Annotated in this window: 432 protein-coding genes, 6 tRNA genes, 1 other RNA gene and 10 pseudogenes (2 of these 449 only partly in view); 221 read left to right on the top strand and 228 right to left on the bottom strand. The window is 38.8% G+C overall.

Annotated elements, in window-relative coordinates; genetic code table 11:
* Both NG743_RS21555 and NG743_RS21550 read left to right on the top strand, forming a co-directional pair.
* Positions 1–486: the 3' portion of a D-alanyl-D-alanine carboxypeptidase family protein gene (locus tag NG743_RS21555; protein ID WP_257120864.1), read on the top strand. 351 nt of this gene lie to the left of the window's left edge; only the last 486 of its 837 coding nucleotides appear in the window; its start codon lies off the left edge, out of view; it ends in the stop codon at positions 484–486.
* A 359-nt stretch (positions 487–845) separates the two neighbouring features.
* Positions 846–1,424, top strand: a complete 579-nt coding sequence (locus NG743_RS21550) for a TIGR04376 family protein (RefSeq protein ID WP_027401887.1) — start codon at positions 846–848, stop codon at positions 1,422–1,424.
* Between the two features lie 53 nt (positions 1,425–1,477).
* On the opposite strand, the gene NG743_RS21545 is transcribed toward NG743_RS21550, so the two are convergent.
* Together NG743_RS21545 and acsF are read right to left on the bottom strand one after the other, a co-directional pair.
* Positions 1,478–2,896 (bottom strand): collagen-like protein, encoded by a 1,419-nt coding sequence (locus NG743_RS21545; protein WP_257120863.1) that lies wholly within the window; start codon positions 2,894–2,896, stop codon positions 1,478–1,480.
* A gap of 392 nt (positions 2,897–3,288) precedes the next feature.
* Complete coding sequence (gene acsF, locus NG743_RS21540; RefSeq protein WP_027401889.1) at positions 3,289–4,365, bottom strand: magnesium-protoporphyrin IX monomethyl ester (oxidative) cyclase; 1,077 nt, start codon at positions 4,363–4,365, stop codon at positions 3,289–3,291.
* Between the two features lie 503 nt (positions 4,366–4,868).
* Between acsF and NG743_RS21535 the strand changes: the two genes are divergently transcribed.
* The 10 genes from NG743_RS21535 to NG743_RS21490 all read left to right on the top strand — a co-directional run bounded on the left by NG743_RS21535 (position 4,869) and on the right by NG743_RS21490 (position 16,961).
* The gene (locus NG743_RS21535) at positions 4,869–6,311 is read left to right on the top strand and encodes a TM0106 family RecB-like putative nuclease (RefSeq protein ID WP_257120862.1); all 1,443 of its coding nucleotides are present in this window, start codon (positions 4,869–4,871) and stop codon (positions 6,309–6,311) included.
* A gap of 61 nt (positions 6,312–6,372) precedes the next feature.
* Positions 6,373–7,554, top strand: a complete 1,182-nt coding sequence (locus NG743_RS21530; protein WP_257120861.1) for an esterase-like activity of phytase family protein — start codon at positions 6,373–6,375, stop codon at positions 7,552–7,554.
* Between the two features lie 242 nt (positions 7,555–7,796).
* Positions 7,797–9,269, top strand: a complete 1,473-nt coding sequence (locus NG743_RS21525) for a serine/threonine protein kinase (protein WP_027401892.1) — start codon at positions 7,797–7,799, stop codon at positions 9,267–9,269.
* Positions 9,270–9,926: 657 nt separating this feature from the next.
* Positions 9,927–10,000, top strand: a tRNA-Asp gene (locus tag NG743_RS21520).
* 99 nt (positions 10,001–10,099) lie between these two features.
* Positions 10,100–11,542 carry a glutamate--tRNA ligase gene (gene gltX / locus NG743_RS21515; RefSeq protein ID WP_257120860.1) on the top strand — a complete coding sequence of 481 codons (1,443 nt, stop codon included), beginning with the start codon at positions 10,100–10,102 and terminating at the stop codon, positions 11,540–11,542.
* A gap of 130 nt (positions 11,543–11,672) precedes the next feature.
* Complete coding sequence (locus tag NG743_RS21510) at positions 11,673–12,155, top strand: hypothetical protein (RefSeq protein WP_193962072.1); 483 nt, start codon at positions 11,673–11,675, stop codon at positions 12,153–12,155.
* A 541-nt stretch (positions 12,156–12,696) separates the two neighbouring features.
* Positions 12,697–13,008 (top strand): CU044_2847 family protein, encoded by a 312-nt coding sequence (locus NG743_RS21505; protein ID WP_257120859.1) that lies wholly within the window; start codon positions 12,697–12,699, stop codon positions 13,006–13,008.
* Between the two features lie 77 nt (positions 13,009–13,085).
* Positions 13,086–14,057: a S1 family peptidase gene (locus NG743_RS21500; protein ID WP_257120858.1), complete on the top strand. Its 972-nt coding sequence runs from the start codon at positions 13,086–13,088 to the stop codon at positions 14,055–14,057.
* 154 nt (positions 14,058–14,211) lie between these two features.
* Entirely contained in the window at positions 14,212–16,404 is a 2,193-nt protein-coding gene (locus NG743_RS21495; RefSeq protein WP_257120857.1) for an NACHT domain-containing protein, read from the top strand.
* Positions 16,405–16,448: 44 nt separating this feature from the next.
* Complete coding sequence (locus tag NG743_RS21490) at positions 16,449–16,961, top strand: hypothetical protein (protein ID WP_257120856.1); 513 nt, start codon at positions 16,449–16,451, stop codon at positions 16,959–16,961.
* Positions 16,962–17,148: 187 nt separating this feature from the next.
* On the opposite strand, the gene NG743_RS21485 is transcribed toward NG743_RS21490, so the two are convergent.
* Positions 17,149–17,328 (bottom strand): type II toxin-antitoxin system HicA family toxin, encoded by a 180-nt coding sequence (locus tag NG743_RS21485; protein WP_039204393.1) that lies wholly within the window; start codon positions 17,326–17,328, stop codon positions 17,149–17,151.
* Positions 17,325–17,543, bottom strand: a complete 219-nt coding sequence (locus NG743_RS21480) for a type II toxin-antitoxin system HicB family antitoxin (RefSeq protein ID WP_027401897.1) — start codon at positions 17,541–17,543, stop codon at positions 17,325–17,327. The genes NG743_RS21485 and NG743_RS21480 overlap by 4 nt, the downstream gene beginning before the upstream one ends.
* A gap of 748 nt (positions 17,544–18,291) precedes the next feature.
* Here NG743_RS21480 and ftsH2 point away from each other — a divergent pair.
* Positions 18,292–20,178, top strand: a complete 1,887-nt coding sequence (gene ftsH2 / locus NG743_RS21475; RefSeq protein ID WP_027401898.1) for an ATP-dependent zinc metalloprotease FtsH2 — start codon at positions 18,292–18,294, stop codon at positions 20,176–20,178.
* A gap of 544 nt (positions 20,179–20,722) precedes the next feature.
* Here ftsH2 and cobQ read toward each other — a convergent pair.
* A complete protein-coding gene (cobQ, locus tag NG743_RS21470) occupies positions 20,723–22,195 on the bottom strand; it encodes a cobyric acid synthase CobQ (protein ID WP_027401899.1) in 1,473 nt (490 codons plus the stop codon).
* A 94-nt stretch (positions 22,196–22,289) separates the two neighbouring features.
* The gene (locus NG743_RS21465; protein WP_027401900.1) at positions 22,290–22,694 is read right to left on the bottom strand and encodes an Npun_F0494 family protein; all 405 of its coding nucleotides are present in this window, start codon (positions 22,692–22,694) and stop codon (positions 22,290–22,292) included.
* Between the two features lie 585 nt (positions 22,695–23,279).
* Here NG743_RS21465 and NG743_RS21460 point away from each other — a divergent pair.
* Positions 23,280–23,717 (top strand): peroxiredoxin, encoded by a 438-nt coding sequence (locus tag NG743_RS21460; protein ID WP_027401901.1) that lies wholly within the window; start codon positions 23,280–23,282, stop codon positions 23,715–23,717.
* 42 nt (positions 23,718–23,759) lie between these two features.
* On the opposite strand, the gene NG743_RS21455 is transcribed toward NG743_RS21460, so the two are convergent.
* The 4 genes from NG743_RS21455 to NG743_RS21440 form a co-directional block, all read right to left on the bottom strand.
* The gene (locus tag NG743_RS21455; protein ID WP_257120855.1) at positions 23,760–24,155 is read right to left on the bottom strand and encodes a hypothetical protein; all 396 of its coding nucleotides are present in this window, start codon (positions 24,153–24,155) and stop codon (positions 23,760–23,762) included.
* 21 nt (positions 24,156–24,176) lie between these two features.
* Positions 24,177–25,061, bottom strand: a complete 885-nt coding sequence (locus NG743_RS21450) for an ABC transporter permease (RefSeq protein WP_027401903.1) — start codon at positions 25,059–25,061, stop codon at positions 24,177–24,179.
* A 241-nt stretch (positions 25,062–25,302) separates the two neighbouring features.
* Positions 25,303–26,646, bottom strand: coding sequence for a hemolysin family protein (locus NG743_RS21445; RefSeq protein ID WP_027401904.1), 1,344 nt, complete (start codon positions 26,644–26,646; stop codon positions 25,303–25,305).
* Positions 26,647–26,700: 54 nt separating this feature from the next.
* Positions 26,701–27,396, bottom strand: a complete 696-nt coding sequence (locus NG743_RS21440; protein WP_027401905.1) for a hypothetical protein — start codon at positions 27,394–27,396, stop codon at positions 26,701–26,703.
* Between the two features lie 240 nt (positions 27,397–27,636).
* On the opposite strand from NG743_RS21440, the gene NG743_RS21435 reads away from it, so the two are divergent.
* Both NG743_RS21435 and NG743_RS21430 read left to right on the top strand, forming a co-directional pair.
* A tRNA-Ile gene (locus NG743_RS21435) sits at positions 27,637–27,709 on the top strand.
* Positions 27,710–28,352: 643 nt separating this feature from the next.
* Positions 28,353–29,267, top strand: coding sequence for a sigma-70 family RNA polymerase sigma factor (locus tag NG743_RS21430; RefSeq protein ID WP_257120854.1), 915 nt, complete (start codon positions 28,353–28,355; stop codon positions 29,265–29,267).
* Positions 29,268–29,520: 253 nt separating this feature from the next.
* Here the strand turns inward: NG743_RS21430 and NG743_RS21425 are convergent, their stop codons facing one another.
* Positions 29,521–30,057 carry a hypothetical protein gene (locus NG743_RS21425; protein WP_257120853.1) on the bottom strand — a complete coding sequence of 179 codons (537 nt, stop codon included), beginning with the start codon at positions 30,055–30,057 and terminating at the stop codon, positions 29,521–29,523.
* A gap of 125 nt (positions 30,058–30,182) precedes the next feature.
* Positions 30,183–32,861 carry a competence protein CoiA family protein gene (locus NG743_RS21420; protein WP_257120852.1) on the bottom strand — a complete coding sequence of 893 codons (2,679 nt, stop codon included), beginning with the start codon at positions 32,859–32,861 and terminating at the stop codon, positions 30,183–30,185.
* A gap of 500 nt (positions 32,862–33,361) precedes the next feature.
* Between NG743_RS21420 and NG743_RS21415 the strand changes: the two genes are divergently transcribed.
* On the top strand, positions 33,362–33,625 hold the full coding sequence (locus tag NG743_RS21415; protein WP_257120851.1) for a hypothetical protein: 264 nt from the start codon (positions 33,362–33,364) through the stop codon (positions 33,623–33,625).
* Here the strand turns inward: NG743_RS21415 and NG743_RS21410 are convergent.
* The 7 genes from NG743_RS21410 to NG743_RS21380 all read right to left on the bottom strand — a co-directional run bounded on the left by NG743_RS21410 (position 33,591) and on the right by NG743_RS21380 (position 37,904).
* Positions 33,591–34,028, bottom strand: a complete 438-nt coding sequence (locus tag NG743_RS21410) for a P-type ATPase actuator domain-containing protein (protein ID WP_257120850.1) — start codon at positions 34,026–34,028, stop codon at positions 33,591–33,593. The genes NG743_RS21415 and NG743_RS21410 overlap by 35 nt on opposite strands.
* A 145-nt stretch (positions 34,029–34,173) precedes the next feature.
* The gene (locus tag NG743_RS21405) at positions 34,174–34,680 is read right to left on the bottom strand and encodes a cation-transporting P-type ATPase (RefSeq protein WP_027401908.1); all 507 of its coding nucleotides are present in this window, start codon (positions 34,678–34,680) and stop codon (positions 34,174–34,176) included.
* A gap of 106 nt (positions 34,681–34,786) precedes the next feature.
* On the bottom strand, positions 34,787–35,239 hold the full coding sequence (locus NG743_RS26995) for a CsbD family protein (protein ID WP_371316449.1): 453 nt from the start codon (positions 35,237–35,239) through the stop codon (positions 34,787–34,789).
* Positions 35,240–35,284: 45 nt separating this feature from the next.
* Complete coding sequence (locus tag NG743_RS21395; protein WP_257120849.1) at positions 35,285–35,755, bottom strand: BON domain-containing protein; 471 nt, start codon at positions 35,753–35,755, stop codon at positions 35,285–35,287.
* Positions 35,756–35,769: 14 nt separating this feature from the next.
* Positions 35,770–36,399, bottom strand: a complete 630-nt coding sequence (locus NG743_RS21390) for a general stress protein (RefSeq protein WP_257120848.1) — start codon at positions 36,397–36,399, stop codon at positions 35,770–35,772.
* 379 nt (positions 36,400–36,778) lie between these two features.
* Positions 36,779–36,961, bottom strand: coding sequence for a CsbD family protein (locus tag NG743_RS21385; RefSeq protein WP_257120847.1), 183 nt, complete (start codon positions 36,959–36,961; stop codon positions 36,779–36,781).
* A 43-nt stretch (positions 36,962–37,004) separates the two neighbouring features.
* Entirely contained in the window at positions 37,005–37,904 is a 900-nt protein-coding gene (locus tag NG743_RS21380) for a DUF2382 domain-containing protein (protein ID WP_257120846.1), read from the bottom strand.
* 330 nt (positions 37,905–38,234) lie between these two features.
* Between NG743_RS21380 and NG743_RS21375 the strand changes: the two genes are divergently transcribed.
* From NG743_RS21375 to NG743_RS21350, 6 genes are all read left to right on the top strand, one after another.
* Positions 38,235–38,846 carry an IS607 family transposase gene (locus NG743_RS21375; protein WP_257120845.1) on the top strand — a complete coding sequence of 204 codons (612 nt, stop codon included), beginning with the start codon at positions 38,235–38,237 and terminating at the stop codon, positions 38,844–38,846.
* On the top strand, positions 38,752–40,041 hold the full coding sequence (locus NG743_RS21370; protein WP_257120844.1) for an RNA-guided endonuclease InsQ/TnpB family protein: 1,290 nt from the start codon (positions 38,752–38,754) through the stop codon (positions 40,039–40,041). The genes NG743_RS21375 and NG743_RS21370 overlap by 95 nt, the downstream gene beginning before the upstream one ends.
* 309 nt (positions 40,042–40,350) lie before the next feature.
* Positions 40,351–41,037 carry a septal nanopore formation protein FraI gene (gene fraI, locus NG743_RS21365; RefSeq protein WP_027401914.1) on the top strand — a complete coding sequence of 229 codons (687 nt, stop codon included), beginning with the start codon at positions 40,351–40,353 and terminating at the stop codon, positions 41,035–41,037.
* A gap of 189 nt (positions 41,038–41,226) precedes the next feature.
* Positions 41,227–42,978 (top strand): ABC transporter ATP-binding protein, encoded by a 1,752-nt coding sequence (locus NG743_RS21360; protein ID WP_257120843.1) that lies wholly within the window; start codon positions 41,227–41,229, stop codon positions 42,976–42,978.
* Between the two features lie 66 nt (positions 42,979–43,044).
* Entirely contained in the window at positions 43,045–43,716 is a 672-nt protein-coding gene (locus NG743_RS21355) for a HupE/UreJ family protein (protein WP_027401916.1), read from the top strand.
* A 179-nt stretch (positions 43,717–43,895) separates the two neighbouring features.
* On the top strand, positions 43,896–44,189 hold the full coding sequence (locus NG743_RS21350; protein WP_172891230.1) for a hypothetical protein: 294 nt from the start codon (positions 43,896–43,898) through the stop codon (positions 44,187–44,189).
* Positions 44,190–44,274: 85 nt separating this feature from the next.
* Here the strand turns inward: NG743_RS21350 and surE are convergent, their stop codons facing one another.
* Positions 44,275–44,955 carry a 5'/3'-nucleotidase SurE gene (gene surE, locus NG743_RS21345; protein WP_027401918.1) on the bottom strand — a complete coding sequence of 227 codons (681 nt, stop codon included), beginning with the start codon at positions 44,953–44,955 and terminating at the stop codon, positions 44,275–44,277.
* Positions 44,956–45,107: 152 nt separating this feature from the next.
* Here surE and NG743_RS21340 point away from each other — a divergent pair.
* From NG743_RS21340 to NG743_RS21320, 5 genes and pseudogenes are all read left to right on the top strand, one after another.
* Positions 45,108–45,389 (top strand): annotated as a pseudogene (locus NG743_RS21340) (beta/alpha barrel domain-containing protein); the annotation flags it as partial.
* Between the two features lie 144 nt (positions 45,390–45,533).
* A complete protein-coding gene (locus NG743_RS21335) occupies positions 45,534–46,634 on the top strand; it encodes a PD-(D/E)XK nuclease family protein (protein ID WP_039203076.1) in 1,101 nt (366 codons plus the stop codon).
* A 109-nt stretch (positions 46,635–46,743) separates the two neighbouring features.
* Entirely contained in the window at positions 46,744–47,025 is a 282-nt protein-coding gene (locus NG743_RS21330) for a hypothetical protein (RefSeq protein WP_193964291.1), read from the top strand.
* Complete coding sequence (locus NG743_RS21325; RefSeq protein WP_039203075.1) at positions 47,022–47,408, top strand: type II toxin-antitoxin system VapC family toxin; 387 nt, start codon at positions 47,022–47,024, stop codon at positions 47,406–47,408. The genes NG743_RS21330 and NG743_RS21325 overlap by 4 nt, the downstream gene beginning before the upstream one ends.
* Positions 47,409–47,542: 134 nt before the next feature.
* On the top strand, positions 47,543–48,019 hold the full coding sequence (locus tag NG743_RS21320; protein WP_027401921.1) for a Uma2 family endonuclease: 477 nt from the start codon (positions 47,543–47,545) through the stop codon (positions 48,017–48,019).
* Between the two features lie 23 nt (positions 48,020–48,042).
* Here NG743_RS21320 and NG743_RS21315 read toward each other — a convergent pair whose 3' ends face one another.
* Positions 48,043–49,635 (bottom strand): S8 family serine peptidase, encoded by a 1,593-nt coding sequence (locus tag NG743_RS21315; RefSeq protein ID WP_257120842.1) that lies wholly within the window; start codon positions 49,633–49,635, stop codon positions 48,043–48,045.
* Positions 49,636–49,880: 245 nt separating this feature from the next.
* Between NG743_RS21315 and rpe the strand changes: the two genes are divergently transcribed.
* From rpe to NG743_RS21300, 3 genes are all read left to right on the top strand, one after another.
* Positions 49,881–50,588, top strand: a complete 708-nt coding sequence (rpe, locus tag NG743_RS21310) for a ribulose-phosphate 3-epimerase (protein ID WP_027401923.1) — start codon at positions 49,881–49,883, stop codon at positions 50,586–50,588.
* Positions 50,589–51,250: 662 nt separating this feature from the next.
* A complete protein-coding gene (locus NG743_RS21305; RefSeq protein ID WP_257120841.1) occupies positions 51,251–51,616 on the top strand; it encodes a hypothetical protein in 366 nt (121 codons plus the stop codon).
* Positions 51,617–51,696: 80 nt separating this feature from the next.
* Positions 51,697–51,975, top strand: a complete 279-nt coding sequence (locus NG743_RS21300; protein ID WP_257122169.1) for a DUF433 domain-containing protein — start codon at positions 51,697–51,699, stop codon at positions 51,973–51,975.
* Positions 51,976–52,372: 397 nt separating this feature from the next.
* Here the strand turns inward: NG743_RS21300 and NG743_RS21295 are convergent, their stop codons facing one another.
* From NG743_RS21295 to NG743_RS21285, 3 genes are all read right to left on the bottom strand, one after another.
* The gene (locus NG743_RS21295; protein WP_257120840.1) at positions 52,373–53,914 is read right to left on the bottom strand and encodes a DUF4335 domain-containing protein; all 1,542 of its coding nucleotides are present in this window, start codon (positions 53,912–53,914) and stop codon (positions 52,373–52,375) included.
* A 70-nt stretch (positions 53,915–53,984) separates the two neighbouring features.
* Entirely contained in the window at positions 53,985–54,587 is a 603-nt protein-coding gene (locus NG743_RS21290; RefSeq protein WP_027401925.1) for a DUF3038 domain-containing protein, read from the bottom strand.
* 230 nt (positions 54,588–54,817) lie between these two features.
* Positions 54,818–57,337 (bottom strand): endonuclease MutS2, encoded by a 2,520-nt coding sequence (locus NG743_RS21285; protein WP_257120839.1) that lies wholly within the window; start codon positions 57,335–57,337, stop codon positions 54,818–54,820.
* Positions 57,338–57,799: 462 nt separating this feature from the next.
* On the opposite strand from NG743_RS21285, the gene NG743_RS21280 reads away from it, so the two are divergent.
* Positions 57,800–58,018, top strand: a complete 219-nt coding sequence (locus tag NG743_RS21280) for a substrate-binding domain-containing protein (protein WP_257120838.1) — start codon at positions 57,800–57,802, stop codon at positions 58,016–58,018.
* 167 nt (positions 58,019–58,185) lie between these two features.
* Here the strand turns inward: NG743_RS21280 and NG743_RS21275 are convergent, their stop codons facing one another.
* Positions 58,186–58,824: a Uma2 family endonuclease gene (locus NG743_RS21275; protein ID WP_257120837.1), complete on the bottom strand. Its 639-nt coding sequence runs from the start codon at positions 58,822–58,824 to the stop codon at positions 58,186–58,188.
* A 124-nt stretch (positions 58,825–58,948) separates the two neighbouring features.
* Between NG743_RS21275 and NG743_RS21270 the strand changes: the two genes are divergently transcribed.
* The 4 genes from NG743_RS21270 (at position 58,949) to NG743_RS21255 (ending at position 62,257) form a co-directional block, all read left to right on the top strand.
* On the top strand, positions 58,949–59,671 hold the full coding sequence (locus tag NG743_RS21270; protein ID WP_027401929.1) for a pyridoxine 5'-phosphate synthase: 723 nt from the start codon (positions 58,949–58,951) through the stop codon (positions 59,669–59,671).
* A gap of 154 nt (positions 59,672–59,825) precedes the next feature.
* On the top strand, positions 59,826–60,545 hold the full coding sequence (locus tag NG743_RS21265) for a nuclear transport factor 2 family protein (protein ID WP_027401930.1): 720 nt from the start codon (positions 59,826–59,828) through the stop codon (positions 60,543–60,545).
* Between the two features lie 599 nt (positions 60,546–61,144).
* Positions 61,145–61,474 (top strand): MgPME-cyclase complex family protein, encoded by a 330-nt coding sequence (locus tag NG743_RS21260; protein ID WP_027401931.1) that lies wholly within the window; start codon positions 61,145–61,147, stop codon positions 61,472–61,474.
* Positions 61,475–61,603: 129 nt separating this feature from the next.
* Positions 61,604–62,257: a hypothetical protein gene (locus tag NG743_RS21255; protein ID WP_257120836.1), complete on the top strand. Its 654-nt coding sequence runs from the start codon at positions 61,604–61,606 to the stop codon at positions 62,255–62,257.
* A gap of 63 nt (positions 62,258–62,320) precedes the next feature.
* Here NG743_RS21255 and NG743_RS21250 read toward each other — a convergent pair whose 3' ends face one another.
* From NG743_RS21250 to folD, 3 genes are all read right to left on the bottom strand, one after another.
* Positions 62,321–62,776, bottom strand: a complete 456-nt coding sequence (locus NG743_RS21250; RefSeq protein WP_027401933.1) for a divergent PAP2 family protein — start codon at positions 62,774–62,776, stop codon at positions 62,321–62,323.
* Positions 62,777–62,862: 86 nt separating this feature from the next.
* Positions 62,863–63,801 (bottom strand): geranylgeranyl diphosphate synthase CrtE, encoded by a 939-nt coding sequence (gene crtE, locus NG743_RS21245; RefSeq protein WP_027401934.1) that lies wholly within the window; start codon positions 63,799–63,801, stop codon positions 62,863–62,865.
* 232 nt (positions 63,802–64,033) lie between these two features.
* A complete protein-coding gene (folD, locus tag NG743_RS21240; RefSeq protein WP_027401935.1) occupies positions 64,034–64,909 on the bottom strand; it encodes a bifunctional methylenetetrahydrofolate dehydrogenase/methenyltetrahydrofolate cyclohydrolase FolD in 876 nt (291 codons plus the stop codon).
* 259 nt (positions 64,910–65,168) lie between these two features.
* Between folD and NG743_RS21235 the strand changes: the two genes are divergently transcribed.
* From NG743_RS21235 to NG743_RS21225, 3 genes are all read left to right on the top strand, one after another.
* Complete coding sequence (locus NG743_RS21235; protein WP_027401936.1) at positions 65,169–66,200, top strand: hypothetical protein; 1,032 nt, start codon at positions 65,169–65,171, stop codon at positions 66,198–66,200.
* Positions 66,201–67,016: 816 nt separating this feature from the next.
* Positions 67,017–68,612, top strand: coding sequence for a tyrosinase family protein (locus NG743_RS21230; RefSeq protein WP_257120835.1), 1,596 nt, complete (start codon positions 67,017–67,019; stop codon positions 68,610–68,612).
* The gene (locus NG743_RS21225) at positions 68,612–69,451 is read left to right on the top strand and encodes a DUF2182 domain-containing protein (RefSeq protein WP_257120834.1); all 840 of its coding nucleotides are present in this window, start codon (positions 68,612–68,614) and stop codon (positions 69,449–69,451) included. The genes NG743_RS21230 and NG743_RS21225 overlap by 1 nt, the downstream gene beginning before the upstream one ends.
* A 186-nt stretch (positions 69,452–69,637) precedes the next feature.
* On the opposite strand, the gene NG743_RS21220 is transcribed toward NG743_RS21225, so the two are convergent.
* From NG743_RS21220 to NG743_RS21190, 7 genes are all read right to left on the bottom strand, one after another.
* Positions 69,638–69,931, bottom strand: coding sequence for a 4a-hydroxytetrahydrobiopterin dehydratase (locus tag NG743_RS21220; protein ID WP_027401938.1), 294 nt, complete (start codon positions 69,929–69,931; stop codon positions 69,638–69,640).
* Positions 69,932–70,261: 330 nt separating this feature from the next.
* On the bottom strand, positions 70,262–71,023 hold the full coding sequence (locus tag NG743_RS21215; protein WP_257120833.1) for a Uma2 family endonuclease: 762 nt from the start codon (positions 71,021–71,023) through the stop codon (positions 70,262–70,264).
* 800 nt (positions 71,024–71,823) lie between these two features.
* The gene (locus NG743_RS21210) at positions 71,824–73,530 is read right to left on the bottom strand and encodes a diflavin flavoprotein (RefSeq protein WP_257120832.1); all 1,707 of its coding nucleotides are present in this window, start codon (positions 73,528–73,530) and stop codon (positions 71,824–71,826) included.
* 68 nt (positions 73,531–73,598) lie between these two features.
* A complete protein-coding gene (locus NG743_RS21205; RefSeq protein ID WP_257120831.1) occupies positions 73,599–73,970 on the bottom strand; it encodes a DUF5615 family PIN-like protein in 372 nt (123 codons plus the stop codon).
* Positions 73,971–73,973: 3 nt separating this feature from the next.
* Positions 73,974–74,201, bottom strand: coding sequence for a DUF433 domain-containing protein (locus NG743_RS21200; RefSeq protein ID WP_257120830.1), 228 nt, complete (start codon positions 74,199–74,201; stop codon positions 73,974–73,976).
* A gap of 17 nt (positions 74,202–74,218) precedes the next feature.
* Positions 74,219–74,464, bottom strand: a complete 246-nt coding sequence (locus NG743_RS21195; RefSeq protein WP_257120829.1) for a hypothetical protein — start codon at positions 74,462–74,464, stop codon at positions 74,219–74,221.
* Positions 74,457–74,891, bottom strand: a complete 435-nt coding sequence (locus tag NG743_RS21190) for an endonuclease domain-containing protein (protein WP_257120828.1) — start codon at positions 74,889–74,891, stop codon at positions 74,457–74,459. Before NG743_RS21190 ends, NG743_RS21195 begins: the two co-directional genes overlap by 8 nt.
* Before the next feature lie 122 nt (positions 74,892–75,013).
* Here NG743_RS21190 and NG743_RS21185 point away from each other — a divergent pair, with 122 nt between their 5' ends.
* A complete protein-coding gene (locus NG743_RS21185; protein WP_257120827.1) occupies positions 75,014–75,628 on the top strand; it encodes a hypothetical protein in 615 nt (204 codons plus the stop codon).
* Between the two features lie 64 nt (positions 75,629–75,692).
* Here NG743_RS21185 and NG743_RS21180 read toward each other — a convergent pair whose 3' ends face one another.
* A complete protein-coding gene (locus NG743_RS21180) occupies positions 75,693–76,004 on the bottom strand; it encodes an endonuclease domain-containing protein (protein WP_236630506.1) in 312 nt (103 codons plus the stop codon).
* A gap of 404 nt (positions 76,005–76,408) precedes the next feature.
* Here NG743_RS21180 and NG743_RS21175 point away from each other — a divergent pair, with 404 nt between their 5' ends.
* Complete coding sequence (locus tag NG743_RS21175; protein ID WP_257120826.1) at positions 76,409–76,981, top strand: choice-of-anchor R domain-containing protein; 573 nt, start codon at positions 76,409–76,411, stop codon at positions 76,979–76,981.
* Between the two features lie 131 nt (positions 76,982–77,112).
* Here NG743_RS21175 and NG743_RS21170 read toward each other — a convergent pair whose 3' ends face one another.
* The gene (locus NG743_RS21170; RefSeq protein WP_193964316.1) at positions 77,113–78,837 is read right to left on the bottom strand and encodes a diflavin flavoprotein; all 1,725 of its coding nucleotides are present in this window, start codon (positions 78,835–78,837) and stop codon (positions 77,113–77,115) included.
* A gap of 160 nt (positions 78,838–78,997) precedes the next feature.
* Between NG743_RS21170 and NG743_RS21165 the strand changes: the two genes are divergently transcribed.
* The 3 genes from NG743_RS21165 to NG743_RS21155 all read left to right on the top strand — a co-directional run bounded on the left by NG743_RS21165 (position 78,998) and on the right by NG743_RS21155 (position 81,431).
* On the top strand, positions 78,998–79,762 hold the full coding sequence (locus tag NG743_RS21165) for a pantothenate kinase (RefSeq protein ID WP_027401943.1): 765 nt from the start codon (positions 78,998–79,000) through the stop codon (positions 79,760–79,762).
* A 156-nt stretch (positions 79,763–79,918) separates the two neighbouring features.
* Positions 79,919–80,968 (top strand): cobalamin biosynthesis protein CobW, encoded by a 1,050-nt coding sequence (gene cobW, locus NG743_RS21160; RefSeq protein ID WP_027401944.1) that lies wholly within the window; start codon positions 79,919–79,921, stop codon positions 80,966–80,968.
* Between the two features lies 1 nt (position 80,969).
* On the top strand, positions 80,970–81,431 hold the full coding sequence (locus NG743_RS21155) for an ABA4-like family protein (RefSeq protein WP_027401945.1): 462 nt from the start codon (positions 80,970–80,972) through the stop codon (positions 81,429–81,431).
* A gap of 212 nt (positions 81,432–81,643) precedes the next feature.
* Here NG743_RS21155 and NG743_RS21150 read toward each other — a convergent pair whose 3' ends face one another.
* The 4 genes from NG743_RS21150 to NG743_RS21135 all read right to left on the bottom strand — a co-directional run bounded on the left by NG743_RS21150 (position 81,644) and on the right by NG743_RS21135 (position 83,014).
* Positions 81,644–81,868: a hypothetical protein gene (locus tag NG743_RS21150; RefSeq protein WP_027401946.1), complete on the bottom strand. Its 225-nt coding sequence runs from the start codon at positions 81,866–81,868 to the stop codon at positions 81,644–81,646.
* 57 nt (positions 81,869–81,925) lie between these two features.
* Positions 81,926–82,234 (bottom strand): DUF3181 family protein, encoded by a 309-nt coding sequence (locus NG743_RS21145; protein ID WP_027401947.1) that lies wholly within the window; start codon positions 82,232–82,234, stop codon positions 81,926–81,928.
* Between the two features lie 118 nt (positions 82,235–82,352).
* A complete protein-coding gene (locus NG743_RS21140) occupies positions 82,353–82,610 on the bottom strand; it encodes a hypothetical protein (protein ID WP_193962842.1) in 258 nt (85 codons plus the stop codon).
* A gap of 140 nt (positions 82,611–82,750) precedes the next feature.
* A complete protein-coding gene (locus NG743_RS21135) occupies positions 82,751–83,014 on the bottom strand; it encodes a hypothetical protein (RefSeq protein ID WP_027401949.1) in 264 nt (87 codons plus the stop codon).
* A 668-nt stretch (positions 83,015–83,682) separates the two neighbouring features.
* On the opposite strand from NG743_RS21135, the gene NG743_RS21130 reads away from it, so the two are divergent.
* Positions 83,683–84,099, top strand: a complete 417-nt coding sequence (locus NG743_RS21130; protein WP_257120825.1) for a hypothetical protein — start codon at positions 83,683–83,685, stop codon at positions 84,097–84,099.
* A 32-nt stretch (positions 84,100–84,131) separates the two neighbouring features.
* A complete protein-coding gene (locus NG743_RS21125; RefSeq protein ID WP_027401951.1) occupies positions 84,132–85,532 on the top strand; it encodes a TldD/PmbA family protein in 1,401 nt (466 codons plus the stop codon).
* A gap of 148 nt (positions 85,533–85,680) precedes the next feature.
* Here the strand turns inward: NG743_RS21125 and NG743_RS21120 are convergent, their stop codons facing one another.
* From NG743_RS21120 to purS, 4 genes are all read right to left on the bottom strand, one after another.
* Positions 85,681–89,292, bottom strand: coding sequence for a helicase-related protein (locus NG743_RS21120; RefSeq protein WP_257120824.1), 3,612 nt, complete (start codon positions 89,290–89,292; stop codon positions 85,681–85,683).
* 36 nt (positions 89,293–89,328) lie between these two features.
* On the bottom strand, positions 89,329–92,325 hold the full coding sequence (locus NG743_RS21115; protein WP_257120823.1) for a hypothetical protein: 2,997 nt from the start codon (positions 92,323–92,325) through the stop codon (positions 89,329–89,331).
* 452 nt (positions 92,326–92,777) lie between these two features.
* Positions 92,778–93,449: a phosphoribosylformylglycinamidine synthase subunit PurQ gene (purQ, locus tag NG743_RS21110; RefSeq protein WP_027401954.1), complete on the bottom strand. Its 672-nt coding sequence runs from the start codon at positions 93,447–93,449 to the stop codon at positions 92,778–92,780.
* A 105-nt stretch (positions 93,450–93,554) separates the two neighbouring features.
* A complete protein-coding gene (gene purS, locus NG743_RS21105) occupies positions 93,555–93,833 on the bottom strand; it encodes a phosphoribosylformylglycinamidine synthase subunit PurS (RefSeq protein ID WP_027401955.1) in 279 nt (92 codons plus the stop codon).
* Positions 93,834–93,959: 126 nt separating this feature from the next.
* Between purS and NG743_RS21100 the strand changes: the two genes are divergently transcribed.
* A complete protein-coding gene (locus tag NG743_RS21100; protein ID WP_027401956.1) occupies positions 93,960–94,361 on the top strand; it encodes a Fur family transcriptional regulator in 402 nt (133 codons plus the stop codon).
* Between the two features lie 173 nt (positions 94,362–94,534).
* Here NG743_RS21100 and NG743_RS21095 read toward each other — a convergent pair.
* A pseudogene (locus NG743_RS21095) lies at positions 94,535–95,209 on the bottom strand (SPFH domain-containing protein); the annotation flags it as partial.
* An 87-nt stretch (positions 95,210–95,296) separates the two neighbouring features.
* A complete protein-coding gene (tnpA, locus tag NG743_RS21090; RefSeq protein WP_257120822.1) occupies positions 95,297–95,701 on the bottom strand; it encodes an IS200/IS605 family transposase in 405 nt (134 codons plus the stop codon).
* A gap of 130 nt (positions 95,702–95,831) precedes the next feature.
* Here tnpA and NG743_RS21085 point away from each other — a divergent pair, with 130 nt between their 5' ends.
* A complete protein-coding gene (locus tag NG743_RS21085) occupies positions 95,832–97,268 on the top strand; it encodes an RNA-guided endonuclease InsQ/TnpB family protein (protein WP_257120821.1) in 1,437 nt (478 codons plus the stop codon).
* 53 nt (positions 97,269–97,321) lie between these two features.
* On the opposite strand, the pseudogene NG743_RS21080 reads toward NG743_RS21085, so the two are convergent.
* Positions 97,322–97,462: pseudogene (locus tag NG743_RS21080) on the bottom strand (NfeD family protein); the annotation flags it as partial.
* Positions 97,463–97,667: 205 nt separating this feature from the next.
* Between NG743_RS21080 and NG743_RS21075 the strand changes: the two are divergent.
* Positions 97,668–99,587, top strand: a complete 1,920-nt coding sequence (locus tag NG743_RS21075) for a protein phosphatase 2C domain-containing protein (RefSeq protein ID WP_193964758.1) — start codon at positions 97,668–97,670, stop codon at positions 99,585–99,587.
* A gap of 297 nt (positions 99,588–99,884) precedes the next feature.
* The gene (locus NG743_RS21070; protein ID WP_027401960.1) at positions 99,885–100,106 is read left to right on the top strand and encodes a ferredoxin-thioredoxin reductase variable chain; all 222 of its coding nucleotides are present in this window, start codon (positions 99,885–99,887) and stop codon (positions 100,104–100,106) included.
* Positions 100,107–100,677: 571 nt separating this feature from the next.
* Here the strand turns inward: NG743_RS21070 and hetI are convergent.
* Both hetI and NG743_RS21060 read right to left on the bottom strand, forming a co-directional pair.
* Positions 100,678–101,400 carry a 4'-phosphopantetheinyl transferase HetI gene (gene hetI / locus NG743_RS21065; protein WP_193963596.1) on the bottom strand — a complete coding sequence of 241 codons (723 nt, stop codon included), beginning with the start codon at positions 101,398–101,400 and terminating at the stop codon, positions 100,678–100,680.
* 83 nt (positions 101,401–101,483) lie between these two features.
* Positions 101,484–102,518 carry a YheT family hydrolase gene (locus tag NG743_RS21060; RefSeq protein ID WP_027401962.1) on the bottom strand — a complete coding sequence of 345 codons (1,035 nt, stop codon included), beginning with the start codon at positions 102,516–102,518 and terminating at the stop codon, positions 101,484–101,486.
* Positions 102,519–102,750: 232 nt separating this feature from the next.
* Here NG743_RS21060 and rpaA point away from each other — a divergent pair, with 232 nt between their 5' ends.
* The 4 genes from rpaA to NG743_RS21040 all read left to right on the top strand — a co-directional run bounded on the left by rpaA (position 102,751) and on the right by NG743_RS21040 (position 106,292).
* Positions 102,751–103,494, top strand: a complete 744-nt coding sequence (gene rpaA / locus NG743_RS21055) for a two component system response regulator RpaA (protein WP_027401963.1) — start codon at positions 102,751–102,753, stop codon at positions 103,492–103,494.
* Positions 103,487–103,699 carry a hypothetical protein gene (locus NG743_RS21050; RefSeq protein WP_257120820.1) on the top strand — a complete coding sequence of 71 codons (213 nt, stop codon included), beginning with the start codon at positions 103,487–103,489 and terminating at the stop codon, positions 103,697–103,699. The genes rpaA and NG743_RS21050 overlap by 8 nt, the downstream gene beginning before the upstream one ends.
* Positions 103,700–103,840: 141 nt before the next feature.
* Positions 103,841–105,205: a ribosome biogenesis GTPase Der gene (gene der, locus NG743_RS21045; RefSeq protein WP_027401964.1), complete on the top strand. Its 1,365-nt coding sequence runs from the start codon at positions 103,841–103,843 to the stop codon at positions 105,203–105,205.
* Positions 105,206–105,365: 160 nt separating this feature from the next.
* Positions 105,366–106,292, top strand: a complete 927-nt coding sequence (locus NG743_RS21040) for an energy-coupling factor transporter transmembrane component T family protein (protein WP_257120819.1) — start codon at positions 105,366–105,368, stop codon at positions 106,290–106,292.
* Positions 106,293–106,464: 172 nt separating this feature from the next.
* On the opposite strand, the gene NG743_RS21035 is transcribed toward NG743_RS21040, so the two are convergent.
* The gene (locus NG743_RS21035) at positions 106,465–106,983 is read right to left on the bottom strand and encodes a DUF29 family protein (protein WP_257120818.1); all 519 of its coding nucleotides are present in this window, start codon (positions 106,981–106,983) and stop codon (positions 106,465–106,467) included.
* A 449-nt stretch (positions 106,984–107,432) separates the two neighbouring features.
* Here NG743_RS21035 and NG743_RS21030 point away from each other — a divergent pair, with 449 nt between their 5' ends.
* The 10 genes and pseudogenes from NG743_RS21030 (at position 107,433) to NG743_RS20985 (ending at position 115,400) form a co-directional block, all read left to right on the top strand.
* Complete coding sequence (locus NG743_RS21030; RefSeq protein WP_257120817.1) at positions 107,433–108,029, top strand: hypothetical protein; 597 nt, start codon at positions 107,433–107,435, stop codon at positions 108,027–108,029.
* Positions 108,013–108,900 carry a methionyl-tRNA formyltransferase gene (locus NG743_RS21025; RefSeq protein ID WP_257120816.1) on the top strand — a complete coding sequence of 296 codons (888 nt, stop codon included), beginning with the start codon at positions 108,013–108,015 and terminating at the stop codon, positions 108,898–108,900. The genes NG743_RS21030 and NG743_RS21025 overlap by 17 nt, the downstream gene beginning before the upstream one ends.
* A gap of 417 nt (positions 108,901–109,317) precedes the next feature.
* On the top strand, positions 109,318–109,452 hold the full coding sequence (locus NG743_RS21020; RefSeq protein ID WP_255539976.1) for a hypothetical protein: 135 nt from the start codon (positions 109,318–109,320) through the stop codon (positions 109,450–109,452).
* A 158-nt stretch (positions 109,453–109,610) separates the two neighbouring features.
* Positions 109,611–110,081 carry a DUF29 domain-containing protein gene (locus NG743_RS21015; RefSeq protein ID WP_174763480.1) on the top strand — a complete coding sequence of 157 codons (471 nt, stop codon included), beginning with the start codon at positions 109,611–109,613 and terminating at the stop codon, positions 110,079–110,081.
* Positions 110,082–110,410: 329 nt separating this feature from the next.
* On the top strand, positions 110,411–110,935 hold the full coding sequence (locus NG743_RS21010) for a class I SAM-dependent methyltransferase (protein WP_257120815.1): 525 nt from the start codon (positions 110,411–110,413) through the stop codon (positions 110,933–110,935).
* A gap of 86 nt (positions 110,936–111,021) precedes the next feature.
* On the top strand, positions 111,022–111,279 hold the full coding sequence (locus NG743_RS21005; RefSeq protein ID WP_257120814.1) for a hypothetical protein: 258 nt from the start codon (positions 111,022–111,024) through the stop codon (positions 111,277–111,279).
* A gap of 24 nt (positions 111,280–111,303) precedes the next feature.
* Entirely contained in the window at positions 111,304–112,236 is a 933-nt protein-coding gene (locus NG743_RS21000; protein ID WP_257120813.1) for a DUF4351 domain-containing protein, read from the top strand.
* A gap of 42 nt (positions 112,237–112,278) precedes the next feature.
* On the top strand, positions 112,279–113,235 hold the full coding sequence (locus tag NG743_RS20995; protein ID WP_257120812.1) for a DUF4351 domain-containing protein: 957 nt from the start codon (positions 112,279–112,281) through the stop codon (positions 113,233–113,235).
* A gap of 211 nt (positions 113,236–113,446) precedes the next feature.
* The gene (locus NG743_RS20990; protein WP_257120811.1) at positions 113,447–114,391 is read left to right on the top strand and encodes a DUF4351 domain-containing protein; all 945 of its coding nucleotides are present in this window, start codon (positions 113,447–113,449) and stop codon (positions 114,389–114,391) included.
* 42 nt (positions 114,392–114,433) lie between these two features.
* Positions 114,434–115,400, top strand: a pseudogene (locus tag NG743_RS20985) (Rpn family recombination-promoting nuclease/putative transposase).
* 21 nt (positions 115,401–115,421) lie between these two features.
* On the opposite strand, the gene NG743_RS20980 reads toward NG743_RS20985, so the two are convergent.
* Both NG743_RS20980 and NG743_RS20975 read right to left on the bottom strand, forming a co-directional pair.
* A complete protein-coding gene (locus NG743_RS20980) occupies positions 115,422–116,213 on the bottom strand; it encodes an IS5 family transposase (protein WP_027403373.1) in 792 nt (263 codons plus the stop codon).
* 75 nt (positions 116,214–116,288) lie between these two features.
* Positions 116,289–116,687: a glycosyltransferase family 2 protein gene (locus NG743_RS20975; protein ID WP_257120810.1), complete on the bottom strand. Its 399-nt coding sequence runs from the start codon at positions 116,685–116,687 to the stop codon at positions 116,289–116,291.
* Positions 116,688–117,601: 914 nt separating this feature from the next.
* On the opposite strand from NG743_RS20975, the gene NG743_RS20970 reads away from it, so the two are divergent.
* From NG743_RS20970 to NG743_RS20950, 5 genes are all read left to right on the top strand, one after another.
* Positions 117,602–118,147, top strand: coding sequence for a nucleotidyltransferase family protein (locus tag NG743_RS20970; RefSeq protein ID WP_027401973.1), 546 nt, complete (start codon positions 117,602–117,604; stop codon positions 118,145–118,147).
* Positions 118,148–118,153: 6 nt separating this feature from the next.
* Entirely contained in the window at positions 118,154–118,486 is a 333-nt protein-coding gene (locus NG743_RS20965) for a hypothetical protein (RefSeq protein WP_027401974.1), read from the top strand.
* Positions 118,487–118,546: 60 nt separating this feature from the next.
* Positions 118,547–120,643 carry a pentapeptide repeat-containing protein gene (locus NG743_RS20960; RefSeq protein WP_027401975.1) on the top strand — a complete coding sequence of 699 codons (2,097 nt, stop codon included), beginning with the start codon at positions 118,547–118,549 and terminating at the stop codon, positions 120,641–120,643.
* Between the two features lie 312 nt (positions 120,644–120,955).
* Complete coding sequence (locus NG743_RS20955) at positions 120,956–121,450, top strand: hypothetical protein (protein ID WP_027401976.1); 495 nt, start codon at positions 120,956–120,958, stop codon at positions 121,448–121,450.
* A gap of 58 nt (positions 121,451–121,508) precedes the next feature.
* A complete protein-coding gene (locus tag NG743_RS20950; protein WP_257120809.1) occupies positions 121,509–122,282 on the top strand; it encodes an ion transporter in 774 nt (257 codons plus the stop codon).
* 212 nt (positions 122,283–122,494) lie between these two features.
* Here the strand turns inward: NG743_RS20950 and NG743_RS20945 are convergent, their stop codons facing one another.
* The 3 genes from NG743_RS20945 to crtD form a co-directional block, all read right to left on the bottom strand.
* Positions 122,495–123,091 (bottom strand): Uma2 family endonuclease, encoded by a 597-nt coding sequence (locus tag NG743_RS20945; RefSeq protein ID WP_027401978.1) that lies wholly within the window; start codon positions 123,089–123,091, stop codon positions 122,495–122,497.
* Between the two features lie 134 nt (positions 123,092–123,225).
* Positions 123,226–125,415: a transglycosylase SLT domain-containing protein gene (locus tag NG743_RS20940; protein ID WP_257120808.1), complete on the bottom strand. Its 2,190-nt coding sequence runs from the start codon at positions 125,413–125,415 to the stop codon at positions 123,226–123,228.
* Between the two features lie 683 nt (positions 125,416–126,098).
* A complete protein-coding gene (gene crtD, locus NG743_RS20935) occupies positions 126,099–127,613 on the bottom strand; it encodes a C-3',4' desaturase CrtD (RefSeq protein ID WP_257120807.1) in 1,515 nt (504 codons plus the stop codon).
* Between the two features lie 201 nt (positions 127,614–127,814).
* Between crtD and NG743_RS20930 the strand changes: the two genes are divergently transcribed.
* Both NG743_RS20930 and NG743_RS20925 read left to right on the top strand, forming a co-directional pair.
* Positions 127,815–128,966 (top strand): AAA family ATPase, encoded by a 1,152-nt coding sequence (locus NG743_RS20930; RefSeq protein WP_257120806.1) that lies wholly within the window; start codon positions 127,815–127,817, stop codon positions 128,964–128,966.
* On the top strand, positions 128,963–129,742 hold the full coding sequence (locus NG743_RS20925) for a DUF3226 domain-containing protein (RefSeq protein ID WP_257120805.1): 780 nt from the start codon (positions 128,963–128,965) through the stop codon (positions 129,740–129,742). The genes NG743_RS20930 and NG743_RS20925 overlap by 4 nt, the downstream gene beginning before the upstream one ends.
* Before the next feature lie 15 nt (positions 129,743–129,757).
* Here NG743_RS20925 and NG743_RS20920 read toward each other — a convergent pair whose 3' ends face one another.
* The 8 genes and pseudogenes from NG743_RS20920 to NG743_RS20885 form a co-directional block, all read right to left on the bottom strand.
* The gene (locus NG743_RS20920; RefSeq protein ID WP_257120804.1) at positions 129,758–130,963 is read right to left on the bottom strand and encodes a DUF4336 domain-containing protein; all 1,206 of its coding nucleotides are present in this window, start codon (positions 130,961–130,963) and stop codon (positions 129,758–129,760) included.
* Positions 130,964–131,236: 273 nt separating this feature from the next.
* Entirely contained in the window at positions 131,237–131,467 is a 231-nt protein-coding gene (locus NG743_RS20915; protein ID WP_371316444.1) for a hypothetical protein, read from the bottom strand.
* A 207-nt stretch (positions 131,468–131,674) separates the two neighbouring features.
* Positions 131,675–135,913: a non-ribosomal peptide synthetase gene (locus tag NG743_RS20910; RefSeq protein ID WP_257120803.1), complete on the bottom strand. Its 4,239-nt coding sequence runs from the start codon at positions 135,911–135,913 to the stop codon at positions 131,675–131,677.
* Positions 135,914–135,921: 8 nt separating this feature from the next.
* Positions 135,922–137,829, bottom strand: coding sequence for a non-ribosomal peptide synthetase (locus NG743_RS20905; RefSeq protein ID WP_257120802.1), 1,908 nt, complete (start codon positions 137,827–137,829; stop codon positions 135,922–135,924).
* Between the two features lie 7 nt (positions 137,830–137,836).
* A complete protein-coding gene (locus NG743_RS20900) occupies positions 137,837–139,510 on the bottom strand; it encodes a thiamine pyrophosphate-binding protein (protein ID WP_257120801.1) in 1,674 nt (557 codons plus the stop codon).
* Positions 139,511–139,517: 7 nt separating this feature from the next.
* Complete coding sequence (locus NG743_RS20895) at positions 139,518–140,288, bottom strand: SDR family NAD(P)-dependent oxidoreductase (RefSeq protein WP_257120800.1); 771 nt, start codon at positions 140,286–140,288, stop codon at positions 139,518–139,520.
* Between the two features lie 306 nt (positions 140,289–140,594).
* A pseudogene (locus NG743_RS20890) lies at positions 140,595–140,825 on the bottom strand (aldo/keto reductase); the annotation flags it as partial.
* Between the two features lie 604 nt (positions 140,826–141,429).
* Entirely contained in the window at positions 141,430–142,305 is an 876-nt protein-coding gene (locus tag NG743_RS20885; RefSeq protein ID WP_257120799.1) for a hypothetical protein, read from the bottom strand.
* 134 nt (positions 142,306–142,439) lie between these two features.
* On the opposite strand from NG743_RS20885, the gene NG743_RS20880 reads away from it, so the two are divergent.
* Positions 142,440–143,120, top strand: coding sequence for a DNA methyltransferase (locus NG743_RS20880; RefSeq protein WP_236630508.1), 681 nt, complete (start codon positions 142,440–142,442; stop codon positions 143,118–143,120).
* A 629-nt stretch (positions 143,121–143,749) separates the two neighbouring features.
* Here NG743_RS20880 and NG743_RS20875 read toward each other — a convergent pair.
* Positions 143,750–144,730 carry an aldo/keto reductase gene (locus tag NG743_RS20875; protein WP_257120798.1) on the bottom strand — a complete coding sequence of 327 codons (981 nt, stop codon included), beginning with the start codon at positions 144,728–144,730 and terminating at the stop codon, positions 143,750–143,752.
* Between the two features lie 168 nt (positions 144,731–144,898).
* Here NG743_RS20875 and NG743_RS20870 point away from each other — a divergent pair, with 168 nt between their 5' ends.
* The 5 genes from NG743_RS20870 to NG743_RS20850 all read left to right on the top strand — a co-directional run bounded on the left by NG743_RS20870 (position 144,899) and on the right by NG743_RS20850 (position 149,746).
* Positions 144,899–145,477, top strand: coding sequence for a hypothetical protein (locus tag NG743_RS20870; RefSeq protein WP_193962968.1), 579 nt, complete (start codon positions 144,899–144,901; stop codon positions 145,475–145,477).
* 31 nt (positions 145,478–145,508) lie between these two features.
* On the top strand, positions 145,509–146,765 hold the full coding sequence (locus tag NG743_RS20865) for an MFS transporter (protein WP_027401987.1): 1,257 nt from the start codon (positions 145,509–145,511) through the stop codon (positions 146,763–146,765).
* 135 nt (positions 146,766–146,900) lie between these two features.
* Positions 146,901–148,793: a biosynthetic-type acetolactate synthase large subunit gene (gene ilvB / locus NG743_RS20860; protein ID WP_257120797.1), complete on the top strand. Its 1,893-nt coding sequence runs from the start codon at positions 146,901–146,903 to the stop codon at positions 148,791–148,793.
* 210 nt (positions 148,794–149,003) lie between these two features.
* Positions 149,004–149,261, top strand: a complete 258-nt coding sequence (locus NG743_RS20855) for a UPF0175 family protein (protein ID WP_027401989.1) — start codon at positions 149,004–149,006, stop codon at positions 149,259–149,261.
* Between the two features lie 2 nt (positions 149,262–149,263).
* Entirely contained in the window at positions 149,264–149,746 is a 483-nt protein-coding gene (locus NG743_RS20850) for a PIN domain-containing protein (RefSeq protein ID WP_035081613.1), read from the top strand.
* A 77-nt stretch (positions 149,747–149,823) separates the two neighbouring features.
* On the opposite strand, the gene NG743_RS20845 is transcribed toward NG743_RS20850, so the two are convergent.
* The 7 genes and pseudogenes from NG743_RS20845 to NG743_RS20815 form a co-directional block, all read right to left on the bottom strand.
* Positions 149,824–150,030 carry a hypothetical protein gene (locus NG743_RS20845; RefSeq protein ID WP_027401991.1) on the bottom strand — a complete coding sequence of 69 codons (207 nt, stop codon included), beginning with the start codon at positions 150,028–150,030 and terminating at the stop codon, positions 149,824–149,826.
* Positions 150,011–150,202, bottom strand: coding sequence for a hypothetical protein (locus tag NG743_RS20840; RefSeq protein ID WP_027401992.1), 192 nt, complete (start codon positions 150,200–150,202; stop codon positions 150,011–150,013). Before NG743_RS20840 ends, NG743_RS20845 begins: the two co-directional genes overlap by 20 nt.
* A 310-nt stretch (positions 150,203–150,512) precedes the next feature.
* A complete protein-coding gene (locus NG743_RS20835) occupies positions 150,513–150,983 on the bottom strand; it encodes a tetratricopeptide repeat protein (protein ID WP_257120796.1) in 471 nt (156 codons plus the stop codon).
* Entirely contained in the window at positions 150,980–151,480 is a 501-nt protein-coding gene (locus NG743_RS20830; protein ID WP_257120795.1) for a trypsin-like peptidase domain-containing protein, read from the bottom strand. Before NG743_RS20830 ends, NG743_RS20835 begins: the two co-directional genes overlap by 4 nt.
* 168 nt (positions 151,481–151,648) lie before the next feature.
* On the bottom strand, positions 151,649–151,849 hold the full coding sequence (locus tag NG743_RS20825) for a hypothetical protein (RefSeq protein ID WP_027401995.1): 201 nt from the start codon (positions 151,847–151,849) through the stop codon (positions 151,649–151,651).
* Positions 151,794–152,000, bottom strand: a pseudogene (locus tag NG743_RS20820) (COP23 domain-containing protein); the annotation flags it as partial. The pseudogene NG743_RS20820 and the gene NG743_RS20825, both read right to left, overlap by 56 nt.
* 81 nt (positions 152,001–152,081) lie before the next feature.
* Positions 152,082–152,549, bottom strand: coding sequence for a hypothetical protein (locus NG743_RS20815; RefSeq protein ID WP_257120794.1), 468 nt, complete (start codon positions 152,547–152,549; stop codon positions 152,082–152,084).
* Between the two features lie 182 nt (positions 152,550–152,731).
* Between NG743_RS20815 and NG743_RS20810 the strand changes: the two genes are divergently transcribed.
* From NG743_RS20810 to NG743_RS20800, 3 genes are all read left to right on the top strand, one after another.
* The gene (locus NG743_RS20810) at positions 152,732–152,902 is read left to right on the top strand and encodes a hypothetical protein (RefSeq protein WP_173401689.1); all 171 of its coding nucleotides are present in this window, start codon (positions 152,732–152,734) and stop codon (positions 152,900–152,902) included.
* 10 nt (positions 152,903–152,912) lie between these two features.
* On the top strand, positions 152,913–154,100 hold the full coding sequence (locus tag NG743_RS20805) for a M20 family metallopeptidase (protein WP_027401997.1): 1,188 nt from the start codon (positions 152,913–152,915) through the stop codon (positions 154,098–154,100).
* A gap of 154 nt (positions 154,101–154,254) precedes the next feature.
* A complete protein-coding gene (locus tag NG743_RS20800; protein ID WP_051424275.1) occupies positions 154,255–154,569 on the top strand; it encodes a hypothetical protein in 315 nt (104 codons plus the stop codon).
* A 458-nt stretch (positions 154,570–155,027) separates the two neighbouring features.
* Here NG743_RS20800 and NG743_RS20795 read toward each other — a convergent pair whose 3' ends face one another.
* On the bottom strand, positions 155,028–155,327 hold the full coding sequence (locus NG743_RS20795) for a DUF3349 domain-containing protein (RefSeq protein WP_027401999.1): 300 nt from the start codon (positions 155,325–155,327) through the stop codon (positions 155,028–155,030).
* Between the two features lie 2 nt (positions 155,328–155,329).
* The gene (locus NG743_RS20790; RefSeq protein WP_201769132.1) at positions 155,330–155,785 is read right to left on the bottom strand and encodes a DUF1308 domain-containing protein; all 456 of its coding nucleotides are present in this window, start codon (positions 155,783–155,785) and stop codon (positions 155,330–155,332) included.
* Between the two features lie 114 nt (positions 155,786–155,899).
* On the opposite strand from NG743_RS20790, the gene leuB reads away from it, so the two are divergent.
* From leuB to accD, 4 genes are all read left to right on the top strand, one after another.
* Positions 155,900–156,994 (top strand): 3-isopropylmalate dehydrogenase, encoded by a 1,095-nt coding sequence (gene leuB / locus NG743_RS20785; RefSeq protein WP_027402001.1) that lies wholly within the window; start codon positions 155,900–155,902, stop codon positions 156,992–156,994.
* Between the two features lie 85 nt (positions 156,995–157,079).
* Entirely contained in the window at positions 157,080–157,340 is a 261-nt protein-coding gene (locus tag NG743_RS20780; protein WP_027402002.1) for a hypothetical protein, read from the top strand.
* 26 nt (positions 157,341–157,366) lie between these two features.
* Positions 157,367–158,188, top strand: coding sequence for a prepilin peptidase (locus tag NG743_RS20775; RefSeq protein ID WP_027402003.1), 822 nt, complete (start codon positions 157,367–157,369; stop codon positions 158,186–158,188).
* Between the two features lie 258 nt (positions 158,189–158,446).
* A complete protein-coding gene (accD, locus tag NG743_RS20770) occupies positions 158,447–159,400 on the top strand; it encodes an acetyl-CoA carboxylase, carboxyltransferase subunit beta (protein WP_027402004.1) in 954 nt (317 codons plus the stop codon).
* Between the two features lie 181 nt (positions 159,401–159,581).
* Here the strand turns inward: accD and NG743_RS20765 are convergent, their stop codons facing one another.
* Complete coding sequence (locus NG743_RS20765) at positions 159,582–160,955, bottom strand: MFS transporter (RefSeq protein WP_193963846.1); 1,374 nt, start codon at positions 160,953–160,955, stop codon at positions 159,582–159,584.
* A 573-nt stretch (positions 160,956–161,528) separates the two neighbouring features.
* On the opposite strand from NG743_RS20765, the gene NG743_RS20760 reads away from it, so the two are divergent.
* Entirely contained in the window at positions 161,529–162,821 is a 1,293-nt protein-coding gene (locus NG743_RS20760; RefSeq protein ID WP_257120793.1) for a recombinase family protein, read from the top strand.
* Between the two features lie 49 nt (positions 162,822–162,870).
* Here the strand turns inward: NG743_RS20760 and NG743_RS20755 are convergent, their stop codons facing one another.
* Positions 162,871–164,397: a hypothetical protein gene (locus NG743_RS20755; RefSeq protein ID WP_027402007.1), complete on the bottom strand. Its 1,527-nt coding sequence runs from the start codon at positions 164,395–164,397 to the stop codon at positions 162,871–162,873.
* Between the two features lie 257 nt (positions 164,398–164,654).
* On the opposite strand from NG743_RS20755, the gene NG743_RS20750 reads away from it, so the two are divergent.
* Complete coding sequence (locus NG743_RS20750) at positions 164,655–166,268, top strand: ArnT family glycosyltransferase (protein ID WP_027402008.1); 1,614 nt, start codon at positions 164,655–164,657, stop codon at positions 166,266–166,268.
* Positions 166,269–166,916: 648 nt separating this feature from the next.
* Here NG743_RS20750 and NG743_RS20745 read toward each other — a convergent pair.
* Positions 166,917–167,294, bottom strand: coding sequence for a hypothetical protein (locus NG743_RS20745; RefSeq protein ID WP_027402009.1), 378 nt, complete (start codon positions 167,292–167,294; stop codon positions 166,917–166,919).
* Positions 167,295–167,662: 368 nt separating this feature from the next.
* On the opposite strand from NG743_RS20745, the gene NG743_RS20740 reads away from it, so the two are divergent.
* Together NG743_RS20740 and NG743_RS20735 are read left to right on the top strand one after the other, a co-directional pair.
* A complete protein-coding gene (locus NG743_RS20740; RefSeq protein ID WP_027402010.1) occupies positions 167,663–169,513 on the top strand; it encodes a chloride channel protein in 1,851 nt (616 codons plus the stop codon).
* An 818-nt stretch (positions 169,514–170,331) separates the two neighbouring features.
* Complete coding sequence (locus NG743_RS20735; protein WP_035081617.1) at positions 170,332–171,057, top strand: DevA family ABC transporter ATP-binding protein; 726 nt, start codon at positions 170,332–170,334, stop codon at positions 171,055–171,057.
* A 34-nt stretch (positions 171,058–171,091) separates the two neighbouring features.
* On the opposite strand, the gene NG743_RS20730 is transcribed toward NG743_RS20735, so the two are convergent.
* From NG743_RS20730 to NG743_RS20720, 3 genes and pseudogenes are all read right to left on the bottom strand, one after another.
* Positions 171,092–171,934 (bottom strand): lysophospholipid acyltransferase family protein, encoded by an 843-nt coding sequence (locus tag NG743_RS20730; RefSeq protein ID WP_027402012.1) that lies wholly within the window; start codon positions 171,932–171,934, stop codon positions 171,092–171,094.
* A 66-nt stretch (positions 171,935–172,000) separates the two neighbouring features.
* Positions 172,001–172,168, bottom strand: a pseudogene (locus tag NG743_RS26990) (zinc ribbon domain-containing protein); the annotation flags it as partial.
* Positions 172,143–172,247: a helix-turn-helix domain-containing protein gene (locus NG743_RS20720; protein WP_080683851.1), complete on the bottom strand. Its 105-nt coding sequence runs from the start codon at positions 172,245–172,247 to the stop codon at positions 172,143–172,145. The gene NG743_RS20720 and the pseudogene NG743_RS26990, both read right to left, overlap by 26 nt.
* Positions 172,248–172,980: 733 nt before the next feature.
* Here NG743_RS20720 and NG743_RS20715 point away from each other — a divergent pair.
* Entirely contained in the window at positions 172,981–173,421 is a 441-nt protein-coding gene (locus NG743_RS20715; protein ID WP_027402014.1) for a hypothetical protein, read from the top strand.
* A 177-nt stretch (positions 173,422–173,598) separates the two neighbouring features.
* Entirely contained in the window at positions 173,599–174,090 is a 492-nt protein-coding gene (gene psbV / locus NG743_RS20710; protein WP_027402015.1) for a photosystem II cytochrome c-550, read from the top strand.
* A 346-nt stretch (positions 174,091–174,436) separates the two neighbouring features.
* On the opposite strand, the gene dnaN is transcribed toward psbV, so the two are convergent.
* Positions 174,437–175,609 carry a DNA polymerase III subunit beta gene (gene dnaN, locus NG743_RS20705; protein ID WP_027402016.1) on the bottom strand — a complete coding sequence of 391 codons (1,173 nt, stop codon included), beginning with the start codon at positions 175,607–175,609 and terminating at the stop codon, positions 174,437–174,439.
* Positions 175,610–175,876: 267 nt separating this feature from the next.
* Entirely contained in the window at positions 175,877–176,611 is a 735-nt protein-coding gene (locus NG743_RS20700; RefSeq protein WP_027402017.1) for a DUF1995 family protein, read from the bottom strand.
* Positions 176,612–176,770: 159 nt separating this feature from the next.
* Between NG743_RS20700 and kdpA the strand changes: the two genes are divergently transcribed.
* Both kdpA and kdpB read left to right on the top strand, forming a co-directional pair.
* Positions 176,771–178,456, top strand: coding sequence for a potassium-transporting ATPase subunit KdpA (gene kdpA / locus NG743_RS20695; protein WP_027402018.1), 1,686 nt, complete (start codon positions 176,771–176,773; stop codon positions 178,454–178,456).
* 191 nt (positions 178,457–178,647) lie between these two features.
* Positions 178,648–180,744: a potassium-transporting ATPase subunit KdpB gene (kdpB, locus tag NG743_RS20690; protein WP_193962570.1), complete on the top strand. Its 2,097-nt coding sequence runs from the start codon at positions 178,648–178,650 to the stop codon at positions 180,742–180,744.
* A 21-nt stretch (positions 180,745–180,765) separates the two neighbouring features.
* Here the strand turns inward: kdpB and NG743_RS20685 are convergent, their stop codons facing one another.
* On the bottom strand, positions 180,766–180,933 hold the full coding sequence (locus tag NG743_RS20685) for a hypothetical protein (protein WP_257120792.1): 168 nt from the start codon (positions 180,931–180,933) through the stop codon (positions 180,766–180,768).
* A gap of 45 nt (positions 180,934–180,978) precedes the next feature.
* Here NG743_RS20685 and NG743_RS20680 point away from each other — a divergent pair, with 45 nt between their 5' ends.
* From NG743_RS20680 to NG743_RS20650, 7 genes are all read left to right on the top strand, one after another.
* A complete protein-coding gene (locus NG743_RS20680) occupies positions 180,979–181,116 on the top strand; it encodes a potassium-transporting ATPase subunit F (protein WP_160170615.1) in 138 nt (45 codons plus the stop codon).
* Positions 181,117–181,267: 151 nt separating this feature from the next.
* Complete coding sequence (gene kdpC / locus NG743_RS20675) at positions 181,268–181,867, top strand: K(+)-transporting ATPase subunit C (RefSeq protein WP_027402021.1); 600 nt, start codon at positions 181,268–181,270, stop codon at positions 181,865–181,867.
* 493 nt (positions 181,868–182,360) lie between these two features.
* On the top strand, positions 182,361–183,512 hold the full coding sequence (locus NG743_RS20670) for an anhydro-N-acetylmuramic acid kinase (protein WP_027402022.1): 1,152 nt from the start codon (positions 182,361–182,363) through the stop codon (positions 183,510–183,512).
* 84 nt (positions 183,513–183,596) lie between these two features.
* On the top strand, positions 183,597–184,064 hold the full coding sequence (locus NG743_RS20665; protein WP_027402023.1) for a hypothetical protein: 468 nt from the start codon (positions 183,597–183,599) through the stop codon (positions 184,062–184,064).
* A 281-nt stretch (positions 184,065–184,345) separates the two neighbouring features.
* On the top strand, positions 184,346–186,007 hold the full coding sequence (locus NG743_RS20660) for a serine/threonine-protein kinase (protein WP_193962573.1): 1,662 nt from the start codon (positions 184,346–184,348) through the stop codon (positions 186,005–186,007).
* 525 nt (positions 186,008–186,532) lie between these two features.
* Complete coding sequence (locus NG743_RS20655) at positions 186,533–187,330, top strand: Uma2 family endonuclease (protein WP_027402025.1); 798 nt, start codon at positions 186,533–186,535, stop codon at positions 187,328–187,330.
* Between the two features lie 43 nt (positions 187,331–187,373).
* Positions 187,374–187,901, top strand: a complete 528-nt coding sequence (locus tag NG743_RS20650; protein ID WP_257120791.1) for a DUF2085 domain-containing protein — start codon at positions 187,374–187,376, stop codon at positions 187,899–187,901.
* A 204-nt stretch (positions 187,902–188,105) separates the two neighbouring features.
* On the opposite strand, the gene NG743_RS20645 is transcribed toward NG743_RS20650, so the two are convergent.
* Together NG743_RS20645 and NG743_RS20640 are read right to left on the bottom strand one after the other, a co-directional pair.
* Positions 188,106–188,417 carry a hypothetical protein gene (locus NG743_RS20645; RefSeq protein ID WP_027402027.1) on the bottom strand — a complete coding sequence of 104 codons (312 nt, stop codon included), beginning with the start codon at positions 188,415–188,417 and terminating at the stop codon, positions 188,106–188,108.
* Positions 188,418–188,645: 228 nt separating this feature from the next.
* Positions 188,646–189,338, bottom strand: a complete 693-nt coding sequence (locus NG743_RS20640) for a response regulator transcription factor (RefSeq protein ID WP_027402028.1) — start codon at positions 189,336–189,338, stop codon at positions 188,646–188,648.
* Between the two features lie 80 nt (positions 189,339–189,418).
* Here NG743_RS20640 and NG743_RS20635 point away from each other — a divergent pair, with 80 nt between their 5' ends.
* Together NG743_RS20635 and NG743_RS20630 are read left to right on the top strand one after the other, a co-directional pair.
* The gene (locus NG743_RS20635) at positions 189,419–190,786 is read left to right on the top strand and encodes a sensor histidine kinase (protein WP_027402029.1); all 1,368 of its coding nucleotides are present in this window, start codon (positions 189,419–189,421) and stop codon (positions 190,784–190,786) included.
* A gap of 257 nt (positions 190,787–191,043) precedes the next feature.
* On the top strand, positions 191,044–191,385 hold the full coding sequence (locus tag NG743_RS20630; RefSeq protein ID WP_027402030.1) for a hypothetical protein: 342 nt from the start codon (positions 191,044–191,046) through the stop codon (positions 191,383–191,385).
* Positions 191,386–191,538: 153 nt separating this feature from the next.
* Here NG743_RS20630 and NG743_RS20625 read toward each other — a convergent pair whose 3' ends face one another.
* Positions 191,539–193,989, bottom strand: a complete 2,451-nt coding sequence (locus NG743_RS20625) for an ATP-dependent Clp protease ATP-binding subunit (RefSeq protein WP_027402031.1) — start codon at positions 193,987–193,989, stop codon at positions 191,539–191,541.
* A gap of 244 nt (positions 193,990–194,233) precedes the next feature.
* Here NG743_RS20625 and NG743_RS20620 point away from each other — a divergent pair, with 244 nt between their 5' ends.
* Positions 194,234–194,530, top strand: a complete 297-nt coding sequence (locus NG743_RS20620; protein ID WP_257122168.1) for a DUF3288 family protein — start codon at positions 194,234–194,236, stop codon at positions 194,528–194,530.
* Between the two features lie 108 nt (positions 194,531–194,638).
* Here the strand turns inward: NG743_RS20620 and NG743_RS20615 are convergent, their stop codons facing one another.
* On the bottom strand, positions 194,639–196,063 hold the full coding sequence (locus NG743_RS20615) for an MlaD family protein (RefSeq protein ID WP_027402033.1): 1,425 nt from the start codon (positions 196,061–196,063) through the stop codon (positions 194,639–194,641).
* A gap of 46 nt (positions 196,064–196,109) precedes the next feature.
* The gene (locus NG743_RS20610; protein WP_027402034.1) at positions 196,110–196,901 is read right to left on the bottom strand and encodes an ABC transporter ATP-binding protein; all 792 of its coding nucleotides are present in this window, start codon (positions 196,899–196,901) and stop codon (positions 196,110–196,112) included.
* A gap of 79 nt (positions 196,902–196,980) precedes the next feature.
* On the opposite strand from NG743_RS20610, the gene NG743_RS20605 reads away from it, so the two are divergent.
* Positions 196,981–197,370 (top strand): MAPEG family protein, encoded by a 390-nt coding sequence (locus tag NG743_RS20605; protein WP_015083489.1) that lies wholly within the window; start codon positions 196,981–196,983, stop codon positions 197,368–197,370.
* Between the two features lie 95 nt (positions 197,371–197,465).
* Here the strand turns inward: NG743_RS20605 and ald are convergent, their stop codons facing one another.
* Positions 197,466–198,557 (bottom strand): alanine dehydrogenase, encoded by a 1,092-nt coding sequence (gene ald / locus NG743_RS20600; protein WP_027402035.1) that lies wholly within the window; start codon positions 198,555–198,557, stop codon positions 197,466–197,468.
* Between the two features lie 250 nt (positions 198,558–198,807).
* On the opposite strand from ald, the gene NG743_RS20595 reads away from it, so the two are divergent.
* From NG743_RS20595 to rdgB, 3 genes are all read left to right on the top strand, one after another.
* Entirely contained in the window at positions 198,808–198,978 is a 171-nt protein-coding gene (locus NG743_RS20595; protein ID WP_027402036.1) for a CAB/ELIP/HLIP family chlorophyll-binding protein, read from the top strand.
* Positions 198,979–199,328: 350 nt separating this feature from the next.
* On the top strand, positions 199,329–199,622 hold the full coding sequence (locus tag NG743_RS20590; RefSeq protein WP_027402037.1) for a hypothetical protein: 294 nt from the start codon (positions 199,329–199,331) through the stop codon (positions 199,620–199,622).
* A 417-nt stretch (positions 199,623–200,039) separates the two neighbouring features.
* Positions 200,040–200,618: an RdgB/HAM1 family non-canonical purine NTP pyrophosphatase gene (gene rdgB, locus NG743_RS20585; RefSeq protein WP_257120790.1), complete on the top strand. Its 579-nt coding sequence runs from the start codon at positions 200,040–200,042 to the stop codon at positions 200,616–200,618.
* A 94-nt stretch (positions 200,619–200,712) separates the two neighbouring features.
* Here the strand turns inward: rdgB and NG743_RS20580 are convergent, their stop codons facing one another.
* The 5 genes from NG743_RS20580 to NG743_RS20560 all read right to left on the bottom strand — a co-directional run bounded on the left by NG743_RS20580 (position 200,713) and on the right by NG743_RS20560 (position 203,096).
* Positions 200,713–200,976, bottom strand: a complete 264-nt coding sequence (locus tag NG743_RS20580; protein WP_193964900.1) for a UPF0175 family protein — start codon at positions 200,974–200,976, stop codon at positions 200,713–200,715.
* 166 nt (positions 200,977–201,142) lie between these two features.
* Positions 201,143–201,451, bottom strand: a complete 309-nt coding sequence (locus NG743_RS20575; protein WP_228044080.1) for a type II toxin-antitoxin system HicB family antitoxin — start codon at positions 201,449–201,451, stop codon at positions 201,143–201,145.
* Between the two features lie 31 nt (positions 201,452–201,482).
* The gene (locus NG743_RS20570; protein WP_257120789.1) at positions 201,483–201,821 is read right to left on the bottom strand and encodes a XisI protein; all 339 of its coding nucleotides are present in this window, start codon (positions 201,819–201,821) and stop codon (positions 201,483–201,485) included.
* A 31-nt stretch (positions 201,822–201,852) separates the two neighbouring features.
* A complete protein-coding gene (locus tag NG743_RS20565; protein ID WP_257120788.1) occupies positions 201,853–202,641 on the bottom strand; it encodes a DUF1828 domain-containing protein in 789 nt (262 codons plus the stop codon).
* Positions 202,641–203,096: a DUF6978 family protein gene (locus NG743_RS20560; protein WP_257120787.1), complete on the bottom strand. Its 456-nt coding sequence runs from the start codon at positions 203,094–203,096 to the stop codon at positions 202,641–202,643. The genes NG743_RS20565 and NG743_RS20560 overlap by 1 nt, the downstream gene beginning before the upstream one ends.
* Before the next feature lie 149 nt (positions 203,097–203,245).
* On the opposite strand from NG743_RS20560, the gene NG743_RS20555 reads away from it, so the two are divergent.
* The 3 genes from NG743_RS20555 (at position 203,246) to NG743_RS20545 (ending at position 205,071) form a co-directional block, all read left to right on the top strand.
* Complete coding sequence (locus tag NG743_RS20555) at positions 203,246–204,211, top strand: pentapeptide repeat-containing protein (protein ID WP_257120786.1); 966 nt, start codon at positions 203,246–203,248, stop codon at positions 204,209–204,211.
* A gap of 447 nt (positions 204,212–204,658) precedes the next feature.
* Positions 204,659–204,898: a type II toxin-antitoxin system VapC family toxin gene (locus NG743_RS20550; RefSeq protein ID WP_051424278.1), complete on the top strand. Its 240-nt coding sequence runs from the start codon at positions 204,659–204,661 to the stop codon at positions 204,896–204,898.
* A gap of 38 nt (positions 204,899–204,936) precedes the next feature.
* On the top strand, positions 204,937–205,071 hold the full coding sequence (locus tag NG743_RS20545) for a hypothetical protein (RefSeq protein ID WP_257120785.1): 135 nt from the start codon (positions 204,937–204,939) through the stop codon (positions 205,069–205,071).
* A 293-nt stretch (positions 205,072–205,364) separates the two neighbouring features.
* Here the strand turns inward: NG743_RS20545 and NG743_RS20540 are convergent.
* Positions 205,365–205,436 (bottom strand) — tRNA-Thr (locus NG743_RS20540).
* Positions 205,437–205,469: 33 nt separating this feature from the next.
* Between NG743_RS20540 and NG743_RS20535 the strand changes: the two genes are divergently transcribed.
* A complete protein-coding gene (locus tag NG743_RS20535; RefSeq protein WP_027402040.1) occupies positions 205,470–205,733 on the top strand; it encodes a DUF3493 domain-containing protein in 264 nt (87 codons plus the stop codon).
* 79 nt (positions 205,734–205,812) lie between these two features.
* Here NG743_RS20535 and NG743_RS20530 read toward each other — a convergent pair whose 3' ends face one another.
* The 9 genes from NG743_RS20530 to NG743_RS20490 all read right to left on the bottom strand — a co-directional run bounded on the left by NG743_RS20530 (position 205,813) and on the right by NG743_RS20490 (position 217,316).
* Positions 205,813–207,465 carry a DUF1565 domain-containing protein gene (locus tag NG743_RS20530; protein ID WP_257120784.1) on the bottom strand — a complete coding sequence of 551 codons (1,653 nt, stop codon included), beginning with the start codon at positions 207,463–207,465 and terminating at the stop codon, positions 205,813–205,815.
* 694 nt (positions 207,466–208,159) lie between these two features.
* Complete coding sequence (locus NG743_RS20525) at positions 208,160–208,408, bottom strand: hypothetical protein (RefSeq protein WP_035081624.1); 249 nt, start codon at positions 208,406–208,408, stop codon at positions 208,160–208,162.
* A 512-nt stretch (positions 208,409–208,920) separates the two neighbouring features.
* Positions 208,921–212,010 carry a translation initiation factor IF-2 gene (gene infB, locus NG743_RS20520; protein WP_027402042.1) on the bottom strand — a complete coding sequence of 1,030 codons (3,090 nt, stop codon included), beginning with the start codon at positions 212,008–212,010 and terminating at the stop codon, positions 208,921–208,923.
* A gap of 441 nt (positions 212,011–212,451) precedes the next feature.
* Positions 212,452–212,721: a YlxR family protein gene (locus NG743_RS20515; RefSeq protein WP_071992767.1), complete on the bottom strand. Its 270-nt coding sequence runs from the start codon at positions 212,719–212,721 to the stop codon at positions 212,452–212,454.
* Positions 212,722–213,043: 322 nt separating this feature from the next.
* The gene (gene nusA / locus NG743_RS20510) at positions 213,044–214,321 is read right to left on the bottom strand and encodes a transcription termination factor NusA (protein ID WP_193963187.1); all 1,278 of its coding nucleotides are present in this window, start codon (positions 214,319–214,321) and stop codon (positions 213,044–213,046) included.
* A 268-nt stretch (positions 214,322–214,589) separates the two neighbouring features.
* Positions 214,590–215,051, bottom strand: coding sequence for a ribosome maturation factor RimP (gene rimP / locus NG743_RS20505; protein WP_193963185.1), 462 nt, complete (start codon positions 215,049–215,051; stop codon positions 214,590–214,592).
* Positions 215,052–215,452: 401 nt separating this feature from the next.
* Positions 215,453–215,637: non-coding RNA, 6S RNA (ssrS, locus tag NG743_RS20500), on the bottom strand.
* A gap of 39 nt (positions 215,638–215,676) precedes the next feature.
* Positions 215,677–216,837 (bottom strand): 5-(carboxyamino)imidazole ribonucleotide synthase, encoded by a 1,161-nt coding sequence (locus tag NG743_RS20495; RefSeq protein ID WP_257120783.1) that lies wholly within the window; start codon positions 216,835–216,837, stop codon positions 215,677–215,679.
* The gene (locus tag NG743_RS20490; RefSeq protein WP_027402047.1) at positions 216,828–217,316 is read right to left on the bottom strand and encodes a pentapeptide repeat-containing protein; all 489 of its coding nucleotides are present in this window, start codon (positions 217,314–217,316) and stop codon (positions 216,828–216,830) included. Before NG743_RS20490 ends, NG743_RS20495 begins: the two co-directional genes overlap by 10 nt.
* Positions 217,317–217,748: 432 nt before the next feature.
* Between NG743_RS20490 and NG743_RS20485 the strand changes: the two genes are divergently transcribed.
* The 3 genes from NG743_RS20485 to NG743_RS20475 all read left to right on the top strand — a co-directional run bounded on the left by NG743_RS20485 (position 217,749) and on the right by NG743_RS20475 (position 220,171).
* Entirely contained in the window at positions 217,749–218,072 is a 324-nt protein-coding gene (locus NG743_RS20485) for a slr1957 family protein (protein WP_027402048.1), read from the top strand.
* 98 nt (positions 218,073–218,170) lie between these two features.
* Positions 218,171–219,622 (top strand): ATP-binding protein, encoded by a 1,452-nt coding sequence (locus NG743_RS20480; protein ID WP_193963426.1) that lies wholly within the window; start codon positions 218,171–218,173, stop codon positions 219,620–219,622.
* A gap of 93 nt (positions 219,623–219,715) precedes the next feature.
* Entirely contained in the window at positions 219,716–220,171 is a 456-nt protein-coding gene (locus tag NG743_RS20475; protein ID WP_193963428.1) for a DUF29 domain-containing protein, read from the top strand.
* 106 nt (positions 220,172–220,277) lie between these two features.
* On the opposite strand, the gene mutS is transcribed toward NG743_RS20475, so the two are convergent.
* From mutS to NG743_RS20460, 3 genes are all read right to left on the bottom strand, one after another.
* Complete coding sequence (gene mutS, locus NG743_RS20470) at positions 220,278–222,878, bottom strand: DNA mismatch repair protein MutS (RefSeq protein ID WP_027402051.1); 2,601 nt, start codon at positions 222,876–222,878, stop codon at positions 220,278–220,280.
* A gap of 365 nt (positions 222,879–223,243) precedes the next feature.
* Entirely contained in the window at positions 223,244–223,693 is a 450-nt protein-coding gene (locus NG743_RS20465) for a helix-turn-helix domain-containing protein (RefSeq protein ID WP_027402052.1), read from the bottom strand.
* A 698-nt stretch (positions 223,694–224,391) separates the two neighbouring features.
* Positions 224,392–225,426 (bottom strand): helix-turn-helix domain-containing protein, encoded by a 1,035-nt coding sequence (locus tag NG743_RS20460; protein ID WP_027402053.1) that lies wholly within the window; start codon positions 225,424–225,426, stop codon positions 224,392–224,394.
* A 379-nt stretch (positions 225,427–225,805) separates the two neighbouring features.
* On the opposite strand from NG743_RS20460, the gene NG743_RS20455 reads away from it, so the two are divergent.
* Positions 225,806–226,369: a WD40 repeat domain-containing protein gene (locus NG743_RS20455; protein ID WP_257120782.1), complete on the top strand. Its 564-nt coding sequence runs from the start codon at positions 225,806–225,808 to the stop codon at positions 226,367–226,369.
* A 12-nt stretch (positions 226,370–226,381) separates the two neighbouring features.
* Here the strand turns inward: NG743_RS20455 and NG743_RS20450 are convergent, their stop codons facing one another.
* From NG743_RS20450 to NG743_RS20405, 10 genes are all read right to left on the bottom strand, one after another.
* On the bottom strand, positions 226,382–227,032 hold the full coding sequence (locus tag NG743_RS20450; RefSeq protein WP_027402055.1) for an LON peptidase substrate-binding domain-containing protein: 651 nt from the start codon (positions 227,030–227,032) through the stop codon (positions 226,382–226,384).
* A gap of 146 nt (positions 227,033–227,178) precedes the next feature.
* Positions 227,179–227,496 carry a 30S ribosomal protein S10 gene (gene rpsJ / locus NG743_RS20445; protein WP_015113498.1) on the bottom strand — a complete coding sequence of 106 codons (318 nt, stop codon included), beginning with the start codon at positions 227,494–227,496 and terminating at the stop codon, positions 227,179–227,181.
* 164 nt (positions 227,497–227,660) lie between these two features.
* Positions 227,661–228,890 carry an elongation factor Tu gene (gene tuf, locus NG743_RS20440; RefSeq protein ID WP_027402056.1) on the bottom strand — a complete coding sequence of 410 codons (1,230 nt, stop codon included), beginning with the start codon at positions 228,888–228,890 and terminating at the stop codon, positions 227,661–227,663.
* Positions 228,891–228,912: 22 nt separating this feature from the next.
* Complete coding sequence (fusA, locus tag NG743_RS20435) at positions 228,913–230,991, bottom strand: elongation factor G (RefSeq protein WP_027402057.1); 2,079 nt, start codon at positions 230,989–230,991, stop codon at positions 228,913–228,915.
* 178 nt (positions 230,992–231,169) lie between these two features.
* Positions 231,170–231,640, bottom strand: coding sequence for a 30S ribosomal protein S7 (gene rpsG, locus NG743_RS20430; protein ID WP_027402058.1), 471 nt, complete (start codon positions 231,638–231,640; stop codon positions 231,170–231,172).
* Positions 231,641–232,031: 391 nt separating this feature from the next.
* Entirely contained in the window at positions 232,032–232,415 is a 384-nt protein-coding gene (gene rpsL / locus NG743_RS20425) for a 30S ribosomal protein S12 (RefSeq protein ID WP_015078104.1), read from the bottom strand.
* Positions 232,416–232,722: 307 nt separating this feature from the next.
* Complete coding sequence (locus NG743_RS20420) at positions 232,723–233,049, bottom strand: HesB/IscA family protein (RefSeq protein ID WP_027402059.1); 327 nt, start codon at positions 233,047–233,049, stop codon at positions 232,723–232,725.
* 159 nt (positions 233,050–233,208) lie between these two features.
* The gene (locus NG743_RS20415; RefSeq protein ID WP_027402060.1) at positions 233,209–233,625 is read right to left on the bottom strand and encodes a phosphomannose isomerase type II C-terminal cupin domain; all 417 of its coding nucleotides are present in this window, start codon (positions 233,623–233,625) and stop codon (positions 233,209–233,211) included.
* Positions 233,626–233,984: 359 nt separating this feature from the next.
* Complete coding sequence (locus tag NG743_RS20410; RefSeq protein ID WP_257122167.1) at positions 233,985–235,838, bottom strand: phosphodiester glycosidase family protein; 1,854 nt, start codon at positions 235,836–235,838, stop codon at positions 233,985–233,987.
* Positions 235,839–237,184: 1,346 nt separating this feature from the next.
* Positions 237,185–237,358: a hypothetical protein gene (locus NG743_RS20405; protein WP_257120781.1), complete on the bottom strand. Its 174-nt coding sequence runs from the start codon at positions 237,356–237,358 to the stop codon at positions 237,185–237,187.
* Between the two features lie 252 nt (positions 237,359–237,610).
* Between NG743_RS20405 and NG743_RS20400 the strand changes: the two genes are divergently transcribed.
* Positions 237,611–242,296 carry a glutamate synthase-related protein gene (locus tag NG743_RS20400; protein ID WP_257120780.1) on the top strand — a complete coding sequence of 1,562 codons (4,686 nt, stop codon included), beginning with the start codon at positions 237,611–237,613 and terminating at the stop codon, positions 242,294–242,296.
* Positions 242,297–242,608: 312 nt separating this feature from the next.
* On the opposite strand, the gene holA is transcribed toward NG743_RS20400, so the two are convergent.
* From holA to NG743_RS20360, 8 genes are all read right to left on the bottom strand, one after another.
* Complete coding sequence (holA, locus tag NG743_RS20395) at positions 242,609–243,574, bottom strand: DNA polymerase III subunit delta (RefSeq protein WP_257120779.1); 966 nt, start codon at positions 243,572–243,574, stop codon at positions 242,609–242,611.
* Positions 243,575–243,655: 81 nt separating this feature from the next.
* Positions 243,656–244,000 (bottom strand): hypothetical protein, encoded by a 345-nt coding sequence (locus tag NG743_RS20390; RefSeq protein WP_257120778.1) that lies wholly within the window; start codon positions 243,998–244,000, stop codon positions 243,656–243,658.
* 364 nt (positions 244,001–244,364) lie between these two features.
* Positions 244,365–247,427 carry a hypothetical protein gene (locus NG743_RS20385; protein WP_257120777.1) on the bottom strand — a complete coding sequence of 1,021 codons (3,063 nt, stop codon included), beginning with the start codon at positions 247,425–247,427 and terminating at the stop codon, positions 244,365–244,367.
* Positions 247,428–247,541: 114 nt separating this feature from the next.
* A complete protein-coding gene (locus NG743_RS20380) occupies positions 247,542–247,862 on the bottom strand; it encodes a hypothetical protein (protein WP_257120776.1) in 321 nt (106 codons plus the stop codon).
* A gap of 168 nt (positions 247,863–248,030) precedes the next feature.
* Positions 248,031–248,546, bottom strand: a complete 516-nt coding sequence (locus tag NG743_RS20375) for a DNA polymerase domain-containing protein (protein WP_257120775.1) — start codon at positions 248,544–248,546, stop codon at positions 248,031–248,033.
* 296 nt (positions 248,547–248,842) lie between these two features.
* On the bottom strand, positions 248,843–249,781 hold the full coding sequence (locus tag NG743_RS20370) for a polysaccharide deacetylase family protein (RefSeq protein WP_257120774.1): 939 nt from the start codon (positions 249,779–249,781) through the stop codon (positions 248,843–248,845).
* Positions 249,782–250,105: 324 nt separating this feature from the next.
* Positions 250,106–250,480 carry an EamA family transporter gene (locus NG743_RS20365; RefSeq protein WP_027402067.1) on the bottom strand — a complete coding sequence of 125 codons (375 nt, stop codon included), beginning with the start codon at positions 250,478–250,480 and terminating at the stop codon, positions 250,106–250,108.
* 130 nt (positions 250,481–250,610) lie between these two features.
* The gene (locus tag NG743_RS20360; protein WP_027402068.1) at positions 250,611–251,555 is read right to left on the bottom strand and encodes a glycosyltransferase family 2 protein; all 945 of its coding nucleotides are present in this window, start codon (positions 251,553–251,555) and stop codon (positions 250,611–250,613) included.
* Between the two features lie 47 nt (positions 251,556–251,602).
* On the opposite strand from NG743_RS20360, the gene NG743_RS20355 reads away from it, so the two are divergent.
* The 4 genes from NG743_RS20355 to NG743_RS20340 all read left to right on the top strand — a co-directional run bounded on the left by NG743_RS20355 (position 251,603) and on the right by NG743_RS20340 (position 258,497).
* Positions 251,603–254,041, top strand: coding sequence for a hypothetical protein (locus tag NG743_RS20355; RefSeq protein WP_257120773.1), 2,439 nt, complete (start codon positions 251,603–251,605; stop codon positions 254,039–254,041).
* A gap of 3 nt (positions 254,042–254,044) precedes the next feature.
* Positions 254,045–255,568 carry an ArnT family glycosyltransferase gene (locus tag NG743_RS20350; RefSeq protein ID WP_257120772.1) on the top strand — a complete coding sequence of 508 codons (1,524 nt, stop codon included), beginning with the start codon at positions 254,045–254,047 and terminating at the stop codon, positions 255,566–255,568.
* A gap of 783 nt (positions 255,569–256,351) precedes the next feature.
* Entirely contained in the window at positions 256,352–257,647 is a 1,296-nt protein-coding gene (gene iscB / locus NG743_RS20345; RefSeq protein ID WP_257120771.1) for an RNA-guided endonuclease IscB, read from the top strand.
* A gap of 130 nt (positions 257,648–257,777) precedes the next feature.
* Positions 257,778–258,497, top strand: a complete 720-nt coding sequence (locus tag NG743_RS20340; RefSeq protein ID WP_257120770.1) for a Uma2 family endonuclease — start codon at positions 257,778–257,780, stop codon at positions 258,495–258,497.
* A 100-nt stretch (positions 258,498–258,597) separates the two neighbouring features.
* On the opposite strand, the gene NG743_RS20335 is transcribed toward NG743_RS20340, so the two are convergent.
* A complete protein-coding gene (locus NG743_RS20335; protein ID WP_257120769.1) occupies positions 258,598–259,380 on the bottom strand; it encodes an ABC transporter permease in 783 nt (260 codons plus the stop codon).
* A 94-nt stretch (positions 259,381–259,474) separates the two neighbouring features.
* On the opposite strand from NG743_RS20335, the gene NG743_RS20330 reads away from it, so the two are divergent.
* From NG743_RS20330 to NG743_RS20320, 3 genes are all read left to right on the top strand, one after another.
* Positions 259,475–259,612, top strand: a complete 138-nt coding sequence (locus NG743_RS20330; protein WP_257120768.1) for a hypothetical protein — start codon at positions 259,475–259,477, stop codon at positions 259,610–259,612.
* A 39-nt stretch (positions 259,613–259,651) separates the two neighbouring features.
* On the top strand, positions 259,652–260,275 hold the full coding sequence (locus NG743_RS20325) for an exopolysaccharide biosynthesis protein (protein ID WP_027402073.1): 624 nt from the start codon (positions 259,652–259,654) through the stop codon (positions 260,273–260,275).
* Between the two features lie 127 nt (positions 260,276–260,402).
* Positions 260,403–262,121: an ABC transporter ATP-binding protein gene (locus NG743_RS20320; RefSeq protein ID WP_257120767.1), complete on the top strand. Its 1,719-nt coding sequence runs from the start codon at positions 260,403–260,405 to the stop codon at positions 262,119–262,121.
* Between the two features lie 74 nt (positions 262,122–262,195).
* Here the strand turns inward: NG743_RS20320 and NG743_RS20315 are convergent, their stop codons facing one another.
* Entirely contained in the window at positions 262,196–262,696 is a 501-nt protein-coding gene (locus tag NG743_RS20315) for a GNAT family N-acetyltransferase (protein WP_257120766.1), read from the bottom strand.
* Positions 262,693–262,983 (bottom strand): type II toxin-antitoxin system TacA family antitoxin, encoded by a 291-nt coding sequence (locus NG743_RS20310; RefSeq protein WP_053538439.1) that lies wholly within the window; start codon positions 262,981–262,983, stop codon positions 262,693–262,695. The genes NG743_RS20315 and NG743_RS20310 overlap by 4 nt, the downstream gene beginning before the upstream one ends.
* A gap of 420 nt (positions 262,984–263,403) precedes the next feature.
* Between NG743_RS20310 and NG743_RS20305 the strand changes: the two genes are divergently transcribed.
* Both NG743_RS20305 and NG743_RS20300 read left to right on the top strand, forming a co-directional pair.
* On the top strand, positions 263,404–264,303 hold the full coding sequence (locus NG743_RS20305; protein ID WP_027402078.1) for a M48 family metallopeptidase: 900 nt from the start codon (positions 263,404–263,406) through the stop codon (positions 264,301–264,303).
* 412 nt (positions 264,304–264,715) lie between these two features.
* Positions 264,716–265,216 (top strand): 2TM domain-containing protein, encoded by a 501-nt coding sequence (locus NG743_RS20300; RefSeq protein ID WP_027402079.1) that lies wholly within the window; start codon positions 264,716–264,718, stop codon positions 265,214–265,216.
* A gap of 135 nt (positions 265,217–265,351) precedes the next feature.
* Here NG743_RS20300 and prfA read toward each other — a convergent pair whose 3' ends face one another.
* The 31 genes from prfA to rplC all read right to left on the bottom strand — a co-directional run bounded on the left by prfA (position 265,352) and on the right by rplC (position 283,735).
* Entirely contained in the window at positions 265,352–266,452 is a 1,101-nt protein-coding gene (gene prfA / locus NG743_RS20295; protein ID WP_027402080.1) for a peptide chain release factor 1, read from the bottom strand.
* Positions 266,453–266,573: 121 nt separating this feature from the next.
* Entirely contained in the window at positions 266,574–266,816 is a 243-nt protein-coding gene (gene rpmE, locus NG743_RS20290; protein ID WP_027402081.1) for a 50S ribosomal protein L31, read from the bottom strand.
* Positions 266,817–266,925: 109 nt separating this feature from the next.
* Positions 266,926–267,342, bottom strand: a complete 417-nt coding sequence (rpsI, locus tag NG743_RS20285; protein ID WP_027402082.1) for a 30S ribosomal protein S9 — start codon at positions 267,340–267,342, stop codon at positions 266,926–266,928.
* Entirely contained in the window at positions 267,342–267,797 is a 456-nt protein-coding gene (gene rplM / locus NG743_RS20280; RefSeq protein ID WP_027402083.1) for a 50S ribosomal protein L13, read from the bottom strand. Before rplM ends, rpsI begins: the two co-directional genes overlap by 1 nt.
* 55 nt (positions 267,798–267,852) lie before the next feature.
* Entirely contained in the window at positions 267,853–268,716 is an 864-nt protein-coding gene (gene truA / locus NG743_RS20275; protein WP_027402084.1) for a tRNA pseudouridine(38-40) synthase TruA, read from the bottom strand.
* Positions 268,717–268,800: 84 nt separating this feature from the next.
* Entirely contained in the window at positions 268,801–269,151 is a 351-nt protein-coding gene (gene rplQ, locus NG743_RS20270; RefSeq protein ID WP_027402085.1) for a 50S ribosomal protein L17, read from the bottom strand.
* A gap of 39 nt (positions 269,152–269,190) precedes the next feature.
* Positions 269,191–270,135: a DNA-directed RNA polymerase subunit alpha gene (locus tag NG743_RS20265; RefSeq protein WP_027402086.1), complete on the bottom strand. Its 945-nt coding sequence runs from the start codon at positions 270,133–270,135 to the stop codon at positions 269,191–269,193.
* Positions 270,136–270,232: 97 nt separating this feature from the next.
* The gene (gene rpsK, locus NG743_RS20260; protein ID WP_015079191.1) at positions 270,233–270,628 is read right to left on the bottom strand and encodes a 30S ribosomal protein S11; all 396 of its coding nucleotides are present in this window, start codon (positions 270,626–270,628) and stop codon (positions 270,233–270,235) included.
* 54 nt (positions 270,629–270,682) lie between these two features.
* On the bottom strand, positions 270,683–271,063 hold the full coding sequence (rpsM, locus tag NG743_RS20255) for a 30S ribosomal protein S13 (protein ID WP_027402087.1): 381 nt from the start codon (positions 271,061–271,063) through the stop codon (positions 270,683–270,685).
* Between the two features lie 106 nt (positions 271,064–271,169).
* Positions 271,170–271,283 carry a 50S ribosomal protein L36 gene (gene rpmJ / locus NG743_RS20250; protein WP_015079193.1) on the bottom strand — a complete coding sequence of 38 codons (114 nt, stop codon included), beginning with the start codon at positions 271,281–271,283 and terminating at the stop codon, positions 271,170–271,172.
* Positions 271,284–271,977: 694 nt separating this feature from the next.
* Entirely contained in the window at positions 271,978–272,202 is a 225-nt protein-coding gene (gene infA / locus NG743_RS20245; protein WP_006276978.1) for a translation initiation factor IF-1, read from the bottom strand.
* Between the two features lie 207 nt (positions 272,203–272,409).
* Positions 272,410–272,964, bottom strand: coding sequence for an adenylate kinase (locus tag NG743_RS20240; protein WP_027402088.1), 555 nt, complete (start codon positions 272,962–272,964; stop codon positions 272,410–272,412).
* Complete coding sequence (gene secY, locus NG743_RS20235) at positions 272,964–274,277, bottom strand: preprotein translocase subunit SecY (protein WP_027402089.1); 1,314 nt, start codon at positions 274,275–274,277, stop codon at positions 272,964–272,966. Before secY ends, NG743_RS20240 begins: the two co-directional genes overlap by 1 nt.
* Before the next feature lie 130 nt (positions 274,278–274,407).
* The gene (gene rplO, locus NG743_RS20230; RefSeq protein WP_027402090.1) at positions 274,408–274,851 is read right to left on the bottom strand and encodes a 50S ribosomal protein L15; all 444 of its coding nucleotides are present in this window, start codon (positions 274,849–274,851) and stop codon (positions 274,408–274,410) included.
* Between the two features lie 64 nt (positions 274,852–274,915).
* A complete protein-coding gene (rpsE, locus tag NG743_RS20225; protein ID WP_027402091.1) occupies positions 274,916–275,440 on the bottom strand; it encodes a 30S ribosomal protein S5 in 525 nt (174 codons plus the stop codon).
* Positions 275,441–275,509: 69 nt separating this feature from the next.
* The gene (gene rplR, locus NG743_RS20220; RefSeq protein ID WP_027402092.1) at positions 275,510–275,872 is read right to left on the bottom strand and encodes a 50S ribosomal protein L18; all 363 of its coding nucleotides are present in this window, start codon (positions 275,870–275,872) and stop codon (positions 275,510–275,512) included.
* Between the two features lie 2 nt (positions 275,873–275,874).
* Positions 275,875–276,423 carry a 50S ribosomal protein L6 gene (gene rplF / locus NG743_RS20215; RefSeq protein WP_027402093.1) on the bottom strand — a complete coding sequence of 183 codons (549 nt, stop codon included), beginning with the start codon at positions 276,421–276,423 and terminating at the stop codon, positions 275,875–275,877.
* An 87-nt stretch (positions 276,424–276,510) separates the two neighbouring features.
* A complete protein-coding gene (gene rpsH, locus NG743_RS20210) occupies positions 276,511–276,912 on the bottom strand; it encodes a 30S ribosomal protein S8 (RefSeq protein WP_027402094.1) in 402 nt (133 codons plus the stop codon).
* Positions 276,913–276,932: 20 nt separating this feature from the next.
* Positions 276,933–277,481: a 50S ribosomal protein L5 gene (gene rplE / locus NG743_RS20205; RefSeq protein ID WP_027402095.1), complete on the bottom strand. Its 549-nt coding sequence runs from the start codon at positions 277,479–277,481 to the stop codon at positions 276,933–276,935.
* 114 nt (positions 277,482–277,595) lie between these two features.
* Positions 277,596–277,946, bottom strand: a complete 351-nt coding sequence (gene rplX / locus NG743_RS20200; RefSeq protein WP_027402096.1) for a 50S ribosomal protein L24 — start codon at positions 277,944–277,946, stop codon at positions 277,596–277,598.
* Positions 277,946–278,314, bottom strand: a complete 369-nt coding sequence (rplN, locus tag NG743_RS20195) for a 50S ribosomal protein L14 (protein ID WP_027402097.1) — start codon at positions 278,312–278,314, stop codon at positions 277,946–277,948. Before rplN ends, rplX begins: the two co-directional genes overlap by 1 nt.
* Before the next feature lie 46 nt (positions 278,315–278,360).
* A complete protein-coding gene (gene rpsQ / locus NG743_RS20190) occupies positions 278,361–278,609 on the bottom strand; it encodes a 30S ribosomal protein S17 (RefSeq protein ID WP_027402098.1) in 249 nt (82 codons plus the stop codon).
* A gap of 6 nt (positions 278,610–278,615) precedes the next feature.
* Positions 278,616–278,843, bottom strand: coding sequence for a 50S ribosomal protein L29 (gene rpmC / locus NG743_RS20185; protein WP_027402099.1), 228 nt, complete (start codon positions 278,841–278,843; stop codon positions 278,616–278,618).
* 3 nt (positions 278,844–278,846) lie between these two features.
* Positions 278,847–279,272, bottom strand: coding sequence for a 50S ribosomal protein L16 (gene rplP, locus NG743_RS20180; RefSeq protein WP_027402100.1), 426 nt, complete (start codon positions 279,270–279,272; stop codon positions 278,847–278,849).
* A gap of 74 nt (positions 279,273–279,346) precedes the next feature.
* Positions 279,347–280,132 carry a 30S ribosomal protein S3 gene (gene rpsC, locus NG743_RS20175; RefSeq protein WP_027402101.1) on the bottom strand — a complete coding sequence of 262 codons (786 nt, stop codon included), beginning with the start codon at positions 280,130–280,132 and terminating at the stop codon, positions 279,347–279,349.
* Positions 280,133–280,189: 57 nt separating this feature from the next.
* The gene (gene rplV / locus NG743_RS20170; protein WP_027402102.1) at positions 280,190–280,549 is read right to left on the bottom strand and encodes a 50S ribosomal protein L22; all 360 of its coding nucleotides are present in this window, start codon (positions 280,547–280,549) and stop codon (positions 280,190–280,192) included.
* A 91-nt stretch (positions 280,550–280,640) separates the two neighbouring features.
* The gene (gene rpsS / locus NG743_RS20165; RefSeq protein ID WP_027402103.1) at positions 280,641–280,919 is read right to left on the bottom strand and encodes a 30S ribosomal protein S19; all 279 of its coding nucleotides are present in this window, start codon (positions 280,917–280,919) and stop codon (positions 280,641–280,643) included.
* Positions 280,920–281,065: 146 nt separating this feature from the next.
* The gene (gene rplB / locus NG743_RS20160) at positions 281,066–281,929 is read right to left on the bottom strand and encodes a 50S ribosomal protein L2 (protein WP_027402104.1); all 864 of its coding nucleotides are present in this window, start codon (positions 281,927–281,929) and stop codon (positions 281,066–281,068) included.
* Between the two features lie 136 nt (positions 281,930–282,065).
* A complete protein-coding gene (locus NG743_RS20155) occupies positions 282,066–282,383 on the bottom strand; it encodes a 50S ribosomal protein L23 (protein WP_027402105.1) in 318 nt (105 codons plus the stop codon).
* A complete protein-coding gene (rplD, locus tag NG743_RS20150; RefSeq protein ID WP_027402106.1) occupies positions 282,376–283,008 on the bottom strand; it encodes a 50S ribosomal protein L4 in 633 nt (210 codons plus the stop codon). Before rplD ends, NG743_RS20155 begins: the two co-directional genes overlap by 8 nt.
* 88 nt (positions 283,009–283,096) lie before the next feature.
* A complete protein-coding gene (rplC, locus tag NG743_RS20145) occupies positions 283,097–283,735 on the bottom strand; it encodes a 50S ribosomal protein L3 (RefSeq protein ID WP_027402107.1) in 639 nt (212 codons plus the stop codon).
* A gap of 871 nt (positions 283,736–284,606) precedes the next feature.
* Between rplC and NG743_RS20140 the strand changes: the two genes are divergently transcribed.
* Positions 284,607–285,083: an NAD(P)H-quinone oxidoreductase subunit N gene (locus NG743_RS20140; protein WP_027402108.1), complete on the top strand. Its 477-nt coding sequence runs from the start codon at positions 284,607–284,609 to the stop codon at positions 285,081–285,083.
* A gap of 52 nt (positions 285,084–285,135) precedes the next feature.
* Here NG743_RS20140 and NG743_RS20135 read toward each other — a convergent pair whose 3' ends face one another.
* A complete protein-coding gene (locus tag NG743_RS20135) occupies positions 285,136–285,795 on the bottom strand; it encodes a Uma2 family endonuclease (RefSeq protein ID WP_051424280.1) in 660 nt (219 codons plus the stop codon).
* A gap of 196 nt (positions 285,796–285,991) precedes the next feature.
* On the opposite strand from NG743_RS20135, the gene NG743_RS20130 reads away from it, so the two are divergent.
* Entirely contained in the window at positions 285,992–287,074 is a 1,083-nt protein-coding gene (locus tag NG743_RS20130) for an ATP-binding protein (protein WP_027402110.1), read from the top strand.
* Between the two features lie 43 nt (positions 287,075–287,117).
* Here the strand turns inward: NG743_RS20130 and NG743_RS20125 are convergent, their stop codons facing one another.
* From NG743_RS20125 to NG743_RS20110, 4 genes are all read right to left on the bottom strand, one after another.
* Complete coding sequence (locus tag NG743_RS20125) at positions 287,118–287,552, bottom strand: DUF29 domain-containing protein (protein WP_257120765.1); 435 nt, start codon at positions 287,550–287,552, stop codon at positions 287,118–287,120.
* A gap of 26 nt (positions 287,553–287,578) precedes the next feature.
* Positions 287,579–287,881, bottom strand: a complete 303-nt coding sequence (locus NG743_RS20120) for a hypothetical protein (RefSeq protein ID WP_257120764.1) — start codon at positions 287,879–287,881, stop codon at positions 287,579–287,581.
* On the bottom strand, positions 287,868–288,098 hold the full coding sequence (locus tag NG743_RS20115; protein WP_257120763.1) for a hypothetical protein: 231 nt from the start codon (positions 288,096–288,098) through the stop codon (positions 287,868–287,870). The genes NG743_RS20120 and NG743_RS20115 overlap by 14 nt, the downstream gene beginning before the upstream one ends.
* A gap of 307 nt (positions 288,099–288,405) precedes the next feature.
* The gene (locus tag NG743_RS20110) at positions 288,406–290,385 is read right to left on the bottom strand and encodes a bifunctional serine/threonine-protein kinase/formylglycine-generating enzyme family protein (RefSeq protein WP_257120762.1); all 1,980 of its coding nucleotides are present in this window, start codon (positions 290,383–290,385) and stop codon (positions 288,406–288,408) included.
* Positions 290,386–290,586: 201 nt separating this feature from the next.
* Here NG743_RS20110 and NG743_RS20105 point away from each other — a divergent pair, with 201 nt between their 5' ends.
* Positions 290,587–291,018: a DUF29 family protein gene (locus NG743_RS20105; protein WP_027402113.1), complete on the top strand. Its 432-nt coding sequence runs from the start codon at positions 290,587–290,589 to the stop codon at positions 291,016–291,018.
* A gap of 21 nt (positions 291,019–291,039) precedes the next feature.
* Here the strand turns inward: NG743_RS20105 and NG743_RS20100 are convergent, their stop codons facing one another.
* The 8 genes from NG743_RS20100 to psbZ form a co-directional block, all read right to left on the bottom strand.
* Positions 291,040–291,600: a hypothetical protein gene (locus tag NG743_RS20100; protein ID WP_257120761.1), complete on the bottom strand. Its 561-nt coding sequence runs from the start codon at positions 291,598–291,600 to the stop codon at positions 291,040–291,042.
* Positions 291,597–292,190 (bottom strand): hypothetical protein, encoded by a 594-nt coding sequence (locus NG743_RS20095; RefSeq protein ID WP_027402115.1) that lies wholly within the window; start codon positions 292,188–292,190, stop codon positions 291,597–291,599. The genes NG743_RS20100 and NG743_RS20095 overlap by 4 nt, the downstream gene beginning before the upstream one ends.
* An 11-nt stretch (positions 292,191–292,201) precedes the next feature.
* On the bottom strand, positions 292,202–293,392 hold the full coding sequence (locus NG743_RS20090) for a hypothetical protein (RefSeq protein ID WP_257120760.1): 1,191 nt from the start codon (positions 293,390–293,392) through the stop codon (positions 292,202–292,204).
* A gap of 107 nt (positions 293,393–293,499) precedes the next feature.
* Positions 293,500–294,765: a glutamate-5-semialdehyde dehydrogenase gene (locus NG743_RS20085; RefSeq protein WP_027402117.1), complete on the bottom strand. Its 1,266-nt coding sequence runs from the start codon at positions 294,763–294,765 to the stop codon at positions 293,500–293,502.
* 4 nt (positions 294,766–294,769) lie between these two features.
* On the bottom strand, positions 294,770–295,177 hold the full coding sequence (locus tag NG743_RS20080; protein ID WP_257120759.1) for a hypothetical protein: 408 nt from the start codon (positions 295,175–295,177) through the stop codon (positions 294,770–294,772).
* A gap of 202 nt (positions 295,178–295,379) precedes the next feature.
* Positions 295,380–295,451 (bottom strand) — tRNA-Gly (locus NG743_RS20075).
* A 142-nt stretch (positions 295,452–295,593) separates the two neighbouring features.
* Positions 295,594–296,085 (bottom strand): 6,7-dimethyl-8-ribityllumazine synthase, encoded by a 492-nt coding sequence (gene ribH / locus NG743_RS20070; RefSeq protein WP_027402119.1) that lies wholly within the window; start codon positions 296,083–296,085, stop codon positions 295,594–295,596.
* 527 nt (positions 296,086–296,612) lie between these two features.
* Complete coding sequence (psbZ, locus tag NG743_RS20065; RefSeq protein WP_027402120.1) at positions 296,613–296,801, bottom strand: photosystem II reaction center protein PsbZ; 189 nt, start codon at positions 296,799–296,801, stop codon at positions 296,613–296,615.
* Positions 296,802–297,051: 250 nt separating this feature from the next.
* On the opposite strand from psbZ, the gene NG743_RS20060 reads away from it, so the two are divergent.
* Positions 297,052–299,751 (top strand): CBS domain-containing protein, encoded by a 2,700-nt coding sequence (locus NG743_RS20060; protein ID WP_027402121.1) that lies wholly within the window; start codon positions 297,052–297,054, stop codon positions 299,749–299,751.
* Positions 299,752–299,776: 25 nt separating this feature from the next.
* Positions 299,777–300,352 carry a Uma2 family endonuclease gene (locus NG743_RS20055; RefSeq protein ID WP_257120758.1) on the top strand — a complete coding sequence of 192 codons (576 nt, stop codon included), beginning with the start codon at positions 299,777–299,779 and terminating at the stop codon, positions 300,350–300,352.
* An 83-nt stretch (positions 300,353–300,435) separates the two neighbouring features.
* Here NG743_RS20055 and NG743_RS20050 read toward each other — a convergent pair whose 3' ends face one another.
* From NG743_RS20050 to NG743_RS20030, 4 genes are all read right to left on the bottom strand, one after another.
* Entirely contained in the window at positions 300,436–301,038 is a 603-nt protein-coding gene (locus NG743_RS20050; RefSeq protein ID WP_027402122.1) for a hypothetical protein, read from the bottom strand.
* Between the two features lie 217 nt (positions 301,039–301,255).
* Complete coding sequence (locus NG743_RS20045) at positions 301,256–301,957, bottom strand: Uma2 family endonuclease (RefSeq protein ID WP_027402123.1); 702 nt, start codon at positions 301,955–301,957, stop codon at positions 301,256–301,258.
* A gap of 187 nt (positions 301,958–302,144) precedes the next feature.
* On the bottom strand, positions 302,145–302,804 hold the full coding sequence (locus tag NG743_RS20040; protein ID WP_257120757.1) for a Uma2 family endonuclease: 660 nt from the start codon (positions 302,802–302,804) through the stop codon (positions 302,145–302,147).
* 542 nt (positions 302,805–303,346) lie between these two features.
* Positions 303,347–303,592 carry a type II toxin-antitoxin system HicB family antitoxin gene (locus tag NG743_RS20030; RefSeq protein ID WP_027402125.1) on the bottom strand — a complete coding sequence of 82 codons (246 nt, stop codon included), beginning with the start codon at positions 303,590–303,592 and terminating at the stop codon, positions 303,347–303,349.
* Between the two features lie 355 nt (positions 303,593–303,947).
* On the opposite strand from NG743_RS20030, the gene NG743_RS20025 reads away from it, so the two are divergent.
* The 7 genes from NG743_RS20025 to NG743_RS19995 all read left to right on the top strand — a co-directional run bounded on the left by NG743_RS20025 (position 303,948) and on the right by NG743_RS19995 (position 314,684).
* The gene (locus NG743_RS20025; RefSeq protein ID WP_027402126.1) at positions 303,948–304,271 is read left to right on the top strand and encodes a DUF6825 family protein; all 324 of its coding nucleotides are present in this window, start codon (positions 303,948–303,950) and stop codon (positions 304,269–304,271) included.
* A 262-nt stretch (positions 304,272–304,533) separates the two neighbouring features.
* A complete protein-coding gene (locus tag NG743_RS20020; RefSeq protein ID WP_027402127.1) occupies positions 304,534–306,219 on the top strand; it encodes an ABC1 kinase family protein in 1,686 nt (561 codons plus the stop codon).
* A gap of 21 nt (positions 306,220–306,240) precedes the next feature.
* Entirely contained in the window at positions 306,241–306,969 is a 729-nt protein-coding gene (locus NG743_RS20015) for a Stp1/IreP family PP2C-type Ser/Thr phosphatase (protein WP_027402128.1), read from the top strand.
* Positions 306,970–308,009: 1,040 nt separating this feature from the next.
* Complete coding sequence (locus NG743_RS20010; protein ID WP_027402129.1) at positions 308,010–308,207, top strand: NblA/ycf18 family protein; 198 nt, start codon at positions 308,010–308,012, stop codon at positions 308,205–308,207.
* A gap of 925 nt (positions 308,208–309,132) precedes the next feature.
* Positions 309,133–310,728 carry an IS1634 family transposase gene (locus tag NG743_RS20005; RefSeq protein ID WP_257122116.1) on the top strand — a complete coding sequence of 532 codons (1,596 nt, stop codon included), beginning with the start codon at positions 309,133–309,135 and terminating at the stop codon, positions 310,726–310,728.
* A 546-nt stretch (positions 310,729–311,274) separates the two neighbouring features.
* The gene (locus NG743_RS20000) at positions 311,275–313,248 is read left to right on the top strand and encodes a bifunctional serine/threonine-protein kinase/formylglycine-generating enzyme family protein (protein ID WP_257120756.1); all 1,974 of its coding nucleotides are present in this window, start codon (positions 311,275–311,277) and stop codon (positions 313,246–313,248) included.
* A gap of 584 nt (positions 313,249–313,832) precedes the next feature.
* Positions 313,833–314,684 carry a DUF4351 domain-containing protein gene (locus NG743_RS19995; RefSeq protein WP_257120755.1) on the top strand — a complete coding sequence of 284 codons (852 nt, stop codon included), beginning with the start codon at positions 313,833–313,835 and terminating at the stop codon, positions 314,682–314,684.
* A gap of 42 nt (positions 314,685–314,726) precedes the next feature.
* Here the strand turns inward: NG743_RS19995 and NG743_RS19990 are convergent, their stop codons facing one another.
* The 4 genes from NG743_RS19990 to NG743_RS19975 form a co-directional block, all read right to left on the bottom strand.
* Positions 314,727–315,344 (bottom strand): hypothetical protein, encoded by a 618-nt coding sequence (locus NG743_RS19990; RefSeq protein ID WP_027402130.1) that lies wholly within the window; start codon positions 315,342–315,344, stop codon positions 314,727–314,729.
* 142 nt (positions 315,345–315,486) lie between these two features.
* A complete protein-coding gene (locus NG743_RS19985; RefSeq protein WP_257120754.1) occupies positions 315,487–315,663 on the bottom strand; it encodes a hypothetical protein in 177 nt (58 codons plus the stop codon).
* Positions 315,664–315,928: 265 nt separating this feature from the next.
* A complete protein-coding gene (gene argZ, locus NG743_RS19980) occupies positions 315,929–318,040 on the bottom strand; it encodes a bifunctional arginine dihydrolase/ornithine cyclodeaminase (RefSeq protein WP_257120753.1) in 2,112 nt (703 codons plus the stop codon).
* Between the two features lie 386 nt (positions 318,041–318,426).
* On the bottom strand, positions 318,427–319,902 hold the full coding sequence (locus tag NG743_RS19975) for an RNA-guided endonuclease InsQ/TnpB family protein (RefSeq protein ID WP_257120752.1): 1,476 nt from the start codon (positions 319,900–319,902) through the stop codon (positions 318,427–318,429).
* 131 nt (positions 319,903–320,033) lie between these two features.
* On the opposite strand from NG743_RS19975, the gene NG743_RS19970 reads away from it, so the two are divergent.
* The gene (locus NG743_RS19970) at positions 320,034–320,156 is read left to right on the top strand and encodes a histone H1 (protein ID WP_027400631.1); all 123 of its coding nucleotides are present in this window, start codon (positions 320,034–320,036) and stop codon (positions 320,154–320,156) included.
* A gap of 243 nt (positions 320,157–320,399) precedes the next feature.
* Here the strand turns inward: NG743_RS19970 and NG743_RS19965 are convergent, their stop codons facing one another.
* Together NG743_RS19965 and smc are read right to left on the bottom strand one after the other, a co-directional pair.
* Positions 320,400–320,624, bottom strand: a complete 225-nt coding sequence (locus NG743_RS19965; RefSeq protein WP_027402402.1) for a type II toxin-antitoxin system HicB family antitoxin — start codon at positions 320,622–320,624, stop codon at positions 320,400–320,402.
* Positions 320,625–321,545: 921 nt separating this feature from the next.
* Positions 321,546–325,259 (bottom strand): chromosome segregation protein SMC, encoded by a 3,714-nt coding sequence (gene smc / locus NG743_RS19960; RefSeq protein ID WP_257120751.1) that lies wholly within the window; start codon positions 325,257–325,259, stop codon positions 321,546–321,548.
* A 217-nt stretch (positions 325,260–325,476) separates the two neighbouring features.
* On the opposite strand from smc, the pseudogene NG743_RS19955 reads away from it, so the two are divergent.
* The 4 genes and pseudogenes from NG743_RS19955 to NG743_RS19940 form a co-directional block, all read left to right on the top strand.
* Positions 325,477–325,686, top strand: a pseudogene (locus tag NG743_RS19955) (alpha-amylase family glycosyl hydrolase); the annotation flags it as partial.
* A 1,683-nt stretch (positions 325,687–327,369) separates the two neighbouring features.
* The gene (locus NG743_RS19950; RefSeq protein ID WP_257120750.1) at positions 327,370–327,762 is read left to right on the top strand and encodes a tetratricopeptide repeat protein; all 393 of its coding nucleotides are present in this window, start codon (positions 327,370–327,372) and stop codon (positions 327,760–327,762) included.
* A 380-nt stretch (positions 327,763–328,142) separates the two neighbouring features.
* Entirely contained in the window at positions 328,143–328,880 is a 738-nt protein-coding gene (locus NG743_RS19945; RefSeq protein ID WP_257122165.1) for a Uma2 family endonuclease, read from the top strand.
* 428 nt (positions 328,881–329,308) lie between these two features.
* Positions 329,309–329,917 (top strand): hypothetical protein, encoded by a 609-nt coding sequence (locus NG743_RS19940; protein WP_257120749.1) that lies wholly within the window; start codon positions 329,309–329,311, stop codon positions 329,915–329,917.
* Here the strand turns inward: NG743_RS19940 and NG743_RS19935 are convergent.
* A complete protein-coding gene (locus tag NG743_RS19935) occupies positions 329,911–330,042 on the bottom strand; it encodes a hypothetical protein (RefSeq protein ID WP_257120748.1) in 132 nt (43 codons plus the stop codon). The genes NG743_RS19940 and NG743_RS19935 overlap by 7 nt on opposite strands.
* Positions 330,043–330,250: 208 nt before the next feature.
* Here NG743_RS19935 and NG743_RS19930 point away from each other — a divergent pair, with 208 nt between their 5' ends.
* The 10 genes from NG743_RS19930 to NG743_RS19885 all read left to right on the top strand — a co-directional run bounded on the left by NG743_RS19930 (position 330,251) and on the right by NG743_RS19885 (position 340,131).
* Entirely contained in the window at positions 330,251–331,270 is a 1,020-nt protein-coding gene (locus NG743_RS19930) for a ketoacyl-ACP synthase III (RefSeq protein WP_257120747.1), read from the top strand.
* Between the two features lie 17 nt (positions 331,271–331,287).
* Entirely contained in the window at positions 331,288–331,512 is a 225-nt protein-coding gene (locus NG743_RS19925) for an acyl carrier protein (protein ID WP_257120746.1), read from the top strand.
* A 7-nt stretch (positions 331,513–331,519) separates the two neighbouring features.
* Positions 331,520–332,593, top strand: coding sequence for a ketoacyl-ACP synthase III (locus NG743_RS19920; RefSeq protein ID WP_257120745.1), 1,074 nt, complete (start codon positions 331,520–331,522; stop codon positions 332,591–332,593).
* A complete protein-coding gene (locus NG743_RS19915; RefSeq protein WP_257120744.1) occupies positions 332,590–333,354 on the top strand; it encodes an SDR family NAD(P)-dependent oxidoreductase in 765 nt (254 codons plus the stop codon). Before NG743_RS19920 ends, NG743_RS19915 begins: the two co-directional genes overlap by 4 nt.
* 31 nt (positions 333,355–333,385) lie before the next feature.
* Positions 333,386–334,489, top strand: a complete 1,104-nt coding sequence (locus tag NG743_RS19910) for an aromatic ring-hydroxylating oxygenase subunit alpha (RefSeq protein WP_257120743.1) — start codon at positions 333,386–333,388, stop codon at positions 334,487–334,489.
* A 4-nt stretch (positions 334,490–334,493) separates the two neighbouring features.
* Positions 334,494–335,138, top strand: coding sequence for an acetyltransferase (locus NG743_RS19905; RefSeq protein ID WP_257120742.1), 645 nt, complete (start codon positions 334,494–334,496; stop codon positions 335,136–335,138).
* A gap of 189 nt (positions 335,139–335,327) precedes the next feature.
* Positions 335,328–335,702: a class I SAM-dependent methyltransferase gene (locus NG743_RS19900; RefSeq protein ID WP_257120741.1), complete on the top strand. Its 375-nt coding sequence runs from the start codon at positions 335,328–335,330 to the stop codon at positions 335,700–335,702.
* Positions 335,703–335,716: 14 nt separating this feature from the next.
* Positions 335,717–336,001 (top strand): hypothetical protein, encoded by a 285-nt coding sequence (locus NG743_RS19895; RefSeq protein ID WP_257120740.1) that lies wholly within the window; start codon positions 335,717–335,719, stop codon positions 335,999–336,001.
* A gap of 36 nt (positions 336,002–336,037) precedes the next feature.
* The gene (locus NG743_RS19890) at positions 336,038–337,234 is read left to right on the top strand and encodes an aminotransferase class I/II-fold pyridoxal phosphate-dependent enzyme (RefSeq protein WP_257120739.1); all 1,197 of its coding nucleotides are present in this window, start codon (positions 336,038–336,040) and stop codon (positions 337,232–337,234) included.
* A gap of 11 nt (positions 337,235–337,245) precedes the next feature.
* Positions 337,246–340,131 (top strand): O-linked N-acetylglucosamine transferase, SPINDLY family protein, encoded by a 2,886-nt coding sequence (locus NG743_RS19885; protein WP_257120738.1) that lies wholly within the window; start codon positions 337,246–337,248, stop codon positions 340,129–340,131.
* 38 nt (positions 340,132–340,169) lie between these two features.
* Here NG743_RS19885 and NG743_RS19880 read toward each other — a convergent pair whose 3' ends face one another.
* The 8 genes from NG743_RS19880 to NG743_RS19845 form a co-directional block, all read right to left on the bottom strand.
* Positions 340,170–340,433: a type II toxin-antitoxin system RelE family toxin gene (locus tag NG743_RS19880; RefSeq protein ID WP_257120737.1), complete on the bottom strand. Its 264-nt coding sequence runs from the start codon at positions 340,431–340,433 to the stop codon at positions 340,170–340,172.
* Entirely contained in the window at positions 340,430–340,645 is a 216-nt protein-coding gene (locus NG743_RS19875) for a hypothetical protein (protein ID WP_039199791.1), read from the bottom strand. The genes NG743_RS19880 and NG743_RS19875 overlap by 4 nt, the downstream gene beginning before the upstream one ends.
* A 23-nt stretch (positions 340,646–340,668) precedes the next feature.
* The gene (locus NG743_RS19870) at positions 340,669–340,827 is read right to left on the bottom strand and encodes a HEPN domain-containing protein (RefSeq protein ID WP_257120736.1); all 159 of its coding nucleotides are present in this window, start codon (positions 340,825–340,827) and stop codon (positions 340,669–340,671) included.
* A 175-nt stretch (positions 340,828–341,002) separates the two neighbouring features.
* A complete protein-coding gene (locus tag NG743_RS19865; RefSeq protein WP_257120735.1) occupies positions 341,003–341,146 on the bottom strand; it encodes a nucleotidyltransferase domain-containing protein in 144 nt (47 codons plus the stop codon).
* A gap of 107 nt (positions 341,147–341,253) precedes the next feature.
* Positions 341,254–341,715 carry a DUF29 domain-containing protein gene (locus tag NG743_RS19860; protein ID WP_257120734.1) on the bottom strand — a complete coding sequence of 154 codons (462 nt, stop codon included), beginning with the start codon at positions 341,713–341,715 and terminating at the stop codon, positions 341,254–341,256.
* Positions 341,716–341,974: 259 nt separating this feature from the next.
* Entirely contained in the window at positions 341,975–344,203 is a 2,229-nt protein-coding gene (locus NG743_RS19855) for an O-linked N-acetylglucosamine transferase, SPINDLY family protein (protein ID WP_257120733.1), read from the bottom strand.
* Between the two features lie 462 nt (positions 344,204–344,665).
* A complete protein-coding gene (locus NG743_RS19850) occupies positions 344,666–345,223 on the bottom strand; it encodes a type IV pilin-like G/H family protein (protein WP_257120732.1) in 558 nt (185 codons plus the stop codon).
* A 463-nt stretch (positions 345,224–345,686) separates the two neighbouring features.
* Entirely contained in the window at positions 345,687–346,217 is a 531-nt protein-coding gene (locus NG743_RS19845; protein ID WP_257120731.1) for a type IV pilin-like G/H family protein, read from the bottom strand.
* Positions 346,218–346,785: 568 nt separating this feature from the next.
* Here NG743_RS19845 and glyS point away from each other — a divergent pair.
* The 3 genes from glyS (at position 346,786) to NG743_RS19830 (ending at position 352,983) form a co-directional block, all read left to right on the top strand.
* On the top strand, positions 346,786–348,936 hold the full coding sequence (glyS, locus tag NG743_RS19840) for a glycine--tRNA ligase subunit beta (protein WP_257120730.1): 2,151 nt from the start codon (positions 346,786–346,788) through the stop codon (positions 348,934–348,936).
* Positions 348,937–349,016: 80 nt separating this feature from the next.
* Positions 349,017–350,399, top strand: a complete 1,383-nt coding sequence (gene murD / locus NG743_RS19835; protein WP_193963754.1) for a UDP-N-acetylmuramoyl-L-alanine--D-glutamate ligase — start codon at positions 349,017–349,019, stop codon at positions 350,397–350,399.
* A gap of 1,900 nt (positions 350,400–352,299) precedes the next feature.
* Complete coding sequence (locus tag NG743_RS19830) at positions 352,300–352,983, top strand: conjugal transfer protein TrbI (protein ID WP_257120729.1); 684 nt, start codon at positions 352,300–352,302, stop codon at positions 352,981–352,983.
* A 107-nt stretch (positions 352,984–353,090) separates the two neighbouring features.
* On the opposite strand, the gene NG743_RS19825 is transcribed toward NG743_RS19830, so the two are convergent.
* Entirely contained in the window at positions 353,091–354,446 is a 1,356-nt protein-coding gene (locus NG743_RS19825) for a sensor histidine kinase (RefSeq protein ID WP_257120728.1), read from the bottom strand.
* Between the two features lie 367 nt (positions 354,447–354,813).
* Between NG743_RS19825 and NG743_RS19820 the strand changes: the two genes are divergently transcribed.
* Positions 354,814–355,137: a DUF3155 domain-containing protein gene (locus NG743_RS19820; protein WP_193962545.1), complete on the top strand. Its 324-nt coding sequence runs from the start codon at positions 354,814–354,816 to the stop codon at positions 355,135–355,137.
* Positions 355,138–355,593: 456 nt separating this feature from the next.
* On the opposite strand, the gene NG743_RS19815 is transcribed toward NG743_RS19820, so the two are convergent.
* Positions 355,594–356,127 carry a cofactor assembly of complex C subunit B gene (locus NG743_RS19815; protein ID WP_027402384.1) on the bottom strand — a complete coding sequence of 178 codons (534 nt, stop codon included), beginning with the start codon at positions 356,125–356,127 and terminating at the stop codon, positions 355,594–355,596.
* A 121-nt stretch (positions 356,128–356,248) separates the two neighbouring features.
* On the opposite strand from NG743_RS19815, the gene NG743_RS19810 reads away from it, so the two are divergent.
* Entirely contained in the window at positions 356,249–356,821 is a 573-nt protein-coding gene (locus NG743_RS19810) for a DUF3611 family protein (RefSeq protein WP_027402383.1), read from the top strand.
* A 20-nt stretch (positions 356,822–356,841) separates the two neighbouring features.
* Here the strand turns inward: NG743_RS19810 and NG743_RS19805 are convergent, their stop codons facing one another.
* On the bottom strand, positions 356,842–357,423 hold the full coding sequence (locus tag NG743_RS19805) for a Uma2 family endonuclease (RefSeq protein ID WP_370566844.1): 582 nt from the start codon (positions 357,421–357,423) through the stop codon (positions 356,842–356,844).
* Between the two features lie 222 nt (positions 357,424–357,645).
* Between NG743_RS19805 and serS the strand changes: the two genes are divergently transcribed.
* The gene (gene serS / locus NG743_RS19800; RefSeq protein WP_257120727.1) at positions 357,646–358,926 is read left to right on the top strand and encodes a serine--tRNA ligase; all 1,281 of its coding nucleotides are present in this window, start codon (positions 357,646–357,648) and stop codon (positions 358,924–358,926) included.
* 321 nt (positions 358,927–359,247) lie between these two features.
* Positions 359,248–360,156 carry a hypothetical protein gene (locus NG743_RS19795; protein WP_257120726.1) on the top strand — a complete coding sequence of 303 codons (909 nt, stop codon included), beginning with the start codon at positions 359,248–359,250 and terminating at the stop codon, positions 360,154–360,156.
* Positions 360,157–360,450: 294 nt separating this feature from the next.
* Here the strand turns inward: NG743_RS19795 and NG743_RS19790 are convergent, their stop codons facing one another.
* Together NG743_RS19790 and NG743_RS19785 are read right to left on the bottom strand one after the other, a co-directional pair.
* The gene (locus tag NG743_RS19790) at positions 360,451–360,852 is read right to left on the bottom strand and encodes a helix-turn-helix domain-containing protein (protein WP_096668043.1); all 402 of its coding nucleotides are present in this window, start codon (positions 360,850–360,852) and stop codon (positions 360,451–360,453) included.
* A gap of 133 nt (positions 360,853–360,985) precedes the next feature.
* Positions 360,986–361,273, bottom strand: coding sequence for a type II toxin-antitoxin system HigB family toxin (locus NG743_RS19785; RefSeq protein ID WP_096668045.1), 288 nt, complete (start codon positions 361,271–361,273; stop codon positions 360,986–360,988).
* Between the two features lie 458 nt (positions 361,274–361,731).
* Here NG743_RS19785 and NG743_RS19780 point away from each other — a divergent pair, with 458 nt between their 5' ends.
* The 6 genes from NG743_RS19780 (at position 361,732) to NG743_RS19755 (ending at position 364,213) form a co-directional block, all read left to right on the top strand.
* On the top strand, positions 361,732–362,082 hold the full coding sequence (locus NG743_RS19780) for a type II toxin-antitoxin system HicB family antitoxin (RefSeq protein ID WP_201769136.1): 351 nt from the start codon (positions 361,732–361,734) through the stop codon (positions 362,080–362,082).
* 363 nt (positions 362,083–362,445) lie between these two features.
* Entirely contained in the window at positions 362,446–362,628 is a 183-nt protein-coding gene (locus NG743_RS19775; RefSeq protein ID WP_257120725.1) for a PIN domain-containing protein, read from the top strand.
* A complete protein-coding gene (locus NG743_RS19770) occupies positions 362,629–362,919 on the top strand; it encodes a type II toxin-antitoxin system VapC family toxin (RefSeq protein ID WP_257120724.1) in 291 nt (96 codons plus the stop codon). It abuts the gene before it with no gap.
* A 3-nt stretch (positions 362,920–362,922) separates the two neighbouring features.
* On the top strand, positions 362,923–363,090 hold the full coding sequence (locus tag NG743_RS19765; RefSeq protein ID WP_168204374.1) for a hypothetical protein: 168 nt from the start codon (positions 362,923–362,925) through the stop codon (positions 363,088–363,090).
* 512 nt (positions 363,091–363,602) lie between these two features.
* Positions 363,603–363,824 (top strand): hypothetical protein, encoded by a 222-nt coding sequence (locus NG743_RS19760; protein ID WP_027402375.1) that lies wholly within the window; start codon positions 363,603–363,605, stop codon positions 363,822–363,824.
* Positions 363,812–364,213: a type II toxin-antitoxin system VapC family toxin gene (locus NG743_RS19755; protein WP_027402374.1), complete on the top strand. Its 402-nt coding sequence runs from the start codon at positions 363,812–363,814 to the stop codon at positions 364,211–364,213. The genes NG743_RS19760 and NG743_RS19755 overlap by 13 nt, the downstream gene beginning before the upstream one ends.
* A gap of 601 nt (positions 364,214–364,814) precedes the next feature.
* On the opposite strand, the gene NG743_RS19750 is transcribed toward NG743_RS19755, so the two are convergent.
* A complete protein-coding gene (locus tag NG743_RS19750) occupies positions 364,815–365,351 on the bottom strand; it encodes a hypothetical protein (RefSeq protein ID WP_257120723.1) in 537 nt (178 codons plus the stop codon).
* 524 nt (positions 365,352–365,875) lie between these two features.
* On the opposite strand from NG743_RS19750, the gene NG743_RS19745 reads away from it, so the two are divergent.
* The 5 genes from NG743_RS19745 (at position 365,876) to NG743_RS19725 (ending at position 369,035) form a co-directional block, all read left to right on the top strand.
* Entirely contained in the window at positions 365,876–366,118 is a 243-nt protein-coding gene (locus NG743_RS19745) for a hypothetical protein (RefSeq protein ID WP_257120722.1), read from the top strand.
* On the top strand, positions 366,111–366,425 hold the full coding sequence (locus NG743_RS19740) for a type II toxin-antitoxin system VapC family toxin (RefSeq protein ID WP_228043747.1): 315 nt from the start codon (positions 366,111–366,113) through the stop codon (positions 366,423–366,425). Before NG743_RS19745 ends, NG743_RS19740 begins: the two co-directional genes overlap by 8 nt.
* 91 nt (positions 366,426–366,516) lie before the next feature.
* On the top strand, positions 366,517–366,744 hold the full coding sequence (locus tag NG743_RS19735; RefSeq protein WP_027402372.1) for an antitoxin: 228 nt from the start codon (positions 366,517–366,519) through the stop codon (positions 366,742–366,744).
* Positions 366,745–367,146, top strand: coding sequence for a type II toxin-antitoxin system tRNA(fMet)-specific endonuclease VapC (gene vapC / locus NG743_RS19730; RefSeq protein ID WP_027402371.1), 402 nt, complete (start codon positions 366,745–366,747; stop codon positions 367,144–367,146). It abuts the gene before it with no gap.
* 389 nt (positions 367,147–367,535) lie between these two features.
* The gene (locus NG743_RS19725; protein ID WP_027402370.1) at positions 367,536–369,035 is read left to right on the top strand and encodes a family 10 glycosylhydrolase; all 1,500 of its coding nucleotides are present in this window, start codon (positions 367,536–367,538) and stop codon (positions 369,033–369,035) included.
* An 11-nt stretch (positions 369,036–369,046) separates the two neighbouring features.
* On the opposite strand, the gene trxA is transcribed toward NG743_RS19725, so the two are convergent.
* The 3 genes from trxA to patD form a co-directional block, all read right to left on the bottom strand.
* Positions 369,047–369,376: a thioredoxin gene (gene trxA, locus NG743_RS19720; protein WP_027402369.1), complete on the bottom strand. Its 330-nt coding sequence runs from the start codon at positions 369,374–369,376 to the stop codon at positions 369,047–369,049.
* 167 nt (positions 369,377–369,543) lie between these two features.
* A complete protein-coding gene (locus NG743_RS19715; protein ID WP_027402368.1) occupies positions 369,544–370,791 on the bottom strand; it encodes a hypothetical protein in 1,248 nt (415 codons plus the stop codon).
* Between the two features lie 404 nt (positions 370,792–371,195).
* Positions 371,196–371,552 (bottom strand): heterocyst frequency control protein PatD, encoded by a 357-nt coding sequence (patD, locus tag NG743_RS19710; protein WP_257120721.1) that lies wholly within the window; start codon positions 371,550–371,552, stop codon positions 371,196–371,198.
* Between the two features lie 294 nt (positions 371,553–371,846).
* Between patD and NG743_RS19705 the strand changes: the two genes are divergently transcribed.
* On the top strand, positions 371,847–374,120 hold the full coding sequence (locus tag NG743_RS19705) for a RelA/SpoT family protein (protein WP_257120720.1): 2,274 nt from the start codon (positions 371,847–371,849) through the stop codon (positions 374,118–374,120).
* A 90-nt stretch (positions 374,121–374,210) separates the two neighbouring features.
* Here NG743_RS19705 and NG743_RS19700 read toward each other — a convergent pair whose 3' ends face one another.
* A complete protein-coding gene (locus NG743_RS19700) occupies positions 374,211–375,569 on the bottom strand; it encodes a cysteine desulfurase-like protein (protein ID WP_257120719.1) in 1,359 nt (452 codons plus the stop codon).
* 78 nt (positions 375,570–375,647) lie between these two features.
* Positions 375,648–376,538 (bottom strand): ATP adenylyltransferase family protein, encoded by an 891-nt coding sequence (locus NG743_RS19695; protein ID WP_193962382.1) that lies wholly within the window; start codon positions 376,536–376,538, stop codon positions 375,648–375,650.
* Positions 376,539–376,847: 309 nt separating this feature from the next.
* On the opposite strand from NG743_RS19695, the pseudogene NG743_RS19690 reads away from it, so the two are divergent.
* A pseudogene (locus tag NG743_RS19690) lies at positions 376,848–376,940 on the top strand (Uma2 family endonuclease); the annotation flags it as partial.
* A gap of 284 nt (positions 376,941–377,224) precedes the next feature.
* On the opposite strand, the gene NG743_RS19680 reads toward NG743_RS19690, so the two are convergent.
* Positions 377,225–377,728: a pentapeptide repeat-containing protein gene (locus NG743_RS19680; protein ID WP_027402363.1), complete on the bottom strand. Its 504-nt coding sequence runs from the start codon at positions 377,726–377,728 to the stop codon at positions 377,225–377,227.
* Between the two features lie 14 nt (positions 377,729–377,742).
* Here NG743_RS19680 and NG743_RS19675 point away from each other — a divergent pair, with 14 nt between their 5' ends.
* Positions 377,743–378,183, top strand: coding sequence for a YraN family protein (locus NG743_RS19675; RefSeq protein ID WP_027402362.1), 441 nt, complete (start codon positions 377,743–377,745; stop codon positions 378,181–378,183).
* Positions 378,184–378,235: 52 nt separating this feature from the next.
* On the opposite strand, the gene NG743_RS19670 is transcribed toward NG743_RS19675, so the two are convergent.
* A complete protein-coding gene (locus NG743_RS19670; protein ID WP_027402361.1) occupies positions 378,236–378,625 on the bottom strand; it encodes a hypothetical protein in 390 nt (129 codons plus the stop codon).
* Positions 378,626–378,931: 306 nt separating this feature from the next.
* On the opposite strand from NG743_RS19670, the gene queA reads away from it, so the two are divergent.
* Positions 378,932–380,074, top strand: a complete 1,143-nt coding sequence (gene queA / locus NG743_RS19665) for a tRNA preQ1(34) S-adenosylmethionine ribosyltransferase-isomerase QueA (RefSeq protein WP_027402360.1) — start codon at positions 378,932–378,934, stop codon at positions 380,072–380,074.
* A 396-nt stretch (positions 380,075–380,470) separates the two neighbouring features.
* Positions 380,471–381,472, top strand: a complete 1,002-nt coding sequence (locus NG743_RS19660; RefSeq protein WP_051424301.1) for a tetratricopeptide repeat protein — start codon at positions 380,471–380,473, stop codon at positions 381,470–381,472.
* 287 nt (positions 381,473–381,759) lie between these two features.
* Here the strand turns inward: NG743_RS19660 and NG743_RS19655 are convergent, their stop codons facing one another.
* Complete coding sequence (locus NG743_RS19655; protein ID WP_027402359.1) at positions 381,760–382,455, bottom strand: potassium channel family protein; 696 nt, start codon at positions 382,453–382,455, stop codon at positions 381,760–381,762.
* Positions 382,456–382,555: 100 nt separating this feature from the next.
* On the opposite strand from NG743_RS19655, the gene NG743_RS19650 reads away from it, so the two are divergent.
* The 4 genes from NG743_RS19650 (at position 382,556) to NG743_RS19635 (ending at position 384,552) form a co-directional block, all read left to right on the top strand.
* Entirely contained in the window at positions 382,556–383,005 is a 450-nt protein-coding gene (locus NG743_RS19650; RefSeq protein WP_027402358.1) for a hypothetical protein, read from the top strand.
* 70 nt (positions 383,006–383,075) lie between these two features.
* On the top strand, positions 383,076–383,771 hold the full coding sequence (locus NG743_RS19645) for a Uma2 family endonuclease (RefSeq protein WP_193962381.1): 696 nt from the start codon (positions 383,076–383,078) through the stop codon (positions 383,769–383,771).
* Positions 383,772–383,808: 37 nt separating this feature from the next.
* Positions 383,809–384,105 (top strand): hypothetical protein, encoded by a 297-nt coding sequence (locus NG743_RS19640; RefSeq protein ID WP_257120718.1) that lies wholly within the window; start codon positions 383,809–383,811, stop codon positions 384,103–384,105.
* Positions 384,106–384,552, top strand: a complete 447-nt coding sequence (locus NG743_RS19635; protein ID WP_027402355.1) for a type II toxin-antitoxin system VapC family toxin — start codon at positions 384,106–384,108, stop codon at positions 384,550–384,552.
* Between the two features lie 407 nt (positions 384,553–384,959).
* On the opposite strand, the gene NG743_RS19630 is transcribed toward NG743_RS19635, so the two are convergent.
* The 3 genes from NG743_RS19630 to NG743_RS19620 all read right to left on the bottom strand — a co-directional run bounded on the left by NG743_RS19630 (position 384,960) and on the right by NG743_RS19620 (position 387,527).
* Positions 384,960–385,316: a tetratricopeptide repeat protein gene (locus NG743_RS19630; protein ID WP_257120717.1), complete on the bottom strand. Its 357-nt coding sequence runs from the start codon at positions 385,314–385,316 to the stop codon at positions 384,960–384,962.
* A gap of 33 nt (positions 385,317–385,349) precedes the next feature.
* Complete coding sequence (locus NG743_RS19625; RefSeq protein WP_035081704.1) at positions 385,350–385,898, bottom strand: hypothetical protein; 549 nt, start codon at positions 385,896–385,898, stop codon at positions 385,350–385,352.
* 273 nt (positions 385,899–386,171) lie between these two features.
* A complete protein-coding gene (locus NG743_RS19620; RefSeq protein ID WP_257120716.1) occupies positions 386,172–387,527 on the bottom strand; it encodes a TrkH family potassium uptake protein in 1,356 nt (451 codons plus the stop codon).
* Between the two features lie 281 nt (positions 387,528–387,808).
* Between NG743_RS19620 and NG743_RS19615 the strand changes: the two genes are divergently transcribed.
* The 26 genes from NG743_RS19615 to NG743_RS19495 all read left to right on the top strand — a co-directional run bounded on the left by NG743_RS19615 (position 387,809) and on the right by NG743_RS19495 (position 423,302).
* A complete protein-coding gene (locus NG743_RS19615) occupies positions 387,809–388,651 on the top strand; it encodes a methyltransferase domain-containing protein (protein WP_027402350.1) in 843 nt (280 codons plus the stop codon).
* A gap of 165 nt (positions 388,652–388,816) precedes the next feature.
* The gene (locus NG743_RS19610) at positions 388,817–389,758 is read left to right on the top strand and encodes a homogentisate phytyltransferase (RefSeq protein ID WP_027402349.1); all 942 of its coding nucleotides are present in this window, start codon (positions 388,817–388,819) and stop codon (positions 389,756–389,758) included.
* A 4-nt stretch (positions 389,759–389,762) separates the two neighbouring features.
* Positions 389,763–390,221: a tetratricopeptide repeat protein gene (locus NG743_RS19605; protein ID WP_027402348.1), complete on the top strand. Its 459-nt coding sequence runs from the start codon at positions 389,763–389,765 to the stop codon at positions 390,219–390,221.
* A gap of 302 nt (positions 390,222–390,523) precedes the next feature.
* Positions 390,524–391,234 carry a ribose-5-phosphate isomerase RpiA gene (rpiA, locus tag NG743_RS19600; protein ID WP_027402347.1) on the top strand — a complete coding sequence of 237 codons (711 nt, stop codon included), beginning with the start codon at positions 390,524–390,526 and terminating at the stop codon, positions 391,232–391,234.
* Between the two features lie 1,031 nt (positions 391,235–392,265).
* A complete protein-coding gene (locus NG743_RS19595; protein WP_027402345.1) occupies positions 392,266–394,200 on the top strand; it encodes a hypothetical protein in 1,935 nt (644 codons plus the stop codon).
* Between the two features lie 37 nt (positions 394,201–394,237).
* Positions 394,238–394,468, top strand: a complete 231-nt coding sequence (locus NG743_RS19590) for a hypothetical protein (RefSeq protein ID WP_027402344.1) — start codon at positions 394,238–394,240, stop codon at positions 394,466–394,468.
* A gap of 45 nt (positions 394,469–394,513) precedes the next feature.
* Positions 394,514–395,086 (top strand): Pvc16 family protein, encoded by a 573-nt coding sequence (locus tag NG743_RS19585; RefSeq protein ID WP_027402343.1) that lies wholly within the window; start codon positions 394,514–394,516, stop codon positions 395,084–395,086.
* A 190-nt stretch (positions 395,087–395,276) separates the two neighbouring features.
* Positions 395,277–396,176: a peptidase associated/transthyretin-like domain-containing protein gene (locus NG743_RS19580; RefSeq protein ID WP_027402342.1), complete on the top strand. Its 900-nt coding sequence runs from the start codon at positions 395,277–395,279 to the stop codon at positions 396,174–396,176.
* Between the two features lie 80 nt (positions 396,177–396,256).
* The gene (locus NG743_RS19575; protein ID WP_027402341.1) at positions 396,257–397,558 is read left to right on the top strand and encodes a phage tail sheath family protein; all 1,302 of its coding nucleotides are present in this window, start codon (positions 396,257–396,259) and stop codon (positions 397,556–397,558) included.
* A gap of 46 nt (positions 397,559–397,604) precedes the next feature.
* Positions 397,605–398,888: a phage tail sheath family protein gene (locus NG743_RS19570; protein ID WP_027402340.1), complete on the top strand. Its 1,284-nt coding sequence runs from the start codon at positions 397,605–397,607 to the stop codon at positions 398,886–398,888.
* A 24-nt stretch (positions 398,889–398,912) separates the two neighbouring features.
* Complete coding sequence (locus tag NG743_RS19565; RefSeq protein WP_027402339.1) at positions 398,913–399,362, top strand: phage tail protein; 450 nt, start codon at positions 398,913–398,915, stop codon at positions 399,360–399,362.
* An 11-nt stretch (positions 399,363–399,373) separates the two neighbouring features.
* Positions 399,374–399,736, top strand: coding sequence for a phage tail assembly protein (locus NG743_RS19560; protein WP_257120715.1), 363 nt, complete (start codon positions 399,374–399,376; stop codon positions 399,734–399,736).
* Between the two features lie 23 nt (positions 399,737–399,759).
* The gene (locus tag NG743_RS26720) at positions 399,760–399,900 is read left to right on the top strand and encodes a DUF6760 family protein (protein ID WP_306459855.1); all 141 of its coding nucleotides are present in this window, start codon (positions 399,760–399,762) and stop codon (positions 399,898–399,900) included.
* A 38-nt stretch (positions 399,901–399,938) separates the two neighbouring features.
* Positions 399,939–400,406 (top strand): phage tail protein, encoded by a 468-nt coding sequence (locus NG743_RS19555; RefSeq protein WP_027402337.1) that lies wholly within the window; start codon positions 399,939–399,941, stop codon positions 400,404–400,406.
* A gap of 81 nt (positions 400,407–400,487) precedes the next feature.
* Positions 400,488–405,089, top strand: a complete 4,602-nt coding sequence (locus tag NG743_RS19550; protein ID WP_257120714.1) for a hypothetical protein — start codon at positions 400,488–400,490, stop codon at positions 405,087–405,089.
* Positions 405,080–405,733, top strand: coding sequence for a CIS tube protein (locus tag NG743_RS19545; protein WP_027402336.1), 654 nt, complete (start codon positions 405,080–405,082; stop codon positions 405,731–405,733). Before NG743_RS19550 ends, NG743_RS19545 begins: the two co-directional genes overlap by 10 nt.
* Positions 405,734–405,745: 12 nt before the next feature.
* On the top strand, positions 405,746–406,813 hold the full coding sequence (locus tag NG743_RS19540; protein WP_027402335.1) for a phage late control D family protein: 1,068 nt from the start codon (positions 405,746–405,748) through the stop codon (positions 406,811–406,813).
* On the top strand, positions 406,810–407,517 hold the full coding sequence (locus NG743_RS19535) for a phage baseplate assembly protein V (protein WP_027402334.1): 708 nt from the start codon (positions 406,810–406,812) through the stop codon (positions 407,515–407,517). Before NG743_RS19540 ends, NG743_RS19535 begins: the two co-directional genes overlap by 4 nt.
* Complete coding sequence (locus tag NG743_RS19530; RefSeq protein ID WP_027402333.1) at positions 407,517–407,903, top strand: GPW/gp25 family protein; 387 nt, start codon at positions 407,517–407,519, stop codon at positions 407,901–407,903. Before NG743_RS19535 ends, NG743_RS19530 begins: the two co-directional genes overlap by 1 nt.
* Positions 407,904–407,909: 6 nt before the next feature.
* Positions 407,910–411,569 carry a baseplate J/gp47 family protein gene (locus NG743_RS19525; protein ID WP_257120713.1) on the top strand — a complete coding sequence of 1,220 codons (3,660 nt, stop codon included), beginning with the start codon at positions 407,910–407,912 and terminating at the stop codon, positions 411,567–411,569.
* 3 nt (positions 411,570–411,572) lie between these two features.
* On the top strand, positions 411,573–412,562 hold the full coding sequence (locus NG743_RS19520) for a baseplate J/gp47 family protein (RefSeq protein ID WP_027402331.1): 990 nt from the start codon (positions 411,573–411,575) through the stop codon (positions 412,560–412,562).
* Positions 412,544–414,475, top strand: a complete 1,932-nt coding sequence (locus NG743_RS19515; protein WP_027402330.1) for a phage tail protein — start codon at positions 412,544–412,546, stop codon at positions 414,473–414,475. Before NG743_RS19520 ends, NG743_RS19515 begins: the two co-directional genes overlap by 19 nt.
* A 27-nt stretch (positions 414,476–414,502) precedes the next feature.
* Complete coding sequence (locus NG743_RS19510) at positions 414,503–414,931, top strand: contractile injection system spike tip protein (RefSeq protein WP_027402329.1); 429 nt, start codon at positions 414,503–414,505, stop codon at positions 414,929–414,931.
* A 133-nt stretch (positions 414,932–415,064) separates the two neighbouring features.
* Complete coding sequence (locus tag NG743_RS19505) at positions 415,065–420,356, top strand: eCIS core domain-containing protein (RefSeq protein WP_257120712.1); 5,292 nt, start codon at positions 415,065–415,067, stop codon at positions 420,354–420,356.
* A gap of 104 nt (positions 420,357–420,460) precedes the next feature.
* Positions 420,461–420,934 (top strand): type III secretion system chaperone family protein, encoded by a 474-nt coding sequence (locus NG743_RS19500; protein ID WP_051424299.1) that lies wholly within the window; start codon positions 420,461–420,463, stop codon positions 420,932–420,934.
* Positions 420,935–421,136: 202 nt separating this feature from the next.
* Positions 421,137–423,302 carry an AAA family ATPase gene (locus tag NG743_RS19495; protein WP_257120711.1) on the top strand — a complete coding sequence of 722 codons (2,166 nt, stop codon included), beginning with the start codon at positions 421,137–421,139 and terminating at the stop codon, positions 423,300–423,302.
* Positions 423,303–423,851: 549 nt separating this feature from the next.
* Here NG743_RS19495 and NG743_RS19490 read toward each other — a convergent pair.
* Positions 423,852–423,925 (bottom strand) — tRNA-Pro (locus NG743_RS19490).
* A 122-nt stretch (positions 423,926–424,047) separates the two neighbouring features.
* Positions 424,048–424,413, bottom strand: a complete 366-nt coding sequence (locus tag NG743_RS19485) for a DUF1818 family protein (protein WP_027402323.1) — start codon at positions 424,411–424,413, stop codon at positions 424,048–424,050.
* A 266-nt stretch (positions 424,414–424,679) separates the two neighbouring features.
* Here NG743_RS19485 and recA point away from each other — a divergent pair, with 266 nt between their 5' ends.
* From recA to NG743_RS19465, 4 genes are all read left to right on the top strand, one after another.
* Entirely contained in the window at positions 424,680–425,756 is a 1,077-nt protein-coding gene (gene recA / locus NG743_RS19480) for a recombinase RecA (RefSeq protein WP_027402322.1), read from the top strand.
* Between the two features lie 641 nt (positions 425,757–426,397).
* The gene (locus tag NG743_RS19475; RefSeq protein ID WP_027402321.1) at positions 426,398–428,659 is read left to right on the top strand and encodes a family 2 encapsulin nanocompartment cargo protein terpene cyclase; all 2,262 of its coding nucleotides are present in this window, start codon (positions 426,398–426,400) and stop codon (positions 428,657–428,659) included.
* A gap of 102 nt (positions 428,660–428,761) precedes the next feature.
* Complete coding sequence (locus NG743_RS19470; protein WP_027402320.1) at positions 428,762–430,159, top strand: family 2B encapsulin nanocompartment shell protein; 1,398 nt, start codon at positions 428,762–428,764, stop codon at positions 430,157–430,159.
* A 125-nt stretch (positions 430,160–430,284) separates the two neighbouring features.
* Complete coding sequence (locus NG743_RS19465) at positions 430,285–431,691, top strand: family 2B encapsulin nanocompartment shell protein (protein ID WP_257120710.1); 1,407 nt, start codon at positions 430,285–430,287, stop codon at positions 431,689–431,691.
* A gap of 342 nt (positions 431,692–432,033) precedes the next feature.
* Here NG743_RS19465 and NG743_RS19460 read toward each other — a convergent pair whose 3' ends face one another.
* From NG743_RS19460 to NG743_RS19445, 4 genes are all read right to left on the bottom strand, one after another.
* Positions 432,034–432,993: an IS110 family RNA-guided transposase gene (locus NG743_RS19460; protein WP_193965010.1), complete on the bottom strand. Its 960-nt coding sequence runs from the start codon at positions 432,991–432,993 to the stop codon at positions 432,034–432,036.
* Positions 432,994–433,374: 381 nt separating this feature from the next.
* The gene (locus NG743_RS19455) at positions 433,375–434,010 is read right to left on the bottom strand and encodes an HAD-IA family hydrolase (RefSeq protein ID WP_027402318.1); all 636 of its coding nucleotides are present in this window, start codon (positions 434,008–434,010) and stop codon (positions 433,375–433,377) included.
* Positions 433,985–434,959, bottom strand: a complete 975-nt coding sequence (gene queG / locus NG743_RS19450; RefSeq protein ID WP_027402317.1) for a tRNA epoxyqueuosine(34) reductase QueG — start codon at positions 434,957–434,959, stop codon at positions 433,985–433,987. The genes NG743_RS19455 and queG overlap by 26 nt, the downstream gene beginning before the upstream one ends.
* Before the next feature lie 256 nt (positions 434,960–435,215).
* The gene (locus tag NG743_RS19445) at positions 435,216–435,416 is read right to left on the bottom strand and encodes a hypothetical protein (protein ID WP_027402316.1); all 201 of its coding nucleotides are present in this window, start codon (positions 435,414–435,416) and stop codon (positions 435,216–435,218) included.
* Between the two features lie 268 nt (positions 435,417–435,684).
* On the opposite strand from NG743_RS19445, the gene pgsA reads away from it, so the two are divergent.
* From pgsA to NG743_RS19420, 5 genes are all read left to right on the top strand, one after another.
* Positions 435,685–436,197, top strand: a complete 513-nt coding sequence (gene pgsA / locus NG743_RS19440; RefSeq protein WP_027402315.1) for a CDP-diacylglycerol--glycerol-3-phosphate 3-phosphatidyltransferase — start codon at positions 435,685–435,687, stop codon at positions 436,195–436,197.
* A 21-nt stretch (positions 436,198–436,218) separates the two neighbouring features.
* A complete protein-coding gene (locus tag NG743_RS19435) occupies positions 436,219–436,575 on the top strand; it encodes an AAA family ATPase (protein WP_257120709.1) in 357 nt (118 codons plus the stop codon).
* Positions 436,550–437,494 (top strand): AAA family ATPase, encoded by a 945-nt coding sequence (locus NG743_RS19430; protein WP_257120708.1) that lies wholly within the window; start codon positions 436,550–436,552, stop codon positions 437,492–437,494. The genes NG743_RS19435 and NG743_RS19430 overlap by 26 nt, the downstream gene beginning before the upstream one ends.
* Positions 437,472–437,870: a hypothetical protein gene (locus tag NG743_RS19425; RefSeq protein WP_257120707.1), complete on the top strand. Its 399-nt coding sequence runs from the start codon at positions 437,472–437,474 to the stop codon at positions 437,868–437,870. The genes NG743_RS19430 and NG743_RS19425 overlap by 23 nt, the downstream gene beginning before the upstream one ends.
* Positions 437,871–438,399: 529 nt before the next feature.
* Positions 438,400–438,558 carry a hypothetical protein gene (locus tag NG743_RS19420; protein ID WP_257120706.1) on the top strand — a complete coding sequence of 53 codons (159 nt, stop codon included), beginning with the start codon at positions 438,400–438,402 and terminating at the stop codon, positions 438,556–438,558.
* A 317-nt stretch (positions 438,559–438,875) separates the two neighbouring features.
* Here NG743_RS19420 and psb34 read toward each other — a convergent pair whose 3' ends face one another.
* Both psb34 and NG743_RS19410 read right to left on the bottom strand, forming a co-directional pair.
* Positions 438,876–439,046: a photosystem II assembly protein Psb34 gene (psb34, locus tag NG743_RS19415; protein WP_035081681.1), complete on the bottom strand. Its 171-nt coding sequence runs from the start codon at positions 439,044–439,046 to the stop codon at positions 438,876–438,878.
* A 556-nt stretch (positions 439,047–439,602) separates the two neighbouring features.
* A tRNA-Val gene (locus NG743_RS19410) sits at positions 439,603–439,675 on the bottom strand.
* A gap of 156 nt (positions 439,676–439,831) precedes the next feature.
* On the opposite strand from NG743_RS19410, the gene NG743_RS19405 reads away from it, so the two are divergent.
* The 6 genes and pseudogenes from NG743_RS19405 (at position 439,832) to NG743_RS19380 (ending at position 449,272) form a co-directional block, all read left to right on the top strand.
* Entirely contained in the window at positions 439,832–440,416 is a 585-nt protein-coding gene (locus tag NG743_RS19405; protein ID WP_027402311.1) for a metal-binding protein, read from the top strand.
* Positions 440,417–440,420: 4 nt separating this feature from the next.
* Positions 440,421–441,221: a nucleoside triphosphate pyrophosphohydrolase gene (gene mazG, locus NG743_RS19400; RefSeq protein WP_257120705.1), complete on the top strand. Its 801-nt coding sequence runs from the start codon at positions 440,421–440,423 to the stop codon at positions 441,219–441,221.
* Positions 441,222–441,426: 205 nt separating this feature from the next.
* Positions 441,427–441,791, top strand: a pseudogene (locus NG743_RS19395) (ISNCY family transposase); the annotation flags it as partial.
* Positions 441,792–442,365: 574 nt separating this feature from the next.
* Positions 442,366–443,940, top strand: a complete 1,575-nt coding sequence (locus tag NG743_RS19390) for a group II intron reverse transcriptase/maturase (RefSeq protein ID WP_257120704.1) — start codon at positions 442,366–442,368, stop codon at positions 443,938–443,940.
* A 378-nt stretch (positions 443,941–444,318) separates the two neighbouring features.
* A complete protein-coding gene (locus NG743_RS19385) occupies positions 444,319–445,854 on the top strand; it encodes a phytoene desaturase family protein (RefSeq protein ID WP_257120703.1) in 1,536 nt (511 codons plus the stop codon).
* A gap of 130 nt (positions 445,855–445,984) precedes the next feature.
* Entirely contained in the window at positions 445,985–449,272 is a 3,288-nt protein-coding gene (locus NG743_RS19380) for an N-6 DNA methylase (protein WP_257120702.1), read from the top strand.
* A 93-nt stretch (positions 449,273–449,365) separates the two neighbouring features.
* On the opposite strand, the gene NG743_RS26980 is transcribed toward NG743_RS19380, so the two are convergent.
* The 3 genes from NG743_RS26980 to NG743_RS19370 form a co-directional block, all read right to left on the bottom strand.
* Positions 449,366–449,596 carry an FGGY-family carbohydrate kinase gene (locus NG743_RS26980; RefSeq protein ID WP_371316435.1) on the bottom strand — a complete coding sequence of 77 codons (231 nt, stop codon included), beginning with the start codon at positions 449,594–449,596 and terminating at the stop codon, positions 449,366–449,368.
* A 15-nt stretch (positions 449,597–449,611) separates the two neighbouring features.
* The gene (locus tag NG743_RS26975) at positions 449,612–450,028 is read right to left on the bottom strand and encodes an FGGY family carbohydrate kinase (RefSeq protein WP_371316434.1); all 417 of its coding nucleotides are present in this window, start codon (positions 450,026–450,028) and stop codon (positions 449,612–449,614) included.
* Between the two features lie 100 nt (positions 450,029–450,128).
* Positions 450,129–451,604 (bottom strand): RNA-guided endonuclease InsQ/TnpB family protein, encoded by a 1,476-nt coding sequence (locus NG743_RS19370; protein WP_052149947.1) that lies wholly within the window; start codon positions 451,602–451,604, stop codon positions 450,129–450,131.
* A 131-nt stretch (positions 451,605–451,735) separates the two neighbouring features.
* Between NG743_RS19370 and NG743_RS19365 the strand changes: the two genes are divergently transcribed.
* A complete protein-coding gene (locus tag NG743_RS19365; protein ID WP_027400631.1) occupies positions 451,736–451,858 on the top strand; it encodes a histone H1 in 123 nt (40 codons plus the stop codon).
* A 546-nt stretch (positions 451,859–452,404) separates the two neighbouring features.
* On the opposite strand, the gene NG743_RS19360 is transcribed toward NG743_RS19365, so the two are convergent.
* From NG743_RS19360 to NG743_RS19350, 3 genes are read right to left on the bottom strand one after another with little or no spacing between them, the layout of a single operon-like run.
* On the bottom strand, positions 452,405–454,237 hold the full coding sequence (locus NG743_RS19360; protein WP_027402308.1) for an AAA family ATPase: 1,833 nt from the start codon (positions 454,235–454,237) through the stop codon (positions 452,405–452,407).
* Between the two features lie 33 nt (positions 454,238–454,270).
* Positions 454,271–456,145 (bottom strand): ArsA family ATPase, encoded by a 1,875-nt coding sequence (locus NG743_RS19355; protein ID WP_173401701.1) that lies wholly within the window; start codon positions 456,143–456,145, stop codon positions 454,271–454,273.
* A gap of 38 nt (positions 456,146–456,183) precedes the next feature.
* Positions 456,184–456,864 carry a GvpL/GvpF family gas vesicle protein gene (locus NG743_RS19350; RefSeq protein ID WP_027402306.1) on the bottom strand — a complete coding sequence of 227 codons (681 nt, stop codon included), beginning with the start codon at positions 456,862–456,864 and terminating at the stop codon, positions 456,184–456,186.
* Positions 456,865–457,010: 146 nt separating this feature from the next.
* Here NG743_RS19350 and NG743_RS19345 point away from each other — a divergent pair, with 146 nt between their 5' ends.
* On the top strand, positions 457,011–457,328 hold the full coding sequence (locus NG743_RS19345; RefSeq protein WP_027402305.1) for a hypothetical protein: 318 nt from the start codon (positions 457,011–457,013) through the stop codon (positions 457,326–457,328).
* Between the two features lie 146 nt (positions 457,329–457,474).
* Here the strand turns inward: NG743_RS19345 and NG743_RS19340 are convergent, their stop codons facing one another.
* The 6 genes from NG743_RS19340 to gvpC form a co-directional block, all read right to left on the bottom strand.
* Positions 457,475–457,843 (bottom strand): gas vesicle protein GvpG, encoded by a 369-nt coding sequence (locus NG743_RS19340; RefSeq protein ID WP_027402304.1) that lies wholly within the window; start codon positions 457,841–457,843, stop codon positions 457,475–457,477.
* An 11-nt stretch (positions 457,844–457,854) separates the two neighbouring features.
* Positions 457,855–458,592, bottom strand: a complete 738-nt coding sequence (gene gvpF, locus NG743_RS19335) for a gas vesicle protein GvpF (RefSeq protein WP_027402303.1) — start codon at positions 458,590–458,592, stop codon at positions 457,855–457,857.
* Between the two features lie 46 nt (positions 458,593–458,638).
* Positions 458,639–459,148 carry a gas vesicle protein K gene (locus NG743_RS19330; RefSeq protein ID WP_080683857.1) on the bottom strand — a complete coding sequence of 170 codons (510 nt, stop codon included), beginning with the start codon at positions 459,146–459,148 and terminating at the stop codon, positions 458,639–458,641.
* Positions 459,149–459,260: 112 nt separating this feature from the next.
* On the bottom strand, positions 459,261–459,734 hold the full coding sequence (locus NG743_RS19325; protein WP_051424297.1) for a gas vesicle protein: 474 nt from the start codon (positions 459,732–459,734) through the stop codon (positions 459,261–459,263).
* A gap of 85 nt (positions 459,735–459,819) precedes the next feature.
* Positions 459,820–460,899 carry a gas vesicle protein GvpN gene (gvpN, locus tag NG743_RS19320; RefSeq protein ID WP_071992771.1) on the bottom strand — a complete coding sequence of 360 codons (1,080 nt, stop codon included), beginning with the start codon at positions 460,897–460,899 and terminating at the stop codon, positions 459,820–459,822.
* 339 nt (positions 460,900–461,238) lie between these two features.
* Positions 461,239–461,373: the 3' end of a gas vesicle protein GvpC gene (gene gvpC / locus NG743_RS19315; protein ID WP_027402301.1), read on the bottom strand. The gene runs 459 nt beyond the window's last position; 135 of the gene's 594 nt are visible here — the last part of the coding sequence; the start codon falls outside the window, past its right edge; it ends in the stop codon at positions 461,239–461,241.

The following is a 461,373-nucleotide window of genomic DNA, read 5'->3' as shown; positions in this document are numbered from 1 at the left end:
GATAACGAATCAGCAACCCAATCTTTTCAGGATGCAATTAGTATAGCTTTAGTAAATGACACACAAGAATGTTATTTACAAAAAACAGCCGCCACCGCTTTAAATCAAGCCAAAAGTTTAGCAACCATTCCTTTAAAATCAGGTTACGCTGGAGATTGTCTTCGCAATTTTGCCACCAATTTAAGATTTTGGAATAAATACGCAAATAGCGAAACATTAGCACAAGTAAAAGCCGGAAAAGAAACAAAAATTCTCGGATTAGTTGCCCCCCCTGGCACATCACAACATCTGTGGGGATTAGCAATTGATTTACAAGTATCAACATCAGCCCAAAGACAGGCTTTAAATGAAAATGGCTGGTTTCAAACTGTAGTTAGTGATCTTCCCCATTGGACTTATTTAGGCTGGAGTGAAGATGATTTACCCAAATTTGGATTACAACAAAAAATTGTCCAAGGAATCAAATATTGGGTAACACCCATTTAACAGGAGTTCAGGAGGTAGGGGCGCAGGGCCTGCGCCCATTCAGAAGTATGGCTAACGCCACGCTACGCTATCAGAAGAATGAAGAATGAAGAATGAAGAATGAAGAATGAAGAATGAAGAATGAAGAATGAAATTTCTCCCCCACTCCCCCCACTCCCCCCACTCCCCCCACTCCCCTACTTCCCCTACTTCCCCTACTTCCCCTGCCCCCTGCCCCCTGCCCCCTGCCCCCTACTTCCCCTGCCCCCTGCCCCCTGCCCCCTGCCCCCTGCCCCCTGCCCCCTGCCCCCTGCCCCCCACCCCCCACCCCCCGTTCCCTGTTATAAATAAACATATATCTAATCTTTGGAGTATTAACAGTGAGTTTATTTGATGATTTAAGTCGGTTTTTAGAAAGTCGTTTAGAAGAATTCTTGCGAAATAACCCTCATTTAGAGTTAGAAGCACTATTAGAACAACTGCGGGAACAAGAAGAAGATACATTAAAATTAATTGCCGAGTTACAATTGCAAGAGAAGCGATCGCAAGATGAAATCCTCTCCACAGCCCAAGAAATTCAAAAATGGCATATCCGTATTGAAAAAGCCCAAGCCGCAGGTAGACAAGACTTAGCCACCCCAGCCCAAGAACGAGAAGCAGCACTACTGCGAGAAGGAAATCAGATGTGGGGACAAATGCAAGGTATAAAAGAACGTATTAGTCAATCCCAAGAACTACTTCGCAAAATTCAACAACGTCGTCAAGAAGTACAAATCAAAGCAGCCGAATTACAAACAGCAAGAACCAAAGCACAAACCCAAGAAAGATTAGAAACTGAAACTCATGGCTGGAATACAGCTACTAATTATAACAGTAATTTTGATGACCTAGAAAATACATTTCGCCGTTGGGAAACCCAAGATGAATTAGAAAAACTCAAACGCAACATGGGAAAATAATTATGGATAACAAGATCCCCGACTTCTTAGAGAAGTCGGGGATCTAAATCTTATCATCGCTTACGAATTACCCCTTGCCAACTAATTTTTTGCTGTATAGAACGTCCACCTAAAGAACGAATTGCCACAACTTCAACATCAACCTTTACACCTGAATTTAAAGCTTGACTAGGAATTTTTAACTTACCTAAAGCTAGAGTAAAATTATTATAACTACGACTTACTAACTCAGCAGGAACTTCCCCTTCGTATAAAATTTGAGGATTAAAAGCATCATCAAAATTATCTTGCGCTCGATATTTCACTTTAAACCGAGTATTAATCACATCAGATTTACCAGCTAAATCAACTATTCTGAAACTGAGATTTTGTCCCGAATTAGCAAATTCAGCCACAGCTAACCTAATTACATCTTCCTGAAAAATAGCATGATTTACAGTGTAATCCGTCAAAGTTCCCGTAGTTTTAGCAGTACCATCAACCCAGAGATTTTCAGGAAAAGCAATATCTATTTCTTGATTATAATTTAAAGAGAGTTTTACAGATTGATTGGCAAAATTATTAATAGCATTTTTTTCTAGCCAAACTAATTTAAAACTTCCGTCCAAACGCCGTTCAAACTCTCGATATTCATCAGCAATTACAGAACCAATGGCAAGTAAAGACTTTGCCCCTTGACGAATTTGCCACTTATTTTTAGAAAGATTAAATTGTTGATTTGCCAATTGAGAAACCGCAATTTCCGCAGTTGGTTTATCATCTGCTAAAGCTTCTTTGCCATTAACTATACTTAAAATTCCTAACCTGCCCGGTTTACCATCACGCCCATCTCTACCATCACTGCCATCGCGTCCATCGTAACACCGATAAACCTTTTGAGTACATTGACGATTGAGAGTACCAGATCTTCCTGTACAACTTTCCCTCTCCCAACGTCGTTGACGACAGGAACAACCCACCGCACCTCTAGCACCTCTTCCACCCCGTCCACCTTCGCCACCAACAGCCCGAACGGCAATTTTCCTTAAATCTGCCAAATTCGTATAATAGACCGTCAGATCGCCACCCTGACCACCATTGCCACCATCACCACCGCTACCACCATCACCACCATTGGGGGCATTAATATTATCTCGTCCTTCTTCCTGATGATTCCGACAACTAGGACGAAAACCCGGTTCACCATCCTCGCCATCTTCACCATCTTTTCCAGATAAGTCAAGACTAACCGCCGAACCATCAGCGTTTATTATCTGGCTTGTCCCACTGCGTCCATCTCTACCGCTACGTCCGTTACTACCATCCCTATCATAATACCCAGTTACTTTTAATTCTTTAACATCCCTTGGACAGACAACTGCACCCACCGCAGGTAATAAATTAGTAAATAAACAAAATGTCAGCAGAAACGGTAATTGATATCTAAAATTTTTGTGCATGATAAGTAATTGGACAAAAATATTTACAGTCATTGCGAGGGAAGGGAAGCAATCACAACCCTGGCGATTGCTTCATTTCACTTCGTTCCCTATGGCTAACGCCACGCTACGCTAACGCAATGACATTGTGTAATTAATTCTGTCTCACTACTTATAGCAGGTGACAGAGTTGAAAAGATGTTCATGTAAGTAATTGGACAAAAATATTTACAGTCATTGCGAGGGAAGGGAAGCAATCACAACCCTTGGAATCGCTTCATTTCACTGCGTTTCATATGGCTAACGCAATGACATTGTGTAACTAATTCTGTCTCATTACTTATTGATGTAAATTTTTGCCAATTTGCTCCCCTATGACTGAAAAATAAATAAAAAAAGTGGTTTTGTCGAAGACAAAACCACCTCCTCAAAAAAATAAACTCAAATTAACGAGCTTGACCGTGAGCAGAAGCCGCATCAATAGGCTTCATCAAATACAATTGTAATAACTGCCAACCATGAGATAGATAGATTGGGAATTTTTGCAAGAATTGCAGGAATTTAGGAGTATTAGAGCTAGAAATTGCTGCCAATTTTTCGTTATTCTTGACGCAAACATCTAAACGCTGATAAAACGCTGGGTTCTCAACATCCAAAATAACTGGGAAGACTCTACCAGCGGTTTCATTGGTCTTCTTGATTACATGAATATCATAATCACGCGCATCCAAGCCCAAGGAAGCATAGAAATCTTTGCGTTGAATATCATTGAGATACATCGTTGCAAACACTGACAACAGGAAGAAGCGACTCCATAGTTTAGCTCTCCAGTCATTCAACATTTGTGGTTGCGCTCTCATAACCGCATCAAAGAAATCACCGTGACGGTTTTCATCCTGACACCAGTTCTCAAAAAAGTTGAAAATTGGATAAATTTGATCTTCAGGATGGGCTTCTAAATGACGATAAATGGTGATATAACGCCAATAACCAATCTTTTCAGAAAGATAGGTCGCGTAGAATATGAATTTGGGCTTAAAGAACGTATAACTACGGCTCTTAGTCAAAAACCCTAAATCTAAAGAAAGATTAAAGTCTGACATAGCTTTGTTCAAGAACCCAGCATGACGGGCTTCATCCCGTGACATCAGGTTAAAGCCTTCAGCTAAAAGGGGGCTTTTATCCTTTAGGCGACGGCCGAGTTCTTTGTATAGCAAGAAGCCGGAAAATTCTGCTGTACAAGAACGTTCGAGAAATTCAACGAACAATTTGCGAGTTTCTCCGTCAATAGAGTCCCAAGATTTTTCAAACTGAGCATCCCGAACAAAGTGATGGCGATTGTAGTCAATGCGGAATTCTGCAATAATAGCTTCTAATTCCTGTTCATTGACGGAAAGATCCATCTGCGCCATTTCATCGAAATCGGTTGTGTAAAACCTTGGTGTTAAAAGGGTTTCTTTCGCCGGGGACTTAACTCCAGAACGAATTTCGTCAGAGCTTGGTTTTCTGAGGGATTCTACCATGTTTTGATTTGCTCTTTTATCTTTCTTTTTTTTTTGATGACACCAGAAAGCTGATCCTTATGCTCTCACAAGGTGTAGGGGACAACAATTATGATTTTGTATGAAATTCAGTGTAGCAATATCTAGCCCAAAAATGAGCGGATAAATGATTAAGAGTTGCAAAAATCCACAAAAAACGATTTACACTTTATTTCTATGGCAATGAGGATGATGGTTTTAATGCCGCCTTTGAGGCGCGGAAGGTTAAATTAGCCAAAACTGAGGAAAATCATGTAAGCTGAGAAAACACAAGACATTATTAATTGGGCTGGTAATATGGTGTTGAAAAATATCGCCGACAGTGATGTTTTATACTAAAATGTCGAACCTTCTGTGCTGGTTACTCCGGTGGGACATAATGTGTTTGTGATAATCACTCATGAAAAACCAGAACTACAGTATTTGGCTGAACAATGCAATTCTTAACTGTCCTCTAATTTCTGAATTATTGTTAGCTTAAAAGGATGTTAATCAATGCTCAACTTTTACTACAATTTCAACGCTGTCAGCGACGACCTTTTTTAGATGTTCATGGTGATTATCTTCAGCGAGAGATTCCCAATGAGTTAATGCTGAAGGTGCAGAAGGACAAAAGCCTTCATCATCAGCGGATAGTCAGAAAGTTAAGTTATTCCGAGCCGGATTATGTTGCGAGTGATTGGCAAGCAGGAGCAGCATCAACTCTAGCACTGATGCAGCAAGGAGTGAGTTATATTCGTCGTGGTGTAATATTAACTACCTATTATGAAAAATATACTTTGCTGAGTCGCCCAGATTTGCTTGTGAAACAGCCGGGGAAATCCCGTTTTGGAAATTGGAACTATGTCCCGGTTAATATTGAATTGGGTAAGCGTCCTAAGCAAGAATATCAGGTAGTTATTGCTTTTCACGCCCAAGTTTTAGCTATGGTTCAGGATGTGGTTCTGAGTCAGGCTGGGCTGATATTGCGAGATAAAGATAAAACTTATGTGGTGGATTTGGACAAATGGACACCACAAATGCTGGATATTTTAGAGGAATATATTCAAGTTATTGAGTCGGTGGAAGCACCGGAAATTTTTATTTCTCGGCAGAAATGTAATCTTTGTCCCTGGTATAATTATTGTTATGCGAAAGCGAAATATCAAGAACATCTGTCTCTGTTGCCAGGTGTAACACCGATTCGCTACACTCAATTGCAAAATTTGGACATCACTACTTTAGAAGCACTGGCACAGACCCATCCTAACACCTTAGAAAACTTAACAGGATTTGATAGTAATGTAGCTGCTAAATTAGTTGTCCAAGCCCAATCTGTATTCACGAAACAACCCTTGATTCTGGCTGATTCCTTTTCTTTAGAATATCTGACTTTTACAGCCCCGATTGAACTTTATTTTGATATTGAAGCCCAGCCAGATTTAAATTTAAATTATCTTTTAGGTGTTTTAGTTGTGGATAGAGTTGCTAATACTGAACAGTTTTATGCTTTTTTGGCGGAACAACCAGAACAAGAACCTCTAATTTGGCAACAATTTTTAAATTTAGTGAATCAATATCCCCAAGCACCAATTTATCATTTTTGTGCTTATGAAGTGGATACAGTCAAACGCCTGGGAAAACTGTACCGCACACCTCATGCTCAAATTCATCGTCTCCTGAATCGGTTTGTTGATATTTATGAACAATTAATTCAAAGTGTGGCTTTACCAATAGATAGTTATGCGTTAAAAACTATTGCCCGTTGGCTGGGATTTGAATGGCGTGAACAAGAAGCCAATGGTGCTAAATGTATTTACTGGTATGATAAGTGGTTAGAAACAGGCGATCGCACTTTATTAACAATCATCCAAGACTACAACGAAGATGACTGTCGCGCCACCCGTACGGTCAAAGATTGGCTGGTCGCTTTTTTCACAAGTGCATAAAACTTCTTTCTTCTTCCTAATTTCTAACTGGGCGCAGACCCTACGCCCCTACTATTATTCTATGTTGCATCTTCCAAAATTTCGGAAACCATTCCTGATTCTTATCTTGGCAACTTCACTAATTCTGATTAGTTTTCTGGTTAATAATTTCGCTTCCGCTTCTTTCATCATCAACAGCATAGAATTTATTGGTCAAGCTACCTTACCCACAGGTTTAACTTTCCAAAAAACCGAAGTTGGCGGTTTATCGGGAATTACTTATGATGCCAAAAATAACTTGTACTACGCAATATCTGATGACAGAGGGCAAGAAGCACCACCTCGTTTTTATACTTTAACAATTGATCTGAGTAAAGGTAAACTAAATAATAATGGAGTTGTTCCCGTAGGTGTAACGAACTTATTAGATAATAATAATCAACCATTCCTCCCCAATACTACTGATACAGAAGGAGTTGCCCTCACTAATAAAGATACCATATTTGTTTCCTCAGAAGGTGATGTAGACAGACTCATCAATCCCTTTATTAAAGAGTTTGCACTAGCTTCTGGAAAAATAATTAATACCTTACCCATACTGGATAAATTTTTGCCAGATTCTCAAAAGCAAAAAGGCATTCGCAACAACTTAGCCTTTGAAAGTCTCACCATTACACCGAATCAAAAACTTCTATTTACAGCCACTGAAAACGCCTTAATTCAAGATGGTACAGCAGCCCAATCAGGTGTTGGTACATCTTGTCGCATTTTGCAATATAACCTCTTAACCAAACAGCCAGAACAGGAATTTCTCTACCAAACACAACCAGTGACACCCTTGTTTAATCCTACAGGTAAATTTGCCAGTGGCTTACCTGATTTAGTAGCGATCGATAACGCAGGAAACTTTCTCAGTATAGAAAGAAGTTTTACAGGTTTGGGATTTACAGTTTTTCTGTTTCAGGTTTCCCTAAATAAGGCCACAGACATCCATAGCTTAGAGAGCATTACCGAAATTGACCCTGATAAAATCCAGCCTGCAGAAAAGAAACTCCTCTTAGATTTACGAACTTTAGATGTATCATTAGATAATATTGAGGGATTAACCTTAGGTGCAAAACTCCCCGACGGGCAACCATCACTAATTTTAATCAGTGATAATAATTTTAATGGACTACAACAAACTCAAATTTTAGCCTTTAAGCTGAAAACTGAATCTCCGCTAACCAAATTATTCCGCCGCTTTAGAATACCTAACCGTTAAAAATAATCAGAATCGGACGAAACGACTACGCTAGGGGATATAGAAACCTCTGGCTCAAACGAAGTTAGCCAGAGGTAGTTCATAGTACAAATAGCAACCAATTTAAATAGAGACAGAAACAAAATTAAAGGTTATGTTACATCATGGGTACGTAAGGTATTTGATAGTTTCTTAAAAAGGGGTTTAGTTACAAGTAGTCGTCATTCAAAATCAATTTCATCTTGACTGTAGAGGTTATTAACGTGAATAATAGTCCATACCTACCTCCACAAAATCAGGAGTTGGTAGCCAACCGTTATCAAATTAAAACATTAATTGAAAGAGGTGGCATGGGTGAGGTATTTCTGGCAGAAGATATGCTGCTAGGAGGAACACCAGTAGCCATTAAGTTTTTATCTCAAACTATTATTGATACTCAAAGACAGGAAAGCTTTAACCGTGAAGCTCTTCTCAGTGCGGCTTTAAGCCAAAAAAGTGTGCATATTGTTCATGCTTATGATTATGGTGTAACTACTAATGGCAACCCATATTATGTCATGGAATATTTATCTGGACAAAGTTTGAAGGAATTAATTCCTCTGTCTATACCCATGTTTCTCAATCTAACTCGGCAAATTTGTTTAGGCTTAAAGTGCGCTCATCAAGGTGTCAATATTGATGGAAAAATTCAGCCATTAGTTCATAGAGATATTAAACCAGCTAATATTATTGTTACTCCAGATCCCATCTTAGGTAAATTAGTTAAAATATTGGATTTTGGCATCGCCAAATTTCTTAATAGTACAGAATCAATGATCACCAATGAAAAATGTTATGGAACTTTAGCATACTGTTCTCCTGAACAATTAGACGGTGGAGATATAGATAGTCGTTCTGATATTTATAGTTTAGGTGTAGTCATGTTTGAAATGTTGACAGGGCAAAAACCTTGGCAACCAGCAGCGGAAGGATTTGGGGCTTGGTATCAAGTACATTTATTTGCATCACCAAAACATATATCAGATATAAAACCCAGTCTCCAAGTTCCACAGCAACTCGATGATTTAATTATTAGTTGTTTAGCTAAAAAGCCAGGTCAACGTCCCCAAAATATGACGGAAATTCTCCAGGGTCTAGATAAAATAGAACAATCCTTGGAGCAAGCAGCTTTAAATTCAGGTTTGGGAAATTCTGAATTATCTCAAACCAAAATCATACTTGATCAACAATTTACTTGGCCTCAAAATAAGCCAACTCAAAAAATTGTTTTTCCTCAACTCATTAGTGAAAAAAAAGTATCTACAGCTTCTTTATGGATAATGTTACCAGAATTAGAAATTCAAAATTATGCCTATACTACACGCTACACTCGATTTATTTTTATTACACATCCCCATCCGATGTTGTTATGGATAACACTACTTTACGACCATGACCTTACCCCTAAGTGGCTACCATGTTACTTAGATATGCAAAATTCCCAAAATCTCAAATTGGTGTGGTCATTGGCGGAAAATGAGTCCTATTCCTTACTTTTCTTTACCTTAGAACCTTCACATTGCTGTACTAATATGTTCAGTATTAGTATTTCTCCCTTACAAACACAAAATCTGAAGAATTGGGTGCAACAAAGTCAGAGCATGAAAGCTTCTACGGAATTCGGAACCAGCAAAAGCTTGTTAAAGCAGCAATATGAATATATAAAATTAGAGATACTAAAGCAGTTAAAATCATGAACTTGTAGAATTTAGGCGCTGCATAAACCTATCCTGAGATAAATAAACGAAATTGAGTTGGTGCTTTTAGATAGAGAACTCCACAAAAAAGATGAACTGCTTGCAGCAGCGCCTCGCTATCCAATCTTGTGGTATGGGCATCTTGCCCGTTCTTGTATTATTAGCGGGCTTTTCGTCCCGCACCACAAGAAATTTTTGGGTATTTTTTTAATTGGAAGTATCTATAAGTAGTGAGACAAAATTAATTACACAATGTCATTGCGTAAGCGTTGCGGTAGCCATATGTAACGAAGTGAAATGAAGCAATTCCAATGGTTGTGATTGCTTCCCTTCCCTCGCAATGACTGTAAATATTTTTGTCCAATTACTTAAGAGTAAGCAACAAAATAAATGATCCTGTTTTGTCATGCTGAGTGTAGCGTTCGCGGAGCGTGGCGTTAGCCATAGCGAAACGAAGCATCTTTTGAGATTCTTCACTACACTTCGTTTCGTCATGCCTCTGGCACGCTGCGCGAACAGAATGACATTGGGCATTTCTTTTTGTAGAGTTCTCTTAATTTACCTTTAATTGCCTCTAAAAAAATCTTTTCTCAAACTACTTGACAAATATAAAAAGACTGGGCATAATAGTGAGAGTGCAAGTTAAGCAAAACGCAAGGGACTGTAGTTCAATTGGTTAGAGCACCGCCCTGTCACGGCGGAAGTTGCGGGTTCGAGCCCCGTCAGTCCCGTTCTAATATACTGAATATGAGACAAAAAGTTGATAAGGGAAACTCATAGGCTCTAATTTCAGTATGTGTAATCATGATTTGTAAAAGAGAGAATTAACTGTGACTGTCAGAGTTCGCATAGCTCCGAGTCCTACCGGAAATCTACATATTGGTACAGCGAGAACGGCTGTATTTAATTATTTGTTTGCTCGTCACCATGATGGCAAGTTTATTTTAAGAATCGAAGATACTGATTTAGAGCGATCGCGTCCAGAATATACAGATAATATTCTGGATGGACTACGCTGGTTAGGATTGAATTGGGATGAAGGTCCATTTTTTCAATCTCAACGCCTACATCTTTACAAGGAAGCGGTGCAAAAATTACTAGATCAAGGATTAGCTTACCGCTGCTACACTACATCGGAAGAATTAGACGCTTTGAGAGAAGGGCAAAAAGCCAGAGGAGAAGCACCCCGCTATGATAACCGTCACCGTCACCTCACCCCAGAACAAAGGGCTGAATTTGAAGCTCAAGGGCGTTCTTCTGTAATTCGTTTCCAAATCGCCGACAGCCGAGAAATTGTCTGGAATGATTTAGTCCGGGGGAAAATGAGTTGGCGGGGTAGCGATTTGGGTGGTGATATGGTGATTGCTCGCGCTGCTACTGATGGTACTGGTCAACCACTATATAATTTTGTGGTGGTTGTGGATGACATTGATATGCAGATTACTCATGTCATTCGTGGTGAAGACCATATCGCCAATACTGCTAAACAGATTTTGTTGTATGAAGCTTTAGGGGCAAAAATTCCCGAATTTGCCCATACGCCTTTAATTTTAAATCAGGAAGGGCGCAAACTATCGAAACGAGATGGAGTAACTTCCATTTGTGACTTTCAGGAAATGGGATTTACTGCGGAAGGTTTAGTCAATTATATGACTTTGCTAGGCTGGTCGCCAGCGGATTCTACTCAAGAAATTTTCAATTTAGAATCAGCAGCTAAGGATTTTGGCTTTGAGCGGGTAAATAAAGCTGGTGCTAAATTTGACTGGGATAAGTTGGATTGGTTAAATAGCCAATATCTCCATAATATGCCAGTTGATAAGCTGACAGATTTAGTTATTCCCTTCTGGTCAAAAGCTGGGTTTCAATTTAATGGTGGGAGAGAACGGACTTGGTTAGAGCAGCTAGTGGGGTTAATTGCTGCTAGTTTGACTCGGTTGGTGGATGCTGTGGACATGACCAAGGTATTTTTTACTGAGGGGGTAGAATTGACTGAGGAAGGCAGTCAACAATTACAGCAGGAGGGTGTTAAAACTGTACTGCAAGCAATTATTACAGCTTTAGAAAGTCAGCCAGAGTTATCAGCAGATATTGCCCAAAGTATAATTAAGCAAGTTGTGAAATCGGAAAATGTGAAAAAAGGCTTAGTGATGCGATCGCTCAGAGCCGCATTAACTGGGGATGTACATGGACCAGATTTAATTCAGTCTTGGTTACTACTTAATCAGATTGGTTTAGATAAATCCCGCTTAAATCAAGCAATTAGCAATAATTAATTACCGGGTATTGGGTCAGAATTTTCTGGAATTTTAAATTCTCCCAGCGGTACTCAAGTCTTTTATCTAAAGGAACTTGAGACCGTAAATTCATGTCTTCAAAGGTATTTAGCACTCTTCTATAATTGCAATGTCAAAAACAGCTTTTCCTACAGGAATCATAGTTGTACTCTGCGTTACAGCCGGGTTTAATCCAGTTGCTAATGCTCAAACAGCCGCGCCGATTTTTGGAGATGTGACTATTCAACATCCATTTTCTCCAGACCCTTTGACAGTGAGGGGAATGAGTGGTGGTTCAGTACCAGGAAGCAAAATAGCAGGAAAAGCAGAAACACCACCAACTGGCCCTTGTCAAGGATTTATGGATGAAGTACCAGACCATACCTTGAAACTTACCAGTAAATTTGACTATCTGAAATTAGTAGTCGAAAGTCCGGCGGACACCACCATGATTATTAAAGGACCTGGTGGAACTTGGTGCAATGATGACTTTAACGGTAAAAACCCCGGTATTGTTGGGGAATGGCTACCGGGTACTTATCAAATTTGGATTGGTTCTTACAAGGAAGATGAATCCCTACCTTATACATTGAAAATTACGGAAGGCAAGTAAATCATTAGACATCTTGTGAGAATTAAATGTGCGTGACTTGAAACCCTTGTAGAGATGTTACCTGGCTAGGGATTCTCGGCTCTACAATATTTTTCGGAGATGTCTAAGTAGGTTGGCGTTAAAAATTGGTAATTTCTGTACTAAGTTTTCACAAACACATTGCTAAAATTGATGTTTCCAGTCTGTATCCCAGCATTATGTTTAAATATGGGATTTGCTCCCGCAAGGATACGCAACGAGTGGGGTTACAGCAAATTGTTATCAAACCTGGAACAAGAACCCCACCCCCAACCCCCTCCCCGCAAGCGATGAGGGGGCTAGAACGAGATGAGTTACCTTTGGTTGTTGAGCCTCAAGGTGATGTGGGAAAGCATTTGAGTTTGTTTTGAGTGGGGAGTTATGCTAATTATGAGGGCGATCACTTATGGCATTTGAGGGGGCGCACAGCCATGATATCATGCGTTTATGTCTTGCGTGTTATGCTCAGTCCACCTTGTGACAAGAAAAACCGTTACACAAAAATTAACCGGAAAAATTAATTATGGCAGATAGAACCAAAATTCTTCCTCTTAAACTTTCTGATGGCAAAATAGTTAAAGTAGAGGTTACGCCTATAGGGGAACAACCTGTTTCTGCTGACACTAGAGTCCTTCAACAAGCAACAGAAATTATTAAATCCATTGCTGAAGATGTCGCGGGTACATTAAAAGATATTAAAGAAGCAGTCAAACCGGATAAATTTACCGTCAAGCTAGGGTTACAAATTGGAGTTGAGGCAGGACAACTAACTGCTTTAATTGTCAAAGGAACAGGCACAGCTAATTTGGAAATTACGATGGAATGGGGTAAATAAACGTTAATTCCCTCAAAATTGAAATTCCCTCACTGTTATGCTAATCTTCTCATAAAGAGGCTATGTGAGGGCAATCAATGGCTAACGAAGAGAATTTACGAGGCTGCACAGTGCGTTTAAATTTCGCTGACAGTCAAGGAACAGGTTTTTTTGTTGCAGCGGGTTACATTCTCACCTGCGCTCATGTAGTTGAATCTGCACGAGATAAAGATAATCCTGTGCAGGTATACTGGAAATCAGAAGACCGTGATTATACTGCTAGAGTCGAGCAATTATACGAATATCATATTGATTTAGCCCTATTGAAATTAGAGGGAGATGATTTCAATCATCCCTGTGTTGAATTGGATGGTACAAAACCTAATGTCAATGATGATTTATATATTTTTGGTTATCCCAAAGATGGGGAAACTGATTATTCTCAGGGAGATTCTGCAAGCTTTAAATATGTAGGACCAAGTTATAGTTATAAAGATAATATTCTTCTTTATAAGTTAAAGCAAGGGCAAGTTAAATCAGGTTTTAGTGGTTCACCTTTGCTAAATTTACGAACAGGAAAAGTTTGTGGTATTGTACATCTTTCTCTTGATGAAAGTACCGATTTAGGGGGGCGGGCAGTTTCGGCTGAAGTTATTTTGCAAAAGTTTCCCAAAATTGCCCAACTTAATAAACAATTTCATCAACAAAAACCGAATGTTACCAAAGAAGATAGAGACAATATGAACAAATCTCCACTTAGCAAAGAAGATAGAGACAAACTGAAAGAGTTTTTGTTCAATAGTGGACTTGCAGATAGTCCTAACCAAAGAAGAACTCTGTGTAGAAATCTTGATATTTTCGAGATAGCAAGAAGACGAAACTTAACAGAGAAAGAGGAAAATAATTTTGTCACAGAGTTAGTTGAATGGTTACATGATATATACCATCAAAAAGCCCTGAATAATCTTTGCGAAGAAATTAAGCCTTATTGTACAAATGAAACTTTATTGAATATTCTCTTGAATATTCAAACAAAAATTGCTTTACCCACAATACCCAAGGTAAATTAAACTGATAAGTAGGTTAACGTTAAAAATTTTCGTTATTGTAAGGCAAGAGGCAAAAGGAAAAAGGCAAGAGTAAAGAAGTTTTGGGCGATTTTACTTTTATTTACACATTTTGGTTTTTCTCAGCCCACCTACTTAAACCAATTAAATTTATTATATGAACAAATCTCCACTTAGCAAAGAAGATAGAGACAAACTGAAAGAGTTTTTGTTCAATAGTGGACTTGCAGATAGTCCTAACCAAAGAAGAACTCTGTGTAGAAATCTTGATATTTTCGAGATAGCAAGAAGACGAAACTTAACAGAGAAAGAGGAAAATAATTTTGTCACAGAGTTAGTTGAATGGTTACATGATATATACCATCAAAAAGCCCTGAATAATCTTTGCGAAGAAATTAAGCCTCATTGTACAAATGAAACTTCATTGAATATTCTCTTGAATATTCAAACAAAAATTGCTTTACCTACAATATCTATTGAAGAAGCAAGTTCAAACTTATTAGAACAGGTAAGATACTATTGGGAAGGACAAAATAATAAGCAAGAATTTAAAATAAAATTCAAAGAAAATAATGGCAATGAATCATCTACAAATACTATTTATGATTTTTTTAATGCTAACCAAAATAAGAAAAAGTTTCTAATTTTCGGTGCTTCTGGCTCAGGCAAAAGTACAATGTTAAGAGAATTGAACAACGAAATACTTAATAATAAGATTCCTATCCTGTTAAAACTTCAACCTTTGCATGAAAACCAGACAATAGACAACTGGATAAGTGAGTCTATTAAAAAAGTGTATGAAGTAGATGAAGAAACTATAAATACGATTTCGGGAAAATATAACGAAATAGGAATAATATTCCTCCTTGATGGTTTTGATGAAATAGAACCTTCACAACAAGATCAGCGTGCAATTGATTTGAATAGTTTTATTGAAAAACATGAATGTAAAACTGTTATTACTAGTCAAATAGAAAAGAAAGATTTACTTTTGTATAAATTACGCAATAATACTTTTGCTGAATTACAGCCTCTCGATCAAAAACAAATGAATGATTATGTAATTAAAGAGTTGCAACTTCAACACATTATAGAAACAATACGTCCACAAACCTGGGAATCTTTGACACATTATAACGGTGCTATTGAGGATTTACTAAAAAAACCTTTATTTTTAATCATAGCAACCGACAATTTTAATAAGCGTCCAGATAAAGAAAAGACAATTCAACAATTAATTAATGCTCCAACAGGAGAACCAATTAAAATAGAAAATATGGATCTTGAAGGGTTTCATGATAACTTATTTGAAGACTATTCTAAGAATAGATTTCAAGAATTAGAGAAAAGAAATACAACCTTTTCTAGAGATAAGATAGTTTGGTTAGCACAGCAATTAAATGATACAGAATCCACATTGTCTATTGAAAATATGCAACCAAAATTATTGTCTGAAAAAAATAAAGAAAAAATACTTTATTATATTTTAGTTGGATTAATTGTAGGCATATTATGTGGCTTATCAACGGGAATACTTTCTGAAATATTAAACTATAATTCTGACAATCCTCAATCTTATTTGAATACAATCAATTATATCTTTTTTGGATTAATCTCTGGATCTATATCTGGATTAATAGGTGGAATAATATCTTGGCTAAAGCTAAATACAAAATCTTGGTTAAAACTAAATACAGATACTCAATCTAAAGTAAAATCTGCTATCATTGGATTCGTATCTACAATAATACGTTGGTTAATTTCAAACTCACAAGCAGATAACATTCAGATTTTAGATATGATAGTATTTGGAATAGTTTTTGCATTAATATTTTATTTTTTAGATTTACCAAAAGACAAAACAGACTCAGTAAGTCATCAGGAATGGTCATTTGACAATCAAAAAGCTATAAAATCGGTCATGTATGGAATGGTATGTGCTGCATTTTTTGGAGTAGGGATGTGGATTTTGTGGATTGCATTATCAATAAATAGGATTTTTGGTTTTTTAGTAATAGAACAGTTAAATATCCCTTGGTTAAATAATATCCCTTGGCTAAATAATTTTACAAAAATTGTCACTGATATAGATATACAAAAAGACAATATACCTGTGAGTTTAATAGGATTGTTATTGTTTATTAGCGTAAATTATTGGTTATTCCTAGAAATAACCAAAGCAAATAATCAAAACACACAAGAAGATAAAAATCGTAAAATTCCTAGAGAATATATGTATTTTGGGCTATTTATTTTTGTGATAATAATAAGTATTTTAATTTCCTTTATTCCCTTTATTCTAAAAAATATAGAACAATTTTACAAATTTTATGGTACCATGAACGATTAAACTCTAACTAAACAATTTACGGTCATCTAAGAGGTCTTTATTTTATGGACGAACTTAATAAACAACTGAGTGCTTTTGGCATTTCTCCTGAAGAAATTTCAAAACAACTTTCCTCTATGGGAATTTCTTTCGACGAGATCGCTAAAAAGACAGCTTCTATCGGTGTTCCTAGTATCATTCTTGCTGTAGCATTCACCTCTTTTGGGGGTACGGGTCTAACCGTTACTCTCGCCACTGCTTTAGCGGGTTCAATTGGTGTTATCGGAGACAATTTGACGGGTTACGGAATCGAGATGATTCTTACTACTGTTTATGTTGAGCGTCGCAAAACGGAAGCGGAAGAAGCCCTTTACAGGGAAATTGATATTCTACCCCTTACCGATGCGTTAAAAATTAAGCTAAAAAGTCAACTTGCTCAGGTGAAAGTTACTGATAATACTACGGACAATATTTCTACTGAGAATAGTGCCAATGGTAGCACTAATCAAAATAGCGATCGCTGCCAGGTTGAAGAAACCCAGAGAGAACCCCAACAGGTTATGTCCGTTGCTAAATAATCATCCATTTACTGCATTCTCTAGGGAACACCAAAAAATAAATTACCCAATTTTGTGGGATGGGCATACTTCGACAGGCTCAGTACAAGTCCTGCCCGTCCTTGATGATTAGCGGGCAATTCGTCCCGCACTACAAGAAATTTTTGGGTATTTTTTTAATTGGAAGTCCCTTATTGTGTTCACCTACTTATTCGGCATTTAAGTTTTTAAGAATTTTCTGGGCTAAAAATTCCTTAATTTCTGTATGTCTTGGTACAGCCTCAATGACACCTGTTTGAGGATTAATCCATAAAGAATGAGAACCACCTTCTCGTTTTAGGTAACAACCTGCTTGTCTTAACTTTTTTTCTAATTCTTTACGTTTCATGGAATTAAAATAGTTTCTTCTATCGCATCTTCTGTGATTCCCCTGCGGATATCTGCCATACGATCTTCAATAATCAATTGAATAGCAAGTTTCAAGTTTTCTTTCGCTTCCTCAATGGTTTCACCTTGACCATTAGCACCAGAAATTTCTGGACAAATTGCCCAGTATCCTCCTTCCGCTGCTCTCTCAATGATGGCTGTTAACTCTGCTTTCATAGCAATTTCCACAAGAAGTCTACTATATTTTAAACGATGATTAAGTAGGTGAATGGAAAAAAACCGAAATATGTAACGAAAAGTAAAGTTGCCCAAAACCTCTTCCCTGTTCCCTTGTCATAACGAGAATTTTTAACGCCAACCTACTTAGTTACAAGATCAGCGATGACACTATCACTAGGGTGTTAATTCTGAATCCCTTATCCCATAAAACTTCATGCACAAAATGTATCGCCATATTTTTATAAGAAAGTGCCTGGAACAGATGTTTTCTGTGTAAACTACGGTAACACCAATAATTTTTCGGACAATCCCTCCAAAAATACACAGAATTAATATGCTACACTATCGCCCATCAGGAAAAATCTCTCTAAAACTCTTACCTTCGCTTCTTCGTTTCTTCGTGGTTCATTCTCCGTAACCTTTGCATTGTATTGAGCTTTAAAGCATGAATAATATAAATGAATTTGGTAGTCCTTTGCAGTCCAGCATAAAATTAGTATTAGGGATAGCAAAATATAAATTAGCCCCAAATCCTTACTGTGTCAGATTTTGGGAATATTTAACTTTTAATTTTTAATTTTTAATTGGTATTAGTATGAGAATTAGGTTAAATTTAATTAAGATTCTAGACAAACTTCATGAATCGGCCATAAGCAAACCGACGTTTTATGGCTCAAATTACAAAATGGATTTATGAACATCCGTTACAAAAGCAGTCATATTAGTATCTAGAGGCAAATTAAAGATGAAATTCTCTTGGAGAGTCGTAGCACTCTGGTCAGTGTTGGCTTTGGTAATCGGCTTTTTCTTCTGGCAAGGTGCTTTTGCAGGCGCTCCTGCGGAGACAGGTAAAAACGCTGCCAGCACCCGCATGACCTATGGGCGCTTTTTGGAATATTTGGATGCAGATCGTGTCACCAATGTAGACCTATACGATGGTGGTAGAACAGCAATTATTGAAGCTAATGACCAAGACATCGAAAACCGCACCCAACGCTGGCGGGTAGATTTGCCTGTGAATGCCCCAGAATTAATCCAAAAGCTGCGGGAGAAGCAAGTTAGTTTTGATGCTCATCCGATGCGAAACGATGGGGCAATCTGGGGACTTTTGGGTAATTTAGTTTTCCCAGTTTTATTGATTACTGGCTTGTTCTTTTTGTTCCGGCGCTCTAATAATCTTCCCGGTGGTCCTGGACAAGCGATGAATTTCGGTAAATCCCGCGCTCGTTTCCAAATGGAAGCGAAAACTGGGGTGAAGTTTGACGACGTAGCGGGAATTGAAGAAGCGAAGGAAGAATTACAAGAAGTTGTTACCTTCCTCAAGCAACCTGAGAAATTTACTGCTGTGGGCGCTCGCATTCCCAAGGGTGTACTATTGGTCGGACCTCCAGGAACTGGTAAAACTTTACTGGCAAAAGCGATCGCTGGTGAAGCTGGTGTGCCTTTCTTCTCTATCTCCGGTTCGGAATTTGTGGAAATGTTTGTGGGTGTGGGTGCTTCCCGTGTCCGTGACTTGTTTAAAAAAGCCAAAGATAATGCTCCCTGTATCATCTTTATTGATGAAATTGACGCTGTGGGTCGTCAACGGGGTGCTGGTATTGGTGGTGGGAATGATGAACGGGAACAAACCCTCAACCAATTATTAACAGAAATGGATGGGTTTGAAGGCAATACTGGCATTATTATTATTGCTGCTACTAACCGTCCTGATGTCCTAGATGCTGCTTTGTTGCGTCCTGGTCGTTTTGATAGACAAGTAACTGTAGATGCACCAGACATGAAAGGTCGTTTGGAAGTACTACAAGTTCATGCTAGAAATAAGAAGTTAGACTCTAGCGTATCTTTAGACGCGATCGCTCGGCGGACTCCTGGATTTACCGGTGCAGATTTAGCTAACCTCCTCAACGAAGCGGCGATTCTCACAGCGAGAAGACGCAAAGAAGGCATCACTCTACTAGAAATTGATGATGCTGTTGATCGGGTAGTTGCTGGTATGGAAGGTACTCCCTTGATAGACAGCAAAAGTAAGCGTCTGATTGCTTACCATGAAATCGGCCATGCTTTGGTCGGAACTTTACTCAAAGACCATGACCCCGTGCAAAAAGTGACTCTGATTCCCAGAGGACAAGCTCAGGGTTTAACTTGGTTTACACCTAATGAGGAACAAGGTCTAATTAGCCGTTCTCAGCTAAAAGCCAGAATTACCGGGGCTTTGGGTGGTCGGGCTGCTGAAGAAGTAGTTTTTGGATCAGCGGAAGTCACCACCGGTGCGGGTGGAGATCTACAGCAGTTGTCAGGAATGGCACGACAAATGGTAACTCGATTTGGAATGTCTGATTTGGGTCCTTTATCTTTGGAAAGCCAACAGGGTGAAGTGTTCCTCGGTCGTGACTGGACAACCCGTTCTGAGTATTCTGAAGCGATCGCTTGTCGTATTGATGGTCAAGTCAGAATGATTGTGGAAGAATGCTATACCAACGCCAAGAAGATCATGCGTGATCATCGTAGTCTCGCCGACCGTTTGGTTGATTTGTTGATTGAGAAAGAAACCATTAATGGCGACGAACTTCGGCAAATTGTGGCTGAGTACGCGGAAGTCCCTGATAAGTCTCAGTTTGTTCCCATGCTGTAAGGTTTAGTTTGCAATCAGATCCCCGACTTCTTGAAGAAGTCGGGGATTTTGTCTTTTTATTAGTCGAATAATTGCAAGATAGTTCTTCCTTATCGGTTCTATGATAACAGTTTAAAAATTGTTTGTCAATACCATAAATCTCTTTTTTTCGGTTGGCGTTTTTGCGTTTTTAGGCGAAACATGATGGGGTAATTATTTGACACTCCCCGGTCTAAGGATCTACGGTGTACACACAAGTTATCGAATCACGATTATTCCTCAAATAACCCCACCCTAACCCTCCCCAAGGCATCGGGGAGGGAACTAATTTTTCCGGTTTCCCCCATTTCCAAGGGGGATATTTAGCTTTTTATTGATTCAACTCAAATCCGATGAACTGAAAAAAAATCTTAATCTAAGTAGTGAGACAGAATTAATTACACAATGTCATTGCGTAAGCGTTGCGTGGCGTTAGCCATAGGGAACGAAGTGAAATGAAGCTATTCCCAGGGTTGTGATTGCTTCCCTTCCCTCGCAATGACTGTAAATATTTTTGTCCAATTACTTATATAAACGGTGTTAAGTCTAAATGCTCTTCAATTTGAGTGGCTAAAGAATCTAACATCTGCTCTCGCTGTTCTTTGTAATTCGCTACACCTGTGGGTAAAGATTTCAAACCCCGTTGTTGCCGGAGACGATTTACCCAAGCTCGTCGCCAAGGACCATTATCAAAAATTCCATGTAGATAAGTTCCCCAAACTGATTGACAACTATCTACTAACCCTAAATTAGCATCATCGAATAAAGGCTGACAGGATTTTTGATCTGCTGGGTTTTCTATGCGCGAGCGCCCTTGGTGAATTTCAAACCCAGTCACAGGTAAACCCGCTTGGGGATAATTAGAAGTAACTTGACGCTGACGGGCAGTTTTTTGACCAGTAATTACTGTTTTCATGGGTAATAAACTTAACCCTGGATATTTACCAACTTGTCCTTCCATGCCTTCTGGATCAGCTATAGATTGTCCCAACATTTGAAAACCGCCACAAATGCCTAAAACCGTTCCACCAGAAGCCGCATAGTTTTGAATTGCTTCCGCCATACCGCTTTTTTGCAAGGTAATTAAATCGGCAATGGTGGTTTTTGTTCCTGGGATAATTACTGCATCTGGATGTCCTAAACTTTGCTTAGGATGTAAATATTTGACTGTGACTGATGGTTCTGATTCCAAGGGGTCAAAATCGGTGAAATTGGCAATTCTGGGTAAACGAATCACCGCAATATTTAGTTCAGAATTAGCTTTTGCGGGTTTGCGTTCTAGTAAATCTAGGGAGTCTTCCGCTGGGAAAACCTGTTCTAAATAGGGAATCACGCCGACAACTGGTATCCCTGTGCGTTCTTCTAACCATTTAATTCCGGGTTCGAGAATTGAGCGCTGTCCCCGAAATTTGTTAATGACAACTCCTTTAATTAAGGCGCGTTCGTCTGGATCTAATAGTTCTAATGTGCCAATGACATGAGCAAATGCTCCACCTCTATCAATATCAACTACTAAAAGTGTGGGTGCATTCAAGTGTTTTGCCACCCGCATATTCGTGAGGTCTTTGTGTTTTAGATTAATTTCGGCGGGACTACCAGCACCTTCACAAACGAGGGCATCAAACTCTGTAGATAGGTATTGTAGACATTCTTTGATGGTCTGCCAACCAATCTCAAAATATTGTTCGTAATAATCTGTGGCGCTGACTTTACCTATGGCTTTACCTTTGAGGATAATTTGGGATGTCATATCCCCTTGAGGTTTTAGTAAAATTGGGTTCATTTCTACTAGGGGGGCTATTCCCGCCGCCCAAGCTTGCACTGCTTGAGCATAGCCTATTTCGCCACCACTGGCGGTAACATAGGCGTTTAAAGCCATATTTTGACCTTTAAAGGGAGATACTCGCCAGCCCCTTCGGGAAAGAATCCGACAAATAGCTGTGGTTATGAGTGATTTCCCTGCGTGGGATGTTGTTCCCACTACCATGATTGATTTCATTTTTAACTATATTTTAGTATTAACATGAGGCAGAGCCTCAGCGTTGGCATTCCTAGCCGGAGGCTAGGAACGAGGTAAGGACAATTAATTTCGGTCAAAAGGGTAAACGTAACCAACGAGTTATAAAATCATTGTAGCGATCGCTCAGGGAAGGATTAGGCAATTTCTGATCTTTTAACTTGACAATCAATTGATGACCCAAGGGAGTTAGGCGAAAACTGTCTGTAATACCTTGACCATCAACTTCTCGCCGCAATACTCCCACATCAATTAACCAGGCTAAAGCGTTTTCACAGGTCAATTCTGATAAGGGTTGCTTGGTGTAATTTTGCTGAGTTCCTTTCTCCATTGCTATAGCACCGAGTTGGATACTTTGGCTAGTCATGGCTATAAACAAATTCAAGTTAAAGGGGGAACAGGTTAGCGATCGCTCCGCTCTTTCTAGGGCTTTGCTAGTATAAACTAAAGGTTTAAGGTTTGAGGAATCCACAGTAGGCATTTTTCTTACTCTAAGTTGGGCTTTTTGTCAATGCTTTGAAAATAAATACCTCTTTGGCAGAATATTCGGTAAGCAAGTTATTTAAATATTGTAAATTATAAGGAAGAACGCCGAAAACCCTTGAAAATGTGGGTGACTCAGGAAGCCACATTTGGGCTTTAGACAAGGGATGAAGGCTAGTACCGCAAGGCGGAAGTCAAAAGTCAAAAGTCAAAAGTCAAAATGAAGACAGTATAGGCTTTTGGAGGATTTAGAATGGTTGGTTTATTTACGCCGTTTTGTACTAGAGGCAGGATAAGTCCTGCATTGATTTTAATCCATATTCGTGATACAACTAGATTGTCACTAAAGACATAAAAAGCTACCGAGGGACTCTCGGAAAGTTACGCTTGTCAGATATGATTTCGCCCGCCAGGTCCAACGAAATCAGGGCAAGAACCCAAATATTTAAGGCAATGCCTGAACCTGGGATAACTGAGGGATATAGACTGAAACTCTCTATAGAATCTCCGCGTCTTTAGACCGGAGAGTGTCAATGTAAAATTTTGATTGCATGAATATTTTTTAAACAGGATAAGGTGAATTATGCCTCTAGCAGTTGGTACAGACGCACCTGCATTTACCACTACAGACACTAACGGCAATCCAGTTTCATTGTCTGATTTTGCTGGTAAAACAGTGGTTCTCTACTTTTATCCCAAAGATGACACACCAGGTTGCACTAAACAAGCTTGCAGTTTCCGCGATGCTCAGTCAGACTATACAAGTAAAGGTATCGTCGTCTTAGGTGTGAGTGCTGATGATGAAGTAGCCCACCAAGCATTTACTTCCAAATATAATCTGAATTTCCCTTTATTAGTTGATACCAACAAAAGCATCATTACAGCTTATGATGTTGATGGTGGTGGTTACGCCAAGCGTGTTACCTACATCATTGATGGTGATGGCAAAATCATTGATGTTGATACTGCTGTTAACACTACTACCCAAGCTAGTGATGTTTTAGCAAAACTGGGACTTTAATCATTAACTCCGTAGGGGCGCAGGGTCTGCGCCCAGTATTTCCTATTTAACGGGTAATTTACCTGATGATGGTAAAATCTGTAAAGGCAAGAGGTTTTGTCCAGGGATAATGGCAGAAGTGCCTGGATTTTGTTGTAGTTGAGGTTGAAGAAGTTTCTGTTGTTCTGCCTTAAATGCGGCTATGGCTGGATCTAACTGTTGGTTTTGTTGTTCCGCATTCCACTGGGTATTGCTCATTTGCAATGTGTGCATGAGACTGAGGGGGTTGAAATCTGAGCCATTACCAGATAAGGTATTGCTATTGCGATCGCTTTCCAAAGTCCCAAAAGGTTGATTAGGATCAGCTAAGGTGGGTGATACTCCTAATAGAGAAGCGAAACTCATGCCAGCGATAGTGGCAACAATAATTTTGCGAACTGGTAAAAATGGACTTTTCATGAAATTTCCCCTTATATATTTTTAAGCAAGACTGCGGCGTAGTTGAGGTTGAATACTCAATAAAGCCACTATTGCAAAACCGAGTAATACTAACAACGCTACCCCAAAGGTAACATCACCCCAAAAGGCGTGCATAACGATATCATTTAATCCCCAATTGCTGTGTAAATACAAATAGCGAATGGGTTCGATTGCATAGCTAAGAGGGTTGACTGTGGCGATAACCTGCAACCAACCGGGCATGAAAGATAAGGGTGCTAAGGCTGTACTGGCAAATAATAATGGTAAGTTAGTTACAAAAATCACGGCGATAAGTTCAATGTGTCCGGGTAATGCAAAGGCTAAACCTAAAGAAATAGCGGTGACACCTAAAGCTAGGAGAAAGACAATGAGAGCGATCGCACATAATCCTGTAATATCAGGTAAACCAGCCCCTAAAAATGCCGCTGCTGCCACAATTACCGCTGCTTGGAGTAAACTTTGGCTAATAATAAAAATAGCAGAAGCAAAAACAATTGAAAAGCGGGAAGCTAGAGGTGCAACCAGCAAGCGATTTAAAAAGCCAAATTCTCTATCAAACATCACAGGTAAGCCGGCATTTAACGCCCCAGCAAAAGCAGTAAATACTATCACACCTGCTGCTAAAAATTGTCCGTAATTTGTCGTACTACCAAACAAACCTTTGGGAGCATTTTGGAATAAAGCCCCAAACAGAACTAACCACATAACAGGCTGAATAATCCCAGCTATCAGGCTAGAGGGACGACGTTGAAGTTGAATAAATAGACGACGAGTTAAAGCAAAAGTTTCTTGAACAATTTCTGCCAAGAAGTTGGAGTTTGTATTCACCACTACATTAGATGCGGTGAGTTCTTGCCAATTCATCACTGCTTTATCATTATTCATAGGAAGTGCTACCGTTAAAATGTATGCAAGAATTTAGGAGGTAGGGGCGCAGGGACTGCGCCCAGTCAGGAGTCTACGAGTCAAAATGAAGAATATTTTTCTCTTGTGTTTTCTGTTGGCGCAAACATTCTGAATTCTGAAAAATGTATCAATTATGAACATCTCTGTAGTTTTTAATTAGCAAAGAATATTCATAATTCTTAATACTATATTATAACCAATATCCAATAATATCTTTCGGTTAAGCTAAAATTCTAATTTGGATTTGGTGAAGACGCGGACCAGTCACAGAGATAACAGTAAATTCAAGATTGTCATAATGAAATATCTCACCTTTGTTGGGGATTTTTTGGCATTGATAGAGCAAAAACCCGCCCAAAGTTTGATATTCTCTAATTAAAGGTAAATTGAGATGTAGGATTTGATTAACTTCTTCTAAATTAATTTGCGCTTGCACCAAAAATGTCTGCTTGTCTACCATTTGAATCAGTAAATCATTGGTACTGTCAAGTCCGCCAGCATGACCAATAATTTCTGCAATAATATCTTGAATAGTTACCAGTCCCACAGTTCCCCCAAATTCATTCACCACCATCACCATAGCGGGCTTCTCTTGCTGCATCATTGGCAAAAGTTCACTTAAAAGCGTTGGTTCTGGTACAAATCGAGGTGGACGCATCCAAGGCTGGATTTGTGTTTCTGGTGTGATTTTTCCTAACGCCAAAGGTTGTGCTAAATCTTGAAAGTACACTATACCGCGAATATCGTCTAAAGATTCACCAATAATAGGATAGCGAGAGTGACCAGTGGTGGCTATTTCCTGAAGTAAGGTTTGAAAACTCGCAGTTATGGGGATACCAATAATGCTAGTGCGAGGAATCATGATATCTTCAGCGGTAATATCCCCAAATTCAAAGACATTATTTAAAAGTTCTCGTTCAGCATTTTCTAAACCCGTAGATTCTCGTTCTGTAGAGATAATTAATTGTAACTCTTCCGGGGTAACAGGCGGTCGCCAACTTTGACCCGTGTATTCAATCCCAAACAATCTTAATAGCCAATGGGTTGATTGATTAAGAACCCAGATAAAGGGACTAAAAAACCGGACTATAGATTTAACAGATGGTCCCAAAAATCTAGCTAGGTGTTCTGAGTATAACATAGCCACTGATTTTGGACACAATTCTCCTAGAACAATTTGTAAGTAAGCAATAGCAAAAAAGGCAATGGGGACTGATAAAGAATGAGCGAGTAAGTAATTAATTCTCACACTCAACGGCCAGGAATCGAGCCATTTTTCTACCAATACAGCAATTGTACTTTCGCCAATCCAACCTAGCGCCAAACTAGAAAGGGTAATACCTAGTTGGGCTGTAGATAGTAGTCTATCAATACTACGTTGTAATGTTTCCACTGCGATCGCTCGAATATCACCGGCTTGTACCAACTGTTGAATCCGAGTTCGTCGCACCGTCACCATTGAAAACTCCGCCGTCACAAAAAAGGCATTGATAGCAATTAGCACTAGCACGCTACACAATCGCAGTCCTGTATCTGTCCAACTTAAAGTAGAAAAAGCACTCACTGTCTAAGATAGTGTAGAATTTGACAACTGGAGCAGAAAATCCCAAATCGAATCTTAATTATCTTTCTCTACAGGAATATCAGACAATTGTAACTTGAGTTTTTGAGCCGGATAATCAGTTAAAGATAAAGATATCTGCTTGACATCATCAAGTAAAGCGGTAGGAATGCTGATTGTACCTTTAAATTCTGCACCTTTTGCGGGCAGTTCTGCGGGTAAACCTTCGGTAATTGCACTCAAAGTTCTGCCTTTATCATCAGTAATATCTAAAAAGCTATAGAGAAACCGCACAGACTCCCCACCTTTATTCTGCATATTCACTTTTAGTAGTAAATCACCACCGGAATAGCGGATAGATTTTACAGACATGGTAACACCTTCACTTTCAGCCGTTACAGGAAATCCTGGTTGAGAAGTCTCTTCGACGACGGGTGTTTCCTTTGGTTGCGGCTTGGTAACTTTAATCTCTTCTTCTTCTGATTTGTCTGGTTTATTACCCTTTTTTTTGTCGTTAATTCGTGATTTCACGGTTTCGAGAATATCTTCTTCTTTTAAGAAAGCTACACTTTCCTCCTGGGGGTTATTAGCCTTGTTGCTGTTAAGTTTAGTCACAGGACGACCATCTGGTGTAGTGACACCTTTAAGTGCCATACTCCCCAAGGTAAAGCCCAAAAAACCACTTGCAGAACCGGCACCCAACATCAGAGTTAACAAAATTAAAGTTAGTAGTACAGTAGTATTTATTTTCATTAGGAAATAGAAATTTAGATTTAGTTACTATATATGCTAATGGGGATTTTTGAATTTGGCATTCCCAATTCTAGCAAAACTTACCTCCCTACAGTCCTACAAGGAAGAAAAATCGGGAATTGTTCTTGATGATTGTTTATAGGTTGCCAAATTATGATACGATGGTGTAATGTGGTTGAAGTGAAGTCATAAAATAAATGACTAAGCTTGAAATTACAAGGTCAAAATCCAAGTAAATAAGCGCCTTTGGCCGATTGGGGAGGCAACGAACTCATAATTCGTCTTCAGGCTGGTTCGATTCCAGCAGGGCGCACTTTTTTAAACAACTTAATATCAAACATCCTTCAGACGAATTATGATTTCGCTGCATCCCCTGTAGTTACTCAATATTTAATCAATAACTAATGGTAAATCGAGTAAGCAACTAACAGCTTGTTAAGGTGGTGATAGAAGTTTTTGCAGTGGATAAGTAGTTACTTAACTACCTAGTTTCTCTCAGTTTTCTCTCAATACAACTATTGTATCCCCAAAACAACTACTTACGGGTAATTGGTTGATTGAGATAAAATTATTGCTTTTGGCTATTTCATAACATTAACTAATCAATTAGAGTTGAATTTATCCCTTCAGCTTATATTTATTTAGCAGATAGCCATATCAGCTAACTACTCACGCTATATTGACCTGTAATGCCTCTGTTTTGAGTTTCAGGTAGAAACTGTCATGCAAAGGTGGTATCGGCTGTTTTAGAGGTTTATACAATTAGGTGTTTTCAAAATTGCGTTAAATCAAGTTAGGTAATAGTTGTTTTGAATTGCGCTTGCATGGCAACAGTAGCAGCGTGATAGAAACAAGTATTTACTTACAATACTAGCTATATGCGATAATAGGTAAGATAGAAAACAAGTATTTCATCAGCCTTATCTTAAAATACCGGGAAGTTTGAGGTCTTACAAGTGTCATATATTCACAAAATCTTAAAAAGATACCCACTTTTAACATCTTATCAGCAATTAGAACTAAGTAAAAGAATAAACCTTTTAGTATTAATTGAAGAACATAAAACAGATTGGATATTAAAATTTGATCGTTATCCAACTGATGATGAATTAGCTGCGGCTAATGGTATCAGTCTATCAGAACTATATGACGCAATTTATGAAGGTATAGCAGCTAGAGAAAAGATGATTCTTTCTAATCTTCGTTTAGTCTCATGGATTGCCATCAAATATCACAATAAAGATGTAAAGTTTCCAGATTTATTTCAGGAAGGTGTATTTGGGTTAATAAAAGCTGTCAACAGATACGATCCATATCTAGGTTGTACATTTTTTAGCTATGCTTGTAGGTACATTCGTAATGCAATAAACAGAGCTTTCTTTAATAATTGTCGTACTATACGTCTGCCAATTGGGATTTATGAAAAAATATCAAAGTTGCAAAAAGTTATTGATGAGTTACAACAAGAACTGCATGACAAACCTACAGATAGTCAAATAGCAAGATGTATGTGCATCTCCGCTAAGGAAGTGATGAATTTGAAAATATGGAATCAGAAAGTTGTTTCATTAGAAACTTTAGATATTGAAGTTATTGAATCAGATCAAGAAGTACCAGAAGATATAGTAATTAGATATCTTCTGCGAGAAGACCTAGAAAAAGTTCTCGAAAGTATCAGTCCCCGTGAAAGAGACGTTCTCAGACTTCGCTATGGCTTAGATGATGGTTACGAGAAAAAACTCGACGAAATAAGTCCAATTTACAATGTTACTAGCAGAAGAATTGGGCAAATTGAAGCTAATGCACTCCGCAAATTACGCCACCCCAATCGTAATAGCTTCATCAAGGAATATATAAACTCGATACATTAACAATATATCGTAATGCCAATACCATACATGGCGTAACTTGCGAGAATACTAATCAAAGTAATATCTATCAACTTACCACAATAACGCAATAGGAATATATCAATTAATAGCTATAGTAAGTTAGGTATTACTAGAGGTAGTATTGCACCAACATAACTACAGTTAAGTAGTGATAATGGAAGGTAGAAAAAACAGATAGCGGCGTTCTTATTAAATGTTCCAATAAAGAAGCGGTTATGTTAGTAAGGTAAAGCTAGATAACTGTATAAGGATAGTTATCTGTAAACTCATAACTGATGTTACCTTGTTTAGACTTTGGAACTACATCTAAGTTGAGTATTTGTTTCCAGTTAACACTAATACGACTAGGACTAACAAAACGATCATCTCTTAACCCATGTAACGATAAGTATTGTTTAACTTCGGGATGATTATTAGTCTTGTTAGCATCAAATGATTTGTAGGATAGATAACCGTGTTTGTTGATGTAAAGTAAACCAACATATTCAATTAGATGTCTGTTAGTTTGTAAGGCAATACGCCCCAATACCTTATTTTGTCTTATACCATGTAACTTACAGAAATCTAATAAAGCTTTGTTAACTTCAGTTGTTACTCTATCGGTAGTATGTCTTATACCATTTTTTCTATCTTCATAACTCTCATAAGTTGTCTTTTGTAGATAAGCTATTGACGGATCACCATACTGATTTTGACCTTTACTAACTAATTCAAATAACAGACGACTACCAACTAGATCATAGTTATCGCTACAGATAGACAGAAACATATTAGATAAATAGGTTCTAGTGCTATGTTCAGTAAAGTTAGTGTCAACTTGTTTGTTATCTGACTTATAACGGTTACTAAGAATATTATTCTTAACTACTTTAGTACCCATTGATCGCGCTATTGTTACACTTTGAATATCTTTGTGTTCCCTACAATCAGCATAGTTCCAACTGGTGTTAAGTGACTCATCTCATTGAATAGATTTAAGTCAGGTATCATTATGATCCGACTTGTTTTAACATCAATAGTAGGTAAGCTGATACAAGACATTAAATCACCGTTAACGGTATCTACTCTTATTTGTTTAATAAACTGATAATAGTCAATTACCGGATCAAGACTTAACAAGATGTTAAATGCAATAATTAGAGGAGTGCGGCTTATCTTGATTAATTCACTCTTATCTAGTACCAACATATCTAAGATAGAAAAAATGGTATCATGGCTTATTGATTCATAATACTTGTTAGCTTTTTTGTACATTATATTAAGTTGCTTAAAACTTAACTTACTAACATTTAATTTTAAACTAACATCAATACTGTAGTTATCTGGATTATGTTTAACGTTCCAAATACTGCGTTCGTTGTTAGTATATTGTTCAGTTACTAGGTTAAGTAGCACCTGATCATCACAATCATAACGGATGGTAGTTTTCATTTTACCGTCGTAGTCTTGACGTATATTTTCAGGTATATCAACACTTATTTTTTCTACCTCAAAGCTTAGGAATTGGCGGATCTTATCTGCCAACTTAGTGTTATTTTCAGGTATTGTAATAACACACTTACTAACAAAATAATCTACACCTTGGAACTGATTACTTCTAACAAGTGGGTTATCCTTTAACCGTTGCAACAGTGATTTAACATAACTAGGTTTACGCCATTTATTACGATTTTCCTTAGTTAACTTTTGAGTAGTGTTATTAGTTATGTTAGTTACATTAACCGCGTCAACTGTATGTTTAAGTTTGTTCTGACTTTGTTCACTTTGTAATGAGTTCTTTAACTTAGTTAGTACCTGATTTAAGCTAGTTTTCTCACTACTATTTAACCGACTACCCATAAAGGATTTGTTAAGTAAGAAGTCAGTTATCACGATAGCGTTGTTAATGTCTGTTACTGACTTAATAGCTGCTATCCAATCTTTAATTGTTGCGTTAACTATCTCAGTTGATACAGCGTCAACCCGTCTCATGATTACAACTTGATAGACTTTAAACGCAACTACTAACCAATCTAAACCTAAGCTAGTATCTAACTTATCTGTATTTTTGCTAATGTCAGATATTAGATTAATTAAGTCAACATTAGGGTTACTATCTTTCATTAAAGGAGTCTCATAATACAATCCTAACGATAAGTCTAATCTCATATCAAGAACGTTCTTCTTATCGTTACGTAATCGGATCATGTTGCCATCTATAGAAGATAGAAAAAAGTAGATATCTGTTTTACCTGTTGATGTTTGTTTAGTAATTACAGCCATTTGTTGATTAAGTTTTGCTGCATTTTGAAATTGTAATACTGTCGGACATTCCTTAGCAGAATCTAAAAGTATCTCCCACCATTGCACTACATTAAATGTTTTTACAGTGTTTGTTTCATTAATACTAAGTTCATTGGTTATTTCATCATAGCAAGTTAATATAATTAACTTACTAACGATTAACCATACAGGTGCTATCTTGTTACTTTCTACTAAGTCAGCAGAACGACTAATCCAGTCAGGTAACGCATAATTAACAAGTAGTTCACAGTGAAAGTTGTAATCATCAAAGATTAGTTTATTAGGCAGTAAGTCTTGTTTCAAATCAATGTACAATGATCCGGGAACAGCCTTTATCTCACCCACTTCTAATTTGTTATGTACGTTATCAGTCTTACCAGTAACTTCATTTTTAACCGCTACTGTTGAATGAAAATAGATCAATAACTTACCGTTAATTGCTTCTAATGTATATACGATGGGAACATTCCCTTTCTTCCCACCCATGACTGTATAGCTAACACAAAATTGAGATGCGTTAGATAATTCATATAATTGACTTGATAATTTAGTTTGACTTTGAATTTTAATATTGTTACTTTCAACCTCATTCAGTGCTTCTGTCCAAATATTTAACACAATTATCTTAATAACAAGATGACAAATATTATCTACATTTTGTGTTTTAACTTCATCTTTAAATAAGTTACTTATTTCATGTTTGAACAATTTGTAAATACCGTAATGAAGTAAGTATTTTATTAACTTACAACTAGACTTAACACACAAATAACTTATTGCTTCTAATGCTATTTCTTGTTGAATTAAAATTGGTTTATTATCGTTGTTTGTTATTTGCTTAATATACTTAGCTGCTATTTGATGACAATTTCTTATGAAATAATCTGTACAATCATTAACAATAATATCAATTACTGTACTATGATCACGTTTAATTGAATTAATCCAGTTGTTAAAATCTAAATTAGTAGTAGGTTTATCACCTTCAAAAGAAATTAAGTTTAGAAAATGTTGTTGAAATATCTTTAATCTTTGTCCTCTATCTTTAATGAAACTATTTAGTTGTGAACTGTTACCATAAGATGACGCTCTTAATTCACATTCTTCTACCTGTTTAGGATCTGTACCTGGAAAATGAGCAAAATGAGGTTTTCTAATATCACCTTTCTTTAAATAAACAGGTTCACCACAAAAACAACATAGTAAACCTTTCTTGTCATAAGATGAATAATTACCTTCACTAGCACGAATAGTTGTACCTCCCAAGTACATCGCTCTTGCAATATCCATATCTAATTCCTGTAATGACTTATTGATTCATTTATACCATATTTAGTTACTAATGTCAGTAACTACAACAAGTTGCGGCGATCTAGAAGACAGATAGAAACAACTATCAAACAAACAGGTAGAAAAAATAGTTAAGCAACAGGACATTGTTGTTAATAACTTCATTAACCAATTAGATAACAATATTCAAAACTATCTAATTGGTAACATTGGTAAAAATAGCATTAACTTATTTCTACCTATTAAGAACTCACTTTGGTTCTTATGGAACGCTAGTTGGATGTTAGGACAAGTTAATGCTGCTGAAGAGTTACGTGATATAAAAAATGAATATAAAAGTAAATTAAAACCTGACATATTTTACAAGTTAATCGAACAAACTCGACCCGAATAATACCAACAAATAGCAACTGAAATAATTGAATTTTAACTATTGACGATGAGTTTCAATACAGGTTATAACCAGTAGATACACATCTACATTACATTAGAATCGCGCCATGTTAGACCTCATTTTTTCTACCTTCTTGATAGCACAAGCTGAACCACCTGAACCACAATGGATACAGGTTAATGAGACAGCTACAATGACCCAATTCTATGACGCTAATAGCTTCAGAGGTAGAAAAAACTATCGTACTGTTACAATGCTAGTCACATCAAAAGTAGGAGAATCACCAGTGTATCCTACTTTTTACATTGAATGTAAGTCCAAAAATAAGGCATTAATTACCAACATCTACAAGGGGGATATGAAAGTTTGACAATCACCTGTTTCTTGACCATTAACTTGGCACCGTGAGCTAAATTAATACTAATAATTGCTGGCAATAATTGGGGCGTAAGTCCTACAGCTAAGGCCAACGAAAACATAAAAGAATCCAAAACTGGTCGCTGAAGATAAATATTTGCGGCAAAAATTAGGATGACTAAAGTTAAAGTTACCTCCAAAAGAAAATAACCAAACTTGCGAATTCCATTCTCAAACTCAGTTTCTGGTGGTCTAAATTTTAATCGTTCCGATACCTTGCCAAATTCCGTTGCTTTGCCCGTATTCACCACCACAGCCTTAGCAGTGCCACTTACTATATGAGTCCCCATGAATAGGCTGTTTGTGCGTTGTCCTAGACCAGTTTCAGCAGGTAAAATCCCTGTTTCTTTAGCCACTGGATAAGTTTCCCCAGTCAAAGTAAGTAGGTAAACATAATAAAAACGATATATGTTTAGTTTTGTAAAAACCGTGAAATAACCTATTTGCAAGGCATTCATTGAATTTACATTTCGTCACATACCTTTAAATTTTTCTCTTTACCTACTTAGCTTCATCTACCGATAGGGTTTGTGACTCTAAAACCAAACAGTCTCCAGGAATACTATTACCGGCAGACAATAGGACAATATCTCCAGGCATAACCTCATCTACTGGGACATCTTGGGCTTTACCATCCCGGAGGATACTCGCTTTGATTTCCACCAGTTCTAGGAGTTTCTGGACAGCATCAGCAGCACCCCGTTCTTGCCAAAAACCCAGAAATCCACTGGCGAAAACAATTATGAGAATAATGACTGCATCAATAGCGTCTTGCAGAAAAATAGAAAGAATTGCGGCTAAAATCAAAATCAGAATAATCGGACTATTAAACTGATTTAATAACAAAGTCAGAGTATGGGATTGCTGTTTTTGCTTGAGGCTATTTGCACCGTACTTACTCAGGCGTTGTTTAGCTTCTTCACTGCTTAAACCTTGTGGGGTTGATTGTAACTGCACAAATATCTGGTCGGCAGATAAATTCCAAAAAGTGGCTAATTGTGAATTCATCAATGAATGTTAAAAGTAATTGTATTTCTGGTTAATTTCCAGCAAGTAAATCCTAAAAATGTTGGGTTTCCTTGCGTCAACCCAACCTACAAGTTTTAATTCAGGATTACTTAAAAGTGTTGCGAAGCTCTTCTTTCATTTTATTTGCTGGGTTACGAGATTCACTTTTTATATCATTAGTTTTTCCACCAGGTAGATACTTAGGGTTGACAATACTATTATCTATGGCTTTTTCAGTTTTAGCTTCAATATTTTTGGTGACTGCCCTGGATTTTGGTTGCCATTTTGCATCTTTTATATCTTCAACTGCACTACGAACTTTACTTTCAACTTGCTTGGCTTTGCCCATGAATTGATCTTTTTTGTTTCCTGTCACATTACCTAAAGTTTCTTGAACTTTACCTTCAATATTTTTAGTTGTGGCTTCGACTCGATTCATGGTGGTGGCAATTTGAGTCTGGGCGAGACTAACCTCAGCAGTAAAAGCTGTGAAAATTCCCAGACAGAAAACTAAACTAATGATGAGAAAAAACTTGCGAAATTGTGACAATATCTTCATGAAATTTTCCTGATTTATAGGTTATCAATTAATAAATGCCATCGGTTATAGTTTTGGACTGGGTGCGGCTGGAACAATTTTGACTACAACTTTGACGCTTCTGACACCTTTGATTTCTTTAGCAAGAGAATTAATTTTATTTAGTTGTTCTTGAGTCTGGACATTCCCAACCACGACAACTGCCCCATCTTTAGCAGCCACAGTTAATTGACTAGAGGGGATATTCGCCTCCAACTTAGAACGAACCTCACTGGCAAGATCACTATTAGCGCGGGTTGCACTTCCTCCAATGACGTTATTGCGTTGCTCACGGGCGCGAATATCTGCGTTGAGTTGATCTCGACGAACTTGGCTAGTTGCGTCTTTTTGATTGGCTAGAATTGTTTTGTCTGTGGGAACTTCACCAGTTTTCTCGATAGTATCTGGCGCACTGCTGCTAGTTTTGGCTTTATTGTCACAAGCAACTGTTCCCAGAAGTAAAATGCTACTGAGGACAAAAGGCATAATTGCTTTCATAGTTTGCATCCCTTTTACACACGAGAGATAACAGGATTGGCAGAACGGCTAATAGTTGGACTATTGTAAACTTCCCATTCACGCATTCCCTGGCGTTTGAAAATTGTTTCTGCTCTCAGGATTTCCGCCTCTGTGCCATCTACAATTACCAGATAATCCCCATCAACTACATAATCGTGGTAAATTTGCGCCCGATGTTCGGGGATTCCTAAACCTACTAAACTACCAATTAACCCACCAACTGCCGCTCCGATAGCTCCACCAGCTATAGTAGTAGCGATCGCTGTAGCTGCTGCTCCGGCTAACATAATTGGACCAATCCCTGGAATTGCTAGAGTTCCTAACCCAATTAGTAACCCTGCCAACCCCCCAACTGCTCCTCCTGCCTCGACTCCAGTTTTCGCGCCTTCCTCTACACGAGTGGTTTCATGAGTGGTTTCATGGCCGATTTCACGGGTTTCTGTTGGTTCTTGAACTCGTGTTTCACCAATTTGGTATCGCTGATTTAGATCTTCATCATGTTTAGCAATCACAGATACCTGATTCATGTCAAATCCATTATCTCGCAGTTCATTTAGAGCATCTTCTACTTCTTCGTGACTAGAAAATACTCCCACTGCTCGTTTATTATTAATCAAGGTCATTTTTTTATCCTTTCACAAGGGAAAAAGTGGCAGGTAACAAGGTAATTAAGAATTAGTTTGTAAGATCAAAAAAAGCCTTATTTCCCCCGCCCCTGCCTGGTAGTCTGTCAACCCGAAAATGACGGGTGAAGGCAAGCAGGGGGAGAAGAGAGGCAGGGGAGGCAGGGGAGGGAAGAACAGAAGTTTTTTCCGATCATTACCCGTCAAAATAAATTTGACGAACTACTAGTTAAGTAGTGAGACAGAATTAATTACACAATGTCATTGCGTAAGCGTTGCGTTAGCCATATGGAACGAAGTGAAATGAAGCAATCCCAAGGGTTGTGATTGCTTCCCTTCCCTCGCAATGACTGTAAATATTTTTGTCCAATTACTTAATCTACTCGATCATTTCTTTGGCTTGATCTTTCACATCTTCAACTGCGTGGCGAATTTTGGCTTCTGCTTGTTTTTCCTTGCCTTCTGCTTGAGTTTTTGGATCTCCGGTTAAATCACCTACTGCTTCTTGAACCTTACCTTCAATGTTTTTGGCAGTTGCCTTAGCTCTATTTTTTGTACTCATAATCTGCTCCTAATAGGAAATTTACTAACGCGGAATCTGGGTTTTATCTTCTTTCCACATTCGGATGTTCTTGGGTATTAACATCCAATTCTTCTCGGCGCAGAGTTTCTTCCGCTTCAATAGTTTCGTGATCTACAACTTTATCAACTCTGACTTCTTCTCGTAAGAAAGCTTCTTTATGAATATCCGCAGTTTCTTCATAAAGTTCTATTCGACTCACTTCTGTAGTACCAAAGCTGTCGCTACCTAAAGTCACCGTTTCTCCAGCATTTGTAGGAGTAACTCGCTCAATGACAATTCTTTCTTTATCTATGGGGACTGAAACCCGCGCCTTTTCTGTTTCCGTATGTTTCCCAACAATCACTTCTCCTGTTTTGGCGCGGATTTTGTTGGCAATTAATCGTTCTTGATATAGTTTGAAAGTTTGATGATCCTGATCATTCAATGCATATAAATTAGGTTCTTGTTGATAGTCATAGCCGCTACCATTACCTGACTTTCTTGGTGGGGCTATGGGAGGGGCTACCATAGTAGCTCCCGCAGGTCGAGAACTGGCTGTATCTACAGAACCGGAACTTTCTAAGAATGCTTCGGAACGATATACTCCTCTGACTTGTTCTTCATAGTTATAATCAATTTCTTTGTGTTCGTTAAATTCGGGTAAATTCTCTGCTTGTTGTTTGGTCATTCCCACTGTATAAATCCGTTCAGATGTATTATCAATGCGCGAACGACCAACCGGTAATAAAACTTTTTTCCCAAAAATCCACAAACCTAAATCAACAACGAAATAGCGAAAATGTCCTTGGTCATCTACTAAAATATCGCTGACTGTGCCAATTTTTTCATCTGCGGTTGCATAGACACCCATACCTTTGATGTCTTTGCCTTCAAAACTTTCTCGATAATTCGGATCAAATTCTTTGATTTTCAAAAGAGACATACTATTTCCCTCTCCACTTTTTATGGATATTGCAGGCAACAGGTTGATAATTTTGCTCCCGTTGCACTTTCACCATCAGTTGATGTCATCAAATATCAAATTATTCTCAACATTAGAACCTGGTACAATTGGGTTACTAGTTTTTCTGTTCTGTTAGTTCTAATATGTACACATTAGTTATTTTTATGATTAAGACCGTCCATCAAAGGGTTGATTATGCTGGTATGTCAATAGACAGAGTTAGAGATAGGACGTAATTTACCATGACATACTAGACATAGCCAGACATTCGTGGTATGATAGGACAAGCAACAAACTTAGTTCTATCAGATGACAGTAAATTATGTACCTCCAAGAGTCGCTGCTACCAGATTGGGAGTCAGCACCAAAACACTTGAAAGGTGGCTTGAAGACGGGAAAATCGAAGGCATCTTTACCCAAGGTGGACAAAGACGATATAACCTCGATTCAATTATCCCTGTTCGACATGGCAATCCGCCAGACGAGCGAACCACCCTTCTATATGCCAGAGTTTCAAGCCGCAGTCAGAAAAACGACCTTGAGCAACAAGTTCAGTTTCTTCAGTCTCGTTACCCTGGCGCAGAAATCATCACTGACATCGGCAGCGGACTCAACTTCAAGCGAAAAGGTCTTCAATCCTTACTGGACAGAGTTCTCGGCAACACTTGCAAACTTGTTGTCATTGCCCACAAAGATCGGCTTTGTCGCTTTGGATTCGATCTTATCTCATGGCTCTGTGCTAGGCAGCAAACTCAAATATTGGTTCTCAACCAAACGAACCTCAGTCCAGAGCGCGAAATGGTTGAAGATATCCTTGCCATCATCCATGTCTTCAGTTGCCGATTGTACGGACTCAGAAAGTACAAAAAACAAGTTGCTGAAGACAGTGAGTTACCGAGTGTATCCAGTAAAGGAACTTGAGTTTATTTGGAAAAAATGGGTGGCTGCCGTTCGCAAGGTTTACAACATTTCCATTGCCTACTTAAACGAAAATCAAGGCTTTAGTAAGGTTGGTAAAAAAGGTGGAAAAATGGGGTTTAGAACCATGCTTAAAGCCTCTGGTTTAATCCCTCAATGGTGTTTAGATTTGAATGTTTCTAAAATACTAGACAACGCTTCAATGGAAGCATATAAAGCATGGTCAGAAACAGCCAAAAACCCCAAAACAATTAATAAAGGTAAAGACAAAAAACCGCATCCTCAAGCAGGACTAAGGATTGCTAAGTTCCGAAGTATCCGTGACCAAAAACTAACCATTCAATTTGACCCGTCAGCATATAAAAATGGTAGATGGATGGTATCAACAACTAAACATCTACCGCGTCCTGAATTTAGAGGACAAGATTTTTGTGTTTTAACTAACGGGTCTTCAGAACTCACCTATAACAAGGGTCGCTGGTTTGCTCACTTCCCTGTGGAATTGCAGCGAACGGTAAGCATTACAAATAAAGTGATTGCGCTCGACCCCGGCATCAGAACTTTTATGACTGGTTTTGATGGCAGCGATTTCTTAGAATTTGGGAATGGAGATTTCAACAAAATAGCTAAACTTTGCTCACATCTTGACAAACTTAAATCAAAACACGATCTAAGTGTTGGACATAAATTCAAACGTCTTAGATATAAACTTAGACTTGCGATGGAAAAACTCAGAACTAGGATTAGAAACCTACGCTCTGAGTGCCATAAACAAGTCGGTTCATATCTAGCTAAAAACTATGATGTGATTGTACTTCCTACCTTTGAAACTTCCCAAATGGTTGTTAAAAAGAAACGGAAGCTAAGGAGCAAAACAGCTAGAGCAATGATGACTTGGGCATTCTATCAGTTCTCTCAAACTCTTGAGCATTTGTGTAACCGTTACGGTTCCAAATTAGTGAGAATAACTGAAGAATATACATCGAAGACTTGCACGAAATGCGGACACGTTCATAGAAAACTTGGTAGTTCTAAGAACTTTGTTTGCCCTAATTGCGGTTATGAAATATCGCGAGATTTTAATGGAGCCGTGGGGATTTTCCTCAAGGCAATGTGGGATACCACCTTTACCAACTCAGTTGGTGATGTTGTACTGGACATTCACGATATCTCAGATGTTAGGGAATGTCTCGGTTAAAAGTATCAGATTCTTAACTGAGTGAATATGTAGGAAAGTGCCAGATCCCCGACTTCTTGAAGAAGGGGATCTGTATTATCTGTGTGGGTTTAAAAGTGTATAAATTCATTTATAGCCAAATAATTTAAAAATTCCCCTTGGGGAAAATCGCAAATAATACACTCGGTGTCAAAAAATTGCACTAAAATCACTACGGCGGTAATCTTTGGTTGTGAGGTGTGAGGTATTTTTAAGTCAGCTTGACGATAAAATTAATCCACTTCCTGCGGTCTTTAGGCTTACTGCGCTAAAAAATTAGAGAGTTAATTTATGTTTCAGTTGTTAAGCCGGGTTTTGCTATGGCTCTTAATTGGTGTTGTAGCCTTTTCTTTGTTTCAAAGATTCTATCCATCAGTAACTTTTGTCGGCAGATTTATTTTAGGGTTGGTCATTGTTGTTTTAGCTTTAGCATTTCTCAATCCTAGTGAACCAGCGGTGGCTTCGTTGTGGCGATTTATCTCCTTCCCGCTCAAGCCCTTGGGTGCTTCGGTTTTAATGTTGTTTTTAGCTGCTCAAAAAATCAAAGGCGGTGGCATTGATAAACCGGGCGGTTTTTTATTAGGATGGGCGTTGACGGTTTTGCTTTTGTCCAGCACACCAGCGATCGCTTACTTCCTAGTCAGATCACCCGTTGCTACAGTTGGGGAGATGAACATCAATCAGCCAACTGCCCCATCTACCTTAGTGGCCTTTGATCTGGCAAATCCTAATTTCACAATCTCAGATATTCAGCAAAATATCATCCCACATAAGGTAGAGATAAATTCTCAAACCATAGCCTTCAATAGTCTGACTGCGAATATCCCTTCCTATTTACTCCAAAATCCTCAAGCAATCAGCACCCGTGGGTTACGGGTAGAAGACTTTGTTCCTAATGCAGAAACCCTGCAACTTACTACCCAAGTATGGGAAAGTTATCTCAATCAGATTTATGTTTTCTTGCGTGGACGTACGTAGAGGAGGTAGGGGGTAGGGGGAGTGGGGGGAGTGGGGGGAGTGGGGGAGTGGGGGGAGTGGGGGAGTAGGGGGAGTAGGGGGAGTGGGGGAGTGGGGGAGTGGGGGAGAAATTTCTTTCGTTCGTTCTTTCTTTCTTCTTTCTTTCTGTTGACTATTCTTACAATACCAAAAAGTTAGATAATTGTTGGCATGGCCAAATCTCACAGACTTGATAAAATCGCTGCTTATTTACGCCCCTATTGGCGCGAAACCGTCTTCGGTATTATTGCTTTATTAGTTGTCAATGGGCTGGGTGTATATATTCCTTTGTTAATTCGTTCAGGGGTAGATACTCTATCTCGGAGTTTTAGTTTTTCCCAAATCATCCATTATGTAATTCTCATCGCCCTACTTAGTTCCGCTATGTGGATGATGCGAATGGCTTCTCGCATTTGGATATTTGGCGTGGGAAGACAGGTGGAATTTGACCTGAAACAGCGAATTTTTCAACACTTATTGCAATTAGAACCTGCTTATTTTACGGTTAATACTCCTGGGGATTTAATTAGTCGCGCTACCAATGATGTAGATAATATTAGACGGTTGTTAGGTTTTGCTGTATTGAGTTTGGCAAATACTTTATTCGCATATACCCTAACATTGCCCGTCATGTTGTCTCTGAATGTGGAACTGACACTGGCATCATTAGCAGTGTACCCGTTCATGTTTTTGATGGTGCATTTTTTTAGCGATCGCTTGCGTAATGAACAAACCGCCGTTCAGGAAGAACTTGCAGAAATTAGTGAACTGGTGCGGGAAGATATGAGCGGTATAGCACTGATTAAAATTTACGCCCAAGAAAACAATGAGCGTCAAGCATTTAACCGGAAAAATGAGCAGCTATTAACCGCTAATCTCAAACTAGCTAAAACTCGCAACACCCTATTTCCGCTGATTGGTGGATTAGCAAGTTTAAGTTCTTTGATGATTATTTGGTTAGGTACAGCCAGAATATCCTCTGGAACTCTTGCAATTGGTGATTTTCTGGCTTTGCTAATTTATGTAGAGCGATTAATTTTCCCTACCGCTTTATTAGGATTCACTATTACTGCTTACCAACGGGGTGAAGTGAGTATTGATCGCTTGGAAACTATTCTCAGCGTGACTCCAAAAATTCAAGACACACCAGACGCTATCCATGTAGAACCCAGCCAACTCAAAGGGGAATTGACAGCAGTAAACTTTAGTTATACTTACCCCGGTGTAAATACCCCAGTTTTAGAACATCTGAATTTTCAGATCGCACCAGGGGAAGTAGTAGCTATTGTTGGTCCGGTTGGTTCAGGAAAATCAACCTTAGCGAATGCTGTCCCCAGATTATTGGATATTCAGCCAGGACAGTTGTTTTTAGATGGGTTGGATATTACAAAATTAGCTGTGAGTGATTTACGTGGTGCGATCGCCTACGTACCACAAGATAGCTTTTTATTCAGTACCACCATCAAAAATAATATCCGTTATGGTGATCCTGTCTCCGCCGCAGAAGACGTAGTTTACGCCGCCAAAATGGCGCAAATTGACGCAGAAATTCAGAATTTCCCCCAACAGTATGAAACCTTAGTGGGTGAGCGAGGAATTACCCTTTCTGGTGGACAAAGACAACGCACAGCTTTAGCAAGAGCAATGTTAATTGATGCCCCCATCTTGCTGTTAGATGATGCCCTATCCAGTGTAGACAATCAAACCGCTACACAAATCCTCACAAATCTGGCTACAGGGACAAAAAGAAAAACCGTAATTTTTATTACTCACCAGCTTTCTGCTGCTGCCACATCTGACCGAATTTTGGTCATGGAACAGGGGAAAATCGTTCAAACGGGTCGTCACTCAGAACTGGTAGAACAGCCTGGACTTTATCAAAATTTGTGGAATCAACATCAAGTAGAAGAACTATTACATTGAGCCAAAATGGATTAATTTTTGTAATAATTAGCAGTAGTATTAATCACCAACCAGCATAATCTAAAGATGTTTAAAAATTCACAGTTAGTAGCTTCTGAGTCCAGTAACTTATTAACATCTAAACAGCAGCGTCTTTTAGGAGCTATCGCTATTTTAGTCGTCATTAGTTTACTGACCTCAGCCGGTGGATCACCCATTGAACATAATGTTTCCAGCACATGGGAAGGTTTTATTTGGGGCATAGCCGATCCGGTGATTAGTTTAGACCGTTTTGCAGGGATTGTAGCATTAGGTTTATTTTCCGCTAGATTTACCCGTGGTAATTGGCTAAATATCACTTTTGTTATTGCTGCTATCTGTGGACAATTGATTAATTTATCTCCAGTGATCTTACCTGCGTCAGGAATAGCTATTGCTATTTGTACCATTGCATTAGGAGTAATGTTAGTTACACCAATTCCTATTCATTGGTTAGCAATAGCTTTATTAAGTGCTACTGCTGGGATATTTCAAGGTTACTCCGATGCTACATCCATCATCGGTGCAGAAACATTAACTATGATTATCTTTGTAATTAGTGTTGCCTTCACTCAAACAGTAATTATCATGAGTGCCAGAAAAATAGGTGTAAATTTTGGCATCAATGAAATTAATCAAATCTTACCTAAAATCATCCGTTTTGCTGGTTTAGTATTCTGTGCAATTGGTATCGTATTTTTGGGCTACTCAATAATTTAACGTAGGAATTAGGGAATAGGTATTGGGATTAGCACCGCTTGGCGGAAGTTAAGGGTCAAAACTAAGAGGAACGATGACAAGTTACTTTATTTATTAATAATGCTGATTATGAAACTATTGAATGAATATTTAGGAATATTACTGTGATGATTTTTTCTCAAGATTGGAGCAGGCCAGAAATGATTGCAACTGGAATAGAAACAAGAATCAGTCGCTTAGAATCTATTGTTGAACAAATTGGAGACGCTGTACTCTCGACAACTGAGACAATTGAACGTCTTGCTCACAGAGTTGATGCTCTGAGTCTACAAATAGAAGCCCAAGGAAAACAAGTACAGCAGCAAGGTTATCAGATTTTTGCTTTATGTGACGCTGTGCAAAGTTTGGCTGACTCGCAGAAGGATTCTATGGAACAAATCACTCAATTGTCACAAACCTTGGATGGACTTGTATCCTTATTGCAAAATGAATAATGATGGAAGGAGTTCAGGAGTCAAGCTAACGCCACGCTACGCTATCAGGAGTTCAGGAAGAAGGAAGAAGGAAGCCTTAATTACCTTAAACCCTTAACTTTGTCACTGCGATTTTTCCAGAAAAACATATATCAACATCACTATTAGGAGTCCGTTCTCGTTTACCATATTCTCCTGTATAGTAAAAATCATCACCTTCCATTCGGTAATTAACAGGTAAAGGTTTCGTACAAGGTTGACAAAATACCACTTCTGGATCTGCTTGTTGCGGTAACAGGTGCGGTAAATTGACATTCCAAAAACATCCAGGTTCTAGAGGAAGTTCCATCAAATCCTTTAATAATGCAGATGTCCATTTAACAGCCGTATCCCAATCATAATCACGTTTACCTTGACGATATTGAGAAACAGCAATTCCGGGAATCCCGTGCATAGCAGCCTCTCTGACAGCAGCCACAGTCCCAGAAATATACGCATCAACGCCTAAATTTCCACCAGCATTAATACCAGAAATCACATACTTGATATTTGGTGCAATATGTGAAATGGCAACTCGGATACAATCAGCAGGAGTGCCGGCGATCGCATATTCAAAATCAGAACGCCGTTGCAGATTAATCGGTTGATGGGTAGTAACTTGATGTCCACAGCCTGATTGATGAGATTGAGGTGCAGCAATAATTACTGATTTATCATTTACTGCTTTCAATAAAGCTGCAATACCCGGAGCATCAATACCGTCGTCATTGGTGATAATTATCGTCATACTATGTTTTTTTAATACTTATTATATCTGTTTAGTTTGGTAATTACTAGAATTCTTCTTGGTGATTTTTCTGGTATAGTCTACAAGCTAAAGCATAAAGTTGAGTAAAGTCGCTTCATTAACCTGCTTCTAAAATTGCACCCGAATTTTATGTGCTAATTATGAGCGTTAACCCCGGTTTCGGTGGTCAAAGCTTCATTCCTAGCGTAGTTCCTAAAATCCGCAAGTTACGTCAAATGTGTGATGAACGCGGTTTAGATCCTTGGATTGAAGTTGATGGGGGACTCAAAGCTAATAATACTTGGCAAGTTTTGGAAGCTGGTGCGAATGCTATTGTAGCGGGTTCGGCTGTGTTCAATGCTCCTGATTATGCTGAGGCGATTACCAATATCCGTAACAGTAAGCGTCCTAGTCCAGAATTAGCTGCTGTTTAATTTAATACTTGTGATTAAGTAAGACTCAGATCCCCGACTTCTTTGAGAAGTCGGGGATCTATTTTTAAAGAATTGCAAAAAATGAGCTATTTGAGTTAATTAATGAAATAATAAAATTGTTCAAACTTCCATAGTTTAAGATAGATGTCTCTATTTACCAAATTATTTTACCTCAGCTCCTCAGTTAATAAACCACTTGAAAATTATTTTACTGAAATAGTCGTTTGTTTTTTGCACCACAATCAAGATATTTTGATTGCTTGGTTGAAATCTTATTCAATTATCATTGAAGATAACTATTCTAACATCAAAGTTTTATCTCAAGAGAGATATAAAAACGAAAAAAGTATAATTGATATACAAATTGAGCTATCAAATGGAATAGACACAGATTTGATATTTATTGAGTCAAAAATTGGTGCTAAAGATCCAAACAATAATTTAAAAAAATATGCTGAAATTTTGAGAAGTTTACCAAATATCAGACATCGAATTTTAATTTATATCACTCGTAAAGATGATCCGAAAGACGAAATTAAGGTTCATACATCAAATTTATTACCACAAGTAAGTTTTTACTCATTGAAATGGCAAGATTTCTATGAATTTTTAAATGAGCATGAAGCTGATAGTTTAAAACCTGATACTCTAAAAATAGAGATATTAAAGTTTATGGAGAAAAAAGAAATGTCTAAGAATAAGGAATTTTCACTTATTGATTTAGTATCAATGATAACTTATCGTAATTTTGTCAAAAAAACTAGCAAGCTCATGGAGTCTACTTTTAGTGATGAAGTGAAAAATAAATTTATTGAAAATTTTGGTTATGAAAATGTCATCACGCCAAATTTAAAAACATTGGGAGATGATGCTATCACCAAAGGGTTTCCAGACTGGCACTTTAGATATTTTCTAGGATACTTTGATTTTACTCCAGAAGAAAATTCAACAGAATATCCAAATATAGAACATCTTAAGTTAGGTGTAGCTATTGGCGCATCGGCTAAATACAGAAGGCGTAGTAAATTTTGTCTTGAATCTATGGATAAAGTTGAGTATGAGCGTGATTGGAGTAAACGTATAAATGATGATGGATGGATGACTATTGATTATACAATAAATATTCAAGAATTGTTATCTGGAAAAGATCATTTATCAAACATCAGAAATTATTTTTTAGAATCCATTGACGAACTGAAAAAAATTCATGATGAATATTTTTATTGGAACAATTTAACTAAATAAAAAACAACACAAGAAGCTAAAGAAGAATATGAATCTTAATGATCAGTAATTTGAGTTAAGCGCATTTATGCTAAAATGCCATTACCACACTCTGTAAGGAGTTTTTTGTATGGCTAACGTTACTTACGATGAAATTTTTGGAGCAGTATTAACCTTACCTCCTCTATACAGAGCAATGCTTGCTGAACATCTTCTCAAAAGTCTTGATGAAAAGGAGCAAATTCAACTGGCTACACAGTTATTGCAATGGGTAGAAGTAAAGATTAATAAAGAACCTCAGTCTATGCCAAATAAAGGATTACGACAGCCAGGACTCGGTTTAGGTTCTTGTATATTCACTGATGACTTTGATGATCCACTACCTGATGAGTTTTGGCTTGGTGAAACATGAAATTACTATTCGATACCCACACTTTTATGTGGTGGCATAGCGAACCAGACCGTATACCTAGAGACACGCTAACATTACTTCAAAATCCCAATCATGAGTTACTTCTGAGCATAGTCAGCCTATGGGAAATGCAAATCAAAATTCAGTTAGGGAAATTAACTCTTAGAGATGATTTAGAACTTATGCTAAAAACTCAGCAGGAACAAAATAATATTACTTTATTATCTATAACATTTCTCCATATTCTGGAACTAAAAAACTTACCTCTACACCACAAAGATCCATTTGATAGACTTCTACTAGCTCAATCTAAAGTTGAAAATGCAACATTAATTAGTCGAGACTCAGTTTTCCAAAACTATGACTGTCCTGTAATTTGGTAATCGCTAACTCTTTTAGTATAAGTAGCGATCACTAATCGCTCTGTAGGAATAGCTAACTTATTATTTCTCTTTGTTTTATTCCTTTGAAAAATCCGTTAAAATAATATTGGTCTGATCAATCTAGGTAAATGATTATGAGATGGGAAGAAGTTTGTGAAAATAAACAATTACAAGATTTACCTTTCAAAATTGAATTAAATAAATGGGGACAAATTGTCATGAGTCCTGTAAAAATTAAACACTCTTTTTATCAAGGAAGAATCCAACGACTATTAGAATCTTTATTAAAAACTGGCGAAGTCATGCCAGAATGTGCAATCAATACATCAGACGGCGTTAAAGTTGCTGATGTCGTTTGGTGTTCAGATACAAGATTTGATCAAATTCAAGATGAAATATCAGCTTCCATAGCACCAGAAATTTGTATAGAAGTTAAATCTACGGGCAATACTATTGATGAAATGGAATTTAAGAAACAATTATATTTAGAAGCTCAAGCAATTGAAGTATGGTTATGTAATGAACAAGGTGAAATCAGGTTCTATAATCAACAAGGTGAATTAGAAAACTCTTTGTTAGTTCCTGACTTTCCTCAACAAATTAAACGCTAATCTGCTGAACTTTGTTGTATCTATCACCTTTCACCTACAGTCCACCAAGCTAAAGCATAAGGTTGAGTAGCTTCATTCACCTGCTTCTTGAATTGCACCCGAATCTTATAGTTACCATTAGTAGGAACTGGACAAAAAATATGTTCCACACTATCAACTTCACTCACAGAATCACAAACCACAACTTCATTATTTTTCCCATTTTCCTTAACTAAATAGACATCAAGATTATTTAATCCTTTATCTATAAATGTTTCCCCTATATCATATTCCTGATTATTATCTTTATCATTCAACTCCACCAAACGATCCCAACTTAAACTAATAGCCACAAAACTATTTTGTTTCAAACCCTTTTCCAAAGCATATTCCTTAAAAGAATTAGCATTAACAGTACCATAATCCCAACCAATAGGCGGAACTGGTGTATTAGGTTTCCATTCACCACCATTCAACTGTTGATAAGCTCGAAAAGCATTTAAATGACCTGCTCCCATTTGAGCATCCAGGGGAATTTTGGAATTTTTATACGCATTAGAAACTAACCAATCTTGATTTTGTTTATCAATTAAAGTCCTCGTCATTCCCAACCGTAAACCATCACCACTATCTTGAATCTTGTCCGCAGAATTAAGTAATATTGCTTTCATGACCTGATGACGACGAGCATCAATAGTCCAATTTGCTTGTTTAATTCGTAACTGTCTATCCACAAATTCCTGTAATAAAGCCACAGTAGCCGTAACTTGCGGTGCAGCAAAACTCGTACCTGTAGATTTATTTAACTTACCATCAGGATTAAGTAAAGGAATATTCGTCCCAGGAGCAACCAAACTAATTGCACTTCTCCCCCCAATATTAAATTCCTTCCCTGCTAAACGATTTTCTATACCTTGATTAATACTCGCCAAATTAGAAACGTGAACTTTATTAAAAATTCCCTCGCGTTCTGAAGAAAAAGCCACATTAATTGCGTTAAAATTATCTGTAGGAATGGGAATCCCGCCTTTGCCTTGATTACCAGCAATGGAATAGACAACATCATGAACACGGCTAGACCAGTCAATACATAATGTTAGTAAAGCATTACCATCTAACATAGCTTCTGGTCGAGGATCACGTTCCAGAGGTTCACCAAAACTAAAATTAATCGCCCGCACATCACGACCATTTTGTAAAGCAATATGTTGTGCTGACAGACACTCCTCTGGTTGACCGATTTTTTTTGTAGATCCGACAGCAGAAGAATACAGTCGCGCATTTGGTGATACACCAGGAAAAGCCTTATCTTGACTCACCATCACACCAGAAACATTATAAGCATGAGGATCAACACCAACATTCGACTTAGCCGGGACATTGCGTGAAAACACTGCAAATGGAGATACAGCCCGATTTTTAGATACGGCTTTATCCCAGCCAAACATCCCCGGACGACCAATTTCTACTTGGCCAATAGCAATTTTCCGCCCAGTCAAATTATAAGGGGCTTGATGTAGTTTCAGCGCATCAATACCGTTAGCACCTAAAAAATTAGCAAACTTGACACCAGCAAAGACGGGTACAGTCAAGCAGGAAAAACCTAAACTCCAAAAAATTAGCCAATTTTTATTCATAACCGCTTGTTACTCCCTTCCCAAATCAAGATTTATCTTCTTCCTTCCTTTCTTCGTGTCCTTCGTCCCTATATCCCTCCGGGACGCTGCGCGAACGTGGTTCATTTAATCCATATTGTTCCAGAGGGAAAGGAGAAAAGAGAGAGAAATTTTATTTAAAATTTTCATTTTTGAATTAATTTTTAATAATTTCTCCATATTTTGTTACAATGCCTACAGACGAAGACGCTTAAAACCCACTAGCCATGACCCAAAATTCATCTCAAAAGCCTATAGTTATCTCTCCATCCATCCTATCAGCAGATTTTAGCCGTCTGGGTGACGATATTCGCGCCGTAGACAAAGCAGGAGCAGATTGGATTCACGTTGATGTAATGGATGGACGTTTTGTCCCTAATATTACAATAGGTCCTCTGATTGTGGAGGCGATTCGTCCAGTTACAACCAAACCACTGGATGTCCACTTGATGATTGTGGAACCAGAAAAGTATGTAGAAGGTTTTGCTAAAGCTGGTGCTGATATTATTTCTATCCACGCAGAACACAACGCATCTCCTCACCTGCACCGCACTCTCGGACAAATCAGAGAACTCGGTAAGAAAGCTGGGGTTGTACTCAATCCGGGTACACCTTTGGAGTTAATTGAATATGTCCTAGAATTGTGCGATTTAGTGCTAATTATGAGCGTTAACCCCGGTTTCGGTGGTCAAAGCTTTATTCCTAGCGTAGTTCCTAAAATCCGCAAGTTGCGTCAAATGTGCGATGAACGCGGTTTAGATCCTTGGATTGAAGTTGACGGGGGACTAAAAGCTAATAATACTTGGCAAGTTTTGGAAGCTGGCGCTAATGCAATCGTAGCAGGTTCGGCTGTGTTCAATGCTCCTGATTATGCTGAGGCGATTACCAATATCCGTAACAGTAAGCGTCCGACTCCAGAATTAGCTGCTGTTTAATTTAATACTTGTGATTAAGTAAGACTCAGATCCCCGACTTCTTTGAGAAGTCGGGGATCTATTTTTAACGAATTGACAGAGTTTTAGATTAACTAATCAAGCAATCAGGTGTCAGATTGAAGGTTAGGCAGTGGCCGCAAATCGCACAACCAAAACAATCAACCTTGAATCTTGAACGTATACTGAGAGGGAAAATCGCGTTAAATAAGGGTTTTATCTGAAATTCTGTTCAGAAATCAAATAAGAGTCCTATCGTATGCCGAACTATTAATTAAACATCAAAACTATGTTCAAAAATAAAGGCAAAAAGCCAGACATTATGAAAAATACCTAAAATGTTAATAAATGATGCCAGTATTTATTACGGGATAAGGGTTTTAGTTGTATCTTGGGTAATCTGTTGACAATCTCTTATGATTATGTCAACATATAATAAACACAATAGTCGGTTTTTGCAAAAAATTCCGTTGACAAACACCCACGTTGAGCGCTACTCTTAGAACGTGGGTGTAATAGAGCTTTTTAGTTAACATCTATACATTCATTAAATTAAATGCCAGCCTAGCTGGTAGCCACGCTGACAGTCATTTTTAATATACTTTTTCTGATTTTGGCGAATCAGGAACTCCAATTCCTTACAATAAATAGGAGTCAAATTTATTATGGCACAAAAAGCTAATGTTCAACCACTTCATTTTGCAATTAGCAACTTTGAAGTTTTGGAACATCTAGAAATCACAGTCAAGGTAGACTTGGGACTCATTAACCAAGCACTTCCCAAGAAATCTCTCACTGTTACAGAGATAGCCTACCATCTTAGTCAAAGGACTGGAGAAAACTGGACTTCTCGCCGTGTTAATGAAATGCTGGAAGATACGAATTACCAGCAAAAGCATTATTGGCAATGGGAACCCACCATTAAAGGTAAGCAGTTTGCAGACTTCAGTAGTCGAGTTCTCAAATGGAGTCCAGAAGTCATTAACTTAATTTTGCAACAACAACCTCAGCAGTTGCGGTTAGCTGTCTAAAGCATATTTTTGAAGCTTGATTTCGCTTCATATTCTTCCTTATGAGACTTACTATTTGCGTGAGTCTCTGACGGGGATATATTGACACACGCTTAATTATCACCCCCGGAATATGTGGAGGAAAACCCACGGCTGGACATCGCATCAAAGTTCAAGATATTGTAATTTGGCATGAAAGGATGGGAATGTCGCCTGATGAAATTATTTATCAACATCCTAGTATTACTTTATCAGATGTTTATGCGGCTTTAGCCTATTATCATGATCATCGAGAAGAAATTAGACAACACATTGAAGAGGGCGAAACTTTCGGTATTATTTATCCCACCTTCCGCACCCCCTGGTGTCACAATCGGTAATTATGGCTAACGCCACGCTCCGCTATCGGATTTTTGAATACCTTGGAGGACAGTTTTTATACAAAATTTGGGAAATTTCAGATAGCGATAGCGAAGCGCTGCTGCAAGCAGTTCGCCAATCCCAAATCCCCAAACGACCAATTTTCGTTGTGTGACAGTTGAGGGTGCGGGAGGTGGGATACAAAGAATAAGTTCAAAGCCTCTCCAGTATTAAATATTATTCCTTTTCCCTCTCCTCTTAGGAGAGGGTTAGGGAGAGGTGCGGGGAGAGGTTTACCAGAGGGGTTTCATATTTGGTTAAACTATGAACCGTTTGCAGTATAAATTATTAATAATGGTGCGTTACGCTGTCGCTAACACACCCTACTGTAGAGTGGCAAAATCAAATTTTCGATGATTATGGTGTTTCTGGAAATGTTTGCACCTTGCTATCAGGACTGAGGATAACTCGGATTCTCAAGTTTTGCCCAGCTTTATTACTAGAAACAAAGGGTTTGCCAATTTCGGGAATACCACTACTATCAATGTATTCTCTGGCGACTTGATTTAATGGTAAAATTCTCTCGATTTTGCCGTCAATACTCAATGTTAAACTATATTCTAGAGTTTGAGAAAGTCCGGTTGGTGGTTGCCAACGCTTGTTGAGGTATTCTCTCGCTTCTGCTATTTGAGGTGTATCAAATAACGTTTTATTATCAGTAGATGGGGTATCTGAGGTGGGTTTGGTTGCGGTTCTTAATCTGCTTGCTAAACTATCTTGATTTTCTATTGGAGATGCCTGTTCTGGGATAGTATTTCCGGCAACACTTGGCAATAATTCCGCAGCAGCAGGGGTGGGAATTAGGTTCGGAATATTACTCAAATTGTTGTTGGGGATGGTGGCAATAGACTGGGATGGTTGGGTAATCTCAGATGGTACATTCTTGGATTTGGGGGGATTTATTCCTTTTTTATTGAGAATAGTTGAAGCATTTGGGATGGCTTTTGTTACTTTTGTGATGTTGGAATTGGGGATGATGGCTGGTAAGGGATAGGAGGAAGTATCGGATGGTATGGTTAATGGCGGTTGAGATGTTTGTGATGGTGCGGCTGGGATGGTTGCATTAGGAAAGGAAAGGGGTGGTGCGGGGGTACTCAGGTTAGGAAGTGGTGGTGTTAGTTGGGGTTGAGGGGTGATTAACGGCAGGGACGGTGTTGGTATAGGATCTTGTCGAGTAGGTTCTATAGCAACTGGTTCGGGAGACTGGAGGGCGTTTTTGGCGACTTTCTGGCGATTTTTCTGAATGTTATTGGCATATTGCCAGGTAAATGGTGTTAAACCGGCTGCTAATACTAAGACTGCGGCGATAGGGGCCCACTGAGGTAGACTCGGTTTAATAATTTGATGGCTGGTAGTTGGTAAGACGACCATATCAGATGAGTATTCGTCTAAAGCTGTTGCTAAATCAAATAGTTGTAGTAAACTCAGTTCAATTACTTGTCCAGATGTTTCGTTAGCAAGATCACCAAAAAAGAGTTGATGAGTTAAATTATGACTGGGTTCTAAATATGCTTTTGTTTGGGAAGTTTGGGTTTTAAAGGATGGGATATTTTGGGTAGGAAGGAGAGATGGGAGAATGTCTGTTAATTCTGGTTCTGATGTTGCGTGGGGATGATCACTGCCTAATAAGGTAATACTAAAATCTTCCGCAGATTGTTGCAGAATCTGTTGAACGTAGGTGGTAACGGTATCACATAAAATTTCTAGTTGCTGGCGATCGCCCTCAACGATTATTGTACTTGCTTCTGGTAGTCGCGGGTCATCAAATCGCAAGCTAAAACTGAGATCACTAATCACCGTTTTGTCTGTCCACCTTGACAAAGGGGAATTTTGCGCTGATATTTCTAATGTACAAGTCGGGGGGGTGTAGCGACGAATTACAGAATTGGATGGAGACATAACAACAATTACAAAGAAAAAAATAGTTATTTTGGATTTTAGATGGGGAATGAAAATCAAAAATCCCAAATTATTTTGTGGAAAGGTCTATGAGTGCTAACCACAACCGCCGATGTCCACCAGATGCACTATAAAAGAGTAAATTTATTAACAGTTTGAGGGCGAGGTTGGTAAGCAAATCTGTTGAAGTTGCTTCTTCCTCTTCCATCCGGTCTTGGTAGGTATTACAAAAAGCGTCTATATAGTCTCCTAATAGGGCGGCTTGGTGAGGTTTTTGCTTATTTGCTGTCAATTGTTCTAATAAACCTACAGCCCGACGAATTAATTCTTGGTGTTGTTTGGCGAGATAGCAGATAATGAGAACTAGCGATCGCGCTTCTTCCACATCTAACTTTTTCCGTCCCCCTTGACTTTTGCGGAGGGGATTGGATTGCCGCAATCGCCACAATGCCACCCGATCTGGTACTTTGGATTCTAAGTTCAGACTAACTGCGGCTGACAGCATGGCTTCTGAACCAATACCAGTTAAGGTTTCTAGGGCTAATAGCACTAAATCTAACTGAGTTTTAATATTTTCCCATTGAGTTGTGTTTGGGACTGGGATTTGGTTTAAATCCTCCCAATGTGATTTTGGTATAGTCGGATTGGCGGTTGAGTGCATAACTTTTAGCATAAATGATCAGGCTTAAAGAAGCTGTGACTGTTACCTATTTGGAAACGAGATTTGTCATTTGTCATTTGTCATTTGTCATTTGTCATTTGTCATTTGTCATTGGTCATTGGTCAGTTGTTATCTTCTCCCTGCCTCCCCTGCCTCCCCTACCTCCCCTACCTCCCCTACCTCCCCTACCTCCCCTACCTCCCCTACCTCCCCTACCTCCCCTACCTCCCCTACCTCCCCTGCTATATGATATGGGCAACGGTGACACCAGTACCACCATCGGCTTGTTCTGCTGGTTCGTAGTGAGTAACTCTGGAGTGTTGTTGTAAAAAAGCGTGAACTCCTTGCTTAAGTTTACCAGTACCGTGTCCATGAATAATCCATAGGGGTCCAGCGGCTTCAGAAATAGCTTTGTCTAAGATATATTCGGCATCAGATACTCGTTTTCCGCGCAAATCCACAGTATTTTTGGAAGTACGAATAGCTGGTGCAGGTGGTGGTGTAACTATCGTTGGGGCTGGTTTTGGTTTAACTATGGGTTCGGGTTTTTGTCCATCTAAGGATTCTATATCTTGGAGTTGGACTGTCATTTTCATGATGCCAAAACGGACATTAAAGTTGCCGTCAGCATCGGGAATTGTTAAAACTTCGGCGGTTTGCCCTAATTTGGGAATTCGCACGCGATCGCCCACTTTCGGCATAAACCCAGGTTTAGGTTTAGGTGGTAGTGCAGGTTCGTATTTTTGGGCAATTTGATTGAGGTTGGTGGTGGCTTGTTGGGCATCTTGGGCGTTAGGTGTGCCTTTTTGCAAGCGGCGGATTACTTGGGCAATTTCGCCTTTGGCTTGGGTAATTGCTTGTTGAACGGCGATTTCTTGGGAAGCCCGCAAATCTTTTTCTCTGGCTTCTAAGGACGCGGCTTTGTCAGAAACTTCTTTATATAATCTTTCGGCTTGACGTAATAATTTTTGGGCTTCGGCGGCTTTTGTTTCCTGATTGCGACGTTGGGCTTCTAAACCGGCAATGACTTGGTTTACCTCGTCTGTGGCTTCTCCCACTTGAGTTTTCGCTGCTGCTACTACCTCTGGTTTTAAGCCTAAACGCAAGGCAATACTCAGGGCGTTAGAACGTCCAGGAATCCCCCACAATAGACGGTAAGTGGGTGAAAGTGTGGTTTCGTTAAATTCTACGGAAGCATTTTCAAACCGAGGATCTTCGTATTTTAATGCCTTGAGTTCGCCAAAGTGGGTACTAGCCATTGTTAGCTGAGTATGATTGGCGAGATATTTCAGTAAAGCGATCGCTAATGCACTTCCTTCAACGGGATCTGTACCTGCACCAACTTCATCAAGTAGAACTAGGGACTGGGGATTGGGGACTGGGGACTGGGAACTGAGGATTGGTAGTTTTATTCCTTCTTCTTCCTCTTCTTTCTCCTGACTCCTGGGCGGGGTTTCCCCGCCCCTACCTCCTTCTTCTTCCTTTCTCCTGACTCCTGACTCCTGACTCCTGACTCCTTTCTCATCAATTGCTTCTAATATTCGACTAATGCGGCGAATATGCCCTGAAAATGTGGATAAACTCTGTTGTAAAGATTGTTCATCCCCAATATCAGCTAAAACTTGCGAAAACCAAGGCATTTCTACGGGTTCACGGGCGGGAACAAATAAACCTACTTTTGCCATGATAGCGGCTAATCCCAAGGTTTTTAAGGTGACAGTTTTTCCACCTGTATTGGGTCCGGTAATTGTAACTACCCGAATTTGGGGACTAATTAACAAATCTACAGGTACGACTGGATTTCCTTGTTCATGCTGCTGTTGCCAGACTAGCAAGGGGTGGCGCAGATTTCGCAAGGTGATAATTTCATTGTCTTCTCGATTCACAAAACGTGGGGGATTAGAACCTATCCACAGACTGTAACGGGATTTGGCAACTGCTAAGTCTAAGGTGGTGACAATAGCTAATAATCTTTCTAAGTCTGGGGTAACTGCGGCCACCTTCTCTGTTAAAGTCCGGCGAATTACTTCTGCTTCAGTTTGTTCTTTTCTGATGACTTGCCGCAGTTGATTACCCAATGGTACGACACTATTAGGCTCTATATACAGGGTTGCACCACTGGTAGAGGTGTCGTGAACAATGCCGGGAATTGCGTCCTTTTGGGGGGCTTTAACGGGGATAACAAAGCGATCGCTTCTTTGAGTAATTAACTGTTCTTGAATAGCACCCGATTTAGCTTGAATAATATTTTGGAGTTTTTGGGTGATTTGTCCACGAATTTTCCGCAATTCTATGCGAATTTCCCCCATTTTCTGACTAGCACGATCAGTTACTTGCCCCCGTTCGTCAATACAACGGTGGATTTCCTGTTCTAATTCGGGGTAAGTCCGCAATTGGGAAACTAAATCGGATAAAACCGGGACATTTTCTTGATTATCAATAACACGACGTAAATTTCTTGTTCCTGCCAAGGTAGTAGCGATCGCCAACAGTTCCTCACCAGGTAAAATACTTTGGAGTATTGCCCGTTCCAGGGAATCACCAATATCCTGTATTCCCTCAAAGGACAACCCTGGATGTAAACGACTTTCCAGTTCGTAAACTTCTTTGGTTTGCGCTAATAACTGTTCACTTTCTACCTGAGTTTCAGGAATCGGCAGGTTACGCGCAACTATCGCCCCTAACTTAGTTGCCGCAAAGGTGGAAAGGTGCTGGCACAGACGGGGCCACTCTAGTAATTCTAAGGTTTCAGATTGGATCAAGGTTTCAACAACAAATCTGAAATTATCGTAACAATTTTAGCCCCTAGAAGACTACATTTTCCAGGATAAAATTTTTCGGTGTCCATTCGTGGGGGAAGCAGGGGGAGAAGAGAGGTAGGGGAGGTGGGGGAGGTGGGGAGGTAGGGGGTAGGGGAGGTAGGGGAGGTAGGGGAAGTAGGGGAAGTAGGGGGGCAGGGGAGGGAAGAACAGAAGTTTTTTCCGTCAAATCCACATTCAGCATGAGTAACTTAGAGCTTTCTTAAGTAATTGGACAAAAATATTTACAGTCATTGCGAGCGAAGGGAAGCAATCACAACCCTTGGAATTGCTTCATTTCACTTCGTTCCATATGGCTAACGCCACGCTTCGCTAATCTCAGATATAGTGCCACAGTGTGGAGTTAAGACTTTACCTATTATTAATAAGGGTAAAACTTTCTATCCATACCAACAAAAAAACTTCGTGTCACCTGCTGAATGTATATCTGGCAAGCGTAATCGGGTTAACATAAAAGCTATTTATAGTGGTGAATATCCACTCTCTGTTGATTTTTATGTAGTGGTTAAGGAAAATGGTCAAAAAGAACAGCAAGCTGGTGAAGCGTATGCAAATCTACTTCAGACAGAACAAGGTAAAAACATGATAAGACAGCTTCAAGAAACCGGAGGTTTTGACAATTAAGCAATTACAATTTTTTAATTAATGATGCAACAGGAAAAATTTATTTTTTACAATCAGGCGATCGCATAAACAATAACATCTTCTTAGTCAAAGTTCAACAAAAACCTGGAATTGACAAATACGAGTTTGTGCCGATTCCTTAATTTTACAACTTTACCGAATAGCAATTACAAATTATCCTTAACCCAACTTCTAAAATTCCGCATAGCCTGACTTCTCCCAATAGTTAAACACTGCCGTACATACTCATTAACTAATTCGACAATGGGAATATTAGGAAAATTAGGACTAAATGAAGATTTTATATATTTCCCTGACTGTAACAAGAAAATCTCCAAACCTTGTTGTTGATATCGCCACAGTTCAGGAACTCCCAAAATTGCATAATTGTCAAATCGAGTCCGAGAAGTAATATCAATTTCAATAGCTAAATCTGGTGGTGGATCTATATTTAAATCAATCCGATTTTTGCCAATTACAGCAGCTTGATTTTGAATATAAAAACTAGTATCTGGTTCTACAGCTTGCTGCATTCGCTTATTTTTAAGTGTTGTCGAACCAAAAGGCTCAAAATCAATTTCCAATTTATCTAATAAAAGTTTAACTAAATCACTAATAAGTTCTTTATCTTTTTCGTGTTCAGGTAAAGGAACCATAATTTCTAACCAACCATCACTATAAGAAATACGCGCCGCACGCCTTTCTCCCATTTCCTCCAAAATCTTTTCTAACTGCTGCCAACTAATATCCTTGAGTAACATTTGTTGACCTGGATTGACAATAATTTGTTGCAGTTCTAAAAGCATATCGCCTCAAAGATTATCCAATTTTTTAAGAATTATCTTTCTTTATAATATGACCATTCACCCCTAGAATTGGTATTTCCTGTAAAATTAACATCTGAGAACCGTTAAACAGGAGAAACCAGGCGTGCCTACACTCGGTGTTAATATTGACCATATCGCTACCATTCGTCAAGCACGGCGGACAGTAGAACCAGACCCCATAGCAGCAGCAGTATTAGCAGAATTAGCAGGTGCTGATGGCATTACCGCCCATTTGCGCGAAGATAGAAGACATATTCAAGATCGAGACGTACGGCTATTGCGACAAACAGTGAGAACCCATTTAAACTTAGAAATGGCAGCAACCCCGGAAATGTTAGCGATCGCCCTAGATATCAAACCCGATTATGTTACCCTAGTACCAGAAAAACGGGAGGAAGTAACAACAGAAGGTGGTTTAAATATTGTTGGACAAATTGCTAGAATAGGGGAGATAGTTGATAAATTGCAAAACGCCGGCATTCCCGTTAGTTTGTTTATTGATGCCGAACCACCACAAATTCAGGCATCTGTCAAAGTAAAAGCCAAATTTATTGAACTACATACAGGGCAATATGCGGAAGCCAAAGACGAAACAACTCGGCAAAAAGAACTAACTTTATTAGCTCAAGGCTGTGAACAAGCCATTAAAGCTGGGTTGCGGGTGAATGCCGGTCATGGACTCACCTACTGGAATGTTTACCCCATTGCCGCCCTTCCAGGCATGGAGGAACTCAATATTGGTCATACTATCATCAGTCGGGCAGCTTTAGTAGGTATGGAAAGAGCCGTCCGGGAAATGAAAGAAGCAATGCGGGGTAATTGGTAATTGGTCAGTTGTCAGTTGTCAGTTGTCAGTTGTCAGTTGTCTAATATTTCTCTCCCCTATTACCCAGTCCCCAGTCCCCAGTCCCCAGTCCCCAGTCCTAGAGGGGTGTTAGCTGCGAAATCCTCACAAGTCAAATTAGCAACTTCGACCTACTATGACTTCTCAACAGTCTAACAACCTGCCCCTATGGGTACAAGATAGAGCTAAAGTAATTGCAGCCAGCACAGATGCTCAATGGCGTTATCAAAAAGCCCCTGACTATAGCCGTTCTCAGCAAAACCTAGCAAAAGAGAGTATCCACCATCATCTAGAAGGTACACTGGAAGCAATTGTCGAAAATCTCGTCAGAACCTTTGAAATGGAAGTGTCATGGAAAACTAACCCCACACAGTGGTTATCTATCGTCAATGACAAATTCCGGGTAACAAGTAATGGGGGTCAAGAATACACCGCCGCCGAGTTAGGTAAATCAGGTACTTATAATTTATTTATGGCTGATTCTGAACATTACAAAGCTTCAGAGGAAAGTTTTGAATCTTCCCATGATATCTTTCATAGTACCTTTCCCCAAGGATTTCCCTGGGAAGTATTGGCAGTTTATTCAGGTCCCCCAAATGTTACATTTAAATGGAGACACTGGGGACATTTTCAGGGTAAATATAAAGATTATGCACCCACAGGCAAAACAGTTGAAATTATCGGTATGAGTGTTGCTCATGTCACCGAAGATTTAAAAATTGTTTCCTTAGAACACTATTTTGATAATGCCCTATTCTTAGAAAGCCTGACAGCAGGTGGCAAACTAGAAAATAGTGAAAATAAGGGCAGTGGTTGTCCTTTTGGTTCTTGGTTTCAGGGATTGAAGAAAAGTTAATTGCTCAGGGTACAGATTCAACACTGTAAGTAATTGGACAAAAATATTTACAGTCATTGCGAGGGAAGGGAAGCAATCACAACCCTTGGAATTGCTTCATTTCACTTCGTTCCCTATGGCTAACGCCACGCTGCGCTTACGCAATAACATTGTGTAATTAATTCTGTCTCACTACTTACCCTAATTAGATCCCCAACTTCTTCTTTGATGATTTCAATAAATCAGGATTTAGGCAACTGGCACATTAGTAGGGTGCGTCAGATATCAACAATCTGTTTATTTGCATGATTTATGCAGTCTGACGCACTCTACAACAGATTTTTAGTGTATACTGCAAGCGGTTCATAGTTTAACCAAATATGAAACCCCTCTGGTAAACCTCTCCTTTGCACCTCTCCCTAGCCCTCTCCTAAGAGGAGAGGGAAAAGGAATAATATTTAATACTGGAGAGGCTTTGAACCTTGTTCTTTGTATGATAAAAAAGTCCAGCTTCTAGCTGTTTTGAGTATAACACTTACGAAAGTTCTATGAATCAATACTAGAAGTCGGGAATCTCACGCCGCACCATACAATTATAGATTAGTCAGCAAGCAAGGAAAATGAAAACATACTATTACGTTTTGGCCAGTCAACACTTTCTTATGGAAGAAGAACCGATAGAAGAAGTTCTCAAAGAACGGACTCGTAATTATCATGAACAAGAAAAAGAAATTGATTTTTGGTTAGTTAAGCAACCCGCTTTTTTGGAAGCAGCAGAAATGAAAGATATTAAAAAGAAATGTCCTCAACCTGCGGCAGCTATTATTTCCACCAATGCCCAATTTATTACCTGGCTAAAACTGCGGTTAGAGTATGTGATTACTGGCGAATTTTCCGCCCCTTCTGATAGCATACCCAATCCCTTAGCATCTCTCAGTACAGTTTCTTAATAGGGAACAGGGGGCAGGGGGCAGGGGGCAGGGGGAATATATTTCTCAATTACCAATTACCAATTACCAATTACCAATTACCAATTACCAATTACCAATTACCAATTACCAATTACCAATTACCAATTTATGCAAATATTAAAAATCTTACCAAGTGTGTTATTACTGTCGGTAGTCCCTTTAATTAGTAATATTAATCCTGGTATTGCTCAACAAAATCTTACTAATTGTCAACCACCAAATGCAGGAGAATATCTATTGTTGGTAGTCAGTCCTACAACTGAAAATCAAAAGCAGTTGCGTAGTGCATTACCGACTGAATTAAAAACAGTTATTTGTAAATATAACAATCAAAAAGTAACGCGGATTGGTGGATTTAGAAAGATTGATGATGCCAATCGCTGGGCAAGGTATATTCAGAATATAGTTGGTTTATCTGCCATTATCGCCACTCTTCCTATACAGCAAACACCTCAGCAATTACCACAAACAACTCCAAAAGTACCAAATTCAAAAATCAGCTACAACCCCAAAATATTAGGGGAAGGTTATGCAATTCTGGTTGATTATTTCAACCGTCCAGAAATGGTTAGTAGCTTACAAAAATCCGTAGGAGGTGATGTGGGTTTTGTCTCCTATGGACAACGCCCTTACTTATTAGCAGTTTATACTACCAACCAAAAAGAAGCATATAACACATTACAAAGACTCAGCGAAACTGGCTTTGTGGCTATCTTAGCAGATGGTCGGAAAGTAGTGTTACTACGCTCAACTGTCCGTTGATGGTTGTCCGTTGTTTGTTAACTAATGACCAATGACTAATGACCAATGACTAATGACCAATGACTAATATACAGCCCGCGCTAACCAAGAAATAGCTACACCTAAAACTGAACCAGCGATAACTTGAACTGGTGTATGTCCTAATAATTCCTTGAGACGGTCTTGGGAAAAGTCGGGTTTTTCATGGAATAATTCATCAATCATTTGATTGAGGATTTTTGCTTGCTTGCCGGCAGCTTGACGCACTCCAGCGGCATCGTACATAACGATGATAGCAAAAACTGTAGCTAGAGCAAATTCTGGGGATGCCCAACCTAAAGTCTGACCTACACCGTCTGCTAGGGCTGTTACTAGGGCTGAATGGGCGCTGGGCATACCTCCAGTAGTCACTAAAACACGTACATTGAATTTGCGATGTTTAATTAGCTCAACGATAAGCTTTAATCCTTGAGCTACAAAACAAGCTACAAGCGCAACCAGCAGTACGCGGTTGTTGATAATTTCGCCTATGTCCTGCATGGTATTTTGGTGAAGTTAGTAAGTGTGAGTAGTAGTAGTGAGGAGTCACCAATCCAAAATCCAAAATCTAAAATCCAAAATCAGATTTAGTGATTACGACTGGTGATAAAGTGGGCGAGCGCTTGCAAAGGAATGGCTTTTTCACCATAGGATTCTAATTCAGCACAAGCTTCAGCAACCAGTTGTTGAGCTTTGGCGCGAGATTCTTCAATTCCCCACAGACTAGGATAGGTAACTTTCTGGGCTGTGAGGTCTTTCCCAGCGGTTTTACCCAACTGCTCTTGGGTAGCAGTGATATCTAGAATATCATCAATGATTTGGAAAGCCAGACCAATATTTTGAGAATAACGAGTTAATTTTTGCACATCTTCAGCGGATGCACCAGCAATAATTCCCCCACAAACTACGCAAGCTTCTAACAGGGCTGCTGTTTTATGATTATGAATAAAATTCAGGGTTTCTAAGGAAATATCGGATTTACCTTCGGATTCTAAATCTACTACCTGACCACCGACTAAGCCAGCCGCGCCTAATGCTTTACCCAGGCGAATGATGACTTGTAATACTCTATCTCTGGGTACATTTGCAGGAGTTTGGGCGGCTACGTGTTCAAAGGCTAAAGCCAATAAACCGTCTCCTGCCAAAATAGCGACATCTTCACCATAAACTTTATGATTTGTGAGTTTACCGCGACGATAATCATCATTATCCATTGCGGGTAAATCATCATGAATCAATGACATGGTATGGATCATTTCTACGGCACAGGCTGTAGGCATGGCCATTTCTATTGTGCCACCAATCATGTCAGCCGTAGCGAGACAGAGAATAGGACGAACTCGTTTACCTCCAGCTAAGAGTGAGTAGCGCATGGCTTCATAAATCTTTTCTGGATAAACGACGGTAATGGAATTGTCCAAAGCCTGTTCGCAAAGCTGTTGTCGTTCTTTGAGATAGGTAGCGAGGTTAAAACTAGCCGATTCTGATTTTTTTGGGGTTTCCAATCTTTTATCCGTTGCTACCATGCTTTGTATTCCTCTTGACTTTTGAAAATATTGGGTTGTTTGTGATCTATGTACCAATTTTACGGGGGTTTGGGGCGGAAACACTCACCGAATTTTGGATTTTAGATTTTGGATTTTGGATTTAAAATCTTAAAGAGTTTCAAGTCCCCGAATTTATGCGGGGAATAAATCTAAAATCCGCTGTTGATTCCCGTTGTACTGAGGAATCATGAATATTCATAAAAATTATTTCTCAGTTGCCTGTTGTTTGTAAATAGCTAGAAACAGTATTTTGCAATAACATGGCTACTGTCATCGGACCAATACCACCGGGAACAGGGGTAATATATTCTGCCACATTAGCGATCGCTTCAAATTGAATATCACCAACTAACCGACTTTTACCATTACTATCTGTAACCCGGTTTATTCCCACATCTACCACAATTGCGCCCGACTTTACCATATCAGCACTAATCATGCCGGGAATACCGGTGGCAGCAATCAAGATATCAGCATCTTTGGTAATATCTTGCAAATCCTGGGTTTTAGAATGGGCAATGGTAACTGTAGCATTAGCTTCTAGTAGCATCAAAGCCATCGGTTTACCTACTAAAATACTCCGTCCTACAACCACAGCTTTTTTGCCCTGTAAAGGAATTTTATATTCTGCTAACAATCGCATCACACCGGCAGGAGTACAACTGCGTAAACCTGTTTCACCTCGCACCAGTCGTCCTAAGTTCACGGGGTGGAGTCCGTCAGCGTCTTTATCCGGTGCAATTTGATGTAATAGACTGACAGCATCTAAATGATTGGGAAGGGGTAACTGGACTAAAATCCCGTCTACTCTTTCATCTTCGTTGAGTTGGGCAATTACTTCCTCTAATTCAGTTTGGCTGGTTTGGCTAGGAAAGTGGTTACCGAAAGAGGCGATTCCGACTTTAGCACAGGATTTTTCTTTGTTACGAACATAAGCGGCTGAGGCTGGGTTATCTCCCACCATTAATACCGCTAATCCAGGCGATCGCCCAATTTTAGCTTGTAATTTGCTAATTGTCTCGCTAAGTTCTTGCTGAATTTTATCGGCTAATGCCTTACCATCGAGGATTTTCGCAGTTTGTTTCATAAGGGAAATAGGTGACAGGTTACAGGTGACAGGTGACAGGTGCTACGCCACGGTGACAGAATAAAAGGCAAAAGTGAAGATAAATATTTTCTTTAGCCCCTTTATTTGCTCTAGCTACCAGTTTCTCCATTTTCTCATTTTCCCAGTCACCTAAAATTTAATTTTTAAAGTAAAATACTTACTTGCTTTATCTCACCAATTTTCTAGACGCAAGTTGTGTGAACATAAGCTAAATCGCATACCTCAACCAGCTACCATCGTGCAAGATACCGACTCCATAAATGACATTGCTGCTGCACTCCAACAGCCAGCAGATTTAGACTTTGCATTACCCGATCCAGAAGATGAACAAATTCCTGAGTCCGATTTTTTACAACAACTTGATGTAGCATGGCAGGTATGCGATCGCTTTGATTTGCAAACGGAAATTTGGCGAGGGCGGATTTTACGTTCTATCCGTGATCGAGAGAAGAAAGGCGGAGATGGGCGCGGTACAGGCTTTCTGAAATGGCTCAAAGAACGCGAAATCAGTAAAACTCAAGCCTATAGTTGGATTCAATTAGCTAATAGTGCTGATACCTTGATATCAGATGGTAAACTGAACCCAGACACGGTTAATAACTTTAGTAAACGGGCATTTGTAGAAACCGCCAAAGCCGCACCAGAAGTGCAACAGATGGTGAGTGAAGCGGCAGAAAAAGGCGATCGCATTACCCGCAGAGAAGTCCGTCAACTCAGCGACGAATGGACAGCCATGTCCTCCGATTTATTACCAGAAGAAGTCAGGGAAAAAGCCGCAGATAACAGTCTGCCACCGCGCTACATTGCCCCTCTGGTCAAGGAAATGGAAAAACTGCCCGAATTGCACCAAAAGGCATTACAAAGGGATATAGCCGCCAATCCTGACGTTGATACAGTCAAACAAGCCACTTCAGAAGCCCGACAATTAGCCAAATACCTCAAATCTGCCGCCCAAGTGCAAGCCTTAATAGCGGAAGATGTGGATATTGAAACTGCCTTAGAAGAAGCGCAAAGAGTCGGTTGTTTAAGTATTGCTGCTGACTTGGTAAATCAAGCATCGCAAATTGAACAAACTATTGGCAAATTGTATATGACCTGGAAAAAAATCAGTAGTTTAGCAGATAGATTATATGTAGATACTGGTGCAAGTACACCCAATTTGCGATCGCTCCTCACCTGCATAGAACCACTAGGAGGGGAAATCATGGAACTGCAATTAAGCGGTACAATAGAACACACAATTAGATTACAGATTCAGGAAACGAATTAGGTGATTTGGAACCAAAGGATGATAACTGATTCCCAACTAGTACCGCAAGGCGGGAGTCAAAAGTCAAAAGTCAAAAATAATATGGCTAGGACTTACGCATTGACAGAAAATCCCAAATAGGGGGTGTGACTTTCAGGGATTTAAACCCGATTTTTCGATGATTTTTTAGCGAACTGCTTGCAGCAGCACTTCGCTATCGCTATTTATCTAGACTTCATCCGCAAAACCTGAAACGACCAAATCTCGTTCATTCACACGATGGTTAATTTATACAGTGCGTAAGTCCTATAAATTTACTAAAATTAACAATATCTAATATTGACATTACGTCAAATGTGCTTAATTATTATACTGATGACTAATGGAACTGGCACATTAGTAGGGTGCGCCAGATACTAAGAGTCTATTTATTTACATAATTTATGCACTGTCCCCCACTCTACAACAGGCTTCCTGGTGTAATGCTTGCATAAGTTCTAATGGGGAAAGACAACGTGCTTATTACATCAAGGTAAGGCTAAAATACTCCCAAAATTGGCGGATTAAAAGCTGATTACCTTCTTAACAGTACGGGATAACCTGGGCTATTTTTAGCACTATTTAACTTTTCCGTATGAGTCAATGCACGAAGTTGTCTTAATACTCACCAATCATTAATAAGAGCAATTGTTTGATCGCATCTGGCTAATGCGTGAAAATCTACTTAGGAATCGCCAATCCCATGCTCTTATTTTTCATTGAGGTAGAGGGTGAAGTCTAGTTTTGTCTAAGTTTGAGATAGCAGTTCACAATTCAACAAACACCAAAAGGATTTTTATGGTTTTTACTCGCAAAAATGTGTGGGCTAACAGTGGGGATTTCGATGATCCGGTTTTGTACTGGTACGCTAGGGGTGTTAGAGTCCTCAGAGCTAGGACAATTTCAGATCACACAAGCTGGGAATTTTTGGCTGCACTTCATGGTTTTGACCCCGTAATATGGCACGTTGAAGGCTTCCTGACCTTGGGTGAAAAGTTACCACCTTATTGGGTACAAAGCCTTTACTGGAAACAATGTCAGCATGGAAGCTGGTACTTCTTACCTTGGCATCGTGGCCATTTGCTGTCATTTGAAACAATAGTGCGTGAAGCTATTAAACAGGAAATGATAGAAGACGAAAAGAAAGGTATCAAAGTTAATTACCATTGGACAGATTGGGCTTTACCTTACTGGAACCCCGCCGATCCAAAAGATAATTATCGTGCAACACGAATACCACCAGCATTTACCAATGAGTATATGCCGGATGGGTCTGAAAATCCCCTCTATATCAAAAAACGGAACGGAGAGCTAGTCACACTGCCACAAGAAATTGCTAAAGGAACAGCAGAGGCAAAGCAACGTTACGAACTTATACAAAGAAACGTGCTAAGTCTAAAACAGGCATTGACTCAACCCAGTTTTATAGGAACATCTAACTCTTCAACTGGTTTTGGTGGGTTAAAGACCAGTTTTAGCCATGACCCTGTAGCCTTTGGTCAAATAGAAAGCAATCCACATAACAACATTCATGGTCTTGTTGGTGGACTGATGGGTGACGGAGTCACCGCTGGTCTTGACCCTATATTTTGGTTGCACCATGCCAATATTGACCGCCTGTGGGAAGTTTGGCTCAAAAGTGATCCGGAGCATAAAAACCCATATGAGCGGCAGTCACTACCAAATACACCAGAAAACAAAGCGGACAACCAAACAATAGAACTTTTCAATAGAACACAAAAAGAGTGGCTCAACGGTCCGGGTGAACGTGGCTTTATGGTACCTTTGACATCTGGACAAGTCTGGGAGTTCAAACCAAAGGATGTTGTCAATACCTTGGCACTGAAAGTAGATTACCAGTATGATCTCAGTTATCAATATGATGACATTTCAAATCCCCTCAAAGATATCCCTACCAAGCCTGCCGGAATAAAATCCGAACCGATTGGTGCTAGTACCACCAGCACAGGATTAAAAGAAGCAAATAGAACTTCGATAGAGATTCAAATAGGAGAACCTGCTACAGGAGGGGGAGTAAAATACTCTCCAGAGCATAGGTTTTTCCTGCATCTGGTGAACATCACCAGCAACAAGGATGGTAGGATCATTAACGTGTTTGTTAATCTTCCTAAAGGTGCTTCAGGTTATGATTATCCTGATCTGTATGCGGGTAGTATCTCCTTTTTTGGTGTGCGCCAAGCATCCGCAGGTGGGGGACTAGGAGTTACCGAAGTTTTTGAAATTACCGAGATCCTTGCTAGACTTCGATTTGGCGGACGGGAAGGAACTAAACACCTTAAAGTTACTTTCATCCCACTAAATGAAGATAATCCAGCCGATGATATGAACGTGGAGCAAGTACTCCTCTATCGTGAGGCGTGTACAGTCAAGTAATGAGAATCACATTAAGTAGATACATATCATTTATTAGTGAGCCTCCTCTACCGACGCTGCTGAAAGTTTCCCTGATTGCTTGGGGGGTGATGTTGCTACCAGGAGAACTTCATCAGGTCATGTCAGGACAGATGATTGCTGTCTCAGTTCATGGGCATGGACAGATGATTCACTCACTAGATGGTATGCTCTCTTTCCACTCCCTGGCAATGATGGTATTGTATTGGTTGGTTATGTTGGTTGCTATGATGTCCCCTCAACTAGCCCAACCAATCCGTCACCTTTGGTTACGTAGCTTAACCCGACGGCGTTGGATTGCCATTGTTTTGTTTCTTCTTGGCTATGTCAGTATCTGGACTCTAGCAGGTTTGATATTAATGCCTGTTGCAGCTTTGCTGAGGTTTTTTGTGGGCGAGGGATGGTTTGGAGCTTCTGGTGTTGCCTTACTATTAGTTATTTTTTGGCAGTCCAGCCCGTGGAAGCAGTCCTGCTTGAACCACTGCCATTGGACTCCTCGCCTTTCACCTTTTGGACTGGCAGCTAATTTAGACTGCTGGCGCTATGGGATGGTTAATGGCCTTTGGTGTGTAGGGAATTGTTGGGCTTTAATGCTCTTACCTCTAACTGTCTTACAAACACACCTGATTATTATGGCCGTGGTAACTTTGATACTAATGTTTGACCGATACCGTCCCGTACGCCTTGCAAAATGGCGGATTCCCTTTGAGGAGAAAATCCTAAACAAGCTGTCACAACTCAGTACCAGGTATGGTATTGGAATTGACAATTCATGCATGGATTTAGAGACGTTCTATAGAACGTCCCTAAAACGATTGTAGAATGTTAATAAGTGATTCCCAACGACAAATTAAGTAGTGAAACAGAATTAATTACACAATATCATTGCGTTAGCGTTGCGTGGCGTTAGCCATAGGGAACGAAGTGAAATGAAGCAATCGCAAGGGTTGTGATTGCTTCCCTTCGCTCGTAATCACTGTAAATATTTTTGTCCAATTACTTAAGAATTAAGAATTAAAGACTTCTTCCATTTTCTTCGCCAGTTCCACATCTAAATTGCTGATAGCATTACCGATATCGTGGGTAATAAGATTAACCTGAACAGTATTGTAAACATTAAACCATTCCGGGTGATGTCCAAGTTTTTCCGCGTGAACACCCGCACTAACCATCCAACCCAACGCCGTTGCAAAAGAGCTAAATTTATATTCTTTGTATAATTTGCCTTCTTTGATTTGCCATCCTGGTAAACTATTCAGGGCTAATGTCAGTTCGGTTTCGCTCAATTTTTGGGCTGCCATTTTTCTAACCTACACAGAGATTTATAGAGACTAATCCTCTCTAATTATCATCTTTTTCTGTGTTTATGCTTCCATCTTTTGAGTAATATTTGCTGATACTTAGGGCTTGCTGAATAAACCTACAACCCAGACGCATGAAGAGTCTCATCTGTATGAAAGATAAATGAGGTGCGAGGAAAGTGTGATCATAGCATCAAAAATCGTTCAATTTTCCAGACTTGATATTACTTCTAACTTCTTCTAAATCCTCCTGATAGCGCAGCGTGGCGTTAGCCATACTTCTAGCCCTCACAGAAATTGTTCTGGGTTAAATTTTTCAGAGTCAGCAGTTTAGTCCTCTTCATCATCACCAAAATCAGGTTCAACACCAAGAGCGCGTAATTGTGCTGCTAATCTTTCTGCACGTTTTCTTTCTCGCTCCCCTTGTTTTCTTTCCCGTTCTGCCGGTGTGAGAACCCAGTTACCTGAAGTATCATACCAGCGTAACCACTGCCGTTCAATGCCTTCATAAACACCTTGCCACAGTCCCAAACCTAATTCAATATCATTTAACCACACACGCAGTTGATTGATTTCCAGTTCAGCATAACTACTACCCTGTAATTGAAATGCTCTTAACTGGTCAGTGTAACGGTCAAAAACTAGATAATAGGGTACTCTTAAAACTCGTTCGTAAACTTCCCACTTAGTTGGAGGTTGACTAACATCTCGTAGGGTTCTCCCTAAATCTTCTTTTTCTGTTCCTGGTGAAATAAATTCTACCACTACAAAAGGATTAACACCTTCTTGCCAAACTACATAACTCAGCCGCAGTTCTTTTTGTGCATACAACCTGGGGACATCAACGACAGCAAACCAGTCAGGGCGTTTATACCATAATGGATGATGAACGTCGTAGTAAAGATTTAAGTCTGTGGCGATAAATACCTGATTTTCCGGGAACTTGGACGGACAAAAAGTTTCCCGCAATAACTGGGGTTGTAAAAGATGAAATTCGTCTGGCAAACCGGGTTCCTCTGGGTCTTCGCTAGGTAAATCATACATTGTCGGTAGGAATTCCTTAGCAGAACGCGGTGGGTCTGTTTGATACATAACGGCTGCAAAAAAGAAATGTCAACTTCACTATATGCTTGTTTTAATTCTTGATATTGCAATAAATCCAGTGCTAACTTTATTGCTTGAGAACTAGATTTACACACTTTAATAATTTTGTAGTTCTTAACAAGCTGTACTAATGGTGCTGGTATTTACTTTTTTATATTTGAGTGATAAAATTTAGCTTAATACATGAAGCACAGAACCACGCTCCGATATTTATCAGGGCGGTGGTCTAGTTTGTGCAATAATGTATATTGATTTTAATTTACACTTACAAGGAGAAAATTGTGATACTGAAGAAAATTGGTATACTGGAACTGTTGCTAGTTATACTAGCTTTACTTGTTGTTGCCTTTATTTTTCAGAAGGCGGATTCCCTAGCTACAACGATTTTGGCTATCGTTGAAAGGTTCAAATAGAAAACCAACGAACAGCACGAAATTCAAGTTATTTGCAGTAACTTCGCTATTTGCGTGCTAACTAAAAAAATGGGTGGACTGCTATGATTAGCATTCTGCCTTTTTTTATTGACATATTTAACATGATACACACTTTCTCTATCGTCGTCAAGTCTTACAGGAGTTTTTAGATTATCGTAACGAGTTTTTCTCGTTCCTAGTCTCTGACTAGGAATGCAGTTGATGAGGCTCTGCCTCAAGTACCAGGACAAAATCGGGTAAAATGGCTTTTATTCTGGGATTGGAGGCAGAGCCTCCTGGTAGGCATTCCCAGCCGGAGTCTGGGAACGAGGGAGAATTAAAAAGTATTTAGGTGAGCAATGCCCACCCTACTGTTTAATAATAATTAGCTGATTTGCGATAATGTACTGCTGTGACAGCATCTTGATTTAAGACTTTACCATCATCAACAGTGGCATAAACTAACCAATGATCACCGGCTTCCATCCGACTTTGGACAGAACATTCCAAATACGCTAAAGCACCATTGAGAATAATTCCGCCATTATTAGATTCTTGAGTGTCCAATCCGGCAAATCTATCTTGTCCGGGGGCGTAAACTTTCATAAACTGCTTACGGATTTCCCTCCCTTCTGCTAGAATGTTGACTACAAATTTGTTATTTGTGTGAGTCATGTTTTCCATAGCGCGGTCCTTGGCTACCGCAATAGTTAAACCAGGCGGATTAAAACTGGCTTGTGTCACCCAAGAGGCTAACATTCCCGTTTTTACTTCTCCTTGGGTTGCTGTAACCACACATATAGAACCAACAATCCGCCCTACTGCTTGTTCTACATTACTTGCAGGTTGTTTAGCGACAACTGATTTTTTCGTGGCGCGTTTCAATGCTTGGGCGAAATCAGTTCCCGCTTCTTCGCAGGTTTGCAGGGTGATTTCATTGGGTTTGAATTTAACGCGAATGGTGTCAAAACCAAATCTGTATCCTGCGTCTTTGAGTTTACTTTCAATTAAATCAACGGCTTCTCCACTCCAACCAAAAGAACCAAATACACCGGCTAATTGATTGTTAGTAGCAGTAGAAAGGACAATTCCTAAAGCTGTTTGCACAGGTGTGGGTGCGTGTCCACCTAATGTGGGTGAACCTATGATAAAACCGGCGGATTTTGCAATGGCGGCTTTGATTTCTTCGGGTTCGGTAAATTCGCAATTGATAGATTCGACACTGACACCGGCTTTGGTGATGCCGCGAGCGATCGCCTGTGCTAAAGTTGCAGTATTCCCATAGGCAGAAGCATAAATTAAAGCCACTGTCATATCAGCGGAAGTTTGCTGTTTAGTCCATTCCCGATAGCCTTTGGTAATATCAATTAAACCATAGCGGACTATTGGACCATGACCAGTAGCATACATTCGCACTGGCAAATCTGCTAATTTTTCTAAAGCTGTTTCGATTTGTCTGGCGTGAGGTGCCATTAAACAGTCAAAATAATAGCGTCTGTCTTCGTTAAATACTTCCCAACCTTCATCAAAAACTTGATCTGAGCAAATATGCGCTCCAAATAATTTATCAGAAAACAAGATTTCTGTTTGCGGGTCCCAGGTACAAAGTTCGTCAGCGTAACGGGGGTTAGGTGTGGGAATAAATTGTAAATGATGTCCTTTTCCTAAATCTAGGGTATCTTCTCCCCGCATGACCAAAATTTGTAAATCCTCTTTTTCCAAAGCTGCGCGGAGATTTATCGCCCCTGGGTTAGAACAAACAAAGGTAATTTGGGGGGCAATTTCCAGTAGTGCTTTTAAGGTTGCGGCGCGGTTGGGGTTAACGTGACCAAGAATTACATAATCGAGTTTTTTGACATCAAACCGCTGTTGTAAGGCTTGGAGGTATATTTCGGTAAAAGTTTCGCCAGGGGGGTCAAGCAAGGCATTTTTATCGCCTTGGATGAGATAAGAATTAGCCGTTGTTCCCTTAGCTAAAGCATATTCAATTTCAAATCTTAATCTTGCCCAACTGCGCGATCGCAATATTATGGTATCTGTAGCAATGGGCAATATTTGCACGTCACGGGGTTTATTAGTCATTGGTAATTGGTAATTGGTAACGGGGAAAAACTCCTGCCCCTCTCCTCCCCCCTGCATGATAAGTTTTTTTAAAGTCTACGACAGACAGGACGAGAGAGGGCGCGACGGGGTTCGAGAGTAGTGTAAGCGCCTAAGAGAGAGACGGGTAAGCGGTTAGTTAGAAGTTCAATAATTTTGGTATTGATGCTGGTAGCTGGAGTATCATCGGGAAGATTAATGAAAATAGCTCCAGCCGTGAAGGCTTCCGGCCAAGTTTTAGGATTGGCAAGTCCTCTATCACGGGTGATGATAATGGCATCAGCAGCAATAGCAGCTTCCATAACTTTAGTATCAGGATGTCCGCGTAACCCGATGTCCCGTACATCTTGCACCGTGAACCCCAGCACCGCAATTTGGGGTGCTAGGGAACGGGGCATATTTTCATCAACGAGGAAGTTCAAGATTTATGCTCCCAATGCAGTGACTTGGGTGTGTTTAACCAAATCAGCTGCGTAACTGAGAGCAGCTTCAACTTGATTTTTACTGAGTTCGTATTCTTGCATGACTTCTTCCTTGCTCATACCACCAGCAAGAGAGCCAATAATAATAGAAATAGGAACGCGGGTTTCAGTAATAACAGGTGTACCGTGGTGGATACCACTATCTACGCTAATATGCGGTGCAATTTCCATATATACCTTTTTCTTTGCTATTTTTTCATTGTGCCTGTAAATCTAGCTAAAGCATATTCAATTTCAAATCTTAATCTAGCCCAACTGCGCGATCGCAATACTATGGTATCTGTAGCAATAGGCAATATTTGTACATCACGGGGTTTAGTTTCTGACATAGTTTTATTTCCAAAAGAAAATTCAATAAAATCACAAATTTGTAAATAACTCTCTTGTCCCCCTCCTCGCTTGCGGGGAGGGGCTAGGGGTGGGGTTTTAACCATCGCCAATCTCCTCCAAAACCCCCTCTATCCTCAACAAAACATCCTCATTTTTAAATCTCACCACCCGCAAACCCAAAGACTCTAAAAACTCTTCTCGAATAGCATCTTCTACTTGAGTATAATTGTGAATTTCTCCATCTACTTCAATTACTAATTTGATTTCATGGCAATAAAAGTCAACTATAAATCTATCAATTACCTGCTGACGACGAAACTTAAAACCCAGCAATTGCTTATTTTTTAATCTTTGCCAAAGTTGCTTTTCTGCTAATGTGGGTTCAGTCCGCATTTGTCGGGCTAAAGGTTTGAGTTTTTGCCATATTTCTGGTGGAGTTTGCCAAGGAACAGAAACCCCACCCCCTAACCCCCTCCCCGCAAGCGAGGAGGGAGGACAAGAATTAGGATTGGGTATGTGATAATTTTTCATATTTTGCTGTTTCTATTTGAGTGATTTTCAGCTATTTTACTAGTAGGTACTGATTCGGTACATCTGAGGAAATTAAAAACATAAGAAACAAAGGACATCATGATCAGCACTAATGTTCAAAAATGGGGGGGGTAGTTGCTTCCCTGGTAAGCATTCTAGCTCTTTCTGCTCCTGCTAGGGCTATAACATTTGGTTTTACTGGTGATTACGCACCTAGCAATTGGAATCTGACAAATTTAAATGCTGATGGTTCGGTAAATACAAGTAATGCTCCAAATTCTATTACTTTGACTGGCGGTGATAATGGCTCAGACAGTTTGGGCATAACCACTTACAGTATTACTAATACTAATCCCCTCCCTGTTAATATCAGCTTCAACTGGTTATATAGTTCACTAGATGCACCTGGTTTTGATCTGTTTGCCGTAAATCAGAATGGTAGTTATACTACCATAGCAAATAGTAATGCTGGTGGCACTTATACCACCCTAATTCCCAATGAAAATACATTCGGCTTTAGCATTGCCACTGCTGAGAATGGCTTTGGTAGGGGAAGTGTAACAATTAGCGACTTCAGTGCTACTCCTGTTCCCTTTGAGTCTAATGCCGCGCCAGCAGGTATGGCGATTGTCTTTGGTGCTTTTTTCGTGCGGAGAAGATTGCAGCAGCGCTCGGCTCAGAAGATGTTAGCAGAGTCGGTTGATTCTGGATTGATTCATGAGCCAACAGTTGAATAAAATCAAAGATATGTGAATAGAAATTTGTTTCTTTCTTGTCCCCCTCCTCGCTTGCGGGGAGGGGCTAGGGGTGGGGTTTTAACCATCGCCCAATCTCCTCCAAAACCCCCTCTATTCTTAACAAAACATCCTCATTTTTAAACCTCACCACCCGCAAACCCAAAGACTCTAAAAACTCTTCTCGAATAGCATCTTCTACTTGAGTATAATTGTGAATTTCTCCATCTACTTCAATTACTAATTTGACTTCGTGACAATAAAAGTCAACTATAAATCTATCAATTACCTGCTGACGACGAAACTTAAAACCTAGTAGTTGCTTATTTTTTAATCTTTGCCAAAGTTGCTTTTCTGCTAATGTGGGTTCTGTCCGCATTTGTCTGGCTAAAGGTTTCAGTTTTGACCAGATTTCCGGTGGACTTTGCCAAGGAACCCCACCCCCTAACCCCCTCCCCGCAAGCGAGGAGGGGGGACAAGAATTAAGCGGGGAGGGGGGACAAGAATTAGGATTGGGTATGTGATAATTTTTCATATTTTGCTGTTTCTATTTGAGTGATTTTGAGATATTCTACTGCTAAGTACCGAGTCGGTACATCTGAGGAAATTAAAAACATAAGAAACAAAGGACATCATGATCAGCACTAATGTTCAAAAAATGGGGGGGTAGTTGCTTCCCTGGTAAGCATTCTAGCTCTTTCTAGCCCTGCCAAAGCCGTTACCTTATTTGGTAATTATTCATCTACAAATGATGGAAGTAGTACTACTCTTAATAATCCACAAGTGGGTAAAGCCATTGGATTTACCCTACCTGTAGCTACTAACTATACCCTAGATAGCATATTACTTCGTCTAGGCAGCTATAATACCACTGCGGGTGATGTGGTACAACTGCAAATCTATAGGGATGCTGCCAAAACTAGCAATAATCCCCTTGGCACAACTCTTGAATCGCTGACGTTTAATAATCCCAGCTCTGGTAGTGATGCAATCGGGAATTTTAGCTTTACACCAACTACAAACTTCACCTTTTTAGCAGATACACGCTATTGGCTGTTAATGACTGTTCCCTCTGGTGATGGTGTTCTTTGGAGAGCGAATAACCCAAGTCTTTCACCGACTGGAATTACTGGTATGGTTAATAACGGCTATCAGGGTACTAATGGCGGTGCTACCTATAGTACGAGCATCACTTTCAACAGTTTCCAAATTAATGCTACTGCTGCGACTCCTGTTCCCTTTGAGACTGATGCCGCACCAGCAGGTATGGCGATTGTCTTTGGTGCTTTTATCTTGCGGAGAAGGTTGCAGCAGCGCTCGGCTCGGAAGATGTTAGCAGAGTCGGTTGATTCTTGATTGATTCATGAGCCAACAGTTCAGTAAAATCAAAGATTTCTGAACATAACTCCCCTTCTCTCCTGTCCCCTTCTCTCCTGTCCCCCTCCTCGCTTGCTCCTCGCTTGCGGGGAGGGGCTAGGGGTGGGGTTCTAATAATGATTCCCGACTTTCCGGTGGTGTACTGCTGTCATGGCATCGGGATTTGATACTCTACCAGCGTAAGCTGTGCTGTATACTGCCCAATGATCGCCACAATCCATGCGGCTGACGACTTCGCACTCTACGTAAGCTAGGGCATCTGTGAGGATAGGTGCGCCATTTTCTGCTGGTTGGGTTTTCACTCCTTGAAAACGATCTGCACCGGGGGCAAATCTCTTTAAGAAGTGTTTCATTAATGGTTGATAGTTACCTTCTTCGAGTACGTTGAGAACGAAGCGATCGCCTACTTGCATGAGTGATTCTATCGCCCGATCTTTGGCAACTGCGATGGAAAAGCCCAAGGGTTTAAAGCTGGCTTGACTTACCCAGGACGCTAACATGGCGCTGGATACGTCGTCTTTTTTGGCTGTGATAATATATAAACCGCCGCTAATTCTGCCTAAAGCTTTGTCTAAGTCAGCCGCAAGGGATTTCATGGCTTTGATGCTTTTGTCTCTTGTTACCCATTGTCCTAAGTCTGTACCAGCTTCTTCACATTTTTTATAGGTGTTGGCTGTGGGTGTTTCCCGAATTTCAATGACGGGGAAAGCGATATTTAAGCCTAAAGCCCGGAATTTATTTAATATGGGATAGGTAGGTTCATCATCTCCTCCACCGGTTTCAAAAATGCCAATGGCTTGTTTTTCTTTGGCTGAACCTAAAACGGTGCTGAGTGCAGCTTGAATGTTAGAATTGCTGGATGCTGGGGGCATTCCCACGACTAAACCTGTACAACGTCCTACTAATTCCCGCAGTTCTTGTAATTCGTTAACGCTGGCTAAATCTACTATTTCGACAGCGACACCGGTTTTTGTAATCCCGTTAGCAATAGATTGGGCAATGCGATCGCCAAAACCGTACTCGGAGACGTAAAATATCCCTACAGGGGTTTCGGCTTTGGTTTGTCCTTGACTCCAACTGCGATAGCGTCCAGTTAATTCTTCGACATTATGGTATAGTAGGGGTCCGTGTCCGGTGGCAATCATGCGAATTGTTTTCAATTCTGCCATGCGCTTCATTGCGGACAGGACGGAACGGGCATTTGGACCCATTAAACAATCGTAGTAATATTGAAAATCGGCTTCTATTGCTGCTAAATCGTCATCAAAGGTACTTTCTGAGCAGTAATGTAACCCGAAAGCGTCGCAGGTGTAGAGAATTTGGGTTTTGTGGTCAAAGCTGAAAATGGTATCCGGCCAGTGTAAATTAGGAGCTATGACAAATTCAAATTCGTGTCCATTTCCTAAATCTAGGCGATCGCCATTTTTGACAATTTTCCGGTTAAATGGTTGATGTACCATATCTTCCAAAAACTGAATTGCCACTTTTGACGCAACTACGGTTATATGAGGCGCGAGTTGTAATAAGTCTTTCACTAAACCGCTGTGATCTGGTTCAGTGTGACTCACAATTAAATAATCAATGTCTTGGGGATTAATTAAACCCGTGAGAGTATCAAAATAAAGTTGGCGAAATTTTTCATGGGAGGTATCAACCAGGGCGATTTTTTCACCCCGAATCAGAAAAGAGTTGTATGTCGTGCCATTTTGTAAACCAAATTCAATATCAAAGCGATCGCGGTCCCAATCTAAAGACCTAATTGCGGTAGTATCTTCACTAATCTCTACAGTATTTATAGTCAGACGCTTTTCTAGTTTCTCGATAAGCAATACCATAACGCCCCTCTTTAATAAATTGAGTATTTATGCCTTGCTCTTATTGTGGCACGGGTTGAATATTAATTTTTCTTAAAAAACCTATGAGTAAGTTAAGAAAATTAAAACTGTGAACAATCATCCCCAGCTAAAAGATCAATATCATGTTTCTATAGTCCTTATGGTCGGCAATTCCCGCCTCCATTGGGCATTATTCATAGACAAAACTTTATACTCAACTGGGGATACATTTCATCTATCTGCATCTATTATCCAACAATTAGCTCAATGTCCAACCTTAGATAATTGGTTGACAGCGATTTCTTTACCTAACAATCTTCCCATTACCCCAGATTATCCTATACCCCTGATTCTCGCTTCTGTCGTTCCTAGTCAAACCGCATTGTGGCAAAGTTATCCTCATCTTCACATCATTACCCTAGAAGATGTCCCATTACAGAGAATGTATCCCACACTAGGAATTGATAGGGCTTTAGCGGTATGGGGTGCGGGAATAACTTGGGGATTTCCCATATTAGTAATTGATGCTGGTACAGCATTGACTTTTACAGGTGCAGACAATCATCAATGCTTTGTTGGTGGGGCAATTTTGCCGGGTTTAGGGTTACAATTTGCCAGTTTGGGACAAAAAACCGGACAATTACCATTATTAAAACCTGGTTTAATGATATCTTTACCACTACATTTTGCCATGAATACATCAGATGCAATTCAAAGTGGCGTAATTTACACCTTATTAAGTGGGATAAAGGATTTTATTGAGGCTTGGTGGCGGTTATTTCCTGGTAGTCAGGTTGTAATGACTGGTGGTGATAGTAATTTATTGAAAACCTATCTTTATCAACAAGTTCCAGATATAGCAGAACGATTAATTGTAGATAATTATTTGATATTTCAGGGAATTGGAAATATAGTGATTAAGTAATAAATCTCTAAAACTCGGCTCTACCGTATCAGGAACAGATTTTTCCGAATCAACACCTAACCCCTTAACAAGTTTAGATCCCCGACTTCTCAAAGAAGTCGGGGATCTGGGTTTGACGATATATGGTAAAATTGGATTCAAAACCACACAGAAAACATGGCTACAAAAATCCCCGTTACCGTCATCACAGGCTTCTTAGGAAGCGGTAAAACCAGCATTATCCGTCACCTCCTCCAAAACAACCAAGGACGACGGATAGCAGTATTAGTCAACGAATTTGGCGAACTGGGGATAGATGGAGAATTATTGAAATCCTGTCAAATTTGCCCTGAAGATGAAACAGAAGCAAATCCAGAAACTAACATATTTGAACTGACAAACGGCTGTTTATGCTGCACGGTTCAAGAGGAATTTTACCCGACAATGCGGGAATTAATTAAACGCCGCGATAGCATAGATTATATTATCATTGAAACCTCTGGTTTAGCATTACCAAAACCCTTAATTAAAGCCTTTCGTTGGCAAGAAATCCGCAACGCTGCTACAGTAGATGCAGTAATTACAGTAGTAGATTGTGCCGCAGTTGCAGCGGGAACATTTGCTAGTGATTTAGATGCGATCGCCGCCCAACGCCAAGAAGATGATAGTCTAGAACATGAAACGCCATTACAAGAATTGTTTGAAGATCAACTTGCTTGTGCTGATTTAGTGATTTTGAATAAAACTGATTTGGTTGATAGTGAAACACAAGCACAAGTCCTAGAATTAGTCAAGAATGAATTACCTAGAGTTGTGAAAATTGTCTCTAGTGATTATGGTAAATTAGATCCATCTATCTTATTAGGATTTGCTGCCGCAGTTGAAGATAATTTAGATGATCGTCCTAGTCATCACGACACAGAAGAAGACCATGATCATGATGATGAAATTAACTCAACTCACGTGATTTTAGACCGGACATTTGACCCCGAAAAACTACAAGCAACATTAGAAAAGCTGGCACAAGAACAAGAAATATACAGAATTAAAGGTTTTGTGGCGGTTGCTAATAAACCCATGCGGTTAGTTATGCAAGGTGTGGGAAATAGATTTGATAAATTTTATGATCGTCCTTGGAAAGTAGAAGAACCAAAACAAACCAGTTTAGTTTTTATCGGTCGTAATTTACAATCTTCAGCAATAGAATCTCAATTAGTAGCTTTGTAATATGAATATCACAGATTTATTTAACGTTGCCAATCTTTTTGTTTTGCCTTTTTGGGCTTTAATGATTTTATTGCCTAACTGGAATATCACCCGCAAGGTAATGGAATCTTATCTACCTTTTGTAGTTTTAGCTGGTGCATATTTGTACTTATTTGTCATCAGCATTACCCCAGAAAACGCCGCAGCTTTATCAAATCCTCAATTAGCAGATATAGCCAAGTTTTTTAGTAATGAAACTGCTGCTGCTACAGGCTGGATTCACTTTTTGGTTATGGATTTATTTGTTGGTAGATGGATTTATTGGCAAGGTCAAAAAACCGGAATTTGGACAATTCACTCGATAGCTTTGTGTTTATTTGCAGGTCCTTTAGGTGTCCTTTCTCATATTTTCACCTATTGGATTACCAAGGCTTTTTCTAAAGATTCTGAAGGTGTGACAGCCACACAAAAAGCAGAAGTTTAGGAATTTATATCCCCGACTTCTCCAAGAAGTCGGGGATATGCGTATCCTAGAAACCTTGTAGAGACGATCTTAGCCCCCTCATCGCTTGCGGGGAGGGGGTTGGGGGTGGGGTTCTTGTTCCGGGTTTGATGACAATTTGCTGTCAATACAATCTATGGGGGTAATACCAATTATAATTATAGGGTGATTTATCTCACCCTATGTAATTAATATTAAGCTGCTACAGATTCTCTTTCTCTAAATTTGGCATCTAACCAACAGCGTGGTAATTTTTCCCCAGAAGGAAACACTAGTTCTTCTTTTTGATAAATGTCCGTTTCTTGTTCTTCTTGTCCTTCTTGGTCTTGGGCATGGACAATTTTACTAGTGGGGTCTAATAGTTCTTGAACATCAACTATTTTCACTAAATCGCGGCTATCTTTGATTTGTAAAAACATATTGGTCAACCTCCATTATTTAAATGTGTAAATTTGCCAATGGAAAGAAAATGAAGCTTAGATTTCCCGTTGATATTTTTCGACAATATCTACTAAGGTAACTTGACATTGTAAGGGCAACAAATTAATTAAAGATATTTCATTTCTGCCACCGCCAACTTTAACAGTAATAGATTCTAAAGCAGCAATGACTTTTTCTTCATTAACAGCCTTAGCAGTAATTAAAGGATACAATTTTTCAGCAACAATATGGTGCAACTTGGCATCAGCTAAATAAAGATGCCATTTTGCAATATCTATATAAACACTTTCACCAATTTCGGCGGCTAGGGTTTCTAGTAATTCTGTGGTATTAGTTTTAGCCACAAATATAACCTCATTGTTAGTAATATAGGGATGTCTGATTTCATTTCACATTATTACGCAATTAGCTAGACTTTAGCTACTACCACAGGTAAGAATTCCCTAGCTAGATTTTCTCTCTTTAGGTAGATTTCGGTGGAGTTTGGTCGTAATTAGCGATCGCACCAATGTAAATTAGATGCAGCAGCAATACTCCTACCCAACCAATTGTTACCCCAGGAAGCCATTCCCAGGCAGTAGTTTTCAAAATGTGGAAAAACCACAACCCAGAATTGACAGTTGCACAAATACCGACATGAACAGCGAAATTCATGCGATCATCTAGTTTACGGAAATCTGGATCTTTGCGATCTGGTTTGCGAGGCCAACGGGGAGGCATAAATATAAATGTTCGTGACAGCAGTTAACGCACCTTATTTATTGTAAGGTGTTTGGGGTTGACTTGCTCAGATCCGCAAATAATTTCACCCATCTGGGGATAAGATAATATTGATGGTGTTCCCCAGATGGTAATATAGGCTATAAACTCTGCACAGTTGACTCTGCATAGCTAGTGGGGGCAAATTCGCTGCCTCTGGCACTAGGTACTAAAGTCCAACCTGCTTTCAAGAGTTTTTGATAAGTGGCCCAACCCTTAGAACCGCGAGGGATGCGATAGTCTGGAACTGAAAATTGCGGAAAAGCTGTGTAAGGTCGCCAAGGTTGTCCAGGTGCAGTTTGCAGGTGTAAGATCTTTTCATCATCGCCGCTAGACTTAGATAACCAGCACATTTGTCGAAGCATAATGAACTCCTTGATGGTTTAGCTGAAATATCACAAGGACGCTGACTGCGGATATTTAGTGGTGTGGGAAACTGTTATCAAAGTGTTTTTCATTCCCAATCTAAAATTCCGAATTAGTATGACATATTTTGATCATGTCATACTGCTACCAAATTCCGATGAAGCTACATAAAATCAGATTTCTAGAATCATTGACCGCAGATAAACGCAGATAAACGCGGATAAGGACGGATGAATTCATGGATTCGATGATTCTGTGCAGTCTCAGATAAAGTTGGTATGAATTGTGATAGAGTTGTTTTGACCTTAAATATAAGGTGATAAAGATTATTTTTGTCGGGTGAATTATTTAGGAAGGCAAACTCCTGTAGGTTGCTGTTTATTGAAGATGGCAAGAGGCAAAAGAAATGGTTTTTTGATTCTTGATGTTTCTTACTATGTGAATATTTTTATCATGTTATCCACTGTTGCCAGAATCGGATGTATCCATAGTTACGATTTTGTAAAAATTATTAAAATTTTATGAATCAGGAGAGTTAGAAGGGTTGGAATGCTTGTCAAATCAGCAATTAACGGATTTGAGTTTGTGGTAAAATGATTAACTATCACCGTTATGATTTAAGATAGCTATGTATTTATTTTTCTATTGATATAGATAAGCGCAGATCATGAATAAACCAGTTATTTGGATCAATGGAGACTGTCTGAGTCCCCACAACCCTGCACTCCAAGAATATCCCCAAGCCCCAGCCCTTTGGGTTTGGGATGATGCTTTAATTGCAGAATGGCAAATTAGCCTCAAACGCCTGACTTTCATTTATGAATGTTTGCTAGAATTACCTGTAGAAATTCGCCGGGGAAATATAGCAGAACAAGTTTTAGCTTTTGCGAAGGAACATAATACTAATTTAGTTATAACTACAGATAGTCCTAGTCCCAGGTTTGATGATATTTGTGATCAAATAGAAAAGTCTGTAAAGTTGGAAGTTTTTGCTGTAGAACCGTTTTTTGAATATGATGGATATATTGATTTAAAGCGGTTTTCCCGTTATTGGAAAGTAGCAGAAAAATATGTTTTTGAATAAGAAAATAAATGTAATTTACAGCAATTTATAAAATGACAACTAAACTTACTGATGTTCAAAATCTCCTCTCAGATTTAATTTCCCGTTATTCTTCCCGGGTGGATTATTTGATGATTCGCTTAGAAGAGGCTGAGGGAACGGATATTGTCTTGCGTGGTGATAGGGTGGAAACTCTCAGCGAGGGAATTTCTATTGGTGGTCATGTTCGCACTTGTTATAAAGGTGGTTGGGGATTAAGTAGTTTTAATAAACTAGCAACCATTGAAGAGCGCATAGAAGAGGCGATCGCCGCAGCCCGGATAGTGGGTGATGAGGAAACTATACTTGCAGCCATTGATCCCGTACAAGCCGTATGTAAATTACCTCTGTTGGGTACTGATCCCCGTCAGGTTTCGCTAAAGCAGAAAAAGCAATTATGCGATCGCTATACTGACTTACTTAAAACAGTTGATCATCGAATTACTACCACCTCAGTTCATTATAGTGACAGTACCCAAAGAGTAATTATTATCACATCCGAAGGAACTTTCATTGATCAATCTTGGGTAGATATGGAAATGCGCTTTGCAGCCACAGCCAGGAATGGGGAAACTGTCCAAACTGGCAGAGAAACCACTGGTTCTCGCAAAGCCTACGAAGATCTAACTAATTTAGACACACAAGTTAAAGGTGCAGCAGAAAGAGCGGTTACGTCTTTATCTTTACCATCTGTTAAGGGTAATACTTACACCGTAGTTATTGATCCCATTCTCAGCGGTTTATTTGTGCATGAAGCTTTTGGACATCTTTCTGAAGCAGATATGGCTTATGAAAACCCTGATATTCTGGAAGTCATGACTCTAGGACGACGTTTCGGACCCGAAGAACTGCAAATATTTGATGGTGCTGCACCCCAAGGACATCGCGGTAGTTATTTTTACGACGATGAAGGTACACCAGCGACGACTACCCAGTTAATTGAAGATGGTGTATTAGTTGGTAGACTGCATTCTCGTGAAACTGCTGGGAAATTAGCAGAAAAACCCACAGGAAATGCCCGTTGTCTGAATTATCACTATTCCCCTATTGTGAGAATGACAAATACCTGGATTGAACGGGGGAGAACCCCAGTTGCGGATTTATTTACGGGGATTAAAGAAGGTGTTTTTGCCCAAAATTGGCTAGGAGGAATGACGAACGGGGAAATGTTCACTTTCAGCGCTGGGGAAGCTTGGATGATTAGAAATGGCAAAATTGCTGAACCTGTAAAGGATGTGACTCTTTCCGGTAACGTTTTCCAAACCCTCGCAGATATTGAAGCCATTGGTGATGATTTTTACTGGGATGAATCCGGTGGTTGTGGTAAAGGTGGACAAAATGGTTTACCCGTCGGTTGCGGTGGTCCGAGTTTACGGATTCGGGATGTTGTCGTGGGAGGAGAAAGTGGAGAATAGTTCTTCCTTATCAAGATTTAGTATAACATATTTTTTGGCGCGAGTCAATAGCTTCAACCCATAAAACGCGAAAAATTATCATTCATTTTAGATACCCGACTCCTTGGAGAAGTCGAGTATTTTATTTTTGGTGACTTATGGGAGATGTTTAGGAAGAAAGAATCAAATTTAGCACATTTAATTCATGAGAATTTAATAGGTACTTTTCTGTAAATATTTTGTTTCTGATTTCTTCTAAGCTATAACTTCTAAATACCACAAAGGGAAATTCTTTGTAATTATGACCAATTGGTAAAACATTACCAACGGGATATAATAAACGAATGTAGGTAGATAAAATATCCCGAAAAAGTTGATCTTCCGGTTCTTGGGGTTCATTTTCAAAATATTCTTTCATTGCTTCCCCACTAATAAACGCAAATAATGGTAAAGCGTAATATTGATCATTGTGTTGACTACTTTGTTCGAGTTTTTGGGTTTTCTTGACATCATCTTTGAGATTTTTCACTAATTCTATAGCATCTTGAATAGCAGATCGTAAATTTTCTGGATAATAAGATTTGCGGCGGGTAATTTCGTGCATATTTTTCCACAGTTCTTCATTAGCGTAAGTTGCTATATCAGCTAGTCGCATTTGATAAGTTTCTTCTAATTTATTATTAGCAATAGGTACTACCAGCAAACCACCACTAATATAACCAGGTTCAAGTTTTCCAAAATCTAGTAACTTATCTAAAGTATGAGAAATTTCTGAAAATTTGTTGTTAAAACACTTTTGTAGTCCTAAATAATTAGACTCAGTTGTACTTTGAATGACAAAATCTGCTCGTCCGAGGAGATTTTCTAAATTTGTATAAACTTGTTTTAGCAATATATCGCTTTTATTGTGTTGATATTCTGTTTTTAATTGACGAATCAGGTTGACCATTTGAGCAGAAAATGTTTCTCCAGCAGCAAAAACAGATTTTCCACCGATAGGAATCAGCATAAAATTATCTCGACCTATACGACTATAACCAAAAATCCGGGTCATGATAGAACCTTTTAAAATCAATAATATATTTAATAGACTCAGCGCACTTTCTTGTAAAGATATTTCTGCATCATCTTGATAATACACTGCTCGTTCTGCTAAGTAAAAAATTAGTTCTTTTTCTTGACTATCTATATGCTGATTTCCCCGACCCCTGTAAATAACTTGAATTATTTCCATAAGGTTTTTTTCAATTTCAAATTTAGGAATTTCTACTAAAATGTGTTTAGCTTTAGGAAAAGATAACCCCCGACTACCGCAAGCAGTCATAAAAATGACTTTGACATTTTCCTGAAATTTATGAATTTCTTTCTTTTCGTTCTCAGAAATATTTGCGTGTATTTCTAAATAATCTGTACATTTTTCAAACTTCCCCCAGTTTCGCTTAATTTTATCAATTAATTCTGCTAATTTACGCTTGTTTTGAATATAAACAATTATTTGTTCAACATCTGACCGTTGAAGGAGAGATTCAATATCTTTTAAAATCTCAGTTTGTAACCCAGATTCTAAATTATATTGTTGCTTTAATCCCCCTTCTTCCCTAAATCTACAAGATTCAACTAATACTTGATAACTAATAGATAAACTGCTTGCTGGGTAGGAGTTAGTATTAATAACAGTTGATTCTAAACCTTTAAATATTAATGGTTGAATAGAAAGAGGTTGAGCCGTATCTACAGCGCGACGGAAATATATTTTATCTGGTTCTGGGGAGGTATCAGATAGGTGTTGAATAATCACGTTTTTATCAACAATAGAAGCATCAGCAACAATTACTTTAGTATTAAAACCATGTTGAGAATCCATTAATTGATACTTTTCTATTATTTGATGAATTCCATTTAAAAACTCCACACCTCCATCATCACCTGTAATTTCATCTATCATGATAAATAGGTGTTTAATTCTCCCAGATATTTCTTGCATTTTTTGCGGTAAAACTTTACCATCTGAGGTATTATAAGCATTTCTAAATATCTTATTAAAATGCTTTAATGTATTACCAGCATCAGTCATTTTCAAGGATTGAATAGAAGCAGTTGCGATAATATTATTTGATATTTTTTGTTCTACAATTGTGGAAATAGCTTCGCAAATGCTATTGAGAACACCCTGCTTTTTTTGTCCCACATCTTGAATTACATCTTCCTTAGTTCGCTGAAATCTGTCCGAACGTCTGGCTTTTTGTTCAATATCTCTACTATCGAGAAAGTCAACAGACTTTTCAATAAATTTACCCTGACGCTGGTTAGATGTGTATTGAACTGTGTAACGACCAAAATTATTTGTAATTAAGTTGCTGTTAGTATTTATAGCCAATAATTTGTCATGAGATAATTTTCCGGTATTTTTATCTTTGAATTTTTCGATAATATCCAAATTAACTTGTTTGCGAGGACTAACATAAAAGAAAAGAAAACCTTCATTTATATGTGCTTTCAAAAAATCAACAATTGCGGTAGTTTTACCAATTCCCGGATTTCCCGTTAAAAATATGTAAGTTGATTGAGAAACTAAGGCTTTTTTAATTAATTCAGCATGAGCATCTCTTAATGTTATACTTCCAGTTAAACCCAAATCATTCATTAATTCTGAAGGAACTGTTCCCACAGAATTGATAAATCCCGTAATTTTCTCTGTGTGACGAGGTAAAAGGGTAATTTTATCAGCAGGAATTTCTAAAAGAGAATCAACAAACTCCTTACCACGTTCAAAACTCCGGTAAGCACTGCTTTTAATTTTATTTAAAACTTGTTTACGTGCTTGGGGAATTTCTTGGGGACTGGAATCATGCTTGTAAATCTGATAACAGGTTTTTAAGATATCGACATTTTCTCGTTGAATGGATATTGTGCTAATTCCGCGATCGCTATATCCTATAGAATTGAAAACTACATTTGCTGTATCTGGGAGAATAGTGGTTTTTTGGAGAAATTCATAGAAGCTATGGAGATAACAAGCAGCTTGAATTGATTTGGTACTTTCTTTGTCTCTATATTTGAAAGCAGTAAAGTATGTCTTTAAACTTTCCGAAAATTCTAAACCTAAAGATTCAGTATCAATTCTCAGATTAGAAAAAATACTTTTTGACCGTAAATAACTAATATCTCGCAGCAATAACCGACGGATAATTTCTATATAATCAATATTTTCAACATCTTGATGAGAATTAATAGAAAATACTGATAAATCAACACAAATAACTCGATACTCTTTTCGATGACGTAATAAAATTAAAGTATCTGCATTCAGAAATTCACCTTTTCTCTGATAATTTGTAATATATTGAGGGATGTTATCTAAGTTATCAAATTGAGATAAGACTTCACCAAACCATTGAAAATTATCTTTGGTGTCATAAGTACCAATACTATTATCACCATTAAACCGACATTGATAATATAAGATTTCTACATTTTTTAACTTGTGTGGTTTATCCCAACCAGTAGACTTGATGTATTCTCGCAAGAAATTAAAGCCACTTAAAAACCCCTTTTGAATAAAGAAGACACTCCAGGTTTTAGCCATTTCTCTTTCTACAGTGCTGATAACTTTATCAATAACTCGCTGTTGAATTTTAGATAACTTTAGTGGCTGTAGTTCCTGACGATATAAATCACCAAATTTGTGCTGAATTTTCTGTTCTTCAATATAAGCAAGAACCCCAATATTAAAACCTACTTCAAACAAACGTCCCAAATCTTCAGCTATTTTTGATTTCATGTTAATTTTTAGATAATTTTTGTGTTAACCTTTGCTTTACTTTGCATTTAATACTTTTCTCACAAGAGTTAAAAATGCTAAAGAGTTAAATTCACCTTTTCCTTTAAAATGATTAAGTAAAGAAAGTTTACCAACGGATTTATCTCCAATTAAATTGTCGTAAGGATCTAATTTAATGTGGATTTGTTTTTCAGCTTTTTGGTAGCGGGAGAAGTGAAATAAAGTTAAATATTCCAAAATATCATCTTTCAACGAACCATCAAAAATAAGTCCTTTATGGATATCTTCATCGTCAAGAATTCCTTTATAACTATTTAACAGCGTCGCATAGGAAATAACACCTCTATAATATCTTTCTTCCTCTTTACCTACTTTCATTCCATTAAATAAGTTGAAAAATACAACAGATTTCTTGCTAGGATCTTCGAGTAAATTTGTTAGTTGTACTGTGTCTTGAATATATAAAGAACTGGCTGCGATATCCTCTAATCTCACCGCATAGTATTTATCAAAAAACATGGGATAGATTTTGAGATCATGATATTCAGATTTTAACCCTCTAATTACATCTTTTGACATAAAGAAAAGTCCATCATTTTCTTCTGTTTGTGTCATGTGTAATGTGCTGGTATAAGGTGCTTTAGCAATATAAACAATGTGCTTGTATCCCCATTTGTAAAGTTCAGTGACTTTGTCAATAATCACACTAGGATTTGTAAACATTTCTTGGTTATCACAGTTATCAGAAAAAGTTGTCGGTAACTGGAATTTAATTTCCCCATTTTTCATGTTTACACAGATGATTTCTCCCATTAAGTTGGAGATTTTTGCAGAACCACCCCACTGACTATCACTTTCACGACTGGAGACAATAATAATAGCTAGTTTGTCTAATTGGGGAGATTTTGAAGACCCATTAAAAGTGAATTTTTTTGGTAAAACAGAGTACAAAGAACTCATGGTATTAGGAATTTTATGCGTCAAATTTCTGATGTCAATTCCCTGTTCATTCGCACGATGAGTTTCGTTAAATAAATGAGATAAAACAGCAGATAAAGAAACTATAAATTTTTCTATTGGTGCATCATCATCTTTTGTATTTAGATGTAATCTGAGAATGGGAATAAATAATCTTTTCTGCTTCTCTAATAAAAGTTCAAGACAAATATAAGCAAGCAAACCGTAAGTAAATTTATAAACAAAAGCTTGAGGAGGTTCTAGTTTTTTATCTTCTAAACGATAGGGAAATAATAAAAGTTGTCGAGTTTTGAAGTGTTGACTATAAATACTTAAACATCTCGGATCATCTAAAGGTGCAAAAATTACTGGTAATGCACGGATAGCATTTAAATCATATTCCATGTTAAAGGTTTCTTGATCTTCTGTAGCAAAAAAGTGAATGTCGTTGATAGTAACTTTAGCTGGTAGGGTACAAAGGGAATTTGTTTCTGTATTTGGTTTTCCCAAAGATATGTATTTGAGAACTTCCTTATAATTTTTTCTGACAACAGGTTTAAACAATGTATTGTTATTAAAAATATTTTGGGTATCTTCTTCAAGAATGCCATTTTTTACAGAAATATGTACAGGGTACTCTCTTGTAGGAAAGGAAGTTTTCCGCTTGAGGAGATTTTGCAATACACCTTTGAGACGATTGATTTTAAATTGAATATTAAATTCTTGTAAGTATTTATAAATATTCCGAAGCAGTTGTTCTTTTGCTGTTTCGTCAGAACCCTGTAATTTCTGAATTACCTTTTTCTCGAAAGCTTCTAAAGGATCATATTTTAATTCATCGTTGAGAACATAATTATTACTTTTGGGATTATGAGGAGACGCAAATAAGAAGTAGTATAGAAACGCTATTTCTAAGACTTTTTTGGGAAATGATTCTCTTTTTAAAGGATCTGCAAGTGCGTCTTTATGTTCTTGACTATCTGGATTCAGGATATTAAGACGATCATCAAAAACGCTTTTACTACTATTAGTATGAACTTTACCATCAAACTTCAATTTGAGTCCAAATACAAATTGAATTTCTCCCCGATTTTCATCTTTTGTTTCTCCCAAAAAACCTTCGACTATGGGAATAATTGGTAGCTTATCAAATGCTTCACCACGAGAAAAGGCATCTTTGTAATTAACGGAAACCCCTGCATAGTTGACGAGGTAATCACCATCAGCTTTGTTGCTATCGTTGATGTATGTTTCTATAAGTCTGAGTCTTCTAATCAAATCTTCTAAATAGATAGCACCAGCGGCATTTAAATTGCTAGTCTTAGTGTTAATATTTTCTAGTAGAAACTCTAAATAATTTATCTGGGCTTGTTTTTTGAGTTTTCCTAATGTTTCCTTATTGACAACATCCCGCAATCGGAAAATATCGGAATTTTTATCTTTTTCTAAATCCTCAAGAATATATTCCAAGTCTTGTTTTTCTTCAGCATTTGCACCCGCAAATTTCACCCGAATATGATGTTCTAAACCCTTTCGCAATTCTGCCTCAAAATCATGGGTTTTCTGGACAGAAATAGTCAATTTATGAACTTTTAGCAGTTCTCTGTTTTCAGGATTCTTTTTATTAAAAGTTAACCGTTGTTTTTGTAAATTATCATAAGGAGGAAAAGTATAGGTAAAGTCTAATTTAGATGTTGTTCCTTTGAATGTCTGTAAATCTGTAATTAATTTACTCACAAACTCTTCTATTGATTCACTATTTCCTAATGATGATGTTAATAATTTCTTGACACAATCTTTAATTGCATGAATTTGAGTCCGAAAATTTTGTTCAGAACCTGGACTAATATTTACAGTAGCAGAACGGACGCTGTTTCCAGATGCCCCCAAGGGATTTTCTACCTGCAAATTAGCAACTTCAGTTGCTACCTGATCAATATTGATTCGTAACCGATTATTATCATCAGAAAGTTTAAATATTTGTTGATTTGGTTTCTGTAAAACTAATAAAATTTTCGCTAATAAATCAGTATAATCTACATTGGTTAAGTCTGAATTTATTGTTATTTTGTTCATTTGCACCCTTAATTATTGTTTTTAAATTTACACTTAATAAATAATAAGGCTTTGCGTTTTGACAAGTCAAGATAAAATCAGAATAAAAATCCCCGACTCCACTCAGAAGCCGGGTATCTAAGTAATTGGACAAAAATATTTACGTTTAGCACTGCTCATTGGTGTCAACTTAAGCTCAAATCCCTACCACATCTAGTTCCTAGTCTCTGACTAGGAATGCAGTTGATGAGGCTCTGCCTCTAATATTATTGAAGGCAGAGCCTTCTAGAATTCATTCCCAGTCAGAGCAGGGGAATGAGATGACTTGAGTTCTTTGCGGGATAGAGGTTTTACGTTAAGTTGACACCAATGAAGCTCTTGCTTTACCCCTACGTTTAGAATCAAACAATCAAGCCGTTTTGAGTATACCAGTAAGCCAATTACCAATTACCTAGATAAAGCAACTTGAGTTACTACACCAAAGCCGCTACCTTCCCCAACAAACCCTGAAACAAGCGCAGACCATCGCTATTACCTAACGCGGAATCTGCTGCTCGTTCTGGATGTGGCATCATGCCCAAAACATTGCCTTGAAGATTACAAATCCCGGCAATGTTGTTGAGTGAACCGTTGGGATTTTCTTGATAACGAAATAAAACTTGTCCGTTGGCTTCGATTTCTGCTAAAGTAGTTTCGTCACTGTAGAATCTCCCCTCTCCGTGTGCGATGGGTAAAATGATGATTTCCCCTTCAAAATAACCTTGAGTCCAATGTAAATTATTACGCTCAACTTTCAAGGGAGAGCGATCGCAGATAAAATGCAAATCCTGATTTCTCGCCAATGCCCCAGGTAATAAACCAGCCTCAGTTAATACCTGAAACCCGTTACAAATACCGATGACAAATTTACCTTGTTGTGCATGGTTGATAACTTGCTGCATCACAGGAGAAAAGCGAGCGATCGCCCCACATCGTAAATAATCCCCATAACTAAAGCCACCGGGGACAATTACCACATCTATATCACTAATATCCGTCTCTTGATGCCAAATCATCCGCGTTGGTTGTCCTAGCAAATCTCTAGTCACATAAGCAACATCACGATCGCAATTAGAACCTGGAAAAACTAAAATACCGAATTTCATAATTAGTTAGTTGTCAGTTGTCATTGGTCATTGGTCATTGGGGAATGGGTAAGAGGTAGGGGAGAAGAATTAATTTTCCTGATTACCTATTACCCATTAGCAGTTTCAAAATACGCCAGTTTGTGATTCTACCTCAATCAAGTCAAAGCGGTAATTTTCGATGACCGGATTAGATAACATTTGGTCACAGATTTGATTTAAGTCTCGACGCGCTTTCATTTCATCAGGTGCGGTAATGGTTAACTCAATGTACTTACCAATTCTCACCTGTTCCACATTGTCGTATCCCATTTGTTTGAGGCCAGATTGTACAGCCACACCAGCAGGATCTAAAACTGAAGTTCTCAGAGTCACGAAAATTTTAGCTAAATATTTTATTTGCACAGGCTTTTTGCTGAATGCTGCGATCGCTATCCTATAACTTTTCTGGTCTAACTGAGTGAAAATATAATCAGGAGTAGAAGTAATTCATGAATTACCTCTACATAAATACAAATTTAACAACGATTTATGAGAGCCATACATACCCGTAGTCAAGAACGGATTCTAAACCTGTTACAAAATCTTAAACAAGGCATTTCTGCTCAAGAAATTTACGTAGAACTACGTAATCTCAACCAAAGCATGGGTTTAGCAACAGTTTATCGTTCCTTGGATGCTCTCAAATTAGAAGGCTTAGTGCAAGTGCGAACTTTAGCAAATGGTGAAGCCCTTTATAGTTTAATACAACAGGACAAGCATCATCTAACTTGCCTACAATGTGGCATTTCCATTCCTATTGATCAATGTCCTGTCCATGAACTGGAAAACCAATTACAAACCAGTCATCAATTTAAAGTGTTTTATCACACTCTAGAATTTTTTGGACTATGTACAAAATGTCAAGCTAGTAGTTCGTCAAATTTATTTTGACGGGTAATGATCGGAAAAAACTTCTGTTCTTCCCTCCCCTACCCCCGGTGCCTCTCTTCTCCCCCTGCTTGCCTTCACCCGTCATTTTCGGGTTGACAGACTACTAGTCACCGAGTCAGGAGTCAGAAAGAAGGAGTCAGAAAGAAGGAATAAAAGAAAGAAGAAGAAATTATTTAATTAGTGGGAAAGAGAGGTTTGGGATTAGGAGCATTATCTGAAACAATAGAACGAATACCTTCCAAAGTAGCTGGAATAGTGCGAGGGTCCATAAACATCACCTTGCTGCTATCGCTTTTACCAATAGTAGTCCCCATATCCAAATAATTTAAGGCTAACAGCACATCTAGTGCTTTTTGAGCATCAGGGTTAGCCTTAATCCTCTCAGCAATAATTTCTGCCGATTCAGCGATCGCTTGCGCCTTTAAAACCTGTTGTTGGCGTTCTGCTTGCGCCCTGAGAACGATTGATTTCTGTTCAGCTTCTGCTTGCATAATTACGGATTTTTGCCTAGCTTCCGCGTCCAAAAGTTGGGCATCTGCCTTACCTCTAGCGCTATTCACAGCCGATTCCCTATCACCTTCCGAAGTTAAAATAGATGCGCGTTTGCGTCGTTCCGCTGACATTTGCAATTCCATTGCTTCCCGTACCGCTTGAGAAGGAATAATATCCCTCAACTCCACCCGCGTCACCTTTACACCCCAAGGATCAGTAGAAATATCTAAATCCTGTAATAACAATTCATTAATTTGAGTCCGAGCGGTAAAAGTTTGATCTAACTCCAATTGTCCCATTTCCGAACGAATTTGAGTCAACACCAAATTTACCATAGCCGATTGCAGATCCTCCACAAGGGGATTGCGGGAAGGCTGGGAGCCGCGTCTCTTTAGAGCGCGGGGGAAAGCCTACCCGTGCGGTTTTAACCGCTGCCAATATTCTCAACCATGATGCGGGTCATTAATATATCTTTCTATTGTGTCGGCGGCAACACTCCCCGCAGTTGAAAAGAAATAGCTACTAGTCCAAAGTGACGGTAGCTTTTTTAATTCTGGAAACTCTTTTCTTAGATAATTAGATGAGCGTCCTTTAAATGCTTTAACTACCTGAAATATTGCATCGGTTGGATGAATCTCTACAAATAAATGAATATGACCTGGCGCAACTTCTAACGCACGAATATTCCAGTCTTTTTCAATAGCTAATGCCGAAAATATCTCAAAAATCCTATCTCTGATTTTCCCAACAAGTACCTTCTTTCGGCGTTTAGGTATCCAGACTAGATGAATCACGCTCAACCCGACAGCGTGATTATAATGCCGATATTCATAAGAACTTTTTTTCATAGATTTTAGCTATTGACTTCCTTTTAATTGGAGATTAACATAGTTATATCATCAATCACATCAACAAAATAAACCTGTGCAAATACGCTGGAGATTCAAGCTACAACCGAATATTGGGCAACAAGCCTTAATGTCTGAGTGGCTTGTTACTTTGCGGAAACACAGAAATTATTGCTTGGCAGAACGTCAGCGCGGTTTTGAGACTAATAACCAGAAATCAGATGAGTCCGTGATGTACTATTATGGTGCATTCTCAGACTTAGATAGTCGAATTGAATATGGTTCTTATTGCCCTTTGACCTGCCCTATTGTTAAACATGGCATCATGTATGCTGAGTTAACAAAAAATAGCAAAAAGCATGGTTTAATCTGGGGTAACGCGACTGATATTCAAAGTAAAAGAACAACTGAATTACGTTCTGAGTCTGAATGGTATAGCCGAATTAATTCAGATGTTTTACAAGGCAATTTAGCTAAATTAGATATTGCTTATAACGGATTTTTTCAACACAAAAGGGGTTTCCCTGCGTTTCGTAAAGCAGCTAACTTTAAAACTTTTCAATTCAAGCCAGGACAAGTAAAATTAACTGTTAATCGTGAATCTAATCAGCCAAAATGCTATTCCCATGCCTACTTTCCTGGACTGGGGACTATGCGCTATTTTGATAGTCGTACTATTCCAGTAGATGCTGACATTAGAACGGTAACAGTAATTCAAGAAGCTGATGGCTGGTACATGAGTGTATTGCTCAACTTGCCTGAATCTTTACCTGAAGTTACAGGAATTGAAACCGTTAAGTCGGCAGTAGGTATTGATGTAGGAATTAATAAATTAATTTCTTTGTCTGATGGTTCGTTTATTGAAAATCCTCATCTGGCAACTAATAAGAAAATTCGCCGTCAATTAAGAATTAGACAGCGCCGAGTTAATCGTAAAGTCAAGGGTTCTAACAATCGCAAAAAAGCTGGGAAAATAGTTGCCAAGCTACATAAAAAAATTGCAGATAAGCGAAATGATCATCAATGGAAAGCAGCTAATAAAGTTGTTAACACCGCTGAGGCAATTGTCCAAGAGCATCTAAATGTTAAGGCTATGAAGTCCCGCTGCAAACCCAAAAGGCAGCAAGGACGATTTATGGCTAATGGTCAATCTGCAAAACGTGGATTAAATCGCTCTATTTCTGATGCCAGTTGGGGCGAATTATTTTCTAAGATTGCTTGGCTGGCATTGAAGTCTGGTAAGCCAGTATTATCCGTTCATCCTAAATTTACTTCTCAAGAATGTTCGGCTTGTCATCATATTAGTAAAGCTAATAGAGATGGCGAAAAGTTCATTTGTGAACATTGTGGTCATATTGACCATGCTGATACTCAGGCTTCTCGGACAATTTTACGAAGAGCTAATTTAAAATTTGTCAGCAAAGACATTAAAAACCTACCGGGGGACTCTCGGAAAGTTACGCTTGTCAGAGATGATTCTGCCAGTAATGGCAAACAGGATCAGGGCAAGAACCGTACATCTAAGGTAATACCTGAAAAGCGGATATTATTCGAGCAGTTGTCTTGACAATTATTCGATTAAGAATCCCCGCGTCTTTAGACCGGGGAGTGTCAAAAGTTTCCTATACCAGAGTAAGACAATAATCCTACAATTAAAGCACTAATGCCCATCATAAAAGCAACAAAAGCCGATGGTAAAAACAGTTCTGTCAAACACAGAACCGAACCCGCCAACAGCCAAATTAAGCTAGAACTTGGCATAACGCTTTTCCCTTACAATGAATTTACTGATACCAATATTATGTGAGGCTGAACAGAATCATGAAATCTATTAATTCATGCTTATCTGCTTTTATCTGCGGTCAAATATTCTTAAAGTCTTATTCCATGCAGTTTTATCTTAACTTGGCATTAGATACACCAATACAGTGAATCTTGACAAAAAAAACTAATCCTGATTTTAATTATGTTTTCTACCAAACGGGTGATTAATTGCCCAAATCCAGAATGTGATCAACCTTTGAACTGCGTCGGAGATACTATTTGCGATCGCTGTCACACCCCCCTAATTTACCGCTATCTCTGGGCAACTGGCAACCAAGCCGCAGAAATTTCCCCAGAAACAAAGGTAGCAAACAGATACGAAGTCATCAAACCCCAAATTTGGTTAGATACCCAACCTGCACTATTACCAGATATCCCCGCAGAACTACCAAATATCGTTATTCCCTACCTACGCTTATACTCAAAACATTTGCATATACCCCAAGCCTATGGTTTTACCTCCTTAGCCGAAATAGAAGATGATATTCTTTTACTAGAAAATGCCCCCATAGATGAAACAGGCTGCATTTACCCAACAATTACCGACTCCTGGGAACAAGCATCTCCCGTGAGACAGATTTATTGGTTATGGCAAATTCTTCAATTGTGGACACCTTTATCAGAATTGGGAGTTGCCCAAAGTTTATTATTAGCAGATAATTTATGTGTGCAAGGTTGGTGTATTCGCTTACTAGAACTGCATCAAAACATAGAAGAATTAACTTTACAAGATTTAGGTAATTCTTGGCGTAATTGGGTGACAGTTGCAAAAACCACCAGTTCCCCAAAATTAGAATACATAGTTGAGTTAATGTGTCAACCTGAAAATGATTTAGAAATTATTAATACTCAACTCAATGAACTATTATTAACAACAGCCACAGAATTACCTTTATATTTAACTATAGCCGGGGGGACAGATCCAGGTCCCGTCATTAAACATAATGAAGATGCTTGTTATCCTAGTCATCCAAGGGACTTAGATGATCAATTACAACCAAGACTAGCAATTATTTGTGATGGTATTGGTGGTCATGAAGGTGGTGAAGTTGCGAGTCAATTAGCTTTGCAGTCTCTCAAATTGCAAATGCGGGCTTTATTGGCAGAAATAGACGAACAAACAGAATTATTAACTCCTAAGCTTTTATGTCAACAAATAGAGTCCTGCTTGCGAGTTGTTAATAATGTAGTATGGTCGCGCAATGACGAGCAAAAACGTCAGGGAAAGGAACGCATGGCGACAACCTTAGTTATGTCATTGCAAATCCCTCAAAGAAGAGAACAGTTAGAAAATTCCCATGAACTTTATTTAGCCCATGTTGGTGATAGTCGTGCTTATTGGATTACTCAAAATTATTGTCAACTCCTGACTGTGGACGATGATATGGTAAAACGAGAAGTTGGTTTAGGGAAAAGTTTATATCGTCAAGCATTGCAAATCCCAGAAGCCAAAGCCCTGACCCAAGCACTAGGCACAAAAGAAGCGGAATTTCTCAACTTTTCGGTTCAAAGATTTATTATAGAAGAAGATGGGATTTTATTGCTGTGTTCCGATGGTTTAAGCGATCGCAATTTAGTCGAACAATCTTGGCAAGACTACGCAATTCCCGTACTTACAGGCGATTTAGACATAGCAGACGCTACCCAGGAATTAATTAAACTGGCTAATGAAAAGAATGGCCAAGATAATATATCTGTAGTCCTGACTCTTTGCCGTGTTGCCAAACCATCCTCAATGGCAATTATACCCGCACCGCCAGCAGAAATTATTCCGCCCCAACCCTTAGCCGTCCCTGACGCAGAAGCATTAATTATATCAGCACCCATAGAAACAGGTTTAACAGCAAGTTCCCAAGCCTTGCTTGATTTAAGTTTGACAGAAGCACCGCTAAAACCATCTAGAAGTAAAGGTTTGGTACTATTAGCAGGATTATTAGTTTTATTATTGGGAAGTACCACAATCAGTTTATTTGCTTGGTGGCAATTATCACCCCAATCATTCTCACAAGTCTGTCGGCAACTTCCGCAAAAGGTACGAGAATTATGTCCGGGAAGGGAGTAGGTGGGGGAGGTAGGGGAGGTGGGGGAGGTGGGGGAGGTAGGGGAGGTGGGGGAGGTAGGGAAAAGAGTATGACCAATTACCAATCATCTCAATAAGAAATATACAAGTTTGTTCTACAGCTTAATAGCGCAATATGTTGTAAAATTGGGTTTGCCATTAAATCATGCTGGATTTTGCGTTTCCAGGTTCCAATCAAAAATCTGGCTTCAATTTTAATATCCACAGCGGTTAAAACCGCTCGTGCCGTTTCCCTCTCAGGGCTAAAGCCGCTGAGTTTCCCACTTATCGAGTATTCTTATGAAAATAGGCGATCGCGTGCGTGTTAAAGAATCAGTAGTAGTTTATCATCATCCCGAACATCGCGGTGATGCTTTTGATATCAAGGATGCAGAAGGGGAATTAGTGGCTATTGTCACCCAATGGCATGATAGACCTGTAAGTGCCAACTTTCCTTTTTTAGTCCAGTTTAGCAAAAAGTTTAAAGCCCATTTACGCGATTTTGAAATAGAAAATATCTAGTACCACAGGGCGGAATTAAAAATTAAAAAATACCGTCCGTACCGTGTCGCCAATCCAACGCGCTACACGGATTAGTTTTATTATTGATGTGTGCGATCGCGCTGACTTGCCAGTTCGCCTTTTCGTGAAATTTCTAATACACGCTTTCACGTGATTTAAGTCACTGGAAAGAAAGACATTAAGCTAAAAGATGAATTCAACAATGTCTCCGTTTAGTTAAGTATGAGTCCTCTAATTCTTATACTCACCCAGATCATTCTCTTCCTCCTGGGACTACGAGTAATATTTTTGATACTTGATCAGGTAATAAATGCTTATAGGCGAGTTAGATTTTCACCAAAGAAAAACATTTTTCAACGGAGACTAAGGATTAAAACCTATACCAAAAATACCCACAATACATACAAAAATTCGAGGTTGTGGAAGCAACTACTTCGCAAACTCAATAATGAGAATACAACCGCCGAAAGACTAATCAACCATCTCATGATAAAATACCCCGGACAGTCTGACCGATGGTATCTTGAAAAGGCGATTTTCGATTTAGAACGGGATAAAGGAAGATATTAACTTAATTAAGAAAAGATTCCCAACAATGCAAATTAATATTACTACCTGCAACCACAACCGCAGCCGCAAAATTATCTGCCGGTGTTAATTCCCTTAAACTCCAATCTCCTGAGACAAGTAATTTACTAGGTTGATTTGGTGTTAAATCTATTTCAATTTCTTCTAACTGCACTAAACCATCTCCTGTAGCTTTTAAATAAGCTTCTTTACAAGTCCAATAACGAAAAAATATTTGTTGTTGTTGGGCGGGAGAAAGTAGTCGCAGGTATTGATATTCTCTAGCAGAAAAGAATCTTTTCGCCAGACCTTCCAAATCAGACATAGTGCGAATATATTCTAAATCTACACCAATTTGATTTTGATAACTTATCCCCAATAAAGCCAAATCTTGGGAATGAGATAAATTAAATAATAATCCCTGATCAGCAAATTTAGCCGCCAATAAAGGCTTACCACGCGGCTGATATTCAAATTCTACTTGTTTAGGGGCAATATCCAAATATTGCCCTAAAATTGCGCGGAGAGTGCCACGTCCAGCCATAAATCTTTGCCGATGTTCAGGAAAATAAAACCTTTCGGCGCGAGCAATTTCATCACTAGATAAAGTTTCCCGAAAAAATTGTAATTGTAATTCATCAGAATTTAAATTAATGCGCCAAATATGCACATCATTTAATAACAAATCTAATTTTTTAGGTGCGGTTAGCCAATTCAAATTAAACACAATCGCTAATAATTAAACTGTAAAGATCCGGGAGACAAAACGTTTGATATAGCCGGAAAGGTTAGGGATATTCTTTCTTCCTCCTAACTCCTAACTCCTTCTATCCACTCTAAAACACGATTCCACGCCCACCATTGATCAGGATCTTGGTATTGATTTTGACATTTTTTGCTACTCACATAACCAACATGACCACCGTAGCGAGTCAGTAATAAATCTATATCAGGATTTTTTCTAGCAGCAACTTCTAAATCAGGAATGATAGCCGGATCAAATAAAGGGTCATCAGCAGCATATAAAATGAAAGTTGGTTGAGATAATTTTGGTAATAATTCTAAACCACTGCTGGCTTGATAATAATCAGCAACCGTCGCAAAACCCAAACGGGCAATCACCAATTCTTCGTCAAATCCCCAAATACTGTTAGCCCTTGCAATCGCCTCTGGTTGAATAGATTCAGGATAAGCAGCATGGATTTTCCAGGCTAGTTTTTTCAATTCCTTAGCAATGCGAGATTCGACATATTTACCAAAAGGGTGTTTAACTAAATAGGTGAGCGATCGCAACGAATCCAAGCTTGGACAAATCACCGCCCCACCAGCAATATCAATGTCTTTAGGTGCTAAATCCGCAGCAGCTTTCACGCCCCACAAAGCCAACTGTCCCCCCAAAGAATAGCCCGTAAACCAAAATGGTGAAGGACAACCCATTTTTGCCGCAGTTTCGGCTATTTTAACAAAATCTTCCCCCTCATACAAACCATCCGAAGTCAATGTTGGCGATAATTCTGCGGTTTTACCATGCGCCCGCCAATCAAATAACACCACAGCATAGCCTTTGGCGTAAGCCTTGCGTCCCAAAATTCGTAAAAACCATTGCTGGTCTAGCTCTCCAGTAATACCATAGGTGCCAACAATTGTACTATGGGCATTTGGGGGAATAGCAACTTGACCAAAAATTGGCACACCTTGACCCCCAGAGAAGATAACCTCGTGATATTTTGGTTCTGGATGAGTAATTTTACTCTCCCAGTCCCGATTAGCCCACAAAGCCGTATAAGCCGTCATGGTCACGCCATTTTGCAAAAAATAGGGCGGTAAATATTCGTATTTATACATAAAATAAGAGCATTGTATCTTACAATAGTTTGAATTTAATATTTATATTAGATTTAACATATTTTTCATAATTAAGATGGTAATCTTTTTATATATCAAGGAAAACAAAGCCTTATGGCTTGCTTGATCATCTAATCATCCCTCAACTTTTTCCCAGAATCAGCGTAGCGAAATTTTGGTAGTTGGGAGAGCGTCAATTATCGTTAAATAAAGTAGTTATAATTTTTTAAGAATGCCGAGGATTCTTGTCATAGACGATGACCCAGCGATTTCAGAACTTGTTGCCGTCAACTTGGAAATGGCGGGCTACGATGTTAGTCAAGCTGAAGATGGCATTAAAGGTCAGGCTCTGGCTCTCCAGCTACAACCCGACTTAATTATGCTTGATCTGATGTTACCTAGAGTAGATGGATTTACAGTTTGTCAACGCTTACGTCGGGATGAACGGACTGCCGAAATTCCTGTCTTGATGTTAACTGCTTTAAGCCAAACCCATGACAAGGTGGAAGGGTTTAATGCTGGTGCAGACGACTATCTGACCAAACCCTTTGAGCTAGAAGAATTGTTAGCGCGAGTACGGGCTTTATTACGACGCACTGACCGGATTCCCCAAGCAGCAAAACATAGCGAAATTCTCAACTATGGACCAATTACCCTCGTTCCCGAAAGATTTGAGGCTATCTGGTTCAAAGCAACGGTGAAACTGACTCATTTAGAGTTTGAGTTACTCCACTGTTTGCTGCAACGTCATGGACAAACTGTTTCTCCTAGCGAAATCCTCAGAGAAGTCTGGGGTTATGATCCTGATGATGATATTGAAACTATTCGGGTGCATATTCGCCACTTGAGAACTAAACTCGAGCCTGATCCTCGTCATCCGCGCTACATTAAAACCGTTTACGGTGCAGGATATTGTCTGGAATTACCTAGTGTACCTCCGGGAATGGAGGAAACTATGGCTACAGTAGTTGAGTAAAAGGGAACTGGGGACTGGGGAAGTTAGGGAAGTTGGGGAAGTTGGGGAAGTTGGGGAAGTTGGGGAAGCTGGGGAAGTTGGGGAAGTTGGGGAAGTTGGGGAAGTTGGGGAAGTTGGGGAAGCTGGGGAAGCTGGGGAAGTTGGGGAAGTTGGGGAAGCTGGGGAAGCTGGGGAATATTTCTTCCCAATGACCAATGACCAATGACCAATGACCAATGACTAATGACCAATGACCAATGACCAAAAACTATGATATAATTAGTAGTTCTCTAAAATGGTGCTGGGTGAAGAACGTAGAGACAAAACTCAGCACACCTACACACTCAGCACTAAAGAACTCTAGTTTATGGCATTGCCAATTGTTGCAATTATCGGTCGCCCCAATGTGGGCAAATCTACCTTTGTAAATCGTCTTGCCGGAGATCAAACGGCGATAGTCCACGATGAACCAGGGGTAACACGCGATCGCACTTACCGTCCAGCTTTTTGGAATGATCGGGAATTTGTCGTAGTGGACACAGGTGGCTTAGTTTTTAACGATGACACCGAATTTCTGCCTTTGATTCGCCAACAGGCTTTAACGGCACTTGCAGAAGCCTGTGCTGCTATTTTCGTAGTGGATGGGCAAGCAGGTTTGATGCCCGCAGATGAAGAAATTTCCGAATGGTTACGTCAACAACCAGTTCCCGTACTACTGGCTGTGAATAAATGTGAATCTCCAGATCAAGGGGTGATTCAAGCCGCTGAATTTTGGGAATTAGGACTAGGTGAACCTTTCCCCGTTTCTGCTATTCATGGTAGTGGGACAGGGGAAATCCTGGATGAGTTAATGAATCACATTCCTCATACAGTAGAAGTAGAGGAAAATACAGAAATTAAAGTTGCCATTATTGGTAGACCAAATGTAGGCAAATCCAGCTTACTCAATGCTTTTGTCGGTGAAAATAGAGCTATTGTCAGTCCTATTTCTGGAACAACTAGAGATACAATTGATACAATAGTTGAGCGAGGTGGGCAAACTTACAGGTTAATTGATACTGCTGGTATTCGCAAAAAGAAACATATAGAATACGGGACGGAATTTTTCAGTATTAACCGTGCGTTTAAAGCTATTCGTCGTTCTGATGTGGTTTTATTAGTGATTGATGCTTTAGATGGTGTCACTGAACAAGATCAAAAATTAGCAGGGCGCGTCTTAGAAGAAGGTCGCGCTTGTGTTGTGGTTGTGAATAAGTGGGATGCTGTCGAGAAAGATTCTTACACCATATATGACCATGAAAAAGAATTAGAATCACGCTTACATTTTACGGAATGGGCAGATACTATTTTTGTGAGCGCAAATACGGGGCTACGGGTAGAAAAGATTTTAGAATTGGTCAATCAAGCGGCTGAGGCACACAAACGCCGTGTGAGTACATCAGTCATTAATGAAGTTCTGGAAGATGCTATCAGTTGGCATTCACCACCGACTTCACGGGGCGGTCGTCAGGGTAAGATATACTACGGTACTCAAGTTAGCAGTCAGCCTCCTTCTATCGCGCTGTTTGTTAATGATAATACCCGCTTTAATGACAATTATCGCCGTTACATTGAACGCCAATTCCGTAAACAGCTTGGCTTTCAAGGTACACCGATTCGGTTATTTTGGCGCAGTAAGAAAGTTCGAGAAATGGAAATTGGCGGACCAAATCGTGCTACTCGTGTAAAATAGGAAACTGAGGGAATTTTAGATTTTGGATTTTGGATTTTGGATTGAATGATTCCAAATTTGAACAGGAGAAATAGGTTTCAACTGTGAAAAAATTGAAAATCTCTTTCCCAATCTAAAATCTAAAATCTAAAATCCAAAATTGTTTGACAACTGACAAAACATGGATTTATTGCGATCGCTTCCCCTCGGACTTTACTTAGAAGAACCGCAAACTTGGTTACATAAACTCGACCCGCGAGTGAAGTTAATTTGGTTGTTGAGCTTTCTCAGTAGCTATATTATCGCTAATAACTATTGGCGGGTATTACTGGTATTACTGCTAATTACTTTTACTGTATTTGCCAAAATTCCTCTGCGAGTATGGCGACAACAAATGGGCTGGTTATTGGTACTATCATTTATGGTGTTAGTTATTGGCTCGATTGGTCCTGATGGATTAGGTGTAAGTTATCAGCCTCGCTTACCTGCAAATGAACAAATCCTTACCCAACCAATAACTGATAAGAAGACCCAAGTTACCCCAGTAATAGCAGATAGCAGTAAAAAGTATAGCTATGTGTTATTTCAGAAAGGATTTGTGAAAATAAATCGCCGTTCTTTGGATTTGGCAATTAGCTTGAGTACAATAGTTTTTACATTAATCTATAGCACTAATTTATATTTACTCACAACTGCACCAGAAGAAATTACTTCGGGTATGGAAAGTTTAATGCAGCCTTTGAGAAGGTTCAATATTCCAGTTACAGAAATTACCCTGACTCTAACTTTATCTTTGCGGTTTATCCCCCTAGTTTTAGAAGAAATCCAAAACCTAGTGCGTTCGGTGATGACTAGGGCAATTAATTGGAAAAAGCTAGGATTAAAAGGAGGAGCAAAAGTTTGGTTAATTGTCACCGAGAGATTATTAGAAAATCTGCTTTTAAGGGCGGAACAAATGGCAAATGCGATGATGGTAAGGGGTTTTACTAGTCCTAACGAACATCGGGTTAAATGGCAAGAGTTAAAATTAAAAATGGGTGATTGGTTAGCGATCGCCACTTTAATGGTATTTTGGGGAATCAGAATAGCCTTTGGTGCTGATAAGTAATTGGACAAAAATATTTACAGTCATTGCGAGCGAAGGGAAGCAATCACAACCCTTGCAATTGCTTCATTTCACTTCGTTTCATATGGCTAACGCCACGCAACCCTTACGCAATGGCATTGTGTAATTAATTTTGTCTCACTACTTAGCGCAGCGTGACTTAAAATTTGTCATCTCATCTTTTCCCTAATTTCCAATCTTCACCACCGGGTAACTGAATTAACAGTTTGACAATAGCTTTTGGTAACTCTTTGACTGAATATAGATGAGTCAATTCCAAAAATTTACCTGCGACAGAAATTACCTCGTTTCTGTTGACCATTCCCGCTAATGCAAATTCATTATGAATCCCTCCCAATACTTCCAAACTTGCATCAGCTATAGCTAATTCTATTTCCTCTTGTAACCAATTGTCCCATTCATCTTGATTGATATAATAGGATTTTTTATTTTCTTTAAGATTAATATCTTGAATTTCTAGTAATGAATTGCGAATAGAAGCAGTCCAAGAATTAGTTAATCTTTGTTCTATTTGATTTTTAATCAAATGAATTAATAACACCTTTAAAAAAGATTTAATTTGACGTAAAATAGCCTTTTTACTCATGCCCTCTAATTCATCTACAATAGCCAAAGCATCAGTGTAACGTCCTTGTAAAATACTATTTTTGAGGTCTGTTAATTCCTGTGTCATATTTTCTTACCTCAAGACAATTCACTTATACAGAGAAAAATTAAGAGTTTTGCTGTATTGCATACTGCCATATCTATATTAGATGATTATATGCGATCGCTCATAATTTAGCAAAAATTGGGAATAAAATCTCCGAATTTTTTATTTAATTCTGTGAATAAGTTCTGATTTCTTACCAGAGGGTAAGTAATTGGACAAAAATATTTACAGTCATTGCGAGCGAAGGGAAGCAATCACAACCCTTGGAATTGCTTCATTTCACTTCGTTATATATGGCTAACGCCACGCTGCGCTAACGCAATGACATTGTGTAATTAATTTTGTCTCACTACTTATCTAAATACCATACATGGATATTTATGGTTTAGCAGTACTATTTTATCGCCACTTTAATGGTATTTTGGGGAATCAGAATAGCCTTTGGTGCTGATAACGCAGCGTGACTTGGTATGGATTTAGACTTTTCAAACACCCTCTTAAAACGAGTGACATCATGGCTATTTTACCAGATTTTCAATTATTTTACTGAACTGCAATATGATGGTGAAGTTGGCAATTTTCGGATAATATCTCGACAAGTTGCCCAGAGTTTTTGTCTAATGCGTGAACGACTGAGATTTTTTGGAGGTTTAGTAGATTGGATGGGATTTTCGACTGCTAGTATTGATGTTTTCCATGAAGAACGCTTTGCTGGGAAAAGTACCTATACCTTTGCTAAATTATGGAAATTAGCTAGTGAAACAATTATAGCTTATTCTGATAAACCCTTGAGATTAGCCATTAAACTAGGTTTTATCATTTCTACTTTTGCTTTTATTTATGGACTTTATATACTTATTGAAGTTTTGGTTTATGGTGCAACTGTAACAGGTTGGAGTAGTATTATTGTTTCCCTATATTTTTTGGGAGGAATTATTATTTCTATTTTAGGAATTTTAGGCGTTTATTTGGGGAAAACTTTTGATGAAATCAAGAAAAGACCTTTATATTTAGTCAGAAATAAAACTAAAAATTTAGATTTTGATGAAAATGAAAACCGAAAATAAAATAACAATTTTTGCAATGACAGAAAAAGGTTATAGAGTTTTACAGAAACTATTAACCAAATTTAAACATAATATTGAAATAGTCATTGGTTCTCGTGACTCACAACTGCAAAAAGATTTCTACTCAGAAATAAAGTGTTTATGTGAAGATAATTATATTCATTTTGTCGACAGAAAAGACTTTGGAGAAATAACAACTCAATACGCAATAGCTGTATCTTGGCGATGGATTATTAATATGGATAATAGCAATTTGATTGTTTTTCATGACTCTTTACTTCCACGTTATCGAGGTTTTAACCCCTTAGTTTCTGCTTTAATTAATGGAGATAGCCAAGTAGGTGTTACAGCTTTATTTGCTACATCAGAATATGATAAAGGAGACATAATAGCTCAGTCTTTAAGTCAAATAGAATATCCAATTAAAATTCACGATGCAATTAAGAAAATTATTGAAAATTATGCAGAAATTTCTTTGTATGTAGTAGAAACAATTGTTAACAATAACAAGTTTTCAATTATTGTCCAAAATGAATATCAAGCTACCTATAGTTTATGGCGAGATGAAGAAGATTATAGAATTAATTGGAATCAGTCTTCTATTGAATTAAAAAGATTTATTGATGCTGTAGGTTATCCATATAAGGGCGCTTCTACAACACTAAATGGTGATTTAGTTAGAATTTTAGAAGCTGAAATAGTAAAAGATGTTGTAATTGAAAATCGTACACCCGGGAAAGTTATCTTCATAGAAAACTCACAGCCTATAGTTGTTTGTGGACAAGGATTGTTGAAAATACAAAAACTGATGGATGATAAAGAAAATAAATCTTTAATTCCTTTATCTAAGTTTAGATCAAGGTTTGGATAAATTAATTTATAAATCAATACCTTATCCAAATTAGAAAAAGCCTTGATTTGTAGGTTGGGTTGAAGCATGAAACCCAACAAATGCCTTGGGTTGCGCTGTCGCTTAACCTAACAAACCAGGAAATGGACAAGGTATTGATAAATAGAAACACTTTTACATATTCTTTCAATGAAAACTGACAAATTATTTTATGGAGATTCTCTAGAACAAAACGAGGCTGCTGACTGCTTAGAAAAATCGGCGTTGCTGAATCGAGGTATGAAATTCCCAAATTGAATCTTTAAAACTCTTACCTTTGCGCCTTTGCGTGAGACTAAAATTCATACCCTTAATCAGCAACGTCGAAAAATCCATCGCTCTTCCCTTTGATGATTAGTACCAGCGCAGACAGCACTAAAATCTACGCTATATCTAGCAATGCGTAAAGTTGAACTTGTATCTACTCTCAATATTCATGAAAAGGAAGTAAAACAGATTCTAAATCCCCACCATGCCACAAAATTATCTACAATGGAATCAACTCTAGCGGTACTTGGACAACGAGTTGAATAACAAATTAGTGCAAAGTAGAATCTGATACAAGCAAAACGAACATAATATTTTTTCCACTGTAAAAGTTTAAATCTCATCAATCATGACTTTTTAAACACCCTCTTAGTTAAAAAATCAATAAGCATTAGCTTTACTCAACTATCTGTACATTCTGAAAGATGATGAAACTCACAAAACCTCTCTATGAATCTGATTTCAATTTGTGGATAGAACAAACCGTAAACCTGCTAGAAAAAGGAGAGTTTGCTCAGTTGGATATTCAGAATCTTATCGAAGAAATTGAGGACATAGGCAATAATCGTAAAGATGCTTTAGAGAGTAATCTGATCAGAGTTTTTCAACATTTACTCAAGTGGAAATATCAACCACAAAAACGCTCTAATAGTTGGAAAGCGTCAATTACTGAACATTCTTTGCGTTTAAACAAGTCATTAAAAAAAAGTCCTAGCTTAAAGAGATACTTGGAAGAGGTATTTGATGAATGTTATCATGATGCCAGATTAATTGCTTCTCAAGAAACAGGAATAGATATTCATGTTTTCCCGGAAATTTGCCCTTTTAATAGTGCTAATGTTTTAAATCCCCAGTATTTACCAGAGGACGATATAGGAATAATATTTGATTTATGAAAAGATCCGTAGGGTGCGTCAGATATTACAAATCTGTTTATTGATAGAATTTATGCAGTCTGACGCACCGTACAATAAGTAGTGAGACAGAATTAATTACACAATGTTATTGCGTTAGCGCAGCGTGGCGTTAGCCATATGGAACTAAGTGAAATGAAGCGATCGCCAGGGTTGTGATTGCTTCCCTTCGCTCGCAATGACTGTAACTATTTTTGTCCAATTACTTACCTAATACCTAATTTTTCTCAAGAATTAAATATGAGTTCTATATTCAGTAAGTTACAGTATCCGCAAAAGTTGAATTACCACCCTTGTTCAATAAAAATACCATGAAAATCTGTCCTCAATGTCACCACCATTTTAACCAAGAAAATTGGCATTGTCCAGCTTGTGGATATACCCCCCCATCCTTAAATGGACACTTGACCTTTGCACCAGAACTGGCTGCGGAAAGTGCTGGATTTGAAGCTGAATTTTTTCCTAAATTAGCACAATTAGAAGCCAAAAACTTCTGGTTCCGTTCCCGAAATCGGCTGATAATTTACGCCATAAAACATTATTTTCCCCAAGCTCAAAACTTCCTAGAAATTGGTTGCGGAACTGGTTTTGTCCTGCAAGGAATTGAAAAAAATCTCTCTCATCTTACCTGTTCAGGTAGTGAAATATTTACCGCAGGGTTAGAATTTGCTAGAGAACGTCTATGTAAAACAACTCTATTTCAAATGGATGCTCGGAATATCCCCTTTGCTGAAGAATTTGATATTATTGGAGCTTTTGACGTTCTTGAACACATAGAACAAGATACAGACGTTTTAGAAAAGATGTATCAAGCTACACAAAATGGGGGGGTATAATACTGACCGTTCCTCAACATCCTTGGCTATGGAGTCAAGCTGATAATCATGCTCATCATGTCCGTCGCTACGTTAAAAAAGATCTAATGATCAAATTACACCAAGCGGGATTTAAAATAGTTAGGGTGACATCTTTTGTTTCTTTTCTATTACCATTAATGCTAATTTCTCGCATCAACAATCGCTCCAACTCCAAAGATTATGACCCCACCAGCGAACTGAAAATTAGCGGATTTTTAAATTACCTCTTAGAGAAAATCCTTGATATGGAACGCTGGTTTTTGACATTAGGTTTTTCCTTTCCTTGGGGTGGTTCTTTATTAGTAATTGCTTACAAAAAATAACCAGAGAATTTATGTGACAAAAATATGAGTGAAAGAATAGACCATGACCGCTTATTTAAAGAATTGATATCCACATTTTTCATAGAATTTATAGAACTCTTCTTTCCCGAAGTTCTTAAATACATAGATACCAACTCAGTCTCATTATTAGACAAAGAAATATTTACAGATGTTACCGCAGGAGACAAATATGAAACCGACTTAATAGCCAAAGTCAAATTTCTCGGTGAACCTTCTTACTTTCTCGTTCACATTGAAGCCGAATCAGGAGCAAAATCGAAATTTAATCAAAGAATGTTCCGTTATTTTTCCAGATTACACGAAAAATTTGACTTACCAATTTATCCCATAGTCATTTTTTCATATTCTTCTCCCAAAACCTTAGCCACAAATAACTATCAAATCAACTTTCCTGATTTGGAAGTGCTAAAATTTAATTATCAAGTCATCCAACTAAATCAGCTAAATTGGAGAGACTTTTTAAATAGTCAAAATCCAGTTGCATCTGCTTTAATGTCGAAAATGAATATAGCACCAGCGGATAGACCAAAGGTGAAAGCAGAGTGTTTAAGGTTGTTAGTAACTCTAAAATTAAATCCGGCAAAAATGCAATTGATATCAGGATTTATTGATACATATTTGCGACTGAATAAAATAGAAGAAGAGAAATTTGCAGCAGAAATAGGTTCATTAATACCAGCGGAAAAGGAGGAAGTTATGCAGATAGTTACTAGTTGGATGGAACAAGGGATTGAACAAGGTCGTCAAGAAGCAATTACCAAAGAAAAAGATTTAATTGTCCGTCAAATCAAGAGGAAAGTAGGAAATATTGACATAGAATTAGAAACCCGGATTAAAAGTTTAAATCTAGAGGTAATTGAAGTACTAGCAGAAGCAATATTTGATTTCGCTACTGTGGAAGATCTAAGAAATTGGTTAGACAATTTGCATGATTAAGTTAAAATATACCAATAATTAAAGAATTTATGTGACAAAAATATGAGTGAAAGAATAGACCATGACCGCTTATTTAAAGAATTGATATCCACATTTTTCATAGAATTTATAGAACTCTTCTTTCCCGAAGTTCTTAAATACATAGATATCAACTCAGTCTCATTATTAGACAAAGAAATATTTACAGATGTTACCGCAGGAGACAAATATGAAACCGACTTAATAGCCAAAGTCAAATTTCTCGGTGAACCTTCTTACTTTCTCGTTCATATTGAAGCCGAATCAGGAGCAAAATCGAAATTTAATCAAAGAATGTTCCGTTATTTTTCCAGATTACACGAAAAATTTGACTTACCAATTTATCCCATAGTCATTTTTTCATATTCTTCTCCCAAAACCTTAGCCACAAATAACTATCAAATCAACTTTCCTGATTTGGAAGTGCTAAAATTTAATTATCAAGTCATCCAACTAAATCAGCTAAATTGGAGAGACTTTTTAACTAGTCAAAATCCAGTTGCATCTGCTTTAATGTCGAAAATGAATATAGCATCAGCGGATAGACCAAAGGTGAAAGCAGAGTGTTTAAGGTTGTTAGTAACTTTAAAATTAAATCCGGCAAAAATGCAATTGATATCAGGATTTATTGATACATATTTGCGACTGAATAAAATAGAAGAAGAGAAATTTGCAGCAGAAATAGGTTCATTAATACCAGCGGAAAAGGAGGAAGTTATGCAGATAGTTACTAGTTGGATGGAACAAGGTATTGAACAAGGTATTGAACAAGGTATTCAGCAAGGTCGTCAAGAAGCAATTACCAAGGAAAAAGATTTAATTGTCCGTCAAATCAAGAGGAAAGTAGGAAATATTGATATGGAACTAGAAACCCGGATTAAAAGTTTAAATCTAGAGGTAATTGAAGTACTCGCAGAAGCAATATTTGATTTCGCTACTGTGGAAGATCTACGAAATTGGTTAGACAATTTGCATGATTAAGTTAAAATATACGGTTCTTCGGTTATTTTTATGGAAAACCTGGTTCAAAATCATTGAAAGCCCTATTGTGTAGACATTTCATTGAAAATATGGAAATAATTGTTTATAACCCTTGTCCCGCAAGGGTTTTGTTATCATCAATCCTCAATCACCATAAAAGAGACGCAAGAGCCAAATATACCAATAATTAAAGAATTTATGTGACAAAAACATGAGCGAAAGAATAGACCATGACCGCTTATTTAAAGAATTGATATCCACATTTTTCATAGAATTTATAGAACTCTTCTTTCCCGAAGTTATTAAATACATAGATATCAACTCAGTCTCATTATTAGACAAAGAAATATTTACAGATGTTACCGCAGGAGACAAATATGAAACCGACTTAATAGCCAAAGTCAAATTTCTCGGTGAACCTTCTTACTTTCTCGTTCATATTGAAGCCGAATCAGGAGCAAAATCGAAATTTAATCAAAGAATGTTCCGTTATTTTTCCAGATTACACGAAAAATTTGACTTACCAATTTATCCCATAGTCATTTTTTCATATTCTTCTCCCAAAACCTTAGCCACAAATAACTATCAAATCAACTTTCCTGATTTGGAAGTGCTAAAATTTAATTATCAAGTCATCCAACTAAATCAGCTAAATTGGAGAGACTTTTTAACTAGTCAAAATCCAGTTGCATCTGCTTTAATGTCGAAAATGAATATAGCATCAGCGGATAGACCAAAGGTGAAAGCAGAGTGTTTAAGGTTGTTAGTAACTTTAAAATTAAATCCGGCAAAAATGCAATTGATATCAGGATTTATTGATACATATTTGCGACTGAATAAAATAGAAGAAGAGAAATTTGCAGCAGAAATAGGTTCATTAATACCAGCGGAAAAGGAGGAAGTTATGCAGATAGTTACTAGTTGGATGGAACAAGGGATTGAACAAGGTATTGAACAAGGTCGTCAAGAAGCAATTACCAAGGAAAAAGATTTAATTGTCCGTCAAATCAAGAGGAAAGTAGGAAATATTGATATGGAACTAGAAACCCGGATTAAAAGTTTAAATCTAGAGGTAATTGAATTACTCGCAGAAGCAATATTTGATTTCGCTACTGTGGAAGATCTACGAAATTGGTTAGACAATTTGCATGATTAAGTTAAAATATACCAATAATTAAAGAATTTATGTGACAAAAATATGAGTGAAAGAATAGACCATGACCGCTTATTTAAAGAATTGATATCCACATTTTTCATAGAATTTATAGAACTCTTCTTTCCCGAAGTTCTTAAATACATAGATATCAACTCAGTCTCATTATTAGACAAAGAAATATTTACAGATGTTACCGCAGGAGACAAATATGAAACCGACTTAATAGCCAAAGTCAAATTTCTCGGTGAACCTTCTTACTTTCTCGTTCACATTGAAGCCGAATCAGGAGCAAAATCGAAATTTAATCAAAGAATGTTCCGTTATTTTTCCAGATTACACGAAAAATTTGACTTACCAATTTATCCCATAGTCATTTTTTCATATTCTTCTCCCAAAACCTTAGCCACAAATAACTATCAAATCAACTTTCCTGATTTGGAAGTGCTAAAATTTAATTATCAAGTCATCCAACTAAATCAGCTAAATTGGAGAGACTTTTTAAATAGTCAAAATCCAGTTGCATCTGCTTTAATGTCGAAAATGAATATAGCACCAGCGGATAGACCAAAGGTGAAAGCAGAGTGTTTAAGGTTGTTTAAAATTAAATCCGGCAAAAATGCAATTGATATCAGGATTTATTGATACATATTTGCGACTGAATAAAATAGAAGAAGAGAAATTTGCAGCAGAAATAGGTTCATTAATACCAGCGGAAAAGGAGGAAGTTATGCAGATAGTTACTAGTTGGATGGAACAAGGTATTGAACAAGGGATTGAACAAGGGATTGAACGAGGTATTCAGCAAGGTATTCAGCAAGGTCGTCAAGAAGCAATTACCAAGGAAAAAGATTTAATTGCCCGTCAAATCAAGAGGAAAGTAGGAAATATTGATATGGAACTAGAAACCCGGATTAAAAGTTTAAATTTAGAGATAATTGAAGTGTTAGCAGAAGCAATATTTGATTTCGCTACTGTGGAAGATCTACGAAATTGGTTAGAGGGTGTTTGAAAAGTTTTGAGGGGTAAAATTTTATGCTAATCGCCTCACCATGATCCGGATCATGGCAAGGTAAATAAAAGTCTCTGATGTTTCCGGTAATAACTCATAATCTCTGACCAATCGACGACACCCCATCAGCCAGCCGAAAGTGCGTTCTACAACCCATCGCTTTTTGAGTAAGACAAACCCCTTAGTTTGCTCCGGTCGCAGTACTACCTGTACAATCCAACGACAAATGTCCATGACCCACATCATGAAGGCTGGACCATCAAACCCACCATCAGTCCAAATAGTCGTCAAGCGAGAAACCTGAGATCCCATCCCTTTGACGCGCTTGATTACTTGTTTGCCACCAGATCGCTCTGGCACATTGGCGGCGGTGACTAACACCCGCAGAGTCAATCCCAATGTATCAACGGTCATAAACCGCTTCCGCCCTTTGATTTGTTTGCCCGCATCATATCCTACTTCCTGACTCACCATCGCCGCACTTTTTACACTTTGACTATCGATTATGGCGAATGATGGACTGGGATGGCGTTCCGCTTCGATTCTCGTACATTCTCGCAAACTATCATGAATTTTCACCCAAGTTCCGTCTCTGCGCCAGTTGCGAAAATAAGTATATACAGTTTGCCAAGCTGGAAAGTCCCCTGGCAACGCCCGCCATCGCACCCCTTCTAGCAAGACATAAAAAATCGCGTTCATGACTTCCCACATATCGACTTCACGTTTGCGACCACCTTTTTTGGCTTCTGGAATCATGTCACTCAACAATTCATATTGGGCGTGAGTCAAATTACTGGGGTATGCTTTACTCATGTTACTCTCTCAGTGCTGTGTTCTTTCTATTCACAGCTTACACTGGGAGAGCTTTTTTACTCACTCACCGACTTTTCAAACACCCTCTAAGGGAGAATCTTTTCGTTTTCCCCTCCTAGCTAAGACAACATCATAACCTTCTTGAGCCTTGGCATAAAGTCTGGGAATTTCTTCGGGTCTGTCTTGCAAGTCACAATCCATAACTACAACCCAGTCACCATCACAATGGTCTAAGCCTGCGGTTATACCATAATGTTGACCGAAATTCCGACTAAATTGAATTCCTTTTACCCGTGAGTCACTGTTAGCTAATTCAATAATTATATCCCAAGAGCGATCGCCCCCACAATCCTCAACTAAGATTAATTCAAAGTCTTGTGTAATCTGCTCTAATGAATCCGCAAGACGCTTGTACAAAACGTACAAACAGTCTTCTGCTTTATAGACTGGGATTACCACCGAAATGTGAGGCATAATCTAAGCTAGTAGATTTACTGGAAAGTTAATAAGCAATACAATACTATACTGCCACATTGTGCTAATATAATTTTTAACATATTGTAACATTTTTATTGGGCATAGCTAAACATCCTCTTGCTAAGGAAGAGAATTTTCCGGTTTCCCCTTTTGGTAAGGGGGATTAGGGGGGATAATGTGGGAATCAGAGTTCCAGCATTAGTTTTATAAGTAGTGGGACAGAATTGATTACACAATGTCATTGCGTAAGCGAAGCGTGGCGTTAGCCATATGGAACGAAGTGAAATCAAGCAATTCCAAGGGTTGTGATTGCTTCGCTTCGCTCGCAATGACTGTAAATATTTTTGTCCAATTACTTACCTTATTTACCTGGGAGAAAATTATTTTTTGGTGCTGAAGATGGTGGTGAACATCATCAACATTCCCCCTATCAAAATAGCGATCGCTAATCCTCCAGCCACTAAATCCAAAGTATTATTATCTATGGTCATATTATCCATGCTCATCTAAAATTAGACACTGTCAGTAACCCAGCCCTAAAGGGACTGGGCTTGCAAGAGTAATCAAGCAAGCCGTACTGACCAGACCACCCTGAGTTTACTCTCATGGTAGCCGTTATTTGAGTCACGACACCCACCGAATGCGTAGCTAGTTCCCTGCTCTGTCGCTTGTGATTAAACAGTTCTAAGGTCACTGGAACAGTGTTGCAAGCCTAACAAGCTCTTATAACAGGTCGTTCGCGCAGCGTGCCGGAGGCATCTAGCTAACATTACCCCAGAAATGGGAGTTGGTTTCCAGATTCCAATCAAAAATCTGGTTTCAATTTTAATATCCACAGCGGTTAAAACCGCTCGTGTCGTTTCCCTCTCAGGTCTAAAGACGCGCTCGTTTCCCACTTACCGGGTGTTCTTATGAATGATAATACACAACTGCAAATTATTCTTACTAATTCAATTATTGCCACCGTCTTACCCGCCATAGCCCAACTTGAGTTACCTAACTGGTGGTTGGCTGGGGGTGCAGTCAGAAATACAGTTTGGCGTTCTCTGTTGGGAAAAGAATGTAATTTATTTATCAAAGATTTTGATATTGCTTTTTTTGATGAAACCGGCAACCGTGACCAAGAATTATTTGCCAAGTCTACTCTCAAAACACAGTTTCCCGAACAGGAGTTTGATGTGAAAAATCAAGCCAGTTTTGGGCATTGGCGGGCTGGACGCATGACTTATAATAGCACAGAAGATGGAGTTAAAAATTGGTTGCATACGGCAACTGCTGTGGGGGTTCGCATGAACAGACAGGGAGAATGGCAATTTTTTACTCCCTACGGATTAGATGATTTATTTAACGGGATTATTCGACCAACACCCACACATATTAATAATCCCGATGCTGATGCAAAAGCAGCCAGTTTTTTGCCAAAATGTCCTTGTCTACTGTTAATAAAAGATGAATAAAAATTTATGAACTCTCAACCAGAAGAAGATTTACAACGTCGTCTCCAAAATCTAGCAGCAGAAATCAAATCTGCCGGTGTAAATGCTCGTCAATCAGAAACAGAGACACCTGTAACTAGAGTTGCCCAATGGAATTTATATTTAGAAAGATCCAGAAATTGGTTTAATGGCTTATCAACAATTAAAAAGCTGGTAGTGACAGGTATAGTCATGTTGATAACCGTTTGGATGTTGCAAACAGTATTTGCTCTAGTTGCTTCAGTAATTAGTCTGGCGGTTTTGGCAGTGTTAGTGTATCTTGGATACAAATTTTTTATTGCTAATGGACAAGGAAAATAAGCAATAGCCTATTTGAGTCATGCCAATGGTGGCGTAAAAAAAATTACAGGTAATTACACGATGGCGAATCCAATGATCGGCAAAAGTAGTAGTCAGTCTAGCCGCCCCAAAGAACCGAAAAAAGCTAAAATTACACCATTAGCAACGAGGCGTTTTGTAGCTTGGACGGTGGAAATAACACTCCTTATTGCCAGTGGGTTAGTTCCTTATAGTTTAGGCGTATATGTAAATTCTCGTAGTGAGATTCGGCGAGTACCGCTGAATCCTGTCTTGGTAGTCACAGAAAAAGCGATCGCCAGACCACTAGCATTACCCATCAGTTATGGTATTCGCAACGTTGCCTGGCCGACCAATATCCTGTGGACATTAGCCCTATTATTGCCCACAAGCCTCTGTGGGTGGCAATTGTATTTACTGGCTAAAACAGGCAGCACCATTCCCAAACGGTGGTTTGGTGTGCGAGTCGTAAACGAAGCCGGAACAGCCCCAGGTTTAGGCGCAGTCATAGTTAGAGAAGGATTAGGGCGTTGGACAATCCCAGTTTCCGCCGCATATCTCCTCTGGCGTTACAGCTTTGTTTTCCCCAACTTGGCTCTGTTTACGTCTTTAACAATGTTAATGATCTTAGCAGAATCAAAAGGCTGGCCTAACCAAAAACATCCCCGCTCCTTCCATGATCAACTTGCAGGGACATATACAATAGATGCAACCAGCACTGTTACTCCTCCTGGGGAGCATTCAACCACAACCGAAAATAATGTAGATAGTTCACAATCTCCTTCCCCTGCTTCCCCCAGAAATAATCCTAGTATCAGCCTGTTTTTAGTAGGGTTAACTAGCATGATTGCTGTGTTATCAACCTTAATAGGTACACAAATCTACATCCAAACCCAAGAAAGCCAACGGAGAAGCGAACAAACTAATAGTCAAAAGTTCCTTGAACTCATCAAAGCACTCAATCCCAATAACGGTGTTACCAACGAAGACCGCCAAAGAGTTATTTTAGCCTTGGGTAGTGTTGATGATAAACAAGCCATTAAATTATTAATTGACTTATTGGTTAAAGAAACAGACCCCAAAACCCTGGATACTATTCAACAAGCCTTAACTAATGCTGGTTTTAAAGCCATTCCTGAATTAAACCGCATGAATCAGTTTCTCGCTGGAGAACTAGCATCTGTGGGTAAAAGTCCCAATGGGGAAATTAGACAAAATCAGCTAATTCTCACCCAGCAGGTAATTAATAAAATTCTGGCTATCTATAGTGGCGAAACTAACAAGATTGACTTGAGTAATGCTCAATTAGGTTCTCAAGCATCTGGAGAAAAGCCCTTATTTAACTTGGTATTAAACAACGTTGATTTATCAGGAATTGTCTTGAAATCAGCAAATCTTAACCAAGCTAACTTCCAAGGTAGTCGTTTCCGCAGCGTTGGTGAAGATGGACGTTGGGATACTTATGATGATGCGATCGCTGATTTAAATAACACTCAACTAAAGCAAGCTAACTTAAGTAATACCAACTTGAGTCGGGTTTCCATGAGTCGTAGTGATTTAAGTAGGGCTAATCTTAACAAAGCCAACTTATCATACACCCGTTTATTTGGGACTAATCTCAGTAGTACCCAGTTAGTAGGTACAGATTTACGAAATGCAATTTTAGAAAATGCCAGCCTGACAAATGCAGATTTAAGCAACGCTAACTTAACAGAAGCAAATTTATATGCCGCCAATTTAGTCCGGGTTTCTGCCATTGGTACACAATTAGCCTACGCGAATTTAACTAAAACGGACTGGCAAGGTGCAGATTTATCGGAAAGCTATTTAGATTATGCGAATCTCAGTCATGCTAACTTAAGTGCTACTCGACTCACTGGCGCTAGTTTACGCTCGACTAACTTAGAAAACGCTAATTTGCGAAGTGCTGATTTAAGTCGTGCTGACTTACGAGGAGCAAATGTCGCTGGAGCAGATTTTCAAGGCACAATTCTCTTTGTTGGTAAACAAAATCTAGCAGATCAGTTTGTGGAAACACCTGATATTGGTTCTCAAAATGCCTCAATTAAAGGAGTAGATTTCAGTCAGGCTAAAAATTTAGATCCGCAACAATTGGCATTTATTTGTACTCAAGGTGGACTAAATTCCCGTTGTCCATAATCACATAAAAGGATGTTTGAAAAGTATTATTCTGTGATTTTTAGCACAGTTATACCCCACCCTAACCCTCCCCTTATGAACTACAGTGTACACACAAGTCGGAAATTTCCTGTTGGTTGCCATAAAACCCCACCCCTAGCCCCTCCCCGCTCTTCGAGAGGGGAACTGGATTTTCAATAGATTCTTTCTCGTTCTAGAAAACTCGCTTGGGTAATAAATATTTGGTACATCATCAGGGACTTTTAAAACACCCTCTGTCAGTAAGCCTCTTGCCTAAGTTATATTAAATTCAGAGTATGTCAGGAGTAGCTAATGAAACGTTTTCAATGTTGGCTTGGGATCATGGGAATCGGCACAGTTGTGAGTTTAGTGGTAAACTCTCAACCAGCACAGGCACAAGTAGCTTATGGCAGTTATGTTGGTATTGGTCCGACTGTGGGGTTGACAGATGGTACTCAATTGGGCGGAGTCCTGGCTTTTCGCTACAAATTACTAGAAACACCCATTTCTTTCCGCACACAAGCTTTAATTGGTAGGGGAACAGCAGTAGTTCCGACTGTTTCCTATGACATCCCCCTCAACTGGCAAACTGATGCTTATTTAGGTGCTGGTTTAGCCTTAACTAGTGGTGATACGCCTTCCCCTGTTGGTAATAAAATTAGCTTTGCTCTGCAACCGGGAATTGACTATGTTATTCCTAATAGTAATACTGTGATTTTTGGTAATGCTATTATTGCCTTTGATGCCTACCGAAATACTGGTGGTACAGCTTTATCTTTACAAGGTGGAGTTGGGTTAAAATTTTAATTCTTAATTGGTAAAAATTTTGTAACCTTTTGATTTTTAATGTTGAATTTTGGAAAAGATGGTGCTAAACCGAGAGAAAATAGATTTTTACTTAACAGACATAGAAACTCCTATAGGTAAGGTAATTAGTGTAACTATTGCTCTGTTAGTTTTAGTATCATCAGGAATTTTCGTGGCGGAAACTTATGATCTTTCTCAAGAGGCTCGCTGGGAGTTAAGAGTATTAGATAATTGTGTATTAATAATTTTTGCTGGAGAATATTTACTGCGCTTATGGAGTACAAAAGATAGAATTAAATATATTCTGAGTCTTTATGCAATTATTGATTTAATCTCAATTTTGCCATCTTGTATAGGATTAGTAAATACTAGTTTTATCCGGCTATTACGTTGGTTTAGAATCTTGCGTTTGCTGAGATTTATTGATAAAAAGTTTCTAATTGGTAGTATCAGTAATCAAGATAGTGTAATTTTTGCGAGAATATTATTTACTTTATTTGCGATAGTTTTTATTTTTTCTGGGTTAATTTATCAAGTTGAACATCCAGTTAATCCCCAGAATTTTGATACTTTTTTAGATGCTTTTTATTTCTCAGTTGTGACAATGACAACCGTGGGATTTGGTGATGTGATACCAATTTCTGAGTTAGGGCGCTTACTAACGGTATTGATGATTTTAACAGGCGTGGCTCTGATTCCTTGGCAGATTGGTGACTTAATTAGACGATTGGTAAAAACGGCAAATCAAGTGGAAACTGTTTGTCAAGGGTGCGGTTTAGCTTTTCATGATGCAGATGCCGAATTTTGTAAAAGGTGCGGTAAACAATTGTAGTAGCTAAGTAGTGAGACAGAATTAATTACACAATGTCATTGCGTAAGCATTGCGTGGCGTTAGCCATATGGAACGAAGTGAAATCAAGCAATTCCAAAGGTTGTGATTGCTTCCCTTCGCTCGCAATGACTGTAAATATTTTTGTCCAATTACTTATTAGAACTACGTGGGGGTAACATCACAGTCAGTAGGGGCGCAGGGTCTGCGCCCAGTCAGGGTTTGGGCGAATTTTCTACAGCAGGGGATTCAAAATTCACGTCTTCATAGACATCTTCTATAGGACAGTGAAAATCTACACTGGCTAAATGCACATTTTCTCCCTGTCCATAACTATAAAATACCCATTGTCCCTCGGAATTACGACGGAAAATTTCTACATTTCTTCGCGTTTGACTTACTAATACATATTCTTGAAGTGATTCTAAGTGGCGATAATCAGCAAATTTATCACCTCTGTCAAATGCTTCTGTGGTGGGAGATAGGACTTCGATAATTAAACAGGGATAACGCAAAAAGTTATGAAAGGCTTTATCTTTTTGGTCACAACTGACTATGACATCGGGATAGTAATAAGTATTAATTGATTCAATGTGTGCTTTAGTATCGGCAATGTAGGCTTGACATCCACTACCACGTAGATGGTTTCTCAGCATTGAAGCAATATTGAGCGTAATAACTACATGAGTATTACTAGCCCCTGCCATTGCGTAAACGTCTCCGTCTCTGTATTCATGCTTGATAGGGCTGGTTTCTTCCCCTTGGAGATATTCTGTGGGGGAAAGATAGTTATAGCTGGGGGTTGCAATCATAGAAGATTACCTAATCTGATTTGTATTTTATCTAAGTTCCTCGTTATCTAGTTTAGGCTAAAAAATAAATTTGACATCGGATTGAATATTATTAAATTGATTAAGGGCGCAGGACTTGCGCCCCTACGGGTTCATTAATTTGCTGGTAATTGTGGGTGTGTTGCTGAATATTTGCTGACTATGGCAGACACTTCTGGGTTATAAAGTCTGAGATAATTCCAGTAGTTGCCAAAAACTTGGCGGACGTAATTTCTTGTTTCGTCAAAAGGAATTTCTTCGACAAATTCATCGGGATCTTGTTTGGGTATGGTTTGTAGCCATTTGGCGACGTTGCCGGGTCCGGCATTATAACTAGCGATCGCTAACATGGAATTATTGCCATACTGTTGATGAGTATGATCTAAATACCAAGTCCCCAACATAATATTATCGTTAGGATTTTCTAGGTTGAGTTTTTTGAAATCTAACCCGATTTGTGGGGCTATCCATGCCCCTGTACTGGGCATAACTTGCATTAAACCTGTTGCACCGACGGGGGATTTAATTTTGGATTGAAAGCGGGATTCTTGCCGCATTAAAGCTGTAACTAAGAGAGGATTAAGTTGACGGGAAGTAGACCATTTTTCAATTTCTTGAAAATAAGGAAAAGGATAACGGGCTTGCCAGTAGATGGGTTGTTGACTTAAAGCTGCATATTCGGCTTTTTCAGTGGGGGTTTCTCGGTCTTCCAATTTAGCGATTTTGTCAATACCAATGAGATATTCACCCTTAGTTAATCTCATCAACCCTTCGGTAAACTGTTCAGCAACACTAGGCTGTTTTTTATTTTTAAATTCTGTTTCCCATTGCCACCAAGCATCACGATCTTGTCCTAGTAAATACAATTCATGGAAAGTCTGAGAACCGGCGGGAGGGACAGGACGTTGCGGGGGAATAATTGCCGGATTCATCACGCGCAAAGTATTAAAATTCCCCACATTTAAACCCAAAATACTGGCAGAACGCCAGGCATAATAAGATTGAGGAAATTCACTAATTACAGATTTATAAGCAGTAATAGCTTCCTGTTGTTTGCCTAGTATTGTTGCCCATTTGCCCACCCAAAATCCGGCTCTAGGAGCTAAAATACTAGTTTTGTTATTAATAGTAATTGGTTGCGCCCATTGCCATGCTCCTAAATAATCATTGTTTTTGGCTTTATTTTGGGCGATTTTCCAGCGAAATTCTGCGGCTTCATCGGTGCTGCTATATTTACCTAGCAATAATTTCTCTGTCGTATTAGCTGATTTATTATCTTTGAGAGATGCTAAAAGTTGGGCTTTTTTGACTAATGCTGGAGGTGCTTGATCGGGAAAATTACTAATTATTTGGTCAAGATAGATAATGGCATCTTTACCTTTAGCAATATCGGCTAGTCTTAATAGGGCTATTGCTGTTTCTTTGGCGGTGGGAAATTTTTGTAGTAGTTGTTTATAAACTGCAATGGCTTGATCTTGTTCTTTATTTAATTGTAATCCTCTGGCGATACGGTAGAGGCTGGTGGCTGTTTTTGGGGCTTGAATGTAAGCATTTTTAGCTTTGGTAAATTCATTGTTATCCCAATAGACTGAACCGATGAGTTCCCAATCTGTGGGTTTGAGTTGTGGCTGTTTTACCAATTGATCTAATACGCCCACAATTCCCGGCTCGTCTGCGGCGTATTGAGCCAAGATTAATTGTAATTTGGGTTGATTTGGGTTATCTTTTAACCGTTTGCGGATAATTTCCCAGGTGAGGGGATGGGAGGGAAATTGAGCGATCGCTTGATCTGATAATTTTGGTTGGGCGATCGCATATATAGCCTTGACTACGGCTGCTTCTTTGCCATATTCTTTTACCACCTTGCGGCGCAAATCGGAAGCTTGCTTATCTGCACCTAAAATATCATGAGCCTGGGCTTGTTTAAGTAAAATATAAGGTGCTAATACAGGATAATCTTTTTCCAGTCCTGTCAATAGACTCAGGGCTTTTTTGCCTTGGGAAGTTTCTACATAATCACAAGAGAGCAGATAACGGGCGCGTTCCCGATCTGGGGAACTGCCTTTTTCAGCAATTTCCGTGAGTTTTGTTAATCTTTCTGGTACAGATTGAGACAATAGCGAAAAGACAACTGACTTAACTTTTGCAGCCTCAGATAGTTTTTCCGGCTTACGCTGACCCAAGTTCAACCATTGACTGACGGTTTTGCTGGCTTGGGGGGCTGATACCATTGCCCCGGCTAAAAAGGCACATAGTCCAGCACCAGCAAGTAGATAAATTTGTGTTTTCTGTAGTTTTTTCAACATTGATACTCGCTGTTTGCCTAGCGTCTCACGGAGAAAGTTGACGATTAGATGAATATTTTGGCAACTTTATCATTAGGGTAACACCCCTCACCAAGTTTTACGCCTATGATGCAAGACTTTCCGCCAGTTTATACAAATGTAATCTCTCTTTAATTTTGTGGTGACAGATTGTAGGGGCGGAGAGATCCCGCCCTCATTGGTGTCAACTTAACGTAAAACCCATAGCCCGCCTGGGAATGATAGCGTAGCGTGGCGTTAGCCATATTCCCAGTCTTATAGCAAAAGTCATCTGAAGATGACTAAAAATCCCCAGTTTAAGTAATTGGACAAAAATATTTACAGTCATTGCGAGCGAAGGGAAGCAATCACAACCCTGGCGATTGCTTGATTTCACTTCGTTCCATATGGCTAACGCCACGCAATGCTTACGCAATGACATTGTGTAATTAATTCTGTCTCACTACTTACTTTAGCCCTGTTCTGTCAGATTTGGAAAATACAATACCTGAAAGGTTTACGGGGCTTTGGTTTTGACGTTTTATGCAACAATTTTATTTTTTGATACATAAAAAACCGCCAAACCTTGATGAAATAAGAGTTACAAAAGATGGATTCGATTATTGTTTTCCGAGAGTGACAAAACAGGGCTAAGTTGACACCAATGCCCGCCCTCAATTGTATTGCTAATTTTGAGCTTGAATTTGCCTAACTACCGTTAAAGCTGAATAACTAACGCCCGCAGTCCCTTCTCCAGGATGAGTAGAATCACCAACCAACCACAAATTACGAATAGGTGTTCGATTAGCAAAACCAAAGGGTCCAAAGGTGGGAATTCTTTGACCAATACCACCAACAATACCTGATTCTCTACCTGTATAATGAGCGAAGGTACGAGGTGTGGCAGCTTCTACATGAATAATAGTTTCTGGTTTCAAATAGAAATATTCAGAAAGTTTGGATATGGCATCTTGAGTAAATTTTTGTTTTAACTCTTCATAATTTTGAGTTTCCCACCAGGGGATAAAATCAACAAAGGAAGAAGCGATAATTGTGGCTTTTCCTAATGGTGCGCGACCATCTCCTTCATGACTCACAGATACAAATAGGGAATTATTTTCTCCAATAGGTTTATTTACATCATATAAAAATTGTAAATGCGGTGGACAATTAGGAGGAATTGCACTTTTATCTACACCCAAATAAATCACATAAGCGCCGGAAGCAGGTGGGAGTTTTTCGACCCTTTGTTTATATCCAGAAGGGGCATTTTCTCCTAATAATTGAACCAAGTTTTGAACGGTGACGTTAGCAACTATATGATCTGCTGATTCTGTCCAAGTTTTCCCGGTTTTCTGATTTTTAATGATGACGGCGTTGGCTTGGTTATGGACAACTTGGATTTTTTCAACATTGTGACGCATTAATAGCTTACCACCATCTCGTTCTAAAGATTCTACCAAGCGATCACTCAAAACTTGCATACTCCCTTGCAGATGAAATAACCCTTGGGGTAATTGGGATACACTCAAAGCTGTAGCTGCATAAAGTAAAGCCGTTTCTTCCGCACTAACTTGAGAATATAATTTCAGTTGTAAATCTAAAAATGTCCGCAGTCTTTGGTCATTTCCTAACCCACATAATCGTAAAGCATCCCCCACAGTGAATAAAGTAAAAGGTGCAGTAATAAATGTCCTCGGACGGACAGCTTTAATTAATTGTCCTAAGTCCCATAAATTCCGGGGTGGTAAAACCGGATCACGTCCTTGAAATTCCCAACTAGCATTAAATAAAGTGGTTAATAATTGCCAAAAAGGTTCACTTCCGGGAAACTGTTTTTGACGTTCTGCTTGCCATTTTTGAGAATCACGCCAAACATTAATGGGTGTAGATTCTCCCGGAAGAAATACAGCACAAGCTGGGTCGCAAGGTGTCGCAGCGGGTAATTCTATATTTAATTCTGAGAAAATGCGGTGATGAATTCCCCCAGGTTCTAAACCCGCTACTTGGGTCGCACCAACATCAAAAGTAAATCCTTGACGTTTGAAGGTGGAAGCGCAACCACCAGGAACAATTGCTTGGTCAAGAATTAAGACATTATAACCTCTATGTGCTAATAATGCTCCGGCTGTAAGTCCACCTATACCCGCACCAATGACGATAACGCGGGATTGATTTTTTGGATCAGTAAGATTTGACATTGATGATTAACTTCAATTTCAGAGGAATTAATGAGATATGATCTAATCAAATAATCATCATTATTAACATCTAATATATCAGATTTATTTACGATAAAATAAATGGTAGATGACTCTATTTACATTGTGAATATGGTATGTTATGTGTTGACAACTTTAAAAAAATAATCTATGGTATACAGCCTGAGCTAAACTAAGCCTATGAGCAATTTAGAAAACGTCACAATTCATCAATTTAGAGGACTTCGAGACTTAGAACTAAAGGATATCGGACGGATTAACCTGCTTGTTGGTATTAACAACTCAGGTAAAACCAGTGTTCTAGAAGCATTATCTGTTTACTGTCATCCATTAGATATTAAAGTATGGCTTAATACAGCAAATCAACGAGAGCAGGATATGAGAGTGTATCGTACTCGGACACTGGATGCAATAAAGTGGTTATTTACACATAATTCTGCATCCATTGTAGAAGCTGATAAACCTATTATTCTTATTTCTAGCACTGGTTTATTTTCTGTAAAGAAGTTAATAGCAAGCTATGAAGAACAGGAGGAAATATGGTTATCAGAGGAAAGCAATATCAGAAATCTTAGCAACGAAGAAGAAATTGAAAATGAAGATACACCAAGAGTTAGGAAAGGAATTAAGCTAAAAATAGGGGTATTTCCAGATGATGGTTATCAGTTAAGTTTACTTGGTGAACCATCTGATTTGATTACAGATTTTTTGTTATGGGAGGATGAACGTTTTTATAGATTATCTGGAAAGAGAGAAACAAGTCTAAAGACATCTGTAGTAACACCATCATCTCATCGTTCAGAAGTTAGTCAATTTCGATTACTTTCAGAAGCAACATTTCAAAATTTTAAAGCCGATGTGGTGAAATTATTACAACAGATGGATAAAAATATTTCTGACATAGAAATTTTGTTATCTCCAGAATCTATTAGTTCTCGATTTAATATATATATTCAACATGAAAAACTAGGACTTGCACCGGTTAGCACTTTTGGTGATGGTATCCGTCGTTTATTGCATATAGCTCTTAAACTTGCCAGCGTCAAAGGTGGTATTCTTTTAATTGATGAATTAGAGTCAACAATTCATACAGAAGCCTTACAAAATTCTTTTCGATGGTTAGTTAAATGGTGTACAGAAATGGATGTTCAACTATTTGCAACTACCCATAGTCTTGAAGCTGTTGATGCTTTATTAGGAGTTACTGAATCAGATTCAGATTTAGTGCTTTATCGCTTAGAACCAAAGGAAGGAAAAACAAAAGTAGTTAGACATGATGGACATAGATTAAGACGGTTAAGAGAAGAATTAGGTCAGGAGGTGCGTTGGTGAGTCGGAAATATGTTTTAATTGGTGTTGAGGGGAATCATCATCAGGCTTTTATCTCTAAGATTTTGTGTAAATTATTAGGCTTCTCTAAATTTGATGGGAAGATATCAGAACTAGATCCTTTTTGGCGGAAATTTATCCCTAATTACCCTAAAGGGGGAAAGTTATATGTAAGACTTGATATGCCTGCAATTTTGTATACAGAGACTTTATCAATTGCTTTATATGCAGGTGAAGGAAGTAATTTAATTACTAATTTGAATGATAAATTATCTGATATTGATTATTCTACTTTTTTAGCTTTTGCAATTGTAGCTGATGCTGATGACGATACACCTAACAAAGTTGCAGAAAAATATCATCATGGTTTAAAAAAATATTTTCCTAATTTTCCTATTACAGTCAATGCAACTGGTAATATCATAGGAGGTTCACCAAAATTAGGAATTTATATATTACCAGATAATTCTCAACAAGGAGTTTTAGATACTTTGATATCTGACTGTGGTGATTTGGTTTATCCTGAATATATGCAAAGAGCAAGAGAGTATGTAGATAAATTTTCTGAAGAAGAGAGGAAGAAAAAGCCTTTAAAATGGAAACCTTTTGACCAAGAAAAGGCGATAATTGCTACAGTCGTAAGTGTTCTAAAACCAGGTAAAACTAATCAAACAAGTATTAGTGATAACAGTTGGATTAGTCCTGAAACAGAAGCTCAAATTCCAGCAATTCAAAATTTAACTAAGTTTTTCAGGAACTTGTTGAATTTAGAAACTTGAATAATACCCTAAATTCTACACCTTCTCCCTTGCAGGTGGGACAATACCCAACTTATTTAACCCTGAATCAATATTTCTCAATAACTTAAAATCATCCTCCGGTAAAGAATAATTACTACTAAATAAACTACATTTTTCTAAAAACGTAAATGCTTGCCGAAATTGCTGCGGTGTGGCTTTAATTGGGGCATCAAAATGACAGGGAATAATCCATTGAAAATCCCAACTAGCAACTTTATCAGCCCAATTTATAGTTTCCTGGGGGGCGCGATTGAGAATCAAACTTTGTAAAATTGGGGCAACAAATATTCGCCCATTTCCTTGCAGAATATTAAATGACTCTTGCCAATTTTCTTGCCATTGGAAGGGGAAAAACCCAAAATAGGCTTTGCGCGAACGTTCTGGGGCTGTTTGGGCATCACGCCATGCTTCACTCCATGTAGGTACTTCTAACACACTGGGGCTAAAATATAAGGAAAATAATGTGATTCGCTGCCACCCTTTGCTGCGATTTGCTGAGGTATCGGCAACCATGTCAAAAGCTTTATCCTTGGCGTGGTACAGTAGGGGGTAGGGGTCAAGTTGAACAATTGCTGGTGGCTCTGCTGGTACTGAAACTATGGTATCTGTAAGTAAGAGAGTGTGCGATCGCTTATGGAAAAAAGCCACCTCTGCAAACTTACCCAAACCCAAATCAATCGGTCCGAGGGTTGCATAATCAAAATCCTCAACAAAAGGAGCTTCCTGGCTATTTTCGGGCAGTATATGAGTCCGTTTACTAGGTAAACCCAACCAACTTAAAGGCAAATTCAAGGGAAAACTCCATTGTCCGGGAGCAACAAAAACCTGTGCAGTGGGAAAGCGTCGCGCAAATGGACCAACAAAAACCTTATGTTCTATTCCCGATATCGTGGGCAAAATAATATACTTAATTTCACCGTATTTTGTCATCAACTCATTCAGCAACCGAACACATTCTCCCGTTGGTGCGACAGGTGCATAAACCAGCAGACCACCTTTTTCCAGCTTAACTACAGTCATGCGAATTGGCACAACTACATAGAAAATTCCCTGTAATTGATCAAAAGTCCAGATAGTATCTTTAACAACTTCTTTGCGAATAGTGCGCCGTTGACCATAAGGATAAATTGGCACAACAGGCCAAAACCGCCACGAAAAATCCTGGGGATGAATTTGTTCTATTTCTGCACTTTCAACCACTTTGCGAACCTCCCCTAATACCTGCTGCTGAGATTTTTGTTTGCTTTTCCAAATTAGGAGTTTAGCAAATTATGGGGGTGATCAACATAAAATCCCTAACTTCTTAGGGACTTCCAATTAAAAAAATACCCAAAAATTTCTTGTGGTGCGGGCATCTTGCCCGCTAATCATCAAGGACAGGCAGGATGCCCATCCCACAAAATTGGGTAATTTATTTTTTGGTATTCCCTTAGAGAAATTGGGTTTCTACACTTTTATATTTTCATATTAATTTCATATTCCAGCTTGAGTTAATACCTCACTCAAATCAGCAACTAAATCTAAATTTTCTGCCCATTCTGTTAAATAATGATAATCCAAAGTTTCCGCTTGTAACTTAATTATCCCCAAAACATCACGCCATTGTTTTTCTGATTTACTTCCCTTTCCCCAGCGCAGTTTTTGTAAAACAATATCTTCTGCTGAAGCTATCCAAAACCCAGGTATTCCATCGTAACTGTTCACACCCCCCAGGAAAAAGGGATGAAGAGGCAACAGCAATAGGGAGATGTTTTATACTAGAGATATCAAGAAGGCGATAGCGAAGCGCGACATAGGAATTAGGTAGGAATCGCCTAGCGTCGAAAATTAAGAGGTGACAGGAATGGGGAGATGTTTGATACCCCGATTATCTCTCATCGGGTAAAGTTTTCTCTTGTTCAGTAATAACCTTTAATCGGGTGAATCTTTTGCAAGATGGGAGACTAAATTATTTGTAATTTGGTTTTCGCTTTCATTATTCAGTAATTCAGAATCTCCCAAAGCCTTATCTATACAACCTGTTAATTTTTCAGCCAAAAGCTGGACATTGGGTTCTTCTAAGATGCCTGTATGATTGCCTGGAATGTTGTAAATTACTAACTCCCCATTGACTAGTTTCCTCCATTGAACTTCTAGTGGATCAAAGCTATAAGTAATAGAAATAGGAGAATCAATTGCCTGAAACAAAACCACTGTACCTGAGTAAGATTCAGGAGTATAGGCATCGCGAAGTAACTTTATTGGATAATCAGTATAAGTGTGGGGAAGATATTGAGATTTGACTTGTTCAGTTATATTCGTCTTAGGGAAATATCGAGATAGGAGACGATTAAATTTGATTTTTATTTTAAAGTGAACCCTGGTCCAAAATTCTGATAATTCCAGATTCCATAGTAATTTCAGCCTTTGAGAGAAGGGCAAGAGTTTAACATTACTACCCTTTTTTAGAAAAGTATCAAATAACGCTATTAGGGCTACTTCTTGACCTTGAGCGACAAGTTGTTGAGCCATTTCGTAAGCGACCATACCACCTATGGAAAGACCCATTAAAAAGTAGGGACCTTGTGGTTGAAGCGATCGCATTTCTTCGATATAATGAGCCGCTAAATCCTCCATTTTAGGCAAAGAGAGTGCCTTATCCTTTGGCTCTGATATACCATAATGGAGGGCATAAACAGGTTGTTCTTCTCCCAAATAGCGGATTAAATCTTGGAAGTAAATATGATGAATACCAAACAAAATAGGACGAGAACCTTTTGGTTGAAGCGGTACGAGAGAGTAGTAAGGTGATATCCGTCCTTGGGAACAGATAATATTAGCCAGTTGTTCAACCGTTGGTGAATGAAAAATTGCAGCTAAGGGTAAATTTATCCTGAAAGTTTTTTCAATTTGGGCAAATAGTTTGACAGCTAGTAACGAGTGTCCCCCCAGATCAAAGAAATTATCTGTTACACCAATGGATTTAATTCCTAAAATTGCTTCCCAAACTTTTGTAAGTTGCTGTTCTAATTCATTACGAGGGGCAATAAAAGTCTCTTCTGGTTCTGGGCGAATTTGTTCAGGAGTAGGGAGAGCGCGACGATCAATTTTGCCATTGGGTGTTAAGGGAAATTTTGCTAAGAAGACAAATGCTGAGGGAATCATGTATTCGGGTAACTTCTGTTTCAGAAATTGGCGCATTTCTGATTGAGTTAATGTTGTTTGAACTTGGGGAACAATGTAAGCAATTAGGCGTTTATCTTCTAGATTATCTTCACGGACAATAACTACTACATTGAGAATATGAGGATGTTCCGCAAGAACGGCTTCAATTTCTCCTAACTCAATGCGAAAACCGCGAATTTTTACTTGATTGTCAATGCGTCCAATAAATTCAATATTACCATCATGTAAGTAGCGGGCTATGTCGCCAGTTTTGTAGATTTTTCCGCTTCCAAAGGGATTAGAAATAAATTTTTTAGCAGTTAATTCTGGTCGGTTTAAATAACCTCTTGCTAATCCGTCTCCTCCAATATGTAGTTCTCCCGGCACACCGACGGGAACTGGTTGTAAACAGGAATCAAGAATATAAATTTGGGTGTTAGTAATTGATCTGCCGATAGGAATGGAGCTATAAAATTGTGCTATTTTTTGTGCTATTTTTGGCATTGGGTAGCAGGAGGTGAAGGTCGTATTCTCCGTTGGACCATAACCGTTAATTAACTGACAATTTTCGGCTATTTGGTGAAACTTATGGACATGGAAAATAGATAAAACATCTCCACCAGCCAACAGTTGATGTAACAACTTTAAATTTTCTATTTGCTCATCTACCATTAAGTGAAATAGTCCAGCCGTTAACCACAAAGTTGTAATTTTGTGGCTGAGGATAGCTTGTCCTAATTCTGATAATGAGGGTGTATGTGGCGAGAAAATAACTAATTTTGCTCCGTTGAGTAAGCTACCCCAAATCTCAAAAGTCGAGGCATCGAAGGAAATAGGAGCTAGTTGTAAGAAGGTTTCTGTGGAAGTTAAGTTAGCGTAGTTAATGTTTTTTGCTAACCTGATAACTCCTCGATGAATGACGCAAACACCTTTGGGCTGACCTGTAGAACCCGAAGTGTAGGTGATGTAAGCGAGATTATCGGATCTTTCATGATAAGTTAGGTTATGCTGTCCCTGATTATTAATTTTTTCCCAATCTGTATCGAGACAAATAATATGGGTTTTATTTGCTGGTAGTTGATCAACCAATGACTGTTGAGTTAACAAAATTGATGCTTGGGTATCTGCCAACATAAAGGCAAGACGCTCTTGAGTATAGCTAGGATCTAAAGGAACATAAGCACCACCAGCTTTTAATATCCCCAATAATCCCACAATCATCTCTAAAGAACGCTCTACACAAATCCCCACCAATACCTCTGATTGTACCCCCAAACTTTGCAAATAGTGCGCCAGTTGATTAGCACGATGATTAAGTTCTCGATAGGTTAATTCTTCTCCTTCAAAAACTACTGCTATATTCTCCGGTGTTCTTGCTACCTGTTCCTCAAACAATTCATGAATACATTTATCTTGCGGATATTCTACTTTTGTATCATTCCACTCCACTAGTAACTGATGTTTTTCTGCCTCGGTGAGAATGGATAATCTACCGATTTCCAGATCAGGATTAGCCACAATTGCCGCTAATAACACCTGAAAATGCCCATTCATCCTGGTAATAGTGGCATCATCAAACAAATCTGTACTATATTCCCACTCACCAATTAATCCAGCAGGTGTTTCTGTTAAAGATAAGGTTAAATCAAATTTCGCTGTTTGGGTTTTTAAATTAATTGGTTCAATCGTTAAATCTGCTAATTTTATCGTTTCCTGTGGTGTATTTTGAAAAACAAACATCACCTGAAAAATAGGCGCATGACTTAAGGTTCTTTCCGGCTGTAGTTCTTCTACTAACTTCTCAAAAGGCAAATCCTGATGACTATAAGCATCTAAACAAATCTCTTTAACTTTTAGTAATAATTCTTGAAAACTGGGATTATTTGCTAAATTAATTCTTAATGCCAGAGTATTCGCAAAAAATCCGATTAACGGCTCAATTTCTTGGCGATTACGATTAGCGATCGCTGTCCCAATAATAATATCTTCTTGCCCACTATAGCGATGGAGTAATATCTGGAACGCTGCCACCAAAGTCATAAACAAGGTAACTCCCTGCTGCTGACTCAGAACTTTAAGTTCATTGGTTAAATCTTGGGAAAGTTTCAGAGGTAGAGACGCGCCATTGTAACTCTGAATCGGTGGACGAGAATGATCTGTGGGTAGTTGTAAGATGGGAAGACTACCACCCAATTGTTGTTTCCAATAGGATAGCTGAGACTCTAAAACATCACCTTGTAACCAATTGCGTTGCCATTGTGCAAAATCAGCATACTGAATGGGTAATGGAGCTAATGAGGAAGAGACTCCTGTAGTGAGTGCTTGGTAAACCTGGGATAATTCCCTTTTTAAGATTCCCATTGACCAACCGTCACTGATGATATGATGGAGAGTTAGAAATAAAATATGGGAAGTGTTTGTTAGTAGTAATAACTTAGCTCTAAATAGGGGGGCAATTGTCAAATCAAATGGTTGTTTTTTTTCTTTTTGAGCTAAATATTTTATATTATTTTCCTTTTTTTGCTCAGATAATTGCCCTAAGTTGATTATGTTTAGAACTACTTCTAAATGAGGACTGATAATTTGGACAGGAGAGCCTTCAATTTTACTAAACCTGGTTCTCAATGTTTCATGTCGTTCCACAATAATTTTTATAGTTTGAACTAGAGCATCCTGGTTTAATTTACCCTCTATCTTTAACGCCAAAAACATATTATATGTGGCATTTTTTCCTTCTAATTGATCGAGAAACCAAAGTCTTTGTTGAGCGAAGGAAAGAGGAATATTTTCTTTTCTATCAATACCAATAGGAATAATGGGAGTAATTGACTGGCTAGTTGATCTCTGGAGTAAATTTAATATCTCAACTTTCCGATCACGCATTTGGGATAATATTTCAGGTGTTAGGATTCCCTTGGGAAATTGATAGTGCAATTTATCACCTTCAGCCCAAAGGTTAACTCCTAAATTGCTTAAATCATATAAAAATTGACTTGTTGTTTTCATGGTTTTCTCTACAGTGAACCAGTTTCTCCTATATTTAAATCCTGATGTTTAGATAAATTTCTCATTAATTTATCAGGATGAAAATTAGCTAGAAATTTTGGTAATATATCATCATCATGTAAATCTTGACAAATTTCAGCAATGGTTGGAGAAGTAAATACCTTGCTAATTGGAATAATTTTACCAGTTTTATTTTGTAACCTATTAATAAATATCATTGCTTGAATGGAATTTATACCCAGTTCCAGAAAATTATCATGTATGCCAATTCTTTGTTCTAAAAAACTACTCAATAGCTCTACTAAGAATTTTTCATTGTCGGTAGTGGGCGGAGTGTAGTTTATATTACTTCTATTCAGAATTGGTAGAATGGGGCAGTCAATTCCTGGTAAATTAGCCTGAAAGTCTTTGATGAATTGTTCAACCAGGTTATTCCGATTAATTTTTCCAGTTTTACCTCTGGGAATTTTATCAATAATAATAATTTGACTAGGGATTTTAAAGAAAGCTAAATACTTAAATAATGAATGACGAATATTTTGAGTAGTGGTTTTTGCTTCTGGTTTTAGAACAACTACGGCGACAACATCTTCACCTAGTTGGGAATCAGGAATGGCAAATGTTGCTGCTTCTTCTACTTCAGCCAATCGCATCAAGGCATTATCAACTTCTTGGGGGGAAATTTTATTACCTCCACGATTAATAATATCTTTGAGTCTTCCTGTTACATAAAGATAGCCATTTTCATCTAGGTAGCCTAAGTCTCCTGTCCGAAACCAACCTGCTCTAAAGGCGGCCTGATTGGCGGCAGGATTATCAATATAACCTGCTATAACATTTCTGCCACGAGCAATAATTTCTCCGACTGTGTTATGAGTAACAATGTTACCAAATTCATCGGCGATCGCTATTTCTGAATCTCTACAAATTTTTAAATAACCTTGGTAGCGATGGTTGATATCTTGTGACATAAAAAGGGCAATTTCGCTCATACCATACCCTTGAATTAATGGTACACCTAATTGCTTTTCTAACTTGTCAACTACTTGAGGTTGAAGGGGAGAAGAACCAGAATGAATAAATCGGAGAGCATGGTTTTTAATGTTTGGGGTATTCTTAGCAATCGCTGTGAGAATGGCTAAATGAATAGTTGGCCCAACGGAATACCAGGTAGCTTGGCTTTCTATTAACCAACCTGGAAAATAATCGGGATCAAAACTACCAAAGAATACAACTTTTCCCCCTGCGGATAGCGGCAATATAAAATTAGAAATCAGTCCATGAACATGAGAAAGAGATAAGACATTTAAACAAATATCTTGAGGATCTAATTTTAATCCATAACTAGCTTCAAAGCAAGAATAACAGAGAGAATCGTGGGTTATAGGAACTAATTTTGGCGAGCCTGTAGAGCCTGATGTCATTATAATTATGGCATTGTCACCTGACTGCGCCCAGTCATCCTGACTCGCTGTAAATGGGGTGATTCCTTCTAACTTAAAGGTGATTTTCGGCTGCTCTGGATAGGAAATAACCTGAAGACGAGGAATAGATAGTTGCTCACTCAGAGATAATAAATAATCTGAGAAAGCAATAATGACTTGAGGGTTTAGTTGCTGTAAGTAAGCCGTTATCTCTGGATCACTAAGACTGATATCAAGAGGAACACAAGTAGCACTGGCAGCGATCGCTAAACTGAGAATTGCGGTTTCAGCACTATTGGCAGGGGCAGCTAAAACAACGCGATCGCCTCTATTAATCCCTAATTCACGCAGTTGAATATGAGTCGCTGCAATTAATTGGAATAAATCTTCAAATGTTACATTAAACTTTGAGGGAGCAGAAATAGCAGTAGCTTGAGAATATTTTTTAGCTAGAGAAGCAAATAATGTGCTTAAAGAAGTACACTGATTCATATTTTTTCTAATGAATTGAATAGGTAAGGGATGTCAAGACTTCCATGACAAAGGGATGACAACATCCCAATACCCTATCCAGTGCCTGGTCTAGTTCCGATATTGATTTAACTTGCATTGCCTCAACCCCCAAAGATTTGGCAAACTCTATCCAATTAATTGGAGGTAAAAGGGTGAAAGGATTCATTTTTAAATCCTCTTTAAAGCGTTGATAAGCATTACCATATCCCCGGTTATTACAAATAACAAATAAGATGGGTAACTGATAGCGAGCAGCCGTGGCAATTTCCATACCGTGCATCATCATTGAACCATCTCCCGTCACTACTAAAACTCTACTTTCTGGCCGTGCCAACTGAATACCAATTCCGGCACAAATAGCCCAACCCATAGGTGCGAGCTTAGAAGAGCTAAAAAAGCTGTGAGGATAGGAACTGATCCAGCTATGGCCTGCAAAACCTCTAGTAGTTCCAGCATCTGTACAGAGAATAGTATCAGAAGGTAAGCGAGTTTGCAATGCTCGAATTAATTTATCAAGGGGTAAACACTGATCAAATAAGCTGGTTTCAGGGCTAATGCGCCAATGCCAAGGAATAGCTTGTAATTGTTTTAACCATTTCAACCTTTGAGGAATACTCTGGTGTAAATTTTGTAACTGATTTTGAGATTGTAACGAGAGTTTTTTTAAAGTGTGAGAACAATCATCAACAATTAGTTCTAGATCAATTTTTACAGTGGACGGAAACCGTTGTGGTAATTGGTCAATTCTCATCACCTGCCGTCGGCCGGAATATAAGCGGGAATCCCACTCTAAACTTTCGTTCTGATTAAAATCCAATCCCACTAGCAATAGGGTATCAATATCATTACCCGTTAAAGCCTGATTAGCTCTTTGATTGCCGCCATGACCGAAAACACCCAAACTGAGCGGATGGGTTTCAGGGATAGCTCCCTTCGCAGATAAAGTTGTAGTAACAGGAAGATGATAAGTTTCCGCAAAGTTAAGCAGTTCAGCCCCTTGACCATTTTTAATCACCTGTGATCCCACCAACAGCATAATCTTGGAATTACCGTTAAGGATTTCATAAAACTGATCGCTGATGATTTCTTCTTTGAGAAATTCCCTAGAATTGAGATCGCCTTGTCTCCACTGAGCATCTTCTAAAGGGGACGTTTTGTAGCGATGGGTTTGAATATCTAAGGGAATGAGAAGATGGGAAGGACTGTTAAGAAAGGCTTGGTTTAATTCTTTGAGCAGATAGTCAGAATGGGCGATCGCAGTAGAATAATTTAGAGCCTGTTGGAAAAGTTCCACACTCCGAGTACCAGCAGAACTACTATCTTGAAAAGCCCCTATTCCTTGGGAGGTGGAGGTAACATCTCCCGTTAAAAATAGAACTTTACTGTCTTCCAAACGACTATTGATCGCAGATGTCAGCAAATTACTCGCCCCTGGACCACCTATACTTAAACAAACTCCAACTTTACCAGAGGCACGGGCAAAACCATCAGCCATATAGCCAGATGCGAGTTCACTGGTTGCCATAATACCTTCTAGGTGGTCACTATGGGCAATTTTTTCAACGATGGGATAAATCAATTTTCCTGGAACTAAAAAAACATAGTTTATTTGTCTTTGTCCCAAATATTCAATAATTAAACTAGCTCCAGATGTTGCCATTAGTTTTTCACCCCATAAAATAGCCGCCATTAACGTCAATTGTTGCCCCAGTAATATAGGAAGCAGAATCAGAGGCTAAAAAGGCGATCGCTTCTGCCACATTCTCCGCAGTTCCCAATCTGCCCAAAGGAATTGAAGCGATAATTTTTGCCTGTTCTTCTGGCGAGCGATTTTGCCACCTTTTATAAACTCTATCAGTTGTGGTAATTCCGGGTGAAACAGCGTTAACGGTAATATTGTGTACTCCAACAGTACAAGCTAGATTTTTAGTCATCCCTAAGATTCCTGCTTTTGCTGCTGAGTAGTGTAAGCCAGGATAGCTTCCTTCACAACGAATTCTCTGTCCAGCTAGGGAAGATAAATTAATAATACGACCATAGTTTTGTGATTTCATAATTTTGGAAACCTCTCGGCAAAGACGAAAAACTGATTTGAGGTTAAAAACTATTGTTGCATCCCATTCTTCATCTGTAATATCCGAGAGTTCCCTAACGGTAGAACTCCCTCCAGCATTATTAACTAAAATATCAATACGTCCAAATTTTTCTACTGTTAGTTTAACAATTTGGTCAATGGTTGAGTTAAGACAAATATCGCCAGCTACACTTAGGGGGGTTCGCCCAACTTGAGAAATTTCTTGGGCGGCGATCGCTAGTTTTTCTTCTCCTCTAGCATTTAAAACAACATTCGCCCCCTCTTTAGCTAAGATGAGAGCCGTTGCCTTGCCAATGCCATCGGAAGAACCAGTAATAATCGCCACTTTGTTATCAAAACGCATTGTAATTCTCCTTCATCGTAATTATCACTAGTGTTGCTATTAACCCGATTGATAATTTGGTACACTTAGATAAGAGAACAGACAAGCAATTATTCCATGAATATGGAACAATGGATCATATTCAAACAGCGATCGCTCTCACTCCAGCTTAAAACCCAGCGAATATTTTGGGCGGATGTCCACAGACTATTTTCCCCAGAGATTGGAAGTAGTCTCTACTCATTTGCGAGAGGTCTTCTTTGCCGAGTCGATTCACTGAGTCTTCTTTACTGCCTTACCAATGTTTTTCCTATATTACCATACTGCCGTAGCAATGTAAGTATTCTCTTGATTTAAACCTTGATATGCTTGGGCAAATTTCCCTAAAAGTAAGTCACTCCGTCCCTTTAATTTACCTGTACCGTAGGAATCACCCGTATCAAATAATGTAATTCCATTGCTCACACAGAGATTAAAAACCTCTTGCAACTGGTTATCCATACTTTCATCATATCCCCAGAGCAGTTGGTTTCCCCAAGCCCAAGTTCCGCAACCCATGAGAGGAAGATTTAATAAATTGTGAGTTAAGTAGGTTGGTGTTGAAAATTGTCGTTATGGCAAGGCAAAAGGCAAAAGGCAAGAGGCAAGAGTGAAGAGGGTTTGGGCGATTTTACATTTCTTTACACAGTTTGGTTTTATTGTGTTCACCTACTTAGCATAATTAAGAAAAACTTGCCAATTGTTATAAACTATAGCGGTTCTCGATTGAGTGAGATACAAGAACCCCAACCCCCTCCCCGCAAGCGATGAGGGGGCTATGATGTATCTCATGCAAGTGCATACCGCTATAACTATTTACGAATAATACCAATGATCCGTAAACCTAAACCGAATAATTATCATCTTTATTTATCCGCGTTTATCCGCGTGCATCTGCGGTTAATTTTAAGGCATTGCTGAATTGAGGTATGAAAATCAAATATTCTAGTTCTTAGGGACTTCCAAGAAATAAAATCCCCAAAAATTTCTTGTGGTGCGGGACGAAAAGCCCGCTAATCATCAAGGACGGGCAGGATGCCCATCCCACAAAATTGGGTAATTTATTTTTTGGTATTCCCTTAGAGAAATTGGGTTTCTGAACTTTTATATTTTCATATTCATTTCATATCCCAGCTTGAGTTAATACCTCACTCAAATCAGCAACTAAATCTAAATTTTCTGCCCATTCTGTTAAATAACCATAATCCAAAATTTCTGCTTGTAACTTAATTATCCCCAAAGCATCACGCCATTGTTTTTCTGATTTACTTCCCTTTCCCCAGCGCAGTTTTTGTAAAATAGTATCTTCTGCTGAAGCTATCCAAAAAGCAGGAATTCCATCTAGATCAACTAATATTCTTCGCTGCATTTGAGATATTGCAAAAGGTGAATTGTCAGTAATATAAATATCAGCATTAGCAATAGTTTCTGTATGGGTAATATTCAAAATATTTCCCAAACCTCTTTGCAAATCTTCTACCGCACCTACTGGACAATAATATCCAAATGCTTCTAAAGTTTTTAGCAGTAAATCTATTTGATTTGGTTTAACTTCTATCACCAAATCTAAATCACGAGTAGAACGTGGTTCTCCATGAATAGAACTAGCAACACCTCGATTAACATAGTAATCAATATTAATTGATTCAAAAATTTGATGTAGTTCTCCTGCTAAAGAAATTGAATCTTGAATCCACATATTTTCCTTAATACCTTTTGGTTGAAAATCAGGAGTAAATTTTTCTCCTAATACAGCACGGGTAAATAAATTACGAATTTCCTGTATAGTTGAATTGCGATTTCGAGATTTAATTCCTATCAGACATAGTTTTTTAACTCCTCGTTCATGGCTAATAAATCTTTCTATGCGTTGTTTTAATGATAATTGTCGCCATTTTTGAAAGAAATAAATATCAGCTTCTATATCTGTGTCTTGGCTTTGAGGTTGATAATTAGGTTTGGGAATTATTGGGAAAAACAAGTTTGATTTTTCTAGCATTGCTAATTTTATAGTATTCTTGAATATTGAGTATTTAACCTGTAACTTAAATTATACTCAAAATATCACGTTTTTCTGATGTAGTCCTTATGTGCGTGTGATTGATGCTTGAAAAGTTAAATTATTAAATTTTATTGAGAGAATGGTTTAAAAAATACAAAAGAAAATTAATACAAGCTACAGAACCTTTTTTCATATTTGCTAAATCAAAAGATTATTATTTTAATTTAGATAATTATTTACAACACTTAGATAATTTTAACAAAAGTGTTAAAAGTAAACCATCTGATAAATTAGGTAAAAAATATCTGGAATTAATCAAAAATTCTGACTTAAGTGAAGAACAAAAAAATCATGCAATTAAAGCATTAAACCAAGCTATTTTAGCAGTACATAATGGAGAAATTGAAGGATTTAGAATGAAAATTCATGGTGTACATAAATTAGCTTATGGTGGACAAGATGGGGGAAGAAATAACCAAATCAAGAATAATGGTTTTACTATTATTAGAATTTTGGGAAACACGATGAAAAAAGACATCATTGAAAGTCCGGTAGAGATTACTAAAAATAATCATCATCCAGCAGTTTATCCGATGTATATTATTCAAGAATTGATTAAATTATTAACTCAAGAAGGTGATTTTGTCCTTGATCCTTTTTGTGGTAGTGGTACAACTTGTATAGCAGCTAGAAATTTAAATAGAAATTATTTAGGAATTGAAATCAATCCTGATTATGTAAACTTAGCTAATAACCGTATGGAACAATCTGATTCTCAGCAGCAGAAATTATCTGGAATTTTCTTGTTTTAAGGTGAGTTGTCGTAATTTTTCAGGGTTCAGTTAAGCCTACACCTCTTTTTTAAAACGAACCACAGAGGCACAGAGAACACAGAGAAAATAGAAGAACAAATTCTTAACTGAATTGTATTGAACTATAAATTACATCTCTTCACGCGAGAATGATTAGTGGTAATTCCTGTAAAAGTAATAAATTACACAAAAAATCTTGTAATACGTATAAAATACTTATTTTTTCTAATTACGCGATTCTTATTGACATCATTTCTATATATGTATGTTACAAATATATAGGAAAATTAGATATCATAGCTATTCCCTTTGAAGACACCCCTCTTACTGTCATTGAGCGACTGTTGAGTGAATATGAAGCAAAACCTGAACATACCAGTTGAAGTATATTTCGAGTGGCGCATGAAAGAAGGATCTGCTTATCCTGGTCAGAAAGGAAAACTTATTTGGATACCCAAATAGATTGAAATGAATTATGACTTACGCGAAATACCTCTCAAACTCGCATTTCTCTGTGACCTCTGTGCCTCTGTGGTTCGTTATTCTGTGACTGATGCGTGAGTCCTATACTGTTTTTATATTATTGTGTAACATATATATATTATGTGTTGCACAATTTATAAGAAATTTCATCTTGTCTGAAAAATATTCTGCACCATTTTCTTCTCCACCCTATCAGCAGCATTATCCAACTCTATCACCTCACCATCACTTAAAAACCAACCTAAAGCCCCAATATTCTCCTTTGCTTGTTCCAGACTTTTAGCTCCAGGAATGGGAATTGTGCCTTTACTAATACACCAATTAATAGCAACTTGAGACATAGTTTTATTTCTGGTATTTGCTATTTCCTGCAAACAGCCTAAAAGCGGCTTCATTCCTGGTAACAACTGCTTACATAAAAATCCGCGAATACCCTTGGGAAAATTGCCATTTCCCGAAAACTTCCCGGTTAATAAACCCAACCCTAAAGGACTATAAGCAATTAATTTAATTCCTAACTCATCACAAACATCCTTTAAACCTAATTCCGTTACCGGATAAGTAGATAAAAGTGAATATTGTACCTGTAAAGTTTTAATCGGTATACCTCTTTCCTGAAATCTTTTATGCACCCATAAAAGTCTTTTAGTTCCATAATTAGATAAACCCACGCCCTTTACCAAACCCTGTTCATACAAATCACCCAAACCATCTAATAAACCCACCTCTTGCCAAGGTGCATAATTAGCAGTAGACCAGTGCATTTGCACCAAATCAACATTGCGTCCTAATCTTTTTGCAGAGGCATGACAAGCTGATACAATTGAATTTCTAGTCCATCTCCAAGGGTATGCGGCTAACTTAGTCGCAATGCAAATATTCTCTTGATTTATTCCCTGATATGCTTGGGCAAATTTCCCTAAAAGTAACTCACTCCGTCCCTTTAATTTACCTGTACCGTAGGAATCACCCGTATCAAATAATGTAATCCCATTGCTGACACAGAGATTAAAAACCTCTTGCAACTGGTTATCCATACTTTCATCGTATCCCCAGAGCAGTTGATTTCCCCAAGCCCAAGTTCCGCAACCCATGAGAGGAAGATTTAATAAATTGTGAGTTAGCATAATTAAGAAAAACTTGCCAATTGTTATAAACTAATTATTTACGAATAATACCAATGATCCGTAAAGCTAAACCGAATAATTATCATCTTTATTTATCCGCGTTTATCCGCGTGCATCTGCGTTTAATTTTCATTTTAAAACTGTCACAAATACCAAAGTAAAAACTAAATGCCCATTATTATTTGTCCGGGAATCCATGCACCAGAATTAACTAAAAGCTTTATCCAAGGGTGCTTAAATCAAGCTGGTGAAAAATCCATAGATATACTGGTTTATCCAGGACAAGGTTATTTAACTTTATCAACATTTCATATTTTACATTTTTTGTGCGATCGCTTGGGAGCGCCTAGCGATCGCCTCAATAATAAGCTAAAATCCCCTGTTATATTCTTATGCTTTAGTGCTGGTGTCATTGGCGGTATAGGTGCAGCCACAGCATGGCAACTTTGGGGAGGTCATGTTCAAGCCTTCATTGCTATTGATGGTTGGGGAGTCCCTCTAGGGGGCAATTTCCCCATCCATCGTTTAAGTCATGATCATTACACCCATTGGACTTCAGCTTACCTCGGTATGGGAGAAAACAACTTTTACGCCGAGCCAGCAGTTGACCATTTATCAATGTGGCAGTCACCTCAATCTGTCCAAGGACAGTGGACAAATCCCTCCGTTGGCTTCTCTCCACCTAAACAATACCTCAGTGCATCCGAATTTCTCAATTTCCTATTAGAACGTTATAACAAGAAATAGTGATTATTTATTCCCCATTCCCAACTATCTAATGCTTCCTCCTGAACCTACTGCTATTAATAACGGTTTTACCGGACTGCTTAAAAACCGGGGTTTTATGCTCCTATGGATTGGTCAACTGATTTCCCAATTAGCTGATAAGGTATTCTTTGTATTAATGATTGCCTTACTCAAACTCTACCTACCCAGTAATGAGATAAACGGTGATGCACGCTTCTATTTATACATGGCATTTACCGTACCAGCAATATTGTTTGGCTCTGCTGGTGGTGTTATCGTTGACCGTGTACCAAAAAAACTGATTATGGTAGGTTCAGATGTGGTGCGGGGAATATTCATGGTGTTAATTCCCTTCCTGCCACGACAATTTGGGATACTTTTATTCTTCACCTTTGGTATCTCCACCGTTACCCAGTTTTTTGCCCCAGCGGAACAAGCGTCAATTCCCTTGTTGGTGAGAAAGGAAGGTTTAATGGCTGCTAATGCCCTATTTAGTAGCACCATGATGGCAGCATTAATTATTGGTAATGCAGTGGCTACTCCGATGTTAAACTGGTTTGAAAACTTTAATAAAGGTTTTGGCAAAGAATTGGTTGTCGGCTGCTTGTACCTAATTTCTGCCGTAATTATGATGCCAATTCAGTTTCGAGAACATAGACACATTGACAAAACCGTACCCGCAATTAATCCCTGGGCGGAATTTGTGCTAGGACTGCGCTATCTCAAACAAAATCGGCTGGTGTGGAATGCTATGCTGCAAATTGTCACATTATACTGCGTATTTGCCGCCCTGATAGAATTAGCCATTGGTATGGCAGCAAGGTTACATTTAGCTCCAGAAGAATTTAGTTCTTTCGTCGCTGCGGCGGGGGTAGGTATGGTGATAGGTGCGGCTATTCTGGGCAATTTTGGACATAGGCTATACAATAAACCTTTGCCTTTAATCGGGTTTTTAATCATGGCCTTTTCCTTGGGGTTATTTATTTTTATTGATAACCAACCCTTAGCATTAGGACTTTGTATTTTCTTGGGTGTGGGTGCAGCTTTTGTCAACGTGCCAATGCAAACTTTAATTCAACAACAAGCACCATCAGAAATGCACGGTAAAGTCTTTGGCTTTCAAAATCATGCCATTAATATCGCTCTGACAGCACCTCTATTAATTACGACAAAGCTAGTCAATGCCTTTGGATTGTCGGCGGTGTTATTCGGAATAAGTATAGTTATCGGGGCTATTGGTATTTGGACATGGCAAAATACTCGGCGGGTATTGCAAGATGTGATCTAGAAATCGTACAATTATAGTCCTGTTCTTAACGCTAATAAATACGGCTTTCTCTGCAATTGTGAAAATTTTTACATTAAAATGAAGTTTTAAATACAGAATCTAAGCGTTAATTTTAGCTATACTTTGAGGTTAACTGTGGTTTCGTCTTCTCAAATCAGTCTCCCAAAATCTGAAAATAATCAGCAGTCTCCTGTATCTAATTCGTCAATTCCCTCACCAAAACGGGCATCTGGCGGTTTCGCGTTGATAGATAGTCTCATCCGTCATGGTGTTGAGCATATTTTTGGTTATCCCGGTGGCGCGATTCTACCGATTTATGATGACCTCTATAAAATAGAAGCTGGGGGTACGGTCAAGCATATCTTAGTTAGACATGAACAAGGTGCTTCCCACGCCGCCGACGGTTACGCCCGTGCTACTGGTAAGGTGGGAGTATGCTTTGGTACTTCCGGTCCTGGGGCAACCAATTTAGTTACAGGGATTGCTACAGCCTACATGGATTCTATTCCCATGATTGTGGTGACGGGACAAGTACCCCGCGCTGCAATTGGTACAGATGCCTTCCAAGAAACAGATATTTACGGGATTACTTTACCCATTGTTAAGCATTCCTATGTAGTCCGTGATGCCAAAGACATGGCGCGGATTGTCGCTGAAGCTTTTCACATCGCCAGCACTGGTAGACCGGGTCCTGTTTTAATTGATGTTCCCAAGGATGTGGCTTTAGAAGAGTTTGATTATGTTCCTGTCGTACCGGGTTCAATTAAGTTACCTGGCTACCGTCCCACGGTGAAGGGAAATCCTCGCCAAATTAATGCAGCTATTCAATTAATTAGCGAAAGTCGTCGTCCATTGTTGTATGTTGGCGGAGGAGCGATCGCTGCTAATGCCCATGAAGAAATCAAACAACTGGCAGAATTATTTAATCTCCCCGTCACTACCACCTTAATGGGTATCGGTGCATTTGACGAACATCATCCCCTGTCCTTGGGAATGTTGGGAATGCACGGTACAGCTTACGCCAACTTTGCTGTTACAGATTGCGATTTATTAATTTGCGTCGGTGCAAGATTTGATGACCGCGTCACAGGTAAATTAGATGAATTTGCCTCTTTAGCTAAAGTCATTCACATTGATATTGACCCCGCAGAAGTCGGTAAAAACCGCGTTCCCGAAGTTCCCATTGTTGGTGATGTTAAAACCGTCTTAAAAGACTTATTACGCCGATGTCAAGACGCAAATACTAAAGCTACGCCTAACCAAAATCAAGAATGGTTAAACTTAATTAACAGTTGGAAACAAGATTATCCTTTAATTGTCCCCCATCACGCTGACAGCATTTCTCCCCAAGAGGTAATTGTCGAAGTTGGCGCTCAAGCACCCCAGGCATTTTACACCACAGATGTCGGTCAACACCAAATGTGGGCGGCTCAATTTCTCAAAAATGGACCAAGACGCTGGATTTCTAGTGCTGGTTTAGGAACAATGGGTTTTGGTGTCCCTGCGGCTATGGGTGTGAAGGTAGCATTCCCGGACGAAGAGGTAGTCTGTATTAGCGGTGATGCCAGTTTTCAAATGTGTTTGCAGGAACTGGGAACACTAGCACAATATGGGATTAATGTCAAGACTTTAATCTTAAATAACGGTTGGCAGGGAATGGTGCGTCAGTGGCAAGAAGCCTTTTATGGACAGCGTTATTCATCTTCTAACATGGAAGTCGGAATGCCTGATATTGAGCTTTTAGCACAGGCTTATGGCATCAAGGGGATGGTAATTACTAAGCGGGAAGAGTTGGCAGATAAAATTGCCGAAATGCTGGCACACAATGGACCCGTGATTGTCAATGTCCACGTTACCAGAGATGAAAATTGTTATCCTATGGTAGCCCCTGGTAAGAATAACTCGCAAATGGTTGGTTTGCAAAAACCATCACGAAAAGATGCAGTTGAATCAATTTCTTGCAGCAATTGTGGGACTCAAAACCAAGCTAATCATAATTTCTGTTCTGAGTGTGGGACAAAGTTGTAGTTAGATTTTATAGGGGTTTAGCATTATGCTTTACCCTTATACAAAATGGTAATTTATGATTTGAAGCCATATTAATTAAGTTGCTAATTATCTAGTTGAGGCTGGTAATTGGTGATAAAATCCCTGTTTTCATCCTGTTCATCCTTTAATCCTGGACATCCTGATTTTGACAAAAAACAGCTATAATAAATTAACCATAGGTATCTAAAAATGACAACTATATCTATAGAATTACCAGAAAGTGTTTTTTCTAGCTTGGGGAAAAAACCGGATGAATTAGCTATCGAAATGAAAATAGCTGCTGCCGTGAAATGGTATGAATTGGGAGAAATATCTCAAGGTAAAGCGGCAGAAATAGCAGGTTTAAATAGAATTGAATTTATGGATGTTCTCATTCGTTATAAGGTTTCTCCATTTCAATATACTGCTGACGAATTAGCTGAGGAAATTGCATCTCTAGATGAATAGAAATGAATAAAATAGTTATTAATACATCACCGTTAATTGTGCTATTTAAAAGCCAGCTTACCTATTTAATACCACAGTTATTTACAGAAATTATTGTTCCTATTGGTGTATCGGGTGAAATTGTCAAAGCTGGTAAAATAGATATAGCATCTCAAGAATTACCTAATGCTAATTGGGCAAAACCAGTTACTATTTCGGAAATTTCTGCTTTAATTGTACCTTGCGGTATAGATTTGGGAGAATCTGAAGTTTTGACATTTGCTTTAGAAAATAGTGGTTATCGCGCAGTTATTGATGATGCTGCTGCTAGAAAAGTAGCGAAAAGTTTAAATATTCCATTTATGGGAACTTTGGGAATATTGGTTTTAGCGAAGAAACAGGGGTTAATAAATTCTATTGACGAACCAATTCAAGCTTTAAAAAAAGCTGGTTTATGGTTATCTAATGATTTAATTCAGGTTCTTAAAGAACAGGTTAATGAATAAACATGAGATAATAAGGTAGGGGTTTAGCAATGCTAAACCCTTACAGAATATCAATGATATGCAATAATGTAATGGCTTTATTTTTCAGGGATAGCAGACAATAAACAACGTAAAGCACGATTCACTGCTTCTGATGTTTGAAAAACTTTAGCGACATCAGGATCAAGAATTACAGTAATTTTATTTTCTGAAGTAGTAGCAAAACGATTAGAACGAGCTTTACTATAATCAAAATTATACTCTGATAATAAATCATCTTGCCGATTAATTCGTGTTTTGTTCATAAATCTTTTCTCTGTCTAAATATTCTTCTTTGACATCCAGTTTAAAAGTAGGAAAATGATACTTACGTTTTTTGATGGGAATGATGACAATTTCCACTTCATCACCATTTTGTAAGGTATCGGGTAAACTGTCTTGGAGAATAATTGTTTGATTTTGGATATATCCTTTCATATTTTTGAATAAACTGATAAAGGAATTTTTTGTTGTACTCTATTATAACATAAAAATAAGGTTTTAGCATTGCTAAACCCCTACAGATGAAAATGCTTTAGATGCAACTTTTAAACTAGCAAGACGGGAAGGTTTAGCTGCTGATGATGCTGCTTATTTAGAGTTAGCTTTGCGGTTAAATTTACCATTAGCAAATCTTGATTCTTGGTTAGCGGAAGCAGCTAGTGGTTGTGGTGTTAGTTTGGTTATTTTGATTAGGGTTGGTTAATGTATGGGTAGAGAATAGAAGGAAAAATAAAGATAATGGTAGCTATAATTTATGCAATAATTCTTCATTCAATAATTTTTGTATTTTTTGATAGCCTTGGGTATTCCCTTGTTGTTGAAATAGTTGTTTTGCAGTTTCTAAATCTTTAATTGCTTGTTGTTTATTACCTATTACTAAGTACATCACCCCTCGCCAAACGTAAGATTCGACATTGTGAGGATTAATTGTGATAGCTTGAGTAAAATCAGCGATCGCACCTGCTTTATCTCCTAATTCAGATTTAACAACTCCCCGGTTGTTGTAGGCATCGGCATATTGGGGATTAATTGTGATAGCTTGGGTAAAATCAGCGATCGCACCTGCTTTATCTCCTAAATCAGATTTAGTAAGTCCCCGGTTGTTGTAGACTACGGCTAATTGAGGATTAATTGTGATAGCTTGATTATAGTCAGAGATCGCCTCTTGATTTCTTTTCAATTTACTAAATAGTTCTCCTCTAACTTCATAGATCAAGAAATCTTTTTTTTATCATTTTCTGCTTCTAAAATGGCTTGATTAAATGCTGCTACAGCATTTTCATCTTGTTTTAATTCCTGAAAAATAATACCTTTTAATAAATAGGCGGTTTCACTGCTAAAAGTCAACTTAGCTAAATCATATAAATCATCTTTTTTATTATCTTGTCTATCTACCTTAGAAAATTCAACGGGATAAACTTGATTATCTGGAGTGACAACTTTCACAGATTTAGCATTTTCTATCACATGATAATTAGTGAGAACAGTATAAAACCCGTTTTGTTTTTTAATAATAGTTCCTGAAGCGGTTTCTTTATCATCAATTAGGACTTTTACAGTAATTTCTTTTAAGACATTCTTTAATTCTGATTCTGATAATGTCCCTGGTTTGCGTGCGAATAGGGAAGAACTACAACCAGTGATAATAATAGAAGAAGCGGGAAATAGGAGGATAAAGAATAATAATAAATGGGATAATTTGTGTAATTTCATAGATGATGCTCCTGGTATTTGATAATTTTATTATTGGTTAATTTTCGGTTTGTTTCATAACCCGTCGCGGAATAAATTCCCCGTCTAATAGCGGAAGTCCGTTAAAACGGACTAAAAAATTCTTCCATTCAGTCGGTTTCAACCGACTTTAGCTTTCAGACAGGGAATTTATTCCCTGGCTTTAAACACCTTGAAAATATCAACAGTACAAGTTAAATTACTACCATTTTTTACCGCACAAGAAGAATTTCTATATGCTTGGGAAGCATCACCATTTAACACCGCAGTAAAAGATTTTAATTCCACATCAGCATCATCTGAATCTAATAATGTTAAAATCAAAGTATGACAATCTTTTGCGAGGGTCATTTTCAGCTTCAGAATAACCCCAAGTTAAATCTTTCAAAGTTCCATTATCATAAGCAGTTTGTAATTTTGGTGTGACTTCTTCACATCTTCGTTGAGGTGGAAAACCTGCTTTTACAAAATTCGTGCGTTTCCACTCTATTAAATCTCGTGTTTTGTCTTGGTATTTAACCTTAGTAACAGATTCTCCATTACTGTCTGTTTCACAGGAGAAAACAACCTCTTCGTTCCTACATTAGATACAGGATGATACAGGATTAAAGTATTTATTATCTGGTTTCATCATGGTAAGTTGCGGCTGAAAATCATTGCTGATTATTTGTACTGTTAAATCTTGTTTTTTATCACTTTTAAAGGTATAAACATCATAATTTTTATCACTGGATAACTCTTTTTGATCTGATGATGTTAATTGTCCTGATTTGGCTTTACCATCTGTTATTAGTTGATCATTAGATTTGGGTAATATGGACATGACAGCCATAACTACACCGATAAGGATGATGATTCCTGAAATTGTGCCAAGAATTAATTTCCAGGGAATTTGAGGTGCTGGAGGTAGTGGAGGTGTTGGAATTGGTTGATTTGGGTGATGAGAATCTTTGACTTTATAGGTAATACCAAAACCTGTGTGATTAGAGGAAAGTTCGGTAATTTGATAACGATCTCTTAGCAAAGTGCCTATTCGCAAGATATTATTCATAAACTATCTAAATTTAGTTCAAATTAGTAAATTATGGTAATGGTTAATATAATATAATGAAAATATATTCATAAAGAGTCATGTATTAAATGGAAATCCTCCTCAAGTTAATGCGGCAATTCGATTAATTAGAGAAAGTTGCCGCCCATTGTTGTATATTGGGGAAGGAGCGATCGCAGCTAATGCCCACAATGTGTTTGCAAGAGTTAGGATGTATAGTACAATCTAGTGTTAATGTCAAGAGTTTGATCTTAAAGAGGGGTAATTTGGGTGTGTTCTTTGATGCTGAAAAATTAGCAGGTAAGCCGATAAAATTAGTCAGAATGCTGGTAGCAGCTAAAGCTATGAATTAAAATTATTCCTATGCTAAACCGAATCAAAGACTTAACAACAAACATATCATCCCGCTTAGTTGAAATCCGTCGCCATATTCACGCGCATCCAGAACTTAGTGGCGAAGAATATCAAACTGCTGCCTTTGTTGCAGGTGTGTTATCTGCTAATGGCTTGCACGTAGAAGAAGGTATAGGTAAAACAGGTGTCATTGGTGAATTACAAGGAACTCAATCTAGCGATAGAATCTTAGCAATTCGCACTGATATGGATGCTTTACCCATTCAAGAACGCACAAGCTTAGAATATGCCTCTCGGATTGAAGGAGTCATGCACGCTTGTGGACATGATATTCATACTACGGTAGGTTTGGGGACAGCGATGGTACTTTCCCAAATTGCCCCAGAATTGGGTGGAAAGGTGCGGTTTTTATTTCAACCCGCTGAGGAAATTGCCCAGGGTGCAAATTGGATGGTAAAAGATGGAGTAATGAATAATGTCGCGGCTATTTTAGGGTTGCACGTTTTTCCTTCCATTCCTGCGGGTTCAGTGGGTATTCGCTACGGTGCATTAACAGCCGCAGCAGACAATTTAGAAATTATTATTATTGGTGAATCTGGACATGGTGCGCGTCCCCATGAAGCCATAGATGCAATCTGGATTGCAGCGCAAGTGATTACATCATTACAACAAGCTATTAGCCGTACTCAAAATCCTTTGCGTCCCGTAGTGTTGAGTATTGGACAAATTAATGGGGGAAGAGCGCCAAATGTAATTGCTGATAAAGTACAATTATTGGGAACAGTGCGATCGCTTCACCCAGAAACCCGCGACAAACTACCACAGTGGATTGAAAATATAGTTGCTAATGTTTGTAATTCTTACAATGCAAAATATCAAGTTAACTATCATCGAGGTGTACCCAGTGTCCAAAATGATAACGCCCTAACACAATTATTACAATCATCAGCGGAAGAAGCTTGGACTAATAATTGTGTACGAATTTTACCAGAACCATCTTTAGGTGCAGAAGATTTTTCTGTTTATTTAGAACACGCCCCTGGTTCAATGTTTCGTTTAGGTGTAGGCTATGAAGAGAGAATAATTAACCATCCCTTGCATCATCCTCAATTTGAAGTTGATGAATCTGCTATTATTACTGGAGTAGTCACATTAGCTTATGCAGCTTATAAATATTGGCTAAATTCAGAACTATAATTTGCGTGATTTATTTGATTTCGATGATTAATTAATCGGAACTATGATTTCTAGTATTCATTGAATTTTCATGATTAATTAGTCAAACAAATCAAAAAAATCACAGTTGAGAATTCGCTCTTTAAATAAATTCAAGAAAATTACACTGTCAATCATGCCACCAATCGAAACTATAGATTCAAACTCATCAGAACAAACCACTAATAATTGGTATTTAGTAAGTGTCCGTTCTAAAAAAAGAGAAGTATTTTTGAAATATCTGAATTTAGCTATTAGCCAAAATCAATTACAGGATTTAGTGACAGAAATAAAAAGTCCCCAAGATGCAGTTTATCAAGATATTGTTTTATTGAAAATCAGTAATTTCAAAACTGCTTGTATCCAACTTCAAAAAATCGAATGTTTCCAAAATATTGAACGGAAACCTTTAGCATTACCCCAAGTAAATAGAATGTTGGGTCTTGGGTAAAATTTCGTCATTGATGATAATATACCCAACTTCTTTAGGACTTACGCCCTGTACAAATTAATCATTTTATGTTTTGACGAAAATAGCCAGCTTTAGGCTTTGATTAATGATTGTATTAATCGTAAACAGACAAATATGGTAAGGGTTTAGCAAAAGCTCATTGGTGTCAACTTAAGCTACAGATAGCTTATTTGTTTGGCTGACAGCCCCGCCCAGAAATGAATTTCCGGGCTAATAAGTAAAGTTTACTAAAGTAAACTGGGGATTTTTAGTCATCTTCAGATGACTTTTGCTATTAGACTGGGAATATGGCTAACGCCACGCTACGCTATCATTCCCAGGCGGGCTACAGGTTTTACGTTAAGTTGACACCAATGAGCATTGCTAAACCCCTACTGATATTGTAAACTCTAGAAAAATTCTACCTTGTTGACGACAACGCACAGGTTTTGTCCTAGTCATAATTTCCCTTCCTCAAGCCACTGTATATAACCACACATAAGTAATCTTTCCTTTAAATTAGCAATAGCTTCAGATGTGGGTACATCAATTGACTGTACTCGATATACATCATTGAGGACAAGACTATAATCTTTACCGCTATAGTAAGCAACAACTTCAGCTAAATTCCTATCTGACATTTCTTCACTGAGTAATGATAAAAGCGGTAAATAAGATTGTGGTTCTATTCCCTTGGGGAAAGCATTTTGAATTAATTTATATGTACTTTGTAGATGTGGTGAAATAGTGATTTGCATGATTAATTACCAGTTAAAGGAAAAGGTAGATGAATATATACATCAAAATCTACACCTTGAGCAGAAGCGGCTCTGACTGCTTTTGCATCTGCTGTAGTGGTGAAAATATTTAGTTGATCACCTGTACCTAATATAATAATATCGTTTATTCCTAATTTTCGTGTTGGTTGCAGATTTAAGGCTCTAGGTGATGGATTATCGGGGATGATAGTTACTCTTTGTAAAAGGCGATTAGCTCTATTTTGTTCTGATAGTCTCGCAATAGTTTTCACTATGGTGGTGAACTCAGCAAACGCAGTTTGAGTCATTACCATTTCTTGTTCTTTTACATATTGTCGCAATTCATAACGAATAGAGGAATTTTCGGCTATAAAAGCTATAGCAGTGCCAGTATCTAAATTAATCATTTGTTGAGCCTCAATTTTAATTTGACCAAAAAGTTTGATTGGGGAGTTCATTGAATCTTCTCTTAAGCTCAAATCCCTATTGCCCAAAATAAAAAAACACGCCATTTGGCACAATTGCTAGGTATGATATTTTATCTACAAACATTTACCCAGCAAAACCTGACTATGACTCAAAACTACCGCATTACCTTACTTCCTGGCGATGGCATTGGTCCTGAAATTATGTCCGTAGCGGTGGACGTGCTAAAAGTCGTAGGGAACCGATTTGATCTTAGCTTTGAATTTTCTACAGCCTTAATCGGTGGCGCTGCTATTGACGCAACCGGCGAACCTCTACCTGCTGTCACCTTAGATATGTGCCGCAATAGTGATTCCGTCCTCCTGGCTGCTATTGGTGGTTATAAATGGGATTCTCTACCCTCGAATTTACGCCCAGAAGCAGGTTTGTTAGGGTTGCGGGCTGGGTTAGAACTATTTGCTAATTTACGTCCTGCAAAAATTCTTCCCCAATTAATTGACGCTTCTACCTTGAAACGGGAAGTTGTGGAAGGTGTAGATATTATGGTGGTGCGGGAACTCACCGGCGGAATTTATTTTGGTAAACCCAAAGGTATTTTTACTACCGAAACCGGAGAAAAACGCGGTGTAAATACGATGGTTTACACAGAATCGGAAATTGAACGGATTGGGCGCGTAGCCTTTGAAACAGCGCGGAAACGGGGTGGGAAACTCTGTTCTGTAGATAAAGCCAATGTGTTAGAAGTATCTCAATTGTGGCGCGATCGCATCACTCAACTTTCCTTAGAATATACTGATGTGGAATTATCTCATTTATATGTGGATAACGCTGCCATGCAATTAGTTCGCGCCCCCAAACAATTTGATACAATTGTCACAGGCAACCTATTTGGTGACATTCTCTCCGATGCAGCGGCGATGTTAACTGGTAGTATAGGAATGTTACCTTCTGCCAGTTTGGGTGCTGATGGTCCTGGTGTCTATGAACCAGTTCACGGTTCAGCCCCAGATATTGCCGGACTTGATAAAGCCAACCCTTTAGCACAGGTTTTAAGTGCCGCCATGATGTTGCGTTATGCTTTCAACCAACCAGAAGCAGCAGACTTAATTGAAAATAGTGTGTTACAAGTTTTACAACAAGGTTATCGCACAGGAGATATTATGTCCCCAGGAATGAAACTAGTCGGTTGTCAAGCTATGGGTGAAGCACTCATGGAAATTCTCGAATTAAAATCACGTTAAATGATAAATCTGGAAATTTCAGCATCTATTGTGAAAATTTTCAGATAAACTAAGAGCAAATCTATAACTTACATAAAAGCAAATAGTGTACGCTTTACAACAAGAACAAGCAAACTTTACCTCACCAAAAAAGCACCCGTCTTTGATTGATCCTACTGTAATTAGAGCCGCTAGTCATATTTACTATACCTACTGTGAAGTCCATCCAGAAATAGTAGGAAAAGCTACAGGGGTAGCAATTAGTCGGGTAACTCATCGGGGTAAAGTGATTTTTACTCATTACCCAGTGCTGTTACCACAGGAATGCTTTGTCCCGTTAAATCAAATTGAGTCCTATATGTATTAGTCAACTAGCAACTGACAAATAACAATATGGACATTTTGATTTATATTCCAGCAAGTATCATTGTTTTTGTCTTGGGGACATCTCTCGGTAGTTTTATTAATGTTGTAGTTTATCGGCTACCGACTGGGTTATCAGTGCTGTGGCCACCTTCTCGCTGTCCCAAGTGCTTAAATAGGTTAAAAGCCTATGATAATATCCCAGTTTTTGGTTGGTTGTGGTTAAAAGGGCGGTGTCGTTATTGCCAAACTCAGATTTCTCGCCGTTATCCATTAATAGAGGCGTTAACAGGGATAATATTTTTAATAGTATTTTGGGTTTTTCAATTTTCAATTTTTACCCTGGGATACTGGGCTTTTTGTAGTTGGTTATTGGCTCTATCTCTTATAGATTTAGATACAATGACCCTACCCAACCCGTTGACTAAATCGGGTTTAATTTTAGGAATAGTCTTTCAAATGGCTGTTGGTTGGCTATCAGACCCGACTGCGGTGGGCTTATCAAAACGCTTAATAACTGGAATAGTTGGTGCTGTCCTGGGCTTATGGTTATTTGATGCGATCGCCCTTTTAGGTTCTATGGCTTTTGGCAAAACGGTCATGGGTGCAGGTGACGCTAAATTAGCTGCTATGATGGGAGCATGGTTAGGATGGCGTTATTTACTCATAGCGGGGTTTATTTCCTGCATTTTGGGAGTATTCATCGGTGGGGGCGCAATTATCCTCTCCCGTCACCAAATGGGACAAAAAATGCCTTTTGGTCCCTTCCTAGCTTTGGGTGCGGTAATCACTGTTTTTTGCGGTGAAACTATTTTGTCCCACTATATGAGATTATTTTTGCCTGGATATTAAGATCATTTTTTAAATCTTTTTTTCATGCTTATGGTTTTATCAACCCAAACCTGTATCCACACTGACTGTAGCTGCTATTACCCTATTGAGATTTGAGATGTTGGTAATATGTCTAAACTATGATTTTTATGATTTTTGTGATTTTTATGATTAACTAATCATCCAAATCAAAACAGTCACACAAATCATAGTTAAGACATTTAATCAGCCAAATCATAGTTCTGATTTTGACCTAATACCTAATTACATAAGATAAAAATGGCAAACAACGAAGAATCACGCGGTTTAAAGTCTCTATTTGATTGGTTCGCAAATCGGCGTAAATCGGGAAGCACCAATTCAGAACGCCAAGAACGGGAAATTGCCGATGGTTTATGGCATAAATGCCCTAAGTGTGGTGTTCTGAGCTATACAAAAGATTTAAGAGCTAATCAAATGGTTTGCGTTGATTGTGGTCATCATAATCGAGTTGATAGTGATGAACGGATTCGCCAATTAATTGATGCTAATACTTGGAAACCATTAGATGAGCATTTATATCCTACTGATCCCTTACAATTCCGCGATCGCAAACTCTATAGCGATCGCTTACGAGAAACACAAGAAAAACTAGGACTTGTAGATGCTGTCAAAACTGGATTAGGTCAAATTAACACCTTACCCCTAGCATTAGGAGTCATGGACTTCCGGTTCATGGGTGGAAGCATGGGTTCTGTCGTCGGTGAAAAACTCACCCGCATGATTGAACAAGCCACCCAACGCCGTTATCCTGTAGTCATCATTTGCACATCAGGCGGTGCAAGAATGCAGGAAGGAATGCTGTCTTTAATGCAAATGGCTAAAATATCCGCCGCCCTCCAACGTCACCGAGACTCCAAACTATTATATATTCCCATTTTAACCAACCCCACTACCGGAGGTGTTACCGCCAGTTTCGCCATGTTAGGTGATCTCATCATCGCCGAACCTAAAGCAACAATTGGTTTTGCTGGTAGACGGGTAATTGAACAAACCCTCAGAGAAAAACTACCAGAAGATTTCCAAACCGCCGAAGACTTACTTAAACACGGGTTTGTTGATGATATCGTCCCCCGGACACAATTAAAAAATACCTTGGCACAACTAATTGCCCTCCATCAACCACTCCCCACAACAGCACCAAATATGGTTTTGTGGGAAACAATGAAATTGAGTTCCGCTACTGTTGAGTAGGGGAGTTGGGGGAGTGGGGGAGTAGGGGGAGTAGGGGAGTGGGGGGAGTGGGGGAGTAGGGGGAGTAGGGGGAGTGGGGGAGTAGGGGGAGTGGGGGAGTAGGGGGAGTAGGGGGAGTGGGGGAGAAATTTCATTCTTCATTCTTCATTCTTCATTCTTCATTCTTCATTCTTCAGAACTCCTACTTGCCCGGTTCTTGGACGAAAATCAGGGGAAGTAGCCCTAATAGTCGGCACAGGCTAGAAAGGGCAAATAAACCTAATAAACCGCCAAAATTAGGACTTTGGGCAATAAAACCGCCGATTGTTGTACCTAAAGCTCCACTTACCCCCCCTACAGCCGCAACAATGGCAAAATAGATAGATTTATTCCTCACAGGAGCAATTCCCAGATACATATTAGTGCTACATAAATCAACACCTGCCCAAGTGATGCCAGTGAAAATATGTAAAAGCGGCAACCATAGCCAAAAATCAAGTTGATGATTACCAATTCCTAACCATAATAATGGTGTAATTGCGACTAAAACGCCAACACAGATGAGAATGGGACGATTACCAATTCTATCAGCTAATTTCCCCCATAAAATCAACACTAACAGATTTGCCCCAGTCTGAAGACTGCTATAAATAGTTACTAAAGTCACATCTAAATCTAAAGTATCTAATAAATAGAAGTTGAAAAAAGGTGCGCTCAAATGCACAGCCAACATCCAAATACTGAAATAAAGTAGAAATAGTAAGAATTTAGAGTTCTCCCCAATAATACTAGTCCAATTAGTTTTTTCTTGGCAAATATCTTCAGGAGGACTTTCACAACCATTTAAACTATACTGATTTTGTAATTGTGGATTGACATCTACTTGGAAATACTGGCAAAACAAGCTCAGAATCCCGCAAATAGTCCCTAAAGATAGAACTAATCCATAACCTTGGATAGTTCCACCATACCAATGTGATATTACTAATCCCGCTAAAGGAATACATATTAAATTCGTCAGATGACAAGCACTATTCCGAATCCCAAAATATCTCCCTCGTAACCTGCGGGGAACAATAATTGCTAACCAACTTAGCCAAGATGCACTTCCTAATCCTCCTAAAAGATGACTAAAAAGAACAATTGACAGTGTTAATACTACCAATTGTTGAGAATTTAGGACACTGGAATTATTAGCGAAAATACCAATTACCAGAATTAGCCATAATAAACGAGAAGTTCCAAAGGTTAAGAGAGAATACTTTAATCTACTGGTAGTCTGTTCGGAAATGTAAGCGCCCACAGGTTGAACCAAATTTACCAGCATGGGAATTGAGGATAGCATTCCAAATATCACTGGAGTAGCATCCAACTCGACTAACAAATTACTGACTAAAATTCCCCCCGTACTCAAAGAAAAAATAGATGCAAAAATAGCATCTGCCGTAGAAGCTTGTAAACTGGTACGAATATCGTTTTTAGTAAATTGCTTAGGAAACTGTTTAATTAGTGAAGAGTCGAGATTGGAAGTCTGAATATCCAGTGGTTCAACTATGTCAACTGGAAGGGAATTCATATTATCATGTCTATGAAACGGATGACGAATTTTAGAGGAAGTAAGTGGGCGTTAAAAAATATAATATAAACCTAACCCCCTTCCCTACCCGTTAAGGGTGAGTCAAAGCCTCTCCAGTAAGTAATTGGACAAAAATATTTACAGTCATTGCGAGGGAAGGGAAGCAATCACAACCCTTGGAATTGCTTCATTTCACTTCGTTCCATATGGCTAACGCCACGCTGCGCTAACGCCATGACATTGTGTAATTAATTCTGTCTCACTACTTAATAAAAGTAATTCCTTTCCGTTCTATAAAACTTACCCCTCTCCTCTTAGGAGAGGGTTAGGGAGAGGTAGGGGAGAGGTTTTACATTTAATTGTGCCAAGCTACTTATATCTAATCACTGATAAATTGTGATCTTTTGCTTTTGTATTTTTCAACAAAAAGTTTGTTGTTTCAATATCAGTTTGCAGACTCACAGTCTATAAAACACCGCAGAAAATGTCATCAGTATTGCATAATTAGGAGATTAATCGAGTTTTTGCAATTAATAATTGAGGAAAAGATCCAATTCTCCCTTATTTCTCCCCATGAAAATAATTGTTTATATTTATACTGATCCATTATTAGATACTGTTCCCAGCCCAGATGATTGGGGTTGGGAAGTAGATAAAATTTATGAAGATTTAGGAAAACGCAGCCAATTACAACAATTATTAATTGATTGTCAAACCGAAACTGTAGATTATCTACTGCTGCGCCGATTAGAAGAATTAGGTGATAGTTTATCCCAAGTGAGCGATCGCCTTAATCAAATAGAAACAATGGGAGTCATAGTCATTACGACACAACAACCCTATGCTTCCAAATCTAGTCAAATCCCCACCGAACTACTACAATTATTACCAGAAATTCAATATCAACAACGTAGCCGCCGAATTCGTCAGGGACACGCTCGTAATCGCCTAGAAACCTCACCACCACCGGGAAAATCCCCCTATGGCTACCGGAGAGGACAAGGTAAATATATTATTGATCGCACTACCTCACCCGTTGTTAAAGATTTTTTTGAATATTTTTTACTCTATGGTTCTGTCCGTGCTACCGTCCGTTATATAGGTAAAAAATACAGTAAAAATATTTCTGTCACTACAGCTAGACGGTGGTTAACTAATCCAGTTTATCGCGGTGATACAGCCTATCAAAACAGGGAAATTATCTCTAATACTCATGCGGCAATTATATCCAGAGAGGAAGCAGCGCAAATTGATAGAATATTACGACGCAACAGCCGCTTACCATCGCGGACAGCTAGTGCGCCCCGTTCTTTAGCTGGTTTAGTCATTTGCCATCAATGTCAGTCACAGATGATTGTCACCAGTGTTACCCAGCGTCATCATAATAAAAAGTATTTATATTTACGCCCAACCGAATGTCCTCAACAGCCTAAATGTCGTGCTATCCCTTACCAAGTAGTTTTAGAAAAAACCATTGATCATGTTTGTCAAGATTTACCTTTAGCTGTCGCCGGGATAAATTTTCCCCAATTAGATGCAATTAAAAATAGTTTAGGCAATGATATATCTCGTCAGCAACAAATCCTCCAGGAATTACCCACTTTCATAGAAACGGGGATTTTAGATATAGAAACTGCAAAATTAAGAGCTTACAAACTTCGCACAGAAATTTCCGAACTTCAAGCCAAGTTAGCAATTCTTCCTCCTGTGAATTTGCGTTCTGTAGCTGAAGCTGTCTCTATTCCCCAATTTTGGCTCGATTTATCAGAGGTAGAACGAAGATTTTACTTCCGTGAATTTATCCAACAAATTCAAATTATCCGCCAAAATAGAGAATGGGATGTACAAATAATTTTTATTTTCTAAACCACAAGATCCCCGACTTCTCAAAGAAGTCGGGGATCTGAATCATTGATTATTCATCTTGATTTTTGGGGGACTGTTTGCCTTTTTTACCTGCATTTTTGACATTCATCACTTTTCCTAGTAAATCAAACCAAAAAGGCGCACCCATCGCAATAGCGATACCACTGACAAACCAACCAGCAATCATACTTAAAACACTGAAAACAGGCAACCCATTAACTCTATATTTTGTGCTGTTGATTTGCTGTTGTATGTTAGCACTTGTCCAACCAATTGGTAATTCAACTTCCTTTAAAATCTCGTTAGGATCTATTTTATTGATATCTGAAGGATTAGAGCCTTGTGGTGCTACTTTTACAGCCTGGTTAATAATTATTTCCCGCAATAAAGAATCCTTAGATAAACGGTTAATGATATGAAAAGTATCGGCATTGGTTGTGATAGCTAAGGTTATGCCAATGATAATTGCCACTCCTTTAGCATTACGTTTATAAACACCACCGGCTCTTTCCATTGAGCTATCAAAACTATTTTCAATTTCTCTTCGCAAAAGAGTAATACCTTCCTCCGTGCTTTTAGCCTTCATCTGGGCGCGTTTTGCCATAGTTTCAATGCTATCAACTACAGAATTTGGCAAAATATCAATCAGTTCTTTAACTTTCTTATAAGTTTCACTATCTTTATCTTGGATAGCTGCTATGACTTCACCATGAATATCACTACCTTTCTTGATAGATTTGACGATTTCATTAATATTAGGTTTTAAGCCTCCTATGACTATAGCTTTTTCTGCATTTTCAAAAATATCTTGTCTTAAGAATTTTAGTTCCCGCAAAGGCTTATCTAAAATATATTCATGATTGGCTATAGTTGCTGCAAAACTTTCTATGTATTTAGCTAGGCTATCTCCCATCCTATTTATCACCATGTAGATATCATATTTATCCTTTTTGAATTCATCAATAATCAGGTTATATTCTAACTCCAACCGTCTATAATCTGCGGCAATATTGGTGGCAAATTCACTAGATAGCTCCTGGTTATTAATGTAAACTTGTAACTGGATCAAAATTTGTCTAACATCATCTAACCGTTCAGCTTTGAATTGCTCCAACCTAATTTCAGTTAATTTTTGTACCAATATTGGCAGTTGGAGTGTATCCATAAAAGTATTAGCAAAATTTTCACCACCAATATAGGAAGGCGCACTACGTTTTTGATCACCAAACACAGTTTCTTTTTTAAATCTAGAACTAGACTTTCTAAACAGACTAAAGAATGAGCCAATTGCCCAAGTCGCTTTCCGAGGTAAAGTTGCCAATAAACCTTTCGCCTCTTGATTAATACTTTGAATTAAAGGATTACCGTAAATTTTATTGACAAGTTGAATTATTTCGGGATTTTCTGAAGTTTGAGCATCACCAGCTAAAAGAATTTCAATTGATCTTCTCAAGTGTTCAGCCCGCCATTGCAGTACGGTTGTCAATAGTTCTTGAATTTCCGAAGCCAGTAAACTTAAAATTAAGTAAATAAAAACTAAACCCAGTGCCACATCTAAAATAAAAGGTAAGTTCATTGACATTCTCCTTCGGGGTAGTTGACTAAATGCTAATGGTAGTATTTATATCATTTAATCGTAAAGATGCTTGTAAACTTCCTTAAAAAATCAATAAGAAAATCTTCGCCAAAAAATTATCTCTATTCATGAGAAATTGAGCTAATTTGGGATTTAGCCATTGTCTTTGAATATAGATTGTTCCTAGATGGCAACATTGGAGATTCGCTTTGATCTCTATGTGATTAAACCTAGCAGTTATAAGATTCGCATAGAATATGCAAGAAGGAAGCTTTGTTTGGACTCATCTAGAAAAACAGCATCGTGTGATTGAAAAAAAGATTGATTGGCTATGGCTAATCCTATTGTTATTAGCAGCGGTGATTTTGTTTAGTATCAATCTTGGAGGTTTGCCCTTACAAGATGGCGATGAGGCAACCGTAGCTAGGGTAGCGCGGGAAATTTGGCAAGCCCCAGTAGATTCAATGCGCTGGCTTTACCCCACTTTGGGAGGTGAACCATATCATCACACGCCGCCACTTATGCACTGGTTAATTGCTGGGGCTTATTATCTGGGTGGTGTCAATGAATGGACAACGCGCCTACCTGGTGCAATTTTGACAGCAACTTCTGTACCTTGCTTATATTGTCTAGGAAGGGAGATATTTCGTCAACGTTGGGCAGCTATTTATAGTTCCTTGATTTATTTAACAATGCTGCCTGTGGTACGTTATGGCAGGTTGGCAATGTTAGATGGGGCAGTTGCCTGTTTTTTAATTGTGATGATGTGGTTTGTCTTGCGATCGCGGCGGGATTTACGTTACTGCTTAGGTGTAGGCATTAGTTTTGGGTTAATCTGTCTAACTCAAGGCATGATGGGTATTTATTTAGGTGCAATTGTTTTAGTCTTTCTTTTTTGGGATACACCCAGACTACTCACAAGTTATTATTTCTGGATAGGTATTTTTATCGGTTGTCTACCTGTATGCTGCTGGTATGGGTTGCAATTATGGCACTATGGGTATCCCTTCAGTATTGATATCAATACATCTTTAAGCCATATTCAAACCATTAATAATGGCACATCCCAAGCACCTTGGTATTATCTTTTAGAAATCGCCAAATGGACATGGCCTTGGTTGATATTTCTCCCCCAAACTATCCGCATTACCTGGGAAAATAATAACTTAAGTTGGGCAAAATTAATTATTATCTGGTGTGGTGTTTATCTATTAATTATTTCTCTCATTAGCTTTAAACTCCCCTGGTATATATTCCCCATTTACCCTAGTTTGGCTTTAGCTTTTGGGTTTCAATTAGCCCAGATGGAAAATGTCCCCTTATTCTCAGGCTATCCCCGCGCTTGGGTAACGAGTTTAGCGATATTGGCGGTAGTAGCCTCTGCCAGTAGTATTTATTTTGGGGGCAGAACATTAGACAAAGCCGAGTTACAGATTATTTTTGCCGCAGTAGCTTTAACTATGACTTTATCCGCAATTTTAGCAGAACGCGGTGATAGACAATTTCTGAAAATTTTAATTTGGGGAAGTTATATTTCTCTATTATTATTAATGAAATCTAATTACTGGGTTTGGGAATTAAATACAGCCTATGCCGTTAAACCCGTAGCGGCAATGATCACGAAAATTAATCCAGCAGTTAAGGAAATCTATACATCTTTTCCCTATCATCGTCCTTCCTTGGATTTTTATAGCGATCGCACGATCATTCCTGCTTCTATCGGTGAACTACAATATTACTGGCAATATGATAGCCAACCTTATTTTCTCATTAACACATCTACCTTAGAAAACCTCCAATTTAAATCCATCAAAGTCATAGACCAAGTAAAAGACTGGCAATTAATTACCAAACAAAATAACTTATTATAAGTAGGTGAACACAATAAAACCAAACTGTGTAAAGAAATGTAAAATCGCTTAAACCCTCTTCACTCTTGCCTCTTGCCTTTTGCCTTGCCATAACGACAATTTTCAACGCCAACCTACTTAAGTAGGGTTTGCCGAAAAAGTCTGTTCGTGATAGCGCAGCGTGACGTAAGTAATGGGCTAGGAGTCAGGAGTCACCGAGTCAGAAGAAAGAATTAGAAGGAGATCAGAATAGTCTCGAATCTGAAAAATGAGGCGTTGCTGAATCGAGGTATGAAATTCCCAAATTGAACCTTTAAAACTCAAACCTCAGTGCGTCTACTCTTCGAGATCACGAAGCGTGATTGCGCCTTTGCGTGAGACTAAAATTCATACCCTTAATCAGCAACGCCAAAAATGATAGGTAAATCAAAAGTTTCAATGTTGATTCCTTGCACCTGATTCACTTTTTTAACCCAACAACTCTTAATATATCTAGGTTTTCAGTTTATATGGCTTACGCCACGCTACGCTATCAGCAAGCCCTAAGTAGGTGGAAATTAAAAATTGTCGTTATGGCAAGGGAACAGGGAATAGGGAACAGGGAAGCAGAAATTTTCTTCTTCCTGAACGCCTGATAACAAAGCGTGGCGTTAGCCATACGCCTGAAATCTATTTTTCACCCCTATTCATTTTTTCAATTTGGGGAATTTCTTGACCATTACGACTCATGTTGTCTTGAGTCATAGTCACAATCCCGAAAAAAATTGCACTTCCCACAACTAAAGACAGTAAAGGATGCTTAATGACAATAAAATCTCTGATAATCCTTGCCAAAGGTCGGCTTTGACGACGGAGAACCGACGAAATCATTATTTGTCTCCAAATAAATGGATCACGCACATAGTGTCCACTTTGGCAAACAACTAATTTTTCTTGACAATAAGGACAGGTAAACAAACCAATATAAGACTTTATTGGCTTTGTTCTGTTATTTTTTTGGCAAATTGGGCAAGTAACATAGTGATTATGAAAAGTATTTGTACTCATCTACCTCGTCCGCCTAGTCCCTCGATTCTATTTATAACAATATCTGTATTGAATTTTACTGTAAACCTAGTAATCGTGCCATAATCACTGATAGTGATTGGCAAAATACTATTATGGAGTTTAAGAATGCAATTGCTCCAAAGACGTACTCCCCTCAATATTAACCCAAGTTGTTAGCACCACAAAGTAGAATTATTTTTTCTAAATATTTTGTGATTTTTGTTAGTTAATTATTGAGCAGGCAGTTTCTCTGAAAATGAACCACAATAAGAAATAATAGACAAAAAACGGATTTTTCCAACATTATACCCCGTTTATCAATATCTAAGAATCCTCAATGATTAAAACCCTACTTTCCCCCATATTCCATGCGGTTCACTCAGTTAATTAATCGTTTTCAAGCCTCTCCCGAAACAGTAGTGCTGTTTTTAGCCGTGCTAATTGGCAGTAGCACAGGTATGGGTATAGTCACCTTTCACTATTTAATCCAGCTAATTAACAACTTCATGTTGGAAAATCTGATGGGACAGATTGGAATTTGGGGTGCTTGGACCTTAGCGGCTGTTCCTATTCTCGGTGGTATCATTGTTGGCCTCATGCGTTGGCGAACTCAAGATTTTGGTCCAGGACTTTCATCCCTGATAGCTGTTTCTCAGGGAAAAGAAGCGAAAAAACCCCTGCGACCGGTGACAAAAATGATCGCGGCGGCAGTTTCTCTTGGTAGTGGTGCATCTTTAGGTCCAGAAGGTCCAAGTGTAGAAATTGGGACTAATTTTGGGGTGTTGTTATCAGATATATTACAAGTATCTCAGGAGCGTCAGCGGTTACTATTGGGGGCTGGTGCTGCGGCTGGGTTAGCGGCTGGTTTTAATGCCCCCATTGCGGGAGTATTTTTTGCCTTAGAAGTAGTCATGGGCAGTACATATTTTGCTACTTCTGCCGTAAGTGTGGTGTTACTTGCCGCCGTAGTAGCTGCTTTAATTGCTCAAATTGGGTTAGGTTCACAACCAGCTTTTGCTTTACCCGCTTATCAAGTTCGCAGTTACCTAGAATTACCGCTTTATCTGGGTTTAGGTTTGGGTGCAAGTTTAATTTCTCTTACTTATACTGAATCCATTCGTTTAGCTAAAGCTATCTTTGCTGGCAATTTCTCAGGGTTAACGTTATTAGGTAAAATTCCTCAGTCCATTCAGCCAATTTTTGGTGGTGTAATTCTTGGTTTAGTCGGTTGGCAATACCCACAAATTTTAGGTATCGGCTATGGAACTGTAGAAGCCATACTACAGGATGAAGATTTTTCCCTCAATTTATTACTCATTTTACTAGTATTAAAACTGCTAATGACAGCGGTAAGTTCAGGTAGTGGTTTTGTGGGCGGATTATTTGCCCCAGCCATGTTTTTAGGTGCTTCCTTTGGGTCTGCCTACGCTAAATTTTTGGCTTTGATCATCCCAGGAATTGGAGAATATATGGCTGCTCCTCCAGCTTATGCAATGGTAGGTATGGCGGCGGTTTTAGCAGGTAGCGTGAGAGCGCCATTAACAGCAATTTTAATGTTATTTGAATTAACCCGTGATTACCGCATTGTTTTACCTTTAATGGCAGCAGTGGGTTTAAGTGTTTGGTTGGTGGAACTAATCAAACCAACTGTAGATGCTAATGCTAATCTGCAACAGATTGGTTTACCTGAATTGAAAGATGAAAAAGTAGAACTTTGGCAGCAAATGTTAGTAGCAGATGCTATGTACACCTGTCCCAAAAAATTATCAGCAACTTTAGGCGTATTAGAGACTGCGGTAGTAATGACGCGGGAACGAATACGCAGTGCTTTAATCATTGATGATGATACTGGTAAACTGGTAGGAATTCTTTCCCTAGAAGATATTAAACGAACTTTTTTTATCTGCCAAAATCTTCCTAATTCATTGCCGGAAATTCAGGAATATTTATCTAGTCAAAAACTGATAGATATTTGTACTACAGATATTCTCTATGCTTGGGATGATGAACCTGTATCTGAAGCTTTAGACCGGATGGCATTACGTGGTTTACATCAATTACCAGTGGTAGCTAAAGACAATCCCGATTTTATTCTGGGTTTGCTAGAAAGGGAACAAATTGAATTAACTTGTAATTTAACGGCAATCACTAAGATACTGCACCAATATTCACCAGTGATTCCCACTGCCGAATATATAGAGGAAATTGGTAATTGGTAATTGGTCAATATCCTGGGGGCAACCTCTCGTGATTGCTTTGATTTCCATAGGCGTTGCTGATTAAGGATATGAATTTTAGGGATCACCAAAAAATAAATTACCCAATTTTGTGGGATGGGTATCCTGCTTGTCCTTGGTAATTAGCGGGCAAGATGCCCATCCCACAAGAAACTTTTGGGGATTTTTTTAATTGGAAGTCCCTTAGTCTCACGCAAAGGTAAGAGTTTTAAAGGTTCAATTTGGGAATTTCATACCTCAACATGGCTACGCCACGCAGGCTATCAGCAACGCTAAATTAACTAGATTATCAATCAAGCGATCGCTCTCCATTGGTAAAATCTCTTCACAATGCAGCATATTCTAGTAGTCTGTCAACCCGAAAATGACGGGTGAAGGCAAGCAGGGGGCAGGGGGCAGGGGGCAGGGGAGGTGGGGGAGGTGGGGGAGGTAGGGGAGGTGGGGGAGGGAAGAACAGAAGTTTTTTCCCATTACCCGTCAAAATAAATTTGACGAACTACTAGTCTAAAGCCAACTTAAATAAAATAGCCGTAGCCGCACAGGCACAAGCCAATTTCGAGCAAAGTTATGTTAAAACACCTCAAAATGGTGTAATTTCTGACATTTATAGCCGTGCAGGTGAAGTAGTATCCGGTAACGGCATTGTCGAACTTGGACAAATAAATCAGATGGATGCAGTAGTGGAAGCACCACAAATAAACTCCAATCAGCCGACCCAGTAGATATGTTTTAAATTCCTCAAAATTCCTCTCTGTTGTCTCTGCGGCTCTGCGTGCAAAAAAATCCTTAAAACCTCAACTATGCAAACTACTAACTCTACTAAACCTGTAATTTCCATCCACAATCTTGATCATTACTTCGGATCTGGACAACTACGAAAACAAGTTTTATTTAACATTAGCTTAACTATAAATGCAGGGGAAATTGTGATCATGACAGGTCCTTCTGGTTCTGGTAAAACCACATTATTAACCTTGGCTGGTGGGTTACGTTCTGCCCAATTTGGGAGTTTGCAGGTATTAGGTAATGAACTATGTCAAGCTAATGCTAAACAATTAACCCAAGCCCGCAGAAATAACGGTTATATTTTTCAAGCCCATAACTTACACGGTAGCTTAACAGCAATCCAAAATGTCAGGATGGGTTTAGAAGTACAGCCGAGAATGTCAGCAAAAAAAATGTTAATGCAGTCACAGCAAATGTTAGAAGAAGTAGGATTAGGAAATCGTCTCAATTACTATCCAGATAGTTTATCAGGGGGACAAAAACAACGGGTAGCGATCGCTCGCGCATTAGTCAGTCAACCAAAAATAGTCCTAGCAGATGAACCCACCGCCGCACTAGATAAACAATCAGGACGGGATGTAGTAGAACTAATGCAGAAATTAGCTAAAGAGCATGGCTGTACAATTTTACTCGTCACCCACGATAACCGCATTTTAGATATTGCTGACCGCATTGTTTATATGGAAGACGGTCATCTTGTCCGAGAAAAAAGTGATTCTTTGCAAGATGTAGTGAGTTGAAATACCTGGCGACAAAAGCACCACCAGGATGATATTAATGATTGGCTTGTTGAATTAAAGTATCTAACTCCTGCTGCATTTTACTTCTGACTAACTCATAGCATTCGTCCACATAAGTGCGATCGCTTGCAGCTTCTTTTCCATAGCGTGCAAACACAATTGGCGGACAAACCCTAGTATAGATAGTTACAGGCAAAGGAATATTAGGCAGCGGTCCAAAAGCCAATCCCCAAGGTAATCCTAAATAAATGGGAAACACCAAAGGATCAACCCCAAGCAGCCAAGGCATCCCCATTTTATGAAATTGCTGCATAACTTCATATATATCAGCCAAGACAATCAAAGTATCATGTGACCCCCAGGAAATCGCTGGGACAATCGGTACATTCTCCCGCAGCGCCAACTTAATAAACCCCTTCCGTTCGGCAAAATAAATTTTATCCCGCATTCCATGGGGGCGAAAGACATCCTCCGCACCACCAGGATAAACTAAGACACTAGCACCAGACCGCAAAGCCTTGTAAGCCATTTTCGGGTGCGCCCTCACTGCACCAGCCTTCATCGCCATTTCTGCTGCTGGTGGAAACACATCCCAAACCTTAGGGTGCATCAAACCATAAATCGGTCTTTCCACACTAAAGCGACGCAACCAATCATATAACATCATGGAAGTATCAGGAGATGCCAGTCCGCCATTATGAGAACCGACAACGAGAATTTTTTCATCTGGGACATTTTCCCAGCCACTGGTTTGGACTCGAAAATAACAGTTATATAACAAGCCCAAGATAGGCATCATAGATTCGATGAACCTTGGATCTCGTTGATCCAAAGACCACCCTGTGTTACTGGTTTGAAGATGCTTTAGTTTGAACATCAGGAAATTTTATCAGGATTTATACGGATCAGACAATCCGCTGTTTTGCAGTTTCATCCAGCGTGAATTACCCACTTGATTAAGACAGATATAATAAGTCTTTGACGAAGGAAAGAATCTATCAACTTCTTGATAAATTTTCCCTTCGTTTTCTGCTTTGTATTTAAGCATGGTACAGAACATTCCCCAGCCAACTTGTTGAATAGATTTAGCTAGACAGTGGTTTTGCATCACGACAACTGCCAAAAGCCTGTGCTAATGATTGCTGTTGCTGAATATCTGGATATAATCTGACTTTGACTACTTTTAACATCTTAGAGTAATAATCAATTTGCTATAGAAAGCATAATATACTAAAAATGGGTCGCAGCCTTACCATTAAAATCGCTAAGAGTATTGATATAAAAGGATTTTTGCCGAGCCAAAAGTCTAGCCACCAACCACCCGCATTCTAGTATAACACAAGGTTTGTGAATTATCTCCATGTTTTCCTTCCTCTCTTCGAGACACTGCGCGAACGCTGTTGCATTGGTCGGAAAACTGTCGTCAATTTACGCGCCATCCCACGCTGCCTTTCGGGTCATAGGGCTGCTGTCGGTTAAGCTAACGCAATCTTCCAATTGTTTTCCCCACTCTGGAATGATAAAATGTTCAGTAGGAACACAATCTAATTGTTCCCGTCTAAATAAGTAATCTGTAAAAATTGCTAAGAGTAAGCCACAAAATAAATGATCCTGTTTTGTCATGCTGAGTGTAACGTTCGCGGAGCGTGGCGTAAGCCATAGCGAAACGAAGTATCTCAAGAGATTCTTCACTACACTTCGTTTCGTAATGCCTCTGGCACGCTGCGCGAACAGAATGACATTGGGCATTTCTTTTTGTGGAGTTCTCTAAAAGTTCTGCTTAACAAATCTAAAATCTATAGAAATCAATAGGTCATTAAATTGTACATGATTATTACCTCCAAATCCTGATTCCCAGCTTTGAATTAGTCTACTTTTGCTTAAACTCCAACGATGCAAACATTTGATGAGTATAGAAATAACATGAAAACTTTGAAGCTATTTACAATTGCTTCTGTAGCACTCACAATGGGCTTATTACTGAATCAGTCCAGCTTTGCTAAAACCCCACAATTAGAAATTAACTCTAAGTTCAATCAAGACCCATTAGTATTAAACGGTACATCTGGAGGGGGTGTAAAAAGTAATTGTGGGAATATTAACACCGATCCTAATCAAATAATTGAAGTTACAGAGCCATTGCCTTATTTACGATTGACGGTAGAAAGTCAAGGACAGCCAACACTATTGATTTCTGGACCAGGAGGACGCTTCTGTGTGCTTGCTGATAGCTATAGTGGTGGCAAAGCCGAATTCTCAGGTTACTGGCAGCCGGGCAAATACTTATTGTATATGGGTGATTTGTCACAAGACAGGTTCAACTACACCCTTACTATTTCCCAGCAAAAACAAGCGTTGCAGTAGTACACTTGTACGATTTTTACGGCATCACTATAACAACAACAATTTTAGCTTTGTTGATCCTATCCTATCTAGAAATTTAAATTACAAGAGTTTAAGGGATCGTATTTTTGGCAACAAATTGGACTCCTAACATGATATTGGTATTACAGTGACTCAATAAAATCTTTGAGGAGAAATATGTTTAAAAGACTAATTGGTGTTGTTGTTGCTACTATTTTGCTGACATTACAGATGGTTGTCGGTACTGCAACAGCTTTAGAACTGGATGAAGCTATCCGTACAGTACCATTAAATGACAAAGGTGATACAGTTGTTCTCAGCTTAAAACAAGTCAAAGAAGGTAAACGACTATTCAATTACGCTTGCGCTCAATGTCATGCCGGTGGAGTTACCAAGACTAACCAAAATGTGGGACTTGATCCAGAAGCCTTAGCAGGGGCTTTACCTAAGCGCAATAATATTGAAGGTTTGGTGGACTATATGAAAAATCCCACTACCTATGATGGCGCAACAGAAATTTCGGAAATTCACCCCAGTTTGAAGAGTGCAAATATTTTCCGAGTTATGCGAAATCTGACTGAGGAAGACTTGAAAGCAATTGCTGGACATATTCTCTTAGAACCCAAAGTTGTTGGCACTAAATGGGGTGGCGGTAAGATTTATTACTAAACTATCCTGATTCAGTCATACAAATTGTCAGGGAACGGAAAATAGATTCCCTGACCGGATTTTAGATTTTAAATTTTGGATTGAAGATTCAAAGTCCAAAAATGTCTTAAGAGGATGTTTTAAAAGTGGTATCCCGTAATTTTCATTATATTGTTACCCCCCTTAGTGTCCCCTTATCAAGGGGGTAACAAGAAAATCCAGTTCCCTCCCCTTATAAAGGGGAGGGTTAGGGAGGGGTAAAACATTTGATACAGCAACCATGACTTTTCAAACACCCTAAGCCCGCGAATTTATTCGTGGCATAAATCTAAAATCTAAAATCTAAAATTGTGTGACAGATCAAAAACTAATTTCTAAGCTGTACAGGCATAGCCAAATAGGTCATTTTTAATCCACCCAAAGGCGTGAAAATTACCGGAGTTAAACTTTGATTCAAGTGCATTTGAATTTCTGAAGATGGTAGTTCTTTTAAACCTTCCATCAGATATTTGACATTAAAAGCAATGTCTATATCTTCGCCAGATATTTGTGCTGGCATTGATTCTGTACCACTACCAACATCTTGCGCTTCACAAGATAAAGTAATCTCTTGATTGGCATTATCAATGCTGACTTTGACAATATTATTTTTCTGATCTGCTAACACAGCAATTCGTTCCAAAGTGCTAATAAATTGCTTTCTTTCTAATGTGACTTGGCGTTCAAATTGCCGAGGAATTAATTGCCGATAAGCGGGATATTGCCCTTCTAAAGTGCGGCTAGTTAGGCGTTGATTTTGCCAAGCAAATACTACTTGACCTTGATCAAGATATACGGCTACAGTTTCTTCCGATGTGGAGTTATGCCCTAACATCCGTTGTAGTTCTCGCAATGCTCTTGCCGGTACTGTCACCTCTACCTGTTCACGTCCTTCTACAGGGCGCTCATTTGTAGTTTCCAGCACTGCTAACCGATGTCCGTCGGTGGCGGCAAATTCTAAAGTGTCTTGTTTTAGGGTTAAATGTACGCCTGTGAGGACTTGCTTGGTTTCATCGGAACTGGTAGCAAACAAAGAACCTTTCAATCCTTCAATTAGTGCTGCTGTTGTGAGAGTAATTGCTTCGGCGTTTTCAATTACAGGTAGTTCGGGGAATTCTTCTGCGCCCATTGCTCGGACTTGATAACGTCCGCTTTTAGGTTTGAGAGTAACAATTATACCTTCTCCGGTATTATCTCCCGATTGATAGCTTTGCTCGCCGCAGCCGTCATCCAGGGTGATTTCCCCTTCTGGTAGACGAGAGGTGATATCTACAAGCAGTTTGGCAGGGAGAGCAATTGTCCCCCCTTCTAAGACCTCGGCACTAAAGCTGCTACGGATACCTAAACTGAGGTCAAAGGCTGTTAAACTAACCTGATTAGTTTTGGCATCTGCTTGTAATAAGATATTGGCAAGAACAGGATGAGTTGGTCTGGACGGGACTGCACGACTGACTAGAGAAAGGTTGCTACTAAGATCACTTTGAGAACAGATTAATTTCATCTTTAAATTAAATAATGGGGGAATTGGTAATTGTAATTGGTAATTGGTAATTGGTAAGTAGGCAGGCAGGCAAAGTTAATTATATAAAAAATGGGACAGAATTAATTACACAATTGATTTTTCTGTTCCCTGTTCCCTCTCTCAACGAGTGAATTTAATTTTGTCCGACTACTTAAAAGATTTGGATTTAATGTAGGGGTAGCGCCCCCGTGCCTACCCCGGTATTTGGTACAACCACAGGGGGTTTGCCCCTACTGCTTTGTGATCTTAACTGCTTAAAGCCTTGATAAACCGTTGCAAACTCTTAAATACACTGGGTTTTCTGGCGGGTGTAGCGTCCGCAGTGTTTGCCGTTTGTCCCTTTAGAAGAATTGCGTCTAATTCATCACCATAGGGTTTGTTTGAGAGTTCAACAATTTTTTGATATTCGTCCTCTATTTCTTGCCATACCTCCCATTGTCCAGGGTAGCAACGGAAAAGGGCAGATTCATCATCTACAGGACGGATGTAGTAACAAGATTCGATGGTACTAATGAAGCGACGACGAGTTTCTCTGGCTGTGTAACCGATACCAACTACACTAGAATCTTCGAGTCGGGGTGTTAACATGATTGTGGGGCGATCGCCGATCAGTTCACACAGCTTTTCTAATTGTGGCACTTCTACGGAGGTGGGGGCAATAAATAGGAAAATTTCATCCTCTGGCTGAATTTTTGCTTCTAGGGATGCAGCCCTACCAGTACCAATATCGGAAATTTGGAATTGTGCGTCTGTCCAATCACGACGGGCTAAAGCAGCCGCACCAGCATCAGCAAAGAAGACTTTAAGACGGGATTCGTATTCAGTAAATTGGGGGAGAAATTGTTCTGCAACCGTCATGAATTTGAGTTCTGGAAATAATAACTCAACTTGAATCCGAGTTATACCATCAGCTAAAGCTGATTTTACCGCTTCACAAGATTGAGCGATCGCATCTTCTAAGGTTTTTGGTAGTTCAGCCATAGTTTATCAAGTCGCTGGGTTAATATCTAATTCTCTACTATATTGATTTAGGTGGTATGAAAAATCATCCAATCACTAAAAATTCAATCTATTAGTAATTTAGGCATTATTGTTGAGTGTTAACTGGCTAGAACTTCAGTTGAATAGAGTGCAAACTACATGAGTCAAGGTTTTTTACAAATTGCTTTAACGCTGTGTATTGTCGTATTCATTACGCCAATACTAGGAAAATACATAGCCCGCGTTTTTTTGGGAGAGAGGACAATTCTTGATCCTGTAATGAAGCCCCTAGAGGCAATAATTTATATTTTAGGGGGTGTGGGTAAAAAAAATGATATGACGGGTTGGCAGTATATTCGCGCCTTACTATGCAGTAACTTAGTCATGGGTGCGGTAGTTTATGCTCTCCTCTATTATCAGAAATTTCTGCCCTGGAATCCCAATGGACTGGGGCGGATGAGATGGGATTTATTACTGCATACCACAATTTCCTTCCTGACCAATACCGACCAACAACACTACGCCACAGAAAATACCTTTAGTTATTTTAGTCAAACATCAGCTTTAGGTTTTTTAATGTTTACCTCAGCGGCTAGTGGTTTGGTAGTGGGAATTGCCTTTATTCGTGGGTTAACAGGGAGAAAACTGGGGAATTTCTATGTAGATTTTACCCAGGCTATCACTAGGATCTTATTGCCTTTATCTATTGTGGGGGCGATCGCTCTCATCATCTCCGGTGTACCTCAAACCCTAGCCAAAACTGCCTTAGTAGAAACCTTAGAAGGGAGAATTCAGTACATAGCCAGAGGTCCAGTAGCCTCCTGGGAAATGATCAAAATGTTAGGAGAAAATGGTGGCGGCTTTTTTGCAGCTAATTCCGCTCATCCTTTTGAAAATCCCAATGGTGCTTCTAACCTAATAGAAATCATTGCCATGCTGGCTATCCCCACCTCCCTAATTTACACCTACGGAGTATTTGCCAACAACCTCAAACAAACCTGGCTATTATTTTCAATGGTGTTTATCATCTTTGTCGTTCTCATTGGCGTTACAGCCACAGGAGAATTACAAGGAAATCCCATCATTAACAATGCCTTGCGATTAGAATTACCCAACTTAGAAGGCAAAGAAGTCAGATTTGATTGGGCGCAAACCGCACTATGGGCAGTTACAACCACAGCCACCATGTGCGGTGCTGTTAACGGAATGCACGATTCCCTCATGCCCAGTGGCACATTTTCTACCTTATTCAACCTATTTTTACAAATAATTTGGGGAGGACAAGGCATAGGAACAGCTTATCTCTTCATTTATCTGATGCTCACCGTTTTTATCACCGGTTTAATGGTAGGGCGCACACCAGAAATTTTTGGGCGCAAAATTGAAAAACGGGAAATTGTCCTGGCTAGTGTAGTGCTATTAATTCACCCCATGATGATTTTAATTCCTAGTTCCATAGCTATGGCTTATCCTATATCCTTGTCAGGAATTAGTAACCCAGGTTTTCATGGCATTTCCCAAGTAGTTTATGAATACGCCTCAGCCGCAGCCAATAATGGTTCTGGCTTAGAAGGATTAAATGACAACACATTATGGTGGAACTTAAGTACAACTATCAGTATTTTCGCAGGACGCTATATACCCATTATTGCCCTACTTCTCTTAGCTGATAGTATGTCTAAAAAACAAGCCAGTCCAGCCAGCCGGGGAACTTTGAAAACAGATTCTCTACTCTTTACCACTATTACTGCTGGTGTCACCCTAATTTTAGGCATCCTCACATTCTTCCCTGTTCTAGCTTTAGGACCAATTGCCGAAGGCTTTAAACTCGCTTCTGGTAGTTAGATAAACATGAGGTAATGAGGATAAAAAGACGAAGCTAATTTTCTTCTTTCTTCTTTCTTCCCCCTGAACTCCTGACTCCTGACTCCTGACTCCTGACTCCTGACTCCTGACTTCTGACTCCTGACTCGGTGACTTCTGACTCGGTGACTCGGTGACTCGGTGACTCCTGACTCCTAAAAAATTACTTATATATGAACTCAGCAACTACCTCTAATTCTAAAGCTTCCCGCCCTCGTTACCGTCGTAAGAAACACAGAAAAGCGCGAGTATCCAATAAAGGACTGTATTTCCGAGCCATAGGAGATGCTTTTATTAAACTGTATCCCCCATATGCCATCAAAAATCCAGTGATGTTTCTAGTATGGATAGGAACAATCATCACTTTCTCTGTCACCATTTACCCTGAATTATTCGGTCCAGTAAATCAAAAAAATCCCCATCTGTTTAACGGACTATTAACGGGAATTTTATTATTCACAGTTCTATTTAGCAACTTTGCCGAAGCCGTAGCCGAAGGACGAGGTAAAGCCCAAGCCGATACACTCCGTTCCACCCAATCAGCCACCATTGCCAAAACCATCACCGTTGAAGGCAAAATTACAGAAGTTCCTGCCAACAGCTTAAAACAGGGAGACACTATATATGTAGTCTCAGGCGATGTGATTCCCGCAGATGGTGAAGTAATCATGGGTGTCGCCTCTGTGGATGAATCAGCAATTACAGGCGAATCTGCCCCAGTTCTCAAAGAATCAGGTTCAGACGTTGCCAGTTCAGTCACGGGTGGTACACGCATAATTTCTGATGAACTGATTATTCGTGTTACTGCTGAACCAGGCAAAGGCTTTATTGACCGGATGATTGCTCTGGTCGAAGGAGCAGAACGGACTAAAACCCCTAATGAAATTGCCTTAACAGTATTATTAGCAGTTCTGAGTTTAGTGTTTTTATTCGTAGTAGCCACTCTGCCCGCCTTTGCCTACTATGTGAATAGTCCTGTGAGCATTCCTGTTCTCATTGCTCTTTTGGTAGCCCTCATCCCCACAACTATTGGCGGTTTACTGAGTACCATCGGTATTGCGGGTATGGATAGAGTGGCACAATTTAACGTCATTGCCACCTCTGGTAGGGCAATAGAAGCCTGTGGCGATATTAATACTCTGGTACTTGATAAAACTGGAACAATCACCCTTGGCAACCGTTTAGCAGAAGAATTTATCCCCATCAATGGTCATTCAATAGTGGAAATTGCTAACGTGGCTTTGGCAGCTAGTATTTTTGACGACACTCCAGAGGGTAAATCTATTGTCCGACTGGCAGAAAAGTTAGGGGCAAATTTTGATTTAGACCGCAAACAAGCACAGGGGATAGAATTTTCGGCAAAAACGCGCATGAGTGGTACTAATTTACCTGGGGGTAGGGAGGTACGCAAAGGCTCAGTAGGAGCAATTCAAGGCTTTGTTCTCTCCCGTCATGGAAGAGATACACCAGAATTAGATGTTGCATATCAACAAGTTTCTCATCAAGGTGGTACACCTTTAGCTGTTTGTCTTGATCAGGAAATTTACGGTGTTATCTATCTCAAAGATATTGTTAAACCAGGTATCCGCGAACGATTTGACCAACTCCGACGCATGGGAGTACGGACTATCATGCTGACGGGAGATAACCGGATTACTGCTTCTGTGATTGCAAAAGAAGCTGGAGTAGATGAATTTATTGCTGAAGCTACGCCAGAAGATAAAATCAGTGTGATTCAACGGGAACAAGCTGAGGGTAAAATAGTAGCGATGACAGGGGATGGAACTAATGATGCTCCCGCTTTGGCACAAGCTAATGTAGGTGTGGCTATGAATACGGGAACGCAAGCAGCTAAGGAAGCGGCTAATATGGTGGATTTAGATTCTGATCCCACCAAATTAATTGATATCGTTAGTATTGGCAAGCAATTGTTAATTACTCGTGGAGCGTTGACGACATTTTCTATCGCTAATGATATTGCTAAATATTTTGCAATTATTCCCGTACTTTTCACGGCTGCTAATTTAGGAAGTTTAAATATTATGAAGTTGAGTAGCGTTAATTCGGCTATTCTTTCGGCGTTGATCTACAATGCTTTAATTATTCCAACTTTGATTCCTCTAGCATTAAAAGGTATTCAGTTTCGACCTTTAACCGCTAATCAACTTCTGCAAAGAAATATTTTAATTTATGGCTTAGGTGGGGTGATTGCTCCATTTATTGCGATTAAATTAATAGATATGATGATTACATTTGTGGGTTTAGCGTAAATATAGCAGATTGCAGATTAATCAAGTCCAGGATCTATATTCACAGCCAGACAGTTTTACTCCTGAATCGGTGAATTCTGCTGTAATTACGTGAATAGGTAATTGATAATTCTTGCCTTTTACTTCTTGTATATTACCTTTTTCTTTATGAAAATGATACCATTGATTCGATTGTCCAAGTTTAAACATCAATTACCAATCACTATTTTTATAGTGATGTGTTTCAGTTTATTTATGAGTCCAGTGGTTTATGCTAATACTACTCTCAGTTTAGATAGGGTTTCTACTTGGGCAATGGGGGTTTTAGGATTTACTACTATAATGTTGGTGGTTTATTTGTTAACAGTCATTTTTCAGCCAGAACGATTTTAATAATTGATAAATCATAGCGATATGTATTTGAATGGGTTACAAAATTTATAGAAAAAGCCATACAGCACTTTTACTCCTATATCCTGACTGGGCGCAAGCCCTGCGCCCCTACTTCGGTGAATCCTCTTATTAAATCAAGATTAAATAAATTATGTCTATTTTTAGAGAAACTTTCAAGGCAATTAGAATAACTTTGGTAATTTGGTTATTAACAGCAATTGTCTATCCTCTTTTTATATTGCTAGTCGGTCAGTCTTTTTTCCCGATTTCAGCTAATGGTAGTATGATTTTAAATATCAATAATCAACCTATTGGTTCGACTTTAATTGGTCAAGGATTTACATCTGATCGTTATTTTCATGGTCGTCCCAGCGCTGTTAGATATAGTCAAGGTAAAAAAGCTCAACCGACTGGTATTTCTGGAGGTAGTAATCTCGCTCCCACTAATCCAGAACTTAAAGAACGTATTCTCAAGCAAGTGGAAGAATTACAGAATCAGGATAAACAACCTGTGGGTGATTTGATTTATACGTCAGGGTCTGGTTTAGACCCACATATTTCTTTAAAAGCAGCACGACAACAAATAGAGAGAGTGGCACAGGCACGGGGTATTCAGGAAGATGATATTATTCCGTTGATTAATAAGTATTTTGATGGCAGGTTTTTAGGGATTTTTGGTGAACCAGGGGTAAATATTTTACGTTTAAATTATGCTTTGGATTTACAAGATATTAATCGTCAGCAAAATTAGTTAAGGGTTGTTTGAAAGGTGGTATGCCGTAATTTTCATCACATTGTTACCTCCTTTCCCCTTGTAAAGGGGGGTAAGAATAGAAATCTAGTACAAAACGGCGTAAATAAACCAACCATTCTAAATCCTCCAAAAGCCTATACTGTCTTCATTTTGACTTTTGACTTTTGACTTTTGACTTCCGCCTTGCGGTACTAGTTCCCTCCCCTTTATAAGGGGAGGGTTAGGGTGGGGTAAAATATTTGATACAGCAATCATGAATTTTCAAACACCCTCTTAGGGGTTGCTGATAATGAAGCGTGGTATAAAATGTAGAGGCGCAGGGCTTGCGCCCATTCAGGAGGTAGCAGCAAGGAACAATCATCATAGGTTGTATGGTTAAGCCTTACATAACAAGGGATTTTTAAGTTCAAGCATAGTAGAAGTATTGTTTTGACATGGGTAATAGGATCAATTACACTACGATCGCAAATTCATAAAAGTATTTGAGTCAATGCAACCGACTCGTGTGATTGGTTTAATGAGTGGTACATCTGTAGATGGGATAGATACCGCTTTAGTAGAAATTTCTGGTGGAGATTTGGATCTGAAGGTGGAATTACTGGCAGGGGAAACCTATCCCTACTCCCCTCAACTCAGAGAACATATTCTAGGGCTTGGGGCTGGTACTGCGATGTCAATGGCAGATGTAGCCGCCATAGATGATGCGATCGCTCATAATTTTGCCCAAGCTGCTCAACATATTCAAATTGGTCATCACAGAGCCACTCTCATCGGTTCTCATGGTCAAACTGTTTACCATCGTCCACCCCAAGGACTAGAAGAACTGGGTTATAGCTGCCAACTGGGACGGGGCGCGATGATTGCCCATTTAACAGGTATTACTACTGTCAGTAATTTCCGAATAGCAGATATAGCTGCTTATGGTCATGGTGCGCCCCTTGTTCCTAAAGTAGATGCCTATTTACTCAGTCATCACCAGGAAGAACGTTGTATTCAAAATATTGGGGGTATTGGTAATGTTACGTATCTTCCCGCCCGTAGTGATGATTGGTTGTCGCAAATTCGCGGCTGGGATACAGGTCCAGGTAATAGTTTATTGGATCTAGCCGTCCAGCATTTTACAAGTGGCACTAAAAGCTATGATAATAATGGTGATTGGGCAGCCAGTGGTACACCCTGTTACCCCTTGGTAGAACAATGGCTAAGTCACGAATATTTCCATTTACCACCACCTAAATCTACTGGACGGGAGTTATTTGGGATTACCTACTTGCATGATTGTTTACAGGATGCCCAACCCTACCAACTTAATTCCGCAGATTTTTTAGCAACTATCACAGAATTAACGGCAGTTTCTATTGTCCATAGTTATGATAATTTTCTCCCCAGAAGACCACATAAGGTAATATTATGTGGTGGTGGCAGTCGTAATAGTTACTTGAAAAATCGCTTACAGTTGCTGTTAGGGAATGTTCCAGTGTCAACTACAGATGAGTTTGGCTTAAGTGCTGCATTTAAGGAAGCGATCGCTTTTGCGGTTTTAGCATACTGGCGAAACATCAATATTCCTGGTAACTTACCCGCAGTCACAGGAGCATATCAAGAGATGCTTTTAGGAGAAATTCACGATAATTATCGCTAATTTAGTCTCTTGTCTCTCAAAATACTATGTTAGCAAGTATTTCTAAACTTCGACTGTGCTGGATTAAAACAAGGGATTTAGCAGGTGGGACATACTTTTTTATTAGAACCAGGACGGTGGGTGATCCAAGGTAGTTGGTTGGAGCGCAATAGTCAACCAATTCCCTTGAAAGGTTTAACATTAGTGGTTTGGAATCGAGATAATTGGTTCTCTATGGCTACAAAATTAATCTTTCCTAACAGCGATCGCCCAGAAATTTCTTTCCAGTATAAAGGACGACTTCATGAAGGAGATCGGCAGTATACTTTTCTGCTTCAACATAATTACCTCGGACAAATAGAAGGTGAAGGCTGGATTTGTCCAAATACAATTGTTCAGCGTTATTGGGTACTCGGAGATAGCTCCACTGACCTTCGCCACCGTCAGAGACAGAGTGGTTTTGAAACCCTACATCGAATTAATGATAATCAATATTATCTAACCAGTGGCATTCTTGTGGGTCATTTTTTAGATAGCACAATGGAAGCTAGTCTAGAACGCCAATTACATTAAGTAGGGGGGATGTAAATAATTGTTCTTGGTATCAGGCGGTAAGGAGCAGAGAGGCAAGAGGCAAGAGGCAAGAGGCAAGAGTAAAGAAATTTTCAGCGATTTTACGTTTCTTTACACAGTTTGGTTTTATTGTGTTCACCTACTTAACCTAGTTAGTTAATAGCAATCCGATTTGATTGATGAATTTTCGGTTTTAATTTTCAGGTTTTCAACCTATTTTCTAATCACCAAAACCTACAAAACTATCCCTTGAACTGTTAAACATTGGAGTCGAATTTTCTATGTCAGACCCCAACATTGGTCGCTTACTCGGAAACCGTTACCAACTACAAGAGCTAATTGGCTTTGGCGCAATGGGACGAGTCTATCGTGCTAAGGATACGTTGCTGGGAGGTGTCCCTGTTGCAGTCAAGTTTCTAACTTTATCAATGCAAAACGAAAGGATGCGTTGGCAAGAAAGATTTGAGCGAGAAGCTAAAACTTGCGCCTTACTCGGTCAAAAAAGCATCCATATCGTCCGAGTCATGGACTATGGGGTAGATGAAATATACTACGTTATGGAATATCTACAGGGACAAACATTAGGTCAGATCATTCGTAAAAAACACCTAAGTTTACCAAGATTTCTCAGAATAGCCAAGCAAATCGGTTTAGGACTACAGTGCGCTCATGATGGTATTCCTGTAGATGGAAAAATTTGTCCAATCATCCATCGTGATATTAAACCGGGCAATATTATGGTGATTCAAGATCCCAGTTTTGGAGAATTAATCAAAGTTTTAGACTTTGGTATTGCTAAATTACTCATGTCTGATAGTGACCATACCAAGTTTTATTTAGGAACTTTGGCTTATTCTTCTCCTGAACAAATTGAAGGTAAAGAACTAGATAGTCGTTCTGATATCTACAGTTTTGGGATCATGATGTTTGAAATGCTGACTGGTAAAATTCCTGTGGTGGCATCAACCAACACCTTTGGAGCATGGTATAAAGCGCACACTTTTGAAAAACCCTGTTCCTTTGCGGAAATTTCTCCTAATTTGCACCTACCCAAGCAATTAGAAGATGTAATTATGAATTGTTTATGCAAAAAACCTAGTGAACGTCCCCAAAGTATCAATGAAATTATTAATATTCTTACTACTGTAGAACAGCAAAAGGACACGCATAATACCACTAAAAATAATCCTGTTATTAATAATACTCATTTCATTAAAGATACTTCGGTTATTAATAATACTCTTATATATCAAGATGCTCAAGAAATTATTAACCCCAACTTCCCTGTAGTTGCCGCACCAGCAGAGAAAATAAAAACCAATCTGCTGACAATTCCCATTACCAATCACAATACACAAGTCGAACTACGGAGATATTCAGTTGATCATGACATCACGCAATTAGTTACTTGGCCACACAATAAACCAATTGCCAATATCGTTTTTATTCAACCCATTTACCACGATAAAAATTTGTTACCAGCGTTATGGGTGATGCTACCCCAAGAAGAAATTCAAAAACGCTTAGTTTGTACTCGCTACAATCAATTTCTATTTATTTCTTCTCCTCATCCGGTCATGTTGTGGATTACAGTTATTTATACCCGTGAACATGGGGCTAAATGGTTGTCTTATTATTTGGATCTCAAAACTAATTCTGGTCAAGAAATCACGGGGTTACTACAGAATACTGGGCAATATCGTTTATTATTCTTTACTAAAGAAACTCCTCATCCTTGCACACATATATTACAATCAAGTATTGCTGCGGCTCAAAGAGAAAAATTGCAAGAGTGGCTTGTTTCTAGTCAGGGTTCAACTTTATCAACGGATGCTCAAATTAGTAAAAATATATTGAAAAAAGAATATGAAAAAATTAAACCTAAAATATTAGCTAAGTTAGAAGCAATTGATACTGATTCTTCATGGGATATTTCTGGTTGATTATCTTAGGAGCTAATTTAAAATTTGTCAGCAAAGACATTAAAAACCTACCGGGGGACTCTTTTGAAAGTTACGCTTGTCAGAGATGATTCTGCCAGTAATGGCAAACAGGATCAGGGCAAGAACCGTACATCTAAGGTAATACCTGAAAAGCGGATATTATCTCCTCGCTTTCATATCGACTTGTGTGTACACCGTAGCCCCTTGACAAGGGGAGGGTTAGGGTGGGGTAATTTGAGGAATCGTAGCTTCGCTTGTGGGGAGGGGATAGGGTTCTTGTATTGTATCTCACTTAACCGATAATCGCTATACTCAAAACGTCTAAAATCTGGACTTTTTTATGATATAAAAAACAAGCTCAAAGCCTCTCCAATTATAAAAGCTGCTCCTTTTCCCTCCCTTGTAGGGGAGGGTCAGGGAGGGGTGCGGGGAGAGGTTTACCAGAGGGGTTCTATATTTGGTTAAACTATAAACCGTTTTCAGTATATATAATACTAAATAAACAACTGTAATCTTTTAAATAGTATGAGTGAAACCCTGGCTGATATTGCTATACCACCGCAGTTTCCTGATCATACTCAACTACCAGAGTCTGATGGTACGTTTGTGAAAAACTTTCAAGAACATCCCCAAAGCATAATTATCACAGATTCCATAATTCAAACTTTACAAAAAAAACATCCCGACGGACAATTTTGTATAGGTCAAGATTGTGGGATTTATTGGCGCGAAACTGAACCACCAGAAAAAGGTACAGTAGCACCAGATTGGTTTTATGTCCCTGATGTAGCACCAAGATTAGATGGTAAAATTCGCCGTTCCTATGTTTTATGGCGGGAATATATTCCTCCATTAATTGTTATAGAATTAGCCAGTGGTAATGGTGAAGAAGAAAAAGATTCAACCCCTCTAGCGGGTTTACAGGGAGGTGAAAAACCTGGTAAATTCTGGGTATATGAACGTATTATCCGTGTTCCCTATTATGCCATCTATGAAGTTAATAATGATAAATTAGAGGTTTATCACTTGGTAGATTTTTCTTACCAAAAAATGCAGCCTAACGAACGTGGACATTATCTTATTGCGCCATTAGGTGTAGAATTGGGACTATGGCAAGGAAGTTACTTAAATAATCCTGAACAACTTTGGCTGCGCTGGTGGGATTTAGATGGTAATTTGTTATTGGTAGGTCAAGAAGAAGCCCAATTACAAAAATTAAGGGCTGAACAACAACAACAAAGGGCTGAACAAGCAGAACTCAAAGCTGCAAAATTAGCAGCACGTCTACGAGAAATGGGTATAAATCCAGATGATGATTTATAATTAAATAAACGAACCACAGAGGCACAGAGGACACAGAGAGAATATGGAAAGGGCTATTTTGTCAAGGGATTTACAGTTTAAACAAGTTAATGGGGTGAGTTTTTTTGCTGATTTCCTGTTAGCTGGTATGGTTTTGGGTCCCCCTATTGCTCCTTTTTTGGCTGCGTCTGGTGTGTTTTTGCTTCCGGGGATTGCGGACATTATCTACTTTATGGGTAATCATGTATGTCCGCAGCCTACTATGGGTTTGGAGTTAGCACCACCTTTTATTATGGCAGTTTGTATGCGCTGCTATGGCACAGTGACAGGGCTATTAATTACTCGAATTTTGTATGCGGTAACTAATGGTAAAGGTGCTTTTTGGTTAAGTCAATATGGTTGGATTGGTGCGGCTTTTGCTAGTATATTGATGATGGCTTATCCGTTGGAACTAGCAGCGCAGATTTTTAGTTTGTGGGATTTTGATAATTATATTGTTACACCTTTTGGTTTGATTACTGGTTTGGCTTGGGGTTTATTTACTATGCCGATTTTGTATCGGTCAACAAATGCAAAAATTCATAATAACTAGCCTACCACTTCCACGTCCAAGTCTATACATAATGTTTGTTAACATTTTCTACTCTCTCTCTTTGATGCAAAAAAATTTATTTAAGCTATGCACCCTGCATAACTACTAAAATCTTTTAAGAATTGATTATTATTTGAAGATAGGTGGTAAAGCGTTGTTTCGCTTCTCCTAATAATCAATAATTGTCTGATTCATCGCTTTAGTTTAATAGTCCTGCATTTTTAATTGACTAGCAACAGTAGCGAATTCAGAAATTGAATTTTTTAGATCCTTATATTCTTGCGTAGTTAAGTTGTGGTTGTCGTGGTATTCATTTAAGAAACTAATCAGCACTAACCTAACAGATTCGATTTTTGCTCTTGTCCTAGCTGCCATCATTGCCTGAGATAAACTAGGATAAATATGGTTATTGCTAATCCCTATTTCTTCATTAGACATCCAGCATTTGAATATATAACCTTGTGATAAAGGTATTAATTCAATTAACCAGCCAAAATATAGATCTTTCCATTCCATTGATAAACTCTTTATTGGCTTAAAAATTATCTTCACTATCAGAATACAACCTCTATATGCAGTTAGCGTGCAGAATTTGTGCAGAATTTGTGTAGATAAAATCTTATAGGGGGCTGTATGATGATGGTGAGCCTATTTTTCTATAAATCAACCATTCTGGAAATTGAAAATCTTATGAATCCTATCTATTATTGGTAATATTAAGCGCAAATTCACAAATAATTTGTATTAGTTGAGACGATATCCCAAACCATGAACTGTTTCAACCAAAGTTTCAGATGCGCCTAAGAGTCTTAATTTTTGCCGAAGAGACTTAATATGAGACCTTACGGTTTCCTCTACCGGAGAGTCATCAACAGACCAAACTTGCTCAATAATACTAGAGCGGCTCAAAACCCTTCTACCATTTGCAACTAGCAATTCCAAAATTGCATACTCTTTAGGAGTTAAGGAGATAAGATGACCGTCATAAGTTGTCTCGTAAGTGCTAGGATTTAAGGCTAACTTTCCCCAAGATAAACTGATTGTACTGGCAGTACTACCTCGTCTAAGTAAAGCACGTATGCGAGCCATTAATTCTTCTAGATCAAATGGTTTTGCGACATAATCATCTGCACCGGCATCTAAACCAGTAATTTTATCAGCTACAGTATCACGGGCTGTTAACATTAATACTGGTGCTGTCGAGTTTCTGTATGCTGGATTGTTCGTGCTAGTATTCCGTAACCGTTGACAAAACTTGATTCCATCTAGCTTTGGCAAAGTTACATCTAGCACTACTAAATCATATTTCATTGACTCTGTTGCGTGCCAAGCTGCTTCTCCATCTTTAGCAACATCAACTACATACTGTCTTCTGGTTAAAGCTTCTGTAAGTGCTTCTGCCAGTTGAGTATCATCTTCAACTATCAGAATTCGCATAATTTATCCCTTATTCAACTAGAGGTAATGAGGGAAATATTAACTTAAATTGACTTGATAAATAAATAAATGGATAATTTATGAAATCGTATATTTCAGGAAAATGGATTGCGGCTGGAGTTTCTTTAGCTATATCGCTAATGGTGCTAGTTACCTTCGCTTCATTTAATAACACTACCGAAATTAAGGAAAATGCTAATCAAGTTCAGCATACTTATCAAACTCTCAATACTTTGACTGATTTATATGCGGCTATGACAGTAGCTGAATCAGCACGAAGAGGGTATATATTTTTGGGAAGTAGGCAAGATTTAGAGCGTTATGAAAATGCCATAAATAATATAAAAACTAAGGTCAGTTTATTAGAAACTCAAATCCATAATAATATCAATCAAAAACAGAGATTTGCCAGTTTAAAATCATTGGTTAATCAAAGATTATCTCTTTTAGAAGAATCAATACAACTTTATCAACAAGATAGAACTGCATTACAACAGCAAACTAATATTACAGAAATCAGTGTTAATTTAAGAGAAAAAATTATACCTATTATTATAAATATTCAAACTGAGGAACAAGGTTTCCTAGAAAGTTCTCTCAAGCAGTCGCAACAGAGTATTCACTTACGAATAATCATGGAAATAATAGGAACTATTTTAAGCCTGGTTGTGATTTGCAGTTTATGTTTTATCATCGAGCGTCAAGGAGTAAAACAAGAACAGATTAAATCCTTGGAAGCTTCCCTTGCTCAAGAAAAAAAAATTGGTGAATTAAAGGTTCAGCTATTTTCTATGATTTCCCATGAATTTCGTACACCTTTAAGTGTAATATTGCTTTCATCTCAGTTATTACGGGAAATTCTGCTGGATTTAGTGGATAAAAAGGAATTAAAAAATCTTGATCGCATTCAGTCTTCAGCAAAGTTGATTAATCACTTATTAACAGATATATTAACTTTGACTAGAGCCGAAGCAGGTGAACTAGATTATAAACCTCAATTAATCAATGTGGAAAACTTTTGTTTGAATCTGCTGGAAGATGTGCAGATGTTTAGTCACACAAATCATATTATAAAGTTCATCAAGGATGGTCAATCTTTTCGTGCTAATCTAGATGAAAAATTGTTGTACTCTATTCTTAGTAATTTGCTTTTAAATGCCATCAAATATTCGTCATCTGGAGGTAGTATATCCTTAGTTTTAAATTCTCAACCAGATACTACTATCTTTCAGGTGATAGATGAAGGTATAGGCATTTCTCCAGCGGAACAGGCTAGGCTTTATGAACCTTTTTTTCGATCTCAAAATGTTGAAGGTATTGTCGGCACTGGGTTAGGATTACCAATTGTTAAGAAGTGTGTAGAAAGACACCAGGGAGAAATTTTGGTGGAAAGTAAAGTTGGAGTAGGAACAACTTTTACTGTAAAAATTCCTCTAAGGGACTTCTAATTAAAAAAATACCCAAAAATTTCTTGTGGTGCGGGACGAATTGCCTGCTAATCATCAAGGACGGGCAGGATGCCCATCCCACAAAATTGGGTAATTTATTGTATTAAATTTTGTGGTTGGAGCATTTTAAAATAAGATTTAACTTAATAAAAATAATTTATTAATGAATATATAGTTAGGTGTACTTAATCTTAGCAATTTCTAAATTGAGAAAAAATACAGTTTTTATTATACCACAAAGTTCACGAGGAATTTATATGTCTGAAGAAACTAGATTGACTTACTCTGATAAAGAAACTGATGGGGTGATGATAGATTTATCTAAAATAGCTGAACAAACACCAACGCCAAATATTAATTTAGCTTTAAAGTTTTTACTAAAGCTACCAGCAGAGGCTTATACAGCATTGCAGCATATAGAAATAATAGCTTCACCTGAAGATTGGCAAAAAATCACCTATCAAATAGCACGTACTTTAGTAGATGCTCAATATGAAATCACTCATCGTCAAATTATGCAACAAATGAAGGTAGATAATTTAGATGAGATAGAATCTGATGATAATATTTTAGCCGCTGCGTTGAAACTTACGAGTTAATTTATATTCCGTTAGTCCTGGAGTGATTCTTGATGATGACACAGCAGGTAAGTTCAATTAGTCCATATTCTTCTATAAAAAACCCATAAAAAAAGGTGGGTTAACAATAAAGTTACCCACCAAATAAATTACCAATATTGTAGAAATCCGTAATTAACCAACGTTAGTTAATAACAACTCACGGGTTTCCGATTTTCTGACTTTTACCTGTCCATCATCGTCTACATCAACAATAGCCTTATCTCCATCTGCAATTTCCCCAGATAAGATCGCTTCAACCAAAGAATCTTCCAAGAGACGCATAATAGCACGGCGTAATGGTCTAGCACCGTAGCTGGGGTCATAACCTTCCTGTACAACCTTCTCTTTAAAGGCTTCAGTCACTTCTAAGGTGATGTTCTTATCTTTGAGGCGACTACCAACATCACGCAGCATGATTTCAGCAATTTGCTTGACTTCATCTTTGTTGAGTTGAGTGAAGACGATAATATCATCCACCCGGTTGAGGAATTCGGGACGGAAATATGCTTTGAGTTCTTCGTTAACTAGGTTACGAATGCGATGATAACTAGCGTCTGCGTGATTATCAAATTCAAACCCTAAGCTGCTACCACCTTTTTCAATTACCTTAGAACCGATATTAGATGTCAAGATAATTAATGTGTTCTTGAAGTCTACCTTCCGACCTTTGGCATCCGTAAGATGACCGTCATCCAAGATTTGCAGCAGCATATTGAATACATCGGGATGCGCTTTTTCGATTTCGTCGAATAGTAGCACTGTATAGGGTTTGCGACGCACAGCTTCCGTTAATTGTCCGCCTTCGTCGTATCCTACATAACCTGGAGGTGAACCAATCAACTTGGAAACGTTGTGGCTTTCCATGTATTCGGACATATCTAAACGCACCATTGATTCTTCTGAACCGAAGAAGTAAGCAGCTAAGGCTTTGGCTAATTCGGTTTTACCTACACCGGTTGGTCCGGAGAAGATAAAACTGGCAATAGGACGATTAGGACTTTTTAAGCCGACACGGGCGCGACGAATAGCGCGGGAAACGGCTGTAACTGCTTGTTCTTGACCGATGAGTCTTGTATGTAAGGTGTCTTCAAGATGTAAAAGTAACTCTGATTCAGATTCAGTCAGTTTGTTGACGGGAACACCTGTCCAAGAAGCGACAATTTGGGCGATGTCTTCTTCGTTGACGAGGGGAGAGTTAACGGTTTCTTGATTTTCTTCTACATCAAGTCTGGCTTGCAGTTCTAATTCTTGTATCCGCAATTTACCAGCTTTGCCAAAATCTTGAGTTCTGATGGCTTCTGATTTGGCTTTGATGGCGGTGGTTAATTCTCGTTTGAGTTCCTTGTTTTTGGCAATGTGGGAGTGACGCAAGCGGACACGAGAACCGGCTTCATCAATTAAGTCAATGGCTTTGTCGGGTAGAAAGCGATCACTAATATAACGATCTGCCAATTCAGCCGCCGCAATTACCGCTTCATCAGTAATATTAACTCTATGATGTTGTTCGTAAGCACCGCGTAAACCATAAAGAATATCAATAGTTTCTGCTACTGATGGTTCTCCTACCAAAATTGGCTGAAACCGCCGCTCCAGAGCCGCATCCCGTTCGATGTGTTGACGATATTCATCTAATGTGGTCGCACCAATACACTGGAGTTCTCCCCGGGCTAGAGCCGGTTTGAGGATATTAGCTGCATCTAAACCGCCTTCTGTGCCACCTGCACCGACTAAGGTATGAATTTCATCAATCACTAAGATGATGTTCCCTGCGGTGCGGACTTCCTCCATGATTTTTTTGAGGCGTTCCTCAAATTCACCTCGGAAGCGAGTTCCCGCCACTACAGACCCCATATCCAAACTAATTACTTGTTTATCAAGTAAAATTTCGGGAACGTCTTGATTGACAATGCGTTGCGCTAGACCTTCAGCGATCGCTGTTTTCCCCACACCTGGCTCACCAATTAAAACTGGGTTATTTTTGGTTCTCCGACCGAGAATTTGCACCGTTCTTTCAATTTCTAGCTGGCGACCGACTACTGGGTCTAGTCTGCCCTCCTGAGCCAGTTTGGTAAGGTTTCTGCCAAACTCCTCTATAGATAGATTTTGATTGCGCTGGGAATTACTTCTACCACCAGTGACAACCGCTGTATCTTCACCCAATCGGCTCATCACAGCCGAACGGATAACTGGTAAATCCACTCCTAGATTTTGTAATACTTTGGCGGCGACTCCTTCACCAGCCTCCGTTAAACCTAATAATAAGTGTTCAGTGTTTATGTAATTATGTCCAAGACCGTGAGCTTCTCGGAAAGATTGCTCAAACAGGCTTTTTACTTTCGGGGTAAAAGGAATTTCCGGTGGGACAAACCCAGAACCCCGGCCAATTATTTTTTCTACTTCCCGACGGGATTCTTTCAGGGTAACACCCAACTCAGTCAACACTTTAGCAGCAACACCTGTTCCTTCTCCCATTAAACCCAGGAGAATTTGTTCTGTTCCTACAAAATTGTGTCCCAGTCGTCGTGCTTCCTCCTGAGCTAACATGATTACCCTAATGGCTTCGGAAGTGAAGTGTTCAAACATAGCGGGTTCTTTCCCTCGTGCTGCTTGGACTTTGGGTGAGATATTAAGTTCACCCTCATCTAAAGTTTCTTGTATTTTCTTAAAGATAATGTATCTTTATTTTAAGCTGAATGGCAGTAGTGAGAGCCGTAAGTGACAAGGCGTAGTTGCCGTCATTCACTAGATTATGCTGGATAATTAGCAATGGTCGAGATTTTTAATCTTGAGTTGTTGATGGATTGCTAACTTCGTACAGGTATTAATGATGACAGAAATGCCCGGTGGTAAAGACCAACAACATCCACTCTACAACCGCGATCGCCCCCTTATTGATATTTTACTCGCTCAAGACGCAAACGATTACAATTTATCGGAATTAGCTAGACTAAAAATTCGCTATCAAGGTTTCCCAGGAGCGCGAGACATTCAAAGCAACTTAGATAAAGTTTTGCAACGCTGGGGTTTAACTGAAGCTGAACTATTTGCCAAAACCCGTCAAATTCATGATACAGGCGGAGTTTACAAAAGTCGTGGCAAAAAGGATGAGCAGGATTGGAATTAGTCATTAGTCATTAGTCATTAGTCATTGGTCAGTTGTTATTTTTCCTCCACTCCCCCCACTCCCCCCACTCCCCCACTCCCCTCACTCCCCCCACTCCCCCCACTCCCCCTACTTCTCCTGTTCCCTATTCCCTATTCCCTTCTCTCGATATTCTCTAAGTTGCTGGAGGAGTTGTTCTTGGGATAAATTGGGTGGTTCTGGGACTGGTGCGGGGGTTGTTTCCACCTTCTCCACTATTTTGGGTTGGGAATTTATCACTAATATTTGTTTTTGAGGAACAGATGCGGTAATTACTACCTTTGACTGATTAGCATCAGCTTTGAGACCATCTAGAGTTACAGCTACCTTGGTTTTTTCCTGAATATCTTTGCCAGAAGAAACTAATTTACTCAGACCATTTACCAATCGCAGCATATTTTGACGAAACTTAGGATCGCCTGTTAATTCATCTAAATCAGCGGTGATTTTTTGGGTATTTTCAAATGTTGCTCTCGCCGCATCTAAGGTTTGTTGCAATAAAACAATGTTTTTTGGATCATTTAAAGTTTTAGAGGCATCTTTTAAATTCACAGAAGCTTCGGCTGCATTTGCCGATAGGGTTTCTAAATTGGTTAATAATTGTCCTTGAGTTAAGCGATTAATGGCAGGGGATAAACTTGTAACTGTTTGACGAAGTTGATTACTGGTCTCCGTCATACTATTTAAAGTACCAACTAAAGAAGAACGATTGGTAGTGATGAGATTGTCTAAATTTGTTAGTAAGCGATTTGCTTGTTTAGCTGTAATACTAAAATCCTTAGCTGTTGTCCCTAATTGATCTGCGGTTTTGGTAGCAGTTGTAGTTAATTGGGCTGTAGAGCGTTGTAATGTAGATGCCGTACCAGAAAATACACTTATTTGTCCTTTGAAGGTTTTGCTCAAATCCTGTAAATCCTTACTTAAATCGGCGATATTAGCAGCAGCATTAGCCGAGGTTTCTAAGGTGCGATTCACGTTTTTATAGAACTTTTCGTTACTATATTGAGCCGCAAAAATAGTTGATTGACGCATCAGTTCATCTACACTGATGCCAATTGTCCCTCTTAAGCGAGAACCATTACAAATAATCAAGCTAGAATTACAGTCTTTATCTAGAGGTTTGGCAGATAACTTCCCTGGTAAATATCCTTTGGGAGTAATTTCAATAATATTTTCGCTAATTAATCCACTTTGATTAGCTTCAATGAGGGAATTACTGGGAATTATTAAATCAGGGGAGTTAATTTGAATTTCCACATCAATGGCATTTGTTCCGGGTTGAACCTTGGTGATAGTTCCCACTTTCACACCCCGAAAACGGACTACTGAACCCTTTTGCATTCCCCCAGCATTGGCAAATTCGATAATTGCTCTGTAAGAAGTTTCTCCAGGGGTGATTCTATTTAACCACAGTAAAATTGTGCCAAATGCGCCTAACCCCACCAGGAGCAACAATCCTACAGAACCTTCTCTCATCATGCGTGCAGACGTGAAACTGCTAATTAGACCTCGCATTTATTCCTCCACTGATAGCGTTAAACTCAGCAACTTGATTTGGTACTTAACCAACTACTTGAATTGGTCCATGTACACTTCCACTCATAAATTGTCTAATTAGGGGATTTTCTGTATGATCTAAGGCAACTACTGTACCTTGCCATTGCACTTTTCCTTGATAAAGAAATACTATTTGATCGGATGTCCGCCGAATAGTGCTTTCTTGGTGAGTCACAATGGAGTAGGTACTACAGACTCCTTGTGTATTTTGTAAGTCACGGATTAAGTCCTCAATTACCGTTGAGGCAATGGGATCTAATCCGGCTGTAGGTTCATCGTATAATAAAACCTCTGGACTATCTGTAGGACGTTGAGGATTTGACATAATAGCACGAGCAAAACTGACTCTTTTTCGCATTCCTCCAGAAAGTTCTGATGGGTAAAGGTGACTAATATCTGCTAGTCCTACCAATTCTAATTTTTGATTGACTAATTCCCGAATGTGCGATCGCTTTAGTCGAGAATGTTGATAAAGTAGAAATCCAATGTTTTCTTCGACTGTCAAAGAGTCAAATAGAGCCGCTTGCTGAAATACCATGCCAATTCCCACCGGATCAGCAGCATCTTCTATTAAACCCTCTCTGCGTACTCCTTGAATATAAATTTCTCCCTCATCAGGTTTTAATAATCCGGCTATAATCCTTAAAACCGTTGATTTACCAGTTCCCGAAGGTCCAATTATCCCTAGTGCTTGTCCTCGGTATATTTTTAAATCAACATTATCTAAAACCTTGTTGTTACCAAAAGTTTTAGAAATACCTTTTAATTCAATTAATGGTTCTAATGTTTCTGTCATTGCTAGTTAGTAATTAAATTCTCATCTGTCACCTATAATATTTTGTAAAGCACGTTATTTTCCCATTTTACTCAAGTTTATGTCTCCTTATCCTAGTTTAGTTACTGTTTCCGCACTTATACTATATTTTGTGGTGACAATTAATGTTGGTATAGCTAGAGCTAAATATCAAGTCCCTGTACCGCAGACTACAGGAAACCTGGATTTTGAAAGAGTGCTAAGGGTACAACAAAATACCTTGGAACAACTAGCTTTATTTATTCCGGCTTTATGGTTGTTTTCTATTTATGTTAGTCCTATTTGGGGTTCTGCTCTCGGTGCAGCTTGGATAGTAGGAAGAATTGCTTATGCTTGGGGATATTATCAAGCTGCTGAAAAACGCGGTCCTGGTTTTGCAATTAGTTCTCTCAGCGGTATCGTGCTAATTCTTGGTTCGCTGGTGGGGATTATTTTATCTATGGTGAAGTAGTTTTTGTTTCGCGCAAATACGCTAATGAGCAAAGACGCAAAGGAAGAGGGCGGAATTCTGTCCGCCCATACTGGATCTATATGTTTAATTTTGTTTCACCCAACTAAATCAGGAAATACCTCTTGCACAGCAGGATGTACAAGACGGTGATTTTGGACATTTAAACCTTTTGCTAAGGCTGGGTTCATGTCTAAGGCTTTAAGTCCCAGATTTGCTAACTGGACAGTATAGGGTAGGGTACTGTTATTTAGGGCTTGCGTGGATGTCCAAGGCACTGCTCCCGGCATATTAGGAACACCATAATGTACGACTCCCTCATCTATGTATACTGGTTTAGTGTGGGATGTAGGATGTAATGTTTCTACACATCCACCTTGATCAACAGCAACATCTACAATCACTGAACCAGGGCGCATTTGTTTAACTAATTCACGAGATACTAAAATGGGGGCTTTTTTGCCAGGAATTAAGACTGCACCAATGAGTAAATCGGCATCTTTGACTGCGGCTTCAATATGGGCGGAGTTGCTGTAAAGTAGTTCTACTCTCGACCCAAACAAGGTTTCTAGGTAAGATAGACGTTCCACGTTGACATCTAAGATTTGCACCAATGCACCCATACCGACGGCGATTTTAGCGGCTTCTGTACCGACGACACCACCACCTAAAATTACGACTTTACCAGCTTTGACTCCGGGGATACCGCCTAAAAGTACGCCTCTGCCTCCTTGTTGACGTTCTAGGAATCTTGCGCCAAATTGTACGGCTAACCGACCAGCAACAATACTCATGGGTGTGAGTAGGGGAAGTTTATTTGCTCCTGGTTGTTCTACGGTTTCATAAGCGATCGCACAAGTGCCACAATCAATTAAATATTCTGTTAACTGGCGATTCGCCGCTAAATGTAAATAAGTAAATAACAACTGCTCCTTTTGCAAGAATTTATACTCACTCACCAAAGGTTCTTTTACCTTAATAACTAACTCCCGATTCCAAGCAGCATCGGCAGTATTGACAATTTCTGCCCCAGCATTGCGGTAGTCTTCATCAGTAAATCCCGCGCCAGTACCGGCTTCACTTTCTACAAAAATATTATTACCATTTTCCCGTAATACCCGAACACTGGAAGGACTTAAACCTACCCGAAATTCCTGATCTTTAGTTTCTTTGGGAACACCAATTTCCATTGATAACCTCTTATATTTGATTGTTTCACTTTAGCGTGCCAGTACCTAGCTGATTATTTCCGTATTCAGTAATTCAAAATGCAAAATTTTTATTCTCCCTCACGCTACACCTTGACTAATCCGCCAGTCTTCTTACAATAGATAAAGAATAATTAAAAATTGTTAAGTAACGACGACCATCTTCAGCAATTTACTTGAAAAATCTCTGTAAATTTTTGTTTGCCAATTATCAACAAAGGAATCACTGATTATGACACAACAACAACCAACCATCACCCCCAAATTAGAAGAACCTAAATTTGGCTTTAATGAATATGCTGAACGTTTAAATGGCAGAGCGGCAATGATCGGCTTCATTTTAATGGTAGTAATTGAATACGTTACCAATCAAGGTGTACTTGCATGGCTCGGTTTAAAGTAGACTTTTAATCTCAAGTTACTGATAGCTGGCGTGGCATAGTTTAATAAAGTATGAATTGGGTGTGGAGATGTTCTATGGAATGTCTCTACGTTAGTTTTTGGGTGATTTTTGTCCTCATACCTTGTTTCCTAAAATTAACTTATTGCCTCAGTCCTAGTACAATAGAAATAACTGCAATGATCCTCAAAGCAATCACTTCTGTGGGTGTTAATTACCGTACTCCCTTTTTTGCCAAAGGAAATTACAATTGTCCATGCTACTATTTGCCTTTGATGAAACAGACAAATTTTAGCTGGTATGCCCTGCGTAAATTTATACAAAAAATCTAATCTGGAACTAAGTAAGCTGTGATGAATGCTGTATTACCTCGTTTTTTAAAGTCAGCCTACCGCAAAGAACCTATCATTAGTGCATTGATAACAGTGGGAACAATAGATGCGCTGATTGGTGGTTTGGATGATAGTTGGTCACTTTTCACCTTTGGTTTAGGAACAGCCGGAATAGCTCTCGTCTTTAAATTATGGCGAATGCAGCAGCGTCCGGCTTTACCAGAAGAACCTGTTGCACAATATTATTTACCTCCTCAGTCTTCCGCTGACCCTTTACCTGTATTAAAGACTTCCAAGAAGAAACCCCGTCAGTAGTAAAACTCTTGAGGTGCAAAGCTTTGTGATGAGAATTTGTACCTCTTTTGCCTGCAATATACTGTAATACAAATTAGGGCGTAATATAAATTAGGGCGCAGACCCTGCGCCCCTACGGTTTTTGTAGTTTAGTGATTATCAAACTATTCAAAATCAAGTAAAATCCAATTAGTAATTATTACTAAATAGACCGATGAAACTACAAACTACTACCCAAGAAATCAAATTATATAAAAAAGTCAATTTCTCGGAAAATTTAGCATAAATAATCTCAGAATTTGATATGGCGGTTCTTGGTTGAGTGAAATACAAGAACCCCACCCCCAACCCCCTCCCCGCAAGCGATGAGGGGGCTAAGATGTAGCTCATAAGAGCGGAAACCGCTGTAATTACCTTTTTATTAACAACTAACAACTGATGAACAAATTACTCGTAGTAGCGACAGGAAACCCCGGAAAATTGAAGGAAATGCAAGCTTACTTAGCCGATTCTGGTTGGGAATTAGCTTTAAAACCGGAAGATTTGGATGTGGAAGAAACGGGAGAAACCTTTGCAGAAAATGCTTGTCTGAAAGCCTCAGAAATTGCCAAAGCTACAGGTAATTGGGCGATCGCTGATGACTCTGGTTTAAAGGTAGATACCCTCAATGGTGCGCCTGGGGTGTATTCTGCTCGTTATGGGAACACGGATACAGAACGGATTGAGAGGTTATTGAGAGAATTAGGTGATCAGGAAAATCGCCAAGCTCAATTTGTGTGTGCGATCGCAGTTGCAAATCCTCAAGGAGAAATAGTAATTCAATCTGAGGGTATTTGTCATGGAGAAATTTTGTTTGCACCTTCTGGAGATGGTGGTTTTGGTTATGATCCGGTTTTTTATGTACCAGATAAACAATTGACTTTTGCTCAAATGACGACGGATTTAAAAAAATCAATTAGTCATCGTGGTAATGCTTTGAAAGCTTTAGTTCCCCAGTTAATAAAAGTTGTGAATTGATAAATTGAGAATTTAACCCCCTGTCTCAACAATTGTTAGATAAATTAAAGGTGAGGTATTAATTGCCGGCTTGATAGCTTCATTCAGTGATTTTTCAGACACGATTTAACTCTTCTTGTAAATCATCAAAGTCTACAGAAAACACATCTATTTGCTGACGGGAAAGGGATAAAATAAAATCACGGCGGTTTAAGCCGGCTATTTGTGCGGCTTTTTCTTGAGAGATTTCGTTTTTTTGATACCAAAATATAGCTGCTGCTAGGCGCATATCACGGACAAAATCATCTGGGGAAAGACGACGGGCTGAAAATACTTCTGGGGGTAAGTCTAGTACCGCAAGGCGGAAGTCAAAAGTCAAAAGTCAAAAGTCAAAATGAAGACAGTATAGGCCTTTGGAGGATTTAGAATGGTTGGTTTATTTACGCCGTTTTGTACTAGGTTTACTTTAGTCATAATAATATGGTTGATTGTGACAGATATATATTAATTTAATTTTGTTGTAAAAGTGTCTTGTTCATAGTTTCTTATAATTCTTGATCTATATTTTGCGCTAAACTCCCATTTTCTACCAAACCAATAAACTCAGCTAGTGGATCATTTATGATATCTTTTTCACTGGGTAAAGGAATATTATCCCCCGCTTCATAAGCTGTTTCTATCCACAATTCCCGCGCTTCATTGATATTTGTCATTGTCTCTTCTAGGGTTTCTCCTTGAGTGAAACATCCAGGTAAATCTTTGATTTCTGCTACATATCCACCTTCTTCTGCGTCAGGGTAAAGAGTGACGGTATATTGAAGGTTTAAATAGTATTCTAGGGATGGTTTTATCAATTTTATGAAGTTGCTGATAAAAAATGAACTATTAACTAACAGCAAAGTTTGTATATTGTCTGATTTTAGGATGACGAAAACCAAGTACAATATCCTGTGCAGGAACACCTGCTGCTATGAAATCATTAGTGATATCTTCTTCTGTATCATCATATTGAATCCAAATTTTATGATCAATTAAATCTACATGAATTGGTGTGGTATGTAGATATTGATCACCACTCCAACCAATATCTAATACTAAATAACGTCCATGTTCATCATCAAATAAAACTTGAGAGTTATAACCATCAGATATAGAAGCACGATATTCGGCGGTTTCTGTTAATATGCTTTTGATGATTTGTTGATATTTTAATTTGGTATCCATTGTACTATCTCCTCCTATCCCTCTTTTGGGTTTAGGTTTGAGGAAGTGATGGGGTATTGTTTGTAAGGAGCATTTCTTGAAATTCAGCTTTGCGCGACCAGTATGCTACATTAGACACTTGTTCTAGAAGAGTAATATTTTCAAGTTTCCAAATGTCTATGGTATCGTCAAATAATGAAATAAATTTGTACTTTCTTTCTTGAAGGTAGCTAAGGTCTGACCAAACAGTAAAAACATTATCAGCCCTACTATTACCTGCTGTCACACTTGCTGTACTTAGTACATCAATTAATGATGTGTGTTGGCGATATTCGGTGCAAAAATCTACTTTTCGGGAACGCCCAGAACGTCCTGCAAATTTCTTATTTTGTTCAAAAGGTATTTGTTTGTCTGTTAGAAATTCTGCTACTTCTTCTATAATTGACTCAAAAGCTCTAGTTCTAAATGTAAACCAAATATCAGAAACTCTAAATGCTGCTTGCGATAAAGTTGTGACAGCAGAAGCTAAGTTTTCATTTTCTTGTATTCTAATTATTAACATTCCTTTATATCTTTCAACACCATGAGTTAATAGTGTATCTTGAATTAGCGTTTCTTGCTTTTCTGACCTTTTCTCAGATATAGTTTGCATCCGTAGCCAGCGTAAAGTTTCACCTAAATCTGTTAAGATATATTGTCCCTCTTTTTCCTTTAGATATATATCAATAACGTCACCATCAGGATAAAGTAATGGGGTACGTATACGGATATAGTCGTTGACCGTTGAACAGGTAAACAACTCTCCAATCGTTCTGGCAATTTCTTGGCAAGGGGTTAACATTAGAGGAATAAATCTAACTGTAATGGCGGTGGATCTTGCATAATTCCATTATGCTTTATTTTCGACTCTAGACAAAACTGTTGCCATACTTTGACTGGATCGGTGACAGGAGCAGTTATATCTGGTGGAACATAAGCTTCTTTATCTCGATACGGCTCTCTCCAGCGATGCTTGTGTTTTTCTCCTACTAGGTTTCCATCAGGATTTTTATGATCTTGTCCTAAATCCAAAGCATATATTCTACCAGCAGCCCGATGGATGAGTGCGTAAGTTAGTTTTTCTGTTAGCGAGTTATAACTACCTTTAACAAAAATGGGATAACCAGGATTTGAGGTAAGTTCAACACGAAATTCTACAGCAGGAGAATGGTCTTCATCTTCAATCCATAAAATATCACCATCAATTTGTTTTGTTGTATCATTTATAAATTCCTCAAATTCTGCCTGAGTTAACATCAATAGCTAAAAAACACAACATAAATTATTGTGTCATATAAAACACTAAAAAACCTAGTTAACGCCAAATGCGATCGCTATTTTGATTAAACTTAATGAAATTAGGTTAAAATCCGAATATTGGCAATTTTAGGTATAAAAACTAGATTATGGCAAATCCAGAGCATTTAGCACTACTGAAGCAAGCGGTAGGGGTTTGGAATAAGTGGAGATATGAAAATTTAGATATAAACCCTGACCTAAGTTGGGCTAATCTGATTTGGACTGACCTGAGTGGGGCTTACTTGCTTGGGGCTAAACTGTATCAGGCTAACCTGAGTGAGGCTAACCTGAGTGGGGCTGATCTGACTGGGGCTAATCTTAGTTGGGCTGATCTGTATCAGGCTGACCTGAGTTGGGCTGACCTGAGTTGGGCTGACCTGAGTTGGGCTAACCTAAGTTGGGCTAGTCTGTATGGTGCTAATTTAGCAATGTCCCAAATAATTGGTACAGATTTTCACAATGCAACTTTAACAGGTGCTTGTATCAAAGATTGGTATATTACCCATGAAACCGATTTAGATGGTGTAATTTGTGAATATGTTTATCTTGATGAGCAAAAGACAGAAAGACGACCTATAAACGGTAATTTTGCACCTGGAGAATTTACCAGTTTATATAAAAAGATTATAGAAAATACAGATTTAATTTTACGCAAAACTCCCGAAAATGATAATACTTTTAATAATCAAGGAGTTCAATTTTATTCAAATTCAATAATTCATACTTGGGAAAATCTACGTTTCCGATCAAAAACAGAAATCAAAATTGCTGAAGCATTAGACAGAACTGGAGTTTTATTTGTACCCAACTCCTTAGCACGACTCACGACACCCAAAGGTAGAGCAAATAAAGAAGCTGATTTTCTCATTTGTTATAACGGTAAATGGGGAGTTTTAGAAGTTGATGGACCCTTTCACACCGCAGAACGCAGAGTAGAAGAACAAGAAAGAGAACGCATTTTCAAGAAAAACGGTATCAAAGTTGTAGAAAGATTTGATTCTGAAAGATGTTATAACAATCCTGATGAAGTAGTCCAGGAATTTTTCAAAATGATAGAAATTGGATATTCTTAAAATAAAGCATAAAGAAGATCCCCGACTTCTTTTTTAATCTTGTCAATAAAATGTAAATTGATCTAAGAAGTCGGGGATCTGGATCTTGTGGTAAAATTGAAATCGAATTCAAAACCACACACAAAACATGGCTACAAAAATCCCCGTTACCGTCATCACAGGCTTCTTAGGAAGCGGTAAAACCAGTAGGTTGGGTTGAACAAAGTGAAACCCAACAAAGCCTTGTAAATGTTGGGTTTCGTTCCTCAACCCAACCTACATAATTTGGTTTTTTTGAGCTTAACCGACAAGTATTGGGTTAAATAAAGAAACTTACGTTATGATCAAATAAATATCAACAATTATTCCTTAGACTTAAAAATCAATCTTTACAAGATATAATTACTAGTATTATCTCAGAAGTTGGAGAAGAAAGATATGAGGAATTAATCAATTTATTGAAAGTCTATGAATAATTATCTAATTTGCGTAGATGCCAGCTTTACTATTAACTTAATTAATAGTAAATCTATGGATTCACCATTTATCAACCTATGGGAAAATTGGCAACAAAATTCTGATACTATTATTGCTCCCACATTATTTTATTATGAAATCACTAATGCTTTACATCGCATGAATCAAGCAAATTTATTAACCATTGAGGAGACAAAAAAAGCTTTGCAAGATGCGTTAATTTGGGGATAGTTCTTTATGGAAGTTCTCAATTTCCCCAAGTTCACGAAATGGCACTAACTCTAGCAAAAACCCTCAAATTATCTGCTGCTTATGATTCTCATTACCTAGTACCGCAAGGCGGAAGTCAAAAGTCAAAAGTCAAAAGTCAAAATGAAGACAGTATAGGCTTTTGGAGGATTTAGAATGGTTGGTTTATTTACGCCGCAGTGTACTAGTGCAGGTTGGTGTAAATAACATGATCATTAAAATCTCTGAAAATTTGATTGATTACAAGGCTTGAAAATGGTTTATTCACTTACGCCGTGTACTAGTCTGTTTCAATGGACTTGAGCTATGAGACAGGGAATTCATTCCCTGGCGGTTGTGGAAGGCAACAGATAAGCCATTTTTAACTTAAGTTGACACCAATAAGCTTTTACTTTACCCCCACCTATAGAATCAAAGGACGAAGCCGTTTAGAGTATATATTACTTAAAGCCGATGATGAGATTTGAACTCACGACCTACTGATTACGAATCAGTTGCTCTACCCCTGAGCCACATCGGCGTACACAGTCACACATCATAACATAATTTATTGATGATAAAACCAAATTCTCCAAAAAATCTCAACCCGCAACAATATCAACGCCTCAAAGCCGAAGTAGCCGCACCCTATCGAGGGTTAAGGCAATTTATCTATATTGGTGTCGGTGCTTCTGGCTTTATTGGTGCATTCGTCTTCTTCTTTCAACTCCTAGCAGGACGCGATATTGAACAAGCAGCGCCTAATTTTGCAATCCAGCTAGGAGTAATTGGGTTAATGGTACTCCTCTGGAAATGGGAAAACAGAAAGAAGAAGTGAGAGGCAAAAGACAAAAGAAAGATAATAAATATTATTTCTCCCCTGCCCTCTGCCCCCTGCCCCTGCCCTCTACCCCTACCTACTTACCAGTTACCAAATAGGGAGAATTAATGGGTTGAACACGACCGGCATTAACCAGGGCTTGATATACAAAAGCCGCAATATCAGCTCTAGTTGCTTGACGCTGAGGTGCAAGTTCTTTAACAGTGGGATAGTTAATGACTAATTGCCGTGAAGTTGCGGCTGCTACTGGACTAACTGCATAACTGGGAATTTGACTAGCATCAGTATAGAAGTTAATCACAGTCTGAGTATTCGCAGTTAAACCCAAACCATTAGCTAAAGCAACTATTGCTTGCACTCTAGGAATTTGTTGTTCTGGTTTAAAGGTTAAATCAGGATAACCAGACAGGAACGGACTACTAGAAGCTGTTTGAATGGCGCTATAAGCCCAATAATTGCTTTTGACATCGTTAAAAGTAATGCCTTTGCGTGTTGCTGAAGGTTTAAAAGCCTTATTGATAATGGCAGCAAATTGAGCGCGAGTTACAGGTTCATTGGGTTTAAAACTACCATCTGGAAAACCAGCGATAATATTTTGAGAAGCTAAGGCTTCAATGTAAGCTTTTGCCCAATAACCTGTTTGTACATCTTTAAAAGCAGTATTTACAGTATTTCCAGTATTCCCAGTATTGTTATCGGGAGGTGTAGTCACCTTAGCCGCGACAAAATCCACAGCACCAAAAATCCGTTTCTCGTTGATATCGTTACCAATAGCGACAATTTTGCCTTTAGTAGCATTGTTCAGGTCATAACGGGCATTATCACGGATGAGATTACCACCAGGATTTTCACTCGTACCCAAGTTAGGAACTGCACTAATAGTAGAGACAATACCATCTCGTTTATTACTGCGAATGGCATTTTTACGGAGTGTGGGTTTTGCAGTTTCCGAGATAAAAAGACCGTCTGTATTTTGGGTGATATTGTTACTTTCTAATAAAGGTGTGGAACTACCACCAATCGCTACACCAAAACCAGTATCTTGAAATAAGTTGCCACGAATCACACCTTGAGCCGATTTAGTTACGGAAATTCCATTGCCCTTATTTTTCAAGAAGATGTTATTTTCGATTTGGGGATTTCCCGTACCTGTCACAAAAATCCCTTCTCGGATGCTGTTAATAAAGGTACTATTTTTGATTACAGGGTTACTGGATTCTACCCATACAGCCGTTCCCCGTGAATTCGGGTTGGTAAAAGTTAAACCTGTAATGATAGTGCCATTATTCGCTAACAGGGTAATGTCCTGTCTAGCAAAAGTGCGACTGGTGTAATAGCCACCACCGATAATGACGATTCCTTCACCTTTGTTGGATTCATTACCTTGAAGCGTGACTCCAGAATTGAGAACAAGGGGGAATGTTTCACCACTATCTTTACTATAGTTTCCAGGAGCAACCTGAACAACCGTCCCGGCTGTAGCTTTAGAAAGGGCAAAAGTGATAGTTTTATAGGGGGCTTCTGTAGTTCCATTACCAGAAGTATCTTTTCCAGTGACAGAGTTAACGTAAATGACAGTCCCACTAGCTGGTACTTGGGCTGTTAAAGTTGGGGACGCACCAGCTTTAAGTTGACTAAGTATGAGAGTAGAACTACTGGCAACTAATAACAAAGCGGTGAGACTGGTCTGTAAAGATAAACGAGAAATGTGAAAACCCTGATTTTTCATTTTTTTACTGAATTATGTGCTTTTAATTATGGTACTTTCACAAGAGTGCAGTGTAACAGATATTTATCTGCAAAACTTATAACAAACTATACCTGATGATTAGGACTTATGCAGCTAAAATTCTGATTAAAAAAAAATAATGTATCGCAGGAGTCAGGAGTCAGGATTAAAACCCTGTTGTGGGATGAGTTTCATAAATATCTACGGTACGTTGACACAAATAATTGATGTCCTAACCTGTTGTGCATTTAATTTGTATAAGTGGAACAGGCATCTTGCCTGTTAAACAAGAGTTCAGAATATTAGGATTATACAATTTAGCTGTGTAACAGCTTAACCACAAGAGGAATGCGGTAGTGTTGGCAACTTCCCGTCTTCAGACCGAAGGGGAAAACGCACACAGGCGAATTGATTGCCTTCAATATTCGTGATACAATCAAATTGTCACTAAGGGACTTCCAATTAAAAAAATACCCAAAAATTTCTTGTGGTGCGGGACGAATTGCCCGCTAATCATCAAGGACGGGCAGGATTCCCATCCCACAAAATTGGGTAATTTATTTTTTGGTGTTCCCTTAGTCTAAACTCCAATTATTATTGTTTTTCTCTGTTATACATAAAAATTGAGGATAAGATTTCTTATCCCCAAAGTCCTTGCTCAAAGCAATTGGTAAATATTTGTTTTGTCAAAGGGTTAATAAGCTAAAGTTTCTAAAGTCTCTCTTAAATACATTTGTACTTGCTGATCTAGACGTAAACTTTGCGATTGAGCGTTACATTCTAATTGCCATCTTTGAAAACCGGAACTAGCAGAAATCACGTATTTCAGGTTATGCCAAAATTGAGTATTAGCAGATAATTGATGATTTATACGCTCACCATTGACATAGCCTTTGCTATCGGTACTATGCGCGTAGTTGCTAGAAGTTGGAAATTGAGCCATAATTCCTCATTCCTTGTTGTTCACTTCCAGATTTAGACAATTTGGGATTTTAGATTTCAGATTGATAATTTATTTCACATTCCCGGGAAAGACGTAAATCTAGTTACCCAAACCTAAAATTGAAAATTTTTGTTTAATCTGTTTTCAAGATAATGGTTTTATACCTGAAAATTCTGTCGCATTCATCACTAAATGCAGAATTTTCTGCGAGAAATTTCTAAAACAACTTGTTTTCAATTAAACAGGGAATTTTTTTAAAATTTATAGCAAACCCAGGGGGTTAAGACATCAATAGATCATGAAACTCCAACTCAAACAGGGTTTTGCCTACTTCTTCCTTCTTGCTTCTGCCTTCGTGTTTTTTGTTTCTATCCCTACGGGACGCGAACTTGGTTCATTAATTCCTGACTCCTTTTAAGCGGAGTGCTGATTTTACATTATTTGAGTGTTGAACTCGAAACAGTCTCAATTCAACACTCATCAACTCAGCACTCAACGCTGGATGCACGTCACTACTTAGTCATAGTTAAAGTCCGACGTTTAGTTACCAATTGGTAGGATTCAATGATGTCATTTTCCACCCAGTCATGGAACTTATCAATGCCGATACCACATTCATAACCTGCGTTGACTTCACGGGCATCTTCTTTCATCCGTTTAAGAGAATCAAGGACACCTTCATAAACTACCTTATTATGACGACGGACGCGGACTTTACAGTTGCGAACGAGTTTACCAGATTGCACATAACAACCGGCAACAGCGCCACGACCAACTGGGAAGACAGCACGAACTTCTGTTTGTCCCAAAGGTTCTTCCACCAGTTCGGGTTCGAGTAGACCTTCTAAAGCACCTTGGATATCTTCCAAGAGTTTGTAGATGATGTTATATTCTCGAACATCTACACCTGCTTCATCCGCAGCCTGTCTAGCTCCACTGGCGTAGGTGGTGTTGAAACCAATAATCACAGCGTTACTGGCAGCAGCTAAGTCTATGTCTGTTTCGGTGATTTCTCCAGCGGTAGCTAAGAGCATCCGAATTTGGACTTCGTTTTGCGGAATTTGGCGCAGAGAGCCGATAATAGCTTCTACAGAACCTTGTACGTCGCCCTTGAGGATCAGATTGAGTTCTTTTAACTCGCCTTCTTGTGCTTGTGCTGACAGGGTAGTGAGGGTGACACGACCTTGTAACAATCGAGACTGACGTTGCTTGTCGGCGCGATCGCTGGCTATAGAACGAGCTTCTTTTTCGTTTTCATAGACCTCGAAATCATCACCGGCAGCAGGGACATCACTTAAACCCAATACCTCTACTGCAAAGGATGGACTAGCGACATCTACACGCTTACCACGATCATTCACCATAGCCCGGACTTTACCGAAGGCTGAACCAGCGACCAGCATATCTCCGACATGGAGAGTACCGTTTTGAATCAGCAAGGTAGCAACTGCACCTTTCGCTTTATCCAAATGAGCCTCAATGACTGTTCCTTTTGCGACTCGATCTGGATTAGCGGATAGTTCGGCTACTTCCGACACCAACATAATCATTTCTAGGAGGGTATCGAGATTTTCGCCCTTAATGGCACTAACGGGAACCATAATGGTTTCACCACCCCAGTCTTCGGCAGTTAGACCGTAATTGGTGAGTTCCTGTTTAACCCGTTCTGGTTGTGCGCCTTCTTTATCAATCTTGTTGATGGCAACAACAATGGGAACATCGGCAGCTTTAGCGTGGCTAATAGCTTCGATGGTTTGGGGACGAACGCCGTCATCAGCAGCTACGACTAAAACGGCAATATCTGTCACCCTAGCTCCTCTGGCACGCATCGCGGTGAAGGCTTCGTGACCAGGAGTATCGAGGAAAACAATCTGCTGTGGTTTACCTTCATGGACGATATCAACATGATATGCGCCGATATGTTGGGTAATACCGCCCGCTTCCCCAGAAGCAACTTTGGTTTTGCGAATTGAGTCGAGGAGAGTGGTTTTACCGTGATCTACGTGACCCATGATAGTGACAACTGGGGGACGACGAATGAGGTGATCTAAGTCAGTCACGTCAATCATTTCTGTGACTTTCCGAGCTTCAGCTTCTCGTTCGACGATTTCGACTTCTACTTCTAGTTCTTTGGCGACTAGGGTAATGGTCGGAATATCCAGATTTTGGGTGATACTGACAGCCATGCCTTTCATAAACAGGATTTTGACAATCTCTGTATCGGCAATTACTAAGGCATCAGCTAACTCTTGGACTGTTAATGGACCAGTGACAGCCAGTGTAGCTGGACGATCTGGTTTTTGCTCGACATTTTCTTGACGACGATTGTGGTCGCGGGAAGAGCTAGATTTTTTGCCCCTGGTAGTAGGAGCAGCTACAACCGCTACAGTTGGCGCACCAGCACGGGTTCCTTTGGGTTTGGGAGGACGGGCAATGGAAAGACTAACTTGGACGGCTGCGGAAATTTCTAGACCGTTTTCGTCTAAATCATCCTCATCGAGTAAATCATCTTCTAAGATTGGTTTGACCCGTTTGCCCTTGGGTCCTAACTTAGCCTTTTCTTTGATTTCGTCAATGATTTCTTCTTCTTGCCATTTCTTCCCACCTTTGTTTAAACGAGGGGGTGTAGGGCGTTTTAAATCGAGCAGATCGGGAACAATTGGTGTTTCATCCAATGATTCTTTTTTCGCTCCGCCGATATTATGCCGGGGTGGAGTTGCCGTGGGAATGGCTGCTGGTTCACCGGGACGTGCGGGTCTAGGACGTTGGATATCACCGCCGACGGATGGTCTGCCAGTGCGCTGTTCTGTCCTTGTTGGGGCTGCTGAATTAGCCCGACTAGGTTTAGGTGGTGCGGATGGTGAACCTTGGTCAGATGATGGTTTATTAACCTTACTTCTGACTGGTTGCCGGTCTTCCTCAACCCGCTGGGTGCGATCGCGTTTAAGCAGAGGTTTTTCCGATGTTCCGATTACCGGTGTATCTGGCGATTTTGTGGCATCTACTCTGGCAGGGGGAGAAACCAATTGGGGTTTTTGCGGTTTCTCTGGTTTAGGTCTAGGAGTAGATATCTTCTCTGCTTTTTCCCCTACTACCTTTTCCGCCACCGGTTGAGGATTAGATACCTGTTCCGGTTGGGTAGGATTAGGTTTGAGCGGAGTCTCGGATTGATTCCGGGGAACTGGTCGAGTTGGTGCCGTCGGCTTCATAGATGAGACAGGTGTAGCGAAAGGCCGTGGAGGTGAAGGACTATTAGCCTCAGTAGCGTCAGTAGCAACTGAAGTATCTGGTGAGTTGGTAGTAGTGTTTCTCAATATTTTCGGTTTGCGAATTTCTAGAATTTGCTGTTTGTGATTGGCACTGGGACGGTTTGGGGATGAATTTGGTTTATGGCCACTTTTACCCTGTTCCTTTTTGGAGACTAAGTTCGCAGCAGCAACTTTTTCGGCGGCGCTACGAATTTGTTCAGCTTCCGATTCGGAAATCGTACTGCTGTGGCTTTTGACCGCAATATCGAGCTGATCGCAAATGGCTAGTAGCTCTTTATTGTCCAAATTCAATTCCTTTGATAAGTCATAGATTCTAACTTTTCCGTTGTTCATCCACTCTTTCCCCTTTAATTTACAGTTTTAATGGATGGTTGCCTGGTTGGTGACATCTCCACCCTTTGATCACTGTTTTTTCGGTTGCCCTTGGTGATATTGCCGGTGCCTCCAGTTAGGAAAGAGAGATGTTTCGGGTTAATACTGACATCTCCACCAGGAATGATGGTTGATGCAGAACTGCGATTTGACGCTACCAGGTTGCCATTTTTGGTTTTTTTGTTTTGCTGATTTGTGAGTCTTCCACAATACAATCAAAAAAAAACTTTCTGGGAGTAATGCCTTACGTCTTGTCCAAAAAAAGGAGATCGAGAAAGCTGGTTACATCCATTTACTATTTTGGCACTAACTTGAGCGATACTAAAGGTTATGATCAGAGCGCGAATAGTTCGGCTTTTGTCATAATATCTTTAGAGGTTATCGCAATTTTAGTTGTTACCATTAAATCTGATTTTGGCGATCGCCCTGATTTAGACGCTGCCACAATGTTTGATACACTGTGTCTGGCACTGTCCCATGCAGCGATCTTCCTAGTCTATTTTTTTTCTGAGCTACTTGCAGGCAACTCTCTTGCGGACAGATATAGGCAGAACGCCCCATGCCCTGATCTAATTGTACCTTTCCAGATGGAAAGACGCGGACAATCCGCCAAAACTCTTGTTTCAAGTTGACTTGACGGCAACTAATACAACGCCGATAGTTCGGTTTCATCAGTCTTTTGCCAGATTCAGCTAGATATCTTCCAGATACTAAACAATGTATTTTTTAATGTCAGTTGTCAGTTGTTCGTTGTCAGTTGTCATTGGGAAGAAATATTCCCCCTGCTCCCTGCTCCCTGCTTACTGCTTCCGTTCTATAAAACTTACCCAAAATTACCAAAGTCTAGACACATCTGGACAGCGATAATCTTAGTGTTTATTTCCTGCTTCATCGCGGTCTTAGAATGACTTCCAATCTTGTTTGCCCGCTCCACAGGCAATCTCGGTAGAACTTACCCTTACTTTCTCAAATTATTGCAGGCAAATTTGGGGAATTAATCTTCCTCGCTATTGTTGAATCTATCCTCATCCAATTCTAATTCTTCTGCCATGTCATATTCTCGGTCAGACCTATCATCCTGATCATTTCGTGGTTGATTTTGCGCTCTCACCGCTGCAAATTTAATATCTTCAGCTTCCTGGTCATATTTAGCCTGATCTTTAATGTCAATTTTCCAACCAGTGAGACGGGCTGCTAACCGCACATTTTGCCCCTCTTTACCAATAGCCAAACTCAGTTGATCTTCCGCCACCAAAACATGGGTTTGGCGACTTTCTGGGTCCATCAGTCTAACTTCATCTACCCGTGCTGGACTTAAGGCATTAGCAATATAGGTAGCTGGATCTGGAGACCAGCGAATCACATCTATTTTTTCACCACGTAATTCATTAACTACTACCTGTATCCGTGATCCCCTCGCACCAATACAAGCGCCAACGGGGTCTACATCACGATCTAAGGTATCAACAGCAATTTTTGTCCGGGGTCCGACATAACGAGAAGGAGGATTAGCTTCTCTGGCTACAGCCACAATCCGCACTACCTCATCTTCAATTTCTGGGACTTCATTGGCGAATAGATAAACTACCAAACCTGCATCAGCACGCGATACCATCAACTGTGGACCCCGTTGCTGTCCTTGGGAAACTTTTTTCAGATATACCTTAAAAGTTGCATTAGCACGATAGTTATCATTGGGTAACTGTTCTCGCTTGGGTAACTCCGCGTCTACCTCTGATTGTCCAAATCCACTACTCACAGCCAAAATCACAGACTGACGTTCAAATCGCAATACTCTAGCTTGCAAAACCGTGCCTTCTAAGTCTTGAAACTCTTCTTGCACCATTTGACGTTGTTGATCTCGCAACTTTTGCGCCAATACTTGCTTAGTTTGCATGGCTGCCATGCGCCCAAATTCACCCTGGTCTGGGGTGACATCCAATACCACAGAATCTCCCAGTTGAGCTTCAGGGGCTACTTGCTGTACCTCATCTAAGGAAATTTGATGATCAGTATTACTAACTGCATCAACAATAGTTTTGGTGGAAAGAACCCGAAATCCCTCACCCTCTATATCCAATTCTACTTCAAAATTATTAAAATACTCTTCATCAAATTGTCTACGTTCTAAATTTTGGGCGCGACGATAACGTTCGTAACCCTTAATTAATGCTTCTCTAATAGCCGCTTGTACAGCCAAACGGGGCAAATTTCGTTCTTTGCTAATACTTTCAATTAGCTCTTTTAATCCAGATAAAGTCACCATTGACATACGCAGTCTCCTAAAATTTTATGTAAGCTAGTCAGCACAATTAGATAATTGTTAAGAAATAATTGTTTTCTTCAATACCTTCGCCATTCTTTGTAGGTTGGGTTAAGCAACAGTGCAACCCAACGCATTTGTTGGGTTTCGTTCCTCAACCCAACCTACAAATCTACAAAGAATGGCGGTTTCCAATTTGGCGAAGGTATTGTTTCCATAACCAATTACTCCTTACCAGTTACCAGTCCCTAATCCAAAGTCTAAAATCTAAAATTGATTAGCTACGCTCATCTATTTGTACTTTGGTAATGAGGTCACGCGGGATTTTGATTACACGACCTTTTTGATTAAGGTAAACTGTGGTTTCATCCCGACGCACCAATAGACCTATCCAATCTTGCTGTTGTTCGTAGGCTGGGGAAGTGGAAATAACTACAGGAAATCCTTTGAAGGAAATAAACTCCCTGTCTGTTACCAGTTGCCGCGAAATACCAGGACTGGATACTTCCAATACATAAGCGTCTGGAATGATCTCTCCCGCGTCTAATGACGCTTCTAAGGCACGGCTCATCCTTTCACAATCATTCAGGCCAATGTCCTGTAGAGGATTAAAGATATCTACTCGCAAGACTGGGGGGCTTTGGTTCGTATGAAAAACTATACTAACAACTTCCAATCCTAGTTCTGTGGCTACTGGTGTCGCCAAATCAATAATTTGTGGTATTAAAGGATGAGTCATGGGAGAATTCAATAAAAAAAGTGGGCTTCAACCCACTTCCTGCGACAGGGATATCTTCCAAGAAGTACTGTGACGAACTGCATTAGTTCGCCCCTAAAATGAGTGTAGCCTATTTCTTCAGTTAGTCATGACAGACTTGAAAAAATTGGGAATGAGTAATTGGGAATGGGTAATTGATGATTGGGAAAAATCTTCTTCCCTACCTCCCCTACCTCCCCTACCTCCCCTACTTCCCCTACCTCCCCTACCTCCCCTACTTCCCCTACCTCCCCTACCTCCCTTCCCCTGCTCCTTACGATACTCAATTTTGCTTGTTGGTCAATAAAGTCACTTATGCGTATTCATCTCATCACCTTCCTATAGCGTAGGTGAGAGGCTTCTACTGTTTAAGCTGAAATTTTTAGTTCACCACAACGCCGTTTTACCTAAGTTTATGACCTGGTTAAACCAGGTGGGAACTGAGGGTTCTCATTTAAAGTTTCCGGGTACAAGCCCGGTATACTGCCACGAGAATTGTTTAGCTCCCTTGTTGTTAAAGACATAGATCAAAAAACTTGATGGCAGTCACCAATCGTCGTAGTGCAACTAACCTATTATAGCTTTGAAAAATAGTTTGTGTATTTATTTAGGGAAAATTTTGGCAAATTTTTGCTGGGGGATACCAGATAGATTCAATTTTGTGTATGGTGTCTTTGGCTTCATCCAGAGTATCTTGCTCCAGGAGAACGGTGATATGCCCTAGTTTACGTCCTGGACGAGATGCTGTTTTGCCGTACCAGTGGACAGTAGCCTGGGGAATAGATGCCAGTTGTTGCCGTTGTTTCTGGTAGTCACAATGGCTGCTTTCATATCCTAGCAGATTAACCATCACAGCACTAGCACAACGTAATCTAGTATTGGTTAATGGTAAACCACACACGGCTCTCAGATGTAGTTCAAATTGGGAAGTTTCACAAGCATCCAGGGAAAAATGTCCAGAGTTATGGGTGCGTGGTGCTATTTCATTAATTAGAATTTTACCTGCGGCGGTGAGAAATAGTTCAATGCCACAGACTCCTACATATTGGAGGCTAGTTAATAGTTTATGGGCGATCGCTTCAATTTCTAAATTTTGCTCTTGGGTGATTTTAGCTGGGGCAATTACCCACCGACAAACCTGTTCTTCTTGGCGAGTTTCTACCGCTGGATAGATGATAATTTCCCCATTTAAAGAACGGGCTGCAATTATCGCCAGTTCTTTGGTAAAAGGTACAAATTCTTCGACTAAAAACTGGGTACGACTTTGATTAACTATTTTTGATAAGGTCGGAAAATCGGGAATGATAAAAGTTCCTTGACCATCATATCCATGTCTTCGCGCTTTGAGAACCACCGGAAATCCCAAGTTTTCAATCTCAGATTCTAGTGCTTTTTCCCCTGATAATGCTAAAAACTGAGGAACTGGCAAACCTAAATCCCGTAAATAGCACCGTTGTTCATATTTATCTAACAGAGGTGCTAAAGCTGCTAAGGTTGGAAGAAAACAGACACCCTGTTTTTCTAGTAGTGATAAAGCAGCAAGATCCACAAACTCGTTTTCAAAGGTAACGATATCACACTTTGTTGCTAAAATTTCTGTGGCTGCGGCATCATCAACTGCGGCAAAAACACTATCTTGGGCAATAGATACGGCTGGATCATTTGCACTAGGAGTTTGGACTATTAATTCTACTCCCAGCTTGTTTGCCGCGCCTTTCATCATCCAAGCCAGTTGTCCACCACCGATTATACCAAGTTTTATTGACATCCTAAGGACTCACGAGTTTCTACACCGGTCTGAGAATTTACACCGCTGGCTTTTCGACATAGCTCTTTAATTTGCGCTTTATCTAAAATTGCGTCTGTAAAATCTGCACCTGTGATATTAACATCTGTAAAGACGGTGCGGAGTAAAAGAGTTTCGATTAAAACGGCATTACTTAAATCAGCACCTATTAATTTTACCTCATTCATCATCGCATTGGTTAAATCTGCTCCATGCAAATTTGCCTTTGTCATGACTGAAGCACTGAAAACTGTTCCTCGCAAATCCGCACCTGTAAAGTTAGCCATTTCCAAGTTAGCGTTAGAAAATTCCGCAGCTTGTAAACTTTGTCCTGAAAAGTCTTGTCTTGACAACTCTGCATTACTATATGATAAAGGATGTGTCCAGTCTGCCAATGCTGTTTGTGGGATGAACCAAAGCATAATTCCCAAAATCCATCCTAAGCCTTTTTGCCAAAACATAGTTAATGAGTCCCAATTAGTGATGAATAGTTAACAGTTGATAATTCGGGCGTTGCATGAGGGTTAATGGCAATTACTCCTTTTTCCGATTACTATTTACAATAATTCATTAAATTTGATGACAAGTAAAGTTTTTTATCTTTTAAAGTCTAGTAGTGAAAAAAACTGATAATGTATTAGTCGTGGAGGTAGCTGTAGGGGCGGGGTTTTTGATGCCTAAAAATACTTGATAACCATTTAAATGTTGACATGAAATTGAATATCATCAGCAACAGTTATAGCGAGTATGTACTTAAATAAGGTAAAAAGTTTATGGGAAAAATTATCCAGTAGAAGTCTTTTACTGTTGACTGCTGCTATATCTGACTAAGAATCTTGAAGTTATTAAAATTGACGAACAGCATACATCAATAATACAAAATTGGTATTTATATGATAAATCATTACTCTATTCAATGGATTGAAGCGTGGTGCTTAGAAAATGGCTGGACAGATTTATTTGTCGAGAGACGTGGTAATTATTGGGCGTTTCCTCCGGGGGGAGTGATGCCAGAACCAATTCCCATGAATGTGTTAAGAGTAATTAAAGAAGAAAACGGCTTAACCAATCAGGAAATTTACTGGGCTTTTGCTGCCATATCCACCACTATTTTAGCAGTGATTTATACTTTTTTGTGGAAATGTCCGATTCCTTTAGTGTTATCTTTTGCGTTTAATGCTGTCACAGTGGCACAATTTGAACCAGATGATGATTAGAGTTTTGCAGATGAAAATTAAGATATTAAGATTAATCCATTGACCTTAATGCTATTTTTATCTAAAATAAGATTAATCTACTAATCTTATATCTCTCCATGCTGGAAATTGCAAAGAAGGATATTATATCCCGTCTTCAATTTGATAACCCCTGGTGGGAACAAGGGAAGAAGGGGAAGATTGCTTTTGAGAATACGCTTCGGCGAAAGTATTTTGAGGCTTTTCATCAGAAAATCTTAGATGTAAGCGTTCGTCGTGCAGTCGTTTTGATGGGACCCAGGCGCGTCGGTAAGACTGTGATGGTTTATCACAGTGTCCGCGAACTCTTAAACTCTGGTATTGATGAGAAAAATATTTTATATCTCTCTCTGGAAACCCCGATTTATACAGGACTTCCCCTAGAAAAAATACTTAGTTACTTTCAAGAATTATTCAATCACAAACGTGATGCCAAGCTATTTATATTCTTCGATGAAATTCAATACTTGCGTAATTGGGAAATACACCTGAAATCCCTTGTTGACTCCTTTGCTGAATACCGTTTTGTTGCTACTGGATCTGCCGCTGCTGCACTGCGATTAAAAAGTGCTGAATCTGGTGCTGGACGATTCAGTGATTATATTCTCCCACCTCTAACTTTTACTGAATACTTGATGTTCATTGGTCGAGAAACGGAACTTATAACCGCTACACCAAATAAAAACCCTGTTTATTCGTACGAATATTCTACCTCCAATATCGAGACACTTAATGAGGAGTTTGTTAACTACCTGAATTTTGGGGGATACCCAGAAGCAGTTTTTTCCGAGACGATTCGGCAAGATCCTGGACAGTATATTAAAAGTGATATTATTGATAAAGTGCTACTGCGCGATCTGCCTAGTCTTTACGGTATCAGTGATATTCAAGAATTAAACAGACTTTTTACTACCTTGGCTTACAACTCTGGTAATGAAGTAAATTTAGAGGGATTATCTCAATTTTCTGGTGTCGCCAAGAACACTATTAAGCGTTATCTTGAATATCTTGAAGCTGCGTTCTTAATTCGGCGTGTTGAGAGAATTGACCAAAATGCAAAGAGATTTAAACGCGCTGTGTGCTTCAAGGTTTATTTAACCAATCCGTCCATGCGAGCGGCGCTATTTGGACAACTTAATGCGGATTCTGAGGCTATGGGAGCGATGACTGAAACTGCTATTTTTAGTCAGTGGCAACACAATATGACTATTGAGCTTTATTATGCACGCTGGAATTCAGGAGAAATTGATATTGTCCATTTAAAGCCCTCAAGTCAGTCACCTTCTTGGGCTGTTGAAGTCAAGTGGAGTGACCGTCCCTACAGGTCAAATTCCGAACTTGATAACTGTGTAGAATTTGTCAAGAAAAATCCAACTATATCTCATCCAATTATGATAACGAGTCGAACTATTACAGATGAAAACTTTCTGTATAAAGGAGTGAATTTCGCATTCCAGCCAGCTAGTCTATATGCTTACATTCTTGGTGCTAATATATTGCGTCGCATTAATGAAAAAGTGAGTACATTCTAATCAATCCTTTTTTGAAAAATTTCTGACTCCTGACTTATTTTGTAAGTTATATGATTAAAATATCATTAACAATGAAAATGAAATTCGCTGAATATGGATAACTTTTCTTTGTATAATCAAGACTTCTATGCTTGGACACAACAACAAGCAAAAGCTTTAGAACAAAAGCTAGTTGTAGAATTAGACTGGCAAAATTTGCAAGAGGAAATTCAATCTTTAGGAAGACATGAATATCGAGAATTGATAAGTCGTTTGGGTGTGTTAATTGGTCATTTATTGAAATGGGAATATCAACCTGAACAACGTTCTCGCAGTTGGTTTCTCACAATTAGAGAACAACGTCGTGCTATTCAAAGACATCTTAGACAAAACCCTAGTTTAAAATCTCGGATAACAGAAGCTATGTTAGATGCTTTTGAAACAGGAGTTGATTTAGCCTTACGAGAAACTAATTTACCATTAAGAACTTTTCCTGAAAATTGCCCCTATTTATTTGATGATATAATTGCTGATAATTTTCTGTGTGATACTCTTCAAGATTGGGAATGATAATTTTTCTATAAGTCAATGAAGAAAGAATTAACCGCAGATGGAAGAGGATAAACACAGATGAACGCAGATAATTTTGTACTTCATTAGACGAAGAAGCCTCATATTAAAGTCCTTCACGCAATCCCATGGCTATTTTACTGTGTTTTTCGATTTGTCCCATCACCTGTTTTGCCCGTTGAATTACCACTGTCGGTAAACCTGCTAATCTTCCGGCTTCTATTCCGTAAGACTTATCAGCACCACCGGGTTGAACTTGATGTAAAAAGATGATTTGGTCTGGTAATTCTTTAACTGTAACTTGATAATTTGCGACATTGGAAACAATTGTAGCTAATTCATTTAACTCATGATAGTGGGTAGCAAAAATCGTCCGCGATTTAATCTCAACTGCTAAATATTCTGCTACAGCCCAAGCAATTGATAAACCATCAAAAGTTGCTGTCCCCCGACCAATTTCATCTAACAAAACCAAAGATTTCAAAGTTGCATGATTTAGAATATTGGCAGTTTCATTCATTTCCACCATAAAGGTAGATTGACCAGTAGCCAAGTCATCCACCGCGCCAACACGGGTAAAAATACGATCGCACACTCCCAATTTAGCAGACCGCGCCGGCACAAAACTACCCACCTGCGCCATTAACTGAATTAGACCAACTTGACGCAAATAACAACTCTTACCACTCGCATTTGGACCCGTCAAAATCACCAAATCAGGGGAAGATAAATTCTTCTTTTCCTCTTCCTTCGCTTCCTTCGCTCCTTCGTGGTTCATTTCCTTCCCCCCTAAGCAAGTCGAATTAGGGACAAAAAAACCAGCAGGTAAAGACTGTTCTACCACTGGGTGACGACCATCAATTACGTCAATTTCCCGACCTGTAACCATCTCAGGACGACAGTAACCTTGATGGACAGCTAATTCCGCCAAACCACATAATACATCCGACGCGGCTACTGCACGGGCAATATTCCGAATGATTTCATCTTGAGAACCCACTTCATTGCGTAATGCTTCAAAAATCTGATATTCCAACTGATTTAAATCATCTCGCGCTGTGAGGATGCGTGCTTCTCGTTCTTTTAAATCAGGAGTGATGTAACGTTCCTCATTTGTTAAAGTTTGTCTACGAATGTAATTATCGGGAACTTGGTCGGATTTACTGCGGGAAATACTGATATAATAGCCAAAGGTTTTATTAAATCCTACCTTCAAAGTGGGGATTCCTGTTCTGGCTCTTTCATCAACTTCTAAGTTGGCAATCCATTGTTGATCACTTTCTACAGTGGCTTTTCTTTCATCCAACAACGGATTCATCCCCGCCCGAATTAAACCACCTTCTTTGAGATGAGTCGGTGGTGATTCTACGATGTGAGCGTGTAATTTTTCTGCTAGTTCTTCGAGGATGGGTGGGACTTTTTGCAAAGCTTTTAAGAACGGGGAACGGGCATCCGCAACTAAGCGAGATAATTCGGGTAAACGGGAGAAAGAATCAGCTAAGGCGACTAAATCCCTGGCATTGGCTCTACCAGATGCGGCTCTGACTGTTAACCGTTCTAAATCATAAATTTGTCTTAATAACTGCCGCAGGTCTTGACGTAAGGGCGTATTTTCTACTAATTCTTGGATGGTATCTTGGCGGGATTTAATCCCTTTAATCTCCAGTAGCGGTTGTAACAACCATCTTCTTAAAGCTCGGCTACCCATTGCGGTGCTAGTTCTATCTAAAGCCCATAATAGAGAACCGTGAAATGTACCATCGCGGACGGTTTGGGTAATTTCTAGGTTACGACGGGTTTGATGATCGACGATTAAATAATCAGTGAGGGTATAGGTGCGTAATAATTGCAGGGAGACAGGATGGGCTTTCTGTGTGTCTTCGATGTAGTCTAAAAGACCTCCTGCGGCGCGAACTGCAAGGGGAAGATGTTCACAGCCCAAACCTTCGAGCGATCGCACTTTGAATTTCTGCAATAATTTACTTCTAGCTTCGGCTTGGGAAAAGGGAACTTGCGATCGCAAACTATAGCAAAATGATGGTGGTAAACATTGGGGAAGAGATGGGGAGGTTTCCCCAGGACGCAGTAAACTACCTAAATCGGGGGCGTTGGTGGGAAACAGGACTTCTGAAGGTTGCAACCGCATTAACTCTTGAGTTAGGTGTTCTAAATCACTACCTTGAGATGTGAGAAATTCCCCTGTTGATATATCTGCGTAGGCTAAACCCCAATGATTGACAGCAATTACCACAGCCGATATGTAGTTATTCCGACTGGCTTTGAGCATCCCCTCTTCTAATAATGTCCCTGGAGTGATGATACGCGTTACTTCTCGCTTGACCAAACCAATCGCGTCCGCAGAGTCTTCCACTTGGTCGCAAATTACTACAGCATAACCTTTTTCTACTAGTTGGGTTGTGTAGCGCTCCCAAGCGTGATGAGGTACACCTGTCATGGCAACACGACCGACTTCACCACCATGTTTACTGGTTAAAACTAATTCTAATTCCCTGGAGACGGTTACAGCGTCTTGAAAAAAAGTTTCAAAAAAATCACCAACTCTGTACAGCAGCAACGCATGAGGATATTTATCTTTTACTTCTACATAATGCTGATACATCTTACTCAGCTTACTGCGGTCTTCTACCAGATTTGTATCAGTAAGGGATGGGTTTGGTTGATTGGGTTCTGGTGTGGAAGTCGTCATGGTAGATGCTGAGAATTTATTGGCAACAGATTTTTGGTACTCTATTCGATCATAGCTTGATGTGGGGGATAGGGTGCGATCGCTTAAGGTTTATTTATTTTTAGTTAGGGTTACTGTTGATCCAGCCATTTTTGCTGTTATTTTGGTGAAAATGCGATCGCACACAATAATCAGGTTATCGAAATGCGATCACAGATATTTAAGCTAGGTTTTTTCTAATTATCATCAGTATTCGAGCATTCTATGAAGCTAAAACCATCATAATGATCACTGTTAACTCCTATTTTACAAAAATTATCACGTATTGGTCTTGTGACTTTTCTACTATTCTTGTCATAATCTGTAGCTAGTTTAAAGCCTTTAGATCAACAAAAAGCTTTAGCTGCTGGTTCACCACAATTAGCATCCCAAGTCAAACACCAGTCTAAATCAACACTGCGAGTACGTGGTCTATTAAAAGTTTTTGTTTCAGCTTGTGCAGGTGCATTAAAGATAGCAGGTGCAATTGCCATAGTGAAGAGTGGTGTTTTTAGTTTTTCTCTTTCCCGATACAGTGCTTGACGAAAATTACTTTTACTTACTGGTTCTCCAATAATATCTGTGAGCTTTTTCCATAATTTAGCACCAACATCATTTTGAATATATGTAGTAGTTAAATGTAGTTCTGTAGCAATATCTTCATACCTTTTCCCTTCCCAACTTCCTTTGAGTACCTGTACTTCCACATCGCTTAGATGTTTATCAGTATATTTCCAGACAATTTCATCCACAAATTCTTGAATTTGCTCCCAAGATATATCTACTTTGAATGACATAAATAATATACATAAAATCAATGTTCATAATTTTACCGTAATTTGATTATCGGATCAAGCAATTATCAGAATTTATCGAGATCCCCCCTAACCCCCCTTATTAAGGCTACGGTGTACACACAAGTGATCCAATCACCCTTATTACTCAAATTACCCCACCCTAACCCTCCCCGATGTGTTGGGGAGGGAACTAATTTTTCCGGTTTCCCCCATTTCCAAGGGGGAGATTAAGGGGGGTAATTTAACTTGTGTGTACACCGTAGCTTATTAAGAGGGGAATAAATACATCAAAATCCCCCTTAAAAAGGGGGATTTAGGGGGATCTGATTGTTCTACCTTACTTTTCCCTACTTTTTAACTAATAAATATAAATTCCACTTATTTTTTACTACTTATTTTACTGTAAATTGCTCCTGAACTTGCAGAAATATTCCCTATTTTTTAGTGTTTGAATTTTCTCCAAATCCACGCATAATAAAAACATCAAATCAAAAGATATGAAACAAGAAACTTAAATAGCGAAATGGGTACCCTCGCTTCTTCTTGCTTTATTCATCAATTAATCTTAATGGAGAAACGAGCCATGATATTTACATTATCAATGATGGGAAACAGTATTAATGGTGACGATGAGGATGATGATCCAATCGTTCCACCCAATTGATATTACATCAAAAAAATTACAGCGATTTTCCTATTTATATCGCTGTTTCCATGATATTTCTCATAGCATCAAGTTTCCAAATTTCTAGTTCTGGTAAATGCCATTGAACACTTTTTAATTCTTGCTCTTGGGAATAAGATTCCAGGAATTTTCTCCAGAATATTAGAGAATTTTCTTTATCTCCTAATGCTGCTTGGACTTGTGCTAATAAGCAATAGGCTGGAGGATAATCATTTTCCAATTCTAAAGATATGAATAAATGCTGTTTTGCTAGTTCATAAAAAGTTTGCTGAAAATAAGCCCAACCAAGGTTTTTATGTAATGCAGCTTTGACTGTATTATCTTTAACCTTTGATAAAATTGGCGAAATCATTTCCACAGCAGCAGCACTATTTCCTTGTAAAATTTCCAATCGAGCTAAATTATTAATTGCCGCTTCTCCAGCCCGATTTTGATATTGTATAGCGATTTTATAATGTTTGCAAGCTGGAGTCCAATGATCTATTTTTTCGTAGGTTGCGCCCAAATTGTAATGAGCAGATGCGAAATCAGGTTTAAATTCAATTGCTAATTTTAAATAGGATAAAGCCGTGTTAAGATCGCTGTTTGAATAGTGTTGATATCCGATTTTATTCAGAGCTTTAGCAATTTGTTTTTTCTCCTGCTCATTGCAATTAAAACGCAGGATAAATTTCTTGAATTCTTCATTTATAGGTTGATTAACTGATATTAATTGTAAGACAAATTCACAGATATTATTGTCATCTTCATCTGTTATTTCTGCTATTTTATCTGTAAATTTAAGCTGGCATTCAGTTAGTAAATCAGGCTTATATTTAGCAACTAATGTCACTAACTCTGAGCGTTTATGGCGACGAATATCAGAATTTTCATTACTCAATCCAAATTTTTCACATATTCTTTCAATATGTTTTCTGACTGTAGGTTCTCCAATTTCCATAGCTGCTGCTATATCTGCATCTGTTTCTCCTGCGAGTATCCTTTGCAAGACTTCCTTCAGCCGGGTTGTCAGTTTTTCAAATATGAGTTCAAACTGTTGTTGGTTCATCTTGTCATTATATTAGTTCATTATACCAGTATTCTATCACAAATGTGACTATTTTTTAACTTATTGCTAACTTCCATCTGTTCCTAAAGCTGAGGGAAATCACATAAGATTTTACGTATCTTTCTTGAGTAAGAATGTTGATTTTTTGCTAATTCAACCAAATATGAACAATAAATTCGTTGTTTTTTGCTGTAGTACAATTGTACTTGTACAGAAAATTTACTTTGATGCGTTGACAAAAACAAGCATTTATATCACAATTGTGAATAAATATAATATGTCACAAAACTAGAATTGCAATTAACTGAGTTAAATCACGCACTCCGTACAATAAAGCAATCAACTTATCCTTGTAATACTAACTTTGCTAAAAGAGTAAATGAACCTTGAAGAAGCGATGATTACGGCTAGTGAAGCGATTGTACTGGTCGAGAAGTTATTAAAACGAGGACACTTAACAACAGTTCAAGAGATTGTATTCCGTCAATCTTGGACTGGACAGACGTACTTAGACATGGCTATAGACTCCGATTACGATCTTGGTTACATTAAAGACGTTGGCTCAAAACTCTGGCGATCGCTCTCCCAAGCTTTAGGAGAAAAAGTCACCAAAAGCAACCTGCACAAAGTCTTGCAGCGAACTCTACAGGAACAAAATATCCGCAATGGCAATGAACACTTTAATAAACAAATTGGCATTTTAAAAGCGATGGCTTTTAGTCCTGACGCTCAATTTATTGCAAGTGCTAATAATGACCATATAGTTAAAGTATGGCATCTAGCTACAGGAAAATGTGTGCAAACTCTAGAAGGACATGATGCTTGTGTGTGGAGTGTGGCTTTTCATCCCATAGATCAAATCTTAGCCACAGCAAGTGAAGATAACACAATCAAGTTGTGGAATCTGGAAAATGGATGCTGTGTGCAAACTCTGAAAGTCTAAAGTTTAGCAAGTTTATTGCATTTCATTAAACGTATCTTTCAAAACAGAACGCGCTGCTAAATGATTACGAGTAGAAGTGAGAATTTCCGCTTCTCGTTCTAAACGAGCAACTGTATCCTGTATTTCTAATAATGCTTGCTGTTCGGGAGCGACACCATAGAGATTACTAGCTATCCAATAGGATAGTTCTGTGGGTAAATCTGGTAAATCGTTTGGTAATTCAATCTCTTGTTCTGTTAACTTGGCAGAAAGACGCACAACATCCCGCAATAGTTGTTCTACATCTGAAGCTAAAGGACGTAAATCCTTAGCTGGTGGTTGATCTTCAATCCATTCTACCAAACCGACGCGATAGGGCTTTTCGCGGACATATTCTAACACCCGAAATCTTTGTTGTCCTAAAGCTAATAGCTTGATTCTGTCATCGGGTAGCCGCTGATAATGAAGAATTTCCGCACAACAACCAACATTAGCAATTGTCCCTTTGGTGGGATCAATCATCAATACGCCGAATCGGCGATCGCTCTCCAAAATCGTATTCATCATGATTCTGTAGCGAAATTCAAAGATATGTAGAGGTAATGGTCTAGTCGGAAATAGAACCACTTCGGGTAATGGGAATAGAGGTAGTTCACGCACTGCAATTTTAGAGGAAGATGTCATGGTTATTTGAGTATAAATTGTATTCTTAAAGTATTATATTTTTCTCTAATTTACCCGCACTTTGTTTATATTTTATCATTAAGAAAACAAGAGATCCCCGACTTTTTAGAAAAGTCGGGGATCTTATTTATTGACTAATGACAAACTTACAATTTGACTTCAATATCTACACCAGAAGGTAAATCTAGCTTCATGAGTGCATCAATAGTTTTAGAAGAAGGCTGGTAAATGTCAATAATCCGGCGATGGGTGCGGGTTTCAAAGTGTTCGCGGGAATCTTTATCTACGTGAGGCGATCGCAGTACGCAATATATCTTGCGTTTTGTGGGTAAAGGAATCGGTCCAATAGCTGTGGCGTTGGTACGGTTAGCTGTGTCTACAATCTTCTCGCAAGATGTATCTAATAAACGTCGATCAAATGCCTTTAAGCGAATTCTAATCTTCTGCTGCTGTAGAGTTGCCATGTTTAGTTTTCCAGGTTCGGTAAATTTTAGACTTTAGATTTTAGATTTTTAGATGCTAAATTTCATCCCCAATCCAAAATTTAAAATTGTTTATGGGAATAGAAAGGAGCAGAGATTCTAGGATTCATCTCTACTCCTTTTAAATGAGAGCAAAAACGCGAGTGTTATTTCAAGATTTTAGCGACAACGCCAGCACCGATAGTCCGTCCACCTTCACGAATAGCGAAACGCATACCTTCTTCAATAGCGATTGGGTTGATCAATTCTACTGTTACTTTGATGCGATCGCCAGGCATTACCATTTCCACATCTGCACCTTCATCAGATGTAAAGGCTTTGATTGTACCAGTTACATCAGTTGTCCGCACATAGAACTGAGGACGATAACCAGCAAAAAATGGTGTTTTCCGACCACCTTCTTTCTCAGTTAAAACGTAAACTTCGCCTTCAAACTGAGTGTGAGGTTTAATTGTACCGGGTTTGGCAATGACCATACCGCGCTCAATGTCTTCTTTCTTGAGACCACGCAGTAGTACACCGGCGTTGTCGCCAGCCATACCTTCATCAAGACTCTTCTTAAACATTTCGATCCCAGTGACTGCCGTAGTCTTGGTATCTCTGATGCCAATTAGCTCAACAGTATCGCCAACCTTAACTTTACCGCGTTCGATCCGTCCAGTAGCCACAGTCCCACGACCGGTGATGGTGAAGACATCTTCTACCGCCATCAAGAAAGGCTTATCTATAGCCCGCTCAGGTGTGGGAATGTAAGCATCTACAGCATCCATCAACTCATAGATTTTGTCTACCCAAGGGTTTTCACCGCGCTGAGTTTTAGGATTAGCGGTCATTGCTTGGAGAGCTTGTAGACCTGAACCTTTAATAATGGGAATATTGTCACCATCAAAATCATAGTCAGTGAGCAGTTCCCGTAATTCCATTTCTACCAATTCCAGCAATTCCTCGTCATCCATCATATCTTCCTTGTTCAAGAAGACTACCAGACTAGGAACACCCACTTGTTTTGCCAAGAGGATGTGTTCACGGGTTTGGGGCATAGGACCATCTGTGGCTGCAACTACGAGGATACCTCCATCCATTTGCGCCGCGCCAGTGATCATGTTTTTTACATAGTCAGCGTGTCCAGGACAATCTACGTGAGCATAGTGGCGGCTTTCGGTTTCATACTCAACGTGGGCAGTATTGATTGTAATACCCCGTGCCTTTTCTTCAGGTGCATTATCAATTTGGTCATAGCCTTTAGCCACAGCGTTACCCATAGCCGCCAAGGTCATTGTAATGGCTGCTGTTAAAGTAGTTTTGCCGTGGTCAACGTGACCAACAGTACCGATATTAACGTGAGGTTTATTTCTTTCAAACTTTGGGCGTGCCATGAATAATCGTTTCCTTTTTTAGTTAAGCGTTCCCTTTACTTTTTGAAATGATGCCTTCAGCCACGCTGCGAGGCACCTCTTCATAGGTACTAAACTCCATCGTAAAGATACCTCGACCTTGGGTTTTCGACCGGATATCAGTGGCATAACCAAACATGGTTGCCAATGGAACTTTCGATACCACTTTTGCCAGTCCCTGTTCAGTGCTTTGGCTTTCAATCTGTCCCCGGCGGGAGATTAAATCACCAATCACGTTACCGATGTAGTCTTCAGGTACTTCAACTTCAACTTTCATGATCGGCTCTAAGATCACAGGAGAGGCTTTTGTAGCCGCTTCCTTGATTGCCATAGAACCAGCAATTTTGAAAGCCATTTCTGAAGAGTCTACATCATGGTAAGAACCATGTATTAATGTGGCTTTGAGATCAATGAGTGGATATCCAGCTAAAATACCAGATTCACAACATTCTTTCATTCCCTGTTCAGCCGGTCCTATGTACTCTTTAGGTACAATCCCACCGACAATTTTAGAAACAAATACAAAACCTGTCCCTGGCTCACCTGGTTCTAAATTGATCACTACGTGACCGTACTGACCCTTACCACCACTCTGGCGGATAAATTTACCGTCAACCTTTTCAACGGCTTTGCGGATGGTTTCGCGGTAAGCCACTTGGGGCGCACCAACGTTTGCTTCTACTTTAAATTCTCGTAACATCCGATCTACAAGAATTTCCAGGTGCAATTCTCCCATGCCCGCAATTACGGTTTGGTTGGTTTCTGGATCAACACGCACACGGAAGGTGGGATCTTCTTCACTCAAGGATTGTAGAGCTTTGGAAAGCTTGTCCATGTCGTTCTTGGTTTTGGGTTCAACCGCCACCGAGATCACAGGCTCAGGAATAAATAGGGATTCCAGAATTACTGGTGAATTTTCATCACAAAGGGTATCACCTGTCAAGGTGTCTTTCAATCCCAATGCAGCACCTAAATCACCTGCCCGTAGTTCATCCACGTCTTGTCGGTCATCTGCTTTCATTAGCACTAACCGAGAAATTCGTTCTTTTTTATTCTTGCTGACGTTCAGAACGTAACTACCTTTCTTCAGCACACCAGAATAAACACGAACGAAGGTGAGGCGACCATAAGGATCAGCCATAATCTTAAATGCCAAAGCTGATAATGGTTCGTTATCATCAGCATGACGTTCAACGGGATCACCGTTGAGCAGTGTGCCTTGAATTGGTGGAACTTCCAGCGGTGATGGTAGGTAATCTATCACCGCATCCAACATCAATTGCACGCCTTTGTTCTTAAAGGCTGAACCGCAAAGCACTGGTACGATTGTCCCAGCAATTGTTCCTTTGCGGAGGGCAGCACAGATTTCTGCTTCTGTCAGTTCTTCGCCCTCGAAGTACTTATTCATCAGCGTGTCATCAGTTTCTGATACTGCTTCTACCAACTTGGTGCGGTATTGAGCTGCTTTTTCGGCTAGTTCGGCGGGAATTTCTATGGTTTGGATATCAGTTCCTTGATCGTTTGTGTACATATATGCACACATTTTCACCAAGTCTATAATCCCTTTAAATTCAGTTTCACTACCGATAGGCAGTTGAATAGCAATGGCATTAGCTCGCAAGCGATCGACCATTTGGTCATGCACTTTATAGAAGTTCGCACCGGTGCGATCCATCTTATTAATAAAGGCAATGCGAGGGACTTTATAGCGGTCTGCTTGTCGCCATACTGTTTCTGATTGTGGTTGGACACCACCTACGGAACAAAATACAGCGATTACACCATCTAATACTCGCATGGAACGTTCAACTTCAATTGTGAAGTCCACGTGACCGGGAGTATCAATAATGTTAATTTGATGATCATTCCAACTGGTACTAATGGCAGCAGCAGTGATGGTAATTCCCCGCTCCCGTTCTTGTTCCATCCAGTCTGTAACAGCAGTTCCTTCGTGAACTTCGCCGATTTTATGAATGATCCCAGAGTAAAATAATATTCTCTCTGTTGTCGTTGTTTTGCCCGCATCTATATGCGCCGCAATGCCGATATTGCGTACTTTCTCTAGCGGGTTCGTGCGTGCCACAATTACCTCCTAACGTTTTCGCCTCATGATATCTCGTATATTACTCTTTGTTAAGATTCTATACTTTTACGGAAAACCGTCTTTTTTTGTTAGCCTAGCTAGGCAGTTGCCTTTTTGGGCATTAGCTATAAATTCTACGATATACCGCACACGAGAAGACGATATATCGTTTTTCTAGTTAGTAACGATAATGTGCAAACGCTTTGTTTGCTTCCGCCATCCGATGTGTTTCTTCGCGCTTACGAATAGCACTACCAGTTTCATTTGCAGCATCCATTAACTCATTAGCTAGTCTCCCAGCCATAGTTCTTCCTGGACGTTGGCGAGAATACTGTACCAACCACCGCAACGCTAGGGTAGTACCACGATCTGTACGTACTTCCATTGGTACTTGGTAAGTTGCTCCACCTACTCGGCGAGCTTTTACTTCTACTAATGGTGTAGCGTTACGCACTGCTTTTTCAAAAGTTTCTAATGGACTTCCACCAGTGCGTTCTTCAATAGTTTTCAAAGCGTCATAAACTATTCTTGCGGCAATTGATTTTTTGCCATGACGCATTATCCGTCGCATCATCATGCTGATCAGGCGACTATTATACACTGAGTCAGGCGGGACTGCGCGCCTTTGACTAACACCACGACGAGACATACTTCATCCTTGAATACGGAATTTGACCACGAAATTATATGCTATCAGAACACAGGAAACTAAAAGCGGTTTAATTAGCCGCTGATTTTTCCTGCATTTTCCTTTCTGGCTTGCGCCATGCTATCGCTATCAGTTGAGAGAAGGCTGAATTAATTCACTTATTATCTGCTACCAGGCACAGAAGACGACAACTTAATCAACTTTAAAATTTAGTTAAAATTTAGATTAAAGTGCTGTTATCGTTTACAAGATTATCCTCTCCAAACTCATACAACTTGTTTTTATGCCAGATCCAGTTTGATTTTCTTAAAAAAAATTCGTTACTGCTGGTTTTCATGCAGTTGGCAGGTAGGACGATTAACCGTATTTGACGCGATTAACCGCCACTTACCTATTTTTTACCTGCTTTTGGGAGCTTAGTTCCATATTTGGAACGACCTTGTTTTCGGTCTTTAACTCCGGCTGTATCTAATGTGCCACGAATAATGTGGTATCTAACTCCGGGCAAGTCTTTGACCCGACCACCACGAATCATAACTACGGAGTGTTCTTGTAAGTTATGACCGATACCTGGGATGTAAGCTGTTACTTCAAATCCAGAGGTAAGTCTTACCCTGGCTACCTTACGGAGTGCTGAGTTAGGCTTTTTAGGTGTAGTTGTGTATACTCTGGTGCAAACGCCTCGACGTTGCGGGCATTGCTTCAGAGCAGGGGACTTGGTTTTCTGACGCGCTAGTTCGCGTTCACTACGTATTAGCTGCTGTATTGTTGGCATGAGTTACAGCGCGTGAAGCTGCTTTATGATCTAAGTTTTAACAAATCCTGATTATATCTTTTTTTCTGATTTTCTGTCAATCAATTTTAGAAGGGAACAGGGGAAGTAGGGGAAGTAGGGGAAGTAGGGGAAGTAGGGGAAGTAGGGGAAGTAGGGGAAGTAGGGGAAGTAGGGGAGGGGAAGTAGGGGAAGTAGGGGAAGTAGGGGAAGTAGGGGAAGTAGGAGAAGTAGGGGAAGTAGGGGAAGTAGGGGAAGTAGGGGAAGTAGGGGGGGAGAAAGAATTTTCCCAATGACCAATGACCAATGACTACTGACTAATAGAGAAAGAATTACCACAACTACAGGTTGATGTTGCTTGAGGATTGTGAAAGCGAAAACCCCCACCCATCAAATCTTCTGAATAATCTATTGATAACCCATTAATGTAATTTATGCTTTCTGGGTCTATAATTACGCGAATATCATGCAACTCTAAAACCTGATCTTGAGATTGTACTGTTGTGTCAAAAGCCAGATCATAAAACAAATCAGCACAACCTCCAGATTTGACCCGCAAGCGAAATAAGGTATCTGATGGTTGTTTAGATTTTAAGCGCCCGATTTCATTAATGGCTGTTGGACTGAAATGAATCATGGAATTTTCTTATTAGTCAGTTGTCAGTTGTTAGTTGTCCGTTGTCCGTTGTCCGTTGTCCGTTGCAAAAGAATATTTCTCTCCCCTGCCCCCTGCTCCCTGCCCCCTGCCCCCTGCCCCTGCCCCCTGCCCCCTGCCCCCCTGCTCCCTGCCCCCTGTCTACTTTTCCGAACGGGCATAATCATCTTGATAGCGAATAATATCATCTTCTCCGAGATATTCGCCATTTTGGACTTCAATTAAAACCAAGGGAATCACACCGGGATTTTCTAACCGATGGGTTGTACATTGGGGGACATAGGTTGATTGATTATTGCTTAATAAGATTTCTTTGTCGCCACAAACTACTTTAGCTGTACCGGAAACAACAATCCAGTGTTCACTGCGGTGGTGGTGCATTTGTAAACTGAGGCGATGTCCAGGCTTTACTTCAATTCGTTTAATTTTATATCCGCGCCCTTCTTCTAAGACTGTGAAAGAACCCCAAGGACGTAATTCACCAGCAGCAATACTTCTAGCATTAATTGTTGGTTGCAGAGTCAGAGTATTTGGGGCAGTTTCTGATAGTTTAGCCATAGTTACCTCAGATGGAGACATAACAAACCTGTTTTTAGTTAGAACAGTTGATGGAAAAGCGACAAGATTTAGCCACTTTGATAAAGATAGCAAAACTCACCATTGACTGGTAAAGTCCCTGGCGGAAACTAATCTGTCTACATAAAATCTTCATCAAAAAAATTAGGGCTTACGCATTGACAAAGTTTCTTAAATATGTAATTTGGATTTTATCTCTTGTAGGGTGCGTCAGACCCGATAATTTGGTAAAAAATAGATTTCCTCTATCTGACGCACCCTACTCAATAAGTTATTCCCAAAGCCGAAAACGACGCGTGCGTAAGTCCTAAAAATAATGGATTATCTGAATTTTGGTTCACCTACTTAGGAACTTTTGGTGATATGAAAATACCAATACCATTGTGAACACGGGCTGCTGTACTAGGAGAACGGTCAAGTAACTGACCGCCTAAATAAAGACTGGTAGAACTACCACCGTCTAAATTTAAAGCATTAATACAACCCATTGTTTGCATTAATTTTGCTTGTTCTGCCAAAGTTGGACCACCACCACCAGCCCGACTATGTACAGCAGCAATCATAAGATTACCTGTGGAAGTGGTACAAATACTGCTGCGAACTGCTTGACTTGTCATGAAAGCAGGGCTGAATGTTTCTGCTGGTCCATCTAGAACTATTTGCCGATTTTGGACTAATAGGGGACCTGCACCAATAATGTGGGGGTAGCGACTAAATTCAGGTGTGGTAGTAGTGCTGGTAAGAGAAACTTTTGTCCCAATGGGTAATTGTGGTGTCTGATTGCGGAAGATGAGGAGATAACCATTTTCGGGAATGGGAATGGTAGTTATACCACTTTTACCTCCTGCTAACTGATTGCTTACTTGATTGTTTTCGACAACTACAATAGTTTCATTATCAGCTAAAGGTGTATAAGTATTTCCCCATATTGGAGTATAACGAGCGATACCGCGTTGGACATAGCCAGTATTAAGTAAGGAAATGGGTAGACGTTGATTATTGTTCGTAATTAAGGCTTCTGTGAGGGTGAGCCGACCAAAGTAAAATTGTCCGTTATTATTCCAAGCGATCGCTCCTCGGTTAAGAATTGGACCGGATATCCACTGATTATCTCGCCTAATTGCGCCTAAAGGTAATTTATTATTACGGTTAAAATAACCACCATTAACTGCGGCTACTGCTAAGTAATTTTGAGCAGTTTGGATTAAAGGGGCTGTACCAGTTAATGTTTGCGGATTAGTAATTATAGGCTTAATACTTAATCCCACAGACCGAGGGTTAATATCTAACCAAACCACAGGAAAGCGATCTGTTCCTAAAGTTACCAACTGCTGTCGCCATTGTAATCCCTGCGCCCAAGCAATAGTTTTTTCCACTATGGCATCAGGTTGAATATCAATAACTAAGCGATTGGGTTGGGGAATAGTGCTAACTTGTAGAGACTGACCAAAGGGAATACTAAGACGGAGAATTGTTTGATTATTCACTACTTCCACTTTTTGAATTATTGATGCGGGAATGGGTGGTGTAGTGGATTGAGAGTTATAGCGTTGTATTAAAGTCGGATCAGCAATACCATCTAGGGTAAGCGTCCATTCTCTGTTGGGTGGTGTGGTAGATTTAGAGATAATCTCATCAGGATCTACTACTTTTTTGACTGGTAACTCCTGTCGAATCTGCCAAGGGGTCGCTATATCTAAATCGAGGACAACTCTATCTCCTTTTGGTTGTTTACCCAGACGAATGTTTTTCAGTTGAGAAGGGGGAGTAGAAATTACCAAAGTGTTACCATTAGCTTGAATTTGCCATTTAGCTGTTTGGGCTAATTGAGTAATATCTAAATAACGATATCCTCCGCTAAGATTCGTGTTAAAAATGAGGGGATTTGTCAAGCCAGAAAACCACTGTACTGATTGTTTGCCAGGATTACTGCTATTGAGTAAATCTATCCCTATTAATTGCTTAACTGCACCATCACTTAGATAAGTTTGTCCTTTAATGGTGGTTGCTGTTGGTTGTAACCATGCTCCTGGTAAAATCCGTCCATTGAGAATAATTTGATTACCAGCACTAACGGAAGTGGGAACGGGAGTTAGTAAACTAGGAGTATCTTGAGCAAATGCCCCATAAGTAGCAGTCAAACACAGTGCTGTTGACAGTAGCGGTAATACAGAATTTAGGATTTTCGAGATCATTGACTGGGTATTTTTAAAAGTTAAGTAGTCGGACAAAATTAAATTCACTCGTTGAGAGAGGGAACAGGGAACAGGGAACAGAAAAATCAATTGTGTAATTAATTCTGTCCCATTACCAATACCTTGTCCATTTCCTGTAGGTTGGGTTAAGCGACAGCGCAACCCAAGGCATTTGTTGGGTTTCATGCTTCAACCCACGCTACAAATCAAGGCTTTTTCTAATTTGGACAAGGTATTGATTACTTATCAATCAAAACCCAGCCTAGCGAAAATTTATCAGAAAATTTAAAAAATAATTACCTTTTTTAGAAATATTCGTGATATTATTTATCTTGGGTTTGTGTCTCTTATTCAGAGTAGCAGGCAGTTACTATGCTAAAAATACTAGCTGCAATTGTCTTAAATAATACAAATTAATTGGAGCCTGCTGTCAGTAACCCAGCCCTAAAGGGACTGAGCTTGTAAGAGAAATCAAGCAAGCCGCACTGACCAGACCACCCTGAGCCTAGTCTAAGGGTAGCCGTTATTTGAGTCACGACACCCACCGAATGCGTAGCTAGTTCCCTGCTCTGTCACTGGCAATTAAACAGTTTTAAGGTCACTGAAACAGTGTTGCCAGCTCAAGCAAGCTCTTATAACAGGTCGTTCGCGCCAGCGTGCCGGAGGCATCTAGCTAACATTACCCCGCAAGGGAGTTGGTTTCCAGGTTCCAATCAAAAATCTGGTTTCAATTTTAATATCCACAGCGGTTAAAACCGCACGAGTCGTTTCCCTCTCAGCACTGAAGTGTCTGAGTTTCCCACTTACCGGGTATTCTTATGATACTGTTGGGGGTTAAAGGTGAAATTCGGACACCCTATCCTCATCTCTAAAATTTTAGGTTTTGGGGTTTGAATCTAAAATCTCAAGTTCCTGTGGTTGGTCATGAATAAACAGCCAGAATACAGGGAAAAATAGATATGTTTTAGGAATTGTCAAATGGGCATATAGTGAAAATAGGCTAATTTTTGGGAGCTATCAGTAATCAGCCAAGAACAAGAATAGCTTGCATGGTGTAAGCCGTGAGCAAAAAAACTGCAAACTTCAAAACCGTTGGATTTACAAGTCCTTGTGGATTAGGGTAGTTTGTTTATATAGTGCATTGACACTCTCAGCGGCTAAAGTCAGTGAGATTCTTAGTTCACCGAAACCACTTGATTTAGATTCCTTGCGTTTTCTAAACCAGAGGTGGGGTCTCACCAAGTAGAGCAACCGCCGTTTAATTGTCAAGGTATAGTGTCTGCGATTTAGGCAGCAATTGGGTTTTTAGACAGGTTGATTACCCTTCTTGTATCAATACTTGTCGGTTAAGGAAATGTAGGTTGGGTTGAGTGACAGGGAAACCCACGAAAATCCTTGATAAGGTTGGGTTTCGTTCCATTGCTCCGCAAACGTTCACGTTCCACAACCCAACCTACCATATAATGACTTTTCATGCTTAACCGAGCAGTATTGCTTCCTGTATAGGTAATATTATCCATAAAATGCTAAATTATGACAAGAGAAAATAGAAATTGAGTAATAATTGATGACGGGGATGAAAATTACCGAGTATTCTTGTAAACAAACAAAAAATAAATAGGTATTGATAACACAGCTTTAGTTAAACGTCAAGCTAAGATTGTTATCTCTAAACTTTGGTAATTATGTATTTTTATCCAGTGCCAAAACTGAGAAAATTTCCCTTTAGCAGTAATAACAACATCTGTACCTCAACATTTCAGGAATAGAGTATGAATCATCAACCATCGAATCAGGGTCAGCAAATTACAGTGTCAGATACTAATTTTCCAGATACATATCCAGGACAAAAGTGGTTAGTAGAAGAAAGGGATGCTTGTGGAGTCGGGTTTATTACCCATCGTCAAAATATTGCCAGTCATGAAATTTTGGATCAAGCCTTAACTGCTTTAACTTGCTTAGAACATAGAGGGGGTTGTAGTGCTGACCAAGATTCTGGAGATGGTGCGGGGATATTAACAGCGATTCCTTGGGAATTATTGGCACAAGACAAGAATCATGGCATTGATTTTGCCAAGCTGAGTAATATGGCTGTGGGGATGATATTTTTTCCCCAAGACGCAACAGCCGCAAAAGCTGCTAAGGCTGCATTTGCACAAATAGCAGCAGAGGAGAGATTAACTATACTGGGCTGGCGAGTAGTTCCGGTGCGTCCAGAAGTATTAGGGATGCAAGCAAAAGAAAATCAACCCCAAATAGAACAGGTTATAATTTCTTGTGCTGATAAGAGCGGTGATGAACTAGAAAGAGAATTGTATATTGCCCGTCGCCGCATTATGCAAGCGGGCAGAAAAATTTCTGAAGATTTCTATGTCTGTTCCTTGTCTAGCCGGACAATTGTTTATAAAGGCATGGTGCGTTCCGCTGTCTTGGGGGATTTTTACGAAGATCTAAAAAATCCGGCTTTTAAAGTAGCATTTGCAGTATATCATCGCCGCTTTAGTACCAATACGATGCCTAAATGGCCTTTAGCCCAACCAATGCGGTTATTAGGTCATAACGGAGAAATTAACACCCTGTTGGGGAATATTAATTGGATGATGGCACGGGAAGCCACCCTTAGTCATCCGATTTGGAAAGATCGGTTTGACGAACTCAAACCAATGGTCAACATTGATAATAGTGATTCTGCTACATTAGATAATGTACTAGAGTTGTTGGTGCGTTCGGGACGCAGCCCTTTAGAAGGGTTAATGATGATGGTTCCCGAAGCGTATAAAAATCAACCTTCCTTGGCTGAATATCCCGAAATTGTGGATTTTTATGAATATTACAGCGGTTTGCAAGAAGCATGGGATGGACCTGCGCTGTTAGTATTTAGCGATGGCAAAAAAGTTGGAGCGACATTAGACCGTAATGGTTTAAGACCTGCGCGTTATGTCATTACCAAAGATGATTATATTGTTGTCGCCTCCGAAGCTGGAGTTGTAGATTTCCCAGAAGAAAACATTCTCGAAAAAGGTAGACTCGGTCCAGGACAAATGATTGCGGTGGATTTAAACACCCAAGAAATCCTCAAGAACTGGGAGATTAAACAGCGCATTGCTAAACAACATCCTTATGGCGAATGGTTGCAACAATACCGCCAAGAATTGAGTAAGTTAGTGAAGGGTAAGTCTGTAGTTAATGGCAATGGTAACGGTAATGGGCATTTGTCAACAAACAACGGACAACGGACAACTGACAAAATTGATTCACAAGTCTTATTGCAACAGCAAATTGCCTTTGGCTACACCATAGAAGATGTGGAAATGGTGATTCACCCTATGGCTAGTACGGGTGCAGAAGCAACTTTCTGTATGGGAGATGATATTCCTTTAGCGGTATTGTCAGAAAAATCCCATTTGCTGTATGACTATTTTAAACAGCGGTTTGCCCAAGTTACTAATCCAGCGATTGACCCTTTACGGGAAAAGTTGGTGATGTCTCTGACGGTGGAATTGGGTGAAAAGGGGAATTTATTAGAACCTAAACCGGAATACGCCCGCAGACTCAAGTTGGAGTCTCCTGTACTGACTCAAACAGAGTTAGAAACTATTAAGTTGTCAGGATTTGCAACGGCTGAATTGTCAACTTTATTTCCCATAGCCACAGGACCAGATGGTTTAAAAACGGCTGTGGAATCTTTGCAAAAACAAGCTGCGGAATCGGTGCGGGCTGGTGCGAAGATTCTCATATTAAGTGACAGAACAGGTACAGGGATTGCGGCAGAATATACCTATATTCCTCCTTTATTAGCTATTGGTGCGGTTCACCATCACTTAATCCGTGAAGGGTTACGGATGAAAACATCCTTAATTGTGGATACAGCCCAATGTTGGAGTACCCATCATTTTGCCTGTTTGTTGGGTTATGGTGCGGGGGCGGTTTGTCCCTATATGGCTTTAGATACTGTAACTGCTTGGTGGCATGAACCCAAAACTCAGCAGTTTATGACTAGGGGCAAAATTGCCACTCTGACTTTAAATCAAGCCGTAGAAAATTATCGCAAAGCTATAGAATCGGGTTTGCTGAAAATCCTCTCGAAGATGGGTATTTCCCTACTTTCCAGTTATCAAGCGGCGCAAATATTTGAAGCTATTGGGATTGGTGGTGATTTGTTGGCTTTGGGTTTCCGGGGAACAACTTCCCGGATTGGTGGTTTAAGTGTGAGTGAATTAGCACAAGAGGTGTTATCTTTCCACAGTAAGGCTTTCCCCGAATTGACGGCGAAGAAGTTGGAAAACTTAGGTTTTGTCCAATACCGTCCCGGTGGTGAATACCACATGAATAGCCCAGAATTGGCGAAGTCGCTGCATAAGGCTGTCAATGGTAAGCAGTATGACCATTATGAGGTTTATAAGCAACATCTGCACAATCGTCCGGTGACGGCGTTGCGTGATTTGCTAGATTTCCATAGCGAGCGCTCATCAATTCCTTTGGAAGAGGTAGAGTCAATTAATGATATTGTTAAGCGTTTCTGTACAGGTGGAATGTCTTTAGGGGCGTTGTCACGGGAGGCACATGAAACTTTGGCGATCGCTATGAATCGTATTGGTGGTAAATCTAATTCTGGTGAAGGTGGGGAAGATCCGGTTCGTTACAACGTTTTAAATGATGTGGATACCGCTGGTAAATCTCCTACTCTGCCTCATCTCAATGGGTTGAGAAATGGTGACACGGCTGCAAGTGCCATTAGACAAATTGCCTCAGGACGATTCGGCGTTACTCCCCAATACTTAGCTACAGCCCAACAACTAGAAATCAAAATTGCCCAAGGTGCTAAACCAGGAGAAGGTGGACAGCTACCCGGACCAAAGGTAAGCCCCTATATTGCCATGTTGCGCCGTTCTAAACCCGGTGTAACTTTGATTTCACCACCACCCCACCATGATATCTACTCCATTGAAGACTTAGCCCAGTTGATTTTTGACTTGCACCAAATTAACCCTAAAGCCCAAGTTTCGGTGAAATTAGTCGCAGAAATCGGGATTGGCACAATTGCTGCGGGTGTGGCTAAAGCTAACGCCGATATTATCCAAATTTCGGGACATGATGGCGGTACAGGTGCATCACCCCTTTCTTCGATTAAACACGCTGGTAGTCCCTGGGAATTGGGGTTAACGGAAGTACATCGGGTATTAATGGAAAACAGCTTGCGCGATCGCGTCATCTTGCGGGTAGATGGTGGTCTGAAAAGCGGCTGGGATGTCCTAATTGGGGCGTTAATGGGGGCGGAGGAGTTTGGGTTCGGTTCCATAGCTATGATTGCGGAAGGCTGCATTATGGCGCGGATTTGCCACACTAATAATTGTCCTGTGGGGATAGCTTCTCAAAAAGAAGAAATGCGGAAACGGTTTACTGGCATTCCCGAACACGTTGTTAATTTCTTCTACTTCATCGCGGAAGAGGTGCGGAGTCTGTTAGCTAAATTGGGATATCGTTCTTTATCAGAAGTAATTGGTCGCGCTGATTTATTAACGGTGCGTTCTGAAGTTAGACTGAATAAAACCCAAGCTTTGAATTTGGATTGTTTAACTAAGCTGCCAGATGCAAAAGTTAATCGTAGTTGGTTGGTGCATGAAAAAGTTCACAGCAATGGACCAGTTTTAGATGATCAGTTACTAGCTGATGCAGATATTCAAGCCGCGATTCAGAATCAGGGTGAAGTTAGTAAAACCGTTACCGTCGTAAATACTGATAGAACGGTCGGCGCGAGGTTAACTGGGGCGATCGCTCATAAATACGGTGACAACGGCTTTACAGGGCAAATAAACCTGAATTTCCAGGGAAGTGTGGGGCAAAGCTTCGGCGCATTTAACCTGGATGGTGTGATTCTCAACTTAGTAGGGGAAGCAAACGACTATGTTGGTAAGGGCATGAACGGTGGGGAAATTATTATTAAGCCCCCAGCCAATGCCACCTATAACCCAGCAGAAAACGTGATTGTAGGGAATACCTGCCTTTATGGGGCGACTGGTGGGGTGTTATTTGCCAATGGTTTGGCTGGAGAACGGTTTGCGGTGCGGAACTCTAAAGGTACAGCCGTGATTGAAGGGGCTGGTGATCACTGCTGCGAGTATATGACTGGTGGTGTAATTGTGGTTCTGGGTAAAGCTGGCCGCAACGTGGGTGCAGGTATGACAGGCGGTTTAGCGTATTTCCTTGATGAATCTGGTAATTTCCCGGACTTAGTTAATCACGCTATTGTCAAGGTGCAACGGGTTGTCAGTGAAGCAGGTGCAAAACAATTATATGAGTTAATTCAAACTCATGCCCGGAAAACTGGTTCACCCAAGGCAGGGGAAATTATTGCTAATTGGGAAGCATACTTACCTAAATTCTGGCAATTAGTACCACCTTCTGAATCTGATAGTCCAGAAGCCAAAGTAGCAGAAAAACAATTGAGTTCTGTGTAATTTGTCTGAATCAGGATTTACAAGATTTGAGGATTTGCAGGATTTAATTAAATACTTTATCCTGTTTATCCTTTAATCCTTTTTTGTCTGAATCAGGATGTCCAGGATTTGAGGATTTCCAGGATTTAATTAATAACTTTGTCTGTGTTTATCCTTTAATCCTTTTTTGTCTGAATCAGGATGTACAGGATTTGAGGATTTGCAGGATTTAATTAATAACTAGACATCTCCAGAAATTTAATTTCCTTCCAACAACCGGAGCTTTTTAGGTTAAATTTCCGAGGTGTCTATTGCATTTGCAAGAAGTAGTAACTACGAGCAAAGTTTGATAATTTGAGTTTGCAAGGCGAGTTTTTCATCTACACCAGATTTGAGCATTAGCTCTAGTTCTAACAGCATTTTTAAACTATTTTTCAGCCTGTTTACACAACAATTAGCAACCTTTTGGCGGATGTAATACAAGCGTTTGGGATTTTTCACATCTGCAAGTTGGGCTATTGTATTGTCGTCTTGACACCCGGTGATGATCATCTGTTTGACTGTTAGCCAGGTGCGAAAGGTAGTAGTCAGGGTAGCGGTAATCTTTAAAGCGGGTTCGTTACAGTTAATTAAGCGTTCAACAAATTCTAATGCTTGAGCAATGTTACCCAAGCGAATGGCGTTGGCTAGTTGTAAACTATTAGCAGCACTTTCTGAGACTAATTCTTTCACCATATCCCCGTTGACTGTTTTACCCAAGGCATAGGTTTTGAGCTTTTCTAGTTCGGTGAATATCAGTCGTGTATGATTGCCTGTGTAATCAATTAATACTTTGTAAGCATCGGTAGTGAGTGTTACACCTACTTCGTCAGCTAAAGTCCGAGCTTGCTGTATTAATGCTTGGGTTTGCCATTGGGGAATGAGAGGAAATTCTTGTACCTGTGCGTACTCCAGTAGGAGTTTGACTGATTTATTTCTCGCGTCAGGTTTGTGAGTGTTGGTAATAAGGAGGCTATTTGTTGAGGGAATTTTGGGGAGAATGGACTCCAACTGCAACAAAATTTCTTTTGAACAAACTCCCAGTAATGTGCTGTTGGGCAAATGTACTAATCTTCCTCCACTCCCAACTGGTGGTGTCATGATATGAAATAATGCTTGAGGAATGGTTTCTTTAGATTCTGGGGGGTATTCTGTATAGTTAAAGTTTGCCCATTGTTGATCTAGAGTGTGGGTTTTTAGTTGTTTGATGGTGCGAGTTAGGAAGAATTCGTTTTCACCAAAGTATAAGTATGTTGGCATGGTAGTAAGGCAATTGTATTGCCTTACTTGAGCGTAAGCTCTAAAACCAATATTAAGATTTGACTAAATGAGAAAGCAGAACTAATCCTTAAATGAATCTGGGTTTAACCTCTTCATAATATCAGCCACTCTAGCAATATGTTCTTTTTCTATTGCCTCAATCTCTATTTGTACTCGAAAACGATCTTTATCATGACTGTTTATAGAGGGAATTACTTTAAGCAATCTTCGTTTTACCAATGCTTGAAAACTAAAAACTTTATCAGACGGATCTCCCAACTTCCAATTTACTATAATTTTGTCACCTACGCGTAGTCCTAGATCAAATTCATATTTAGCAATTTCTTGTAAACAATATTCTCCTTCTTCAAGATTCTCATCTCTTGGTACTGTAGGAACTTCTAGTGCAATAACATATTCAAACATAATACTATTTCATATGGAACTACAGTTTACTGTATCACATTCGCGTAATCATTTTGTAAACTTTTCTCCTTGACTGGTTCTAGCTTTATATACAGACAAAATTATAGTAGGCTTATAGCTAGATGTAGATATAGTATAGTTTCCAGACTATCTTCGCTATATTTACCCCAGGTAATAAATTTTACAGATAGTGTATGAATATTTGGCGTGTTAAAACGGTTAATATTTTAACGAAACGACACTTTTATTTACTACGCTAATATGATTTGTATTTCTATAAATTTATGAGACTAATATCTGAATAATAAAATGGCTTAATAATCACAGAAAGCCAAACTTTTACCTAACAGATATCGTTAAGTATTTAAATATTATTAAATTTTAGTTTTAATAGTTTAGTTTTAATAGCGGTTTCCCTTATTGTTTTTCTGTGATCATTAGACAGATTTTCTAGAATATCCATAGGAGTATTATAATTTCCAGCAATTTTTCTCAAAATTTGCCATTTACCCTGATAAGAATTCGCTAAGTTATGAAGTATATAATCTGGAGTTTTATTAGATGCTGCCAGAATTTGTATGACATACTCATCTTTTGTTTTAGATAATTTTTCTATCATATTTATAGTAGTATTAGGATTGTTAATAATAGCTTCTACTACACTATAACTACCATTTTCTATTATCTTTTCTAACAGATATAGAGGTGTATTTGTATTTGAAGCAACTGCTTTTACTACGCTATAACTACCATTTTCTATTATCTTTTCTAACAGATATAGAGGTGTATTTGTATTTGAAGAAATTGCTAGAAGTAAGTCTTGTTGTATATCCTCTTTGTAATTATTCAAATTTATAACAAGTTTTTCTAGCAAAGATATAGGTGTATTAACATGAGATGCTATGTTGACTAATAAAGAATTATAATAGGGCTTGGCTAGAAATTCTAAAATATATGCAGGAGTATTAGGATTTTTGGTTATACTAAATAATATTCTCTCATCGTAATTATCAGCTAATTTTTTTAGTATTTTGACAGGAGTATTAGGATTTTCAGCAACGCTCCTGCAAACATAAACATAATCATCATCAGTTAATTTTTCTAATATATTCACACTTACATTAATATTTCGCGCAACAGAACCACGAACTTTTACCTCATTGTCAAGTGATAATCTTTCCAGAACATTCAATGGAGTATTAGAGTTTAAGGCTACTACTATTCGTATCATAGGCTCTTTATCCATTGATAACTTATCTAATAAATAAGTAGGAGTTTTAGCAGAATTAGCTATCTTCCGACGAATAGATAATTCAATATCATCTGATAATTTATCCAATATTTCTGTAGGAATTTGATAATTATCAAGAATTTCACTACGAACATATAATTCATTATCATTTGCTAACTTTTGCAGAATTTCAATGGAAGCATTAGGATGTCTGGCAACCTGCTTACGAACTAAATAATCTTTGTGTTTTGTTAAATAATTTAACCATTTTTCAGAAATAAATCCTTTATCTTGACAACTGGTTGCAAAGAATTTTCTTTCATCATAAAGAAGTAAACTGATTAAAGTTTCAGAACTTATTTTTAATTTTAAAGGATTATATGTTAATATTAAAGGCCATTCTTGACGTTCAAAAAGCATTTCTGGATAATAACGTCCTAAATTTAATAATGCTTGTATTGGTGTATTAGGATTAATAAGGATGCTTTTGCGAAGTTCATCAAGGATGCTAGAAAGCTCATAATTTTTTTGTAATTTTGATAGTTCTTGCAAAAAAATTGGATTAGTCGCAGGATTACTTGCTATCAATATAGCAATATCTTTATTTGAAGAAGCTATTCTTCTTAATTCTTGAAGTATTTTTTTTACCTCCTCGGTAGATGAAATTTCTTGTTGTTTATTTAGAGAATTGAATTGATGCAAAATGTAAATATTACTCTTAGGATTAATACTTAGATAATAATATATAATTTTCCTTTCTAATAAGGACACTTCAGAAGAATCAAGATTTTTTCTCGAATTTTCATAGGTTTCTATTAATAAATCTATATTTATATCTTCCAAAATATTTTTATTTTGAATTATTAAATCAATGATATTATATCTTTGTGATATCTCTAGTAAAATTTTTACAGGTGTATTAGGACGAGTAGTAATATTTTTAGTAATTTCAAAATTATATTTTGCTCGACCTGTTTTATATAATTCTAATAATATTTCTGGAGTAGTGTCGGGATGACTAGCTATTAGTTTTCCTATTTCTTCCTGTATTGTATGCCATTTTAATGTTTTATATAATTCTAATAATATTTCTGGAGTAGTGTCAGGATGACTAGCTATTAGTTTTCCTATTTCTTTCTTTATTGTATGCCATTTTAATGTTTTATATAATTCTAATAATATTTCTAGAGTAGTGTCAGGATGACTAGCTATTAGTTTTCCTAGTTCCTCCCGTATTGTATACCCTTCTACTGTTTTATATAATTCTAATAATATTTCTAGACTATTTACAACGTTGTTAACTATTAAAATACCAATATCTTCATTTAATGAAGAAAATAATTTAATCTTTTTTGCTATATATTTCACATTTTCTTGTGATAAATCTTGTTGTAAACTATTTAATTCTTGTAAAAAATAAATGGGGCTACTAGGATTATTACTTAAATAGTGATATATAATTGTTTGCTGACATTTATATAAATCCTGCTTAATACTCGAAGTAGAGTTTTCAATAAACTCAAGATTGCTTCTTAGTTTAGTATATTGTTCTAGTAAAAAATCTATACTTTTTTCTGGAAAAAATATTTTATTTTTAACTACTAAATTGATTATGTTATATGTTTGTGATATGTTAATTAAGTTATTAATAGGTGTGTTTGCATTAGCAGCTAGGCTTTGAACAATATTAAAAATATCTTCTCTATTACATAATTCTTCTAAAACTTCAGGACTAGTTGAAGCATTTTTGGCTATTGAAGGGAATAATTCTGCCAATGTGTTATGTACTTGATTATATGTTTTTTTTATATATACATCTTCCTCTAATTGTGACATTTTTTCCTTGAATTGTTCTTCCAACTCAATAAATCTCAATATAAGTTGATTTGAAAACATATTTTCTATACTTTCTTTGGGTTTTAATATATGATTAATAATTTTTTTTCTTAGTATTAGCTTCATAAATAAATCTATTGTTAAATTAGGATTTTCAAATATATATAATAATAAAATAATCGGATTTTTATGGGTTTTCAATATTTTTTCTAATAATTCTGGAGGGGTTGATGGATTACTAGCTACCAATTCCGCTAACTGTATATCACAACAAGCAAGTTCTTCTAAACGAGATATAGGAGTATTTTCGTTTAATGCTTCTTCTTCCAATGATGTCAATTCTGTAAAATTGTCTTCCATGTTTAATTAATTAGCAGGTAAAGTTGATGTAAGAGGTATGGATATAAAAATTATAGGCGATCGCCCACTCCATTACCATAGGCGATCCCTCTCATCATCAGTATAATCCCTAACTCAAAATAAACTCAACTGCTTTCCCACACCACCTTGAGGCTCAACAACCGAAAGTAACTCATCTCGTTTTTTAGCTATCAACTCCAAATAATACCCACTAGAATAGGCTTCAGAATTAGTCAATCCCCTAATTCCTTGATAAAACGTCACAACATCCCCAGTATTACCCAGAACCAAAAGAGCCTTTTCACCCTTCTTAATTTTCCGAGTAACCTGTAACTGTTCCACAGGAAAATCACCAGAACGAATAACCTTTGTTAATTCCTGGTAATATTGTTCTGCCTTAACCTTTGACAGAAGATATTGTGTCAAGTAGTTCAAAGGAAACTCCTTTTCTATACTCAAAACGGCTAGAAGCTGGACTTTTTTATCATACAAAGAACAAGTTCAAAGCCTCTCCAATTATAAAAGCCGCTCCTTTTCCCTCCCTTGTAGGGGAGGGTCAGGGAGGGGTGCGGGGAGAGGTTTGGAGAGGGGTTTCATATTTGGTTAAACTATGAACCGTTTGCAGTATAAACGAGAGCGATAGCGAAGCGCTCCGTAGGAATCGCGTTTCCGCCATGAACCCTTAGTAGTAATTTTACCATCTTCATGCCAGAGAATATAATTCTTAGCTCCTCTAGAGGGAACAAACATCGCTTGAGCAAGGATTTCCAACTCGATATTGATACCAGTAGGTAAAGCATTTTGCAGCTTTTCAAATATCAGCAGAGGTTCAGAGTGGGAGAAGAACACACCATCAGTATCACTTTCAACCTGGATACCTCCCGCTTTTTCAATCACATCAATCATGAATCGCAGAATCCGTCTCCCATAAGCTGTAACCAGTGCAGCAGCTTCCATATCGTTAAAACCAACACCAGAAGTCCCATAAAAGCCAAACAACGAGTTGATTAACACTTTGAGAGCAGCTTCAGCTTGTTTAGCAGCTAAATCTCCAGCTTTTCCTAATTCTTTGAGTCTGAGTCGTTCCCTGGTGAGATAATCGAGAATATTTAACCCCACTCGTTGCGTATTTGGAGATGTCTACTTTATCTGTATTTATCCTGTTTATCCTTTCATCTTTTTTGTCTGAATCAGGATGTCCAGGATTTAAGGATTTACAGGATTTAATTACGATTATGTGCATCTTTATCCAGAATGGGTATAAGCTGAGAAACATTTAATTTGCATAATTAAAACAGGCAGGATGCCTGTTCCACAAGAGTTTTAGTTGTAAGCAATATACAATTTAAATGTCCAACAGCTTATTCATCCTGTTCATCCTTTAATCCTGGTTATCCTGATTCAGACATTTTTCTTTAAGGTTTCTTTGCTTTTTGAGATTTCTGGGATTTTTGGGCAATTAACTGTGGATATTGATCTTGCATTTCCAACAGTTCGGGGACAGTAACAAACTCATAACCCTGTTTACGGAACTTGCTAATGATTTCTGGTAAAGCTTTGACAGTGTGAGAGCGATCGCCACCGCCATCGTGCATTAACACAATACCCCCTGGTTTGGCTTCCCTAAAGATGTTATTAATTAGTCTTGGCACACCCGGACGTGAATAGTCCATAGAATCAGACGACCACATAATAACAGCATATTTATTACTTTTAGCATAAGCCGCTACTCCATTCCTCATGTTTCCTCCTGGTGGACGAAACAGACTGGTTTTTATACCAGTAGTCTTATAAATTATGTCTGTTGTATTAGCAACTTCGTAAGCTGCTGTCTGTGCATTCATGTGATGATACCAATGATGCCAAGTATGATTAGCAATAATATGACCATCTGTAACTACCCGTTTTGTTAAATCTGGATAGTTTTTGACATTTTGTCCAACAACAAAAAATGTCCCCTTAATATTATTTTTCTTGAGGATATCTAATACTTTGGCGGTGCTACTAGGCCAAGGTCCGTCATCAAACGTTAGGGCAATAACTTTTTTTCCTGGGGGAAGTTTAGCCTCGCTAATGACAATCCCTTGAAAGTTAGATGGTACATCAGTGGAAACCCCTTTGGCTTGTGCTTCTTGTTGCCAAGTGGTCAGCATTTCTGTTTTAAATTCCTCTAACCGCTGCTGAGTTTTCACATTAGCTGCAATATCTTTATTTTTAACAATTACACCTTGACTTTGAGCATCAGAGATTTTCGCTTTGAATAAAATCATCAAAGCAATGCTTAAAGTGCCAGTTAGTCCAAGTATTGCAATTAATATTCCCTGCGTTCCAAAAAAAGACTTATTATTTTCCACAGTGTAACTCCTTCAAGGGACGAGCAACCATTGATGGCAGTGATAGCTCTGACGGTAGGTTATAACACATTTTTCTAAAAATTGAGATAGTTTACCATACTCTGAAGTATGATGTCCTTGGTATTCATGTATATTCCGTTGATTGAACTCATGATTCACTATTAAAGAAAAAATGATAATTAACTGAAGATAGTTTCTCATTTATGAATGAGATTTAGTAGTTACATTAGCTACTAATCTAACCTTGAGTGGATATACTTTTATCATAGATTGATAACTTTTCCATAATAGTGGATTTAGCAGAAAAAATTAACATTTGTTCTGTTAAGTTGATTTTTTCCAAATCACTAATATTACCCCAGTGACAATCAAACCTAGTCCAAAAACACGGGTTAGAGAAATAGGTTCTTTTAAAACAAAGTAACCTAGTAATACAGAAAATATATAACCAATGGATACAGCAGGGGCAGCAACGCTGAGATTGATTCTGGTTAGGAGTAATATATAGGTTACTGCACCAATACCATAACAGGTTAATCCTAATAAAACTTCTGGTATGGTGATCATATTGAGAATGAGATTAATAATGTTTCCTATATGAACTTTACCTAATTTAATCGCCCCCATTTTCAAAAAAAATTGTCCTGCTACACTAATAAGAACTGATATTAGCAGTAAACTAAATTCTGGTATTGACACTGATATTACCTTAATTTTATTGATAACGGTGATTGGTGGGATGAAATATAATGGAGGGCGCAGACCCTGCGCCCCTACGTTTTTGAGATTTAAAACTATTGAATAGTATTATTTTTTTTAAGTCAACATTTTAGTTTTTTGTAAAGCCTCCACTTTCTTTTAATGTATAAAGAGGACGACCTTTCACTTCTTCATATATTCTGCCAATATATTCACCTAAAATACCAATACAAACTAATTGGACTGAACCCAAGAAAAACATGGAAATTGTAATTAATGTGTAACCAATTAAGTGAGAGACTGGGGCAAAGATTCGCCAATAAAGCACTAATACTATCATAATCATAGCAATCGTAGCTGAGATAATACCTAAGTAGGTTGCCAGTCGTAAGGGAACTGTAGAGAAAGAGATAATACCATCAATTGCCAGGGATAAAGATTTACCAAAAGTATATTTTACATCTCCTGCAAACCGAGGGTTTCTTTCAAAAAGTACAGAGGTTTGTCGAAAACCTACCCAAGCACGTAACCCGCGAACATAACGGTTGCGTTCTGGCATAGAATTCAAGATATCTACTACTTGTCTATCCATTAAGCAAAAATCGCCTGTATCTACAGGAATATCAACTTTAGCCAAGCGTCGAAGCAGACGATAAAAAAGGTATGCCGTTAAGCGTTTTAGCCAACCTTCCTTTTGACGGGATATGCGTTGAGCGTATACTACTTGGTATTCTTGATGCCATTTTTCGATCATTGTTAAAATTAATTCTGGTGGATCTTGAAGATCGGCATCCATAACAATGATACATTTACCTTGGACAAAGTTCAAACCGGCAGTAACGGCGATTTGATGCCCAAAATTCCGGGCGAGACTGAGGTAATGGACTCGATGATCACGGTGATGTAATTCGCGCATCATACTCAAAGAGCGATCGCGGCTACCATCATCAATTAAAATTAATTCCACATCACCGTCTAACTGTTCCATAACATCATGTAAACGGCGATACATCTCCATGATGTTTTCTTCTTCGTTATAAATGGGGATAACTAGGGAGTAGATGGGCTGATTGATCATGATAAAATTTATTGAAAATTTAATTGCCTGAAAATAAAAATATAATGAATTATTCCTCTTATCTAAAAATCAATAAAGACTATATCATACTATTAACCATCTGGTTAATAGGATTAATGATAGATAGAACATGGTTTTTCTTAGATGAATCTATTCCAGCTTATGATCAAAGCGCACATTTAACGGGAGCATTACATCATTATCGGATTTTTCAAAACTTAAATATCTTATCAGGTGATTGGTGGTTATCTCTATGGCAATTAACCCCTAGTTATCGCGCTCCTTTTGTATATATTTGTACTGTACCCTTTTTAGTATTGTTTGGTAAGGGTCATGATCAAGCAAGTTTAGTCAATTTGGTATATACAGCGGTAATTATTTTATCAGTATATCATTTAGGGAATTATTTATTTCAAAACCGAAAAATTGGCATCACGGCCAGCATATTTTGCTTGTTATTTCCTATTATGGGAATTATCCGCACAGATTATTTATTAGATTATGGTTTGACGGCTATTGTCATAGCTACTTTCACAGTTCTAACAATTTGGAAAGATAGTTATAGTGGGTTTTTATCATGGATATTAACTCTTTTACTAGGGATAGGAATAGGGTTAATTATGTTATCTAAACCCACAGGTTTTATTTTTATTCTCATTCCTAGTATCTGCACATTAATTATTTTTATCAGCAAACGTAAATTTATTAAACTAATTCAAACAGGATTATCTTTAATTTTAGCTTGGTTGATTGCTGGTTCTTGGTATAGTGTAAATTGGTTAACTATTATTACTTCTGCCTTAAATGCTAATCATGTGGGAAAAGGAGAAGGTGATCCATCTGCAACAACAATTGCTGGTTGGTTATATTATCCGCAAGCTATTCCTGAAACAGTTGGTTTTCCGATATTATTTGTAAGTATTGGTATTTTCTTAATTTATCTGTTTAAACGTCGGGTTACTCAAAATGTATTGCCAGATAATTTATCAAAATCCGCGTTAACTTGGTTATTTATTTCTCTAATTAGTAGTTATATAATTTGTTCCTTGGGGACAAATAAAGATATTAGATTTATTCTGCCTTGTTTTCCGGTAATTAGTTTAATTTTGGCTTACTTCTTTAACTTGATTGACAATATCTGGTTTAATAAATTAAGATTAGCAACTTTTGTATTAAGTGGGATAATTTTACTCAATAATTTATTCCCCTTACCCCTAATTCACGCATGGGGAGGAAGACATTTACCAAATGATGAGAGTAAAAAATATCCCCTTGCGGAATTAATGGAGAAAATCAATCAAACTACTCCATATTTAAGAACAACTTTAGGAGTAATTCCAGTTTCTACACCCCAAGTTAATGAATTTACTTTAGATTATTTCGGGACATTAGCTGATTTTCGCATTTATGGAAGAAAATTAACTATGAAATTATCTCAGGTAAATCAGGATTTACAGTATTTATCGTGGTATGTCACCAAAGATAATGAACCAGATGAACCAGGAGAAAAGGGAGAAACAAAACGCAAATTAAAATCTTTAGTAGAAGCTGATCCTGAGTTAAAATTACAGAATGATTGGGTATTACCTCATGGTGATAAATTACGATTATATCATCGCAAAAATCCTCATGTAGTTGTTGAAAAATTAAATGTTGATAACAAGCCACTTGCTATAGAAAAAGTAATAATTGCTAATCAAGTAATTACAAATCAAAATAACTCAGTTACCTATGAAATTACAGGTTCATGGGATGAATTGCAAAATGGTTTGTTACTGTTGAAATGGCAAAATGGACAATCAGCTTGGTATCATGATCATGCGATCGCATTAGGTAATTTATATTGTGGTATAAAATGTCATCCTCAAGGAAATTTTCGAGTAATTGAGAATCTCGCTACATTTATTCCCCAGGAATTACCGCTAGGAAAATATCAACTATCCGCACTATATTTAGATAAAATTAATGGCAAAATTACGCCTTTAAATATTCCTAATATAATTGTCAATGTTACAGATACAGGAAAACTAGAAAAAACACCACCTTTAGATTTAGTTTCCCGAATGTCACAATTGGCAGTAGACTTACAACAGGGAAAATTAGATAATATCTTTGTGCAAATAGATAATTTTAATCAATATGATCCTACTCAAGATTATTTAAAACAAATTGAATTTGCCGCTAATTATTACCTAGAGAATGAACCAAATAATCTGAATTGGCGTTATACTTTGGTTTTATCACAACTTTTACAGCGCAAAGCACCGGAATTAATTCAGAATTTAACAGAATTAACTAAATATGATCGTCAAAATCCCTATACTTGGCTTTATTTAGCATTTGTTTATTTATATGACTTTCAACCCAAACAAGCCGAAAAGCAGTTGATAATAGCAGAAAAATTAAAACCAGATATACCAGAATTAAAGACTTTAAAAACAGTTACAAATATCATGAAATTTCTCCCATTAATTCATTTATAAAATATGAGTCATAAACAATGGTTTTTAGGTTTATTGGTAGCATCTTTAATTTTATCGCTGATAGGTTTGGGTAATTTACCTTTACGAGATTGGGATGAAGGTACTTATGCTATAGTTGCTAGGGAAATTTATCGCACTGGTAACTGGATTTATCCGACTATCCAAGGAGATCCTTTTTTATTAAAACCACCTTTGATGCAATGGTTTATTGCTGTTTGCTATCATATCGGAGGAGTGCAAGAATTTACTACCAGATTTCCGGGAGCATTTTTAACAGCTTTAGGAGTACCTTTACTTTATTTAATTGGACGTTTAGCTTTTAGAAAAAATTTACCAGCTTTATTTTCAGCTTTGGTTTATTTAACATTATTGCCTGTAGTCCGTCATGGTAGACTAGCAATGTTAGATGGAATGACTGTTTCCTTTTTCTTGTTATTGTTATTTTGTGTTCTTAAAGCCCGTCATGATAGAAAATATGCTGTTGGTATCGGATTTTGTTTGGGTTTAATTACTCTGACAAAGGGAATGTTAGTAGTAGTTTTGGCAGGAATAGCAGGTTTATTTATCATTGCTAATAAACAATTAGCTATATTAAAAAATCCATTTCTATGGATAGGAATGGTATTAGGTAATTTCCCGGCTATTGCTTGGTATTTTGCCCAATGGCAACATTATGGTAATATTTTCTTAGAAGTGCATTTTCAATCCCAAGCTTTTGACAGACTGGGAAAAGCTGTGGAAGGTAATACTGGTCCGATTTGGTATTATTTACTGGAAGTGATAAAATATGGTTTTCCCTGGTTGTTATTTTTGCCAGGAGGTTTATATTTAAGTTGGAAAAATCGTCATACTGCTTGGGGTTGTTTAACTCTCATTGGTACAATTGTTTATTTTGCCATAGTTTCTTTAATGAGTACCAAATTACCTTGGTATATTATGCCCATATATCCATTTTTAGCTTTAGCGATTGGGGCTAATTTAAGTTACATTTGGCAGAAGGAGAAGTTTAAAACCAGATTTTTGACGGGATTTTTTGCATTTTTAGTTATTGTCGGTTTAGCAGGTTGCATTTATTTTAGTATATTTGATAAACAGCCATTGTTAATTGTGATGAGTGTTATTTTAGCAATGACTATGGGGATGACATCATGGTTAGTTAATCAGCATAACCGTCAATTTATCCCGGTTTTATTTGCGGGAATGTATTTAGTTTTAGGAATGTTGATGAGTTCTCAATCGTGGATATGGGAGTTAAATGAAAAATTCCCTGTTCTACCAGTGGCAGCGTTAATTAGAGATAATGTACCACCTGGAACACAGATTTATACTTCTTTTCCTGATAGTCGTCCTAGTTTAGATTTTTATAGTGATTGTAAAATTATTCCTACATCTATTGCCGATTTACAGGATAAGTTTGCTGATAAATCTTATTTATTATTGGGTAAGGAGACTTTGCCGAAAATTAATTTAAATCAAAGTAAGGTTATGGGAGAAGCTAATGGTTTTAAATTGGTGGTTATAAATTAAGGCTAGTGTGTACACACAAGTTATCGAATCACCCCACCCTAACCCTCCCCTTGTAAAGGGGAGGGAACTAATTTTTCCGGTTTCTCCCCAAAGCATCGGGGGGATTAAGGGGGGTAATTTAACTTGTGTGTACACGATGCCTTTATAAGTAATTGGACAAAAATAGTTACAGTCATTGCGAGCGAAGGGAAGCAATCACAACCCTTGGAATTGCTTCATTTGACTTCGTTCCCTATGGCTAACGCCACGCAACGCTTACGCAATGACATTGTGTAATTAATTCTGTCTCACTACTTACAGCAATCATGACTTTTCAAACACCCTCTAAATGTCTTGGCTGGTGCGCCTATTTTTTCTGAAAATATTGCTGCGTATTCGCCATCAAATTCGCTTGTCTGTAATAGTACGGGATAAAATCGGAAATTTTTCTAAATTTTCAGCAATTACTGCCATAATCAAAGACTTTGAGAAAGCTTTAGACAGATTATGATGGAAGTTTAGGGCTTGATGAAAAAGGTGATAATCACTCGTCAACCACCCATCACTTCCCTTCGGGTAAGTGAGGGCTTGTAAAAGCCTAGTTGACCAGACTCAGTTCTTAACCGAACTACGTTAGAGGTAAGAGTTAAAGACCTACCAGAGGATGCGTAGCTAGTTCCCTGCTCTAGAACTTAAAAGTTAAACAGGCTTAAGGGTTAAACCAGTGCTTTTAAGATAGTTACCGACCTCTAACATTGTCGAAGCTAACATTACCCGCAAGGAGGCTCTTTGGAGCAAAATATTATGTCCAAAGTATTTGTTTTAGACACTGAAAAAAGACCACTAGACCCAATTAATCCAGCACAGGCTAGACAACTATTAAGAAACAAAAAAGCAGCAATATTTAGACAGTTTCCGTTCACAATTATTCTCAAAAAATCCTGTCCTGACTCCCCAGTATCGTCCCTAAGACTAAAGATTGATCCTGGTGCAAAATTCACGGGAATGGCATTAATTAATGATTCAACTGGCGAAGTAGTATTTGCTGCTGAATTAAAACATAGAGGCTTTGCAATTAGAGATGCTTTAACTTCTAGAAGTCAATTAAGACGTTCTAGACGTGCCAGAAAAACTCGTTACAGACAACCAAGGTTCTTAAACAGAAACTTCCCAGAAGGATGGTTAGCACCGAGCTTACAAAGTCGGGTTGAGAATATTAAAACTTGGGTTGAAAGATTGCGTAAACTCGCACCAATTAGGGCAATTAGTCAAGAATTAGTCAGGTTTGATATGCAGTTAATGGCTAATCCTGATATTCAAGGTAAGGAATATCAACAGGGAACTTTAGCTGGTTACGAAAGCAGAGAATACTTACTAGAAAAGTGGGGTAGACAATGTGCCTACTGTGGAGTGAAAGACGTTCCTTTTCAAGTAGAGCATATTCATCCACGAGCCAAGGGTGGTAGTAATTCAATTACAAATCTCACTTTAAGTTGTGAAAAATGTAACACTAAAAAAGGCACGAAAGACATCAAAGATTTTCTCAAAAAAGACCCTTCAAAGTTAGAAAAAATCTTGAAGCAAGCTAAAAGACCACTGGCTGATGCAGCAGCAGTAAACACAACTCGCTTGGCATTACTATTCGTTGTCAAAGCGACTGGATTACCTGTAGAAACAGGTTCAGGAGGGTTAACAAAGTTCAATAGAAGTCAGCAAAATCTGGAGAAAACGCACTGGATTGATGCAGCTTGTGTTGGTCAGTCAACTCCAATTCTCAATATCAAAGGCGTTAAGCCATTGCTAATTACAGCTAATGGTCACGGCACTAGACAATCTTGCCGAACTGACAAGTACGGTTTTCCTTCTAGATATGTCCCCAGGTTCAAATTTGTTAATGGTTTTCAAACCGGAGACATTGTGAAAGCTGTTGTCACAAAAGGTAAAAAGATTGGGGCATATATCGGACGAGTAGCGGTGAGGACTAGCGGTAGTTTCAATATCTCAACAATATCTGGACTGATTCAAGGTATCTCTTACAAATACTGTAAATCAATTCACAAAAAGGACGGTTACGAATATGGAAAATCAAAGATTTGTTAATTGCTCAACTGTCCCTTTCATTGTTTGTGCTGGCGCACAAAATTACTCAAGGGACGTTTCACAATTAACCCTCCATTCCTCCCATCACCAAACTGAGTACAGTTTTGGTGGGGGTCTCCTGGAGGTTTAGATGACTACCGAAAACAATCTAGCCATTGTGGACTGGGAACCCCATCATCCACCTGCTGACTTAATATTTGATGATGGTGAAGTCTTGGAATCAAATAGACACCGGATTGCGATGAATGTCCTCATTCGGTCATTGCAGCAGCTTTGGTCTGACCGCAATGATTATTTTACTGGGGGCAATATGTTTATTTACTACAGCAGTAGCCAAATTCGTAATCGTGAGTTTCGCGGTCCCGATTTTTTTGCCGTTCTCAATGTTGATGGTAGTAACCCTCGACAAGGTTGGGTAGTTTGGGAAGAAAATGGTCGCTATCCTGATGTGATTGTGGAATTAATGTCACGGTCTACAGCAGGAATAGATAAGGGAATTAAAAAAGACCTTTATGAACAGACTTTCCATACCTCCGATTATTTTGTCTATGACCCATTTGATGCTAATTCTTTACAAGGATGGCATTTAGATCATGAACAACAGTATCAGCCATTAAGACCAAATGAAAATGGTTGGCTATGGTGTAGACGTTTGGGTTTATGGTTGGGAACTTGGGAAGGAACTATAGATAGGGAAACTGCGATTTGGGTGCGGTTTTATGATGTTGCGGGCAATCTAGTTTTATTACCAGAGGAGGCAGCTAAATCACGAGAGGAGGAAGCTCAAGCAAAAGCAGCTAGGTTAGCTGCCAGATTACGAGAATTAGGTGAAAATCCAGATATGTTGTAATCGTTAGGTTTGTCGAATCCCTGGCTTCTAAGGATGTCACAATTTCTGAAGACGATTACAACAGAAGTCGGGGATCTTAATTTTTGTCTAATGAGTCCAATTAACTAGAAGCACTAGTATAAAAACGGAGAGCAAACCGCCAAAACTGGGTAGAAATGAAAAACAATATCAAAGCTAGTAATCCTGCACCCAGCAACCAGGTAAGTTGAATTTGACCTAACATAGTTTGGGCGGGAACTGTAGTTAAAAAAGCTACTGGCACTATGAAGGTGAAGAAGAAGCGATAGGCAGCCGGATAACCTGTAATTGGGTATCTTCCAGCCTCTAAAAACCCTCTTAATACTTCAGTAATATTATATATCTTTACAAACCAAATACTAGTTGCTCCTAGTATAAACCACAGGCTATAAAGAATAACTAAACCACAAGTTAACGGAAAGATACTCAATAAGTATTTATCAATACCTAAGTTAAGTTTTGTACCAGCATAGACAATGATCAATAGTCCAAAGATTAAATCTGGTATTCCCCAGGGGGAAATGGTATGAAGAGATAACCAAAACTGACTACGAATAGGTTTTAATAATACGAAGTCTAAAGTCCCTTCTTGGACATGACGCACAATCCGATTTAAGTTGGGAGCGAGAAAGGTGGCAGCAAAGCCTTGTAATAGGGTGAAAATTCCTAAAACTACTAAAGCTGATTCCCATGACCAACCCGAAAAAGTGTAACCTGTACGGTAGAACAGGAATAAACTGAAGATACCACCCACTAAATTGCCTAAGCTACTAATAGCATAAATGATAAAATTTATACGATATTCCATTTCTGCGGAAATGGCAGCACTCCAAAATAATCTCAACACTTTTAAATATCTTTGCATTTTTCGTTTTTACCTCAATAGCTATTAGATATAAAATAATTTTATCTAAACTTAATCTTATTTTTTATTTTTATAAATTTATGAGCGCTAAAATGTGAAATGCAACTTCTTAAGCAAATTGGATTTTATGCGGTTTAATTTACCAGAATTAATGAAATCGCTGGGTTACTTTGGAGTATGGGGAATTATGTTTGCTGAATCTGGTTTATTGATTGGCTTTTTTGACGGATAACTTCAACTCACTTGTAATAATTTTTGACAACATAATGTAATGGCTAAACTATCTAACGAATTACAACGCTATTTTTTTGAAGAGGAAAGACCGGAAAAGGTAACTTTAGTAGATATTTTATTATTAGCTCAAGAAAGAATTTTTGGGTTTTTGCTGGTGATTTTGTCTCTACCGTCAGCTTTACCAGTTCCTGCACCTGGGTACTCAACTCCTTTTGGGGTGCTGATTTTTTTGTTGGCTATACAGTTAATTGCAGGTGCGAAAATCCCTTGGCTACCTGAGAAGATGCTTAATTATCCTCTGCAACTGACTACAGTTCAGGGATTTTTGAAAGCGGGACTGCCTTGGTTACGAAGAATTGAAGCCATTGCTCGTCCGCGTCTATCTTATATTTGCACCACATTACCAGGTAGAATCACTATTGGTAGTGCGATCGCTCTGATGGCTATTTCGATGATGATTCCCATACCGGGAACTAACACTTTACCCGCAATGGGGATTTTTGTTACAGCCTTTGGTTTATCAGAAGATGATGGTGCTATTAGTTTAGGTGGTTTAGTCCTGTGTGTAATGGGAGCAATTTTAACTACCTCAATTCTGTTTGCTTTGATGTGGGGTGGTTCTAGTCTACTTGATGTAATTAAGAGTTGGTTAGGAAGGTAGGGGAAGGTGACGGGTGACAGATAGGTAGGTTAATAACCCGATTACCAATTACCAATTACCAATTACCAAATTAAACCAAAAACTGGTAGCGTCAAACAAGGAAAATATTTTTTGTGGATGTTACAACTTGAAAACACGTTCTAATTATTGGCAACTTTTACCCTATATCCGCACCCAGTGGGAAACTATCGCTAAGGGTTTTATAGGGATTTTAGGATATGTACTGGCAACTTTAACCCTGATTAATGTCGCGGGGAAGTTGGCAGTTCCCTTTGGGGATGGTAATGTATTAGCGATCACTCAATTAGCCGGAATCAGTGCTGCTATCTTTCTTGTGCGCGGCTTTTTTCAGTCTGTGCAAGATTTATACATGGCCAAGGCAGCTTTAAGAATCGCTTTTTATCTCCGTCAACAGGTTTATACTCATTTACAAAAACTCAATCTCAGCTATTTTGAAACAGCTAAAGCTGGGGATTTATCCTATCGTCTCACGGAAGATGTTGATAGGGTTGGAGAAGTTATCAATAAGCTTTTTCATGATTTTACTCCCTGTGCTTTACAGTTAATTGCCATTCCCATTTACATGATTTATTTAAATTGGCAACTTACCTTAGCAACGGTAATTGTTGCCCCAATTATGGGGATTTTAATTGGTTGGTTTGGGGAACGTTTACGGAAATATTCTCTCAAAAGTCAAAGTCGTATCTCTGATTTATCGGCGATTTTAACGGAAGTTTTTAGCGGGATTCGCTTAATTCAGGCTTTTGCTGCGGAAAAATACGAAATAGAGCGATTTAGTTATGAAGCAGAACGCAGTTTTAAAGCCAAATATTCCGTAGAAAGATTAAAAGCTATTCAAATTCCCATTGTGGGATTTTTAGAAGCTGTCAGTGCTTTATCTTTGTTAATGGTAGGAACTTGGCAAATATCTCAACGCAATTTAACAGTCGGTGAATTTTTTAGTTATTTAACAGCAGCAGCTTTGTTAATTGATCCGATTGGTCATACTACTAATAACTATAATGAATTTAAACAAGGTGAGGCATCGGTTGATCGAGTTTTTGAGTTATTAGCAATTCAACCAACGGTATTAGAAAAACCCAATGCTATTACCCTTCCTGCTGTTAATGGTAAAGTTGAATATTGCAATATTACTTTTGCCTATAAATCAGGAGAACCTGTATTAAATAATATTAGTCTATTAGTCATGCCCGGTCAAGCTATTGCCCTTGTTGGTGCTTCTGGTGCTGGGAAAACTACTTTTGTGAACCTATTACCTCGATTCTATGATCCTGAATTTGGGGAAATTTTTATAGATGATGTAAATATTCGAGATGTGACTTTAAATAGTTTAAGAAAACAAATTGGGATTGTTCCCCAAGAAACGATTATGTTTTCGGGAACTATTGCCCAAAATATCGCTTTTGGACAAAATATTTTTGATATTCAAGCAGTGGAATCAGCGGCTAAAATCGCCAATGCTCATCAATTTATTCAGCAATTACCGGAAGGTTATCATACTTGGGTAGGAGAGCGAGGTGTGAATTTATCAGGGGGACAAAGACAGCGAATTGCGATCGCTCGTGCAGTTCTTCTTAACCCGCAAATATTGATACTTGATGAAGCCACATCTGCCTTAGATTCGGAATCAGAAGCTTTGGTACAAGAGGCTTTGGAGAGATTGATGAAAAACCGCACTGTATTAATTATTGCCCATAGATTGTCAACTGTCAGGAAGTGCGATCGCATTTTGGTGTTAGAAAAAGGGCAAATTGTCGAATCGGGAAATCATGAGGAATTATTAGAATTAGAAGGGAGATATGCGCGGTATTATGCCCAACAATAAGATCCATAAGATCCCCGACTTCTTAGAGAAGTCGGGGATCTGAAATTCTCGAATAAATTTTGAATTTTAACCTGTCATTTCTCAGGAATAGAATCACGTAAATCATTAAGGCTAATCATCAAAGTCATTGGTTCAAGAGGAGACAAAATAAAACCTAAAGCCAAATAAAAATCCTTAGCTTCTTCAGAAATAGCATGAACAATAATTCCTCTAATACCAATTGTATCAGCAGCTTGAACAACCCTTAGTGCCGCATCACGAAATAAAGCACGTCCTAAACCTTGACTTTGATAAGAACTATCTATTGCTAATCTTGCTAAAATTACTACCGGAATGGGGTCAGGCATATTTCGCCGAAATTTACCTAAGGCTGATTGTACACTAATCGCTCCAGAAGCCAGGGCATAATACCCAACTATTCTATTGTCAACGCAGAGAACAAAAGTTCTAGTTGCACCACTGATTTGATTAGTATAAGCTCGACGTTTTAACCAATCATCAAGAGAAGCAATTCCACAGGAAAAATCAGAGCAGGAGTGGTGACTAGAGAGAGTTTCAGGTGGTGTTAAACTCATTCTTTATCCCAAGGTGGAGTTGTCTGCATGGTTTTGCGTAAACGCTCATTAGGTTGGGGTGGTGCATCTAGTAAGGCGATAAATTCTGCATAAGCCTCTGGACTAGCCCAAAAAATAGTCCGTTCCAGCAAAGTTTCCTCCGCAGCATTCCGCGCTGCTGCCAAAATAAAATCAGTTCTATTTTTACCTAACACTTTGGCGGCCATATCTATCAAATCACGTTCCTCTGGCTTAATGCGTAAATTTAAGGTGTTACGCACAGTTATATTTTTTGTTTTATTGGTCATGGTGGATTTTTTTTGGGCGTAATTACTGATTGAATCATTTTAGCATATTGTAATGACAATGACATTACACTATTTAGTGAAAAAATCGCTATTTCTGGTAATAATTATAGCTATAGCCATTAAGTAGAGATGTTCCGCCGGAACGTCCTAACTACCCTGTCTGCGGCTAGTAGTCTGTCAACCCGAAAATGACGGGTGAAGGCAAAGCAGGGGGAGAAGAGAGGCAGGGGGGGCAGGGGAGGGAACTAGATTTTTATTGTTTCCCTCCTTGTAAAGGGGGGAATAAGGGGGGTAAAAATGTGATGAAAATTATGGGATACCACTTTTAAAACATCCTCTTAGACAGGGAATAAATTCCCTGGATTTTTTATAAAATCAAACAATATAATTTAATTATTGTGCCAAAATAACTCACTTCCCATGACAAAAAAAATATTAACTGGACTAAGTTCAAAAACTTACGAACACCCATTTGATCGCAAAGCTTTAGCTTCTTTACAAAGTATGCCCGGTATCTCTCCTTTGCTCAAAAAAGTCAACGAATATGGTATTGATCGTTTACTGAGATTACAAAGTATTGCTAGTGAAATCAGAGTCACACCCCGGAATTTTCCCCAATTGTATCAACCATTATTAGAAGCTTGCCAAATTCTTGATGTGACAACTATTCCTGAATTGTATTTGTTTCGAGGGACAGGGCATATTCAAACCTATATTATTGGCGTAGAAAAACCTATTATTGGTATCAATATTGAAGCAATGGAATGGTTGAATTATGATGAATTACTGTTTATTTTTGGATACGAAATTGCTCGAATTAAAAGTCAACATATGATTTATCATCAAATATCAATTGTCATGCCGGCGTTGAAAATGTGGTTAAGCAGTACCACATTAGGATTAGGAGGATTGATAGCTGGTGGTGTAGAATTAGCATTATATAATTGGGTAATGATGGCAAAGTTCACTGCTGACCGGGCTGGTTTATTAGCTTGTCAAGATATTAATATTGCAACTACCGCACTGATGAAACTTGCAGGTTTACCAGAAGAGTATTTAACTCCTAATGTGATCGAAGATTTCCTGAGTCAATCCCGCGAGTTTGCATCTAGTAGTGTTGATAATCTAGATCAAGTTACGAAAATATTAAGTTATTCGGAATCTAGTCTTTCTTGGTTAGTAATGCGAACTGGTGAATTATTAAAATGGGTTGATTCAAGAGAATACGATCATGTACTTCAAGGAGAAAATGTCAATACTCCAAAAGAAGAAGAGGAAGGAGACGAAAAAGAAGGGTGGAATTTTTTGACTTCTTGGTAATTTAATAGGCGATCGCCTTTAATCCTGATTCAGACAATCGCTTTTTATATCTTACCTAATCTTTCCACAAGGCAATACCACCCAATGAACCTGTGATATTGCGGATCAATTTCACATCTGATTGAAAATCCGTAGGGGTGCAAGGCCTGCACCCTCTCCTCATCGGACTGCTAATAACCACCATATATCTTTTTCCCAACCATAACTAATTGAACACCAGATTGATTTATATTTGCTAATCTAGAAGTGGTGTAAATACAGCAATTTTCGCTCTAATGAAATACAATGGAGGGCGCAAGCCCTGCGCCCCTACGGGTTTGGGGATAAAAAACTGTACCTCATAACATTAGAAAGTGCTGTATTGCTGATGGTAGTGCATTTTTCTATTAAAACTATTATTTGAGCAACAATTATGACGACGTTTCACCCTAACAGCCTGCGTTCTTACAGCCAAGAGGATGTACAGCAAATTCTGCAATTAGCGATCGCTCGTCAAGTAGACGATAACGATCAAGAATTTTCCTATCAGCAAATCCTGGAAATTGCCACAGAGTTACAAATATCACCCGATATCCTCCAACAAGCGGAACGGGATTGGTTAGGTAAACAAAACGAAGTTGAACAGCGTAAAGCTTTTAATCTTTATCGCCAAAGTAAATTTAAAAAACGTCTGGGAAATTACGCAATCATCAATATTTTTTTCATAGGTATGGATTTAATTAGTGGCGGTATTTCTTGGTCACTTTATATCTTACTAGCTTGCGGATTAGCCATATCCTTAGATATTTGGAATACTTTTCAAACCAAAGGTGAAGATTACGAAATCGCCTTTCAAAGATGGAATCGCAACCATCAAATTAAACAAACAATCAATACAGTGTTAAATAGGTGGTTTAAGGTATTTAGTCCTTAAACTGCCCGTAGGGGCGCAGGGCCTGCGCCCTCCAAATACCTGCGCCCTCCAATCTATTCCCTCTTCCCATAAGAAAACCGCCTGTGAGTGCAAAAAATAACAACAAGCGGTTTTCTAAGATATTAATGAAGTTAATTAGCTACTAGAACCAGAAGCCGCTAATTCTGCTAACCGTTCTTGTTGATCTTGGGATATACAAGATTGAATCACTGTCTCTATATCACCTTCCAAAATAGGGTTAAGGGTAAAATTTTGACCTAAACGGTGGTCAGTCACCCGGCTATCTTTATAATTGTAAGTGCGAATTTTTTCCGAACGAGAACCCGTACCCACCTGCGATCGCCGCATGGAAGTCACAGCATCTTGTTGTTCTCGCAATTTCAACTCATACAACTTAGCCCGGAGAATTTGCATCGCCCGTTCCTTATTCTGCAACTGACTGCGTTCTTCAGTACAGAAAATCCGAATCCCCGTAGGTTTGTGGAACAAATCAGCGGCTGTTTCCACCTTATTCACGTTTTGTCCACCCGCACCACCAGAACGCGCCGTACTCATTTCAATATCTTTCGGGTCAATGTGGATTTCCACTTCATCCACTTCTGGCATAATCGCTATAGTCGCAGTCGAAGTGTGAACCCTTCCTCCCGATTCCGTTGCTGGTACACGCTGAACACGATGTACACCTGATTCAAACTTTAGCTTACTATAAACACTATCACCTTGAATTTCTAGAATTACTTCTTTAAACCCGCCCATTTCCCCCAAGGACTCGCTGACCAGCTTCACCTTCCAACCCTGGACATCAGCATAGCGGGAATACATCCGCAGTAAATCCCCTGCCCAGATACTAGCTTCATCACCACCAGTACCAGCGCGAATTTCCAACATAATATTTTTATCATCGTTGGGGTCACGGGGTAGCAACAACACCTTTAAGCGACTTTCCAAATATTCTAGCTTTTCTTCCAGTTCACTAACTTCCATTGCTGCCATTTGATGCAACTCTAGATCGCTATTGGACTCTTTGAGGATCTGACGCGCCCCTACCAATTCATCCTGGACTGTTTTCCAAGTTTCATAGGTATTAACTACCTCTTCCAAAGAAGAACGAGACTTAGCAATTTTTTGATACTCATCAGGATTACCAGCAGTATCAGGATCGGCTAAACGGCGTGTTAATTCATGAAAAGTTTGTTCAACAGATTTAAGTTTCTCCAGTAAGTATGATTCTGCCATGATGACTATAAATGCTCCTAAAAAATAACAAGTTGGCTCAAGCATTAAATGACAAGCGACCCAGCACTGTGCAGGGTCGTCTGTGGCTTCCGCCACACTATCAACAGCTACAGCCAACCAGCTACTTTTGATTATCGTCGCCAGTTTCAGTTTGAGTGCTAGACATACCATATTTACGGAGGAAGCGTTCTACACGACCTTCCGTATCAATCATTTTCTGAGTACCAGTGTAGAAAGGGTGATTTCCAGACCAAACATCTACGTGCAGTTCGGGCTTAGTAGCACCAATGGTCATAACTACTTGACCATTACAGTAGACTTTAGCGTCTGGATACCATTTGGGATGAATATCAGGTTTAGCCATTGTTTTTTTGTGGGGAATCTATATAAATTTAGAACTGAGGATAGGGGACTGGGGATTGGGGACTGGGTAAAAGTTTTTCCTTCTGAACTCCTGACTCCTGACTCCTATTTTAACGTTTCGAGTATTGAGGAGCTTTGCGGGCTTTGTGCAAACCGTATTTCTTCCGTTCTTTAGCTCGTGGATCACGAGTTAAATAGCCTTCAGTTTTCAGCGGTGAACGGTTATCTGGGTCAAGTTGACATAAAGCCCGGGCAACACCTAGACGAATAGAATCTGCTTGTCCAGTTAAGCCACCACCTTCAGCTTTCACCACGATGTCATATTCGCTTTCCAACCCCAAGGTTTCCAAAGGAGCTTTGATAGCGCCTAAGTAGTTAGGATTGAATTGGAAATACAAATCTCCATCTTTACCGTTAACAGTCATTTTCCCTTCACCGGGAACTAGACGAACTCTAGCGACAGCCGCTTTACGACGACCAGTACCCCAATAAACAGCACGTCCGCTAGTAATTTCTGCTACCTGCATTAGTTTTCTCCAGGAATTGTACTAATTGTGATTTCTTTGGGTTGTTGTGCTGCATGAGGATGAGTTGGGCCTGCATACACTTTCAGTTTGGTAAATAACTGTTTACCCAAACTATTTTTAGGTAACATACCCTTAATAGCGTGTTCGAGAATTCTTTCTGGTAATCGCTGTTGTAACTTGGCGAAAGTTTCTGTTTTCATACCACCGGGACGACCAGAATGGCGACGGTAAAGCTTTTGAGTGCGCTTTTTACCTGTAACTGCCACTTTCTCGGCATTGATAATAATGACAAAATCCCCTGTATCTAAATGGGGAGTATATTCGGCTTTTCTTTTGCCTCTGAGGATCATAGCGACTTCACTCGCCAGACGACCTAGACGTTTATCTGTCGCGTCTACTAAGTACCAATCACGCTCAAGAGATGCTTGAGGGGGAAGGTAGGTTTTACTACTCATTTTGTTTGTCCTTTGTCAGTGCCTTGTCAAAATTCAAGGCGATAGCTTAATCATCTTAATCACACAAATCATGAAAATCATAGTTTAGACATTGATTATTCATGACTAGGTATGGTTGGGTGTCATACCAAATTTTTGGCGGAAAGGGAAAATCGGGATAACCGACTCTCAACAAGCATAACCCGTGAGCAGGTGCAGAATATTTCACTTCTTCCCGACGTTCCTGTTGCCAGATATCAGTGAAGTCATCTAGAGTCCGCTGACCAGAACCTACTTGTACTACCATTCCTATCAACAGCCGCACCATGCCATATAAAAATCCATCAGCCTGAATTTCAATATGGATAAATGATCCACTCCTACGACATTCTACTGCTTGCACTTCTACCCAGGAATGCGATCGCGCTGACCCAGCCCGTTCAAAAGCAGATAAATGGTGTTTTCCCAGCAGTGGTTTTAAGGCAGACGTAATTAAGGCTGCATCTAAAGGGGCATAATAATAATGCCAACTGAAAGGTTGTACGAATAAATTCGGTAACTCCTCAGTGTAGATAGTGTAGCGATATCGTCGGTAAATTGCGCTAAAACGAGCGTGCCAACTTTCACTTACACCTGCTGATGCCCTAATTAATATACCTGGGGGCAAGTAGCCATTGAGGACTTTTGCCCACCTATGAGCAGGAATTAAACTTGTAGCTTGGAAATGGGCTACTTGAGCGGCAGCATGGACTCCAGAATCAGTTCTACCTGCTCCGTGTAGTGTCACATGATACCCCAGAACAGTGGCTATAGCTGTTTCTATCTCTTCTTGAACAGTGCGCTGTCCTTTTTGTCTTTGCCAGCCGTGAAAGTGAGTACCTATGTACTGAATAACTAAGGCTACTCGCTGAGTCTGATTTTGCTGGCGGCTTTCTAACATAGTTGTTTGTCAGTTGTCAATTGTCAGTTGTCAGTGGTTTTTCTTTGCTATTTACCAATGACCAATGACTAATAACCAATAACTTTAAACTAGTTCAATAATCGCCATTTCAGCATGATCACCGCGACGGGGGACGGTATGCAAAATGCGAGTATAACCACCTTGACGGTTAGCATACCGGGTAGGAGCTTGCTCGAATAGTGCATGAACCAGGGTTTTGTCGTAGATATAACCCAGTGCCTTGCGACGAGATGCTAAAGAGCCGTCTTTAGCTAGGGTAATCATTTTATCTACTTCACTGCGGACAACTTTAGCTCTGATTAAAGTTGTAGTAATTCGACCATGACGTACCAACTCTGTTGTCAAAGCTCTGAGAAGAGCGCGACGTTGATCCGCTGGTTTACTAAGTTGTTTGACTCGGCAACGATGACGCATAACAATGCACTAATGAAGTTTCATTTATTGGGTTTTGATTTAGCTAGGCTTAGAGCTTCTTTCTTGAGGTAAAGTGATACCTAAGCGACGCTGTAAAGCTTCCACTACTTCTTCCGCTGACTTTTGACCAAAGTTTTTGATTTCTAAAAGGTCTTCTTGGGTGTAATCCAATAAGTCGGCTACGGAATTTACTTGGGCGCGTTTTAGACAGTTATAAGCTCTAACAGATAACTGTAACTCTTCAATGGGAATTTGTGCGGTAGGATCATCGGGGATATCTGAACCTGTGTCTGTTGGTTCTAAGGAGATATCTTTTAATGGGTTAAATAAATCTACCAAAATTCCAGCAGCAGATGATAGTGCTTCTTGAGGAGAAATACTACCATTAGTCCATACTTCCAAAAGAAGTCTATCTTTCAAAAAGCCATCGTCACGAGTTTCTTCAACACTATAGTTGACCTTTCGTACGGGCATAAACACTGAGTCAATTTGGAGAAAATCCAAAGATGTGGCTTCTTCTCTGCCTCGTTCTACAGTCCGGTAGCCTTTGCCTCGCTCAATCCGAAATTCCATTTCCAGTTTTCCACCCTCGGCGATGGTGGCGATATACTGGGTCGGGTCAATCACTTCTACTTCACTAGGTAAATCGAAATGTGCCACAGTTACTGTTGCCGGTCCGTTAACGAGTAACCGACCAATTTGGGGTTGAGAAGAATAACTCTTGAGAATGACATCCTTCATTCGCATGAGCATTTCCAGTACGTCTTCCCTTACCCCCGGAACTGTCGCAAACTCATGACTGACACCAGCAATTCTCACTGCTGTCACTGATGTTCCTTCTAAGTTAGAAAGTAGAACCCGCCGCAACGCGTTGCCAACAGTTGTCCCTTGACCGCGATCTAGGGGTTCTAGAACGAACTTACTGTAATAGCTCCGACTTTCCTCAGCATTAGACTCTACACATTCAATTTGAAACTGCGCCACGGAGTAGCCTCCCTCACTTCGTAAAGTCAAAATTCAAAAGTCAAAAGTCAACAGTCAACAGTCAAAAGTTGACAGTTAACTGTTAGATGAGAAAAGCTTAAACTCGACGGCGCTTGGGTGGACGGCAACCGTTGTGGGGAATTGGGGTAATATCCCGAATGAGTGTAATTTCTAATCCTGCACCTTGAAGCGCTCGAATCGCGGTTTCTCTACCTGCACCAGGACCACTCACCATAACTTCGATTTGCCGCATTCCTTGGTCTGTGGCTCGTCTAGCTGCGCTTTCAGCAGCGGTTTGTGCGGCAAAGGGTGTTCCCTTTTTTGCCCCTTTAAATCCACTAGAACCAGCACTTGCCCAGGAGATAACATCTCCATTTTGATCGGTAATTGTGACAATGCTATTGTTGAAGGTAGACTGAATGTAGGCAACCCCATTGGGTACGTTCCGTTTCTGCTTTTTGCTCCCGGATTTTTTTGTTGGTTGTCTGGCCATATTTCTTTAGTGAATTTAAGGTACAACTTGCCAATTGCAGCAAGTTTAGAGAAATTATTTACCAGGGGCTTTCTTCTTACCAGCCACTGTCTGTCTTCTACCACGTCTGGTTCTAGCGTTGGTACGGGTTCTTTGTCCACGCACTGGTAAGCCCATGCGGTGTCTCCGACCTCTGTAACAGCCAATATCAACTAAACGCTTAATATTTAGTCCTTCTAAACGGCGTAAATCTCCTTCAACTTGATAGTTGCTTTCGATTTCTCCTCTGAGGGCTGCCACATCAGCATCGGACAGTTCTTTGACGCGGGTATCTGGGTTAACACCAGTCGCTGCGAGAATTTGATGTGATCTAGTTAAGCCAATTCCGTAAATGTATGTTAGACCGATTTCAATACGCTTATCGCGGGGAAGGTCTACTCCGGAAATCCGTGCCACAATGAATCTCTCCCTATTGTTTTCGTAGTTGCAGTTAGCAAAGCGCGATAGTTTTTTCCTGTCCGGTTAATTGTCGCGGTTTTAACTTTGCTTTGATAGATAGTTTCTATCCTTGGCGTTGTTTGTGTTTGGGATTTTCACAAATCACCATTACGCGACCACGACGCTTGATCACGCTGCACTTTTCACAAATTTTCTTAACTGAGGCTCTGACTTTCATAAGACCTTGTGGTACGTGGGAAACTCAGTCACAAAGCGTGCTGAGAGGGATGGTTCGACATGGCTCACCAGCCACGAATTGTGCGGTTTTAACCGCCTTGAATATTTTGTCATTACCGCCTTGGAATCAAGAAATTCGGGGTACTTTTGTGATGTACTTTCAACGGGACAATTACCGATTCAAATTTCCCAACTCTGTACGCATAATGTTTTGCTCCAAAGAGCCTCCCATTTCTGGGGTAATGTTAGCTGATGCCTACGGCACGCTGCGCGAACGTCAATGTTTTAAGAGCTTTTTAGACTTGCAACACTGTTTCAGTGACTTTAAAACTGTTTAATTGCAAATGACAGAGCAGGGAACTAGCTACGCATTCCAGGGTGTCGTGACTCAAAAAACGTAGTCAGTTAAGACTTAGACTGGTCAGTACAGCTTGCAATTTCTTACAAGCTCAGTCCTTTTTAGGGCTGAGTTACTAACGCCTTTTAAAATTGACTCCAAATAGTAAATTATAGCATTTCTAGAAGAAATATTTCAGTTATGTAACTAGAAAAAGACCAATTGATTTATGGTAGGATTTTCTAAATACAGCAGATTGCAGGTGAACTAAGTACAAAATTTCAACCAAAAACCAAGCATCAAGGGTTTTTAGCTCCTGACTCGGTGACTCGGTGACTCGGTGACTCCTGCTATAGATTTATTTCTTCCGCAGGCGATAGGTGATTCTACCTTTGGTTAAGTCGTAAGGTGTTAATTCAACTTTGACGCGATCGCCAGGTAAAATCTTGATGTAATTACGGCGAATTTTCCCAGAAATGTGTGCTAGGACATTAAAGCCGTTATCTAAGTCAACACGAAACATTGCATTAGGCAACGATTCGGTGACAGTCCCTTCCATTTCGATTAGATCTTGCTTAGACAAGTTTTTTCCTCAACTCAACAATCTCCTATTGTCCTTGTACACTTTCATGGGCATCAAGAACACAATTAGAGAAAATATCAACAGTTTATTAATACATCTTAGCTAAAATTGACTTGTGCCTGGCTTGGAAGATAGGGGCGAGGTAATAGACAATGGGAAATTTGGTTTTTTCTTACTGCCGACATAGACCGCTACCCCTGAGTTTCTTTAAGCAGCTATGATATTTTTCAAATCAGTAAAAACTTCTTCTTGGGACTGATTACCGTTGACTGTGAGGAGTTTTTGGCGATCGCTGTAATAGTTAATTAAGGGTGCAGTGTCATCACGGTAAACCTCCAAGCGCCGACGAATTACTTCTTCAGTATCATCTTTTCGTCCGCGTCCTAGTAACCGGGTAATAACAGTTTCATCTGGTGCATCCAGATTGACTACTTTTTCACCACCCTGTCCTAGACTTGTGAGTAATGCTACTAGAAACTCTGCTTGTGTAACTTTACGAGGAAAGCCATCTAAAATCCAACCTGTTTTAGCATCTGGTTGTTTCAGGCGTTCTTCAACCATATCTTCTACTAATTTGTCGGGGACTAATTCGCCTTTATCCATAAAACTTTGGGCTTGTATGCCCAAATTTGTTTTGTCTTGAATAGCTTGGCGTAAAATGTCACCTGTAGAAATATGGGGAATCTGCAAAAATGCAGCCAAGGTTTGAGCTTGAGTTCCTTTACCAGCACCCGGTGGTCCCAAGAAGATTAATCGCGTCACTATTGTTTCACCATTCCTTCATATCGCTGAGAGATAACGTAAGTTTGGATTTGTTTAGCCGTATCAATTGCCACACCAACTAAAATCAACAAAGATGTCGCACCCAAACCTTTAAATGTGGGAACTTTTAAGGCACTTTCTACGGCTGTGGGAATAATTGCCACTAAACCTAAAAAGATAGCCCCTAAAAAAGTCAGTCGGTTTGTGACCTTTTCGATATACTCACTAGTAGCTTTTCCAGGACGAATACCGGGAATGCTAGAACCCATTTTTTTCAAATTCTGAGCCACGTCTACTGGGTTGAGAATCAACGAAGAATAGAAGTAACTGAAGAAAACAATGGAAGTTAAGTAAACGAGGGCATATACCCAAGGTGCAGAACCACCAGGACTTAAATAGGTATTAACAATGTTTGCTAATTCAGGATTTTTAGTGAAATTTGCGACTAAAAGTGGCAAACTCAGGATTGCGGCTGCGAAAATAATCGGCATTACTCCGCCAGAATTAAGCCGTAAGGGCAAATAACTCCGCTGTTCTGCTAAAACTCTTCTGCCTACTTGACGACGAGCAGAAATAATAGGGATGCGGCGCATTCCTTCCTGTACGAACACAATACCCACGATTGTGAACATAAAAACTAGTACAAGGACGATGACACGCCCAACAATTTCCCGTCCACCAACTTGTACCAAGTCAATGGTATCGCCCAGAGATTTGGGTAAAGAAGCCACAATGTTGACAAAAATCAACAAAGATGCACCATTGCCAATCCCCCGTTCAGTAATCAGTTCCGATGCCCACATAACGAACATTGAACCAGCAGTAAGGGCGATCGCAGTTTCTGCGACAAATATTGGACCTGGGTTGAGAGCAAATTGTTGGAGGAATAATGCCGAAAAAGCTACACTTTGAATAATTGCCCAAACTACAGTCACATAGCGGGTAATTTGTGATATTTTCCGCCGACCTGCTTCCCCTTCATTTTTCTGGAGATTTTCTAAAGATGGCAGAGCCGCAGTGAGCAATTGGATGATAATGGAGGCATTAATAAAGGGCAAAATCCCCAAAGCAAAGATACCCAAAGTAGAGAGTCCCCGCCCAGAGAATATATCCAATAAACCGAAGATGGAATTGTTGCCCGATATAGCCTCAGCAAACTTAGGTCTATCAATTCCTGGAACAGGCAAAAATATCCCCAAGCGAACCAAAATTAAAATACCGACAGTTACAAGCAGCCTACCTCTCAGTCCGGCTGCTTGCGCCATCTGCATAAAAGTTTCTTGAGCCGTTGGGGCTTTGTCTCGACTGATCATAGAGTTTTACCTTTGAAGTCCTAACTATGATTTACGTGATTCATGATGATGAAGATGATTAAGGTATCTTGTAAACAATAACCTCTTCCCCCCAATCACGAGGTTATGGGCAGTCCTTACCCCTCATCTTTTATACAGTTTCACAACTCCCACCGGCGGCTTCAATTTTAATCCGAGCTTGACCTGTGAAAGCAGCGGCTTTTACCTGAAGAGGAACATTCAATTCCCCATTACCCAAAATTTTCAATTCACCTTTAACAGTGGTTAAGATACCCGCCGCTTTTAAGGATTCCAATGTTACTTCTGAGTTAGCAGGCAAGTTAGCTAATTTCTCTACATTAATCGTAGTGTAAATTCTCCGGTTAATCAGAGGGAAGCCCTTGAGTTTAGGTATCCGGCGGTACAATGGCTGTTGACCACCTTCAAAACCTGGTCTTGTGCCACTACCGGAACGGGATTTTTGACCCCGCATCCCTAGACCAGCACTAGCACCTTGTCCAGCAGAAATACCTCTACCTACACGCTTACGGCGTTTTTTAGAGCCTTTTTGGGGCTTAACATCATTAAGTCTCATTTTGATTTGGGATTTTAGATTTTAGATTTTGGATTTTAGATTGAGAATCTGATACAAAGGGTGACTAAATATAGAGTTTCTCAATGGCGATACCGCGATCTTCAGCAACTTCACTTAATGTCCGCAGGGTAGATAGAGCATTAACTGCGGCTCTGGCGTTGTTCAAAGGGTTATTTGAACCTAGTTGTTTAGCAAGGATATTACGTATTCCTGCTAACTCTAGTACAGTCCGTACAGCACCCCCGGCAATTACCCCTGTACCTGGTGCGGCGGGGCGCATCATGACTTTAGCTCCGCCACCGATACCATCAATGGGGTGAGGAATGGAATTGGATTTAGTGATAGGGATGTCAATTAGATGCTTTTTACCATCAGCGACACCTTTTTTAACTGCACCAATTACATCTGATGCCTTACCAACTCCGACTCCCACTTGTCCTCGTTCATTACCGACGACGACAATGGCACGGAAGCTGAGTTTTTTACCACCTTTGACGACTTTACTCACCCGGCGGATTTGGATAACTCGCTCTTGCCAGGTGGTTTCTTCTTTTTTTGTACGGCTTGCTTTACGACGACCGGTTACCATAATCAATGCTCTCTTTTAGTTGTCAGTTGTCAGTTGTCAGTTGTCAGTTGCTACTGACTACTGACGGACTTAGAAATCTAGACCAGCTTCGCGTGCCGCCTCAGCCAGTGCTTTAATGCGACCATGATAAAGGTTGCCACCACGGTCAAAAACGACTTTAGTGATGCCTTTTTCTAGGGCGCGTACAGCTACCAATTTACCAACTTGCACTGATGCGTCACAGTTAGCACCAGAAACTACGTTAGATTTCAATTCTGGTTCTACGGTTGATGCGGCAACTATAGTTTCTTGCTTGGTATCATCAATTACCTGAGCATAAATATGCTCATTGGATCGAAATATAGCCAAACGTGGACGTTCTGGAGAACCTTTGACTTTGCCCCGAACGCGCCGATGACGACGTTGTTTTGATTCTTTGCGTGTAAGTTTCATGTTTACTTCTTACCACCCTTACCAGTCTTACCAGCTTTGCGTCTGACCACTTCACCTGCATAGCGAATACCTTTACCTTTGTAAGGTTCAGGGGGACGGACTGCACGAATTTTAGCTGCTGTATTTCCTACAATTTCTTTGTCATAACCGCTGACTATGACATTAGTAGTACCTTCTACTGCAAATTGAATTCCTTCTGGTGGTTCAATTTGCACTTTATGGCTATAACCCATATTTAAAACTAGGTTACGGCCTTCAAGTTGGGCGCGATAACCAACCCCTTGAATTTCCAAGCGACGTTGAAAACCCTGGGATACTCCCTCCACCATATTGGCCACTAAGGTGCGGCTCAGACCGTGCATTTGTCTGGAGGTGCGGGTTTCATCACGACGAGTAACTAGCAATGTTTCTCCATCTAAGGAGAGTATGACATTGTTAGGTAGTTGACGGGAAAGTTCACCTTTGGGACCTTTCACCACTACTTTGACACCATCAATCGCCACTTGCACTTTGGCGGGAATGGTAATTGGACGTTTACCAATACGAGACATGATTTTTTGTTCTTTGTCAGTTGTTTTTTGTCAGTTGTCAGTTGTTGGTTGTTTTGCCACTGACCAATGACCAATGACCAATGACGACTACCAAACGTGGCAAAGCACTTCACCGCCTAGATTTTGGCGGCGTGCTTCGCGGTCAGTCATAATCCCACTGGATGTAGAAATAATGGCAATACCGATACCGCCTAGCACTCTTGGTAGTTCTTTTCTATTGGAGTAAACACGCAAACCTGGTTTACTCACTCGTTTTAGGGCAGTGATTAGGGGTTGGCGATTTTTACCTTTGTATTTCAGGGAAATAACTAGGTTCCGCTTAATTCCTTCTCCTGCTTCTTCAACTTCCGCAATGAAGCCTTCTTCTCGCAGTACCTTGGCAATACTACGAGTCATCTTTGTAGCTGGTACTTGCGTAGTTTGATGCCTTGCCATATTGGCATTGCGGATGCGCGTCAGCATATCTGCAATTGTGTCGTTAGCCGCCATCGTTCCCTCTTTAGATGAACTTATTGATCGCGAAAGGGCATTCCCATTTCCTTAAGTAAGGCGCGGCCCTCTTCGTCGGTTTTTGCCGTGGTGATGATAGAAATATCTAAACCCCGGACTTGATCGATTCTGTCATATTCCACTTCTGGAAAAATTAGCTGTTCGCGCACACCCAGAGTGTAGTTGCCACGGCCGTCAAAGCTTTTGGGGCTGACACCGCGAAAGTCTCTGATTCTGGGTAGTGTCAGGTTAATCAGACGATCTAAAAAAGCGTACATCCGTTCGCCTCTTAGTGTCACCATAATCCCGACGGGCATACCTTGACGAATTTTAAAGCCGGCGATCGCTTTCTTTGCCCGTGTTACCACAGGTTTTTGTCCAGTAATCAGGGCTATTTCGCTGATGGATGCCTCTAGTGATTTAGCGTTTTGAGCAGCTTCTCCCAAACCTCTGTTGATAGTTACTTTAATCACCTTCGGCACTTGATGCACGTTGGTGTATTGAAACTGATTAATTAATTTGGGAGTAATTGTCTCTTGATATACGGTTTTAAGTCGTGTTATGGCCATAGTGTTTGTCCTGTTATCCCCTGGTCTTGGTCAGGGAATTTTAGATTTTGGATTTTGGATTTTGGATTTGAGATTTTGAGTTAAAAAGCTAAAATCTCATCCTAATTCACCAGCTTATTTATCTAAAATCTCACCTGTTTTTTTGAGCATTCTCACTTTCTTGCCTTCGGCGGTGAAAGTGTAGCAGACACGACTAGCAACGTTTTGCTTGGTGGAATAGAGCATCACATTGGAGCTATGAATGGGGTACTCCTGGGTGACTATTTGCCCTGATTCGCCTTCCTGCTGGGGTTTCACGTGCTTGGTTTTAATGTTGACACCTTTGACAAGAACTTTGCTCAGTTGTGGTAGTGCTTTAATCACTTCACCAACTTTACCTTTATCTTTGCCAGCGATGACTTGCACAGTATCACCAGTTTTGACGTGCATTTTATGAAAAACTTTGGGTTGTGGGCGCTTTGCCATTACAGCACCTCCGGAGCCAGAGAAACAATTTTAGTAAAGTTTTTATCGCGCAGTTCTCGAGCTACAGGTCCAAATACCCTTGTACCTCTAGGATTACCTTCTTTATTGATAATCACTGCGGCGTTATCGTCAAAACGGATGCACATACCGCTATCACGACTTATTGCTTTACGTGTTCGGACGATTACTGCTTCTACAACATCAGACTTTTTGACAGCCATGTTGGGTGAAGACTCTTTGACAACAGCGATAATTCTATCGCCTACGCCACCATAACGGCGGTTACCTGCACCTAATACGCGGATGCACATTAGTTTTTTAGCACCGCTATTATCTGCGACATTCAGATAAGATTGGGGTTGAATCACAACTGGTCTCTCTTTTGGGGTCGTTGTAAGTTAATACAACTGTTTACTATGTAGCTTTGGTGTTCAGAATTTCTGCAACTTGCCAACGCTTGGTTTTGCTCAGAGGTCTGGTTTCTTGAATCCGCACGCGATCGCCTGTTTTACAGGTATTTTCTTCGTCGTGAACTTTATAGCGGCGGGTTTGAACTACGATTTTGCCGTACTTGGGGTGAGGAGCGCGGTTTTCTATGGCTACTACCACAGTTTTTTGCATTTTATCGCTCACTACCAAGCCAACTCGTTCTTTGACTGCCATAATTTCCTACTTTTGCTCTTGGTCTGAAAGACTTGCTGCCCGTTTCCGTTCTCCTTCTACTGTCAGCAATTGGGAGAGACGATGGCGTGCGTGTTTGAACTGGTGAGGCTTTTCTAGTTGTCTTGTGGCTTTTTGCAAGCGCAACTGGAACAATTGTCTCTTAACGGCGACAATTTCCTCGGCCAGTCTTTCGTCATTTAATTCTCTAGCTTCCGCAATCTTGGGAAGAGGCATAACCTACTCCTGCTCCTGTGGTTGAGAGCGCACAATAAATTTGGTCTTAATTGGTAACTTAGCGTCAGCCAATCGCATAGCTTCGCGGGCAATTTCTTCAGTAACGCCGCCAATTTCAAACATGATCCGGCCTGGCTTGACTACGGCTACCCAAAATTCTGGGTTACCTTTACCAGAACCCATCCGGGTTTCAGCAGGACGCATGGTGATTGGTTTGTCAGGGAAAATCCGAATCCAGATTTTGCCACCCCGGCGAATATACCGAGTCATTGCCCGACGGGAAGCCTCGATTTGCCGTGAGGTAATCCAAGATGGTTCTTGGGCTTGGAGTCCAAAATCCCCAAAGTTGAGGGTACTGCCTCGGCTGGCAAGACCTTCCATGCGTCCGCGTTGTTGTTTGCGGAATTTAGTTCTTCTAGGACTTAACATGATTTGTCAGTTGTCGGTTGTCAGTTGTCAGTTGTCAGTTGTCAGTTTTTTTGCCACTGACTATTGAGCATTGACTAGGATTCATTGGAGCGGTCTTCAAACTGTTGACGACGACGTTGTTGTTGTCGGCGACGGGGTTCGCGGTCACGGTCACGATCGCCACGGTCACGGTCACGTTCTCTGGCGGGTTGGGCGGGAGCTTGTTCCTGACCAGGAATAATTTCTCCTTTAAATACCCAAACTTTAATGCCGAGAATCCCGTAAATTGTCTTAGCTGTGCAGCCAGAATAGTCAATGTCAGCGCGTAAGGTGTGGAGAGGAACTCGACCTTCACGAGTCCACTCAGAGCGGGCAATTTCTGCACCGTTGAGCCGACCACCGACTTGAACTTTGATTCCTTGTACACCTGCTCTTTGAGCGCGTTGAATTGCTTGACGCACAACTCGGCGGAAGGAAACCCGACGTTCTAATTGTTGAGCAATGTATTCGGCAATCAGGTAAGCATCAGCATCAACTCGTTGGACTTCAACAACGTTAATGCGAATTTGGCGATTACCACCCAAAGCTCCTTGTAGTCCAAGGCGCAATGATTCAATACCTTGACCACCCCGACCTACAACCACACCTGGTCTAGCTGTCCGTACTTCTAGGTCAATCTGATCCGCTTTGCGCTCGATTCTCACTTCGGAAATACCGGCGTTATTTTGAGCGTATCTACCTAGTTTTTGTTCAATGTATTGACGGAGTTTGTAGTCTTCCTGTAGAAGTTCTGGATAACGGTCAGGTTCTGCAAACCAACGGGATTGGTGTTCTTGAGTTATACCCAGTCGAAACCCGACTGGATGAATTTTCTGTCCCACAAAAGCTTCCTCTAAAATTTCTTACTGTACGCAATTTTTTTGTGCCTGTCTGGCTGTTTACTCAGCAGTAGCGCCAGCGGAAACAGCAACAGTGATATGGCACGTTGGTTTGCGAATTTGGTAAGCTCGACCTTGCGCTCTGGGTTGAAACCGTTTTAGCACTGGTCCTTGGTCAGCATAGGCTTGACTAATCACCAAACTGGCTCTGTCCAAACCAGCATTATGCTCTGCGTTAGCTGCGGCACTTCTGAGAACCTTTAAGATAGGGTCACAAGCACCATAGGGCATGAATTCGAGAATGATTAGTGCTTCTCTGTATGAACGCCCGCGAATTTGGTCAAGTACACGGCGCACTTTATAGGGAGAAATGCGTATATAACGGGCGATCGCCTTAACTTCAGTAGTGTCAGTTGCCATTTTCATAACTTACTCTATGTTTGTCAGTTGTCTATTGTCAGCGGTTGTCAGTTGCAAGAGGACTAAATGACCACTGACTACTGACTAATGACTATCTCCCTGATTTTTTGTCACTTTTGCCATGACCTCTGTAGGTACGGGTAGGAGCAAATTCTCCTAACTTATGTCCTACCATTTGTTCATTGACAAATACAGGAACGTGCTGCCGTCCATTATGAACAGCGATAGTATGACCTACCATCAAGGGCAAAATGGTCGAAGCTCTCGACCAAGTTTTAACCACTTGTTTTTCATCTTTTGCGTTTAACTTCTCAATTTTCTTGAGCAGATGGTCAGCAACAAAAGGACCTTTTTTTAAAGAACGACCCATAGTTCAATTTTGGATTTTGGATTTTGGATTTTGAATTTCTTAATTTTGGATTTTGGATAATTAAGCTGTCTTAATATTAGGCTTCAAAAACTTTGAACACTTAAAAATAGACTCAATCTAAAATCCAAAATTTAAAATCTAAAATTCTAAGACTGACGGCCACCACGACCACGTTTAGATGATTTGCGGCGACGACGGATAATCAACTTAGTGCTGGCTTTTTTGCGCTTACGTGTCTTCGCCCCTAAAGTGGGTTTACCCCAAGGTGTTACAGGACCGGATCTACCGATAGGCGCTCTACCTTCACCACCACCATGTGGGTGATCCACTGGGTTCATGGCACTACCTCTAACCTTGGGACGACGGCCTTTCCAGCGATTTCGTCCAGCTTTACCAGCACTGAGGTTTCTTGCGTCTGTATTACCGACTTGTCCAATGGTGGCGTAGCAATCACGCCGAATCAACCGGACTTCACCTGAAGGTAACTTCAATGTCACATAGTTGCCTTCTTTAGCAACAACTTGTGCTACTGCACCGGCAGCACGGACAATTTGACCACCTTTACCTGGGGTCATTTCGACGTTGTGAACACCAGTACCCAAGGGAATATTCGATAAAGGTAAGGCATTACCATCTTCGATGGGTGACTCAGGGCCAGCAATGATCTTTGTGCCTACGGTCATGCCATTTGGTTGCAAGATGTAACGTTTTTCGCCATCTTCATACAACAACAAAGCGATCCGCGCATTCCGGTTAGGATCGTATTCAATGGCTGTAACTGTAGCCGGGATATTCCGCTTATCTCGTTTGAAGTCAATAATGCGGTAAAGTTGTTTGTGTCCGCCACCCCGACGACGGCTGGTTATCCGCCCTTGATTGTTCCGACCTTTGGGACGATGAACTGATTCAGTTAATGATTTTTCTGGTTCAGTTTTCGTAATTTCGGCAAAGTCAGAGATGATTACTTGGCGAGTACTGGGGGTATAAGGGCGATAAGAACGAGTACCCATAGTTCAGTTTTGGAGTTTTGATTTTTGATTTTGGAGTCAGGATTTTTTGATTTCAATTTCCGATTTTTAATTGTTGTTTGGCATTTTCTTGATTTATTAGCCCAATCTAAAATCTAAAATTTAAAATCTAAAATTTTTAGACTTCTGGGAAGAGAACTTTTCTGATTTTTTCTTCGTCCCCAGGAGCAACAGTAACAATAGCTCGCTTGTATTGGGGTTTGTATCCAATAAATCTACCTACCCGTTTTTGTTTGCGGGGTGGGTTAGCGGTATTGATTTTGACGACCTTAACTGCAAATAGGTCTTCAATTGCGGCTCTAATTTGTGGTTTGGTGGCTTTAGGAATTACTTCAAATGTGTATTTGTTTTGTTCCATGAGCATGGTCGCTTTTTCGGTGAGAATGGGGCGACGCACTAAATCCGGTAGATCACGGGTGGCAACTACTTTAGGCACTGTAGACCTCCTGGATCTTCTCTAGGGTTGATGATGTGACGATAATTTTGTCAGCATGGAGCAAATCGTAAACGTTTAACTGGTCGGCAGGAATCAGTTTTAAGTTTTCGATATTGCGAGCTGATAAAAGCACGTTTTCTGCAATTTCAGACAAAATCAATAGTGCTTTTTGTTCTGGTGCAGCGCCCCATCTAGCTAATGCTGCTACGAGATCCTTGGTTTTAGGACGCTGTAATTCGTTGCTAAATTCTTCAACAACAATTAAATCTTCAGCACGACTAATAAAGGCTGTCCGCAATGCCAATCGGCGTTCTTTGCGGTTCATTTTTAGGTCGAAGTCTCTGGGTTTTGGTCCAAAGATCACACCGCCTCCACGCCACAATGGTGAACGGATAGAACCAGCACGGGCGCGACCTGTGCCTTTTTGCCGCCAAGGTTTACGACCACCACCGCGAACTTCTGCACGAGTCTTGGTGCTGGCAGTTCCCTGGCGAGAATTGGTCATTTGTCTGACTAGGGCGCGGTGTACGATATGCGCCGCTGTTGTTTCTTTGGCAACTCGTAAGTCGAAGTTTGTCTCTCCAACTTGCTCTCCTTGCCAATTTTTAATTACACTCTCTACCATCTTTGTGTCCTTTGTCAGTTGTCTTTTGTCAGTTGCCGGTTGTCTTTTTTTGTCACTAACCAATGACTACTAAGCAATGACTAAATGACTATTTTTTACCAACTATAGTTGCAGGAACGACGCTGACTAAGGCTCCTGGTTTGCCAGGAATAGCTCCTTTAATCAGGATTAAGTTGCGTTCTGCATCTACTCGTACTACTGTCAATTTGCGAATTGTGACACGAGTACCGCCTAAACGTCCTGCCATCCTTTTACCAGGATAAACACGACCTGGGGTTGTACCAGCACCGATAGAACCTGGCGCTCTATGGTTTTTGGAACCGTGTGACATGGGACCGCGACCAAAGTTGTTCCGCTTTTGGTTGCCGGCAAAACCGCGACCAATACTCGTACCAACTACATCTACAATTTCACCTGCACTAAAAATATCTGCTTTAATTTCTTGACCTAAAGCATAATCACCAGCGCTATCGGTGCGATATTCATTCAGATGACGGACTGCTGGAGCGGATGATTTAGCCAAATGTCCCAACAGTGGTTTGTTCAGTGCCTTGGGTTTGACTTCGCCATAACCAACTTGAATGGCAGAGTAACCGTCGGTCTGTTTCGTTTTAACTTGCGTAACGGTGCATGGACCGGCTTTGACGACGGTAACAGGAATAGAGACTCCTGCTTCATCAAAGATTTGGGTCATGCCCAGTTTGGTGCCGAGAATACCTACAGACACAGTTACTGGTTCTCCTTTCGTTTTATTTTTTTGGGCTAAACCTGGAAGTCGAATGGGGACTGGTTTTGCTACTGTCGCTTGAGTTTAAACTTTACCTCTAAAATTTGGACTGGCGTTAGACAGTGCAAATTCTTGGCGACGCAACAGTTTTTGTCCCTTTTGTTTTAGTGAATTTGTTTATTTTCACTTACTCAATCACAATAACAGGAATAACTGCCTACTCTATTGAGAAGGGATTACTTCTGGAATTCAATGCGAGGCTTGATGGCTTTGCGCTGTGTGCAGCAATGCTTTCGTCCAAGCAGTTGCTTTGGCACTCTACCGTTGTAGCAGGACTTAAGTGGTTATTGACCCTCAGTATCCTTTTCCTTAGTCTTAACATCATGCCATGAAACCAACATTATTGCTAAGGAACTACTTATTTTCATGCCCTAAACTATTGTTTAAGGTTTTGCCTAATTTTTTTAGGATTTACGGGAGTGATTTGGTGTGGGAGCTTAAATATGACTTTGGCTCTTTATTTGACCTGAAAGCTTTTTTAGTTTAGCAGTCTCTTATGAAGTGAGCCAGTTTTATTCTTTTGGGGAAACTAACTAGAAACTCAGATGCTAGGACTAACTAGGAAGTCTAAATAAGAAAGATGGCTATCTAATTACACTATTCGGTCACAATCTAATAATATAAACTATTCGTTAATTTTTGTCTAGTATTTTTTTGCTCTGTTATGGGATGCTGAGATGTGGGTAGGGAAAATCACCCATGTTCCGGCTGTGAATTTTCAAAATTGTTGAAAATATGCAGGTTCATTTAACTTAATCTACCACTAGAGAGTGAATAATAGAGATATCTAAGTGGGATAGGAAGAAAATATATGGCACTAATTACCACTGGCAACGGTTTCATCCGCAATTTGGAGAAATTTGGGGCGTTGGGTGTTTATGTTCCTCTGGAAGGGGGCTATGAAGGTCGGTATCTGCGCCGATTACGGGCGGCTGGCTATGTTAGCCTCCACATTACTGCAAGAGGACTGGGTGATGTGGCTGCATATCTGACGCAAGTTCATGGTGTCAGACCACCACATTTAGGCAAAAGAAGCAATAGTAGTGGTGCGGCTGTGGGTGATGTATATTATTTACCACCAATGATCAGTTCCCATTTGGCACAATTACCTCCTAAGTCTAAGGGGTTGGTGTTGTGGATTATTGAGGGATATATTCTTTCTGATCAGGAAGTTGAGTATTTGATGAATTTGCCTAAGTTAGAACCAAGGGTTAAAGTGGTAATTGAGAGAGGTGGCGATCGCACTTTCCGCTGGACTCCTTTGGAAAAGACACTATTAGCTAGTTAGAAGAATTGTAAGGGTGGGAAACCCCCGCCCCTACAGTTTGTTTGGGGATATCTTAATTCTGTATTTCCTGTTGTACCCAAGTACGGAAAGATTTTTCAGCTTGGACTTCATCTATTTGGCAATCTTGCAAAAATTGATAAAGTTTTTCTTTGGTGATTATAGAAAATGTGGGACTTTTTTCTCCTTCAACATATTGATGATTTTGAAGTTGATAAATTTGCAATGTTTCACCGTTATAACGCCAAAATTCGGGTACACCCATGCTGGCATAAAACTGGAGTTTATTGATGTCAGTATGAGTAATATCTACTTCCACAATTAAGTCGGGTGGTGGATCTTCGTTTAAATCAACTTTTTTTCCAACTACTTGAGGTTGATTTTGAATGTAATAACAATTATCCGGTTCAGCACTTCTTTGTAAATCATCACGATTTAAGGTAGTTGAACCCATTGTTTTAATTTTCAAACCCATTTCCACTACCAAAATGCGGATGAATAGTTCAATTAATCTGGTAGCACTTTCATGTTCTTCTAATGGCATGGTAATTTCTAATGTCCCTTGATCATAGATAAGTCGAGAAGAACGACTTTGCCCTAATGCTGCTAAAATTTGCTGATAATTTTGCCAACTGATATTGTGGAAAACTACTCGCTGTTCTGCGGGGGTAGTTTCTGGAGTAATATTGTTTGGTTTAGTGATTGTACTAACCATAGTTGCCTTTAAATTTAGCTTAATATAGAACTCATATTTGATTTTTGAAAAAAATTAGGTATTGTAGGGTGCGTCAGATATTAAAAATCTGTTTATTGATAGAATTTATGCGGTCTGACGCACCCTACGTATCTTTTCATAAATCAAATATTATTCCTATAGTTATTATAATATATTACGCAAAAGCGAGAACTGAGTGAATTTAAATTTGTCTACTCCCTTACAATTAATTGGGCGTTCTGTAGAGTTTCAGCGGATTATTGAAATCCTGGCAAAAGATGGTGATTTGTTAATTACTGGAGTTCCTGGTAGTGGGAGACGCACTTTAGTGAGAGGTGCAGCACAGGAGGTGAATACAGTTATCTTGGAAATAGACTGCATTCGCGCTACGGAAGCGGAGAGATTTGTACAACTATTAGCGGAAGCGATTAGTCAAAACTGGGAAGCGGAAAAAATTCAAAATTGGTTAAATGAAAATACTTCGGCATTTTTTACTTTTAATTCGGAAACTCAACTAAAAGTGATTCGTTCTTTGGAACAAGAACAACTATGGCAAGCATTCGCCAATTTGTTAGACTTATTGGAAATAATGGCGGTTGATTTAAATCAAAGAATATTACTGATTTTACAAAGTTTTCCCCATATTCGTTCTTGGGATCGTCATGGTTTATGGGAAACTACATTTAGGAAAGAAGTTAAGGCTTATCCTCATGTTAGTTATGTATTAATAGCCACGATTGCTGAATCTAGCCAACAGCCAGATGATACTAATTATCCGATAGAAACTATTCAGTTAGCGCCTTTAGCTAAGGACGTTGTAGCCTTGTGGGCGAGGGAAATTTTACATACAAAGGGTTTTACTTTTGATTGTCATAGTCAGGCTTTACAGCTATTTTTAGAGGCAGTACAGGGACATATTGGAGATGGGATGGCGATTATTCGGCGGTTGTCTGGGTCGCGTTGTGCAGATGGATTAATTCGGGAGGAAGATGTGCAAAAGGCTATAGCAGGATTATTGAAAGATTTATCAATGACTTATGAATCTTTGCTGATGTTGTTACCGGCAAATCAGGTACATTTATTGGAATCTTTAGCTATTGATCCTACTGATAAACCTCAGAGTAAGGAGTATATTCAAAAGCATGGACTTTCACGGGGTGGGAGTCTGCAAGGGGCGTTAACTGGGTTGCAGCATAAGGGTTTGATTTATGATGCTGAACATGGTTATCGGTTAGCTATGCCTTTATTGGCTTTGTGGTTGAGGGAACGGTTGAGTTAATTTTATTTCTCACGCAAAGGCGCAAAGACGCAAAGGAAGAAGGTTATGATTCTGGTAAAAATTCAGTTTCTAATATTTGTGTGATTGCATAATGACAATTTTCTGGAAAGGTTTCATAAGGTAGGTTGGTTTCTTTGACTGCTAAGTTAATTCCGTCTTGATAACCTAATGAAAAGGCTTCTTCTAAATAGGATTTTAAGCTGGGACTATCTGCTAATATTCGGTTGATTTGAGTCCGTTGTTCTCGAATTGTTGCTAACCAACTATTACTACGTTTTTCTGGTTGATATTGCCATTTTAGTAAGTGTCCTAATAACAAGGCTAAAAGGTTGGTTAATTCTCTTCTTTCTTGTCTTCCCAATGTTTCTATTTCTTCAATTAAGTTGAGTTTATCTAGTGTTTCCCATTTTTCTTCTCTAAGTAGTTTTGCTTGTGTTTTTGTCCATCCATAAAAATCAGAATTGTACAGTGTATTCATGGTTTTTACCTGTAAATTACTATATATTATTTATTTGTCTGAATCAGGATTTTCAGGATTTTAGGATTTTCAGGATAGGAATTTGTCTGAATCAGGATTTCCAGGATTTTAGGATTTTCAGGATAGGAATTTGTCTGAATCAGGATATCCAGGATTTTAGGATTTTCAGGATAGGAATTTGTCTGAATCAGGATTTTCAGGATTTTAGGATTTTCAGGATTGGCTATTTGTTGCTTTTTTATTGAATTGGCATCATTTGTATTTACGATAAAACGATAAAGCCAAATATTGGAATCAATAAAGTATTGTGTCTTCTCACCAGCGTTCATTTGCTTGTTCTCTAGTGAGTGGTTGAAAATCTGCAATCTTAATGGGATTTGCGGTTAATTGGTTGATCATACCTGTTTGCGGAAAGTGTTTCTTTTTTGGAAGTTGTAAAATTACAATTTCTACTATTTCCGCATTGTGTATTTCGTCTTGATACTCAAGGGGAATTTCGATTTTACCGTTATTTACTCTGGCTTTAAACTGTATATTTGTAGTCATACTGATATTTCTGACACAATTGTTGATATCTTTCTTTCATTTTACAACTTTATTGTCTGAATCAGGATTTACAAGATTAGAGGATGAACAGGATGGCGTTATCTTCACATTTTACCGATACTTCCATCCTGAAAATCCTTAAATCCCGGATATCCTGATTCAGACAAAATGGAAAATGTGTGCTATACCGAATGAAGACACCAAAACCCGCTTTTTGTAGAAAAATATTTTCCGCCTAACGGCGGTGGGTTAAGAAGGGAAAAGAAAAAAAGAGAAAAGGGCAAAAAAGCAAGAGTGTAAGGGGCTACTAATTCCTCTCCGCACTAAAACAGACAACGCGAAAACCGATATAGGTGCTGAGCCTGTTATCGTGGGCGTTGCCGTAGCGGAAGGCAGAACGGCAGTCATCAGGATCGCTGCCCCACGAACCACCGCGTAGCAGTCTATTTAATGCGGTCTGACTTGTTAAAGCACTACCATCTATAGGCGCGTTTATGTAATTTTCTTTATAGTCATCTTGACACCATTCCCAAACATTCCCGTGCATATCGTACAAACCAAAAGCGTTACAGGGAAAAGTTCCTACATCTGTGGTTTGTTGGCGATATTGACCTTTGGGTGCAGAAGCATAAGTATAATTACCATCATAATTTACCAAATCAGGGGTAACACTTTCACCAAAATAAAATGGTGTGGTAGTTCCGGCTCTACAAGCATACTCCCATTCGGCTTCGCTGGGTAATCTGTATTTTTTTCCTGTTTTTTGACTTAACTTTTCACAAAAAGCAACTGCATCATTCCAACTCACATTTTCAACTGGGCGGTTATTGCCTTTGAAATAAGCAGGATTATCTCCCATAATAGCTTGATACTGCGCCTGTGTCAATTCGTATTTACCCATACAGAAACTCGGAACAGTCACTTGGTGTTGGGGACTTTCATTTAAACGTCGTTGTGCTTCATTTGCGGGTGAACCCATGATAAATTTTCCCCCTGGGATTTCCACCATTTCTAAGAAAACACCGTTTCCTAAGTCTTCTGTGAAGTATTTTGCACTGGCGTTGCGGCGGTTGGTGATGCTTCCAGTTGCGTCTGTGGTGACAACTTCAAAGTTGAAGGTTTTAAGTGGAAGAGTTGTAATTTCTGGAGTTGGTTCTGGTGTTGGAGTATTTGGAGAAGTTGTATTTTGTGGGGTTGGTTTTGGAGATGTTGTAGGTTCTGGTGTTGGAGTATTTGGAGAAGTTGTATTTTGTGGTTTTGAGGTTTTATTTTCACTCCCAAATATATTTTTTCCTACTACTGCTATAGTAAATGTTCCAACTATTAAACCCGCAGTTTGTAGAAAATCACGACGATTAAAGATAGTTTTTGGTGGTTGTTTTGGTTGTAAAGATTTTTCTATTGCTGCTATCCTTTGCAAAATCTTCTGAGTATTTCCAGGACGATCTTTATATAAACGTTGCATCATCTCATCTAGCAAATCTGCGAACATAGATGATATTTTTGGTGCATGATTACGCCAATCTAATTTCTCATTATAAGCATCATACATTGTTGGATCAAGCGGTTCTTTAGCTGTGAGTAAATAAACAAATGTTCGTCCTAAAGCAAAGAAATCAGATTGAGGTACGGCGTTATTGTTAATTTGTTCTGAGGGTGTGAAACCTGCGGAAATTATTCCTGTAACACCACCTTGCTGGTTAACTACTGTGGTTGTAAGTTTGCGGACTGTGCCAAAATCAATTAATACCAGTTGAGCATTTTCAGCCCTCAACATTATGTTAGATGGTTTGATATCTCGATGAAAAAAGTTTTTATTATGGACTTGTTCTAAAATAATGAGTAAATCTTTCAGCCATGCTATTGCTGTAGTTTGGTTAATGGGACGCAACCCATTTTTTTGCATATACTTTTGTAAGTCTTCTCCCTGAATTTTTTCCATTACCAAACAATGAATTGGGGTTTGGCTGTTATGGGGATAATATTCAAAATAAGCATCTGGTTCTACTTTAGGAATACCAGGATGATGAAGTTGACTTAAAACTTCGGCTTCTTGTTTAAATAATTCTAGGGCTTTTGGGTCATGATTAATTAAGCGTTTGAGAACTTTGGCTTTATTGGTTCTAACTTCATTAATCTCAAATGTCACACCAAAGCCACCATATCCTAACTCACTTATTACCCGATAACGTCCTTGTAGTAACAAGCCTGAACTACAGGTTTCACAAAATAGGATATTGTTTGGATTTTGCGGCTTTGGGCAGTTAGGATTGATGCACAGGCTCATGATCTTGGTAGGTAGCACATTTATCTGATATTCTACCTTGATTTACGGAAAATAAATATGTCTGAATCAGGATTTCCAGGATTTGAGGATTTTCAGGATATATTGTCAAGCTGCGTTGATAGCCATAGCTTATCATAGAAAATATATATATATATATCTTATTCCAATTTAACAACAGAGACTCAGAGGAGGAAAGGGAGTATGGAAGAGTTATTAATGTTAAAAGAATTATTGCATGAAGGGAAAGTTTTAGAAGCTTTGGATTTGGTGGAAGAGTTGGAGGAAATGAGTAAGTCTGATAAGTTAAATAAGATTTTTAGTTATGGGATTATTTTGTTATTGCATTTGATTAAACAAGGGGCTGAAAAACGTTCTACTCGTTTTTGGGAAACTTCTATTTTTAATTCTGTTAAGCAAATTCAACGCACTAATCAACGTCCCAAGGGTAAGGGTTTTTATTTGCAGGAGGATGAATTATTAGAAACTTTACAAGATGCTTACGAATCGGCTTTAAGAAAGGCTGCTTTGGAGGCTTTTGAAGGCAGGTATACAGCAGATGAATTAGGGAATTTTGTTAATCAAGATGAGGTAATTCAGGAAGCTATGGATTTGATTTTGGGAGGAGAGAATTAAAGCAGCTAATAAAAAGTGTTGTCATGAACTGCGAGGACGTTCAGGCATTTTTAAGTCATATAAAAATAAATGCAGAATTTCTAGTGGTGACATTGGGGAAGCATGAATCATTAAGTCATCATTACCTGGATGTAAATGAAATCGTTTTCCTTGATTGTCATTATTGTGTTCTGGTAAATTTAGATCAAATCGTAAAAATTTAGTTGGGTTATCTTCTAAAAATCTAATCTCAAAGTCAAAAGCAATAATTTCAGCAGGTTTAATATTTTCATCCACTAAAATTGCAAAATCAAACCAGCAACCATCAAATCTTTCAAAATGGGGAATTTCTTTAAGTCGCTTAAAGTTTCTTTGTCCTCCAGTTATTTCAATAAGTCCTTTACTCTTTGGTGTCTTTTTGAGTAGTTCATGAATTTTAGAATAATATTCTTTGTTTAAAAGCTTATCATCACAGGCTTTTGTTAAACACCTCAAAATCTCACTTCGCAAGAAGTTAGCACTTTTCACTGTCAGGGGAGTCTTTTCTACTAATCGTGCTTGTACATTCTCACAAATTTGCTCCCAGTCACTCTTACTGCTCAAATTAAATCTCCCCTTTCCAGAAGGACAAGCCATTCAGCATATTCAGGTTCAGATGGTAAAGTTCGCTTTTCAGCCATTTCAACTATTTGAGAGTCAGTTAAACCTGACCATTCTCTAAGTGTCGCTAGTCTTTCCTGAGTTTCTTCAAAACTGAGTAATTCTGTATCTTTTAAAAATGAATATACCCTAAAACCGAGCCAACTAACAATATTTGGAGCATAAGAAAACATAGTTTTTGCTGATTCTGGTGATAAAATCAGCACTAATCCACGTTTTGTCATCAGGGAACTTCGCATACAATCAAATTCATACCAATTATTTTTATCCCATTTTTCAAAGTTCCAAAGAATTAAATAATCTTCAGTTGTATTAATAATTTTGTCTACTAAAGTATTAGTTTCAGAATTTGCAGAAAAGCATCCCACTTCACATTCTGCAAAAATGCTAAGTGTTTCTTGCAAATCATCTACTAATTGCTGACTATCTAAATTTGAAGTAATCAGTGCTGACCATGTATTACCTGATGTTGGTTGTGAGCCAATTCTCTGTAAAAATTCATCAATACTAACTGACGTAAGTGAATTAATCATCGAAGTTCATTTTAATCTACAATTTGTTGAATTAATGGTTTCATGGCTGGATGAACTGCATAACGTAGTTTTGGATATCTATATTCAAGAATTACTCGTCTTACTAATAATCTTAAATCTTCATCAGTTCTAGGAATAAATGTTCCTGTTTGGAGAATTTGCTTAATAATTTTCAGTTCATTATCTGATATACCAAGTAATTGATTTCTACCAGTTGAATCAACAGCTTTTAAAACTTGTTGTTCTTGTACTTTATCTTCACCTGATAGATATGTTTCCTCAATGGAGGCTTGTGTCAGGGTAATAAAGTCTCGTAAAACCCCACCAGAAAAGTGAATCAAAGCTTTAATTGCTGATTCTTCTATAAAATCTTCTGATGAGCGAGTTTGAATAATTTTCTCAAAAAAATTATAAGCTTCTGGATCATTTTCGACATCAAAAAATGGCTGATAGTAAAAATAGTCTAAACTTTTATTAATGGTATCATGATAATTTCCATAAATTGCAGTTAAAGAACCTACTAATACTAGACCAATACCCGCAGATGATATTGCTTTTGCATCTGAAAACACAAGCTGCATAAACATTCTAGCATCATCAAGCCTATCTAATCCATCAAATAGAAGAACCAGATTTCCATATTTTTCTGAAGTATATTTAGTTAATTCACTGACCGTTTTTACTAACTCTAAACTTATCCCATATCCTTCTGATTTCTTTGGAATAATACCTTTTACTATAATAGGTTCATCATATTCATGCGGCTCAGGATATTCGTCGTAGTTGTAGGATGCATAACCATTTGCAAGATCACGAATTGATTCGACAGATTGTATAATATTTTTATCTTTACTATCTTGAATAAGTTTAGCAATTTCTAATCCTGCGATCGCAGTTAAAACACCAGTAGTTATTTTAGAAATATCTGTATATTCACTAACATCTATATATATTGCATGGATATCTTCTATTTCATTAATTTGTTGATAAGCAACTAATAATTGAGTTGTTTTCCCAGATCCAATACCTCCTAAAAGAAGATGTGAAGAAGACGGACGCAAAGCTATACGATTTGAGATATTATCTACAAGTAATTTTCCCGGTGCGTGGACATAATAACCACTTTCAATTGCTTCTGATGGATTTGCTGCACCCTCAAAAGCTGCCATTCTTTCTCTAAAAAGCTTTAGTCGGTTTGACATATAACTTAAACTCTCTGTTTACGAAATTGTGCGTATTGTGAGAAATAGCTGAATATCTTTAATGACTATTATAAATATATAACAGTTCTATTTCTCACAACTCACTATTAAAACCGTCCATTTCCCTGAACAATATGCTTCACCGTTGTCAATGTTTCCAAACTGATAAATCCCCGACGATGTCCTTTTTGATTGGACATTCCTAAAAATGCAGCCTCTCCTCGTGAGGAGTGACGGGAAAAACGAGGGGAAGCATTAATATAAGTGGAAGCACTATTTACTCCTAAAGCAAATTGGCGACTTTCTTGGTAAGATTCTGTGACAATACTATCAGCATGACTGCTACTATATTGATTAATCCAAGCGATCGCACTTTCTAAACTATCTACTAACTTAAAAGCTACTGTTTTGGTTAAATACGGTGTTCCCCATTCTTCATCTTTGGCTAATTGCAATTGGGGAAATGCTGCAACTAATTCTGCATCTCCTTTAAGTTGAAAACCTTTTTCTTTCAAACTACTCCACAGCACTGATAAGGAAGATGGTAAGGCTTGACGATGCACTAAGACTTTTTCAATGGCATTGACTTGATCTGGTTCACCTTCATGGCTATCCATAATCATCCAGCGAATCATTTCTAAGCTACTATTCACTGACCAATACAGATAACAATTACCCATTGCTGATTTTAACACTGGGCAGGTTGCTTGTCTGACTACCTGTTGAATTAAACTGGAACGTCCGTAGGGAATAACTAAACTTAAATACTGATCTTGGGTAACTAAGTCTCGCACTGAAGCACCATGTTCAGCGGTGATTAATTCTACACAACCTGCGGGTAATCCGACTTTTGTAATGGCTGTTTGCAGGGCGTTAGCGATCGCTGTATTAGAGTTACTAGCTTCCGTACTACCTTTAAGAATAATACTATTGCCCGTTTTTATGCAAAAACCAGCAGCGATCGCCCCCAAATCCGGGAAAGCCTCATAAATAAAGGCAATTACCCCTAAAGGCATTAATTGAGTATAACTTTGAGAGTCTTCCTGTTGATAATCAGCAGTTCTCACCCGGCGCAAAGGATCAGATAATTCCCCCAATCGTTGCAGAATCTTAATAGTATTCTCCAACCTAGAGGGGGTTAGCTTCAACCAGTCCAAAATTAATTCGGGAACTGCCATTTCTCGACTTGCTTCTAAATCCAGAGTATTAGCTTCGAGAATTTCATCAAAATCGCTTTCTATCGCTTGTGCCATTGCTAACACGGCGCGACTTCTATCTGTCCCCTTAGTCGTTCCCAATTTTAAGGAAGCCTGAAAAGCGCGGTTAGCACTTGTCATAGGTTCGGGGTAATCATCAATCACTTCACCTGTCATGGAGTTAACGTCTGTAAGTAAGCCAGACCATTAGTACTGGCAGAATTACCAATAGCAATGCTACAATTGCCCAAGCTATGATGTTGGAACTATTAGCCAATCGTAGAGCTAATGGTAGCCATATAATCACTAACACAAAAATAATGCTGAGTGCTATTGGTAAATAGTTTTGTCCTAATCGGGGTTGAACAATTTGCCAATTATTGCCTTTCCAGCGCCAAGCACGCTTGTAAGGATAAGTAGTAGAAAGTTGTTCTAATACATATCCGTTTTCTTCGACAACAAAAATCTGCTGACAGCGATCGCATCCAAACGCTTCTGTGAGTGTAATAGGAATTAACTGTCCATTGCGACGACAAGGACAAATGTATTCCATATTTAAGTCAATTTTATCTGGTTTTTGAGGTTGCACAAGCGAGATAAATAACTTGGGCGGTTTTTTACATTATTCCCTAGTTTTCCTGAAAATCAGTATGGGAAACCTTAAAATTGCGTCTAATAATGTAGCTGGGAAAGTTTTCTCACAAACTCCCAATCTAAATATCCATCATTTACAAATTTAGTGGTGATGGAAAGTCTTTAGTGTTATTTTAACATATCTACTTTAACTAGAAAGCGGGTGATGGGATTCGAACCCACGACATCAACCTTGGCAAGGTTGCGCTCTACCACTGAGCTACACCCGCGAGACTCACCAATAAACTTATTATTCCAGATATATTCAACTTTGTCAACCCCTTAGCTCAACTTTTTTTCAGTTGTCAGTGGCAAGAATTTTTAACCAATTACCCATTACCCATCACCCATCACCCATCACCCATCACCCAATTAACCTGCTAAATTCGGGCGTAATTGCCGCATGAGACTAGCCATTTCTATAGCATTCATAGCGTACTCCCAACCATGATTACTCTTGATGCCGGCTCGTTCTAGTGCTTGCTGCATGGTATCTGTGGTTAAAATGCCAAAAATTACAGGTACACCTGTTTGGAAACTAACCGCAGCAATACCTTTAGAAACTTCTGAAGATACATAATCAAAATGCGGTGTTTGTCCTTTAATGATTGCACCGAGGCAAATTATGGCATCATAACGACCAGACATTGCTAACTGACGAGCTACATTGGGAACTTCAAAACTACCAGGAACCCATACGTAATCTACCTGCTGTCCTTCAGGGTCAGAATCTATACCATGACGCTTTAAGCAGTCTTTACATCCTTCTACTAGTTTTAAAGTAACAAGATCATTGAAGCGAGCTATGATCAATCCAAAGCGCAAAGACTCAGTGTGCTGAAAATTTCCTTCAAAAACTGCCATAACTGCCTCTAAATAAATTTATAATAACTGCTTTATCAATATACTTTTCTGCCATGAAAATAGAAGAGCGGGAAAGCACAATCAGGAAAAAGTCATGTAAACACAAGTTAAATTACCCCCCTTAATCCCCCCGATGCTTTGGGGGGAAACCGGAAGAATTAGTTCCCTCCCCAAAGCATCGGGGAGGGTTAGGGAGGGGTAATTTGAGGAATAATGGTGATTCGATATGTGTGTACACCGTAGCCTCTTAGGAGAGGGCTAGGGAGAGGCTTTGAAACCCTACTTGCAGGTAAAAAAAGTTTTTCTGCTTCCCTCTCCTTTTAGGAGAGGTAGGGAAGGGGGGAAGAGTTAGGTTTCTGGAGGTTATCGGTTTCATCTAATACTTTTCAAACAACCTCTTAACCCAGCCTACAAAAAATGGCGAAGATATTGAAAAAAGAAAGTTTTTTCTTTTTGACTCTTCACCTAAGCTTTTATGATTCTAAAAGTGTGTACGGTATGCGCTAGTGAATATTCAAAGCATTCAACTAAACCACAAAAAAGTTTAATATACCAACTAACACGACTAAAGCCGTCCAAATTGCTGAACCAACCCAGAGTAGTTTTTTAGATTCTACCCAGTTTTGAGGAGTAGCGTAAACAACAGGTACACCAATCACAAGCACGAAGGAGAACAGGACTAATGATATTAAAGCGATTTGAAATACTATGCTCATTTTGTTTTTCCCAACATAACTAAATCTTAGTTTTCCCGAAACTGCTGCTGTATAAACAGTTTAGGTTTTTCAGTGAACCTTATGAACTCATATGGCATCGCCTGATCAATTAATATTTTACGTCTGGTTTGTAACAGTTGCTCACTTCTGATCTTCCAATCTGTTTTTTTCTTTCGGGGATTGGGAAAATGATTAAGATAGAAATTATCTTCTCTGTCACCTGTTACCTGTCCCCTGTCACCTTTAATATATGGATTTAATTCTTTGTCACACAACTGCGGATTTTGATGCTTTGGGGGCAGCGGTAGGGTTAACTTGTCTCAAACCAGGCAGTAAAATTGTCTTAACTGGGGGCGCACATCCTCCTGTAAGGGACTTTTTAGCGTTACACCGTGACGAGTATCCGTTGATTGAAAGACGTTCCGTAAATCCTGAAAATATTCGCTCTTTAATGGTTGTGGATACTCAAAAGCGCGATCGCCTTGGTAAAGCCGCTATCTGGTTCGATTTACCCAGTGTCCAAGAAATCATCGTTTACGATCATCATTTTGGACAAGATAGAGACATTCCCAGCACCCAATTATATATTGATGAAGTGGGGGCGACAACCACCTTAATGGTAGAAGAATTGCAAAAAAATAATATTTCTTTAAATTCTGCCCAAGCAACTGTAATGGCTTTAGGTATTCATGTTGATACAGGTTCATTAACCTATAAACAATCTACAGCCAGAGATGCTTTAGCTTTAGCTTGGTTAATGCAGCAAGGGGCAAATTTATCAGTTATTTCCACGTATCGTGATCCTGGTTTATCACCACAATTACAACAATTATTAAGTACAGCTTTAGAGAATTTACAATATCTTTGTTTGCGGGGATATACTATTGCTTGGGTGACACTAAAAACAGATGGTTTTGTCCCCGGTTTATCAGGTTTAGCTTCCGAAATTATTGACTTAACAGAAACCGATGCTGTACTGTTGGCAAATGAATATCCTTTAGGTGAAGATGATTGGCGATTCACAGTAATTGGGAGAACAAAAATTCCCCAAACAAATCTTAATTCCTTATTTCAACCTCATGGTGGTGGGGGACATTCTCAAGCTGCATCTCTTAATCTGCGTACCACAGATTCCCAACAAATTTTACAAGAATTATTAGATAGTTTAAAAGCCCAAATTCCCCATCCTCCCACAGCTAGAGATTTGATGTCTTCGCCAGTGCGGACAATTCGCCCTGATACTACTATAGCTGAAGCCCAGCGGATTTTATTGCGTTATGGACATTCAGGTTTATCTGTAGTTAATAACCAAGATTTATTAATCGGAATTATTTCCCGTCGGGATTTAGATATTGCTTTACATCATGGGTTTAGTCATGCACCGGTTAAAGGTTATATGACAGGTAATTTAAAGACAATTACCCCTGATACTTCTTTACCAGAAATTGAGTCTTTAATGGTAACTTATGATATTGGTAGATTACCAGTATTAGATCATGGGCAATTAGTTGGTATTGTCACCCGCACCGATATTTTAAGAGAATTACACCAACTAACAATTCAAAATATAGAATTAACAACTGATAATTATTCTCGAAATTTAGGACTCAATACTGAATTAGAAAAACGTCTCACTCCTCAGCTTTGGCGATTACTCAGTACCGCATCCCAAGAAGCAGAAAAACGGGGTTGGCATCTTTATTTAGTGGGTGGTGCGGTGCGAGATTTGCTATTAGCAGAAACAGAAACTCGCAGTTTGATGATTAATGATATTGATTTAGTTGTTGATGGTTTTCATAAAACCGCAGATGTGGGCGCAGGTGTAGAATTAGCTAAAGCTTTACAGCAAATTTATCCAAATGCGAGATTAGAAATTCATGGTGCTTTTCAAACTGCGGCTTTATTATGGCATAAGGATTTACTATTAGACTCATTATGGGTAGATATTGCCACAGCAAGAACCGAGTTTTATCCTTACCCAGCAGCAAATCCAGAAGTTGAGGCTAGTTCCATTCGGCAAGATTTATATCGGCGAGATTTTACAATTAATGCAATGGCTTTGCGGCTAACTTCTCCCCGTGCTGGTGAATTATTAGATTTCTTTGGTGGTTTTATAGACTTACAAAATCAGCAAGTTCGGATTTTACACCCTAATAGTTTTATTGAAGATCCAACTCGGATTTATCGCGGAGTCCGGTTTGCGGTGCGGTTTGGATTTTCCCTAGAACCACAAACAGAAGCCTATATTCGTTATGCTATAAATAGTGGAGTTTATGATCGAACAAGTCAAGAAAATCATAAAACTCCAGCTTTGCAAACTCGGCTAAAAACCGAATTAAAATATATATTAGCAGCACCTTATTGGCAATCAGCTTTAGAATTGCTGGATAATTTAGGGGCTTTACAATGTATTCATCCTACTCTAAAATTAGATGCAGAACTTTCTCGACAATTAAATTTATTAAAACACTGTTTAAGGAAATTTGACAAAAAACAAACTTTAATAAATTGGCAAATGCGTCTAGAAGTATTAATTGCCTATTTACAACCGGAATATCGGGGAAAGGTAGCTAAAAACCTGCAATTAACTGATGATAGTATTATTAGATTAGAGAAATTATTTTCAGTGGAATCTGAGACAAGTACATTATTACCCACTTTTGAAAAACCTAGTCAAACTCTCTATTTACTCAGGAAATATGATTTGCAAACTTTAATCTTAATTGCTTTACAAAGTCCCCGCAAAATCAGAAGACGGATTTGGCAATATTTAACAAATTGGGGAAATATTCAACCGTTATTAAATGGAAATGATTTAAAACAATTGGGTTATAAACCTAGTCCTCAATATAAGCAAATGCTTGATGATTTATTGACTGCGACTGTAGATGGTATAATTAAGGATAAAGCGGAAGCACAAGAATTTTTAGCCAAGCATTATCCTGGGTAATTGATATTAAAAATATGAGGTTGATATGCAAATTCAAACATCCAGCAAATATTACACTCCAGAAGAATATTTAGAACTAGAAGAAAAATCAGAATTTAAAAACGAATATATAGATGGGGAAATTATACCAATGACTGGTGGAACTACAAATCATAATGAAATTTCAGGTAATTTTTATCTACATTTTAAATTAAAAATGCGGAATCAAAATTACAAGATTTATATGGGTGATGTTAAATTGTGGCTACAACGTTATCAAATCTATACTTATCCAGATATTATGGTAATTCAAGGAGAACCAATATATCAAGGAACTGGAACTACTCAAGTAACAAATCCGTTAATGATTGTCGAAGTGTTATCTAAATCAACTATAAATTATGATAAAACCGACAAATTTAGATTTTATCGTTCTCTTCCTGAATTAAAAGAATATATTATGATTGACCAATATGAATGTTTTATTGAACAATTTGCCAAAAATGCCGAAGGACAATGGGTATTAACTGAATATGAATCAGTAAATGATATATTGTCTTTAAAATCAATAGATTTTCAAATTCCCTTCAGTGATATTTATGAAGGTGTAAATTTCCAGTAGGTTTGGTTGACGTATGTTACCCAACATCATATTATTGTCTGATAGCGTAGCTATATCAGGATTTACAGAATTTAAAAACAATATTAATTTACTGATAACATCCATGTTAGAAATGCTAAAATTGGCTCAACTGGTGGCAATGGATATTCAGTAATATCAATAGTGACTGAATTACCCTCCAGTTTTAAAAATTTCCAAGTAGTTCCACTGGTGACAGAACCGAAAATTATGGGAATGTTGACATTATTAGCAGCATTAAATTTTTGGGCAGCTACCATTTCTGCAATACACTGACCTAAACCACCATTAAGATTTTCTTTTTTTGCTTCTATAATTATAACTACTGGAGCTTGAATTTCTAATTGGCTTAGTGATTTACTAATCAGAAAGTCACAAATACCATTGAGTCCAATACTAGGATCAACGGTAAAATCTTCTCCAGAAAAGAGGCTAATTTGACGATCTAATAATCGTCGAACTGCTGTTAATACAGGGCTAATAATCCATTCAGAACGAGCTTTTTCACTACCTCGTGCAAGTACCAATGGTAAACCTTCTTCTAGTTCTTGACGTAGCAAATCATCAGGTTTTACAGGAGGTACATCTGGAAAAAACCGTCCTCCTTCATGGATGGCGATCGCTAAATCCTGACGGACTTTTTTTAGTGTAAAATCACTGTAGGGCATAGTTATAATTAATCTTTGCTACAAAAACAGAGTTTAGTTCCGTAGGTTGGGTTGTGGAACGTAAACGTATCCCTGCGGGACACTGCATGAACGCGGAGCAATCGGAACGAAACCCAACATCATATTATTAAAACATATTATTAAAACTTTTGTTGGGTGGCGCGATTCCTGCGGAGCGCTTCGCTATCGCTTAACCCAACCTACATTTGATTGTAGATTAAATTGTATCAGGATCTATATTTAACTCCCGCAATTTTGCTGCTAAACGTTCTGATTTTCTCGCTTCCTTTTCGGCTCTTTGGGTTTCCTGTTCTGCGGTTTCTTCAGGGGTAAAAACTAACTTTCCTGCTGGTGTAAAATACCGCAATAATCCCTCATGAATTCCCAAATATAAATTTAATTGTTCACTCCATAAATGTCCTTTTTCATTTGCTTCTAGAGGTTGATATTTTCCATCTAATAAATGAAATCCTGCAAATTCTAGTGTATAAGGATCAAACCAAAAATAATCCGGTGTGCGGAAAGTATTTTGATAAAGTTCTTTTTTGTATTCTCTATCTGTATTCGCTGTAGTTGGTGAGAGAATTTCTAAAATTACATTGGGATATTTACCGTCTTCATTCCAAACTACCCAACTTTTCCGAGTTTTGCGTTCTGTTCCCAGCACAACAAAGAAATCTGGACCTCGGAAATATTCTGATTTTTTCTGATTAGGACTATAATAAATGGTGAGATTTCCCGCAGCATAGAAATCATATCTATCTTTCCACAACCATTTGAGACATTTGATTAAGAGCATAATTTGCTCTAGATGTAGTTCTGTTTCCACGGGAGGTTCATCACTATATAAATCATTAGGAGGAAAAATCACATCTTGAGAGATGTTTTCTTTAAGTTCTAATGCTTGAGTAATCATCATAATATGACACCAAGTAGTTATTGGTTGATTATAGCATCGAATTACAAGATACCCGACTTCTTTAAGAAGTCGGGTATCTGACTAAAACCCAACATTATTAAACCTGATTATTAAAACTTTCGTTGGGTGGCGCGATTCCTGTGGAGCGCTTCGCTATCGCTTAACCCAACCTACGTTTGATTGTAGATTAAATTGTATTAGGATCTATATTTAATTCTCTCAGTTTTGCTGCTAAACGTTCTGCGGTTTCTTCAGGGGTAAGCACTAGCTTTCCTTCTGGTGTGAAATAGCGCAATAATCCCTCATGAATTCCCAAATATAAATTTAATTGTTCACTCCATAAATGCCCTTTTTCATTTGCTTCTAGAGGTTGATATTTTCCATCTAATAAATGAAATCCTGCAAATTCTAGTGTATAAGGATCAAACCAAAAATAATCCGGTGTGCGGAAAGTATTTTGATAAAGTTCTTTTTTGTATTCTCTATCTGTATTCGCTGTAGTTGGTGAGAGAATTTCTAAAATTACATTGGGATATTTACCGTCTTCATTCCAAACTACCCAACTTTTCCGAGTTTTGCGTTCTGTTCCCAGCACAACAAAGAAATCTGGACCTCGGAAATATTCTGATTTTTTCTGATTAGGACTATAGTAAATGGTGAGATTTCCCGCAGCATAGAAATCATATCTATCTTTCCACAACCATTTGAGACATTTGATTAAGAGCATAATTTGCTCTAGATGTAGTTCTGTTTCCACGGGAGGTTCATCACTATATAAATCATTAGGAGGAAAAATCACATCTTGAGAGATGTTTTCTTTAAGTTCTAATTCTTGAGTAATCATCATGATGTGATACCAAGTAGTTATTTGTTGATTATAGCATTAATTGTCAGAATCAGGATTTACAGGATTAAAAGATTAACAGGATGTGATATTCATTAATCCTCAACATCCTTAAATACTGGATATCCTGATATGGCTACGCTATCAGACATTATTATATTCATTAATCCTGACAATCCTTAAATCCTGGATATCCTGATTCAGACAATTTCTTTTTTTATCGAACCACAGAGAACACAGAGAACACAGAGAAAATGTAAAAATTATCTGCGTTTAATTTTTGATATTTTATCCTGAAAATCCTCGAATCCTGGTTATCCTGATTCAGACATTTCTCTAATTATTTTCATTGTTTCCACACTCACGGTACAAACTCTCATTAATAAATCAATTACCTGTTCTTTGTAATCTGCGAAACGATAGGTATTGAATTTTTCCGCAATGGTGGGATCTTTTGGTTTCTTTTCTTTATATTGATCTAATATCCATTCTAACGCAAACGCTTTATCAAATAATTCCGAGAAACAGGTGTTAATCTAGGCATTTTATACTGGCTCTGTAATTTGATTCAAGTTAATATCCTCAATCAAAGGAATATTTAACCCTAAACGTAAACGTAAAGCCAACCAATCACTGAGTGCTTCTTTCAACTCGCGCCGACAACCTTCTAAGGTTTTATAATTTGCCCATACTCCCTGCAAACCTGGAATTTCACCCCAATAAGTACCATCATCTTCAATAATTTCATAAACTGCTAATTCCATTGCTTTATCAATGTAACTTGCCAGCATTTTTACTATTTCCTGTTAAGAAGTAAATATTTCTTATGTTACAGCAGTTTTCATCTATTTCAACGATACTCTGAATAAGTCTATTTATTATCCACCAGGCGACTAGAAGTCGCGGCTACACAGACGAAACCCACCTTCGTGGGTTTAAAAGCCTTGAATTTGCATTAGTCCACGCAGGTGGACTTTGTTTGTGTCGTCGTGATTTATAATCGCCGGAAATTTTTCAAACATCCTCTGACGAGAGACACCTGTTTACAGTGGTTGTATTTCACCAACTGAGAAAACTTTCAGATAGAAGCATGACGGCCTATATACAGGTTATAATTCTTTTTGCGGAGCAACTTTACAAAAATTTATGAGTAATCCCCTTGTGCAAGCCTTTTTCGTAGGCAGAGCAGTAGCTGAAGTGATTAATGAGCGTGTAGAAGTCGCCTTGACTGATGCTTTGAGTGAATTAGGCAAATTGGATGCTGAAACTAAAGAGCAACTACGCCAGTTTACAGAAGAAGTGATGGCACGAGCTAATCGAGCGGCAGAATCGTCTGCAACTGGAACAACTACAGGTAATAGTTCATCTGGGGGAGATTCAGTAGACTTACAGACCGAAATTGACGAATTAAGGGCAGAAATTGCCCTATTAAGAAGTGAATTGCAGAAGCATCGTAATGCTGCAAAATAGGTAATGGGCAAGAGGCAAGAGGCAAGAGGCAAGAGGCAAGAGGCAAGAGGCAAGAGGCAAGAAAAATATCAATATCATCCCTAGTCCCCTGCCCCCTGCCCCCTGCTCCCCTGCCCCCTGCCCCCTGCCCCCTGCCCCCTGCCCCCTGCCCCCCTGCCCCCTGCCCCCCTGCCCCCTGCCCCCTACCTCCCCTACCTCCCCTACCTCCCCTACCTCCCCTACCTCCCCTACCTCCGTAACAACCCGACGGTATAAGAAAAATATGGAACAAGGTTACTCAGACAAAGCATACCGTTGGAATCGGGAAGAATACTCTAGCAAACGCCGCTTTGTGGATATTTGGTCTTTTGTCTTGACCTTGATGTTCAAAATTTGGCGCTATAACAAGGCTTGGAGTTACCCCGGTGGTGTAACAGAAACCAAGCAAGCAGCTAGACGCAAAGCCCAAGCAATCTGGATTAGAACGACGTTTTTAGATTTGGGTCCGACTTTTATTAAGATTGGACAACTGTTTTCAACTCGTGCGGATATTTTCTCTGCTGAATATGTGGAGGAGTTATCTAAGTTACAAGATAGAGTCCCGGCATTTAGTTATGAACAGGTAGAAGGAATTATTGAGCAGGAATTAGGGAAGAAAATTTCCGTCCTGTTCCAAGATTTTGAACCTGTTCCCCTGGCTGCTGCTAGTTTGGGTCAAGTCCATAAGGCGATTTTGTATACTGGTGAGTCCGTAGTTGTCAAGGTGCAACGTCCTGGACTCAAAAAGCTGTTTGAAATTGATTTAGGCATTCTTAAAGGTATTGCCCGCTATTTTCAAAATCATCCCAAATGGGGACGCGGTAGAGATTGGATGGGTATATATGAAGAGTGTTGTCGTATTCTCTGGGAAGAAATTGATTATCTGAATGAAGGACGCAACGCCGATACTTTTCGCCGGAATTTCCGTATTTATGATTGGGTAAAAGTACCGAGAGTCTATTGGCGTTATGCTACCTCTAGAGTAATTACTTTAGAGTATGTGCCGGGGATTAAAGTTAGTCAATATGATGCTTTAGATGCGGCTGGTGTGGATAGAAAAGCGATCGCTCGTTACGGCGCACAAGCCTATCTACATCAACTGCTGAATAATGGCTTCTTCCACGCTGACCCCCACCCTGGTAATCTGGCAGTTAGTCCTGACGGGGCTTTAATTTTCTACGACTTCGGGATGATGGGAACAATTAAATCCAATGTCCGCGAAGGCTTAATGGAAACTTTATTTGGTATCGCCCAAAAAGATGGCGACCGTGTGGTAAAATCTCTAGTTGATTTAGGAGCGATCGCCCCAGTTGAAGACATGGGACCTGTCCGTCGTTCTGTCCAGTATATGCTGGATAACTTCATGGACAAGCCCTTTGAAAACCAATCGGTGGCAGCTATCAGTGAGGATTTGTATGAACTCGCTTATGATCAACCATTTAGATTTCCAGCCACTTTTACCTTCGTCATGCGTGCCTTTTCCACCCTCGAAGGTGTGGGGAAAGGTCTAGATCCAGAATTTAACTTTATGGAAGTTGCCCAGCCTTACGCAATGCAGCTTATGACAGATAACAGTAGTTCTGAGGGGAATAGCTTCTTGAATGAATTAAGTCGTCAAGCAGTCCAAGTTAGTAGCACTGCTTTAGGATTACCACGAAGATTAGAAGATACCCTAGATAAAATAGAACGTGGGGATATTCGACTAAGAGTTCGCTCCGTAGAAACTGAACGCCTGATACGGCGACAGGGTAATATTCAACTGGGAATAAGCTATGCTCTTATTATCAGTGGGTTTACAATTGCTGCCACAATTCTTCTAGTTAGCCACTATGTATGGTTAGCAAGTCTGATTGGTTTAATTGCCGCATCAGTTTCATTCATGCTGATTCGTCTGCTTCTACGCCTCGACCGTTATGATCGAATGTATTAATTAATTGTTCACGAAAAATCTATGAAACTTGAATCTACCGGTTGTACAGATCCGGGGCTTATTCGTGCTTATAATCAAGATTCCTACTATATTGATCCCGCAGGGCGATTCTTTATAGTAGCCGACGGAATGGGTGGTCATGCAGGAGGAGAAGAAGCTAGTCGCATCGCTACCGAAGAAATTCGTTCATATCTAGACCAAAATTGGCAATCCCCCCAATCTTCCTCAGAAATTTTAGAACAAGCTTTATCCACCGCCAATCAAGCCATAGTTAAAGACCAACAAAATCATCCTGAACGTTCTGATATGGGAACAACAGCCGTAGTCATCATGATTCGTCCATCGGAATTACCCGTATGTGGTCATGTTGGTGATTCCCGTCTTTACCGTCTGCGAGAATCACAATTAGAACAAATTACAGAAGACCATACCTGGATTGCCAAGGCCCTGAAAATTGGCGACATTACTGCTGATGAAGCCAGAGTTCATCCCTATCGTCACGTTTTATCTAGTTGTTTAGGCAGAGAAGACCTCAACCACATTGATATTCAACCCCTAACTATCGAAAATGGCGATCGCCTACTCCTCTGTAGTGATGGACTCACAGAAGAACTCATAGATCAGAAAATTTTTAAATACATCAACGACGCACCCAATTTAGAAAAAGCTGCTCACACCCTAGTTGAAGCCGCCAAAGAACAAGGTGGACACGATAATATTACCGTTGTCCTTGTGTCCGTAAAAGCCTAATTTTCCAGTCTCCTCTCGTTCCCATACTCTGTATGGGAATGAACTCCAGAAGGCTCTGCCTTCAACAACAGATTTAGGCAGAGCCTCTGTGATAGCATTCCCAGTCAGAGACTGGAAACGAGATGATAGATCAGAAAATTTTTAAATACATCAACGACGCACCCAATTTAGAAAAAGCTGCTCACACCCTAGTTGAAGCCGCCAAAGAATAAGGTGGACACGATAATATTACCGTTGTCCTTGTGTCCGTAAAAGCCTAATTTTCCAGTCTCCTCTCGTTCCCATACTCTGTATGGGAATGAACTCCAGAAGGCTCTGCCTTCAACAACAGATTTAGGCAGAGCCTCTGTGATAGCATTCCCAGTCAGAGACTGGGAACGAGATGAACCCTTCCCCCTTGCCTAACTAAAAAAGTAAATATACTTAACAATTTGTTCAAATTGAGCATTTTTTATATTAACAATTTGATAAAAATATTTTTAATCTCCAAAAATTACCACAGGAGCTTAAATTTCTATAATTTCCACAATTGACATATTGCACCTTGTAGTATGTCTTAAATAAATAGCAAATAAGCGGTTAAGACATCAGATAATCAAAATCAGTGCCAAGCATAAAACTTGCCTGTGTCCTGATTTCTCACCAATAACCTCTAAATAGCAACCAACCCATAACTACTGTAATTTCAAAAATATCCACCAAAATCAAACCATCCAACTTGCACAAATCTGCTCTCTGCGGAGTTGATTCTCGTATCAATAGATTCAATAGCAGCACATACCTCGGAAAAATAAATTCAAAAAGATGGGCAAACTGTCAAAGACTTGTTATCTTTCTTAATATAGAGAAACAAATGTTAAGCAAAATCTAGCCCAAGGATTACCTCTTCGGACTTTTATGTAATTCAACAGATTGCAAATAAAGGAACTAAGGAATTTAAATAACAAGCAACAGCCTGTTTTACCTTTAAATACTGACTTCCAACTTTTCAATTCTGTTATCAATTTCGACTTTAAACCTTGTTTGTTTTGGAGTTCATTATGAATCAACGAACTGAACTATCTTTGGAACAGCAATTTAGCATTCGCTCCTTTGCTACACAAGTCCAACACATGAGCCACGAACAAGCTCAGGATTTTTTGGTCAAACTTTATGAGCAAATGGTCGTCCGTGAAGCAACTTACCAAGAAATGCTCAAACACCAATGGGGTCTAGAATCAGATCCCAATATGGCATAGGGTTACGAATGAGTAACTTCTCCTGTATCGCAGTGGGCGACCTCCTTCTCTTGCTCGTTTCCAGACAGGAAAAAAGCTGGGGATGCTGGGGCGTTAACTTCGATTACTACTACAGCATAGTGTAAATAGGTTGACACTCCCCAGTCCAAAGAGGCGGGGATTCTATAGAGAGTTTCCCTTATAAGAATTTTAGATTTTAGATTTTAGATTTGAGATGAAAAAAATTTGGTATAAGAGGTTGTTTGAAAAGTATTAGATGAAACCGATAATTTCCAGAAACCTAACCCCCCTTCCCTACCTCTCCTTAGCCCTCTCCTAAAAGGCTACGGTGTACACACAAGTGGTATCTGCAAGGGTTTCAGGCGTTATAGACCCCTGAAATTGTCATCACGAGCGCAAGTAATCAGATAATCCCGTGGTTTTTGCGATTCCTAGGTCGCGCTTCGCTATCGCTTCGTTATTCCTCCTCTGTGGGAGACGCTACGGGAAGGCAATGAAAGACTTCCAGAGCGATTCCTAGGTCGCGCTATCTCTATTCCTATGGCTCCTGCGTCGCCACGCAAGCTATCGGAACGCTACCGCGAACGAGACGCGAACGCTATCGCACAGCCTAAAACCCACATTCCGCACCCTGAACTGTCACATATCAAAAAAGCCTAGCGAGTAGTACATAATAACTAAAAATCATTCGAAGGGTAAGAGGCTTAATGATAGTAAGTAGCATTAAGCTGGGCATGGAGTGAGAAAGTGGAACTTCGTAACGGGACTGAAAGAAAGAGAAAATTCGATATGATTAAAAAATTAATTGTTCACAAAAGCAAGAAATGAGAGAATCACAATAGAACAAGTAGAGGAATCTGTTGTGAAATTAAAACCCCAAGAAATAGAAATTCAAAACATAGATCATCTAGGGATAGTAGCAGGGATGATAGATTCAATCGGAATAGTAGAAATAATAAATGAATTAATAGGAGTTGAAAAAGACGAGAAAGTAAGTGCAGGTCAAGTAGTAAAAGCCATGATAATAAACGGGTTAGGATTTGTATCGAAACCCTTATATATGTTTCCCCAATATTTTGAAACAATCGCCTGTGAACATCTAATAGGAGCAGGAGTAAAACCAGAATATCTCAACGACGATAAACTGGGGAGAGTTATGGATAAACTATTTATCAAAGGATTGGATACACTATTTTTTATCATAGCCTTAAAAGCAGCACAAAAATTTGGAGTATCACTGTCAACCTCGCATTTAGACTCATCATCAATACACGTGCATGGGCAATATAATACAAGTTTACCAGAAGTAATATTTGAGAATCAAAAAGTAGGAAATAACCAAGAATTAGAAGAATTAGCAGTAAAATCACCAAAAGAGATAACCATCACCTACGGTTATTCCCGTGACCATAGACCAGATTTAAAACAATTCATCATAGAAATGATATGTTCAGGAGATGGAGACATACCAATATTTTTAAAACTAGCATCAGGAAACCAAACAGATTCATCATGCTTTGGTCAAATAGCAGTAGAATATCAAAAACAATTAGAAGTTAATAGTCTCATCGTTGCTGACGCTGCTTTATATACAGAATCAAACCTGAAAATGATGTCAGAATTACGTTGGTTATGTCGAGTACCATTAAGCATAAAAGCAGCAAAATCATTAATATCAACATTACCAGAATCAGAATTTATTGATAGTACAATACCAGGATATAAATTAGCATCAAAAACCGAAAATTATGCAGGGATAGAACAAAGATGGTTAGTAGTGCAAAGTCAAGAAAGAAGAGAATCAGACCTGCGTAAGCTCAGACAAAAAATTACCAAAGCAGAATCAAAAGCTGTGAAAGATTTGAAAAAGTTATCACAAGAGAGATTTGCTTGTGAGGCTGATGCTATCAAGGCATTATCAAAATTATCAAAACAATTCAAATATCATCAAATTAACGAAATTTTGGTTACTCAAATCAAATTTAAGACAAAAGATTCTTCAGAAGAAATATCTTACCAAATATCAGCTACAGTTTCCGAAAATGAAAGTAAAATTAATACAGAATTGCTGAGTGCAGGACGTTTTATTATTGCTACGAATGTTTTAGATTCAAATGAACTTAGCAATGATTCCATGCTGAGTGAATATAAAGCTCAACAGTCTTGTGAGCGGGGGTTCGGTTTTCTTAAAGACCCATTATTTTTTGCAGACAGTATTTTTCTCAAAAGTCCTGAGAGAATAGAGTCTCTGGGAATGATTATGGGTTTATGTCTACTGGTTTATACTTTGGCTCAACGTCAAATTAGAAATGCTCTGAAAGATTCTAAATCAACAATTAAAAATCAATTAGGTAAAGCAACTGACCGTCCTACTTTACGCTGGATTTTTCAATGCTTTCAGTGTATTCATTTAGTTGAATATAACAACGAACAACACGTCTCTAATTGGACTCAAGATAGGGATTTTATTCTGAATCTTTTACCAGATGATTGTTTTCATTACTATCAATTAGCCACTTAATTCTTCTCTCCATTAATTTAATTAATATCAGATTTAGGAGCTAATCTGTTTGATTTATTGCTCTATTTTACTATGTCTATAATTTCGTTTTTTACTTCAATTTATTAGTCTAACTTATAATCTGTATCTTGAATATCTTCATTTATTTATCTTTTTCTCCCTCTGGGTGGTGTTCATTCTTGTTGCTCCTTATTGACAATGGGTTTTGATGCCATTTTTGGTGTTTTTCTTTTTTGCCAATGTATTTTCTCGATAATATGTTATTTTTTATTCTCAATTTTATTTCTTGCCTATGTAATTCCACTCCTGTGACAGTTGGGGTGCGGAATGTGGGCTAAAATTAGATAACGAAATCAAGTCATAGGGGGAATTTTAAGACTTGTGTGTACACCGTAGGGGGTAATTTAACTTGTGTGTACACCATAGCTTTGTCAAGGAGAAGGGGCTGATGATGTATTTCATTTAAGTGCATACCGCTATATCAGGAAGGGACAGAGAATTACTTATGTTGTATGATAAAGGTTATACAGTCATCTGCCACAGATTATGATCTGCTGTTTAAACCCGGATTGTTCCCAACCTATCAACCCTGATGATCACAAGTTCTGTCAATCTTGCAGAACCCCGTTAATAGCATTATTAATCAATCGCTTTCGAGTATTGCGGGTGCTTTCTGCTGAAGGTGGTTTTGGGAGAACCTATTTAGCGGAAGATAGCCAGAAACTCAATGAACCTTGTGTAATCAAGCAACTTGCTCCTAAACAGTCAGGAACTTACGCTTTAAAAAAAGCTACAGAATTATTTATTGAAGAAGCTAAACGTTTACAAGATTTAGGAGAACACCCACAAATACCAACGCTGTTTGCTTATTTTGAAGATAATGGGTTTCTCTATTTGGTACAACAGTTTATTAAAGGGGAAAATTTATTAGATGAATTAGCACAAAAGGGAAAATACAAGGAAACCCAAATTCGGGAATTATTACTAGATTTATTACCATCTTTAAAGTTTATTCATGAACGTAATATTATTCATCGGGATATTAAACCACAGAATATCATGCGCCGAGCCAGTGATGGGAAGTTGGTATTAATTGATTTTGGGGCATCGAAACAATTAACTACCACAGTTCACACCCAAATAGGAACACAAATAGGTTCTTATGGGTATAGTCCATTGGAACAAATACAAGGTGGTGAAGCTTATCCAGCCAGTGATTTATTTGCTTTAGGTGCAACTTGTTTTCATTTATTAACAGGGGTTGATCCTTTTAATTTATGGACAATAAATGGTTTTAGTTGGGTGAATAATTGGCGACAATATTTATCTGGTTCTGTGAGTCAGGAATTGGGGCAAGTTTTAGATAAGTTGTTGAAAGTTGATATTCAAAAACGTTATCAATCTGCGGATGAGGTCATCAAAGATTTAGAAATTTCTCCTACATTTGTTGTATCTCCAGGGGGAAATAAAAATCAATCTTTGGGAAATTATCCAACTAGAATCAATCGTCGCGGTTTTATCTATGGAGGATTATTTTTAGGTGGTGTAACTGTCGCATTTGTGGGACAAAATTTATTTTCTGGGAAGCAAAATCAAACTTCAATTTCAGATACACCAACACCTGAAAATATACCAACTCCTGAAAATACACCAACTCCTGAAAATACAACAACTCCTAAAAATACAACTTCTACAAATAACCTGAAAACCTTTAGTTTTGAAGTTGTCCGTACCAACGCATCAGGAAATATTATCAACCGACGTAATGAAAGTGCAAAATATTTCACAGAAGACTTAGGAAATGGTGTGACATTGGAAATGCTGGAAATCCCAGGCGGAACATTTATCATGGGTTCACCGGAAAACGAAGCAGGTTGGCTTTTAGACGAAGGTCCCCAACATCAAGTTACTGTTCCTAGTTTCTTCATGGCAAAATATGAATTGACACAGGCACAATATCAAGCTATCACGGGTAGTAACCCTTCTCGATTCAAAGGCAATAATCGCCCAGTGGAAAGAGTCAGTTGGAATAATGCAGTTACTTTTTGTCAAAGGTTAAGCCAGAAGACAGGAAAAAACTACAGATTACCCAGTGAAGCTGAATGGGAGTATGCTTGTAGAGCCGGAACTACCACACCGTTTTATTTTGGTGAAAGTATTAACCCAGAATTGGTAAACTATAATGGTAATTACACTTATGGTTCTGCGCCAAAAGGACAGTATCGTCAACAAACCACAGATGTAGGTTCTTTTCCCCCTAACGCTTTTGGTTTGTACGATATGCACGGTAATGTATGGGAGTGGTGTTTGGATGACTATATAGGTAATTATAGTGATGTATCTAAAGACGGCAATGATTTGACAGGACAAAGCGGTTTAAAGCTGCTGCGGGGCGGTTTTTGGGTCAACATTCCTCAGTATTGCCGTTCTGCGTCTCGCAACAGCTACACTATGGACGAGCGCGGCAACCTCAACTACCTTATTGGTTTTCGTGTTGTCTGCACCGTTGGGAGGACTTAGTAGCCCTTTACACTCTTGCTCTTTTGCCCTTTTCCCTTCTTTCTCTTTTCCCTTCTTAACCCCTGCCGTTAGGCGGAAAAATAAAATTTTTTCTTTCGACAATAAAGCCGATTGTGGTGTCCTTGCTTAGGATAGCACACATTTTTTAAATTGTCAGAATCAGGATATCCAGGATTTTAGGATTTTCAGGATGTTATTGATAAATTGCTGGTTTTCCTTTGCGTCTTTGCGTGAAAATGAATATTCAATATTGTCAGAATCAGGATATCCAGGATTTTAGGATTTTCAGGATGTTATTGATAAATTGCTGGTTTTCCTTTGCGTCTTTGCTGCTTTGCATCTTTCTTTGCGCGAAACTGAATATTGTCTGAATCAGGATTTTTGTCATGTCCATATTCCTATCCCTAAATTAGTTTAAATGAATTAAGTATTTATAATTTGTATTTTGAAAATTTTATGTTGAAAATCGTATATATTAACATTAATCATAAACTCTTAAACCATAAAAACACAACTCAAACAAACATCCTGAAAATCCTTAAATCCTGGACATCCTGATTCTGACAATTTAATTTTATAATCTTATGAGTTTTGACAACGTTTGTAAATTACTAGCAGAAAAATATCCCTTTGATTTTGCTAAATGGTTGCTTCCCCAAGCACCAAAAACGATCAAAGTCTTAAAAACCGAATTGAGTATAGAACCAATTCGCGCTGATTTTGTCACCTTCTTACAAACAGAAAATCGGATTTTACATATTGAATTTCAAACCAACCCACAATCTAAACCTCCAATTCCTTTTAGAGAGTTAGACTATTCAGTGAGATTAATCCGTACATATCAAGTTCCTGTTACTCAAGTCGTGATTTTCTTACAAGAAACAAATGATCCAATTGTTTTCACTGAAGAATATGTTAACGAAACAACACGACACCGTTATCGTGTAATCAGAATGTGGGAACAAGATTCAGCCTTATTTCTCAATAATCTGGCATTATTGCCATTAGCACCATTAACACAGACAAATTCACCCCAAGGTTTATTATCTCAGGTTTCCCAGAATGTTGCTAAAATTGCAGATAGGGAGACTAAACAGGATATTGCAGCTTACACAGAGATTTTAGCAGGTTTGCGATTTGAGAAAGACTTTATTCGTCAATTGTTAAGTGAGGATATTATGCAAGAATCAGTCATTTATCAGGATATTTTCCAAAAGGGCGAAAGAAAGGGAGAACAAAAGGGAGAACAAAAAGGAGAACTTAAATTTTGTTTGTTTTTACTTAATCAACGGTTTGGTGAACTTGATTCTTTAATAATTGAAAGAGTCAAAGGTTTACCTGTAGAACAGTTAGAAAATCTAGGTGCGGCGTTGTTTAATATTTCGGAAGTTGCTGATTTAGTCACTTGGTTAAATCAACAAGATCATCAGAACTAATAATTTGTGGGGTTGGGTTTTGCAACCCAACCTACTTGATAATTATAAATTTTTCATTAAAGCTACTAAAATTTTCATTAAAGTTTCTAAATCATTGGGTACACGATAAAGGTTTAGATCTTGAGTAATTTGTTTTGATTCACGATGTAAAATTACAAATTGCCAAATATTACCAATAGAAACTGCACCATAGAGGATAGGATGATCAATAATAGACCAATTATCAAAGGCAATTAATTCTACAGCTAATTGGACAATTCCTCTTTCTAAATCGGCATTTTTAGCTTCAATAACTAATAATTGATTGTCAGCTTTAATATAATAATCAACAACTCCTTTTAATTGATTATTGATATTCAACCCATACTCTACTTTAACTTTAGCATGGGTATAGTGAATTAGTTCCATAATTACAGGAGCAATTAAAAATTCTCTCCTGGCGGTTTCACTGGTTAAACTAATATAGGGTAAACTTTCTTCAATACGATTTTTTAGGTCTGTTAATCTTTCTAAGTTTTGTTGAGTTGTGGGTAAGGTAAGAGATTGTGATTGAAAGCTATAGCCAAAATATTCTATAATTTCATCTGGTTCATAATTCAATTTGAAATAATCAGCAAAGGTGTAGGATTGATTAGAATCAATTATTGGTGTTTTTCCCATAATTATTTTTTCACTACTGTTAGGTTAATATACAAATATTTATTTGGATCAAGACTCCACCAAATTAAAGCACAAGTATCTAAAATAACAGTCATATTTCGCCCCATTCTTCAGTTGTGGGTGTGGTGATATCTTCAAAATATTAAATTTTACCACGTAGGGAGCTAAATAATTCTGCTGTTGAACTTTTCACACCAATATTTTCCGGTTTTGTAATTTCTATAGAGGTGATCAAAACTTGACTTTCTAAGATATTTTTAGGAATTTCAGCTAACTCGACTTTGCTATTTTTGTAGATTCCTTTCACAGTTTGTAACATAATAGACATCTCCGAAAATTAAATATGCGTGACATGAAACCTCTGTAGAGACGTTCCATGGAACGTCTCTACAATCTTTACCGGAGATGTCTAATGAATTATCTCCTTTGTTAGCGTTGTTTATATTATAACTGCTTATATTATATTCCTCTGTGTTCTCTGTGCCTCTGTGGTTCATTTAATTATTTTTTATACAAAACAAGAAAGCGGAAAAGCGGGCAAGATGCCCGCACCACAAGATAGAGAATCTTAAAGGCTGTGTTTGTTAACCTACATTAGCAACATAAGGACTGGTCAACTTATCCAATTGCTGAGTTAATAGACTGAGGAACAAACCCACATCTGTCACCACACCGACAGATTCTATTGAACCGCGATCGCTCAATTTTGTCACCACAGCCGGATTAATATCCACACAAACCATTTTCACACCAGCCGGAGTCATATTTCCCACCCCAATAGAATGCAGCATAGAAGACAGCATGAGAATCATGTCTGCACCTTGGATGATTTGGGAATATTCCTGTTGTGCTAGAATCAAGTTCATTTGGGTATCGGGTAAAGGACCATCATCCCGAATTGAACCAGCGAGGGAAAAGGGAATGTTATTTTTCACACATTCATACATCACCCCACTTTTCACCACTCCTGCTTCCACAGCTTTAGCAATGCTACCAAAACGGCGGATAGTATTAATTACTTTTAAATGATGTCTGTGTCCACCCCGCACAGCCACACCCCGCTTCATATCCACACCCAGGGAAGTTCCCAGCAGGTTTTGTTCCATGTCATGAACAGCGATCGCATTTCCGCCCAAAAGACCCTGTACATAGCCTTCTCGAACTAAGCGACAGAGATGTTCACCCCCACCTGTATGAATCACCACAGGACCTGCTGTGACAACTACTTTACCGCCGCTATCCTTAATTTTACGTAATTCCCAAGCCACTTGTTCCACAACTAATTCCACCCGTTTTTCGCTGGAAACACCGGAAGACATGAAGCTGAATTCTTGAGAATTGCGTTGTTCGCGTGATTCGGCTTTGCGGACGGTGCGAATACCCAATACATCCACAACTACTTTGTCGCCGATTTCTAAATCACGGAGGAGTTTGCATTTTGCTACTATACCATTAGCAGTTGTGGAAATAGCGATCGCCCCATCCATGCGTTGATTTTGCACCTTCAGCCATTCTCCATTTACCCGAATTTCAGTAGGATAAATCGTGCTGACATAGAAATCATCAGGAGCAACACCCGCTTGGATAACAGGTTCTAATCTAGAATCGCGCTCATCTTGGGGTAAATCAACCGCACCCAAATCAATCAACTGCGAGATAATTTCTTCCATCACTTCGTGAGATGGTGCAGATACCCTCACCTCAGCCGCAGATGTACTTTGACGTTGTTCTCCCAAGTTGAATTTGAGAACTTGGAAACTTCCCCCCATTTCCACAATTAAATCTAAAGCGCGGTTAATCAAACCTGCATCTAGCAAGTGTCCTTCCATGCGAATGATACGACTCTCTACAGATACATTAGCGTGAATTTCCTCGCCAATAGGTTCTGTCACCCGCAAAGTCAAGCATTTAGCCGCCCCACCAGCTTTGAGAAATTCCGTTAACGGGGTTTCAATAACTTGAAAACCAACTTCAGCCAAACGTGATTTTAAACCATCACTAGCTTTGTTCATAATCACGATGCTATCAACATTCACCGCATTACAAGCAAAGTTAACAGCATCAGCTTCTTCAATTGCTATCCGCTTTTCCGGTGCGACGCGCATTTCAATCACGCGGTTAGAGTAGGAATCAAACGCGCCAGGATAATACAGCAAATAACCATTTGCCAAAGGACAAAAGCAGGTATCCAGGTGATAAAAACGCTCATCCATCAACCGCAGAGAAATCACCTCAATGTCCAGCCATTTAGCCAGGTAGGGGTGAGAATCTAATTCTGACCGAAAACCATATCCAGCCCATAACCACCGCCCTTCCCGGTCTAGGAGTGCGTCACCAGCACCTTCAAAGGGGAGATCTTTAGGAAGAGTGTATACATTATATCCATTATTTTCAAACCACTGTTGAAAATACGGTTCTTCACCTTGGCGTTCTTTATGTAGGAAGCGGCTGAGAACAACGTTCTCACCAAGGACTAAACCCGCGTTAGCACTGAATACCATATCAGGCCAACCTTTTTGGGGAGGCACTAAATCAACAATGGCATGATCTTTAATTACATGGTATAATTTATTCCATTGTTCTACGGCGCGATCGCGTGATGACTTATGAATATTCCCTTCCATCCAAGGATTAATCACATAATCCACATCATAATGGTCAGGAGCGCACATCAAAAAACGAATTTGGGAAACCATAAAAATTTTACGAACTTCTAAAATGCTACTAATGTCTTCTGGATACAGAGTTTTGGTGATCCAATTCTGTCAAATCTGCTACTTAACCTCTACCTTCTGCTCTTGGTAGGCTTTACAAGGATATCGTTATTATTCTATTACTGCTAGGGACAATGTGAGCGGTAGGAGGGAAAAGGTTGTATTTGAATGCAATATTAACTTGTTAATTGATGGGTGACTCTGATTGTTGGCTGAACTTGCTCTACAATAATTAAATTATGGAGTTTTCTCCTATGCCCCCTATCCTAAAAGCCGTCTATCGTAACGGCATATTCACTTTGGAAACAGCCTGTAATTTACCTGAAGGTTCTGAGTTGACACTCCCCGGTCTAAAGACACGGGGATTCTTAATCGAATAATTGCAAACACAACTGCTCGAATAATATCCGCTTTTCAGGTATTACCTTAGATGTACGGTTCCCCGCCTGATGCCGTTTGCCATTTCTGGCGGCATCGTTGCATAAAAGGGCGTTACTTTCTCCCAGTCCAGGAGTAGGCACTAACGATTGGTGCGTCGGCTTTTTACGTCTGTTGCTGACGAATTTCAAATTAGCTCTTCGTAAAATTGTCCGAGAAGCCTGAGTATCAGCATGGTCAATATGACCACAATGTTCACAAATGAACTTTTCGCCATCTCTATTAGCTTTACTAATATGATGACAAGCCGAACATTCTTGAGAAGTAAATTTAGAATTAACGGATAATACTGGCTTACCAGACTTCAATGCCAGCCAAGCAATCTTAGAAAATAATTCGCCCCAACTGGCATCAGAAATAGAGCGATTTAATCCACGTTTTGCAGATTGACCATTAGCCATAAATCGTCCTTGCTGCCTTTTGGGTTTGCAGCGGGACTTCATAGCCTTAACATTTAGATCCTCTTGGACAATTGCCTCAGCGGTGTTAACAACTTTATTGGCTGCTTTCCATTGATGATCATTTCGCTTATCTGCAATCTTTTTATGTAGCTTGGCAACTATTTTCCCGGCTTTTTTGCGATTATTAGAACCCTTGATTTTGCGGTTAACTCGGCGCTGTCTGATTCTTAATTGACGGCGGACTTTTTTATTAGTTGCAAATTGAGGATTTTCAATAAACGAACCATCCGACAAAGAAATTAATTTATTAATTCCTACATCAATACCTACTGCTGATTTGACGGTTTCAATTTCTGTAACTTCAGGTAGGGATTCAGGTAACTCGAGTAATACACTCATGTACCATCCGTCAGCTTCTTTAATCACTGTCACCGTTCTAATATCAGCATCTATTGGAATAGTACGACTATCAAAATAGCGCATAGTCCCCAGTCCAGGAAAGTAGGCATGGGAATAGCATCGGGGCTGATTAGATTCACGATTAACAGTTAATTTTACTTGTCCTGGCTTGAATTGAAATGTTTTAAAGTTGGCTGCTTTACGAAACGCAGGGAAACCCCTTTTGTGTTGAAAAAATCCGTTATAAGCAATATCTAATTTAGCTAAATTGCCTTGTAAAACATCTGAATTAATTCGGCTATACCATTCAGACTCAGAACGTAGTTCAGTTGTTCTCTTGCCTTGAATATCAGTCGCACTACCCCAGGTTAAACCATGCTTCTTACTATTTTTTGTTAACCCAGAGGACATTACACCATGCTTAACGACGGGGCAGGTCAAAGGGCAATAAGAGCCATATTCAATACGAGTATCTAAGTCTGAAAATGCACCATATTGGTAAATTACTGACTCGTCTGATTTCTGGTTATTAGTTTCAAATCCGCGCTGACGTTCTGCCAAACAATAATTTCTGTGTTTCCGTAAAGTAACAAGCCACTCAGACATTAAGGCTTGTTGCCCAATATTCGGTTGTAGCTTGAATCTCCAGCGTATTTGCACAGGTTTATTTTGTTGATGTGATTGACGATATAACTATTATATGGCAGTATTACAGTAATGTCAACCCAATATTGTATATGAAGAAAAAACCTCTAGCGGTGTACCTAGATGAAACTGAAAGAAAGAAACTTGAGGATATCGCCCAAGGTTGGGGAATGAGTCTTTCGTCAGCCTTAAAAAGATTAGTTAGAGAGAAATAAAATGTTGAAAAGATTTAATGACCCGCATCATGATCGAGAATATTGGAAGCGGTTAAAACCGCACGGGTAGGCTTTCCCCCGCGCTCTAAAGAGACGCGGCTCCCAGCCTTCCCGCGATCCCCTGGTGGCGTGGAATAGACGTTGACCTTTGTGCAGCCCGATTGATATAAATAGTATGGCTACCACCTTCTCTTAAAAACTCACAACTATTGGCTTCAAGATGACGAATTAAGTCTAGACGCTTCATGCAACTGATAAAAAAATAGGTTCACGAATAACGTCCTGATCTTGAAGTAGTTCCTCTGTTAAAAAGCGGTTAGCTTCAAGTACCAACTCAATAGCCTCCTCCAGATTAACTCTTGCTTCATCAAGAGTATCAGCTTGAGTATTTGCTCCAGGCAGTTCTTCGACAAAACCTATGTAGCCTTCAGAGACCTTCTTGAACACTTTAGTTAATTTAAAATTCATAAGAATACCCGGTAAGTGGGAAACTCAGAGTCTTTAGACCTGAGAGGGAAACGACACGAGCGGTTTTAACCGCTGTGGATATTAAAATTGAAACCAGATTTTTGATTGGAATCTGGAAACCAACTCCCATTTCTGGGGTAATGTTAGCCGATGCCTACGGCACGCTGCGCGAACGACCTGTTATAAGAGCTTGCTTGAGCTTGCAACACTGTTCCAGTGACCTTAGAACTGTTTAATCACAAGCGACAGAGCAGGGAACTGGCAACGCATTCGGTGGGTGTCGTGACTCAAATAACGGCTACCATGAGAGTAGACTCAGGGTGGTCTGGTCAGTACGGCTTGCTTGATTATTCTTGCAAGCCCAGTCCCTTTAGGGCTGGGTTACTGACAGTTACACTTTATATATGTTTTCAATAAGTATACCACCAAAATTGGGGCAAGAATTGCAGCAAAACGGCTATTTACAGATCGCAGTTTATTAATCCAACCTACAAGCGATTCCTGCGGAGCGCTAGTTCCCTCCGGGACGCTTTGCGAACGCTATCGCACTTTATTAGGGAACACCAAAAAATAAATTACCCAATTTTGTGGGATGGGCATCCTGCCCGTCTGAAAGATCAAGTTCTCTTCTTGTGACATTGTAAACGACATATTTATTCTTCATATGTGTGTAACCAAATCACTATATACCCAACAAGAAAATGTTCACAACTGGCGCATTGAGTGAATACCAAAAGATTGATGAGAGATGATCGCTTCACAATTATATAAGTAGTGAGACAGAATTAGTTACACAATGTCATTGCAAATGGAACGAAGTGAAATGAAGCAATCGCAAGGGTTGTGATTGCTTCCCTTCGCTCGCAATGACTGTAAATATTTTTGTCCAATTACTTATCTTACGCAATTCTGCGGACTGCTTCAATGGTCAGATGATTGTAACTTAATACCCAAAACCTGAGTGTAAGCACCTCTAGCTTGCGTTACACCAATTGTCCGCTGTGCTGATTCTATCATCGGACGGCGCAAACTCACAACTATAAACTGTGCCTGTTGAGCCTGTTGTTTAATCATTCTCGCTAATCGTTCCACATTTGACCCATCTAGAAACATATCCACTTCATCAAAGGCGTAAAATGGAGAAGGACGATAACGTTGTAGGGAGAATATAAAACTTAATGCAGTTAAGGATTTCTCTCCCCCAGACATGGAAGCTAAACGTTGGACGGGTTTACCTTTGGGGTGTGCGACTAGGTTTAAGCCACTGTTAAAGGGGTCTTCAGGATTATCTAGTTGTAAATAACCGTCACCATCGGAAAGGACAGCAAAGATTGATTGGAAATTCTCATTTACTGCGTCGAAGGCTTCTTTAAACGCCTTTTGACGGAGGGTGGTAAAGTTTTCAATTCTTAATAATAATTCTGTCCGTTCACCTTCCAAAGTCTCTAATTTTCCGGTGAGTTCTTGAAGACGACCTTGGACTTTATCGAATTCTTCCAAAGCTAACATATTCACAGGTTCCATTGCCTGTAAACGTTTACCTAAACTCCGCAATTCTTTTTGTAAGTCCTCTAAATCAACTTTATTGGGAACTTCTGGTAAAGGACTGGGTAATTCTGCACCTAAATCTCGTAATTGGTTTTGCAGTGCTGTTAAATCTTCCCGGCGTTTTTGTTGAGTTTCTTGCAGTTTCTCAATTTCCCATTGTAATTGTTGTTGACGCAATAAGAGCGATCGCAATTCGGTTTCTGCTGTATCTCGGTTCTTTTTCTCTTCCCCTAAATTCTCTTCTAATTGACCCAATTTAGCCTGAATTGAGGTAATTAAATGATTCAATTCTTCAACTTGACTATTAACTGTTGCTTGTTGCTGTTTTCCTGTGGTTTCTTCTTGCTGATATTGAATAACTCTGGTTTGGGATTCTTCTATTTTTTCTTGTAACCGTTGTTGTTGATTTTCTAAGTTTTTTAATTGTTGTTGAACATCTCGCAGTGCTGTTTCCCGTTGTTGTAATTCCTGTTCTTGGGTTTTAATGATAGCTTGGATTTGTTGCCATTCGTTGGGGGTTTGGGAAGATTCCAACTCAGCTAGGGTATGTCTCAATTGTTGGAGTTGAGTTTCTTGTTCTGGTAATTCTCGATTTAAAACTTCTAACCGGGATTGTGCAGATGTGAATTTTTCCGTATTTTGGGAAAGTTGAGAACGAGTATTTTCTAACTGCGTTGTTAAAATCTTAATATCTTTCTTTAACTGTTCTAAATATAATTGTTGTTCCCTGCGGACTTGACGTGCTTCTGTTAATTCTAGGGTGAGGGTTTTAGTGCGAGTTGCTAAAGTAGAAATTGCTTCTCCACAACGTTCTAAAATCCGATCAATATCCATTAAGCGAGATTTCAAATTAGCGACTTCTTGAGATTCTCCAGCTTCGCCATTATCAAACCGCAAAGATGAACGTTGATTACCGCTGCCACCAGTCATTGCGCCGCTTGTTTCCAATAATTCCCCTTGTAAAGTGACTATCCGATATAGTCCCATGTTTTTCCGAGCTTGGGCAAGAGTCGCAAATACTACCGTTGCACCAAAAACATAGGCAAATACATCATGATAACGGCGATCGCATTCTACCAAATCTACCGCATAACTGACAAACCCATCAGCTAACCGCAGAGTTGCATCTTGGGTAAATCTAGGGACTTTAATCTTATTTAAAGGTAAAAAAGTTGCCCTTCCCGCCCGTTTTTGTTTTAATAGTTCAATACCCGCAGATGCCACGCTATCATCTTCAACCACAATATGCCCTAAACGTCCACCAGCAGCCATTTCCAATGCTAATTGATGTTTAGGTTCAACCTTGCCCAATTGCACCACCAAACCGCACAAACCGGGCATTTCTGACTGTAAAATTACTTTACTGGCTTGTGTTCCTTGGATTTCCTGTTGCGCTTGGGTCTGTGCCTCTAATTTATCTAATTGACGTTGTTTGTCCCGTTGTTCTTGTAAAAGTCGTTTTTGGGTATCTTGTTGAATTTGTAACTCTTGTTCTGTCGCAGCGAGATTTTCAGCTAAATTCTGAATAGGTTGGGTAGAAGCATTAAATTCCGTTTCCAAACGCCCACATTCAGCTTGTTTTGCGGTTAATTCCGGTTCTAAAGTTGCAATTAATTGAGATTGTTCAGAAATCAATTGTTGTAATTGAGTATTCCGTTCCTGTAATTGTGCTTGTTCAGTGCGTTGGGGTTCAAGAGTATGCAACAAAGATTCAATTTGCCGATTCAAAGCTGTTTGTTGTTGTACCCAAGCTTCCGAAGCTGAGGCAATTTTCGCAGCAGCTTGACGAGAGGATTCTAAATTTTGTTGTGCAACGTCACGTTCTGATTGTAGAGATGTTACATGAAACGTCTCTACATTATGACTTTTCTTAGCTTCCTCTAAAGCAAGTTGATATTGCTGAATTTCTTGATAAGTTTGATTTAACCGCTTTGTAGATTCTTGAATAGATGTTTCTAACTCCCGTTGTTGTCGTTGGAGTTGTTTCCGTTCCGCTTCCTGAGTGGCGAGATTAGACTGAACAGCAAGAACTTCCTCCTCACCCAAAGCCTTTACACGGAGATTTAGCTGCTCTAATTCAGTAGTTTTCTGATTAATTTGAGAATTAGTTGTATTTAACTGAGTAGTAAAATCACTGAAATTGCGATCGCCCTCTTGAACTTGTGCAACCAGTTTTTCCTGCTGTGCTTGGAGAGAACGCCAAGATAACACCGCTTCCCAGGATTGTTTTTGGATAAATTCAATTCGCAATAATTGATACTTTTCCGCCTTAGCCTTATCTTGAGATAGGCGATCGCATTGTCCACTTAACTCAGTTTGAATAATCCGACAACTATCCTCCTTATCCTTCACCTCATCTAAAGTGGACTTAGCTTGGACAATTTTCCGATCATAAGTCGCCACCCCAGCCAACTCATCAATAATTTCCCGACGTTCCCGCGCATTCATGGAAATGATGCTGGTAACATCCCCTTGCAATACTACATTATAGCCTTCAGGATAAATCCGCAGTTCCTCCAAATCCTCATGTAACTCAGTCAGAGTACAAGCCACACCATTAATATAATAATTCGACGTATACCCCCCCTGCTGAGACACCCGCAACCGCCGAGTCACACTCCACTCAGAGGATTTTGGATTTTGGATTTTAGACTTTGGATTTTCTTCCCCCACTTCCCCCACTTCCCCAACTTCCCCCACTTCCCCCACTTCCCCCACTTCCCCCACTTCCCCCACTTCCCCCACTTCCCCCACTTCCCCCACTTCCCCCACTTCCCCCACCTCCTCCCTCCGCGCCTCCGCGCCTCTGCGAGAGACATCCGAAATATCAAAAGTCACAGTTACACTAGCTTCCAGCGCCGAACGCCCCTTATGTTTTTGGGCATTATTCACCAAATCCGGTAAACGTTCCGCCCGCATACCCTTAGAACTAGCCAGTCCCAAACAAAACAACAAAGCATCTAGAATATTTGACTTCCCAGAACCATTAGGACCAGATATGACGGTACACCCCGGTAACAAAGGGACAGCAGTAGTCCCACCGAAGGATTTAAAATTGGTAAGTTCAACGCGCTTGACATATACCATGAGGCACTGGTTAACTGTAAACTGGGTTAAATAACTAAGTGTACCAATTATTTATCATTTCGTGACCAAGAAAGAAGGGAAATTTGGTAACTAAATGTATGGCAACAATATATTTTAAACGAACCACAGAGACACAGAGGACACAGAGGGAAATACAAGGGGGTTGTTTACATCTGGTTTAAAATTGCTATATGTTAAGTTGCTCATAGATGTATTTATGGAAATTCAAACGCCAGATTGGGTTAAACACGCGGTTTTCTACCAAATCTTTCCTGATAGATTTGCTAGAAGTCAGCATTCCCGTCACAGCTTCTTAAATAATAGCAATTTAGAAGTCTGGGATGCACCACCTACATACCAAGGCTATAAAGGTGGTGATTTGTGGGGTGTGATAGAACAATTAGACTATATCGAAAGTTTAGACGTTTTATTTGGCAATGGGGAAATTACATGGAAGGATAACAATGTTTCTTTAACTATTCCTCCCCGTAGCGGCTTGATTTGCGTTAATCTCAAATCCCCATCACGTCTCGTTCCTAGTCTCTGACTAGGAATGCAGTTGATGAGGCTCTGCCTCTAATATCATTGAAGGCAGAGCCTTCTAGAATTCATTCCCAGTCAGAGACTGGGAACGAGTTGAAAATCCCCACCACGTCTCGTTCCTAGTCTCTGACTAGGAATGTAGTTAGTGAGGCTCTGCCTCTAATATCATTGAAGGCAGAGCCTTCTAGAATTCATTCCCAGTCAGAGACTGGGAACGAGATGAAAATCCCCACCACGTCTCGTTCCTAGTCTCTGACTAGGAATGCAGTTGGTGAGGCTCTGCCTCTAATATCATTGAAGGCAGAGCCTTCTAGAATTCATTCCCAGTCAGAGACTGGGAACGAGTTGAAAATCCCCACCACGTCTCGTTCCTAGTCTCTGACTAGGAATGCAGTTGGTGAGGCTCTGCCTCTAATATCATTGAAGGCAGAGCCTTCTAGAATTCATTCCCAGTCAGAGACTGGGAACGAGTTGAAAATCCCCACCACGTCTCGTTCCTAGTCTCTGACTAGGAATGCAGTTGGTGAGGCTCTGCCTCTAATATCATTGAAGGCAGAGCCTTCTAGAATTCATTCCCAGTCAGAGACTGGGAACGAGTTGAAAATCCCCACCACATCTCGTTCCTAGTCTCTGACTAGGAATGCAGTTGATGAGGCTCTGCCTCTAATATCATTGAAGGCAGAGCCTTCTAGAATTCATTCCCAGTCAGAGACTGGGAACGAGTTGAAAATCTCCACCACGTCTCGTTCCTAGTCTCTGACTAGGAATGCAGTTGGTGAGGCTCTGCCTCTAATATCATTGAAGGCAGAGCCTTCTAGAATTCATTCCCAGTCAGAGACTGGGAACGAGTTGAAAATCCCCACCACGTCTCGTTCCTAGTCTCTGACTAGGAATGCAGTTGGTGAGGCTCTGCCTCTAATATCATTGAAGGCAGAGCCTTCTAGAATTCATTCCCAGTCAGAGACTGGGAACGAGTTGAAAATCCCCACCACATCTCGTTCCTAGTCTCTGACTAGGAATGCAGTTGATGAGGCTCTGCCTCTAATATCATTGAAGGCAGAGCCTTCTAGAATTCATTCCCAGTCAGAGACTGGGAACGAGTTGAAAATCTCCACCACGTCTCGTTCCTAGTCTCTGACTAGGAATGCAGTTGGTGAGGCTCTGCCTCTAATATCATTGAAGGCAGAGCCTTCTAGAATTCATTCCCAGTCAGAGACTGGGAACGAGTTGAAAATCTCCACCACGTCTCGTTCCTAGTCTCTGACTAGGAATGCAGTTGGTGAGGCTCTGCCTCTAATATCATTGAAGGCAGAGCCTTCTAGAATTCATTCCCAGTCAGAGACTGGGAACGAGTTGAAAATCCCCACCACGTCTCGTTCCTAGTCTCTGACTAGGAATGCAGTTGGTGAGGCTCTGCCTCTAATATCATTGAAGGCAGAGCCTTCTAGAATTCATTCCCAGTCAGAGACTGGGAACGAGTTGATGATTGATATTTTTTTGCTACTTATGGGTAATCTAATCATAGTAGGGCTAATGCTGCTATTAAGACAACAGCAATTTTTGACACATGACTAACTCTAGTGATGATTACTTGGTTCGGCGCGGTAAGCAGATTGAGCGAAAGAAAAGAATTGTTACATATATTGGACTTATTTCATTTGGCGGTTCAATACTGTTCGGCGGGGTTAATGCCATCAAACAGTCTTGGGAAAAACCTAAGCAGGCAGTAGTTCAAACCCCTGGGAATGATTTACAGACACAGATTAAGGGTTATGAGTTAGTTTTACAACGTGAACCGAATAATCAAATGGCGCTTGAGAGATTGTCCATTATGCGGTTAAGGTCTGGGGATAATCAGGGGGGGATTGCCTTAATTGAGAAGTTAATAAAATTACATCCAGATAGAGAGGATTATCAAACTGTGCTGGCAGATATAAAGAAGAAAATGAGGGAAGAGTAAGAGCGATATCAGAATTGTTTAAGTAGGTTGGCGTTGAAAATTGTCGTTATGGCAAGGCAAAAGGCACTCATGCAAGAGGCAAGAGTGAAGAGGGTTTGGGCGATTTTACGTTTCTTTACACAGTTTGGTTTTATTGTGTTCACCTACTTATAATGTATTTAAGAGGTTGTTTGAAAAGTATCAGATGAAACCCATAATCTCCAAAAACCTAACCCCCCTGCCCCCCTTCCCTACCAGGGAATGGGGTTTTCAAAGCCTCTCCCCGCGTCGGGGAGAGGTTTGGAGAGGGGTCAATTTATACATTCAAAACTTTTCAAACACCCTCTAAGATGGATATAATTCCATATCCGATTTTAGATATTCTTCCAAAATGGAAAACTATGGACACCCTGAAAATTTCTCCTTCAACACAGTTACCAGATCATACTCAATTACCCTGTGAAGATGGAACATTTGTGAAAAATTTTCAAGAACATCCCCAAAGTATTCTTCTAACAGAATCTATCTGGTCAAAATTACAAACGATTCATCCAGATAAACAATTTTGCATAGGACAAGATAGCGGTATTTATTGGCGGATTACAGAACCACCAGAAAGAGGTGCAGAAGCGCCAGGTTGGTTTTATGTTCCTGATGTGCCACCTGCCTTAAATGGTCAAATGCGCCGTTCTTATGTGATGTGGCAAGAATTAGTTGCTCCCCTAATTGTCATTGAATTTGTATCCGGTAATGGTAGGGAAGAAAGGGACGAAACCCCATATCAGGGAAAATTTTGGGTTTATGAAAAAGCAATAAGAGTGCCTTTTTATGGTATTTACGAAGAAAAGAAATCATCTTTAGAATTATATCATTTAATCGAAGGACAATATCACTTGATGCCACCTAATGCTAGGGGTCATTATGTAATTGAAAAAATGGGTGTTGAATTAGGAATTTGGCAAGGAACATATAAAAATGTCGAGTTACCTTGGTTAAGGTGGTGGGATTTGGAAGGTAATTTCTTGTTAACAGGAGAAGAACAAGCTGAACAGGAAAAACAACGGGCTGAACAGGAAAAACAGCGGGCTGATAGATTAGCAGCGAAATTGCGAGAATTAGGTGTTGAATTTGATAATTGAGCAATTTTGTACAATGCAAAACCCCTATACCGCAAGGAACTCAAGTTCCTTGCTAATAGCGAAAGTCATCTAAAGATGACTAAATAAGTAAGTAGGTGAACAGAAAAATTTAAAGGTATATAACGGTATGTAAAGTTGTCTCAATGCGAAGGAACTTGAGTTCCTTGCTAATAGCGAAAGTCATCTTTAGATGACTAAATAAGTAATTGGACAAAAATATTTACAGTCATTGCGAGGGAAGGGAAGCAATCACAACCCTGGCGATTGCTTCATTTCACTTCGTTCCATTCCCAATGACATTGTGTAATTAATTCTGTCTGACTACTTATTAGGAAAATTTATTAGTCCGTTTTAACGGACTTGAGCTATGAGACAGGGAATTTATTCCCTGGCGGGTGTGGAAAGCAACTTTACCCAGAGGGGAAATTATGTCTTTTAATAAATACAAAAGCATTGCTGATGTATTACAGGAATTTCCACTCACTTACAAAGAAAAAAATTTCATTGAACAAGTACCTATGGAAACTGATCCTTATTTTAAAAGTAGATTAGATTTTATCCTAGAAGCAGGAGTTGTTTTTAATTCAGAATCTGCTATTTGTGAAAGCATTATTTACCCAGTTCTTGTAGAAGTATGGCGACAATATGCTAGTAAATTATTACTTTGGAGTCATCAACCTTTAAATTATGATGAGAATTTATCAGGGATTCCTGACTATATGGTTGCTCAACGTTCTTCTAGGGGTAAAATTATTTTGGAGAAGCCTTATCTAATTATAGTGGAAGCTAAAAAAGATAACTTTGAGGAAGGTTGGGGACAATGTTTAGCGGAACTGATTGCTGCACAAAAAATGAATAGTAATCAAAATAGTCGGTTATTTGGTATAGTTTCTAATGGTAAGTTATGGGAATTTGCAGTTTTGCAAGAAATAGAGTTTGTTAAGAATGTTAAATATTATGTATTAGAGGATTTACAAGTGCTGATGGAGGCGTTAAACTTTATATTTAGTAATAGTTTTGAGCAGGTTATTTATTGAGTTTTTAAGTAGTTAATAAATTCTGTAACTCCATCATATTGATCATGGTAATTAATATATTGAGTGAACACTTGTATATCTAAATCTGGCAATAGTTGACTTTGACTTAATGCTGGGATTTTCATGTCAATTGTAAAGATTTGTGAAAATAAACATTCGTGTATTTAGAAAATGATAGATTTTCGGGGATTGTGGGTACTCTCTAAAATATAGAGGTAATTGAGGGGGTTAATAGGCAAAGCAAGCGATCGCACTCATGAAGAAACTAGTAAAATTATATCGAAAGAGGCATCGCTAAACAATCAGTACAATAAATAATATTAAATTTATCAAATGTGGCGATCGCAAATAGTTGACATTGCATCTTATCTGCCCACAAGAATTTTGCATAATGATGAGTTATCAAAATTTTATCCAGGTTGGTCTGCTGAAAAAATTTATCAAAAGACAGGAATTAGAGAAAGACATATTGCCGCAGATGACGAAACAGCAGCCGATTTGGCTTTTAAAGCCACCATCAATCTGTTTGAAAAAAACACTGTTGTTCCTGAAGACATAGACTTTATTATTCTTTGTACTCAAACACCAGATTACTTTTTACCAACTACAGCCTGTTTACTGCAAAATCGTCTAGGCATTCCCAATACTGCGGGAGCATTTGATATTAATCTGGGTTGTTCTGGTTATGTTTATGGTTTATCTGTTGCCAAAGGACTTATCGAAACCGGCTCTGCGCGTAAAGTTCTTTTCTTAACAGCAGATACTTACTCAAAATTTATTCATCCTTTAGATAAAAGTGTCCGCACCTTATTCGGTGATGGTGCGACAGCCACATTGATTGAATCATCAGACAACCAAGAAGAGGAATTTATCGGACCTTTTGTATTTGGGACAGATGGTAAGGGAGCAAATAATTTAATCGTGAACACAGGAGGTTTCCGGTCTACAAAGTCTGAATATACAGCAGCAGAAAAGGTTTATGATTCTGGTAATATCAGGTCAGAAGACAATCTATATATGAATGGTTCTGAAGTAATGACATTTACACTTGCTTCTGTACCAAAAGCGATTAATGATTTGCTCAAAAAATGTGGTAAAAACTTAGATGATTTTGATCATATAGTTTTCCATCAGGCTAATCAGTTTATGCTAGATGCCTTACGAAAAAAACTCAAAATACATGAAGAAAAGTTTCCTATTTTCTTAGAAAAGTGTGGAAATACAGTATCATCAAGTATACCACTCACCCTAGAGTCCATGCTTAATCAATCTCGGTTAAAGCGAGGCGATCGCTTGTTACTATTAGGATTTGGTGTAGGATATTCTTGGGCTGGAGCAGTAGTTAAATTTTAATTTCTAGGAGTTGCATCATGGAAGCTTTTTATGAAGGTTTAGCAGAAGTATTGGAAATTGATGTCAGTGAAATTTCTCCCAGTCTTGACTTAACCAAAATGGATTGGGATTCACTGGCATTTATTTCGACAATTGCCCTAGTTGATGATTGCTTTAATGTCATGTTAAATGGACAATCTCTTGCTGATTGTCAAACCGTAGCAGATATTGAAAAACTCATTACTAAAAAGCAAGGAGTCTAATTCAAACATGAATGCCATCAACACCTCGGTTGGTAAGCAAATTCAAACAAAAAATGGTCGGATAGCTGGAGTTGTTGCTTGTTTACCAACCCATGAAATCTCCAATGACTATTTCATCGAAAAATTTGGTGCAGAATCTGTTAAAGATGTTGTCAAAATGATTGGTGTTGAAAATCGTCGTTGGGTAGATGAATCAACTTCAACAGCCGATCTTTGTTACCAAGCCGCAGAACATTTATTAAGTGGTTTGAATTGGCAAAAAGAATCCATTGATGTTTTGATATTTGTATCTCAAACACCAGATTATCGTCTTCCTGCCACTGCTTGTTCACTTCAGGCTCAATTAGGACTACAGCCTTCCTGTTTAGCCTTTGATATTAATCTTGGCTGTTCAGCTTACCCATATAGTTTATGGCTGGGTATGAATATGATTCAAACAGGGGCTGCTAAACGAGTTCTTCTCGCAGTTGGTGACACCAGCAGTCATTACATAAATCCGTCTGATCGTTCTACTGCTATGCTATTTGGAGATGCGGGAACTGTCACCGCACTAGAGTATTGTGAAAATTCTGTAAATGATGCTTTTTTTATCCTGGGTACTGACGGAAAGGGATCTCATAACCTGATGATCCCTCGTGGTGCATCCAAAGATTATTCTCTTGCAAATGATCCAAGGCTAGAAGGTAAAGACCCCAATTGTGTTTACATGGATGGGACTGAAATATTTACATTTACTATGCAGGTAGTTCCGCCCTTGATATCATCACTACTTGAATTTTCAGAACATAAAGCAGAGGATTTTGATAACTTTCTATTTCATCAAGCCAATTTATTTATGCTCAAACATTTAATTAAAAAGGCAAAATTACCACTGGATAAAATTCCTATTAATATTAATAAATTTGGTAACACCAGTAGTGCCTCCATTCCATTACTCATGACTGATAATTTGTCCTCTTTATTAAAAGAGCGATCGGCACGTTTGGCAATGTTTGGTTTTGGTGTAGGCTACTCTTGGGGTGCTACTGCAATTACTGTCGGTCCACTTGATGTTATAGAGATAATTGATTATCAATTATGAGTATATTTGCTGCCGATGCACTAAAAGGAAAAACTTTCTTAGTTACAGGAGCTTCATCTGGTCTGGGAAAAGCAACCGCAATTATGATTGCTGAATGTGGTGGACAGGTTTTGGTTTCTGGTAGAAATGAATCTAGGTTAACAGCTTGTATTGAAGCCATGAAAGGAACTAATCATATTGCTTTGCCTTTTGACTTGTCTAATGCTGATGAAGTAGCTGATTGGGTAAAGTCGATTGCTAAAAAATATGGAGCTTTATCAGGTATATTTCATTCAGCAGGATTAGGATTAGTTCTACCAGCAAGAATGATGAAACAATCTCATTTAGAAAGTCTTCTCCAAAGCAGTTTATTTGCAGCATTTGGTATTGCTCGTGCGGCATCTTCCAAAGGTGTTATAACCGATGGTGGATCAATTGTGTTTATGTCTTCTGTCATCGGTTCTAGAGGTCAACTAGGTATGACTGCTTACTCTGCTGTGAAGTCAGGAATTGATGGTATGGTTCGCTCACTTGCTTGTGAGTTAGCACCGCGTAAAATTCGGGCTAATTCCATTTTAGCAGGAGCAGTAGAAACAGAAATGATTGCTGAGTGGAGAGCAATTAGTGATAAAGCTGCTGTTGCAGAACTAGAAGGTAGACATTTACTAGGCTTTGGCAAGCCTGAAGATGTAGCAAATACAGTCCTATTTTTACTCTCTGATGCCTCACAATGGATTACTGGCACAAACTTAGTAATTGATGGTGGGTATATGGTGCGCTAGTAAAACAGTTGTATAGTAATTTTAAAAAAGTATGCAATCTTATATACATCCATCCTTCTACACAAGTACGGATATTTTTAAACAAGAACAAACTGACATTTTTCACAATCTTTGGCAGTTTGTCGGATTCACTTTAGACTTAACAAACCATAATGACTATATTTGTGCAGAAATAGGTGGTAAGTCCGTTATAATTCAAAACTTTCATGGTGAATTGAAAGCATTTCATAATCTTTGCTCCCACCGATTGAGTCGTATTCGCCAATTTAGTCATGGAAATGAACCTCTCCAATGTCCATATCATGGATGGGTTTATGATAGTGATGGTATTCCTGTTGGTATTCCATGTAAGTCGGAATTTACTAATCTGGATGACTCTACTCTTAAATCACTAAGACTTGAGCAATGGTTAGTAGAGATATGTGGTTATCTAGTTTTTGTAAAAAGGTATAATGACAACAAAACACTCAAAGAATATTTACAAGCAGAAACTTTCAATACTTTAGAAAGTATTTCCAAGGCATTTGGTGATAAAATTGGCTGTTATGAAAAAACTATTAAAGCTAATTGGAAAGTTGTCATAGAAAATTCATTAGAAGACTATCATGTTAAACAAGTTCACCCCCAAAGTTTAGGTAAATTTTTCATACCTGAATGCAATTATTCTTTCTCCAGTCTGCATTCATTGGGAACTTTAGCTCATAAAAGTTCAGGTAAAAAAATGGAAATACTAGAGTCTATTTTTGTAAACAGACCTTACAAATTAGATAAATATTACCATTATTTACTTTTTCCGAACTTAATGATAGCAACGACTCAGGGACTATCATTTAGTATTCAATCAGTTTCTGCTATCAGCCCCAGTGAAACTAAATTTACAAGCCACTTGTTTTTAAGTAAATTAGATCACAATACTGATGAAATGTCTAGATCACAACAGGCAATAGTTGAAGTTTTATCTAAATCAATTCTAGAGTTTAATAATAAAGTTCTTAGTGAGGATTGGGTAATATGTGAACAGGTTCAGTTAGGAATTTCCGAAAGTGAAAAATATGGAATTCTTAGCATTCGAGAGAAGCGAATACAAGAATTTCAAAAAGCCTATATTTCTGTAATGAATAAAAAACTGAATTAAAAAAATGAAACGTTTACTTATAGTTGGTGCTGGTGGATTTGGACGAGAAGTTCTTTTGTGGGCTGCGGATGCCTCTAAATATCAGTCGGAATGGTCTATAGCTGGATTCCTTTGTGATGATTTAAACGCCTTAGATAATTATGATTACGATATACCAATTGTAGGCGGTATACAAGATTATATTCCTCACGATCAGGACTTATTGGTAATGGCCATAGCAGATACTCGTAATAAACTAGATTTAGCAAACAAGCTTGAAGAACGTGGTGCAAAATTTATCACCTTAATTCATCCAACAGTCATAGTAGCTAAAAATGCTAAAATTGGTAGAGGATGTGTATTTTGTCCACTTTCTAGCGTCTCTTGTGACACAACTGTTGGCAATTTTGTCACAGTTAACACTAGAAGTGGTATAGGTCATGATAGTAAAATTGATGATGGCTGTACTTTAAGTAGCCATGTTGATTTAGGCGGTTATGTTCAGATGGGACGCGGTGTTTTTGTTGGTAGTAGTGCTAATATATTACCAAAAACAAAAATAGGTGATTTTGCGACTATTGGCGCGGGTAGCGTGGTTTTAATGTCTGTAAAATCGGGTGTTACTGTATTTGGTGTTCCCGCAAAAACCATCTGGGAAAAAAAGGAATGACAGTTTTTATCAATGAAAATGTCTCACTAGGATTTTATAAAAACTATGACTAATTTTAGTTGCTTGATATGTAAAGCAGAAACAAAGTTATATTTTTCCAAAGACTTTCAGAAAAGCTTTGAGTTAAATTTAGTAGATTACTATAAATGTGAAAACTGTGGTTTTGTTTTCTCCAAAACACACTATGAAATGTCAGATACTACATGGGAAAAACTTAACTTTAATTGTCATAACTCTTATCAAAATCAGGACTATAATCCATCAGATCCTAGATGGTATGAACGATTATCCCTGCAATCTGAAGTTATTTATAAACTCGCTCAATTAAAAGTTATTTCTAACTCTTTACCTTGGGTTGACTGGGGTTGTGGAGATGGTAAGCTAGTTGATATTTTAAATCAGAGAGGTTTAGATGTACAGAAATATGATTTCTATATGCAACATAATTCTGACTATCTAACAAATCAGGCACTTAAGCAAACCAAGTATAGTTTGCTAATTAATACATCTGTATTTGAACATATATTCGTGAAAGACATACACTTGATGCTATTAACAGCTTAATTGCTGAAGATGGAGTGTTAGCTCTTCATGTGCTGGTTAAGGAAGATATTCCGCAAGATCCAGATTGGTTTTATCTTCAGCCACCGCACGTCTCATTCTTCACTAATCAGAGTATGCAAATTCTCTTTGAACAATGGAACTATAAAGCTTCTATTTATCATGTTCCTTCTCGGTTATGGTTTTGGTTTCGAGAAATGGATAATATTCAAATGTCTGTTATTAAAAATTTATTACCTGAAACAGAGGGATTTTATTTCAAAGAGGGGTTCATGAATTATTGGGGACTAATAGAGAAATGATTAACAACAAAAATCAGGAAATTGAAAGGAATCTATATGAAGCAAAAATTTGATGATTTAGCTATATTTGGTGGTACACCAACCTTCACCGAAAAACTGCACGTCGGTCGTCCTAATATTGGCAACCGCAAAAATTTATTATCGCGCATCAATGATATTTTAGACAGAAAATGGTTAACTAATCATGGCATTTATGTCCAAGAATTTGAACGACGTATTGCTGAATTTGTCGGAGTTAAGCATTGTATAGCCACCTGTAACGCCACAGTAGCATTAGAAATAGCTATTCGGGCTGTGGGATTAACTGGTGAAGTAATTGTTCCTTCTTTCACATTTATTGCTACTCCACACGCGCTTCAATGGCAAGAAATTACACCTGTTTTTTGTGATATTGACCCCCAAACCCATAACATAGACCCAAATAAAATAGTTCAAAGTATCACCCCACGAACCACAGGTATTATTGGTGTTCATTTATGGGGTCGTTCTTGTGATGTCGAAACTTTAAGTGATATTGCTCATACTTATGGTTTAAAATTAATGTTTGATGCTGCTCATGCTTTCGGCTGTTCACATCAAGGTAAGATGATAGGGAGTTTTGGAGAGGCTGAAGTTTTTAGCTTTCATGCTACTAAATTTTTGAATACTTTTGAGGGTGGTGCAATAGTTACAAATAGCGATGAACTGGCAGAAAAAATCCGTTTGATGACAAATTTTGGTTTTGCTGGTTATGACCAAGTTATTTACATTGGTACTAATGGCAAAATGAATGAAACATCAGCAGCAATGGGGCTAACCTCTCTAGAAAGTATTGATGATTTCGTTGATGTTAACTATCGTAATTACAAGTGTTATCAAACAGAACTTGCTGATATTCCCGGACTTTCATTATTGAGTTATGATGAGACAGAGAAATGTAATTATCAATATATTGTTTTAGAAATTGAAGAATCTAAAGCTCAAATCACTAGAGATAACTTGATCAAAATTCTTCATGCTGAGAATATCATAGCTCGGCGCTATTTTTATCCCGGTTGTCATCGCATGGAGCCGTATAAATCATATTTTCCCTATGCAAAATTACTACTATCTGAAACTGAAAGGTTAAGCGAACAAGTTTTACTATTACCTACAGGAACTTCAGTAAATGAAGATGAAATTCACATGATATCTCAAATCATTAGGATTGCCATTAGGGAAGCTAAAAACATTTTTCCGCAAATAAATCTATAAGAATTAAGATCATGAATCAGATTAATACAGAAAATCAATTAAATTTTGTGATATTTTCTCCAGCCTTTCAAGCTCATGTTGGTGGAGTTATTGCCCTTCATAATTTAGCTCGAATTATTGATGAAGCCGGATTTTCATGCAAAATCTTTGACATGAATGGGCTAAAGATACCTAACAGCATATTTGAGAAGTATGGAACCGAAGCCGATGTTAATGAGAATACAGTTGTTGTATATCCAGAAGTTACAGTTGGTAATCCTTTAAATGCAAAGTATATAGTTAGATGGATTCTTTGTGAACTTGGTATTAACTGTCCCCATGACATATATAAAACTTGGGGAAAAGACGACTTTGTTTATCACTATTGCACATATAATCCTGAAAAAGATGTCAAGCATTATAATCTTCTTTCTCCGCTATACATAAATCCAGCATTAAAGAATCATGGCAAATCAAGGGATGGTTACTGTCATATTATAAGAAAAGGTCATAAATTTCACAAGCCGTTAAAATATATTCACCCATCTGATTCTCTCTTCTTAGATAATAATTTATCTCAAGAAATTCTCATTGAAATATTTAACAGAAAAGAATATCTTATTTCTTACGATCCATATTCCTATATTGGTTCAATGGCAGCCTTATGTGGATGTATTCCTATCATATTACCAATGAAAGGAACTACTAAAGATAAATGGTTTAAAACCTTATCTACTTCAGTGATTTTAGAAGAAGTCGGAGAATTTGAACTCAAGGGATTTGCTTATGGAATAGAAGAAATAGAATATGCACGAAATACATTGCAGGAAGTACGATATCAACAAGAACTACAAATTAAATATGGTGAAAAATCAGTTCATCGTTTTATAAATGATATGATTAGCATAATTTGTGATAATTCGGAGATATTATCCAAAAATGCTCAGGTATTAAAACTTAGCGATATATTTCCTGTTGGTGAATCTGCAATTACTTTGGAAGATATTCAAGGAAATTCAAAAAATTTATTTGCCAATATTATACCTAAAATAATTAATAATGATCAAGAAGTAGACTATCTGAAATTCCTCTTTTCCTCTCAGTCCGACTTTAAAGAAATTGGTGAAGCAGATAATTACTACCAATACTTGCAGAACTCACTCGCTTACCTACACACATCTATATTAAATAACCCTGATTCTGAGTTATGGCATGAAGTAGTTAAGAATTTTGCTCAAACTGCTAATTTCATCCCTGCATACTTCAATGAAGCCAATCTGAAAGATGTATATGTTAAACGTGCAGAAATAATAGAATATTTTCTGAAACTTGAGGGTTATGAAATTGATTATGAATTTACAGATAGACCTATAAGCAGAAAAAAAATCCGTCTTGGTATATTAGCCAATAGTTTTTTACCCTCAGCAGAAACTTATGCTTATCTTCCTGTTTATGAATACCTGAGTCGAGACTTTGAAGTTATTTTGTATTCTCTTGCAGAAACTGGACATCCATTAGAACAATATTGTCAACTTTCTGCTAACTCCTTTAAACTGCTACCACAGGAATTATCGGCGCAAGTAAATATAATTCGTGGTGATGATGTTGATATATTATTTATAGCTACCAACGTTACCGCAGTCACTAATCAAATCTGCCTATTAGCAACCCATAGATTAGCGAAAATACAAGTTACTAGCGGTGGTTCTGTGGTAACAACTGGAATAAGAAATATAGATTATTATATTTCTGGTACATTAACTGATCCATCACCCACAGCACAAGAGCAATATCAAGAAAAGTTAATCAAATTAGAGGGTTCTGTACACTGTTTTAGTTATGGGACTGAAGAAGGAAAAATAACCACCCCAGTAGAACGGAATAATTTAGGTATTCCCGAAGATGCGTTTGTTTTCATCTCCTGTGCTAACTACTTTAAAATAATTCCTGAATTAGTGGAAACATGGGCAAAAATTATTTCTCAAGTACCAAATTCAGTTTTAATGCTGTTACCATTTGGTCCCAATTGGTCAAATAATTATCCCAAGCTACAATTTATCAATCATCTCAATTCCATATTTATCAAATATGGGTTAGAAACTGAACGCTTAATAGTATTAGATCCTCAACCAGTTCCAGATAGACAGGACATGAAGGAATACTATAAAATAGCTGATGTCTATTTAGATTCTTTTCCCTTTGCAGGTACAACTTCTTTAATAGAACCACTACAGGTTAATCTCCCAGTCATAGCTAGACAGGGAAATTGTTTCCGTTCTACAATGGGAGCAGCAATGATCCAAACATTGAATATTCCTGACTTGGTAGCAGATAGTGAAGAATCTTATATCAAATTAGCAGTGAAACTTGGGAATAATCCTGAATTACGTCAACAAAAGAGCAAAGAAATTAAAGAAAAAATGCAGGATAATCCTAGTTTCCTGGATAGTCGCGCCTACTCAACAAAAATGGGTAGTATATTCCGGGAGTTATTTAGGAATTATTTTGTAAATAACTTAGAGCAAAACCTGCGTCTAAGAGAGATTAATTTCATAATTTTCCCTGATTGGACACAACCAGAAGATGAACTTGGTTTTGAATTACAGGAGGTAATACAAGCATTAGCAACTCATCCTGAAAGTGAAAAAATTACTCTACTCATAAATACAGGTGATATGGATACCGAAGATGCAGAAATCTTTCTATCTAGCGTAGCAATGAATTTGTTAATGGAAGATTTAGATATTACTGATACCATAGATATTTCTCTAGTAGATAAGTTAGGGGATATACAATGGCAATCTTTATTACCTCGGATTTATGGAAGAGTCATTTTGAACAATGAAGATGAGGTAGCTTTAGCAAAAGCACCAGTTAGCAAGATACACAGTTATCAAATAGATAGTTTGATAAGTTAATTTTAAGAGTCTTAAGAATAACAACTATCAAAGAGCCACTATTTTTGACGATAAACCTCTCTGCGATGTTTCGCTTTAACTATGGTCACTAATAAAATATCATCTTGTATTTGATAGATAACTCGATAATCACCTATTCTAATCCGGTAAATTGACAATTCGCTTTCCAATTTTTTAACACCGTCAGGACGCGGTTCAATTGCGAATTCTTGAATTCTTAAATCAATTCTTTCTCTAATATCAGTTGGTAATTTTTTGAGTTGTTTTACAGCACCCTTGGTAAATTCGATTTGATACTTCACGATTTTAATTCCTGTTGGTACTGTTCCCAAGATATTGTACCGTTCACTTCTGCATCTTTTAATTCAGCAACCGCATCCGCAATATCCTCTGTATCTTCATCTTCACAAATATCTAACAGTTCTAATATTTCCTCTAAGGTGCCTTCATAAACTTGTTCTAGCCGTTCATAGATTGCTTTTAATAATGCTTGTTTTTTAGTTGTAGTTTCCATTTTTACACCTCCTGCAAAATTATCTAAAAAATATTGCGAATAGTCTTTTTCCATTCTACACAAAACATACTATAATAGCATCGGGAAGTCGCAAACTCAGGATAATTTTTATTATTTAATTCTTTAGCTGCATTTAAGCTCCTTTCTGCCTTAATTAATAAATATTTTTGTTCATTATTCATAAAGTAATCCCCTCTTTTCTAACATTCATAAAAAAAGGAGTATTTTTAAAATTAAACTCCTTAGCTTCAGCAAAAACCCGAGAAATAACTAAGTCAAATTCCAAAGATACTTCAGAAATAAAAATGCTAGTCTTTTCAACTTCTTGAGAATAGTTAAAAGGTTCTTTTAAAACAATTAAAAATCTATATCAGAATCAGAATGATGATCACCTCTAGCACGAGAACCAAACAAGATAACTTTATCTAAATTATCTTGATAGGTTGTTTGTAGAAATGTTTTAACTTTTTCTGAAATTTTATTTATTATTAGCAATTCCATATATCATAACCTCTCTTAATAAAGATTATTTCATAATCATAGCACATCTTTTTTATAGCTGAAGTCCTTGTATTTCACTCAACCAAGAACCGCTATGTCAACTCCAGTTACTTTTGAGGATACCAATTATCATCAAATAATTGTTCCAAAGAATAGGGACAATTATCAGGGAATAGATTTGATGCTAATCCTGTTTTTTGAACAACAACTTTCACAGCAACATTGTAAATATGAGCTAATTCTTGAACTAACTTATTTTTTAATGTAGTGGTTAAGCTATTGTTTAAATCATCTCTAAAAGCGATTATTTCGCCCTGCCAGTGCCGATAATTTCGATCATATTCTTCCTGCCAATATTCTAACAGTAAAATATGAATTATAATTTGTCTTAATAAACTTCTAACTTTGTTTAACTCATTTCTTCTCAAACTTTCTAACTCCTCAATTAAATTATCTAAATCTAAATTATCTAAATCTTTTGTTTTTAGAAGCTTAATAGTTTCTTCCAACCACAGATAATCATCAATTTCATACAGTTTTTGTAGTTGGGTTGGTGTTTTATTTAACATAATCACAATCCTTTTTTTGTTAGGATAGGTTACTTATCAGAATTTCATAGATATAGCGGTATACACTTGAATGATATACATGATAAGCCCCCTCCTCGCTTGCGGGGAGGGGGTTGGGGGTGGGGTTCTCGAACAACTCAACCGAGAACTACTATAGCGATGCTTACGGCTATAAAATAAGCCTTTTGATTAAAGATTAACATAATTTTAGGCGGTTCGATTTCCTTCTATCAATTAAACCTACAGGTATTTACAAGCCTTAACTATCAAGATACCTTTGCCACATCTGCTCATAAGCAGTTTCTATATCACGGGTAAACTGTTTTGCATTCCATAGCGGTGCTGTGTGTCTTGACTGACGCAACTTCCACGCAATCTGCTGTCGCAGTTTTTCATCCTTACCTAAGCGCACACCCCACTCAACATACTCATCTTCATTCCACGCAATCCCTTCCGTAATTCCTGCATTCATCATCATTGTATAGCTATTACGGGCTGCAAACTGTTGTCCAACCCTTGTCACAACAGGAATACACATCCACAGAGTTTCTAAAGTTGTTGTCGCTCCATTATAGGGATAGGTATCAAGCACCACGTCTGCGATCGCCAAATTTGCGCGGTGAACCGATTCCATAGGAACTTCCTCTAAAAATCTCAACCGAGAGAAATCTACACCGACTTCTTCTGAAATCCTTTCAAAAAACTCCTTGCTTGATTCTAAATCAGCACCACCTTTAATTAATAGATAACTATTAGGAACTTCTTTGATAATTTTAATCTGTAAGCGCAGATGTTCCAGATGTCGTTTATAGCTAATTTGATTCATCAAATAAACTATAGCATCACTAGGAATATCTAAATTTTCTCTGCGTAAAGTCGGTACACCCACCTCAAAGCCATCAACAGCTATATAAGTTTGGGGTAATCTCCAAATTGTTTCACTATAATAATCCTGTGCTGATTCAGGTAATACATAAGAATCAGCAATAAAATAGTCAATTGATGGTATCCCTGAAGCATCCCAACCCAACCAAGTAGCTTGGATAGGGGCAGATTTAATGGACATTAATTTACAGGTAACATCTAAAGAGAGACTGTCTAAATCTATCAAAATATCAATTTCATCTTGCTGAATTTGTTCCCAACCTTGATCATCTCTTGTAGAAATTTTGCGAAACTTATAGGCAGTATTTACAAAATAATGGTTTGTAAACGGATCTATGACATCTAAATCATAGACATAATAACAATGGATTTTAAATTTCTCTGGATCATGATGTTGAAATATCCATCTTGACAACCATCCTACCGAATGTTTTTTGAAAGCAAAGGAAACATAACCTATATTGAGAATCTTTTTATGCCTATCCTTTTGCTGATGACGTAACGATAATAAATTGTGTTGAGATTGAGCAATTTCTGGCTTAAATTTAATATAATTAGCTTGGCATAAGCTGGATATTTGATTTTGAATTTTGCGATTTTGCTGAGGAAAATCTTCAATATACGGTAAATAAAACAACGAGCTAAAAAGTCTAGCAATAATTCCATCATCACCAATAGTAGGATTTTCTTTTACCAATTCTTCTGCTAAGAATATTTGATGTTTTAACTGTGAACAAGACTCTTCCCAATAACTACCATAAGACATTAATGCTCTGACAATTAAAGAATTAGCACAAACTTTTTCAGCCAATGTATTCACAACTTCATAGGAGTGTTTAGCTGTTTCCAGTCCTTCCTTATATTTCCTAGCAGATTGATAAAAATAAGATATCATTGTCAGAATTTCTCGATTATCAGGAAACCGACGCAAACAAAGTTCGGCATAATCTGATGCTAATTCTGGCATTTTTTGAAAGAAAGAAATTTTCATACTTTCCAACATTACAGTATCTATAATGATCATTGGGGTTGGAAAATATTGAATACAAACGTCAATAAAATTAAAAGCAACTTTTGCTTTTGGTACATAAACTAAAAGATTTATGATTACATCCAACAATAAATGATCATCATAATGTCTGACTTCTATAATTGAGGGATTTGTTATTGATTCTAAACAATTAGCACCATCATTATCAAAGATTTCTTGCTTAATAGCTAAATTAATCAGGTTTAATAAATTATTGACATTTTCAGGACAAATCTCTCGAATATGTTGGCGGATTACCCAAGCAACTTGATAATCTTCAATAGCTATCCGGCGGTTAGCTTCTGTTTCTAAAACTGCTAATAGTTCTGTCGGATCTTCTCCTTCATCTCCTGCCGCTGATAATGCCATAAACCAAGTCATTTGTGCCTCAGTTTCTTGACCTTGTAGCAATAAGATTAATCCCAAATACCAATAATGAGATTTAATATCAGGTTCTCTCTCAATAGCTTGCTCATAAAGGTTAGCAGATGCACTATAATTTTCTGAAATTAAGTATTGCTCGGCTTGCTTTTGCCAATTAGTTGTATTAGATAAAGATTCTATAGAAGTCATATCAAATATTTAGAATATACTCAAAACCGCTTAATCATTCGATTCTATCGCTAGGGGTTTAGCAGTGATCATTAGTGTCAACTTAACATAAAATCTTTAACCCGCCTGGGAATGATAGCGTAGCGTGGCGTAAGCCATATTCCCAGTCTCATAGCGAAAGTCATCTAAAGATGACTAAGGAAACCAAAAATTATTTAGTAAACTAAAGTTTACTTTAGCTATGAGACCGGAACTTAAGTTCCGGGCGGGTGTGGAGGTAAACAGATAAGCCATTTTTAACTTAAGTTGACAGTTTAGTATAACAGGAGTTAAGATTAAAGCCCTATCAATTGATGTTGTTACCACTTTGGCTGTAGCTATATATAAACCTGAACAAATATTCACCTTACAGCCAGTGTTTGCAAGGTGAATATAAGAATTGTACCTTGATGAGGTAAAAGTAATTGATTAGTTGGTTAATTATTATTTAATCAGCTTACCACTAACACATTCAGCACCAGCGTTAGCACCGGCGGATTGAGCTACAACACCAGAACCAGCGGCATCAACGTTGTTACCTTCACACACGTAAGCGAAAGTAGACAATTCACTATTAGTCCCTGCTGTAAAAACATAGACCTTACCGCCATAGTTTTTCAAACCGCCTCCGGCTACTTTTGTTGCAGAACCGCTTATAGCGAATGCACTAGTACCAGCACCAGCATTACCTGTTGCTGCTGTAGAGTAACTATAGTATTCAGTCGAGGTTTTAATACCAGTACCTAATAGATCAACAGTAGAGGTAAAAACGTCGTTTTCTGTAAAGTAAGCTTGTTGACCTCTGTTCATTGTCCCGACGTAATTCTTAGCTTCAGACTGTTTAGCTTTCTTAGCTTGGTTCAAGAAGGAAGGTAGTGCAATAGCGGACAGAATACCAATGATGATGATAACAACTAACAATTCAATCAAGGTGAAACCTTGCTCATCTCTTTTCTTGCCGAGGAGGTGTTGTAAGAATTTAGCTTTTAATTCAGTTTTCATAGCAGTTTTCCTTGGGGGGGGTTGGTGTTGTTTGTTTCCTTATGCAAATAACTTACCCAGTTCTGATCAATTTCATATCACCTCTGAAAAAAATTTTTTACCAAATGGGAGAAATGGCTGTAATTCCCTATGGGTCAAGGCTTCTATCTATTAGACAGCGACCGAATTTAAATATGCATGACAAGCGACCTTTGTAGAGACGTTCCATGGAACGTCTCTACAACAATTTTTTTTGGAGATGTCTATTTATTTTTTGATGAGAATTTGATTTTAATAATTTAACGTATAGTACACGCTTAAACAGCATAATCTTAACAAGCAAAACAGCTATGCTAAAATCATGCTGTATAAATTATGTATAAATAAATATTTGAATTTAAATAAGGTGCAAAATTTATGGAAAAATCCCTAAGATGAGAAACTTTCAACACCTAAATCTGTGGATTCTACTATATTCAATCGCCTATTTTGGTAACGTTGTCCAACCAGATGGACAGATGCCAGAGGTGGCTGTTTGTAGAGTGCCTATACCAGGGACGGGGTTTTCACATAAAAGAACTGTAACTACTAACTCGTTACTACCTGATGAGTTTATAACTGTTTGTGCCTGCGTAACTCCTACATAGGATTTTAAAAATACTACTGAGGACATACCATTATTTGTAGCCACTTTACCAGTAGAATCAATACTAATTTGATACTGGTAATATTCCGTTTGCTGTTTCATGCCATTTCCTAATGTACCAACAGAACTGCTAAAGACATCATTTTCTACGTAATAAGCCTGTTGAGAGCGATTCATTGAACCAACAAACAATTTAGCTTCTGCTTGCCTACCGCTGTTAGCCCTACTTAATATAGAGGGTATGGAGATCGCGGATAAAATGCCAATAATTAGTATGACGGTAATTAATTCAACTAGGGTATACCCAGCTTCATTGGGGTGTTTGGGAAGCAAGTAAGCTAATAATCGGGCTTGGAAATTGCTTTTCATAGGGTTTGCAACCATTTGGTTTACTGAGTAAAAAATATGCTTTGACGCAAATTCCAGCAAAATTGCATCAATACATTACTTAATCCCAGTATTCCCAAATTTCTCAGGTTTGATATCTCTATGCAAAAAATATTTATACTCAGGTGGCTACAGTTTTTGGTAAGTAGTGAGACAGAATTAATTAATTTTGTCTCACTACTTATTTACAGTCATTGCGAGCGAAGGGAAGCAATCACAACCCTTGGAATTGCTTCATTTCACTTCGTTCCATATGGCTAACGCCACGCTGCGCTAACGCAATGAAAATTTACAGTCATTGCGAGCGAAGGGAAGCAATCACGACCCTTGCGATTGCTTCATTTCACTTCCTTCCATATGGCTAACGCCACGCTACGCTAACGCAATAACATTGTGTAATTAATTCTGTCTCACTGCTTAAGTAATTAACATTTGATACAGCAATCATGACTTTTCAACCACCCTCTTAGATTTTCCTCAAGAGTCGGAACTGGCGTACAATGCTGGAATTGACTAATATTAAGCCACACCAACTTAAAAACAGTATCTTATGCCAGCATTTTTATTAGAGGTCGGTACAGAAGAATTACCCGCAGGTTTTTTGAGTGATGCTATTGGACAATGGCGATCGCGCATTCCCGAAAGTCTCAAAACCCACAATCTCCCCGAAGCGGTTGTCGAAGTCTATGGAACACCCCGCCGGTTAGCAGTTCTGATTACAGGTTTACCCTCCCAGCAAGCAGACAGAGAAGAAGAAATCAAAGGACCACCCGCACAAGCAGCTTTTAAAGATGGACAACCCACTAAAGCCGCCATTGGTTTTGCGAGTAAGCAAGGTGTAGATATTTCCGCTTTAGAAATTCGTCCCACGGAAAAAGGCGATTTCGTCTTCGTCAACAAACAAATTCCCGGTCGTCCCATCGCCGATATTTTAACTGAACTTGTCCCCCAATGGGTCTGGAACTTAGAAGGCAAGCGGTTAATGCGGTGGGGACATGGTGACGGACGGTTTTCGCGCCCAATTCGCACTTTAGTCACATTGTTAGATGGGGAAATTCTACCACTACAATTAGAAAATGGGGCAAAAGTTGTTAAAAGCGATAGCCTTTCTCGCACCCATAGAGTCTTACACCCCCAACCCGTCAGCATTGACCACGCTACAGAATATGTCAAAACCTTGGCTTCTGGCTATGTAAATGTACTCCCAGAAGGCCGAGCCGAAATCATCACAAATCAAGTGCAAGCAGCAGCCGAAAAATTAGGCGGATATACCCCAATTTACCCCGATTTACTAGCAGAAATTGTCAATTTAGTTGAATATCCCACAGCAGTTATCGGCCAATTTGAAGAGGAATTTCTCAATTTACCAAAAGAAGTAATTACCGAAGTCATGGTAAGTCATCAGCGTTATTTTCCCGTCTTCAAAAATGCTGATTGCCAGGAATTATTACCCAACTTTATCACCATTAGTAACGGAGATCCTGCCAAAGCTGATATTATTGCTGTTGGTAATGCTAGAGTCATTCGAGCGCGGTTAGCTGACGGTAGATTTTTCTATGAAGCTGATTTAGCCAAACCCTTAGAAAGCTACTTACCCCAATTAGAAAAAGTCACCTTTCAAGAAGATTTAGGTTCAGTTCGTGCCAAAATCGCCAGAATAGTTAAAAATGCCGAAAGAATTACCACTCAACTACAATTAAATTCAGACCAAACCCAGAATATACAAAGAGCCGCATTACTTTGTAAAGCCGATTTAGTCACACAAATGGTCTATGAATTCCCAGAATTACAGGGAATTATGGGCGAAAAATACGCCTTAGCCAATGGCGAAAATCCAGAAGTTGCAAAAGCCATCTTTGAGCATTATTTACCCAGAAATGCTGATGATATTTTTCCCCAAACTCTCACAGGGCAAATAGTTGGTTTAGGAGATAGATTAGATACCTTAGTGAGTATCTTTGGTTTAGGTTTAATTCCCACAGGTTCATCAGATCCTTTCGCCTTACGTCGCGCAGCAAATGCGATTGTTAATATTACCTGGTTGGCGAATTTACAAATTAATCTATCAACCCTTTTAGAAGAAATCGCCACAGATTTTGCTACAACTTTTAACAAAGATGCCAAATCCTTAATTAAAACCTTGCAAGAATTTTTCCTGCAACGGATTCGCACCTTATTACAAGATGAAAAACAGATAGATTACGATTTGGTAAATGCAGTTTTGGGAGAAAATGATCCTGAATACACAGAACGAGCATTAACGGATTTATTAGATGTCCGCGATCGCGCTCTCTATTTACAACAAATCCGCAAAGATGGTACATTAGATAAAATCTACGAAACCGTCAACCGTTCCACCCGGTTAGCAGCCCAGGGAAATCTAGACTTTCAAACCCTAGAACCACAGTCTTTAATTAATCCCCAACTGTTCCAGAAAAAATCCGAATCTGCATTTTATAACGCTTTACTCGAATTAGTTCCTCAAACCCAAGCAGCACAACAAAACCGGGATTACCAACTATTAGTAACCGCACTAGCAAAAATTGCCCCCACCGTCAGTACATTTTTTGATGGTGAAGACAGCGTTCTAGTTATGGACGCAAATCCCGATATTAAGCAAAATCGCTTAAATTTACTGGGATTACTGCGAAATCACGCCCGTGTATTGGCGGACTTTGGCGCGATAGTCAAAAATTTGTAGCATAACGCAACAAAAATTGGTGTAATTTTTGCCAATTAACGCTACTATAGTGAAGCTTAACCAGGGATGCTACATAGTCTATGCCAGAAGCGTTAATTATTGGATTCGGAAAATCCGGTGTTGCTGCGGCAAGATTGTTGAAACAGGAAGGCTGGGAGGTTGAACTTTGCGATAGTAGCACCTCCCCAACCCTCCTCGAACAACAACAACAACTCGCCAGTGAACACATTACCGTCAAATTAGGACACAAACCAGAATTCACCAACTCTGATATATCCAAATTAATAGTTCTCAGTCCCGGAGTTCCTTGGGATATTCCTATTTTAGCCAAAGCGCGAGAATTAGGCATAGAAACTATTGGCGAAATGGAACTAGCTTGGCGATATTTGCAAGATATTCCTTGGGTAGCAATCACCGGGACAAATGGTAAAACTACCACCACCGCTTTAACTGCTGCCATTTTCCAAACAGCGGGATTGAACGCCCCCGCCTGTGGTAACATTGGTCATGCTGCTTGTGAGGTAGCAATCCAAAATCCAAAATCTAAAATCCAAAATCGCCCTGATTGGATAATTGCTGAACTTAGTAGTTATCAAATCGAATCTTCCGTAACTTTAGCGCCCCGCATTGGGATTTGGACAACCTTCACCCCAGATCATTTAGCCCGACACAAAACATTAGAAAATTACTATAATATCAAAGCCAAATTATTACATAATTCCCAAATTCAAATATTTAATGGTGATGATACTTATTTGAGCAAATTAGGATTAACTCATTGGCCAAAAGCCTATTGGACAACCGTTAAAGGTGAAAAATTCCTAATCGGCGAAAAAGGCTTTTATATAGAAAATGGCTGGGTAATGGAAAAAATCACCCCCACACCCCAAGCCATTGTAGAGGTATCTGCATTGCGAATGGTAGGGGAACATAACCAGCAAAATCTGCTCATGTCCGTCGCTGCTGCTAGATTAGCAGGTATAGATATTACCGCCATTTCGCAAGCTGTGCGTGAATTCTCTGGCGTTCCCCACCGTTTAGAACATATCTGCAATTGGCAAGGAATTGATTTTATTAACGATAGCAAAGCCACCAACTACGACGCAGCCGAAGTAGGATTAGCATCTGTCCATAGTCCCGCCATTTTAATTGCTGGTGGCGAAGCCAAAGCTGGGGATGATACCACTTGGTTAGCCCAAATTCAAGCCAAAGCCGCCGCCGTTTTACTCATAGGTAACGCAGCACCGGCATTTGCGAAACGGCTGCAAGAGATGGGATATAGCAATTATCACATAGTTGAAACAATGGCAAACGCCGTATCCTTATCTGGGGAATTAGCCAAAAAATATCAAGCCTCTGTAGTATTATTATCTCCAGCTTGCGCTAGTTTTGACCAATATCCCAATTTTGAAATGCGGGGTGAAGACTTTCGGCAATTGTGCCAAAAATATCTAGTACCGTAGGTTGGGTTAAGCAAAGCGCAACCCAACATCAATCAAATTGATGTATACTAAACACGGGTGAGATTTAAACTTTTGCTAAATGACAAAAAGCCCAGATGTGTAGGGGTAAAGCAAGAGCTTCATTGGTGTCAACTTAAGGTAAAACCTGTAGCCCGCCTGGGAATGAATTCCCAGTCTAATAGCAGAAGTCATCTGAAGATGACTAAATAACCCGGAAATTTTTGAGTAAACTTTAAGTAGGTTGGCGTTGAAAATTGTCGTTATGGCAAGGCAAAAGGCAAGAGGCAAGAGGCAAGAGTGAAGAGGGTTTGGGCGATTTTACATTTCTTTACACAGTTTGGTTTTATTGTGTTCACCTACTTAATTCATGTTGATTTAATATCAGGACTTACGCAAAATATTCCTCAAACCCTCATTTCTCTGTGTTCTCTGTGTTCTCTGTGGTTCATTATTCCGTAACTCGTGCGTAAGTCCTAAATATCACTAAAATTAATAACATTGACAGGTTACATATCACTTTTTTGTCAATTTGTCAATAGGAAATTTTTGCGATCGCTCAAATTAGATCATTTCTGAGCAAATTCATGGCTAAAATTGTCGAGGGAATAGCTATGAATTTTGTAAAGTTTTGTATTAGCCTGGGAAATTAATTTCTGAAACTACTGTCAATCAAGGGTTTAAGACTAACCTCTTCTGAAAGATCCAAAATTGACAACAATAACCCAATTATGAAATTCTCTGAAATTATAGCAGATCGCTGAAAGTATAGCAACCTCGTTGATAAATAGAAAAGATTCTCAATTAATTATTAAGAAAATATAAAGGGAATTGCTAAAAGTTATAAATATCAAAAGTATTATTGATTTTCTATAATTTAAACTTATCATACAGCCATTATGAATAATATATCTGATAAACAGCATCTAGGATAAAACTAAGAGCATATTATTAGATTATAATTGTGCGATAGCGAAGCTGCTGCAAGCAGTTCACTCTTCGGTACACAAACCCTAAATCTGTGTCAACTTAAGCTCAAATCCCTACCACATCTCGTTCCTAGTCTCTGACTAGGAATGCAGTTGATGAGGCTCTGCCTCTAATATCATTGAAGGCAGAGCCTTCTAGAATTCATTCCCAGTCAGAGACTGGGAATGAGATGATCTGGGTTCTTTGCGGGGTAGATATTTTACGTTAAGTTGACACCAATGAAGCTCTTGCTTTACCCCTACACATCTGGGTTCTTTGTCATTTGGCAAAAGTTTAAATCTCACAAGTACATAGTATAACTCTTAACTGGGAACAGTTTCCCTACCACATCTCGTTCCTAGTCTCTGACTAGGAATGCAGTTGATGAGGCTCTGCCTCTCATAAGCTGTTACGCAGCTAAATTTGATAACCATAATTTACTTGAACTTTGTAGTGCGGGCATCTTGCCCGCTAGAATTATACAAACTAAATGCACAACAGCTTATCATTGAAGGCAGAGCCTTCTAGAATTCATTCCCAGTCAGAGACTGGGAATGAGATGATCTGGGTTCTTTGCGGGGTAGATATTTTACGTTAAGTTGACACCAATGAAGCTCTTGCTTTACCCCTACACATCTGGGTTCTTTGTCATTTGGCAAAAGTTTAAATCTCACAAGTACATAGTATAACTCTTAACTGGGAACAGTTTCAACTGTCTGGACATCCTCAATTTTCCAAATCTGACAAAGAAAAATGCACCTATTTTGAGACACAATCAGCCAAAACCTGGCACTTCTTTGTGATGAAAATCCGTGAAACTCTTATTAATAAATGGTTTTAGCTTTATTTAGCAAGCCCTACTTAACAATTGTCCAGAAACTATCCTAGCTAGTCCACGTCACCATACATATCACATATTATTGGCAATCTTATCATGAGTCGTTCTATCCATTGGCAATCTAGCACCGCTGCACTCATGGCTATAGCCATTACAACAGGTATAGCCATCCCCATGCTATCATTTAACCCTGTTTTTGCCCAAGGATTTAATCTCAATCAATCGCGGACAATTAGTATCCCCGCTAATGTCACTTTACCTGTTACCTACGAAAAAGAGAAGGTTATTGTCAAACCGGGTGAAATATTGGCTTTAACTCTGAAAATAGCTGACAATGTTACTGATAGAAACAGAAATATTTTAATTCCTGCTAATACTGAAGTTATTGGAGAATTACAACCAGTAAGATTAAATGGGGCATCTACTAATAATAACCGGCAAGGTGTCCGCTTTGTAGCCAGGGAATTAGTATTTCCCTCTGGACAACGACAACAGATTTATGCTAACTCTAAAACTATCACCCAAACAGAAACAATTACCAAAGGATCAAGCACTGGACAAATATTAACAGATGCGGCTATTGGTGCGGGTGCTGCTACTCTGATTTCTTTGGTGACTGGTAACAAGAAAATTGAAGTTTTAGAACCCGTAGGTGGTGCAGCAGCGGGGGCTTTAGTTAGTGTACTATTGCGAAAACCAAAAGCTGATGTTTTTGTGTTAAGACCAGAACAAGATTTAGATATTACCCTGACTTCAAATTTAGTCATAACTCGTCAATAACACAAGTCACTGGAGGAAGATAGCCTCTAGTTGGCTTTCATCCCTTGCCTAAAGGACAGTTAAGTTTTTCCGCCACGCTCCAAAACTTGCCCTCAAGGGTTTTTAGCTTAACCGACAGATTGCAACCAAATTATAAATGTAGTTCCTGGGGTATTTGGTAATGTGATAACTGAGCTAATGGCTGGACTAAAAACCTCGATGTTTCCCTGCATTTCTACTATTAACTGTTTAGCAATGGCAATTCCTAAGCCAGTTCCCGGAATTTCTGTTTTTGCCTGTACACCCCGGTAATGTCTTTCTCCTAGATGTTCTAAGTCCTCTGGAGGAATACCAGGACCTGTATCACTAATAGCAATACCTTGTAAATTTCCTTTTTGTTGCCCACATTGTACTAAGATTTTACCTCCAGGTGGTGTATATTTTAAAGCGTTATCAAGGATATTACTCAAAACTTCTCCTAAGGCTTTTTCATTCACCCTCGCTAGGGGTAGGTGAGGAGAAATTTCTGTGATTAATTGTAGATTTCGTTCTTGAGCGATCGCTTGGGCAGATATTAATAAAGGTGCTAATAAATCTACTAAGAAACGATTAGTTAATTGTTCCCCTGTTCCGGGCAATAATAACGCAGGTTTAGCTGCTTTTTGGACATTTGCGTTAATAACTACTTTTGATTCTGGTAGAGGTAAAGGTTCTGAATCTGCTGTATTTAAATCAATTACTTGATCAAATTGTTTTAATAGTTCTTGTAAGCGATCGCTCTCCCGGACTATACTGGTAGCTATTTCCCGATTAGGATCAACCGGGAGCATCCGCTTAAATAGTAATTTCCCAAAGGTGCGGATAGCAGTTAAGGGGTTACGAAATTGATGTAAAAGATTATCTAATAAATCCCGTTGTCTCTCTTGGAGAATTTGTTCCTGCTGGAGTTGATGTTGTAACCATGACTGGCGCTGGTCTAAAATGCAAGCGATCGCTAAAGTCTTAGCAATGCGTTCAATTTCCCGTTCCTCTCGTTCATTCCATTCCCTATCTTCTCTGGCCGTCACCAATAACCCCATCATCACGCCTTCATGAATCAAAGGTAAAACAATTTGGTTATGACTCAGCCAGTATTCATCTTGTGCATCATGTAAATTTTGTTTTCCTGTTGCTGCCGATTCCGCTGATTCATGGGAGGATGTTGGAGTCGGTTTTAACAATCTCATTTGCTGATTGGGTAATGCTAAAACATTAGCTAATCTTACAGGATAACCTTCCCCCACCTGACTATATTCATCACTAGGATTTAATGCTATAGTCTCTGGATACACCATTACTGGAATTAGTCGCGCCTCTGCTGTAGATTTTTCTACTAGTTCTTGTGTCAAATAAACAACGCTAAAGCCCGCTCCCATCCCTTGGGTTAGCAGAGCCATTTGCTCTCGACATAGAGCAAGAAAATCAGAACTGGCAGACATTAGCATGAGTTCAGGAATCTAGGAGGAAAAAGGAGTTACCGAGTCAGAAGAAGAAGGAAAGAAGGAATTGGTAGGGGTTTAGCTTATGCCTTACCCCTATAGCTTTCGACCTAATTTTCGCATTTTATTCAAGTACATAACGTTACTAAGGCTTCTAGCTATCTAGTTTAGTCTGGTAATGGATGATTGGTAGGGAAACAATAGCTGAAAAGTCAGCAATTTTTTTAATTTTTAAGTCTTCATTTTTGACAGTTTTACCCTAGTTGTATCAAAACATTAAAAACTATTGATCTTTTAAGATAGAACTTATATAATGACGACGGATTTTGTAGCCATAACTACAGTCTATAGCTTGAAACAGGAGGACAATAGGTTGGCAAGGAGACGCAAGCGGAAGAGTCGTCGTAGGCAGGAAGGACGGCGCATACTTGAGCATATCCCTCAGTACAGCATTGAAAGTGGCGAAGATAAACCTGTGACAGCAGCAAGAAAGTTCATTCAAGCTGAAGGTATCATGCCACCTGCGCTGCTACTAGTAAAACGCAATGAACATACAACAGATCGGTATTTCTGGGCGGAAAAAGGTCTGTTTGGCGCTCAATACGTAGAAGAGAATCATTTCTTGTTCCCTAGTCTCAGGATTTTAGAATCACCAACAGCACAACAAACTGTGTCTGTTGCTGTGGCTAGTAACTAAACAACAAATGACTATCATATCTTGTAAATGTGACTTCTGACTCTGTGAATAATTAACTGGCAATTATGACCGGTTTGTTCAAAAATTCCATTTCTTTTAATTTTTTGGTTGAATTTGCCAGTAGAGTTTAAATACATTCTCTCAAGTCATGGGATAATTAATTCCTCATTAATCTGTAGTAGATTAGATGAATCAGTTTGTTATCAGCTTATACAAAAGAGAATAGCGACAGAGCCAAGGTCATCCAAAAAATGAAGTATGAATTATTTATTTATGCTCTCACTAATTTGGACTACTATCAAGCTCTGTCCGCCAATTTAAATTTTTCCTCATGACATACCAAGCATCAGGAAGATTAACAGCACTAGCAGAATTTTCTCTTCTTCCCTACTGCTGATTTACTCAAAACTTGAGTCAGAAGCCTACATAATGCTAGTTTTCACCCCCAACAATCAATCAAGTGTCAAGTGTCTTTAGCTGTAATGCCCTTTGTAACTCAGCCAGTTCATCTCTATGGGCAGTTACAGTGATTGTACTTGAGAAGTTTTGCCCACTTGGGATATTTTCCATCTTGAGTGACACCTTCTCAAGTCTTCCAGATTTTTTCCAGTACAATAACCCACTTAAAGGCGAAAACAGGATTATTACTGGAAAAAATTGGCCAAAATCGGGCAAAAGCATTGATAGAACCAACGCCAAACAACCCAAACCTACGGCTGCTAATATAGTCAAAAATATAGCTAGAAACCAGCTAGGGCTAACCAATCCTTCAAAAGTGACTTGATTTTTAGTAGAATCTACCGCTGAAACTCGATAAGCACGAGAGCGAAAATACTCCTTTAATGCAGCCATTAATGTACTTTCATCCTGTTCTGAAGTCAATTGCATCATTTCTGTACGATCCTTGGTCGAAGCGCGTATAAAGAAAAATAATCCAACTGATAACAGAAAAGTTAAGAGGAACGTAGATTGAGAAACAGTAGAATTCATAACTAATTTTACGTCTGAAATTTTCAGTAGACTTAACCCATTATCAATTATTCTGGAAATAGGTAACAGCTAACAAACAACAAACGGAAGTTGTTCTTAATTTTTAAGTTTTAATTTTTATATGACGCAAAACTCCGAAACACCATCATCTAACCTTCGGGCTATAGCCCAACAATTTCGCCTAGCAGGTTGGATTAGTTTATGGATTCAGTTGGTATTAGGTGTAATTTCTGGAATAATTGTCTTGTTATTTGGCATTTTTAGTCAAAAAGCAGGTAGCCCCAGTAACAATCCAGGAACGGGCTTTGGCGTGTTTTTAGCAATTTGTGGCATACTTCTGTTGGGTGCTGGTATTTACTTAGCTTATCGCTACACTAGAATTGGCAAGAAATTAGAGTCCCCTAATCCTACTAATCGCCCTCGGAAGGTGGAAACCGTGCAAGTATTGCGTTTAGGTCTATGGATAAATTTAGGGGGAATATTAGTCACTTTATTGGGAGCGCAAGCGATCGTTGGTACACTAGTAGCTAGGTCTATATCTCCTCAAGCAGTAACTACTCAATTATTTGACCCGACTCGGATTATTAGCGGATTAGATATGCTTATAGTCCAGGCAAATACAAATACCGTATCAGCGCATTTTGCTGGGTTATTGGCATCCTTATGGTTAATAAATCGGATTAATAAACCATAATTGACAGTGCTTGTAGTATCTTAATCCCTGAAAACAGGTAATTCTAAAATAAATCCTGGTAACACATTTTCTCCCGATAAACTTGTCGGTAATGATACTATTTCTACAGACTGATTTTGACGGTAAATTTCTACTTGTTGATTTTGAGGATCAATTAACCAACCTAAACGTAAACCACTATTAAGATATTCCTGCATTTTCTCCTGTAATTGACTTAAAGAATCTGTACGAGAACGCAATTCTATGACAAAATCAGGACAAATTTTAGCAAATTTCTCTTTTTCTTGAATGCTTAAAGAATCCCAACGTTCATTAGCAATCCAAGCCACATCAGGAGAGCGTTTACCACCATTAGGTAGAGTAAAAACAGTAGAAGAACTAAATACTTTTCCGAGTTTGGTTTGAAGATTCCATAACCAAACATAACCATTAAAATCTGACTCTCTATTACCACTAATTGCACCAACTGGAGGCATAATTATCAATTCTCCCTTAGCTGTTTGCTCAAGTTTCCAATCTTCATTGATTTGACATAGTTGATAAAACTGTTCATCACTTAACTCTACATTTTTGATATTTAAAATAACTGATTGAGTTGTCATCATTTCTGAAAACTCCTTAACGCTTAGGTAATGGAGAAGAGTATCTGAACTAATTATCAACTATATTTTGTAGATTTGCTACTGATTATAATTAAACGCAGATAAACGCAGATAAACGCAGATGAGAAAGGTGGCATTAGTATATAGGGTTTAGCATTGTTAAGCCCTTACGATTAATTATCTCAATCAAGTACAATTGACAAAACTTAACGAAATTCACCAATGCTAGATATTAAACAAATTAGAGAAAATCCCCAATTAATACAAGAAAAGTTGAATACTCGTAGTGGTAAATACGAGATTCAGCCTATCTTAGATTTGAGTCAACAACAACGGGTATTGGAAGTCAAACGCAATGAACTCCAAGCCCGGAGTAATGAAATTGGTAAACTGGTGGGACAAAAGGTAAAATCTGGTGTTAATCCTCAAGATGGGTCAATTCTGGCTTTAAAAGAGGAAGGAAACAGCCTCAAAATCACATTAAGCTCATTAGAACCCCAGGAAAAAGAATTAAAAGCCCAAATTCACCAATTACTCTTAGCACTTCCGAATTTACCCAGTGATTCTACCCCCATTGGTACAAGTGAAGATGATAACCAAGAAGTGAAAACATGGGGAGATGAATATAAACCCGAAAATCCCAACATTGTCCCCCATTGGGAAATCGGCGAAAAGTTGGGAATTTTGAATTTTGAAAGAGCGGTAAAAATTGCCCAAACTCGGTTTGTCAGTCTTATTGGTGCAGGTGCTGCTTTAGAAAGAGCATTAATCCAATTTATGCTTTCTAAACATATTGAAAATGGCTATATAGAAGTTAGTCCCCCGTTGTTAGTTAATACTGATTCTTTAACGGGAACAGGACAATTACCCAAGTTTGCAGAGGACAGTTTTAAATGTGCAGAAGATGATTTGTGGTTAATTCCTACTGCGGAAGTTCCTGTCACTAATTTTTATCGAGAGGAAATTATCAACGCGGAAGAATTACCAATTTATCATACTGCATATACGCCATGTTTTCGGCGGGAAGCGGGAAGTTATGGCCGGGATATGCGGGGTTTAATTCGGTTACATCAATTCAATAAAGTTGAGTTGGTGAAATTAGTAAAACCGGAAAGTTCTTTTGATGAATTGGAGACGTTGCTAGTCAGTGCAGAGAGTATTTTACAGGCTTTAAAATTGCCTTATCGGGTGATTAATTTATGTACTGCTGATTTAGGTTTTTCGGCAACAAAAACCTATGATTTAGAGGTATGGTTGCCTTCTGCTGGCAAGTATCGGGAGATTTCTAGTTGTTCTAATTGTGTGGATTTTCAAGCGAGAAGGGCGGATATTCGGTTTAAGGAAGCGGGTAAGAAGGGGACGCAGTTTGTGCATACTTTAAATGGTTCTGGTTTGGCTGTGGGAAGGACTATGGCGGCGATTTTGGAGAATTATCAGCAACCAGATGGGACGATTAAAGTACCGGAGGTTTTGCAGGTTTATTTGGGTAGGGAGGTTTTGTAGGATAGGGGTTTTGTAGAGGCGTTTTTGGGGGTGCGTCTCTACATGGGTTTTGATAAAGCATATTTTTAGAATATATTATAGGTTGATACCCTAGCAGTATACTAGTGTGTTAATTCTGTGTATTTTTGGAGGGATTGTCCAGAAAATTATTGGTGTTACCGTAGTTTACACCGAAAGCATCTGTTCCAGGCACGTTCTCATAAAAATATGACGACATATTTTGTGCATGAAGTCTTATAGGATAAGGGATTCAGAATTAACACACTAGCAGTATACTAACTTTAGTAAAGTAACTGTAAATTTTATTCTGAGCATAAGCTTATGCAAAAACAGTATATCTACTCAATACTCGGTCTTTTCGTTGGTGCTTTTATTAATGTCCTTTTTAACCTAATTGCCGCTGCTATTCAGCAACGCACTATTGGTGAAAAGTTTAATAATCAGACGATTTGGTGGATGGCTATATTTGCAACTTTAGGCTTGTTAGTTGGATATTGGTTAAGCCTCAAATCAGAAAGTTCTAATAAAGCGAAGCATCAAGGTGGAATTAGAGGCAGACGCATGAAAACTAAGAAAGGTCGTTTTCGTGCAGAGGAAACCACTGGTCAAGGTATTGATCTAGAGGATGTTGAAGCTGAAGGTGATGTTGATCTTATAGGCACTCACTTACAAAACGATAAATATCGTAATTCTATTTTACCAAATGTCCCTGGATCTATTGATGCGAACTCCTTAAATGCTGGTGGAAATATAGCTATCTTCAATGGTTCATTACCTCTAGCAGAGCAACTTAACTATTTCCAAGACCAGTTAAATATTTCTTCTTCTCATCCAGATAGCTATCCTTCAGCTAGACTCCAATCGTATTGGAATATATGGAGAAAACTCCAATTACTCCGGTTAGCGGGAGAGGAATTGTGGAAAGGAGCAAGCGAAAATAATATTATGAATTTCTCTCAACTGTTGAACGAAATACTCTTAAAATTAGATGAAAGTGCTATATTCTTTGAAGAAGAAGAATATATGAGGCTTCGGGAAATATTAAATGTATTTGGTAACTTCAGACTTGGAAAGATTCGTCTTATAGACATACGCAATGAAGAAGATTTATATCTAATCTCTCCGAGTCAAGCAAGGCGGCAAATCGAACGTAATCTTAGATACAAATGTGAGTATGAAGAACTTTTGGATAAAATTCGTGTTTCTTTTAGAGATAGGCTTAGATGCTAGATTATCTAATCTTGATCGCTCATCTCGTAGGGTGCGTTAATGAAATGTAACGCACCGTTTTTTATTAATATTTAACTGTCTGAATCAGGATATCCAGGATTAAAGGATTAACAGGATTGTATTTGAGTTTGATCTGCTGGGGTAATTGAATTAGAGAAATTTCTGAAAATGTAGATAAATATTAAAAAAACATCCTGTACATCCTCAAATCCTGGACATCCTGATTCAGACCATTTTCAGCTACAATTAAAGCATTAGAAGTGATTCAGAAAGTAAGCTATTATCCCCATTTGCTTACAAAAACAAAGAATATGATACATGAAAAAAATCTCCCAATGCTTTGGCTTGATTTTTGCTAATACTTCTTTTACCATTTATTACTTCTGAAGTAATACCTTTTGAGCCAAAAATCTCGACAATATCCTTTTGTTTGAGTTCTCTTACTGACATTAACTCATGTAATATATCTAGGGGAGTTATAGCTTTCATCTGATAGACTCTATTTTCATATTGCTCAATTAGTGTTACTAGCAACTGTAAAACTTCAGCTTGTTCATCTGTCAAATTTTCCCCTAAATCCATAAATTTATCTACTTCATTTAGTAGACGCTTATGTTCTATTTCTGTGTCAATTATACGTGGCACAGTTTCAGAAAGTAGCTTAATGTATTCTTCCTTGTTTAGTGTAGTTGTCATATACAACCCCCTTTGGGGTAGAATGTTTTCACTAGGGACATAGTAAAGCCATATCCTAGATGTTTATGAGCTTCTGAGTAGTGTAATTAGACTATTGAGAAGCGAAATCCTCTAATAATCCTCTAATTATTCCTTATTTTTTCCACTTATCTTCATTATATTCACTATGAGTTAATACATCCTCAATCTTAATGGTCTTGACTTTATAGGTAATTTTAGTAATTAACCGAAACTTATTTCCTCCTATATTAAAAACTGTGTACCCTTGTACAAAATCTGCGTGTGGATAAACTTCCCTTACATCTATAATGTGTTTCCATTCTTCCTTTTGAGCAGTTTGGAGCCAAACATTAAGACTAATTTCAGCATCTGGATGAATCTTACTAAATTCAGTTAGGTTTTCGATGCCAATTACTTTCATAATATATTATTAAATTCGATTTTTTTAGTTTAAACATATCTGCTTTACCTTGTTTTTTTGGTCGGTCTAACTTTATGTTCTCATAAAGAGAACCAAATGTCAAGCCTCTGTACAGGAATTTTTGGAAATTCATTTCAATTAGGCGAAGTGTTGAAATTACCACCGCGTAAACGTTACGCTACTCCTGGATTTCTCATCTTGTAGGGTGCGTTCTCCGAAAGTACAGCACCATTTTTTATTAATATTTAACTGTCTGATAGCGCAGCGTGGCGCAAGTCATATCAGGATAACCAGGATTACAGGATTAACAGGATTGTATTTAATATTGATATTGTGGGATATTTGAATTAGCGCAATTTCGTGAAAATGTAGATAAATATTAAAAAACATCCTGTACATCCTCAAATTCTGAGCATCCTGATTCAGACAAATAATGTTAAAATTTTTACTAGCAGAAAATGGTCAAAAAAGATAAACTAATTGAAAAATTAAAAAATAGCCCTAACAATGTAAAGTTTAGTGATATTCGTAAACTTTTAGAGTTAGAGGAGTTCTTCTTAGATAGAATTAATAGAAGGAGCGTAATCATGAATTATCCCATAGTTGTTTATCCTTGTGAAGAAGGCGGTTTTGTAGCAGAAATTCCCGCATTAAAAGGATGTTTAGCACAGGGTGAAACTTTAGAAGAAACCTTACAAGAATTGATAATTGTGCGAAACTTATGGTTAGAAACAGCCGAAAAATATGGTCAAAAATTGCCAGATATTGAAGGTGCTATTGCAAAAGTGAAAGCTCTAAGTAGCGTATGAATTTTAGAATCAGGATTTCCACCGATTAAAGGATTAACAGGATTGTATTTGAGTTTGATATTGTGGGATATTTGAATTAGCACAATTTCCGAAAATGTAGATGAATATTAATAAAACATCCTGTACATCCTCAAATCCTGAAAATCCTGATTCAGACAAAATACAATTTCTGAAAATATAGATAAATATTAAAAAAACATCCTGTACATCCTCAAATCCTGAAAATCCTGATTCAGACAAAATACAATTTCTGAAAATATAGATAAATATTAAAAAAACATCCTGTACATCCTCAAATCCTGGACAAAAGGATTAACAGAATACAGTATAGTAAATCTACCAAAGTAATCCCATTTGAATAATATGACCAGAACAATATACATAGAAACAAGTATTATTGGTTATTTAACAGCAAGACCTAGTAAAAATTTGATAGTTGCTGCTAATGCAGAATTAACAAGAGACTGGTGGGACACGCAGCGAAACTCATTTACTATTTACATTTCTCCACTGGTATTGCAAGAAGTAGCAAAAGGTGATGTATAAATGGTAAATAAAAGACTAGAAGTTTTAAATAACTTTCCTTTACTTGATATCACAGAACCAGTACAAAATTTAGCACAGGAATTTCAAAAACAAAGTAATTTACCACCGACTGCTGCTTATGATACTGTTCACATTGCTACAGCTACCGTCTATGGATTGGATTATCTGTTAACATGGAATTGTAAGCACATTGCTAACCCCTATATTCAGAAAAAACTCTCACAGATTGCTGATAGTTTAGGGTATGAATTGCCAACAATATGTACACCTTATGAAATGTTAGGAGAATAATTTATGTGGAATGATGAAGTTTTGGCAGAAATTCGCAAAATAAGAGATGAACAAGCTAAGTCATTTAATTATGATTTGGCTGCTATTTGTGCTGATTTAAGAAAACAACAAGCAACTAGTGGAAGAAAGATTATTTCTATTCCATTAAAGAAGGTAGTTCTCTCACGCTAATTTTGTAGGGTGCATTAATACAATACAATGCACCGTTTTTTATTAATATTTAACTGTCTGATAGCGCAGCGTGGCGCAAGCCATATCAGGATATCCAGGATTAAAGGATTAACAGGATAATATTTGATATTGATATTGTGGGATATTAAAATTAGTGCGATTTTGTGAAAATGTAGATAAATGTTAAAAAACATCCTGTACATCCTCAAATCCTGGACATCCTGATTCAGACAAAATACAATTTCTGAAAATGTAGATAAATATTAAAAAACATCCTGTAAATCCTCAAATCCTGGACATCCTGATTCAGACAAAATACAATTTCTGAAAATGTAGATAAATATTAAAAAACATCCTGTAAATCCTCAAATCCTGGACATCCTGATTCAGACAAAATACAATTTCTGAAAATGTAGATAAATATTAAAAAACATCCTGTAAATCCTGATTATGAGAAAATGTGATTGTTTAAACTATAATAAAATATAACCATCATTCATCATCAAATTACTATGCTAAAAAGTTACGAAGCAATTTATGAAAATGGGCAATTAACATGGTTGTCAGAACAACCTCAAGTTAATTCTGCTCGTGTGATTATCACCATACTACAAGAAAACTTACCATCAAAAAAACGCCGTATTCCTCCTGCTTCCATTGCTGGTAAAGGTAAAACATTGGGTGATATTGTTAGTCCTATTGTCAATGAAGAAGAGTGGGAATGTCTCAAATAATAGTCCTTGATACTCATATCTGGTTCTGGTTTATTAGTCAACAATTTGATGAATTTCCTACCCATTGGAGAGAAATAATTGAAACATCTGAAGAAGTAGGAGTTTCCGCTATTTCCTGTTATGAAATTGCACTTGCACAACAACGAGGAAGACTAGAATTACCTTGTACTGCTAATCAATGGTTTCAGGAAGCATTAGAACCATCAGGTATTATATTATTTCCCTTGACTGCGGAAATTGCTTGTCGTGCTGTAGATTTATCTCCTGTTCATAAAGATCCATTTGATCGTTTAATTATTGCTACTACATTAGAATATCAAGCAAAATTAGCCAGTATTGATGGTTTCTTTTCTCAATATCCTGAACTCAATAATTATTTGATGAAATAGTTTACTCATTTCATAAGGTGCGTTAATCAAATGTAATGTACCGTTTTTTATTAATATTTAACTGTCTGATAGCGCAGCGTGGCGCAAGCCATATCAGGATAACCAGGATTACAGGATTAACAGGATTAACAGGATAATATTTGATATTGATATTGTGGAATATTAAAATTAGTGCAATTTTGTAAAGATGTAGATAAATATTAAAAAACATCCTGTACATCCTCAAATCCTGGACATCCTGATTCAGACAAAATGCAATTTATGAAAATGTAGATAAATATTAAAAAACATCCTGTACATCCTCAAATCCTGGACATCCTGATTCAGACAAAATGCAATTTATGAAAATGTAGATAAATATTAAAAAAACATCCTGTACATCCTCAAATCCTGGATATCCTGATTCAAACAAAATGCAATTTATGAAAATGTAGATAAACATTAAAAAACATCCTGTACATCCTCAAATCCTGGATATCCTGATTCAGACAAAATGCAATTTATGAAAATGTAGATAAATATCAAAAAACATCCTGTACATCCTCAAATACTGGATATCCTGATTCAAACAAAATGCAATTTATGAAAATGTAGATAAACATTAAAAAACATCCTGTACATCCTCAAATCCTGGACATCCTGATTCAGACAAAATGCAATTTATGAAAATGTAGATAAATATTAAAAAAACATCCTGTACATCCTCAAATCCTGGACATCCTGATTCAGACAAAATGCAATTTATGAAAATGTAGATAAATATTAAAAAAACATCCTGTACATCCTCAAATCCTGGACATCCTGATTCAGACAAAATGCAATTTATGAAAATGTAGATAAATATTAAAAAAACATCCTGTACATCCTCAAATCCTGGACATCCTGATTCAGACAAAATGCAATTTATGAAAATGTAGATAAATATTAAAAAAACATCCTGTACATCCTCAAATCCTGGACATCCTGATTCAGACAAAATGCAATTTATGAAAATGTAGATAAATATTAAAAAAACATCCTGTACATCCTCAAATCCTGGACATCCTGATTCAGACAAAATGCAATTTATGAAAATGTAGATAAATATTAAAAAAACATCCTGTACATCCTCAAATCCTGGATATCCTGATTCAGACAAAATGCAATTTATGAAAATGTAGATAAATATTAAAAAACATCCTGTACATCCTCAAATCCTGGATATCCTGATTCAGACAAAATGCAATTTATGAAAATATAGATGAATATTAAAAAAACATCCTGTACATCCTCAAATCCTGGACATCCTGATTCAGACAAAATGCAATTTATGAAAATGTAGATAAATATTAAAAAACATCCTGTACATCCTCAAATCCTGGATATCCTGATTCAGACAAAATGCAATTTATGAAAATGTAGATAAATATTAAAAAACATCCTGTACATCCTCAAATCCTGGACATCCTGATTCAGACAAAATGCAATTTATGAAAATGTAGATAAATATTAAAAAAACATCCTGTACATCCTCAAATCCTGGACATCCTGATTCAGACAAAATGCAATTTATGAAAATGTAGATAAATATTAAAAAACATCCTGTACATCCTCAAATCCTGGACATCCTGATTCAGACAAATTTGGTATAATTAACATGAGCATTCACTAACTGAGTTAACTATGAAAACACTAGACATAAAAGTAACTATAACAAATGATGGCAAATTATTAGTCAATTCTCCTGTAGATATACCAATGGGAGAATATAACGCTGTTATTGTATTAGAAGATCGCCCAATGGAACATCATCTGCAAACTTCTGTACAAAATGCTCAGGCTATTTTTAGAAAATATATTCCTGCTAATAGAGAACTTTCTGAAGAATTAATTCAGGAACGAAAAGAGAAAAGTCTGAATGAGTGAAGTTGTTGTAGATGCTTCTGCTATTTTAGCTTTACTCAATCAAGAAACTGGTAGCGAAGAAGTTTTAAAGTTTATGGGTAAAGCTGCAATTAGTACAGTAAATTTATCTGAAGTTATAGCAAAATTAGCAGATGCAGGAATCCCGGAAGAAGATATTAGACAGATTCTTTCTAATCTCAATCTTGAAGTTATTGATTTTAATAAAGAACAAGCATTAAAAGCAGGAATGTTGCGCCCAAATACTAAATCAATCGGGCTTTCATTTGGTGATAGGGCTTGTTTAGCATTAGGTATTATTCTTAATTAGCCTGTTCTCACAACTGATCGGTTGTGGGGTAGTATTAATGTGGGGGTTGAAGTTAGAGTAGTGCGTTAGGCATTAATGAGAGGAAATAACCATGAATACAGCCAAACTTAGCAGTGATGGTACTCATCAAATGGTGATATTACCAACAGATTTTAAAATGACAGGTACTGAAGTCTATGTTAAAAAAATTGGTAATGCCATTATTCTTATTAGTAAAGATAATCCGTGGCAAACTCTAATTGATAGTTTAGATCAATTTTCTGATGATTTTCTGATGACTAGAGATCAACTTCCTATTGATAAAAGAGAGGAATTTTAAATGCAATATCTTCTCGATACCAACATCTGTATTTATCTGATTAAGCAAAAGCCAGAAAAAGTTATAGCACGATTTCAAACCTTGTCAATTTCTGATATTGGCATTTCTTCCATTACCGTTGCTGAATTAGAATATGGTGTTTATAAAAGTCAGCAACAAGAGAAAAATAAAAATGCCCTTATGCAGTTTTTACTTCCTTTAGAAATTATTGAATTTAGTCAAAATGCAGCAGTGATTTATGGATATATTAGAAGTGATTTAGAAAGTAAAGGGCTTGTGATTGGACCAATGGATATGCTAATTGCTGCTCATGCAATGAGTTTAGGTGTTACTCTAGTTACTAACAATATACGCGAATTTTCTCGCATTCCTAAACTCTCATTAGAAAATTGGGCAGAGTAAGTTAATGAAATGTAATGCACCGTTTTCTATTAATATTTAACTGTCTGATAGCGCAGCGTGGCGCAAGCCATATCAGGATAACCAGGATTACAGGATTAACAGGATAATATTTGATATTGATATTGTGGAATATTAAAATTAGTGCAATTTTGTAAAGATGTAGATAAATATTAAAAAACATCCTGTACATCCTCAAATACTGGATATCCTGATTCAGACAAAATGCAATTTATGAAAATGTAGATAAACATTAAAAAACATCCTGTACATCCTCAAATCCTGGACATCCTGATTCAGACAAAATGCAATTTTATGAAAATGTAGATGAATATAAAAAAACATCCTGTACATCCTCAAATCCTGGACAATCTTTTTTGTGGAGTTCTCTTATGTCTGATTTCAACTGGAAATTTTTAAGGATAGTTTTATCTTGGCAAGGTTTATTTACTGTAATTATTACTAATTGCTTATTGATTCTCAACCTAGCTACCAAACCAGCCATTGCTCAGAACGGACAGGATTGTTGGGTATCATCAAAAGCAACTCAAGAAAAAGAAAACTTACGTTTATTGGCTTTTAAAGGCAATAAAGAGGCGGCAAGTCGCTATCAGAAATTACTCAAACAGCATACACAAGAATTAAAAACCTGTCGTAGTCAGACTTGGCCGCAAACTCAGGCTATTTGGTTGCGCCTGTATCCCTGTGATATCCAGCCGGGAGCAGTTGATCAAATTATGGATCGAATTGTCAACCAAGGCTATAACCAAGTTTATTTAGAAGTATTTTATGATGGACGGGTACTATTACCCGCCGCAGCTAATTCTACTGTTTGGCCTGCTGTAGTTCGCCTTCCTGGGGCAGAAAAATTTGATTTATTAGCATCAGCAATTAAAAAAGGGAAACAACGGGGGTTAAAAGTTTATGCTTGGATGTTTACTAATAACTTTGGTTACACCTATGCTCAACGTGCAGATAGACAAAATGCGATCGCTCGTAATGGCAAAAATCAAACCAGCTTATCCGTAGTAGAAGATAGTTCCCAAGTCTTCATTGATCCCTACAACACCCAAGCAAAAACCGATTACTACCGCATGGTGCAACAGGTTATCCGCCGTCGTCCAGATGGTGTTCTCTTCGATTATGTTCGTTATCCTCGTCAGACCGGCATTGACTCCATTGCTACCAAAGTTCATGACCTCTGGCTATTTACTCCAGCCACCCAAGAAGTCCTATTTAGTCGCGCCAAAAATGCCAAAGGATTAGAATTAATTCGTCGTTTTTTAACCAAAGGATATGTCAGCGCTGGCGACATAGCAGAAATTGATAAACGCTATCCTCAAGAAGATGAACCCTTATGGGAAGGGCGTATTCCCCCCAAAAAGCAGAAATCCTTACCTTCTCCAGGAGAAAAACAGCGGGTTTTGCAATTGGATTTGTGGTTACTCTCCGTTGCTCATGCTATGCAAGGTATCTTAGATTTTGTAACTTTAGCAAGTTACCCAGCCAAACAAAAAGGTATTCCCGCGGGGGCAGTATTTTTTCCCGAAGGTAATCAAGCTTTAGGACAGGGGTATGATTCCCGCTTGCAACCTTGGGATAAGTTCCCCAGTACCCTAGAATGGCATCCCATGTCCTATGCAAATTGCGGGAATGCTAGTTGCATTGTGGCGCAAGTTCAACAAGTTTTAAAAATGGCGCAACCAGGTACAAAAGTGATTCCGGCTTTAGCTGGGAAGTGGGGAGAATCAATTAGCAATCGTCCCCCATTAGAAGTACAAATGCAAGCCCTCCGCCAATTATCTCCTCAAATTAAGGGTGTTAGCCATTTTGCTTATTCTTGGCAACATCCTGAACATGACGGAGAACGGAAAGCTTGCAATATCCGGTAAAAAAGCTACAGCTACGCATCAACATACTTATCTAATGTAGTAGCTAATGTAGTTTTAGGAACAGCACCAACAACTGTTTTAATTTGTCGTCCCCCCTTAAATATCATCAAAGTAGGAATACTGCGAATCCCGTAATGACTAGCAACAGTAGGATTTTGATCAGCATTCAACTTTACCACTTTTACCTGTCCTGCATATTCCGCAGCAACTTCTTCCACTACAGGAGACAGCATCTTACAAGGACCGCACCAAGGGGCCCAAAAATCAACTAAAACAGGAGTTGGACTTTCTAGCACTTCTTGCTTAAATGTAGCTTCAGTGACATTGGTAATAGATGACATAAATTGTTTGCCTAGATTTCAATCAATAACTTAATAATATCGAATAAAAGAGGAGAGCAGGAAAACCAAATTATCTGCGGTTATCTGCGTCTATCTTTTGCCATCTGCGGTTAATTATTGCCCATTATACCTCACTTGCATCGAAATTTCTCTACTTTCTTAAAGTGTTAATTTACCTGTAAATTAGGGGAATTTTGATCAGCACCACAATGATGACAATAAGGTAATTCTTTATAAGTTAACTCATGACAATTATGGCATTCGACATATTGATAGTAACCGCAGTGGGGACAGTGGCTATCTTGAGGACGAATTTTTCTAGCACACCGAATACAGCGGGATTTTTGAATTCTGTTAGCTGCTTGAATTCTATGATTAAAGACAACGGTTTGGAAGAATTTAATCATGCCAAAACCAACTAAGGGAATTAGCAAAATATAAACATAACTAATTAGGAAAACTAGCCCACCAAACAGAAAACTAATAATATCAAACAAGAATTTAAATATTACACCAATTTGCAGAAATTCAAATATTTTCAAAATTAGCGGAATGAGAAATATCACTAGCAAATGCCAGCTAATTAATCCTATTAATCCATATCCTTTCCGTTGACTAAAATTATTAACTAATAATGCCATCAGAATTAGTGGAATTAAAAAGATAGCTTGAAAAACTAATTGAATGCTAGGATACCAAAAGGAAGCATCTTTATAGCCTTTAGCAATTTGATTAAATTGAGTTTCATCTTTGGCAAAAGACAAGAAGTTAACACTTTCGGGTTTTGTTAGGAGTTGATTTTGCAGATTAGCAATTTCCTGTTTTAAGTTGGCAATTTTCTGATTATTTTGTGTTAATGCCTGTTTAGCTTTTTCAGCGCGAACCTGATTAATAGAATTACCTGAAGACTGACCGGCAATTTTTTCTAATAAGGTTGAATCATATTGCTGACGAATGGTAGTATTTGCTTGTTCAAGACGACTAATTTTATCTTGCGTCTGATTTATCGTGGTGAGAATTTTCTGATTTTGAGGATTATTCAGTTTATCTTTAGATTCACCATAGTTCAAACAGATTTCGGAAACTTTACCCAAATGTCCAATTTCTGCATCTTGATATGCTTGCTGAACTCTTTGCTCATTGCTACCGTAAGGTAATGAACTCCTCAAAAATTCATAATCTTTATTTTTGCTAGTTTGGGTTTTATAATTATTCCATTCAGAATAACATGGATAAGCTTGCGTTGGGCTAAGATGCCATTCACTAATATTATTTAAACCCGTAAAAACATTAATTAAAATAAAAATATCAACTAAAATAATGACAACTAAACTCACTTTATTCAGTGGTTCGTTGTTTACTGTCCGAGAGTTATTAAAAAACCGATTTGAAAGCCGACGGATTTTGGTAAACATATAAACAGGATTCAGAATAGTTACAACTGAAATTAATTTACCATTGTCCTATGACCTTAGTGGTTTTTTTGTTAAGTTTTATATACTTATTAAGTAGTTAATTATATTTTTTATGGGTAAGTTAAATATTTTTTCTCACGCAGAGGCGCAGAGACGCAGAGGAAGAGAGAAGGAGATCAGAAAATTAAACCGACGGATTTAGATCCCCGACTTCTTTGAATGATCTTTATTATTTACAAAAAATTTAATTAAGAAGTCGGGGATCTTTCGTACCTGGCTTAGAGGGTGCATTTCCCCGGTTGATGTAGGCATTGGCATAATTTCATTATTCCCCATCAAGAGGCAAAAATTCCATCTCTTAAACTCTTCCTTTGCGCCTTTGCGCCTTTGCGTGAGACAAATTCCTACTTTGATTCCTGCGATTTCATAGGCTGGGTAATAGCTTGACAATATCTAATTAAAGTATCAATACGCTCCTCAATAGTTTTCAACCTAGCTTGTAATGTTGTTAATTGCTTTGCCCCTTGGAGAAACATCATATCTACTTCCAATAGTCGCAACTGCTTACTTATTTCGGTTTTATAGGATTGTTCTCGTAAATTAGCATCAACCAAAGGAACAATTTGCTGGCTAAAAAACGCCTGTAACTTGGCTAAATGCGGACGTAACTCCCCCGCACTGAGTTTACCTGCTGTTACATTAGTCCGAAACTCATCTAGAAATGTTGCCAATTCCTGATATTTATCACAATTAAAAGACATCTGTTGCTAGTTAAGATAGTATTAGTGTCAAGAAAATTTTCTGATCCAACAAAACTTTCCATTGTTCATGTTCAAAATCACAAGTCTCAAATCTTATTTTGAGGCTTGGTTTACAGTCAATAGATTTTTATGATTATGTTTGAAAGAAACCTACAATGGATGATGACCACAGGCAGTTAGGACATCATCTCTCCAACCTTGTCTCTAAACTTTCAGTTAACAGCATCTACTTATAGAAATGCTGTCATTTTTGCTTATCTCTTACACCTATCCACAAATTACCTTTTTTATTTTATGAGTAGTATAGCCGTCAAACCTCCTGTTGATGTTGTTCTCCCAGACTGGCTTAACAAATGTTTAATCACACCGCCAGCGCCGATACTTACAGAGGAAGAAGACCGAACGTATAACAGTAATGCCTTAATTTGTCGGGCTTTTCAGTTTGCATATCAACTACATGGTGGTCAAGTTCGCAAATCGGGAGAACCTTATATTGCCCATCCTGTTGCTGTAGCGGAAATACTCCGTGAACTAGGTGGTAGTCCGGCTATGATAGCAGCCGGATTACTTCATGATGTAGTTGAAGATACAGAAGTTACAAGTGAAGATATAGAAGCACGGTTTGGTCCAGAAGTCAGGCTATTGGTAGAAGGTGTTACCAAGCTGTCGAAAATTAATTTTACTAGCAAAACCGAAAGTCAGGCGGAAAATTTCCGGCGAATGTTTTTGGCTATGGCGCAAGATATTCGTGTGATTGTGGTGAAACTGGCAGACCGTTTGCATAATATGCGGACTCTCCAATATATGTCAGAAGCTAGTCGTCAACGCAGCGCCCAGGAAACGCGAGATATTTTTGCACCTTTGGCGAATCGCTTAGGGATTTGGCAAATTAAGTGGGAATTAGAGGATTTAGCATTTAAATATTTAGAACCAGAGGCTTATCGAGAAACTCAGAAATGTGTCGCGGAAAAACGCACGGCACGGGAAGAAAAGTTACTCAAAGCTACGGATACTTTACGCCGTCGGTTACTCAAGGCGGGGATTAATTGTTTAGAAATTAGTGGTCGTCCTAAACACCTTTATAGCATTTATCAAAAAATGCAGCGGCAGCAAAAGGAATTTCATGAAATTTACGACTTGGCGGCGCTGCGAATTATTGTCCAAAGTAATGAAGAATGCTATCGCGCTTTAGCTGTTGTTCATGATTCTTTTCGTCCTATCCCTGGTAGGTTCAAGGACTACATTGGATTGCCGAAGCCAAACCATTATCAGTCTTTGCATACGGGGGTAATTGGCTTGACTGGTCGCCCGCTGGAGGTGCAAATTCGGACTTTGGAAATGCACCATATCGCGGAGTACGGAATTGCTGCCCATTGGAAGTATAAAGAAACTGGGGGTTCTGAGAATACTTCCGTCACAGGCTCTGATGAAAAGTTTACTTGGTTGCGCCAGTTGCTAGATTGGCAAAGTGATTTAAAAGATGCTCAGGAATACTTAGATAGTGTTAAGGATAATCTATTTGAAGATGATGTTTATGTCTTCACCCCAAAGGGGGATGTTGTTCCTTTAAGTCCTGGTTCTACAAGTATTGATTTTGCTTATCGGATTCATACGGAAGTGGGAAACCACTGTGCGGGAGCGCGGGTTAATGGTCGGATTGTGCCTTTGTCAACGCGCTTGCATAATGGCGATATTGTGGATATTATTACTCAAAAGAATAGTCATCCTAGTTTGGATTGGTTAAATTTTGTTAGCACTTCAGCGGCGAAGTATCGAATTAAACAGTGGTACAAGCGATCGCGCCGGGAAGAAAATATCGCCAGAGGACGGGATTTATTAGAGAAGGAATTGGGGAAAACTGGTTTTGAGAATTTGCTCAAATCAGATGCTATGCACACTGTCGCCGAAAAATGTAATTATCACAGTGTGGAAGATTTACTTGCCGGTTTGGGTTATGGGGAAATTACCTCGAATTTAGCGCTGAACCGTTGGCGAGAAGTTGTGAAAGCTAGACAACCGGTAAGTGATGTTGTCCCATTTATCCCCAAAGAACCAACGCCAAAATCCTCACGGGATACCCCACTAATTACTTCCCGTGCTAGTGATTCCCCGATTATTGGTATGGAGGGTTTGGTTCATCATATTGCTGGCTGTTGTAACCCCATTCCCGGTGAAGCAATTGTGGGTGTAGTCACACGAGGAAGAGGAATTTCTATCCACCGCCAAGGCTGTCATAATGTAGAACCTATTGAGTGTGAGCGGTTAGTACCAGTGCGCTGGAATTTGGCTATGGAAAACCGCAGCCGTCCCCATACTTATCCGGTTAATGTGCAAATTGAGGCTATGGACAGGGTGGGAGTATTGAAAGATGTATTGTCACGTTTGAGTGATCAGGGTATTAATGTTCGTCATGCTCAAGTGAAAACTTGTTTGGGACAACCTGCGTTGATGGATTTGGGAATTGATGTCCGCGATTGTTCTCAGTTGGAACATTTATTTGTGCAACTCAAGAAAATGAGTGATATTCTCAATATTCGCCGTGTTTGTGAGACTGAGGACTGCGGTTAGTGGGGTGTTACAGCTATTTTCATTATCTCACGCAAAGGCGCAAAGGCGCAAAGGAAGAAAATATATGAAAATGGCTGTGATTTAAGGTTGTTACGCGATTTCATTGAGGGTTTGTAGCAGTTGATCTATTTCTGCGGCTGTGTTGTAATGGGCTAGTCCTATTCGTAATAAGCCGCCTGATGTTTCTACGTCTAATTTTTCGGTGAGGTTGGTTGCATAGAAGTTTCCGTACCAAGCGAATATTCCCTGTTCTCCTAATATTTTGGCTATGGTTGCTGGTGTTTTTTCTGTCATGCGGATAGATACTGTTGGTGTGCGCCATGTAAATTGGCTGGGTTCGGTAATTCCATAGAGGGTTAAACCAGGGATTTTTAATAATCCTGAAATCAATTTTTTACTTAATTCTCTTTCATATTGTTGAATGGCTGACATTGCTGATAATAATGCGGCGCGACGGCTATGATAAGCTGATACTAATTCATGATTTGGTTGTTCTTTTTCGGTTAGGAATCGCGGACAATGGAAGGTGGTTAAGCCTTCTCTATCGGCTTCTATTAAGGAGGAAAGTAATTCGTTATCTAAGGTTGGGGAAACATGACAACCTAATTTTGCTAAATAATTAATTGCTGCTACTAATCCGGCTAAACCTTCATGATTTAATGTTCCTGTTTCCCATCTGGAAGGGACTTCTTCTGATGCGGGTTTAACTTTATAAGGGGAAAATCTGGTTAAATGTTCTCTTTTTCCGTAAAGAATTCCTAGATGGGGAGCGAAGAATTTGTAGGCGGAACAGGCGAGAAAATCACAGTCTAAATGATGAACATTTATCGGTGCATGGGGGGCGTAATGGACGGCATCAACATATACTAAAGCTCCGAAACTATGGGCAATTTTAACTATTTTAGCAATATCATTAATTGTGCCGACGGCGTTGGAAGCGTAAGTTACTGCTACTATTTTGGTGCGGGAATTTATCTTTTTTTCTAAATCGGTTAAATCTAATGTACAGTCGGCAATATTAATATTAACTGTCCGAATAATCACACCTTTTTCTTCTAAAGCATACCAGGGAGAAATGTTCGCTGCATGGTCTAAGTCTGTAACAATGATTTCATCACCGGGTTGGAGTTCTCTACCGATAGCGCGACTCACGGAGAAGGTGAGGGTGGTCATATTTGCGCCAAATACTACTTCATCATTATCGCATCCCAGAAAGTCAGCGATCGCCGACCTGGCAGAAATAATCAAGGCATCGGTTCGCATACTGGTAGTAAAAGCACCGTGAGCATTAGCATTTGACCTGACTAAATAATCACTAATTGCGTCTAGTACACCACCAGGTACTTGTGTGCCACCGGGTCCATCAAAGAAAATTGCTGGTTTTCCGTTGATTGTTTGTGTGAGTGCGGGAAACTGGGAACGAATCCATTTTATATCTAGAGATTCCATGATTTTTCCTCTTTTTGATGATTTTTGTTTCGCGCAAAGAAAGGGAGAAATATATTAATTTATATTGTAGTCTAAGATTCAATGTTGTTGTAGAGGAAAAGCAACATGATTTAAAAGGTTAATAGGGCTAATATTTTTTAATAGTTGCACTTGTTGTTGATTTTTGACTAACAACGTCCCTGCAAACCCCAATGAGTTCACAGAAATTGATTCAAATTCTTCAAATTTTCGGGGAACAATTAACATCCATTCTCGTGTCATTAAAAGATTATATGCTCCTGATTGGATATTATTTTCTAGGGGTTTAATTCCCAAGGTTTGTAGTAATGTATGATATTTTTTGAAGGTTATTTCGGCACTTTCTCCTAAGTTAATATTAGTGAGAGCGTGTACAAAGGTAAATTCTGGGATAGTTCCCAGGGAATTATCTAATTTTGCAGCTTTTACAAGTGGTGAAATGGGAATATCCGTTTCTGCAAAAGGGACAATTTGTAAATGTTTATGTGGTTGACTCGCACCGGCAAGTTTACCACCGTTATAAAATACTAACCCAGCAAATTCTGCTAAACAAGCCCACATAGCTGTAAAATCTTCTAGGGTAAGTAGGCTTTCCTGTGGTTCAAAAGCGCGGGTAATTATCAAAAAGTGATAATCAACAACATTGAATTTATTTAAAATACAAACGTGAGTAGGGGAGATATCCGCCACAAATAAAGCTTCTTCATAAGGTAAAAAAGGATTAAATTCTTTACCAGTTTTAGCAGTTTTTTGATTTTGTTTTTCTTGATTAGCTTTTTTGCGATTGATATTTTCTAAAATTCTGACAACAAACTTGATTCCATCTTGTTCAAAAATTTCCACCTCTGTGGGAATAGATTTTAAAGCTCCAGATTTTAAAGCCAGTTCGGTGGTTTTTTTGAGACTTGTCCATAATGTACCGGGTTTAAGTCGGATTTCCTGCTGGTGCATATTTTATAGGAGATAACTAACAATTTTATATCATAAATTGGTTACATAAAATCAATAATTTCGGCTCTACCTTTCGCTTTATGTAAACATTTATTGTACCTTGGGTTGACGCAAGTAAACCCAAAAACTCTTACTATCTTAAAGCCAATGTTGGGTTATGCCTTCGGCTCCCGTAAGGGATACACTTCATTCAACCCAACCTACAAAAATTAAATTAATATTCTTTTCCATAAGAGGTTATTTTAAAAGTGGTATCCCGTAGTTTTCATCACATTATTATCCACCTTTTCCTTGTAAAGGGGGGTAACAATTATCGGATTTTTATTGGAAGAAATAGTTACAGAATATAAAAAACTTAAACTTCCTTATTTTATCCCCAAAACAGCTTTAATTAAAACACCTAAGTAGGTGAACACAATAAAACTCTCCGGTAAAGATTGTAGAGACGTTCCATGGAACGTCTCTACAGGGGTTTCATGTCACGCATATTTAATTTTCACCAGATGTCTATTGGTAATCCTAAACAACCAACTATTTCTATTTATTCTTTAGACAGGTGATGATTTAATTATATCGCCATTATTTCCAGAACTCAAATTAACACTTTCACAAATTTTACAAAATATCTAAATACTGTAAGCGTCAGATCCCCGAATTCTCAAAGAAGTCGGGGATCTGATCTGAATCTAAGAACAATATAAGGTATCTCTTGTTTCCCTTCCTGTCACGGGATTAGTACCTTTTGCCAGCATACATAGTTTCTTTTGTTCATCTCGACGCAGTAGTACATCAGTAAAATCTGCACCCTCGATTATAGCACCATCAAATTTGGCACCAGCTGCAAATGCTCCTTCTAAAACGGCGTTGGTTAAATCGGCTCTAATTAACCGCGCTGAATCAAGTGTAGCATTAGTTAGGTCTGCTCCCTGTAAATTTGCTGATTCTAGATTGGCGGCGAAAAAACTAACACCTCTTAAATTAGAGTGACTGAAATTACTGTAGCGAAGATTTGCCTTAGTAAAACTAGAATCTGTTAAATCACGTCCAGAAAAATCAGCACTGATAAGAATTTCTTTGTTATATTCCAGTGCTACAGCAGAAGGGACAAAAGCTGCTAAGACTGTGGTGGAAATCATCACCCAAAGTAATAAACTGAGTATACTTATCCAATTGGGATGCTTAGTATTCATGGTATTGTTAATTAATGGCTAATCCTTCTCCATTTAATTATGCAGATATTGGTAACATAGGTGAAGACCTAGTAGCCAAATGGTTACAATCTACAGGTTGGGAAGTTTTGCAGCGGCGCTTTTGTTGTCGTTGGGGAGAAATTGATATTATTGCCCAATATCAAGACACAATGCTGGCGTTTGTTGAAGTGAAAACCCGGAGTTCTGGTAATTGGGATGAAGGGGGGAAAAATGCCATTACTCCCCAAAAACAAGCAAAAATCTGGCGGACTGCGGAAATATTTTTAGCTGAATATCCACAAAAAGCTGATTATGCTTGTCGCTTTGATGTGGCACTTGTTCATTATCAATTACAAAGTAAAAAGATTATTAGCGAAGAATTTTTAGAGCGTTTATCTATAGCTGGATATGAATTTAAGCTGCTACAATATATTGAGGCAGCTTTTGAACAGTAATAATCATGACTGCAAAATTATTTTTACGTTGTGACACTTAATTTAGCATTGTTTAAGCGAGTGTTTCTGGACAATACCCTAAACCTCGAACAAACTGTTGTCTAAATGCTTCAATTTCTTCTCTTTCCGGGCTACCATGAGAAACAACTGCTACTTGGTAACGACGCATTACGTCTATGGGTGTTTGTCCAGATTCTAAACTCCAAAACGCCATTTGGACTCTCATTGGTGGCTGATAGCTAATTCCCAATTCACTCAAGAAAGCTCGAAAATCACCATCTTGTTGATCTGAGACTGTTTCTTTGAGTTTAATTCTGACTACCCAACCATTAATTTGATGAATCACGCTCACAAAGGAAACGGGAAGTTGTGGTCTACCATGTAAGTATTGAACGATTCTCAGGGTGAGTGTGGCATTGCCTAGATAGTACAAGTATTCCATCATAGTGTTATGGGATTCAATTTAGTTCTACCTATCTATCTTCGTTAATGGGGTGGAGTTCCCGGTAGGGTAAAAGCACCCGTTATTCTATGGGGAGATTTACCCAATAATTCAGGAGTCAAAAAGTAGGGGCGCAGAGCCTGCGCCCAGTCAAAAAGTAGGGGCGCAGAGCCTGCGCCCAGTCAGAAGTGAGAATAAAGAAGATGGAAAGAAAAGGCAGTAAAAGTGATGTATAGCGGTTACAGTAAGTTGTGTAGCTCATTTAAATGCATACCATTATAACAATTTAACAATTACTTGATTAATATGAAGCGACAAATAATACAAGATAAAGCGAAAACACAAAATGTTAATTTAGATTGTTCGTTGTCTGGTTATGACTACGAACTTCCACCAGGACTAATCGCCCAAAACCCTGCTGTTCCTAGAGATAGTTCTAAGTTATTGGTAGTAAATTCTCCCGAAACTGCTAAAACTATACCACCTCTACATCACATTTTCCGTGATTTGTCGGAATTGCTGAAACCGGGTGATTTATTGATTATGAATAATACAAAGGTAATTCCCGCTCGGCTATATGGCTGTAAGGATACAGGTGCGGGGGTGGAGGTGTTGCTGTTGGAGGAACGAGGGCATAATTGCTGGTTGGCTTTGGTGAAGCCTGGAAAGCGCTTTAAGGTGGGTAGTGAGATTATTTTTACAGCGGGAGGAGATGGGAATAAACAGGAATTGAGGGCGACAGTTGTTGAGTCAGATCCAGAAACTGGGGGGCGATTATTACAGTTTGATTTGCCCCCAGCAGTTCCTTTAGTGCAGGTATTAGGGAAGTTTGGACAGATTCCCCTACCTCCTTATATTACGGCTTCTACGGCGGCTGATGAACAGTATCAGACGGTGTATGCGGCTGAACAGGGAGCGATCGCCGCCCCAACAGCAGGATTACATTTTACACCAGAATTACTAGAAAAGCTGCGTAATTGTGGCATTAATCAAGCCTTTATTACCCTTCATGTTGGTATCGGTACTTTCCGCCCAGTGGAAGTAGAAGATGTCACTACCCACGCCATGCACGAAGAATGGATTGAAGTTCCTGCTGATACCGTTGAGCAAATTCGGGCTACTCAGGCTGCTGGGGGACGAATTATTGCGGTAGGAACAACAGCGGTAAGAGCTTTGGAAGGTGCGGCGCAATCTGGAGATTTACAGCCCTTTGTCGGGAAGACAAATTTGTTTATTTATCCGGGGTATAAATGGCAGGTTGTGGAGGGGTTAATCACCAATTTTCATTTACCCCGTTCTAGTTTATTGATGCTCGTTAGTGCTTTAATTGGTAGAAAAAGATTATTGGATCTTTACCAGCAAGCAATTAGTTCTGAATACCGCTTCTACTCTTTCGGTGATGCTATGTTGATCTTACCAGAAGGGAAAAGTATTCTTATGAATTTTTGATGAAGTGATGGATAATCTAATTTAGATAAGTAGGTAGGCGTTAAAAAATATAAGATAGACCTAACCCCCCAGCCCCCTTCCCTACCAGGGAAGGGGGAGTCAAAGCCTCTCCCCTGCAAGGGAAGAGGTTTGGAGAGAGGTCTTGTATTTAATTATGCCAAGTTACTTAAATTAGATTAAGATAGACCTAACCCCCCAGCCCCCTTCCCTACCAGGAAATGGGGAGTCAAAGCCTCTCCCCTGCAAGGGAAGAGGTTTGGAGAGAGGTCTTGTATTTAATTATGCCAAGTTACTTAGATTAGATTCAGTATAACTAAAGGGTAGTGAGTCATGTATCAAAAATGCCATAAATATCCGTCTTTTAACATAGCTAAGGCTACATACAAGCAAGTATTAATGAGTATCCTTTCTACTTCTTCTGCATTTTTAATCTTGACTTTACCTGCAATTATTAATTCTCCCAACAGTCAGGTATCAGCAGCAGAAGTTGTTTCCCAGGATTTAGAAGCAGCTATATCTTTTCAACAGGGAGTAACATTTTATAATCGTCAAGACTATCAAGGTTCGGAAATGGCTTTTCGTAAAGCCTTAGAGCGAGATCCTAATATTGGTGCAGCCCGAAATTATTTAGGTAATATTCTTTTACAACAAAATCGCTTAGATCTAGCTATCCAAGAATTTGGAGAAGCCATTAGATTAAATCCAAATTTGGGATCAGCTTATTATAATTTGGGTGTAGCTTTACAAAAACAGGGACAAAAAGAAGCCGCTATTACAGCTTATCGTCAAGCCTTAGTGGTAACTCCCACATTGGCTGATGCTCATTATAATTTGGGGGTTTTATTCTATGAACAAGATCAGCGTCAAGATGCTATTTCTGCTTATGAACAAGCAATTAATTTAGATAGAAATCATGAAAATGCTTATTTCAACTTAGCAATTGTTCAACAACAAGAAGGTCAAGTAGAATCGGCGATTTCCGCCTATCGGGAAGTTTTAAAAATAGATCCTGAAAATTCTGTAGCTTACAATAATTTAGGTAGTCTTTTAGTAAATCAAGGTAAAATTGCTGAAGCAATTAATATTTATAAAGAAGCAATTCTGCAAAATCCTAAAAACACCTCTGCTCACTATAACTTAGGAGTAGCTTTATATAATCAAGGTGTCTTTAAGGAATCCGCTCAAGCATTAATACGCGCTCGTCAACAGTACGTAACAGCAGGAAATACTGAGCAAGTTGCCAAAACTGAACAAATCATCCAACAAATTGCCCAAATTTTAGCACCCAAAAAATCCCCTGTAAATCAACCCGGTAGCGCAACAGCAGTTACTACTCCACCACTTGAACAAGCACCCGCAAATCTTCCCCCTGTTGAAGACTTACCTGCAAATAAGTAGTGAGACAGAATTAATTACACAATGTTATTGCGTTAGCGTAGCGTGGCGTTAGCCATATGGAACGAAGTGAAATGAAGCAATTCCAAGGGTTGTGATTGCTTCCCTTCCCTCGCAATGACTGTAAATATTTTTGTCCAATTACTTACTTCGACAACTGAGAAAACTACTTTACCGAATTTGACACCAGATAAACAAATCACAAATCCAAAATAATTTGTCATTTGTCATTTGTCATTTGTCATTGAAAAATTATTATTCCCTATTCCCTATTCCCTATTCCCTATTCCCTATATTGGTAAACGATTAATATCTTTATTACAACCAATTACTACCATTGCAGAACCTTTTTCTAAACGTTTAGTTGGTTCGGGATTAATGATAAATTTACCATCATGACTTACAGCCAACATATTTAAACCGTAGCGGTTACGCAGTTGCAGTTCAGCAATAGTTTTCCCATGAAATTCATCAGGGACAATTAACTCCACAATACTGTTATCTGGGTCAAGATCAAATCTTTCTAAAATTCCCGGTTTAGTGAGTGTTCTTGCTAAAGCACAACCAGCTTCATATTCAGGAAATACTACATGATCTGCGCCCACTCGTTGTAATAATTTGCGGTGAACTTCACTAGAGGCTTTTGCAACTACGTGAGGTACACCACCTTCTTTCACATTTAAGGTAGTAATAATACTTTCCTGAACGTAGTTACCAATGGCGACAATAACGGTATCAAATTCAAAAATTCCGGCTTCTTTCAGGGCTGCTGATTCAGTTGAATCGAGTTGCAAAGCATGACCAACTATTTCTTCATTCAATGCTTCGGAAACCCGTTTTTCATCAACATCTGTAGCTAATACTTGATAACCTAAATTATGCAGTGTTGAACAGACAGAACGACCAAAACGACCTAACCCAATTACAGCAAATTGGTGGTTATCTTTACGTAAACTGCGAAGAAATTTTAAGGATGAAAGATTCATGATTGGTGATTGGTAATTGGTACACTAAATAAGGAATAAATAATCCCTGTCCATAATGTAGTTGATTTTGATACTATTAAGTAAACCACCTAAATTAGCTATGCAAATAACTAACAGCGAAATCAAAGCTATGCGGGAATTAATGCCTGATTATACCCCCGGACTGGAAGCAATGGATCATTTAGAAAAGCACAATGGCGACATGGAAACGGCTTTTCAAGATTTATGGCAAGAAAAAAATCGTCAAGTTATCATGGGGGGAGATAAGTCACTTTTACAAATCACCCTCAAAGCCTTGCGAAATGAACTTTGTGGTGATGACGGGTTTCGTGGTCAAATCAAAGAATACACCAAAAATCCTGGCAGTTCTCCTTTACTTACAGGTGTGATAGTTTCCTTAGTGGGTTTAGCTTCATCTAGTGGTTTACCTCTTGATCCTGCCATTGCCACTGTTATAGTTTTATATATCCTGAAAATAGGGGTTAATATATTTTGCGATTACACTGAACCGCCGGCTGCTAGTGGTGGAACTTTACCCCCAGCACCATAATTGATTATATACGGGCGGGTTTTCCCCGTCCTCTGCTGATTGTGTAAATTAATTCTTGGAGGTATAGCAAATGGTAATGCAGCGGCCACAAACTAACCCAACTCCTCAAATTCTACCTTTAGAAAATGGCGATCGCTTATCACGCCATGAATTTGAACGTCGTTATACTGAAAGTCTCGATATTAAAAAAGCTGAATTAATCGAAGGAGTAGTTTACGTGGCCTCACCTTTACGCTTTCAACGTCATGCAGAACCCCATAGCAATTTAATCGGTTGGTTGTGGAATTATCGTATTCATACCCCCGGAATTAAATTAGGAATAGAACCTACCATCAGATTAGATCAGGATAATGAACCTCAACCCGATGGAGTTTTATTAATTGATGAAAGTTTGGGTGGAAAATCTCGAATTACCGATGATGATTATATTGAAGGCGCACCGGAATTAGTCGCGGAAATTGCCGCCAGCAGTGCAGCTTATGATTTATATGATAAGAAAAAAGCCTATAAACGTAACGGCATTCAGGAATATATTGTTTGGCAGAGTTTAGAAAATAAATTAGATTGGTTTGGGTTACATGACAGTGAATATATATTACTGCAACCTGATACAGAGGGAATTATTAAAAGTCAAGTTATGCCCGGATTATGGTTATCTGTAACGGCATTATTAGCAGGAGATATGGTTAAGGTTTTAGAAGTATTGCAAACCGGATTAAATTCACAAGAACACAGGGAATTTTCACGGCGTTTATCAGGTTTGTGATATAATTTAAGTCAAATATTCACAAATAACTCAAGTTATGAATACAGAAGTTTTGCATTTTTTCCAAGAATCACATAAGCAGGATTTGGAAACAATCACTCAAATTTTGGCTGATATAACCAACCGTAATCCTGAAGAAATTAAACCATATTTAGATAGAATACTAACGCAATTGGTAGAACCGCAACAAGAACGACCAGTTAATGAAACTGCTACTCCAGAAAAACGGATAGCTGCATTTCAAGCATGGGTAGAGAGTCACAGGAGTCTGAATTTACCAACCCTTTCTGATGAAGCACTCAGCCGAGAAAGTATTTATGGTGACAGGGGTTAAATGCCTTATCTTCTAGACACAAATATATTATTACGTAGCGTTGATTTATCTCATCCGATGAATAGTAATGCTGTCAATGCTATCAATAAATTGTTAGGTCAGGGCGAAACATTACATATCGTGCCGCAAAACTTAATTGAGTTTTGGAATGTTTACACTCGTCCCATTGAGAGAAATGGATTAGGACGTACAGCAATAGAAGCAGAAGTAGAAATACAAAGATTAAAAACTATTTTTCATCTTGCTTTAGATACCGAAGCAGTTTATTCCGAATGGGAAAGGCTTGTTATTACTTATTCTGTTATTGGTATTAATGTGCATGATGCGAGACTTGTAGCTGCAATGCTTGTTCATGGGATAACTCACATTCTGACATTTAACACCAAGGATTTTGCTCGTTACTCGGAAATAATAGCTGTTAATCCCACAAAGATAGCGTCTGAATGAATCTGAAAACTCTATTTTTTACCATCACTCTGGTAATCTCTCTAAAATCTCCCTCACAATATTCGCGCTATATTCCTCTTTATATTCAACATATATCTCTAATTTTAAGGTTAGTGCAGAGGACTTAAAAAACTTCGAGGGCTTTTTGTACGATCAACTTGAAGAGTCAGAGGATAATAATCGTATTGGAGGTGTACTAGACTCACCATATCTTGTTGGTGTATTGAGTTGGACACAAAATTTCCTGAAATACTTCTTTAAAGAGGTTTATGAGATCATTTGCATTGAACAGCAAGCCAAAGAAATTAGTTTCTTATCTAACATTTGCTTGTACCCGATACTATAAGTCACATCTGTAAGTTTGGTTAAGCTGGTAACTAATATGCTTTTCAGTTCCTCAACTTCATTTAATAGGAGTGTAAAAACATTTTGTCAGCGTTTAAGTAACGATAGCGATCGCCAAATTCGATTTTGATAGATAAAGCTTGTTGATAAAAGTCCCGTGCTTGGGCATATTCCCGCATTTCTTGGGCTACCATTCCCAACTGGTGGTAGATTCTAGCTTGAGAATGGCGATCGCCAAATTCGATAAAGATAGATAAAGCCTGTTGATAAAAGTCCTGTGCTTGGGCATATTCCCGCATTTCTTGGGCTACTATTCCCAACTGGTGGTAGGTATCAGCTTGTTCATAGCGATCGCCAAATTCGACACAGATAGCTAAAGCTTGTTGATAAAAGTCCCATTCTTGGGCATATTCCCGCATTTCTTCGGCTACTTATTCCCAAATTTGTAAAGTTTAAGTAATGAGATTTTCTAAAGTTTTAAATCTAAATACACCAGAACGCCAAGCCCAAAAATCAGGAGCAAATTTAGCTAATCGGTTAATAGCGTAATCTGGTAAAATGAACAAAATAGGATAAGGGACAGTTTTTTTATAAGCATCCCTGACAAAATTCAAATCTTGTAAAAATGGCGGATATTCACCAAACACACCAATAGATTTTTCTAAACCTTGAATAATTAATACTAACTTTTTATTTGCTTCTTTTTCAATTTTTGGCAATTTTTTGACAATTTCATCACGTAAAAAGCGCAAATTAGGATCAGCAAATTTGAGAATTACAAATTGAATTTCCTCACATTGAGAATTTGTTTTTAATGCCTCAATTAATAACTCTCTATCAGGAGGAAAATTAATCTCAATAAATCCCAAAGTGAACTTTTCAGAGAAATCAATAAACGTCAATAATTCCGCCAAAATATCTTGATTCAGAGTGACAAATTGCCCTAACTCGGCGTTAAAATAATGTTGTAATCTCTGCCTGTGCTTTTTGGAAGAATTCATTTTGCTTCACCACTGGGTTAGGATATCATTAATATCTGTTTCTTCATTTACTTCTAAATAAATGACATGATAGTTTTGTTCCCATTGACTTTGAATCTTTTTCAACTCTGTACTTTTGCCAAATGACAAAGAACCCAGATGTGTAGGGGTAAAGCAAGAGCTAACCCCCTACGTTTAGAATCAAACAATCAAGCCGTTTTGAGTATAATAACTGGGGAATGTGGTATCTAATTTCCGTTCTTCCTGAGTTCTATATCAATTACTAATTGGTGATTATCCAACAAGGAGATTTTCTTCAGGATAGTGAATTCTGCTAGGACGAGGATCACCTAGTATAGATGACATCAATAATAAAATACCAACGCGACCAATATACATGGTGAGAATTAAAATTAATTTTGCTGCGGTAGAAAGAGTAGCTGTAATCCCTGTGGAAAGTCCTACTGTACCAAAGGCTGATACTACTTCAAAAAGAATTTGAATAAAAGCCAATTTGGGGTCAGTAATACTAATTAAAATGGTGGCAAAAATCACTGTTGCTAATGAACCGAATACCACCCCCACAGCTTTTAAAATTAAAGAAATGGCAATTTTACGATTATATAATAATACCTCTTCTTTGCCTTGGAGAATTGCCTTTGTACAACTGGTCAGAACTCGTAAAGTAGTGGTTTTGATTCCTCCTCCTGTACCTCCTGGACTTGCACCAATAAACATCAGGGCAATCATAATGAATAATCCCGCATTAGTCATTTTGCCAATATCAATGCTGTTAAAACCAGCGGTTCTGGTACTAACTGACTGAAACCAAGCGGCTAATATTTTATCAGATAAACTTAATTGTCCAAAGACGCTATCGTTTCTGATTTCTATAAAGAAAATTGCAATTGTTCCTAGCACTAATAATATTAAAGTTGTGCTAGTAGCAACCTTAAAATCTAGAGAGAATATTAAACAACTTGTCTTTCTAACGAGGCGATTACCTTGATAGGTAAAGCTGTCTCGCAACCACAAATACATATCCAAAATTACTTGATAACCAATACCTCCAAAGATAATTAAACAGCCAATTGTGATAATCACTAAAGGAGAAGATTGATAGCCAATTAAATTATCTTTAAATAAACTAAATCCAGCATTGTTCCAAGCACTGACACTGTGAAAAATAGCTAACCAAGTTCCTTCTTGCCAACCTTTTTCGGGAACAAAAGCTATCATTAATAAAAATACTCCCGTGAGTTCAAATAATAAAGTGGTCGCAATAATAGAACAGATAATTTGAGAGCTACCACTCATGCCTGGACGGTCTAAAGCTTGCTGAATTGCTACTTTTTGTCTCAAGTCAAATTTTCTGCCAATTAATAACATTAAAAATGTGGTAGTTGTCATATAACCTAAACCACCAATCTGGGCTAATAGAGCAATAAATAACTGACCTAGAAAGGAAAATTCAGTCCCAGTATCTACCACTGCTAATCCTGTGACACAAACCGCTGAAGTTGAAGTAAATAGGGCAACAATTGGGTCATTCCAATTACCGTTACCAGTTGAAAAAGGCATTGTTAAGAGAATTGCTCCCAAAAGAATGACAGCAATAAATCCCAAACAAATTGTCCGCGCAACAGTCATAAGTGATTAAAAATGAAGAAATTTCATGCAGTTAGGTTATTTTTATATATTCCCAAGGTAGAATTAATGAGTTATTCCCTGGCGTAAAAATATCCCTGTAGCGGTTATTGGTTGAGTGAAATACAAGAACCCCACCCCCAACCCCCTCCCCGCAAGCGAGGAGGGGGCTTATGACTGTATTTCATTCAAGTGCATACCGTTATATCTAATTAAAAACATAGATGGTAGCCTAAGAATAAGTTTTTTTCCAGTTTCTTGTCATCTTTATTATTATTAAATTCATGAGTCAAATACTTTACAAACAAATTCAGGAATTTTACGATGCTTCTTCCAGTCTGTGGGAACAGATTTGGGGGGAACATATGCACCACGGTTATTATGGCGTAGATGGTAAACAGGTGAAAGAACGCCGTCAGGCACAAATTGATTTAATTGAAGAATTGTTAAAATGGGCTGATGTTAAGGGTGCGAAAAATATTCTTGATGTCGGCTGCGGGATAGGTGGTAGTTCTTTATACTTGGCTGAGAAGTTTGGGGCAAATGCCACGGGAATTACACTGAGTCCTGTACAAGCTGCTAGAGCTACTGAAAGGTCTTTGGCAATGAATTTGAGTCAAAAAACTAGATTCATGGTTGCCAATGCTCAGGAAATGCCTTTTGAGGATAATTCTTTTGATTTGGTCTGGTCACTGGAAAGTGGTGAACATATGCCAGATAAAACTAAGTTTTTGCAAGAGTGCTATCGCGTATTAAAGCCCGGTGGGACTTTGATTATGGTGACATGGTGTCATCGGAATACGGATAAGTTGCCACTGACAACGGATGAACAAAAGCTCTTGGAGGATATTTACCGAGTCTATTGTTTACCTTATGTTATCTCTTTAGCGGAGTATGAAGCGATCGCTTGGCAGTTACCATTAAATAATATCCGCACGGCTGATTGGTCAACCGCAGTTGCTCCTTTTTGGAATGTTGTCATTGATTCAGCATTTACACCCCAGGCATTTATCGGTTTATTAATGGCTGGTTGGACTACAATTCAGGGGGCATTATCTTTAGGTTTAATGCGTCGAGGTTATGAAACTGGATTGGTTCGGTTTGGATTATTACGGGGAACCAAGTAAGTCCAATTCTGTGTAAAGATGTACTCAATTTGAAGATAAACCAACCACAGAGGCACAGAGGACACAGAGAAGAAAAAGACAAGTTTAGGAAATTCGGCGCAGTTTCACAAGGAAATGGTATCAGTCCAATTCCTTTAGGTGCTTAAGAACAAAAAATAACAAAAGATGAATCAATTTTATCAACAAAATTCGGCTATTTCTCCAAAAAGTTGGTTTTATTCTTTTTGGAAGTTTTCCCGTCCCCATACAATTATGGGAACAACTTTGAGTGTCTTGGGTTTATATTTAATTACCCTGGGTGTCACTTCAACAAATTTTTCTAGTTTGCATATTAGTCAAATTTTAGCAACATGGGTCGCTTGCATAAGTGGCAATATTTATATTGTTGGTTTGAATCAATTAGAAGATATTGACATTGATAAAATCAATAAACCTGATTTACCTCTAGCATCGGGAGAATTTACCAAAGGACAAGGACAATTAATTGTTATTATTGCTGGTATTGTCGCCTTAGCTTTAGCATGGCTAACTGGACCGTTTTTAATGGGCATGGTGACAATAAGTTTAGCAATTGGTACGGCTTATTCTTTACCACCAATTCGGTTAAAACAGTTTCCTTTTTGGGCTGCTTTGTGTATTTTTTCGGTGCGGGGAACAATTGTTAATTTAGGTTTGTTTCTGCATTTTAGTTGGGTATTGCAAAGAAGCCAAGGGATTCCGGGGGCAGTTTGGGCTTTAACTGTGTTTATCTTGGTATTTACATTTGCGATCGCTATCTTCAAAGATATTCCTGATATGGAAGGAGATAGATTTTACAATATCACAACTTTCACCCTCCAACTCGGACAACAAAAAGTATTTAATCTTGCACTTTGGGTATTAACAATCTGTTATCTCGGTATGATTTTAGTAGCGTTATTCCATCTTGCGGAAGTTAACACTATCTTCATCTTCATCACCCATACCGTAGCTTTAATTGTCATGTGGTGGCAAGGTGCAGGAGTTGATTTACAAGACAAAAAAGCCATTACTAATTTCTATCAATTTATCTGGAAATTGTTTTTCATCGAATACCTAATTTTTCCCGTCTCTTGTTTATTAGCTTAAGCTCATGTTAGAAACATTTCCTACTGCCAATATTGTCGCCATTTCTGTAGTTATTTCTGGTCTTAGTATTCTTGGTTATTTGAGTATCAAAACATTGATTACTTCTAATTTATTTCAGAAAGGCATCAATTTTTATCAAGCCAAAGATTTTGAAAATGCCGAAATAGTTTTGAGAAAGGTTATTGCCATCAACTCTACAAATGATATGGTACGTTTGTTATTAGGAGATATTTTAAATCAGAAAGGACAAATTGCCGAAGCAAAAGCATTATTCTGTGAAGTAATTGATAGCAGTCCTAAAAATCCTGATGCTTATTTACGTTTAGCAAATATTCTCATGCAGGAACAACAGGAAGTAGAAGCTAAAGCTAATTTACTTCAAGCAAAAGAATTATTGCAGAAACAGCGTCAACCAGAAAGGGCAAAAAAGGTGAGCCTTTTGTTAGATAAAATGTCTAAGTAGGTGAACACAATAAAACCAAACTGTGTAAAGAAATGTAAAATCGCCTAAACCCTCTTCACTCTTGCCTCTTGCCTTTTGCCTTGCCATAACGACAATTTTCAACGCCAACCTACTTAAACTGTGATTTTTTAACAACAAGATCCCCGACTTCTTAAAGAAGTCGGGGATCTGACTTATCTCCCCGTGTTTGCCCTGATACTTGTATTTTAGCGGATAGGATAGAAGAAATAGGCAGTAGGAAGAAATCCGGGTGTTCTGGTAAGATGAGTGAACCGTTTAATTGATTTTTCAGGAGTTAAAGAATGTCCATACCAGCAGATCCAGTGAAATTGATGAAGCAAGAAGTTGGCAAAGCCGCCGCCAATTTGGTAAAATCCGGTTCCATAGTTGGTTTGGGGACAGGTTCAACCACAGCTTACACTATTCAATATTTAGGAGAACGCCTCAAATCAGGTGAACTCAAAGATATTGTCGGTATCCCCACCTCATTTCAATCAGAAGTATTAGCAAAAGAGTATGGCGTTCCTCTCACCACTTTAGACGCTGTAGACCATATTGATATCGCTATAGACGGGGCAGATGAAGTAGATCCCCATAAAAACTTGATTAAGGGCGGTGGTGCTGCACATACCCGCGAAAAAGTTGTAGATTACCTAGCAAAGCAATTTATTGTTGTCGTTGATGGTGGTAAATTAGTAGCCCGCTTAGGTTCTAGTTTCGCTGTACCAGTTGAAGTTATCCCTATGGCTATTACCCCCGTTACAAATGCCATTAAAGCACTTGGTGGTAAGCCAGAACTACGCATGGGTGTGAGAAAAGCAGGACCTGTAATCACTGACCAAGGTAACATGGTTTTAGATGTCACCTTCGATAGCATTGATGACCCTGTAAACCTGGAAAAAACACTGAATAATATCCCCGGTGTTCTGGAAAATGGCATTTTCGTCAATTGTGCAGATATCGTTCTTGTAGGTGAAGTTATTGATGGTAAACCTGTAGTTAGACAACTTTAGCTTATTACCTAAACACATACAGCGATTTCCAATCTTATGAGGTACATCTTAGCCCCCTCATCGCACCCCCCTAAATCCCCCCGCAGCGGGGGGAAGAAAAGGATAAGCTTTTGATACTGGAGAGGGTTCTTGTTCCGGGTTTGATGACAATTTGCTCTTTTCTCATAAGAATACCCGGTAAGTGGGAAATGAGCGCGTCTTTAGACCTGAGAGGGAAACGACACGAGCAGTTCGACAAGCTCACTGACCACGGTTTTAACCGCTGTGGATATTAAAATTGGGCGTTGCTGATTAAGGGTATGAATTTTAGTCTCATGCAAAGGCGCAATCACGCTTCGTGATCTCGAAGAGTAGACGCACTGAGGTTTGAGTTTTAAAGGTTCAATTTGGAAATTTCATACCTCGATTCAGCAACGCCTAAAAGGGTTATTTATGGGCAAGTTTAAGGCACTGAAAGGGGTGAAGAGTTGATTTTATCGGGCAAAATTTTGATTGCCCCAGTATCATTTATGGGCAAGTTAGTAAATCAATAAAACACTCTCTGCAACAAAAATTTACAACGTGTCCCATTTTGCGGCATCTCCCTCATCCTTACTAGAATGCAAAGTATACAGATCCCAAATTTGAAGTACCACCGAGTCGGGTGGGATATTGCGATGCCTTCGGCGTATCCCTGACGGGATTGAAGGAATAGAGAGCGTAGCGATCGCCGGACATTGTTGGGGGTGCGGAATGTGGGTTATAGGAATCGCTCTTTGGGAAAAACTTTTTGGTTTACTGCTGGAAGAGTTGCCCAATCTATGGGTGGAGTGCTTATTCATACTTTTCCTAAGTCTCTGATTAACTCAGCCCTGCTGGGTAATTTTTCATGCCTTAGTCTAAACCCCAGTTACTACGCTTACTACCCTGCTTACTACCCTTTTTATACTCAACTTAGTGGTCAATCTTTTACTCCCAAGTAGAATTCTTCTAACTCTCGCAAAAATGGGCAAACCGGGGAGTATAATTCAAAGGTTAGCAATAAAATTCCCATGGTACAGCAACAAGACTGGAGTAATTTTTCTTTACAACGTCCTAACTATTTTCCCGGACAGTATCTCCTGGATGAGGACTTCGAGTTAGCACATAAATATCTAAGTGATCGCCAGCGTTATGTCAATAGCAAACTGCATTTAGCCGGAATTGTCGAAGGGCTAGAAGTAGAAGCAATGGCAGGTGAAGCTGCGATTACTATCAAATCTGGGACAGCAATTGATGGTGAAGGTAATCTGATTATCCTGCCGTCAGAAAAAAGCAATCTCAAAATTAACTCACCATGTTGGGTGTGTCTGAGATATCACCAAGAAGCAAAAGTATTACAGCAACCGGAAATTCCCGATAGTTTCACCCGCTTTGCAGAAGAACCCATACTTGCATTGGAAGCGATTGAAACGAAAGATGCTAAAACGATTACTTTAGCTAGACTCACCCTAGAAAACGGACAAGTAAAAGTAGATAACAGTGTCCGTCAATATTCGGGAGCGCGGTTGCCCAGTGGACAAGGTGAAGAGATTACACTGAGAAGTGACGGTAAATCTTTAACCATTCAAGGCAACTTAAGTGTATCCGGTAAATTGGAATTGGGCGGCTCAGAAATTATTGGTGTATCTGAAACTATCGCCACGGAAAGTGACAGAACCACAGTCATCCCCTCAGAAAAAGCCGTTAAAGAGCATATAGAAAAGCGAATTAGGGAGAGACTAGCGGCCTTAAATGCCCCTACAGAGGAAAAATCAGCGATTTCCCTCACTAGTAAGGCAGATGGGCTATATGGGTGGTCAACGGATGGGGGTGAAGCAGATGATAAATCTTCTCTAATCAAATTGATATCCTATCGGGCAGGAGTTGCCACCCCACGGCTCACCATCGAAAGAGATACGGGTAATGTCGGCATTGGTATAACTACTCCCGCTAGAAAATTGGATGTGGAAGGTGTGATCCGCGCCTGGCATCTTGAGTCTACAAATCCTATGCGACACCGGATGTATCCCAATGATGCGATCGTTTATCAAGATATTTTTGATGCCAGAGATGCCAAAGTAATTACCAAATATGGTGTCTTAAAAAATGCACCTGGGGATGCTGAAACAAGGCATATAAGTAGCAACCTATGGAACGACCGTCGGATGATCTGCTATGGAGGTGGGGAAGAGGATGATGCTGGGGCAGTTGTCACCGTTCCCGAAGGATACGATACTCTCTGGATCAGACTACCGGGTGATCTTCATAAAGTCGTCAAAGCACAGTTCCGAGATGGATACAAGGAAGACTTAGGGCGCTGGTCAGGTGGAAAGAGATACGGCAATTGCTACTGTCCCGATGGTTCTCTCACTGATAGCTATCACGATAAACACCAATGGCTACCTATTCCAGTAGGCAGATCCGGGAAAGTTACCCTAATTTCTAAGCAAGGTGGTGAGTTATGGTTATCTGGGGTGGCATTCAGCAAAAACCCTTGGTCTCACGCTACTCAATTCGCACTCGGATATCACTGGAAAGTCAACGGGGGTAATGAAACAATTTGGGATAAAGCATCTGATTCTTGGAATGGCGATAGCTACACAAGGATTCCTGAAAAAACCAATCTAGAATTGATGGTTCCAGTCGTGTGGTCTGGATGTGACAAATTACTCTACATGGTGGAGCATAACAACGACTGGAATGGTTGTATGCACAGTGGTATTACGGTCAATGGTCAGCCCGTTGAAAGGTTTCTAGCAAGCTATGATAACCCCTTCGCCCGCCATTGGAATAGCAAAAGCTTTAACCGCTATATTGCTGCTTACATTCCGGCTGATTTGATTCCCAAACCCAGACCTGATGTCATCCCCTATCTCAAGGTAAAAATTGATATGAGTAAGCAAAACAACAGCCTTAATTTTCGGGAAATGGGTACACACGATCTGGAGGTTCCCTATAGTTTCTGATGACACTCAAGACCTTTAAACAGCAAGTAAGATGGCAATGAGGGAACAACTGGAAAAACGCCTGCAAGCTCTAACCACAGAATACGAAACAGGACAAAAAGCACTAGCTAATTTGGAGTCCCAAAAAGCCAATCTCCGGGAAACATTACTCCGCATTAGTGGAGCAATTCAGGTTTTAGAAGAAGAGTTGACTGTTGATAATAGTCAAAACAATCACCAAGTAGAGCAACTCTCCCCAACCACCATAGAAGTTATTTCTGAAACTTAACTTCTTGATCATCATATATCTGTCTTTTTCCATAGGAATTCAGTCATGTTGGACGACTTAGATAGCACCCTAAAACAATTACTAACTCACGAATTACCAGAGTTGCAAAGGTCAACGGAAACAAATGTTGCCATTAGCTTTGATATGCCATTAGAAGGGTCTATCAAACAGAAACCAGCGATTAATCTTTTCCTCTATGATGTGCGAGAAAATCTGGAATTACGGAGTAGTGAATGGTCGGTGCAACGTCGCCAAAACGGCACAGCTACCAAAAAACGTCCTCCAGCTAGGATAGATTGTTCCTATTTGATTACCGTTTGGGCTAATGCCGATGATCCCCAACAAGAACATCACATCTTAGGGGAAGTAATGAAATTATTACTCCGCTATCGGACATTACCAGCAGCAATTCTCCAAGGCAGTTTGCGAGGACAAGAGCCTCTACCAGTAGCAGTTGGTTTGCGTTCTAGCTACTTACAAAGTTTAGGAGAATTTTGGCAAGCAATTGGGGGAAAACCTAAAGCAGCGCTCAATTATACGGTGACAATTGCCGTTCCAGTTGATGAAGAAACAGAAGAATTTCCTTTGGTGCTTGATAAACGAATTGAATTTATATAGGGAGTGTGGGAAAAACGAATCCCTCTCCTTGCGAAAGGCAGAGAACAGAATTTTCCAATCTCCCTCCTTGCTAAGGGGGGTAATTTTGGGAATAAATTCCAACTTTAAAGTTGACCATTTTGCTCACTTTCCAGAGCTATTAGCCTTAATTCCTAATGCCTGAATTGTTCCGCGATAACTATTGAAAAAAATGCTAAAGCGACAACGATTTTATCATCAAGTAGCCATAGCCGGACAAGTTAGAGATGCTATCACAGGAGAGGGAATTGCAGGTGCTATGGTCAAGATTATTGATGCTCCTGATGAATTTATTAATTTTGTAATCTTCCAACTTAAATTATTTGGATTACCAAGTTCATTAATTCAGTGGCACTCGTTTAATCCCGATCTCAATCCTCCCAACTTAGCCTTACCTCAAGAACTTCAAGAATTACAAAAAAATCTGAAAAATCCTAGCTTAAAAGCTACTAATAAGCTAGAATTATTTCAGGTATTTCTGGAAAATTCCTACCTTAGTGGTAAACATAAATTTCTAGGATTTCAGGAAATTATTGACTATTTTCCACTCGACCCAAAGACCAAAAATTCTCACTTAGGAAGGACTAAAACAGCCCCTGATGGTTGGTTCTATTTTATGGATTTGCCAGCCGGATTATATCGTCTAGAAGCATCTTTGTCTGGTGCTAAAATGCGCTATATTAAGAGTCAATGTCAAGTTGAGATTGGGCGAAAAAATCAAAATAATATTATTAACCAAGATCAAAATGTTGATCTATTTGATAATATTAGGAAAGTAGAATTACAACTGAAACCAACCACCCTTAGAGGCAAAATCACCAATGCGGATGATACAGAAGCAATTGGCATGGCTAGAGTCCAGATTTTAGGGAGTGGAGAATATACTTTTAGCTCCATTGAAATTATTAAAGAACAACAAGGAGAATGGAATTATCAAATCGTTGGTATAGAAGGCAAAAATACTCCCATAACAGTAATAGTTTCAGCTAAAGGATATCCTGGAACGCAAAAAGAAATCAGTTTACAGCCTGGGGATGTGAAATCCTTAGATTTCCAGTTGACTTCCAACTGATAGCTTTTTTTGCAATAGGTATCAACTCGCAACTGTCAATTTTGTTTATCCGAATTATCACGAAAAAAGGGAAAAATATTATGCCCACCAATTTCGCCAATTTAGCTCCTGGCGTTTATGTTGATGAAATTTCTTCAGGGTTAGCACCTATTTCTGGTGTAGGAACTAGTACGGCTGGATTCATTGGTGTCATCACTTTGAAAGTAGCGAAAAGTGCGAAAAGTGCTGAAGTTGCTGAAGATACTGAAGATGCTACAGTTTCTTCAACCGTTGCGAAGAAAGGTCAGCTTATTTCTGGTGAAGACCAATATTCAGTTGTGTTGAAAGACCAAAAAAAAGCAACAGAAGAGATAGAACTTTCAACCTCAATTAAGTCTGGTGAAGTCAAACTCTGTACAAATTTCACTGAATTTAAGAAATTCTTTGGGGATTTCTCAGATAATCCCGGTCAAAATATCCTCGCTCATGCTGTTTATGGCTTCTTCAGAAATGGCGGCACAAGGTGTTTCGTAATATGGGTGACAGCAGAATCAGAAATTAGTCAAGATAAGGCTTTAGGAAAGTTTGAAGCCATTGATGAAATTGCCATTGTCGCAGCTCCGGGTGTTACCAGTAAGATAGCCCTGGGTGAAATTAATGATCACTGCCGATTGTTAGGCGATCGCTTTGCAATTTTGGATACAATAGAAGATATCGCCATTGACTCGGATCAACTAAAACCAGGTAGTGACGAACTGCTAGGAAATTCAGACTATGCGGCAGTATACTACCCCTGGATTCAAGTTTTCGATCCCGCCAGCAACGGACTGAAATTTGTTCCCCCTAGTGGTCATATTGCCGGTGTTTACGCTCGCGTAGACGATAAAAGAGGTGTGCATAAAGCTCCTGCTAATGAACCAATTTCGGGAGCAGTAGGCTTAAAGCAAGATATCAGCAAAATCAAACAGGGTCCTCTGAACGAGATAGGTATTAACTGTATCCGCAATCTCAATGGTAATATCCGCATTTGGGGAGCGCGGACTTTAGGCGCGGGGAAAGACAATCCAGACTTCAAATATATTAATATTCGTCGTCAATTTAACTACCTGCGGGAGTCAATTGATGAAGGAACTCAATGGGCAGTCTTTGAACCCAATAACCCAGAACTTTGGGCAAAAATTCGCCGCAATATTACTGCCTTCCTCACCAATGAATGGCGCAAAGGAGCATTATTTGGAACAAGTCCCCAAGAAGCATTCTTTGTCAAGTGCGATGCAGAAACCAATCCCATGGATCTTCGCAAACTTGGTCAAGTGGTGACGGAAATCGGGGTAGCGGTAATAGAACCAGCAGAATTTGTCATCTTCCGCATTAGCCAAATCGTAGACGAAAAGAAAAAATAGGCTCCCGACCGCACTGAAATGACCTATATCCAAAATTGATTAACCTATGCAAACATCTACACACCTAAATTTAACAGCACCTGGTGTATATCTAGAAGATATTCCCACCTTACCGGGTAAAGATTTACTAACGGGTGTTCCGGTGTTCTTGGGAGTCGCTCCGGTTAACAATGCTCAGGAAAACGGTCTTCCCGTGCCGAAAATGCTCACACTTTGGACTCAGTTTGGGCAGTATTTTGGACAGCCATTACTTCATAGTTATTTACTGCATCTGGTGCGGGTTTTATTTGCCAATGGTAGTCGTCTGTCTTCCGTCTTACCTTTGCTAGATCATATTCTCTCACCATTGCAAAATGGATTGGCAGAAATAGAAGCACTAGATGGCTATTTAGCTCATGCAGTAAGGGGTTTTTTTACCAATGGCGGTCGTCTGTGTTATGTCGTTCCTTTGCTAAATAACACTCTCTCAGAATTGCAAAACGGATTGCGGGCAATAGAAGGACTAGATGTCATTGATTTAGTCTGCGCGCCTGATATTATGCAAAACTCTGAGTCAGAAGTGGCTATGGAAATGCAAAAAGCAGTCCTAGAGCATTGTGAGAGAATGGGCGATCGCTTTGCCATTCTTGATGGCTTCAGTATTACCAGAATTGAAGACATAGAAGCCCTGAAAACACAACAACAAGGATTAATCGGCGATAACGGTGCGCTCTATACCCCCTGGCTGAAAATAGAAAACGCTCCCATGAACATTCCCCCTTGTGGTCATATTGCGGGAATTTATGCCCGTAACGATCGGCAAGTCGGAGTTTATCGCGCTCCGGCTAACTACCTACTAGAAGGGGTATTGGATTTAAGTTTTTTGTTTACTGATACAGATTCGGAAATCTTAAATCCTCAAACTGGATCAGGCGTTAACTGCATTCGCAGTTTTAGAAGTCGGGGAATGCGGATTTGGGGGTCACGCACCTTAAGCCAAAATCCAGAATGGCAATATATCAACATTCGCCGCTTAAAAATCACTGTCCTCCGGTGGGCAGAACGGAATTTAGCTGATGCTGTGTTTGAACCCAACAACAGAGATTTGTGGGGTCGTATAGAGCGGGAATTAACAGTTTACTGTGAATCCCTATGGGAACAGGGAGCTATCCATGGGGATAGTTCCGAAGAGGCTTTCTATGTCAAGTGTGACGAGGAAACCAACCCCCCAGCTATCCGCAATACCGGACAAATAGTCACGGAAATTGGTTTAGCACCCACTACTCCTAGTGAATTTATTGTTATTTCCCTAGTTCACGGTAGTAGCGGTGTTAGATTTGTCGAATCTTAGTAAATAACTTCAGGAGAACTTACCATGCCAGCTATTAAAGATACTCACGATCCGTTTAATGGTTATAATTTCTGGGTAGAGTGGGACGGAATCGTTCATGCAGGCTTTAGAGAATGTAGTGGTTTGACGGCTACCAGGGCAGCCACGACCTATAGAGAAGGAACAGACAAAATTCTTGCTCAAAGACAACTTGGTGGTTTAAATAGTTTCAGTAATATCAGCCTGAAACGAGGAATCACTGACAATGATGAACTTTGGAAATGGCACAAGCAAATCACAGATGGTGAACCAATGGAAGACAATCGGAAAAACGTTTCGATTATTCTGTCCGATGATAAAGGTGAAGAAAAACTACGTTGGAACTTGGAAAAATGTTGGCCTACCATGTGGAGTGGTCCAGATTTTAATGCTACCTCTGGCGAGGTAGCGATTGAATCACTAGAATTAGTTCACGAAGGAATCAGCGTTGATTAATACGAGGGAAAATGCACCAAACTGAATTTCTGTTTACCCTGCCTCACGGTTATATAGATGCAGAAGGAATCCTTCATCGAGAAGGAGTGATGCGACTATCAACAGCCTATGATGAAATAGCTCCTCTGCGCGACCCCAGGGTACAGAGAAATCCGGGTTATTTGGTGATTATTCTGCTCGCACGGGTGATTACTAAGCTAGGAACTTTAGACCAACTCAATACCAAAATTATTGAGGAATTATTTTCTGGGGACTTGGTTTACCTGCAAGATTTTTACCAACGAATTAATCACCATGGTAACACTCGCTTTCAGGTTGCCTGTCCCCATTGTGGAGGAGATTTTGAAGTAGAAACCTCCCCCACGGGGGAGTAGTCTGCTACCCCTCAGAACGCCTACTGGAGGAGGTAGCTTATCTTTCCTATCACTTTCACTGGTCTTATGATCAAGTGATGAACATGGAACACTGGGAACGGCAACAGTGGGTAACTCAAGTTGCCCACATTAATCAGCAGATTAATCAGCAGTCAGGCAATTAAGGATTTGAGATTAAAACTTTTCTCAAGAGGAGACTTTCATGGCAAAATCGCAAAAAAAAGGCGGGGGTAATTCTCAAAAGAAACCCCAAGATCCCTATATGGCTTTCAATTTTATGGTGGAAATCGAAGGACTGACAGTGGGTGGCTTTTCAGAAGTTACAGGACTAAGCAGCAACATGGAACTGGAGAGTTATGTGGAGGGTGGGGTTCATCACCACGTTCATAAATTCCCTAAATACATGAACTATCCTAATTTGGTTTTCAAGCGGGGACTAGGAGAAAGAGATGATTTATGGAAGTGGTATGAAGATGCTACTAGAGGTAAAATTCGTCTCTTGAACGGCACAATTATGGTACGAGACAGTAAGCAGGATAAACTAATAGGATGGAACTTTAAAAAGGCCTACCCGGTTGCTTGGGAAGGTCCACAACTGAATGCTAGTAATGGTTCGGAAGTCGCATTTGAACGGCTGGAATTAGTGCATAGAGGAGTTTATAAAGCATAGTTAGAACCAGTCAATATAAATTACATAAAATCATCATCTCTATCAGCAAAAATTAAGCAAAAATTAAGTATCTCATCTAAAATGACATTCAATCGTGTACCACAATGGCAACAGTCTCTTGATCCGAAACTTGTCCGTCGGCTAAATAATCCGTTGATGAAACAGGGAGTTATCGATGGTCGGATGGCTAGAAGAATTATCGAGCGATCGCCTGATATATTAGAAAAACTACCTTTACTTGCTCAACAAATGCAGCGTTGGTCAACCACTATTCATTTAGAGTCAGAATCAACACCTATTGTTTATGTTCAACATCAGGAGCAGAGAAGTCAAGCAGTAGAACAGCAGACGATAAATCCCAACTTTGCATCTCCTGATAGCAGTCAAGGTAATAAGCAAGTCCTGATTGTCAATGCTAAGTCAATTCCAGTTGACATGGATTTATCCAATCAAGATCAAATGACTCCTTTAGTAAATCAGAGATCGCAGTCCACAGAATTAACTTTACCACCAGATAATTCTTTACCTAATTTACCCAATAATATTTCCTCAACCCCCTCAGAATCACCAATTCAAAGAAAAACAGAAACACCTACAAATTTACCAATAGTAAATGTAAATTCTGAGCAATCATCTTCATTAACTGAAAATCCTCAAATCACCTTAGTTCAACAACTAGCTCCCACCATATCAAATATTGAAAAACCTTTAGTTAATCTAGCTAATAATATTTCCTCAACCCCCTCAGAATCACCAATTCAAAGAAAAGCAGAAACACCTGCAAATTTACCAATAGTAAATGTAAATTCTGAGCAATCATCTTCATTAACTGAAAATCCCCAAATCCCTTTAGTTCAACAACTAGCTCCCACCATATCAAATATTGAAAAACCTTTAGTTAATCTAGATAATCAAATTTCCTCAACCCCCTCAGAATCACCAATTCAAAGAAAAACAGAAACACCTGCAAATTTACCAATAGTAAATGTAAATTCTGAGCAATCATCTTCATTAACTGAAAATCCCCAAATCACCTTAGTTCAACAACTAGCTCCCACCATATCAAATATTGAAAAACCTTTAGTTAATCTAGCTAATAATATTTCCTCAACCCCCTCAGAATCACCAATTCAAAGAAAAACAGAAACACCTGCAAATTTACCAATAGTAAATGTAAATTCTGAGCAATCATCTTCATTAACTGAAAATCCCCAAATCCCCTTAGTTCAACAACTAGCTCCCACCATATCAAATATTGAAAAACCTTTAGTTAATCTAGATAATCAAATTTCCTCAACCCCCTCAGAATCACCAATTCAGAGAAAAGCAGAAACACCTACAAATTTACCAATAGTAAATGTAAATTCTGAGCAATCATCTTCATTAACTGAAAATCCCCAAATCACCTTAGTTCAACAACTAGCTCCCACCATATCAAATATTGAAAAACCTTTAGTTAATCTAGCTAATAATATTTCCTCAACCCCCTCAGAATCACCAATTCAGAGAAAAACAGAAACACCTGCAAATTTACCAATAGTAAATGTAAATTCTGAGCAATCATCTTCATTAACTGAAAATCCCCAAATCACCTTAGTTCAACAACTAGCTCCCACCATATCAAATATTGAAAAACCTTTAGTTAATCTAGCTAATAATATTTCCTCAACCCCCTCAGAATCACCTGCAAATTTACCAATAGTAAATGTAAATTCTGAGCAATCATCTTCATTAACTGAAAATCCCCAAATCACCTTAGTTCAACAACTAGCTCCCACCATATCAAATATTGAAAAACCTTTAGTTAATCTAGCTAATAATATTTCCTCAACCCCCTCAGAATCACCAATTCAAAGAAAAACAGAAACACCTGCAAATTTACCAATAGTAAATGTAAATTCTGAGCAATCATCTTCATTAACTGAAAATCCTCAAATCACCTTAGTTCAACAACTAGCTCCCACCATATCAAATATTGAAAAACCTTTAGTTAATCTAGCTAATAATATTTCCTCAACCCCCTCAGAATCACCAATTCAAAGAAAAACAGAAACACCTGCAAATTTACCAATAGTAAATGTAAATTCTGAGCAATCATCTTCATTAACTGAAAATCCTCAAATCCCCTTAGTTCAACAACTAGCTCCCACCATATCAAATATTGAAAAACCTTTAGTTAATCTAGCTAATAATATTTCCTCAACCCCCTCAGAATCACCTGCAAATTTACCAATAGTAAATGTAAATTCTGAGCAATCATCTTCATTAACTGAAAATCCCCAAATCACCTTAGTTCAACAACTAGCTCCCACCATATCAAATATTGAAAAACCTTTAGTTAATCTAGCTAATAATATTTCCTCAACCCCCTCAGAATCACCTGCAAATTTACCAATAGTAAATGTAAATTCTGAGCAATCATCTTCATTAACTGAAAATCCCCAAATCACCTTAGTTCAACAACTAGCTCCCACCATATCAAATATTGAAAAACCTTTAGTTAATCTAGCTAATAATATTTCCTCAACCCCCTCAGAATCACCAATTCAAAGAAAAACAGAAACACCTGCAAATTTACCAATAGTAAATGTAAATTCTGAGCAATCATCTTCATTAACTGAAAATCCTCAAATCACCTTAGTTCAACAACTAGCTCCCACCATATCAAATATTGAAAAACCTTTAGTTAATCTAGATAATCAAATTTCCTCAACCCCCTCAGAATCACCAATTCAAAGAAAAACAGAAACACCTGCAAATTTACCAATAGTAAATGTAAATTCTGAGCAATCATCTTCATTAACTGAAAATCCTCAAATCCCCTTAGTTCAACAACTAGCTCCCACCATATCAAATATTGAAAAACCTTTAGTTAATCTAGCTAATAATATTTCCTCAACCCCCTCAGAATCACCAATTCAAAGAAAAACAGAAACACCTGCAAATTTACCAATAGTAAATGTAAATTCTGAGCAATCATCTTCATTAACTGAAAATCCTCAAATCCCCTTAGTTCAACAACTAGCTCCCACCATATCAAATATTGAAAAACCTTTAGTTAATCTAGCTAATAATATTTCCTCAACCCCCTCAGAATCACCAATTCAAAGAAAAACAGAAACACCTGCAAATTTACCAATAGTAAATGTAAATTCTGAGCAATCATCTTCATTAACTGAAAATCCCCAAATCCCCTTAGTTCAACAACTAGCTCCCACCATATCAAATATTGAAAAACCTTTAGTTAATCTAGCTAATAATATTTCCTCAACCCCCTCAGAATCACCAATTCAGAGAAAAACAGAAACACCTGCAAATTTACCAATAGTAAATGTAAATTCTGAGCAATCATCTTCATTAACTGAAAATCCCCAAATCCCCTTAGTTCAACAACTAGCTCCCACCATATCAAATATTGAAAAACCTTTAGTTAATCTAGCTAATAATATTTCCTCAACCCCCTCAGAATCACCAATTCAAAGAAAAGCAGAAACACCTGCAAATTTACCAATAGTAAATGTAAATTCTGAGCAATCATCTTCATTAACTGAAAATCCTCAAATCCCCTTAGTTCAACAACTAGCTCCCACCATATCAAATATTGAAAAACCTTTAGTTAATCTAGCTAATAATATTTCCTCAACCCCCTCAGAATCACCAATTCAGAGAAAAACAGAAACACCTGCAAATTTACCAATAGTAAATGTAAATTCTGAGCAATCATCTTCATTAACTGAAAATCCCCAAATCACCTTAGTTCAACAACTAGCTCCCACCATATCAAATATTGAAAAACCTTTAGTTAATCTAGCTAATAATATTTCCTCAACCCCCTCAGAATCACCAATTCAAAGAAAAACAGAAACACCTGCAAATTTACCAATAGTAAATGTAAATTCTGAGCAATCATCTTCATTAACTGAAAATCCTCAAATCCCCTTAGTTCAACAACTAGCTCCCACCATATCAAATATTGAAAAACCTTTAGTTAATCTAGCTAATAATATTTCCTCAACAAGTGAAGGCATATCAACTAATACTAATAATAGAAGTTCTCCCTCAACTTCAGTAATTCCAATTATTGATGGTTCCATATCCAAAATTAAACCCAAATTGGAAAATTCAGTAGTAGTTTATTCCCAACCAATCAGTCCTAAATTAGCTGCAAATGAGCCAATGCTCTTAATCGAAGAGTTTAAGAGAAATAATCCTTTAGTTGTGACTAATGGGAATAAACGAGTAGAAAAGATTACCCAATCCACTGTTGCTAATGCTCAATCTAAATTACCAGTTGTGAAAATTAATTCCGAGCCATCTTTACCAGAATTTGAATCTTTAGTCTTGTCTACTTCTCCTAGTGCTAAAAAAAAGGCAAGCACCTTAAATAGTAGCCAATTAACTTCCCAGATGAATTTAGGAACAACAACGAATTATAATGTAACATCATCCCCTGCCGAAACCTCAATAACCAATAATATTGCTTCAAATCAAGGGATAATGGCATCAACCCCATCTATCAATTCTCAACTACTTAAAGTCAATCAAATTAACCAAACATCCATTGCAGGTGTTAGTCGGCCACCTCAGATTGATGTTGATGATTTAGCAGACAAAGTAGAGCGGAAAATCATGCGGAGATTAGTCGTAGAAAGTGAACGCAGAGGTAAGAACAAATGGCGCTAGAAAAACTAACAATTAAAGCAGAGAAAAGTAACGAGGGAGATTTTGCTGATGAATTCGAGGTCTTGTTTAACCCTAACCAGGTACAAATTAATAAGATCGGTTGGACAACCAGCGGAGACCAATTAGTTGCGTCTAATGATTTAGCAACTTTAACAATAGAGTTATTCTTTGATACCACTCTTAAAGGTTCTCCGCCAGAAAATGTCCAGAAATATACCAAGAAGATTTTTAATTTGACTCACCCAAGAATTGGTAATAGCACAAAAAGACCACCTAGATGTAAGTTGGTGTGGGGAACAATTGGGGGAAAAGATAGTGTTTTGTTACCTGATGGGATGTTAGAAAGTGTCACTAAAACTCTGACGCAGTTCTTGGAAGATGGTACTCCTGTGCGAGCAACTCTTAATTGCACATTCAGAGAGTGGACAGACTCGGTAAAAAAGAAAAAAGAGGAGAATTTAATAGATGATCCAGTTCGGATTGTTAAAAGGGGAGAAACCCTGAGTAGTATTTCTTATGAAGAATATGGAGATCCTGCATTGTGGCGCATAATTGCTGAAGAAAATCGGCTAGATAATCCGCGTAAAATACCCCCCGGATTAGTTCTGACGATTCCACCTCTGCGGATTCCCAGCCAAACTTAGAGGAAAAGAACTATGTCTGATGGTGGTGGTGTTAAAAGCCTTTCCCCTAATATTAGAGTAATCATTGAAGGACAAAAGCTTTCTGCTGAGGCTAGTGCTGATTTACTCGCGGTGAAAGTATCGGAAGATGTGGACGTACCAAGTATGTTTACTTTGGAATTTTCTAGTTGGAATTTAGCCAAGGGTGAATTAACTTGGATTGATGACAAGATGTTTGAGATTGGTAAAGAAGTAGAAATTCAGATGGGTTATGAAAATAACTTAAAAACAGTGATCGTAGGAGAAATTACTGGTCTAGAACCGGAGTTTAATCAAAATTCTAATCCTATATTAGTGGTACGGGGACATGATATGCGTCACCGTTTATTGCGAGGTTCTAAAACAAAATCCTATGCCAAAATGAAAGATAGTGATATTGCTAGTCAAATTGCTAGGGGTAACAGCTTAACACCAAAAGTTAAAGATAGTGAGGTGAAACATGAATATGTTTTACAACATAATCAGACTGATTGGGATTTTCTGCAAAGTCGTGCAGAGCGCATTGGTTATGAAGTAGTTATTGATAATAAAACCTTATATTTTCAACCCCATCAGCACGATAGTCAAAAAGTTTTGACGTTGAAGTTTGCAGAGAATTTACGTGAATTTTTACCCCGGTTGAGTAGTATGGGTCAGGTGCAAAAAGTAGAAGTAAAAGGCTGGATACCCAAAGATAAAAAAGAAGTTATCGGTAAAGCTGCTGCTGGCAAGGAAGGGAGTAAAATGGGTGGCAAAACTACTGGAGCAAAGGCAGTGGAAACATTTGGAGAATCTGTTTCTACTGTGGTTATTCAACCTGTAGCCAGTAAAGCAGAAGCCGATCAAATAGCTTTAGGACAGTTTAAGGATATGGCGATCGCCTATATTACTGCTGAAGGAACTTGTCCGGGAATTCCTACTTTAAAAATTGCTAAAGTTATTGAAGTGACTGGAGTAGGAAAGCGATTCAGTGGAATGTATTATGTGACATCAACTGAACATAATTACTCCCAAGAGCAAGGTTATGGTACTTTATTTACTGCAAGGAGAACCGCCTCATGATGGGAATAGATTTGTTAATGCCTGAAGACAAAAGTCTGCGCTTCTATGGAGTGACAGTTGCCGTAGTCACTAATATCAAAGATCCTGATGGAGTAGGACGAATTAAGGTGAAATTTCCTTGGTTATCAGATGAGGATGAAAGTGCTTGGGCTAGGGTGGTAACATTGATGGCAGGGAAAGATAGAGGCATTTACTTTTTGCCAGAAGTAGACGATGAGGTTTTAGTGGCTTTTGAACATGGCGATATTGCCTTTCCCTATATTTTAGGGAGTTTGTGGAATGGCAAGGATAACCCCCCTGAAAAAAACGATAATGATGAAAATAATAAACGCTTGATTAAGTCCCGTAGTGGTCACATGATTATTTTGGATGATACTAAAGATAAGGAACAGATTATTATTCAAGATAAAAGTGGAAAAAACAAAATTACTATTGACTGCGAAAATGATGCCATGAATATTCAGGTAGAAAAAGATTTTACCATTGAAGCTAAAGGTAAAGTGACTATAAAAAGCACAGATGAGGATATGTTGATTGAGTGTAAAAATTTAGAGATTAAAACTCAACAAGAATGCAAAATTCAAGCCGGATCTAATTATAGTATTCAGGCTAAATCTAAAGGTGAATTTGCCGCCAAATCCGGCTTGGAAATTACCTGCGCTGCGGGGGTTAAGGTCAATAATGGGGCTTTGGAGGTAATGTAATGGATATTGATTTTTTAGGTGTAGGCTGGTCTTATCCGTGTAAATTAGATGAGAGGGGACAAGTGTTGATGGCGAAGTACGAAGATTGCGTTCGTCAGTCAATTTTGGCGATCCTTAGTACCGCGAGAGGGGAAAGGGTGATGCGTCCCGATTTTGGCTGTCGGATTCATGATCTCGTCTTTGCACCCAATAATGCAGGAACAGTTGGTGAAGTGATCAGCGATGTGCGATCAGCCTTGGTAGAGTGGGAACCCCGCATTGATATTTTAGATATTGATGTGCTACCAAATCCGGCTCATCCTAATCTTTTGCAAATTTCCATTAATTACCAGGTTCGCACCACAAATAATCAGTTTAATCTAGTCTATCCATTCTATTTACAGTAATTAATCATGTTTTTACCTCCCCCCAAAATTGATCAGCGCACCTATGAAGATATAGTTCAGGAAACTCAGGAATTAACTGAGGACTATACGGATAACAAATGGCGATGCCTGGATAAAAGCGATTCAGGTTTGGCACTTATCCGCATTTTCAGCCGCATGGCCACCATCGTTAGCGATCGCCTCAATCGCTCCCCGGATCGTAATTTGCTGGCATTTCTCAACTTAATTGGTACTCAACAGGCTCCCCCTCAACCAGCCAGAGTCCCTCTCACCTTTACCTTAGCGGGTGGTAGTCCGGTAGATGCAATAGTTCCTGCTCATACCCAAGTTTCTGCACCCGCTCCCGAAGGTGAAACAGAGGAAGTTATCTTTGAAACTGAACAAGATTTGGTAGTCAGCGGGACACAACTACAAGCAATGTTTGTGGCCGAAGATCGGGATTATTATAGCGATCGCAACCATTGGATTGATCCCACAATTGCCAACCAAAATCCAGCATTTTCAGCTTTCAAAGGCGACCTCCCCACGGAGCATTATCTTTATATATATTCTGAAGAAATATTTAGCATACCAAAATTAGAAACGATTACCATCACTATTGATACTAATAGTCCCACTCAATTCGGGGAATTACTTGATATTTGGTCATATTGGGAGAAGACAGCATGGAAACCTCTGACCCACATTCACACCCAAGCAAATACAACACAATTCATGATCACAGTGACTCAGTTACCTAAATTGATGCCTTTTGTGCAATTTAATGGACAAAAAGCCCCATGTTTGCGGGTAAGCTTAAAGTCTCAGCAACGGAATCAATTAGCGGAAGCCGCACGAAATAATTTACCAGAAGTTACCCAAATTGAAATTAGCACTAGTATTAATCAAACCCATACCCCCGAATTATGCTTATTTAATAATACTCCCTTGGATCTAAGCAAAGATTTCTATCCCTTTGGTACAACCCCTGGGCGTAACGATACATTTTCTATTCCTTTAGATAATAAATTAATTAAACCCGGAGTTGCCATAGAAATTAGCCCAAAACTGAACCATCAACCCAGTTATACTGACGATATAAATATCATTTGGGAAATAGGAAACGGGCAAAATTGGCAAATCATTGAAACTTCAACAGCAGCAGATAAATTTAGATGGAGTAATGATTCATCACCAATAAAATTTATAGAACCTACAGAACCTATCACATCAACTACTTTTCAGTTTCCTCAATCACTAATTAATGAGAATCTAGTTGATGATCATAGAGAAAATTCCTATTGGCTGCGCGCCCGCATTAACAATGGAATTTACGGGATCAGAGGGAGAGAGAAAAAATATGTTGTTTATAATGATGTCACCCTAGTTTCTAGAGGCATCTCCTCTGGACAAACAGCAATATTCGTTGATAGTGTAGATGAATTAGAGATTAATGATACCATTCGCATCCAATCATTAGCTGATCCAACCAGACAGGAAGAAGTCAGAATAATTAATAAAATTGCCTCCGAGAAAAAGCTGATTCTTGAGAATAATATTCGTAATCAATATGAAGCCAGCAGTCGAATATTGTGCAAATTTATTATGGTGGACAAGATTCCTGACACTTGCGATCCACCGGTAGTCCAATCTTTGACATTAACTTATAAATTTCTGCTGAGAAAACCTGCATCTTACTATGCTTATAACGACTTTATTTATTGTGAGGGCAGTTCTTTAGGATTTGTCAGACTGACACAAGCGGTTAAAGCTGGCGAAAGGATCTTACATCTGGATGATGTTAGTCAGTTAAGATTAGGTGAGTTGATCAAATTTGACGATAATAATCCCGAAAAACGGCAAATTGAGCTAATTGATCGAGATCGCCATCTGGTCATCTTCACCACAGCATTGAATCATGATCATCGGCGAGCAGTTAGGGTAATTCGTTGTTTTCACCCGTTAACTCCCGCAATTAATCGCAATTCCGCCCTTTATTTGGGATTTAATCAACCATTTCCCAATCGTCCCAATACTCTTTACCTCCAAGTTGAACCACCTTTACCCAGTGAAGTAGCCCCCAATGCCAATCGAGGGGAAGGTGACCTTAACCTACAGCGGATTGCTTGGGAATACGCTAGTCCCAACGGATGGCAACCCCTAGTTGTTCAGGATGAAACCCAAGCCTTTGCTGAGAAGGGGCTAATTCAATTTATTGGGCTAACAGATTTTATCCCATCGTCTCACTTTGGCAAAGAACTTTATTGGCTACGAGCCAGGAAAAAGCCCAGTAGTATTCCATTCGCACTCTTATGTCTTTTTAAATGGGCATTAGGCTTTAGACGATTACACTTGTTCGGCTTGATCCGCTATCTTGGTTGGCAAATAAGCTATTCTGTTGATTTTTCCGTAGATCCCCGTTTGCGTTCTGTACGGACGAATACTACCTGGGCTAGTCAAACTATTACTTTAGAAAATGAGATATTAGGTTCTAGCAACAATGAGCCGCAACAGGTATTTTCTGCCAGTCAGGTACCCATTCTTTGGGGACAACAATTAGAGGTGCAGGAAGGTAAAATGCCTGCCGACGAAGAACGACAAGTCATTGAACTACAATCAGGCTCAGAAGCAATCAGCACAATTACAGATGAAACAGGTCAATTAGTAGCAGTTTGGGTGCGCTGGCAAGAAGTCCCTGATTTTTATAGTTCCCAGACCAAGGATCGTCATTATGTCATTGATCGCCAAACCGGAAAAATTCAGTTTGGTGACGGAAAAGCAGGAATGATTCCACCGCGAGGACGCAACAATATTCGCCTGACTCGCTATCATACTGGAGGTGGCATCAGAGGGAATCAACCTGCCTATAAGATTGCCGAATTAAAAACTACTATCCCCTACATTGATAGCGTCATTAATTGGGAAGCGGCCACAGGAGGAAACGAGCAAGAATCTCTGGAACGGCTCAAAGAGCGATCGCCCCAACGACTACGCCACCGCGATCGCGCCGTGACAGCCCAAGATTTTGAAGACCTAACATATCAAGCATCTATAGATGTGGCCAGGGTAAAGGTGATCACCCCAGAAATGATGGTTCCCAATTTCAATCCCTTACTGGAGGAACTATGGATTGAACCGGAGGGAAATTCCTCACTCGCCAAGATAACAGAAGTTAGGAGTCAGAGTCCTAAAATCGAGGGCAATCCCATTCAAGTTTTTACCCATGAGATTCGGGCTGGGCGGGTGCGAGTAATCATCGTTCCCCACAGTTTGGAACGTCAGCCCACCCCCAACTTGGCATTACTGAATCGAGTCCATACTTATTTACAAGCGCGGTTTGTGCCGACCATGAAACTGCAAGTAACCGGACCTAACTGGCAAGAGATCAGAATTATTACGGAAATTGTCCCTGGTTCTCTAGAAAATGCTGATGCTGTCAGAGTTGAAGTTCAGCGTAGCCTCCACAACTTTCTTCACCCCCTCACAGGTGGCAATCAAGGAGTAGGGTGGAGCTTCGGACGTAAACCTCACCTTTCCGACCTCTATGCCCTCTTGGAAGCAGTTCCAGGGGTCAAATACGTCCGCTACCTAGACATCCAACCGACTGATTGTCAAATGGATATCCGCACTCTTATTTACTCTGGTCAGCACCGAGTTACCTTGAAATTACCAGGAGAGACAGATTAACTTATGCCATTACCATTACCCAATCTCGATGACCGCACATACTCCAGCCTGGTAGAAGAAGCGGTTGCTCTCATTCCCACGGAAGCACCCCAATGGACAGATCACAACCCATCTGATACGGGAATTATCCTGATTGAATTATTGGCCTGGTTGACTGAAATGGTGTTATATCGAGTCAATCAAATCCCTAATCACAATCAAGCCGCTTTTTTAACTCTACTCAAAGGGCATCATTTTGAACTGCCAGCAGAAAAATCTCCCGCCGACCAAAATGCCATCTTGCAGGCTGAGATTCAAAAAACCTTGGCAGAATTGCGAACACCCTATCGAGCCGTCACCGCCAAAGATTTTGAACGGCTGATTTTATCTGACTGGTCAAAAACTAAGACTATTAAAAGAGACTTTGGAGAGGAGGGGATAATTGCGCGAGTGCAATGCTTGCCAGAGCGAGATTTAGAAACAAAAGATGTCAATGAGATTGTGGAAGGGCATATTAGCTTAGTAATTTTGCCTCGTCTACATAGTTCCAATACCGAAAATCTCAGAAAAATAATTAAGAAATTTCTCAATCAAAGACGACTGATTACTACCCGCCTCCATCTAGTTGACCCCAAATATGTGAAAATCAAAGTTGCTGCTACTTTATATTTACAAGACGGTGGGAATAATCTGTTTGTTCAAAAAGAAGCAGAACGCCGGATTAAAGCTTTTTTTGCTCCTTTAGATTCCCAAGAATATTGGCAAGGTAAGGGCTATCCTTTTGGCGCGGATATCTATATTTCTGAGTTATATCAATTATTGGATAATTTGCCTGGTGTTGATTATGTAGAGGTAGTTCAACTTAACGACTTCGATGAGCAAAGAAAAAAATTCAACCAACAATCCGAAATGATCGGTATTTCTCTAGAAGAAAATGAATTGGTTGAGGTAGAAATTGACAAAATTATCACCATTCAACAACATTTTGAAGCAAAATGGAAAAGAAACAACTAAGTAGTTATCAAGAATATTTACCTGCTTATCTGCAAGAAGATTTCTCTGATCTTGATCTGCAAAAAAGTCCCTTTTTGAGCAGATTTTTACTAGCGTCTGAAAAAATTCTTACCGGGTCTATTCAAGAGCAAGAACATTTTTCGCTTCATCCTCAGATTATTTCCAGAAATTCCCAAACTTCTGTTGGTTTAGAAACAATCATTTCTCAGATTCACACCTATTTCGACCCCCAGAAAACTCCATCGGAATTTTTGCCATGGTTGGCAGGGTGGGTAGCATTAAGTTTACGAGAAGATTGGGATGAAGCAGTTAAGCGGCAATTTATTAGCCGAATAGTGCCGCTATACCAAATTCGGGGAACTATTTCCGGATTAAAACAAATGTTAGGAATTTATCTGGAACTTTATCTCCAAGAATTTAACTCCAACTATCCCGCAGGAAAGATTTCAATATTTGAATTTGACGACCATCCTCATTACTTTCAAGTCCAAATTCCCCTTCTGACCACTCAGCCGGAGAGATATTGGCGAGGATGCCGGATTGCCAAAGCCATTATTGATCAAGAAAAACCAGCCCATACCTTTTATGCCTTAAGAATATTAACACTAACCATGCAAATTACCAAAGCATGGGGAGGTTGTTATCCGTTTACCTTATTTGACGCTCCGCCTCAACAGAAAATGCAAATCGAGGCTAGGATTAAACTGAATGATTGCCCGCCCGGAGATCCCTTAGAAGAGCAAATACTAATCCGCATTCAGGGAAAAAATTTGCCCCTTGAACCGAATGGCAGCCAACTCGGACCCCATGTCAGGCAAACAGTGTTTTATGAACAATTTACCAACAATCCCGATGGCTTTTTTATCGCTCTAGCTAATTTGAGCGATCGCCAACTGACTGGAAAAATTACGGTTCAAGTTAATTTTAATCTCAACCACCAGCAATATTCCCTGATCATATTTGATTCCCTACCCTTTGACCTAGAACCTAACTTAAGAATTTATCGCCCCCTGAATCAATTAGAGTTAATGCCGGGAAATACTCGTCTTGACTCCAATCCAGAGCAAACTTTGCGTGTCCGCCCAGAACCTCCGTTAAAAATTTATCAGCCTCAAATCAAGTGGATTGACGGTAATACGCGCCTGGGTTCTCAAGTTGGTCAAACCATGCGCCTGGTGCATGATGCCAGACTGAGAATTTACAAACCCAGACGATTGTTTGAGAGCATGGAGGGGAATACTCGTTTGGGAAACCAAGTAGGTGAAACAATCCAAATTCCCACAGGTTTAGATGATTCTGAATTAAAAATTTACAGTCAAAATCAAGAATACAAAATTGGCAACACCCTTCTAGGCCCCGAAGTAGGTGCAACCATGCGTCTCGTTCCTAACTCCCAGTGGTTAGAGCGGATTTATCGGTTTAAATTATTTGATTCTCCAGCTAAAAAGAACATAGAAATAGAAGCAATTATTACACTAACAGACGTAGCTGAAACAGAAGGGGAAAAAATCGCCAGGTTGTTAATATTACGCATTCAATCCCGTACTTCTTCCTTTAGCCCTCTAATGCCAAATCTAGAATTTTCCTCCCAAGGACTGCGGGCTACACACCAGGTTAGCTATCAACGATTTTTGGATAACCCCAAAGGCTTTTACATAGTGTTATCTAACGTCAATGATCGCCAAGTGGCTGGAAACATCACCATCAAGCTCAACTTCAATCTTAATCAGCGTCCTGTGTCTCAGGTGATTATCGCAGAAGACTTTAATCTCAATCCCAGGGCGAATGTTCTAGAAATTTGTCACCCTCTTAAGGATCAGGATGGAGATATTCAAGGTAATACCATCATTGGCAGAGTTACCCCATATATGCTGAAAACTTTGGCAGTTGAGGAAGACGATTGGATTGATTAATTAAATTTTGGTTGTAACTAGATCATTATGGCTGACTTTATTTTAACCACAGGCGATATGGCCATGTTTAACCCCCCATTTGGGCAAGCTATTGTTACCGTAATTCCTGGTAATATAGTGGGGTCTAGTAAAGACATGATTAACAAAAAAATGGTCTGTGTTGATGGGGATGAAAAAACCGTCATTGTTCCTGGTTGTCCCTACATGACTCCATCACATCCTATTCCCGGTGTGGGTATTCTTTCCATTGATTCCCTAGCACCCAATCAAAAAGCCCAAAGAACCAAATCTAACGGTAAACCGGTTTTACTCAAGGGAGGGACATTTAAAGCCAAGTTTCAAGTTGTTGTTCCTGCCCAGCAACCCACCCCTGCTGGGCCAGTTCCTGATCCTAGTCCGCAATATGCTGGGACTGGTAGTTTCATCACTACTAACTTTCGAGTTAAAGGCACATGAAACTCGATATTAATTAATCCTTGTTCATTATTATCAAATAACTTAACTAAGTTTCTTTAACTTTATCTGCGTCAATGCTCACCAAAATTAACAACATTCACATTTTCAATCAGAAAAGTAGAGAGTAATATATATGGGTACTTTGCAACAAAGCCAAAGCAAAAAAACTCAAGCCACTGCCAAACAACAAGCCACATCTAATAAGAACTGTGATATCCATCCAGCGGAAGAAATACAAGAAATGTTTGGTAACCAGGCACTGGGTCGCCTAATTGAGTCGCAAAGCTCCCAAGATCAGCCAACAGATAATTCCCCAAACCTACTTCTCAAACAAATTTCAACAGCTAATAACTCCCCTCTACAACGTCGGTCTTTTTTTCGCGGTCTTTCCCACGAGTTAGCAGGTAATGGACAAGGTTATCTGGTGCAGGCCAAGCTGACAGTTAACCAACCAGGGGATAAATACGAACAGGAAGCTGATAGAGTAGCTGCACAAGTAGTTAAACAAATTAATCACCCTATTTCCCAGCCATCAGCTAACCCAGAAGCAGTCCATAGCCAAAAATTAATGCGAAAGTCGGTGTCATCTCCTCAGCCTATCGCGGGGGGAATAGCAACCACACCACACTTAGAAACAGCCATTAAACAACAACAGGGTCAGGGGCAGCCTATCTCGGAGGATATTCGGGAACCGCTAGAAGAGTCATTTGGTGCTGATTTGAGTGGTGTCAGGGTGCATACCGATGACCAGTCAGATGAATTAAATCGCTCCATTCAGTCCCTTGCTTTCACAAAGGGAAGGGACATCTTTTTTAAGCGGGGCGCTTATCAACCCAGAAGTCTTAAAGGGCAGGAACTCCTAGCCCATGAATTAACCCATGTTATTCAGCAAGGGGGGCAAGGACGGCTTGTACAGCGTAAAGATGATGACAAGCCTAAACAGACACTAAAGAAATCTAAAGGTGGAATAGATATATCAAAAGATGTTACTGGAGAAATAGGAATCTTTAAATTCACTTCACAAAATCTGGAACATAACGATGCTCAAGATGCTCTCAAAGGCGATGGCACAGTTATTATTCCAGATCTCAATAACACTACTGCTAGTGTGAGTGGGATGGTGGTTGATAGTGAAGGCATTGATTGGGATAAAATTACCGTTAAAACCCAAGATATTAAATTAGGGGAAATCGCCACAATTACGAATATCCAAGGCAACATTCTTGGCAAGAAAAAACAATATCAATCGGACGTTTCTGGAACGTTTGGGGTTGATCTTAGTTCACAAGGTCTTCAGGCAAAAACAAGCGGCACAGTCAATATTACTTATGCGGCAGGAACATGGAAATATGCGATTACAAATGGTTCCATAAGTGCGACGATTGACAATATTTTTAAGCTTGATGCAACAGAGATAAATTACGACAATATTAACAAATCTATTGGCATTCTCAAAGCGAGTGTCATCATTCCAGAACTCAACAACACCTCAGCGGCGGTAGAAAAAGCTCAGATTGATAAAAACGGCATTGATTGGCAAAAAATCATCCTGAAAACCGATGATATTAAATTAGGAAATTTTGCCGAAATTAAGAATATCAAGGGAAGTATCCTTGGGAAGAAAGACCAATATAAGTCAGATGTTTCTGGCAACATAGGAATTAATCTGAGTTCCACCGGAGTTGGCAAGGTAGAATCCGGTGGAGATGTAAATATTAACTATACAGCCGGAACATGGAAATACGCTATTAGCAAAGGTTATCTCAAGGCAACAATTGACGAAGTATTTAATCTGGAAGCCAAAGGGATTACCTATGACAATACCAATGAATCTCTCGCATTTGAAACAGCGAGTGTCATCATTCCAAAACTCAACAACACCTCAGCGGCGGTAGAAAAAGCTCAGATTGATAAAAACGGCATTGATTGGCAAAAAATCACCCTGAAAACCGATGATATTAAATTAGGAAATTTTGCCGAAATTAAGAATATTAAGGGAAGTATCCTTGGGAAGAAAGACCAATATAAGTCAGATGTTTCTGGCAACATAGAAATTAATCTGAGTTCCACCGGAGTTGGCAAGGTAGAATCCGGTGGAGATGTCAATATTAACTATACAGCCGGAACATGGAAATACGCTATTAGCAAAGGTTATCTCAAGGCAACAATTGACGAAGTATTTAATCTGGAAGCCAAAGGGATTACCTATGACAATACCAATGAATCTCTCGCATTTGAAACAGCGAGTGTCATCATTCCAAAACTCAACAACACCTCAGCGGCGGTAGAAAAAGCTCAGATTGATAAAAACGGCATTGATTGGCAAAAAATCATCCTGAAAACCGATGATATTAAATTAGGAAATTTTGCCGAAATTAAGAATATTAAGGGAAGTATCCTTGGGAAGAAAGACCAATATAAGTCAGATGTTTCTGGCAACATAGGAATTAATCTGAGTTCCACCGGAGTTGGCAAGGTAGAATCCGGTGGAGATGTCAATATTAACTATGCAGCCGGAACATGGAAATACGCTATTAGCAAAGGTTATCTCAAGGCAACAATTGACGAAGTATTTAATCTGGAAGCCAAAGGGATTACCTATGACAATACCAATGAATCTCTCGCATTTGAAACAGCGAGTGTCATCATTCCAAAACTCAACAACACCTCAGCGGCGGTAGAAAAAGCTCAGATTGATAAAAACGGCATTGATTGGCAAAAAATCATCCTGAAAACCGATGATATTAAATTAGGAAATTTTGCCGAAATTAAGAATATTAAGGGAAGTATCCTTGGGAAGAAAGACCAATATAAGTCAGATGTTTCTGGCAACATAGGAATTAATCTGAGTTCCACCGGAGTTGGCAAGGTAGAATCCGGTGGAGATGTCAATATTAACTATACAGCCGGAACATGGAAATACGCTATTAGCAAAGGTTATCTCAAGGCAACAATTGACGAAGTATTTAATCTGGAAGCCAAAGGGATTACTTACGACAATACCAATGAATCCCTCGCATTTGAAACAGCGAGTGTCATCATTCCAAAACTCAACAACACCTCAGCGGCGGTAGAAAAAGCTCAGATTGATAAAAACGGCATTGATTGGCAAAAAATCATCCTGAAAACCGATGATATTAAATTAGGAAATTTTGCCGAAATTAAGAATATCAAGGGAAGTATCCTTGGGAAGAAAGACCAATATAAGTCAGATGTTTCTGGCAACATAGGAATTAATCTGAGTTCCACCGGAGTTGGCAAGGTAGAATCCGGTGGAGATGTCAATATTAACTATACAGCCGGAACATGGAAATACGCTATTAGCAAAGGTTATCTCAAGGCAACAATTGACGAAGTATTTAATCTGGAAGCCAAAGGGATTACCTATGACAATACCAATGAATCCCTCGCATTTGAAACAGCGAGTGTCATCATTCCAGAACTCAACGAGACATCGGTTAAGGTAGAAAAAGCTCAGATTGATAAAAACGGAATTGATTGGGATAAAATCACCGTCAAAACTAAGGATATTAAATTAGGGGAATTCGCATCAGTTAGTCAGCCTACAGCAACCATCGGTGGCAAGAGCCAGCAATATAAATTAGAATGTGCCGGAGCAGTAGCAGTAAATATTGGCTCCAAAGAAATTGTTAATGTCAAATCAAGCGGCGACCTTAAGATTATTTACCAATCCGGTAAATGGGACTATGAAAGCAAGAATCTATCTCTAAGTGCGACAATCGCCGACATCTTGAATTTTGAGGCGAAAGGTATCAACTATGATCATGAAAAGAAATCCCTGACCTTAAGCCAAGCTAGTATCACTATTCCAGAACTAAAAAACATATCGGCGGAGGCGAAAAATGCACGAATTGATCACAACGGGATTGATTGGGATAAAATCAGCGTCCCAATGCCAGAAATTCCCCTGGGTGAAATTGTAAAAATTAAAGAATCTAAAGCCAGTATTGAAGGTGCAAAACAAAAATATAGCACCATCATTGGTGGCGGTCTAGAATTAAAGTTTGGCGATTACTTCCAAGCCACAGGTACAGGTGCTGTCAAACTTGATCGAACTGTTTCACCTAGTCAACTCAAAATTGAGAGTGCCAAACTTGAAGCTCAGGGCAAGGTAGAACTACCTGGTAAATTGATGGTGTGGCCAAGTATTGATTTCAGCTATCCTATTGTCCCAGGCTTAGAGGCGGGGGTTCAGCTAGGCATTAAAGGTGGCATTGAGGGTGCGTTGAAAGGTGCAATAGCCAAAAATGGGACAAACCAAGATTGGGATTTTGCCGTTAACCCAGAGATCAAAGGATACTTAGCGGTTAGCTTAAAAGCTTTTGCGGGTGTGGGAAGTGCCTACATTGCCTCATTACAAGCATACATAGAAGGGCTATGTCGTGCTGATGCAATTGGGGGTCTGCAATTTAGCGGCAAATTTGGATATGACGAAAGTACCAAGAAAATCAATGCAAGTAAATTGACATCGAAATATTATGCTGAAGCCAAATTTACGGCTGAGATTGCTGCTGGCATTCAAGCTCAAGCATTCTACTTCTTCAAGAAAAACCTATACCGTATCACTATAGGTAAATGGGAGTTAGGTTCTGGTAATATTGGGGGCGATATTAAGATTGATGAGGATGGTAAATTAAAAGTTAGTTCACCTACATTCGGTGGAGTAATGAAAGGTGAGATTGAGAAAAATGGCACAGGTCCAAAAGGTGAAATAATTGCCGTCGCCGAAGCACAAAAATTGTTACGGGATGCAGCACAATCCATTGAAGGCAGTGGGGAAGAACGCCAAGCAATTATTAAGAAAATTGAGGTTAAATACAAGGAGGCAATTAAGGTAACACAAGGTGTTATCGACAAGGAGGTAGAAAAGAGCGATAAATGCGTCGATCAGCTAGACAAAATTAATAAAAAGTTATCGCGCTATAGCAATGTATGGAAGAAATTGAATGGGGATAAAAATGAACCTATCAAGAAAAGGAACATTATTAAACAAGTAGCCTCTGGCATACGGCACTCAGATAGTGTACATCAAGCCAAAGAGATATTGAACGAAGGCGGCACGACATTACGAGGAAGAAATAATAAAGATTACTTGAGCAACAAAATCAAAACAGCAAGCGATCTTTGGGACAAAATTAGCGACAAATATGATGTACACTACGCGAGGTATCAAGATGCGGTCGCAGCTATCAAGCAATCAGTTGCTGTGCTGGCAGATGTTGAAGCCGCTATTCAAAACATTCAAGCACTAGAGCAAGGAAAAGGCATTGAGAATATATCTACTATTGAAAAAGAGCAAAAAATACTAGATTCTGCTCAAGAAAAATTAAAGGAAGAGAGTATTAAGCTAGATATTTCATCCATTGAGAAACAAGTTTCTGAGTTGGAAGATATCGAAACTTGACAAGACAAAATTACGTTTTTAGGTGAATTTTTGTTAACAAAATAGTTCACAAAGTTACACTAAAATCTAAGCAATAACCTATCGTTTACTTTGGTGAATCACTAATGCTTCTGAAAGCTACAGAGTCTGTACTCAAAAAACAAGAATGGCAGTTTTACGATCTAGGTAACGCCACACTAAGGATTGATATCAATGGAGAAACTGCAAATTGGATTGTGATTGTAAAATGTGTGGATGAGTATCAGCAATTTGTGGCTTACTCAGTGTGTTCTAATAAACCCCTTGTGGAAAAGTACACTGTTATACAGGAGTTCTTAACACGGGCTAATTTTGGTTTAAAGTTCGGAAATTTTGAATTTGATTTACGAGATGGCGAAATTCGCTTCAAGACAAGCATACAATTTGCTGGCGAGGTTCAACCAGAATTAATGATTGAGCAATGTTTATTAATCAATATTATGACGATGGATCAATATTTGCCTGGGATTTTACAGGTGATGTTTACGGATATTTCTCCAGCAGCGGCGATCGCCCACATCGAAGATTCTGAAATAGATACATTATCTAGTGAGATTTAGAAGCAATCTTTAATTAAGATTATTTCCAGTTTACAAAAACAAGGAGAAAGGATAATGGCAGGAGGAGGCACTTCTGCCAATAAACTATTGAAGTCATATTCAACATCTCTGAGTTTTCATTTTATTAACTTTGGTTCAAATCTTAAAAACTATTCTTGTCATTCAAAAATTCTGATGACAATACAAAAAAATTAGAATACTTATGCTCCTGGGAGAGAAAGTCCATATCAACCAACTATTACTATTATTAAAACAGTTAGACGGACTATTAGAAACTGCAATCATAGCCGCTCAAAGTGCCTATGGCACAGATGCGGAAAACAATTCCTATCGAGGAATACAAATCAATGAAGAAGAAGTAGAACGGTTACTAGAACGAAAACCAGGAATCCCCTTATTATATACAGAGAATTTTCAGCAATTTCCCTCGGATGTTGTTGAAACAGATTCCCCTCTCGCATGGCTTCAGAAAACTTTTGAGTTATCAGACTTCGATATCAATATTATAGCGATCGCACTCGCCCCAGAACTTGACCGCCGTTACGAACGCCTTTACGCCTATCTCCAAGATGATGTGCGTTGCAAACGACCAACTGTAGATCTAGCTCTAAATTTACTCTGTACTTCAGCAATAGAAAAACTTGCGCGGCGGGTTAACTTTAGTGCAGATGCGCCTTTAATTCGTCACAGTTTACTGCATCTTTTCCCCGATTCTCATCAAACAGATCCACCCCTACTTGCCCATAACATTAAACTTGATCAGCAGGTAATTCAACTGCTATTAGGAGAACCGGGAATTGATGGCAGACTCGTTTCTTTTTGTCAATTAATTACGCCTAAATTTCAGTTTGATGACTTGCCTTTAAAACCTGAAATTAAGCAAGGTTTAATATCTTTAGTCAATGCCAATTGGTTAGCAGGTAAAACCCTAAATTTATATTTTCAAGGTGAGGACATTTCTGGCAAAAGTCATACCTCTGAAGCCATTGCTAATTCATTACAAGTACCTTTATTAATAGCAAATTCGACGAGAATATTAGCTGCTAAAGCAGAGTTTCAATTTACTATCAAACTATTATTTCGGGAAGCTTGGTTTAAAAATGCCCTGCTTTATATCGAAGATTTAGATGTTTTGCAAACTCAAGAAAATACTATTTTATATCAAGAGTTTCTCAAGGAATTAACAGAATATTCCAGAGTTACTATTTTAGCAGGTATTAAGCCTTGGGTAAATACGACAACTAAAGCCATAGAAGTGATCACAATTCCTTTTGTGATGCCAAATTTTCAACAGCGTCGTTTTTACTGGGAAAATTACTTGCAATCCGTAGATATTACTCTGGATGCTATAGACTTGGATAGTTTGAGCGATCGCTTTCGTTTGACTTCTGAACAAATTGCTGATGCTGTGACAAATGCTAGAAATCAAGTTCGCTGGCAAGCCGCGGTATCCGAGTTTCCTAATTCCCAATTTAGCCCGCAAAAACCTATAACATTAACTGATTTATTTACTGCGTCCAGAGGATTATCAGGACAGGATTTAGCAACCTTGTCTCGGCATATTCAGCCTAAATATAGTTGGGAAGATATTATATTACCAGATCACCAAAAAAATCTATTACGAGAGATTTGCAATCAAATAAAGCATCAACATTTAGTTTGGGAAGAGTGGGATTTTGAGAGTAAGATATCACTAGGGAAAGGGTTAAATGTCATGTTTTCTGGAACTCCGGGAACAGGTAAAACCATGGCAGCAGAGATAATTTCTCAAGAACTCCAGCTTGATTTATATAAAATTGATTTGTCCCAAGTAGTTAGTAAATATATTGGGGAAACAGAAAAGAACCTAAATCGGATTTTTACCGCAGCTACTAATGCTAATGCTATTCTTTTATTTGATGAAGCAGATGCCCTATTTGGTAAGCGCAGCGAAGTGAAAGATGCCCATGATCGCTATGCTAATCTGGAAATTAGTTACCTATTACAGAAAATGGAAGAGTATGAAGGCATAACTATTCTTACCACCAATCTCCGCATGAATATGGATGATGCTTTTGTGCGACGACTCCGGTTTATTATTGAATTCCCATTTCCCAGTGAAAAACAACGATATCAAATTTGGCAGAAAATATTTCCTAAAAGTGCACCCTGTAGTCCTGAATTAGATTTAAATTTTCTCGCCCGTAATTTTGAACTCACTGGGGCAAATATTCGTAATATTGCTTTAACCGCAGCTTTTTTAGCCGCAGATGATAACAATCAAATTGAAGTAGCTCACTTAATTCAAGCAGTACGTCGTGAATATCAAAAGATGGGTAAAATCATCAAAAACAAAGAATTAGGGCTTCCTGAAAAAGTCTTTTCGTGATAGCGCAGCGTGGCGTAAGCCATGGTCGGGGTACATTTAGATCCCACATTCCGCACCCTTAACTGTCACAATCGGTTATTACGGAAATTGATTAATAAAAAAGGAGTAAAAAATTACCTTTGGCTCAAAAAAGGCTAGACGTGGACGAGACGGCATTGAAACCTACCTTCCGCACCCTAAACTGTCACACAACGAAAATTGGTCGTTTGGAGATTTGGTTTTAGCGATCGCCTACCAATATTTCTTGGTTTTGGTACAAAATACAACATTAAATGGGGATAAAAATCAGAAAAAACCGATTGTGACACCGGGGGGTGCGGAATGTGGGTTGAAAACCTACAGCACTTGCATCATGCGTGTCACAAACAGGAACATTCTAAAACCAAGTCAACTCGCTTGAAGTAAGGCTTGAGCCGTGTAAGTGCGAAAGTCTTATGCACGGTTCTTAGGGGAGGGGAGAGCGGTGACGCTTGAACCTTACCCGACTACTCCCCCTCGACCTAACTGTACCCCAATCTGTGCAGTTCTCTAATTGAAAGTTTCCGTCAATCGGAACGTAGGGATTTGAACCCTAGACCTCCACTACCCCAAAGTGGCGCGCTACCAAGCTGCGCTACGTCCCGTAAATGTGAACTTGAGATTTTAGACTTTTGGCGTGGGGATGATTCCCAATGCGTGCATCTAAAATTAATTAAGTCACTCTCCCAAAGATATCACAAGATCAAGAAAAATAGCAAGGGGTGATTCAAAAAACTTTTAACATTCCGACGGCTGGCAACAATTCAGCTACGGCTGAAGCCTCCCATTTACCTTCCGTCCCCCGTCCTGTATTGAGGATGAAGCGCAGATTGTAGGCATGAGCATAACCTTCCACCTCCATCCATAATAAATCACTTTCGGCTTCACAGGCAATTTTTTCCTCGTCCATTAATTCTGTAGCTAGATGCTTCATGGTATCTGCAAGCTGATTAAATAGACGACAAAATTCGTTTAATTCTGCTTCGGTTAATTCTATCGCCCAATCTTCTGTGCCGACTAAGCCTTTAAATTCTGGTGCATCTGGATTCCAGCCTATGCGCCAACCAGCGCCGCTTTTGATGACTCGTTCCATACTGATTTATGCTCAGACTGCCGCTATCAACTGTGAAAATTATACCAGTTGGCTTTACCGATGGCGATAGATAGAAAGCTGATACAGTTAGTCTTTCACAATCTTAAATCTAAAATGCTATAATTTTTCAGCGATCGCCTTAGGATCTTGGCAAACATAATTTTGTAAACGTTCCTAATTGGCACACTTTCCGGTTAGGATAGTATATTCGTTCTATTAAAACTCCTGTCCAGTAATTTTGGAAAATCCTATACTTAGAGGCAAAAATGGCAGCTAATACTGAGACTTCTGGCAAGCAAAAAGCGTTAAATATTGTACTTGGACAAATTGAGCGCAGTTTCGGAAAGGGAGCAATTATGCGCTTAGGTGATGCCACCCGGATGAAGGTAGAAACAATATCCACCGGGGCGCTCACTCTAGATTTAGCCTTAGGTGGTGGTTTACCCAAAGGACGGGTAATCGAAATCTACGGACCAGAAAGTTCTGGTAAAACTACTATTGCCCTCCATGCCCTCGCAGAAGTGCAAAAAAATGGTGGTATAGCGGCATTTGTAGACGCTGAACACGCCTTAGACCCTACCTATGCCGCTGCATTGGGTGTAGATATTGATAACTTACTTGTTTCTCAGCCAGACAATGGTGAATCAGCATTAGAAATAGTTGATCAACTTGTGCGTTCTGCGGCTGTTGATATTGTTGTCATTGACTCCGTTGCTGCTTTAGTCCCCCGCGCCGAAATTGAAGGGGATATGGGGGATATTCACGTAGGTTTACAAGCTCGGTTAATGAGCCAAGCTCTACGGAAAATCACTGGTAATATTGGTAAATCTGGATGCACAGTTATTTTCATTAACCAGTTACGGCAAAAAATCGGTGTCACCTATGGTAGTCCTGAAACGACAACGGGTGGTAACGCGCTGAAATTTTACGCTTCTGTGCGCTTGGATATTCGCAGAATTCAAACTTTGAAAAAAGGAACTGATGAATTTGGCAACCGTGTCAAAGTCAAAGTAGCTAAAAATAAAGTGGCACCACCTTTTAGAATTGCCGAATTTGACATTATCTTTGGTAAGGGTGTTTCTACCATTGGTTGTTTAGTGGATATAGCTGAAGAAACTGGTGTTCTTTTGCGTAAAGGTGCTTGGTATAGCTACAGTGGTGAAAACATTTCCCAAGGTAGAGATAACGCGATTAAGTATTTAGAAGAAAAACCAGAATTTGCTGCCAAAATTAAAGAACAGGTTTTGGAAAAACTCGATAAAGGGGCTGTAGTTTCTGCTAATTCTGTAGTTCAACCCCATGATGTTGAGGAGGAAGAAGAGATTGAGTTAGAAGAGGAATAAACAGTATCAGGGACAATTTATTGAATTGTCCCTACGCCTTTTTTAAGTTTATTTAGGGCTTGCTGAATAAAGCTAAAACTGTTTATTAATACAGCACTTCCCGATGTTATGAGGTACAAGAACCCCACCCCCAACCCCCTCCCCGCAAGCGATGAGGGGGCTAAGATGTACCTCATAAAAGCGGAAACCGCTGTAAAAGGTTTCAGTTTTATTCAGCAAGCCCTAACTATTATTTTTAACTTTTGACTTTTGCCCTGCGGTACTAGGTTTCTGGTAGGTGGAAAAGATGTTAAAAACAGGTCATCAAGTCTTTAGGGTCAGTTTTGGCATGGACACTGATTTTAGATTTAAGTAACCTCAGTGATATACGGGGTATTTTTGTACATTACGATTCTAAAATATACTGTAACCTCCTAAGTTTTAATTAGAGACTTCCAGTTAAAAAAATATCCCAAAATTTTTTGTGGTGCGGGCATACAGCTATAGCTAACGCCAAGCTACGCTATCAACAAGCTAACAAGCTCAGTACAAATAGTTAAGTATTTTCAGGTTAATAATTGTAAATTATTACTTGACAACCAGGCATAATTTGTAACTATTGTTATGTTGCTATGTTTTAAATAACACAATATTCCCATATTATGCAACCTTTTAAACTGCCAGATTTTTATATGCCTTGGCCAGCTAGGCTGAATCCAAATCTGGAAGCAGCACGAGTGCATTCTAAGGCGTGGGCTTACGAAATGGGAATACTTGGCTCAAAAGAGGAAGCCCAAGGTGAGCCTATTTGGGACGAGCGTAAATTCGATGCTCATGACTACGCCTTACTTTGCTCATATACCCATCCAGATACAGATTCTCCAGAACTTGACTTGGTAACAGACTGGTATGTGTGGGTATTCTTTTTCGATGATCACTTCCTGGAAATCTATAAACGCAGTCAGGATATGGTTGGGGCGAAGGAGTATCTTGACCGACTCCCCGCATTTATGCCGATTTATCCCAAGGACAACCCTCCCGTTCCCACCAACCCAGTAGAGCGCGGTTTGGCTGACTTGTGGTCTCGCACCGCATTTACTAAGTCTGTGGAATGGCGGCGACGATTCTTTGAAAGTACCAAAAATCTTTTAGATGAGTCAATGTGGGAACTGGCCAACATCAATCAAAATCGAATTGCTAACCCCATCGAATACATTGAGATGCGGCGTAAAGTTGGTGGCGCACCCTGGTCAGCCGATCTGGTGGAACACGCCGCGTTCGTGGAAGTTCCGGCTAAAATTGCGGCAACTAGACCAATGCGGGTTTTGAAAGACACATTTGCTGATGGAGTACATCTCCGCAACGACCTATTCTCCTATCAAAGAGAAGTGGAAGATGAAGGTGAAAATTCTAATTGTGTGCTTGTAATTGAAAAATTCTTGAATGTAAGTACCCAAGAGGCGGCTAACCTCACTAACGAACTACTCAACTCCCGTTTATATCAGTTTGATAACACTGCTGTCACCGAGTTGCCCTCCCTTTTTGAGGAGTATGGAGTAGACCCAGTAGAGCGTGTGAATGTTCTCCTTTACATCAAAGGACTTCAGGATTGGCAATCTGGCGGTCATGAGTGGCACATGAGATCAAGCCGCTATATGAATAAACAGGAAGAGGATAATTCTGCCAAATCTGGTATTCTGAGTGGTCCAAATGGTTTAGGCACATCGGCAGCGCGGATTGAATCGTTATATACCACCCTGGGTTTAGGAAGGTTTAAAAGTTTTACTCACGTTCCCTACCAGAATGTAGGTCCAGTGAAACTGCCGAAGTTTTATATGCCTTTCTCTACCACTTTGAATCCCAATCTAGATGCCGCGCGGAAGCATTCTAAGGAATGGGCGCGTCAGATGGAGATGTTGGCATCACTACCTGGTATTCCTGATGCTTTTATCTGGAATGACCATAAGTTTGATGTTGCTGACGTAGCTTTATGCGGTGCTTGGATACATCCAAATGGTTCTGAGCATGAGCTAAATTTAACAGCTTGCTGGCTTGTTTGGGGAACTTATGCTGATGATTATTTTCCCGCAATCTACGGGAATAACCGCGACTTAGCAGGTGCAAAAGTCTTTAACGCCCGACTGTCGGCGTTTATGCCTCTCGACGATTCTACCCCTCCTGCTGTGCCGACTAATCCAGTAGAAAAGGGTTTGGCAGATATTTGGTCTCGTACGGCTGCACCTATGACAGCTAATGCCCGGACTGAATTTCGCCGTGCGATCCAGGATATGACTGATAGTTGGGTGTGGGAACTGGCAAATCAGACTCAAAATCGGATTCCAGATCCGATAGATTATATTGAAATGCGTCGTAAGACGTTTGGCTCGGATTTGACGATGAGTCTGTCTCGATTAGCCCAAGGTGGTGAGATTCCAATGGAAATCTACTACAGCCGACCAATGCGATCGCTGGAAAATGCCGCTGCCGATTTTGCCTGTTTCACTAATGACATTTTTTCTTATCAGAAAGAAATCGAATTTGAAGGCGAAATTCATAACTGTGTATTGGTGGTTCAGAATTTCCTCAACTGCGATATAACCCAGGCTGTCGAGGTTGTTAACAATCTGATGACCGCGCGGGCGCAACAGTTTCAACACATCGTCGAGACTGAACTGCCAGCCCTTTTCGACGATTTCAAATTGGATGAAAACACCCGCAAGAAACTACTCAAATATGTTGAAAAACTAGAACAGTGGATGTGCGGTGTACTTAAGTGGCATACGAAGGTAGACCGCTATAAAGAATTTGAACTGCGTAATAGTGCTTCGCCAATAGTGCGGCTACTCAACGGTCCCACAGGATTTGGCACTTCTGCTGCACATATCAGATCATTGGTCGGCGCAACCAAGCCTTTGACCAAATAATCGGCAAATTGGGATTGTGTCAACTTCAATTTTTCTTGATCTACATTCAGTAAAGTAAAACCGCGTTGTTTTTTTAGTAACCAGAAAATGGAGAATTAAGTTATGACCTACTCTAATGATTCAGAAAATCAACAGCCTCAACTAAGTTTAAGTACAGCAGCAGCACGTAATTTAGCGACAACAACCAAATCTGCACCGCAGATGCAGGAAATTACCTCACGGTGGTTATTGAAACTATTGCCATGGGTGCAAACAAAAGGTGGTGTATATCGCGTTAACCGTCGTTCAAGTTATACCGTAGGTGATGGACGAGTCTCTTTTATCAACACTGGCACGACAGTACAAGTAATTCCCCAAGAACTGACTGAATTACCCTTACTACGAGGGTTTGAGGACACAGAAGTTTTAACCGCTTTAGCGAACCAATTTGTACAGCGGGAGTTCGCAGCAGGCGATGTAATTGTTGAAATAGGCCAAGAAGCCAATCAAGTCTTATTGATCGCCCGTGGTAAAGTTAACAAGATTGGTCTTGGTAAGTATGATGACCAGGTGGTTTTAGATGTTTTGGCTGATGGTGATCATTTTGGTGATGAATCTTTAGTAGAGTCTGAAGACACCTGGCAGTATACCCTCAAAGCTGTCACCAGATGTATTGTATTAGCATTACCTCAACAGGCGTTTGAGCAACTTCTTAACCAGTCTGAGGCTTTACAAAATCAGGTTGATAAGTTCCGCGCCCTCCTAAGCAAGCCACAGACTGAACAAGGTGAAGCAGCTATTAGCCTATCTGCGGGTCATCGCGGTGAAATTGATTTACCAGGTACTTTCGTTGATTATGATCTTTCACCCCGTCAATATGATTTAAGCATTGCCCAAACGGTTCTACGGATTAGTACTAGAGTAGCTGATCTATACAATGAACCAATGAATCAGACCGAACAACAACTGCGTCTGACTGTTGAGGCATTACGGGAACGTCAAGAACATGAAATGATCAACAACCCCGAATTTGGGTTGCTGCATAACGCTGACCTTAAACAACGTATTTACAGTAGCACTGGCGCACCTACTCCAGACGACATGGATGAATTGCTGGCTACAGTCTGGAAAGACCCAAGCTTCTTTCTGGCTCATCCTCGGACTATCGCTGCATTTGCTCGTGAGTGTAACCGCATGGGGATTTATCCACAAAGCACTGACATGGGCGGACATCAAGTTCCCGCTTGGCGTGGTGTACCAATTTTTCCCTGCAACAAAATACCCGTCAGTAATAACCGAACAAGTTCTATTCTCTTACTCCGCACTGGTTTGGAAAAACAAGGCGTTATCGGTTTACATCAAACTGGTATCCCTGATGAATATCAACCTAGCCTATCTGTGCGCTTCATGGGTATCAGTGAAAAGGCTATTATGTCTTACCTCATCACTGCTTACTACTCCGCAGCGGTTTTAGTACCTGACGCACTTGGCATCCTTGAAGATGTAGAAATTGGTCGCTAATTGGTTTTGAGAGGTAAATGTAATTGATTTGTGTCAATTAAATGCAGTAATTTTTGACACAAACCTGATTACTTTGACCTCTCAACTATTTTATTCAGTATTTTTGTGAGTAATTAGAGGATGAGATGACATATTCTAATGATTCGAGTTTAGATATTGAGGGTGGACAGCATCAACTAAGTTTAAGTACGGCAGCAGCCCGTAATTTGGCAACAACAACCAAATCTGCACCGCAGGTACAGGAAATTACCCCACGGTGGTTGTTGAAGATGTTGCCATGGGTGCAGATTAAAGGTGGCGCTTATCGAGTCAACCGTCGGTTAACCTATACTTTAGGTGATGGCCGAGTTACTTTCACCAATACGGGCGCAACTATACAGGTAATTCCCCAAGAACTTAGTGAATTGCCATTGCTGCAAGGGTTTAATGATGTTGAAGTGTTAACAGCTTTAGCCAGTCGGTTTGTGCAACAGGAGTTCGCGCCCGATGACATTATAGTACAGTCAGGTCAGCCAGCCGAGCAGCTTTTCTTGATTGCTCATGGCAAGGTAAACAAGATTGGTATTGCTAAATATGAAGAGCAACCTTTGTTAGGCGCATTAGCTGATGGCGATCATTTTGGTGATCAAGTGTTGGTAGAGTCTCAAAGTATTTGGAAGTTTACGGTTAAGGCTGTCACCCGATGCACGGTTTTAACGCTACCACAACAAGCATTCAGGGAAGTGCTTAACCATTCACCAGCATTACAGGCTCATATTGAGCAAGTCGTAACTCGCGCACAATTACCACAGAATAAGCATGGTGAAGCCTCCATTGCTTTGTCTTCAGGCCATACTGGGGAAACTGAATTACCAGGAACTTTTGTTGATTACGAACTTTCCCCCCGCGAATATGAGTTGAGTATTGCCCAAACTGTGTTAAGGATCAATACTCGCGTCGCTGATTTGTACAATGAACCGATGAATCAGACCGAACAACAATTACGTCTGACTATTGAGGCATTACGGGAACGTCAAGAATATGAATTGATCAATAACCGTGAATTTGGTTTATTACATAATGCTGACCTTAAACAGCGTCTTCACCCTCGCAGTGGCAAGCCCACACCTGATGACCTAGATGAACTGCTGACTCGCCGCCGAAAGTCAAAGTTCTTTCTAGCCCATCCTCGCACTATTGCAGCTTTCGGTCGGCAATGCAATCGTCTGGGTATCTATCCACAAAACATTGATATGGATGGTAGTAAGGTAATTGCATGGCGCGGTGTACCTATTCTTCCCTGCAACAAAATACCCATTACCAAGCACCAAACTAGTTCTATCCTTGTATTGCGTATTGGTGAAGAAGATCAGGGTGTCATCGGCTTACATCAAACTGGTATCTCTGACGAATATCAACCTAGCTTGTCTGTCCGATTTATGGGTATCAGCGACAAGGCAATTATCTCTTACCTAGTTAGCGCCTACTATTCCGCAGCTGTTCTTGTCCCCGACGCACTTGGTATCCTCGAAGACGTAGAAATCGGACGCTGACGCAATAAGTAATTGGACAAAAATATTTACAGTCATTGCGAGCGAAGGGAAGCAATCACAACCCTGGCGATTGCTTCATTTCACTTTGTTCCCTATGGCTAACGCCACGCCACGCTGCGCTAACGCAATGACATTGTGTAATTAATTCTGTCTCACTACTTACTTGTCGGTTAAGGAAATGTAGCGACTGTCTTGATTGTCAAGCGATCGTTAGGAAAAATTTAAAGTCTAGGAAAAAAGTCAGAAAATAGAGGAGAAAAACAGAACAGAACAAAACAGGTAAATTATAGATTGCCATAAATTACCAAACTAGATTGGAGGTATAAAAACGACAGTAGAACTTTATGCAGAAATTGGTTGTGAGTCTTGAGAAATAGACCAAGGAAGATGATCTCGAATCATCGCATTTAAAATAACTAACATTTTATGAACGCAAGCAGTAATGGCCAATTTTTTGGGTTTACCACGTTCAACCAAGCGCTCATAAAAAGTTTTGATAACAGGATTATGACGCATGGCAACAACAGCACCCATATAAAGAATGGCACGAACATGGGCGCGACCACCATTAATCATGCGCTTACCTTTGTGCTGACCACTATCATGATTAATTGGTGCAACACCAACTAAGCGAGAGATTTGTTTGGCAGTTAATTGACCTAATTCTGGTAAGTCAGAAACTAAAGTGGTAGAAATTACTTGACCAACGCCAGGAGTAGTTTTGAGTAGATTGACTTTATCAATCCATTGTTGATTATTTTGGGTCAACGTCTCAATTTCTTGATTGAGTTGTTGAAGATGTTGCTCAAGATAATCAATATGGGATTCAATATCTGTCAAAGCTTTACCACGAGCGCGGTCACGGCGATTCTTTTCCGCTGTAGACATTTCTACTAATTGTCTTCGGCGACTAATTAATTCGCCTAATTGACGTGACATTTCACTTTCGATTGCTAACACCTCCGGTTTCATTGCTTCACCGAAATGCGCCAAAATCTGTGCATCAATGGCATCGGTTTTGGCTAACTTACCTGTAGCTTTAGCAAAGTCTCTTCCCTGACGAGGATTGATTAATGCTACTGGTAAAAGAGCCGCTTGCAATTGAATGATTAATTCTGTTTCTAGTCCTCCTGTTGCTTCCAGTACGATTAGGTTTAAATCGTTAGATTGAAGTTGCTTAACTAGATTAGCTATTTCTGTTTCAGTATTAGCAAATTGAAATGCTTTACCCATTGGACGGATATAAACATCAAGTGTTGCTTTACTTACGTCAATGCCTACCCATTGGGAGATATAATCCATTTTTAACTCTCCAATTTCAATTACTTCTTTTTAATTTGTTTTGTTTTTATTCATCCCCTTGATTTCACTCATCCTTGCACGATACGGGCTATATTATCTATGTCTTTGTTCATAGTTTTTACCCCAGGCGACTGTTCGAGTTCTGTCATGGAGATTGTTGTGGTGATCCTTGCTACAAAGCGGTCTTTTCTGACCCAGGTTGGGACGGTCTACCACTTCTTCTAACATACCTCTAAGATACAAGGTTGGGTTGAGCAGTAGCGAAACCCAACCTTATCAAGGATTTTGTTGGGTTTCGTTCCATTGCTCCGCAACGCTGACGCGAACAACCCAACCTTGTATCTTAGAGGTATGTTAGAGGGGGGAGTTAATAACTACCCCTTAACAGCTTTTAATTACAGCCAATAATTCACTGGGATGATGAATTAAAAAATCTGGATTTTGTTTGCTGAGGGCTTCGGAAGAATTAAAACCCCAACTGACAGCAATAACTTTGATATTGGCTTTTTTAGCAGATTCTATGTCTCTAGTTTCATCACCGACATAAATTACTGCTTCAGGTTTGAAATGTTTTTGTCGCAACACATTATTAATAATTGTGGTTTTACCAAAAATAGTTACTCCTGAATAAATAAAGTCAAACAAATAATCTAAGTTATGACATTTAAGAAATTGATTGACGTTTTCTTGAGAGTTAGAGGTAATAATTCCCATTTGATAACCTTGATTGTGGAGTTCTATTAATGCGGTATTAATTCCCTCAATAGGTTTTAATTCTGGGATTTTATGTTTTAATTCTCCTTTGACTTTTTTAACCATAAAAGGAATTTTGAATAGGGAAACACCGGAATATTTAATAATTTCTTTGGCTGTTAAATTTCTCAATAGGACTAGTTCTTGCGAATTAATCGGCACATATCCAAATTCCAAGGCTAAACGATTGGCAATAGTTACAAGAGCATCTACTGTATCAGCAATCGTCCCATCGAAATCAAAAATTATTACTTTCTGGGTCATTATTATGCCTGGATTTATCAAGATTAGCGCGAGCATTACGTCGTAACATTTCTGGTTTAATGCGTCGCAAGGCTGATGCTGTGAATCTTTTATCCCACTCCTCATTGGATATTTGGGCTAATTCTACCAGCTTGGGAGCTAAGTTTCCAGGATAGGGTTGAAAATCCTTGACATTAGTTGCTTGAGCAAATCGCTGATTCCAAGGACAAATATCTTGACAAATATCGCAACCTGCTATCCATCCTTGTAAATGGGGTGTGATGTCTGCGGGGAGTTCTTCGGCGCGGTTTTCAATGGTATGATAGGCAATGCAGCGATTAGCATCTACGATAAAGGGTTCGGTGATTGCACCTGTCGGACAGGCTTGCAAACAACGAGTACAGGTGCCACAATGTTGGGTGGATGGGCGATCGCTTTCTAGTTGCAGATTGGTTAATATTTCTGCCAAGAACACCCAAGAACCGTATTTTCTGGTAATCACATTCCCGTTTTTAGCAATCCAACCAATGCCGGCTTTTTGCGCCCAAACTTTATCTTGGACTGGCCCTGTATCTGCATAATAACGGGCTTTGACATTTTCGCCCAGGGATTCTAGCCAATTGGCTAGTTCTTTGAGCTTTTTGTGGATGACTTTATGATAATCTCGACCCCAGGCATAACGGGAAATTTTGCCGTATTCATCCCCCTGGGGACGTTGATGGGGGGTATAATAATTTAAGGCTACAGATATGAGCGATCGCACTTCTGGCATCACTAAATTAATATCCTCACGCTTGGGATTTTTCATCCATTCCATGTCGGCGTGATAACCCATTTTTAACCAAGCTTGCAATTTTTCTGTCTCTGTCGTCTCTAAATCACCGACAGCAGCAATCCCTACTTCGTGAAATCCCAATTCTTTGGCTTTTGCTTTGACTGCTGCGCTGTCTATTGAGATATATTCATTCATTTTTAACTATTATTGATTTTATGACGATGGTAATATTTTGAGTGGGTTATCTGTTCTTAACCCACTAAGTAGTGAGACAGAATTAATTACACAATGTCATTGCGTTAGCGCAGCGTGGCGTTAGCCATATATAACACAGTGAAATGAAGCAATCGCCATGGTTGTGATTGCTTCCCTTCCCTCGCAATGACTGTAAATATTTTTGTCCAATTACTTATTTTAACTGATTTCAATAACTTCTTGCTCAAAATTCTCTTTAAGAATCTTCTGGAAACACCCATTTTGGGGGTTCTGTGATTTTTTTCCGCAATCTTTCTTCAGCTATTTCTAGCATTTTGTCTAAAGAAGTTTCTTCGATGAATTTTGAAGCTGATTCTCGATACTCAATATTGGGACATTGATCACCTAAAACACACCCGTTGACACAGGCTTCAGCACAGTTAATTTTTTGTTCCACAATCAATTCCTCTCTAATGTGGGTGTTTTTATTTTGTAAATAAATTTTACAACAACACTTGGTAAGTGTAATTCGGGTGCGTCTTTCCAGTAACTCTTTCATCACGCTTTTAAAGTTGGGGGATAAGTGCTGCACCACTATCAGCATAGCACGCATACAATCAACACTTTCAAGCTTCAGAGTTATATATCTTGATAACGTATCCCATGTTGGGGGATATTAGTACCTAACCTATATAATTAGTGTTGGTTTGTAATTTTAACTTGTGATGACTCTACCTAACTGGATTACTTTTTCTCGATTGCTGGGAATACCTTTTTTACTTTATGGTTTATATAATCCCACAAATGAAGCCAAATGGATATGTTTAACTATATTTTTAATTGCGGCTTTAACTGATTGGTTAGATGGATATTTAGCCAGAAAACTCAACCAAATTAGCGAATTAGGTAAATTTCTTGATCCTTTAGTAGATAAATTATTGGTACTTGCACCATTATTAGTATTAGTAGAATTAGGAAAAATCCCAGCTTGGGCAGTGTTTATAATTTTAGCACGGGAATTAGCGATCGCCGGTTGGCGAGTTAATCAAACCACCATCACCGGGGCAAATATTTGGGGTAAACTGAAAACAGTGAGTCAAATCATTGCCATATCTTTACTAATTGCCCCCTTATCACCAACTTGGCAAACTCCGGTTTTAATTACCTTTTGGATATCTGTAATATTGACAATTGTTTCAGGAGTTATTTATCTAATTCCTCAAAAAATTAGCGAGTAAAATCAAAGTAGAGCAAATTAAATGTCGAAGATAGAAGGCTTTAGAGTTAGAAATTACAGAGTTATTCGTGATATCACTTTGGGGAAATTGTGGAACACACAAACTGCCAAGCCATTAACACCAATGACAGCCGTTATTGGTAAGAATGGTGTGGGAAAAAGTACCATTTTCGACACTTTTGGTTTTCTTGCCGATTGCTTAAAAAATGGAGTAGAAGAAGCTTGTTATGCTCATGGTCGTGGTGGCTTTGAGAAAATTCTCTCTCAAGGACAACAGGGAAGTATTGAGTTTGAAATCTATTATAAAGAAGATGGTAATGCCCGACCAATTACTTATGAATTAGCAATAGATATTGACTCTCTCGAAGACCTTATGTAAAAAAGAGAGACTCAGACAACGCAGAAAAGGACAAGGTAAGGGACAACCTTTTTCTTTTTTAATTCTCAATGAAGGCAGAGGAATCGCATGGAAAGGTGAACAAGAAGGCAAACAAGATGATTTTGATGTGTCAGATTTAATGGATAAAATCCAAAGGGGTGAAGCAGAAAAAGAAAGCAAAGAAACCGAAGTAGTTGAACTTGACGATAAGCGAAAACTGGGAATTGCTACTTTAGGTTCACTTAAACAACATCCCCGAATTTCTATGTTTAGAAGATTTATTGAAGGATGGTATTTAAGCTATTTTACACCAGATGCTGCCCGCAGTTTACCTCTAGCTGGACCACAAAAGCATTTAAATACTCATGGAGATAATTTAGGTAATGTAGTTCAGTTTATGGAAAGAGAACATCCAAAAAAGTTTCAATCCATACTGGAAAAAATAGCCAACAAAATTCCCGGTGTCAACAAGATTAGCACTTCCCCAAGTCCAGATGGAAGACTGCTTTTATGTTTCAATGACAAAGGGTTTCAAGACCCATTTTACTCTCAACAAATGTCAGATGGTACACTCAAAGTATTTGCGTATCTTCTGATGTTGGAAGATCCATCACCACCACCATTTTTGTGTATCGAAGAACCAGAAAATGGACTTTATCATAAACTTTTAGAAACTCTAGCTAGAGAATTTCGAGAACACACTACAGGTCAAAAAGGTGGATCACAAATATTTGTGACAACACATCAACCATATTTTGTAGATGCCCTTGAACCTGAAGAAGTTTGGATATTAGAAAAGGGCGAGGATGGATTTGCTAAAATTAAGCGGGCTAGTGAAGATTCTTTGATTAATAATCTTGTTTCTGAAGGGTTGCCCCTAGGTGGACTTTGGTACAGTGACTACTTGGACGCAAGGTGAATATATGCACTTTGAGATATTAGTTGAGGATGTTTCCGGCAAAACTACTCTTGAGATTCTTGTTCCAAAAATTATTAACCCCGAACAACACACATTTAATATTCATGCTTATAAAGGAATAGGGCATATTCCTAAAAATCTCATATCTAATTCTGATCCCAAAAAACGAATTTTGCTCGACCAATTACCGCGACTTATTCAAGGCTATGGTAAAACATTTGCCAGTTATCCTCCTAATTATCACGCTGTTCTGATCATTATTTGCGATCAATTGATAAAACATTCTCAATATTTACGTCGGGCTTGTGAGAAGTTATTTTATAAATTAACTCCAAATAAAATTCATTATTCCTTGGCAGTATGCGGTATTCTTTGATGTCCTTATGCTCTAAATTAGAAGGCATGGGAACATAAAAAGCGTCAAGCCCAAACCAAACTTTCACCTTACTACCCATCGGAAATCTTAGCTTACCGTCCTTTAGTTTAATAGCTTGTCCAGGAAAAGTTACGAGATTTAATCCAGGTTTTCGGTATCCAGGTAGCTTAGGTTTTTGAGTGACTGTACCATTTTTAATCCCTTTCAAAAGTCCAATATAAGACTTGAACGATTCCGCCACAGTTGTTAAACATTGCTGTGCAGCTTGAGAATACATTGCCCCAAAATGTGAATTACTTGCTAACTCACGATGCAAGTCAAACTTACCAGGAATTTTACCCGTCTTAAAAAACAATTGTCTGGCATAATAAGTCCCACAATTAGCAAGTTTATTTGACTCCCCACATAAGAACTCAAGAACCGCTCCTAATTCCTTGTTGGGACTGATTAGTATTTGCTGGCATCCATACATTGCGTTTTTCTCCCTTTGTCTTATAATAACACAATGTACTAACAACCGCAAGACATTATGAAAGATAAAACAGTATCAGTCCGACTCTCAGAACGCAGAAAACATAAGCTGTTTTTATATGCAGCGCAAAGAGAGAAAACAGTTACCGCATTGATAGAAGATTGGGTAGATAGCTTGAAACTCAAGGATAATAAGGATAATATTGAAGGCGGTTAAAACCTATCGTGTCGTTTTTCATCCCCTGTCTGAAGCACGAAAGACGAAACTAGCGTTCCTGTTTCTCAGGGGCTTTCAAACTTCCCGGTTTCCCTTGTAAGGGGGAGAGAGAAAACAACTTGGGCGGAAAAGATATCTCCTTTTATGGACATTGATAATAATCAATCATTAAGCTTCTGTTATTTTCGAGATCAGCTTCGACGTTTAAGTGGGCAGTAAAGCAAGAAATGGCAATAAAAAACCCTGGCGAAACTGACCAGGGTTGATTAGGAGAAAATTTGAATGACGATTAGATACAAATACCGAAGCGGGAAATTTTAGCTAACCCCCAAAGTAATTAGAACTATAGAAGTTAAAAGTAATATTGCTACTGCGCCTTGAAAAGCATACTTATTTTGTTGTGCCTTACTAGGAAATTCTGCGTGGTAAAGTCTTGGTTCTTTGGCGTAGTTGTTAAGAATGCCTTTTTCATCCGTTGTGGTATACATAATTTTTTTCTTTGGTTTGTTACCTTATGTAAACTAATATAACAAGATTGTTACAAAGTGTCAATAGAACTTGACAAAAAAATAATAGATGCTATTGATAAGCCCCATTTACAGCAAATTGTCATCAAACCCGGAACAAGAACCCCACCCCCAACCCCCTCCCCGCAAGCGATGAGGGGGCTAAGATGCAATACTGCTCGGTTGAGCCTGAAAAGTCATTATATGGTAGGTTGGGTTGTTCGCGTCGGCGTTGCGGAGCAATGGAACGAAACCCAACATTATCATTTTGTTGGGTTGCGCTATCGCTCAACCCAACCTACATTTCCTTAACCGACAAGTATTGGGCTACGATGTACCTTATATGATTGGAAATCGCTGTATTTGGAATCAGAGAAGAAGTCTTGTTGACAGCAGGCATAAAAAAACCCACCTCCGCGGGGTTCCAATGGGAAATTAGCGGAGGTAGGTGGAGATTAATGTAATTAAAAGCCGAAAAATGTTTTAGCAGTTCACAAACTAGTTGTAAACTGCTATGTAAAAAGAATTTCGTTTTAAATGGGCAGTACCAGACTCGAACTGATGACATCCTGCTTGTAAGGCAGGCGCTCTACCAACTGAGCTAACCGCCCGTTTCTTTCACTCAACTAATATAGCATAGCCTTTCTAAATTTTGCAAGTCTTTTGAGAAAAATTTTTTTGCTGGATGGAAAAGGCTGATGGGAATGGAATTGAGCTATACTGACTCAGGATTTCACTGTTAATTTTATATTTTTAATTTTCCTAAGATGCCCTCTGGTCAAACGCACGATCGCATTACTATTTGGTCTATGCCTGTGGTGGCGGGTGTAACGCTGGGTTCCACTCACAGCAGTAATATGACTTTGTTGGTGGCGGGTGGGTTTATGTTTGGGGGGCTAATGTTTGGTCCTGATTTAGATATTTACTCCCGTCAATTCCAGCGTTGGGGTTTTCTGCGGTGGATTTGGCTACCTTATCAAAAAAGTCTGCGCCATCGCTCTTTTTTATCTCACGGTCCGATTATTGGCACAACTTTACGGGTGGTGTATCTGACGACTTTTTTGGCGTTGGTGGCGATTGTGGTTGTGATGATTTTCGCCAAGTTGGGAAATGTGGCTTGGAACTGGGGGGAACTGTGGGGGACTGTGGGGAAGACCATCTATATGTATTATGGAGAATTTTTTGCCCTCTTTGTCGGCTGTGAACTCGGTGCAATGAGCCATTCTTGCAGTGATTGGACTGTTTCTGGTTATAAGCGCTTTCAAAAACAGGGTATTCAAGGTTTACTCCCTCGTGGCAAAATTAAGAAACGTAAAGTTAGCCCCAGTCGTCGCAGTGTCAAAAAGCGGTAAAAAGATGGAAATTAATCAGACTTTAGAGGCGTTACAAGAGTTAATAAATGTGGTGGCGAAATTGCGATCGCCTGAAGGTTGTCCTTGGGACTTGGCACAAACCCCATCAAGTCTAACTCCCTATGTGATTGAAGAGGCTTATGAGGTAGTAGACGCGATTCAAACTGGGGATAAACAGGCTATTGCTGAAGAATTAGGTGATTTATTATTACAAGTAGTATTACAGGCGCAAATTGCCCGTGAAGCGGGTGATTTTTCTCTGCAAGAAATCGCTGAGGGTATTTCTCAAAAGTTAATACGTCGTCATCCTCATGTATTTGCTGATGTGACTGTGGCAAATATGGAAGAGGTACACAAAAATTGGGAAACCATCAAAGCAGCGGAAAAAGGAGAAACTGTAGAAGAGCAAAAACTCAGTGATAAATTGAATCGTTATCGTCGCAGTCTTCCGCCATTAAATGCAGCTATGAAGATATCTGAAAAGGCTGCTAAGGTTGGTTTTGAGTGGAACAATGTAGATGAAGTTTGGGGCAAATTTCATGAAGAGTTGGGGGAATTTCAACAGGCTTTAGCTGAAGAAACTAAAGAAAGACAAGAATCCGAATTAGGTGATTTACTATTTGCCATTATTCAAATTGCCAGATGGCATAAACTTGATCCTAGTGCGGGTTTACAAGGGACAAGTCAGCGATTTATTCAAAGGTTGCAAAAAATGGAAGATGTAATTGAACGTCCGTTGACAGATTATAGTTTAGAAGAATTAGATGCCCTGTGGCAACAGGCTAAAGCTCAACTTGGTCATTAGAGGATGTTTGAAAAGTGTTATTCCGTAATTTTCATCACATTGCTACCCCCCTTAGTCCCCCCTTGTAAAGGGGGGAAACAATAAAAATCCAGTTCCCTCCCCTTGTAAAGGGGAGGGTTAGGGTGGGGTAAAAAATATTTGATACATCAACCATAACTTTTCAAACACCCTCTTAGACATCAGGTGAATTTAAATATTCTTTATGACTTTTCAAGAGGTCTATGAATGGTTAAATAAAAATGGAGTTTTGAAAAAGTTTGTCTACTTAGATGAAGAAATTTTAATCGCTTTAGATGGGACAGAATATTTCTCATCTAAGAAAATTAGTTGCCCTCATTGTAATTTTCGTAATCATCGAAATGGAACTACAACTTATTTTCATGGCTGTGTCACACCCATTGTAGTTTCTCCTAATCAAAAACAAGTAAAGTAATTAATTTAGAACCAGAATTTATTAAAAAACAAGATGGACATCAAAAACAAGATTGTGAAAATGCGGCTGTTAAAAGATGGTTAAATAAGAATCATCAAAATAAGTATGGTTATGCTGCAACCCTTTTAGGAGATGACTAAAATGCTAAAATAAAGCCAGATAGTGCGATTCGTTGTGAGTGAATCACGGTATCCAGTCCGTAAATAACCTCACCAATCCAATCTAGTAATAGAGAAGGTTGAACTCTCGGTCTGATATGGGTGAAAGTCCCATCTACCAGACTCAGGTATGACTCCCTATCTGCCCACACTGACCAGACTCGGTATCTGGAGGGTGAAGCTGGGAACAGGGCGCAATCAGACATCTGTTGTGGGGTGACACTGGCGCTAACGGGGAGTTCCTATGGTGAAACAGAGCCTAGAAAAACGACCTACTTTAGAGCAGGACACAACAACTAAACCTGACTCCACTGGAGATTAAATTCCCGCCGCATCTTATTTGAATAACGGCAAGAGTCCAGGGAATCCAGCGGTTGAAGTGGCTACACCTAACGGAACGAACAATCAACCGAGGGAACGAATAAAAACGGATTGAGGGTCTAAGGGCGGTCGAACCCTAAGTAGGCTGGACGAGCAGCAGAACTCCTTCAATTCGGGTAGGATGCGAAGTAATTTTCGCAAGGTGTTCAGAATACACAAATTGGAGCAGAGCATGATTAGACACAGAGATAACTCTAGTGAATCCTGGAAGACGTTACCTTGGAAGAAATTTCGCCGTAACCTATTCCGCCTACAAAAACGAGTGTACAAAGCGGTTCAAGTTGGCGACAAGCGCAAAGCTAAGTCCCTACAAAAACTGATTCTGAAATCAACCGCAGCAAGATTACTGGCTATTCGTCAAGTAACACAGCTAAATGCTGGGAAAAAAACAGCGGGAGTTGACGGTAAGACCGCGCTCACATTCGAGCAAAGGTTTCAACTGAGTGAAAAACTCAGAACCGAATGCAACGACTGGAAACACCAGGGATTGCGTGAAATACCCATCCCAAAAAAGGACGGAAAAACCCGGATTCTCAAAGTCCCCACTATTGCAGATAGGGCTTATCAATGCCTTGTCAAATACGCATTAGAACCAGCACACGAAGCAACCTTCCACGCTCACAGCTATGGATTTAGAACGGGGCGTTCAGCGCATGACGCACAAAAAACCCTGTTCAACAATCTACGCTCCATCGCCAATGGAATAGACAAACGAGTTATAGAACTCGATATCGAAAAATGCTTCGATAGGATAAACCACACCGCCATCATGGATAGACTCATCGCTCCCAAGAGTATAAGACAGGGAATATTCCGATGTCTCAAAGCCGGAGTTAATCCAGAGTTTCCCGAACAAGGAACACCTCAAGGTGGTGTAGTAAGTCCATTATTAGCTAACATCGCCTTAAATGGGATTGAAAGTATTCATAGATATCATAGGACATCTAATCAAAGAATCACTGACAAAACCCCCAGGAAAGATATTACCGAACCAACAATCCGTTATGCGGATGACATGGTAATAATACTCAGACCTCAAGACGATGCCACAGAAATACTCGACAAAATCAGTCAGTTCTTAGCAGAGCGGGGAATGAAAGTCAGTGAGAAAAAGACAAAGCTAACCGCCGCGACGGATGGTTTTGATTTCCTCGGCTGGAACTTCAAAGTCCAGAAAAACGGAAAATTTAGATGTGTCCCTTCAGTGGACAACTTTAAAGCTTTTCGCAAGAAAGTAAAATTCATCGTCAACAACTCGAACTATGGTGCTACCACAAAGGCTGAGAAATTAGCTCCGGTAGTTAGAGGCTGGAGGAATTACCACCGCTTCTGCAAGATGGATGGGTCGAAGTTTTCCTTATGGCACATCAATCACAGAGCATTCAAGGTATTCAACAAGGAAACTAAACAGAATCGCCATACTAGCCAAGAGCTAATAAAAAAGGCATTCCCAGCAGTTCCTTACTCCGAAAACAAACATATCAGCGTTAAAGGTGAGAAATCACCCTACGACGGAGATTTGAGTTATTGGAGCGAACGTAACAGCAAGCTCTATGACAGTCATACCTCTAAAGCCATCAAACGGCAAGACCATAAATGTGGTCATTGTGGATTAAAAATGCTTAGTGACGAAAAGGTACATCTACACCATGTAGATGGAAGTCATACGAACTGGAAAACTAATAATCTTCTAGCCATTCATGAAAGCTGCCACGATTACATACACATGAGCAAAAGCGAAAGCTAAGAACGTCGGAAGCTGGGTGCGGTGAAAGTCGCACGCCCAGATTTAACAGAGAGGGGCGGGAAATAATATTCCCCCTCGACTCTAACCAACAAAAGTAAAATTGTAATTTTTTATGAAAACACATTCAAATGGATAAAATTTTTATTCTTGTTGACATGAATCATCAATAGGTAAATAGGTTCGTGTGATAAAATCCAAATATATTGGGTTTTGTAAAATTGCTAAAACTCAACAACAATAACGGATTGAATCAACCTTACATACCGTTACATGATTTGAATTTTTCCAGCTAACCTACTGCTAACCAAAGTTGACGAGAATTGAGAATAAATCCATTATCTATGATTTTTGAAAAAGCCCAGTAATCAAGCATTCTTTATGAGTAACACAGAAGTAGTCGTAATTGGTAGCGGTATTGGCGGATTGAGTTGTGCTGCACTCTTGGCACGCTATGGAATTGATGTCACAGTAGTAGAAAGCCACTCCATTGCCGGTGGTGCGGCTCATGCTTTTGAACGCAATGGCTACAAGTTTGAGTCTGGACCCTCTTTATATTCTGGTTTATCCTATAGCCCTTCACCTAATCCCTTACGTCAAGTTTTAGATGCCATTGGCGAAGATTTACCCTGCGTCAATTACGATACCTGGGGTTGTTATTTACCAGAAGGCTACTTTGATGCTCAAGTTGGTGCTGACCAATTCTGTGAAATATTGCAACAAGTGCGGGGAGATGAAGCTGTAGCAGAATGGCGCAAACTCCAGGAAATTATGACACCTTTGGGTAAGAGTGCCACTGCTCTCCCACCCTCTGCCTTACGCTACGATTTAGGTGCGGTGTTAACTATGGGTAAATTTGCCCCAGCTTTACTGCAACAGGCCGCTAACGTGATCAAATTAACAGGGTCTTTTTCTAACATTATTGATGGTGTAATCACAGACCCTTTTATTCGCAACTGGTTAGATTTACTTTGCTTTTTGTTATCTGGATTACCCGCAAATGGAACAATAGCCGCAGAAGTGGCTTTCATGTTTGCAGATTGGTATCGTCCTCATGTGCAGTTAGATTATCCGATTGGGGGAAGTGGTGCATTAGTTGATGCACTGGTACGGGGGTTGAATAAACATGGTGGTAAGTTAGTTTTAAATGCTCATGTGGAGCAAGTTTTAGTAGAAAATAACCGTGCTGTCGGGGTACGTCTACGGAGTGGTCAAGAAATCCGAGCCAGTAAAGCTGTTGTTTCTAATGCTTCTGTGTGGGATATGCTCAAACTCATTCCTGAAGGTGCTGTCCCTAAACGGTATGTAGAAAAGCAACAAGCAACTCCTGAATGTGATAGTTTTATGCACCTGCATTTAGGTATTGATGCAGCAGGATTACCTGAGAATCTAGGTATTCACTACATTGTAGTTAACGATTGGGACAAAGGCATAACTGCACCGCAAAATGTGGTAGTTGTATCTATTCCTTCAGTTCTTGATTCGTCTTTAGCACCAGTGGGTAAGCACGTGATTCACGTTTATACTCCTGGTAATGAACCTTATGCTATTTGGCAAGGACAGGAACGCAATAGAGAAGAATATGCGTTGTTAAAACAAGAACGTGCAGAAGTGATGTGGCAAGCTTTGGAAAGAATTATTCCTGATATTCGTTCCCGTTGCGAAGTTAGTTTGGTGGGTACTCCCCTCACTCATGGGCGATTTTTGCGTCGTCATCATGGTAGTTATGGACCAGCTATAGCGGCAGGTAAGGGTTTATTTCCTGGTGGGAATACACCTTTGTCGGGGTTGTTGTGTTGTGGAGATTCGACTTTTCCGGGGATTGGGTTGCCGGCTGTGGCTGCTAGTGGGATGATTGTTGCTAATACTATTGCGCCTGTGCAGCAACATTTACAATTACTCAGTGATATTTTTTAGTAGCGATCGCTTATTGAGAGAGAAGGGAAAGGATAAGCGATAGCGAAGTGCCGCTGCCAGCAAATCGCATAATACTAATCTGTTGTATATTAGAATATCAATCATCACTGAAATATAAAGAGGTTAGACTGTGCCTAAAAATAGTAGATCACCAAAACAACACCTGAACCCATTAGAAAAATGGCTGGCTTTAGAGTGGAATAGGCCGGAAAGATCCTACAATCCAGATGTCAGAGATTTTTTGGCAGGATTGCTTGATTATCCTAAAGATCATGTTGTCACAGAGGATGCAGCTGGAGGAGGGTATGCAGATATTAAGCTTTTAACCCATGAAAAAATTGCTTGGGTTGTGGGTGATTTAAAAAAAGATGATAAAGAACTGACTACAGAAACCGGACGACAAAAGCTATGGAATCAAAAGCGCAAATATGTTGAAGGTTTAACTCGCTATGTTGTATTTCTGACGGCTCACTATCTTTGGATTGTTATGCCAACAGGTGACGCTGTTCAAGAATTAGAAAATCCAATTTATTTATCTAATATTACTTTTGAAGAATTAAGAGAAACACTCAAATTTATTTCTTATTCACAAGCATCTCACAATAATCAATGGCAAACTTTTATTGAGGGAAACCTACCTTATATTTATTTAAAACTTGATGCAAATGATACTTTAAATCAATTGCGACGAGATTTACAAATTAGTTTTACAGAATTAAACGCTGCCGCAGAAGGTGTTATTGCAGACTTAAGTAGAAATTATGAATATTTTAAGCAGCAAGAAAAAGAAGCTGAGGGCAATTTAGCATCTGCGACGACAGATAGTAGAGATCGAGCAATGATGCGCCTCAAGCGTAAATTTAATTTTGAAAGGCATTTATGTGAGGATATTTTACCCCAGTTTGAAGCTCAATATGGGCGAGAAATCAATGCAAAAGATAAACAAACGCAAGAAAGAATTAAGGAGGCATTTGCAGCTGATTCTGTAGCTGTATTGATTGCACGAGTTTTATTTCTACGATTGGTAGAAGATTTGGGATTAACCAATAGACGACGACTTTCTAATGGTGGTCCACAAGATTGGTCAGCGTTTGTTGATCACCTAATTGGAGATGCAAAGGCATTAGTAAAACTGGTTGCTGAGGATTTGGGGCGGCTGTATCATGAGCCATTTGAACAAAATGTGTTTGATTGGATTTATGAAACAAATGGAGCATTAAATGAAGCCTTACAACGTCTGATTCTCCGATTTAATGCTTATGATTTTTCGGGTTTATCTGAAGAAATTTTAGGAGACATTTATCAAGCATTTTTACCTGCTGCTAAACGTAAACGCTTAGGAGAATTTTATACACCCCCTTCAATTGTTGATTGGTTATTAGAACAAACAGTTTTCAGGCACGAAGAAGGAAAATTACTAGATCCATCTTGTGGCAGTGGTTCATTTCTCGTACGCTATGTTCATCGCTGTTTAGAAGATGCAAAAGCAAGAGGTTTAGATGTAGATTTTGTATTGCAAGAACTACAAAAAAATGTTTGGGGGTTTGATCTGAATCCATTTGCTGCTTTTATCAGCCACTTTCAATTAATGTGGGCAATGATAAGATTTAAACCTTCTAGAAATCAAACAGATATTCCCAATATTTATGTTTATAACTTAAACAGTTTGCTTCGGGATGATGATTTGGTTTCGATTTTAGGAGAAGATTTCTTATCTCCTGGATCATTGGAACGCGATCGCAGTCAGTGGAAATACATTCTCGGAAATCCGCCTTATATTCGTGCAGAACGGGTAAAATATGGCGAGGAAATGAAAGGACTATGGCAACAAGTCTGGGGACAAAATGCCGACACAGGTTTAGTTTTTCTCTATCGTTCTTTGACAGAATGGCTAGAACCGAATGGTTTTTTAGGCATGGTGGTAAGTGGTGGCTACGCTAATTCTGAAGCAGCCGCAAAGGTTTGGAAACTGCTTTATCCTAGACAAAATGCAGCACTACGAAAAATAGTTTGGCTGGAGTTTGCTGGAAAACAGTGGGATGCAAATGTAATTCCTATGTTGTTAGTAATTGAAAAAACATCAGCCCAAGAAGATGATGAAATTGAAGTTTATGTACCGTCAAAATGGCCAAGTAATGAACAATCGGTAAAAATTAAATACAAAGATTTTTTTGATGCCAAAATTAGTCCAAGAATTACTGCTATTGATCCAAGTAATCCCACAGAAGGTTTGTGGGGAGATTATTTGTTACCATTGCTGCATCCTAATGATGTTCCAATACTAAAAAAACTTTATCCAAACGATAATGGTAGAAACGTTGTTGAGTTAAAAGAAGCCGTTGCAAAACAAATGAGCCGAAATAACCGTCCATTTTGGTTTACCTATGGCATTCAAGCAGGTAGAGAGGCACAAGTTACTGAAAGTTCTACAGGCAATCGTTCTATCCAAATATTAACAGGTGGAAATTTGGCAATGGGTTGGCACGGGGAACCGGAAGGATGGCTCAATCTTGAAGATGTCCAGAAACTTAGTATTTGGGGGGAGCTTACACATTCATCATTTATTGCTGTGGCTGAATTAGCACTTGTTCCATTTGCTTCTGTCGTGGAGAGAGAAGACCTTGCTGCTCGTAATAGCATTGTTGTAGCTTTACCAAAAACAGACGGAATATCAGCAAAGGCAATTACTTCTTTTATAAATAGTAAATTAGTTCGTTTTTACTACTTAATTAGACTGAGATCAGGAGTATTGGAAGGTTCTTCTCGTTCACATATTTACCCTCGTGTCCTCGAAGCATTACCTTGGATCAAAAATTTAGCACCTGATATAGAACAGCAATTAGTAGATGGGTATAATAATCTATCTCGTTTAGCTGGTATTGCTAGAAACAATCCCAATGAGTGGCTATTATCAGAAGTAGAAAAGCAAATTGTCACAAGTCGCTACAGGTTGAGCGATCGCCGTTTGGGTTTAAACTTTTCTAGCTGGAGTACAGAAGACGTATTAGCAGAAGAATTAACCTTGGATGGTAACTGTATTGGGGCAGATTTGTTTTCACTAGAACTGGTTGATGCTGATTTAGCAGAATTAGTTTATTTACTCTTAACTAGTAGCACTGATGAAACTATTTCTAAGGCAACCATTCAAAAATTGAATGTGCCTCAAGATTATACCACTTTGATGCAAAACTATCGCCAGCGATTTGCTGATTTTCAAGAAGTTGAATCCGATTTTTTCAATGCTCTTAACCAAATTGATGAAACTGTTTACACCATGTTCAACATCACTGACAGAGAAAAAGATCATATTGAAAATCGTCTTGGTAGTTTCCCGTTAAACAAGTTACAACCTCGATATCCCTGGCAAACAGTTAGACCCCGATCCATAAAGGCATATACTGAAGATAGATTTGCATAAACGTATTGACTTGAGTGCATCCATATAAATTATCCTAAATTGTAGGGGCATGGTAAATCTGCCCTTGCAACTGATTACACCCAATCAAAAGTTTTAGTAACCGCCTTCTTCCAAAGCCGATAACAACCTTCCCTCTCCTTTATTGGTGTAGCGAGTCATCCCCACAATTACACCCCTAGCATCATTGCGCCAATAGGGTGCAAATAACCCAGAAAAAGCAGGGACAAAATAAACACCACCGTTATCTGTAACTGTACTGGCTAATGTTTCTACCTCTGCACTGGTTTGAATTAATCCCAAGTTGTCACGTAACCATTGAACCAAAGCACCAGCGATAGCCTACGGCGCACCGAAGGTGTTCGCAATACTCCCTTCCAAAGCATAAACCACCGGAGCATCACCCAACTTGTAAGCTACCGTTGTCAATAAACCATGTTGGGAAATCACCTTTTGCTGGCCTGTATTCAGCAGCATAAAGCAACCAGTACCATAAGTATTTTTGGCTTCACCTACCTGAAAACAAGTTTGTCCAATTAATGCGGCTTGTTGATCACCTAAATCAGCAGCAATGGGAACTCCTGCCAAAATACCCGTAGCTTGACCATAAATAGCCGATGAAGGGCGAATTTCTGGCAACATTTGCCGGGGAATGCCCATAATCTCTAAAATTTCCGCTTCCCAGTCCAGAGAACTCAAATTCATCAGCAAAGTCCGACTGGCGTTGGTAAACCGACATTCCGCACCCCCCAGTGTCACAATCGGTAATTTCGGATTTTTGAATACCTTTGATGATAATTTTGATACAAAATTGTTGGAATCTTAGTTGACACTCCCCGGTCTAAAGACACGGGGATTCTTAATCGAATAATTGCAAACACAACTGCTCGAATAATATCCGCTTTTCAGGTATTACCTTAGATGTACGGTTCCCCGCCTGATGCCGTTTGCCATTTCTGGCGGCATCGTTGCATAAAAGGGCGTTACTTTCTCCCAGTCCAGGAGTAGGCACTAACGATTGGTGCGTCGGCTTTTTACGTCTGTTGCTGACGAATTTCAAATTAGCTCTTCGTAAAATTGTCCGAGAAGCCTGAGTATCAGCATGGTCAATATGACCACAGTTTTCACAAATGAACTTTTCGCCATCTCTATTAGCTTTACTAATATGATGACAAGCCGAACATTCTTGAGAAGTAAATTTAGAATTAACGGATAATACTGGCTTACCAGACTTCAATGCCAGCCAAGCAATCTTAGAAAATAATTCGCCCCAACTGGCATCAGAAATAGAGCGATTTAATCCACGTTTTGCAGCCTGACCATTAGCCATAAATCGTCCTTGCTGCTTTTTGGGTTGGCAACGGGACTTCATAGCCTTAACATTTAGATCCTCTTGGACAATTGCCTCAGCGGTGTTAACAACTTTATTGGCTGCTTTCCATTGATGATCATTTCGCTTATCTGCAATCTTTTTATGTAGCTTGGCAACTATTTTCCCGGCTTTTTTGCGATTATTAGAACCCTTGATTTTGCGGTTAACTCGGCGCTGTCTGATTCTTAATTGACGGCGGACTTTTTTATTAGTTGCAAATTGAGGATTTTCAATAAACGAACCATCCGACAAAGAAATTAATTTATTAATTCCTACATCAATACCTACTGCTGATTTGACGGTTTCAATTTCTGTAACTTCAGGTAGGGATTCAGGTAACTCGAGTAATACACTCATGTACCAGCCGTCAGCTTCTTTAATCACTGTCACCGTTCTAATATCAGCATCTATTGGAATAGTACGACTATCAAAATAGCGCATAGTCCCCAGTCCAGGAAAGTAGGCATGGGAATAGCATCGGGGCTGATTAGATTCACGATTAACAGTTAATTTTACTTGTCCTGGCTTGAATTGAAATGTTTTAAAGTTGGCTGCTTTACGAAACGCAGGGAAACCCCTTTTGTGTTGAAAAAATCCGTTATAAGCAATATCTAATTTAGCTAAATTGCCTTGTAAAACATCTGAATTAATTCGGCTATACCATTCAGACTCAGAACGTAGTTCAGTTGTTCTCTTGCCTTGAATATCAGTCGCACTACCCCAGGTTAAACCATGCTTCTTACTATTTTTTGTTAACCCAGAGGACATTACACCATGCTTAACGACGGGGCAGGTCAAAGGGCAATAAGAGCCATATTCAATACGAGTATCTAAGTCTGAAAATGCACCATATTGGTAAATTACTGACTCGTCTGATTTCTGGTTATTAGTTTCAAATCCGCGCTGACGTTCTGCCAAACAATAATTTCTGTGTTTCCGTAAAGTAACAAGCCACTCAGACATTAAGGCTTGTTGCCCAATATTCGGTTGTAGCTTGAATCTCCAGCGTATTTGCACAGGTTTATTTTGTTGATGTGATTGACGATATAACTATTATATGGCAGTATTACAGTAATGTCAACCCAATATTGTATATGAAGAAAAAACCTCTAGCGGTGTACCTAGATGAAACTGAAAGAAAGAAACTTGAGGATATCGCCCAAGGTTGGGGAATGAGTCTTTCGTCAGCCTTAAAAAGATTAGTTAGAGAGAAATAAAATGTTGAAAAGATTTAATGACCCGCATCATGATCGAGAATATTGGAAGCGGTTAAAACCGCACGGGTAGGCTTTCCCCCGCGCTCTAAAGAGACGCGGCTCCCAGCCTTCCCGCGATCCCCTGGTGGCGATAGCGAAGCGCTGCTGCAAGCAGTTCGCCAATCTCAAATCCCCAAACGACCATTTTTCCTTGTGTGACAGTTTAGGGTGCGGAAGGTGGGTAAGAATGGCTGAAAGCCTTATGATCTGTTTCTCTCTTCATTATACATTGCCTAAATTGACTCAAACTAAGCAATGTTTGAAAGGCATAAATACATGAATACTTTACAAAACTTTACGTCGTGCTAAATTTTGCGCGTATCTTGTCTTTACCCCATAATATCGGAAACTGCTGTAAAGCGATCGCTAAATCAATTCATAACGATTCTATCCAGTTGTAGCAACGCTGAAAACAAGTACCAGTAGTATGGCCATTGCACTTACTTTTCTATGTTTTCCGACCCCCGGGCAAATTCCTTGCAGCCGAGGGTGACAGAGAGAATCTAATTAAGCATGACGTTGACTGACTAAAACTTGATAAGAATATTCAAAATCATCATTAGTAATCCTGATATCAGCCGGATTTGTCTGTCCTTGCGATCGAAAACGGCGAATAGCTTCTACAGCAGCTTGATTGGATAGTAATACTAAATCTGCACCATTCCAGCCTTCCGTGACTTCAGACCAATAGGTTAAATTTACATCTAACAATGGTCGTCCCTGAGTATAGACTTGCAAAATATCTAAACGACTGGCTAAATCAGGTAAATCTACCTTAAGTTGTAAATCCAACCTTCCTGCCCGTAATAGAGCAGAATCAAGAGCATCAGGACGGTTTGTTGCCCCAATTACTAGAATACTTGCACCGACCTCTAAACCATCCAACTCAGTGAGTAATTGCCCCACTACCCGGTTACTCACACCAGAATCACCACTGTAAGTTCCCCTTGCCGGGGCTAAGGTATCAATTTCATCAATAAATATCACACAGGGTTCTGCCTGTCGCGCCTTAGCAAATAATTCCCGTACCGCTTGCTCACTAGCACCTACCCAACGGGTAAGCAACTCTGGTCCATTGACACCAATAAAATTAGCCCTAGCTTGGGAGGCTACAGCTTTTGCTAATAGAGTTTTGCCAGTTCCCGGTGGTCCCCATAACAAAATCCCCTTGGGAGCTACGGCTTTGGTTTGGAGGTAAAGTTCTGGATAAAGTAAAGCCCCTTCCACTGATTCTCGCAAGGTTTGTTTAATTGTTTCTAAACCACCAATATCGTCCCACGCCACTTGGGGAACTTCAACTTCAACGCTGCGAAGTACAGCCGGCTTGATTTCCTTTAGCCCTTGTAAAAAATCAGTTTGATTGACCGTCATGTTTTCTGGAGCTTCCACTTCTATGGAAGGAACTTGACGGCGGAGGGCGGTATAGGCGGCTTTTTGACAAACGGCCTTCAAATCAGCCCCCACAAATCCCACCGCCCGCTCGGCGATAAAATCCAGGTCAACCGTATCATCCAAGGGCATGGGGCGGGTGAGAATTTGCAGAATTTCTTTGCGGCCGTTGATGTCAGGAATGCGAAACTGGACTTCCCGGTCAAATCGTCCCGGTCGTCGCAAGGCTGGATCAAGATGGTCAGGGCGGTTAGTAGCTGCGAGGACAATCACCCCTGGGCTATGGGAGAACCCATCCATCAAGCCTAATAATTGGCCAACTAGACGCTTTTCAACTTCCCCTTCTACTGCACTGCGGTCTGGGGCGAGGCTATCAATTTCATCAATAAAAATAATGCAGGGAGCATTTTTAGCGGCTTTTTCAAAAATACCGCGCAATCTTTGCTCCGCTTCACCGTAATATTTACTGATGACTTCTGGCCCGACAATAGCAATGTAGTTAACACCCAGTTCCTCAGCCAAAGCCCGGGCAGTGAGAGTTTTGCCGGTTCCTGGCGGTCCAACTAACAATACGCCATGGGTGGGTTCTAGTCCCAATTTAGCAAGTAGGTCAGGACGTTTTAAGGGAATAGCAATCAGTTCTTTGAGTTCTTTGAGAATTTCGCTCAGTCCACCGATATCTTTAAGAGCAATACCCGATGTGGGATCGGGAGGAACAACTGGATCTGATGGACTTGCACCTGAAGCTGGGGGTGATGGAGTGTTCATTCGACTTGTACCCACATCATTACCCATATTATTGCTGCGAGGAATATTTCCTGTTCGGGGAATGTTGCTTAAAGGTCGGGAATTAAACTGAACATTGGTTTTGATTTCTCCGTTTTCTGCCTTTTCTTCTAGGGTTTTTACCAGTTCTAGTAACTGTTCAAATCCTTTGAATAAATCACTCATAATAGTCCTCCAAAAATTGATGCTAAACAGTTCTTAAAATAAAAGATTGGCAGCACCTTGAACTCTAGCAAGTGGTTCTACCGATCTGGGTAACTTAGGTAAACGAATAATTGTTTGTTCGGGAAACAAACTACTATCAGTTGCCAGTTCTTGGCTGTAGCGATTTTGCACTACATAACGTTGCTGAATTTTCATTGTTTTCAACGTTTCTGTTAAGCGGATATGTTCAGCGATGATCGCTGCTTCTGCCTGAATTACGCCCACAAATTGGGTATGACGTGGATCTTTTAATTTCTTTTGAGCTTGGACAACTTGTTGGCGCAGATGTCGCAACCGTCCCATAAAATCAACTCGACCTAAGACATTTTGATATTTCATCCACAACTTAAATATCCAAGATAACCATTCCCCTAAAGCAGTTGGCATTTGTAAAAATTGCAGGAGATGACCTGTTGGTGCTGTATCTAAAATAATCAAATCTTGCTCGTTACTGTCTAATAAATCGAGGATGGTAATTAGGGATAACATCTCATCAATACCAGGTAAAGCTTGAGACATAATCTGTCGCCAAGCTTCTGGAAGGTAAGCAATATTTACTGTTGTTTCAGTTTCTGTTCCTTCTCCACTAATCATATCCGCTAATTCCCAAAGGTAATCAGCACGGAATTGATCTAATATTTGGGCGGCATCAATTTCTTGTCCGCTTAAGTTAGGAGTTAACAATACAGGTTCATGTCCTAATTTTTGACCAAAAGCATCTCCTAATGAATGGGCAGGATCTATAGAAATCATGCGGATCTTTTTCTCAGGATAACGATTAGCTAAAGCCCAGCCCATTGCGGCAGAAACTGTGGTTTTGCCAACTCCTCCTTTGCCACCAACAATAATTAGTTGACAGCCTTCAGCTATAAAATCACTAAAGCTGGGGGAAACTTTGTCTGGCCATTGGATTAGTGGCGGAGTTACAAGTTCAACACTATCAATTGTATGCATTTGAGATGCGAGATTATCTAACGCAACTCCACCTAATGGTTGAATTTTTTGTTGAGGGACGACAAAAACTGGTTTATTTTGGGAAATTGTTAAGAATTTATTGATAAATTTTTGTTGTTCCGCATAGCGGTCTGGCTCTATATCTAAATCTGTCAAAATTCGATTAATTATTATTCCCGCATAGGGAACATCTAGAGTCTTTAAATTTCCTAAGAATCGCTCTGTTTCCGCAAAACACATGGGTTCAGAAACTGCGGCAACTAAACAACCTGTAAATGTATCATCTTGTAGTAGTCGTCTACTTTCTGATAATTGCAGTTTGAGATCAGCTAAAAAGTCATCTACTTCATCCCTTGTATAACCTCCTGTAAAAGTTTGCGTGATCACCTGATGTTTTTTCTGAAATAGTTCTAAAGAGTTTAAAATAACATCCAGAAAATCTTTCAGTCGTAACAAGTTTAATGTATGACCAGAAGGAGCCATATCAACTACTATCCTATCTACTTTTTTTTCAGACAGTAAGTGTTGAATTTCTAGTAACCCCATTAATTCGTTTAAACCAGGCCAGTCTAAATCCCAAACAGGGGCTAAGTCTTCTCCGTCAGCTAAACTACCTCGCTCCACTAATAGTTCTAAAAATTGACTATATTTGGCTTTAAATTCTAGCAACAGTTTTTGAGCATCCAAGGCCTGAACACTCAAATTAGGTAAATCTGCTAATGGCGAGGCATAATCTCTCACTTTTGAAAGTAAAATATCACCTAAAGAATGTGCGGGATCTGTAGAAAGTAACAAAATTCTTTCTTCAGGGAATTGTCTTGCCCAATAACGAGCAAAACTACAAGAAATAGTGGTCTTGCCAACTCCACCTTTACCGCTAAACATGACTAAGTGAAGTGAGTCGTATTGATTCATAAAAGTCTAAAAAAGTAAACAAAAGTTGGCAGAAATAATTAAATGAAGTGATAAGGAGGAATACCTTCTCCTAAAAATAGATCCCAACGAGGACAAGTTTGCTGCCAAGTTAAAAATTGTTCTAAAAGTAAGGTTTTATCTTGGTAATTGACTAGAAGGTAAATCCGTACTTCTTCTTCTTGTTCTTGAATAATAACGGGAATTTGATTGATTTTACTGATGAAATTAATCAAGATTTCTTTTTCTGATGCTTGGGCAAGAATAAAGTTCTTTTGCCTTTGATAGTGTTGCTTCTTAGCTAAAAAGTAATGTCTACCTGATTCTAAAACTGGTGATTCTTCTGTGATCATGCGAGGGATTAGTTTTAGAATAAATTCGGTTTTACAATTGATTTTTTCTAGCTTATCTAGATATTCTTGTCCATAGGATTCTAGATGAGTTAGCAGGTTGTCTGTATTAGCAAAATAAGTTCCAAAACGTAATGGTAAAACTGTAATTTGCCGAAAAATATCACAAATGACTCTATCATGTTCTATAGCCATCTGGACAATTTTTTCATCATCATCTTGAAATGAATCTAAAGATATTCCAGGTTCGACAATAGCTGAAAGTCCATTTCCATCAATTTGAATTACTGAAGTAGTAGAACCTTGTGGTAAATGTAAGGAAAAGCTAGGCGTTTTTAAAAAAGCATAAGTGTAAAGGTTTTCTAGTTCCATATGTTTCACCTGTATAAAACTATTTTCCGGTGGGAGTTAATAAGATTTGTCTTCATGCAAATACCAGATAAATTTAGTTCTAAATTATTCAGTATTTACAATAGTAACTTATTGGTTATAATACTAGAAAATATTCAGGTTTTATCATGAAAAGCTTTCGTCATCGTAGTATTATTAGAGCTAAAATTAGCACGATGCCACGACATATCTCTGAGGCATCTAGTCAATTAGAACTTTATAAGATGGTAGCTGAGAAACAACGTATTAGCAGAGAATTATCTTCTATTAAAGAACGAATGGCTACACTTCAAAAACGGTTAGATTCTCTCAATAATGAGATAGATAACACAGAAAAAACGATTCATAAATTGCGTCAACCTCACTCCAGCACTGCTCAAAATATTGTGCGTTCAAAGAATGTTGTTGAATCCAATAACTACCAGACTTTTGAGATTGAATATTAAGATATAGAATCTTGATGAATTTGGTAAAAATGGACACACTAAATCAAAAATATTACCCGCAGAAGCGGGTTTTTTACTATCATCTTAAACGCTATTTAAGTCTTGCAATAAGTCTGTTGACGTTAAAAATTATTATTCCTGCGGTACTAGGGCAATAAGACGAGATCCTTGTCTCTATCAATTTCTGTTGTCAATTGAGGTTTTACTACAAAGTCTTCCTCTTCCTCTTGTTCTAGTTCTAGTTCCAAGCGTGCTTCTTCTTCTGCCAGTTCTAATTCTAAGCGGGCTTCCTCTTCCAATGCTTGAATTTTCAAAAGAAGTTCCTCTTCTTGAATCTCGAAGTCCTCTTCAGAAATTTCGCCGATATCGAAAGAAAGCTGTAAGTTTAATAATTGTTTATGCAAATTTTCTTGGGCATCAAATTCAGTATTGGTACGCTCTTGGATCTGCTCACCAATCCAGACAAGTCCATTAAGTGGACCCATGATTGGCAATAGTAGAAGTTTCGTCAGCATAGTAAAAGCTCCTATGAAGCAAGCTGGGCAAATGTGTAGGGTGCGGTAAAATTGTTGTAGCGAATACGTAGGCGATCGCCAAATTTTCGATCAATAGCTTCGACTCGTTCGCTGAATACAGATTCTGTTTCCCAAGGAATTAAAAAAGCTGCATTGTAGATCATTTCTTCCGTCATCGGCTCACTTTCTATAATCTCCTTAGCTAAAGGATGTAGGTTATTAAAGAACTCTTGAATAACAGTCTGTTTGCGAGCAGCTAAATTACTTTCAATTAATTGTCCGATTTGGATTATTTCCTCCATCTTCAACTTTTTGCCTTCCATGTTGTCGCGCTGCTGCTTCAAATCCTGATTAGACTCCATCATGGCTTGCAATTCTGATTTACTATCCCAAAGAATCTTAATGCTTACCTCTCTTTGTCCTGCCAGCTTTTGAAATAACTCATTTAATTGCTCTTTATATGGTTCAATTAGTTGTTTCTGGATTGTCTCCCAATCTTTGACAACTAATCCAAACCGTAGAGGCAAAAGAACATGAAACCCTTCGTGCATTGCTTGTTCTAAAACTTTTTCATGAGTTAACAAATTACGACGGGAAGCCAAATATTTTTCTTGACAAGCATCCGAATATAAAAAACTAAAGCCGTCAACCACCTGACTATGAACAGATTGTTTATCCAATCCTTGAAGATCAACGGTTTCAGGAATTGGATCTGGAAAGATGCCGTACAAATAAAGACCAGTATTCATAATCTGCAAAAAAATCAAACCTAAATTTACGACTGATAACGGGGAATTAAATTGGTTTTGATGTCAAAACTAACCTTAATTTGGCGTGAATAAGATCTAGTTGAGCTACACCTATATCTATTTCACCATCTACAACTATTCCGGTATTTAAAAGCCTATCTAACAACTCTAGTATCGAAGGGCGATTCCCGGTTTCTCCCGGATAATAAGAACCAGATGCTGGTAAAAGACTACCAAAATCTCCTAAATTTATATTCAAATCTGCTGGATCAATGTCAAATATCTGGCACAAATTTAAAATTTGTTCCTCTAACTTTTGTAAACTTTCTGCGGTTCGCTCTAAATCAGATTCACTGAGCAAATCCTCTTCCATCCGCCGAATTATTTGAGCTTCCATTAATTGACGTATCAATTCCAGTACAGTCAATAATAAAGGAGCTAAACCCGTTTCACTATTAGATTTCTTTTTAGGAGAGGTGTTTAGAAATTCGTTAGAGTTTTCAACTGGAATGACGTTGAGAAAATCGTTGGAGTTTTCAACTGGACTGTAGACCATTTTTATGATTCCACATAAAGGTTTAAATTTCTTTGATGTAATTTAATCATGAAAATTGCCAGAGTTCCAGTGTTTATAAATTGGATATGGATAACTCCTGAATTTCAATTAATTAGACATCAAGTTGAGAATCTATCGGCAACGGAATACTTTCTTCATGGGTTTGATGGGTATTATCTTCAGTAGTTTGATGGGTATTATCTTCAGTGGTTTCTACTAACGAAATTTGCTCTTGTACTTTAGCTGATGTTAGTAAATTTATCTGTGATTCTAAGTTCTCTAGACGATTCTGAAGTTGCTGATTTTCTTCAACCAACCGTTGAGCTTTGGTACTAAGATAAGGGTCTGTTTCCCACCAATTGATACCCATTTCTTTGGCTTTATCCACGGAAGCAATTAACAAGCGAATCCGAATGTGTATAAGTTCTGTGGAGGCAATAGAGATAGAAATATCGCCAGCAATTACAATCCCTTTATCTAAAACCCTTTCGAGAATGTCCGCTAAAGTCGAACCCTGGGTAGATGTGTTAATAGCTCGACTTGAGTTGGTTTGAGGACGTGTTGGCAGTATTGGCGTAGAAGTCACGAATAATTCAACTCTTGAATAGTATAAACACAATGATTTTTGTAAACTAAAGATTTTTGCTCCGAAAAATATGGAGCATTAATGATTAGTTAAGAACTTTGGTTGAAGGCTTTTGAAATCCCTTGAATTCGTTATTTTTTTGCTGAATTACGTAATCAGAAGCTTCTTTTTCTAAGGGAACATCATTTCCTAAATCTGTATTGGCGAGCGTATCCATTGTTGGCAAGCTACCCAATTCGGCATCATTTAATATCTCGATTTCTTTGTTGGAAAATTGAGAAATGACATCCAGGAAAATATCTGTAGACTCATTGACAGATAGATGGGTACGGTTAGACAAAATCTCCATAGCAATTTCCTGAAAAAAGGAATTTTCTGGTTCTGCTACAAGGTTGTTGTCTGCACAGACTTTAGCAATCATTAAACAAGACCGTAATCCTGATGTTTTTTCTGCACCTGTAGCTATCCGAAATGATTTAACTAACCGGACTATTAAGTGAGCAGATTCTTTTTGTATGTTCGTTTTCTGAATTAATATCTCTGTTTGAGTGATCTCATCTGGTTCTGGCATATTAATAGTTACCAATCTATCCATCAAAGCATCTTGTGTCGAGTGAACTCCACAATACTCTTCAGGATTAGATGTAAAAATAGCCCGAAATTGAGGACTAACACTCAGGTATTCTGGCTGATTACTACTAGGGGGAAGGCTCAGAATTTTTTCTTCTAATGCTGATAGCAAGACGTTATTAACTTCAGGTCGTGAACGGTTAAATTCGTCATAGACTAAAGTAAAGCCTTCACGACAAGCGAGAGTTAATCGAGAATCAACCCAATTTTGTTTGAATTCGTCTTCAACTTTAACAACACTATGGATATAGTTATCTAATAATTTTTTGTGAGTATAACCGGATTCACTACCAATCAGATCCGAACTTTTAAATTCGTCGTCTCCAAATAGTAACATTACTGGTCTGTCTAGACAGTGAGCCAAGTGCAGTGCTAGGGTTGTTTTCCCTGTGCCGGCGGGTCCACGTAAGTGAATGGGGAATCCTGATTTGAGATAAAGTAATGCCCGAATTGCGACTTGCTCGATAGCAGGTGTGACTACAAACTGCCCTGGACGGACACGAAGAACTGCTCTTTTATGATTAGTTTTAGTCATAATTACGAGATGAAGATGGTAAGTAAATTAAGATTGTCAGAAAAAAGAAATATTATGAGAATAATGTGAAATTTCTCAATTGATGTGCTATTATCGTTCCATTAGTTAAGCGCATGAAGTAAGAACTCCAGTTTAATAAACGTAGTAAATTTAACGCTAAATTGAATCTATACGTTACTGTCGCTACGGTTTAAATATGGACTGCCGACTCTTCAGGCCTAAACTCATTGTTGAATTTTATTATCCGCCCCCTTGTTTTACCAGCTTTGCACCTGGAATGTCAGGGGGCTTTACTATTTAGACCTATTCTCTAACAGACAAACTCTGTGTACTGAGAGATTAACGGTTAGAAATACCAAAAATACTTACAAACAAATCCTGACGGAATGCTTGCAGTTCTTTTGCTTGTTTTTGAGCTTTAGAAATGCGTTCTTGGGCAGTTTCTGCTAAAAATTCTTGGCTGGTTTGCTCAAG

Source organism: Dolichospermum heterosporum TAC447 (assembly GCF_024584745.1).
In the GTDB taxonomy this organism is placed as follows: domain Bacteria; phylum Cyanobacteriota; class Cyanobacteriia; order Cyanobacteriales; family Nostocaceae; genus Dolichospermum; species Dolichospermum heterosporum.
The sequence above is the reverse complement of the archived record's forward strand: the minus strand, read 5'-3'. Positions and strand labels throughout refer to the sequence as shown.

Coding starts and splice junctions, on each gene's coding strand:
- NG743_RS21545 (WP_257120863.1), bottom strand. CDS start 2,896: ATGACTGTAAATATTTTTGTCCAATTACTTATCATGCACAAAAATTTT.
- acsF (WP_027401889.1), bottom strand. CDS start 4,365: ATGGTAGAATCCCTCAGAAAACCAAGCTCTGACGAAATTCGTTCTGGA.
- NG743_RS21535 (WP_257120862.1), top strand. CDS start 4,869: ATGTTAATCAATGCTCAACTTTTACTACAATTTCAACGCTGTCAGCGA.
- NG743_RS21530 (WP_257120861.1), top strand. CDS start 6,373: ATGTTGCATCTTCCAAAATTTCGGAAACCATTCCTGATTCTTATCTTG.
- NG743_RS21510 (WP_193962072.1), top strand. CDS start 11,673: ATGTCAAAAACAGCTTTTCCTACAGGAATCATAGTTGTACTCTGCGTT.
- NG743_RS21505 (WP_257120859.1), top strand. CDS start 12,697: ATGGCAGATAGAACCAAAATTCTTCCTCTTAAACTTTCTGATGGCAAA.
- NG743_RS21500 (WP_257120858.1), top strand. CDS start 13,086: ATGGCTAACGAAGAGAATTTACGAGGCTGCACAGTGCGTTTAAATTTC.
- NG743_RS21495 (WP_257120857.1), top strand. CDS start 14,212: ATGAACAAATCTCCACTTAGCAAAGAAGATAGAGACAAACTGAAAGAG.
- NG743_RS21490 (WP_257120856.1), top strand. CDS start 16,449: ATGGACGAACTTAATAAACAACTGAGTGCTTTTGGCATTTCTCCTGAA.
- NG743_RS21485 (WP_039204393.1), bottom strand. CDS start 17,328: ATGAAACGTAAAGAATTAGAAAAAAAGTTAAGACAAGCAGGTTGTTAC.
- NG743_RS21480 (WP_027401897.1), bottom strand. CDS start 17,543: ATGAAAGCAGAGTTAACAGCCATCATTGAGAGAGCAGCGGAAGGAGGA.
- ftsH2 (WP_027401898.1), top strand. CDS start 18,292: ATGAAATTCTCTTGGAGAGTCGTAGCACTCTGGTCAGTGTTGGCTTTG.
- cobQ (WP_027401899.1), bottom strand. CDS start 22,195: ATGAAATCAATCATGGTAGTGGGAACAACATCCCACGCAGGGAAATCA.
- NG743_RS21465 (WP_027401900.1), bottom strand. CDS start 22,694: ATGCCTACTGTGGATTCCTCAAACCTTAAACCTTTAGTTTATACTAGC.
- NG743_RS21460 (WP_027401901.1), top strand. CDS start 23,280: ATGCCTCTAGCAGTTGGTACAGACGCACCTGCATTTACCACTACAGAC.
- NG743_RS21455 (WP_257120855.1), bottom strand. CDS start 24,155: ATGAAAAGTCCATTTTTACCAGTTCGCAAAATTATTGTTGCCACTATC.
- NG743_RS21450 (WP_027401903.1), bottom strand. CDS start 25,061: ATGAATAATGATAAAGCAGTGATGAATTGGCAAGAACTCACCGCATCT.
- NG743_RS21440 (WP_027401905.1), bottom strand. CDS start 27,396: ATGAAAATAAATACTACTGTACTACTAACTTTAATTTTGTTAACTCTG.
- NG743_RS21425 (WP_257120853.1), bottom strand. CDS start 30,057: ATGTTTCTGTCTATCTGTAGCGATAACTATGATCTAGTTGGTAGTCGT.
- NG743_RS21420 (WP_257120852.1), bottom strand. CDS start 32,861: ATGGATATTGCAAGAGCGATGTACTTGGGAGGTACAACTATTCGTGCT.
- NG743_RS21415 (WP_257120851.1), top strand. CDS start 33,362: ATGTTAGACCTCATTTTTTCTACCTTCTTGATAGCACAAGCTGAACCA.
- NG743_RS21405 (WP_027401908.1), bottom strand. CDS start 34,680: ATGAATTCACAATTAGCCACTTTTTGGAATTTATCTGCCGACCAGATA.
- NG743_RS26995 (WP_371316449.1), bottom strand. CDS start 35,239: ATGAAGATATTGTCACAATTTCGCAAGTTTTTTCTCATCATTAGTTTA.
- NG743_RS21395 (WP_257120849.1), bottom strand. CDS start 35,755: ATGAAAGCAATTATGCCTTTTGTCCTCAGTAGCATTTTACTTCTGGGA.
- NG743_RS21390 (WP_257120848.1), bottom strand. CDS start 36,399: ATGACCTTGATTAATAATAAACGAGCAGTGGGAGTATTTTCTAGTCAC.
- NG743_RS21385 (WP_257120847.1), bottom strand. CDS start 36,961: ATGAGTACAAAAAATAGAGCTAAGGCAACTGCCAAAAACATTGAAGGT.
- NG743_RS21380 (WP_257120846.1), bottom strand. CDS start 37,904: ATGTCTCTTTTGAAAATCAAAGAATTTGATCCGAATTATCGAGAAAGT.
- NG743_RS21375 (WP_257120845.1), top strand. CDS start 38,235: ATGACAGTAAATTATGTACCTCCAAGAGTCGCTGCTACCAGATTGGGA.
- NG743_RS21370 (WP_257120844.1), top strand. CDS start 38,752: ATGTCTTCAGTTGCCGATTGTACGGACTCAGAAAGTACAAAAAACAAG.
- fraI (WP_027401914.1), top strand. CDS start 40,351: ATGTTTCAGTTGTTAAGCCGGGTTTTGCTATGGCTCTTAATTGGTGTT.
- NG743_RS21360 (WP_257120843.1), top strand. CDS start 41,227: ATGGCCAAATCTCACAGACTTGATAAAATCGCTGCTTATTTACGCCCC.
- NG743_RS21355 (WP_027401916.1), top strand. CDS start 43,045: ATGTTTAAAAATTCACAGTTAGTAGCTTCTGAGTCCAGTAACTTATTA.
- NG743_RS21350 (WP_172891230.1), top strand. CDS start 43,896: ATGATTGCAACTGGAATAGAAACAAGAATCAGTCGCTTAGAATCTATT.
- surE (WP_027401918.1), bottom strand. CDS start 44,955: ATGACGATAATTATCACCAATGACGACGGTATTGATGCTCCGGGTATT.
- NG743_RS21335 (WP_039203076.1), top strand. CDS start 45,534: ATGTCTCTATTTACCAAATTATTTTACCTCAGCTCCTCAGTTAATAAA.
- NG743_RS21330 (WP_193964291.1), top strand. CDS start 46,744: ATGGCTAACGTTACTTACGATGAAATTTTTGGAGCAGTATTAACCTTA.
- NG743_RS21325 (WP_039203075.1), top strand. CDS start 47,022: ATGAAATTACTATTCGATACCCACACTTTTATGTGGTGGCATAGCGAA.
- NG743_RS21320 (WP_027401921.1), top strand. CDS start 47,543: ATGAGATGGGAAGAAGTTTGTGAAAATAAACAATTACAAGATTTACCT.
- NG743_RS21315 (WP_257120842.1), bottom strand. CDS start 49,635: ATGAATAAAAATTGGCTAATTTTTTGGAGTTTAGGTTTTTCCTGCTTG.
- rpe (WP_027401923.1), top strand. CDS start 49,881: ATGACCCAAAATTCATCTCAAAAGCCTATAGTTATCTCTCCATCCATC.
- NG743_RS21305 (WP_257120841.1), top strand. CDS start 51,251: ATGGCACAAAAAGCTAATGTTCAACCACTTCATTTTGCAATTAGCAAC.
- NG743_RS21295 (WP_257120840.1), bottom strand. CDS start 53,914: ATGTCTCCATCCAATTCTGTAATTCGTCGCTACACCCCCCCGACTTGT.
- NG743_RS21290 (WP_027401925.1), bottom strand. CDS start 54,587: ATGCTAAAAGTTATGCACTCAACCGCCAATCCGACTATACCAAAATCA.
- NG743_RS21275 (WP_257120837.1), bottom strand. CDS start 58,824: ATGCTTTTAGAACTGCAACAAATTATTGTCAATCCAGGTCAACAAATG.
- NG743_RS21265 (WP_027401930.1), top strand. CDS start 59,826: ATGACTTCTCAACAGTCTAACAACCTGCCCCTATGGGTACAAGATAGA.
- NG743_RS21260 (WP_027401931.1), top strand. CDS start 61,145: ATGAAAACATACTATTACGTTTTGGCCAGTCAACACTTTCTTATGGAA.
- NG743_RS21255 (WP_257120836.1), top strand. CDS start 61,604: ATGCAAATATTAAAAATCTTACCAAGTGTGTTATTACTGTCGGTAGTC.
- NG743_RS21250 (WP_027401933.1), bottom strand. CDS start 62,776: ATGCAGGACATAGGCGAAATTATCAACAACCGCGTACTGCTGGTTGCG.
- crtE (WP_027401934.1), bottom strand. CDS start 63,801: ATGGTAGCAACGGATAAAAGATTGGAAACCCCAAAAAAATCAGAATCG.
- folD (WP_027401935.1), bottom strand. CDS start 64,909: ATGAAACAAACTGCGAAAATCCTCGATGGTAAGGCATTAGCCGATAAA.
- NG743_RS21230 (WP_257120835.1), top strand. CDS start 67,017: ATGGTTTTTACTCGCAAAAATGTGTGGGCTAACAGTGGGGATTTCGAT.
- NG743_RS21225 (WP_257120834.1), top strand. CDS start 68,612: ATGAGAATCACATTAAGTAGATACATATCATTTATTAGTGAGCCTCCT.
- NG743_RS21220 (WP_027401938.1), bottom strand. CDS start 69,931: ATGGCAGCCCAAAAATTGAGCGAAACCGAACTGACATTAGCCCTGAAT.
- NG743_RS21215 (WP_257120833.1), bottom strand. CDS start 71,023: ATGTATCAAACAGACCCACCGCGTTCTGCTAAGGAATTCCTACCGACA.
- NG743_RS21210 (WP_257120832.1), bottom strand. CDS start 73,530: ATGACTAATAAACCCCGTGACGTGCAAATATTGCCCATTGCTACAGAT.
- NG743_RS21200 (WP_257120830.1), bottom strand. CDS start 74,201: ATGGAAATTGCACCGCATATTAGCGTAGATAGTGGTATCCACCACGGT.
- NG743_RS21195 (WP_257120829.1), bottom strand. CDS start 74,464: ATGGTTAAAACCCCACCCCTAGCCCCTCCCCGCAAGCGAGGAGGGGGA.
- NG743_RS21190 (WP_257120828.1), bottom strand. CDS start 74,891: ATGAAAAATTATCACATACCCAATCCTAATTCTTGTCCTCCCTCCTCG.
- NG743_RS21185 (WP_257120827.1), top strand. CDS start 75,014: ATGGGGGGGGTAGTTGCTTCCCTGGTAAGCATTCTAGCTCTTTCTGCT.
- NG743_RS21180 (WP_236630506.1), bottom strand. CDS start 76,004: ATGCGGACAGAACCCACATTAGCAGAAAAGCAACTTTGGCAAAGATTA.
- NG743_RS21170 (WP_193964316.1), bottom strand. CDS start 78,837: ATGGTATTGCTTATCGAGAAACTAGAAAAGCGTCTGACTATAAATACT.
- NG743_RS21165 (WP_027401943.1), top strand. CDS start 78,998: ATGGTCGGCAATTCCCGCCTCCATTGGGCATTATTCATAGACAAAACT.
- cobW (WP_027401944.1), top strand. CDS start 79,919: ATGGCTACAAAAATCCCCGTTACCGTCATCACAGGCTTCTTAGGAAGC.
- NG743_RS21155 (WP_027401945.1), top strand. CDS start 80,970: ATGAATATCACAGATTTATTTAACGTTGCCAATCTTTTTGTTTTGCCT.
- NG743_RS21150 (WP_027401946.1), bottom strand. CDS start 81,868: ATGTTTTTACAAATCAAAGATAGCCGCGATTTAGTGAAAATAGTTGAT.
- NG743_RS21140 (WP_193962842.1), bottom strand. CDS start 82,610: ATGCCTCCCCGTTGGCCTCGCAAACCAGATCGCAAAGATCCAGATTTC.
- NG743_RS21135 (WP_027401949.1), bottom strand. CDS start 83,014: ATGCTTCGACAAATGTGCTGGTTATCTAAGTCTAGCGGCGATGATGAA.
- NG743_RS21130 (WP_257120825.1), top strand. CDS start 83,683: ATGAATAAACCAGTTATTTGGATCAATGGAGACTGTCTGAGTCCCCAC.
- NG743_RS21125 (WP_027401951.1), top strand. CDS start 84,132: ATGACAACTAAACTTACTGATGTTCAAAATCTCCTCTCAGATTTAATT.
- NG743_RS21120 (WP_257120824.1), bottom strand. CDS start 89,292: ATGAAATCAAAAATAGCTGAAGATTTGGGACGTTTGTTTGAAGTAGGT.
- NG743_RS21115 (WP_257120823.1), bottom strand. CDS start 92,325: ATGAACAAAATAACAATAAATTCAGACTTAACCAATGTAGATTATACT.
- purQ (WP_027401954.1), bottom strand. CDS start 93,449: ATGAAATTCGGTATTTTAGTTTTTCCAGGTTCTAATTGCGATCGTGAT.
- NG743_RS21100 (WP_027401956.1), top strand. CDS start 93,960: ATGAGAGCCATACATACCCGTAGTCAAGAACGGATTCTAAACCTGTTA.
- tnpA (WP_257120822.1), bottom strand. CDS start 95,701: ATGAAAAAAAGTTCTTATGAATATCGGCATTATAATCACGCTGTCGGG.
- NG743_RS21085 (WP_257120821.1), top strand. CDS start 95,832: ATGTCTGAGTGGCTTGTTACTTTGCGGAAACACAGAAATTATTGCTTG.
- NG743_RS21075 (WP_193964758.1), top strand. CDS start 97,668: ATGTTTTCTACCAAACGGGTGATTAATTGCCCAAATCCAGAATGTGAT.
- NG743_RS21070 (WP_027401960.1), top strand. CDS start 99,885: ATGAAAATAGGCGATCGCGTGCGTGTTAAAGAATCAGTAGTAGTTTAT.
- NG743_RS21060 (WP_027401962.1), bottom strand. CDS start 102,518: ATGTATAAATACGAATATTTACCGCCCTATTTTTTGCAAAATGGCGTG.
- rpaA (WP_027401963.1), top strand. CDS start 102,751: ATGCCGAGGATTCTTGTCATAGACGATGACCCAGCGATTTCAGAACTT.
- der (WP_027401964.1), top strand. CDS start 103,841: ATGGCATTGCCAATTGTTGCAATTATCGGTCGCCCCAATGTGGGCAAA.
- NG743_RS21040 (WP_257120819.1), top strand. CDS start 105,366: ATGGATTTATTGCGATCGCTTCCCCTCGGACTTTACTTAGAAGAACCG.
- NG743_RS21035 (WP_257120818.1), bottom strand. CDS start 106,983: ATGACACAGGAATTAACAGACCTCAAAAATAGTATTTTACAAGGACGT.
- NG743_RS21030 (WP_257120817.1), top strand. CDS start 107,433: ATGGATTTAGACTTTTCAAACACCCTCTTAAAACGAGTGACATCATGG.
- NG743_RS21025 (WP_257120816.1), top strand. CDS start 108,013: ATGAAAACCGAAAATAAAATAACAATTTTTGCAATGACAGAAAAAGGT.
- NG743_RS21020 (WP_255539976.1), top strand. CDS start 109,318: ATGCGTAAAGTTGAACTTGTATCTACTCTCAATATTCATGAAAAGGAA.
- NG743_RS21015 (WP_174763480.1), top strand. CDS start 109,611: ATGATGAAACTCACAAAACCTCTCTATGAATCTGATTTCAATTTGTGG.
- NG743_RS21010 (WP_257120815.1), top strand. CDS start 110,411: ATGAAAATCTGTCCTCAATGTCACCACCATTTTAACCAAGAAAATTGG.
- NG743_RS21005 (WP_257120814.1), top strand. CDS start 111,022: ATGATCAAATTACACCAAGCGGGATTTAAAATAGTTAGGGTGACATCT.
- NG743_RS21000 (WP_257120813.1), top strand. CDS start 111,304: ATGAGTGAAAGAATAGACCATGACCGCTTATTTAAAGAATTGATATCC.
- NG743_RS20995 (WP_257120812.1), top strand. CDS start 112,279: ATGAGTGAAAGAATAGACCATGACCGCTTATTTAAAGAATTGATATCC.
- NG743_RS20990 (WP_257120811.1), top strand. CDS start 113,447: ATGAGCGAAAGAATAGACCATGACCGCTTATTTAAAGAATTGATATCC.
- NG743_RS20980 (WP_027403373.1), bottom strand. CDS start 116,213: ATGAGTAAAGCATACCCCAGTAATTTGACTCACGCCCAATATGAATTG.
- NG743_RS20975 (WP_257120810.1), bottom strand. CDS start 116,687: ATGCCTCACATTTCGGTGGTAATCCCAGTCTATAAAGCAGAAGACTGT.
- NG743_RS20970 (WP_027401973.1), top strand. CDS start 117,602: ATGAATGATAATACACAACTGCAAATTATTCTTACTAATTCAATTATT.
- NG743_RS20965 (WP_027401974.1), top strand. CDS start 118,154: ATGAACTCTCAACCAGAAGAAGATTTACAACGTCGTCTCCAAAATCTA.
- NG743_RS20960 (WP_027401975.1), top strand. CDS start 118,547: ATGGCGAATCCAATGATCGGCAAAAGTAGTAGTCAGTCTAGCCGCCCC.
- NG743_RS20955 (WP_027401976.1), top strand. CDS start 120,956: ATGAAACGTTTTCAATGTTGGCTTGGGATCATGGGAATCGGCACAGTT.
- NG743_RS20950 (WP_257120809.1), top strand. CDS start 121,509: ATGGTGCTAAACCGAGAGAAAATAGATTTTTACTTAACAGACATAGAA.
- NG743_RS20945 (WP_027401978.1), bottom strand. CDS start 123,091: ATGATTGCAACCCCCAGCTATAACTATCTTTCCCCCACAGAATATCTC.
- NG743_RS20940 (WP_257120808.1), bottom strand. CDS start 125,415: ATGTTGAAAAAACTACAGAAAACACAAATTTATCTACTTGCTGGTGCT.
- crtD (WP_257120807.1), bottom strand. CDS start 127,613: ATGTCAAATCTTACTGATCCAAAAAATCAATCCCGCGTTATCGTCATT.
- NG743_RS20930 (WP_257120806.1), top strand. CDS start 127,815: ATGAGCAATTTAGAAAACGTCACAATTCATCAATTTAGAGGACTTCGA.
- NG743_RS20910 (WP_257120803.1), bottom strand. CDS start 135,913: ATGAAAACAACAAGTCAATTTTTATATGATTTAAGCAATTTAGGAGTT.
- NG743_RS20905 (WP_257120802.1), bottom strand. CDS start 137,829: ATGAATCAGTGTACTTCTTTAAGCACATTATTTGCTTCTCTAGCTAAA.
- NG743_RS20900 (WP_257120801.1), bottom strand. CDS start 139,510: ATGGCAACATCTGGAGCTAGTTTAATTATTGAATATTTGGGACAAAGA.
- NG743_RS20895 (WP_257120800.1), bottom strand. CDS start 140,288: ATGCGTTTTGATAACAAAGTGGCGATTATTACTGGTTCTTCCGATGGC.
- NG743_RS20885 (WP_257120799.1), bottom strand. CDS start 142,305: ATGCTAGAAAAATCAAACTTGTTTTTCCCAATAATTCCCAAACCTAAT.
- NG743_RS20875 (WP_257120798.1), bottom strand. CDS start 144,730: ATGCTAACTCACAATTTATTAAATCTTCCTCTCATGGGTTGCGGAACT.
- NG743_RS20870 (WP_193962968.1), top strand. CDS start 144,899: ATGCCCATTATTATTTGTCCGGGAATCCATGCACCAGAATTAACTAAA.
- NG743_RS20865 (WP_027401987.1), top strand. CDS start 145,509: ATGCTTCCTCCTGAACCTACTGCTATTAATAACGGTTTTACCGGACTG.
- NG743_RS20855 (WP_027401989.1), top strand. CDS start 149,004: ATGACAACTATATCTATAGAATTACCAGAAAGTGTTTTTTCTAGCTTG.
- NG743_RS20850 (WP_035081613.1), top strand. CDS start 149,264: ATGAATAAAATAGTTATTAATACATCACCGTTAATTGTGCTATTTAAA.
- NG743_RS20845 (WP_027401991.1), bottom strand. CDS start 150,030: ATGAACAAAACACGAATTAATCGGCAAGATGATTTATTATCAGAGTAT.
- NG743_RS20840 (WP_027401992.1), bottom strand. CDS start 150,202: ATGAAAGGATATATCCAAAATCAAACAATTATTCTCCAAGACAGTTTA.
- NG743_RS20830 (WP_257120795.1), bottom strand. CDS start 151,480: ATGAAATTACACAAATTATCCCATTTATTATTATTCTTTATCCTCCTA.
- NG743_RS20825 (WP_027401995.1), bottom strand. CDS start 151,849: ATGACCCTCGCAAAAGATTGTCATACTTTGATTTTAACATTATTAGAT.
- NG743_RS20815 (WP_257120794.1), bottom strand. CDS start 152,549: ATGAATAATATCTTGCGAATAGGCACTTTGCTAAGAGATCGTTATCAA.
- NG743_RS20810 (WP_173401689.1), top strand. CDS start 152,732: ATGCCCACAATGTGTTTGCAAGAGTTAGGATGTATAGTACAATCTAGT.
- NG743_RS20805 (WP_027401997.1), top strand. CDS start 152,913: ATGCTAAACCGAATCAAAGACTTAACAACAAACATATCATCCCGCTTA.
- NG743_RS20800 (WP_051424275.1), top strand. CDS start 154,255: ATGCCACCAATCGAAACTATAGATTCAAACTCATCAGAACAAACCACT.
- NG743_RS20795 (WP_027401999.1), bottom strand. CDS start 155,327: ATGCAAATCACTATTTCACCACATCTACAAAGTACATATAAATTAATT.
- NG743_RS20790 (WP_201769132.1), bottom strand. CDS start 155,785: ATGAACTCCCCAATCAAACTTTTTGGTCAAATTAAAATTGAGGCTCAA.
- leuB (WP_027402001.1), top strand. CDS start 155,900: ATGACTCAAAACTACCGCATTACCTTACTTCCTGGCGATGGCATTGGT.
- NG743_RS20775 (WP_027402003.1), top strand. CDS start 157,367: ATGGACATTTTGATTTATATTCCAGCAAGTATCATTGTTTTTGTCTTG.
- accD (WP_027402004.1), top strand. CDS start 158,447: ATGGCAAACAACGAAGAATCACGCGGTTTAAAGTCTCTATTTGATTGG.
- NG743_RS20765 (WP_193963846.1), bottom strand. CDS start 160,955: ATGAATTCCCTTCCAGTTGACATAGTTGAACCACTGGATATTCAGACT.
- NG743_RS20760 (WP_257120793.1), top strand. CDS start 161,529: ATGAAAATAATTGTTTATATTTATACTGATCCATTATTAGATACTGTT.
- NG743_RS20755 (WP_027402007.1), bottom strand. CDS start 164,397: ATGAACTTACCTTTTATTTTAGATGTGGCACTGGGTTTAGTTTTTATT.
- NG743_RS20750 (WP_027402008.1), top strand. CDS start 164,655: ATGCAAGAAGGAAGCTTTGTTTGGACTCATCTAGAAAAACAGCATCGT.
- NG743_RS20745 (WP_027402009.1), bottom strand. CDS start 167,294: ATGAGTACAAATACTTTTCATAATCACTATGTTACTTGCCCAATTTGC.
- NG743_RS20740 (WP_027402010.1), top strand. CDS start 167,663: ATGCGGTTCACTCAGTTAATTAATCGTTTTCAAGCCTCTCCCGAAACA.
- NG743_RS20735 (WP_035081617.1), top strand. CDS start 170,332: ATGCAAACTACTAACTCTACTAAACCTGTAATTTCCATCCACAATCTT.
- NG743_RS20730 (WP_027402012.1), bottom strand. CDS start 171,934: ATGTTCAAACTAAAGCATCTTCAAACCAGTAACACAGGGTGGTCTTTG.
- NG743_RS20720 (WP_080683851.1), bottom strand. CDS start 172,247: ATGTTAAAAGTAGTCAAAGTCAGATTATATCCAGATATTCAGCAACAG.
- NG743_RS20715 (WP_027402014.1), top strand. CDS start 172,981: ATGAAAACTTTGAAGCTATTTACAATTGCTTCTGTAGCACTCACAATG.
- psbV (WP_027402015.1), top strand. CDS start 173,599: ATGTTTAAAAGACTAATTGGTGTTGTTGTTGCTACTATTTTGCTGACA.
- dnaN (WP_027402016.1), bottom strand. CDS start 175,609: ATGAAATTAATCTGTTCTCAAAGTGATCTTAGTAGCAACCTTTCTCTA.
- NG743_RS20700 (WP_027402017.1), bottom strand. CDS start 176,611: ATGGCTGAACTACCAAAAACCTTAGAAGATGCGATCGCTCAATCTTGT.
- kdpA (WP_027402018.1), top strand. CDS start 176,771: ATGAGTCAAGGTTTTTTACAAATTGCTTTAACGCTGTGTATTGTCGTA.
- kdpB (WP_193962570.1), top strand. CDS start 178,648: ATGAACTCAGCAACTACCTCTAATTCTAAAGCTTCCCGCCCTCGTTAC.
- NG743_RS20685 (WP_257120792.1), bottom strand. CDS start 180,933: ATGTTTAAACTTGGACAATCGAATCAATGGTATCATTTTCATAAAGAA.
- NG743_RS20680 (WP_160170615.1), top strand. CDS start 180,979: ATGAGTCCAGTGGTTTATGCTAATACTACTCTCAGTTTAGATAGGGTT.
- kdpC (WP_027402021.1), top strand. CDS start 181,268: ATGTCTATTTTTAGAGAAACTTTCAAGGCAATTAGAATAACTTTGGTA.
- NG743_RS20670 (WP_027402022.1), top strand. CDS start 182,361: ATGCAACCGACTCGTGTGATTGGTTTAATGAGTGGTACATCTGTAGAT.
- NG743_RS20660 (WP_193962573.1), top strand. CDS start 184,346: ATGTCAGACCCCAACATTGGTCGCTTACTCGGAAACCGTTACCAACTA.
- NG743_RS20655 (WP_027402025.1), top strand. CDS start 186,533: ATGAGTGAAACCCTGGCTGATATTGCTATACCACCGCAGTTTCCTGAT.
- NG743_RS20650 (WP_257120791.1), top strand. CDS start 187,374: ATGGAAAGGGCTATTTTGTCAAGGGATTTACAGTTTAAACAAGTTAAT.
- NG743_RS20645 (WP_027402027.1), bottom strand. CDS start 188,417: ATGGAATGGAAAGATCTATATTTTGGCTGGTTAATTGAATTAATACCT.
- NG743_RS20640 (WP_027402028.1), bottom strand. CDS start 189,338: ATGCGAATTCTGATAGTTGAAGATGATACTCAACTGGCAGAAGCACTT.
- NG743_RS20635 (WP_027402029.1), top strand. CDS start 189,419: ATGAAATCGTATATTTCAGGAAAATGGATTGCGGCTGGAGTTTCTTTA.
- NG743_RS20630 (WP_027402030.1), top strand. CDS start 191,044: ATGTCTGAAGAAACTAGATTGACTTACTCTGATAAAGAAACTGATGGG.
- NG743_RS20625 (WP_027402031.1), bottom strand. CDS start 193,989: ATGTTTGAACACTTCACTTCCGAAGCCATTAGGGTAATCATGTTAGCT.
- NG743_RS20620 (WP_257122168.1), top strand. CDS start 194,234: ATGACAGAAATGCCCGGTGGTAAAGACCAACAACATCCACTCTACAAC.
- NG743_RS20615 (WP_027402033.1), bottom strand. CDS start 196,063: ATGCGAGGTCTAATTAGCAGTTTCACGTCTGCACGCATGATGAGAGAA.
- NG743_RS20610 (WP_027402034.1), bottom strand. CDS start 196,901: ATGACAGAAACATTAGAACCATTAATTGAATTAAAAGGTATTTCTAAA.
- NG743_RS20605 (WP_015083489.1), top strand. CDS start 196,981: ATGTCTCCTTATCCTAGTTTAGTTACTGTTTCCGCACTTATACTATAT.
- ald (WP_027402035.1), bottom strand. CDS start 198,557: ATGGAAATTGGTGTTCCCAAAGAAACTAAAGATCAGGAATTTCGGGTA.
- NG743_RS20595 (WP_027402036.1), top strand. CDS start 198,808: ATGACACAACAACAACCAACCATCACCCCCAAATTAGAAGAACCTAAA.
- NG743_RS20590 (WP_027402037.1), top strand. CDS start 199,329: ATGAATGCTGTATTACCTCGTTTTTTAAAGTCAGCCTACCGCAAAGAA.
- rdgB (WP_257120790.1), top strand. CDS start 200,040: ATGAACAAATTACTCGTAGTAGCGACAGGAAACCCCGGAAAATTGAAG.
- NG743_RS20570 (WP_257120789.1), bottom strand. CDS start 201,821: ATGGATACCAAATTAAAATATCAACAAATCATCAAAAGCATATTAACA.
- NG743_RS20565 (WP_257120788.1), bottom strand. CDS start 202,641: ATGTTAACCCCTTGCCAAGAAATTGCCAGAACGATTGGAGAGTTGTTT.
- NG743_RS20560 (WP_257120787.1), bottom strand. CDS start 203,096: ATGTTAACTCAGGCAGAATTTGAGGAATTTATAAATGATACAACAAAA.
- NG743_RS20555 (WP_257120786.1), top strand. CDS start 203,246: ATGGCAAATCCAGAGCATTTAGCACTACTGAAGCAAGCGGTAGGGGTT.
- NG743_RS20550 (WP_051424278.1), top strand. CDS start 204,659: ATGAATAATTATCTAATTTGCGTAGATGCCAGCTTTACTATTAACTTA.
- NG743_RS20545 (WP_257120785.1), top strand. CDS start 204,937: ATGGCACTAACTCTAGCAAAAACCCTCAAATTATCTGCTGCTTATGAT.
- NG743_RS20535 (WP_027402040.1), top strand. CDS start 205,470: ATGATAAAACCAAATTCTCCAAAAAATCTCAACCCGCAACAATATCAA.
- NG743_RS20530 (WP_257120784.1), bottom strand. CDS start 207,465: ATGAAAAATCAGGGTTTTCACATTTCTCGTTTATCTTTACAGACCAGT.
- NG743_RS20525 (WP_035081624.1), bottom strand. CDS start 208,408: ATGGCTCAATTTCCAACTTCTAGCAACTACGCGCATAGTACCGATAGC.
- infB (WP_027402042.1), bottom strand. CDS start 212,010: ATGAACAACGGAAAAGTTAGAATCTATGACTTATCAAAGGAATTGAAT.
- NG743_RS20515 (WP_071992767.1), bottom strand. CDS start 212,721: ATGAAACCGAACTATCGGCGTTGTATTAGTTGCCGTCAAGTCAACTTG.
- nusA (WP_193963187.1), bottom strand. CDS start 214,321: ATGTCAATGGTGACTTTATCTGGATTAAAAGAGCTAATTGAAAGTATT.
- rimP (WP_193963185.1), bottom strand. CDS start 215,051: ATGACTCATCCTTTAATACCACAAATTATTGATTTGGCGACACCAGTA.
- NG743_RS20495 (WP_257120783.1), bottom strand. CDS start 216,837: ATGTCAATAAAACTTGGTATAATCGGTGGTGGACAACTGGCTTGGATG.
- NG743_RS20490 (WP_027402047.1), bottom strand. CDS start 217,316: ATGTTTTGGCAAAAAGGCTTAGGATGGATTTTGGGAATTATGCTTTGG.
- NG743_RS20485 (WP_027402048.1), top strand. CDS start 217,749: ATGATAAATCATTACTCTATTCAATGGATTGAAGCGTGGTGCTTAGAA.
- NG743_RS20480 (WP_193963426.1), top strand. CDS start 218,171: ATGCTGGAAATTGCAAAGAAGGATATTATATCCCGTCTTCAATTTGAT.
- NG743_RS20475 (WP_193963428.1), top strand. CDS start 219,716: ATGGATAACTTTTCTTTGTATAATCAAGACTTCTATGCTTGGACACAA.
- mutS (WP_027402051.1), bottom strand. CDS start 222,878: ATGACGACTTCCACACCAGAACCCAATCAACCAAACCCATCCCTTACT.
- NG743_RS20465 (WP_027402052.1), bottom strand. CDS start 223,693: ATGTCATTCAAAGTAGATATATCTTGGGAGCAAATTCAAGAATTTGTG.
- NG743_RS20460 (WP_027402053.1), bottom strand. CDS start 225,426: ATGAACCAACAACAGTTTGAACTCATATTTGAAAAACTGACAACCCGG.
- NG743_RS20455 (WP_257120782.1), top strand. CDS start 225,806: ATGAACCTTGAAGAAGCGATGATTACGGCTAGTGAAGCGATTGTACTG.
- NG743_RS20450 (WP_027402055.1), bottom strand. CDS start 227,032: ATGACATCTTCCTCTAAAATTGCAGTGCGTGAACTACCTCTATTCCCA.
- rpsJ (WP_015113498.1), bottom strand. CDS start 227,496: ATGGCAACTCTACAGCAGCAGAAGATTAGAATTCGCTTAAAGGCATTT.
- tuf (WP_027402056.1), bottom strand. CDS start 228,890: ATGGCACGCCCAAAGTTTGAAAGAAATAAACCTCACGTTAATATCGGT.
- rpsG (WP_027402058.1), bottom strand. CDS start 231,640: ATGTCTCGTCGTGGTGTTAGTCAAAGGCGCGCAGTCCCGCCTGACTCA.
- rpsL (WP_015078104.1), bottom strand. CDS start 232,415: ATGCCAACAATACAGCAGCTAATACGTAGTGAACGCGAACTAGCGCGT.
- NG743_RS20420 (WP_027402059.1), bottom strand. CDS start 233,049: ATGATTCATTTCAGTCCAACAGCCATTAATGAAATCGGGCGCTTAAAA.
- NG743_RS20415 (WP_027402060.1), bottom strand. CDS start 233,625: ATGGCTAAACTATCAGAAACTGCCCCAAATACTCTGACTCTGCAACCA.
- NG743_RS20410 (WP_257122167.1), bottom strand. CDS start 235,838: ATGATCTCGAAAATCCTAAATTCTGTATTACCGCTACTGTCAACAGCA.
- NG743_RS20405 (WP_257120781.1), bottom strand. CDS start 237,358: ATGGATAATATTACCTATACAGGAAGCAATACTGCTCGGTTAAGCATG.
- NG743_RS20400 (WP_257120780.1), top strand. CDS start 237,611: ATGAATCATCAACCATCGAATCAGGGTCAGCAAATTACAGTGTCAGAT.
- holA (WP_257120779.1), bottom strand. CDS start 243,574: ATGCCAACATACTTATACTTTGGTGAAAACGAATTCTTCCTAACTCGC.
- NG743_RS20390 (WP_257120778.1), bottom strand. CDS start 244,000: ATGTTTGAATATGTTATTGCACTAGAAGTTCCTACAGTACCAAGAGAT.
- NG743_RS20385 (WP_257120777.1), bottom strand. CDS start 247,427: ATGGAAGACAATTTTACAGAATTGACATCATTGGAAGAAGAAGCATTA.
- NG743_RS20355 (WP_257120773.1), top strand. CDS start 251,603: ATGAATTATTCCTCTTATCTAAAAATCAATAAAGACTATATCATACTA.
- NG743_RS20350 (WP_257120772.1), top strand. CDS start 254,045: ATGAGTCATAAACAATGGTTTTTAGGTTTATTGGTAGCATCTTTAATT.
- iscB (WP_257120771.1), top strand. CDS start 256,352: ATGTCCAAAGTATTTGTTTTAGACACTGAAAAAAGACCACTAGACCCA.
- NG743_RS20340 (WP_257120770.1), top strand. CDS start 257,778: ATGACTACCGAAAACAATCTAGCCATTGTGGACTGGGAACCCCATCAT.
- NG743_RS20335 (WP_257120769.1), bottom strand. CDS start 259,380: ATGCAAAGATATTTAAAAGTGTTGAGATTATTTTGGAGTGCTGCCATT.
- NG743_RS20325 (WP_027402073.1), top strand. CDS start 259,652: ATGGCTAAACTATCTAACGAATTACAACGCTATTTTTTTGAAGAGGAA.
- NG743_RS20315 (WP_257120766.1), bottom strand. CDS start 262,696: ATGAGTTTAACACCACCTGAAACTCTCTCTAGTCACCACTCCTGCTCT.
- NG743_RS20310 (WP_053538439.1), bottom strand. CDS start 262,983: ATGACCAATAAAACAAAAAATATAACTGTGCGTAACACCTTAAATTTA.
- NG743_RS20305 (WP_027402078.1), top strand. CDS start 263,404: ATGACAAAAAAAATATTAACTGGACTAAGTTCAAAAACTTACGAACAC.
- NG743_RS20300 (WP_027402079.1), top strand. CDS start 264,716: ATGACGACGTTTCACCCTAACAGCCTGCGTTCTTACAGCCAAGAGGAT.
- prfA (WP_027402080.1), bottom strand. CDS start 266,452: ATGGCAGAATCATACTTACTGGAGAAACTTAAATCTGTTGAACAAACT.
- rpmE (WP_027402081.1), bottom strand. CDS start 266,816: ATGGCTAAACCTGATATTCATCCCAAATGGTATCCAGACGCTAAAGTC.
- rpsI (WP_027402082.1), bottom strand. CDS start 267,342: ATGCAGGTAGCAGAAATTACTAGCGGACGTGCTGTTTATTGGGGTACT.
- rplM (WP_027402083.1), bottom strand. CDS start 267,797: ATGAGTAGTAAAACCTACCTTCCCCCTCAAGCATCTCTTGAGCGTGAT.
- truA (WP_027402084.1), bottom strand. CDS start 268,716: ATGTTAGAAAGCCGCCAGCAAAATCAGACTCAGCGAGTAGCCTTAGTT.
- rplQ (WP_027402085.1), bottom strand. CDS start 269,151: ATGCGTCATCGTTGCCGAGTCAAACAACTTAGTAAACCAGCGGATCAA.
- rpsK (WP_015079191.1), bottom strand. CDS start 270,628: ATGGCCAGACAACCAACAAAAAAATCCGGGAGCAAAAAGCAGAAACGG.
- rpmJ (WP_015079193.1), bottom strand. CDS start 271,283: ATGAAAGTCAGAGCCTCAGTTAAGAAAATTTGTGAAAAGTGCAGCGTG.
- secY (WP_027402089.1), bottom strand. CDS start 274,277: ATGATCAGTCGAGACAAAGCCCCAACGGCTCAAGAAACTTTTATGCAG.
- rplO (WP_027402090.1), bottom strand. CDS start 274,851: ATGAGACTTAATGATGTTAAGCCCCAAAAAGGCTCTAAAAAACGCCGT.
- rpsE (WP_027402091.1), bottom strand. CDS start 275,440: ATGGTAACCGGTCGTCGTAAAGCAAGCCGTACAAAAAAAGAAGAAACC.
- rplR (WP_027402092.1), bottom strand. CDS start 275,872: ATGAAACTTACACGCAAAGAATCAAAACAACGTCGTCATCGGCGCGTT.
- rplF (WP_027402093.1), bottom strand. CDS start 276,423: ATGTCTCGTATTGGTAAACGTCCAATTACCATTCCCGCCAAAGTGCAA.
- rpsH (WP_027402094.1), bottom strand. CDS start 276,912: ATGGCGGCTAACGACACAATTGCAGATATGCTGACGCGCATCCGCAAT.
- rplE (WP_027402095.1), bottom strand. CDS start 277,481: ATGGCCATAACACGACTTAAAACCGTATATCAAGAGACAATTACTCCC.
- rplX (WP_027402096.1), bottom strand. CDS start 277,946: ATGGCAAAGCGCCCACAACCCAAAGTTTTTCATAAAATGCACGTCAAA.
- rpsQ (WP_027402098.1), bottom strand. CDS start 278,609: ATGGCAGTCAAAGAACGAGTTGGCTTGGTAGTGAGCGATAAAATGCAA.
- rpmC (WP_027402099.1), bottom strand. CDS start 278,843: ATGCCTCTTCCCAAGATTGCGGAAGCTAGAGAATTAAATGACGAAAGA.
- rplP (WP_027402100.1), bottom strand. CDS start 279,272: ATGTTAAGTCCTAGAAGAACTAAATTCCGCAAACAACAACGCGGACGC.
- rplV (WP_027402102.1), bottom strand. CDS start 280,549: ATGGCAACTGACACTACTGAAGTTAAGGCGATCGCCCGTTATATACGC.
- rpsS (WP_027402103.1), bottom strand. CDS start 280,919: ATGGGTCGTTCTTTAAAAAAAGGTCCTTTTGTTGCTGACCATCTGCTC.
- rplB (WP_027402104.1), bottom strand. CDS start 281,929: ATGGGTACTCGTTCTTATCGCCCTTATACCCCCAGTACTCGCCAAGTA.
- rplD (WP_027402106.1), bottom strand. CDS start 283,008: ATGGTAGAGAGTGTAATTAAAAATTGGCAAGGAGAGCAAGTTGGAGAG.
- NG743_RS20140 (WP_027402108.1), top strand. CDS start 284,607: ATGGCACTAATTACCACTGGCAACGGTTTCATCCGCAATTTGGAGAAA.
- NG743_RS20135 (WP_051424280.1), bottom strand. CDS start 285,795: ATGGTTAGTACAATCACTAAACCAAACAATATTACTCCAGAAACTACC.
- NG743_RS20125 (WP_257120765.1), bottom strand. CDS start 287,552: ATGAATACACTGTACAATTCTGATTTTTATGGATGGACAAAAACACAA.
- NG743_RS20120 (WP_257120764.1), bottom strand. CDS start 287,881: ATGAACGCTGGTGAGAAGACACAATACTTTATTGATTCCAATATTTGG.
- NG743_RS20115 (WP_257120763.1), bottom strand. CDS start 288,098: ATGACTACAAATATACAGTTTAAAGCCAGAGTAAATAACGGTAAAATC.
- NG743_RS20110 (WP_257120762.1), bottom strand. CDS start 290,385: ATGAGCCTGTGCATCAATCCTAACTGCCCAAAGCCGCAAAATCCAAAC.
- NG743_RS20105 (WP_027402113.1), top strand. CDS start 290,587: ATGGAAGAGTTATTAATGTTAAAAGAATTATTGCATGAAGGGAAAGTT.
- NG743_RS20095 (WP_027402115.1), bottom strand. CDS start 292,190: ATGATTAATTCACTTACGTCAGTTAGTATTGATGAATTTTTACAGAGA.
- NG743_RS20090 (WP_257120760.1), bottom strand. CDS start 293,392: ATGTCAAACCGACTAAAGCTTTTTAGAGAAAGAATGGCAGCTTTTGAG.
- NG743_RS20085 (WP_027402117.1), bottom strand. CDS start 294,765: ATGACAGGTGAAGTGATTGATGATTACCCCGAACCTATGACAAGTGCT.
- ribH (WP_027402119.1), bottom strand. CDS start 296,085: ATGGCAGTTTTTGAAGGAAATTTTCAGCACACTGAGTCTTTGCGCTTT.
- psbZ (WP_027402120.1), bottom strand. CDS start 296,801: ATGAGCATAGTATTTCAAATCGCTTTAATATCATTAGTCCTGTTCTCC.
- NG743_RS20060 (WP_027402121.1), top strand. CDS start 297,052: ATGGATTTAATTCTTTGTCACACAACTGCGGATTTTGATGCTTTGGGG.
- NG743_RS20055 (WP_257120758.1), top strand. CDS start 299,777: ATGCAAATTCAAACATCCAGCAAATATTACACTCCAGAAGAATATTTA.
- NG743_RS20050 (WP_027402122.1), bottom strand. CDS start 301,038: ATGCCCTACAGTGATTTTACACTAAAAAAAGTCCGTCAGGATTTAGCG.
- NG743_RS20045 (WP_027402123.1), bottom strand. CDS start 301,957: ATGATGATTACTCAAGCATTAGAACTTAAAGAAAACATCTCTCAAGAT.
- NG743_RS20040 (WP_257120757.1), bottom strand. CDS start 302,804: ATGATGATTACTCAAGAATTAGAACTTAAAGAAAACATCTCTCAAGAT.
- NG743_RS20030 (WP_027402125.1), bottom strand. CDS start 303,592: ATGCTGGCAAGTTACATTGATAAAGCAATGGAATTAGCAGTTTATGAA.
- NG743_RS20025 (WP_027402126.1), top strand. CDS start 303,948: ATGAGTAATCCCCTTGTGCAAGCCTTTTTCGTAGGCAGAGCAGTAGCT.
- NG743_RS20020 (WP_027402127.1), top strand. CDS start 304,534: ATGGAACAAGGTTACTCAGACAAAGCATACCGTTGGAATCGGGAAGAA.
- NG743_RS20015 (WP_027402128.1), top strand. CDS start 306,241: ATGAAACTTGAATCTACCGGTTGTACAGATCCGGGGCTTATTCGTGCT.
- NG743_RS20010 (WP_027402129.1), top strand. CDS start 308,010: ATGAATCAACGAACTGAACTATCTTTGGAACAGCAATTTAGCATTCGC.
- NG743_RS20005 (WP_257122116.1), top strand. CDS start 309,133: ATGATAGATTCAATCGGAATAGTAGAAATAATAAATGAATTAATAGGA.
- NG743_RS20000 (WP_257120756.1), top strand. CDS start 311,275: ATGATCTGCTGTTTAAACCCGGATTGTTCCCAACCTATCAACCCTGAT.
- NG743_RS19995 (WP_257120755.1), top strand. CDS start 313,833: ATGAGTTTTGACAACGTTTGTAAATTACTAGCAGAAAAATATCCCTTT.
- NG743_RS19990 (WP_027402130.1), bottom strand. CDS start 315,344: ATGGGAAAAACACCAATAATTGATTCTAATCAATCCTACACCTTTGCT.
- NG743_RS19985 (WP_257120754.1), bottom strand. CDS start 315,663: ATGTTACAAACTGTGAAAGGAATCTACAAAAATAGCAAAGTCGAGTTA.
- argZ (WP_257120753.1), bottom strand. CDS start 318,040: ATGGTTTCCCAAATTCGTTTTTTGATGTGCGCTCCTGACCATTATGAT.
- NG743_RS19975 (WP_257120752.1), bottom strand. CDS start 319,902: ATGTCTGAGTGGCTTGTTACTTTACGGAAACACAGAAATTATTGTTTG.
- NG743_RS19970 (WP_027400631.1), top strand. CDS start 320,034: ATGAAGAAAAAACCTCTAGCGGTGTACCTAGATGAAACTGAAAGAAAG.
- NG743_RS19965 (WP_027402402.1), bottom strand. CDS start 320,624: ATGAATTTTAAATTAACTAAAGTGTTCAAGAAGGTCTCTGAAGGCTAC.
- smc (WP_257120751.1), bottom strand. CDS start 325,259: ATGGTATATGTCAAGCGCGTTGAACTTACCAATTTTAAATCCTTCGGT.
- NG743_RS19950 (WP_257120750.1), top strand. CDS start 327,370: ATGACTAACTCTAGTGATGATTACTTGGTTCGGCGCGGTAAGCAGATT.
- NG743_RS19945 (WP_257122165.1), top strand. CDS start 328,143: ATGGACACCCTGAAAATTTCTCCTTCAACACAGTTACCAGATCATACT.
- NG743_RS19940 (WP_257120749.1), top strand. CDS start 329,309: ATGTCTTTTAATAAATACAAAAGCATTGCTGATGTATTACAGGAATTT.
- NG743_RS19935 (WP_257120748.1), bottom strand. CDS start 330,042: ATGAAAATCCCAGCATTAAGTCAAAGTCAACTATTGCCAGATTTAGAT.
- NG743_RS19930 (WP_257120747.1), top strand. CDS start 330,251: ATGTGGCGATCGCAAATAGTTGACATTGCATCTTATCTGCCCACAAGA.
- NG743_RS19925 (WP_257120746.1), top strand. CDS start 331,288: ATGGAAGCTTTTTATGAAGGTTTAGCAGAAGTATTGGAAATTGATGTC.
- NG743_RS19920 (WP_257120745.1), top strand. CDS start 331,520: ATGAATGCCATCAACACCTCGGTTGGTAAGCAAATTCAAACAAAAAAT.
- NG743_RS19915 (WP_257120744.1), top strand. CDS start 332,590: ATGAGTATATTTGCTGCCGATGCACTAAAAGGAAAAACTTTCTTAGTT.
- NG743_RS19910 (WP_257120743.1), top strand. CDS start 333,386: ATGCAATCTTATATACATCCATCCTTCTACACAAGTACGGATATTTTT.
- NG743_RS19905 (WP_257120742.1), top strand. CDS start 334,494: ATGAAACGTTTACTTATAGTTGGTGCTGGTGGATTTGGACGAGAAGTT.
- NG743_RS19900 (WP_257120741.1), top strand. CDS start 335,328: ATGTCAGATACTACATGGGAAAAACTTAACTTTAATTGTCATAACTCT.
- NG743_RS19890 (WP_257120739.1), top strand. CDS start 336,038: ATGAAGCAAAAATTTGATGATTTAGCTATATTTGGTGGTACACCAACC.
- NG743_RS19885 (WP_257120738.1), top strand. CDS start 337,246: ATGAATCAGATTAATACAGAAAATCAATTAAATTTTGTGATATTTTCT.
- NG743_RS19875 (WP_039199791.1), bottom strand. CDS start 340,645: ATGGAAACTACAACTAAAAAACAAGCATTATTAAAAGCAATCTATGAA.
- NG743_RS19870 (WP_257120736.1), bottom strand. CDS start 340,827: ATGAATAATGAACAAAAATATTTATTAATTAAGGCAGAAAGGAGCTTA.
- NG743_RS19865 (WP_257120735.1), bottom strand. CDS start 341,146: ATGGAATTGCTAATAATAAATAAAATTTCAGAAAAAGTTAAAACATTT.
- NG743_RS19860 (WP_257120734.1), bottom strand. CDS start 341,715: ATGTTAAATAAAACACCAACCCAACTACAAAAACTGTATGAAATTGAT.
- NG743_RS19855 (WP_257120733.1), bottom strand. CDS start 344,203: ATGACTTCTATAGAATCTTTATCTAATACAACTAATTGGCAAAAGCAA.
- NG743_RS19850 (WP_257120732.1), bottom strand. CDS start 345,223: ATGAAAACTGAATTAAAAGCTAAATTCTTACAACACCTCCTCGGCAAG.
- NG743_RS19845 (WP_257120731.1), bottom strand. CDS start 346,217: ATGAAAAGCAATTTCCAAGCCCGATTATTAGCTTACTTGCTTCCCAAA.
- glyS (WP_257120730.1), top strand. CDS start 346,786: ATGCCAGCATTTTTATTAGAGGTCGGTACAGAAGAATTACCCGCAGGT.
- murD (WP_193963754.1), top strand. CDS start 349,017: ATGCCAGAAGCGTTAATTATTGGATTCGGAAAATCCGGTGTTGCTGCG.
- NG743_RS19830 (WP_257120729.1), top strand. CDS start 352,300: ATGAGTCGTTCTATCCATTGGCAATCTAGCACCGCTGCACTCATGGCT.
- NG743_RS19825 (WP_257120728.1), bottom strand. CDS start 354,446: ATGCTAATGTCTGCCAGTTCTGATTTTCTTGCTCTATGTCGAGAGCAA.
- NG743_RS19815 (WP_027402384.1), bottom strand. CDS start 356,127: ATGAATTCTACTGTTTCTCAATCTACGTTCCTCTTAACTTTTCTGTTA.
- NG743_RS19810 (WP_027402383.1), top strand. CDS start 356,249: ATGACGCAAAACTCCGAAACACCATCATCTAACCTTCGGGCTATAGCC.
- NG743_RS19805 (WP_370566844.1), bottom strand. CDS start 357,423: ATGACAACTCAATCAGTTATTTTAAATATCAAAAATGTAGAGTTAAGT.
- serS (WP_257120727.1), top strand. CDS start 357,646: ATGCTAGATATTAAACAAATTAGAGAAAATCCCCAATTAATACAAGAA.
- NG743_RS19795 (WP_257120726.1), top strand. CDS start 359,248: ATGCAAAAACAGTATATCTACTCAATACTCGGTCTTTTCGTTGGTGCT.
- NG743_RS19790 (WP_096668043.1), bottom strand. CDS start 360,852: ATGACAACTACACTAAACAAGGAAGAATACATTAAGCTACTTTCTGAA.
- NG743_RS19785 (WP_096668045.1), bottom strand. CDS start 361,273: ATGAAAGTAATTGGCATCGAAAACCTAACTGAATTTAGTAAGATTCAT.
- NG743_RS19780 (WP_201769136.1), top strand. CDS start 361,732: ATGGTCAAAAAAGATAAACTAATTGAAAAATTAAAAAATAGCCCTAAC.
- NG743_RS19775 (WP_257120725.1), top strand. CDS start 362,446: ATGACCAGAACAATATACATAGAAACAAGTATTATTGGTTATTTAACA.
- NG743_RS19770 (WP_257120724.1), top strand. CDS start 362,629: ATGGTAAATAAAAGACTAGAAGTTTTAAATAACTTTCCTTTACTTGAT.
- NG743_RS19765 (WP_168204374.1), top strand. CDS start 362,923: ATGTGGAATGATGAAGTTTTGGCAGAAATTCGCAAAATAAGAGATGAA.
- NG743_RS19760 (WP_027402375.1), top strand. CDS start 363,603: ATGCTAAAAAGTTACGAAGCAATTTATGAAAATGGGCAATTAACATGG.
- NG743_RS19755 (WP_027402374.1), top strand. CDS start 363,812: ATGTCTCAAATAATAGTCCTTGATACTCATATCTGGTTCTGGTTTATT.
- NG743_RS19745 (WP_257120722.1), top strand. CDS start 365,876: ATGAAAACACTAGACATAAAAGTAACTATAACAAATGATGGCAAATTA.
- NG743_RS19740 (WP_228043747.1), top strand. CDS start 366,111: ATGAGTGAAGTTGTTGTAGATGCTTCTGCTATTTTAGCTTTACTCAAT.
- NG743_RS19735 (WP_027402372.1), top strand. CDS start 366,517: ATGAATACAGCCAAACTTAGCAGTGATGGTACTCATCAAATGGTGATA.
- vapC (WP_027402371.1), top strand. CDS start 366,745: ATGCAATATCTTCTCGATACCAACATCTGTATTTATCTGATTAAGCAA.
- NG743_RS19725 (WP_027402370.1), top strand. CDS start 367,536: ATGTCTGATTTCAACTGGAAATTTTTAAGGATAGTTTTATCTTGGCAA.
- trxA (WP_027402369.1), bottom strand. CDS start 369,376: ATGTCATCTATTACCAATGTCACTGAAGCTACATTTAAGCAAGAAGTG.
- NG743_RS19715 (WP_027402368.1), bottom strand. CDS start 370,791: ATGTTTACCAAAATCCGTCGGCTTTCAAATCGGTTTTTTAATAACTCT.
- patD (WP_257120721.1), bottom strand. CDS start 371,552: ATGTCTTTTAATTGTGATAAATATCAGGAATTGGCAACATTTCTAGAT.
- NG743_RS19705 (WP_257120720.1), top strand. CDS start 371,847: ATGAGTAGTATAGCCGTCAAACCTCCTGTTGATGTTGTTCTCCCAGAC.
- NG743_RS19700 (WP_257120719.1), bottom strand. CDS start 375,569: ATGGAATCTCTAGATATAAAATGGATTCGTTCCCAGTTTCCCGCACTC.
- NG743_RS19695 (WP_193962382.1), bottom strand. CDS start 376,538: ATGCACCAGCAGGAAATCCGACTTAAACCCGGTACATTATGGACAAGT.
- NG743_RS19680 (WP_027402363.1), bottom strand. CDS start 377,728: ATGAATACTAAGCATCCCAATTGGATAAGTATACTCAGTTTATTACTT.
- NG743_RS19675 (WP_027402362.1), top strand. CDS start 377,743: ATGGCTAATCCTTCTCCATTTAATTATGCAGATATTGGTAACATAGGT.
- NG743_RS19670 (WP_027402361.1), bottom strand. CDS start 378,625: ATGGAATACTTGTACTATCTAGGCAATGCCACACTCACCCTGAGAATC.
- queA (WP_027402360.1), top strand. CDS start 378,932: ATGAAGCGACAAATAATACAAGATAAAGCGAAAACACAAAATGTTAAT.
- NG743_RS19660 (WP_051424301.1), top strand. CDS start 380,471: ATGAGTATCCTTTCTACTTCTTCTGCATTTTTAATCTTGACTTTACCT.
- NG743_RS19655 (WP_027402359.1), bottom strand. CDS start 382,455: ATGAATCTTTCATCCTTAAAATTTCTTCGCAGTTTACGTAAAGATAAC.
- NG743_RS19650 (WP_027402358.1), top strand. CDS start 382,556: ATGCAAATAACTAACAGCGAAATCAAAGCTATGCGGGAATTAATGCCT.
- NG743_RS19645 (WP_193962381.1), top strand. CDS start 383,076: ATGGTAATGCAGCGGCCACAAACTAACCCAACTCCTCAAATTCTACCT.
- NG743_RS19640 (WP_257120718.1), top strand. CDS start 383,809: ATGAATACAGAAGTTTTGCATTTTTTCCAAGAATCACATAAGCAGGAT.
- NG743_RS19635 (WP_027402355.1), top strand. CDS start 384,106: ATGCCTTATCTTCTAGACACAAATATATTATTACGTAGCGTTGATTTA.
- NG743_RS19630 (WP_257120717.1), bottom strand. CDS start 385,316: ATGCGGGAATATGCCCAAGAATGGGACTTTTATCAACAAGCTTTAGCT.
- NG743_RS19625 (WP_035081704.1), bottom strand. CDS start 385,898: ATGAATTCTTCCAAAAAGCACAGGCAGAGATTACAACATTATTTTAAC.
- NG743_RS19620 (WP_257120716.1), bottom strand. CDS start 387,527: ATGACTGTTGCGCGGACAATTTGTTTGGGATTTATTGCTGTCATTCTT.
- NG743_RS19615 (WP_027402350.1), top strand. CDS start 387,809: ATGAGTCAAATACTTTACAAACAAATTCAGGAATTTTACGATGCTTCT.
- NG743_RS19610 (WP_027402349.1), top strand. CDS start 388,817: ATGAATCAATTTTATCAACAAAATTCGGCTATTTCTCCAAAAAGTTGG.
- NG743_RS19605 (WP_027402348.1), top strand. CDS start 389,763: ATGTTAGAAACATTTCCTACTGCCAATATTGTCGCCATTTCTGTAGTT.
- rpiA (WP_027402347.1), top strand. CDS start 390,524: ATGTCCATACCAGCAGATCCAGTGAAATTGATGAAGCAAGAAGTTGGC.
- NG743_RS19595 (WP_027402345.1), top strand. CDS start 392,266: ATGGTACAGCAACAAGACTGGAGTAATTTTTCTTTACAACGTCCTAAC.
- NG743_RS19590 (WP_027402344.1), top strand. CDS start 394,238: ATGAGGGAACAACTGGAAAAACGCCTGCAAGCTCTAACCACAGAATAC.
- NG743_RS19585 (WP_027402343.1), top strand. CDS start 394,514: ATGTTGGACGACTTAGATAGCACCCTAAAACAATTACTAACTCACGAA.
- NG743_RS19580 (WP_027402342.1), top strand. CDS start 395,277: ATGCTAAAGCGACAACGATTTTATCATCAAGTAGCCATAGCCGGACAA.
- NG743_RS19575 (WP_027402341.1), top strand. CDS start 396,257: ATGCCCACCAATTTCGCCAATTTAGCTCCTGGCGTTTATGTTGATGAA.
- NG743_RS19570 (WP_027402340.1), top strand. CDS start 397,605: ATGCAAACATCTACACACCTAAATTTAACAGCACCTGGTGTATATCTA.
- NG743_RS19565 (WP_027402339.1), top strand. CDS start 398,913: ATGCCAGCTATTAAAGATACTCACGATCCGTTTAATGGTTATAATTTC.
- NG743_RS19560 (WP_257120715.1), top strand. CDS start 399,374: ATGCACCAAACTGAATTTCTGTTTACCCTGCCTCACGGTTATATAGAT.
- NG743_RS19555 (WP_027402337.1), top strand. CDS start 399,939: ATGGCAAAATCGCAAAAAAAAGGCGGGGGTAATTCTCAAAAGAAACCC.
- NG743_RS19550 (WP_257120714.1), top strand. CDS start 400,488: ATGACATTCAATCGTGTACCACAATGGCAACAGTCTCTTGATCCGAAA.
- NG743_RS19545 (WP_027402336.1), top strand. CDS start 405,080: ATGGCGCTAGAAAAACTAACAATTAAAGCAGAGAAAAGTAACGAGGGA.
- NG743_RS19540 (WP_027402335.1), top strand. CDS start 405,746: ATGTCTGATGGTGGTGGTGTTAAAAGCCTTTCCCCTAATATTAGAGTA.
- NG743_RS19535 (WP_027402334.1), top strand. CDS start 406,810: ATGATGGGAATAGATTTGTTAATGCCTGAAGACAAAAGTCTGCGCTTC.
- NG743_RS19530 (WP_027402333.1), top strand. CDS start 407,517: ATGGATATTGATTTTTTAGGTGTAGGCTGGTCTTATCCGTGTAAATTA.
- NG743_RS19525 (WP_257120713.1), top strand. CDS start 407,910: ATGTTTTTACCTCCCCCCAAAATTGATCAGCGCACCTATGAAGATATA.
- NG743_RS19520 (WP_027402331.1), top strand. CDS start 411,573: ATGCCATTACCATTACCCAATCTCGATGACCGCACATACTCCAGCCTG.
- NG743_RS19515 (WP_027402330.1), top strand. CDS start 412,544: ATGGAAAAGAAACAACTAAGTAGTTATCAAGAATATTTACCTGCTTAT.
- NG743_RS19510 (WP_027402329.1), top strand. CDS start 414,503: ATGGCTGACTTTATTTTAACCACAGGCGATATGGCCATGTTTAACCCC.
- NG743_RS19505 (WP_257120712.1), top strand. CDS start 415,065: ATGGGTACTTTGCAACAAAGCCAAAGCAAAAAAACTCAAGCCACTGCC.
- NG743_RS19500 (WP_051424299.1), top strand. CDS start 420,461: ATGCTTCTGAAAGCTACAGAGTCTGTACTCAAAAAACAAGAATGGCAG.
- NG743_RS19495 (WP_257120711.1), top strand. CDS start 421,137: ATGCTCCTGGGAGAGAAAGTCCATATCAACCAACTATTACTATTATTA.
- NG743_RS19485 (WP_027402323.1), bottom strand. CDS start 424,413: ATGGAACGAGTCATCAAAAGCGGCGCTGGTTGGCGCATAGGCTGGAAT.
- recA (WP_027402322.1), top strand. CDS start 424,680: ATGGCAGCTAATACTGAGACTTCTGGCAAGCAAAAAGCGTTAAATATT.
- NG743_RS19475 (WP_027402321.1), top strand. CDS start 426,398: ATGCAACCTTTTAAACTGCCAGATTTTTATATGCCTTGGCCAGCTAGG.
- NG743_RS19470 (WP_027402320.1), top strand. CDS start 428,762: ATGACCTACTCTAATGATTCAGAAAATCAACAGCCTCAACTAAGTTTA.
- NG743_RS19465 (WP_257120710.1), top strand. CDS start 430,285: ATGACATATTCTAATGATTCGAGTTTAGATATTGAGGGTGGACAGCAT.
- NG743_RS19460 (WP_193965010.1), bottom strand. CDS start 432,993: ATGGATTATATCTCCCAATGGGTAGGCATTGACGTAAGTAAAGCAACA.
- NG743_RS19455 (WP_027402318.1), bottom strand. CDS start 434,010: ATGACCCAGAAAGTAATAATTTTTGATTTCGATGGGACGATTGCTGAT.
- queG (WP_027402317.1), bottom strand. CDS start 434,959: ATGAATGAATATATCTCAATAGACAGCGCAGCAGTCAAAGCAAAAGCC.
- pgsA (WP_027402315.1), top strand. CDS start 435,685: ATGACTCTACCTAACTGGATTACTTTTTCTCGATTGCTGGGAATACCT.
- NG743_RS19435 (WP_257120709.1), top strand. CDS start 436,219: ATGTCGAAGATAGAAGGCTTTAGAGTTAGAAATTACAGAGTTATTCGT.
- NG743_RS19420 (WP_257120706.1), top strand. CDS start 438,400: ATGAAAGATAAAACAGTATCAGTCCGACTCTCAGAACGCAGAAAACAT.
- psb34 (WP_035081681.1), bottom strand. CDS start 439,046: ATGTATACCACAACGGATGAAAAAGGCATTCTTAACAACTACGCCAAA.
- NG743_RS19405 (WP_027402311.1), top strand. CDS start 439,832: ATGCCCTCTGGTCAAACGCACGATCGCATTACTATTTGGTCTATGCCT.
- mazG (WP_257120705.1), top strand. CDS start 440,421: ATGGAAATTAATCAGACTTTAGAGGCGTTACAAGAGTTAATAAATGTG.
- NG743_RS19390 (WP_257120704.1), top strand. CDS start 442,366: ATGATTAGACACAGAGATAACTCTAGTGAATCCTGGAAGACGTTACCT.
- NG743_RS19385 (WP_257120703.1), top strand. CDS start 444,319: ATGAGTAACACAGAAGTAGTCGTAATTGGTAGCGGTATTGGCGGATTG.
- NG743_RS19370 (WP_052149947.1), bottom strand. CDS start 451,604: ATGTCTGAGTGGCTTGTTACTTTACGGAAACACAGAAATTATTGTTTG.
- NG743_RS19365 (WP_027400631.1), top strand. CDS start 451,736: ATGAAGAAAAAACCTCTAGCGGTGTACCTAGATGAAACTGAAAGAAAG.
- NG743_RS19360 (WP_027402308.1), bottom strand. CDS start 454,237: ATGAGTGATTTATTCAAAGGATTTGAACAGTTACTAGAACTGGTAAAA.
- NG743_RS19355 (WP_173401701.1), bottom strand. CDS start 456,145: ATGAATCAATACGACTCACTTCACTTAGTCATGTTTAGCGGTAAAGGT.
- NG743_RS19350 (WP_027402306.1), bottom strand. CDS start 456,864: ATGGAACTAGAAAACCTTTACACTTATGCTTTTTTAAAAACGCCTAGC.
- NG743_RS19345 (WP_027402305.1), top strand. CDS start 457,011: ATGAAAAGCTTTCGTCATCGTAGTATTATTAGAGCTAAAATTAGCACG.
- NG743_RS19340 (WP_027402304.1), bottom strand. CDS start 457,843: ATGCTGACGAAACTTCTACTATTGCCAATCATGGGTCCACTTAATGGA.
- gvpF (WP_027402303.1), bottom strand. CDS start 458,592: ATGAATACTGGTCTTTATTTGTACGGCATCTTTCCAGATCCAATTCCT.
- NG743_RS19330 (WP_080683857.1), bottom strand. CDS start 459,148: ATGGTCTACAGTCCAGTTGAAAACTCCAACGATTTTCTCAACGTCATT.
- gvpN (WP_071992771.1), bottom strand. CDS start 460,899: ATGACTAAAACTAATCATAAAAGAGCAGTTCTTCGTGTCCGTCCAGGG.